General features: G+C 43.8%; 341 protein-coding genes and 1 tRNA gene (1 of these 342 cut by a window edge). 216 read left to right on the forward strand and 126 right to left on the reverse strand.

Annotated elements, in window-relative coordinates; genetic code table 11:
• The 5 genes from K9M52_RS09770 to K9M52_RS09790 form a co-directional block, all read left to right on the forward strand.
• On the forward strand, positions 1 to 32 hold the end of the coding sequence (locus K9M52_RS09770) for an alpha-L-rhamnosidase (protein WP_224068239.1). The gene continues 2,773 nt to the left of window position 1, outside the view; the window shows 32 of its 2,805 coding nt (coding positions 2,774-2,805); the start codon falls outside the window, past its left edge; its stop codon occupies positions 30 to 32.
• 133 nt (positions 33 to 165) lie between these two features.
• Positions 166 to 2,457 carry a GH92 family glycosyl hydrolase gene (locus tag K9M52_RS09775; protein ID WP_224068240.1) on the forward strand — a complete coding sequence of 764 codons (2,292 nt, stop codon included), beginning with the start codon at positions 166 to 168 and terminating at the stop codon, positions 2,455 to 2,457.
• 7 nt (positions 2,458 to 2,464) lie between these two features.
• Positions 2,465 to 3,169, forward strand: a complete 705-nt coding sequence (locus K9M52_RS09780) for a basic secretory family protein (protein ID WP_224068241.1) — start codon at positions 2,465 to 2,467, stop codon at positions 3,167 to 3,169.
• A gap of 353 nt (positions 3,170 to 3,522) precedes the next feature.
• Positions 3,523 to 6,552 carry a SusC/RagA family TonB-linked outer membrane protein gene (locus tag K9M52_RS09785; RefSeq protein ID WP_224068242.1) on the forward strand — a complete coding sequence of 1,010 codons (3,030 nt, stop codon included), beginning with the start codon at positions 3,523 to 3,525 and terminating at the stop codon, positions 6,550 to 6,552.
• A 31-nt stretch (positions 6,553 to 6,583) separates the two neighbouring features.
• Positions 6,584 to 8,227, forward strand: a complete 1,644-nt coding sequence (locus K9M52_RS09790) for a RagB/SusD family nutrient uptake outer membrane protein (RefSeq protein ID WP_224068243.1) — start codon at positions 6,584 to 6,586, stop codon at positions 8,225 to 8,227.
• 95 nt (positions 8,228 to 8,322) lie between these two features.
• Here the strand turns inward: K9M52_RS09790 and K9M52_RS09795 are convergent, their stop codons facing one another.
• Together K9M52_RS09795 and K9M52_RS09800 are read right to left on the reverse strand one after the other, a co-directional pair.
• Positions 8,323 to 9,342 carry a LacI family DNA-binding transcriptional regulator gene (locus tag K9M52_RS09795; protein ID WP_224068244.1) on the reverse strand — a complete coding sequence of 340 codons (1,020 nt, stop codon included), beginning with the start codon at positions 9,340 to 9,342 and terminating at the stop codon, positions 8,323 to 8,325.
• A gap of 270 nt (positions 9,343 to 9,612) precedes the next feature.
• The gene (locus K9M52_RS09800; protein ID WP_224068245.1) at positions 9,613 to 11,940 is read right to left on the reverse strand and encodes an alpha-L-rhamnosidase-related protein; all 2,328 of its coding nucleotides are present in this window, start codon (positions 11,938 to 11,940) and stop codon (positions 9,613 to 9,615) included.
• 293 nt (positions 11,941 to 12,233) lie between these two features.
• Here K9M52_RS09800 and K9M52_RS09805 point away from each other — a divergent pair, with 293 nt between their 5' ends.
• From K9M52_RS09805 to K9M52_RS09885, 17 genes are all read left to right on the forward strand, one after another.
• Positions 12,234 to 15,242 carry a SusC/RagA family TonB-linked outer membrane protein gene (locus K9M52_RS09805; protein ID WP_224068246.1) on the forward strand — a complete coding sequence of 1,003 codons (3,009 nt, stop codon included), beginning with the start codon at positions 12,234 to 12,236 and terminating at the stop codon, positions 15,240 to 15,242.
• A 26-nt stretch (positions 15,243 to 15,268) separates the two neighbouring features.
• Entirely contained in the window at positions 15,269 to 16,825 is a 1,557-nt protein-coding gene (locus K9M52_RS09810; protein ID WP_224068247.1) for a RagB/SusD family nutrient uptake outer membrane protein, read from the forward strand.
• A gap of 414 nt (positions 16,826 to 17,239) precedes the next feature.
• Entirely contained in the window at positions 17,240 to 20,104 is a 2,865-nt protein-coding gene (locus tag K9M52_RS09815) for a glycosyl hydrolase (protein ID WP_224068248.1), read from the forward strand.
• Between the two features lie 101 nt (positions 20,105 to 20,205).
• Complete coding sequence (gene rhaT / locus K9M52_RS09820; protein WP_224068249.1) at positions 20,206 to 21,282, forward strand: L-rhamnose/proton symporter RhaT; 1,077 nt, start codon at positions 20,206 to 20,208, stop codon at positions 21,280 to 21,282.
• Between the two features lie 35 nt (positions 21,283 to 21,317).
• On the forward strand, positions 21,318 to 23,438 hold the full coding sequence (locus K9M52_RS09825) for a bifunctional aldolase/short-chain dehydrogenase (protein ID WP_224068250.1): 2,121 nt from the start codon (positions 21,318 to 21,320) through the stop codon (positions 23,436 to 23,438).
• A 179-nt stretch (positions 23,439 to 23,617) separates the two neighbouring features.
• A complete protein-coding gene (locus K9M52_RS09830) occupies positions 23,618 to 24,892 on the forward strand; it encodes a sugar isomerase (protein ID WP_224068251.1) in 1,275 nt (424 codons plus the stop codon).
• Between the two features lie 9 nt (positions 24,893 to 24,901).
• Positions 24,902 to 26,272, forward strand: a complete 1,371-nt coding sequence (locus K9M52_RS09835; RefSeq protein WP_224068252.1) for an FGGY-family carbohydrate kinase — start codon at positions 24,902 to 24,904, stop codon at positions 26,270 to 26,272.
• Positions 26,273 to 26,391: 119 nt separating this feature from the next.
• On the forward strand, positions 26,392 to 27,534 hold the full coding sequence (locus tag K9M52_RS09840; RefSeq protein WP_224068253.1) for an alpha-hydroxy acid oxidase: 1,143 nt from the start codon (positions 26,392 to 26,394) through the stop codon (positions 27,532 to 27,534).
• A 519-nt stretch (positions 27,535 to 28,053) separates the two neighbouring features.
• Positions 28,054 to 31,302 (forward strand): SusC/RagA family TonB-linked outer membrane protein, encoded by a 3,249-nt coding sequence (locus K9M52_RS09845; RefSeq protein WP_224068254.1) that lies wholly within the window; start codon positions 28,054 to 28,056, stop codon positions 31,300 to 31,302.
• A gap of 19 nt (positions 31,303 to 31,321) precedes the next feature.
• On the forward strand, positions 31,322 to 32,986 hold the full coding sequence (locus K9M52_RS09850) for a RagB/SusD family nutrient uptake outer membrane protein (RefSeq protein ID WP_224068255.1): 1,665 nt from the start codon (positions 31,322 to 31,324) through the stop codon (positions 32,984 to 32,986).
• Positions 32,987 to 33,190: 204 nt separating this feature from the next.
• Positions 33,191 to 34,573, forward strand: a complete 1,383-nt coding sequence (locus K9M52_RS09855) for a glycoside hydrolase family 28 protein (protein ID WP_224068256.1) — start codon at positions 33,191 to 33,193, stop codon at positions 34,571 to 34,573.
• A gap of 168 nt (positions 34,574 to 34,741) precedes the next feature.
• Entirely contained in the window at positions 34,742 to 37,825 is a 3,084-nt protein-coding gene (locus tag K9M52_RS09860) for a DUF4450 domain-containing protein (RefSeq protein WP_224068257.1), read from the forward strand.
• Between the two features lie 435 nt (positions 37,826 to 38,260).
• Positions 38,261 to 41,449: a SusC/RagA family TonB-linked outer membrane protein gene (locus K9M52_RS09865; protein ID WP_224068258.1), complete on the forward strand. Its 3,189-nt coding sequence runs from the start codon at positions 38,261 to 38,263 to the stop codon at positions 41,447 to 41,449.
• A gap of 34 nt (positions 41,450 to 41,483) precedes the next feature.
• Complete coding sequence (locus K9M52_RS09870; protein WP_224068259.1) at positions 41,484 to 43,439, forward strand: RagB/SusD family nutrient uptake outer membrane protein; 1,956 nt, start codon at positions 41,484 to 41,486, stop codon at positions 43,437 to 43,439.
• 428 nt (positions 43,440 to 43,867) lie between these two features.
• Positions 43,868 to 45,652: a polysaccharide deacetylase family protein gene (locus K9M52_RS09875; protein WP_224068260.1), complete on the forward strand. Its 1,785-nt coding sequence runs from the start codon at positions 43,868 to 43,870 to the stop codon at positions 45,650 to 45,652.
• A 76-nt stretch (positions 45,653 to 45,728) separates the two neighbouring features.
• Positions 45,729 to 47,255: a glycosyl hydrolase family 28 protein gene (locus K9M52_RS09880; RefSeq protein ID WP_224068261.1), complete on the forward strand. Its 1,527-nt coding sequence runs from the start codon at positions 45,729 to 45,731 to the stop codon at positions 47,253 to 47,255.
• Between the two features lie 123 nt (positions 47,256 to 47,378).
• Positions 47,379 to 49,055, forward strand: a complete 1,677-nt coding sequence (locus K9M52_RS09885; RefSeq protein ID WP_224068262.1) for a glycoside hydrolase family 43 protein — start codon at positions 47,379 to 47,381, stop codon at positions 49,053 to 49,055.
• 9 nt (positions 49,056 to 49,064) lie between these two features.
• Here the strand turns inward: K9M52_RS09885 and K9M52_RS19075 are convergent, their stop codons facing one another.
• The 6 genes from K9M52_RS19075 to K9M52_RS09915 all read right to left on the reverse strand — a co-directional run bounded on the left by K9M52_RS19075 (position 49,065) and on the right by K9M52_RS09915 (position 57,157).
• Positions 49,065 to 49,445 (reverse strand): zinc ribbon domain-containing protein, encoded by a 381-nt coding sequence (locus K9M52_RS19075; RefSeq protein WP_317197285.1) that lies wholly within the window; start codon positions 49,443 to 49,445, stop codon positions 49,065 to 49,067.
• 33 nt (positions 49,446 to 49,478) lie between these two features.
• Complete coding sequence (locus K9M52_RS09895; RefSeq protein ID WP_224068263.1) at positions 49,479 to 50,882, reverse strand: family 43 glycosylhydrolase; 1,404 nt, start codon at positions 50,880 to 50,882, stop codon at positions 49,479 to 49,481.
• Between the two features lie 20 nt (positions 50,883 to 50,902).
• Entirely contained in the window at positions 50,903 to 52,552 is a 1,650-nt protein-coding gene (locus K9M52_RS09900) for a family 43 glycosylhydrolase (protein ID WP_224068264.1), read from the reverse strand.
• A 120-nt stretch (positions 52,553 to 52,672) separates the two neighbouring features.
• A complete protein-coding gene (rhaM, locus tag K9M52_RS09905; RefSeq protein WP_224068265.1) occupies positions 52,673 to 52,987 on the reverse strand; it encodes an L-rhamnose mutarotase in 315 nt (104 codons plus the stop codon).
• 21 nt (positions 52,988 to 53,008) lie between these two features.
• The gene (locus tag K9M52_RS09910; RefSeq protein ID WP_224068266.1) at positions 53,009 to 54,184 is read right to left on the reverse strand and encodes a glycoside hydrolase family 88/105 protein; all 1,176 of its coding nucleotides are present in this window, start codon (positions 54,182 to 54,184) and stop codon (positions 53,009 to 53,011) included.
• 75 nt (positions 54,185 to 54,259) lie between these two features.
• On the reverse strand, positions 54,260 to 57,157 hold the full coding sequence (locus K9M52_RS09915; protein ID WP_224068267.1) for an exo-beta-1,4-galactosidase: 2,898 nt from the start codon (positions 57,155 to 57,157) through the stop codon (positions 54,260 to 54,262).
• 643 nt (positions 57,158 to 57,800) lie between these two features.
• On the opposite strand from K9M52_RS09915, the gene K9M52_RS09920 reads away from it, so the two are divergent.
• From K9M52_RS09920 to K9M52_RS10020, 21 genes are all read left to right on the forward strand, one after another.
• Positions 57,801 to 61,112, forward strand: a complete 3,312-nt coding sequence (locus tag K9M52_RS09920) for a right-handed parallel beta-helix repeat-containing protein (RefSeq protein WP_224068268.1) — start codon at positions 57,801 to 57,803, stop codon at positions 61,110 to 61,112.
• Positions 61,113 to 61,595: 483 nt separating this feature from the next.
• Positions 61,596 to 63,785: a fasciclin domain-containing protein gene (locus K9M52_RS09925; RefSeq protein ID WP_224068269.1), complete on the forward strand. Its 2,190-nt coding sequence runs from the start codon at positions 61,596 to 61,598 to the stop codon at positions 63,783 to 63,785.
• Between the two features lie 111 nt (positions 63,786 to 63,896).
• Positions 63,897 to 67,199, forward strand: a complete 3,303-nt coding sequence (locus tag K9M52_RS09930; protein ID WP_224068270.1) for a SusC/RagA family TonB-linked outer membrane protein — start codon at positions 63,897 to 63,899, stop codon at positions 67,197 to 67,199.
• A 71-nt stretch (positions 67,200 to 67,270) separates the two neighbouring features.
• Positions 67,271 to 68,764, forward strand: a complete 1,494-nt coding sequence (locus tag K9M52_RS09935; RefSeq protein ID WP_224068271.1) for a RagB/SusD family nutrient uptake outer membrane protein — start codon at positions 67,271 to 67,273, stop codon at positions 68,762 to 68,764.
• Between the two features lie 57 nt (positions 68,765 to 68,821).
• A complete protein-coding gene (locus K9M52_RS09940; RefSeq protein ID WP_224068272.1) occupies positions 68,822 to 70,495 on the forward strand; it encodes a fasciclin domain-containing protein in 1,674 nt (557 codons plus the stop codon).
• A gap of 97 nt (positions 70,496 to 70,592) precedes the next feature.
• On the forward strand, positions 70,593 to 72,029 hold the full coding sequence (locus tag K9M52_RS09945) for a fasciclin domain-containing protein (RefSeq protein ID WP_224068273.1): 1,437 nt from the start codon (positions 70,593 to 70,595) through the stop codon (positions 72,027 to 72,029).
• 4 nt (positions 72,030 to 72,033) lie between these two features.
• Complete coding sequence (locus tag K9M52_RS09950; protein ID WP_224068274.1) at positions 72,034 to 75,228, forward strand: SusC/RagA family TonB-linked outer membrane protein; 3,195 nt, start codon at positions 72,034 to 72,036, stop codon at positions 75,226 to 75,228.
• A gap of 67 nt (positions 75,229 to 75,295) precedes the next feature.
• Positions 75,296 to 77,056 carry a RagB/SusD family nutrient uptake outer membrane protein gene (locus K9M52_RS09955; protein ID WP_224068275.1) on the forward strand — a complete coding sequence of 587 codons (1,761 nt, stop codon included), beginning with the start codon at positions 75,296 to 75,298 and terminating at the stop codon, positions 77,054 to 77,056.
• 268 nt (positions 77,057 to 77,324) lie between these two features.
• Positions 77,325 to 78,065 (forward strand): rhamnogalacturonan acetylesterase, encoded by a 741-nt coding sequence (locus K9M52_RS09960; protein WP_224068276.1) that lies wholly within the window; start codon positions 77,325 to 77,327, stop codon positions 78,063 to 78,065.
• 12 nt (positions 78,066 to 78,077) lie between these two features.
• Positions 78,078 to 79,421 (forward strand): rhamnogalacturonan acetylesterase, encoded by a 1,344-nt coding sequence (locus K9M52_RS09965; RefSeq protein WP_224068277.1) that lies wholly within the window; start codon positions 78,078 to 78,080, stop codon positions 79,419 to 79,421.
• A gap of 23 nt (positions 79,422 to 79,444) precedes the next feature.
• Positions 79,445 to 81,310, forward strand: a complete 1,866-nt coding sequence (locus tag K9M52_RS09970) for a rhamnogalacturonan lyase (RefSeq protein ID WP_224068278.1) — start codon at positions 79,445 to 79,447, stop codon at positions 81,308 to 81,310.
• 903 nt (positions 81,311 to 82,213) lie between these two features.
• The gene (locus K9M52_RS09975) at positions 82,214 to 84,622 is read left to right on the forward strand and encodes a glycoside hydrolase family 2 TIM barrel-domain containing protein (RefSeq protein ID WP_224068279.1); all 2,409 of its coding nucleotides are present in this window, start codon (positions 82,214 to 82,216) and stop codon (positions 84,620 to 84,622) included.
• Between the two features lie 58 nt (positions 84,623 to 84,680).
• Entirely contained in the window at positions 84,681 to 87,716 is a 3,036-nt protein-coding gene (locus K9M52_RS09980) for a glycoside hydrolase family 2 protein (protein WP_224068280.1), read from the forward strand.
• A gap of 82 nt (positions 87,717 to 87,798) precedes the next feature.
• Positions 87,799 to 89,340, forward strand: a complete 1,542-nt coding sequence (locus K9M52_RS09985; protein ID WP_224068281.1) for a sialate O-acetylesterase — start codon at positions 87,799 to 87,801, stop codon at positions 89,338 to 89,340.
• A 236-nt stretch (positions 89,341 to 89,576) separates the two neighbouring features.
• The gene (locus K9M52_RS09990; RefSeq protein WP_224068282.1) at positions 89,577 to 92,132 is read left to right on the forward strand and encodes a glycosyl hydrolase 115 family protein; all 2,556 of its coding nucleotides are present in this window, start codon (positions 89,577 to 89,579) and stop codon (positions 92,130 to 92,132) included.
• Between the two features lie 16 nt (positions 92,133 to 92,148).
• The gene (locus K9M52_RS09995) at positions 92,149 to 95,172 is read left to right on the forward strand and encodes a glycoside hydrolase family 2 protein (protein WP_224068283.1); all 3,024 of its coding nucleotides are present in this window, start codon (positions 92,149 to 92,151) and stop codon (positions 95,170 to 95,172) included.
• Between the two features lie 498 nt (positions 95,173 to 95,670).
• Positions 95,671 to 98,835: a SusC/RagA family TonB-linked outer membrane protein gene (locus K9M52_RS10000; protein ID WP_224068284.1), complete on the forward strand. Its 3,165-nt coding sequence runs from the start codon at positions 95,671 to 95,673 to the stop codon at positions 98,833 to 98,835.
• 18 nt (positions 98,836 to 98,853) lie between these two features.
• On the forward strand, positions 98,854 to 100,821 hold the full coding sequence (locus K9M52_RS10005; protein WP_224068285.1) for a RagB/SusD family nutrient uptake outer membrane protein: 1,968 nt from the start codon (positions 98,854 to 98,856) through the stop codon (positions 100,819 to 100,821).
• A 738-nt stretch (positions 100,822 to 101,559) separates the two neighbouring features.
• Positions 101,560 to 106,752: a LamG-like jellyroll fold domain-containing protein gene (locus tag K9M52_RS10010; RefSeq protein ID WP_224068286.1), complete on the forward strand. Its 5,193-nt coding sequence runs from the start codon at positions 101,560 to 101,562 to the stop codon at positions 106,750 to 106,752.
• A gap of 202 nt (positions 106,753 to 106,954) precedes the next feature.
• On the forward strand, positions 106,955 to 110,113 hold the full coding sequence (locus K9M52_RS10015; RefSeq protein ID WP_224068287.1) for a SusC/RagA family TonB-linked outer membrane protein: 3,159 nt from the start codon (positions 106,955 to 106,957) through the stop codon (positions 110,111 to 110,113).
• Positions 110,114 to 110,131: 18 nt separating this feature from the next.
• Positions 110,132 to 111,964: a RagB/SusD family nutrient uptake outer membrane protein gene (locus tag K9M52_RS10020; RefSeq protein WP_224068288.1), complete on the forward strand. Its 1,833-nt coding sequence runs from the start codon at positions 110,132 to 110,134 to the stop codon at positions 111,962 to 111,964.
• Positions 111,965 to 112,061: 97 nt separating this feature from the next.
• Here K9M52_RS10020 and K9M52_RS10025 read toward each other — a convergent pair whose 3' ends face one another.
• The 8 genes from K9M52_RS10025 to K9M52_RS10060 form a co-directional block, all read right to left on the reverse strand.
• On the reverse strand, positions 112,062 to 112,385 hold the full coding sequence (locus tag K9M52_RS10025; protein WP_224068289.1) for a helix-turn-helix domain-containing protein: 324 nt from the start codon (positions 112,383 to 112,385) through the stop codon (positions 112,062 to 112,064).
• Between the two features lie 38 nt (positions 112,386 to 112,423).
• The gene (locus K9M52_RS10030) at positions 112,424 to 113,152 is read right to left on the reverse strand and encodes a LytR/AlgR family response regulator transcription factor (RefSeq protein WP_224068290.1); all 729 of its coding nucleotides are present in this window, start codon (positions 113,150 to 113,152) and stop codon (positions 112,424 to 112,426) included.
• Positions 113,153 to 113,163: 11 nt separating this feature from the next.
• Positions 113,164 to 114,237 carry a sensor histidine kinase gene (locus K9M52_RS10035; RefSeq protein ID WP_224068291.1) on the reverse strand — a complete coding sequence of 358 codons (1,074 nt, stop codon included), beginning with the start codon at positions 114,235 to 114,237 and terminating at the stop codon, positions 113,164 to 113,166.
• A gap of 10 nt (positions 114,238 to 114,247) precedes the next feature.
• Positions 114,248 to 115,078: a LiaF transmembrane domain-containing protein gene (locus K9M52_RS10040; protein ID WP_224068292.1), complete on the reverse strand. Its 831-nt coding sequence runs from the start codon at positions 115,076 to 115,078 to the stop codon at positions 114,248 to 114,250.
• A 194-nt stretch (positions 115,079 to 115,272) separates the two neighbouring features.
• Positions 115,273 to 116,586 (reverse strand): OmpA family protein, encoded by a 1,314-nt coding sequence (locus K9M52_RS10045; RefSeq protein WP_224068293.1) that lies wholly within the window; start codon positions 116,584 to 116,586, stop codon positions 115,273 to 115,275.
• Positions 116,587 to 116,861: 275 nt separating this feature from the next.
• The gene (locus tag K9M52_RS10050) at positions 116,862 to 118,925 is read right to left on the reverse strand and encodes a M56 family metallopeptidase (protein WP_224068294.1); all 2,064 of its coding nucleotides are present in this window, start codon (positions 118,923 to 118,925) and stop codon (positions 116,862 to 116,864) included.
• Between the two features lie 65 nt (positions 118,926 to 118,990).
• Entirely contained in the window at positions 118,991 to 120,961 is a 1,971-nt protein-coding gene (locus K9M52_RS10055) for a M56 family metallopeptidase (RefSeq protein WP_224068295.1), read from the reverse strand.
• Between the two features lie 63 nt (positions 120,962 to 121,024).
• Positions 121,025 to 121,378, reverse strand: a complete 354-nt coding sequence (locus K9M52_RS10060; RefSeq protein ID WP_224068296.1) for a BlaI/MecI/CopY family transcriptional regulator — start codon at positions 121,376 to 121,378, stop codon at positions 121,025 to 121,027.
• Positions 121,379 to 121,699: 321 nt separating this feature from the next.
• Here K9M52_RS10060 and K9M52_RS10065 point away from each other — a divergent pair, with 321 nt between their 5' ends.
• From K9M52_RS10065 to K9M52_RS10135, 15 genes are all read left to right on the forward strand, one after another.
• Positions 121,700 to 122,290: an NADH-quinone oxidoreductase subunit B gene (locus tag K9M52_RS10065; RefSeq protein WP_224068297.1), complete on the forward strand. Its 591-nt coding sequence runs from the start codon at positions 121,700 to 121,702 to the stop codon at positions 122,288 to 122,290.
• Positions 122,291 to 122,322: 32 nt separating this feature from the next.
• Positions 122,323 to 122,835 (forward strand): NADH-quinone oxidoreductase subunit C, encoded by a 513-nt coding sequence (locus tag K9M52_RS10070; protein ID WP_224068298.1) that lies wholly within the window; start codon positions 122,323 to 122,325, stop codon positions 122,833 to 122,835.
• A gap of 32 nt (positions 122,836 to 122,867) precedes the next feature.
• Positions 122,868 to 123,077: a hypothetical protein gene (locus tag K9M52_RS10075; RefSeq protein WP_224068299.1), complete on the forward strand. Its 210-nt coding sequence runs from the start codon at positions 122,868 to 122,870 to the stop codon at positions 123,075 to 123,077.
• Positions 123,078 to 123,132: 55 nt separating this feature from the next.
• On the forward strand, positions 123,133 to 124,377 hold the full coding sequence (locus K9M52_RS10080) for an NADH-quinone oxidoreductase subunit D (RefSeq protein WP_224068300.1): 1,245 nt from the start codon (positions 123,133 to 123,135) through the stop codon (positions 124,375 to 124,377).
• An 81-nt stretch (positions 124,378 to 124,458) separates the two neighbouring features.
• Positions 124,459 to 124,971 (forward strand): NADH-quinone oxidoreductase subunit NuoE family protein, encoded by a 513-nt coding sequence (locus tag K9M52_RS10085; protein ID WP_224068301.1) that lies wholly within the window; start codon positions 124,459 to 124,461, stop codon positions 124,969 to 124,971.
• An 8-nt stretch (positions 124,972 to 124,979) separates the two neighbouring features.
• The gene (locus K9M52_RS10090; protein WP_224068302.1) at positions 124,980 to 125,423 is read left to right on the forward strand and encodes a VOC family protein; all 444 of its coding nucleotides are present in this window, start codon (positions 124,980 to 124,982) and stop codon (positions 125,421 to 125,423) included.
• A gap of 92 nt (positions 125,424 to 125,515) precedes the next feature.
• Positions 125,516 to 126,865 (forward strand): NADH-quinone oxidoreductase subunit NuoF, encoded by a 1,350-nt coding sequence (gene nuoF, locus K9M52_RS10095; protein WP_224068303.1) that lies wholly within the window; start codon positions 125,516 to 125,518, stop codon positions 126,863 to 126,865.
• 66 nt (positions 126,866 to 126,931) lie between these two features.
• The gene (locus K9M52_RS10100) at positions 126,932 to 128,023 is read left to right on the forward strand and encodes a 2Fe-2S iron-sulfur cluster-binding protein (protein WP_224068304.1); all 1,092 of its coding nucleotides are present in this window, start codon (positions 126,932 to 126,934) and stop codon (positions 128,021 to 128,023) included.
• Between the two features lie 15 nt (positions 128,024 to 128,038).
• Positions 128,039 to 129,088: an NADH-quinone oxidoreductase subunit NuoH gene (nuoH, locus tag K9M52_RS10105; RefSeq protein WP_224068305.1), complete on the forward strand. Its 1,050-nt coding sequence runs from the start codon at positions 128,039 to 128,041 to the stop codon at positions 129,086 to 129,088.
• A gap of 142 nt (positions 129,089 to 129,230) precedes the next feature.
• Positions 129,231 to 129,803 (forward strand): NADH-quinone oxidoreductase subunit NuoI, encoded by a 573-nt coding sequence (gene nuoI, locus K9M52_RS10110; protein WP_224068306.1) that lies wholly within the window; start codon positions 129,231 to 129,233, stop codon positions 129,801 to 129,803.
• A 76-nt stretch (positions 129,804 to 129,879) separates the two neighbouring features.
• On the forward strand, positions 129,880 to 130,392 hold the full coding sequence (locus tag K9M52_RS10115; protein ID WP_224068307.1) for an NADH-quinone oxidoreductase subunit J family protein: 513 nt from the start codon (positions 129,880 to 129,882) through the stop codon (positions 130,390 to 130,392).
• Positions 130,393 to 130,461: 69 nt separating this feature from the next.
• Positions 130,462 to 130,785: an NADH-quinone oxidoreductase subunit NuoK gene (gene nuoK / locus K9M52_RS10120; RefSeq protein WP_224068308.1), complete on the forward strand. Its 324-nt coding sequence runs from the start codon at positions 130,462 to 130,464 to the stop codon at positions 130,783 to 130,785.
• Between the two features lie 68 nt (positions 130,786 to 130,853).
• Positions 130,854 to 132,776 (forward strand): NADH-quinone oxidoreductase subunit L, encoded by a 1,923-nt coding sequence (nuoL, locus tag K9M52_RS10125; protein WP_224068309.1) that lies wholly within the window; start codon positions 130,854 to 130,856, stop codon positions 132,774 to 132,776.
• Between the two features lie 42 nt (positions 132,777 to 132,818).
• Positions 132,819 to 134,246, forward strand: a complete 1,428-nt coding sequence (locus K9M52_RS10130; RefSeq protein ID WP_224068310.1) for a complex I subunit 4 family protein — start codon at positions 132,819 to 132,821, stop codon at positions 134,244 to 134,246.
• An 83-nt stretch (positions 134,247 to 134,329) separates the two neighbouring features.
• Positions 134,330 to 135,757 (forward strand): NADH-quinone oxidoreductase subunit N, encoded by a 1,428-nt coding sequence (locus tag K9M52_RS10135; protein WP_224068311.1) that lies wholly within the window; start codon positions 134,330 to 134,332, stop codon positions 135,755 to 135,757.
• Between the two features lie 238 nt (positions 135,758 to 135,995).
• Here the strand turns inward: K9M52_RS10135 and K9M52_RS10140 are convergent, their stop codons facing one another.
• The gene (locus tag K9M52_RS10140; RefSeq protein WP_224068312.1) at positions 135,996 to 136,508 is read right to left on the reverse strand and encodes a DUF2480 family protein; all 513 of its coding nucleotides are present in this window, start codon (positions 136,506 to 136,508) and stop codon (positions 135,996 to 135,998) included.
• Between the two features lie 205 nt (positions 136,509 to 136,713).
• Here K9M52_RS10140 and K9M52_RS10145 point away from each other — a divergent pair, with 205 nt between their 5' ends.
• A complete protein-coding gene (locus K9M52_RS10145) occupies positions 136,714 to 138,384 on the forward strand; it encodes a peptide MFS transporter (RefSeq protein ID WP_224068313.1) in 1,671 nt (556 codons plus the stop codon).
• Positions 138,385 to 138,503: 119 nt separating this feature from the next.
• Here the strand turns inward: K9M52_RS10145 and K9M52_RS10150 are convergent, their stop codons facing one another.
• The 3 genes from K9M52_RS10150 to K9M52_RS10160 all read right to left on the reverse strand — a co-directional run bounded on the left by K9M52_RS10150 (position 138,504) and on the right by K9M52_RS10160 (position 140,917).
• A complete protein-coding gene (locus K9M52_RS10150; protein ID WP_224068314.1) occupies positions 138,504 to 138,947 on the reverse strand; it encodes a carboxymuconolactone decarboxylase family protein in 444 nt (147 codons plus the stop codon).
• A gap of 74 nt (positions 138,948 to 139,021) precedes the next feature.
• Entirely contained in the window at positions 139,022 to 139,591 is a 570-nt protein-coding gene (locus K9M52_RS10155; RefSeq protein WP_224068315.1) for a Crp/Fnr family transcriptional regulator, read from the reverse strand.
• A 225-nt stretch (positions 139,592 to 139,816) separates the two neighbouring features.
• Positions 139,817 to 140,917 carry a fatty acid desaturase family protein gene (locus K9M52_RS10160; RefSeq protein ID WP_224068316.1) on the reverse strand — a complete coding sequence of 367 codons (1,101 nt, stop codon included), beginning with the start codon at positions 140,915 to 140,917 and terminating at the stop codon, positions 139,817 to 139,819.
• A 245-nt stretch (positions 140,918 to 141,162) separates the two neighbouring features.
• Between K9M52_RS10160 and K9M52_RS10165 the strand changes: the two genes are divergently transcribed.
• The gene (locus tag K9M52_RS10165) at positions 141,163 to 142,662 is read left to right on the forward strand and encodes a malate:quinone oxidoreductase (RefSeq protein WP_224068317.1); all 1,500 of its coding nucleotides are present in this window, start codon (positions 141,163 to 141,165) and stop codon (positions 142,660 to 142,662) included.
• Positions 142,663 to 142,739: 77 nt separating this feature from the next.
• Here the strand turns inward: K9M52_RS10165 and K9M52_RS10170 are convergent, their stop codons facing one another.
• Both K9M52_RS10170 and K9M52_RS10175 read right to left on the reverse strand, forming a co-directional pair.
• A complete protein-coding gene (locus K9M52_RS10170; RefSeq protein ID WP_224068318.1) occupies positions 142,740 to 143,615 on the reverse strand; it encodes a formate/nitrite transporter family protein in 876 nt (291 codons plus the stop codon).
• A gap of 17 nt (positions 143,616 to 143,632) precedes the next feature.
• On the reverse strand, positions 143,633 to 144,004 hold the full coding sequence (locus K9M52_RS10175; RefSeq protein WP_224068319.1) for a hypothetical protein: 372 nt from the start codon (positions 144,002 to 144,004) through the stop codon (positions 143,633 to 143,635).
• Positions 144,005 to 144,344: 340 nt separating this feature from the next.
• On the opposite strand from K9M52_RS10175, the gene K9M52_RS10180 reads away from it, so the two are divergent.
• Both K9M52_RS10180 and K9M52_RS10185 read left to right on the forward strand, forming a co-directional pair.
• Positions 144,345 to 146,291: a heparinase II/III domain-containing protein gene (locus K9M52_RS10180; protein ID WP_224068320.1), complete on the forward strand. Its 1,947-nt coding sequence runs from the start codon at positions 144,345 to 144,347 to the stop codon at positions 146,289 to 146,291.
• Positions 146,292 to 146,741: 450 nt separating this feature from the next.
• Positions 146,742 to 147,341, forward strand: coding sequence for a hypothetical protein (locus tag K9M52_RS10185; protein ID WP_224068321.1), 600 nt, complete (start codon positions 146,742 to 146,744; stop codon positions 147,339 to 147,341).
• Positions 147,342 to 147,929: 588 nt separating this feature from the next.
• Here K9M52_RS10185 and K9M52_RS10190 read toward each other — a convergent pair.
• The 3 genes from K9M52_RS10190 to K9M52_RS10200 are packed head-to-tail and all read right to left on the reverse strand — an operon-like array spanning position 147,930 to position 153,942.
• The gene (locus K9M52_RS10190; RefSeq protein WP_224068322.1) at positions 147,930 to 148,895 is read right to left on the reverse strand and encodes a BT_3987 domain-containing protein; all 966 of its coding nucleotides are present in this window, start codon (positions 148,893 to 148,895) and stop codon (positions 147,930 to 147,932) included.
• A 31-nt stretch (positions 148,896 to 148,926) separates the two neighbouring features.
• Complete coding sequence (locus K9M52_RS10195; protein ID WP_224068323.1) at positions 148,927 to 150,783, reverse strand: RagB/SusD family nutrient uptake outer membrane protein; 1,857 nt, start codon at positions 150,781 to 150,783, stop codon at positions 148,927 to 148,929.
• 39 nt (positions 150,784 to 150,822) lie between these two features.
• Positions 150,823 to 153,942, reverse strand: coding sequence for a SusC/RagA family TonB-linked outer membrane protein (locus K9M52_RS10200; RefSeq protein WP_224068324.1), 3,120 nt, complete (start codon positions 153,940 to 153,942; stop codon positions 150,823 to 150,825).
• A gap of 367 nt (positions 153,943 to 154,309) precedes the next feature.
• Here K9M52_RS10200 and K9M52_RS10205 point away from each other — a divergent pair, with 367 nt between their 5' ends.
• From K9M52_RS10205 to K9M52_RS10215, 3 genes are all read left to right on the forward strand, one after another.
• Positions 154,310 to 155,056 (forward strand): PPK2 family polyphosphate kinase, encoded by a 747-nt coding sequence (locus K9M52_RS10205; RefSeq protein ID WP_224068325.1) that lies wholly within the window; start codon positions 154,310 to 154,312, stop codon positions 155,054 to 155,056.
• Between the two features lie 88 nt (positions 155,057 to 155,144).
• Positions 155,145 to 155,576, forward strand: a complete 432-nt coding sequence (gene mscL / locus K9M52_RS10210) for a large conductance mechanosensitive channel protein MscL (RefSeq protein ID WP_224068326.1) — start codon at positions 155,145 to 155,147, stop codon at positions 155,574 to 155,576.
• Between the two features lie 145 nt (positions 155,577 to 155,721).
• Entirely contained in the window at positions 155,722 to 156,609 is an 888-nt protein-coding gene (locus K9M52_RS10215) for a segregation and condensation protein A (protein ID WP_224068327.1), read from the forward strand.
• Between the two features lie 196 nt (positions 156,610 to 156,805).
• Here the strand turns inward: K9M52_RS10215 and K9M52_RS10220 are convergent, their stop codons facing one another.
• From K9M52_RS10220 to K9M52_RS10250, 7 genes are all read right to left on the reverse strand, one after another.
• Positions 156,806 to 158,149, reverse strand: coding sequence for a transposase (locus tag K9M52_RS10220; RefSeq protein WP_224068328.1), 1,344 nt, complete (start codon positions 158,147 to 158,149; stop codon positions 156,806 to 156,808).
• Between the two features lie 140 nt (positions 158,150 to 158,289).
• The gene (locus tag K9M52_RS10225; RefSeq protein WP_224068329.1) at positions 158,290 to 158,955 is read right to left on the reverse strand and encodes a peptidylprolyl isomerase; all 666 of its coding nucleotides are present in this window, start codon (positions 158,953 to 158,955) and stop codon (positions 158,290 to 158,292) included.
• Between the two features lie 213 nt (positions 158,956 to 159,168).
• Positions 159,169 to 160,011, reverse strand: coding sequence for a DUF4382 domain-containing protein (locus K9M52_RS10230; protein ID WP_224068330.1), 843 nt, complete (start codon positions 160,009 to 160,011; stop codon positions 159,169 to 159,171).
• A 273-nt stretch (positions 160,012 to 160,284) separates the two neighbouring features.
• The gene (locus tag K9M52_RS10235; RefSeq protein WP_224068331.1) at positions 160,285 to 161,742 is read right to left on the reverse strand and encodes an efflux transporter outer membrane subunit; all 1,458 of its coding nucleotides are present in this window, start codon (positions 161,740 to 161,742) and stop codon (positions 160,285 to 160,287) included.
• Positions 161,732 to 164,923: an efflux RND transporter permease subunit gene (locus K9M52_RS10240; protein ID WP_224068332.1), complete on the reverse strand. Its 3,192-nt coding sequence runs from the start codon at positions 164,921 to 164,923 to the stop codon at positions 161,732 to 161,734. Before K9M52_RS10240 ends, K9M52_RS10235 begins: the two co-directional genes overlap by 11 nt.
• Positions 164,924 to 164,979: 56 nt before the next feature.
• Entirely contained in the window at positions 164,980 to 166,236 is a 1,257-nt protein-coding gene (locus K9M52_RS10245; protein ID WP_224068333.1) for an efflux RND transporter periplasmic adaptor subunit, read from the reverse strand.
• 200 nt (positions 166,237 to 166,436) lie between these two features.
• Positions 166,437 to 168,020, reverse strand: a complete 1,584-nt coding sequence (locus K9M52_RS10250; protein WP_224068334.1) for a DUF4836 family protein — start codon at positions 168,018 to 168,020, stop codon at positions 166,437 to 166,439.
• 250 nt (positions 168,021 to 168,270) lie between these two features.
• Between K9M52_RS10250 and lpxA the strand changes: the two genes are divergently transcribed.
• Together lpxA and K9M52_RS10260 are read left to right on the forward strand one after the other, a co-directional pair.
• Entirely contained in the window at positions 168,271 to 169,068 is a 798-nt protein-coding gene (gene lpxA, locus K9M52_RS10255; RefSeq protein WP_224068335.1) for an acyl-ACP--UDP-N-acetylglucosamine O-acyltransferase, read from the forward strand.
• Positions 169,069 to 169,073: 5 nt separating this feature from the next.
• The gene (locus K9M52_RS10260; RefSeq protein WP_224068336.1) at positions 169,074 to 169,733 is read left to right on the forward strand and encodes an ABC transporter ATP-binding protein; all 660 of its coding nucleotides are present in this window, start codon (positions 169,074 to 169,076) and stop codon (positions 169,731 to 169,733) included.
• Positions 169,734 to 169,760: 27 nt separating this feature from the next.
• On the opposite strand, the gene K9M52_RS10265 is transcribed toward K9M52_RS10260, so the two are convergent.
• The 3 genes from K9M52_RS10265 to K9M52_RS10275 are packed head-to-tail and all read right to left on the reverse strand — an operon-like array spanning position 169,761 to position 172,075.
• Entirely contained in the window at positions 169,761 to 170,252 is a 492-nt protein-coding gene (locus K9M52_RS10265) for a GAF domain-containing protein (RefSeq protein WP_224068337.1), read from the reverse strand.
• Between the two features lie 29 nt (positions 170,253 to 170,281).
• Positions 170,282 to 171,007, reverse strand: coding sequence for a LytR/AlgR family response regulator transcription factor (locus tag K9M52_RS10270; RefSeq protein WP_224068338.1), 726 nt, complete (start codon positions 171,005 to 171,007; stop codon positions 170,282 to 170,284).
• 12 nt (positions 171,008 to 171,019) lie between these two features.
• On the reverse strand, positions 171,020 to 172,075 hold the full coding sequence (locus tag K9M52_RS10275; RefSeq protein WP_224068339.1) for a sensor histidine kinase: 1,056 nt from the start codon (positions 172,073 to 172,075) through the stop codon (positions 171,020 to 171,022).
• 286 nt (positions 172,076 to 172,361) lie between these two features.
• Here K9M52_RS10275 and dxs point away from each other — a divergent pair, with 286 nt between their 5' ends.
• Both dxs and serS read left to right on the forward strand, forming a co-directional pair.
• Positions 172,362 to 174,320 carry a 1-deoxy-D-xylulose-5-phosphate synthase gene (gene dxs, locus K9M52_RS10280; RefSeq protein WP_224068340.1) on the forward strand — a complete coding sequence of 653 codons (1,959 nt, stop codon included), beginning with the start codon at positions 172,362 to 172,364 and terminating at the stop codon, positions 174,318 to 174,320.
• Positions 174,321 to 174,535: 215 nt separating this feature from the next.
• Positions 174,536 to 175,810 (forward strand): serine--tRNA ligase, encoded by a 1,275-nt coding sequence (gene serS / locus K9M52_RS10285; RefSeq protein WP_224068341.1) that lies wholly within the window; start codon positions 174,536 to 174,538, stop codon positions 175,808 to 175,810.
• A 25-nt stretch (positions 175,811 to 175,835) separates the two neighbouring features.
• On the opposite strand, the gene K9M52_RS10290 is transcribed toward serS, so the two are convergent.
• Complete coding sequence (locus K9M52_RS10290; RefSeq protein WP_224068342.1) at positions 175,836 to 177,104, reverse strand: exo-beta-N-acetylmuramidase NamZ family protein; 1,269 nt, start codon at positions 177,102 to 177,104, stop codon at positions 175,836 to 175,838.
• 148 nt (positions 177,105 to 177,252) lie between these two features.
• On the opposite strand from K9M52_RS10290, the gene K9M52_RS10295 reads away from it, so the two are divergent.
• The 4 genes from K9M52_RS10295 (at position 177,253) to typA (ending at position 182,767) form a co-directional block, all read left to right on the forward strand.
• Positions 177,253 to 177,600, forward strand: a complete 348-nt coding sequence (locus K9M52_RS10295) for a hypothetical protein (RefSeq protein WP_224068343.1) — start codon at positions 177,253 to 177,255, stop codon at positions 177,598 to 177,600.
• 102 nt (positions 177,601 to 177,702) lie between these two features.
• A complete protein-coding gene (locus K9M52_RS10300; RefSeq protein WP_224068344.1) occupies positions 177,703 to 178,968 on the forward strand; it encodes an ABC transporter permease in 1,266 nt (421 codons plus the stop codon).
• Positions 178,969 to 179,145: 177 nt separating this feature from the next.
• Positions 179,146 to 180,714: a ribonuclease Y gene (gene rny, locus K9M52_RS10305; RefSeq protein ID WP_224068345.1), complete on the forward strand. Its 1,569-nt coding sequence runs from the start codon at positions 179,146 to 179,148 to the stop codon at positions 180,712 to 180,714.
• Between the two features lie 250 nt (positions 180,715 to 180,964).
• Positions 180,965 to 182,767: a translational GTPase TypA gene (gene typA / locus K9M52_RS10310; RefSeq protein ID WP_224068346.1), complete on the forward strand. Its 1,803-nt coding sequence runs from the start codon at positions 180,965 to 180,967 to the stop codon at positions 182,765 to 182,767.
• A 147-nt stretch (positions 182,768 to 182,914) separates the two neighbouring features.
• Here the strand turns inward: typA and K9M52_RS10315 are convergent, their stop codons facing one another.
• On the reverse strand, positions 182,915 to 183,460 hold the full coding sequence (locus K9M52_RS10315; RefSeq protein ID WP_224068347.1) for a DUF4251 domain-containing protein: 546 nt from the start codon (positions 183,458 to 183,460) through the stop codon (positions 182,915 to 182,917).
• Positions 183,461 to 183,631: 171 nt separating this feature from the next.
• Positions 183,632 to 184,480 (reverse strand): transketolase, encoded by an 849-nt coding sequence (locus tag K9M52_RS10320; RefSeq protein ID WP_394369812.1) that lies wholly within the window; start codon positions 184,478 to 184,480, stop codon positions 183,632 to 183,634.
• A gap of 316 nt (positions 184,481 to 184,796) precedes the next feature.
• On the opposite strand from K9M52_RS10320, the gene frr reads away from it, so the two are divergent.
• The 3 genes from frr to K9M52_RS10335 are packed head-to-tail and all read left to right on the forward strand — an operon-like array spanning position 184,797 to position 187,670.
• On the forward strand, positions 184,797 to 185,360 hold the full coding sequence (gene frr, locus K9M52_RS10325; RefSeq protein ID WP_224068349.1) for a ribosome recycling factor: 564 nt from the start codon (positions 184,797 to 184,799) through the stop codon (positions 185,358 to 185,360).
• Between the two features lie 36 nt (positions 185,361 to 185,396).
• Positions 185,397 to 186,425, forward strand: a complete 1,029-nt coding sequence (pheS, locus tag K9M52_RS10330; protein WP_224068350.1) for a phenylalanine--tRNA ligase subunit alpha — start codon at positions 185,397 to 185,399, stop codon at positions 186,423 to 186,425.
• Between the two features lie 48 nt (positions 186,426 to 186,473).
• Entirely contained in the window at positions 186,474 to 187,670 is a 1,197-nt protein-coding gene (locus tag K9M52_RS10335) for a phosphoglycerate kinase (protein WP_224068351.1), read from the forward strand.
• A 119-nt stretch (positions 187,671 to 187,789) separates the two neighbouring features.
• Here the strand turns inward: K9M52_RS10335 and K9M52_RS10340 are convergent, their stop codons facing one another.
• From K9M52_RS10340 to purN, 7 genes are all read right to left on the reverse strand, one after another.
• The gene (locus K9M52_RS10340) at positions 187,790 to 188,020 is read right to left on the reverse strand and encodes a hypothetical protein (RefSeq protein WP_224068352.1); all 231 of its coding nucleotides are present in this window, start codon (positions 188,018 to 188,020) and stop codon (positions 187,790 to 187,792) included.
• A 513-nt stretch (positions 188,021 to 188,533) separates the two neighbouring features.
• Complete coding sequence (locus tag K9M52_RS10345; RefSeq protein WP_224068353.1) at positions 188,534 to 188,896, reverse strand: CCDC90 family protein; 363 nt, start codon at positions 188,894 to 188,896, stop codon at positions 188,534 to 188,536.
• 25 nt (positions 188,897 to 188,921) lie between these two features.
• Entirely contained in the window at positions 188,922 to 190,130 is a 1,209-nt protein-coding gene (locus K9M52_RS10350) for an RNA-guided endonuclease TnpB family protein (protein WP_224068354.1), read from the reverse strand.
• 1,201 nt (positions 190,131 to 191,331) lie between these two features.
• Positions 191,332 to 192,798, reverse strand: coding sequence for an MBL fold metallo-hydrolase (locus tag K9M52_RS10355; RefSeq protein ID WP_224068355.1), 1,467 nt, complete (start codon positions 192,796 to 192,798; stop codon positions 191,332 to 191,334).
• Positions 192,799 to 192,879: 81 nt separating this feature from the next.
• Positions 192,880 to 193,221, reverse strand: a complete 342-nt coding sequence (locus K9M52_RS10360) for an ArsR/SmtB family transcription factor (protein WP_224068356.1) — start codon at positions 193,219 to 193,221, stop codon at positions 192,880 to 192,882.
• 121 nt (positions 193,222 to 193,342) lie between these two features.
• Positions 193,343 to 194,026 (reverse strand): tRNA (adenosine(37)-N6)-threonylcarbamoyltransferase complex dimerization subunit type 1 TsaB, encoded by a 684-nt coding sequence (gene tsaB / locus K9M52_RS10365; protein ID WP_224068357.1) that lies wholly within the window; start codon positions 194,024 to 194,026, stop codon positions 193,343 to 193,345.
• A 210-nt stretch (positions 194,027 to 194,236) separates the two neighbouring features.
• Positions 194,237 to 194,818, reverse strand: a complete 582-nt coding sequence (gene purN, locus K9M52_RS10370; protein WP_262902400.1) for a phosphoribosylglycinamide formyltransferase — start codon at positions 194,816 to 194,818, stop codon at positions 194,237 to 194,239.
• A 269-nt stretch (positions 194,819 to 195,087) separates the two neighbouring features.
• On the opposite strand from purN, the gene K9M52_RS10375 reads away from it, so the two are divergent.
• The 14 genes from K9M52_RS10375 (at position 195,088) to K9M52_RS10440 (ending at position 211,400) form a co-directional block, all read left to right on the forward strand.
• Positions 195,088 to 196,347 (forward strand): c-type cytochrome, encoded by a 1,260-nt coding sequence (locus K9M52_RS10375; protein WP_224068359.1) that lies wholly within the window; start codon positions 195,088 to 195,090, stop codon positions 196,345 to 196,347.
• A 62-nt stretch (positions 196,348 to 196,409) separates the two neighbouring features.
• Positions 196,410 to 199,532 carry a TAT-variant-translocated molybdopterin oxidoreductase gene (locus K9M52_RS10380; protein WP_224068360.1) on the forward strand — a complete coding sequence of 1,041 codons (3,123 nt, stop codon included), beginning with the start codon at positions 196,410 to 196,412 and terminating at the stop codon, positions 199,530 to 199,532.
• Positions 199,533 to 199,575: 43 nt separating this feature from the next.
• Complete coding sequence (gene nrfD / locus K9M52_RS10385; RefSeq protein WP_224068361.1) at positions 199,576 to 201,018, forward strand: NrfD/PsrC family molybdoenzyme membrane anchor subunit; 1,443 nt, start codon at positions 199,576 to 199,578, stop codon at positions 201,016 to 201,018.
• Between the two features lie 93 nt (positions 201,019 to 201,111).
• Positions 201,112 to 201,702: a DUF3341 domain-containing protein gene (locus K9M52_RS10390; RefSeq protein ID WP_224068362.1), complete on the forward strand. Its 591-nt coding sequence runs from the start codon at positions 201,112 to 201,114 to the stop codon at positions 201,700 to 201,702.
• 73 nt (positions 201,703 to 201,775) lie between these two features.
• Entirely contained in the window at positions 201,776 to 202,450 is a 675-nt protein-coding gene (locus K9M52_RS10395) for a c-type cytochrome (RefSeq protein WP_224068363.1), read from the forward strand.
• 83 nt (positions 202,451 to 202,533) lie between these two features.
• Positions 202,534 to 203,760, forward strand: coding sequence for a quinol:cytochrome C oxidoreductase (locus tag K9M52_RS10400; protein ID WP_224068364.1), 1,227 nt, complete (start codon positions 202,534 to 202,536; stop codon positions 203,758 to 203,760).
• 62 nt (positions 203,761 to 203,822) lie between these two features.
• Entirely contained in the window at positions 203,823 to 204,953 is a 1,131-nt protein-coding gene (locus K9M52_RS10405; RefSeq protein ID WP_224068365.1) for a cytochrome c oxidase subunit II, read from the forward strand.
• A 48-nt stretch (positions 204,954 to 205,001) separates the two neighbouring features.
• Positions 205,002 to 206,864 carry a cytochrome c oxidase subunit I gene (locus K9M52_RS10410; RefSeq protein WP_224068366.1) on the forward strand — a complete coding sequence of 621 codons (1,863 nt, stop codon included), beginning with the start codon at positions 205,002 to 205,004 and terminating at the stop codon, positions 206,862 to 206,864.
• 80 nt (positions 206,865 to 206,944) lie between these two features.
• Complete coding sequence (gene cyoE, locus K9M52_RS10415; RefSeq protein ID WP_224068367.1) at positions 206,945 to 207,907, forward strand: heme o synthase; 963 nt, start codon at positions 206,945 to 206,947, stop codon at positions 207,905 to 207,907.
• Positions 207,908 to 208,483 carry a cytochrome c oxidase subunit 3 gene (locus tag K9M52_RS10420; protein WP_224068368.1) on the forward strand — a complete coding sequence of 192 codons (576 nt, stop codon included), beginning with the start codon at positions 207,908 to 207,910 and terminating at the stop codon, positions 208,481 to 208,483.
• A 70-nt stretch (positions 208,484 to 208,553) separates the two neighbouring features.
• Positions 208,554 to 209,234: a cytochrome c oxidase subunit 3 gene (locus K9M52_RS10425; protein WP_224068369.1), complete on the forward strand. Its 681-nt coding sequence runs from the start codon at positions 208,554 to 208,556 to the stop codon at positions 209,232 to 209,234.
• A gap of 34 nt (positions 209,235 to 209,268) precedes the next feature.
• The gene (locus K9M52_RS10430; protein ID WP_224068370.1) at positions 209,269 to 209,772 is read left to right on the forward strand and encodes a cytochrome C oxidase subunit IV family protein; all 504 of its coding nucleotides are present in this window, start codon (positions 209,269 to 209,271) and stop codon (positions 209,770 to 209,772) included.
• Between the two features lie 188 nt (positions 209,773 to 209,960).
• Positions 209,961 to 210,791 carry an SCO family protein gene (locus K9M52_RS10435; protein WP_224068371.1) on the forward strand — a complete coding sequence of 277 codons (831 nt, stop codon included), beginning with the start codon at positions 209,961 to 209,963 and terminating at the stop codon, positions 210,789 to 210,791.
• 51 nt (positions 210,792 to 210,842) lie between these two features.
• The gene (locus K9M52_RS10440; RefSeq protein ID WP_224068372.1) at positions 210,843 to 211,400 is read left to right on the forward strand and encodes a DUF420 domain-containing protein; all 558 of its coding nucleotides are present in this window, start codon (positions 210,843 to 210,845) and stop codon (positions 211,398 to 211,400) included.
• On the opposite strand, the gene K9M52_RS10445 is transcribed toward K9M52_RS10440, so the two are convergent.
• The 4 genes from K9M52_RS10445 to K9M52_RS10460 form a co-directional block, all read right to left on the reverse strand.
• Positions 211,391 to 213,319, reverse strand: a complete 1,929-nt coding sequence (locus tag K9M52_RS10445; protein WP_224068373.1) for a TlpA family protein disulfide reductase — start codon at positions 213,317 to 213,319, stop codon at positions 211,391 to 211,393. The two genes, K9M52_RS10440 and K9M52_RS10445, sit on opposite strands and share 10 nt — an antisense overlap.
• Positions 213,320 to 213,464: 145 nt before the next feature.
• Entirely contained in the window at positions 213,465 to 214,220 is a 756-nt protein-coding gene (locus K9M52_RS10450) for a polyprenol monophosphomannose synthase (protein ID WP_224068374.1), read from the reverse strand.
• A 71-nt stretch (positions 214,221 to 214,291) separates the two neighbouring features.
• Complete coding sequence (locus K9M52_RS10455; protein ID WP_224068375.1) at positions 214,292 to 215,062, reverse strand: 3'-5' exonuclease; 771 nt, start codon at positions 215,060 to 215,062, stop codon at positions 214,292 to 214,294.
• A 97-nt stretch (positions 215,063 to 215,159) separates the two neighbouring features.
• Positions 215,160 to 216,533, reverse strand: a complete 1,374-nt coding sequence (locus K9M52_RS10460) for a UDP-N-acetylmuramate--L-alanine ligase (protein ID WP_224068376.1) — start codon at positions 216,531 to 216,533, stop codon at positions 215,160 to 215,162.
• A 248-nt stretch (positions 216,534 to 216,781) separates the two neighbouring features.
• Here K9M52_RS10460 and K9M52_RS10465 point away from each other — a divergent pair, with 248 nt between their 5' ends.
• The 9 genes from K9M52_RS10465 (at position 216,782) to msrB (ending at position 223,418) form a co-directional block, all read left to right on the forward strand.
• Complete coding sequence (locus tag K9M52_RS10465) at positions 216,782 to 218,083, forward strand: spondin domain-containing protein (protein WP_224068377.1); 1,302 nt, start codon at positions 216,782 to 216,784, stop codon at positions 218,081 to 218,083.
• Between the two features lie 39 nt (positions 218,084 to 218,122).
• Positions 218,123 to 218,665: a carboxymuconolactone decarboxylase family protein gene (locus K9M52_RS10470; RefSeq protein WP_224068378.1), complete on the forward strand. Its 543-nt coding sequence runs from the start codon at positions 218,123 to 218,125 to the stop codon at positions 218,663 to 218,665.
• 122 nt (positions 218,666 to 218,787) lie between these two features.
• Positions 218,788 to 219,495 (forward strand): peroxiredoxin family protein, encoded by a 708-nt coding sequence (locus K9M52_RS10475; RefSeq protein WP_224068379.1) that lies wholly within the window; start codon positions 218,788 to 218,790, stop codon positions 219,493 to 219,495.
• 12 nt (positions 219,496 to 219,507) lie between these two features.
• Positions 219,508 to 219,966, forward strand: a complete 459-nt coding sequence (locus K9M52_RS10480) for a thioredoxin family protein (protein ID WP_224068380.1) — start codon at positions 219,508 to 219,510, stop codon at positions 219,964 to 219,966.
• A 24-nt stretch (positions 219,967 to 219,990) separates the two neighbouring features.
• Entirely contained in the window at positions 219,991 to 220,755 is a 765-nt protein-coding gene (locus K9M52_RS10485; protein ID WP_224068381.1) for an SDR family oxidoreductase, read from the forward strand.
• 35 nt (positions 220,756 to 220,790) lie between these two features.
• On the forward strand, positions 220,791 to 221,633 hold the full coding sequence (locus K9M52_RS10490) for an AraC family transcriptional regulator (protein ID WP_224068382.1): 843 nt from the start codon (positions 220,791 to 220,793) through the stop codon (positions 221,631 to 221,633).
• 29 nt (positions 221,634 to 221,662) lie between these two features.
• Complete coding sequence (locus K9M52_RS10495) at positions 221,663 to 222,223, forward strand: carboxymuconolactone decarboxylase family protein (RefSeq protein WP_224068383.1); 561 nt, start codon at positions 221,663 to 221,665, stop codon at positions 222,221 to 222,223.
• Positions 222,204 to 222,875 carry a peptide-methionine (S)-S-oxide reductase MsrA gene (msrA, locus tag K9M52_RS10500; RefSeq protein WP_224068384.1) on the forward strand — a complete coding sequence of 224 codons (672 nt, stop codon included), beginning with the start codon at positions 222,204 to 222,206 and terminating at the stop codon, positions 222,873 to 222,875. The genes K9M52_RS10495 and msrA overlap by 20 nt, the downstream gene beginning before the upstream one ends.
• Positions 222,876 to 222,890: 15 nt before the next feature.
• Positions 222,891 to 223,418: a peptide-methionine (R)-S-oxide reductase MsrB gene (msrB, locus tag K9M52_RS10505; RefSeq protein WP_224068385.1), complete on the forward strand. Its 528-nt coding sequence runs from the start codon at positions 222,891 to 222,893 to the stop codon at positions 223,416 to 223,418.
• Positions 223,419 to 223,443: 25 nt separating this feature from the next.
• Here msrB and K9M52_RS10510 read toward each other — a convergent pair whose 3' ends face one another.
• Positions 223,444 to 224,139, reverse strand: coding sequence for a GDSL-type esterase/lipase family protein (locus K9M52_RS10510; RefSeq protein WP_224068386.1), 696 nt, complete (start codon positions 224,137 to 224,139; stop codon positions 223,444 to 223,446).
• 50 nt (positions 224,140 to 224,189) lie between these two features.
• The gene (gene dctA / locus K9M52_RS10515) at positions 224,190 to 225,509 is read right to left on the reverse strand and encodes a C4-dicarboxylate transporter DctA (RefSeq protein ID WP_224068387.1); all 1,320 of its coding nucleotides are present in this window, start codon (positions 225,507 to 225,509) and stop codon (positions 224,190 to 224,192) included.
• Between the two features lie 281 nt (positions 225,510 to 225,790).
• Here dctA and ytxJ point away from each other — a divergent pair, with 281 nt between their 5' ends.
• On the forward strand, positions 225,791 to 226,129 hold the full coding sequence (ytxJ, locus tag K9M52_RS10520) for a bacillithiol system redox-active protein YtxJ (RefSeq protein ID WP_224068388.1): 339 nt from the start codon (positions 225,791 to 225,793) through the stop codon (positions 226,127 to 226,129).
• Here the strand turns inward: ytxJ and dnaG are convergent.
• From dnaG to K9M52_RS10535, 3 genes are read right to left on the reverse strand one after another with little or no spacing between them, the layout of a single operon-like run.
• Positions 226,122 to 228,071, reverse strand: coding sequence for a DNA primase (gene dnaG, locus K9M52_RS10525; RefSeq protein ID WP_224068389.1), 1,950 nt, complete (start codon positions 228,069 to 228,071; stop codon positions 226,122 to 226,124). The genes ytxJ and dnaG overlap by 8 nt on opposite strands.
• Before the next feature lie 35 nt (positions 228,072 to 228,106).
• On the reverse strand, positions 228,107 to 228,517 hold the full coding sequence (locus tag K9M52_RS10530; protein ID WP_224068390.1) for a DUF423 domain-containing protein: 411 nt from the start codon (positions 228,515 to 228,517) through the stop codon (positions 228,107 to 228,109).
• Positions 228,510 to 229,019: a shikimate kinase gene (locus K9M52_RS10535; protein WP_224068391.1), complete on the reverse strand. Its 510-nt coding sequence runs from the start codon at positions 229,017 to 229,019 to the stop codon at positions 228,510 to 228,512. Before K9M52_RS10535 ends, K9M52_RS10530 begins: the two co-directional genes overlap by 8 nt.
• Positions 229,020 to 229,358: 339 nt before the next feature.
• Between K9M52_RS10535 and alaS the strand changes: the two genes are divergently transcribed.
• The 3 genes from alaS (at position 229,359) to recN (ending at position 235,204) form a co-directional block, all read left to right on the forward strand.
• Positions 229,359 to 231,989 (forward strand): alanine--tRNA ligase, encoded by a 2,631-nt coding sequence (gene alaS / locus K9M52_RS10540; RefSeq protein WP_224068392.1) that lies wholly within the window; start codon positions 229,359 to 229,361, stop codon positions 231,987 to 231,989.
• Between the two features lie 368 nt (positions 231,990 to 232,357).
• Positions 232,358 to 233,359 carry a hypothetical protein gene (locus tag K9M52_RS10545; RefSeq protein ID WP_224068393.1) on the forward strand — a complete coding sequence of 334 codons (1,002 nt, stop codon included), beginning with the start codon at positions 232,358 to 232,360 and terminating at the stop codon, positions 233,357 to 233,359.
• Between the two features lie 180 nt (positions 233,360 to 233,539).
• Positions 233,540 to 235,204, forward strand: coding sequence for a DNA repair protein RecN (gene recN, locus K9M52_RS10550; RefSeq protein ID WP_224068394.1), 1,665 nt, complete (start codon positions 233,540 to 233,542; stop codon positions 235,202 to 235,204).
• 115 nt (positions 235,205 to 235,319) lie between these two features.
• Here recN and K9M52_RS10555 read toward each other — a convergent pair whose 3' ends face one another.
• Positions 235,320 to 236,702, reverse strand: coding sequence for a sialate O-acetylesterase (locus K9M52_RS10555; RefSeq protein ID WP_224068395.1), 1,383 nt, complete (start codon positions 236,700 to 236,702; stop codon positions 235,320 to 235,322).
• 143 nt (positions 236,703 to 236,845) lie between these two features.
• Positions 236,846 to 237,436 (reverse strand): nicotinamide riboside transporter PnuC, encoded by a 591-nt coding sequence (pnuC, locus tag K9M52_RS10560; protein WP_224068396.1) that lies wholly within the window; start codon positions 237,434 to 237,436, stop codon positions 236,846 to 236,848.
• A gap of 397 nt (positions 237,437 to 237,833) precedes the next feature.
• On the opposite strand from pnuC, the gene K9M52_RS10565 reads away from it, so the two are divergent.
• A complete protein-coding gene (locus K9M52_RS10565) occupies positions 237,834 to 238,649 on the forward strand; it encodes an enoyl-ACP reductase FabI (RefSeq protein WP_224068397.1) in 816 nt (271 codons plus the stop codon).
• A gap of 495 nt (positions 238,650 to 239,144) precedes the next feature.
• Here the strand turns inward: K9M52_RS10565 and K9M52_RS10570 are convergent, their stop codons facing one another.
• From K9M52_RS10570 to K9M52_RS10595, 6 genes are all read right to left on the reverse strand, one after another.
• Positions 239,145 to 239,969: an NmrA family NAD(P)-binding protein gene (locus K9M52_RS10570; protein ID WP_224068398.1), complete on the reverse strand. Its 825-nt coding sequence runs from the start codon at positions 239,967 to 239,969 to the stop codon at positions 239,145 to 239,147.
• Positions 239,970 to 240,042: 73 nt separating this feature from the next.
• The gene (locus K9M52_RS10575; protein WP_224068399.1) at positions 240,043 to 240,822 is read right to left on the reverse strand and encodes a helix-turn-helix domain-containing protein; all 780 of its coding nucleotides are present in this window, start codon (positions 240,820 to 240,822) and stop codon (positions 240,043 to 240,045) included.
• Between the two features lie 188 nt (positions 240,823 to 241,010).
• Positions 241,011 to 242,447 carry an asparagine--tRNA ligase gene (asnS, locus tag K9M52_RS10580; RefSeq protein ID WP_224068400.1) on the reverse strand — a complete coding sequence of 479 codons (1,437 nt, stop codon included), beginning with the start codon at positions 242,445 to 242,447 and terminating at the stop codon, positions 241,011 to 241,013.
• A gap of 372 nt (positions 242,448 to 242,819) precedes the next feature.
• A complete protein-coding gene (locus K9M52_RS10585) occupies positions 242,820 to 243,236 on the reverse strand; it encodes an Abi family protein (protein ID WP_262902401.1) in 417 nt (138 codons plus the stop codon).
• A gap of 10 nt (positions 243,237 to 243,246) precedes the next feature.
• On the reverse strand, positions 243,247 to 243,435 hold the full coding sequence (locus K9M52_RS10590; protein WP_224068402.1) for a hypothetical protein: 189 nt from the start codon (positions 243,433 to 243,435) through the stop codon (positions 243,247 to 243,249).
• A complete protein-coding gene (locus tag K9M52_RS10595) occupies positions 243,432 to 243,572 on the reverse strand; it encodes a hypothetical protein (RefSeq protein ID WP_224068403.1) in 141 nt (46 codons plus the stop codon). The genes K9M52_RS10590 and K9M52_RS10595 overlap by 4 nt, the downstream gene beginning before the upstream one ends.
• Before the next feature lie 150 nt (positions 243,573 to 243,722).
• On the opposite strand from K9M52_RS10595, the gene K9M52_RS10600 reads away from it, so the two are divergent.
• The 7 genes from K9M52_RS10600 to K9M52_RS10630 all read left to right on the forward strand — a co-directional run bounded on the left by K9M52_RS10600 (position 243,723) and on the right by K9M52_RS10630 (position 252,523).
• Positions 243,723 to 244,724: a hypothetical protein gene (locus K9M52_RS10600; RefSeq protein ID WP_224068404.1), complete on the forward strand. Its 1,002-nt coding sequence runs from the start codon at positions 243,723 to 243,725 to the stop codon at positions 244,722 to 244,724.
• A 530-nt stretch (positions 244,725 to 245,254) separates the two neighbouring features.
• Positions 245,255 to 245,422, forward strand: coding sequence for a hypothetical protein (locus K9M52_RS10605; protein WP_224068405.1), 168 nt, complete (start codon positions 245,255 to 245,257; stop codon positions 245,420 to 245,422).
• A gap of 10 nt (positions 245,423 to 245,432) precedes the next feature.
• Positions 245,433 to 245,774 carry a YciI family protein gene (locus tag K9M52_RS10610; protein WP_224068406.1) on the forward strand — a complete coding sequence of 114 codons (342 nt, stop codon included), beginning with the start codon at positions 245,433 to 245,435 and terminating at the stop codon, positions 245,772 to 245,774.
• A 43-nt stretch (positions 245,775 to 245,817) separates the two neighbouring features.
• Complete coding sequence (locus K9M52_RS10615) at positions 245,818 to 247,035, forward strand: RNA polymerase sigma factor (RefSeq protein ID WP_224068407.1); 1,218 nt, start codon at positions 245,818 to 245,820, stop codon at positions 247,033 to 247,035.
• Positions 247,036 to 247,149: 114 nt separating this feature from the next.
• Positions 247,150 to 250,149: a glycoside hydrolase domain-containing protein gene (locus tag K9M52_RS10620; protein ID WP_224068408.1), complete on the forward strand. Its 3,000-nt coding sequence runs from the start codon at positions 247,150 to 247,152 to the stop codon at positions 250,147 to 250,149.
• A gap of 156 nt (positions 250,150 to 250,305) precedes the next feature.
• Entirely contained in the window at positions 250,306 to 251,223 is a 918-nt protein-coding gene (locus tag K9M52_RS10625; protein ID WP_224068409.1) for a helix-turn-helix domain-containing protein, read from the forward strand.
• A gap of 79 nt (positions 251,224 to 251,302) precedes the next feature.
• Positions 251,303 to 252,523, forward strand: coding sequence for an MFS transporter (locus tag K9M52_RS10630; protein WP_224068410.1), 1,221 nt, complete (start codon positions 251,303 to 251,305; stop codon positions 252,521 to 252,523).
• A gap of 201 nt (positions 252,524 to 252,724) precedes the next feature.
• Here the strand turns inward: K9M52_RS10630 and mfd are convergent, their stop codons facing one another.
• From mfd to K9M52_RS10645, 3 genes are all read right to left on the reverse strand, one after another.
• Positions 252,725 to 256,123 carry a transcription-repair coupling factor gene (gene mfd / locus K9M52_RS10635; RefSeq protein WP_224068411.1) on the reverse strand — a complete coding sequence of 1,133 codons (3,399 nt, stop codon included), beginning with the start codon at positions 256,121 to 256,123 and terminating at the stop codon, positions 252,725 to 252,727.
• Between the two features lie 419 nt (positions 256,124 to 256,542).
• Positions 256,543 to 256,878: a cupin domain-containing protein gene (locus K9M52_RS10640; RefSeq protein WP_224068412.1), complete on the reverse strand. Its 336-nt coding sequence runs from the start codon at positions 256,876 to 256,878 to the stop codon at positions 256,543 to 256,545.
• A gap of 37 nt (positions 256,879 to 256,915) precedes the next feature.
• Positions 256,916 to 257,260, reverse strand: a complete 345-nt coding sequence (locus tag K9M52_RS10645; protein WP_224068413.1) for a winged helix-turn-helix transcriptional regulator — start codon at positions 257,258 to 257,260, stop codon at positions 256,916 to 256,918.
• 79 nt (positions 257,261 to 257,339) lie between these two features.
• On the opposite strand from K9M52_RS10645, the gene K9M52_RS10650 reads away from it, so the two are divergent.
• Positions 257,340 to 258,083 (forward strand): SDR family oxidoreductase, encoded by a 744-nt coding sequence (locus tag K9M52_RS10650; RefSeq protein WP_224068414.1) that lies wholly within the window; start codon positions 257,340 to 257,342, stop codon positions 258,081 to 258,083.
• A gap of 18 nt (positions 258,084 to 258,101) precedes the next feature.
• Here K9M52_RS10650 and K9M52_RS10655 read toward each other — a convergent pair whose 3' ends face one another.
• Positions 258,102 to 259,310 carry an RNA-guided endonuclease TnpB family protein gene (locus K9M52_RS10655; RefSeq protein WP_224068415.1) on the reverse strand — a complete coding sequence of 403 codons (1,209 nt, stop codon included), beginning with the start codon at positions 259,308 to 259,310 and terminating at the stop codon, positions 258,102 to 258,104.
• A gap of 489 nt (positions 259,311 to 259,799) precedes the next feature.
• On the opposite strand from K9M52_RS10655, the gene K9M52_RS10660 reads away from it, so the two are divergent.
• From K9M52_RS10660 to K9M52_RS10685, 6 genes are all read left to right on the forward strand, one after another.
• Positions 259,800 to 260,567 carry a DUF1223 domain-containing protein gene (locus tag K9M52_RS10660; protein ID WP_224068416.1) on the forward strand — a complete coding sequence of 256 codons (768 nt, stop codon included), beginning with the start codon at positions 259,800 to 259,802 and terminating at the stop codon, positions 260,565 to 260,567.
• Between the two features lie 27 nt (positions 260,568 to 260,594).
• Positions 260,595 to 261,053, forward strand: coding sequence for an Ohr family peroxiredoxin (locus K9M52_RS10665; protein ID WP_224068417.1), 459 nt, complete (start codon positions 260,595 to 260,597; stop codon positions 261,051 to 261,053).
• Between the two features lie 205 nt (positions 261,054 to 261,258).
• Entirely contained in the window at positions 261,259 to 262,239 is a 981-nt protein-coding gene (locus K9M52_RS10670; protein ID WP_224068418.1) for a cytochrome P460 family protein, read from the forward strand.
• Positions 262,240 to 262,259: 20 nt separating this feature from the next.
• Positions 262,260 to 262,736, forward strand: a complete 477-nt coding sequence (locus K9M52_RS10675) for a hypothetical protein (protein ID WP_224068419.1) — start codon at positions 262,260 to 262,262, stop codon at positions 262,734 to 262,736.
• Between the two features lie 51 nt (positions 262,737 to 262,787).
• The gene (locus tag K9M52_RS10680) at positions 262,788 to 263,807 is read left to right on the forward strand and encodes a sensor histidine kinase (protein WP_224068420.1); all 1,020 of its coding nucleotides are present in this window, start codon (positions 262,788 to 262,790) and stop codon (positions 263,805 to 263,807) included.
• Positions 263,788 to 264,549, forward strand: coding sequence for a LytR/AlgR family response regulator transcription factor (locus K9M52_RS10685; RefSeq protein WP_224068421.1), 762 nt, complete (start codon positions 263,788 to 263,790; stop codon positions 264,547 to 264,549). Before K9M52_RS10680 ends, K9M52_RS10685 begins: the two co-directional genes overlap by 20 nt.
• A 325-nt stretch (positions 264,550 to 264,874) precedes the next feature.
• On the opposite strand, the gene K9M52_RS10690 is transcribed toward K9M52_RS10685, so the two are convergent.
• The 15 genes from K9M52_RS10690 to mraZ all read right to left on the reverse strand — a co-directional run bounded on the left by K9M52_RS10690 (position 264,875) and on the right by mraZ (position 283,608).
• Positions 264,875 to 265,903 (reverse strand): alpha/beta hydrolase, encoded by a 1,029-nt coding sequence (locus tag K9M52_RS10690; protein ID WP_224068422.1) that lies wholly within the window; start codon positions 265,901 to 265,903, stop codon positions 264,875 to 264,877.
• A 58-nt stretch (positions 265,904 to 265,961) separates the two neighbouring features.
• On the reverse strand, positions 265,962 to 266,354 hold the full coding sequence (locus K9M52_RS10695) for a DoxX family protein (RefSeq protein WP_224068423.1): 393 nt from the start codon (positions 266,352 to 266,354) through the stop codon (positions 265,962 to 265,964).
• Positions 266,355 to 267,047: 693 nt separating this feature from the next.
• Positions 267,048 to 269,105 (reverse strand): cell division protein FtsZ, encoded by a 2,058-nt coding sequence (gene ftsZ, locus K9M52_RS10700; protein ID WP_224068424.1) that lies wholly within the window; start codon positions 269,103 to 269,105, stop codon positions 267,048 to 267,050.
• 99 nt (positions 269,106 to 269,204) lie between these two features.
• The gene (gene ftsA / locus K9M52_RS10705) at positions 269,205 to 270,671 is read right to left on the reverse strand and encodes a cell division protein FtsA (protein ID WP_224068425.1); all 1,467 of its coding nucleotides are present in this window, start codon (positions 270,669 to 270,671) and stop codon (positions 269,205 to 269,207) included.
• Between the two features lie 3 nt (positions 270,672 to 270,674).
• Entirely contained in the window at positions 270,675 to 271,559 is an 885-nt protein-coding gene (locus K9M52_RS10710; RefSeq protein ID WP_224068426.1) for a cell division protein FtsQ/DivIB, read from the reverse strand.
• Positions 271,559 to 272,962 carry a UDP-N-acetylmuramate--L-alanine ligase gene (gene murC / locus K9M52_RS10715; RefSeq protein ID WP_224068427.1) on the reverse strand — a complete coding sequence of 468 codons (1,404 nt, stop codon included), beginning with the start codon at positions 272,960 to 272,962 and terminating at the stop codon, positions 271,559 to 271,561. Before murC ends, K9M52_RS10710 begins: the two co-directional genes overlap by 1 nt.
• Positions 272,959 to 274,080, reverse strand: coding sequence for an undecaprenyldiphospho-muramoylpentapeptide beta-N-acetylglucosaminyltransferase (gene murG, locus K9M52_RS10720; protein ID WP_224068428.1), 1,122 nt, complete (start codon positions 274,078 to 274,080; stop codon positions 272,959 to 272,961). Before murG ends, murC begins: the two co-directional genes overlap by 4 nt.
• A gap of 9 nt (positions 274,081 to 274,089) precedes the next feature.
• On the reverse strand, positions 274,090 to 275,373 hold the full coding sequence (locus tag K9M52_RS10725; RefSeq protein ID WP_224068429.1) for an FtsW/RodA/SpoVE family cell cycle protein: 1,284 nt from the start codon (positions 275,371 to 275,373) through the stop codon (positions 274,090 to 274,092).
• A gap of 65 nt (positions 275,374 to 275,438) precedes the next feature.
• Positions 275,439 to 276,809 (reverse strand): UDP-N-acetylmuramoyl-L-alanine--D-glutamate ligase, encoded by a 1,371-nt coding sequence (gene murD / locus K9M52_RS10730; RefSeq protein WP_224068430.1) that lies wholly within the window; start codon positions 276,807 to 276,809, stop codon positions 275,439 to 275,441.
• Between the two features lie 24 nt (positions 276,810 to 276,833).
• A complete protein-coding gene (mraY, locus tag K9M52_RS10735) occupies positions 276,834 to 278,138 on the reverse strand; it encodes a phospho-N-acetylmuramoyl-pentapeptide-transferase (RefSeq protein WP_224068431.1) in 1,305 nt (434 codons plus the stop codon).
• 47 nt (positions 278,139 to 278,185) lie between these two features.
• Positions 278,186 to 279,649 (reverse strand): UDP-N-acetylmuramoyl-L-alanyl-D-glutamate--2,6-diaminopimelate ligase, encoded by a 1,464-nt coding sequence (locus K9M52_RS10740; protein ID WP_224068432.1) that lies wholly within the window; start codon positions 279,647 to 279,649, stop codon positions 278,186 to 278,188.
• A 41-nt stretch (positions 279,650 to 279,690) separates the two neighbouring features.
• Positions 279,691 to 281,862 (reverse strand): penicillin-binding protein, encoded by a 2,172-nt coding sequence (locus K9M52_RS10745; protein WP_224068433.1) that lies wholly within the window; start codon positions 281,860 to 281,862, stop codon positions 279,691 to 279,693.
• Between the two features lie 3 nt (positions 281,863 to 281,865).
• The gene (locus K9M52_RS10750) at positions 281,866 to 282,207 is read right to left on the reverse strand and encodes an FtsL-like putative cell division protein (protein WP_224068434.1); all 342 of its coding nucleotides are present in this window, start codon (positions 282,205 to 282,207) and stop codon (positions 281,866 to 281,868) included.
• 20 nt (positions 282,208 to 282,227) lie between these two features.
• The gene (rsmH, locus tag K9M52_RS10755; protein WP_224068435.1) at positions 282,228 to 283,154 is read right to left on the reverse strand and encodes a 16S rRNA (cytosine(1402)-N(4))-methyltransferase RsmH; all 927 of its coding nucleotides are present in this window, start codon (positions 283,152 to 283,154) and stop codon (positions 282,228 to 282,230) included.
• Positions 283,147 to 283,608: a division/cell wall cluster transcriptional repressor MraZ gene (gene mraZ, locus K9M52_RS10760; protein WP_224068436.1), complete on the reverse strand. Its 462-nt coding sequence runs from the start codon at positions 283,606 to 283,608 to the stop codon at positions 283,147 to 283,149. Before mraZ ends, rsmH begins: the two co-directional genes overlap by 8 nt.
• A 796-nt stretch (positions 283,609 to 284,404) precedes the next feature.
• Between mraZ and K9M52_RS10765 the strand changes: the two genes are divergently transcribed.
• Together K9M52_RS10765 and K9M52_RS10770 are read left to right on the forward strand one after the other, a co-directional pair.
• Complete coding sequence (locus K9M52_RS10765) at positions 284,405 to 284,764, forward strand: winged helix-turn-helix transcriptional regulator (protein ID WP_224068437.1); 360 nt, start codon at positions 284,405 to 284,407, stop codon at positions 284,762 to 284,764.
• Positions 284,765 to 284,977: 213 nt separating this feature from the next.
• A complete protein-coding gene (locus tag K9M52_RS10770; RefSeq protein WP_224068438.1) occupies positions 284,978 to 286,969 on the forward strand; it encodes a glycoside hydrolase family 130 protein in 1,992 nt (663 codons plus the stop codon).
• A gap of 111 nt (positions 286,970 to 287,080) precedes the next feature.
• Here K9M52_RS10770 and K9M52_RS10775 read toward each other — a convergent pair whose 3' ends face one another.
• On the reverse strand, positions 287,081 to 289,348 hold the full coding sequence (locus K9M52_RS10775) for a GH92 family glycosyl hydrolase (RefSeq protein WP_224068439.1): 2,268 nt from the start codon (positions 289,346 to 289,348) through the stop codon (positions 287,081 to 287,083).
• Between the two features lie 99 nt (positions 289,349 to 289,447).
• A complete protein-coding gene (locus tag K9M52_RS10780; protein ID WP_224068440.1) occupies positions 289,448 to 290,194 on the reverse strand; it encodes a hypothetical protein in 747 nt (248 codons plus the stop codon).
• A 76-nt stretch (positions 290,195 to 290,270) separates the two neighbouring features.
• On the opposite strand from K9M52_RS10780, the gene K9M52_RS10785 reads away from it, so the two are divergent.
• A complete protein-coding gene (locus K9M52_RS10785; protein ID WP_224068441.1) occupies positions 290,271 to 291,140 on the forward strand; it encodes a dioxygenase family protein in 870 nt (289 codons plus the stop codon).
• 22 nt (positions 291,141 to 291,162) lie between these two features.
• Positions 291,163 to 291,891 carry a pirin family protein gene (locus K9M52_RS10790; protein ID WP_224068442.1) on the forward strand — a complete coding sequence of 243 codons (729 nt, stop codon included), beginning with the start codon at positions 291,163 to 291,165 and terminating at the stop codon, positions 291,889 to 291,891.
• A 78-nt stretch (positions 291,892 to 291,969) separates the two neighbouring features.
• On the opposite strand, the gene K9M52_RS10795 is transcribed toward K9M52_RS10790, so the two are convergent.
• Complete coding sequence (locus tag K9M52_RS10795) at positions 291,970 to 293,214, reverse strand: ROK family transcriptional regulator (protein ID WP_224068443.1); 1,245 nt, start codon at positions 293,212 to 293,214, stop codon at positions 291,970 to 291,972.
• A gap of 272 nt (positions 293,215 to 293,486) precedes the next feature.
• Between K9M52_RS10795 and K9M52_RS10800 the strand changes: the two genes are divergently transcribed.
• The 14 genes from K9M52_RS10800 to K9M52_RS10865 all read left to right on the forward strand — a co-directional run bounded on the left by K9M52_RS10800 (position 293,487) and on the right by K9M52_RS10865 (position 313,246).
• Positions 293,487 to 296,768, forward strand: a complete 3,282-nt coding sequence (locus K9M52_RS10800) for a SusC/RagA family TonB-linked outer membrane protein (RefSeq protein WP_224068444.1) — start codon at positions 293,487 to 293,489, stop codon at positions 296,766 to 296,768.
• 27 nt (positions 296,769 to 296,795) lie between these two features.
• Entirely contained in the window at positions 296,796 to 298,586 is a 1,791-nt protein-coding gene (locus tag K9M52_RS10805) for a RagB/SusD family nutrient uptake outer membrane protein (protein WP_224068445.1), read from the forward strand.
• A 42-nt stretch (positions 298,587 to 298,628) separates the two neighbouring features.
• Positions 298,629 to 299,999, forward strand: a complete 1,371-nt coding sequence (locus K9M52_RS10810) for a Gfo/Idh/MocA family oxidoreductase (protein WP_224068446.1) — start codon at positions 298,629 to 298,631, stop codon at positions 299,997 to 299,999.
• A gap of 52 nt (positions 300,000 to 300,051) precedes the next feature.
• Positions 300,052 to 301,059: a 3-keto-disaccharide hydrolase gene (locus K9M52_RS10815; protein WP_224068447.1), complete on the forward strand. Its 1,008-nt coding sequence runs from the start codon at positions 300,052 to 300,054 to the stop codon at positions 301,057 to 301,059.
• Between the two features lie 154 nt (positions 301,060 to 301,213).
• On the forward strand, positions 301,214 to 302,497 hold the full coding sequence (locus K9M52_RS10820) for a glycoside hydrolase family 76 protein (protein WP_224068448.1): 1,284 nt from the start codon (positions 301,214 to 301,216) through the stop codon (positions 302,495 to 302,497).
• Between the two features lie 221 nt (positions 302,498 to 302,718).
• Positions 302,719 to 302,789, forward strand: a tRNA-Gln gene (locus K9M52_RS10825).
• 456 nt (positions 302,790 to 303,245) lie between these two features.
• Entirely contained in the window at positions 303,246 to 305,525 is a 2,280-nt protein-coding gene (gene katG, locus K9M52_RS10830) for a catalase/peroxidase HPI (protein WP_317197273.1), read from the forward strand.
• A 541-nt stretch (positions 305,526 to 306,066) separates the two neighbouring features.
• Positions 306,067 to 306,360, forward strand: coding sequence for an RNA recognition motif domain-containing protein (locus tag K9M52_RS10835; RefSeq protein ID WP_224068449.1), 294 nt, complete (start codon positions 306,067 to 306,069; stop codon positions 306,358 to 306,360).
• Positions 306,361 to 306,516: 156 nt separating this feature from the next.
• Positions 306,517 to 307,557: a fatty acid desaturase gene (locus tag K9M52_RS10840; RefSeq protein WP_224068450.1), complete on the forward strand. Its 1,041-nt coding sequence runs from the start codon at positions 306,517 to 306,519 to the stop codon at positions 307,555 to 307,557.
• Between the two features lie 377 nt (positions 307,558 to 307,934).
• Positions 307,935 to 309,026 (forward strand): DNA topoisomerase IB, encoded by a 1,092-nt coding sequence (locus K9M52_RS10845; protein WP_224068451.1) that lies wholly within the window; start codon positions 307,935 to 307,937, stop codon positions 309,024 to 309,026.
• A 38-nt stretch (positions 309,027 to 309,064) separates the two neighbouring features.
• Positions 309,065 to 309,403, forward strand: a complete 339-nt coding sequence (locus K9M52_RS10850; protein WP_262902403.1) for a hypothetical protein — start codon at positions 309,065 to 309,067, stop codon at positions 309,401 to 309,403.
• A gap of 403 nt (positions 309,404 to 309,806) precedes the next feature.
• Positions 309,807 to 311,105, forward strand: a complete 1,299-nt coding sequence (locus K9M52_RS10855) for a methyltransferase domain-containing protein (protein WP_224068452.1) — start codon at positions 309,807 to 309,809, stop codon at positions 311,103 to 311,105.
• A 3-nt stretch (positions 311,106 to 311,108) separates the two neighbouring features.
• Positions 311,109 to 312,311 (forward strand): DNA ligase-like domain-containing protein, encoded by a 1,203-nt coding sequence (locus K9M52_RS10860; RefSeq protein ID WP_224068453.1) that lies wholly within the window; start codon positions 311,109 to 311,111, stop codon positions 312,309 to 312,311.
• Between the two features lie 17 nt (positions 312,312 to 312,328).
• Positions 312,329 to 313,246 carry a phosphatase domain-containing protein gene (locus K9M52_RS10865; RefSeq protein WP_224068454.1) on the forward strand — a complete coding sequence of 306 codons (918 nt, stop codon included), beginning with the start codon at positions 312,329 to 312,331 and terminating at the stop codon, positions 313,244 to 313,246.
• Positions 313,247 to 313,414: 168 nt separating this feature from the next.
• On the opposite strand, the gene K9M52_RS10870 is transcribed toward K9M52_RS10865, so the two are convergent.
• Both K9M52_RS10870 and K9M52_RS10875 read right to left on the reverse strand, forming a co-directional pair.
• Entirely contained in the window at positions 313,415 to 314,506 is a 1,092-nt protein-coding gene (locus K9M52_RS10870; protein WP_224068455.1) for a DUF4434 domain-containing protein, read from the reverse strand.
• Between the two features lie 260 nt (positions 314,507 to 314,766).
• The gene (locus K9M52_RS10875) at positions 314,767 to 315,321 is read right to left on the reverse strand and encodes a hypothetical protein (protein ID WP_224068456.1); all 555 of its coding nucleotides are present in this window, start codon (positions 315,319 to 315,321) and stop codon (positions 314,767 to 314,769) included.
• Between the two features lie 538 nt (positions 315,322 to 315,859).
• On the opposite strand from K9M52_RS10875, the gene rpsJ reads away from it, so the two are divergent.
• From rpsJ to ribB, 38 genes are all read left to right on the forward strand, one after another.
• Positions 315,860 to 316,165 (forward strand): 30S ribosomal protein S10, encoded by a 306-nt coding sequence (rpsJ, locus tag K9M52_RS10880; RefSeq protein ID WP_066209982.1) that lies wholly within the window; start codon positions 315,860 to 315,862, stop codon positions 316,163 to 316,165.
• Positions 316,166 to 316,449: 284 nt separating this feature from the next.
• A complete protein-coding gene (gene rplC, locus K9M52_RS10885) occupies positions 316,450 to 317,067 on the forward strand; it encodes a 50S ribosomal protein L3 (RefSeq protein ID WP_224068457.1) in 618 nt (205 codons plus the stop codon).
• 47 nt (positions 317,068 to 317,114) lie between these two features.
• On the forward strand, positions 317,115 to 317,750 hold the full coding sequence (rplD, locus tag K9M52_RS10890; RefSeq protein ID WP_224068458.1) for a 50S ribosomal protein L4: 636 nt from the start codon (positions 317,115 to 317,117) through the stop codon (positions 317,748 to 317,750).
• Positions 317,751 to 317,825: 75 nt separating this feature from the next.
• Entirely contained in the window at positions 317,826 to 318,125 is a 300-nt protein-coding gene (gene rplW / locus K9M52_RS10895; protein ID WP_091396054.1) for a 50S ribosomal protein L23, read from the forward strand.
• A 59-nt stretch (positions 318,126 to 318,184) separates the two neighbouring features.
• Positions 318,185 to 319,024 carry a 50S ribosomal protein L2 gene (rplB, locus tag K9M52_RS10900; protein WP_224068459.1) on the forward strand — a complete coding sequence of 280 codons (840 nt, stop codon included), beginning with the start codon at positions 318,185 to 318,187 and terminating at the stop codon, positions 319,022 to 319,024.
• Between the two features lie 61 nt (positions 319,025 to 319,085).
• Positions 319,086 to 319,355, forward strand: coding sequence for a 30S ribosomal protein S19 (gene rpsS, locus K9M52_RS10905; protein WP_091396059.1), 270 nt, complete (start codon positions 319,086 to 319,088; stop codon positions 319,353 to 319,355).
• A gap of 47 nt (positions 319,356 to 319,402) precedes the next feature.
• Complete coding sequence (gene rplV, locus K9M52_RS10910; RefSeq protein ID WP_224068460.1) at positions 319,403 to 319,747, forward strand: 50S ribosomal protein L22; 345 nt, start codon at positions 319,403 to 319,405, stop codon at positions 319,745 to 319,747.
• Between the two features lie 96 nt (positions 319,748 to 319,843).
• Complete coding sequence (rpsC, locus tag K9M52_RS10915; protein ID WP_224068461.1) at positions 319,844 to 320,605, forward strand: 30S ribosomal protein S3; 762 nt, start codon at positions 319,844 to 319,846, stop codon at positions 320,603 to 320,605.
• Positions 320,606 to 320,699: 94 nt separating this feature from the next.
• Positions 320,700 to 321,113, forward strand: a complete 414-nt coding sequence (gene rplP / locus K9M52_RS10920) for a 50S ribosomal protein L16 (protein WP_224068462.1) — start codon at positions 320,700 to 320,702, stop codon at positions 321,111 to 321,113.
• A gap of 91 nt (positions 321,114 to 321,204) precedes the next feature.
• Positions 321,205 to 321,420, forward strand: a complete 216-nt coding sequence (rpmC, locus tag K9M52_RS10925) for a 50S ribosomal protein L29 (RefSeq protein ID WP_224068463.1) — start codon at positions 321,205 to 321,207, stop codon at positions 321,418 to 321,420.
• A gap of 51 nt (positions 321,421 to 321,471) precedes the next feature.
• Positions 321,472 to 321,714 carry a 30S ribosomal protein S17 gene (gene rpsQ, locus K9M52_RS10930; protein WP_449500887.1) on the forward strand — a complete coding sequence of 81 codons (243 nt, stop codon included), beginning with the start codon at positions 321,472 to 321,474 and terminating at the stop codon, positions 321,712 to 321,714.
• 85 nt (positions 321,715 to 321,799) lie between these two features.
• Positions 321,800 to 322,168: a 50S ribosomal protein L14 gene (gene rplN, locus K9M52_RS10935; RefSeq protein ID WP_091396075.1), complete on the forward strand. Its 369-nt coding sequence runs from the start codon at positions 321,800 to 321,802 to the stop codon at positions 322,166 to 322,168.
• Positions 322,169 to 322,273: 105 nt separating this feature from the next.
• Positions 322,274 to 322,612, forward strand: coding sequence for a 50S ribosomal protein L24 (rplX, locus tag K9M52_RS10940; RefSeq protein WP_224068465.1), 339 nt, complete (start codon positions 322,274 to 322,276; stop codon positions 322,610 to 322,612).
• Positions 322,612 to 323,190 (forward strand): 50S ribosomal protein L5, encoded by a 579-nt coding sequence (gene rplE / locus K9M52_RS10945; RefSeq protein ID WP_224068466.1) that lies wholly within the window; start codon positions 322,612 to 322,614, stop codon positions 323,188 to 323,190. The genes rplX and rplE overlap by 1 nt, the downstream gene beginning before the upstream one ends.
• Before the next feature lie 63 nt (positions 323,191 to 323,253).
• Entirely contained in the window at positions 323,254 to 323,523 is a 270-nt protein-coding gene (gene rpsN, locus K9M52_RS10950) for a 30S ribosomal protein S14 (RefSeq protein ID WP_091396083.1), read from the forward strand.
• A gap of 68 nt (positions 323,524 to 323,591) precedes the next feature.
• Positions 323,592 to 323,990, forward strand: coding sequence for a 30S ribosomal protein S8 (gene rpsH, locus K9M52_RS10955; protein WP_224068467.1), 399 nt, complete (start codon positions 323,592 to 323,594; stop codon positions 323,988 to 323,990).
• An 85-nt stretch (positions 323,991 to 324,075) separates the two neighbouring features.
• Entirely contained in the window at positions 324,076 to 324,630 is a 555-nt protein-coding gene (gene rplF / locus K9M52_RS10960; RefSeq protein ID WP_224068468.1) for a 50S ribosomal protein L6, read from the forward strand.
• Between the two features lie 95 nt (positions 324,631 to 324,725).
• Entirely contained in the window at positions 324,726 to 325,079 is a 354-nt protein-coding gene (gene rplR / locus K9M52_RS10965) for a 50S ribosomal protein L18 (protein ID WP_224068469.1), read from the forward strand.
• 35 nt (positions 325,080 to 325,114) lie between these two features.
• The gene (rpsE, locus tag K9M52_RS10970; RefSeq protein ID WP_224068470.1) at positions 325,115 to 325,636 is read left to right on the forward strand and encodes a 30S ribosomal protein S5; all 522 of its coding nucleotides are present in this window, start codon (positions 325,115 to 325,117) and stop codon (positions 325,634 to 325,636) included.
• Between the two features lie 113 nt (positions 325,637 to 325,749).
• Positions 325,750 to 325,929, forward strand: coding sequence for a 50S ribosomal protein L30 (gene rpmD / locus K9M52_RS10975; protein ID WP_224068471.1), 180 nt, complete (start codon positions 325,750 to 325,752; stop codon positions 325,927 to 325,929).
• Positions 325,930 to 326,030: 101 nt separating this feature from the next.
• Positions 326,031 to 326,480: a 50S ribosomal protein L15 gene (gene rplO, locus K9M52_RS10980; RefSeq protein ID WP_224068472.1), complete on the forward strand. Its 450-nt coding sequence runs from the start codon at positions 326,031 to 326,033 to the stop codon at positions 326,478 to 326,480.
• A gap of 141 nt (positions 326,481 to 326,621) precedes the next feature.
• The gene (gene secY, locus K9M52_RS10985; protein WP_224068473.1) at positions 326,622 to 327,968 is read left to right on the forward strand and encodes a preprotein translocase subunit SecY; all 1,347 of its coding nucleotides are present in this window, start codon (positions 326,622 to 326,624) and stop codon (positions 327,966 to 327,968) included.
• Between the two features lie 266 nt (positions 327,969 to 328,234).
• Positions 328,235 to 329,056, forward strand: coding sequence for a type I methionyl aminopeptidase (map, locus tag K9M52_RS10990; protein WP_224068474.1), 822 nt, complete (start codon positions 328,235 to 328,237; stop codon positions 329,054 to 329,056).
• A gap of 220 nt (positions 329,057 to 329,276) precedes the next feature.
• Entirely contained in the window at positions 329,277 to 330,512 is a 1,236-nt protein-coding gene (locus tag K9M52_RS10995; protein ID WP_224068475.1) for a BaiN/RdsA family NAD(P)/FAD-dependent oxidoreductase, read from the forward strand.
• Between the two features lie 743 nt (positions 330,513 to 331,255).
• Complete coding sequence (locus K9M52_RS11000; RefSeq protein WP_224068476.1) at positions 331,256 to 334,300, forward strand: tetratricopeptide repeat protein; 3,045 nt, start codon at positions 331,256 to 331,258, stop codon at positions 334,298 to 334,300.
• Between the two features lie 65 nt (positions 334,301 to 334,365).
• Positions 334,366 to 336,096: a TonB-dependent receptor gene (locus K9M52_RS11005; protein ID WP_224068477.1), complete on the forward strand. Its 1,731-nt coding sequence runs from the start codon at positions 334,366 to 334,368 to the stop codon at positions 336,094 to 336,096.
• A gap of 5 nt (positions 336,097 to 336,101) precedes the next feature.
• Positions 336,102 to 336,668 carry a hypothetical protein gene (locus tag K9M52_RS11010; protein ID WP_224068478.1) on the forward strand — a complete coding sequence of 189 codons (567 nt, stop codon included), beginning with the start codon at positions 336,102 to 336,104 and terminating at the stop codon, positions 336,666 to 336,668.
• Between the two features lie 302 nt (positions 336,669 to 336,970).
• Positions 336,971 to 337,540, forward strand: coding sequence for an outer membrane beta-barrel protein (locus K9M52_RS11015; protein WP_224068479.1), 570 nt, complete (start codon positions 336,971 to 336,973; stop codon positions 337,538 to 337,540).
• Between the two features lie 297 nt (positions 337,541 to 337,837).
• Complete coding sequence (locus K9M52_RS11020; RefSeq protein ID WP_224068480.1) at positions 337,838 to 338,602, forward strand: DeoR/GlpR family DNA-binding transcription regulator; 765 nt, start codon at positions 337,838 to 337,840, stop codon at positions 338,600 to 338,602.
• 127 nt (positions 338,603 to 338,729) lie between these two features.
• Positions 338,730 to 340,145 carry an L-fucose/L-arabinose isomerase family protein gene (locus tag K9M52_RS11025; RefSeq protein ID WP_224068481.1) on the forward strand — a complete coding sequence of 472 codons (1,416 nt, stop codon included), beginning with the start codon at positions 338,730 to 338,732 and terminating at the stop codon, positions 340,143 to 340,145.
• A 105-nt stretch (positions 340,146 to 340,250) separates the two neighbouring features.
• Complete coding sequence (locus tag K9M52_RS11030) at positions 340,251 to 341,078, forward strand: transketolase (protein ID WP_224068482.1); 828 nt, start codon at positions 340,251 to 340,253, stop codon at positions 341,076 to 341,078.
• A gap of 41 nt (positions 341,079 to 341,119) precedes the next feature.
• The gene (locus K9M52_RS11035) at positions 341,120 to 342,106 is read left to right on the forward strand and encodes a transketolase family protein (protein ID WP_224068483.1); all 987 of its coding nucleotides are present in this window, start codon (positions 341,120 to 341,122) and stop codon (positions 342,104 to 342,106) included.
• A gap of 115 nt (positions 342,107 to 342,221) precedes the next feature.
• Positions 342,222 to 343,172, forward strand: a complete 951-nt coding sequence (locus tag K9M52_RS11040; RefSeq protein ID WP_224068484.1) for a D-ribose ABC transporter substrate-binding protein — start codon at positions 342,222 to 342,224, stop codon at positions 343,170 to 343,172.
• An 11-nt stretch (positions 343,173 to 343,183) separates the two neighbouring features.
• The gene (locus tag K9M52_RS11045; protein WP_224068485.1) at positions 343,184 to 343,810 is read left to right on the forward strand and encodes a DUF2291 domain-containing protein; all 627 of its coding nucleotides are present in this window, start codon (positions 343,184 to 343,186) and stop codon (positions 343,808 to 343,810) included.
• The gene (locus K9M52_RS11050) at positions 343,810 to 345,324 is read left to right on the forward strand and encodes a sugar ABC transporter ATP-binding protein (protein ID WP_224068486.1); all 1,515 of its coding nucleotides are present in this window, start codon (positions 343,810 to 343,812) and stop codon (positions 345,322 to 345,324) included. The genes K9M52_RS11045 and K9M52_RS11050 overlap by 1 nt, the downstream gene beginning before the upstream one ends.
• Positions 345,325 to 345,330: 6 nt before the next feature.
• Complete coding sequence (locus K9M52_RS11055; protein WP_224068487.1) at positions 345,331 to 346,305, forward strand: ABC transporter permease; 975 nt, start codon at positions 345,331 to 345,333, stop codon at positions 346,303 to 346,305.
• 80 nt (positions 346,306 to 346,385) lie between these two features.
• On the forward strand, positions 346,386 to 347,882 hold the full coding sequence (locus tag K9M52_RS11060) for an FGGY family carbohydrate kinase (RefSeq protein WP_224068488.1): 1,497 nt from the start codon (positions 346,386 to 346,388) through the stop codon (positions 347,880 to 347,882).
• A 179-nt stretch (positions 347,883 to 348,061) separates the two neighbouring features.
• Positions 348,062 to 349,225, forward strand: a complete 1,164-nt coding sequence (gene ribB / locus K9M52_RS11065) for a 3,4-dihydroxy-2-butanone-4-phosphate synthase (protein ID WP_224068489.1) — start codon at positions 348,062 to 348,064, stop codon at positions 349,223 to 349,225.
• A gap of 14 nt (positions 349,226 to 349,239) precedes the next feature.
• On the opposite strand, the gene K9M52_RS11070 is transcribed toward ribB, so the two are convergent.
• From K9M52_RS11070 to K9M52_RS11085, 4 genes are read right to left on the reverse strand one after another with little or no spacing between them, the layout of a single operon-like run.
• Complete coding sequence (locus tag K9M52_RS11070; protein WP_224068490.1) at positions 349,240 to 351,240, reverse strand: tetratricopeptide repeat protein; 2,001 nt, start codon at positions 351,238 to 351,240, stop codon at positions 349,240 to 349,242.
• A 17-nt stretch (positions 351,241 to 351,257) separates the two neighbouring features.
• Positions 351,258 to 352,271, reverse strand: coding sequence for an AAA family ATPase (locus K9M52_RS11075; RefSeq protein ID WP_224068491.1), 1,014 nt, complete (start codon positions 352,269 to 352,271; stop codon positions 351,258 to 351,260).
• A 6-nt stretch (positions 352,272 to 352,277) separates the two neighbouring features.
• Entirely contained in the window at positions 352,278 to 354,881 is a 2,604-nt protein-coding gene (locus K9M52_RS11080) for a transglutaminase-like domain-containing protein (protein WP_224068492.1), read from the reverse strand.
• A 10-nt stretch (positions 354,882 to 354,891) separates the two neighbouring features.
• Positions 354,892 to 355,983: a DUF58 domain-containing protein gene (locus K9M52_RS11085; RefSeq protein ID WP_224068493.1), complete on the reverse strand. Its 1,092-nt coding sequence runs from the start codon at positions 355,981 to 355,983 to the stop codon at positions 354,892 to 354,894.
• Between the two features lie 423 nt (positions 355,984 to 356,406).
• Between K9M52_RS11085 and K9M52_RS11090 the strand changes: the two genes are divergently transcribed.
• Entirely contained in the window at positions 356,407 to 357,309 is a 903-nt protein-coding gene (locus tag K9M52_RS11090) for a methyltransferase domain-containing protein (RefSeq protein ID WP_224068494.1), read from the forward strand.
• Between the two features lie 126 nt (positions 357,310 to 357,435).
• On the opposite strand, the gene K9M52_RS11095 is transcribed toward K9M52_RS11090, so the two are convergent.
• From K9M52_RS11095 to K9M52_RS11105, 3 genes are all read right to left on the reverse strand, one after another.
• Entirely contained in the window at positions 357,436 to 359,775 is a 2,340-nt protein-coding gene (locus tag K9M52_RS11095; protein ID WP_224068495.1) for a T9SS type A sorting domain-containing protein, read from the reverse strand.
• A 428-nt stretch (positions 359,776 to 360,203) separates the two neighbouring features.
• Positions 360,204 to 361,235: a helix-turn-helix transcriptional regulator gene (locus K9M52_RS11100; protein ID WP_224068496.1), complete on the reverse strand. Its 1,032-nt coding sequence runs from the start codon at positions 361,233 to 361,235 to the stop codon at positions 360,204 to 360,206.
• A gap of 643 nt (positions 361,236 to 361,878) precedes the next feature.
• Positions 361,879 to 362,232, reverse strand: a complete 354-nt coding sequence (locus K9M52_RS11105) for a hypothetical protein (RefSeq protein ID WP_224068497.1) — start codon at positions 362,230 to 362,232, stop codon at positions 361,879 to 361,881.
• Positions 362,233 to 362,533: 301 nt separating this feature from the next.
• On the opposite strand from K9M52_RS11105, the gene K9M52_RS11110 reads away from it, so the two are divergent.
• Complete coding sequence (locus K9M52_RS11110) at positions 362,534 to 363,115, forward strand: pentapeptide repeat-containing protein (protein ID WP_224068498.1); 582 nt, start codon at positions 362,534 to 362,536, stop codon at positions 363,113 to 363,115.
• A gap of 27 nt (positions 363,116 to 363,142) precedes the next feature.
• Here K9M52_RS11110 and rmuC read toward each other — a convergent pair whose 3' ends face one another.
• Entirely contained in the window at positions 363,143 to 364,765 is a 1,623-nt protein-coding gene (gene rmuC / locus K9M52_RS11115; protein WP_224068499.1) for a DNA recombination protein RmuC, read from the reverse strand.
• A 577-nt stretch (positions 364,766 to 365,342) separates the two neighbouring features.
• Between rmuC and lipB the strand changes: the two genes are divergently transcribed.
• The 3 genes from lipB to K9M52_RS11130 all read left to right on the forward strand — a co-directional run bounded on the left by lipB (position 365,343) and on the right by K9M52_RS11130 (position 368,881).
• The gene (gene lipB, locus K9M52_RS11120; RefSeq protein ID WP_224068500.1) at positions 365,343 to 366,032 is read left to right on the forward strand and encodes a lipoyl(octanoyl) transferase LipB; all 690 of its coding nucleotides are present in this window, start codon (positions 365,343 to 365,345) and stop codon (positions 366,030 to 366,032) included.
• A gap of 115 nt (positions 366,033 to 366,147) precedes the next feature.
• On the forward strand, positions 366,148 to 368,721 hold the full coding sequence (locus K9M52_RS11125) for a TonB-dependent receptor (protein WP_224068501.1): 2,574 nt from the start codon (positions 366,148 to 366,150) through the stop codon (positions 368,719 to 368,721).
• A 7-nt stretch (positions 368,722 to 368,728) separates the two neighbouring features.
• Positions 368,729 to 368,881: a hypothetical protein gene (locus K9M52_RS11130; RefSeq protein WP_224068502.1), complete on the forward strand. Its 153-nt coding sequence runs from the start codon at positions 368,729 to 368,731 to the stop codon at positions 368,879 to 368,881.
• Here K9M52_RS11130 and K9M52_RS11135 read toward each other — a convergent pair.
• The 3 genes from K9M52_RS11135 to gltX are packed head-to-tail and all read right to left on the reverse strand — an operon-like array spanning position 368,878 to position 372,121.
• Entirely contained in the window at positions 368,878 to 369,708 is an 831-nt protein-coding gene (locus K9M52_RS11135) for a 5'-nucleotidase, lipoprotein e(P4) family (protein ID WP_224068503.1), read from the reverse strand. The genes K9M52_RS11130 and K9M52_RS11135 overlap by 4 nt on opposite strands.
• Positions 369,709 to 369,730: 22 nt before the next feature.
• Positions 369,731 to 370,528, reverse strand: coding sequence for a pyrroline-5-carboxylate reductase (gene proC, locus K9M52_RS11140; RefSeq protein WP_224068504.1), 798 nt, complete (start codon positions 370,526 to 370,528; stop codon positions 369,731 to 369,733).
• A gap of 33 nt (positions 370,529 to 370,561) precedes the next feature.
• A complete protein-coding gene (gene gltX / locus K9M52_RS11145; protein ID WP_224068505.1) occupies positions 370,562 to 372,121 on the reverse strand; it encodes a glutamate--tRNA ligase in 1,560 nt (519 codons plus the stop codon).
• A 581-nt stretch (positions 372,122 to 372,702) separates the two neighbouring features.
• On the opposite strand from gltX, the gene K9M52_RS11150 reads away from it, so the two are divergent.
• Complete coding sequence (locus K9M52_RS11150) at positions 372,703 to 373,734, forward strand: Rpn family recombination-promoting nuclease/putative transposase (protein WP_224068506.1); 1,032 nt, start codon at positions 372,703 to 372,705, stop codon at positions 373,732 to 373,734.
• 637 nt (positions 373,735 to 374,371) lie between these two features.
• On the opposite strand, the gene K9M52_RS11155 is transcribed toward K9M52_RS11150, so the two are convergent.
• Positions 374,372 to 377,806 carry a BspA family leucine-rich repeat surface protein gene (locus tag K9M52_RS11155; protein ID WP_224068507.1) on the reverse strand — a complete coding sequence of 1,145 codons (3,435 nt, stop codon included), beginning with the start codon at positions 377,804 to 377,806 and terminating at the stop codon, positions 374,372 to 374,374.
• Between the two features lie 470 nt (positions 377,807 to 378,276).
• Here K9M52_RS11155 and K9M52_RS11160 point away from each other — a divergent pair, with 470 nt between their 5' ends.
• The 4 genes from K9M52_RS11160 (at position 378,277) to K9M52_RS11175 (ending at position 381,961) form a co-directional block, all read left to right on the forward strand.
• A complete protein-coding gene (locus tag K9M52_RS11160; protein ID WP_224068508.1) occupies positions 378,277 to 379,569 on the forward strand; it encodes an aminopeptidase P family protein in 1,293 nt (430 codons plus the stop codon).
• 87 nt (positions 379,570 to 379,656) lie between these two features.
• Positions 379,657 to 380,403 carry a CDP-alcohol phosphatidyltransferase family protein gene (locus K9M52_RS11165; protein ID WP_224068509.1) on the forward strand — a complete coding sequence of 249 codons (747 nt, stop codon included), beginning with the start codon at positions 379,657 to 379,659 and terminating at the stop codon, positions 380,401 to 380,403.
• Positions 380,404 to 380,506: 103 nt separating this feature from the next.
• Positions 380,507 to 381,427 (forward strand): phosphoribosylaminoimidazolesuccinocarboxamide synthase, encoded by a 921-nt coding sequence (locus tag K9M52_RS11170; RefSeq protein WP_224068510.1) that lies wholly within the window; start codon positions 380,507 to 380,509, stop codon positions 381,425 to 381,427.
• Between the two features lie 24 nt (positions 381,428 to 381,451).
• Positions 381,452 to 381,961: a gamma carbonic anhydrase family protein gene (locus K9M52_RS11175; RefSeq protein WP_224068511.1), complete on the forward strand. Its 510-nt coding sequence runs from the start codon at positions 381,452 to 381,454 to the stop codon at positions 381,959 to 381,961.
• 97 nt (positions 381,962 to 382,058) lie between these two features.
• Here K9M52_RS11175 and rsgA read toward each other — a convergent pair whose 3' ends face one another.
• From rsgA to K9M52_RS11195, 4 genes are all read right to left on the reverse strand, one after another.
• Complete coding sequence (gene rsgA, locus K9M52_RS11180; protein WP_224068512.1) at positions 382,059 to 382,985, reverse strand: ribosome small subunit-dependent GTPase A; 927 nt, start codon at positions 382,983 to 382,985, stop codon at positions 382,059 to 382,061.
• A gap of 438 nt (positions 382,986 to 383,423) precedes the next feature.
• Positions 383,424 to 383,714 (reverse strand): hypothetical protein, encoded by a 291-nt coding sequence (locus K9M52_RS11185; protein WP_224068513.1) that lies wholly within the window; start codon positions 383,712 to 383,714, stop codon positions 383,424 to 383,426.
• Between the two features lie 53 nt (positions 383,715 to 383,767).
• Entirely contained in the window at positions 383,768 to 386,227 is a 2,460-nt protein-coding gene (ccsA, locus tag K9M52_RS11190) for a cytochrome c biogenesis protein CcsA (protein WP_224068514.1), read from the reverse strand.
• Positions 386,228 to 386,304: 77 nt separating this feature from the next.
• Positions 386,305 to 386,721, reverse strand: a complete 417-nt coding sequence (locus K9M52_RS11195; protein WP_224068515.1) for a cytochrome c maturation protein CcmE domain-containing protein — start codon at positions 386,719 to 386,721, stop codon at positions 386,305 to 386,307.
• A gap of 628 nt (positions 386,722 to 387,349) precedes the next feature.
• Between K9M52_RS11195 and K9M52_RS11200 the strand changes: the two genes are divergently transcribed.
• The 12 genes from K9M52_RS11200 to K9M52_RS11255 all read left to right on the forward strand — a co-directional run bounded on the left by K9M52_RS11200 (position 387,350) and on the right by K9M52_RS11255 (position 415,131).
• The gene (locus K9M52_RS11200; RefSeq protein ID WP_224068516.1) at positions 387,350 to 388,690 is read left to right on the forward strand and encodes a glycoside hydrolase family 27 protein; all 1,341 of its coding nucleotides are present in this window, start codon (positions 387,350 to 387,352) and stop codon (positions 388,688 to 388,690) included.
• 7 nt (positions 388,691 to 388,697) lie between these two features.
• The gene (locus K9M52_RS11205; RefSeq protein ID WP_224068517.1) at positions 388,698 to 391,535 is read left to right on the forward strand and encodes a family 43 glycosylhydrolase; all 2,838 of its coding nucleotides are present in this window, start codon (positions 388,698 to 388,700) and stop codon (positions 391,533 to 391,535) included.
• A gap of 49 nt (positions 391,536 to 391,584) precedes the next feature.
• Positions 391,585 to 395,823, forward strand: coding sequence for a hybrid sensor histidine kinase/response regulator transcription factor (locus K9M52_RS11210; protein WP_224068518.1), 4,239 nt, complete (start codon positions 391,585 to 391,587; stop codon positions 395,821 to 395,823).
• A gap of 280 nt (positions 395,824 to 396,103) precedes the next feature.
• Entirely contained in the window at positions 396,104 to 397,960 is a 1,857-nt protein-coding gene (locus K9M52_RS11215; protein WP_224068519.1) for a glycoside hydrolase family 35 protein, read from the forward strand.
• A 9-nt stretch (positions 397,961 to 397,969) separates the two neighbouring features.
• Positions 397,970 to 398,992, forward strand: a complete 1,023-nt coding sequence (locus tag K9M52_RS11220) for a glycoside hydrolase family 43 protein (protein WP_224068520.1) — start codon at positions 397,970 to 397,972, stop codon at positions 398,990 to 398,992.
• A gap of 386 nt (positions 398,993 to 399,378) precedes the next feature.
• Entirely contained in the window at positions 399,379 to 402,501 is a 3,123-nt protein-coding gene (locus K9M52_RS11225; RefSeq protein ID WP_224068521.1) for a SusC/RagA family TonB-linked outer membrane protein, read from the forward strand.
• Positions 402,502 to 402,518: 17 nt separating this feature from the next.
• Positions 402,519 to 404,219, forward strand: coding sequence for a RagB/SusD family nutrient uptake outer membrane protein (locus K9M52_RS11230; protein ID WP_224068522.1), 1,701 nt, complete (start codon positions 402,519 to 402,521; stop codon positions 404,217 to 404,219).
• Between the two features lie 83 nt (positions 404,220 to 404,302).
• Positions 404,303 to 405,901 (forward strand): glycoside hydrolase, encoded by a 1,599-nt coding sequence (locus K9M52_RS11235; protein WP_224068523.1) that lies wholly within the window; start codon positions 404,303 to 404,305, stop codon positions 405,899 to 405,901.
• A gap of 24 nt (positions 405,902 to 405,925) precedes the next feature.
• Positions 405,926 to 408,442 (forward strand): glycoside hydrolase family 2 TIM barrel-domain containing protein, encoded by a 2,517-nt coding sequence (locus K9M52_RS11240; RefSeq protein ID WP_224068524.1) that lies wholly within the window; start codon positions 405,926 to 405,928, stop codon positions 408,440 to 408,442.
• Positions 408,443 to 408,905: 463 nt separating this feature from the next.
• Complete coding sequence (locus tag K9M52_RS11245) at positions 408,906 to 411,923, forward strand: SusC/RagA family TonB-linked outer membrane protein (protein ID WP_224068525.1); 3,018 nt, start codon at positions 408,906 to 408,908, stop codon at positions 411,921 to 411,923.
• A gap of 11 nt (positions 411,924 to 411,934) precedes the next feature.
• Complete coding sequence (locus tag K9M52_RS11250) at positions 411,935 to 413,566, forward strand: RagB/SusD family nutrient uptake outer membrane protein (protein WP_224068526.1); 1,632 nt, start codon at positions 411,935 to 411,937, stop codon at positions 413,564 to 413,566.
• Positions 413,567 to 414,036: 470 nt separating this feature from the next.
• Entirely contained in the window at positions 414,037 to 415,131 is a 1,095-nt protein-coding gene (locus K9M52_RS11255; protein WP_224068527.1) for an ABC transporter permease, read from the forward strand.
• A gap of 11 nt (positions 415,132 to 415,142) precedes the next feature.
• On the opposite strand, the gene K9M52_RS11260 is transcribed toward K9M52_RS11255, so the two are convergent.
• Complete coding sequence (locus tag K9M52_RS11260) at positions 415,143 to 416,219, reverse strand: NADH:flavin oxidoreductase/NADH oxidase (RefSeq protein WP_224068528.1); 1,077 nt, start codon at positions 416,217 to 416,219, stop codon at positions 415,143 to 415,145.
• Positions 416,220 to 416,433: 214 nt separating this feature from the next.
• Between K9M52_RS11260 and K9M52_RS11265 the strand changes: the two genes are divergently transcribed.
• Positions 416,434 to 417,588 (forward strand): RluA family pseudouridine synthase, encoded by a 1,155-nt coding sequence (locus K9M52_RS11265; RefSeq protein ID WP_224068529.1) that lies wholly within the window; start codon positions 416,434 to 416,436, stop codon positions 417,586 to 417,588.
• Positions 417,589 to 417,747: 159 nt separating this feature from the next.
• A complete protein-coding gene (locus K9M52_RS11270; protein WP_224068530.1) occupies positions 417,748 to 418,203 on the forward strand; it encodes an FKBP-type peptidyl-prolyl cis-trans isomerase in 456 nt (151 codons plus the stop codon).
• A 179-nt stretch (positions 418,204 to 418,382) separates the two neighbouring features.
• On the opposite strand, the gene K9M52_RS11275 is transcribed toward K9M52_RS11270, so the two are convergent.
• The 3 genes from K9M52_RS11275 to K9M52_RS11285 are packed head-to-tail and all read right to left on the reverse strand — an operon-like array spanning position 418,383 to position 421,028.
• Positions 418,383 to 419,561, reverse strand: a complete 1,179-nt coding sequence (locus K9M52_RS11275) for a TlpA disulfide reductase family protein (RefSeq protein ID WP_224068531.1) — start codon at positions 419,559 to 419,561, stop codon at positions 418,383 to 418,385.
• A gap of 46 nt (positions 419,562 to 419,607) precedes the next feature.
• Entirely contained in the window at positions 419,608 to 420,249 is a 642-nt protein-coding gene (locus K9M52_RS11280) for an MBL fold metallo-hydrolase (protein ID WP_224068532.1), read from the reverse strand.
• 26 nt (positions 420,250 to 420,275) lie between these two features.
• Positions 420,276 to 421,028, reverse strand: coding sequence for a biotin--[acetyl-CoA-carboxylase] ligase (locus tag K9M52_RS11285; RefSeq protein WP_224068533.1), 753 nt, complete (start codon positions 421,026 to 421,028; stop codon positions 420,276 to 420,278).
• A gap of 153 nt (positions 421,029 to 421,181) precedes the next feature.
• Between K9M52_RS11285 and rsfS the strand changes: the two genes are divergently transcribed.
• The 6 genes from rsfS (at position 421,182) to K9M52_RS11315 (ending at position 427,357) form a co-directional block, all read left to right on the forward strand.
• Entirely contained in the window at positions 421,182 to 421,580 is a 399-nt protein-coding gene (gene rsfS, locus K9M52_RS11290) for a ribosome silencing factor (RefSeq protein ID WP_224068534.1), read from the forward strand.
• Between the two features lie 76 nt (positions 421,581 to 421,656).
• Positions 421,657 to 423,762, forward strand: coding sequence for an ATP-dependent zinc metalloprotease FtsH (gene ftsH, locus K9M52_RS11295; RefSeq protein WP_224068535.1), 2,106 nt, complete (start codon positions 421,657 to 421,659; stop codon positions 423,760 to 423,762).
• A 102-nt stretch (positions 423,763 to 423,864) separates the two neighbouring features.
• Entirely contained in the window at positions 423,865 to 424,509 is a 645-nt protein-coding gene (locus K9M52_RS11300; RefSeq protein WP_224068536.1) for a LutC/YkgG family protein, read from the forward strand.
• Between the two features lie 8 nt (positions 424,510 to 424,517).
• Positions 424,518 to 425,312, forward strand: a complete 795-nt coding sequence (locus tag K9M52_RS11305) for a UDP-2,3-diacylglucosamine diphosphatase (RefSeq protein WP_224068537.1) — start codon at positions 424,518 to 424,520, stop codon at positions 425,310 to 425,312.
• Positions 425,305 to 426,228, forward strand: coding sequence for a hypothetical protein (locus K9M52_RS11310; protein ID WP_224068538.1), 924 nt, complete (start codon positions 425,305 to 425,307; stop codon positions 426,226 to 426,228). Before K9M52_RS11305 ends, K9M52_RS11310 begins: the two co-directional genes overlap by 8 nt.
• Before the next feature lie 40 nt (positions 426,229 to 426,268).
• Positions 426,269 to 427,357, forward strand: a complete 1,089-nt coding sequence (locus K9M52_RS11315) for a mechanosensitive ion channel family protein (protein ID WP_224068539.1) — start codon at positions 426,269 to 426,271, stop codon at positions 427,355 to 427,357.
• A gap of 74 nt (positions 427,358 to 427,431) precedes the next feature.
• On the opposite strand, the gene K9M52_RS11320 is transcribed toward K9M52_RS11315, so the two are convergent.
• Positions 427,432 to 428,301, reverse strand: a complete 870-nt coding sequence (locus K9M52_RS11320; RefSeq protein ID WP_224068540.1) for an aldose 1-epimerase family protein — start codon at positions 428,299 to 428,301, stop codon at positions 427,432 to 427,434.
• A gap of 6 nt (positions 428,302 to 428,307) precedes the next feature.
• Positions 428,308 to 429,399, reverse strand: coding sequence for a 4-hydroxythreonine-4-phosphate dehydrogenase PdxA (gene pdxA / locus K9M52_RS11325; RefSeq protein WP_224068541.1), 1,092 nt, complete (start codon positions 429,397 to 429,399; stop codon positions 428,308 to 428,310).
• Positions 429,400 to 429,706: 307 nt separating this feature from the next.
• Between pdxA and K9M52_RS11330 the strand changes: the two genes are divergently transcribed.
• A complete protein-coding gene (locus K9M52_RS11330; protein ID WP_224068542.1) occupies positions 429,707 to 430,918 on the forward strand; it encodes a glycosyltransferase family 2 protein in 1,212 nt (403 codons plus the stop codon).
• A 79-nt stretch (positions 430,919 to 430,997) separates the two neighbouring features.
• On the opposite strand, the gene K9M52_RS11335 is transcribed toward K9M52_RS11330, so the two are convergent.
• The 3 genes from K9M52_RS11335 to sppA form a co-directional block, all read right to left on the reverse strand.
• Entirely contained in the window at positions 430,998 to 431,510 is a 513-nt protein-coding gene (locus K9M52_RS11335; RefSeq protein ID WP_224068543.1) for an SRPBCC family protein, read from the reverse strand.
• A gap of 17 nt (positions 431,511 to 431,527) precedes the next feature.
• Complete coding sequence (locus K9M52_RS11340; protein WP_224068544.1) at positions 431,528 to 432,637, reverse strand: ABC transporter permease; 1,110 nt, start codon at positions 432,635 to 432,637, stop codon at positions 431,528 to 431,530.
• A 144-nt stretch (positions 432,638 to 432,781) separates the two neighbouring features.
• The gene (gene sppA, locus K9M52_RS11345) at positions 432,782 to 434,560 is read right to left on the reverse strand and encodes a signal peptide peptidase SppA (RefSeq protein ID WP_224068545.1); all 1,779 of its coding nucleotides are present in this window, start codon (positions 434,558 to 434,560) and stop codon (positions 432,782 to 432,784) included.
• Positions 434,561 to 434,719: 159 nt separating this feature from the next.
• Here sppA and folK point away from each other — a divergent pair, with 159 nt between their 5' ends.
• Positions 434,720 to 435,205, forward strand: coding sequence for a 2-amino-4-hydroxy-6-hydroxymethyldihydropteridine diphosphokinase (gene folK / locus K9M52_RS11350; RefSeq protein WP_224068546.1), 486 nt, complete (start codon positions 434,720 to 434,722; stop codon positions 435,203 to 435,205).
• Positions 435,206 to 435,292: 87 nt separating this feature from the next.
• Here the strand turns inward: folK and tatC are convergent, their stop codons facing one another.
• The 6 genes from tatC to K9M52_RS11380 form a co-directional block, all read right to left on the reverse strand.
• Positions 435,293 to 436,147 carry a twin-arginine translocase subunit TatC gene (gene tatC / locus K9M52_RS11355; RefSeq protein ID WP_224068547.1) on the reverse strand — a complete coding sequence of 285 codons (855 nt, stop codon included), beginning with the start codon at positions 436,145 to 436,147 and terminating at the stop codon, positions 435,293 to 435,295.
• A 71-nt stretch (positions 436,148 to 436,218) separates the two neighbouring features.
• A complete protein-coding gene (locus tag K9M52_RS11360) occupies positions 436,219 to 437,223 on the reverse strand; it encodes a zinc-binding dehydrogenase (RefSeq protein ID WP_224068548.1) in 1,005 nt (334 codons plus the stop codon).
• Between the two features lie 93 nt (positions 437,224 to 437,316).
• Entirely contained in the window at positions 437,317 to 437,976 is a 660-nt protein-coding gene (gene nth / locus K9M52_RS11365; RefSeq protein ID WP_224068549.1) for an endonuclease III, read from the reverse strand.
• Between the two features lie 2 nt (positions 437,977 to 437,978).
• The gene (locus tag K9M52_RS11370; protein WP_224068550.1) at positions 437,979 to 438,242 is read right to left on the reverse strand and encodes a hypothetical protein; all 264 of its coding nucleotides are present in this window, start codon (positions 438,240 to 438,242) and stop codon (positions 437,979 to 437,981) included.
• Positions 438,243 to 438,327: 85 nt separating this feature from the next.
• Entirely contained in the window at positions 438,328 to 438,642 is a 315-nt protein-coding gene (locus K9M52_RS11375) for an FtsB family cell division protein (RefSeq protein ID WP_224068551.1), read from the reverse strand.
• Positions 438,643 to 438,677: 35 nt separating this feature from the next.
• Positions 438,678 to 439,925 (reverse strand): RsmB/NOP family class I SAM-dependent RNA methyltransferase, encoded by a 1,248-nt coding sequence (locus K9M52_RS11380; RefSeq protein WP_224068552.1) that lies wholly within the window; start codon positions 439,923 to 439,925, stop codon positions 438,678 to 438,680.
• A gap of 163 nt (positions 439,926 to 440,088) precedes the next feature.
• On the opposite strand from K9M52_RS11380, the gene K9M52_RS11385 reads away from it, so the two are divergent.
• Positions 440,089 to 440,283 carry a hypothetical protein gene (locus K9M52_RS11385; RefSeq protein WP_224068553.1) on the forward strand — a complete coding sequence of 65 codons (195 nt, stop codon included), beginning with the start codon at positions 440,089 to 440,091 and terminating at the stop codon, positions 440,281 to 440,283.
• Between the two features lie 366 nt (positions 440,284 to 440,649).
• On the opposite strand, the gene K9M52_RS11390 is transcribed toward K9M52_RS11385, so the two are convergent.
• The 5 genes from K9M52_RS11390 to lptE all read right to left on the reverse strand — a co-directional run bounded on the left by K9M52_RS11390 (position 440,650) and on the right by lptE (position 444,739).
• Positions 440,650 to 441,651: a YihY/virulence factor BrkB family protein gene (locus K9M52_RS11390; protein WP_224068554.1), complete on the reverse strand. Its 1,002-nt coding sequence runs from the start codon at positions 441,649 to 441,651 to the stop codon at positions 440,650 to 440,652.
• A gap of 82 nt (positions 441,652 to 441,733) precedes the next feature.
• Positions 441,734 to 442,756 (reverse strand): endolytic transglycosylase MltG, encoded by a 1,023-nt coding sequence (mltG, locus tag K9M52_RS11395; RefSeq protein WP_224068555.1) that lies wholly within the window; start codon positions 442,754 to 442,756, stop codon positions 441,734 to 441,736.
• A gap of 115 nt (positions 442,757 to 442,871) precedes the next feature.
• Positions 442,872 to 443,249 (reverse strand): preprotein translocase subunit SecG, encoded by a 378-nt coding sequence (gene secG / locus K9M52_RS11400; RefSeq protein ID WP_224068556.1) that lies wholly within the window; start codon positions 443,247 to 443,249, stop codon positions 442,872 to 442,874.
• Between the two features lie 12 nt (positions 443,250 to 443,261).
• A complete protein-coding gene (locus K9M52_RS11405) occupies positions 443,262 to 444,209 on the reverse strand; it encodes a hypothetical protein (protein WP_224068557.1) in 948 nt (315 codons plus the stop codon).
• 17 nt (positions 444,210 to 444,226) lie between these two features.
• Entirely contained in the window at positions 444,227 to 444,739 is a 513-nt protein-coding gene (lptE, locus tag K9M52_RS11410) for an LPS assembly lipoprotein LptE (RefSeq protein WP_224068558.1), read from the reverse strand.
• A gap of 372 nt (positions 444,740 to 445,111) precedes the next feature.
• On the opposite strand from lptE, the gene K9M52_RS11415 reads away from it, so the two are divergent.
• Complete coding sequence (locus K9M52_RS11415) at positions 445,112 to 446,218, forward strand: AhpC/TSA family protein (RefSeq protein ID WP_224068559.1); 1,107 nt, start codon at positions 445,112 to 445,114, stop codon at positions 446,216 to 446,218.
• A 343-nt stretch (positions 446,219 to 446,561) separates the two neighbouring features.
• On the opposite strand, the gene K9M52_RS11420 is transcribed toward K9M52_RS11415, so the two are convergent.
• Both K9M52_RS11420 and miaB read right to left on the reverse strand, forming a co-directional pair.
• Positions 446,562 to 447,890, reverse strand: a complete 1,329-nt coding sequence (locus K9M52_RS11420; protein WP_224068560.1) for a sigma-54 interaction domain-containing protein — start codon at positions 447,888 to 447,890, stop codon at positions 446,562 to 446,564.
• Between the two features lie 93 nt (positions 447,891 to 447,983).
• Entirely contained in the window at positions 447,984 to 449,414 is a 1,431-nt protein-coding gene (miaB, locus tag K9M52_RS11425; protein WP_224068561.1) for a tRNA (N6-isopentenyl adenosine(37)-C2)-methylthiotransferase MiaB, read from the reverse strand.
• Between the two features lie 398 nt (positions 449,415 to 449,812).
• On the opposite strand from miaB, the gene K9M52_RS11430 reads away from it, so the two are divergent.
• The 8 genes from K9M52_RS11430 (at position 449,813) to K9M52_RS11465 (ending at position 458,924) form a co-directional block, all read left to right on the forward strand.
• Positions 449,813 to 450,790, forward strand: a complete 978-nt coding sequence (locus K9M52_RS11430) for a DUF3078 domain-containing protein (protein ID WP_224068562.1) — start codon at positions 449,813 to 449,815, stop codon at positions 450,788 to 450,790.
• A gap of 323 nt (positions 450,791 to 451,113) precedes the next feature.
• Entirely contained in the window at positions 451,114 to 451,992 is an 879-nt protein-coding gene (locus K9M52_RS11435) for an NAD kinase (RefSeq protein WP_224068563.1), read from the forward strand.
• A gap of 1 nt (position 451,993) precedes the next feature.
• Positions 451,994 to 452,890, forward strand: coding sequence for a type IX secretion system protein PorG (gene porG / locus K9M52_RS11440; RefSeq protein WP_224068564.1), 897 nt, complete (start codon positions 451,994 to 451,996; stop codon positions 452,888 to 452,890).
• An 83-nt stretch (positions 452,891 to 452,973) separates the two neighbouring features.
• A complete protein-coding gene (locus K9M52_RS11445) occupies positions 452,974 to 453,726 on the forward strand; it encodes an isoprenyl transferase (protein ID WP_224068565.1) in 753 nt (250 codons plus the stop codon).
• 424 nt (positions 453,727 to 454,150) lie between these two features.
• Complete coding sequence (locus tag K9M52_RS11450; RefSeq protein WP_224068566.1) at positions 454,151 to 456,919, forward strand: BamA/OMP85 family outer membrane protein; 2,769 nt, start codon at positions 454,151 to 454,153, stop codon at positions 456,917 to 456,919.
• A gap of 81 nt (positions 456,920 to 457,000) precedes the next feature.
• Positions 457,001 to 457,531, forward strand: a complete 531-nt coding sequence (locus K9M52_RS11455) for an OmpH family outer membrane protein (protein ID WP_224068567.1) — start codon at positions 457,001 to 457,003, stop codon at positions 457,529 to 457,531.
• A gap of 93 nt (positions 457,532 to 457,624) precedes the next feature.
• Positions 457,625 to 458,200, forward strand: a complete 576-nt coding sequence (locus K9M52_RS11460; protein ID WP_224068568.1) for an OmpH family outer membrane protein — start codon at positions 457,625 to 457,627, stop codon at positions 458,198 to 458,200.
• Between the two features lie 181 nt (positions 458,201 to 458,381).
• Entirely contained in the window at positions 458,382 to 458,924 is a 543-nt protein-coding gene (locus K9M52_RS11465; protein ID WP_224068569.1) for an AAA family ATPase, read from the forward strand.
• A 118-nt stretch (positions 458,925 to 459,042) separates the two neighbouring features.
• Here K9M52_RS11465 and K9M52_RS11470 read toward each other — a convergent pair whose 3' ends face one another.
• On the reverse strand, positions 459,043 to 459,378 hold the full coding sequence (locus tag K9M52_RS11470; protein WP_224068570.1) for an RNA recognition motif domain-containing protein: 336 nt from the start codon (positions 459,376 to 459,378) through the stop codon (positions 459,043 to 459,045).
• A gap of 254 nt (positions 459,379 to 459,632) precedes the next feature.
• The gene (locus K9M52_RS11475; protein WP_224068571.1) at positions 459,633 to 461,270 is read right to left on the reverse strand and encodes a beta-N-acetylhexosaminidase; all 1,638 of its coding nucleotides are present in this window, start codon (positions 461,268 to 461,270) and stop codon (positions 459,633 to 459,635) included.
• Positions 461,271 to 461,373: the final 103 nt, after the last annotated feature.

Raw genomic sequence — 461,373 nt, forward strand, 5'->3', positions numbered from 1 at the left:
TATATACTTTTGTACTGGAAAAAATGAAATAACCAAAATAAATGCTTTAAGAATCATTAACACTGCATTGAACTTTGTTTGGCAACTGTAAGAAAAGTGAATAGCTAATTTCACTCCTGACTGCAGACAGACTGATGCGGCTATGTTTTAAAAATGAAACAGAACATGCAAAGATTATTATTTATCGTTTGTGGATGGCTGATGTTATCCGCGGTGGCAAGTGCACAAACTTCAGCAGGGGCAACTGATTATGCTGACCTGGTCAATCCTTTAATGGGGACGGATTCCAAGCCCAGCCTTTCCAATGGCAATACCTATCCGGCCATTGGGCTGCCTTGGGGAATGAATCTGTGGACACCGCAAACCGGAAAAATGGGCGATGGCTGGGCCTACCAATATACCAAAGACAAGATCAATGGGTTTAAACAGACGCATCAGCCTTCACCATGGATGAATGATTATGGTGCTTTTGCTATTATGCCGATTACAGGAACCGTCCGTTTTAAAGAAGACGACCGTGCCAGCTGGTTCTCCCATAAAGCAGAGGTCGCTAAGCCTTATTATTATAAAGTCTACCTGGCGGACGCTGACGTAACAACAGAGATCACACCTACCGAAAGAGCCGCCAGTTTCAGGTTTACCTTTCCGAAGGCAGACAGCAGTTCTGTTGTGATCGACGCATTGGATAAAGGATCCTATATAAAAGTCATTCCTTCTGAGAACAAAATCATAGGCTATACCAAACGCAATAGCGGAGGTGTGACTGATAATTTCAAAAACTATTTTGTAGTTGTTTTCGACAGGCCCTTTGACTATGTTTATACATACAAAGATAATAACCGGACAACGGCCCACGAACAAAGTTGCGACCACGCCGGCGCAGTGATAGGTTTCAAGAACACGGTAAAAGGACAGAAGGTACATGCAAAAGTAGCCTCATCTTTTATCAGTTTTGATCAGGCTGCACAGAATTTAAAAGAAATCGGTACCGATAATTTTGAGACTGTCAAGAATAAAGCCCATAAAACCTGGAATGAGGTACTGAGTAAGGTAGAAGTGTCGGGCGGTACGAGCGAACAGCTGAAAACTTTTTATTCTTGTCTGTATCGGATGGTTTTCTTTCCATTAAAGTTCTATGAGATCAATCAGGCCGGGAAAGTCGTGCATTATAGTCCATATAACGGTAAAGTGGAGCCGGGATATATGTTTGGCGGAACCGGATTCTGGGATACATTCCGGGCGCTGTATCCGTTTCTGAACCTGGTGTATCCGCATATTGTCCGGGAAATGCAGGAAGGCCTCATCAACGATTATAAAGAAGGTGGCTGGCTGCCTGAATGGTCCGCACCCGGGTACCGTAATATTATGATCGGTAACAATTCAGCCTCTATCGTCGCGGAATCTTATATAAAAGGGCTACGGGGCTATGATATTGAGACGCTTTATAAAGCGTTGATCCATGATGCCAATAACGAAGGCCCTATGCAGGCAGTAGGCCGTGCGGGTGTTAAATATTATAATGAATTAGGGTACGTGCCTTACGATGTTAAGATTAATGAGAATGCCGCCCGTACATTAGAGTATGCCTATGACGATTATTGTATATATACCTTAGGCAAAGCGCTGGGCAAGCCAGAAGCAGAGATTGATATTTATCGTAAGAGAGCGATGAACTACAAAAACCTTTTTGATCCGACACACCTGTTGATGCGCGGTAAAAATAAAGATGGGCAGTTTCAGTCGCCGTTTAATCCATTTAAATGGGGTGATGCCTTTACAGAAGGCAATAGCTGGCATTACAGCTGGTCCGTGTTTCAGGATGTAGAAGGGCTTATCGGCCTGATGGGTGGAAACGCGAAGTTTACGGCGATGCTGGACTCGGTATTTGTGATGCCGCCTACATTTGATGATAGCTATTATGGTGGGGTGATCCATGAAATCCGCGAAATGCAGATTGCCGATATGGGTCAATATGCGCATGGCAACCAACCGATTCAGCATATGATCTACTTATACGACTATGCGGCTGAGCCCTGGAAAACGCAGTATTGGGTCAGGGAAACCATGAACAAGCTATATAAGGCTACGCCGGACGGCTATTGCGGTGACGAAGATAACGGACAAACCTCTGCGTGGTATGTATTCTCGGCGCTGGGTTTTTATCCAGTAACACCCGCCAGTACACAGTATGCCACCGGAGCGCCACTTTTTAAACATGCAAAAATTCATTTTGAAAACGGTAAAACATTATCCATAGATGCTCCGGATAACACAGAAAATACCCGTTATATTCAATCTGCCACATTCAACGGGAAGACTTACACGCAGAACTATCTGGATCATTTCACGCTTCAGAAAGGAGGTAAACTGGTGTTGAAAATGGGCAGGACGCCTAACCGGCAAAGAGGAATTACAGCGAAAGATGCCCCGTTCTCCCTGTCAAATTTAAAAAACTAAGCAGACGATGTTGAAGAAAATTGCATTTATCGGATTGTTCGTATGTACTGTTACTGCGTTGCGTGCACAGAAACATTGGAGCAAGATATATTCTGACAGGGACCTGTCCAGAGATACGATTACTAAAAGAGGGATTACCCTTATTTTTATTAACAAGGAAAAGGAATTTTCCAGAGCGGAACAGCTGCGCATGCAAGAAACCTTTTTCAAGATCTACCCGCAGGAAATCAAGACTTATAACAAGAAGGCGGCAAAGAAGGTGGCAATGATCATTGATCCCGACTACACCGGTGTTGCTGCGACTTCCGGAAATGTGATCCGCGTGAATCCGCAGTGGATGGCGAAACATCCCGAGGATTTGGATGTGGTAACGCACGAAGCGATGCATATTGTTCAGGCCTATCAGGGGCATTCCGGCCCTGGCTGGATTACGGAAGGGATTGCGGATTATGTCAGACATCAGTTCGGCGTTAATAACAAAGCTGCCGGCTGGTCACTGACCCCATTTAATGCGAAACAAAGCTATACCAATGCCTACCGGATCACCGCGCGTTTTTTATTGTGGATTACCCAAAAATATAAAAAGCACTTTGTACGGTCTTTGAATACCGCCATGCGCGAAGGGACCTATACAGCGCGTTTCTGGAAAATGCAGACAGGTAAGACCGTGGATGAATTGTGGGCCATCTATAGCCAGGATCCGGTGATCTGAGATCCGATTTAATTACGATATGCAATAAACCTGATGACAAGCCATTGTTCTCAGGTTTTTTATGGAGTATACCTTTATTACAGCTGTTAACAATTATGCCGGTATTTTACAAGATTTTTGTTAAGCACAGAAGGAAAAATTACAGCTGTTTTATTTTTTTTTTGGGAAGCTAAGAGGGTCGTGAAATTCTATAAGGCCCTATTTATGGGGGTGTTGCATGTCAATTGTCTTATAAGTTTTATCTATCATTTAATGTTCGTTAATAATATAGAGAGTATCTATTAACACAGATGCTAAAAAAACCTTTATAGCTTTATGATTGGAATTTGATTTTTAACTCCACGTAAAACGCTATGAAAACATCTTATTTTCAAAGGATGCTTATCTGCATCCTTGTAGGCCTGTGTTCACACTCGCTACTTTTTGCGCAACAAAGAGTGCTTACCGGAACAGTAACAGACCAAAAATCTGCAGAAGGATTAAGCGGGGTATCGATATCCGCGCCCAAGACCATCGGCACATTAACCGACACGAAAGGCAATTATTCGATAAAACTTGACGGCTCAGTCGATTCACTCACTTTTTCATATGTAGGCTATCAATCAAAGATAATTCTGCTCGATTCCATTACAACGGATACACTGAATGTTGCATTGCTCCCTGAAAACGAATCATTGGAGCAGGTTGTTGTGGTTGGTTATGGAACACAGAAAAGGAAAGAAATCACTTCAGCCATTGCCAGTCTTTCTCCGGAAGACTTTAATAAAGGTGGCGTGAATAATCCCATGGACCTGATTCAGGGAAAAGTGGCGGGGTTATCCATTACCAATACAAAAGGCAATAATCCGAATGCCGGCCCTTCTATTCAGTTAAGAGGCGTAACATCTTTAACAGGTACCAATACTCCTCTCATCGTCATTGACGGTATTCCCGGTGGTAGTCTGGATCTGGTTCAGCAAGATGACATTGAATCAATCGATGTGCTGAAAGACGGATCTGCGGCCGCTATATATGGTACGCGTGCCAATGGAGGGGTTATTCTGATCACCACCAAGAAGGGAAAGAAAGGAGAAACGCAGTATAGTTTCAATACCTATGCACAGCGGGATTTCGTTGATAAACGCCCCGATAATCTTTCAGCTGCGGAGTTCAGGAATCTGATTAAGGAAGGCGTCATTGATGAAAGCCAGGATTTCGGCGCAACGACCGATCTTTTTGACGAGTTGGTCAATAAAGATAATTTAAGCACCTATTATAACCTGGCTGCTGCCGGCGGTTCCGAAAATGCGAATTACCGCGCTTCCGTTTTTTATCATGATGCGCAATCTATCGCTAAAGAAGACGGTAGAAAAGAGTTTGGCGGAAGGATCAGTCTGAATCAGACGGGATTAAAAGGCCGGCTTACTTTACAGACCAACTTAGCGGTTAATCTGAATAAGGCCAATTTACTGGGCGGCGGTACGCTTGAAGATGGAGGAGACAACTCCATCGGCAACTTTGAACAGGCGGTACAGTGGAACCCGACCGCACCATTGATCCAGCCCGACGGAACCTATACACAATTGCAGGCATTTAATAACTATAACCCGCTGTCAAGACTGGCATACCGGATTTATGAAAGAGACCAGTCTACGATATCCGCAGATTCAAAACTGTCCCTTGAAATAACGAATGACCTGAAAGCATCTGTATTTGGCTCATACACACGGAACCAATACAATGACAGGCGGTTCCGTTCTTCTAAAGACTGGGATCAGAGAGCTGAAACAAGTTATGGAGGCATGTCCTGGGCACAAAAGGCCAATTATTTGGACTGGACCAAGACGCTCGAGGCAACGGTCAATTACGATAAATCCTTTGGCAAAAGCGAAATTCATGCATTGGGCGGTTATAGCTACCAGTATGGAACCAGTGAAAACTATTCCGTAAGTAATGACGGCTTTCCAACCGATACTTATCTGGACTGGAATTTAGGTGCGGGCACCGGTATTAATAACCTGAACCTGCCAAGACCGGCATTAAGTAGTTATAAAGAAGACAATACATTGATCGCATTTTTTGGCAGGGTGAGCTATGCATTTGATAACCGGATCTTCTTACAGGCGATCTTAAGACATGAAGGCTCTTCCCGCTTTGGTATTAACAATAAATGGGGTAATTTCCCGGCCATTTCTGCCGGCTGGACACTGACCAACGAAGCATTCATGAAGGACGTTAGCTGGTTGAATTACCTGAAAGTGCGTGCGGGTTATGGTGTAACCGGTAATCAGGGTATTCCTAACTACCAATCTTTATATTTACTGTCTACCGGCGGCGTCTATCCGCAGGTGGCACCGGGAACCGGTTATGATCCGAACAGCCCTAATACAACGCAGTTCTTCCAGACCTATGGCATCCGCTGGAACGTGAACCCAAATTTAAGGTGGGAGAAAAAAGGAGAGTTTAATGCGGGGATTGATTTTGGCGTGGTTAACAACCGGATTTCCGGATCACTGGACTTTTACAGCAGAAAAACAAAAGACCTGTTGTATGCTTATACCGTCCCTCAGCCTTCTTTTGTCCAAAGTACCTTGCTGACCAATATCGGATCTGTTTCCAGCAAGGGTCTTGAATTGACATTGAATGGCAAAGCCGTCGATAATAAAGATTTCAAATGGGATGTAACACTTACCGGAAGCTACAACTCCAATAAGCTGACCAAGCTCTCCAGCGAAAACTTCAAAGTAAACTACCTGGAATTCGGAGGCCTGCCTTCTCCTGGTAACCTGGGCAACACGATACGCCTTTATGAGGGTAGCGCCATCGGCAACTTCTATGGATATCGTTTTGCCGGTTTCACCGATGACGGCAAGTGGCAGTTTTATAAAGCAGACGGGACACTTGGACAGGCAGGTGATATGAGCCCTGATGATCGGACGGTGATCGGAAATGGTGTGCCAAAGATCAATGCTTCCTTAGGCAACCGGTTTTATTACAAAGGCTTTGACCTCACTATCTTTTTCAGAGGGAAATTTAAATATGATATCCTCAACACACCTGCACTCTTCTTTGGTAATAAAAGATGGTTACCCAATAACTTGTTGAAGTCAGCAGTTACGACCTACAATCAGCTGGATGACGATCCTCAGTATTCTGACTATTACCTGGAGAATGGCAATTTTGTCAAGTTAGATAATATTACGTTGGGCTACACCTTTAATTTCAAAACAGACTACATTAAAAGTTGCTATCTCTATGTCACAGGTAGGAACATAGCCACTTTCACTGGCTATTCCGGATTGGATCCTGAATTGGAGGATACAGGATTCACAACGGGCATAGACAACCGGGGTTTCTTTCCAAGAACCAAATCATGGATGATTGGTCTGAACCTCAACTTTTAATATTATAAAGTGAACCTGAAAATAAAAAACAATGAAATACATAAATAAATGTTTTGGAAAGGTCCTTTTGCTAGCATTGACTGTTTTGGTGTTGGCTACAGGTTGTACAAAACTTACAGAAAATACCTATACAGATATCCAATACAATCAGTTCTATAAAAACAGACGTGATGTAATGGAAGCCGCATTACGGCCTTTTACCCACATGCAGGCATGGTTGGCGCCCACGGGGCAGAATGGTTATTATTATCATAGTGAGCTCTCTGCGGATCAGCTGGCCTGGCCGCAAAAAGGCAGACATGGGTATGATGGAGGGGATCATATCAGAATGCACTATCACACCTGGACCGCGGATGAAAACAGGATGCAGAATTGCTGGAGTCTGATCTGGACCGGTATCGGATTTTGTAATTCTGCGATTACTGATATTGCAAAGCTGGATACCGCCCAGGTTGGCATGTCCGAAGTGGAGTTGACGGCGGTTCTGTCAGAATTAAAAGTGCTGAGAGCATTTAGTTATATGAAAGCGATGGACCTTTGGGGTAATATCCCTATCTCTACAGATGTACCGGTCGGCAGCCAGATTGTGCTTACGGCCACCAAGCCCCGGGATTCAGTATTTGATTTTGTCCGCAAAGAATTGGAAGAGAATGTTCCAAAGTTACTGCCTAACAGCAATGAGCTGATCGGCCGGGTTTCCCAGACGGCCGGTTACGCGATGCTGGCGGAGCTTTATTTAAATGCACAGACCTGGAGAGGCGTGCCGATGTGGGATGAATGTATCAAGGCCTGTGATAAGATCCTGTCCGGTCAGGCGGGCGGCATTAACGGCGGTCCTGCTTTGGCGCCTGATATTAATGAAGTGTTTTCTAATACCAACTGGAGATCTAAAGAGCCGCTGTTTGAGATTGCCTATAGCAAAAAAGGCGGATTTACCTTTGACTGGACTGGTTTTTTCAGCAGCTATGACTATATGGAAGCGGCACTGGGCGTTGACTACAGCGGCTGGAATGCCTTTGTAACCACGCCTTCGGGATTTAATCAGTTTGACGACGCGGATTTGCGTAAGAAAGACTGGTTTCTGTTCGGCCCTCAGTATGAATTGGGGACAAAGACGCCTATATTGGGATCTGAAGAATATAAAGGTAAACCCATCGTATTTGTTAACTCTATCCGTAGGGAAAGTGAAGGGGATCACACAAGCGCCGGGGGAATGACCAAAGGCGAAGAGAACAGTGGTGCCCGTTTTAATAAATATAAATCCGGAAGACTGGGTGATCCTAACTACCGTGAAAATCATTATATCATCTATCGCCTGACTGAAATTTACTTTGATAAGGCAGAAGCCTTGATGCGTAAAAACGGCGGAAAAGCAACAGCAGAGGCTGTACAGTTAATCAACGATTCCCGGAAGCGCGCTTTTTCAGCGAAAGATTGGCCGTCCAAACAATATACAACCAGCAACTTCACATTGGATTCGCTGCTGGCAGAACGCGGCCGTGAATTCTTCTTTGAAGGAAAGCGCAGAGAGGACCTGATCCGTTTTGGAAAGTTTACGACAACAAGCTGGTGGGATCATAAAGCGGATAATGATCCTAATAAGGCATTATTTCCGATCCCGAATACGCAGTTAGGTGCTAATCCTGAGTTAAAACAAAACCCGGGGTACGAATAATAAGACCGCGTTTTAAATGGTGAATGAGGGGAGGCTGCTTTTAATTAAGTAGTCTCCTTTATTTTGTAGGCCCTGTCAAGTTATACACAAAGGGCTCATCTTTTTCTGAGGGAAGACTGTCTTATAAGCAAGGGCGTTTTAAGGATAATATTGGCCGTCAGGTTTATATCGATTCTTTCCTCAATATGCGCCAAAAGGTTCTTTGCTGCTAATTCGCCCATTTGCAGCCCCGGATAGTCTACTGTTGTTAAAGAAGGATCGATGATCCGGGAGATCATGTCATTGTTAAACCCGGCAATTAGAATATCGTTCGGGATCTGCTTACCGTTGTGTTTAAGTTCATGCATGCAACTGGCCGCGCAATGATCATTGGCAACAAATACACCGTCCGCTTCTAATTTTATAATGCTGTGAGCGGCGTTAATGCCCGCTTGTTCGGACAAATCATTGATGATGACAAGGCTATCATCATAACTGAGGTTAAACTCCGCAAGCGCTTTCCGATACCCGGCCAGTCTTTCTCTGTATACATTGCTTAGTTGATTGCCGGTGATATGTACGATTTTTGTGGCGCCTTGCTCGATCAGGTGCCTGGTGATGCTATAACCTGCTACTTCATTATTAATCGTTAAAACAGGAAGGTCACTGCCCGAAGGAGTACGGTCGAAAAACAGGACGGGAACGCCTTGTTTCTTCATAACATTAAAATGAGTAATGTCTCTGGTGTTTTCTGCGAGTGATACCAGTAATCCCGCTACACGGTTATCAAACATTGTCTGGACATTGATGGCTTCTTTGCTCACATCTTCCAGGGACTGGCTGATGAGCAGGTTATATCCGGCATCATTAATAACCTTTTCAATACCTGCGATCACCTGTGACATGAAATAACTGTTCAGTTTGGGAACAATAATGCCAATGGTGCTGGTTTTATTGTTCCTCAGGTTAATGGCGAAAGTATTGGCACGGTAGCCCATTTCCTGCGCCGTTTTAATGATTTTTTCCTGTGTGTGTTGGTTGACAGATGCGTGCCGTTTAAGCCCCCGGCTGATGGTAGAGGGTGCCAGGTGCAGCTTCTTGGCAATATCATAGATGGTCACGGGCTTACTTATCATATGTCTGTGGGATCTTTAAACAAATGTATTGGTTTTTACTGTAAATAATGCAATCGATTGTATTAAATCAATATAACGTTGCTCATTTTCCTGATAAATCTTTATCTCGAGTGAGCGTATTTGTTGCTCTCACATTATACCCGCCTGGGATGGCATATTTCCTATCCACTCATAACAGTCGATTGTGTTGCCGCCCTGGCAAGACGGCTATAGTAATAGTAAATGATGGTGTGATGGCCATAATCAGGACAGATCAAAGATCCGCTTTGCTTACCCGTTTATCATAAAAAGATGTTTTCCGGAGGAAACCTGAGTGACAATCCAATAACCGTCTTCGTAGGAGGCATTGACGGGGCGTCCATCCATCATAATTTGTACACCTTCTTTATCAGGGAAAGGCAAGTATATTGTAGCAGTTGTATTACCGGGTATCATGACCTGCATTTTGAACCGGTCACCAGCCTTTTGAAAGTCAACCTGAATGACCCCGTTTACTGTGCTGTATTTAATAGAAGCTTGTCCGAGTGTGCCGGGATGTGGTTGAATCCTTATTGCTTTAAATCCCGGTTTTGCCGGCCGGATGCCCATCAGATGACGGACAATATAGTTGGCAGGAGCTGTTCCCCATGCGTGGTTCCAGTCCTGATTGGGTTTAAACGCCTGCCCCCAGGCTTCCATGGTCATCGTGGCGCCTTCCTGCAACATATTTATCCAGCTTCTTTTATTCGTAGCGGTTAAGAGTCGTAAGGCATAGCCGGAACGGTCTTGCTCGCCTAAGGCTTCCAGTAGGAATTGCGCGCCATACACACTACAGGAGACACGACGTGATTTTATAAAGCGCAGTACATGTTTAATATTGTCTTTTGGTACCAGACCGAAGGCTAACGCAAACATATTGGCGTGCAAAGAACGATGATCTGTTCCGATACCGTCTACAACAAGCCCGGATGCAGGATCCATAAAATGGGCGATAAAAGATTTTCTGACGGCCTCGGCCTTTCTCTGATACAAACGGGCTTCAGACGGCTTTTGCAGCTCTTTCGCTATTGCTGCCATAGCCAGTAACCCGCGATAGTAAAAAGCATTGACAACCGCATTATAATCTGTAAAAACAAAGCCGTCCGTTTCTTTCTCAGTATGAGGCCAGTCAACGATATCCTTAAGCCCCCCATTACCGTCGAAGGTTTTATAATGGATGGATTTCAAAAACGCTGGTAATTGTTTCCCGGTTCGTGTACTGATCAGGCCGTTGTCTTCCTGTAGTGCAGTCAATGTCTTGGATTTCAGATCGGTGTAGATGCTAACAAGATTGCGGAGGTCACCACTGTACATATAGTCGTAGTAAGCGATCAGCGGATTTTGGAGCGACCATTCTGTAGGCCAGGTGGGATGATAGATCAAAAAATCCAATGTTCTTTTGGCCATATTAAATGCTGCATCGGAACTATAATGCGATAGCTGATTAATCAACGCATCCGCCTCATAGGGAATCCGCTCTCTGTCTCCATCCACATAATAACCTGTAAAGGAGGTTGCTTGAATGGTGTATTTACATAGCTCCCAAACGCGGTTTAAGTTACTATCCGAGCTTGTAAATTGGGTGGCATCATTGTCGAATGGCACATGGACTATATCTCTGCAGACCTGTAGAATCCTGTTATTTTTAAGATTGCCCATGATCTCCAGATACCGGAATGGCAGCACCTCCCCGATATAAGCTGGCATTTTAATAGCGTTAGGGCCGGTGTTCCTCTTATCGGCCAAAAGAGCAATTGCATAAGTATGCTGACCCTTTCTGAGCGCGAGCTTGATTTCCCGGTAGCGCACCGTTCCGGGAGGATCCGAATTAATAAAACCATTAACGCTCAGCATTTCTCCCAGCCGGACGGTCAATGAATCATCATGCTCTGCATCAACTTCTATCCATGGCTGACTAAATCCGTCTTTACCAAAATCGTGGAGAAGGATATTTTTATTGAGGGTTTTTGTACACACCGGGAACTGCCTGGTTTTGGTAACCACATATGAAGGTAAGGCGTAATCAGACAGGCTGTCACTTGTTCTAAAAGCCTGTATGGCGGAGTAGGCACTGTGTTTATTTTTTCCCCATACCCGCACCTGCCAAAAATAAACGGTGCCGGGTTGAAGCGCAGGACCGCCGTATTTAATATTAATATTGTTGCCGCTATAAACTTTTTCTGAATTCCAGATATCAGCATGCGCCTTTTGCAGGCTTTTCTCACTACTTGCCACCATTATCTGAAAGGCCGTCTGCTGCTTTATGAACGGGGGATCCACCCATGTAAAGCCCGGAAACTTGCTGTTTATTGCAGTGTATTGAAGGGAATCCTTATCCATTGTATGGATCGAGGCTAATGCGTAATTTGTTAAATGGCCGCGGGCATATACCCGCTCCGGATATCGCAGCAGATCAACCCTTAATTGTGTCGGAACTGCCAGGGGTATAGAAGGGGGGATCGGTTTTTGACAATGAGCCCACGCCGGCAAAATGATCAGACATACAATACTGCTCAGCAGATACGGCACCCTGATTTTTTTGTCCCACTTGAGATATACTTTAATTGTGCTTGACCCCATGGTGATTGAGATTAATTTTACTCTGGCAATGTAACGTTTTCAGAGGGATTTCTGCGTAATTCCGTTTATAAGATTCATCTTTATTAAATGCCAAAACCTGTGTTGACATTATTTCGGAAGAGCCTGCTATCTGATAACGATTTCAGCGGTATGCTACAAATGATTCAAAACCTTTTATCAAAACTTTATATAAAGAAAAGTAAATTTTTTATATTTGTCAAGGGAGTTAGCCATATCGGTTAATGCCATTATTCTTTTGATTGACATCCTTTCATCCTAAAAAAACTTCATCTATGACATCGAAACGATTATCGTCCAGACTCGTTCTGTGCATGGGCTTACTGTTGCTGTCTCTTGCAGGGTTTGCCCAAACCAAAACAATAACGGGCAATGTGACAAATGAAAAAGGAAATCCTGTTTCAGGTGCTTCTATTAAAGCGATCGGGACTACCTCCGGGACCTTTACTTCTTCGACCGGGGATTTCGAGTTGGATATTCCAGGCACGGTGACCCAGTTAGAGGTCAGTTATGTCGGATACGCTACTCAAACGGTAAGTATTGCCGGACTTACGACCATAAAAGTGCAACTTCAGCCTTCGGCTGATCAGTCGTTAGACGAAGTTGTTGTTATCGGGTATGGCCAGGTCAGAAAGAAAGACCTGACAGGTTCGGTTGCCAGTATCGGCGCGAAAGATTTTAATAAGGGCGTTATTACGGCACCTGACCAATTGATACAGGGAAAAACACCCGGTGTAATGATCATTAATAACACCGGACAGCCAGGAGGTTCTACTACCGTAAAGATCAGAGGTAATTCATCCATCAGGGCCGGTAATAACCCGCTGTTTGTACTGGATGGTATTCCATTATCTGGTACATCCGCAAGGCCTGGTGGTAGCGGAGGATTCAGTACGGACGGAGGTAACCCGCTAACCTACCTGAATCCCAGTGATATCGCGAGTATCGACATTCTGAAAGACGCTTCGGCTACGGCGATCTACGGATCCAGAGGTGCCAACGGCGTTGTAATTATTACCACTAAACGCGCTAAATCCGGAGAGCCCACCCTCACCGTCGCTGCTTCAGGCGGCGTTTCAAAGCTCTTAAAAAAACCTGACGTGCTGGATGCCGGTGAGTTTAGACAAGCTATTCAAAATTATACACCTGGTGACGTTGAGACCGCTGATTTTGGGAGTGACGTAGATGCTTTCCAGGAAATTACAAGGACCGCGCCGACACAGAATTACTATGGTGGTATCACGGGAGGCACAGAGAACGGACGTTACCGGCTATCTGTTGGTTTCTTAGATCAGAAAGGGATTATAAAGACCTCCGATTTAAAAAAGTATACCGCCAATTTAAGCAGTAATTTTAAGTTCCTCGAGAACAAAAGGCTGGGACTGGACCTGAATCTTCTGGTAACCCAAACCAATGAGAATCTGGCCCCGATCGATGTTGGCGTGGGGTTCACCGGGAACGTTATCTCTCAGGCCCTTCAATGGAACCCCACACGCCCCTTATATGATGCCAACGGGAACCCGACTTATGTCTCCTCTAATCAGATCAATCCCATGACCTCCCTTGCAGCTTATAAGGACAAAGCTACAGTGAATACCATCGTGGCCAGCATTTCTCCTTATTATAAAATAACGGACAATCTGGAGTATAAACTGATATATAGTGTTACCCGGCAGACAGGTAACAGGACAGGCCGGTATATCGCCGGGATGATTGATTCCAGCCAGATAGACAACGGAATGGCTTTTATCGGCAATAACACAGAAACCGATCAGCAATTAACGCAGACAGTGACCTACAATAAGGAGATTGCTGACGGGCTTAATTTAAACGCAGTTGCCGGTTATGAATTCCTGGATTATAAGATGCGCTGGAATTCTGAATCAGGTAGCGGATTTACCTATAACGGCCTGGATTTTTATGATTATCTAAATTACTCTACGGCCAATAACAGGGGAGTCAATTCTCACAGGGACCCCAGTAATCAACTTCAATCGTTTTTCTTAAGGGCGTCCTTTAATTATCTGGACAGATACCTGTTGACTGCAACTGTCAGACGTGACGGCTCCACAAAGTTTGGTGAAAATAACCGGTATGCCAATTTTCCTTCGGTAGCCTTTGCATGGAATCTATCCAATGAAGATTTTTTGAAAGGCAGCAGTGTAGTGGACAACCTGAAACTTAGATTAGGTTGGGGACAAACCGGGAACTCAGCTTTCCCATCCGGCGCTTCCAGAGACAGGTTTACCTTCGGGACACAATCCATTACACAGGCAAACTTTGGTAATCCGGACTTAAAGTGGGAAGCATCTACTACGCTGAATGCAGGTATTGATTTTGGCTTCTTCCAGAACAGGCTCTCTGGTTCGCTGGATTATTTTAATAAGAAAACAACGGACGCTTTATTTGAAAGCATTATTGCCCAACCGGCCCCTCCCAGCGGGAAAATATGGGTTAATCTGCCAGGAGAAGTTTCCAATCAGGGTTTTGAACTTTCCTTGACCGGCAATATTATCAGTCAGAAGGACCTTCACTGGAACCTTACTGCCAATGCTACCTATATCAAAAATGATGTGTCCGGATTGACGGGTTATTATTCAACTGCGGCGTTAAGAGGCCAGGGCTTTTCCGGGGTTTTAGGTCAGCGAATGGTGAATGACCAACCGCTGAATGTCTGGTATCTCGCTAAATACGCTGGCATTGATCCTGCTACCGGAACAAGCATGTATGAGGCTATGGATGGTACCGTCGGAACGCCTGCAACAGATGCCAAGTATGACCCGGCCTTAAATAAATTCTATGTAGGAAGCCCCAATCCTAAGTATTTGCTCGGCATCTCTACAGACGTGACCTATAAGAAGTTCACCGCTACCTTTAATATGAACGGTGCTTTTGGTCATTACCTGTTTAATAACACGATGGCTACTGTTTTGGGGTTGAGTAATCTTCCGGGCAGAAATATCGGGAATGTATATTTTAACCCATCTGCTAAAGAATCTGTTTCCAATTCCGCTTCTGCCTCTACCCGGTATTTGGAGAAAGGTGATTATATGAAAATGTCCAATATTACACTCAGTTACAGGGTCGGGGACATAGGAAAATCAATCAAGAACTTAAACATTTCCCTTACAGGGCAGAACCTGTTTGTCCTGACCGGTTACAATGGGTTTGATCCTGAAGTTAATACAGACGGGGCCAGCTCTGATATACCTTCTCTGGGGATTGAATATCTTCCATATCCACCTGCAAGAACGATTCTGTTAGGTGTCAACTTTTCATTATAATATTATAAATAGCTAAATGATAATTTATGAAAGCTTCAAAAATATATTTTACGATGCTCATTTTATGCAGCCTGATGTTTTCCTGTACCAAGCTCAATGAGGATCTGTATAGCGAACTAGAAGATGCGGGCAGTGTCTCCAAGTCGGTAGACGACCTGCTGACCAGCGCCTACTCCACCCTGAACGGGCCTTACCAACAGGATAACAGATGGGCACTCCAGGAAATAACAACCGATGAGGCGATGGCGCCAACCAGGGGGGGAGACTGGGATGATAATGGTATCCACAGGGCGCTTCATCTCCATTTATGGAATGCGGATAATTCCTATATGGCTAATACATTCAATGGCCTGGGAAACGCTATTTTCCAGGGGTCCAATGTGCTGCGTTTTAAACCTTCCGTTCAACAGGCCGCCGAGGCGAAATTTATCCGCTCCCTGGCCATGTTTGATATGCTGGATCTATGGGATCAGGTGCCATACCGGGAAAGCCTGGAATCTTTTAAAACACCTCCTTCCGTTTTGAAAGGTCAGGAGGCCATCGATTTTATCATTAAGGACATAAACGATGCAATGGGGGCCTTGCCTGACAAAACAGAAGCATATGTTGCCAATAAGAATGCAGCGAGGGTGCTTTTAATGAAACTCTATCTGAATAAGGGTGCTTTTCTCAACAGGCAGGCGCCGACATTTAGTAAGGAGGATATGAATAAAGTGATCGCACTTGCCAAGGAGATTACTGCCAGCGGGGAATACTCTGTTTCTGCGCCTGGCCATTATTTTGATAATTTTGCGCCTAACAATGATAAGATTTCCACTGAAAATATTTTTACGCTTTATAATGAAAATGGTGTAAGAGGAGGCAGCGTGGATAGAACCTGGAATACCGTTGCGCATTATAATATGTTACCTGGCGGATGGAATGGATGGTGCACACTTTCTGATTTTTACGATAAATTCCAAAGTAGTGATGAAAGAAGGGGCATCTATTATGACTATCCTGCAGATACCACTTCCAATCGTAAAAAAGACTATCATAGGCAGAACGTTGGCTTCTTTGCCGGCCAGCAGTATAACTGGACGACCAATAAGCCTTTAATGGCCAGAAATCCAAGTACGGCACCACTGGTTTTCACACCGGAAGTGACGCTAAGAACCTCCGGTGCCACGCTTGAAACGGCAGGAATCCGGCCTATGAAATATGCCTATGATTATAGCAGTACCGGGCAAAAGAATAATGATTGGGTTGTTTATCGATATTCAGATGTACTGTTAATGGAAGCAGAAGCTATTTTGAGAGGAGGAGATGGTACGGCTATTGAAGCGCTGGCATTGGTGAATAAGATCCGGATTAATCGAGGCGTTCTGCCGCTTACGGCTCTCACACTGGACAATTTGCTGGATGAACGCGGCCGCGAGCTCTATTGGGAAGGTTGGAGAAGACAGGATCTGATCCGTTTTGGTAAATTTCTGGAGGCCTGGCAGGAAAAGCCGGCTGACGCGAGCGCCAATACACTTTTATTTGCAATACCTGCACAACAGGTTGCCTCCAATCCGAATCTGACGCAGAATCCCGGATTCTAGTTAGTTCCGTAAGGAACAGAGGTTTTTTAATTAATGAACTCCCGCCATGCAGACGGGGGTTCATTATTTTGAAGGCCGATAGCAAAGACAGCCGAAGGAGGAAAACTATTTTTTAGTATCTGGCTGTCAATTAAATACAGGGACGATTGACAGTTGGGCAGGACAGTGCGGGATGGTTGGATAAAAAATTTCTTTTATAATTGCATTATAATCGGAATTTAACGAATGTTCACTTGTTTTTGGGTGGTAGTGGACTGACCGGGCTAAACGGCACATGACAGCAATTGCTTTTAACCGTTTGCTGGTAACGGGTGTATGCAATACAACCTGGCTTATTTTTAAATAAATTGTTCAAATTTTTATTCAAGCAGTAAATCAATGCATTCTCGTCATAAATGTAAAAACCGCATCTCTGTGTTTAAAAAAAGCCTGGGACTTGCTTTTGTTTCCTTTATAGCCTTGAGTACGAATGCTCATGCTCAATTGGAGTGGCCTGTTATTACCCAGCAGGCAAAGCCTTGGGCACGTTGGTGGTGGGAAGGTAGCGCCGTTAATGAAAAAGACCTTTCTGATGTTTTGCATCTCTACAAAGACGCAGGGCTGGGGGGCCTTGAAATAACGCCTATCTATGGGGTGAAAGGAGAAGAGGCAGATAATATTCTATTTCTCTCTAAAAAGTGGATGCAGGTTTTTGATTACACTTTGAAGGAGGGCAAAAAGCTGGATCTTGGAATGGACCTGGCAAATGCCACCGGATGGCCTTTTGGTGGCCCATGGGTAACAGATGCAGATGCCAGCAAATCCATGGAATTCAAACAGTATACACTGCAAAAAGGCGAAAGCATCCAAGAGCCGATTACCTTTATACAAAAGGCCTTGGTGCGTGGTGAACACAGGCCTGCGGTAGATATTTCATTGATAAAAGATCCTATTAGCCTCAATAGCAGTGCTGACCTCCAAAAATGGGCATTGGATCAGGTACGCTTTCCCGTAAAATTACCGCTGATCTGCCTGATGGCCTATGATGAGAAAGGCCGTCAGACGGACTTAACTTCTTTGGTAGATAAAACGGGCCATCTCAATTGGAAAGCGCCTGCTGACGGTTATAGGCTGTATGCGGTTTTTCAGGGGCTGCACGGAAAAATGGTAGAAAGAGCCGCACCCGGGGGAGAAGGCTTTGTAATTGATCATTTTTCCGCCGCCGCAGTAGACCATTATCTGGCGCATTTTGATTCAGCCTTTAATGGAGACGCATTAGATGGACTGCGCGGGTTTTTTAATGACTCTTATGAGGTGGACGATGCAGCTGGTGAAGCAGATTTTACGCCGAAGCTATTTGGTGAATTTAAAGCGATGCATGGCTACGATTTAAAGCAATATTTGCCCCTGTTACTGGATAAAGATAACGAGACTGAGCAGGCGTCGCGGGTGTTGTCCGATTACCGGGAAACCATCGGCGATCTGCTTTTAAGGCATTTTACGGAAAAATGGCAACATTGGGGAAAATCAAAAGAGAAGCTGATCCGCAATCAATCGCACGGTTCTCCGGCTAATATTCTGGATCTTTACGCAGCTGTAGATATTCCCGAAACCGAAGGGACAGATAAACTACGATTTAAGTTTGCTTCGTCTGCCGCAAATGTAACCGGAAAAACATTGACGTCCTCAGAATCTGCGACCTGGCTAAAAGATCATTTTCTTTCTTCTCTGGCGGATGTCAAAAAAGCAATTGACCTGTATTTCCTGGGCGGGGTTAACCATATATTTTATCATGGTGTGGCTTATTCTCCGGTGAACGCCGTCTGGCCGGGATGGTTATTCTATGCCGCCGTGCATTTTCAGCCGACCAACCCACAGTGGCATAACTTTTCTAAGCTTAATGAATATATCGCCCGCTGCCAGTCTTTTTTGCAAAACAGCGAGGCTGACAATGATGTGTTGCAGTATTTTCCGATTTATGATAGTTATGCGTCCAGAGGAAGATCATTATTAAAGCACTATGACGGTATGAAAGGCTTTGAGGGGACGGCGTTTAAAAGTAATGCGGAGTGGATGCTGAATAATGGATATAGTTTTGATTTTATATCGGATCGTCAGATCGGCCAACTGAGTTTTGACGATGATGGGATTAAAACTGCCGGAGGCCACTATCAAACCATCTTGGTTTCCGCAGTTACCTACATGCCGGAACGTACTTTAGAGAAGATCCTGCAACTGGTCAGAGCAGGTGCCACGGTACTGGTATATGATCATTTGCCTGAAAGCGTCAATGGGCTTGGCCGGCAGGCAGGCAGACAAAAGAAATTTGATAACCTGATTCAGTCGCTGCGTTTTGCTACTTCAAAGCGGGGTATTCAGAAAGCCTCGCTTGGGAAAGGAACGGTATTGCTGTCTAATGATCTTGCCGCTTTACTGGCGGCCGGGAAGATAAGAAAAGAGACCATCAGTGATCAGACAGGCCTTCAGTTTATTCGCAGAAAGCAGGGTAATGGTCATTATTACTTTATCGATAATCGTAGTGACAGTGCCTTTGAAGGCTGGGTAAGCTTGCAGGCAATTAAAAAAGGTGCAGCTTCTTATGCACTGTTTAGCCCTATGCGGCATAGTAGCGGGATAGCCCGTACCAGAGATATCAATGGCAAAAAAATGGTGCTGCTACAACTCCGGCCTTGGGAAAGTATTATTATTCAAGCGAGTACCGCCCCGGTCAGAGGGGCCGGATATGTCTATACAGAAAAGCTAGCTGACCCAATACCACTGAAAGGCACCTGGAAATTAAGCTTTAAATCGGGTGGGCCTGTCCTTCCTAAAGCTGTTACTATGAGTCAGTTACAGTACTGGTCGACCCTTTCTGATACCAACGCCCTTAACTTTTCAGGAACAGCAGATTATACACTCGAATTTAAAAAGCCGATTCCTGACAACTCGGCAAAATGGTGGCGTTTAGACATGGGTGATGTAAAAGAAAATGCGGAAGTCTTTTTAAATGGTCAGAAGCTGGCGACACTGATCGGCCCCGATTTTACCCTGGATATTGACGATAATCTACTGAAAAAGAATAACCAGATAACGATTCGGGTATCCAATCTCATGGCTAACAGAATCCACTATATGGATAGAAGCGGCCTCAATTATAAGATGTTTTATAATATCAACTTCCCGGCTCACGAAGCGGAAAACAGAGGCAGGGATGGGTTATTTACGACAATAAATTGGGATGTAAAGCCTTCGGGATTAACAGGCCCCGTCACCTTAACCCCAATTGGGCCCAAGCCCTAATGTTAAAAGAAAATGACGGGGACAGGATAGCACAGGATAGTCATAAACAATCATAAGTTTATTTTTGAAAAATATAATTATAGAATTTCTAACCCTTCTTTATGCAGTTAATACTTGGGATCATTTATCATTTCTTGGGAGGATTTGCTTCAGGAAGCTTTTATATTCCCTATAAGAAAGTAAAGGGCTGGGCCTGGGAATCCTTATGGATTGCTGGCGGTATATTCTCCTGGCTGATCATTCCCTTTCTGGCTGCCTGGCTGACCATCCCGGATTTTACTGCAATAATCAGCCATGCGGACGCCCATACTATTACCATTACCTATATATTTGGCGTACTTTGGGGAATAGGTGGCCTGACCTATGGACTGGGCGTACGGTATTTAGGAGTCGCATTAGGCAGCACGATTATTCTGGGGCTCTGCTCAGTGTTTGGATCCCTGATCCCTTCCGTATACTATAATTTTTACCCAGCCGAAGGGCATGATTCTTTTACAGATTTATTGCATAATACCTGGGGACAGACCGTACTGCTGGGTATTCTGATTTGTGTTGTGGGTATCATTGTATGTGGCAAGGCGGGCATGCTGAAAGATAAAGATCTGCAAAAAGACACTGAATTAAAGAAAAAGGAAGAGTATAAGATTGGCCTTGGCCTGACTGTCGCTATTATCTCCGGTATATTAAGCGCCTGCTTCGCTTTCGGCATTGATGCAGGAAAATCCATGGCTAATGAGGCCAACGATATATGGAAACTGACTCATACAGGTCAGGGAGAGTTTCTGTTTCAGAATAATGTCACCTACATTATTATATTATTGGGGGGACTGACCACTAATTTTATCTGGTGTATGATGCTGAACGCCCGCAACAGAACCTTTGGCGATTATACCAATAAGAAAACCCCTTTGATCAAGAACTATTTATTCTGTGCACTTGCCGGAACGACCTGGTTCTTACAGTTCTTTTTTTATGGAATGGGGGAAAGCAGGATGGGTAATGGGCCAAGCTCCTGGATTCTGCATATGGCCTTTATCATCCTCGTCGCCAATTTGTGGGGCCTGGCTCTCAAAGAATGGAAAGGCGTGCAAAAGAGAACCTATGCCGCTATTTTGGCAGGGATTGCCCTGATTATTATATCAGTTCTCGTCGTTGGTTACGGAAATTCATTAAAATAAAACATCATTAAATTAAAAAATAAACACAAATTGATATGTCTGAAGTAAAAACACAATTTAAACACGTAAGCTACTTATGGGATGACGACCAGGCAGCGAAACTGGCTGGCGATGAAGTCGCATTGCTGGTTTATCGTTCTAATTTGTTAGGTGCCGATTTACGTCTCACTAATTATGGAGGAGGGAATACCTCCTGTAAAGCGATGGCAAAGGATCCTCTCACGGGAAATGAAGTAGAGGTCATGTGGGTAAAAGGAAGTGGCGGCGATCTGGGTACGATGAAAAGAAGCGGACTTGCAGCTTTATATGTTGACAGGTTAAGAGCGCTTAAGAATATTTACAGAGGAATTGAACATGAAGATGAAATGGTGGGTCTGTTTAATCACTGTATTTATGATCTGGCTAGCAAGGCACCTAGTATTGATACACCGTTACATGGGTTTTTACCATTTAAGCATATTGATCACCTGCACCCGGATGCTGCGATTGCCATCGCGGCAGCAAAAGATGGAAAGAAGATTACTCAGGAACTATTTGAAGGCACCATCGGCTGGGTTGACTGGCAGAAACCGGGATTTGATCTGGGTTTACAATTGAAGCAATGTCTGGATGAGAACCCTGGTATACGGGGGATTATGCTGGGATCCCATGGCCTGTTTACCTGGGGTGATACAGCCTATGAAAGCTATATCAATACGCTCGAGGTAATTGAACGTTGTGCAGACTATATTGAGGAGCATATTGGAAAAGATAAACCTGTATTTGGTGGTCAAAAGATAGAATCTCTGGCAAAACAACAGCGTCTGTCACAGGCGGCTGCTCTTGCGCCGGTTCTTAGAGGATTTTGTTCTTCCGAGCGGAAAATGTTGGGTCATTTTACGGATGATGACCGTGTTCTGCAATTTATCAACTCTAATGACCTGGACCGTTTAGCCCCTTTAGGTACCAGTTGCCCGGATCATTTCTTAAGAACTAAAATTTCACCTCTGGTGCTGAACCTGGCGCCTGATGAAGATCTGAGTGACGTCAAGGCCATAAAAGAAAAGCTGCAGCCTCTGTTTGTGGATTACCGGAAGATGTATACCGAGTATTACGAGACTTGCAAACATCCGAACAGCCCGGCGATCCGTGATGCCAATCCGGTTGTTATTCTCTACCCGGGGGTGGGAATGTTTACTTTCTCCAAAGATAAACAAACTGCTCGTGTCGCCGCAGAATTCTATATCAACGCGATCAATGTAATGCGCGGATCTGAAGCTATTTCAGAATACACTTCGCTACCCCGTCAGGAAGCGTTCAATATTGAATATTGGTTACTGGAAGAAGCGAAGTTGCAGCGCATGCCCAAGCCTAAATCTCTGAGTGGGAGAATTGCATTGATCACCGGCAGTGCAGGTGGAATTGGTAAAGCCATCGCGAAGAAATTTGTAGAAGAAGGTGCCTGCGTGATTTTAAATGATGTTAACGAAGAGCGACTGGAAGGTGCTGTAGAAGAATTTAAAGGATTATTTGGTAAGGACGCAGTTGCCTCTACTACTTTAAACGTCACCGATAATCAAAGTATCGTCGCTGCGTTTGACGCAACCGCTCTGGCATTTGGCGGTGTGGATATTGTTGTCAATAACGCAGGTATCAGCATTTCCAAATCCATCGAGGATCACTCCATTGAAGAGTGGGATAAGTTGTATGATATTTTAGTCAAAGGTCAATTCCTGGTTTCCAAGGCAGCCGCTGTCGTTTTGCGCAAGCAAGACATTGGCGGTGATATCGTCAATATCGTTTCCAAGAACTCGGTGGTCGCAGGCCCGAATAATGCGGGTTATGGCTCTGCAAAAGCAGCTCAGGCGCATCTGACCAGGCTTTTGGCAGCAGAACTCGGAAAAGATAAGATCCGGGTTAACACCGTGAATCCTGACGCAGTCATCGCTAACAGTAATATCTGGGCCGGCGGTTGGGCTGAAGGACGTGCAAAGGCTTATGGTATTACAGTAGATGAACTGCCTGCATATTATGCAAAAAGAACGCTTCTTAATGAAATCATTCTTCCCGAAGATATTGCCGATGCCTGTTATGCATTTGTTGGCGGTCTGTTGAATAAGTCAACAGGTAATATCCTGAATGTGGATGGTGGCGTAGCCATGGCTTTTGTTAGGTAATTTAAAGTAAGATAGTTTTGAATAGTGGGTGGAAGAAAGTTTCTGTGATGTGGAAACTGTATTATTTTACACATTGTAATTTAGACAGGTATTGATTTTGATGAAGTGGGATGTGAACCCGTTGGATTACTTTGTGTAAAATAATCTTCCTAAAACAATTAATCTTAAAAGAATAAAACATGCGTATAGATAAACAGCAAATTGCTTCCTTTAACGAAGGTTTGTTATCCGAACATACGAAACGTTTTGACTACATATCTTCATATATTAATGATGTCGATACGGTTATAGAGAAGTTAGTGGCTTTTCAGATTGGCATTCCAAGTTGGGCATTAGGTGCGGGCGGTACACGTTTTGGCCGGTTTCATTTTGGCGGCGCGCCCAGTACACTTGAAGAAAAAATTGATGATGTGGGCTTATTACATGCCCTCAACCGCAATAGTGGTTCCATCTCCTTACATATCCCCTGGGATATCCCTGCAGATTATGCTGCGATCAAGAAAGCGGCCGCAGATAATGAGCTGAAATTTGATGCGGTTAACTCCAATACGTTTCAAGATCAGCCTGATCAGCCTCTGAGTTATAAATACGGGTCACTGCAAAATGTGGACAAAGCCACTAGGAAGCAGGCTATTCAGCATAATATTGAAGTGATCAAGCATGGTGTGGAATTGGGATCTAAGGCATTAACGGTTTGGCTGGCGGATGGATCTTGCTTTCCCGGACAATTAAGTTTTAGGAGAGCCTTTGATAATACGCTGGAAAGCCTGCAGGAAATCTATAGTGCGCTTCCTGAAGATTGGAAGGTATTTGTTGAGTATAAAGCATTTGAGCCCAATTTTTATTCTACTACGGTAGGCGATTGGGGCCAATCTTATTTGTATGCCAGTAAATTAGGTAAGAAGGCATATACGCTGGTAGACTTGGGGCATCACTTACCTAATGCCAATATTGAACAGATTGTTGCTTTGTTACTAAATGAAGGTAAGTTAGGTGGTTTTCATTTTAACGATTCTAAATACGGGGATGATGATCTCACTGCCGGGAGCATTAAGCCTTATCAGCTTTTCCTTATTTTCAATGAATTGGTGGATGGTATGGATGCCCGCGGCATGAACCATGCAAGTGATCTCGGATGGATGATTGACGCTTCACATAACGTAAAAGATCCGCTGGAGGATCTGTTACAGTCTGTGGAGGCAATAATGGCCGCCTATGCGCAGGCTTTATTGGTTGATAAAAAGGCGCTGGAAGATGCCAGAAACAACAGCGATGTTGTCAGGGCCCAGGAGATCCTTCAGAATGCCTTCAGGACAGATGTCAGACCGCTCGTAGCGGAAGCAAGAAGAAGAGCAGGGGGTGCGTTACAACCACTATCTTTGTATCGGCAACTGGATGTAAGAGCGCAATTGATTAAAGAGAGAGGGGAAGATTCTAAAACAACCGGATTGTAAAAAATGATTATGGACAAAATACCTGTCATCGCATTATTTGATATTGGGAAAACAAATAAAAAGATCTTTCTTTTTGATGAGCATTACCGGATCGTATTTGAAAAGTCTGAATGTTTACCAGAATCTGTGGATGAAGATGGGTTCCCTTGTGAGGATGTAAATAAGCTTCGTGACTTTGTTGTAAGCGGGCTGGATGAATTACTGAGGAAGCGTAAGTTCATGATCCGGGCCGTGAATATCAGTTCTTATGGTGCCAGCTTGGTTTATATAGATGACAAGGGTAACCCGATTGCACCGTTGTATAATTATCTGAAGCCATTTCCAAAAGCACTGGAAGGTCAATTTTATGATACGTATGGCGGTTGTGAAAAGGTAGCGCTTAAAACGGCCTCTCCGTGTTCGGGCAGCCTGAATTCAGGGTTGCAACTGTACCGGATTAAGTATGAACAGCCCGCATTGTTCGAAAACATTCATTATGCACTACATCTTCCTCAATATCTGAGCTCACTGATTACCGGGAAGTTTTATTCTGATATTACCAGCCTGGGCTGCCATACACAGTTATGGGACCTGGCTAAGGAAGATTATCATCAGTGGGTATACGCGGAAGGCCTGGATAAGAAATTAGCGCCTCTTTTCCCTTCAGATGAGATTGTGCAACCGGATACGGCTAAGTACAGTGTCTCTGCAGGTGTCGGATTGCATGACAGCTCGGCAGCCTTGATTCCTTATCTGTCTAACTTTAGTGAGCCCTTCGTCTTGATCTCCACCGGTACCTGGTGCATCAGTCTGAATCCATTCAATGACAGTCCATTAACCGAAAAGGAGATACAACAAAATTGTCTCTGTTATATCAGCTACAAGGGGACGGCGGTGAAGGCGTCCAGATTGTTTGCCGGGTATGAACATGAACAACAGTCGGGCCGTATCGCAGAGCATTTTCATATAGACATCGATGCATTAAGAAACGCGGAATATAACCGCGCGATTATCAATAAATTGAATACGTCGACTGTTTTCGAAACAGAAAGTTTTGCAGAAGTGCCACTGGAGAAGTTTGAAGACGGGATAGAGGCCTATCATGCGCTGATGATGTTTATCGTTTCAGAACAGTTCAACAGTACCTCCATTATTTTACAACGAGGTGTGACGAAAAAGATTTTTGTCGATGGCGGGTTTGGACGCAATACCATCTATATGAATCTGCTGGCCGCTGTCTTCCCGGAGATTGAGGTGTATGCAGCCTCCATGGCGCAGGCAACTGCACTGGGAACTGCCCTGGCGATACATTCGAGTTGGAATGACCGTCAGCTACCCAATGATATCATTGACCTGAAATATTATTCTGCACCTTATTATGCAATAAATCTAAGAGTCTGATAGTTGGATAACGTATAAATCAGATCGTAAGTTGCTAAGATAATACAGAAAATTTCCCGTGTTTCGAATTACATTTGCATATACCGGACCAGAAAAAATAGTCCGTTTTATTACTAGTTATGGATACTCGATACAATACCAATTACCCGTCTGTAGATTATCTCAGAAAAAAAGCAAAAAAGAAGATACCTGGATTTGCTTTTGATTATCTGGACGGAGCCTGTAACGAAGAAATCAACCTTGACAAGAATACGGCTGAGTTGAGGGAGGTTGAGTTACTTCCGTATTATCTGTCCGGAAATAAAGTGCCGGATATGAAAACGGAACTGTTTGGTCACGTTTATGATGCACCCTTCGGCATCGCACCGGTAGGTTTACAGGGATTGGTTTGGCCTGGCGCACCAGAGATTCTGGCTAAAGCGGCTTTTGAGCAAAACATTCCTTTTATCCTGAGTACGGTTACCACCAGTTCCATTGAACGGGTCGCGGAAATTACAGAAGGGAAAGCATGGTTCCAGTTGTATCACCCGCAGGAAGATGAACTTAGAGATAAAATATTAAAACGGGCGGGTGAGCATTGCCCGGTATTGGTAATTTTGAGCGATGTGCCTGCATTTGGTTACAGATCTAAAGAAATAAAGAACGGGTTATCTATGCCCCCGAGAATGACACTGCATAATGTTCTACAGATCATGGGCAGACCGCATTGGGCGCTCCGTACGTTGTTATATGGAACCCCAAAATTCCAAACCTTGCTGCCTTATATCCCTAAAGGGATGAACATGCACCATCTCGGCCTTTTTATGAACAAGACTTTCAACGGCAAGCTCAACCTGGATAAGGTGGCTGCACTCAGAGATAAATGGAAGGGTAAACTGGTCATTAAAGGCGTTGTAACGGAAGAAGATACAGAAAAGGTGGTAAAACTTGGTTTAGATGGCATTATCGTTTCCAATCATGGCGGAAGACAGCTGGATGCTGCAGAGTCATCTGTACACTCTTTGCAAAGAGTGCTGCAGTATAAAGATAAAATAAAAGTGATGCTGGATAGTGGCCTGCGTTCCGGTCCGGATATTGCCCGGGCAATGGCTGCGGGTGCCGACTTTACTTTTATGGGGCGCTCATTTATGTATGGTGTAGGCGCTTTGGGCGCTGAAGGCGGAACGCATACCATTAACATCCTGAAAAACCAGTTGCGACAAGTGATGCTTCAGGTAGGGTGTGAGACACCTCTTGACTTCCCGGGCTTTCTGGTGAAGTAGGGAGGCGTTGATCCATTGGGTGATCTGCGCTTTTGAAGTCAATAATCTGACTTTTCAAAATTTTACTTGATAAAATGAATCGATAGTTAAGCGAATCTAACTAAAAGGATTCGCTTATTTTTTTCTTCCATCTGGAAATAATCCCCGAGTGTGAATTATTTTTTTTATGTTATTCGTCAGAACTGATTGACCCATTAATAATTAGAAGTTGAACCGATTTATGCTTTGTTTTCATTGCGTTCTTTTCCCGGCAACGATTGCATAATTAATACGCTAAAAGCAGGATGGTACAGGATAGTTTCGATTTTTTACTTACTTATCTTCGTTAGCACTTGCACAAATATTAACGCGGACATCTTAAATGTTTTTTAATCGATGTGGCAAGCATAAACAGTGGAATTGATTAAAAGTATTTCTGTATCTGTATCGTGATCAGCTGTTGGAATTGAGCAATATTTTAAATTGTAGAATCCTGTGTTTTAATCCGTTGCAGAAAACATCAACACAATTAACTTTAGCATGAAAAAGAAAATCCTTCTATTACAAGGGTTGTTCGTACTGGCAATGACCTTGTTTTTTCTGAGTCCCGCGAAATTGCTGGCACAGGAAGTTCAGACAATTGATGTAAAAGGTACGGTCGTAGATGAGAGTGGCCAGCCACTGTCCGGCGCTACGATTCAGTTAAAAGGTAAACAAGTATTTAAAATCGCAGATTCCAATGGTGCATTTGACATCCAGGCTCCAAGTGCAGCCACGTTGATCGTGACTAGCATAGGATATGTAAAACAAGAAGTAGCTGTAACGGGGCCTACCATAAAGGTTGTCATGCATCCCGAAGCGGTGAATGCGGATTCCGTAGTGGTGATCGGTTATGGATCGGTCAAACGGACTGATCTGACGGGTGCGGTCGCGTCCATGGATGCCAAAGACATTAAAGACCGCCCTTTGGCGAGAGCCGAAACGGCCCTGCAGGGTAAGCTGGCTGGTGTGACCGTCAGAACAACCACTGGCGAACCGGGTGCTGATATGCAGATCCGGGTCCGTGGTGCGGCATCGGTGAACGCCAGTTCCGATCCCTTATACGTGGTTGATGGAGTACCCATTCAGACACTGGCCGGATTAAATCCTGACGACATTGCTTCAATTGAGGTATTAAAAGATGCAGCCTCGGCTGCTATCTATGGTTCCCGCGGTTCGAACGGTGTCGTACTTGTCACCACCAAACGCGGGAAAAGTGGTAAACCCAGAATCGCCTACAGTCAAACCTATGGTGTGCAGTCTCTGGAAAAGAAAATGGATATACTGAGCGCACGGGAGTGGATGGAGTTTAAAATGAAGACCAATGACGCGATGTATCTGAGAGATGCAGCCACTAAAGGGATTACTGACGCTTCTATTAAGGATGACAATGCGACCAGGCTGGCCAATCTCGGGATTGCAGAAGGCAGTACCACTTCTTATCAATATGTACTTGACGACCGGTGGTTTAATTACCTAAGCGATGCATTGAGGTCGACACACAGCTATGACCCCAATGCAGGCAGTTTGGCGCTGTTGGACTGGCAGGATGAATTTTTCCGGCATGCACCCGTTCAGGACTATAACGTAAATGTCTCCGGCGGCTCTGACAATACCAAATATATGTTCTCCGGCGGCTATATGAAACAAGATGGTATTGCTACCGGGACCGATTATGACCGGTTTACCTTTAGGATGAATGTTGAGTCCAGGATTAATAAAGTATTGACAGCCGGCATGACCCTTGCCCCGACTTTTATCAGAAGGGACGGCTCGGGTCGCGCAAACGGAAAAGATGCTGAGGTTCATCACGTACTGACTTCAACACCGGTGTCTGAACCGGAAGTTGGCTATATGACCAATGTGGAGCCCAACGAGAAATATCCCTGGGCGGGAAGTACTTCGAGTCCTTCCTATGTGTTGGGTACCAATATCCGCCATGATGAATACTTGCGGATTATGGGTAGTGCCTTTTTAAGGGCCACACCACTTGACGGATTAAAGATCGAGTTGTCTGCTTCCACCAATTATTACGATCTGGAAGGATCAACGTATTCCTTTACCAGTACCAGCAGTAAATGGGCACAGGGAGTAGGTTCTCAGTCATCGGGAGCGCATAATACGGCAAGAACCTGGTCTACTTTGCTTCAGGCCCTGGCTAATTACGATCATTCCTTTGGAAAATCTTCTATCAGCGCCATGCTTGGGGTTTCTTCTGAACGGAGCAATGCCGGATTTTCTACCAACCAGTCGTTTAATAAGCCATTCCCTAATGACGAGATACCCTATTCATTCGATGGCGGTACTTTGACGGTAGGTACATCCAGAGTTTTGCAGGCAACGCCCGATAAGCTGAACTCAGCCTTTGGACGTGTCTCTTACAATTACGACAGCCGGTATTTATTGTCCGCCAGTTTGCGTTATGATGGGGGCTCCGTCTTTGGACAAGATAATAAATGGGGTGCGTTTCCTGCCGCATCCGCCGGTTGGGTGATCTCTAATGAAAATTTCTTCAAAAACTGGAATCAGTCTTGGTGGAACAACTTTAAATTAAGAGGTAGCTTCGGTGTGACGGGTAATAACTCCATTAGTTCTACTGCGGCTTACGCCTCTCTGGCGGCGCTCAACTATGGCGGAGCCGTCGGCTACAGTGCCAATTCACTGGGCAATCCTGATCTGGGCTGGGAAAAAACAAACAGTACCGACCTGGCGGCCGACCTGGGTTTTTTGAATAACAGATTGCAGTTATCACTGGACTGGTATACCAAGACCACGAAAGACCTGCTCTATCAGGTACCTACGCTGGCTGCTTCGGGTTTTACAACCACCTTTGAAAATTTAGGCTCCATTCGCAATCACGGTTTTGAAATCGAGTTGAAGTCAGCGAATACAACCGGCGAACTGAAATGGAATACGGCATTGAACGTTGCTTTTAATAAAAACAAAGTATTGTCCCTGGGGCTTGACAACACACCGGTATACTCCGGATTTGGCAGCGGTAATCCTTCAAATATCCTGGAAGTGGGCCGTCCGATCAATACGTTTTATATGTATGATGCCATTGGCGTTTGGATGAATCAAAAGGAGATCGATGATTATAGTGCGGCGCATGGCGGAACTCCTGTTACTTTTGAAGGCAAGACCATCCACCCGGGCGACATCCGCTATAAGGACGTCAATAACGATGGTGCATTTACTAAAGAAGACGACAGGGATTATCTGGGGGGGCCGGTTCCAACCGTTGTCTACGGTATGACCAATAACTTCACGTATAAGAACTTTGATCTGTCTATACTGCTGACGGCGCAGACCGGTGGAAAGATCTTTGGGGTTTTGGGTAGAGCGTTTGACAGGCCCAGTATGGGGGCTTCGTCTAACGTGATCGGTAAATGGCGCAATGCCTGGTGGTCTGAAGAGGATCCGGGCGATGGGAAAACGCCCTATATCTTAAGTAGCACGACTGGCACGACTTTAGACTCCAGATGGCTGTATTCTTCCAATTATCTGAGAGTGAAGAACGTAACACTGGGCTATACGATTCCGTTCAGAACCAAGGCTATCTCGAATGCCAGGGTGTTTCTGTCCGTTGAGAACTTGCTCAGATGGGACAGTTATGAAGAAGATTACTCACCCGAAGCCGCTAATACGGCGCCGAGTTCCTCTCCCGGCGGACAGAGCGCCGTTGGACTGGATTACGGAGGTTATCCGATTCCAAGAATCGTTACCATGGGGATAAACATTACGTTCTAATCTTATTAAACCGAGTATAATGAAAAAGATATTAAGTAATAAGAAACTTTTATTTTTTGGGGTCATGATCCTGATGATGGCCTCTTGCAAAAAGGAACTGAATGTTCCACCTTCCGATCTGCTAGGGTCAGAAGGGTTCTATCAAACGCCCGCACAATGTGAACAGGGGATAATCGGGATCTATGGCAATCTGAGAAACCTCTCTAGCGATGAATATTTATATATGTCAGAAGCCCGTTCTGATAACGCCTGGGTGACACCCATCAGTAATGGCCTTCGTGAGTATGTAGAAATCGCAACTTTCAGGGCAGGAAATGACATTTCAACCTTTAATAATATTTGGAATGAATGGTATAGGGTGATTTTTAATGCCAACGGCGCCCTTGCAAGGATTCCGGACTGTGATTTTGGAACCAACGAACTGCTGAAAAAGCAGTTATTGGGCGAGGCTCATTTTTTAAGAGGCTGGGCTTATTTTGAATTGGCCCGTCTGTTTGGTAACGTCCCGCTGATCGATAAGCAAATGCTTCCGGCTGAAGTCAATACCGTACCGCAGTCCAGCGCATCAGATATCATCAATAAAATTGCTATACCGGATTTAAAATCTGCCATCGACCAGTTGCCGGTGGCAGATCAAATGGTGGACAACACCGGTAAAACCATTGCGAAGTCCGGCAGGGCAGACAAAATTGCAGCCCAGGCGATGCTGGGAAGAGTTTATATGACGCTGGCAGGGTTTCCCTTTAATGATAATTCTGCCGTATCAGAAGCGGAGACACAACTGAAGGCGGTGATTGATTATTCCAATGCCAATGGCAATAAATATTGGGCACCCGATAGTACGGAGTGGCGTAAGCAGTTTATGCCGACCGGCGACTATTATAATAAGTATTCCATTTTTGCGATCCAGTATCGCACCGGTGGTTCCGGTAATCCGGCTATATTCAATTTCAGCCCGGCGCTTCCACCGACTTATACCGATCAGCGTATTTTTGGGAATTCTATTTTTGTGGAAAAGACACTGATGTATCAGTTTGACAGAGTGTATGGAACCGGTGCCAGTGCACATCATGATGCAAGAGGACTGGGCTATTCTGTGCTGACAGGATTTGATGCGGAAAAGAATTTTCCGGCCTATACGCAGACGACCGACACCTTGCATCTTCCTGACGGCTCAGTTGTAGATGAACTTACCAGTTCTATGTTCTATAAATTTATGCCGTCCAAAAGAAAAATCGCTGCGCTGGGTATGTCACTCGATGCAGAGGCCGAAATGAAAGACCACGATGACTGGGGCGTTAACCTGCCGATCATCCGGCTGGAGGATGTAATGTTGATGTACGCAGAAATTCTTTCAAAAGCGAATCCGGCAGGCGCAATGGCCATTGTCAATAAGATTCGGCAGCGTGCAGGTTGCAGCGTCGAAACAGCCAGTTCGTCTGCGCAGGCACTGCAATATGTCAAAGAAGAGCGTCGTATAGAGCTGATGGGAGAGGGTGTCCGGTGGTTTGACCTGGTGCGCTGGAACGAATGGAAGAGTGCTACGATCGAAAAATTCAACCGGTATAACAATCCCGATGGTACGGATATCGCAAATGTAAGGGACGGAAGGTATCTCTATCCCATTCCATTGAGCCAGATGCAGGTTAAACCGGGGTTGTATACGCAGAATACCGGCTATTAATAGCATGACGTTATGCTTGGTTAGATAATATGGGGTGATCCTTCACAGTGTTTTCTGTAGCAGGATCATCTTTTATCCAATGCCAGTCGAACAGCACGAAAAGATAGAAACCGTTGAAGCGGCACAATGAACTGGATTGAATAGATTTGCGGGAGACCCCCGGGTTTCACAAAAATGCAATGATATTTTAAAAATCAATGAGAGATGATTATGAGAAAAAAACTGAAAATCCGCAGAAGCGGTATATTTAGCCTGATGACAGTTTGCCTGTTGCTGGGAACGTTGTCTATTTCCAACAGCCTTGCGCAAGGAACTAATTCAGGAGATAAGTTTCCCGACGGCACACCTGTTCCTGCATGGTTCTCCGATGTCAGGGTGCCGGAACTCAGCGAACAGGGTAAACAGTATAATCTTTATGATAACGGCGTTCAGGACGACAGCACTATCGTCCAGACTGCAGAGATACAGGCAGTAATAGATAAGGCCGCTGCCGCCGGCGGGGGCGTTATCATACTGCCAAAAGGTATTGTGCTGACAGGATCCCTGTTTTTTAAACCCCATACGAAACTCTATATTGCCAAAGGAGCGACACTTAAAGGCAGCGATGATATTTCCGATTTTAAAGTGGTATCCACCAGAATAGAAGGTCAGACGGTCAAATATTTTGCCGCTATCATCAATGCTGATCATGTAGACGGCTTTTCTATTACCGGCGGCGGGACGGTTAACGGCAATGGGCTTCGCTACTGGAAAGCATTTTGGTTACGTCGCAAATGGAATCCCAAATGTACGAATATGGACGAGCAGAGGCCCAGGCTATTATTTGTCTCAAACAGCGATCATGTGCTGATCGCCAATGTAAATCTGCTTAACTCACCTTTTTGGACATCCCACTATTATAAATGTAACCATCTGAAAATATTGGGTGTCAACATTGCGGCAGGTACCAATAACGGCTTTATGGTGCGGGCGCCAAGTTCGGACGGCATCGATATTGATGTCTGTCAGAATGTGCTGGTGAAAGGATGTCATATTTCTGTAAACGATGACGGTCTTGTACTCAAAGGCGGTAAAGGTCCGGTGGCGGACAAGGATCCAAATAACGGCCCCAACAAAAACATCATTGTGGAGAACAACACGTTTATCAATTGCCCGTCACTTACGCTTGGCAGCGAATCTGTCTTTACACATAATGTGATCCTGCGTAACTGCGTTGTCAACGGAGGGCGCGTACTCTATCTAAAAATGCGTCCGGATACCCCGCAACAACATGATTATATTTCTGTTTACGGCATCACGGGTAGCCCCAGCAACTTTTTTGAAATCAGCGCCTGGAGGCAGTTCTTTGACTTAAAAGGGCATCAACCTCCGCATTCATCCGCCAGACATATCACCATTCGTGATTGTAATGTTTCATGTAAGACATTCATAAACATTGATTCTTCCGATCAATATACGCTCTCTGATTTTAAATTGGACGACCTGACTATCAAAAGCCCGGGTAAAACCTATACCCGGCCGGATTTTATTCAGGGACTTCAATTAGAAAATATTACTCTAAACGGTAAAAATTGGCCAGAGCAGTAAGGATGAAAAAGATGTTCGCCAGTGATTAGATGGTTCACCGCGCTATAGTAAAGAGATCTTCCTCGTATGTTGCGGGGCTGGTTCGCACCTGGAAATATAATTAAATTAAGAATGAGGCGTTTAATTACATTTTTATCTTTAGTTTACTTGTTGTCATGCGTTAGTGAGGTGGCAGCGCAAACACCCGTTACAAAAAAAGTGGGGGATTTGCCGGGCGGCATGCTCAGGGAAAGCGGTAATCGCAGGGCCATACGTCTCTTACAGTACCGACCGGAAGAGGGCGGTTTTGTATCTGTAAATGGGAAGAACCGGTTTACCAGAGCGCTATATGGAAGTCACTCGCTTTTCAGAATTGAAACCAGTGACCGGCCTGTTTTTGCAACTTATAACAAAAAGAATAATAAACATTTAAGTTTTAGGATTATTGCCGGCGATAAGACAATTGCGCTGGATTCAACTGACTATTGCAAATCTGTTTATTTTCCTGGTAAACGAATCTATGAACTAAAAGATAAGCGCCTGGGAACTTCAATGCTTAAGGTTGAGGTGAATGCCTTTTATGACACAGAAGGCGGCATATGGAAATTTGACGGGACCGGTTTGGCTTCAGGGGTGAAACTTGTTTGCCAGATCACTGAGATCCGGTCAAAGCATCTGAACCGAAATGGTGATATGGGTGCAGATCCTATTGATGCGTTTGAAGCTCCTTTACACCCTAAAGACCTCAAATCATTTGCAATTGCTTTAGGAAAAGAACCGGTATTTGTGGAATTTGAAAATTCAACATTAAAAATTGTTGACCATGAGAAAGGGCAAATGGATTTTGATAAAGCTGAACAGGCCAGAACAAAACTGGCTGGTACTTTAAAGATCAATACGCCTGATCCTTATATCAATACTTTGGGTGGAACAATCTCAATGGCAGCTGATGCAATCTGGGATGGAAACGTCTGGCTGCATGGAGCGGTAGGCTGGCGGAGCCAGTTACCGGGTTGGCGTGCTGCCTATACCGGAGATATGCTGGGGTGGCCGGCGCGTTCCGACATTCACTTTGATAATTATGCGGCTTCCCAGGTAACGGGTGTGCCACCTGTTTATCCTCAACCTCAACTTGATACGTCAATGAATCTGGCTCGGGGAGCTTATAGGTGGGGCTCTCCCATGTATAGCAATGGGTATATCTGTCGAAGCCCCAGGGATAATCATCGGATGCATCACTATGACATGAATATGGTATACATAGATGAGCTATTGACGCATTTGCAATGGTCAGGAGATTTGGAATATGCCAGAAAGATGTTTCCGGTTATTAAAAGTAGTATCGAGTGGGAGAAGAGAAATTGGGACGCAGATGGAGATGGTCTCTATGATAATTATGCCGGTACCTGGGCCTCAGATGCGTTGGGGTATAATAGTGGAGGAACAGCGGTAGCGTCCGCCTATAACTATCGGGCGAATAAACTAGCTGCTGAGATTGCCAAACTTATAGGAGAGAACCCTCGTCCCTACGGGCAAGAGGCCGAGAAGATACAGAAGGCCATGAATGACAAACTCTGGTTGAAAGACAAAGGCTGGTGGGCAGAGTATGTGGATTTTATGGGAAATCAACTTACTCATCCGAATGCGGCCGTCTGGTCTATCTATACACCGATTAATTCCGGAGTATCCACTATTTTCCAGGCCTATCAGGCTACGCGTTATATTGATGCGTATATTCCTCACATTCCTGTTATGTCCAACGGGTTTTCCGGCAAAGACAAGTATGCAACCCTGTCCACGAGTTCATGGCTGCCATATGTCTGGAGTGTTAATAATGTCGCTTTTGGCGAAGTCGGTAATACGGCACTTGCCTATTGGCAGGCAGGCCGCCCAGATGCCGCATTTAAACTGTTCAAAAGTTCGGTGCTGGATGGAATGTATTTAGGAAATTCTCCTGGTAATATCGGCCAGATTAGTTTTTATGATGCGGCTTTAGGAGAAACCTATCGTGATTTTGGCGATGTAATAGGTGTATATAGCCTGGATGTTGTGCAAGGCTTATTCGGAATCTATCCGGATGCATTACATAATAAGTTATTCATTCGACCGGGATTCCCGTCCGATTGGAATTTTGCAGAGATTACGCAATCCAGGATAGGGTATAAATTTAAACGAAGTCGAGATAAGGACATTTATATAGTTAACAGCAAATTTAAGGACTCACTGGATTTGAAGTTACTGGTCAATGCGCCAAAAGATCAGATTTCGGGGGTTACCGTAAACGGCCGGCCAGTAAAATGGGTGATTAAGGACGGTATTAATCGCCCTTTAATAGAAATATCCTGCGGTATTGCAGCTAATTACAAGGTAGAAATCAATTGGTCCGGTAATGCGATTGCTGCACCTGTAAATGTTCCAAACGGTGTTGAACAATCTTTTGCTAAAATGAATCAGGGCGGACTCTGGTGGTGGAAACCTGTCAACCCTGCTTTGTGGAACCAACCGGACTTTAGTCGGAACGTGTTGGCTGGCTATGATTTTACTGCCCGACATAAGTATGTTCAGGTGAACATGGACCAGGTACTGAATGCAAAGGTGACTGATATTTTTACCAACAAATATCTTACGCCAAGATCGCCTTATACCACTTTGCAAACGCCGACCCAGGGTGTCGGAGACTGGTGCCAGCCCAAACTTACTTATCAGATTGATGACGCTGGAATCCGGTCCAAAGTACAGGATCATACCTTTATGACACCTATGGGCATTCCATTCAGACTGGCTGCCCGGGGTAACAATATAGCCTTTGTCACACTGTGGGATAATTATCCCGACTCTATTACCGTACCGCTTAGCGGAAAGGCTGAAATGGCCGTCTTATTAATGACAGGGACCACCAATCCGATGCAGTACGGAATTGTAAACGGCCTTGTAAGGGTGCATTATAAAGATGGATCAACCGCTGACCTGGATTTAAAAAATCCCGATACCTGGTGCCCGATCCAGGAAGTTTTTTTCAGGGATAGCATGGCGTTTCATGTAAAAACGCCAAGGCCCTACCGGGTTTCTTTTAAAAAGGGAATTGTCAGTAAGGATATGGGAGCAGCCATGGGTATTTCGCCTAAGAATGTGGGAAACAGGGAGATCAAGGGAGGCGCTGGGATCATTTTAAATATTCCGCTGGATAAAAATAAAGAATTAAGCGCTATTGAATGGAAGGCGGTCGCCAATGAGGTCATTGTGGGAATGATGGCAGTAACACTCGTAAAATAAAGGTCTACAGTTATGAGATCCGGAAGGCTTTGGGGGGAACTTCTCTTAGAAGTGCTTTCTGATGACAGCCGCGTGTACGAATAAATTGTCCGCCAATCCCATAGGTCGTGCTTACTGATTTTCCTGTCGGCAATTGTCGCGATTATATGTCGAACTTACAGGATGGTACAGGATAGTTATGTAAATAATGATTTTTAGATTTGTCTACGCATTAACAGTTGTATGTTTTATGAAGAAGCATCGGGTAAGCTCTATATTGATTCATGATGCTTTCCAGTTTGGATGAATGTGATTAATAAGTCCTTGATTTAATGCAGAATTACCGTTCTGGGGTGAAAAGTGTGAATTGCTTTCTGCAGGTAAATTGTTGTCTCTGTCAAACAGTTTGAAAACGTTTTCTTATAAATTTTTCTTTAACCTAAATCCCTGCAAAGTATGAAAACTACTATCTATGATTTGCTGGCTCCGCCATCACAGCAAACCAATGCGTGTAAGAAAATGGGCGCATGTAAGCCCGTTTTATTTATTGTTTTTTTATTAGTAATCGTTTTGCATTATGGAGTCTTTGCCGAACCGGTTACGCTTTTAAACCATGATACGTCTGTTCAGCCGGCTACCATATCGGGAAAGGTCACTGACAGTATGGGTACTCCCCTTTCCGGCGTGAGCGTATTGTTGAAAGGAACAAAGACGGGGGCACTGACGGATGCAACTGGTCGTTATACGATCACCTTATCGACCACCAAAGGTGTTTTGGTATTTTCGTACATCGGATATGATACCAAAGAAGTGGCATTTGACAATTCTTCTGTCCTGGATGTTACATTGTCCTTGAAGGCTAATAGCCTAAATGACATAGTTGTGGTAGGTTATGGAACACAGAAGCGAAAGGATGTGACCGGTGCTATTGCTGGGATTAGCCAAAAAGAAATAGAATCCAGACCGGTAGCGGACGCGCTTCAGGCGATGCAGGGCAAGGTGGCCGGCGTGGATATATCGACTACCCAAAGGCCTGGTACAGTCCCGGATATTAATATCCGCGGCGTCAGATCCCTGACTGCCTCTAATTCTCCACTGTTTGTTGTAGACGGAATTCCCCTGACGACTGGAGGGATCGATTATCTGAACCCCAGTGATATCGCTTCTATTGATGTTTTGAAAGACGCTTCTGCGACCGCTATTTATGGATCAAGGGGCGCCAATGGCGTTGTAATTGTCACCACCAAACAAGGGAAGGTCGGCAGAACAGCACTCGATCTGAATCTGTCGACGACGGTGGAGAACCTTGAGAACAAAATGAAGATGATGAATGCGGGTGATTATATCACTTTTAAGCGCTGGGCCTATTATTACAAAAACCCTTCCGTTTATCCAAGAGGCGATGAGCCGACAATCGACAACGATAAGGCTATATTCCTGGCCAGCAGCGATCCTGCCGCATGGGCTAATATAGAAAAAGGCTGGAATGGTGGTGCCTGGGATGGGTCCAAAGTGGCCACAACCGACTGGTTAGGGATGGTGGCTCAAACGGGAATTACGCAGAACCTGAATTTAAGTGTCAGCGGTGGAACAGATAAGATCAAGTCATACGCTTCATTTGGCTATTTAGATAATAAAGGGACGCAAAAAGGGCAACACTATAAGAGATACTCTGCTAATGTAAACGTGGATATCAAAGCCACTAAATGGTTTTCGATGGGGGGTAATCTGCAGGCATCCTATAGTGTACAGGAATATGGTCAGTCAACACTGGGGGGTAATCCGCTTTCCTCCCGTGGATCAATATATGAACAGGCAAGGTATGAACTACCTTACACTGTACCGTATGACGCGGACGGAAACAGAATCGAGTACCCAGGTGGTGATGTGGCGATCAAAACAGTGGCAGGTGAATGGAATTTAAGCCAGGATCAAAGAACGACTTTACGCGCCTTTGGCAGTTTTTACGGGCAAATTGATTTTGGTGAGATCCTGCCTGTTTTAAAGAATTTAAAATACCGGGTGAACTTTGGTCCGGATATCTCCAGCTATCGGGACGGGGTATATATTGATTCGGCTTCTGTCAGGAGCAGTGGCGTCAACTATGCTTCGCTGGAAAAGAAGCAGAATGTCTCCTATACACTGGATCATTTAATCTATTATAATAATAGTATAGGAAAGCATGATTTTGGGCTTACTTTACTGGGCAGCTGGACACAGTATTCTACGGAAAGCAGCAGTATTGCGGCCTACGGGATCGCTTTTCCCAGTCAAAAGTGGAATGCGCTGACAAGTAGTTATATATCTTCGACTGACCTGACTGATTATTCGTCAGGCCTCACGAAAAGCCAGTTGCAATCCTATATGGCAAGAGTGAATTATAGCTATGATGATAAGTATATCCTCACGGCTTCAGCAAGACGGGATGGTGCTTCACAGTTGGCAGAAGGCCACAAGTATTCCTGGTTTCCCTCCGCTGCCCTTGCCTGGCGGCTTGATAAAGAAGGATTTATGAGTGGTGTAAGCTGGATTAATGATCTGAAGTTGAGACTGGGTGTAGGCGTAACGGGCAACTCTGCCATAGATGCCTACGCGACTCAGGGGGCACTTACATCTTTGTTTTATCCATATACCAGCACGCTTACGTCAGGTACTACTCCTTCGACGACCATGGCCAATCAGGACCTTGGCTGGGAAAAAACAACGCAGTATAATGTGGGTATTGACTTTTCCCTGTTTAACAGAAGGGTAATGGGAAGTCTGGATCTTTACAAATCCAAGACGACAGACCTGTTAATGCAGATGGATATTCCGACAACTACAGGTTATACGCAGACTTATGCCAATGTGGGTGCAACAGCCAATAAAGGCATAGACCTGAGTCTCACGACGATTAATATTAATAAAAAGGATTTTAACTGGACAACGACAACCAATGTCTCCTGGCAAAATGATCATATCGTTTCTCTGGCCAATGGAAATCAGGATGACATTAACAATAACTGGTTTATCGGAGCGCCTATTGGCGTCATATATGGGTATAGGAATGCCGGCTTATGGCATGCGGAGGATGAAGCCATTTATGAAATGTACAATGCCCATGGCAGCTCCTTCTCTCCAGGTAATGTGAGACCGGTAGATATCAACGGGGATACAGCCATTGATGCCAATAATGACCGGGTGATCATCGGAAATACCCGACCCAGGTGGATTGTGGGGATGACCAATACATTTGTTTATAAGTCCTTTGAATTATCTGTACTGCTGTACGGGCGCTTAAAGTACACATATAATACCGATGGAGAAAATCAGGGGGCCCGGCAGTCCCAGAGGCAAATCGATTACTATACAGAAGTCAATACAAATGCGGAGTATCAAAAGCCAATCCGCTCAGACGGCAGTGGGGATATCTATTATACGGCACTGGGTTATAAAGATGGCTCTTTTATCAAGATCCGTAATATCTCTCTGGGCTATAACCTGAGTCCCAAAATCCTAAAGAAGACCTCTATAACAGGTCTGAAAGCCTATATCCAGATCGCCAACCCGGGAATGCTTTTCTCAAACATTGACTGGATGGATATGGATCTTCTGAGCCCTACCTATAACAGAGGGATCACTTTTGGGGTAAATGCGTCATTTTAATTGAAATCATTCACATGCGTAAAAATCAACAATAATGAAAAAGTATAAACTATATATATCTGTTGCCCTTTTTTCCGGATGCCTGTTTATAGGGTCCTGCAAAAAAGACTTCCTTGGAGAAGAGTTAGAAACAGAAAGAGGAATGAGCTTTTATCAAACGGATGCCGGTATTAAATCGCTATCCACCGGTACGTATTATCAGGTATTTAAAACCCCGTTCAGCGCTGAATGGATCTATTGTAATACCATTTATGGCGTGGATGAATTTTGCGTCGGAGGTGATGGGTCTAATGCCGTGTGGAATGATTATGACGGTGGTTTTAAATCGATCGTCTCTGAAGTGAATAGCAATACTTCTTCAACCAATGCGCAATGGGATAATCTCTATATCGGCATCGGAGATGCCAACCTTTTGATTCAGAATGCAACAGCGAGTGCTTCTACGGCAGATGAAATTAAGAAGGTGGCGTTGGGAGAGGGATATTTTTTCCGGGCCTATTGCTACCTGAGACTGGTGTCGCAATATGGTGGGGTTCCATTAGTGACGACACCCAGTACGACTGTCAATCTTGAGTTTACGAGAGCGACTCCGCAGGAAGTGTATAATCAGATTATTGAGGACTTTAAACAAGCCTATGAACTCTTACCCAATAGTGGTGCGCCTGCCAAAATCACTAAAGACGCGGCAGCACATTTCCTGGCAAAAGCTTATTTATATAGAGCGAGTGAAATAAACGATTCCTGGAACGCTCCGACAAAGGCCGCCGATCTGGCCGCTATCGTGCCTTTATGTGATGAAGTGATTGCTAATCATCCGTTGGCAGCTGATTTTGCGGCCTTATGGGATTATACCGAACCCGATGGTGCAAATGAACAACTGCCTGAACTTATTCTTTCTGCACAGTTTACGGCTGATGTGTCTGCCACAGGCGGCAATCATCAGCATATTTATTTTGGCGGCCGATATGATGATCTAGCGCAGATGCAACGCGATGTGACCGGGGACCGGCCATACTCTCGTTTACGACCCAGTTACTATATGTATAGAGTGTATGACCTGGTAAAAGATTCCAGATTCTGGAAGAGCTTCAGAACAAAATACCGGCTGAATAAAGCATCTGGCGGGTATTACAAAAATGGCGATCTGGGAATTATTTATATAGTGAACCAGCCGGGAGACACGCGTTTCTCTTCTTATGAACTGAATGATGTTGTAAAAGACCCAAAGACAGGCAAGACAATCCCCAATGCCTATATTGCCTATCCAAAAGCAATGACAGCCGATGGCGCCCTGAATGTTGACGTCAGGTATCCTTCTCTCAGTAAATTTTTTGATGGTTCGAGGCCTGCGGTTAATGATACCCGTGGATTCAGAGATATTATTCTGGCCAGATCAGCAGAAACTTATCTGATAGCCGCAGAGGCTAAGATCAGGCTGGCTAAATTAGGTAAGGGCACCTACGCTGAAGCGCTGCCATATATTAATGCTGTCCGGAACAGGGCTGCATACAAAAGCGGGGAAGACCGCTCTGTATACTATGATGGAGGCGGCGCCCTTGGGGCCTCTACCTCCGGACAAGATCCAAACATAAATTCTTTTGTGGCGGAGAATTCCTATTACGAATCAAATAACATTCCTGCAACCACAGCAGCAACCGATTTGTCCATTTCCAGTACAGGCGCATTACCCGCCTCTGATAATTATATCATATCCAAGCTGGGATTAAGCAGCGACTATGACAGGATGTTGGCATTGGTATTAGATGAGCGTTCCAGGGAACTAGCCGGCGAATTTGTACGCTGGGAAGACCTTTCCAGAACAGAGACGTTAGTACCACGTGTGAAGGCATTTAATTTTCAGGCATCTGCTAATGTTCAGCCTTTCCATGAGTTAAGGCCTATACCGCAAACTTATCTGGATGGAATACAGTTAAACGGTAGTGCACTTACGGTTGAAGAAAAAGAGGCGCAACAGAATCCCGGATTTTAATATTATGGGCACAATTGAATAAGTGATTGAGATCCTATCTTAAATACTACCTGTAACCGCAAAGGTAATTGGGCGTTATGGGTAGTATTTATGACGGGGATTTTTTATTTTTATCTGCCTGGATAAGACAGATTAATAACAGAAAGAAATTCAGACTTACAATTCTATATTAGTATGTTTGTATATTTTGACAGTCTGCTTTCCGGAGATACCTGATTTTGTTGATTTACAGACAAGAAACGACAGGATGCGCTGAAAGGCACAATTTCCTCTGCCGTATTTTAACAGACACTGTGCCGGCGATTATTGCAAGCCTGTTTTATACAATTTTTGCCCGCGATCCTTGCCAGAACTGAGAAGATCCTGTCCGGAACTGATGATCACGTTACAATTTATCAGTCTGGCGGTGTATTGAGTTAAAAATGATTATGATGAAAATATACAAGCTTCTTTTTGTATTGGCTGCACTATTTATGGGTTGCCAGCTGTTTGGACAAACGCACGTGATCATCACCGCCGGCCAGTCCAATACCGATGGCAGGGTTTCGACCAGGGATCTGCCCGATTATATAAAAGCTTTATCAACGGATCCGGTGAGTTTTAAAACCGGTGCTTACAAATATTGTAAAATTGACCAGAATAGAGAGGATGGGGAATTTGTGCCGTTCTATCCCAAAGGCAGAATAACGCCCGGTCTCTGGGCTTATGATGCCGTTACCTATTATAAACTGGGACATGCTTTGAAGCAGGATTTCTATGTAATTAAATATGCGGTTGGCGGCACATCAATCCAATATTCCAAACACATTCCGCCTAAGGGCAAAGGACGTTACTGGTCTGCCGATCCGGATTTTCTGAAAAACACTTCGTCATATGAAACGGGAGGCCATTCGTTATTGTTGTCTTTTACAGACGCCATAGATGCGTCCATCGACAAGACTCTTTCGAAACTAAAAGGCGGGTATCAAATCGATGCTTTTTTATGGCACCAGGGGGAAAGTGACGGTGCTCATGCCAGTCAATATTACGACAACTTAAAGGCCGTAATTGCCTATGTGAGAAAACACCTGAGCGAAAAGACCGGTAAAGACTATTCCAGGCTGCCATTCATATTCGGGTCCATCCCAACGACAAACCGGGACTATAGCCCAATTGTCGAGCTGGCTATGAAACGCATTGCCGAAGAGGATCCCAATGCCTACCTGATAGACATGAGTAAGGGACAATTACAACGCGACCACCTGCATTTTACTGCTGCATCTGCAGAATATCTGGGTACCCGGATGTATGGTATTCTGGCCAAAATAATGCATCTGAATATGGAAGGCTTCAGGGTTGCCCGGTATTTGAATGACAAACAGGCTGCCATCAGTTTCACATTCGATGACGGGCTGGCAGAGCAGGCGACGCTGGTGGCACCTCATTTTAACAGACTCGGATTCAAAGCGACTTTTTTTGTAAACGGGCGGTCCATTTCAGACTCAGCGGCTAACGACGGTAAACCGAGGATGAGCTGGGGACAGTTGAGATCGATGTCGAAAGAAGGCCACGAAATTGCCAGCCACGGGTGGCAGCACAGGAATTTTGGTAAGTTCCCGCTTGCTGAGATTAAAACAGATATTGATAAAAATGACAGCGCGATCTACACCGAGCTCGGCGTGAAACCCCTGACATTTGCCTATGCCAACAACACGAAAGTTGCAGACGGAATGGTTGAAGTGTATAAACATCACATCGCCAGTCGTCTGCTGCAGATTTCTCTGGGAAGTAAGTGGACCGCTGCTGACTTGGAGAATCGGTTAGAGAAGCTATTGACAACAGATGGCTGGGAAGTCACCATGACACATGGTATCACTTATGGCTATGATCATTTTAAGGATCCTGATATCTTATGGAACTATCTGAAAAGGATCAAGTCGCTGGAAGACAAAATCTGGGTGGGTACTTTCTACGATGTGGCGGCCTATACGAAAGAGCGGAAATTGGTTACTTTTGACATTGCGCCTATCGGTAGAGGTTTTGTCATATCGCCTACTTTACATCTGGATATGTCGCTGTATACCGAGCCGCTGACCGGGCTGGTCGATCAAAAGGGGATAAAAAAAATAACTGTCACACAAAATGGCAAAAGACTGAAGACCGTTGAAAAAGACGGAAAATATCAGTTTAATTTTGATCCGTTTGGCGGGAAGATCACAGTAAAGACAAATTGAGGAAGAACCTATAAAAAGGACATTTTATACATTAAAAGGCAACGATGTTGCCACTATTTAGTCACTACAAATCAAAATGATGAAGATAATTGCATTTCTGACAAGCTTTGTTCTAACGTTCCAGGCGTCAGCCGCGGTTCAAAAACCGGTCAATCTGACACTGGCGCCTGGAACGGTTCGCTCAACCGGTGCGAGTTTTATTTGGGATAAACCGGAACAATATGATGATATAAAGACCTATCATTTATTTCTGAACAGTAAAGAGATTGCAACATCTGATAAATGCAATTTCAGGTTAACTGAGCTCAAGCCAGCTACATCCTATAGCTTTTATGTAAAGGCTGAAACCAATACCGGTATTTTTTCAGAGGCCAGCAATGCGGTCAGTTTCAGTACCAGGGCGGAGGGTGCAGTTCTGAATATTGAGGATTTTGGAGCGATAGGAGATAATAAGACGCTCAATACGAAAGCCATCCAAAAAGCGATAGATCAATGCCCTGTAGGTGGCACTGTGCTGGTTCCGGCCGGTACTTTTCTGAGTGGTGCGATTTTCCTAAAGAGCAATATGACCCTGAGAATAGCCGAAGGTGGCGTTTTGCAAGGCAGTGGCAATGTAGCAGATTACCTTCCCATGATAGATAACCGGTTTGAAGGCTGGGAGATGAAGACCTATGCCAGTCTGGTAAATGCGGGGGTGATGAATCATAAGGGCGGCTTTTCCGTAGAGAATTTGTCAATAATAGGGAAAGGAACCATTAGAGGTGCCGGTGGGGCTCTTGGTGCGGCCATGAGAAAGGAGAGTGGCATCAGAAGCCGGGGCCGGTTAATTCTTTTGATGAATTGCAAGAATGTAGACCTACAGGGCCTGCACATTGAAAATCCGCCATGCTGGACGATCCATTACCTTTATTGCCAGGGCGTAACCCTTCATGATCTGATGATCCATAGCACGGCACCCAATGGCGATGGCATTGATCCTGATTCGTCTGTTGATAGCTATATTTTTAATTGCAGTTTCTCAACCGGAGATGACTGCATTGCCATAAAATCAGGGAAAAATCCCGAAGGCTATGAGATCGGGCGGCCGACTAAGGGTGTCCGGATTACCGAGTGCAATTTTATCAAAGGGCATGGTATCTCTATCGGCAGTGAGATGTCCGGAGGCGTGAGTGATGTCGTGGTCAGAGATTGCCAGGCAGGTCCACTGCTCCATGGTTTTCAGATCAAGGCCACCAAACAAAGAGGCGGTTATGTAAGGAATGTACGGGTTATGGATTGCCAGTTGCAGAAAATTACCGTGTACTCCTCCGTTAATTATAATAATGACGGTAAGGCGGCACCGGTCGTCCCGGTATTTGAAAACTACCTGTTTAAAAACATTGACCTCACGACAGCTCCTGTAAACAAACCCGTCATCGATATCAATGGCTTTGCAGAAGACGGGCATGCGTTGAAAAATGTACGTTTTGAAAATGTGCGCTTACCTGAAAAGGCTGAAATATCTGTTACAGATGGTAAAAATATCAGATTCGAAAATGTAAAGACGGTTTCCGGGAAGAAGGCCATTTATAAAATTACGGACTGCGAACGTATTGAATATTAGAAGGGAAGGTACGTCAGCCGTCTTTTTTATCGGTCCATAAAAAAGCAACACGTGTCTGCCAGGGGGTATGGTGGTTGATCTGCAGCACAAAGCAGTATTAAAGATGAAAATTATATATCCAATATGATCTTTAAAAAGTCTGATTTCAAGGCCAGGGTGCTCATTGCCGCACGGACTGTCATTATCGGTGCTGTTTGTTTTTTAGCGAGTAACAACGCACTGATGGCGCAGACGGTTGCAAAGAACCCGCCCGCGACGTTTAAGAACCCGGTATTAACCGGGTTTAACCCTGACCCTTCCATCTGTAGGGTCGGTGCCGACTATTATATGGTCACTTCTTCCTTTACCTGGTACCCGGGTATTCCGGTCTATCATAGTAGGGATCTCGTCAACTGGGAATTGATCGGCCATGGCATCGATCGTATGGGGATGGTAAAGCTGGGAGGGCTAAGTGATAATGACGGAATCTGGGCGGTAACCATTCGTTACCATGACGGAACGTATTATCTTATTACTAACTGCTCTCACGGTGGCGGTAATTTTTATATCACGGCTAAAGATCCCCGGGGGCCCTGGTCGGATCCGGTATGGCTAAAAAGTGCCGATGGCGTGGATCCGTCATTATTTTGGGACAGGGACGGAAGATGTTATTACATCGGAAATCAATGGGAAGGATTTAAGAAGTCTTGGACGCATCAAACTGCCATTTGGATGCAGCAGCTGGATTTAAAAAAGGGGAAATTGGTGGGTAAGCGTAAAATCCTGACCTATGGATTCGCATCCAATGCGGCTTACACAGAAGCGCCGCACCTTTACCGGATCAATGGAAAATATCTGCTCATGACCGCTGAAGGGGGTACGGATGAACACCACGCTGTGACGGTCTTCCATAGTGATTCGCTTTGGGGGCCTTATGAAGCTGATCTGACTAATCCGGTGCTGTCGCACCGGCAAATGGGCAGTAAATACCCTGTTCAGGCGGTTGGACATGCTGACTTGGTGCAGACACAACGTGGCGACTGGTTTGCCGTATGCCTGGGCAAAAGAATGATCGGCGGGGTTGATCCCCTCTCCAGAGAGACCTTTTTGTGTAAAGTCGATTTTGAAAACGGTACACCCATTTTTAATCCAGGTTTTGGCCGTGTGCGCATGGAAGATCAGCCGAGGCCTGATCTTCCATGGACGCCCGTGCCTATGGCTACTGGAAAGGATGATTTTGATGGGCCGGAGAATGCTGATGCTGGCTGGTATGCGCCGGGAAATGAAGAGATGATCGGGCGGTTTATTCAGGCCGGTGCCTGCCGGTTGCCACTGGCAGGCCCGACTGCCGATAGCTTGAAAGGCAGGTCGCTGTTTTTAAAAAAAGTGAAGGATTTTTGTTTTACTGCGACGACCAGGATGAATTTTGCGGTTGGAAACGCTTACGGGCAGGCGGGTATGATTCTCTACCGGACGGCCGATGGCTATTTTAGCCTGGTAAAAACGAAAGATAGCGTATTGGTGATAAAAAAAGATCGGGGCATCAAATCGGTCATAGCGAAAGCGGCTTATAACTATGATGAGATACTGCTACGTGTCACCGCCAATAAAACTGAACTGAGATTCAGTTATGGTCGGACGGTTGACCATATGAACACGCTTGGGAAGATACAATCCATTACACCGATCACCGATAATACGTTCAATCGTTTTAACGGTCCCGGTATCGGTATTTATGCAAGTTCCGGCGGTTATCCATCTACGGAAAGCGCCCGCTTTGATTGGTTTGATTATGAAAGTAACGATGAAAAATTATATTAGGTAAGTGAACTACCCACCCACGCTAAAGCGATGGGTGGGGCTTCGGGTTTCAAGGGACGTGCTACCTGAGTAGTCTGATCTATCCTCCACCTTTGTAATAGGCAGTCCCTGCCCATATATTTTCAAACCTTCTTTTCGAATATTTATACTCGCATTAACATCTCTGTCGTGTACAACACCACAAGAACTACAAGTCCATTCTCTGTCAGAAAGCTTTAAATTTTGATTTATCCAACCACAATCATTACAAGTTTTTGATGATGAATAGAAACGATTACCGCTGGTGGTCGTCGGCGTCAGGAAAGAAACAAAATGCCCGGATCTCTGGTTGCATGGAGACCTGGGACAGCTGAAAAATGCCTCCGAATTTTTGATACCCAGGCATGGAATCGTGGTATTGAGAACATTATAAGCAGTTGCTGCCTAAGGTGTAACACTTAAATGGTCCAGGCTAACAAAATTTCCGGTGCTTCCGTAGTCTGATCTCCTTTTGTCCGACCAACTGGGATGTACGCCCAGCACCGTTACTGTGAGGTGATAGGTGTCTTTTGGCATGCCGGGGCTGATGAACTTAATCGCCTTGTCTGGGTAGAGGCAGTACAGGTCGATAATAGCTGAATATAGAATGCTTCCGTTTTTGTCGTGAATAACAGTTTTGGCATAACCTCCTTTGCGGGATGAGTGTCCGGACCACGCGATCCGGGTTCCTGTAAACTGAATCTGAAAACTGTCGCCTTTTTGGTCAGAACACATTCCACCGGTTGTGTCTTGATGCCAGTTACCCTTGTATAGTATACGCCGGCTTTGGTTGGAAATGCGCTGATTATTTGGAGATAAATGGCCAACCTGCCCCGTACGTAGATTGACCGTCCAGCCTTGTTGAAGCTCCGGGATTGAAATTTTGGTTCCGTGGACAGCCATGGGCTGCCATACATAGGTGGCGGCAGAGGCCTGTTTTGGATAAGACCACCGGTCACCCATATAAATAAAGGCCGTATCTTCCGAGCCGTTTACCTGAAGGACAAATGTTGTCTGTGAGTTCCAGGTCAATGTATTTTTCGGTGCAAATAAGCCTTGTTTTGTCCACGGGCCGCTCAACGATTTTGCGGTAAAGTAATAGTTATCGTTTTTCTCCCAGCTGGTGAGGTTGGAACCTAAAAAGAAGTAGATGTTGTCTTTTTTAAATAAAGCAGGAGACTCAAAGCCTGAGGTCATCGATTTGTTGACATGTGCGACAACAGAAGTATAGTCGTCCGACAATTTATAGATATGGCCACCGTGTATCAAAATGTAACCGCTGCCGTCTGTATCCTGGAAGGTACCCATATCCCATTTTCTGATGGGTTTCCCGCCAAAAAGCAGGGGACCTTTAAAATCATAGGGCCCCGTAATTTTGTCTGCTGTTGCGTAGCCGACAAATTGGTCTTTATAGTTCAGGCTATCGACATGCATATACATCACATATTTTCCGGTAGCAGGGCACCTCATGACTTTCGGGCGTTCTCCGACGCGGTTAGGGCCTAATTTTCCGGTTTTTTGTGGTCTTAGTGCCGCCGATTTAAATGCCCAGTTATACAGGTCAGTTGACGCGTAACAATTAAACCCGGCAAATGCGTTACTGGTATCTGAGTGTACTTCGCCAAAAAGATAGTACACGTCGTCGTCTTTGATGATATTGGCGCCGTGTGCGCTGAGGATGCTATCCCTGTTGTCGAACCAGGGGACACCCGAGTAGATGGCACGATAGGGCCGTTGCGTCTTTTGTGCCTGTATTTTTGATACGAATGTGAACACGAGGATAAAAATAAAAAGGAAAGTATATTTCATATTGCCATTTTTGTAATAGATTATTTATCCGTCCTGACCAGCGCAACGTCGTCTACCAGACACCAGCCATTAGCTGCTCCGTCAGCGTAGAACCCCACTTCGACTTGTCCTGAATCGACCTTTATTTCGGGCACGTGGTAGGTATGCCAGGTTGAGTCTGGCCTGTAAATCGAAACTGCCCTGGTTTTACCATTAACGGTTACATACATGGTTAATTTCCGGAATGCACCTCCGGCTTTTACTTTCGCCGATAGCTCGTAGGAGCCATCTTTTAGTGGAACGTCGCGCGTGGATTTAATGACCTGAGACACTTTGCGCTCAAAGGGTACCTGGTCACTGATATTCAGGCTCTTTTCTCCGATAACGGTTTTTCGCTCTATGCTGTCGTTAAAATGGTTCAGTTCCGGTGAATTTTTATCGCCGATTTTAATCGGTGACCCTTTGATGACTTTGCTGCTCCAGCCCAGTAGCTGTTGCTGCACGGGCTTTACCGGGCTGGGTATTTTTCGCCTGTCCGCTTCAAAGCTTCCGTTTTTAATATAATTGTTGTCGCCCGCTACCTTCCACAGTCCTGTGCCCGCATCCAGTTGCCATGAATTTAATGAATTAAACTCTGGCTGATCGTCATAAAACGATAGTGGACACCACTGATTGTACCCTAGGCCATTGCCCGCAAAATCAGCCCAGCGGTCTCCGCAATAAACCACTGTTTGCTGTATGCTGCCATAAATCGTAACAAAGAAGCCGGTTTGTGATACGTGCGCGTAATCCGACTCGGCTCCCGACATAATACGCATATTGTTCGTTGGTTTGTAAGGCCCCCGTATATTGTCTGCCACAAGATAATAGGCGTAAGAACCGTCCCACCCATAGAGGTTAGAGGCACACATGTAGTATTTGCCTTTATATTTAAACATACAATTGCCTTCCCGACCGGCACCGTGATAGACCTCCGTGCAATCCAAAAGGCCGATCTTTCCGTCCTTGACGCCGATTTCGGAAACGTAAATTCTGTTTCTGCCGCGGCCATAAGAGTATATTAAATATGATTTTCCGGTTTGATCGTCTGTAAAAACAGTTTGGTCCCCGGTGTTGGTCGTACCGATCAGTGGCTGCATATTGATTTGCCGGTACCATTTAAATGGGCCATTGGGTTGATCAGCTACTGTAATGAGTACATAACGGCCATGCTGGACGAACATCGCATATTTGCTTAGTTCTTTGATGTACGCCACTCCCAGCCTGCCAACCCAAGTCAGCCTTTCTCTGCTTAGAGCCTGTTTTGTCAATACATCCCCCTCAAATTTCCAGTCAACCAGATTGTCAGAGCTATAACAGGTCACTGATTGAAAGCTACTTCCGCGCTGTGTTCGAGAGGGGTCCTTAAGATATCTATCAGCCTGCTGATAATGTACACCATACCAGTAATATTTCAATTTCCCATTTTCGGGATCCTTAAAACGGAAAATGCCGCCGCCCTGGCTATAGATGGGAGCGCCCGAGCCAGTGTACCAGAACTGGTCATTGTGAATAGGTCTAATCTGGCTATAGACTGATTCAATGGAGGAAACTAAAACGGCCAGCCAAAATAAAAGGATGCATTTTAAGGAAATAGATTTGATCCAATGAAATTTGAATAATGGGGGTAGATTGGAATTAGTCAGGTTCATCTTCTGTACGTTTATTGTTTACAGAGTTGGTATTTAACAAAAAGAGGCGCCATATTCAGATACAATCGCGCCTCTTGCCATGGTTTAATAGAATGAACGGTTCTTTTCCGTTGAACAGTCTTAGGGCATATAGAACATTTCTACAAGTGGAACGCTAACGGGAGAATGGTCATCGTTTGTTTCCATAAGATCCTTCATGTAGGTCCACCATTTTCGCATAATCTCTTCGGTTTGGAGCCCTTCCAATTTATCAGGGTCATCAGCGGTGAGAATCGCAAAAAGTATATCTGTCTCATCATCTAAAAATATGGAGTAGTCACTGATGCCATATGATTTTAACAGAGCCGCCAGTTCCGGCCATATCGGATTATGACGTTTTTTATATTCCGCTACGAAGCCTTTGTAAAGCTTCATTTTTGTCGCAACTTTAGCCATAGCAGTAACGCTTAAATATGTTTAGTTTAATTTATAGAGTTCAGAACCGGCTAAGAGTAAACATCCCAGTCCAAAATCTTCAAAATCAGGTTGATGATCATAGCCGACTGGCTGGCTGTCTTTAGGTTCCTTTCCGGTTCCCTGAACATAACCCAGAAAGCCGTTGGGGTGAACACAGCTGACCAGTGACTGCCATGCCAGGCTGATGGGTTTGAGATACCTGGCCTTCTTGAGATATCCATTGTTTACGCCCCAGGCCATCGCATAGGTAAATAAGGCTGTTCCCGTAAGTTCCTTCCCGCCGAAATGTGTCGGATCTGCAAGGCTTACATTCCAATATCCTTTCGGGTCCTGATATTTTAAAATGGCGTGCATCATCATTATATAGTCCTGAAGATAGTCCTTATAATGGGGGGCATTTTTGGGCAACTCGTTCAGGACGCGCACCAAAGCTGCCGCAACCCAGCCATTACCCCGGCTCCAGTAACAGTCTTCACCGTTAGGTTCCTTGTACGGAGGCATAAAATCTTTGTCTCTCCACCATAAACCGGTTTTCGTGTCAAACAGTCCGATTTTGTTCAGCTCACTTCTGGTATAATGATACATTTGCCACATTCGGTCGTAATACTTCTGATCTCCCGTGATTTTTCCCAGTTTGGCAAATACAGGCATTCCCATCTGAATGGCATCCACCCAAGACCAGTCGTCTATTTTGTCAGTAGCGAGCATGTTGCCAATGGTGGCTTTGATATTGGACATCAGCGCAGTATCTTTTTTAAGAATGGCCAGGTCAATATAAGTCTGTCCAGCACACTGGTTGTCGGCATTTCTGGTTGTATTTCCATCTCTAAGTGACCAGTGATGTGCATTGCCCCAGTCCATGGCATATTTAATATATGTTGGATTCGGATCGATTTTATGGAAGGCCATTAACCCTTCGTAATATACTGCTCTTGTCCAGATATGACTGGGCCAGCTTTTCTTTTTAGACGGAACATAGATGATTTTACCTACGTCCTGCCACTTATCCATAAAATAATTATTGGCAACCCGTAATGTTTTGACAATGGCTGATTTGTTTGAAATTGATGATGCCTGCTTATCATGTGTCGCCTGCGCCTTTGTCAGCCCTGGTGCCATCATAGCTAATGAAAGAAGACCGGCTGCGGCCCTGGTAAAGTTTGAAAACCTTTGCATACTGGAAGTTATTTTAAATATGTGAATGAATTGTTTTTGCGGTATCGCCTTTGTTTTTAGTATTGCCCTGATTAATTATTTGGTGAGATCTGCCTTCGGCTTGAGTTCATCCGGGCTATCTCTCGCAAACGGGTCAAACGTGAATTTTGACGGCTTTGTTATTAAGTCTTTTATTAATTGTAGGCCTATTTGCTGTTTGGGATTAAATGCCGGCGATAACATATATTTTTCCAGACTATAAAGAAGCTGTTGACCTGCCGGGTTATTGGATGGCTCTTTTCCCTTAATGTTTAAACTGCTGACTATTATTTTTCCTTTACCCACTTTTGCTTCAAACAGGCTGGCCAGCCTTCTGCTTAAAAACCAGGTATCGATGGGCTGAACCAATGGCCTGAAATTTTTCGGGAAATCTTCCAGATGCATCACCTGAGCTCTGTTTACCAGTTGCCACCACTGGAGGTCACTATGATAAGATGTTGGAAAGTCTCGGAATGCTGGATTTTTGGGATCCAAAACAAAGCCGGTTGTATGCGGTGGCCGCATCTTAAACCAGGAGGTGTTCCAGAAGACTGGTAAGAAATGTTGTACGATTTCTTTGCCTTTGACGACTTCACCGGCAACATTTAAAAAGACTTTACCCCCTGCATTCAATACCTGTTCAGCTTTGCTGTCGAGTCTGGTCGTGTAGTAAATGGAACTTATATCCAGCTTGGGCAGATCTTTAGGAAAGACCCATATGTTCCAGTTGTTTTTATAGGAAGTGCCTTTTATTCCCAGCGTTACAACGAGCCGTTGCGCCCGGTGAATAGTGGAAAGGTCAAAACTGATATCCCCGACTGGTGTATTTGTGCCCGCGATAATGTCTTTGTGAAAGTCGCCCGATTGCAGGATCCTGCCTAAGGAATCGGCAATATTCCAATAAATATCCGCTCCCTTTATATCTGTTTCGGTATAATGGAAAATCTCTGCGGATCCCCAGAAGGTCTCATCATTGGTATAAACAAAACTATGTGTTTTAAGCAGCGGTACCGTGCTGTTGCAGAACTTGGAAAATATGTTTGCGTCAGTATAGCCCTTTTCTTTCCAAAAAACATTTAAAACGCCTACCAGGGCTGTTCCCTGGCCTGAATAATCATTAAGCGCCAGTAACTGGAAGCCGCCGTTTAACGGTGTGCGGAAGGATTTTTCTATCTCATTTTTATAACATAAGGCCTGCAATTTACCGGAAGCCATCAAAAAAGATCCCGCTTCATTGCCCATGCCCTGATCTTTTAGGATATCCCGGAACATTTCAAAATTTCTGGCTTCATAGAGACCGGTATACCGGCCGATTTCTCTGAAATCTGGAAAGACGCAATATTGCCCCATTTCGTGGGCAATATAAGGCACATTGTATTTCTTGATCGCATCGGTATAATCGGAATAACTCTCCGGCTGATGATTCCACGAGAGCCCCCTGGCTCCGGACTTAATCATGTATTGATTGGCCGGAACAATCGGCCAGCTCATAGCAACAGAGGCACCCGTATATACGCGCCTGCTGTCTTTTTGTTCCCAATAATGAATGAACTTGGTCAGATATTCAACCTGATGGCCTCCCCGAGGTTCGTTGCCGTAGGCCAACATGCAATAGGAAGGGTGGTTACCGTAATATTTTTCCATCCTGTCTGTCTCATCGAAGATATACTGATCCACGGGCTTGCCGTCTCCCAGCGACGTGCCGTGGTTGGCCCAGCTTGGCCCCTCTGGCTGTAAATATATCCCTACCAGATCGGCTGCTTCAAATGCTGCTTCCGGAGGGCAGTAGGAATGAAAACGCATATGATTTAATCCGTAGCTTTTGCAGATTTTAAATATCCGGATCCAGTCTTTTTTATCCATGGGTGGATAGCCCGTGAGTGGAAAATCGCAGTTTTCCACCGTTCCACGCAAAAAAGTCTTGTGGCCGTTTATTTCAAATTGCTTTCCTTTGACATTAAAGTCCCGCATTCCAAAGCTTACCTGTTTTTCGGATCGGGTGCCGTCTTTATTGATTAGTACGACCGTCAATTGATATAACGCCGGGTGAAATTCGCTCCAGAGCAGCACCTCTTTGCCGAGGTCATAATTAATAAGAATCGAGTCCTTAGATTTAATTTTTATCAGTTTTGTGGTTAAGGACTTGACAATGTCCTGTTTTGGGCTATTGTAGCTTTTAGCTGAAAGCACAATTGATTTTGCATTGTCAATATTGCCCGACAAAGACAAATGAATCGTGGCACTGTGATTTTCAATATCCGGATATACCTGGACCTCCTCGATGGCTGTCATTGGGTTTGATCGCAATTCCATTTTGCCAATAATGCCATTCCAGTTCCCCTGTGTCTGGTCGGTGACACTGTGGGAATCCTTACCGACATTAATGGTTGTAAGCCGGTTGTCGATACGGATAGTCAGTATATGTCTGCCAGGGGTTGCTATTGTTGAAAGGTCGTACTCATGTGGGGCGACCAGACTATTTCTGGTGCCTAAACGTTTATTGTCGAGCCACACGGTGGTTTCCGTATGACATCTTTCCAGAAATAATTTGACTTGTGTGTTTTGCCAAGAATCCGGGATGGTAATCTCTTTTTGATACCAGGCTGCACCGGTGTAATGATATTTAGGTGTTAACCAGAAAGGAAACATAGGGATATCCTGGTTTCTGTATTTAGCCATTCGTGGATTAAAATACCAGCTACTGTCGTAAATGCTGGCAGTCCATGTGGTATTTAAGGATACTTTGTCGCCTTTGTTGTTTTCAAGCATGGAACCTGGTAGATATACCGAATCCTTAAGTGTGTTGTCAAACCATTTCTGAATAATACCCTGATCGGTTGGATCTATGGCAAATGACCATTTGCCTGCAATGGAAATAACTGACTGAGCCTCTGAGGAAATGAGGGTGAATGAACAAAAAATAAACGATAAAAGACAATAAAGGATCCTGTTCATGCGGTGATATTTGATTTAGCTTGTTTTTTGCAGCTGAGTAAAAATAATAACAAACGAGGGTTTGTCCGTCCTGTACCGTCCTGTATGAAATGTGTTGTACATGATTTTGTTTTATATGTGAATATATGATTCTTATATGAATCGCTATAGTTTGAATTTTTTGTATTGTAGCGTGTCAGAATTTGATTTTTGAGTTTAAAAAAGGGAAAAAATCTGGCAGCTTTAGAATTTTTTTTGACGGGCACATAATTTTTATTCAAAAAAATTTTTCTTTTCTTTATTTTTTCTCAAATGCTTAATATGACGGAGTTTCAGCCTATTGGACATAAAATAATTAGTCCGGCTATTTGACTTTATATTTGACCGTTTTTCATGCATTTTTGTTGCGTTTATATATTGATAACCATTTTACTGTGAATTAATTTATAGACTATTTACTTACGGAAACGGTTGCGTAAATAAATGCCATAGAGCAGGATGGTACAGGACAGTTGATCGTAGCCGATATTTTATTTTCGTTATGAAGTTATCGTTAGTAAGTAAACCAATTGTTAATTGATTACAGCCGCCTGATGACCGTCAGTCCCGTGAAAACGAATTCAACTGTATCACTGCTTTTCTAATAAAACAAAATTCAAAATCGATGAAAGGAATTTTACTATTGATCGCAGTTTATTTATTGTCCAATGGAATCCCTGTATCGGGACAATCCACATTGAATCCAGACGGAACGCACACCTATTTTATAGCGACAGACGGAAATGATAGTAATAATGGTTCAATTTCCAGCCCTTTTGCTACATTGATGCGCGCACATAGGAATCTTGTTGCCGGTGATACTGTTTTTATCCGGGGTGGTGATTATAAAATACCTGCAGCGGTAGTTCCTGCTACTACCGATAAAAGTGGCTTATATGCTGATATTAATTATTTTGATAAGGCTGGAACCGCCAACATGAATATCTGCATCTGGGGGTACAAAGGCGAACGGCCGGTCTTTGATTTTTCCGAAGTTAAACCAGCAAATCAGCGGGTTACAGCATTTTTCGTTACCGGTGATTATTATTATTTTAAGAATTTTGAGGTGACAGGAGTGCAGGTGACTATACTGACTCATACTCAATCTGAATGTTTTAGAAACGAGGATGGTAATTATAATAGATATGAAAACCTTTCCATGCATGACGGACAGGCTATTGGATTTTATCTTACCAATGGCATAGGTAATATTGTTCGGAATTGCGACGCTTATAACAACTGCGACGTTACCTCTGAAGGAGGCGCAGGAGGCAATGTAGACGGATTTGGCTGTCACCCTTCTCGGGAATCCGGTATGGGTAATAAATTTATAGGCTGCAGAGCCTGGCTTAACAGTGACGATGGCTACGATCTGATTAATGCCTATGCTGCCGTTACCTTTGACAGCTGTTGGGCTTTTTATAACGGCTATTCTAAAGACGCGGCAGGCAATCTGGTCTCAAGGGGGGATGGAAATGGTTTCAAATCCGGAGGATACGGTATGCCGGATGTTGTTACAAAATATCCACATGATTCTATCCCGCATCATATTGTTGAACATTGCCTTGCCTATTATAACAAGTCATCGGGCTTTTATGCCAACCATCATCTGGGCGGAAACTATTATTTGAATAATTCCGCTTACCGGAACGGAACTAATTTTAATATGGTGAATAGAAAATCTCCTGAGGAAGATTTCGATGTTCCAGGCTATGATCATGTCCTGATTAATAATCTTTCCTATGCTCCCAGAAGCACAGGTGCTGATTTAAGAAATCTTGATAAAAGTCTAAGTACGGATGAAAATAATTCATTTACAGAACCTGTTATTTTAGGTGCCGACGATGATTTTAATAGCCTTGACGCGGCGCAGTTGGAACTCTCCAGGCAGTCCGGAGGACAATTGCCAGAGATAGATTTTCTGACACTTAGGACAGATAAGTTTATTGACAAAGGGCAAGACCTGGGTTTTCCTTATTACGGGGCTGCACCCGACTTAGGATACCATGAGACAACTGTTCCTCCTGTCATTATACCCACGGATCCGAATTTAAATCCAGATGGCACACATACCTATTTCGTTGCACCCGACGGCAGCGATGATGATAACGGAACAATTTCAGCACCGTTTGCGACAATTATGTTTGCCAATGGTAAAATTGTGCCGGGCGATACAGTTTTTATCCGGGGTGGTAGATACAAGGTTGCTGCTGACGTGGTGGCTGCAACAATGGATGGAGGGAAATATTTTGACGTGAATTTTTTTAATCAAAAAGGCAGCCCTGATCATAACTTCTATATCTGGGGATATAAAAATGAGCGCCCCGTATTTGATTTTTCCGATGTCAGGCCAGCAGGTCAGGGGGTAAATGCCTTCTACGTCACGGGTAGCTATTATTACTTTAGAAATATCGAAGTAACAGGGCTTCACACAGCTCTGTCCGGGGAAAATAAAGCTTCCGGATTTCGTAACAACAGAGGTAACCATAACATTTTCGAAAACCTATCTGTTCATGATGGTCAGGTCAATGGCTTCTATATTACGCAAGGGATAGGCAATCTGCTCCATAATTGTGATGCCTTTAATAATTATGTTGACGGAGGAGCGGTAGATGGCTTTGTGTGCCAGCCGTCCAGTACAGGAGGTAAGAATAACCAGATTATCGGCTGCAGGGCATGGCACAACAGCGATGATGGGTTCGATCTCAGCTTCGCCTACACTTCTGTAATTCTTGATAGCTGTTGGGCGTTTGAAAACGGCTATTCAGAGAATCCGGACGGGTCGCTGACGGTTCGTGGAGACGGCAATGGTTTCAAAACAGGGGGATATGGCATGCAGGACATAGTTACCAAATACCCTGACCCAATACCACAGCATGTTATAGAGCACTGTTTAGCTTATAATAATAAACGCGCCGGTTTTTATGCCAATGATCATCTGGGGGGAAACCTCTATTACAATAATACGGCCTATAAGAACGATATCAATTTTGATATGGTAAACAGAAAATCTGTTAATGAAAATATTGAAGTTGCCGGTTATGGTCATGTATTAAAAAATAATATTTCTTATAGTCCGCGGACAGCAGATGCTGAGATCGTTAATCTGGATCAAACTTTGAGCATGGATACATGCAATTCTTTCTCTGCTCCAATGATAGCTGTTACCGACCATGACTTCAATAGTCTGGATGCGACAAAACTGACATCAGATAGAAAAACGGATGGTGGACTGCCCGAAGTTGAATTTCTAACTTTGAAAACCAATAAACTTGTCGATAAGGGGGTGAATGTCGGACTGGAATATAATGGCAATGCGCCGGATCTGGGGTATGCTGAGTCCTCTATAACTCCACAGTCATCAACTATTTATAGTTCCTCTTTTAATGGGCATATACTGGATGGAAAGGCTGTGCTTCATTGGGCAACCGCCAATGAAACCGGAAATAAAGGGTTCGAAATTCAAAGAAGCCCGAATGGAATCCCGGGCTGGCAGACAATAGCTTTTGTCAGCGGGCATGATGATACTGAAAACCGGAAAGGGTACTCCTATCGTTTTATTGACAATGAACCGCTTAACACGCTTACATATTATAGATTGGTTCAAATTGTGCTCAGCGGAGCGCCTCATTATAGCGATGCTATTTCTCTGACCCCGAGTGGCAAACAGGCGAAGGAAGGCGTCATTTTATATCCAAACCCAGTTTCAAGGGGAACAAGTACTATTACGTTGAGAACTGAAAAAGCTATAGAAGGAAAAGCCTTAGTATCAATCTATAATGCGAGCGGAAGAGTTGTTTATCAATCTCCATTGAATGGTGGGTCGCGTGAATATAAAGTCAAGCTTCCCAGCCTCATCCCCGGAATCTATTATCTGAAAGTAGGCACCCACAGTAAAATAGTAGCAAGCGCGCATTTTATTGTTAATAAAAATTAAATCAATTTTCTATTTTCTAAAAAAAATAAGAATATTGTTTGTATAATAAAACATTATAAATCAAGGTTCTATTTAAAAATAGAACAAAAATATTTAAAGAATAGACGAAAAGCAGCACAGTACAGGACGGTTAAAACTAAAAGAAAACATAATATTGCTAACAATTATTTGTGAGTTGTTTGCAAATAATTAAAAGAAGCTCAAAAACTTATTGCAGATAATATCAAAATATGCTTAGAATAAGTTTCCCGAATTTGAGAAGCATTGAAAATTAAAACGACAAGTCAACGGTAAACCCCGACCTGTTTATTCTTAGAATTGAAAGACAAAATATACTGAATTGTATTAACCGTTAAAAAGAGATATAACATTATAGTTTAATAAGAAAATAAGTCTATTATTTGTGAAAAATATACGCTATTTTATAGTGCTGGCAATACTTTGCCTGAACAGAAAAAAATGAATGATCAAAAACTAAATACAATGATGCGGACAAGAATTTTGATTTTGATTTGTTGTGTTTTAAGTATAGTGGCTTGCAGAAAACAGAGTTGGGATGAATATTACGGCAGGCCGGATTCGCTGGCACAACCTATATATCAGGTATTACAAAAAAAAGGAAATTTTGTTCATTTTCTGAAATGTATCGACAAATCCGGGTACAAGAAAACACTGAGCAATGGTGGCTACTGGACATGTATCGCTCCTAATGACGAGGCGTTCGAAAAATTCTTTAAGGATAACGGAATAAGCGGAGACGAAGGTATCGATTCAGTAATGGCGCAGAAGATCGTGAAATATTCATTGATATATAATGCTTACCGGAAGGAATCTTTGACTGATTATCAACAGTCGTCCGGACCGGATACCAGTATCGCATTTAAAAGGAAAACAGCTTACTATTCCTGGGTATACAAAAATGGAGATTCTTTAATACTTTCTTCAAATGCCAATGGCTTTTTTGTTCCGGAAGATAATAATAATAAGTATTTACCTTATTTTCTGGATAAATTCTTCACCTTTAAAGGGTTGTCCGCCTATGATTATAATTTTTTCTATCCGGAATCTAAATACACTGGATTTAATATTGCCGGAGCCTCTGTGGTTGAAAGCGATATCCCGGCAGAAAATGGGTTAATAGACATTGTTGATCGTGTAATAATGCCTTTGCCTGACTTAGATGACTATCTGAATTCTAAAGATCAATATAGTGAATTCCGGAGATTGCTGGCAATGGTGGTATCCTATCAGTCCAATCCGGAGATAACCCAGAGAAACTATGCGTTATCGGGACAACCGGACTCTGTTTATATTAAATATTTTGATGCCGGGAATGCGCTGGGGCTGGCCTTTTCGCCAAATAATGAGAACTATTTGCTGGGAGGAACGGATGCGCAGATAGATGGGTATGGAATGGTTGTTCCTACAAATGATGCGCTGATACCTTATGAGGCAACCATATTACAACATTATAAAACCTTTGAAGCCGCTCCGGTCAGTGTATTGGTAGCCTTACTGAATGCACACTTATGGACTTCCGGCCCATGGCCAAGTAACTTAATCAGCTCAGTCAACAGCTCATCAGAACCACCCACCTTCTCTCTTTCCGATATCGTTGACAAGAAAGTGTGCAGTAATGGATTCTTTTATGGAATCAATAAGGTACAGCAGGCGAATGTTTTCAGAACTGTTTACGGAAAGCCGTTCCTGGATCCGAATTATACATTAATTACTAAAGCATTGGACCAGGATATTAAGTTCTCTTTGATCAATCCGGCTTTAAAGTTTACGATGGTCATGATTTCAAATGATGTATTGAATAATAATGGCTATAGCTATAATACTGATCGCGATGAATGGGTATACCAGCCACCTGGCGGGACGGAGACCGGAGGGTCATTGTCGCAGGCAAGAGTTAACAGGATATTGGCCTCTTCCGTTTTTTTAACCATGAACGGCGAAATGGATGACCTTTCAGGTGAAGGTATCGTTGAATCATGGAATGGAGAATATGTCCGGTACAAGGACAATACACTATTTGCCAGCGGAAATATGGATGATGGAACCGTGGTACGTATTGATAGCACTGCCCAGACATTTAATGGGAAGGTTCTGTACACCACAGGTTTGTTGACATTCTCTGAAGTAGCCACAGGAGCGCATCTTGGCAGGCTGGCCGAATCTGATCCAGATGATTACAGTTATTTTTTCAAATATCTGGTTAAATCAAGTATATGGAGTAAATCCGACAGTACGATTACAGGTATGACTGCCGGAAGTCCTTACACGATATTTGTTCCCACCAACGCTGCTATAATGGACGCTGTAAGGGCTGGTCTGCTGCCCGGCGACAAAACTACCGGTGAACCTGACTTTAGCCCCTCAGATTTTGGGGACCAACAAAATGTAATCAGTTTTATCCAATACAACATTTTAAATAAGAACATGGTGGCCCCCGATGGGAAGAAGAACGGGGACTTTGTTACACTGCTTCAAACATTAGATGGGGTCGCAACTAAACTAAAGATTGCTAATTCAGTGGGGAGTATGCAGATTTACGGAATGAAGGGCGATGTTGCCAACATGAATGTTGCCAAAAGTAACATCTTATGTGATATGGCGATTATTCACAGTATCGATAAGGTCCTTGATTTCAGAACCAGTAGTGAATAGTTCAGTTGTATGGTGGAGGCTTATTCATATAAGAGACTGGTCCTGAAAAGGAGGGCTACATTTTATCAATGAAATATTCGCCGCGTTTGCGGAAAATTAAAATATACACGAATGACTAGGATTATAGGAAAATTCTTTCTCGCAGCAGTTATACTTGTTTTTTCTGCAATAGCAATATGCAGCAGCAACTCCGTTATGGCGCAGGATGGAGCAAAGCGGACAATTATACGCGGTAGGGTATTAGATGGGAATACCCATCTGCCACTTAGAGGAGCGACAGTCACTGAGATCGATAAAGATGACCGTACGATTAATGGAACCGCTACTGACATTGATGGTAATTTTGCCCTCCGGGTAAATGATCCCGAACATAACCGGATTTCGGGGGCCTTTATTAACTATAAACCCACTGTTATCGAGATTAAGAATAAAACTGAGATTACTATTAATCTGTATGGAGAGCCCGAAGCGCTTACGGATGTTTCAGTTACGGCTTATAATGATCTGGTGGATAACGGAACCGGTATGAAGATCAGAGATAGGGATAATACACTTGCTACCGCCACCATTCAGCAAAAGGAAATCGAGAATCTGTCGACGCCGAATATCGCAGCAGCATTGGAAGGAAGACTGCCAGGCGTGAATGTGAGCGTTACAACAGGTGATCCCGGTGCCGGATTAAATATACAGATTCGTGGTACGGCTACAATTAACGGCTCTTCCAAACCTTTGATCGTTGTTGACGGCATGCCATACAATACGGAGATACCTCCGGATTTTAATTTCGGAACCGCAGATGCGGAGGGGTATGCACAGCTGTTGAATATTGCGCCTTCTGATATTCAGGATATTACTGTTTTAAAGGATGCGGCTGCTACAGCTCTGTGGGGTTCGCAGGCAGCCAATGGGGTGCTGGTTATTAATACAAAACGAGGTAAAACAGGCAAGCCTGCTTTATCCTATTCTTTCAGGGGGACTTATTCCAGACAACCCAAAAGCATCCCTTTATTAAGCGGGGATCAGTTTGCTACCCTGATACCGGAAGAAGTGGCTAATGCTGGCGGCAATCCGCTGAATATTAATGAAAATAAGGAGTTCTCCTTCGATCCGTTGGATCCCTATTGGTATTATAATTATAGTAACAATAATAACTGGATTGATGCGATCACGCAGACAGGATATTCTCAGGATCATAGTGTTTCCATGACGGGCGGTGGAGAGAAAGCTAAATATTATGCTTCTGTCGGCTTTTTTCATCAGGACGGTACCACAATTGGGACGGGCCTGGACCGAATCACTTCGAAAGTTAATTTTGATTACAATGTTTCTAAAAGGATTCGCATCAGAGCGAATTTTACCTATGCCCATCTGAATAGGAAGTTGAATTATTTGTCCAGTATTCGTAATGTGGCTTATAATAAGATGCCCAATATGAGCATTTATGAGTATGATATTTTTGGAAACAGGTCTCCGAATTACTTTACACCGGAAGAGAATATTCAAGGGCAGTATTCCCATACTTATAATCCTTTGGCTTTAGCAAAGAATGCTATTTCCAAACAGAATGGCGACAGGATCACTCCGGCATTTCAACTGCAATATCAAATGATACCCAGGCTTCTGTTAGCCACATTTGATGTACAGTTTGACATTAATAATTCCGGTGCCCACACATTTTTGCCTCAGAATGCCACAGGAAGACCGCTTACAGAAACGGTTGTCAATCAGGCAAAAGCCAGTGATGGAGATGCATATAGTGTAACCACAAAAACTAACTTTATTTATACGCCCAGGGCTAATGATAGAAATCACCAGTTTCAGGCATTATTGTCCTTGCAATCCAATGATAGTAAATCAAATGCCTATAACGTTTTGACTACCAATACGGCCTCATCAGAATTTCAGTTTCCATTTAATGGCTCAAGGGCGACGAATTCTTCAGCATTGCTGACATCTACCAGGTCAGAAACCAGGTCCATCGGAACTCTATTGCAGGCGCAATATGGATGGCTAGATCGTTATATCCTGAATGCCGGCTTACGTATGGATGCCAATTCCCGGTTTGGACCTAATAACCGGTACGGGTTTTTTCCCTCCGTTTCTGCCAGGTGGCGCTTTTCCGGTGAAAAGTTCATGAAAAGGTACAGCAGTTTCATTGACGATTTGAGTTTCAGGGCAAGTTACGGGCAAGCGGGGTCTGCTCCTCCCAATAAAGCGATCTGGCAATATTTTAACACGTATGCGCCCTATGATTATACTTATATGGGAGAGTCCGGAGTCTATTCAACAAATGTTGAATTGACTAACCTGAAATGGCAGACACTGGTAGGTACAAATATTGGATTCAATTTGTGGATGTTTAAAAAGAGATTCCGCCTGGATTTTGAATTTTATCGTAATCGAATAGAGGATATGTTTTATGATGGTCTTCAAATTCCATCTTATACTGGCTTTTCTTCTATGCCTGCAAACGTCGGAACCATGGATAATCAGGGGTGGGAAGCCTTGCTGAATTTGATTCCTGTCAAAACGAAAAATTGGGAAGTGGGAGTTGACTTTAACTTCGCTAGTAATGAGAATGTCATCAGATCAATTTCTGACTTTTATCCCAGAACGAATGTTGAAAGCCTGGATGGAAATGGCATTTATAAAACTTATCTGCAGGTAAATAACCCATTTGGTTCTTTTTACGGCTATAAATACTTAGGCGTTTACAGTACCAAGGAAGAAACGATTGCCAGAGATGCGAAAGGGAATAAAATTTTGGATCCTTATGGTAATATACTGTATACCAGATTTCATTACCCTAGCGTTGACTATGTTTTCCAGCCCGGCGATGCTAAGTATGCCGATATTAACCATGATGGTAATATTGATGATAAAGATGTGGTATACCTGGGTAATGGCCTTCCTAAGATTACCGGTGGTTTTGGCTTGAATGTCACTTTTAAGAATAGATTAAAGCTGATTACCTTTTTTGATTATAAGTTAGATTATGACATCGTAAATGCTGCCGATATGAATACAACTAATATGTATGGATTCGATAATCAAAGTACTGCGGTGCTGGCCAGGTGGCGTAATCCGGGGGATATAACCGATATTCCAAGAGCATTGTATCGTAAAGGTTATAACTGGCTGGGCTCCAGTCGTTATGTTCAGGACGCTTCATATGTCCGGTTACAAGCCGTAACACTGCGATATACACTTCAAAAGAAATTTCTGGATAAGTTGAATGTCAGAAGTGCATCCGTATATGTGACCGTCGAGAATTTATATACATGGACCAAATATAAAGGGCAAAACCCTGATGTGTCGATCATTGGAAATAATAGCCCTTTTAAATACCCTGTAGATAATGCGTTGACACCTCCTTCCAGAAATGTTTTGTTGGGCATAAACATCAGTTTTTAACGTATGGGGTGTTGCGGAAAATTGTAAAATATTGTTTTTTAAAAGGCGATCGTCAATCAAAATATTGAAGCATGAAAAAGTATCTTAAATATTTATTCTTTATCTCAGTTATTGCGGTACTCAGTACTTCCTGTAACAAATGGCTTACGGTTAAGCCACAAGACGGGCTTATTCGCGATGATTACTGGAAGTCCAAGGAGCAATTTGCTGCTGCGGTGACCGGCTGTTATGAGAGTCTATTGAATCCTGCTCTTGTTGAGGAGCTGTTTGTATGGGGGGAGATTAGGGCCGATATGGTGACCTCTACCCTTCATACACCCGATGATGCCATAAAAATAATGGAAGACAATATTCTTCCCAGTAATTCATTTACTGATTGGTCGCCGGTATATGAGACCATTAATAATTGTAATACGGTATTGCAGTATGGGCCAGATGTCATTAACAGGGATCCGACTCTAACAGATTCCGCACAGAATGTGTATCTGGCACAGGCATATGCAATCAGGGGTCTGATGTATTTTTATTTATTAAGAACTTTTGGAGAAGTCCCACTACAGTTAACCGCTGTATCCACAGATGAGGAAGTTCAGCAATTGGCAAAGAGTTCAAAAGAGGAAGTATATAACCAGATTATTTCCGATTTTAAATTGGCCGAAAAATATGCGGCGCCCACTTATGGCAGCATGGATAAGGATCGGGGGAGAATCACCAAATATGGGGTATTTGCCATGGAGGCAGATGCTTATTTGTGGGAAGATAAATATGATAGTTGCGTTATTGCCTGTGATTCAATTATTAATACGCAGAAATACCTTTTGGTGCCCGGAACTACACAAACAGACTGGTTTAACCAGTTATATGCCGACGGCAATTCTATGGAGTCCATTTTCGAACTTCAGTTCGATGCGCAGGCCCTGAATCCGTTTTACAGCATGTTTATTACCTCTTCAAACCAATATGTAGCCTCAACGGATTATTTAACCGATGCATTTTACGGAAGAGACCCATTAGGTATTAAATCGGATATACGTGGTGAAAATGGTTCTTATGTGCCGACAAACGGTATGATTTTAAAATATGCGGCTTTGGCGGCTGGAGAGGAATATACAGTAAGAACACCGGACGAATCCTATGCTCATTGGATAGTTTACCGGTATGCAGACATATTATTAATGAAGGCTGAGGCGCTCTGCTATCTAAACCGGGGGCAGGAAGCTTTAGATCTGATTAAAATGGTAAGAACCAGAGGGCAGGCACTAGATGCGACTATAGAAGTGGATGAGTCAGGATCTGCTGAAGATATGGCCAAATATGTACTGGATGAAAGAGCCAGAGAGCTGGCTTTTGAGGGGAAAAGGTGGTATGATTTGCTGAGATATGCCAAACGGGATAATTACAAGAATTTGTCGGAACTGTCGCAGGCTGCTACAATAAACGCACCTAAAAACCTTATCCAGACGATTCTGAATAAGTATAAGGATGTAAATAGTCACTATTTGCCCATTAATTCGAATGAATTGCAGGCGGACAAAAAACTGGTTCAAAACCCCTTTTATAAATAGGCGTCAATTCAAACCCGTTTTGTTACATAAAGTGTCAAAGAATTAAAATTATCAGAAATGAAAAAAGTATCAGTAAAATGGATATTCCTTGCCATGACGGCATTGTTGTTGACCGGCAGCATTTGGATGAGTTGCAAGAAGGTACCCATTGTATATGCTACTACAGACGAGGTAAATATAACCGGATATATTGACCAGCACCTGGATTCCTTCTCCTTATTCAGAGAAATGCTGGATCAGACTGGGTATGATGGATTTTTAAGCGCCTATGGACACTACACGTTGTTTTTGCCTACCAATTCAGCGGTGCAGTCTTACCTTAAGGCAAGAAACAAAAGTTCGGTAGGACAGCTGAATGTGGACAGCCTGAAGGATTTTTTAAAGTTTCATTTGCTTGCAGATACGGTCTATACCATCTCTTTTACAGATGGTAAGTTGCCTTATCTTACTATGTATGGACAGTATCTGGTCACCGGGGCCAGCAATTCTGGCGGCAGCACCAGTTACAGAATTAACCGTCAGGCCAACATAATTGAGAGTAATTTGAGACAAGGAAACGGCGTTATTCATGTAATTGATCATGTGTTGGAGCCGGCGACGAGAAGCGTTGCGGGTATTGTTGCCGCAGATTCCAGGTATTCCATTTTTACGCAAGCCTTAAAGGCTACCGGGCTTTACGATTCATTAAATATTCCTGCCGTTGATAATAAGGATACTACCAAGGCATGGCTAACGCTGTTTGCGCAGTCAGACGCTGTTTTTGAGGCGAATAATATTCATTCATTTGATGAGTTGAAAGCCCGCTTCTCTAATACCGGTGATCCAAAAGATCCATTCGATAGCCTGCATTTATTTATGGATTACCATATTGTTGACAGAGCCAATTACCTGGCTGATATTATATCTGTAACTTCTTATTCGACCTGGGCGCCATTACAGGCGATAACCGTAAAATATGTTCATGATTCAATTTTGTTGAACGACGATGAGTTTAACGGGGTTCATGAGCCCGGTATTGAGTTGGCCAGGAACGGGAGTGATGTTTCAGCGACCAATGGAGTTGTCCATAATGCAACCAGTCTTTTATTGATAAAGAAACGGGATCCATTCCCTTTGTATTGGGATGTCTGTACCTATCCTGAAATCATGAATCTTCCTGCTTATTATCAAAAGCAATCATATGATTATCCATGGGATCAATTGCCTTCGTTTATAACGACGTCTGACAAAAAAGGTCCGTCAATTTCCTATGTAGGAGGCGTTGGGGGCTCTAGCCCGGTGGTGAATTATGATTATCTGAAATTACCGATGGGAAATAATAGATCCGCGTGGGTTGAACTGGAAACGCCGATGTTGGTTGCAGGCTCCTATAAGGTATGGATATGCTGGAGAAGAGCCGGCAGAAACATGATTGTCCAGGTATCTGTTGACAGTACGATTATGCAGAGAACGTTCAACAAGACAAGCTATCTTCCGTCCGGAACCGATGCAGTATTGGAGGCGCAAGGCTGGAAACATTATACCAATACAACCAGTACTACTGTCCCTGGGTATCTAGTAGGTACTGTAAACATTAAGACAACAGGGAAGCATAAAATCAGGTTTACTCCCCTGTCGGGCGGAGATAATGATTTCTGGCTGGATATGATTCAGTTCATACCATCTGATATGGAGCAGACCTGGCCAAGATTCGATCAGGACGGAGTGGCGCATTATAGTGCAGATGAGTAACGAAATCAGATAAGTCTGGTTATTTACATTAAGCACTTTGGGCATTTATGCCTGCCTCGTATAATTTAATAATTCAGGAAATCTAAATATTTAGTAAATGAAATTTTCAAAAATAATGCTATCCTGCCTGTTGGCGATACTTGTATTGTTTTCGTGCCGGAAAGATCAGTGGGATAACAGGGATCTGGTAAAAGATAATGCAGGAACAGAATCCCTGCTGGATAGGATCAATGCAGACAGTGACCTGAGTCTTTTTGCTTCCTATCTGAAAAAGACGGGTTACGATAAGGTAGTGAGTTCCTCCAAAACGTTTACAGTGTGGGCTCCAGACAATAAGGCCATTCAGGCTTTAGATCCCGCCTATTTGAATGACACCGCCAGCCTGAAACTGTTTATAGGAAACTGTATTGCCAATCAGGCGTTCTATTCGAAAGATGCCAGAGATTCTGCGTTAAGGATCAGAACCTATAGCGGTAAAAGGGTTTTGTTTACAGGAGAAACGCTTAATGGGAATGCGGTTGGCAAAAAGGATATTACCGCAAAAAACGGTGTTTTGTATACAATGCCAACGGCATTTATGCCACAGCCGAATGCCTTCCAGTATTTTAGCGCAAACTATGCTGCCGGCCTGCAGTATCAATTTATGAAGACATTGTACTATAGCCCGAATGTAGACAGCATACTGAAAGACTCCCTTATAAAAGCGAATTTAATCAATACCAATCTTAATACTTATACACGCAGCGTTAATATAAACAGTGAAGACTCTTTGTTGACTTATATTATTCTGACAGATCAGGCCTACCAGGCAGAAGAGCAAAAACTACAGTCATTTTTTATTGATTCGACAGTGGAGGTGTCCGATAGTCTGAAGCAGTGGAATGTGATTAAGGACCTGACAGTTGATGGCGTTATAGACCCGGGCGCCATTCCCCCCGTCGTCTATTCAAAAGACAGTGTTGCCATTCGTTTGGCATCCAGTTCAATTGTGAAAGCCGTCAAAGTAAGTAATGGGATGGTGTATGTGGTGAACCATCTCGATTATGATTTAGCTACTAAGATCAAGCCGGTTGTAATACAGGGAGAGCGTTTTTTTGACAGGCTGGACCCTGAAAAAAGCTACACAATCAGAAAAAGACGTAATCCGGCGAATGATTCTATTTTTAGCGATTTGTTCATGGAAAAGCAAGGGATTGCTTCTTATTGGTTCAGATATCCCGTCAGTCTTGCTGCAGGAACGTATAAGGTTTACTGGAGGGCGGTCAACGATTTCCAGACAGGTACCTTCCCGATGATGCTGGCACTGAATCATCATATTGATACCACTTTTGCAGATCCTAAAAATATAGCTTATGATCAGACACTGCCTTATACCACGGTCGAGTTATTGAATTATAATGATGTATATATCGGCGATTTTACTGTGCCTAAGCATGGTCTGGAAGATTTGTTCCTGATAGGGAATAATGTGACTTCCAGTGGAAAGAATACAATTGTGTGCGATTATATTAAACTGGTACCTGTTTTAAATTAATACTATGTATAGAACAAATAAGATTTTTAGATATTTACCTGTTTCTATTCTGGTGACTGCTTTATTAGTAACTCAGGCAATTGGTCAGCCCGTTGTCCCTAAGGATAGCGTGTCAAATTCAACCCAGGTGGATTCGCTTTCGGTAAGCGGTATTATTCAATTGTCTTCAACCGGGGAAAAGCTTGGCGGAATTTCGGTGAGCGTACCCGGATTTGCAGCTGCCATCTCGACCAATGATGGTTCCTTCACGATCAAAGTGCCTGATCCGGATGCCGTGTTATATTTATCCGGCGATGGTTTTGCCGATAAACAGGTCGCATTGAAAGGCCGGCAACATGTGTCGGTCCAAATGTATGAAGAAGGATTTAATTCTCAATATGAACAGGCTGGGCTTCTTTTTGGGGTCAAACCAAAAAACTTTGTTCCTTATTCTCTGCAATCAATTAATACGGATGATAAATGGAGCCAGAACGTTACAGAAACACCCGGTTCTTATCTTCAGGGCCGGATAGCCGGACTCAATGTTACGAGACACTCCGGCACTCCTGGTATAGGCTCCAATATGACATTAAACGGGATTAATTCGTTAAGGGCAACGAATCAGCCGCTGATTGTCGTCGATGGCGTCGTTTATGATAATACTGAATACGGCCACTCTCTGGTGTTGGGAAATATATATAATCCACTTTCTGATATTGATCTGAAGGATATTGAGTGTATTACCGTCCTGAAAAGCGGAAACTCGACCTATGGTACGAAGGGGGCAAACGGGGTCATATTGATTACGACAGCAAGGAGTAAGGAGCTTTCCACCAGAATTGATTTTGCCGCATATGGAGGTTATAATTTTAAGCCCTCAACGCTGCCTGTTATGAATGCGGGAGATTACAGAATCTTATTGTCAGAATTGTTGAAGTCTAAAGGTCTTTCGTCAGATGATATTGCTAATCTGGAATATATGAATGACTATAGCGGGCCCAGCCATCCAAATTATTATAATTATCACAATAATACAGACTGGCAAAAGGAGGTTTTAGACAATAGCTTCAATAATAATTATTATCTTAAAGTAACGGGCGGGGATAATATTGCCAAATATGCATTATCACTGGGCTACATGACCAATAAAGGTACGCTTAAAAATGCGGATCTGAATAGATACCAAATGCGGTTTAATGGGGACCTTAACCTGTCAAAGAAGCTCAAAGCTTCAGTAAACCTTGGGCTGATTTCAACGCAACAGAATCTGATTGAGCAAGGGGGGACCGGTGTACTGAGCCCTTTGTCACTGAGCTTGATTAAAGCGCCGTTTTTATCTGTTCATGTCAGGGATTACGAGGGTAACACTTCCCCCAATTTATCTGACTATGATACATTCAGGATCGCCAACCCTGTGGCCATCAGTGATAATATGCAGGGAAAGAACAAGAGCTACCGATTTACCGGTGCTGTCAAGTTTAATTATGCACTAAATAAAACGATTAATATTAAAACAGTTTTCGGATTAACTTTTGATAAAATGCAGGAGGATTTCTTTCTGCCGCAATTAGGTGTTGTCGCTGATACTATGCTGACCGATGTTGCTTTTAATAGATCCGCCAGTAATGAGGCCCGTTTTTTCTCTTTCTATAATAATACGGCAGTTAGTTATAATAAGGTATTCAATAGTTTTCATAAGCTACAGATAGACCTGGGATATCGTTTCATGAGCAACAAATATGAAAACGAATACGGGCATGGTTATAACTCGGCGACTGACGAGTTTGTGAGTGTGGGCATGGGTAATCCTACGCTGCGGACTGTAGGGGGCTCTAACGGAAAATGGAATTGGATGAATAGCTACCTTCATACGGGATATACCATTCGTGATAAATATTCTGTTGATTTGAATCTTTCCGCCGATGGTTCATCGAGATTCGGCAAACAGGCACCGGACGGCCTTGCTTTAGGTGACGTGAAGTTTGCCATAAATCCGTCTATTGCATTAGGTTGGCTCATTAGTTCCGAAGATATTTTTGCTAACGTAGATTTTGTAGATAATTTAAAATTACGTGCGTCCTTTAGCAGGGTAGGCAATGATGATATAGGTAATTACACGGCCAGGAGATACTATATCTCCCAGAATCTGGTTGGCAGTCAGGGATTGGTCAGGGGCAATATCGGCAATCCTGCATTAGAGTGGGAGACTACCGATAAGATGAATTTCGGATTGGACGGGTCACTATTTAATGAAAGACTGGCTTTTACCCTTGATTATTTTCATAATAAGAGTTACAATGTTATTACAATTGCGCCAACTGACGAAGTCGTCGGTATTGAAAATATCGTGGCCAATAACAGCACGGTTGGGAATAATGGTATTGAGCTGACTTTAGATGCACGTATAATAAACCGTAAACTCAAATGGGACCTGGGCCTGAATGTAGCGCGATATACCAATAAAGTCTATAAGTTTCCCAATGGAAAAGTATTTACTGACTACGCGGGAGCTACCTATGTAACAGAGGCGGGACAGGCAGCTAATTTATTTTATGGCTATTATACAAATGGTGTTTTTAGCTCCGATGCTGCAGCGGCAGCATCGGGGTTGCAGTATGAGAATAATGCGGGGGTATTGACAGACTTTAAGGGTGGTGATGTCATGTTTAGTGATAGAGATGGCAACCATATTATCGATGACAATGACAGAGGCGTTATTGGAAACCCCAATCCAAAGTGGTATGGGGGGATTTCCAACAGTTTAGCCTGGAAAAACTGGGCGCTGGATGCCTTATTCACCTTTAGCCAGGGAAATGATATTTATAATTTCACCAGAATGCAGATGGAATCCATGTCTGGCTTTGAGAATCAGTCACAGGCAATGAATAATAGATGGCGTTACGAAGGTCAGCTAACCTCTCAGCCAAGAGCCGTTTGGGGTGATCCTGCCGGGAATGCAAGGTTTTCTGACAGATGGATTGAAGACGGGTCATATATCAGGTTAAGGACTATTACCCTATCTTATAATATTCCGGTCAATACCACGATCCTAAAATATGTAAACGTCTATGCGACGGGGAATAATTTATTTACCTGGACCAAATATCTGGGATATGATCCTGAGTTTAGTCCGACCAATAGTATATACGGTCAAGGTATAGATTTAGGCTATGCTCCAGTTTATAAAACAGTGCAGCTGGGAGTACGCCTGGGATTCTAGAAACTATATGCATAAAGCCGTATTTAATTAAAGAGCGGCTTTTAAAACTAAATAAAATTATACGGAGATGAGTACTTCTATTATTAAATGGGTGGGGCGGTGCCTGGTGCTACTGGCTTTTTCAGGAGCCTTGTATTCCTGTAATAAGACATTTGATAAACTACCGGATAATGCTTTGGATTATTCCGAGGTCTATCGAGATGTAAATGACGCAGATGCCGCTATATTTGGTATTTATGGGCAATTAATAGGGCTTTCCAAACAGTATATTATTCTCAACGAGCTACGGGGAGACCTGATGGATGTGACGGACAGATCGGACAAATACCTTAAACAGTTAAATCAGGAAACGTCTTCTCAGGATAATCCTTATGCTGACCCGCGGCCGTTTTATAAAGTTATTATGAATTGCAATGACGCCCTTTATAATTTTAAGCTGATGTTGAAGACTAACAGGCTGACGCAGGCTGACTTTGATTTGAGATATTCAGCAGTTGGGGCGATACGGTCCTGGATATATTTTCAATTGGGGATTCAATATGGAAAGATTCCTTACGTAACCGATCCATTAGCAGATGTAAATGCAGTAAAAAATCAGGCGAATTATCCGAGAATCGAGTTCCCCGCGTTGTTGGATACATTGGCAAATTTTACAGAGAGTCTTCCCTATAAACATCCATTTCCTGCTGGGGCTTCTTTAGTTACCAGCATTGACGGGTATTCTACTGAAAAGTTTTTCGTGCCTATTGACTGCTTTCTGGGTGACCTATATTTGTGGAAAGGAGATTACACAGAAGCCGCCAGGCATTATCATTTTATGATGAACTATGCTGATTATCTGTATCCGAGTATGAACAGCGAACAGTTCTATGAGACCTATAAAATAGCGTATACCGGTAATATTGAAAATGACAATTGGAAAAATATCTTTGCTCAGCCCTACGGAGAAAGATATTCTAATTATGAGATTATGTGGGATTTGCCGTTCGACGATAATTTTGCCCCCGGAAATCCGTTTATTCAGCTCTTCTATAATCAACCCAATGGGTATTTATTGAAACCTTCTCAGCTTATCGTGGATCGATGGGATCATCAAATAAGAACCGACAGCACACCGGGCGATTTCCGGGGAGAAGGTGCATCTTATAAATTAGTGGCCGGCCAACCTGTTGTTAATAAGTTCAGTTCTAATTTTGATCCTTTGAGTCCTTTTGAGAAGTCGGACAAATGGATATTGTATCGTGCTGCGACACTGCATTTTCATTATAGCGAATGTGCCATAATGGATGGCAGAACAACGCTGGCATACGGATTAATGAACAAAGGAATCAGAACGGCCTTTAATCCTTTGGAATTAAGCGGTTCAGATGATGTAACTGATTGGGAACAGAGTTTTGGTGCTCCTTATGATTTCGACGCCAGACAAGGAGATTACCCATACTACCGGGGACATTGGTACAGGAATACCGGTATTAACCAAAGGGTATCAGTTCCTTCTGAAATAATTGATTCTGCTAAATATTATGATACAACAGTGCTTCCAAGGCAATTTCTGACGGCCGCAAGTGAGGATAGCCTGAAAAATGACATGATGGATGATTTATTAGGTTATTCGGCAATGGAGCTCGCATTTGAGGGGAATCGTTGGCCGGATCTTCTGCGTGTCGCTATGAGGAGGGAAAAGCATAAGCCTGGAAGTGGGGTTGCTTTTTTGCAGGAGAAAATCTCCGCTAAGTTTAAAGCGGGCGGGCGGCCGGATCTGGCAGCTTCCGTGAGCGGAAGACTGGCGAATCCTAAAAATTGGTTCCTGCCCTTTAACTGGGACTAGTTTTAGTTGTATATTTAACCTTTATAAAATGGAAGATCAATTCTTGAAATGTTGATATAGCTGGATTACGCTTGTAAAACTGATATTGAGTGGAATACAGCAATGAATTTATTCATATTATAACCTGTTGCACATCAGATATCAGCGATGAATTGTTTTAATTTTTTTCACGGTGGTGATTTTGATTCATAGATTGCTCTATTTATTCTCTATTTGGAGGATTGTAGGGCAATTATCATATTACCGCAACATAAATATTAAACCATTGATGAGAAAGATATGTATGGCCTTTGTCAGCCTTTTTATGATCGCCTTTGTAAAACCGGACCGGCCCGGACTGCGTATTTTTATGGCAGGAGATTCCACCATGCAGGCTTATAATCCCGACAAGACACCACAAAGAGGTTGGGGACAGGTATTTGCACGTTTTTTTAATAGTGATGTTGCGGTTAATGACCTTGCCAGAGGAGGCCGGAGTACGAAAAGCTATTTGGCTGAAGGGCTTTGGGATAAACTGGTAGCCGGTGTTCGCAAAGATGACTGGGTGTTTATAGAATTTGGCCATAATGACCATGATAAAAGAAAGCCTGAAAGATTCTGTACGCCTGAGCAATATGAGAACAATCTGATCAAAATGGCGCGCGATGTAAAGCAAAAAGGAGCGCATGCCGTTATATTGAGCCCGATTGCGATGCGCTCTTTTGACAAACAGGGTAAATATTATGACGGCCATGCTTCCTATCCCTTGCGTGCAAGGATGGCAGCGCTTGAATCCGGGGTGCCATTTATTGATGCAGATAGTTTATTAGGAGCAGTTGTCGTTCAATTAGGTCCTGACAGGTCTAAAGACCTTTATATGAATTTTGGCCCTGGTCTGTATAGTGCATTTCCTGACGGGCATTCAGATAATACCCATTTGAGAGAGGCCGGTGCGCTGAAAGTGTGTGAGCTGGTGGTTGCCGCTATGAAAAGACTGGAATTGGAACCGATTAATCAATATTTAAAATAAAACAGGCTATTTATGTTACTTCATAAGAGAATAGTTTTTGCATTATTTGCTATAGGGGTGATAACTCTGGGAAACACTAAAGCTCAGGAAATCCGTCAGTTTGACTTCGGTACGGGGCAGGTCGCAAACGGCTACACCCAGGTGAAAGCTACGGATGTCTATGCTGATAGTACAGGGTTTGGATTCGACTATAGGTCCAATCCTATTGCCATTAACAGGGGAAGTGTCAATGGTAAGGAAGATCCGTTAACCAGCGATTTTTGCACAGGCATCGGATCTGTATTTTTCTCAACAAAATTACCACAGGGAAATTATCAGGTAACAGTCACTTTAGGGGACGCTATAAAGGCAACGACGACGACCATTAAAGCCGAGTCAAGGAGGCTATTGGCAGAACGCATAGAGACAAAACCCGGAGAATTTAAAACGGTCCGTTTTAATGTGGCTGTTTACGATAGTGTTATCCACCCAGGCAGGATGGTAAAACTAAAACCCAGAGAAGTGGATAAACTCGACTGGGACAACAAACTGACTTTGGAATTTAGTAACACCAATCCCAGTATTGATGCGATTACTATTGAACCGGTTAAAAGCCCTATTCAGGTATTTTTGATGGGAAACTCAACAGTAACAAATCAGTCACTTGAACCCTGGGCCTGTTGGGGGCAAATGATTCCGGCATTTTTCGGCAGTGAACGGGTGGTCATATCCAATATGGCGGCCTCTGGAGAGACGCTCAGGTCTTCTCTGGGAAGAAGAAGGCTTGAGAAAGTCGCTTCGATGCTGCACAGAGGGGATTATGTATTTATTGAGTTTGCGCATAATGATCAGAAGAAGGGCTCGGGAGAGACAGCTTATACAACATATAATCAATATTTGCGCACTTTTGCGGACACTGCCAGAAACCATGGAGCCATACCGGTATTCGTCACTTCCACCCATCGCCGGAACTTTGATAAGTCGGGTCATGTCATCAATACACTGGGAGATTTTCCCGATGCGATGCGTATGGAAGCGAAAAAGGAACATGTTACCTTGATTGACCTGAATAAGATGACCAAAACATTATATGAAGCCTTCGGTGATGAAAAGTCCAGGACTTTATTTGTACAGTATCCTGCGGGAACCTTTGTTGGTCAAAACAGGGAACTGGCGGATAATACACATTTCTGCGACTTCGGGGCCTATGAGTTAGCCAAATGTATGGTAGAAGGTATCAGGAAGTCTGATTTAATATTAAAGGAATATCTGAAAAAGGATTTACCGGTTTTTGATTTGAACCATCCTGATGACCGGGATCACTGGGATTTTCCCTTTACACCGATGTTTTCGTCCATTAAGCCTTACGGTAATTAACTAAGATTGAAAAAGATTTATTTATGAAGAAGATATACTTATTGGCAGCATTGGGATTGGCAGTATTAACAACTGTCCGGGCTCAACGACAAATGGAGTACTTAAACAGAGGTATTTATGCAGTTAATGAAGGCAATGGGAAGGTATTTGTTAGCTGGCGGCTTATGGCAGATGAACCTCAGGATATCGGGTTTAATCTGTACAGAAGTACGAATGGGCAGGAAACTAAACTCAATAAATCTCCATTACTGAAAGGGACAAATTTTGAAGACGTTACAGCAGATACCAATGCCGTCAATACATATTATGTAAAGAGCGTCGAGGGCGGAAAAGAGCGGGAAACTGACGGACGTTATACATTACAGCCACATAGCCCTGTTTATTTGTCGATTCCGCTCCATACACCTCAGGGCTATCGGCCCAATGATGCATCAGTGGGCGATCTGGACGGTGACGGGCAATATGAGATCATCTTGCATCAAAGTGGAAAAGGCCAGGATAATTCCCACGACGGCATGACGGATCCACCTATTTTTCAGGCATACAAACTTGATGGAACGTTTTTGTGGCAAATTAACCTGGGAAAAAATATTCGGGAAGGTGCGCATTATACGCAGTTTATGGTGTATGATCTGGATGGAGACGGAAGCGCGGAAATTGTGATGAAGACGGCCGATGGAACAGTCGACGGTGTGGGTAAAGTAATAGGCGATTCCACCAGGGACTACCGGCAAAAAACGGGAAGGGTTGGCCGGATTGTAACCGGGCCGGAATATCTCACGGTTTTCAGTGGCCGGACAGGGGCTGCGATCAACACGGTCGATTATTTGCCTCCGCGAGGTGACATCGGTGCCTGGGGCGGAAAAGGGGGAAACGGAGGCAATGACAATTACGGGAACCGTGTTGATCGGTTTTTGGCCTGCGTTGCCTATTTGGACGGCAAACATCCCAGTGTCATCATGTGTCGCGGTTATTATGGAAGGACGGTTTTGGCCGCGTGGGACTTTGACGGAAAGAAGCTGAAATCCCGGTGGGTGTTCGATTCCAAAGACGGTGCCAATCCTTATTCCGGTCAGGGGAATCACAACCTGACGGTAGCAGATGTTGACCGTGATGGAAAGGACGAGATCGTCTATGGCAGCATGTGCGTGGATGATAATGGCAAGGGGCTATATACGACGGGGCTTCGTCACGGTGACGCTGTTCATGTGAGCCATTTTGATCCGGCTAATCAGGATGAGCTTGTGTGGGGCGTTCATGAGATAGAGAACGGCACTAAAGGATACGGCGCCGCTATGTATAATGGGAGAACCGGACAGTTTCTTTGGGGAGATAATTTGAACCACGATGTAGGCCGCGGCATGTCGGCCGACATTGATCCTCGGTATCCGGGTTATGAAATGTGGGGCGGCACTGGCGGGCTCAAAGATGTTAAAGGCAATAAAATTGCAGACCGGGCACCCCGGAGCAATAATTTCAGAATATGGTGGGACGGTGACTTATTGAGCGAACTTTTGGATGGAACCCGTATTGATAAATGGGACTGGAAAAACTCCAGACAAACCAGCATATTTGACGGCGCCAGATACGGTTGCGTCTCGGATAATGGCACAAAGGCAAACCCGACAGTTTCTGCGGATATTCTGGGAGACTGGAGAGAGGAAGTCATTTACAGGACCGGGGATAATCAGGAATTACGGATATTCTCAACAACCATTCAGACTGATTACCGCATCTATACATTGATGCAGGATCCACAGTACAGATTAAGTATTGTCTGGCAGAATGTAGGATATAACCAGCCACCATATACCGATTATTATTTGGGAGAAGGGATGAATATGCCAACTCAGCCAAATATCAAAGTGTTAAAAAAGAAGAAAGATTGAGCAGTCGGTGGCATAGCTCATCCTTACGATATTCATTGAGCAGTAGTTTCGGTTGAAAGTATGTGGGGGCAGCAGGTACAGTGTTTCCCCGCCACCGCTTTATGCACTGAAGACGACAGGGTCGGCAATAAATTGTGATGGATCAGTATCATTCAGAACCTAAGTCTACGTTGGCGAGTTGATTTTGATACTGTAACGTAGCACTTCTACCGGATGGTAACTCAGATCACGACAGGTGCTGTCCAGAGAACGCATTAAGCAGGATGGAGCAGGATAGTCGCGCTAGTAAGATAACATATATTTGTTTGGAAAAGTTGATTTATCTACTAACTAGACACTGGCGTTAGAAAATTCGCTTTAAGGCCGTGCCGTCGGTGTGGGAGAGGCTATCCAACCTGTAAAAATCCGGCGCAAAAAGAATTAATTGAAACTGTAATTGGTTAACCGTGAAATCAGCAATTAAATTAAATTTTATTTTGATAGCGACCATCACTGTTTCTGGGACTTCGCGGACACAATCGCCAGCTAATGAAGCCTCAAAATTTGCGGTGATTGATCCGGTTTACAGTTCAGTATTTACCGCATAACGGGAATGGTGCGGGGTATTATGGACATGGTGAACTCGAGTGCTGGAATAATTAAGGTGGAGACGCCGGGAATAAGCAGAAGGTTTCTATTCCAGAAGGGGCTTCGCTCGCCTCGCGGGATAATACTGTTAAGGGACAAAGAGCGTTTAGTGCAACATTAAAACCAACCGGGGATTAGAAGATGCGCGTGACGCCGTGTCTTATTGCGCTCACTGTTTTGTAAAAATTAACGGATATCGGGGAGGTCTGATCGATTTTCATGCTGAGATACCAGGCAGATTAAACTGAAAAGAACATAAATAGTAAGCTTTAAATTATGGGACGTAAAATTTTTCTACTGTATTTGGGGTTGGCGGGTATGTTGATGACGGCCCGCGCCCAGACCGGCACAGCCCCCAGGATTACAAAACTGTTTAATTTCGGGTGGAAATTCCATTACGGAGATATTGAAGGTGCTGAAAAGCCCGGCTTTAGCGATCAGAGCTGGGAAACATTGGATATTCCACATGATTTTCAGATCAACCAGCCTTGGGATAAGACCGCTGGCGGCGCCAGAGGATTTAAGAAGATGGGGGTGGGTTGGTACCGGAAAACGTTTCAGGCAGAACCTGCCTGGAAATCACGTCGTGTCATTTTGGATTTCGAAGGCATGATGGCTTTAGGCAAGGCCTGGGTAAACGGGCATGAAGTCGGCGCCACTGACTACGGTTATCTTGGCTTTGGTGCAGATATTACGAAACTGCTTCATTATGATCGGCCGAATGTGGTTGCCGTTCGTTGCTCCACTGGAAAAAGAGGGGGCTCCAGATGGTATACCGGCGGCGGTCTGTTCAGAGACGTCCACTTAATCATAAAAGATACGGTTGCCATAGCCCGGCACGGCATATACGTTACCACACCGGTAATAGGCCCAGATAAAGCCACTGTAAAAATACGTGTGGGAATAGACGGCATTACCAATAAAAGCTATGACCTGAAAATTGAAACCCGGATCTTGGGTCCAGACGGAAAGGAAGTGGCGAGCAATACGGCAGATGCGCCTAAACGCAATAAACTCAGAACGGTCGAGGTAGACCTGCCGCTGTTGTCGGTACCAGCGCCGAAGCTTTGGTCCATAGAGACACCGAATTTGTACAATGCAAAGGTCTCGTTGATTCTAAATGGCCGGAAAGTGGATCAGGTAACGCAGGAATTTGGCATCCGGACCATCGAGTTCTCAAAGGAATTTGGGTTCAAACTCAATGGTAAGAAAGTATTTCTTAAAGGAATTGCTAATCATGATGACCTGGGCGCACTCGGCGTTGCAGCCTACGAAACAGCGATTGCCCGTGAAATGGATACATTGAAGGCTTTTGGCTTTAATGCCATCAGAACCTCACATAACCCCTATTCACCATCCTTTTTAAAGCTGGCGGATAAAAAAGGCATACTGATCGTTGATGAATTGTATGATAAATGGAGTAATCATTCCTATCTGCTGGGAGAAAAACCGTGGACATCCACCTGGTATAAAAATGAGATTGAATGGCTGAAAAGAGACCGGAATCACCCCTCCGTCATCTTGTGGTCTTTTGGTAATGAACTTCAGATGCGGGAAGACCTGGCAGGATTTCCGACGGGTGACTGGGGTGTCACGACCTATCGGATCATGAATGTACTGGCCAAACGTTATGATTCTACCAGGCCCACCACGGTGGCTATGTTTCCGGCACGGGCAGGGGGTGTCGGCAAGTCGGATCCCAGCTTTAACACCAAAATTGTGCCGCCGGAACTCGCGACGGTCACAGAAGTCTCCAGCTTTAACTATAGATGGGCAAATTATCAGGATTATTTGAAACATGCCCCAGGCATGAATATCTTTCAAAGTGAAGCATCGACCAACGAGTTAACCGCTCCATTTTTTGGCATGAACCGCGATAAAATGATCGGGCTGGCTTATTGGGGTGCGATCTCCTATTGGGGAGAGTCAAACAAATGGCCAAAGAAAGGCTGGGATTATTCGTATTTTGACCATGCGCTGAACCCTTATCCCGAAGCTTACCTGATCAAAAGTATCTTTACTGACAAGCCTTTAGTCCGCATTGCCGTGCAGGGCACAAAGGCCGATTCTATGGTGTGGAATGATATAATGGTTGGCAGGAACAACGCCGTTTCCCAGTGGAACTGGACAAAGGGGAAATCTTATAATATCAACACCTATACGAATGCAGAGGAGGTAGAACTGCTGGTCAACGGGCATTCCGTTGGTATTAAGAAAAATGATGCGCCGGGTAACAAGAAAAACATCATTCTTTGGGAGAATATTCCCTATAAAGCGGGCAAGATCGTTGCAATTGCCAGAACCGGAGGCAAAGAAGTGGCTCGTCAGGAAATAGAGTCGACCGGCAAAGCCGTTGCTTTGAAGCTGGTCGCGGAAAACAATGCCTGGAAAGCCGGTGGTATGGATCTTAATTATGTAAAAGTATATGCAGTGGATAAAAAGGGAAGAAGGGTCTACACGGTAAATCCGGAAACCGTAACTTTTACAGTTAACGGAGCAGCGACTATTCGGGCTGTCGACAACGGGGATCAGTATAGCGATGGGCTTTTTGATGGCAACAAAAAAAAGCTGCATAACGGATTTGCCATGGCCATTCTCCGGTCTGCGCAGATCGCAGGAACGGTGACGCTGAAAGCTGACGCTGAGGGATTAAAATCCGCTGTGTATAGGACGATTACAAAATAATGAACAGAGAACGTTAAAACAGTTTAATTAAATCTGTGAATAAGTAAAAATCAATGATATGGATATTTCAAGGAGAGATGTAATTAAATTATTTGGAGGACTGGCTCCTGTCGTTTTGGCTCCCAGGGCTTTCTCGAAATCTTTGTTTCGCGCACAAAAAGAGCAGTCATTTGAGGGCTTCCTGGCGGATAAAAATATAGAAGGGTCCGTGAAGTTGAACTTTAATGCTGACTGGCGGGTATTTGTGGGAGATCCTGAAACCGCCGGTGCACCAATGTTTGACGATAGCGGATGGGACCATCATACGTTACCTTATGCCTGGAATGAAAACGATGCTTTTAAAAATGACATTGCTAAGCTGTCGACCGGGGTTGCTTGGTACAGAAAACATTTTAAATTGCCCGAGTCATTCAGGGGAAAGAAGATATTCCTGGAATCTGAAGGGCTTCGTCAGGCCGGTTTTTTCTATTTGAATGGGAAATTGATCGGCAGAAGTGAAAACGGGATAATGGCTTTTGGTTTTGATCTGAGCAATGATGTATACTTTGGCGATAAGGAAAATGTTCTGGCGGTTAGAACAGATAATAGCTGGGACTATAAAGAGCAGGCGACGGGTTCCAGGTATCAATGGAATGACCGGAATTTTTATGCCAATTATGGCGGACTGAATAAAAACGTCTATATCCATGTCAAACCTGAGATATACCAGACATTACCCCTTTATTCCGCTCTCGGGACCACGGGTGTATATGTATATGCGACAGATATCGATATTCAGGGAGCAACAGCCGTAATCCATGCCGAAAGCGAGATAAAAAATGATAGTCCGGTCTCAAAGAAAGTTTATTTACAGGCAACGGTTGCTGATCCTGATGGAAAGGTCATCGCCCGCTTTGAAAGTGCCGAAATTATTCTTGAAAATGGCGCGACAATGACATTGAAGACATCCGGATTGGCACAGCAGCTTCATTTCTGGAGTTGGGGATATGGCTATCTATATGACGTAATTACTGAAATTAAGTCAGGAACGGAGGTGATAGACAAGACCGTCACCCGGACGGGGTTCAGAAAAACAGCGTTTAGAAACGGCATGATTTATCTAAATGACCGGGTAATCAATATCCATGGATACGCCCAGCGGACTACCAATGAGTGGCCTTCGATTGGTTTGTCTGTGCCTGCCTGGCTAAGTGACTATAGTAATGGCCTGATGGTAGAAGGGAATGCCAATCTGGTCCGCTGGATGCATGTGACCCCGTGGAAACAGGACGTGGAAAGTTGTGACCGCGTTGGGCTGATGCAGGCCATGCCGGCTGGTGATTCGGAAGGAGATGTCCACGACCGCCGCTGGGGACAGCGTAAAGAAGTGATGCGTGACGCTATTATTTATAATAGAAATAACCCCAGTATCATATTTTATGAGTGCGGCAATCACGGTATTGCGGACAGCCGGATGCAGGAGATGAAAGATATCCGGGATCAATATGACCCCTATGGCGGTAGGGCCATCGGATCACGGGAAATGCTGGGCAGCCGGGTGGCGGAATATGGAGGAGAAATGCTGTATGTTGACAAGAGTGCCACTAAGCCACTTTGGGAAATGGAGTTTTCCAGAGACGAAGGCCTGAGGAAGTATTGGGATAATTATACGCCTCCTTTCCATAAAGACGGAGACGGGCCACTTTATAGAGGTGAAAAGGCGCCCGCATATAATCATAATATGCAGTCACATGCCATGGAAAATGTGGTGCGCTGGTACGAATACTGGAAATGCCGGCCAGGCACCGGCAGGCGTGTCAGTTCCGGGGGCGTCAATATCGTGTTTGCGGATTCGAATACACATCACCGAGGCCAGGAGAATTACAGGACCAGCGGTGAGGTGGATGCCATGCGGATAAAAAAACAGAATTATTATGCCAATCAGGTTATGTGGGATGGATGGGTGGATATTGAAAAACACGATCTGCACATTATCGGCCACTGGAATTATAAGGAGGGAATTACAAAAGACATGTATGCAGTATCCACTTCCCCAAAGGTGGAGCTGTTCCTGAATGGAAAATCACTTGGTTTTGGTCATAGAAGTAATGAATTCTTATTTCAGTTTAAAAATGTAAAGTGGCAACCCGGCTCATTGGAAGCCAAGGGCTATGATGAAGCGGGAAAGCAGATCTGTAGTGATCATTTAAATACGGTTGGTGAGCCGGCGGCCATCAAACTTAGTCTGATTGAAAGGCCTACAAAGTTCATCGCGGACGGGCATGACCTGCAGCTGGTTGAGGTTGAAGTGGTTGACAAAAATGGTCATCGCTGTCCGACAGCACTTAATATGATTGAATTCAACGTAGCGGGACCCTGTGAATGGAAGGGTGGCATTGCGGTCGGGCCGGGTAATTATATAGGCGCTAAAACGCTTCCTGTGGAAGGCGGCGTCAATCGTGTGTTTATTCGTTCCACTTCAACAGCTGGCAAAATTACGGTTCAGGCAAATTCTAAAGGGCTGCAACCAGATAGCCTGTCCTTCGAATCAGATAAAATAGAGGTTATAAATGGGCTGTCTAAGTTACTTCCGTCTGCGGGGCTCACCGGAAGACTGAACAGAGGTGCTACTCCCAAATCCGCTTCCTATAAGGTAAGCAGAATTGCTGTTGACGTACTTTCTGCAACGGCGGGCGCTAATCAAGACAAGGTGAGTGCCTGCTATGATGACCATGATAAAACAGGTTGGTCTAACGACGGTCATCTTAATACAGCTTGGATCGCTTTCAACCTGGAAAGAGAGGCTATGCTTAGCAGTATTGATATGAAACTAAACGGATTCAGGACGAAGGTGTATCCCATATCTGTCAAGATTGACGATATTGAAGTTTTCAGGGGAAAGACTCAAAGGGACCTGGGCTATAATACGATTGAGTTTAAGCCAACCAAAGGTAAAACGGTTAAAATAAGTCTCGTCGGTTCGACGCAAACAGAAGACCATATCGAAGGTGAAGTTAACGGTAAGAAACTGGGAGATGGTATTGAGTCGGCAGGCGCTGATAAGAAAGGCTCCCTGGGTATTATGGAAATTGAGTTTTATGAAAAAGCCAGATAAGGGTATAACGTTTCACTTTTTGCGGATTCCGGTATTTATAACCTTTAAGTGATCTGAATGTATACATGTAAAATTATTGTAAATGAAAAATCGTCTTGTTATACTGTTACTATTTTTATCTGCTACCCTGCAGTCGGAAGCTTTTGTGAAGATTCCGGATATTCTTTCAAGCGGTATGGTCTTGCAGCAGCAGGCCAGTGTTCCTATTTGGGGAACGGCGCTGCCCGGTGAGGCAGTTGTTGTTTCCTTTGGTGGCCAAACCCGTGAGACGAAGGCAGACATGTCTGGCAAATGGAAAGTCTTTCTGGATCCTATGGAGGCCACAGACAGCGGCCGGACAATGGTTATTAGAGGCATCAATACAATCCATTTAAAAGACATCGTGATAGGAGAAGTGTGGCTGTGTGCTGGTCAGTCTAATATGCAGCTTGTTTTATCCAGAACAGTTAAGGGGGATTCTGTGGTTGCGTCTGCGAACTATCCCATGTTGCATTTCTTTAATGTCAACAGGGAAAACGCTTTTGGTCACTCAAGAGGCCCGCTGGGTATTTGGGAGCCGTGTACGCCATCATCGGTGAAAGCGTTCTCTGCTGCGGCTTATTACTTTGGATTGGCCCTGCAAAATAAACTGAAAGTGCCTGTAGGGATTATCAACGCGTCCTTTGGGGGCTCCCAGGCGGAGGCCTGGACACCCGAGGCCTATTTAGCCGTGCCCGACCTGCAGCCCTGCATTGATCGTGATACGCTTTGGGCCAGTCAGCGTGCCGGGGTGCAGGCCAGCTATGAAAGGCAGCTAAAGGACTGGAAGATATATGCTGAAAAAGAGAAAGGGGCAGGAAGACGGACGAAAGAGGCACCACATCAACCTGAAGCATTGAGAGACTACCGACCTACTGCTTCCATTTATGATTGCATGATAGAACCTCTGATCCCCTTTCAGATCAAGGGCTGCCTCTGGTATCAGGGAGAAAGCAATGAGGGGCGCGCAGAACAATATGGAATTCTCTTGCCTGCGATGATCAAAGCTTGGCGAGATAGGTGGAAACTGTCGTTTCCGTTTGGCATTGTACAGCTTCCCAATTACCGGGATAAAAAAGATGTTCCGGTAGATGGCGCCTGGAGTTTTCTGAGGGATGCGCAGAGAAAGACCGCCGGTAGCGTTGAGAAAACAGGCTTGATCGTTTTAATAGATGCAGGGGAGGCGCACAATATCCACCCGCATAATAAAGAGATTGTCGGCCAGAGAATGCTGAGATGGGCACTGGCAAGGGTTTATCGACTTGATATGTTGCCAGGCGGTCCCAGATTTGTCAAGGCCACTGCGTCAAAAGGTGCAATGACTGCCTATTTTGATATTTGTGGAAGCGGATTAATAACCACTGATGGAAAGGCGCCGGCATCATTTGCATTAGCGGGGGCTGACCATAAATGGTATTGGGCCAAGGCGAAAATAGTAAATAAACATGAAGTCAGGATATGGAGCAGGGATGTGAAAAAACCGGTAGCGGTGCGCTATGCGTTTAATAATAATCCAAATGATCCGAATCTTACCAATGATTCAGGCGTTCCAGCCTCACCATTCCGGTCCGACAACTGGAACGGCCCTACACATGGTAAGCGGTAGCGGCAGGCAACTGAGGCAGGGAAAGTGCCTTTAATAATGCTGTTCGTTAAGTATAATTTTATTATACTTAACGAACACCTGCCCTGCGTGATTGGCAGAGAATGCATAAGGTGTTTCCAATCTGCCCGCTATACAGGCGAGAGCCTGCGGGCGTTACAGCCAAAGACCTCTTTTTAGTTTTGATCCGTCTGGCGGCCGTAACAATAAACCATTGCACAAAAAGTGAAAAACAGAGCATGAAAAAAACAGTTTTATTCTTTCTGGCGTTCATCGCCCTCAGGCATTCATTATGGGCTAATGATTTTACCTGGTTTGACAGCAATCACCCCATCGTATATACGCTGCCGAAAAATGCGGCACCAGTTGTAAGAACCGCTATCGCAATGTGGAAAGCCGATCTGCAGAAAGTGACAGGTAAACTGCCCAGGCAAGCCACCGGTGGTAAGCAGGACGATAAGGCCACGATTCGTTTTATTCAGTATGATAGCGCTGATTCCATTCATTTATCTGACCTGGGAGTCCCGGTAGCACGACTGACTGGTAAAAAGGATGCTTTTTATATTAAGATAAAGGGTAATCAGCTTTTGGTCACGGGAAGCGATGCGCGCGGCTTGGCCTATGGTATCCTGGAACTGTCCAGATTGGCAGGAGTTTCTCCCTGGGTATGGTGGGGTGATGTCACTCCTGACAAAAAAACAGCGTTAACCCTGCCAGAACAATTTGAAACTTTTCAGAGCCCGTCGGTAGAATTCAGAGGAATTTTTATTAATGATGAAGACTGGAGCCTTCAGCCCTGGAGCTGGCTGAAATTTGATCCGCAGAGCAAGGTCGGTTTAGTCTCAGCCCAGACTTACAGGCGCGTGTTCCAGCTGTTGCTTCGCCTTCGCGCCAATACGCTCTGGCCAGCTATGCATGGGAATACAACGCCTTTTTACTGGACACCGGGCGCGAAAGCGGCAGCAGACAGCTGTGGCATCGTGATCGGTACTTCCCATTGTGAGCCCCTTATGTGCAATGCTAACGGAGAATGGGACGAAGGCAAACGTGGACATTATAACTATATTTCTAATAAGGATTCCGTCTTATCTTATTGGACAGACCGGTTGAAAAGGGTAGCGCATTCCGAAAACATTTATACCATTGGAATGCGGGGCAAACATGACGGTCCCATGGAGGGTGTACATACGCTCAGCGAAAAAACAAAGGCATTGCAGGAAGTGATTAACGACCAACGGGCATTACTTAAAAAATATGTCAACCCCGACCTTAAAGCGATCCCACAACAGTTTGTGCCTTATAAAGAAGTGCTGGATATTTATGAAAACGGGCTACATGTGCCGGATGATGTAATGCTGACCTGGTGCGATGATAACTATGGCTATATTAAGCGGCTAAGCGATAAAATGCAGCAGCAGCGTAGTGGTGGGGCCGGTATTTACTATCATCTCAGTTATTGGGGAAGGCCTCATGATTATTTGTGGCTGACCACCACACAGCCCGGTCTGATATATCATGAAATGAAAAATGCCTACAAGCATAATGTCAAAAGACTATGGATTGTTAATGTGCATGATCCAAAGGTGGCCTGTTATGATCTGGAACTATTTTTAGATATGGCCTGGGACATCAACTTAACGACCAGCCATAATAGTGTGGAGCAGCACCTGGAAAATTGTCTTAAAAGAGATTATGGTCCCGGCGCAGGTGCGCAGCTTTTTCCCGTTATGCGGGAATTTTACCGGTTGACGGCTATCCGTAAACCCGAGTTTATGGGTTGGGAACAGGTAGAATTGGACAAAAGAGCCTATGCCAGAGGTATTTCGCCGGTAAAATCCACTGATTTTAGCTTTACGCAGTTTGGTGACGAGGCAGACCGGTATCTGTCAGACTATGCCAGACTTAAAAAGATAGTGGATAAAGTGGGAAAAATGCTGCCGGAGAATAAAAAAGAAGCTTTTTTTGCCGCAATAAAGTATCCTGTATTTGGGGCGGCGGATATGGCGATAAAATGTCTGGAGGCGCAGCGTGCCAGGTCGCTTGCCAAAGGAGATTACAGTGCCTATAACCGGGCCAGGGCAAAAGCGCAGTTAATGACAGCCTGCGCAAGAAGCATGAAGGCCTATTTTGACATCCGCAGGCTTACACAGTATTACAATAATGAACTTGCGGCCGGAAAGTGGAAACATGACATGTGTTTCAATCCCAGAGAATTACCAGTTTTTGATCCGCCGGTACTACCGATGGGATTAACGCAGCGAGAGATCCGCCAGTATACAACTGATGAAATAAATGGAGGCAAACAACCCGGTTACGACACCATAAAAAATGATGCTTCTTATATTGCCCGTAATGCAGCCCGTTTTGATAAAGCATCTTTTCATGTGCATGAAGAGCCTATGTTAGGGCACAGCATGCAGGCCGTCCCGCTGCCCAAAGGAGAATCGTTAAGCTATGTATTTAATTGTGCCCGGGACGGTGAAGCACTTTTACGGACAGCAGTCATCCCGACTCAACCTAATGACAGAGGAGATATACGCTACAGTGTGCAAATAGATAATACTGCACCCCAGGTAGTTTCTTTCAGGGAAAAGGGCCGCACGGATAAATGGAAACAAAATGTATTGAGGGGTCAGGCGGTGAGTAATATACTATGCAAGTTGTCGGCCGGCCGGCACACCTTAAAGATCACTGCCCTGGATGATCATGTAATTATTGATCAGTGGATGGTAGATTTTGATAAAGACCGGAAATTCTATGTTTTTCCTGTACAGCCTTATTATAGAAAGCCTTAGCCAAGAATTTAATAATATGATGAAGTCAGCCATATTTAAACTTGTAGTAGGAATCATGAGCGTTCTGTTCTGTGTACATCTAAACGCGCAGTTTTACCCGGTAAGAGAAAGGATGTTAACGACGTCACTGAATGGAACCTGGAAAATTAAGATCATCCAGGGCCGGCAGCTACCGGATACATTGGATCAGTGGACAAAGCCTGATTTTAACGCGACAGGTTGGGATGACGTAACTGTACCTAGCAACTGGGAAACGCAAGGGTTGAAAAAACCAGAATATGGAAAGGATCTGGGCGATTATACCGGGCTTTATAGACGAGCATTCGACTATAACCCCATATGGAAGAACCGGCATGTTATTGTGCGTTTCGATGGTGTACATTTTGCGTATACTGTCTATGTAAACGGACAAGAGGTAGGTAATTGGGGCAGCGCTTTTAATATGCATCAGTTTGATATTACGCGCTTTCTGGTCAAAAATGAAAAAAATATTTTATGTGTAAAGGTGTCTACCCGCTCTCTTTCCACACAACCACCGGGGACCTGGCAATTTGATACCAATGACGACTGGTCGCTCTCAGGAATTTCCAGGGATGTGACGGTTTTCTCCCTCGATAATATTTACATTAAGGATATTAAATTTAATTCGACCGTATTAAAAAATAAAGACGCGAATGTTTCCATTGACGCAAAAGTGGGGACGTTCAATGGGGACAGCAACGTCAGTGGCTATACCCTACAGGCGTCACTGGTAGATAATTTAGAGCACCATTTGATGGACTTCAGACAGGAGTTCTCTAGGCATAATGACAGCCTCCATTTTGAAGGGGAGTTAGCAAGTCCCAGGCTTTGGACCGTGGAAACCCCGAATCTGTACCGGCTGGAAGTGTCTATTGTAGGTCCTGACGGCAAGGTGATCCAGCGTGCGAATCAAAGGGTAGGTATCAGGAGCGTAAAAGTTGAGGGATTCCGGTTAGAAGTAAATAATATGCCCGTTAAGCTTCATGGTGTTTGTTTGAGTGAGATTGATCCTAAGCTGGGAAGGGCGCTTACCTATAAGGCACGCCGCAGGCAACTTAGCATGATGAAGGCCGCCGGCATTAATTTTATTCGAACCGCGCATTATCCTTTTGGCCCGGATTTTTATACACTTTGTGATGAAATGGGATTTTATGTTTGTGATGAAGTTCCGTTTGGTTTTGGCGATAAAAATCTAAGCGATGAGGCTTACTTGCCAGAACTTATCACCAGGGCGAAGGCGACTATCGGCCGTGATAAAAACCACCCGTCGGTTATTATCTGGTCCATTGGCAATGAGAATCCTTATACTCCCATAGTAGAAAAAGTAATTCAATACGTCAAAGAGACAGACCCCGGGAGGCCCAGGGGCTTGCCACAGCGGGGTTCTGACTATCTGCGTTATCAGGGTAAGCAGAGCCCTAATGTAGATGTTTATATGCCGCATTATCTGGATGTAAAAAGGTTGAATGAGAGTCTGAAGAAAACAGATAAACCACTTATTCTTACCGAGTACGCCCATTCTCTGGGCCTGGCCATGGATGAATTTGAGGAGCAGTATGAAAACATTGTAAGGCAGGCGAAGATTATTGGGGGGTCGGTGTGGTGTTGGACGGATCAGGCTATTTTGACAAATAGCGTCGCCAAATTTCAGAAAAAGGCCAATCAACCAGCACATGGTTCGGATAATACTATGCCGCCGTTTTCCGGTGTAGAGCAAGGTATTCAGATCGATCAAAACCATTACCTGGATAACTCCGGCAATAATGGTGCTGACGGAATTGTTTACGGAGATGGTTATCCTCAGGAAGACTATTTTCTGGTTCGAAAATTATATACACCGGTTCAGATCCTGACAGATACGCTTAAGGGTCAGTTAGGTGGGGGGAATCGTTTTGACATTACGCTGGCAAACAGATTTGATTTTATCTCACTGGTTGGCTATCAGTTAAGGTGGCAACTTGTTTACCAGAATAAAGCCCTTGAGCAGGGAGACCAGTGGCTGGATATAACTGCCCACAACAAGGATACGATTTCAATTAAGGCAAAATTACCAGCAAAAGCACCAAGCGGAGATATAGCCCTACACTTACAAATTATAGATCCAAACGGGCATCAGATAAACGAAAAGAATATCGTTCTGAGAAAAGCGAACTTTCTCGGTCAGGTTCAGGCAGGCAATGCAGGTAGGGGACTCTTCGTTTCTGTATCTAAAACAGGGATATTGACCGCACAAAGCGGACAGAAAATGTTATTGCACTCACCTCTATTGATGCGGGTAGGGCGTAAATTAACGATTACCCTGGAGAGTCAGACGCTTAAAGACAAGTTTAACTGGACTCCTTATCTTCTCAAACCTGTCGTCGATAAATGTCACCGGCAAAAGACGGACAGCGGTCTGCTGTATACACTGGATTGCCACTGGCGGTCGCAAACCACAAAGACAAGCCATCGCGGCATCCGGGGCAGGGTACAAATTCTGGTCAGAAAAAATAATGTCATAGAGATGGCGTACAATGTACATCCCGATCAGAGTGCAACAGGTAATTTGCTGGAATGTGGCTTGACACTGGTCTTGGACAGCGCCTATCGTACGTTTCATTGGTTAGGTAAAGGCCTTTTTTCTACGTCAGTCGGAAAAAGCGCCTATAATGAACATGGCGTTTGGGCGCTTGATATAGACGATATTCGTTTTAATGGAAACCGAGCAGCGGTTGAATTGGCGGAAGCCACTTCACTCGACAGTTGCGGTCTCGGTTTTTGGAGCAGCAACGGAAACATCGGCATTGAAAATATAAGAGGAAGAATGGCGGTTTCTCAAAACGGGATCGTCACGGGCTATGGCAGTAAATTTAAAGCACCCAAAGGCAGAAAGCCTGTCAGCGAGATTCAGAACATCTCCGGTAAATTTATCCTTTTTACAAATACACCGGCTCATCCGGCAAAGGTTTTAAACACCGTGTTTGATCCCTATTCAATTGTCAACCCCGAGCGGCCTTATCTGGATAGTTATGGGTGGTGATGACGCTGATATCTACGGCCGTTTATGGTATCATTACTACTTATTCAAGCTGAGCTTTGCCATTTTTAATGAAGACAAATCGCCTCCCCTGATGTCGGGCTGAGGCAATGCGTGCTGCTGACCCTGGTAAAAGGTGTCAAATTAACAGTAAAATCTGAAAAATTACTATTTGTTACAGGATAGTACAGGACGGTCAGGTAAATTCAGACCTCTATATTTGTTAAGAATTGAAAAATGATTAACGTTCATTAAACCTCTTTTCAATGATCTTATCAGGTATGTTTTTGATATTCAGTAATTAAGGCTAACTGATGTCTAAAAAATTAAGCGTCGACTGCACGTTTATTATTCTTAAAGGAAGCTAAACAGACTGTTGGTTGTCAAAACGCCAGGCTCCGTTATTGGTATAAGGCAAGAAAACCCTTATGGCCAGGGCATAGCCTGCTGATAGGATTATCTGAGATTTTTAATTGAACTAATTACCAAAATCTTTTAAGAATGTACAGAACGAATTTACTAAGTCGGCCTACTGAGCTGATCAAAAGGTACGGCAGGAGGATTGGCCTACCTGTTTCAATGGTAGCTTTGTGCATCGGTGCTGCCCCATCGGTCAGCCTGGCCACGTCGGATTATGCCGGCTGCGCGGTTATTCAACAAAAGGATAATGTCAGCGGAAAAATTCAGGATGCATCCGGTAAGCCTATCGCCAGCGCATCGATTTCCATTAAAGGTACCCATAAGGGAACGCTAAGCGATGCGGAAGGCCGGTTTACCCTTGAACTTCCTACGGCTGATGCAACACTGCTCGTTGCCTACACTGGTTATGAAAGTCAGGAAGTTAATCTACAAGGCAGAACAGTGGTAACCATCACCTTAAAAGAATCCGTGACAGAACTGGAAGCAGTTGTCATGGTCGGGTATGGCAGCCAGAAAAAAAGTGATCTGACGGGATCTGTGGTCAGTATATCTTCTGAGCAGATTCAGCAGCGCCCTGTGGCCAATGCACTTGAGGCTATGCAGGGTAAAGCGGCTGGCGTAGATATTACATCCAATGAAAGACCTGGTCAGACAGGCAGTGTGCTGATACGTGGTGAACGCTCTCTGAGTGCCAGTAATTCTCCATTATACGTAGTGGACGGAATTCCGTTGGCCACCGGTGGTATTGAAGCATTGAATCCTAATGATATTGAGTCTATCGATATCCTGAAAGATGCATCTGCCACAGCTATCTATGGCTCCAGAGGCGCCAACGGTGTGATTCTGGTGACGACTAAACAGGGAAAAGCAGGCAGGCTTACACTGAATTATGCGGGTTCACTGACTATTGATCAATTAGAAGACCGGTCAGAAATGATGAATTCTGCACAGTATATTGAGTTCAGACGTGCAGCATTCCGCAGAGCGGGTCAGTATCCCGATGACCCAACGCAGGCGGCCGATAAGGTCATCTTCAGCGGTGATTTAGATGCATATGCCTGGGCAAACATTGAAAAGGGATGGCAAAGCGGCACCTGGAACGGTTCACTCGTCCCCACAACAGACTGGACGGGCATGGTGACCAGAACCGGCGTTATGCAGAATCATTCCTTAAGTGCCAGTGGAGGTACGGATAAGATCAAGACCTACGCTTCCATAGGCTACCTTTCACAGGAAGGTACACAGAAAGGGCAGGACTATACCCGTTATAACGGTAAATTCTCCATTGATTTAAAGCCTGTTAAATGGTTCAGGTTTGGTGGAAGCCTTTCAACGACCTATAGTGTTCAGAACTACGGATTTTCGTCTTCCAGCCCCAGTGGTCCGGGGAGCCTTTACGGTGCGGCCCAGGGAATGTTGCCTTTTGCCGTTCCATATGACAGCACCGGGGCAAGAATCAACCTCCCTGGAGCGGATATCAATATCATCAACCCCATTGGTGAAGATAAATACAATATCAATGAGCGTAAACTGGTTCGCACCATTGGCTTGGTGTATGCAGAAGCAGAACTCTTGCCTGGTTTAAAATACCGGGCGAATTTCGGACCGGAGTTTTATAACTGGCGAGATGGCCGTTTTATGGATTCGCTGTCGATCAACAGAGGCGGCGGGGAGCCCGGGTCAACGAATTTTGCGGGTCTGGATCAGTCTGATAAGTTCTCCTGGACTTTAGACAACCTGATTTATTATGATAAAACCATAAAGCAGCATGATTTTCATTTGACTTTGTTACAGAGCTCTTCCTATAACAGGACAGAAACCTCCTCGATGTCTGCTGAAGACCTTCCATGGAATAGCCAGAGATGGTATCAACTCAACTCAGTAAGCGCCTTAAAGAGTTTCGGTACGGGTCTCTCCAAATCTACCTTGCAGTCCTATATGGCACGTCTCAACTATTCTTTTGATAATAAATATCTGGTGACCCTCTCCAGCAGATGGGATGGGGCGTCCCAATTGTCTGCGGGGCATAAATGGTCTTATTTTCCTTCGGCGGCAGTGGCTTGGCGCATTGATCAAGAATCTTTCATGAAAGATGTCAGCTGGATCAGTTCATTAAAGTTGCGAGCCGGAATCGGTACCACGGGTAATGCGGCAATTTCGCCTTATCAGACGATTGGAGGTGTACAAACGCTTTACTATACATGGGGCAGCAGCGTAGATGCAGGCTACGTGTCTTCCGACGCTTCTCTTAAGAACCCGGCACCGATGGCTAATCTGGATCTGGGTTGGGAGAGAACGACACAATTTAATTTGGGATTAGACTTTGATCTGTTGCAAGGACGGGTCAGCGGTGCTATCGACGCTTACAAGTCACAGACGAATGATCTGCTTCTGCTGATGTCTATTCCATCTATTACCGGTTTTACAAATACATGGGCTAACATTGGTAAAACGGCTAATCAGGGGATAGATATCTCTCTTAATACAATAAATGTTCAGACCAGAGATTTTAGATGGAATTCTACTTTAACTTTTTCTGCCAATAAAAGCACTATTAAGGAACTCAGTAATGGTAAAGAAGATGACATAAGCAATAACTGGTTTATAGGACAACGCCTCGGGGTCTATTATGACTATCAAAAAACCGGTATCTGGCAAAACACCGCTGAAGACAAAGCTGAAATGGAAAAGTTCAATGCAAATGATGCGGATTTCAAGGCGGGCGATATAAAAGTGGCAGACTTAAACGGGGACTATAAAATTGATCCCAATAACGATAGAAAAATTCTGGGGCACTCGAGCCCGGATTGGATCGGCGGATTTCAAAATACCTTTACCTACAGAAATTGGGAGCTGAATATATTTATGTTTGCCAGATGGGGCTTTATGGTAGAGACCGGAGCAGAATCGTTACAGGGCCGTTATGCACAACGACTTGTTGATTACTGGACACCCGATAATCCGACAAACGACTATCCCTCTCCCGATTATGGAAGTGCCGCGGGTGATCAATACAAATCTTCCATGAACTATCAAAATGGATCTTTTATTAAAATTCGCAATATCTCCCTTGGCTACCACCTACCCCAAAAAGCGCTGGATCATCTCCACATCTCGAACCTTAAGATCTATGCACAGATGAGTAATCCCGGGCTTATATATTCTGGCGTCTCCTGGATCGATCCGGACTTAGGTGGTTCGACCTATAATAGAGGTTTTGTAATCGGCGCTAACCTGACTTTCTAACAATTAAAGCATTATATTATGAACAGATATATTAGATACGGAGTTTTAGGGATCAGTTTCGGACTATGCACTATCCAATCCTGCAAAAAGGGCTTTCTGGACGAAAATCTGGTTACCTCCCTTAATACGGATGATTTTAAAACACAACAAGGCTTAGACGCCTTGGTGACTGGAATGTACCAGTCCCTAAGGTTCCATTTTAATTACGAATGGGCTTATACAACTACGGAGTATGGTACGGATGAATTTCAGGTAGGAGGAGACCGTACGATGGAAATGTGGAATTCATACAGCAGCAATTTAAATTCCCAGACAGCACATGCCAGAGATATATGGGATAATATGTATGGCAATATCAATTCAGCTAATATTGTCATTGAGAATGTGCCTAAGTATTATGGAGGAGGAATTGATAAAGATACCAGACTGGGAGAAGGCTATTTTATGCGCGCCTTCGATTATTTTAAATTGGTGAAGCAATACGGAGGAGTGCCACTTAAACTTACACAATCTACGTCGGTGGAAAGAGCGTTTACGAGGGCTTCTGAACAACAGGTATATCAGCAGGTGATTGATGATTTTACAAAGGCTTATGATTTGCTTCCTGAAACGCCCGCGGCAACCGGTAGAATTACGAAGTATGCTGCGGCACATTTTCTGGCCAAAGCTTATCTATTCAGAGCCAGTGAACTCTATGACAGCTGGAACAGTGAAACGAAAGAGGCCGACCTGCGCAATGCTGTGAAGTATGCGGATCTTGTAATTAACAGTGGCCATTATAGCCTGGCTCCCAATTATAGTGATCTTTGGAATTTTGAAGCAGTAGACGGCCCCAATGAGCAACTTAATGAAATTATTCTTGCTGCTCAATTCTCTAACAATACGGCCACGCAGGGAAGGTATGGTAATCAGGTGCATTTATATTATCCTTCTGTGTATCAGAATCTACCGGGTATGCAGCGAGACATTCCCGGCGATAGAGAATTCCAACGTATGCGTAGTACGGATTATCTATTGGATGTATTTGACAGGGTCAACGACTCGAGGTTCTGGAAGAGCTTTAAGACAAGCTATCTGTGTAACAAGCCGTCCGGTGCCCCAAAATGGACCGCAGATTATGCGCCAAACGCTTCTGAGATAGGACAACCTAAGTTTGCAGGAGGGCAAGAGTCTATTCGCTATATTGTCAATGGCGCAGGCGACAGCAGATACACCGCGGATAATATCAACTATAGGGCCCCTAGTATGTATGTCCATTATTTTAGTGGAGAAGCTAATAATTATAAAGGCGAACATGGAAATTACACTACCAGTCAATATGTGGCGTTATCCAAATTTATGGATGGTTCAAGGAGCACTGTTGCGTCGCAGTTTGGCCAGCGGGACGGTATTCTGGCCCGACTGGCAGAAACCTATCTTATAGCTGCAGAAGCTTATGGCCGCTTGGGCGAATATGATAAGGCGCTCCCTTATATTAACAAAGTAAGGGACAGGGCCGCTTATAAAGATGGCGAAGATCGTTCTTTTTATGTGGATGGAGGTGTTGCCTACAAAAACAATTCTTCCGCCAATGCTGCGACATATGTTTCCTATTCTGATCATAATACATACTATGAATCCAATAATCTCCCTGAGACCACTAAAGGAAGCACCTTAAATGAAATGCACCTGAATAGTGTAACTGATATCTTTAATTCCACGCATGATTTTTATGATGTATTAGGCGTATCTTCTAATGAAGCTAAATTTATTGCTTTTATTTTAAATGAACGTTCACGTGAGCTGGCTGGGGAATTAATGCGTTGGGAAGACCTGGCAAGGACCAAGACGCTTATTAAACGGGATAATGCTTTTAATGTTGAAGCAACCCCGACTGATAAGGATTATCTTCGCCCCATTCCACAGTCCTTCCTGGATGCCATTCAAATTGACGGATCAGCACTTAGTGCCGACCAAAAAGAAGCAATGCAGAATCCGGGGTGGTGATACGCGTAATTATTTAGTCTATTAAATAGAGCTTAACCCCTGTCTCCTAAATTAGAGACAGGGGTTTTTAATTTATGAGATGGCTATGGTGTTACTCTGTTATCCCGTCTATTGACAAAACCGCCGAAAGAGTTGTCAAGATTCATTGTCAGAAACGCCTATTGCTTAATATATCTAGCTGTGCGTCTCCCCAATAAAACTCTTGCAATTACTAGCATATTTTAGATTTTCCCGTTTAGCACATCTGCTGATAAAATATATATTTACATATATGAAAAACTTGCATAATTATATATTCTTTGCATAACATCTTCTTTTGCAATAAGAAGCAGCACAGTACAGGATAGTTCAATCGATTGCCTTTTATAGTTTTGTTTACAAATAAACGTTTGTAAAAATAAAATATGCATGTATGGGAGCAGGGGCAAATCAAAGAAAGATTGCATAGAAATTTAACCTGATTAATCAGAACGGATTGTTTAAGCACTGAGCGTGTTATCATAATCGTATACTTCCGATTGGTCCTGAGATAAAGGATCATTGGCCAAAAGGCAATGGCAATTTGTTGTTTCCATTTGTCTTGCTGTGAGGAGATTGGCAAATGTTAAAGTAGTTAAGGACTCATTTATCGGCAAACGATAGTTCCAGGATTAGCCGGAGGCATTTGAATGCATGATTGGAATCAAAACCAATGAAATCTGCCTGAAATTATTCTTTCAAATATTAAACCTATATTCTATGAGAGATTTATTACACCTGTTTAAGAATGTTTTCATTGTTTTGGTCATTTATTTTTTAGGTGGCGTGTTATGTGTACAGGCACAAACAATCGCTTTTCCCGGTGCACAAGGATTTGGGAAACATGCAATCGGGGCAAGATCGGGCGGTTCTGTCTATCACGTAACTAACCTAAATGATGACGGCGCGGGCTCACTACGTGATGCCGTCAGTGCACCCAACCGGATTGTTGTTTTTGACGTTGCGGGTATTATTCGTATTAACAGCCGGATGATCGTTGCCAATAATATTTATCTGGCTGGCCAGACTGCGCCAGGCGAGGGGATAACGGTTTATGGTAACGGATGGTCATTTTCCGGCGCCAGCAATACGATATGCCGGTATATGAAGATCAGGATGGGAATTGTTGGCAGCGATGGTAAAGATGCTAACGGGATTGCGGATGGTCATGATATCATATTTGATCACTGTTCGATTTCTTGGGGCAGGGATGAGAATTTTTCCATAAACTCGACCACGGCGTATAATATTACAATTCAAAACTGCATCATCTCTCAAGGCTTAATGACCCATTCTGCAGGTGGATTAATTCAGGCTGATAGTATTACTTTATATCGTAACCTTTATGCAGACAACACGACTCGTAACAATAAGGTGAAAGGCAGGAGCCAATATGTGAATAATATTGTCTACAACTGGAATAACGGAGCGTATATTATGGGTGGTGAATCTGAGGGAGATTCTTATGTGAATGTAACGAATAATTGTTTTATCCAGGGACCGGAAGATGGCGTCCCGCCTTTCAATCTTGGCAACAGCTCTTTCCATATTTATGCTGCTGATAATATTTTCGACAGCAGTAGGAATGGGCGCTTTGATCCTTATTTGATTCCGCCGGGCGAATACGTCGGACCGCCGGATTTTCAGTCGGTGGCATACAACTATCCCCTCCTGCCGGCGTGGTCTGCACATCAATTATTCGATTCCCTCCTGCCATCAGTAGGGGCCTGCCTTCCATACAGGGATTACGCAGATTACTATGTTATCAATGAAGTAAGATCGCTGGGTCTAAAAGGTGAATTAATTGCCAATGAGAGCTCGTTGCCTTTTGGCGCACCCACAACATGGAGCTTATGGGCAGGGGTACCCAGAGTCGATACAGATAATGATGGAATGCCGGATGTATGGGAAGCTGCCAATGGAACGAACGCCGGAGCGGATGATGCTATGGTGATCGCTGCTAACGGATATACAAATATTGAAAACTATATTAACAGTATCACCAAAGATAATTCCCAGGAGTATTTAAGAGTTCCATTAAATCTTCATAAAGATTCTGCCACGCAATCGACTTTATACCTGTCGTGGCTGGACTACACAGATGGAGAGCATGGATTTTATGTTGAGAAAAAACTAAACGGTACATGGACGCGCATAGACACGACGGATAGAGATGTAAACCATGTCGCGATTACCGGGATGCTTCCCGAGCAGTCTGACACCTTCCGGGTAATCGCATTTAAAGATAATATGCTGTCTGATTATTCCGGTGAGCTTATTGCCAAGACTAAACCCGTAGTTGTGCCCGTTTTAGATACCGCCACTTTTGTGCCTGATCTGACATGGAATGGCAATGTCAGCGGTGAATGGGACAAAACCAGTAATAACTGGGTGAATGCAGATAATATGGCAGCTGTGTTTATGGATAGCAGTAAATTGTTGTTTCCCGATAAAGGTACCGCTCAGGTTATACATGTCAACGGTGTGGTGGCGCCGTCAGACATGTTAATTAGCGGAGATCATGATTATACCCTAAGTGGATCAGGTCAGATCGCCGGCTCCGGTTCATTGAATAAAACCGGTAAAGGCAGCTTGTCTTTGTTGACGCTGAATGCATACACCGGCCCTTCGGTATTGCATGACGGAACAATAGCCTTTAATACCATTGCCAACGGAGATTCTCTGAGCGCCATCGGGGCCTCTGCAAACTATGCATTTAACTGGAGATGGCAAGGTGGCCGGTGGCTGTATACGGGAAATACAGCCAGTACAGACCGAAATGCCATCATAGACTATACAACCGAATTTAACGTTAGTGACAGCGCAGCCGTTGTGACATTTACCGGCGCGCTGACGGGAGACGGAGGATTGATCAAGTCTGGCCCGGGTACACTGCTATTAAGAAATGAAAATCCCTATGCGGGTGAAACCGTCGTTAACGGAGGAATACTAGAAGTCAGCCCCGTCAGCAGTGCGACCCTGTCGGATGACATAATTGATCAAAACAGGGGAATAGGAACCTCTAATATTCTGAGATTACATAATGGCACCTATCGTACGACAGGTGGAAGCACCACTATCTATGAAAATTATCCGCTGGATCTGTTTGTAGATGACAGCACTGTGAACGGTTTCGAGCCTTATAGGAATGCAAATCTGTCTATGACGGTGCACGGAAGAGGGATTTTGAACTATAGGATTCCTTATCTGCGAGAGCTGATTCAGGGTGACTGGAGCGATTTTTCCGGAACACTTATCGCTCACAGCACTGATGAGGGGTTGTTGATTATTGATAACAATGTGGGCTTTCCCAACAACCGGGTGGTGGCCACCGGTAAGACAAAGATTGTTAACTGGAATAATAATCAGACAGTCTCCATTGGCGGACTCTCGGGAGATGCGACCGCGATGTTATCCTGTGGTGGGGTCAAAACACAATCTTTTGGATTTGGATATACGACTTACTCTATTGGTGGCGCGGGAACCGATGAGACCTTTAATGGGTCGATCAACAATCAACCCTATGGTTCAACCAGCAATACGACAGGAGAAACGACTATTATAAAAGAAGGCGCAGGGTACTGGCGTTTAACCGGAAACAACAACTACAGCGGGACAACAACAATAAATGCGGGAAGACTGATTGTTAATGGAACCAATAACGGTACCGGAAAAGTCATCGTCAGTGAGGGTGTCCTGTCTGGAACAGGCTATATCGCCGGAGAAGTAGAGGTGCAGCGTAACGGCGTTTTGAATCCGGGTGATAGTACTTTTGGCGTCTTTACGCTGAATACAAATCTGGTTTTAGATTCTGGCAGTGTTACGCAGGTTCGTGTCAATAAGGTGCTTGATTCCAGTGACCAAATTGTGGTGAAGGATTCTGTTCATTATAATGGCATACTTGAAATAGATACTGTAGGTCCTTTCCAGGCTGGTGATAAATTTAAAATATTTTCCCCCGGGGGATTCGTTTCTGGCAATTTTAGCGGCTTTAGTCCTGCATCACCAGGTAGTAATTTATACTGGAAGTTTAAACCTGCCACCGGAGAGCTAATGGTGGCTACTGAGGGGTTTGTTTTTGCACCTTCAGATCTAAAAGCGGAAGCTTCGACTGATATACCGACGTCCACAAGTTCTGTCAGGGTCTCCTGGGTCGACAACTCTGACAGCGAATCATATTTTGTACTGGAAAGGTCACTGGATAGTCTTCATTTTACACAGGTCGCTATAGTAGCAATGGATACGACCAGCTATATAGATACTGCTCTTGTACCTAATACGACCTATTACTATCGGATAAAAGCGGTCGTTAATAATGAACAGGTGTCTGCCTATAGCGCTATTATCACCGTAATGACACCCGTTGACTACTATGTGCCCGTTCTGGCCTCAGAGCCGGGTCCGGCTAATAACGAGCAACTTTCCGGGATTTTGGGTTCAAAAATAAAACTGACATGGGAAGGGGGAAATTATACAGATAGCTTTGCGATCTATGTGGGAACAGATTCTGTTCAAATGAATAAAGTGGCGGTGATCGCCTATACTGATACAGCTGCCTTTACACTTACAGGAATTCAAAGTAATACGACCTACTATTGGCGAATTGACGCGATTGGAGACGGCCATGTTTCTAGCGGAACCATATGGACTTTTACAACAGGTGACGTTACACATCTGGTTGCACATTATAAGTTAGATGAGTCGACAGGGAACACGGCACATGATGCGACGGGCAATCATTTGAACGGGACGGCCAATTTTAGTCCGGAGTGGGGTGTAACCGATGGCAAATTAAATGGTGCAATGGGGTTTGCAAATGCGGTTGAAGCTGGCGCTGCCTTGGTTGTGCCCGCTTCGGAAGCAATTTTCCTGGACAGTACGTCTTTTACAATTTCTCTTTGGGTTAAGATACCCTCGAATACATATTCTTACGCAGAAGGGAAAGACTGTTATCTTGTTCATAAGGGATCGATGGAATCTAATACAGGTAAGTGGTACGGTATTCAGCTCAAGGATGATAAGTTAACTTTTGCCATCGATGACGGAGTACATAAAAGCAGCCTGAGTGTAAAAATGGAAGGAGACAATAATATTTGTGACAACAATTGGAATAATATTGTGGCGATAAGGGATTTACGTTCACAGCATATTTACCTGTATATAAATGGCAGGCTGGCGGGTTCGGTATCGAGTAGTTCAACAAAACATATTGGACAGGCCGGTAAACAATTGACCATCGGGAATTCCGTTGAAAATAAGCCCTACAGAGATAAGGTCGATGATATTCGTTTTTATGATAATGCACTTACGCCATCAGATGTGGCAGATATTTATCAGCTAACCGACGCGGCTTCTAACCCAATATCAGTTGAAAATTTTACCGCAAGCATTCAAAAAAGTCAGATTGTCCTTCATTGGCAAACGCCAAAAGAGGTCAATAGCCACTTATTTGAAGTGTATCGTTCCAACGATAGTATAAATTATCAATTATTAACAGCTGTTCCTGCAAAAGGCTACAGCGACTCTATCAGCAATTATTCTGTCCATGATGATAGGCCTTACCATCCGTCGGACTTTTATCGCTTAGTCTATGTAGATCAAAACGGTGACAGAGTAACACTTGGTCAAATTAAAATAGTATTTGGAAAAGGCCATAGCGTTTTTAAGGTTTTCCCTAATCCCTTTTATGGCAGCAGGTTAAATTTTGCCCTCTCTGGATTTACCGGTAAGGACCGCATTACTGCCAGTCTTTACAGAATGAATGGCTTGCTGGTAAAAACAAAGTCCTTGAAGACAAACAATAGCAACAATCAGTATACCATTGAGCTAGATGAAAAACTTCCCAGAGGCATGTATCTGCTGGTCGTTACGGATGGGATAAACAAGGTTTTTGACAAGGTTATTGTAAAATAATTTTACGGGCAAGCCCGGCGAGGTTTATTGGCGGAGGGCAAAGCCAAACATGTGCCAGTGTTCACAAAATGATGCTGTTCCAGGCGGTACCTGGCAGTGTGTAGCTGAGTGCATAATGATATTCGTTAAATAATTTAAATGTGATTATATGAGAATTAGATTTTGTTTATTATTCAGTTGTATAACTTACATGTTTGTTTTGATGGCAAACAGTGTTTATGCGCAAAACCATCCGGTTCATCTAACGGGGACAGTTTTGGGAGAGTCGGGTCCGCTTCCCGGTGTAAATGTGTATGTGGAAGGAAGCTCCAGTGGTGTTTTGACAGATAAAGACGGACAGTTCAATCTGGCGATATCGACAAGTGATTCACTACTGACATTTTCGTTTGTAGGATACGAAAAGCAAACTGTGACAATAGGAAGTAAGAGAATATTTAATATCCGGCTGACGCCCGTGAGCGATGCATTAAATGACGTTGTCGTTATCGGCTATGGTACCAGCCAAAAAAAGGATCTGACCGGTTCTGTTGCTACGGTATCGGGAGATGAAATCAAACAGATTCCTGTTGCAACTGCAGCACAGGCCATTACAGGTAAAATTCCCGGTGTAAATGTTGTCACCCAAAGCGGCGCTCCGGGGGCAGATATCAATATCGTCGTGCGTGGCGGAACATCCATTACGCAAAGCATATCGCCTCTTTATATTGTAGATGGTTTTGAAAGCGGAGACCTGACATCTATTGACGTCAATGATATAGAAACGGTAACCGTTCTTAAAGATGCTTCAGCTACAGCGATCTATGGCGCCAGAGGTTCTAATGGTGTAATAGTCATCACCACCAAATCAGGAAAGGCGGGAAAAACTAAGGTGTCTTATAATGGGTTTATAGATATTCAGCGCCTCACGCATCCATTGAAGTTAATGAATCCGGCACAATATGTGGGCTACCAGTATGCGTATCAATTACTGCAAGGCAATCAGCTTGATTGGGCAACAAACTTTGGCGGAGATATTGATGATCCGGGTTTCTATTCCGGTGCTGCTGGCTACATTCACGACACATATGGGTCTGATCCGGGTATTGACTGGCAAGATCTCGTTTTTGGAGGGTCGGCGATCATGCAAAATCACAGTCTGTCTGTCTCGGGCGGAAATTCAAAAACAAGGTTTTTATTGAACGGTAATGTCATGGATCAGGACGGTATCTTAGCCAAACATGGCGATCAGAAGTTTAACCTTAGATTTAAAATAAATCATCAGATCAGTAAAAGAGTAAGCATCGATTTTAACTCGAATTTTAGCGATAGAAGAATTGACGGGGGAGGGTCTCTGGGGGGCGCTTTAAGAATGAGTATTTTGCAACCCCCGACAGGAGGGGTACGTTTCACGGATCAGGAACTTATCACCATGGATTTGACGGATTCGATGCGTAAAACGGATCCCCAGTATGATGCTTACAATCCTATTATATTTAATAATGCTAACACGCAAAAGAGTAAAAGAAGGACCTTTACTGCAAACCTGGGAATTGATATTTCGATTCTGAAAAACCTTACCTGGAGATCACAGGCCAGTTATAACTGGACACAAACCAATAACACAACCTGGAATGAAGGCATTACAGCGAATGTGATTGAAGCACATGGAGGCCCTTATGGCAGTATCTCTAATGGCGAAGGTGACGCCTGGCAAGTTACAAACACCCTGACATGGAAACAGGAGTTTGGCCTGCATCATCTCACTGTTATGCTGGGACAGCAGACGAATGCCGCACAAAGCAGTTCCTCTAGCAATACCTATGACGGCTTTAATGAAAATAATTTTGGTTTGAATAATATTGGAATGGCGACCAATTTATACGCAAAATCTTCCGGTCTCAGCAAATCAAGAACAGTCTCGGCGTTTGGACGTGTAATGTATAATTATGGTAACAGATATCTTCTTACAGCGACCTTGCGGGGAGATGGCGTGTCAAAGTTCGCAGTTGGCCACAGGTGGGGTACGTTTCCTTCGATGTCTGCTGCCTGGCGGATCTCGCAGGAGAAATTCATGAAAAGTAGTAACATATTTGACGATTTGAAGTTGCGCGTGGGCTACGGTACAACCGGGAACAGCGACATAAGCAATTATATGTATGTTACTTCATACGGAGCGGGCTTTTATGCTATAGATCGCCAGGAGGTAAGTACACTTGTTCCCGGAGGGACGCTTGCCAATCCTCTTGTTCAATGGGAAAAGACCAGCACAAAAGACCTGGGCATAGATATGGCGATTTTAAACAGCAGAATCAGTTTAACAGCAGACTATTATATTAACGAGTCTAAAAACTTATTGCTCAAAGCCAGTATACCCACTTCGACGGGCTATTCCAATCAATACCAGAATATTGGCGCCATTCGCAACAGTGGTTTTGAATTTTCCCTTACGACTCAAAATATTCGCTCCGGCAACTTTACGTGGACAACAAATCTTAATATGTCATTTAACCGTTCTAAAGTCCTGTCTCTGGCCAATGATAACAGCACGTTGTATTCGGGTTCTTTTATTGTCGAAGTAGGTAAACCCCTGGGACAGTTCTATGGTTACAAGTATGATGGCATTTATACGACAGATGATTTTACCCAGAATAGCGATGGCTCTTATAGCCTGAACGGCGGCATTGCCCGGGAAAAAGGGCGCTCTTCTCAGGTTAAGCCAGGTGATATCAAGTTTAAACCAACCGCTGGCAACCAGGACGATAACGGTAATCCGGTGTGGTCTACTGATGACAGGACTGTGATTGGCCATTCGGCACCGGATTTTACAGGTGGAATCACGAACGATTTTTCATATAAAGGATTCGACCTCAGCATATTTATGAATTTTAGCTACGGCAACCAGGTCTTTAATGAAAATAATCAACGCTTTTTAGGCCCCAGGTTGCCTAATCAGGAGGCGCTGGCCATCATGGATAGCCGTTTCAGGTTGATAGATCCCACGACAGGTAAAGAAACAACTGATTTAACGCGGCTTGCCGCTCTGAATCCCCGGCAACATGACCCCCGAGCAGTCTGGAGTGTAAACCCAAACAATAATTATAACGGAACTTCCGTTTTCTCGGACTATTTTCTGGAAGATGGTTCCTTTCTGCGGCTCAATACGATTACACTGGGATACCGCTTTTCAGAACCAGTGTTAAAACGCCTGAAAATTGATGGGTTCAGAATATACGCCTCCGTGCATAATCTTCACACTTTTACCAGCTATACAGGATATGATTCGGAAGTAGCGTCTTCTGACGGCGTATTGGGGAACGGTGTTGATGCATCTGCCTATCCAAGATCCAGAAGTTTCGTCGCCGGCATTAATCTGTCCTTCTAATGTTTAAAATCATCAATTATGAAAGTTTCATATAATATTATAGCATTTATTTTGACCTTCGCATTAATGGGTTCTCTGTTTTCCTGTAAAAAGTGGCTGGATATTCCAAATCCGAGCGCTTATGACAGCCAGACCACTTTTGCTACCGTCAGCTCAGCTGAAATGGCAGTATTGGGTGCGTATACCAAAACCTTTAACCGTGATATATATTATAGACTGGGAGATGGGAATGACGAATCGATATCCTCTGAAGGAATCGGAGGATCCAAATGGCTGCTTTCGAATTTTGAATATAGCCCTAATCTTGTTCCTTCTGATACGTATAATTCGATGTATAGCGGCATTGAATACAGTAATGTCTGTATCAAGAATTTAAGTGAGATGAAAGGTACAGACGCCGCTGAGGAGAAAAGAATTGATATGTTATTAGGGGAGTGTTATGCGATTCGTGCTCTAAGCTACTTTAATCTGGTTCGATACTGGGGCGATGTTCCCTACCGGACGGTTCCGATTACAGATGACACCTCAATGTACGCTTCCAGAGTCAGCAGGGATACCATTTACGATGGTTGTATCACTGATTTACAGAAGGCGGTTGAACTATTGCCATGGTACAGCGAAGGGATGATTGCGACACCGGAAAGATTTTCAAAGAATGCTGCCTATGGGATTCTCGCCAGGGTAGCTCTTTATGCAGCCGGTTACTCTTTAAGATGGGATCTGAAGACTTATGCCGCATCTAGCGTCAGACTGGGAAAAAGAGCGGATGCGAATCGAATTAAAGCGTTGTATCAGATCGCCTCCGACGCCTGCGAAAAAGTAATAATGCGGGGAGAGAATATGCTTTTGCCGAGCTATGAAACGGTTTTTAGAAACCTGGTTCAGGGAAAATACGACAATGAAACCATGCTTGAGTATGGTCAGTATGGTAACGACGTGAATGGTGGAGGGATCGGGTATACCAATGGAATTTTTACCAATACAAGCTCCATTTATGCTAAGGCTTTTCCACTGATCGCCGTCATACCGACGTTATGGTTTGATTATCAGAAGGGTGATGAGCGCCGGGATGTATCTATTGCCAATTATAGCGTTACCGCGGCTAACGAGCGACAAATGAATCCATATGGCAATAATCGTATCGGGAAGTTCAGGGTTACCTGGATGGCTGATAAGGGAACTGCGGTCAACAAAAGGAATATTGACTGGCCCTGGCTCCGGTACGCTGATGTGCTGCTGATGTATGCTGAAGCGCAAAATGAATTATATCAAGGCCCTACAGATAAAGCCAAAGATGCATTGGAAGCGGTGAGGATCAGGGCATTTGGAGGAAATAAGGATTTAATCGGCATCACTCCAGGCAATTATGTTGATTTTAGAAACGCTATTATGCGGGAACGGAAGTTAGAGCTCGCTTTTGAAGGATTAAGGAGAACGGATTTAGTCCGGTGGGGTGTGATGTTTGATACGATCAGGGCTGCCAGACAAAGGGTGATCGATATGGCAACCAGAAGCGGGCAATATGCCGATATTGATGCCTATAGAGCCTATAAGCTGGAAACCGCCACAGATTTTAATGATCCGGTGGTGTCTGTTCCTTATATAGGCTATAAGACTATGCCATCAGAATCTGTTGTTGACTCCCTTTCGTCAGCGGGATATACATTACTTGATATGTTCACCGGGGAACCGGCAGCCGGAGCAGGTAATTTTCCTCTTGACGCTACTGCGCCCTGGGTTACCGGACTATTTGAAGGCGCGAAAAAGAACAAAATGGAGTGTATGCCTTTATCCGATGGCATGATAGATGACAACCCCGGATTAAAAGGGGAGCAGCTTCCGATCTATTAGAAGAAGTGTTTTGTGGGATATAAGGCAAGTTTTTTTGCAGGCAGCATTGGGAAGCATAGCGTCCTAATGCTGCCTGTCTAAAGGAGACCATCAGAGATCAGGCAATACTGCCTTTCGCTTTCCCGATGAGTTTATCCAAAGAGTACATGACGGAGTTTTTTACATCCTCGGGAAGTTTCAACAAGGATTTAATTTTATCCATCAGCCGGTTATCTACAATAATATCATCATTTCCGGCTAAATAATCGATCGAAACGTTTAAAGCATGTGCCAGCTTGCCAGCCATATCCACAGAGGGGATGGCAAGTCCAAGCTCGTATTTGCCAATTACGTTAGGATGGGTTCCTGTTAATTCTGCCAGCGCCTGTTGGGTAAGCCCTTTTTCCTTTCTGAGTTGACTTAATCTATGTGCCAGTTCCATTACTAATTATTTTGAGGTGTTCTATGATTTATTTGAAGTTAAAAGCCAAGTTCTGCCTTTAACTTGGTATAGCCGGTCCGGCTGACCTGCAACCTTGCATCGTTTCTTAGAATAACGCAATACTGTTCTTTTTCATAAAGATCGACTTTATGTATATGCTGGATATTGACCAGATAAGACCGATGTATTCTGACAAACTGATGTGATGGCAATTGTTGCTCAAAATTGCTCATCGTCTGGTGTTTGAGATAGTATTTGTCTGAAGTATGTATTTTAACATAATCGTCCGCAGCTTCCAGATAGAATACATCCTGTAAAGGCAATATTTTTACCTCGCCGCCTGCCTTTACAACGATACGCTGCATCTGTTCCGGCATCTGGGGAATGATCCGGTCTCTGGATAGCTGAGATTCTCCCTGTGCATAATTGCGCACTTTGCCTAAAGCGCCAGACAATCTGTCCGCGTGAACGGGTTTCAGCAGATAATCGAGTGCATTTACTTCAAATGCCTTTAACGCATATTCGTCGTAGGCGGTAGTGAAGATGATTTTAGGTGGATTATCCAATAACTCCAGCATTTCAAAACCTGTAATTTTGGGCATCTGGATGTCTAAAAACACCAGTTCAGGCTGTAATTCCTGGATGGCTTTCAACCCTTCGAAACCATCATTGCATTCTGCGATGACTTCAATGTCTTTATGCTCTTCCAGCAGCTCAATAAGTAGCGATCTTGCCAGTGGTTCGTCGTCGATAATAATAGTGCGCATAAATAAATATTTTAATCCTTAATATATTCCATTGGTATCAGAAGCGTGGCAACAAACAGATGAACGGGTTCCTGTTCTTCTTGTTTTAAGGTCAGCTTCTCAATTCTCAAAAGATCGTTTCTGGCGAATAATAAGTAAAGCCTCCTTTTAATAGACTCCAGGCCGAATCCCGTTCCCTTCACCGTTACACCGTCCTTATCGTAAGGGTTGCTGATCTTGAACACCAGGTTGCCCTGATAGGTTTTGACATTTATGGAGATATCTACTTCTCCTGTGGTTCCGTAGAGGCCATATTTAATCGCATTCTCTACCAGCGGCTGGATTAAAAAGGGCGGAACCTTTGTCCCTTCATTGTGGACCTCTATTTCTTCCGTTATTTTTAACCGGTGCCCGAATCTGACCTTTTCGATGGCTAAATATAATTGCAAGTCATTTAGCTCTTCCTGTAACAAAACAAAGCGATCATCTTCTTTTTTTAATGTATTGCGGAGGTAATCCGACAATTGCTGAACCATCTTTCTGGCATCTTTGGGTTGCCGGTTGATGAGTGCATTGATCGAATTCAGGCTATTGAACAAAAAATGCGGTTGCAATTGTTGCCTTAATTTAAAAAGCTCAGCTTCCTTTCTTAAATCCTCTGCCTGCTGTTGCAACTTAACCGCTTCCTCGGCTTTTCTTAGCTCCGAAAGTATCAAATGGCAGATAATAGCCATGCTTAGTAAAAGCCATCCAATGATGATTCTGCCTATGATCGTTTTATCCCAGGACTCCACATAAAGCTGGTCGTGATCAAAAAACTCCAGCAGTGCGTGTTTACTAAAATACACCCAAAGCATCGTGAGGATAAAACTGGGAACTTCTATAATGCCGTATTTAATATATTTAGGTATATAGAATACCGGACTATACCGGATGAATAATACCAGGCCATACATTAAGAAATAGGTCCCCAGACTGTCCACTCCCGCAACCAGAGGCTCAATATGAAAGGTGAAGTGTAGCCATAAAAATTGCCCTCCAGCCAGCGTAAACAAAAGTATCAGTGTACTTAATTTGATATTGAGCTTATTGACATTAACGGGCATGGATCAATGTTTAATTTTTTATTTCTACGCCACCACAAAATATGCCGCCTCTGAGTATCAGCGTTTTCTTGCGGTCATCGGCTGTTGTCATTCTCCTTTTATCCTCAATGCCCCCCAGTATGGCGGTCAGATCATTTTGTACCTGCCAGTTTGCAGGAACGGTGATTTCGGCACCACCAAAGGCAACAGAAATATTTAAGACCGCTTTTTCTTCCAGATCTGCCTGGGACAGGTTGATTTTGGCACCGCCAAAGGCGCAATTAATATTACCGCCTTTAAAGGATTTTGTAAACATGGATTTTTCTGCGCTGCCAAAAACAGAATTGACATCCAGATAATCTTCACTGCTTTTATCACTATAGTCCCAGTTACTGACCATGCATTCCCTATCGAAGCGATCCCGGCCTCTGAACCGTCTACGCATACCTCTTCTAAAATGGGGATGATGGTTTCGCTTCAAAATGAAGATCAGGCCAACAACAATAACCAGTAAGGGGATTGCATAGTTGCGAACCTGATCACTTAAGAGGTTTTCTTCCCGTAAGAGAAAAAATAAGCCGATGATAATGGGAGGGAGGCCTCCAAAACCGTTTTTCAAGAATATAAAGGCACCAATCACGATCAGGATCATGGGCCAGGTAAAGAGCCAGTCGGGTAAAAAGACACCTATACTGGGAATCTGTTTTAATAACAGGACAATACCGATAATAACGATAAAGATGCCAACTAATGCTTTATTATGACTTACCCTGGACCGGAACATCGCATCGTAACGTTCTTTATCCTCATGAGATCTTTCGACTTCCGGATGTTGCCAGGTTTTATTTTCTTCGTTTTCCATTTCTGCGATTTTATAAGACAAAAATAGCAGCCTTTATTAGGTTATAAAAGCCCTTTTCGCTAAATGACGTCAATGCGTCGGTAAACCGTCTATATCAGACATAAATTATCTGAATTCGGCCTTTTTCACCATTTACCGTATGAAAAAAGGGGCTGGATGGCCCCTTTCTCTCATTGTAATCGATAAATACAGGATTATTTCTTTGTTACCCTAAGGTCAATACGTCTATTTTGTGCTTTGCCTTCCGGTGTGTCATTGGTTGCAACTGGATGCTCCTGGCCATATCCTTCAGCTGCAACACGGGCTTCTTCAATACCGTCTGCGATGAGTGCCGCCCGAGCGGAATTGGCCCGTTCAGTACTGAGTTTCAGATTACTATCTGCATTACCGGAATTGTCTGTATAGCCGCCAAGCTTAATAGTAGCATTAGGGAATGCTTTCAGTATCTGGGCTATATTGTTTAATTGTTTTTTTGACTCGTCTGTCAGGTCACTGCTGGAGGTCTTAAAATATAGACGGTCAAAAGAAATCCAGCCTTTTGTCTTGTCTACGGTGTCCACGGTGGCATTTGCGTCATTTAAGAACTGGAAGAGCTTATTTTCAGTGCTGTTTTCACCTACACCTTCGATGGTCGTGTTATTCGGTAATTTGATGCTCGTAACTTCACCAGTGTTATATATGTAGTTCCCTGTTACAGTATCCAGGGCTCCTGTACTCACATCGGGAACAGGTGCAGACAAGCTTGCTGTGGTGTCGTCCTGATGACTTCCGACGACATGGTCATGCACCTTTTCATTACCCCAGCATCCTCTAAACAACCATATAATGAGGCCCAGAATGATAATCGTTAAAATCATTGGGACAAAGAATTTGTTATCTCCCTTTGAGAGATCTTTAGGCGCCTGTTCGTGATAATGAGCGTCCGAGTGGGCGGCTGCGGTGTGAGGAGCAGGTTGTTGTACTTCATGTACGCCGGACAGTATGCTTCCAAATCCGAGGGAAGCCGGAATGGCACTTAAGAACGCAGCTTTGTTTTCGGTGAAGAAACCGGCCAGTTCCGATTGAGAGCCGTTTTCTTCAGACAGGTGTTTACCAATACTGCCAAGTGCACCTATTTGTGCGGTATCCAATAATTTGCGGATATTTTCATTTTTAATGCCGGTGAAGCCGGCAATCTTTTCCACGATACCGTGAAGCTTGCCTCCGAAAACGTCATAAAGAAAAGAGCCGGCCTGGGTCGCTTCAGGATTTTTATTGTCACCGGTAATAAAGCCGGATAGGTCGGATAAGGAATGATTTGCGAAAATGTTTTTAGCTTCACTGACAACAGTAGACAGGAACGAAGGTTCATTAGATACCTTTTGTGCGATACCCCCAAAAATAGTGGGAATGATGGCGGCTACGGCACTTTTAACTCCGTGAGCACTTTCTCCAAGTTTACCGGCAACCTGTTCAGTAAAATTTCCGCTTAATAATTCTTTGGCATAGTTCAGAATATTGCTATCCATAATGTATTAGTTTAGATGTGATGGATTATGTTGTTTGCAACAATGCATGATTCAGTTACAAATTAACAACAAAATTGATATAATCAAATACTAAGCCAAACCCTTATTCAAGATAGCTTTGCTTAAAAAGATAACCTCAAATCGTGGTAAGGATAAAGCGACTGACACTCAATTAAATACAAAGCCCGCTCTCTGAATAATCAGCGGCGGGCTTTAAAAATAATAGTTGCTGCTTTAAGGTCAGTTTACATATTGTGCTAAATTCTTACCTGTAATTATTGGCTTACCTGAAAAATCATTTTTTGTTTTTGCCGAAAAGCAACTGGTCTGCCATTTTGTAGGGCGGGTAGCCACCTGCCACTCTCTTTGATCACCCTGGCCGCTTCAGCGGCTGTACCGTAGTCTTTTTCAGGTTTACTGAGAACATGGAATTCTGAAGTACTCCCTTTTTTATCGACCAAAAAGGAGACAATGATTTCATAAGTGCCTACAGGAGCGCCGTTTTTAACAGCCACTGAAGACTGCAGATTGCGTTCCAGATATTTTCTCCAGGCATCTGTTCCACCCGGAAAACGTGGCTCCCGCATCGTTTGTGTAAATACAGGAGCATGTCCCGCGCTCTTTTTAGTGGTAATCACTACAACGGCAGTCCTTCCGGCTGCATCGAATTTTTCCAGAGAGGCCTTATTTTTTAAAACGGATATATGATTAATTTCATTAGCGGGGAGTCGATTAAGATCCAACTGAGTGGCCTTTTTTCCATCAATTATATACAGTGCATCTTCCGGAAGTTTCCCGCCCGGTACTCCTTGCCTTTTGTTTTGTGCGATGAGATCCTTTGGATTAGGCTGATAGCCTCCGATTTTTACGTCTCTGATTACTTTTGGTTCAGATGTGACATTTGTTTTTCCGAGTTGCAGGCCCACAGCCTTTCCTTTCAATTTGGCTGTTTTGAATGGATGCCCCTGCACCACGATTTCACTTTGGCTACTCTTTTGCGCTGCGGCTGCATCTTTCGTAGCTGTGAATGTATGCGGAGTCCCTGCAGCATCATTATCCTCTTTATATCCGACTATGGTAACAGCCCTCATATCGGTTTTGCCTGACTTAGCGGTATGCGCTTTGGTGATTACTTCGATCACGCCGTTCTTGCCTTTATCACCGTACTTGCCGGTAGCATACTTTTCTTTATATACATGGATACTTTCAATTTCATCGGCTTCCAAATCGTCTAATGATGTGCCGGGTGCCTGCTCTTTGCCGTCAACGATGAACAACGGTTTGTGCGCGGAGTCTTTGTCTTGGAATTTGACAATGGTAGGTTTTGTAGAATCAGTGTGCCTGAAAACTATCTCCTTTGACTTAGCGTTGGCGGTATTATCCGCCTTGCTTTCCAGCTGAACACCGGCCACCATTGCTTCCAGGTCAGCAGTTTGATCCGCTACTTGCTTTTGATGTGCCCTGAGCGCAAAGACGAAAGTAACGCTAAAGAGCAGGGGTAGAAACAAGAGCCTTCTCAGATAGCTGTATTTGGGTTTTTGACTATTGGTAATCATGTGCAGTCTTTTTTTTATGGATGAATAAGATAAAGAATGTGCAGGCTCAAACTGGAACCCGCTTAACTGGCTTGCCAGCAGCATTCTGGCAAACGCTTCTCCATCGCCATCTTCAATGGCCTTTTGATCCGCCATGAACTCATGAATCAACAGCAGTTCTTTTTGCATATAATAATAAACCGGGTTCATCCAGAAAACAGCTCTTAGAACCTGCAGCAAGATTTTATCCAACGAATGTCTTTGACGAATATGGGCCATCTCATGCCGATAAATCTGCTCCCCTATTTTATCAGTGAGAACAATGTCTTTTCTCCAGAACAGGTTGTTCAGAAAAGAGAAGGGGGCCTGTTCTATATTGGTGTTGATAAAATTAACTCTGTCAATCGTCTTTATAGGAAAGCGCTTTCTAAGTGCGTAGACTTTAAAAATACGGATCACCATCAAGGCAACTAAAGCTAATGTAACTGACAGATAGATAATTATGCAGACCTGTTCCCCGGTCAGCCAATTCATATCCGCTCTCTGGCCTACCATTACGGTGGGCAGCTCTCCCGTGCTGCTGCCAAGCATGGCCAGTAGTGCCAATATCCTTTCATTATCGCTGGTAAAATCAAACATACTAATATGCAGCAGCGGCAGTAAAGCACTAAGTATTGCCGTAGATAATAGGTAAAACCTGTTATAGGGGTGAAAGTTTTTATTTTGGAGTACCAACAGGTAATAGCCAAAAAAAATAGCTGAACAGAGCACCACCTTCAGTAAATAGACAATAAGATAATTCATCGCTAAGTTATTAAAAGGAACAGGTAAACTAATTGCCATCCGAGCCAGGCATCGTACCTATATTATTATTTCATGACTGTAAAAATGATCTCCTGTTTTTGCCGGTAGCCTACCGGTAAACCGTTTTGTCTGGCAGGCAGCCATTTGCCACTGCTTTTGATCACCCTTACTGCCTCCTCAGCAGTTCCATAGTCCTTCGCATCCTTGCTGATAGCCTTAACTTCCGAGACATTGCCCTCCTTGTCTACCAAAAAGCTGACGGTCACCTTATACGTTCCCACCGGCGCATGATGCTCAACTGGCACACCCTGCTTTGTATTCCTTTCCAGGAATTTAGCCCAGGCTTCCTTCCCTCCTGGAAATTTCGGTTCCACTTGCACTTGGGTAAACTCCTTGGAGTCGCTCTGGTCGCTCGCCTTTTTTAATTTAGCTCCGCCTTCCTTTGTCGTAATGATGACCACCCCATTTTTGGCCTTGCTGCCATAGATCGCTGTGGCACTCTTTTCTTTCAGGACATCAATTTTTTCTATTTCGTTGGGAGAGATCGCCTTCATCTGCGCATTGGTAATCGGCTTCCCGTCGAGAATATAAAGGGGTTGGCTTGCAGTCGTTGCTCCCGGGCGGCTGTTGATGCCGATAGCCTCCCCGGACAGAGAGTCCCCGTCGGATTTTGCTTTAGATGCGGAGCCGTAGCCGACCACGACAATTTCCTTCTGATTATTTTTTTGTGTCTGGGCAGGATGACCAGACGGCTCATTGTTTGCACCCTGACCTAGGAAGCCCACCACTGTGACGGGCCGAAGTCCCTTCTGTTTGGCTGCGTATGCCTTCGTAGTTATCAGCACCACTCCGTCTTTGGCCTTATCGCCGTATGCCTGGGTTGCATATCCATCCTTGAGTACCTTGATACTCTGAATGGAATTGGCATCTAGCTGATTCATATCATAATCCGCCGGTTGTTTTTTTCCGTCCAGGAACACCAGCGGTTTCTTCCCGTTGGTTGTGAACTGTACTTTATGTTTTAGAGAGTCTGGACGCACTGAATCTGCCACCTTGGAAAATTCAATCTTCCCATGCATCGGTTGGGTGGAAGAAGAAGTATTATCCGTCTGCAGGGCCAGCAGCTGCTCTATGTTTCTGGTTTCGTCAGCCACTTTTTTCTGGTGCGCCCTCAAGGCAAATACAAATGTCACCGTAAAGAGCAAAGGCAGGAATAACAGCCTTCTGAGGTAACTATACTTTGGTTTATGACTATTAGTAATCATGTGTAATCTTTTTTTAATAGATGAATAAGATAACGAATGAGCCGGCTCAAAGGCAAATCCACTGATTTGGGTTGCCAGTAGCATCCTGGCGAAAGCCTCACCATCGCCCTCCTTGACGGCTCTTTGATCCGCCATATACTCATGGATCAGCAGCAGTTCCCGCTCTACGAAATAATAAACGGGGTTTATCCAGAAAATCGCTCTGATAAGTTGCATTAGCAGCTTGTCCAGAGAATGTCTTTGCCTGATGTGCGCCATTTCATGCTTATAAATCTGCTTTCCAACCTGGTCTGAAAGCAGTATGTCTTTTCTCCAGAACAGGTTGTTCAAAAAAGAAAAAGGTGCCTGTTCGATATTCGTATTGATAAAGCTTATATTGTTTATTGTTCTGCTGGGAAATTTCCTTTTTAGCTGGAATACCCGGGCAATCCGAATGACCATTAGCAGAACTAGTATAAAAGTGATCGATAATGACACAATTAGACCGATTTGTTCCCAATCAATGGCTTTAGGCGCGTTACCTATGATGACAGTTGGAAGCTGCCCGCTGCCCATCATCTGAAAAAGCGCCAGCATTCGGGCATTGTTACTGCTAAAATCGAACATACTAATATGTAAGAGCGGTAAAAATGCACTGATCACAGCTGTGGTCAACAAATAAAACCGGTTATAGGGATGAAAGTTCTTATTTCTCAGGGCGATCAGGTAATAAGCAAAGAAAATAGCAGAACAAAGTATTACCTTCAATACATAGGCGATAAGGTGGTTCATAACTTTAATGAATTAAGCATGAATAAAAGAGGCATCTTTGAATGTGAAAAGTGGAAAGCCTTATTACTTTTTAAGTTGCTGTAAGAGCAATTCCAGATCCTGGATGCTCATTTCCTTTTCTTTCACCAAAAAGGAAACGGCCTGCTGGTAGGAACCACTGAAGTAATTGTCTACAAATTTGCTCAGCGAGCCTTTGGAGTAGGATTCTTTACTAATCAGTGGAAAATACCGATGCGCCCGGCTAAAAACCTCATAATCAACAAATTTTTTTTCAATCAGGATTTTGAGCATGGTTGCGACCGTATTGGTATGTGGTTTAGGGTCGGGCATTTGATCGATAATATCTTTTAAAAACCCTTTTTCCACTTTCCACAAAGCCTGCATCACTTGTTCTTCGGATTTTGTCAACGTCTTCATTTAGTTCAAATTTTAATGTTCATGGAGGGATCCGTCTCCAATTAAGAATTCAAATATACAACTAAGATTTTAGTTACAAAATTTATTTTTTAATTCTAAACAAAAAATTAGACATATTGTAGTGCTAAATTTAATTCCAATTCTTTCCGGTTGCACTCTACACCGGCCTTTACGGCTAACAATTGTTTGCAAACAATACCTATAAAATTAGGTAATTCATTAATTAAAATTACTAATATTGCCGCCAGAATGCTACTTTTGTAGCTCAATTGTGATTATAGACCAGGCGCCTGAGTGCGTCTTTTAGAAAAGGAGAAAATAATGGCACGTCCTGTTAGATTTAATATTCATCCTAAGCAATCCGATATAAACGATAACATAGCTATCGCAGAAATGCCTGAGGGATTGAATGGTGAAGGTTATTTTGCCACCAATCTTGAAAAGGTAGTTGCATTAGGGAGAAAGAACTCCCTGTGGCCGCTGCCTTTTGCTACATCCTGCTGTGGAATTGAGTTCATGGCTACTGCCGCGGCCACCTATGATCTGGCCCGTTTCGGGGCAGAGCGTATGGCCTTCACCCCTCGCCAATGCGACCTGCTCATGGTCATGGGTACAATCGCTAAGAAAATGGCGCCTATCGTGCGCCAGGTATATATGCAGATGGCAGAACCCCGTTGGGTAATGGCGGTGGGCGCCTGTGCTTCCTCCGGCGGGATATTCGACACCTATTCTGTATTACAGGGGATCGACCAGGTTGTCCCTGTAGATGTTTATGTGCCAGGCTGCCCACCCCGGCCTGAAGCTATTCTGGATGGCTTTATGCGCATTCAGGAACTGGCCGGTCATGAGAGCCTGCGCCGCAGAAACAGTGAGCATTATAAAAAATTGATGGGAACTTACGGTATTCAATAATCATACAGGAATACCCCAAAGAGAATCTACCAATGACAAATGAAACGATCCAGCAAAAAATTCAGGATAAGTTTGGTGATGCCGTAAAGGGCTTTGAAGAGCCGTACGGAATGCTGACCTTTGAAATTGATGCAGATAAAAATATCGAACTTTTACAATATCTATATGATGAGCCGGAACTGGCCTTCCGCTTTCTGACCGATGTGACCGTGGTTCATTATCCGGAAGATAAGGGCAGGGAACTGGCAGTCGTCTATCATATGCATAATCTGGTAGATAATGTCCGCTTCCGATTTAAATGCTTTATAGATATTAACGATCCCCAAATCAATACAGCCACCGCTTTATTTGAATCAGCCAACTGGCAGGAAAGGGAGGCGTATGATTTCTATGGGGTTATTTTTAAAGGGCACCCTAACCTGAAGCGTATTCAGAATGTTGAGGAAATGGATTATTTTCCGATGCGAAAGGAGTTTCCATTGGAAGACCAGTCCAGAACAGATAAAGACGATGAGATGTTCGGCAGAGGCGGCAGTGTGATTTAGCCTGAAATGTGCTATATAAAAGGAGCGTACCCGTGGCGAAAAATAATAATCAAAAAATCTGGGGTTTTGTAGTGGTATGGCTCGTTTTGTTTTTGATTGTGAAGTCCATAGAGAAATTACTGCTCATCACAGCCGTTGGCGCACTTATTTTTTGGGGCTCCAGGGCGCTGCGGGCGAACCGGGAGAAAGATGATGGTAGGAGAAAGAATAATTCGTTAAAGGAAAAAGATTCAGAGCGCTAAGGTAATTAGCGAACAAGGGCTTTTCCAATTATAATAAAGAGAAAGCGCGAATGTTATGGCAATGACAGAAGAACAAGTTCAGAATAATAATATCAAGCTTCCCGACGGGTCGATTGAAAAGACAACGACCACCCTAAACCTGGGACCGACCCATCCTGCCACCCATGGTGTCTTTCAGAATATTCTTGAGGTGGATGGGGAGCGTATTGTTTCCGCAGAACAGACCATCGGCTATATTCATCGTGCTTTTGAAAAAATCGCTGAAAGAAGGCCTCTGTATCAGATCACTCCGCTCACCGACAGGTTAAACTATTGCAGCAGTCCCATTAATAATATGGGCTGGCACATGACCTGCGAAAAGCTCCTGGGCATTAAGACGCCTAAGAGAGTCGATTACCTGCGTATTATTATAATGGAACTGGCCAGGATTTCAGATCACCTGATCTGTAACTCCATTATGATCGTGGACGCAGGGGGATTTACTCCCTTCCTGTATCTAATGGAATACAGAGAGCTCATTTATGAGATTTATGAAGAGATCTGCGGATCCCGGTTGACGACTAATATTGGCCGAATTGGCGGTTTCGAGCGAAATTTCAACAGCACTGCCTGGGGTAAGCTGGAGAAATTCCTGAAAGAATACCCGAAGGCCTTAAAAGAATTTGAAGCGTTGACCCAACGCAACCGTATCGTTATGGACCGATGTATCGGTTCGGGGCCGATTTCCGCAGAGCGTGCCCTCAATTACGGATTTACCGGGCCTAATCTTCGTGCTGCCGGTGTGGACTACGATGTTCGTGTACACACGCCTTATAGCAGTTACGAAGATTTTGATTTTAATATCCCTGTGGGAACCACCGGCGACTGTTATGACCGCTATCTGGTCCGTAACGGTGAGATGTGGGAATCTCTGAAAATTATTAACCAGGCTTACGAAAAAATTCAGCAATTTAAAGGAACAGAGGCAGAGATCTATCATGCAGACGCGCCGGATTTCTATCTGCCGGAGAAAGCAGATGTTTACACGAAGATGGAGGCACTGATCTATCACTTTAAGATCGTCATGGGTGAGACCGAGATTCCGAAAGGGGAAGTCTACCACAGTGTAGAGGGCGCCAATGGAGAACTGGGCTTTTATCTGATCAGCGACGGAGGCCGCACACCTTATCGTCTGCACTTCAGAAGACCCTGCTTTATCTACTATCAGGCTTATTCAGAACTGACCAAAGGCGCCATGATCAGTGATGCGATCATTGTAATGAGCAGCCTGAATCTGATCGCCGGTGAAATGGATGCATAGGTTGTTATTTGTATTGATTAGCGACAGCCCTGTATCTGGTGCATTTTTAAAATTTAAGATTGACTCAATTTAATGGAAGTAATGGAAGCAACAGAAGTCCGATTTTCAGACGAGGCATTGAATAAGGTGAAGGAAATTATCAGCCGATATCCTGAAGGGAAGCAAAAAAGCGCCCTTATTCCTGTGTTGCATTTAGCCCAGGACAATTTCGGCGGCTGGCTGGCTGTGCCGGTAATGGATTATGTGGCCGGACTATTGGATATCAAGCCCATTGAAGTATATGAAGTGGCCACTTTTTATACGATGTTCAATACAAAGCCGATTGGTAAATATGTTTTTGAAGTTTGCAAGACCGGTCCGTGTATGTTAAATGGCAGTGACGATATCATTCAATATATTGAAGAAAAACTAGGCATCAAACCAGGAGAAACCACGGCTGATGGCCTGTTTACATTAAAGCCCGCTGAGTGTCTGGGTGCCTGCGGCTACGCGCCCATGATGCAGTTGGGTAAATTTTATAAAGAACATCTGACCCGGGAGAAAGTGGACAAGATTATAGAGGAGTGCAGGGCAGGAAGTATGAAATTAAATTAGTCAGAAGGATGGAAGGCATTATACCCTATCTGACCTTTGAGGGGAACGCGGCGGATGCCCTGGCTTTTTATAAGCAGGCACTGGGAGGAGAAATTCTTTACGCGCAAACATTCAGAGAGTCGGAGTTGGCAGACGGGATGCCGGAGGCTTGGAAAGATAAGGTCATGCATGGTGCCTTTCAATCTGGAGATCTTCAGCTGATGGTCAGCGATACACCTGATTCGGCAACGAAAGTAAATGCCGGGGATCAGGTACAACTGGCGCTGAATTTTACAGATGAGCAGCAGATCAATGAGGTTTTTACGCGGCTGGCAGTAGAAGGAACGGTGACCATGGCGTTGGAAAAGACCTTCTGGGGGGCGAAATTCGGGATGGTCACTGATAAGTTCGGTGTTCGATGGATGTTGAATTACGATTACCAAAATGAAGATTCATCCAGTTCTACACCCTAGGTGACGAATGAGTAAAAGGTTTTTGAAAGTATGGCCTCTGCGATGTAGAAGGTATTTACTTACTGAAATATAAGATTAATAGATTACAGATAATGAAACTATTATTAGAGAACGCACATATTGAAGGGATTCGCTACTACGATACCTATCGTAAACACGGGGGATACAGGAGTGTGGAGAAGGCCTTAAAGATGACGCCCGACGAGATCGTAGAGGAGGTCAAAAAAAGTGGCCTTAGGGGAAGAGGCGGCGCCGGATTCCCGACGGGACTAAAATGGAGTTTTCTGGCCAAACCGGAAGGTGTACCCAGACATCTGGTCTGTAATGCGGATGAATCTGAACCGGGAACTTTCAAAGACCGGTATCTGATGGAGTTTTTGCCACATTTATTAATTGAGGGGTTGATCGTATCCAGCTTCGCGCTGGGATCCCATGCAACATATATTTATATCCGCGGAGAATATGCGTGGATTGTGGATATTCTGGAACAGGCCATTCAGGAAGCGAAGAATAACGGGTTTCTGGGTAAGAACATTCTGGGAACCGGCTTTGATCTGGAGATATATGTACACCGTGGTGCGGGTGCCTATATCTGCGGAGAAGAAACAGCCTTAATAGAAAGCCTGGAAGGGAAACGCGGTAACCCACGGATCAAGCCGCCTTTTCCGGCCGTACAGGGTGTCTGGATGCGTCCGACCGTAGTAAATAACGTAGAGACACTGGCAGCAGTCGTTCCGATCATTAATATGGGTGGCGAAGCCTATGGGAATATCGGCGTCGGTAAATCTACCGGGACTAAGCTGATCTCAGCCTGCGGTAATCTGAATAAGCCGGGTGTTTATGAAATTCCTTTTGATCTTTCAGTTGAAGATTTTATATACAGCGACGAGTGGTGCGGCGGTATCCCGAATGGCAGGCGTTTAAAAGCCTGTATTCCAGGGGGATCTTCTGTACCCATTGTTCCAACGAACTTGTTGTTAAAAACAGCCAAAGGCGAGACTCGGTATATGAACTATGAGAGTCTGTCTGATGGAGGATTCCAGACCGGAACCATGCTGGGGTCCGGTGGATTTATTGTGCTGGATGAAGATCAGTGTGTAGTTAAGCACACCATGACGCTCGCTCACTTTTACATGCATGAGAGCTGTGGTCAGTGTAGCCCCTGTAGAGAAGGCACAGGCTGGATGTGGCGCATTTTAAAAAACATCGAGTACGGCAAGGGTAAAATGGAAGATATTGATCTGCTCTGGGACGTACAACGTAGAATTGAAGGCAATACGATTTGCCCGCTTGGTGATGCAGCTGCCTGGCCGGTTGCGGCAGCGATCCGCCATTTCCGGGATGAGTTTGAATGGCATGTATTGCATCCCGAGGAAGCGCAACAGCGCAATTATGGTTTAGCGCATTATGCTGATCCGAGGGAGATTCCGGTGATTGCGTGACGGGGAAATAAAAAAGGTTTATTAATCCCGGTTTCGAAAAAAATTGCCGGGGAAAATTAAATTGTGATGGCAGAACAACCTCTATTTAAGGTAACCATAGATAATGTGACGGTAGAAGTGCCGGCAGGGACCACGATTTTACAGGCTGCGCGTCAGGCTGGCCCTGAAGTAGCACCTCCGGCCATGTGTTATTATTCTAAACTGGAAGGCAGTGGCGGTAAATGCCGTACCTGTCTGGTGGAAGTCAGCAAAGGTTCAGACAAGGATCCCAGGCCCATGCCTAAACTGGTTGCCAGTTGCCGTACTACGGTGATGGATGGTATGGAAGTTAAAAACCTGACTTCCGAACGTGTGGTGGATGCCCGTAAAGGTGTGGTTGAATTTTTATTGATCAATCATCCGCTAGATTGCCCTATCTGCGACCAGGCAGGAGAATGCCATCTGCAGGATCTTTCCTATAATCATGGTGGCGCGGGTACACGTTATGAATTCCAGCGCCGTACATTCGAAAAACATACACTGGGCGATAAGATACAGCTACACATGACGCGCTGTATTCTCTGTTACCGTTGTGTTATGGTAGCCGACCAATTAACCGGTAAGCGTGAGCACGGTGTCCTGGAGCGCGGTGAAAGAGCGGAAATTTCTGATTATTTAGAAAAGAGCCTGGATAAGGAGTTTATCGGAAATGTCATTGATGTATGTCCGGTGGGAGCCCTAACGGATAAAACCTTCAGATTTAAAAATAGAGTCTGGTTCTTAAAGCCACTGAATGCACATAGGGATTGTCCTACCTGCAGCGGTAAAGTAACCCTTTGGAACAGGGGGGACGAAGTATACAGAGTCACTGCCCGCAAGGATCAGTGGGGAGAAGTTGAGGACTGGATCTGTAATGAATGCCGGTTTGACAAAAAGAAAACCAGTGACTGGATCATTGAAGGCCCAAGGGTTATCAACCGTCATTCTGTGATTAGCCAGAATAAATACATCGGCATGGTTAACCCCAAGGAAACCATTGATGAAGTAATTGGTAAGGAACCCAGATTGTTTCTGGATATTCACGATGTAAGCGAAGTGAATAAACCTAACCGGGACCTGAGTTTAATCGAAGGCCCTGCACATTCAACTGATTTTAAGCAAAACGAGGAAAATAAATAGTAAATCCGATAAGGCATGACATTATTAGCATTTGACTGGACGCTCATCATCGAGAAGTTGATACTTATCGCAGTCGTCATTTTTGGTTCACTGGGAATAGCCCTGTATTCCACGTGGGCTGAAAGAAAGGTGGCCGGCTTTATGCAAGACCGTATCGGTCCGAACCGCGCAGGTCCCTTTGGACTTTTGCAGCCCTTTGCCGATGGCGCGAAACTGATTTTTAAAGAAGAAATTATTCCCAATTCTGCCAATAAATGGCTGTTTATCCTAGGGCCTGGCATGGCGATGACTGCGGCATTAATTACCAGCGCCGTGATCCCATGGTCCAGTCATCTGGAAATTGGTGGCAGAAATATTCCTTTACAGGTCGCTGATGTGAATATCGGCATTCTGTATATTTTTGGCGCCGTCAGTATCGGTGTTTATGGCATTATGATTGGAGGCTGGGCCTCTAATAATAAATTCTCTCTGCTTGCTGCATTAAGAGGCGCCTCCCAGGCGATCAGCTATGAGTTGGCGATGGGGATCGCCCTGATTTCCCTGCTTATGCTGACTGGTTCGCTAAGCCTGAAAGATATTGTAGAACAACAGATGGCCCCGGGTCATTTGTGGAATATTGCGTATCAGCCACTCGGTTTTTTAATTTTTATTGTGTGCATTTTTGCAGAGTGTAATCGTACCCCCTTTGATCTATCCGAAGCAGAGAATGAATTAAACATGGGATACCATCAGGAATATTCTTCTATGAAACTCGGGTTTTATCTTTTTGCGGAGTATGTCAACATGTTTGTGGCGAGTGCAGTGATGGCAACGCTTTATTTTGGCGGCTACGATGTGCCTTTCCTCAACGAGAGTCTTTTATCTCCCAATTTGGCAGCGCTGGTGGGTATCGTTGCGCTGATGATAAAAATCGTGATCTTTATATTTATCTTTATGTGGGTGCGTTGGACCATTCCGAGATTTCGCTATGACCAGCTGATGGAGCTGGGGTGGAAAAAACTCTTACCGCTGGCACTGGCTAATATGATTTTAACGGCTATAGTGATATTGTGGCTGAATCATTAATAGGTGGAAGATAAATACAGGTATTTTGCTGAGGCAGGAATATAGAGATAAAGAGATGTGCCTGAGTATGAATTTAGAAAATTTAAGTCTGCGTTTCGTTCACAAATGAACAACCGGACCAAACAGAAATAGAATAGCAATTATGCAGTCTTTAACCAATAGAAAGGCAGATGTTAACCGGAGTCCGATGACTTTTGCGGAGAAGATCTATATTCCGGAAATCGCCCGGGGTATGGCCATTACGCTGAAGCATTTTTTTAAGAAAAAAGCAACGGTGTCCTTTCCCGAACAAAAAAGGCCATTCAGTCCTGTATTCAGAGGTTTACATGTGCTGAATAGAGACGAAGAAGGCAGAGAACGTTGCACGGCATGCGGGCTTTGTGCGGTTGCCTGTCCGGCGGAAGCCATTACGATGGAAGCAGCTGAAAGACTTCCAGGTGAAGAGTCGCTTTATAGAGAAGAGAAATATGCGGCGAAGTATGAGATCAATATGCTGCGTTGTATTTTTTGTGGCTTATGTGAGGAAGCTTGTCCCAAGGATGCCATTTATCTTTCTGAGACTTTTACACCCTCTGATTTTGCCCGTAAGAAATTTATCTACGGTAAGCCGGATTTGCTTATTCCAAACCCGAATACAGAACCCGAAGCTTACCAGGCTGCACTGGGTAGAAATGTGGAAACAACGGCAGAGGCATTTGAAAAATTGAAAAAGTAAGGATAATGAAATATCGGGTCAGTCAACAAGTCGTTAACTTGTCCCGGGAACTGAACAATCATTTGAAACTATTAAGATGGGAATAACCGCTATCGTTTTTTGGATATTATGTGCGCTGACACTCTTTAGTGCCATTATGGTGCTGGTGAGCAAGAACCCGGTGCATAGTGTTTTGTGGCTGATCGCTACCTTTTTTGCGATTTCCGGTCACTATATTATGCTCAACGCCCAGTTTCTGGCGATTGTCAATATTATTGTTTACGCGGGGGCGATCATGGTACTCTTCCTGTTTGTGATCATGCTCATGAATCTAAATACCCGGACTGAACTTAAAAAGAATCTCTGGATGAAACTGGCCGGCGTGATCTCAGGGGGTATGTTGCTTTGGATCCTGATCTCTGTTGTCCGGACCTTTGCCGAACAGACTAAAGGACATCCTAAGATCGCGACTGTCAATACGGGGGATATCGGATTGATTAAAAACCTGGGTCATGTTTTGTTTACCCAATATGCACTGCCTTTTGAACTCTGCAGCGTTTTATTTTTGAGTGCAATGGTAGGCGCTGTCGTCATTGGTAAGAAAAACTAGTATTTCTGTCTGTTATCTCATCATAACAAACAGTTCAACATATTAATAAAAGAGTTACAATTATAGTTTATGCCTATTCAATATTATATCGCACTGGCGGTCACTTTATTTAGTATCGGGGTTGTGGGGGTACTGATCCGCCGTAATGCTATTATTGTTTTTATGTGCATTGAGTTGATGCTGAATGCTGCCAATCTGTTGTTGGTTGCTTTTTCTAAAACACATGCCGCTACTGCCGGCGCGCCGCTGGCAGGTATTGACGGGCAGCTATTTGTATTTTTTGTAATGGTCGTTGCTGCGGCAGAGGTTAGCGTGGGGCTTGCGATTATCGTCATGCTCTACAGAAATACCCACTCTGTGGACGTAGACTTTTTGAACAGATTGAAGAACTAATATTAGAAACGCAGTTAACAAGGAGCGTTATTAAGCATATTACTATTTAGAACTGATTAATAATCATTATGAATTTAGCATATTTAGTACCATTATTTCCCTTGGTTGGTTTTTTGATCAACGGGCTTTTCCGTAAACAGCTCAGTAAACAAGCTGTCACCCTGGTTGGTTGCGGGGTACTTCTGGCTTCATTTATTGTTAGCCTTGTATTGTTTTTTGATGTCAAAGCTGGCGGAGCCGCTACCAGAACTTATTTTGATTTTATTCATGTGGCAGACTTTAAGATCCCCTTTGCTTTTCAGGTGGATCAGCTGACCTCTTTATTTTTACTGATTATTACAGGCGTGGGTTTTTTGATTCACCTGTATTCCAGTGCCTATATGCACGAGGAGACAGCCCCGCATTTTGCCCGTTATTTCGCTTATCTTAATTTATTTGTATTTTCCATGTTGCTGCTGGTCATGGGAGCAAACTTCCTGATTATGTTTATTGGTTGGGAAGGTGTAGGGTTATGTTCTTATTTACTGATCGGCTATTGGTTTAAAAATAATCAATTTAACTACGCCGCCAGAAAAGCATTTGTGATGAACAGAATAGGTGACCTCGGCTTTTTGGTCGCCCTGTTCTGGATACTGGCCAAGGCAGGCACATTAACTTATAGTGAACTGTTCACCCCGGCCATGCTGGCGAAATTCACTACTACTGATATTACTGCAATAACTTTGTTATTATTTGTAGGGGCTACCGGTAAAAGCGCACAGATCCCATTATATACCTGGTTGCCGGATGCGATGGCAGGACCGACGCCTGTTTCCGCCCTGATTCATGCTGCTACAATGGTAACCGCAGGTATTTACATGATTGCCAGAAGCCATCTTCTGTATTCACTGGCCCCATTTACCAATCAGATCATTGCCATTATCGGCGTAGCAACTGCCGTATTCGCGGCTTCTATCGCCCTAAAACAAAACGATATCAAAAAAGTACTGGCTTATTCTACGGTGAGCCAGTTAGGGTATATGTTCCTGGGCCTCGGTGTGGGCGCGTATGGCGGCGCGGTCTTTCATGTAATGACCCATGCCTTCTTTAAAGCTTTATTATTTCTGGGTGCCGGTTCGGTAATCCATGCAATGGGAGGCCAACAGGATAGCCGCTACATGGGAGGTTTGAAGAAGTTCATGCCCGTTACCCATATTACATTCTTATTGGCATGTCTGGCCATCGCTGGCGTTCCACCATTCTCCGGATTCTTTTCCAAAGATGAGATTCTGGCCGCTGCTTATGCCAGCAGTCCGATACTCTATTATTTTGGTGTGTTAGGTGCTCTGTTTACTGCTTTTTATATGTTCAGGATCTATGCGATGACCTTCCTGGGCAAGTTCAGAGGAACGGAAGAACAAGAGCACCATCTACATGAGAGCCCCAAAGCGATGACCATTCCACTTTCTATTCTGGCTGTATTGGCCGTAATTGCCGGTTTTGTTGGCATTCCGGCGCTGTTTGCACCCAATGCGCATATCCTGGAACAGTTTTTATCACCCGTGTTTAGTGATTTGCCGGAACATGCCGAGCACCTGTCACACGGTACGGAGTGGATGTTGATGGGTGTAACCACGGTCTTGGTCATTGTGAGTATTATCTGGGCCTGGAAGAAATTCAGCAACTATGAGTTGGATGCGAGTGAAGAGAAAGGGCTTAGTAGCGTATTAGCTAACAAATGGTACGTAGATGAGATTTATGATGCTGTAATCGCAAAACCACTTCTGAAATTCAGCGGATTCCTGAAAAATATTATTGATAAACGCGTTATTGACGGTATTGTTAATGGTACAGGAAGATTTGTCCAGTATACTTCCCGGCAGATCCGTCTGGTGCAGAGTGGCCAGGTCGGCGGTTATATACTGATGATGGTATTGTCGCTAGTGGTGTTATTTGTAGCGTTTTGGAACCAGGCATATATCCTGAAATTTATTCATTGGGTGTTTAAGTAATAAGTCCGTTAAAAACATTTGTAAAGAGATTACAATACAGATATGATAGTTTTACTCATTTTAATTCCGGTTGCCGCAGGCATTATTTCCTTTTTTGTAAAAAATGGGAAAGCTGCCCGGACGCTGGCACTAGGCGCTTCTCTTTTGACATTTCTGGCTGCCCTGGTACTGGTAATGACTGCAAAAGGAACTATAACGCTGGACCAGCAGTGGCTGCCCCAGATTGGCAGCGACTTCTCGCTCTCTATGGACGGAATGGCCAAAATGCTCTGTTTGCTGAATGCGGTAGCATTACCGCTTATCTTATCCTCTACCATCAGAGAGAAATACAGCAATTCAGGTAATTTTTTTGGCCTACTGCTGCTTACGCAGGCAGGAATGATGGGCGTCTTTTTAGCGGCAGATGTCTTGTTATTCTACTTTTTTTGGGAGTTGGCCTTGATCCCGGTCTATTTTCTCTGTTCTCAGTACGGTGGGGAGAAGAAGATCCAGGCCACCTTTAAATTTTTTATCTATACATTTCTAGGATCGCTGCTTTTACTGATTGGTATTATCTATTTATATCTAAAGACACCAGATCACAGCTTTGCATTGGAAGCCTTTTATAACTTGCATCTGACCACAACGGAACAGAATGTCGGGTTCTGGCTCTTCTTTATCGCTTTTGCCATTAAAATGCCCGTTTTTCCTTTACACACTTGGCAGCCGGATGCATACGAACAGGCTCCCTCTGCCGGAACTATGGTTCTAAGCGCGGTTATGGTAAAAATGGGGATATACGCAACCATACGGTATGTATTGCCGATTTTTCCTGAGGCTGCACAACACTTTAATCATATTATTATCATCTTTGCCGTTATCGGATTGTTATATGCATCCTTTATTGCTATCCGACAGGACGATTTGAAAAGACTGATCGCCTATTCTTCTATTGCGCATATCGGACTTATGTGTGCAGCTGTTTTCTCTTTGCAGCAAATAGGTATGGAAGGTGTTATGATTCAAATGTTTAACCATGGAATCAATGTTCTTGGGTTATGGATCGTAGCAACTGCCATAGAACAACAAATCGGTACACGGAAGCTTAGTGAAATGGGAGGATTGGCAACCAAAGCGCCGGTACTCGCAATATTGTTCATGATCATGGCATTGGCTAACGTCTCTTTACCACTGACCAACTCTTTTATCGGAGAGTTTCTGATGTTTAATGGGCTGTTCCGCTATAATGTCTGGGCCGGTGTATTTGCCTGTGTCAGTATTATCCTGGTGGCTATCTATACGCTTTGGGCTATGCAGAAAATGTTTTATGGTGAGGTTTCCGATTTTACCAAAAATGCGGTAGAAGCGCCAAAAAATACACAATATGCACTCGTGATTATCACGATCGTTATTCTTATATTGGGTGTTTATCCAGCTCCGCTATTGGACCTGACTAAAGATACTGTACACGCAGTAATGAGTATTAAGTAATTGAAGAGACAAGATATTAAAACAGAATGTAAATAAAGGGGTGTGAACTTGGCATCCCTTCGAATATAAAATTAGTTAGAACTATGAACGCAATCATACTGTCGGCAATTTTAGGTGTAGTGATGATGCTTAGCAGTGCTTTTATAAAAAACACAAAAGCCTATAAGAGCATTGCACTGGTCGGACTTATTATATTGTTGCTGGCCAATATTTGCGAGACATACAGTCATGCCTGGTTGGACATCCCTATGTACGATATGCTGAAGTTCGACCGTTTCGGCCTTTATTTTAATACTTTGGCCATTGCCTGTACTTTCTTGTTTTGCGCCTTTTCTCAAAAAGAAATTGAAAAAGTAGGGCAGTATATCGGAGAGTATTTTGCATTGATCTTCTTTGTGCTGTGTGGAATATTTATTCTTTCTGCATACAATAATCTGCTTATGCTCTTTGTCGGTATTGAAATTATGTCTATACCGCTATATATTCTGACGGGTGCCAGAAAGGAGAACCTGAAAAGCAACGAAGCCTCTCTTAAATATTTTTTAATGGGTTCTTTCTCTACGGGGATATTATTGATGGGGATTGCTCTGGTGTATGGAGGAACGGGCGACTTTGCCCTGACACACCATACTGCGGAGATCAATACTTCGATAGCAGGTGCCGTTAATCAACCCATGTCTTTCCTGGATGTGGCCGGTATGCTGCTGATCCTCGTGGGTATGTGTTTCAAGGTCTCTGCCGCGCCTTTCCATTTTTGGGCGCCGGATATATATGATGGTTCTCCCAGTGTTTTCTCTTCCTTTATGGCGACCATAGTAAAGGCAGGTGCTTTTATTGCATTTATTCGCCTGTTTGCATTAAGAGAACAGGAAACCAGCATCTTACAGAATGCGATTATAGGTGTTGACTGGAAAATGCTCTTTTCAATTATCATTGTCGCCACCTTGCTCTTTGGTAATATAACGGCGATCTTCCAGCAAAGTGTCAAACGGATGCTGGCATATTCTTCTATTGCCCAGGCGGGTTTTATGTTGTTTGCCTTATTAAGCCTGAATGAAACCGCTAAAGAAGGATTACTGTTGTATGTAGTGGCTTATAGCGTTGCAACGATTGGCCTGTTCGGCATTCTGGCTAAAATGAAAGATTATACGCTGGCCGGTTATAATGGGATGGCTAAGTCGCACCCGACATTGGCATTTGCGAACGCAATCTTTTTATTATCGCTTTCTGGTATCCCCTTGAGTATCGGTTTCTTTGCGAAGTATTACATGCTGATGGCAGTCATACAAACCGGCGGTTATCTTTGGGTAGCTATTGTTGGGGTAGTGTTTGCCGTAATCAGTGTGTTCTATTATTTCCGGGTAATCTGGTCTATGTATTTTAAAGAAGGTTCGGTGGAACTAAAGTATCCGGTTACTAAAGGTTTTAAAGTTATGGCCGTTGTGCTGGCGCTGATTATTATCATATTGGGGACCTTCCCGCAGATTATATTGAATTACTTGTATTTCTAAGAGAAAATCAGATCTAAATCATTTACGCTGGTCTTTAGATTTTTGTTCCATTCAAAAACCTAAAGACCAGTTTCTGTTTTCCTGCACAGCGCCCTACCAACCTGATTTTCGCCTTTTTCGTGAAGCCCGAAATATACGTACATCCCCACCATAAAGCATTGACGGAAAGGGTAGCCCGGTCAAGATTGAAAATGTCGCGATGGATGTATTCGGCTGTCCGCGCATCACCGGTTGTCAGTTATTTTGTTTTTCTTTTAAAAACAGGAACGCTGCTACAAGCCTCACCATACATTATACTTTGTGCAAATGGGAGAAGCCGTCTGGTCATCGCGAAATAAACGGCAGCGTTTACATTCATTTTACCACAGCCCTTGAGAATGATTCTTTTGTCCTGATATTGTTCTGTGTCCAGCTGACCAATTTTCGTTTCAATTAATTTCATGGCCATTTCTTCTGGAGTGCCGATATAAATGTCGGCTGCAACCGGCGTCAGGTAAGTCGCTAGCAACATATAAGCCCATCTTGGAATAATGGCGTCCGACGAGCAAAATATAGCTACGAATTTATCTTGATAGGAAGACCAGTTGATTTCTTTGAGCGACTGCCTGAAGGGCTTCTCCTTAAGGAGCATATCCATAAAAAGCCATTGTTTGATATCGACACCTATAATCTCTTCCCTCGGATAGAAGTCTTCTAAGTCGATCGTAACTATCCCACTCTCTGCAACTTTATTCACAATGATATCTTCCATACTTCAAATTTGATACAAAGTTCCGAAAATTAACGTTAAGACGTGGCCAGATTTGAGTCGTAATGAGCTTTCTAACAAAATTATTGGCGTAAAAACGCCGAAACACCGATTTTCTTCTGTATTTTGGCGGCCTATAATGTAATAAATGGCTTATTTTTATGGCTCTTTTATAACTAACAAACATTCATTAACATAAAGTAGTATTATGGCAACCGTACAACCGGCAAAACTAAAACACCACAAAGGCTTATGGGTGTTATTTGGAACAGAGATGTGGGAACGTTTTGGTTATTACCTGATGGTAGGTATTTTCTTATTGTATCTCAAAGACCCGATTAGTAATGGCGGGGCGGGTTTTAATCTTAAGATGGCAACGGACCTTGTCGGCTCTTATATTGCTATGGCTTACCTGACCCCTTTTATCGGGGGGCTGATTGCGGACAGGTATCTGGGATATAGAAAAGCAATCATCTTGGGTGGAGCGCTGTTGGCAGCAGGTTACTTTGTATTAGCGATTCCTGGAAAGACACCGATGTACATAGCATTGTTACTATTGGTTACCGGCAACGGATTCTTTAAACCGAATATCAGTACCTTACTGGGAAATATTTATAATAAGGAAGAACTTAAGGCCCGGAAGGATAATGCGTACAATATCTTCTATATGGGGATTAATATTGGTGCTTTTGTCTGCAACTTTGTGGCGGCGTATATGCGTAATCACTACGGATGGGGTTATGCTTTTATGGCTGCAGGTGTCGGTATGAGTATCGCTCTTATCTGGTTTATTTTCGGCTATAAGACTGTTGCAGAAGGAGATGTCAAAAAGCCGGTGCAAAAAGAAGATATGCCGATGAAAAAGATCCTGGGTTACGTATTTTTACCGGCGGCTATTGCCGGTGCTATTGGTTGGAATATGCAGGCTATGATCGGACATACTATTTTCGGAACGACTTCTAATGACGCCTTTATGTTTGCCTGCGTGCCTATTATTATATTCTATGTAGGACTCTTTATTAAAGCCAGCCGGGAAGATAAAAGAGGGCTCGGCGCATTATTTTCCTTCTTCCTGGTCTCTATTGTTTTCTGGGTAATTTATAATCAGAATAGTACAGGACTGACAATCTGGGCAGATCAGTATACCAATCGGGAAATGCCAGCCGGCCTGGAGAAGGTGACCAAACCATTTGGTTTCCTGGAACCTGTTACTACTCAGCCTCACGAAGTCATCAAGTATGATGAATATTTCAGATCTTCACAGGGGCCTGATGGCAGCCTTGCAAAAACGCAAGGGCCGGATACTTATTTTAATAATTTACCTCAAAAAGACTGGCCGAAGGACGGGCACCTTAACTTATTATCCACCGAGATATTTCAGTCGATAAATCCATTTTTTATCGTCCTGTTTACACCGATTCTGGTTTGGCTCTTTGGCCGGCTGGCCCGAAAAAAGAAAGAACCAAGTACACCCAATAAGGTGGGAATGGGCATCTGGTTTGCCGGGATCTCTTCGTTGGTCATGTATATTGCGATCTCGACAACAGATGTATTCCACAATAAAACGGAGGCCTACTGGATAGTGGCGACTTATGCCATATTTACGATAGGAGAATTGCTGGTGAGCCCGATCGGACTTTCGTTGGTTTCGAAGTTGTCACCACCCAGAATCACGGCATTGATGATGGGTGCCTGGTTCATCGTCAACGCCATTGCTGGTAAGTTAGCCGGACTCATGGCTACCTTCTGGGATAGTTTTACGCATAAAGAGAATTATTTCCTGATTTTGGTGATCGCTGCTGCCGTGGCAGGTTTGATCATGTTTGTTCTCAGTAAACGAATCTCTGCCGTATTACGGGAAAAGACCGGTAGTAGCTAGGATATTGAAAGTAACTCGTCAATAGAAAACATCTGGAAAGATATTCTGGTTTAAACCGCATATCCTGCCAGATGTTTTTTGTTGCAAAAGCGTTTCTGCACTTAATCGGCCTTCTTGCACTATGCCTTGGTAACAGGTAGCTGGGTACTGATGGCAATCCTGTTCCAGCTATTGATCGTGACGACCGCCATCATGACTTCTGCTAATTTATGTTCGCCGAGCAAACGTTCTGCTTCGGCATAGGTGGCATCACTGACGCCTCCCTGAGATATCAAAGTCATTTCCTCTGTAAGGGCCAGGATGGCACGTTCTGTTTCTGTATACAGATCTGCTTCTCTCCAGGCGTTCAGCAGATATATACGCTGTTCTGTTTCTCCGTGTTTGCGCGCCTCCGTTGTGTGCATATTAATACAAAATGCGCAACCGTTGATTTGGGAAGCGCGGATCTCGATCAACCCTTTTTCAATGGCTGTCAGTGAAGTGCTTGATAAATACTTTTGTAGTTCAGATACTGCCTGATAAGCCTTTGGAACTTCTTTTAGAATATTGATTCTTTTTTGCATAACTGTTTATTTTTAATGAGAACACAAAGTTATCTATGGGTGTGAAAGATCTTCTTAAACTGGTTTAAGAAAAATTATTTGTTTCGTTTGCGGAGTTCACTGAGATATTCAGGTGTAAATCCTAAAAAAGAGGCCAACATATATTGCGGAACACGTTGCGCAAACTCGGGGTGCTTTTCAATAAACTCAAAGAAATAAGCCTCTTTGGATTTTTCATACATCATCATAATACGCCGTTGAGCGGCTCCATACGCTCTTTGCAGGTTCAGCCGAAAATATCGGTCCATTACAGGAACCATTTTCGTCAAATCAGCCAGCCTTTTACGATCTATCTGGAGCAAGACGCTATCCTCTACGGTTTGTATATTAAACGCTGCGATATTTTCTGTATCAAAAGCCAAATAATCTGTCAGCCACCAATTCTCAATGGCAAAATGGGTAATTTGTTCACGACCTTTGTCATCTACAAAGTAAAGCCTGAGGCAGCCCTTTTCCACAAAAAAAAGGTCATTGCAGGTTTGGCCCTCTTTTAGTAATAATGTTTTTTTTGCCACCTTTTTCCGCGTAAAATAACCCATGACTAGTTTAGCCTCATCAGAGGATAATAATAACTGCTGTCGGATATGGGCGATCAATGGTTCCATGACAATAGGCGGTTTTTTTTAATATGCGTTGTGAAATTAACCAAATCTCATGGCAATAATGGCATTTGTCAATTTGTTTTTGTACTGATAGCGTATAACGAAGGGGGATTCTATAGAACTCCTGAATATCTCTGTTTGAATATGCATTATTACGGGTCACTGACCCGTTAGCAAGCTGCCGTACATTGATTATTCAAATTGTTCGCAACAGATACCGCGATGCCATCAGAGTTCGCCCGTTTTAAAAAGGTTGTTTTCGCGGCCATTATTTTTAAGTAGCCGGTAGTGTGACCGGATTGCCTTGTAAAAGGGATAATTAATATAGGGAAGGTCATTGGCTTTTGCATATTTGCGGATGATCTTTGTAATCGCGGGGTAATAGCTATGAGAGAGTCCGGGGAATAGATGATGGGCAATGTGGAGACTAAAGCCTCCGTAAAGATAATTCACAAGTTTGCTGTCGGTACTGAAATCTTTAGTGACAGATAGCTGATGTCCAAACCAGGTATTATGGATGTGGCCATCTGGGTCAGGTTCAGGAAATACAGCCTCCTCATCTACATGACTGGATAGTAAGGCAATTGCACCAAAACTGCTGGCTACGACGTGCATTATAAACCAGGCCAGTAGCACCACGGGCCAGGGTTGTTCTAATATAATGGCAGGGATGATAAGCGTTATTCCGATGTTAAGCAGTTTAAAGAAAAACAATTTGAAATACTCAATACGAGGGATCTTTACCACTCTTTTAAGGTAATTGTCTTCGCGTCCAAAAAAATCTTTGAAGTCCCGGATATACAACCAATTTAGCGTATACATGGGATAAAGAAGCCACATATAGATATGCTGATATTTATGGACAGGAAGCCATCTGGCAGAGGAAGAGATACGGGCCAGGTCGCTTTGCTTAACATCGATATCCCAGTGTGCTATATTGGGATAGGGATGATGTAATAGTAAATGACGCTTGCGCCAAATAAAGTTATTACTGCCAAAAAATTCCAGAATATAGCAAAAGTTGCGGTTAGCTCTGGCAGATCTGAACAATGCATTGTGTGCGGCGTCATGAAACCCGTTCAAAAATACCAGAAACATACTCAGTCCGCAGAGTGCATAAAATAGAAACAATGCCCAGGTGCGGTCACCAAAAAGCAGAATAAACGTATAACTGAGCAAATAGATCAGCAGGAAAATAAAGGCCTTGACAACACCATATCGTGTTTGGTCTGGTATATTTTTTACCAGTTCATGTACCTCTGCCGTTATGGCTTTAAAAATATCATCTTTTGGCGCCTTTTCAAATATAGGTTTGTGCAAAGTTGCCATACATATCTTCTTATAATTAAGTGTTCCTTCTTCAGAAATAACACCTCTTAATGGAATAATGTTTTCAATATTAAAGATACTGAATGTGAATCTACTAAACAAACGTTTAATTAATATTTTGTTAATCCGCGTTCAGTTTGTGACCATTACGATAGAATTACGCCAATTTTTTTATTTATTTTTTGTAGGTGGTATTTGGATTGTAAATTTGTACACATCCTGCGATAATATAGAAAAAATTTATAATGAATAGCAATAGTAATCCGGATATTATCTTAATCGGCGCAGGCATTATGAGTGCCACTTTAGGCTCGATGCTGAATCAACTGATGCCCAATGCAACGATTGAAATTTATGAACGCTTAGACCAGATCGCACAAGAAAGCTCTGATGCGTGGAACAATGCCGGAACCGGCCATTCTGCGCTTTGTGAGCTTAACTACACCCCTGAACTCCCAGATGGAACCATTGATGCTACAAAAGCTTTAAGGGTCGCAGAGCAGTTTGAGCTTTCTAAACAATACTGGGCCTATCTTTCAGTGGCTAAATTGTTACAGGATCCAAAAGATTTTATCTCACCGATTCCACATATGAGTTTTGTCTGGGGAGCTGATAACGTTCGTTTTTTGAGGAAGAGATATGATAAACTGCAGACGTATAACCTTTTTAAAGATATGCAGTTTTCCGATGAACAACAGCAGCTTAAAGAATGGATCCCGCTTATTATGCAGGATAGAGATCCTAAACAGCCGGTGGCAGCGACTAAAATGGATATCGGAACTGATGTCAACTTTGGCGCACTGGCCAGACAGATGATCGGCTATCTGAAGAACACGGCGGGTGTAAAAATATTTACAGGACATGAAGTTACGAACCTGAAGAAGAGATCGGACGGATCCTGGCAATTAAAAATTAAAGACCTTACATCAGGTCAGGTCAAAAAAGCTACCGCAAAATTCGTATTCATTGGCGCGGGCGGCGGCGCTTTGCCTTTGCTTGAAAAATCAAGGATACCTGAGGGAAAGGGATTTGGTGGATTCCCGGCCAGTGGTCAATGGCTTAGATGTACTAATCCGGACATCATTAAACAACATCAGGCAAAAGTCTATGGCAAGCCTGCCGTAGGCGCTCCCCCCATGAGTGATCCACATCTGGATACCCGGATGATTGGTGGGGAACGCGCATTACTGTTTGGGCCTTTTGCAGGATTTTCTTCCAAGTTTTTGAAAAATGGCTCTTACTGGGACTTGCCTTTATCTATTAAATGGAGCAATCTCTGGCCAATGATTAAAGTAGGGTTAACTAATTTTGCTTTGTTGAAATATTTAATCAAGCAGATCAGTCAGTCTCCTGCAGATAGAGTAAACGCGTTGAAGAAGTTTTATGTTAATGCGGATGCAAAAGACTGGGAACTGGAGATCGCTGGCCAAAGGGTGCAGGTGATCAAAAAAGATCCTAAAAAAGGTGGAATCCTGCAATTCGGCACAGAGGTCGTTACCAGTGCTGATGGCTCTATTTCTGCCTTGTTAGGGGCCTCCCCCGGCGCCTCTACGTCAGTGCCTATTATGTTAGAGCTCATTCAACGATGTTTTCCTAAAGAATTTCAATCAGAAGCCTGGCAAAATAAATTAACTCAGATGGTGCCTAGCTTTGGCCAGTCCCTGGAGAAGCACCCTGATCTGTGTCAGAAAATGCGTTCCTGGACTTCCGAAGCGCTTGAATTGAACAGGCCTATATCAGCATAGGATATACTAGGCTTTAGTTAAAAACCAGTATGGACATACCTTCATACTGGTTTTTAACTACAATGCGCCAGTAATTTCTAATTGCTCATTTTGCTTGTTATAGACTCTACGCTGATTCCGTTAGCTTCATCTTCTTCATGCCACTGCTCCGGTGTTTTTGGGCTTGGTTTTTTTAGGTGATAGGTGGTATATAGAGCTAGACCGGTGAATATAGAGCCACCTATTATGTTACCTATGGTTACCGGAATTTGATTATACAACCACCAGTCACTAAAACTAATCTTTGCTCCCAGTAACATGCCGGCAGGTATAAGGAACATGTTGACGACAGCATGCTCATAGCCCTGCGCGAAAAATATCAGAATAGGTAACCAGGCTCCTAATATCTTGCCACCAGCAGCATTAGAGGCGAATGCCATTACGACTGCCATCGTAACCATCCAATTACATAATATAGCTTTTGAAAATGCGGTAATAGTACCATCAAAACCATATTGTGCATAATGGAGCGTCTTGCCTTCGGCTGCTTTTATGATAGCCGCAGCAAGGGGCGAATCAGGTGTATGTCCCAAGTTGGTTATAGAAACCCAGAATAATAAAGCATAGAGCAGGCTGCCTAAAAGATTTCCAATATATACCATGCAGAGGTTTTTTGCCATATGCGCGAACCGCATTTTTTTATCAAAATAGGCGATGGGGAGTACAGCGAAGCTGCCCGTCACCAGTTCGAGCCCCAGAATAATTACGATGACAAAGCAGGCCGGAAATAATATCGCGCCTGTGATGCCGAGTCCGGTCTGTACAATAGCTGTAAAAGCCAGAGATGTACCGATACCCAGCAGCCCTCCTGACAAAAGGCTTCTAATCATTAAGTGTCGGGGGCTTAAATTGATTTTAGTGATGCCGGAAGTGATCATCGCACTTATCACATCCGTTGGTTTGTTGTACGTCATATGATTATCTTTTTATTTTAAAATTTATACCCGATACCTAGTCCCAAGTGCCACCTTCCATCACGAACGGTCGTTTTCGTGTCATAGAAAACCGGTATTTGCAAAACAAGATGCCTGAAAGAAGATGTGATGCCGAAACCAGTGGAAGGAGTAATGAAAGAATTCTTTTTGACCCCATCTGGTACTTTATCTTCTTTAATACGCACAGCAGGGAATAGGCCTAAAGCAACGGAAATGGGATTCAGCAACCATTTAATAGAGGGGCCTCCAAAATTGGCATAACCGCCATGGCCAACATAACCCGCTACGATCATACCGTCCCAAATAGACAGACGTGGTGGCGATGTAGACTGAGCGTTACTGTAATGACTCATCAGTATTAGCATCATAGTAAATTTGATTACTGGATAAAACCGTTTTGTTTTTTTCATTTTTGATAAGTGATTTTAGATGGAAGCTTGTTTTGCAAATACAACATACGAATAGCGATAAATTATATATAATGTTATTGTATCTGATTAGGGGTTAATAATGACATATAAATACCAGTTCCTGATAAAATTATTATATATACCATTTAACATGTGTTAGATTGGGCTGATATTTTCATATTTAAATTTAACTAATTATAAAAAATAATATTTTTACTTCAACCGGATGCAATTCCTTCATGAGTATATTGTAAATTCGGGGAGGTATTATGATTTTGATTTAACTAAAACTGAGATTATGCGATTCGGTATACGCGCATTATTTGTATTACTGGTGTCGTTGGGGTCCCTATCCTTCATTTCTGCTCAGCGCAACTGGTTAACAAAACAATCAACACGTCAGCAGATTCAAACCTATTTATCATCTATTGACCGCTGGAGGACGACCCAAAAACAATCCGTACTGACTGCAATCCACTTTCTGCCAGATTCGGTTAAACAGAAACTGGTGCACAATGCCGAAAAATATTTGTCTTTTAAATGGCCAAATTTACCGGCTACCATTTATCTGCAATTCGGAGAAAATGGTAATAGAACAAATTATGAGAAGATAAGGCGGGAGCGGCGTCAGGTGCTAAGTGCGCTTGCAATAGGAGAATTGATAGAAGGCCAGAAAAGATTTATTCCCCAACTGGTCGATGGTATCTGGGCTATTTGCGAAGAAAGCACATGGGTCTATCCGGCGCATCTGTCAATACAACGACAATATTCACCACTACCCAGACCCGGGGAAAATATTATTGATTTAGGAGATGCCAGCACGGCTGAATTGATGTCCTGGACCTATTTATTATTAAAGGACCAATTGGCCCAGATATCCGATATTCTACCCCAGCGCATTCAATATGAATTAGAAAGACGCGTCATAGAACCATATTTATCCCGTTCCGATTTTTGGTGGTTGGGCTTTAAAGGTCAATCAGTTAACAACTGGAATCCAACAGTAAACAGCGGTGTTTTGCTGACGGCATTACTAGTGGAGGATAATCAATCACGATTAGATTCAACGGTCTATAAGACGATGAAAAGTGTCGATATATTCATTAACCAGTATCCTGCCGATGGAGGCTGTGATGAGGGCCCCGGATATTGGAGTATGGCAGGCGGCGCCCTGATCGGTTATTTGTCTAAGCTAAAATCGGCTACGCAGGGCAAAGCCGATATTGCTTCCCATCCACTCATAGGAAAAATGGGAAAGTATATCTACCGGGCAAATATTGATAGAAATTATTTTGTGAACTATGGGGATGCACATGCAACCGTGACGCCGAATGTCATATCTGTATATGAATATGGAGAAGCCTGCAAAAACGATACATTGAAGCAATTTGCCGCTTGGTTTGCAAAAGAAGGAGGGAGTGTGTACAATTACTTGTATAATGCACGTAGCGCGCTTGAACGGTTTGTAGATTATCTTGGCATTTGTCGGGACATCGCAAATATCCCGGCGAAACAGCCATTGATTAAAGAATCTTGGCTGTCGGATCTTCAGGAACTCACCGTCAGATCTAAAGAATCCTCCTCGGCCGGATTGTTCTTAGCGGCTAAAGGAGGTACTAATGGCGCCAGTCATAACCATAATGATGTTGGGAACTTCATCATATATGCTGCTGGCCGGCCGGCTATCATTGACCTGGGCGTTGGAACCTATACGAAACAAACCTTTAGCAAGGACCGGTATAAGATCTTTACCATGCAATCTGCCTGGCATAACCTGCCCGTAATCAACGGAGCGATGCAAAAAGCCGGCGGACAATATAAAGCAAAGGCGGTGAAAGTTGTGGAGGGAAACAAAACTATGACTCTGTCCATGGAACTTGCCGGGGCATATCCTGCTGCTGCCGGGGTAGATTCCTGGAAGCGGGTATTAAGGTTTTCCGCAGATCGGATCGAATTAGAAGAGTCGTATAAGCTCAGCCAATATAAGCAGGTTACTTCATTATCCTTGATAACACCTCTGAACGTAGATGTTGAAAATGATGAGCTTATCCTGAGAGGCAATACATCTGACGGTGCATTGATTATCCGTTTTGATCCAAAACAGTTAAGACCGTCGATAATAACAAAAGAATTGACAGACCCAAGTCTGGAGCATGCATGGGGGCAAAACATCAGGAAGATCAGCTTCGAAGTGCTTTCTCATACAATGAATGGAGCGTATAAGGTCTCATTTGAACAGCCGTAATTTGCTGACCCATAGATTTTCTGTTATTTATGGCAATATTTGTTCTTTGAAGACGTTTTTTAAATTGGCAACACGGCAGTCGATCTATTGTTAGATTAAAGAATCTTTGAGAAATTTTATGCTTTTCATTCTATCTTGCTCTCAGGATCCCGACTGTGATAATAATTTGACAAACAATTGTAAAAACTGATAAATTTCGGCTCTGATTACCTGAATGGTGTTTATTATAACAAATTTCATACGACCTTTTCGTGCCTCAACGCCGAACGAAGCTTATATATTATAATCCATTTTCCGATGATAGTTGTCAGAAAGGCTTTTCGAAGCGAAACTAAACAACATTTACAAAAAAACAGGGATGCCAGTATACGCAATATTTCAATGGCTTGGTAATGTCTATCGGTACACCGACAGTTAAGATGGAAACTTATCAATTTTATTTCCAATCAAATGAAATCTCTAATTTATCTTATTCTCTTTCAGTTTATTTGTGGTCTTTCCTACAGTCAGAATAATACGGAAAATGTATTTAAGTATCGATGTGAGTCAGCAAAGGTAATTTATAAAGAGCCAAATGGCTTTCATTTTGACACAAGTACTTGTTCTTTTTTTAGCTATACCCCCACTAAATATATTTATCCATTAGATGGTGAGATACTTAATGAGGATAGTTCTATTTGTATCGGCTTCCACGAAATAAAGGTATTTCATAAACTGGATACATCTAAATTATTACAAAGAATGTATCCGGGAAGAAAATCAAATACTGAGTACAAGCTTCCTATCCGGCATAAGGCGGACACAATTAATCATAAGATAAACTATTATTCATCTGAGAAAAGCCAGAGTCTATTTAATGCAACAATCGCTGGTGATTATTATATGATGGATTTTGAAAAACCTTACAAAGGTCGCTACTATCGTTGTAGAATTGTTTTCATGCACAAAGAAAATATAGGAGATGCCGAAATCTATTATTTTTATAATAAAAAAGATACTAGGAAAATTACCAAAATGATTGAAAATGCCTATAAGATGTTACACTTTTAGCCGGAACATTGTCTTTACACAATTTCAGGAAATTGACCCAGAGCGTATCAGAAGAAAAATAGAAAGCTATCTATAACTTCTCTGAGCTGTACCAAAATAGGCAGTATGGTACTTATTTGGTTCCTAACATCCTGGCAAATAAGGAGGTTCTATAGATAGACCCGATAATGGCCTCGTTGCTCCTTGATGCAATTTGGGCCATTAAACTCCAAACTTCATAAGAATTTGTGCCGGTAAGTTGTTTCGAGCTTTCATTGATATGCTAAGTAATCTGCAATTTATCGTCTGTATACTCTTTAGGCTTTGGATGACTCGTCCGGCAATACTACACCGCTGATAACCGTACAAGACTCATATCCCTGGGGCAGCAGCTATTTTAAGGGATTTTATAGACACCCTTGATTATAACCAGACGGCGCTATAAAAGCAAATTTCAATTAAGCCCTTCGTCTCATTGTAAATCGTCATATGCGGCACTATAAAAGAAGAGGCCTCTCAAAAGAAAATGAAAGGGTTCTCTTCAAAACGAAAAGAGGCAGCCTCGTTTTGAGACAGCCTCTTCTGGTTCTAGACCTACCACTATATCGATTAATAGTACTCTAACAATCTCCACTCCGCAATCTGTAAAAGACTAGATCCGTTATTATCTTTTACAAACAGCCTGTAATAAAGATATTCCTTGCCATCCGGCCGATTAAGTTCGTACCTGTAAGTCGTATTTCTATTCGGAAAAATGTTTCCAGATTGTTCATCGAGCACGAACCAGTTGATGCCGTCATTCGATCCTTGGAACTCCCAGTCTTTGGGATCTCTTGTGTCTGCATCATTAGCCGATGTTATTTCATAAGCGTTTAACTTCACCGCTTTATCCAGTTTTAACTGCATCCAGGTATTTTTTTCAAATTCATATAAGAATTTTGTCCCGTAGTCATTATCTGTGAGCTTTGTAGAGCCTTCTTTACCTGTCGGACCATCATTGTTATCCTTTGCTACCGTTAAAATACCAGGAATGTCATGATAGCGGATATAAAAAGAGTCGATCAAAAAATAGCTTACCTGAAGGACGGAATCTATTTTGCTGTCCAAAGAGGTACTTTTTATTTTTACGGGTAAACAATAATCAAGATTGGGATTCAGCTTATTTGTCATAATTGTTACCGTAACCGGATCGGAATCTGATTTGCCTTTTTTTATCGTACTGTTTAACGAAGAGATTGAGTAAGCATCTTCTGGTAAAGCGATAAAGTTGTAATTAAGGTAAACATGATCTTGATTGTATTGTGAGATTAAATTTGGGTCTACTTCGAATTCTACCGCCATGTCTTGTGTGGCGCCATTAAACCCTCCAAGCGATGCTCCGAACACAAACGTTTGTGACGAGTCTATGCGATATAAATGCAATTTTGCTCTCTCCGCATATGCCTGCGGCATATAGACATTGCCTTCGTTCGGTGACGTTAATTCGTCCCATTTATTGCAACCTGTAATTGCAAATGCCATTAGTAAAGCGGCCAGGGTTAACGTAATATTGTATTTATTGTTTGATTTTTTCATTTTGTCATATTTTATTCTCTCAAATATTTCATTACCAACCCGGATTTTGAACTAAATTTTCATCTTTTCTGATTTCTGAACTGGGAATTGCCCACAGATAGCAACGTTGTGTAAATGAAATGTTTTTAATAAGTGTTTTCTGATAGAAAGCGTCATCCTTGTTCTCTCCATCTACATTCATTCCATATACGGGTTTATTTAATTCTGTGGCAGCATCCAGCCATCTACGTAGATCAAAATATCGGACTCCCTCGAATGCCAGTTCTACCTGCCGTTCATGGTGTATGGCCTTCCGCATTGCATTCTGGCTGGTAGGAGCTGGTATCATATCTGAACCTGAACCATATTCGGCAATCCCGGCACGACTGCGGATGAGATTTAGATATTTTAAGATATCGGGATTACCTGGGTCGTATTCATTAAGTGCCTCTGCGTAATCCAAAAATATTTGAGCTAGTCTTAAATGACACCATCCCTTTCTGTCATTCGATTTTGTGATGTTTTTTCTAACCAGATATCCGGTAGAAGAATAGTCATGGTCGCTTCTGCTTTTTCCGGAAGAACCGGAATAAGTAAAGTCTACTATTACTTCATCGGAACTGCTACCCTGATCTAGCCAATAACTGTTAGTATATGTTATGTCGGCATAGAAACGAGGTTCTCTGCCTACCCATTGATTAAAGGTTCGTCGGGATTTTATGTCATATGGGCTCTTGAAATCGGAAAACCCTGTTGACTGATAATTCGAGTTCTGATCTGCAATGGGATAGCCGTTTTTCATAAAGAAGGCATCTACAATTGACTGATTGGCGGCTAAGAATCCGCCTCCTTTCGGAACGCTTGTTCCGTATCCTACGAGCTTAGGGATACCGTTATAATTGTAGGTGCCAATTCCGTTACTCAGTGACTTTGCAAAGATCCATTCATCGTTCCAATCGGTGGAGATTACATCACGGCATGCTTCATATGCTGCCATAAACGGATCTGAGTTGTTCACTGTATATAATTTGTAGGTGCCGGGGACAAACTCATCAATAAATGCCTTGGCCGCATCAGCCGCTGTTTTCCATTTATTCTTATCAAATTGAGCCGGAAATAAATGGGTCCCGTCGTGATTAGTAACCCCTGCATATGCGGGATTTCCATTGAAAAGGGGACTGGCTGCCAAAAGCAGGACTTGCTCTTTATAAGCTTTACAGACGCCGGTTGTTACACGACCATATTCATCGTTAAGTGGTAGATCGGATGGCTGACTGGATGAGGAAATTGCCTTTAGTTCATTGTAGGCGGTATCTAGCTGCCCAACTATATAGTTTACACAGCTATCAAAAGGAGCCCTTGAAAGAGCCAGGTCGTCATTGGAAGCAGAAATAGATAATGGTTGCGGCAGGATTACGACTGGACCATATAGTCTTAATAACCAGAAATAGAAAATGGCGCGCATGGCTCTTGCTTCCGCCTTGAAGTGGGCTTTAAGATAATCATTGACTTCTCTTGAATTGGCACCATCGATCTTGTTAATAAAATCTGTGGCGGTTCTGACAGGCTTGTAATATTCCGGCCAGAGGTATTCAAAAGCACCAAATGATGCAGATAAGGTATTATAACTAAATGCGTTGATGCTGAAGTTAATTGCAAAATAATTAGATTCGTCGGCGAGTTGGTTAAAAGATGCGTCATCTGAGCCCCAACCGCCTCTATTGGCATATGGGTCTGGAACATTCGCGTAAACTTGTGCCAGATACTTTTGCGTATTTTCCAGGTTAGCAAATATGGAGTCGTCCGATAAGGTGATATCTGGAACCTGGTCAAGAAATTTACTGCAGGAGGAGAATACTGCTATGCCCACTGCGATAACAAATCCTAATAACAATATTTTAAGTTTCATAATTCTGATTTTTTAAGTAATTCAATTGTGGCTCTGTGCTTAATTAAAATGAACCTGGAAACCAATTGCCATATTTCTGGTATTTGGATAGGTGTTACCACTACCTGTGTTCATTTCGGGATCCCATAGTTTGAATGGACTCCAATAACATAGATTGACGGCGTCAAAATATATCCTGGCGTTCTTAAAACCGGAGTTTTTAAAGATTTTGTTGGGTAAGTTATAGCCGAAGTTCAGCGTTTTAAAGCGGATGAATGACTGATCTTTTACCCACCAGGTACTTGCCACATTGTTATTTGCGTTTGCAACCGTTCCATATCCTAGACGTGGATAGAATGGATGTTCAGCGTGATTCTGTTCTGTCCACCTGTCCACCGTGTTTGCATATATGTTGTTATCTTCAGAGCCGGCAAACGGACTTCTTGCAATTTCACTCAACACTCTGTCAGCCCCCTGTACGCCCTCAAAAAAGGCGCTTAAATACCAGTTGCCATATTGCAGATTCATGCCAAATCCAAAGGTTAACGGAGCAACGTCTCCATGGCCGATAAAGGTTTGGTCATATTGGTTGATAACGCCGTCTCCATTGAGGTCTTTATATTTAATATCACCTACCCTGGCTACACCACCTACGCCTGACTGGTCAGCATGATTGAGAAGCTCTGCTTCGCTTTGGAAAAGGCCCTCTGCTATGTAACCATAGTTATTTAGGATTTTTTGCCCTCTTGGATCCATATAAGGCTCTTCATAAGGCGCTGCTCCGTTTTCAAGTAACTTGTCTTTATTATATGTAAAAGTTCCTCTGAATGAAATAGACAGCTTATCCGTCAGCGGAACAGGCAGTAATTCAACCGTACCATCGAATCCCCGATTGATGGTTATACCGTAGTTGCCGTCTGGCTGATATTGCAATCCTGCAAAGCCGGGAAAGTTGGCACGTGTCAGGAAGATGCCTGTTCTATATTTCTGAAACCAGTCTAATATAAAGGAAAGCTTGTTATTCAACACTTTGAACTCCAGGCCTACATCCTGATCATGGGATTTTGCCCATATGACACTAGCTCCGTAGTGGCGGATATTGATCCCGGCATAATCTTTTTTGGGATATTGGCTTCCAACTCTACCAAATGCAATCCCTTTAGCTTCATCTGTTATAGTAGTGATGTAGTCAAAGCGAGTGCCGCCTATAGCGCCTGAATACCCGTTTGAGTATCTTAACTTGAAGAATGTAAATATATTAGATAAAGGTTTCCAGAACTTTTCGTTCGACAGCACCCAGCCTACCCCGAGAGAGGGAAAGAAGCCATATCGGTCTTCAGGGGAAAATACCTGAGAGCCGGTATATCCAGCGTCAAACTCCGCAAAATATTTGTCTTTAAAAGCGTAGGTTGCTCTAGCAGCATAGTTTTGCTGACGGGTAGGAATAGCATCTTGGTAATTGGTAGCAGTGGGGTTTGCCTGGCTAAGTTGGCTATAGACAACCATGGCCTGCACATCATGGTCGCCAAAAGTCCGGTGCCAGTTGACTTGGCCTTGCAAAGAAAATTGTCGGTCTTGAGAGCTTTTGGGATCGTATCCTAAAACATCTTCTCCGGAAATTACCTGTTCCAAATTAAGTGAACCATCGTCATTGTAGTGGTCAACCTGGTCGAGGAAATAGACGCTTCTTTGCCTTTTTCTGTCCTGGCTATTGGTACTATAGGTATCAAAAGTATATTGGCCGTTGGCGCTAAGCCCTTTTAATATAAATCCCAGGTCCTGTTCCAGTCGGGCAGTAGAGGATATCTTTGATCTGAAATCTTCCCTGTAACCCGATTGGGTAATATCTGCCCAGGGGTTCGGAGAAGGTGTTGACCCTTCTGCAATCCCCGCTACCAGGTTTCCTGGATACATAGCCGGATAATGGACAGGGCTTGCTCTCATTGCATTATTAAATGCAGAGCTGGCACCGGAACCTGGCTCGTTGAACTGAGAAATGTAGCCGTTGATACCTAAGAAGAATTTGGTTGTCTTGGTCCATTTCATATCAACATTTGATACGAAGTTGTAGCGTTGATATTTGGTGCCGGCATCATATGTCTGCAGGCCATCGGTTTTCAAAAGCGATGACTCTTCATAATAGGATAGTGAAGTATAATATTGTACTCTATCGGACCCGCCTGTCGCGCTGAAGTTCAACCGACGGTTGTGTGAGGTACTATTGAACAGCTTGCCCAACCAATCTTCATTAGGGTATACATAATGGTTGGCATTGGGGTCCAAAGTACTATCAATATAATCCTGGGAATAGAAGGGCGTCATACCAGAAGCCAATGCAGCTTCATTTCTAAGTTCCATATAGGTTTTCGCATCAGCCATTTCCTGCAATTTGGTAAAAGCAGTTATACCTTCCAGATAATTAACCATGAGGTTGACTTTTCCGATTTTGCCTCTTTTCGTATTGACGATGATAACTCCATTAGCACCCAGGGCGCCGTACACGGCAGTTGCTGTTGCATCCTTTAGAATGGTAAAATCTGCAACATCTTCTGGATCAATGTCATTTAGGCTACGACCTTGAACACCGTCAATGATTACCAGCGGTCCACTGCCGCTGGAACCAAAGGTTGAAATACCACGTATCCAGATATCAGCGGAATTGCTTCCGGGTAAGCCGGAGCGCTGAACGCCAACTAAACCGGAAATACGGCCCGCAAGCATCGTATTAAGGTTCGCTACGGGCTGTTTGAGTTCCTCTACACGAACTGAAGATTGAGCACCAACTAAACTGATTTTTTTCTGACGTCCATAACCAACGACTGCAACATCATTCAGACCTCCTATTACCGGATTCATTACAATATTGTATACAATCTGTGTGGTAAATTGCCAGCGATAGTCCTCGTAGCCAATAAAGGAGGCTAGAAGTGAATCTCCCTTTACTGCTTCAATTCGGAAGTTCCCTTTATCATCAGAAATAACGGTTTTGCCGGATGTCGAATTTCTAATGGTTACCCCGATTAAATTGCTTCCGAGGTTATCCTTAACGTTACCGGTTAAAGTGATTTTTTCCTGTTGTGTACGTTCGATCTGCGCCTGGAGTGTGGCTCCAGACAGAAAAAGACCCAGACATAATAGCAGTGATAATCTCCATCTGCATTTTAGTTTTTTTAATTCCATCTCATACGGTTTAAAGATTTGAGTTTAGTGTTTGCAAAATTCTCCGAGCTGTTTTTAGTGGCTAGCTTGAAATGTGTTATTGGTTTCTTAAATGTTTAATAAAAGTATCTTAAAGGGCAACCGTTTGCGGTTAACGAATTAAAAACGTAATGTTAACATAACTTTAATCATTATTTACATTTTGCTATTTTTGCTGTGAATTGGCTGAATATCAAATTCAAAATTTAAATCCCGTGCGGTAGCGATCTTGTATTCTAGACATGGGTTGCCGCTCTTTAGTTAGGTAAATTTTTTAACTTCATGATTATTTGATGATTAATGGCAATATTTTTGGTAACCCTTTTGAAACTGACAAATAACTCCGTCGATGGCAAAACTTAAACTGGATAAAATATCAGCAGACCCTCCCAGAGAGGCAGAAAAAGAAGCGTACAAAGAAAAAACCAAAGCCCTCCAAAAAGCGATCGATGAATGGCAAAATAAGCTGTATGCCGAGCATAAGCACGCATTGCTTATTGTATTTCAAGGGATGGATGCGTCCGGTAAAGACGGGGCAGTCCGCAGTGTCTTTAGTGAAGTAAACCCTCAGGGGATTAGTGTACATTCTTTCAAAGTGCCTACCGAAGAAGAGACTGACCATGATTTTCTATGGCGAATCCATAAACAGACACCCGGAAAGGGGATGATCAAAATATTCAACCGGTCCCATTATGAGGATGTCTTGGTCACCAGGGTCCATAAGCTCATTAATGATAAAACAGCCAAAGAGCGCATGAAGGCGATTAATGATTTTGAAAACCTGCTCACGGCCAACAATACACATATTCTGAAATTCTATCTTCATATCACACCTGAAGAGCAGTCGGAGCGCCTGGCTGAAAGAATGGAAATCAAACGTAAGATGTGGAAATACAATCCGGGAGATGCAATAGAAGCGAAGTCCTGGAAGGAATACAGAAAGTATTATGAAGACTGTTTTGAACATTGCAATGAAGTCCCATGGATGATTGTACCCTCTAATAAGAACTGGTATAAAGAATATGTGGTAGCAAAAGCCGTTCATGACCTGCTGAAGAAAATCAATCCCAAGTATCCGTCACTTGAAAAAGAGTAATTGTTTTTATATATAAGCTATTGTTTACTTTTGTGCTATATTTGATAACCTTTAATAATCTATTTTAAAACGACTAAAATTTAAAAACATGGGATTCGTAAAAGACTTCAAGGAGTTTGCAGTAAAAGGAAATGCCATAGATCTTGCCGTTGGTGTGATCATTGGTGGCGCCTTTGGCAAAATCGTTACCAGTATCATTGATGACCTGGTCATGCCCGTTATTGCCAAGCTAATCGGGCAACCCGATTTTAGCAATCTGTGGATCGACCTGAATCATAAGGCGGCTGATGGGCTGGCACTGGCCGATGCCAAGAAAGTAGATGGCGCTGCCATCTTCGCCTATGGTAACTTTATTACCGTTGCCATCAATTTCTTATTGTTGGCACTCGTGATTTTTATGATGGTCAAAGCGATCATGAAACTGAAGAGAAAAGAAGAAGAAGCTCCGGCTGCACCGCCAGAACCTACCAAAGAAGAGGTTTTGCTGCAGGAAATCAGAGACGCCATCCGCGCCAAATAGCTTTCAAGATTTTTTATTGATTCCCTGAGGATTTTCTTATTTTTACCTCCCGGGCCTGGGGCGTGATAGACAACTATTTGACTGACTATCACGCCTTAGAGGGAGGATTTTGGTTATTCATTTCGTCAATTAATACAGGTTTATTTTGAAACCATCCATTTATCAAATCAAATTACCTCAGTTTGAGGGACCTTTTGATCTTTTACTATTCTTTATAGAAAGAGATGAATTGGATATTTATAATATACCTATTACCCAGATTACGAAAGATTTTTTGGATTATCTGCATCATCAACGTAGTCTCAATATTGAATTGAGCAGTGAGTTTATCCTCTTTATCTCTACCTTAATGCGTATTAAAGCCAAGATGCTGCTTCCCCGAAAGGAATTGGATGAGAAGGGTAATGAGATTGACCCCCGGCAGGAGTTAGTAGATAAGATCCTGGAATACAAGCGATTTAAAGAAGCGGCGGTGGAGCTGGCAGAGAAAGAGACTTTGCGCCAGTTGATGCAAAAAAGAGGAAACCTACAATCGGAATTGAGCAAGATTGGTGAGGATGCTGCCGAAGGCACAGAGATCCAGACCATTAATTTATTCAAATTAATGAAGACCTTTGAGAAGGTCATGCAGCGTGTAATTGATCGAAATCACAAGCCGGTACATACGGTTGTACAATATAATTATACCATGGAAGGCAGCAGGGAATACATCCTGACTACTGTAAAAAAAGCCCATTCCATGTCCTTTGAGACCGTTTTTAATGTGTGTGAAGACCGTATTCATGCGCTTTTTCTATTTCTATCCCTATTGGAATTATCTCAGATGCGTTTTATGACACTGCAGGTAGGAGAGGGTAAAAACAATTTTATCGTTGAGTGGAATGACAACCGTGATGAAGAACTGGCGAGCAGCCCGGTGCCGGAAAACACATTATCTGAAGATGAGTCTAAGAGTCCGACGGAATCACAAAATACACAGAGTGCTATACCTCAAAAAGATCCCATGTTTCCGGAGCAGCCTTCGGCCAATTAATACTAGAATTGTTACAAGTGTAAGGGGGGTGTTCCTGTAAACACCCAAAGGAGTTGTTACATATTAAATATTAAACTAATAAATCCTCTCTTTTTTCTGTAAAAAGGAATTAAAGAGAGGCTTTTTTGTGGATGGGACATAGCAAGGCCATTAGACCTGTTATTTAGTCCGGTTGGATAAGGTAAGCGTGCCAATTCTAGGCCGCTGTGCTTTTAATCTGTGCGGCCGCCTGTTGCATTCTTTTGCTGATAATGGATGCGTTTGCTGTAAGGATGCCAAAGAAGATCCAGCAGGTCTCGGTAGACTGGTTCCTGGCTTTGATTTTATTTAAATGATAGTGGTTTTTCTCATTGCCAAAACTTCCTTCCAGGACCGTGCCCCTTTGACGGTTCAGCGCTGCCCGCATCGTTTTAGATTGTTCAACCAAAGCAGGCTTCTGCCTTCCTTTAGGAATAAAATTAGTGGTGATATTGTTTTGACGGCAATACTTTCTGTTGGTATTAGTGGCATAAATAGCATCGGCACTATGATGCGTGCACTTCCCAAAAAGTTTACGGTGCAGATAAATCGTATCCACCAGCTGTGTGCCTTCATTGAAGGCATCATAACTCAGCCGTTGGATAAAACTGATGCCGTCTACCTGTAACTTGTTGACCTTGGCTCCGAACTCTACAGCTTTTATTTCTTTGCCCCGGATAATGGGACGGATGTAGGGCTTGCTGATCGATACGATCCGGTCTTTGATCTGTGGGTTCCTATCCCCAAAAGCTTTGTTATGCTGTTGCTCGTATAGGGTACGTATCGTCTTCAGGCGGGTGGCTTTCCGCTTGCTGATATGAGTTCCGGGGCGGGCCTGCAATTCATCGTTAAGCTGCAGCAGGCGGTACAAAAAACCTAAGAGCTGCTTACGCAGTTTACGTTCCTTACGCCTGCTCTTTTTCCTGCAGCGCTGGTAGTTCAGGAACAGGGTTTTATGTTTCTCGTAGTTACTGCGGCTCTTACGTAATTTCAACTGTTTTCTAAAGAGTTGATTCAACGCATATACTTCCTTACAGGCACCCCACAGCAATTTGCAGTCAGTGGGATGGGATATATAGGATTCATAACACGTGGCGTCCTCAAAGCTGAAGGCTGTATCTTTTATCCAGGGCTTCCAGTAACCCGCCAGGCACTGCTGCATGGCATCCATATCCAGGTATTGCCCAATATAACTGCGCCACCAGCTGGGAAGATTGGAATCCTTAATTCTCTCACCGGGCCTGAGCCGGATGCCACAAAATAGCTGCATGCACCAGTCAGTATTAATACGATCGATCAGCATCCGGTCACTGACGCCCATAACGTGCTTAAGGATCATCAGTCCAATACCTCCGCTGACATCAAACCAGCTCTTGCGTCCCTGGCCGGTAATAAGACCCCGGGGACTCGGAATTGTAGCGGATAACTGCTCAAAAGGGATGGCTTTATAAAGAATTCCTAAATCTGTTTGGCTAAAATGCTTATCCAGAAGATTCTCGTGAAAAAAAAGTAGATTTGTCATGGATTATAAAAAAAGTTATGCCCTACTTTGAACACTTTTTGTGCCAAAGCAGGGCAATTTTGTTATAATCCACACCCTGAAACTCAATGGGGATAACTATTACAGCTTTTCAGGAACACCCTAAGGGGAGTATAAAAGTTTTAAAGCCAGAGCCCTACTATCTTTTTCCGGATCCTGACCTTTTTAATATGCTGATCAGCATTTGGCCGGTCATTTCCATCACGTTTCGCATTAACGATTTTGTCGGCCACTTCCATTCCCTTTATTACCTGTCCAAATACAGTATAATTCTGGTCCAGATGAGGCGCTCCTCCAGTGGTTTTATATATCTGTTTATGTGCTTTCGAAATCGTGTGACCCGATCTTTTTTCCGCTTTATTCAGCGCGTCATCCGTAAACTTCTTTCCGGTTACAATATAAAATTGGCAGCCGGAAGACGCCTTTTCGGGATTATTATCTCTGGCAGCTGCAAGTGCTCCCCGCTGATGAAAGTATTGTGGCCTGAATTCAGCCGGTATCGTATATCCTACATCTCCGTTACCTAACATGACACCTGGTTTGGCATTTTTGGAATCGGGATCTCCACCCTGAATCATAAAACCCGGGATGACTCTGTGAAACAGCACGCCGTCATAAAAATGCTTGCGTGCCAATTTGATGAAATTATCTCTATGTTTTGGTGTGCCATCAAATAATTCAATAATAATCTTGCCTGAATCGGTGGTCATAACGGCACGGAAACGCTGACTCTTGGCGGTACAAACCAATACCAGCAGACAGATCACGGAAAGTATTTGTTTTTTCATCGTACTAATCCTATCGGTAATGGGGCGAAGATAACAAAAATAAGATAACCCCACTTTGCTATCGAATCATCTTTTGTCTCCTATGAATGCTTCTGCAAAACGCCACTCCGGTTCCCTCCGGTTGTCAGACTGTGTTATGATTTTTTCATAAGAAAAGCCGGACTATGATTTAATCCGGCTTGTACTAATAAGATAATTTCGTCCTCTTACCGACTATTGCATTGTGGCAAACTTCATCAAGGTCACAGTATCTAACTTTAAAACTTCTCCCGCGGTAACCTGGACATTATCTGTTGTGTCGTTATCGTATCCGGAGTCGGCATCCGCAAGGTAAATAAGCTGATAACTGCCTTCAGCAATGCCCCAGAATTTAAAGTATCCGGTACTATCAGGAATCGCACTCAATGTATCTGTTCCATTAATTGCCTGAACCAGCGCCTTGGCTTCCTCTGGTAAAACAACACCTTCCATGGCACCTCCGGCTTCTTTCGCAAAAGTCCGGATCACTGGTTTCAGAATGTATTGACCGCTGTTGCCGGCCTTAACAATAGAGCGAGCGGCATCAAAGTCAAGTACCAGGGCATACGGGATCCCGGCAACCAATTCGGAATGAATATTTAGTTTAAGCCCGGACTGCTGTCCAGATGGCGTAGACAACGGCACCGTCTCTCCGTTGTTGAGCACTAAGGAGTTATCGTCACCCAGCACTAAACGGATCTGTGAAACCGTTCCGGCAGGCAGGTCCACCCCAGCTAGTAGAGTGTCTGTTCCGTTTCTGAAATCTAACAGGTTATATAACCCCGGCCTGACCATTGGAACTTCAGTCCAGCCTGAGTCCTCATCAGTCAAGACTTCGGAAGATGTATTCACCATTACTTTTTGTATATCAAGCCATACAGCCTGATAGTCAGCCGGCGCGTCGGTCAGATAGACATCCAGGTGCGAATTGCCATTTCCCGACTCGTCCATGGACTTTCCACACGAATTGAACATTACAATGACCCCCAAAATACCTATTGAGGCCATAATGGAATAAAACCATTTACGCGTTTTCATAGAATTATACTTTTAATTTCAATTTCGATAGGCTCATTTTTCGTGCCAAATGAGAAAGAAATCACATAATAATATTTATTAATATTTGTAAGAAAAAGAAAAATAACACAGTGAAGCAAAAATTTTTTTTGCTTTGTGCCGGAAAGAGGTCCAATAACCATTTAGCTCAGTAGTGAGCGCTTGAATTATTATTCGGTGATTAGCCAATCGCGGGTATTTTATCCGGAACTGTCAAAATGATTGTGCGTTCAGGTCCGGGTATAATGCAATTTATTATTTCCAGCCTCCGCCCAGCGCGCGATATAGCTGTATGCGCGCACTTAAGAGGTCGGCTTTTAATGAAGCGAGATTCAGTTCACTATCCAGTTCATTACTTTGGGCGGTAATAACTTCCAGATAGGTTGCGAAGCCTGCTGTAAACAGCATTGCTGCACTATGTACCGCTTTTTGAGATACTTTCACCTGTTCTTTGGCTATAGAGAGTTGTTCGGTGAGTTGACGGACAGCAATAAGGGCGTTTCTGACCTCTGTGATACCACTGTATACTGCTTTCTGGAAGGCGATTTCTGATTGATCCCTTTGCAATTTAGCCACTTCATAATCTGTCTTTAGTTTTCTTTTGTGGAAAACAGGTTGGGTTAACCCACCAAAGAAATCGCCGAACAGGGCACCAGGGATATTAAACCAGTTTTTAGGCAGCATGCCGTCAGTTCCTCCTTCAAAAGTAATACTGAGGTTGGGGAATCTGTTGGCTTGTGCTACGCCGACAGAGGCATTGGCGGCCATTAGGTCGTACTCGGCCGCCAGGACATCCGGCCTGTTCTGCACGTAGTAAAGCGGAATCTCCTTATATAATGAATCAGAAGGGATCTCAGAGAGTGTAGTGTGCCTTCCGACATTAATACTCAGATCGCCGGTCAGTAATTTAAGTGCATTTTCCTGTACCCTGATTTCTTTTTTTAGCTGTGGGATCAATGCTTCTGCTTCCAGTACCTGGTTCTTAGTCTGTTGGACGGCAAGCGCCGTCACTTCTGCCGATTTGTACTGCAATTCTACCATTTTGAGGGTATTGCTACGCAGGTGATAGTTGCGTGTGGCGACCTGCAACTGCTCATCCAGCATTAACAGATTATAGTAAGCATCCGCGACATCTGCCACCAGTGCGGTCTGAATTGCCTTTTTTGCTTCAAAGGTTTCCAGATAATGAGAGCGGGCTGCTTCTTTTTCTCTTTTGATCTTCCCCCAAATATCGACCTCCCAATCCACTGCAACAGAACTGGAGAAGTGGGACTGAGAAACATACCAGTCTTTTGGCGGAGTCTTGCCTCTTCTGTCATACCAGCCACTGGAAGGGCTGGAGTAATAGTCATGCGATTTAAAATCTCGGCTTATTCCCAGGTTCAGATCTATATCCGGCGCATAAAGAGATCTGGATTGTCTATAGAGCTGATCCGTGATCTGAATATTTTTGATCGCATCCCGCAAATCAAGGTTGTTCGCAATAGCACTATCCAGAATTTTAAGTAAGGTAGAATCCTTAAAATATTCTTTCCAGGAAGGGATGGCTTCCAAGGAACGGTCAACAAGAGAATCCGGCAGTTTATAGACACTAGGCATTTTAAATTCAGGTTTCACATAATCTTTCGTCACTTTACATGCCTGCAATAGCACACTGCCGCAAATAACTATCAATGCTATACTTAATATATTTTTTTTTGTATTAATCTTCATTGCGCTGGAACTTTAATTTTAATTTTTCATCAAGGGTTCTGAAGATGATAAACAGTACCGGAATAATAAATATGCCCAGTAAAACACCTATAACCATCCCGCCTGCTGCACCATAACTAATAGAATGGTTGCCCTGTGCAGAAGGCCCTTGGGTCCACATCAGCGGAATCAGGCCCGCCACAAAGGCCAGGGAGGTCATCAAGATCGGGCGCAATCTAAGCGTTGCTCCCTGAATAGCGGCGTCATAGATACTCATACCAGCCTTTCTTCGCTGCATTGAATACTCAACCATTAGAATAGCATTTTTGGCCAAAAGCCCGATTAACATGATTAGACCAAGCTGCACATAGATGTTATTTTGCAGTCCGACCAATTTTACCGCGCCATATACGCCGACTAGCCCGACTGGTATAGACAGCAGGATTGCAAACGGCATAATATAACTCTCGTATTGCCCGGAAAGCAGGAAGTATACGAAGAGAACACTAAGTAATAATATGAAGGCGGTCTGCCCTGAAGAAGACTTCTCGTCCAGACTCATTCCGGTCCATTCAAGCTGATAATTGCCTGGCAGGGTCTGCTTAGCCACCTGCTCAACAGCATTCATAGCGTCGCCGGTGCTGTACCCTTTAGCCGGCGTTGCATTAATAGAGATGCTATTAAACAGATTATAACGGTTAACGACTTCGGGGCCCACATTTTTTTCCAATGTGATTAACGTATTGGCAGGTACCATCTGACCTTTGTCATTCTTAATATATATGGACTTAAATGATTCCGGCGTTTTTCTGTATTGAAAATCAGACTGGACATAAACACGGTACTGCCTGCCAAAGCTGGTAAAGTCGCTGGCCTGTGCCCTTCCAAAATAATCTCTGATAGTGGTCATCATTTCTTTTACGCTCACACCCAGTGCTTTGGCCTTAACGTAATTGATATCCATTACATATTGAGGAAAATTTGCCTGGAACGGCGTACTGGCGGAGAGTACCTCCGGCCTGTTTTCCAGCGTCTTGATAAAAGAATCCGACACATGGCCAAACTGTTGGAAACTGCCACCCAATCTGTCTTCCAGTACAAATTGAAGCCCGGCCACGTCTCCGAAGCCCTGAACAGTAGGTCTGGGGAAAACAGAGAAAGAGGCTTCATTGATTGTGGACAGGTCTTTACGGATGGTGTCCATAAATTCATTAATATCCTTAATACCTTTACGCTGGCTATGTGGATACATATTCAGATACCCTACTGCATAGGCGCTGCTGGTAGCCGCATCAATCGCATTGTAACCCGCAATGCTGGTCATGGTTTTGATCTCCTTATGCCGTTTTAATATACCTTCTGCTTTATTCAGGACTTCTGTCGTACGGGCCAGTGTGGCACCTGGCGGCATTTTGATCGTATAGGTAATAAACCCATCATCCTCATTAGGAATAAATGCTGTAGGAGTAGTGCGCATTAATAAAAAACCAATTAGAACCACTAGAATAAGTGCCGCAAAAGCAAATGGCTTTTTGCTGATTAACCATTTGACACAGCTGATATATTTCTGTGTCAATTTTTGCAGGCCTTCATTAAAATAATCGAAGAACCTGAATACAAAAGCTTTTGTTTTGGTTTTCCTGTCTTTTTCTCCGATCTCGGCTTTTGACAAGCCTGCCAACTCTTTTCTGTGTTCGTGATTAGGTTTTTTCAGGATCAGTGCCGAGAGCGCCGGACTCAGGCTAAGGGCGCAAAGGGCCGACAGCAGGATGGCGGTGGCCATTGTGTAGGCAAACTGCCGGTAGAACAGACCTGTAGGCCCCTCCATAAATCCAATCGGCAGGAACACGGCCGCCATCACCATCGTGATGGATAAGATCGCCGGAGTTATTTCTTTCATGGTCGCCAAAGTGGCATTTTTAGCGCTAAGGTTGGTGAGCTCCATTTTCTGATGAATGGCCTCTACCACTACGATCGCATCATCCACTACAATACCAATGGCCAGCACAAGAGCAAACATGGTCAGGATATTAATAGAGAATCCATAGACCAGTAGGAAGAACATGGTGCCGATAAGTGACACCGGTATGGCAATCGCGGGGATGATTGTTGATCTGAGATCCTGCAGGAAGATGAATACAATGATAAATACCAGGATAAAGGCTTCAAAAATGGTGTGCATAACCTGGTTGACGGATTCATCGACCTGATCGCGGACGCTGTAGGTAATATCATAATGTATGCCTGTCGGGAAATTCTTAGAGATCCTTTCCAGAATCTTTCTGACCTGAATATCGATTTCCCGGGCATTAGATCCACTGGTCTGGGTGATATTTAAGGTCAGTCCGGGATGCCCGTCCACGGTGTTATCCGCCCCTTCGTTGGACGCGCCTAGTTCAACGCGGGCAATGTCTTTCAGATATAAGATAGTGCCATCCTCATTGGTGCGAATGACCAGATTCTGAAACTCTTTTGGATTACTGAATCTGCCTTTATGTTTAAGAATCGTCTCGAAGGTCTCATCTGAGGTTTCGCCGAATTTGCCGGAGGCGATCTCGAAGTTCTGGTCTTTAATGGCTTTAATGACGTCTTGTGGCACCAGGTTATAGGCCGCCAGTTTATCAGGGATCAGCCAGACACGCATGGAGTAGTCTCTGGCACCGACCCTGGATACTTCTGCAACCCCATCTACCCGCAAGAGCTCTCTATTGATATTAATCTGGGAGAATGCCTGTAAAAAAGTCTCGTCATAAGCTCCCTGCCTATCTGTACTAAATAGGTTAATGGTCATAATAACGCCACTCTGGCGAGGCATGACCGTTATCCCAGATTCATTGACTTCAGAGGGGATTCGGCTGGCTGCCTTTGAAATACGGGTCTGAACATTTACCGATGCCTGGTCCGGATTGGTACCTGCTTTAAAAAATACGTTTATTTTACCAGAGCCAGAGTTACTGGCAGAGGACTGGATATAAGTCATGCCCTCCACACCATTAATCGCCTCTTCTATAGGCAGAATTGCGCTTTCTGCAACGGTTTCTGCATTTGCTCCCGGATAGGAGAGAGAGACAACGACACTTGGAGGAGCGATTTCCGGGAACCGGGTAACCGGTAACTGCTTGATGCCTACTAATCCGAGCAGGACAAGCAGTAATGAAACGACAGTCGCCAGTATGGGCCGGTGTATAAAGGTTTTCAGCATAACAGGATAATATTTTTCAGTGCAGGATAAATGACACTCACGAACGCAATCGGCGTCTATATGCCATCAGGTCTGCTTTTGGGATTGAATGGAGTCTGAACACTGGCTTTGGCAGAAGCAGCGGGTACCTGTGGAAACACCGGGTTGATCTTCATACCTTCAGAGATTTTATCAAAGCCTTCTGTGATAATAACATCGCCTTTCTTTAAACCCGAAGAGATGATGTACTTGTTACCTGCGCTACCCCCGATAGTAATCAATTGGCGTACGGTCTTACCTGCCGTATCGAGTTTCATTACAAATGTCTTGTCCTGTAAAGTAAGCGTTGCTTCCTGTGGAATAAGCATCTCGCCACGCTTGGTTTCTGTCATATTCAAGGTACCGGTATTACCGGCGCGGAGAATATTTTCTTCATTAGGAAAAGTTGCCCTAAGAGAAATCGCACCTGTATTACGGTTGACCTGGCCTGCTACGGCATCCACTAAGCCTTCATGCGGATAGGAAGTGCCATCCGCAAGTGTCAGTGTAACGGAAGGTTTGAAAGAAGAGAGATGTCCTGTATCGCCGGCGCTGAGCTGTTTTCTGGCTTCTTCCTTCTTCGCTTTGGAAAAGTGCAGAAAATCAGATTCACTCATGGAAAAATAAACATAGACTTCATGAACATCGGTAAGTACCGTGATCGGCTCCTTATCCTTACTGCTGACCAGGTTCCCGATTCTCTTAGGGATCCTGCCGATATATCCACTCACAGGTGCCTTAATGGTGGTGAAGTTCATATTGATTTTGGCACTGGCCACGGCAGCAGTTGCCTGAGCCAGCGATGCTTTTGCAATATCATAATCTGATTCGGCCTTTTTAAGGCGAACCGGAGAAATGACCTCATTTTCAACTAGCGGTCGGATGCGTTCTAATTCAATTTTCGCATTTTCCAGCTTCGCTTCCTCGACGTTTTCATTGGCTTCTGCATTATTGAGCAATTCCTGGTAGGATTGTGGGTTGACTTTGAAAAGATCCTGACCTTTCTGGACGAAGTCGCCTTCATCCACATAAATCTGATCTAATAAGCCTTCCACCTGTGGGCGTATTTCTACATTGACTTTTCCTTCAATCGTACCTAAGAATTCTTTGGCAATAAATGCTGTACCGGTGTCTACCCGGTAAACAGGCAAACTGATTTCTTTGACTTCCTCTTTGTCAGACTGCGAACCAAAAATACCACAGCTGCTCATCAGTAGCGCTGTGCATAAACAGGCGGTTAATAATCTTTTCTGTGCTCCTGTAAAAAAAGGAGCATATCTTTTTTTTCTTTGCATCAGGTTAATCTCGCTATTTTTTCAAGAAGTAGGAATGGCATAAAATCAAAAGCTATGCCTAAAGGAAGATAATTAGTTCTTTTTGATTTGTTTTTGTCAGAACTTGAAGCTTTTATAAAATATATAGCGACTATTTAACGGAAAATGCCCGATAATTTATATTATCGGGCATTTTCTTAACATAAAGTTTGATATGTCACTTAATTTGGAGAATCTTCCAAATCGGGCGGCAATGGCACGATTAAGGAATCTGTAACGGCAGACTGCTGTGCTGCTTTAGCTTCGTCTAACTTTTTAAATTGTTGTATGGTCGATATCAGCAGTGGAAGACTGTTTTGATTCTTATCCTTTAAGCGTAAAGTCATATCCATGGAAGAGTGATTGCCTTTGATGTTCGTCGCTGAAAGATCCACATCTTCAAAAGTCTGTATAGCAAGATGTAAAGAGGCTGAGTCTGAAGTCTTTTCGCTGGCGGCCATCTGGGTAAGTATGCCATTGATATCTGCATAGGCTACGCAGGTTTTGCCGGAAAAATCGACATTCTTAGGATATTCCATCTGGCCCGTACCCGAAACATAGGCCGTGGCAATGTCTTTGTCCGTGCTGAACACAATGGATTTGTCGTCTGAATGAAATGACCAGCTATCTTCAGCCTTCATGCCTTTAGGCACCCACTGGCCATTTATCTGCTCCACAGCCCCCATTTTCGCCATCGCACCCATTACCTTGTCAAAACTTGATTTATCGCCGATGGGAACGACGGTCAATATTTTGGGCGTGGAGGGAGCCATCGAGCTACCGGTAGCAGACTGCATTGCCAGGGCAATCTCTCCGGAAAATGCTTTGGCCACGTCATCCAGCGTGATGCCCAGATTCTTCATATAACCTTCGATCATGCTGGTAACACCGGCGTAGTCCAGAAAACTAAAAATCTGTTTGAGATTCAGTGAGACCTGAAACAGGCCCAGAGGTTTGCCTGGGAAATGGGCCAGTACCGCTTTATTGATATTTTCTGAGGGGTTCTTTTTGATAAGGTCCTCGACTGTTTTATTATAATAGCAGTCGCCGTTCATGACAATTTCGCCTTTTTCAAAATTCAGTGTCGCTCCCCAGTAGTTACCTTTGATCAGATCAGATATTTTGGTCATGGATAACATGGGAATGCCTGTCATTCCATCACGACTGCTGGAATAAATGCTGACATCTCCAGTGCCGTTGAGGATCTTGATCGCTGTTTTATCATCCGTAAGTGAAGAATCCTTTTTGATATGGAATAAGGAAGGTATCTGTACGGCTATATCTTTCCCCGCATAAAAAGTGATGATTTTATCATTCCATACGTATGCGGTATTATCGTCAAGCAATAAATAGCTGTAATCGTCCTTTTTGACGATACTCTTGTCCGGTTTAATAGTAACCAGTTCTTTTTCGAAGCCTGGTCTGTCACTGATTTGGCCGACAACACCAATTAAAACATCCTTGCCGGTCATCATGGACGATTTATACTTGAAAAAAGTTAAGACCGGAACTTTTAAATTGAGGTAGGGCAGTAGCGCAAATGAGCTATCCTGCGTTTTAAGTTCATTCATTAAGGAGTCCAGGTTAAAATTGCCGTCTTTTAGCTTGTCGTGCATTTGTTTGACATTAAAAGACAGGACAACATTGGCATCTTTAGGGATATAAGCCATCCCAGGATTGGCAGATTTATGACAGGCGCTGAATATCAGAGAGATAAATAAAATAAGCAGCGTGCCATAAAGAGATTGTATTCTTTTTTTCATCATGAATCGGGAATTTTTTAAAAGGCTTAACAGCTTTGGGTGAAGTTTTTGATATTTTCAGTAATCATCCAATACAAATGTAAAAAGATGTATTGAATAAAAGCGACTTAGGCAGGTTTAAATTACAATTTCGTCAAAAATAAAACGAGATTCGTATATTATATTATTATTTTATCCTTAAGTATAATCTATTTATCTATTTTTGTGCCTGCAAAAATCAAACGTTAGATTATCCGGGTTTTAAATTTTTTCAATGATCCAACCGCATACCTATATTCACTCGGGTGCAAAACTGGCCCCGAATGTAAAAGTTGACCCATTTTCCGTTATCCATCCTGATGTTGTGATCGGTGAAGGAACATGGATTGGCAGTAATGTGACCATTATGGACGGAGCCCGTATCGGGAAGAACTGTCGAATATTCCCTGGCGCTATTATTTCAGCGATACCACAGGATTTAAAATTCGACGGAGAGTCTACGACGGTTGAGATCGGTGATAATACGACCATCAGGGAGTTCGTGAGTATTAACCGGGGTACGGTGGACCGCCACAAAACCGTGATTGGAAGTAATTGTCTGGTAATGGCCTATAGTCATATCGCTCACGATTGTATTATTGGTAATCATTGTATTTTGAGCAATAACACGCAGCTGGCTGGTCATGTTGTCATGGGAGACTGGGCTATTATTGCAGGGATGTCTGCAGTGCACCAATTCTCAAAGATCGGGGCACACGCCTATATTGGGGGTGGTAGCCTGGTCAGTAAAGATGTGCCTCCATATATAAAGGCGATTCGCCAGCCGTTAACCTATGGTGGTGTGAATAGCGTTGGTCTGAAGAGAAGAGGATACACATTGGTGCAGATTAATGAGATTCTGGATATCTACCGTGTTATTTACAATCAAGGGCTTAATACAACCCAGGCCCTGGAATACATAGAACAAGAGTTTAGAGCCAGCGATGAGCGTGATGAAATTATCTCCTTTATCAGAGAAAGCGAGCGTGGCATCGTAAAACGTGGTACCAAAGGCGGTGCCATTGAGGAATGAGTTTCATGAATATTACCCTGGATAACGCTGGTAAAAGATTCAATCGTGACTGGATTTTCAGATCACTAAGCTACCGGTTTGAAACCGGTAAAGCCTACGCTATCATAGGGAATAACGGAAGTGGAAAGAGTACCTTACTGCAAAGTATCGGTGGCGCAACGGAGTTAAGTGAAGGAGCGCTTTCATGGCAAACTGCCACAGATAATTCAAATACAACCATCTCACAGGAACATATACATCGTTATTTAAGTATTGTTGCTCCCTATCTGGAAGTGATTGAAGAGATGACTGCCAGGGAATTTTTAGATTTTCACAGTAGCTTCAAACCATTACTCTCTGACTTTACCACTCAACAAGTGTTAGAAGCGGTACAATTAAAAAATGCGGCTGCCAAACAGATCCGCTATTTTTCAAGCGGAATGAAGCAGCGCATTAAGCTGGCACAGGGACTGTTTACAGATGTGCCGGTTATTTTGCTGGACGAACCCTGTTCCAATATGGACAGTGCTGGTTTTGAACTGTATCAATCACTCATCAGTCGTTTTACCAGGGATCGGCTGGTGATCGTCAGCAGTAATGATGCAGAGGAATATGGATTCTGTAGGGAAAAAATTGATATCCGGGATTATAAAAATTCGCCTGCAAACATTAAAAAGGAAATGTAGCTAAAATAGAAGCTTGTTAACCTATTGTTACAGCTCGTCGGTGAAGTTTTGTTCCAATGCTTTTAATAATTTTTCCAGATATTGCTGGTCTGTTGTATCAAAATGAGAGAGATACTCACTATCAACATCCAGGACACCGATGACCTTCCCATTAAAATGGAGGGGCAGGACAATCTCAGACTTGCTGGCACTACTACAGGCGATATGCCCCGGAAATTGATTCACGTCTTCAACGATCATCACTCTATCTTCCAGCCAGGCAGTTCCACAGACACCGCGACCGGGAGCGATTCGGGTACAGGCAATCGGTCCCTGGAAAGGCCCCAGTACTAACTGGTTGCGTCTGACGATATAAAAACCCACCCACCACCAGTTAAACTGCTCTTTTAAAGCGGAAGAAATATTCGCCATATTGGCGATCATATCTGCTTCTCCTGAAATAATTGCGCTAATCTGCGGTAGCAGGCTTTCGTACTTTTCTTCTTTCGTACCTTCTATAATGACAATGCTTTCTGACATATTGAATGATTGACCTGCAAAATTATATATTATAAGCTCATCATTTCCTTAAATTTTGCTGATTGCCTTCTGCTGACTTCTATCTTTTCACCATTCTTGAGTTCCAGTAATAAACCCCCATTAAAATAAGGCTCGATACGGGAGATCCATTTAAGATTGACAATGTGCTTGCGGTTGACCCGGAAAAAATGATGTTCGTCCAGCCTTTCTTCCAGCGCGTTTAGTGATTTTAGGATCAGGGGCTTATAGTTATCAAAATAAACTTTGGCATAGTTGCCGGCGCTTTCAAATAAGCGGACATCCGCCAACTTGACAAACCAGCATTTATCACCGTCCTTAACAAAGAATTGTTCGTTCTCTGTGAGCACGGTCTTGTTTTCTTTTTGCAGGGTCTGGACACCTACGTGTAAGGTCAGTTTCTGGATCGCTTCCGCAAGGCGCTTGGAGTCGATAGGTTTGAGTAGGTAGTCCAAAGCATTGACTTCAAAAGCTTTTAAGGCGTATTCATCAAAAGCCGTTGTGAAGATTACCTTGGGGGCGCTCATGAGTTCACTGAGCAGCTCAAATCCGTTTTTTCCCGGCATCTGGATGTCCAGAAAGATCAGATCCGGATTGTGCTCGTGAATTTTCTCGATGGCTTCTTTACTGTTTTGTGCTTCATCCAGAATCTCTATTTCGGGGTAGGCCTGCAATAGCTTCTTTAGCTCGGCTCTTGCAGGTCTTTCGTCATCTATTATGATTGCTTTGATCAGCATGGTTTGTGGGTTTTATGGATTAGCGGTTATTTCATGTTCGATAGCCGGGATTTTAATGTCCACGACAACCGTATCGTGATCGGATTGATAAATAGAGAAGCTGGCTTGATCTCCAAATAGTAATTGTAATCTGTTGCGGGTGCTCTTAATCCCAAAGCTATCGCTTTTTTCCCGCAGGACTAATTTTCCCGTATTTTCAATGCGCAGATGCAATATGTTGTTTTGCGCTGTCGCGGAAATCTCGATGACACCACCTTCGATCTGGTGACTGATACCGTGTTTAATACTGTTTTCAACCAAGGTCTGCAGCATCATCGGAGGTACCTGAAAATCATATGCTGCGGGCGCGAGTGACCACTTGACTTCCAGCCTTTCTTCAAAACGGATCTTCTCCAGTTCTAAGTAAGACTGTACGATCTCTATTTCTGAAGATAATCTGGTGGTGCTGATATTCTCTGCATGCATGCTGCTGCGCAGTAGTTTGCTGAGTTCGGTAATAGCGTACCGGGCCTGGTCCGGATTCTCATCTACCAAATACCGAATGCTGTTTAAGGCATTAAAAATAAAATGGGGATTGATATGTGCTTTGATGGTCTTCAGCTGCAATTCTTTTACGACGGATTCCAGCCTTGCCTTATCCAGAATCTCTTTATTGCTTTTAACAACATAGTGGTAGGCAAAATAAAGGAGGTTCCATATCAGGATAATCGCAAAATTACCAACCCAGACCAAAAACAGAAGTGATTCTTTATGAGCAGATCTGCTAGGCACTTTAAAGAAGACATCGATCGCCTGGCTGCAGATGGTGTTAATAAGAGAGACGATAATCGCCGAGACAAACAGAAATATGATCTGGCCGGATAAGCGTTTCTGCAATATGCCTAATCGAATGATAATAAATCGTAATATTGATGTGATCAGAATGAGGCAGATAACTTCCATTCCGCCTACCAGTAAAAAGTTGGGCAGAATCCGCGGTGCAATGCTCAGATACAGAAAGCTGACTATGACATAATAACAGAGCCATCCGAGGATCTGCACAGGCCAAAATATGGGAATCTTTTTCATCACTTTCCAAAGTTACATAAGATACCGGCTGATGACGTTGTTTTTACACCAATGGTTAATAGGCAGTACAAGGTGCTCTTGCTGCCGTAGTTGATTGAAAATGCCCGTTTTTTTAGAGATAACCTACCAGAACAGTCCGCAATACACAAGGTATCCGGGAGGATACTGGCATTATTTTGGCGATCTGACAGGTGGTTGAGCGCATAAATTGAGCATAAATTGCCTGAATTTGGCCGAATATTGTACTTTTACAGCTTCAAAGTAAACCTGGAATAAGCAAATGCAAATGCAGATCGAACCCGGCGCCTTACTGAAGACGATCAATAGTCCCGAGGACCTAAAGAAACTGGATGCTTCTCAGCTACATCAGGTATGTGAGGAGTTGAGGCAATATATTATTGATGTGGTAAGTGTCCACGGAGGGCATTTTGCAGCTAGTCTGGGTGTCGTTGAATTGACGGTAGCCTTACATTATATTTACAATACGCCTTATGATCAGCTGGTCTGGGATGTCGGTCATCAGGCCTATGGCCATAAGATCCTGACTGGCCGAAGAGATAATTTCTATACGAACAGAAAATATAAAGGACTAAGCGGCTTTCCTAAGCGCAGTGAAAGCCCTTATGATACTTTCGGAGTGGGGCATTCCTCGACTTCAATATCTGCGGCTTTAGGTATGGCCATTGCGGCTAAGTATAAAGCTGAGGATCGCAAATCTGTGGCTATTATAGGGGATGGGGCATTAACCGCCGGTATTGCCTTTGAGGCTATGAATCATGCCGGTGTCAGCGATGCGGATATGCTGATCATTCTCAATGATAACAACATGAGTATCGACCCCAATGTCGGGGCACTCAAAGAATATCTGACCGATATTTCTGTATCAAGGACCTATAATAAGTTTAAGGAAGATGTCTGGAACGCGCTGGGTAAACTGCCTATTGGGAAAGGCTTGACCCGGGCTATGGCCAGTAAGCTGGCTGATAGCCTGAAAGGTATGGTCAACAAAAGTTCCAATTTATTCGAATCCTTTAAGATCCGGTATTTTGGCCCTATAGATGGACATAATATTACCAATCTCGTGGCTACACTGAAAGAACTAAAGAAGATTCCGGGTCCTAAGATCCTGCATATTATTACAGTGAAAGGCAAGGGCTATGCCCCTGCAGAAAAGGAGCAGACTAAATGGCATGCACCCGGGCTATTTGATAAAATCACCGGCGAAATCTATAAAAAGAAATTTGAAGTCGCACAGCCTCCCAAATACCAGGATGTCTTCGGGCATACCTTGGTTGAGTTGGCTGAGCAAAATCCTTTGGTAATGGGTGTTACACCGGCTATGCCGAGTGGCTGTTCCATGAAATTTATGATGGAAGCGATGCCGGACCGGGCCTTTGATGTGGGTATCTGTGAGCAGCATGCCGTAACAGTGTCCGCCGGTATGGCTACCCAAGGGTTGAAGGTATTCTGTAATATCTACTCTTCTTTTATGCAGCGGGCGTTTGACCAGGTAGTGCATGATGTAGCTATTCAGAAGCTGCCAGTAATCATTTGCCTGGACAGAGCCGGTTTGGTAGGCGAAGATGGCCCAACACATCATGGCGCCTACGATATTGCATATTTCCGTTGTATTCCCAATATGGTACTCTCTGCACCCATGAATGAACAAGAGCTGCGCAATCTGATGTATACAGCACAGCTGGAGAAGACAGATTTTCCAATGGTCATTCGCTATCCCAGAGGCAATGGTGTTATGCCAGACTGGAAAAAATCTCTTCAGGAAATAGAGATCGGGAAAGGCCGCCGTCTGAAAGAAGGAAAAGACCTGGCAATCCTAACCTACGGGCATCCGGGTAATTTTGCCGCAGCAGCCATCAGAGAGGTGGCCGGCGAGGGAATAGAGCCTGCGCACTACGATATGCGCTTTTGCAAACCATTAGATGAGGACTTACTTCATGAAGTCTTCCAGAACTATGATAAGATCATTACGGTTGAAGATGGTACCGTTAAGGGTGGGTTCGGCAGTGCCATACTGGAATTTATGGCCACACACCATTATCAGGCTACGGTAGAGATCATGGGAATACCTGACAGGATCGTGGAACATGGTACGCCAAAGGAACTCATCGCGGAATCAGGTTTTGACACCACAGCCATCAGTGCTAAAATCCGTGAAATGCTTGCATCCTCGCAGGCCACAGCTAAAACGGAGGTGATCCGGTCGGATTATAAGCCTCAATCTTAGCGCTGTCAAACCAAAGTAGATAAGTTATACTCACCCGGGTGGTCAGACAATAAGATGCACAATCGCGGGGGATGATTTGTTTTTTCCTATGTATAGCCACATACCGTTGATGTATCAGGAGTCATACATTTTGAGGACATTTGTTCTAAATACTACATTTATCCCTGTACCTTTGCTGCAATTTCAATTTCCTTTATTTTTGATATTATACTATTATGTTACAGGTAGCATTATTAAGACAGGACCCGGAGGCGGTCAAGCGCAAATTAAGCATTAAGAATTTTCAGGAGATCAGCCTGGTGGACGAGATCATTCAACTCGATGATGAAAGAAAATCCACGCAAGCCAGATTTGATGAAGTCCAGTCCAAAATAAATGCTGCTTCAAAGAACATAGGTGCCTTAATGGCGCAGGGTAAAAAACAGGAAGCCGATACCCTGAAAGCAGAGATTACTGCGCTGAAACCGACACTGGAGCCTATTAAAGCCCGTTATACAGAGATCGAAGACACGCTTTTTAATAAATTAGTACTACTGCCTAATTTGCCACAGGATGAAGTGCCTGCGGGCAAAAGCGCAGACGATAATGAGATTGTTCGTCAAAACGGGGAGACGCTGCTTCCGGCGGGCGGTAATCAACCACATTGGGACCTGATTCAAAGTTACGAACTGGTTGACTTTGAGACGGGGGCGAAAATTACAGGAAGAGGATTTCCTGTGTATACAGGGCAAGGGGCTAAGTTCCAGAGAGCGTTAATCCAGTATTTTCTGGACTTTAATACCGAAGCAGGATACAGAGAGTTTATTCCGCCGTTTATGGTGAATGAGGCATCTGCTTTCGCTACCGGACAGCTGCCTGATAAGGAAGGACAGATGTATCACGTAACAGAAGATAATTTTTATTTGATTCCTACTGCAGAAGTACCCGTGACCAATATTTACAGAGACGTCATTTTGCAACAGGAAGAGCTTCCTCTTAAGCTTACAGCATATTCCCCTTGCTTTAGAAGAGAGGCGGGCAGCTTTGGTAAAGACGTACGTGGACTGAATCGTGTACACCAGTTTGAAAAGGTCGAGATTATTCAGATTACGCATCCGGATAAATCTAATGAAGCGTTCCAGCAAATGGTGACTCATGTAGAAAAACTATTACAGTCACTGGAATTGCCTTATCGGATTCTCAGGCTCTGTGGCGCAGACATGAGTTTTACCAGCGCGGTTACCTATGATTTTGAAGTATTCAGCGGTGCGCAGGAACGTTGGCTGGAGGTGAGTAGCGTCAGCAATTTTGAGACCTATCAAGCCAACCGCTTAAAATGCCGTTTCAAAAATGAGGCGGGCAAGACGCAATTGGTGCATACCCTGAACGGAAGTTCACTGGCCTTACCAAGAATAGTCGCAGCCTTGCTGGAAAATAACCAAACGCCCGTCGGCATCCGCATTCCTCAGGTACTGAGACCTTATTTTGGCAAGGAGCTGATCACTAAATAGATAATGATCCATTTATTTATCGCAGTTAAGGATAAAGCAGGTATTTACTGCGAATCTTTTTAAAAGCAGTGAGTCCGGGTTCCCATGAGGCCCGGATTTTTTCTATCGGTGTATGGGCGATAATTTGCTTTTTGAGCGCATAATTGCCGGCCAGATAATCGAAATTGCCCATTTGACTACTTTGGCTGTGGTCAAAGAACTTGCTTTTATCAGGGTAAGCTTCATACAGCTCGATCAGCCATTCCAAATGTATTTTGCCGGACTGCCTCAACGTCCCAATATCAAATTTCCTGAGATCCAGTCCATAACAGTCTTTGTCTTCATGTAAAGGGTGTTCACTCATGCCTTTAATCCCTTCCGGTTTAAAAGAAAAATCATACTTGCCTTGCAGGGCGGGCGCGCCTAGTACCGTAAAAGGAAAATAGGTGCCCCGGCCCTGGCTGATAATCGTCCCCTCAAACAGACATAAAGTCGGATAGAGCATGATGCTTTGCTGGGTATTCAGATTGGGAGAGGGAGCGACGGGTAAAGTGTAGGCCGTATGGTGATCATAATTTGCAATCGGAATGATCTTTAGATCACAATGTAGGTCACTGCCCAGCCATCCTTCCCCATTGATCATTTGGGCAAATTCGCCGATGGTCATTCCATAAGCAATCGGAATCGGAAACTGTCCGATTCCCGACTTAAGCCGCATATCCAATATTGGCCCATCGATTAAGTAGCCGTTTGGGTTGGGGCGGTCCAACACCAATAAAGGTTTATTGTATCTGGCACAAGACTGCATAACATTGCGTAGTACATTGATATAGGTGTAGAACCGGCAGCCAACGTCCTGGATATCAAATATAAAAATATCTACATTGGCCATGTCCTGCTGGGAAGGGCTTTTCTTCTTTCCATAGAGAGAGATGATGGGAATACCTGTTTTGGCATCCGTTTCATTACCAACGACTGCGCCGTTGCTGGCGTTGCCTCTAAAGCCATGTTCCGGCCCAAAAACCTTAACTATATCAATACCTAATGCTAGTAGACTGTCTACCAGAGATTCTCCGCCAATAATAGAAGAGGGGTTGGCCAGAATAGCCACACGCTTGCCTTTCAGCAGGGGCAGATACCGTGCTGTCTGGTCTGCTCCGGTAATGATGGACTTGCTGCCGCCGGTCCCGTTGGTTTCATCCGGATGTGCAAGAGATTGAGCATGAAGGCCGGATGTGAATAAGGGGTTTATCAAAAAAAAGCCCAGACAGAGAAGGATATTTGCAATAGGTAACCGCGAGGTATTTTTCATCATTTTACTTTTGTTTTGCGTTGACTAAAATTAATGAATACTTCCCATATATCACCTTTTAGGCGGTCTAAGCTGGGAGAGGACAAAAAGACCAGATCTTCCAAAAGTGCTAATTGGCGAGGATATAGTGATTTGCCCTAACTTTGCCATTATGAATATACAAGACGATTTAATACAAAGATGGTGGCAGTTGGAGCAGCGGTTAACAGAAAAGTTTGGTAAAAAGCCCGATCTTGAATCTATATTATTTTTAATAGGACTACAGGAAACCGGATTTATACAGGAGAATATCTCTAAAGAACAAAAGCAGGATCTGATGCATGTAGCACTATGTACGGTACTGATGCCCAGCGGGTACTATGAACTGGACCATACTGATAAAGACGGCTGGCCGCACTTTAGACAGCTCAAAGAGCATACGGCACAGCCACTGATCGAACAGGAGAATCTCCTGAAAGATCATGTGTTGTTCTATTTTCAAAATGAGGGATTGATCTAGTGCCGGTTTGCGTCCAAGGAGCAGGAATCACCACTCAAATAACGGATTTTCCTTTCTTCTAAAAAAATAGGGCAATTTGTAACGACCGCTTATCTTTATCCAATGGTGCTGACTGATTCATTTAAACTGGCCTTTCAGACGGTTAAAAGCAATAAGCTGCGAACCGGCATTACGGTGACTATTATTGCCTTGGGCATCATGGCTTTAATCGGTATCGTAACTTCCACCACGGCTATTAAAGATAAGATGCGCTCCAGCTTTTCGTCCATGGGGGCCAATGGCTTTACCATAACCTATAAGGATAGGGCGCGCTTTGGCAACCAAGTCAAGGAAAAGTCCGATGATGGTAAGCTGCATAAAAAATCTAATCTGGATAAGCCCATTAGTCTGCAGGAAGCGGAGTTGTTTAAATCAATCTTTAAATTTCCAGCAGTCGTGAGTATCGCGCTTGATGCACAGGGCAGTGCGGAACTACACTATAAAAATATTAAGACCAACCCTAACGTAGGGGTGAGCGGCGGAGACGAAAACTATTTGACTGTCAATGGATTTACGGTAGCTTTCGGTAGAAACCTCAATACCGCTGATGTACGGTCCGGACGAAATGTCTGTCTGCTGGGCAATGATGTAGCCAATAAACTTTTTGGCGGGAGGCCGGCAGCTGCCCTGGATAAAACAATCTTGGTCGGGAGCAGACCTTACCGGGTGATCGGCGTTTTGGCGGCTAAAGGGTCCGGCTCCAGGGGCAGCCAGGATAACTTTATTCTGACCTCTTATAATAATATCAGAAGAGCAAGATTAAGTGCGGCCAACTCATTTTCAATGGGAATTGCTTCCAACAATGTTCAGCAGGTCAATCAAGCCGCTGAGCAGGCCTTGGCTACTTTCAGGAGGGTCAGAAAATTGCAGCCCAATGAAGCAGATAATTTTGTCATCAATAAAAGTGATGAGCTGGCGGAAAGGCTGATCGGGTCGCTGGGCGACATTGAAGGCGGTGCAGTTGCCATTGGGTTTATTACGCTGGTAGGCGCTGCCATCGGCCTGACCAATATTATGTTGGTAGCTGTTAGTGAAAGAACCAAAGAAATTGGCCTGGTAAAGGCTATCGGAGGCAAAAGAAAAGATATTCGCCGGCAATTCCTGTTCGAATCTACAATTATTAGCCTTTTGGGTGCATTGATCGGGATCGTATTAGGTATTCTGGTCGGTAATCTGTTTGCTGCATTTATGCAAACGGGGTTTGTTGTGCCTTGGGGCTGGGTGACCCTGGGGGTGATTGTCTGCTCTGCCGTGGGGCTTTTAGCCGGATTATATCCTGCAATAAAGGCCTCTCGTTTGAACCCGATCCAGGCATTACGCTATGAATAAGGCCCTTGTGGCCATAAGTCAGACTTAACATTTTCGGTTCAGTTGCCTTTAAATGGAAATTTACTCTTAACTTCTTGCTTATTTTCTAATTACCTTTTGTTATCTTCGTGGGTTATTAGCCTAAGCTAATTAGCTTTGGGTCACCTTTTATTTAACAAAAACTTCAATCAAAATAAAATGACGTCGGAATTGATATTTGAGGCTATCGTAGCCATCGTTGGCGTGGTAGTGGGAATTATAGCAGGTAAATTTATTTTTGCAAAAGACAACCGCAGACAATTAGAAGAAGCAGAAAACAAGGCTAAGGGTATTGTAAAAGAAGCACATTTGCGTGCAGAAACCATCAAGAAAGAAAAGCAGCTCGAAGCAAAAGAAAAATTTGTTCAGTTAAAAGCGGAGCATGATAAAGAAATCCTGGAAAGAAACAAAAAGATCGGTGATATTGAAAATAAAATCAAACAGAAAGAAAATTCTATTAATCAAAAAGAAAACTCACTGGATCGCCAGATAAAAGAAAATAACGTGATCAAGGACAATCTGAATAAACAGATTGAAGTGGTCAATTTAAAGCGTACTGAACTTGAGAAACACCAGGAGGAACATATTCGCAGGCTGGAAAAGATTTCTAATCTTTCTTCAGAAGAAGCCAAAGCGCAACTTATTGAGAATCTGAAAAGTGAAGCCAGGACCCAGGCCCTCGGGTTACAGCAGGATATTATTGAAGAAGCCAAGCAAAAAGCGAATAAGGAAGCACGCAAAATTATTATTCAGTCTATCCAGCGCACAGCCGCTGAGCAGACCATTGAAAATACCGTCACCGTATTCAATCTGGAAACAGACGAGGTCAAAGGTCAGATCATTGGTCGGGAAGGGCGTAATATCCGTGCTATCGAAGCGGCGACCGGTGTGGATCTGATCGTAGATGATACGCCAGAGGCCGTTATTCTGTCCAGCTTCGATCCTTTGCGTAGAGAAATTGCCCGCCTTTCCTTACAGCGCCTGGTGTCCGATGGCCGTATTCACCCCGCCAGAATTGAAGAGGTGGTTGAGAAGACCCGCCGTCAGCTGGAAGAACAGGTGATGGAGATCGGAGAAAGAACGATTATCGAGTTAGGTATCCACGGATTACACAAAGAACTTGTCAGAATCGTCGGTAAAATGCGCTTTAGGTCTTCCTATGGTCAAAACTTGCTGATGCACAGCCGGGAAACGGCAAACCTTTGCGGTATTATGGCCTCAGAGCTGGGGTTAAATCCTAAGCTGGCTAAAAGAGCCGGGTTATTGCACGACATTGGTAAAGTGCCGGACGAAGAAACAGAATTAAGCCATGCGCTTTTAGGGGCGAAACTGGCTGAAAAATATGGCGAGAATCCAGCTGTTGTGAACGCCATTGGCGCCCACCATGATGAAATGGAAATGCTGTATGTCATCTCCCCCATTATTCAGGCCTGTGATGCCATCAGCGGTGCCAGACCCGGTGCCCGTCGTGAGATCATGCAGCAATATATTCAGCGTATCAAAGATCTGGAATCTCTGGCTCAGGGCTATACCGGCGTGGAAAAAGCCTATGCCATCCAGGCGGGCCGTGAACTTCGCGTAATTGTTGAGGCCGATAAAGTAACGGACGAAGACTCCAATAAGCTTAGTTTTGAAATTGCGCAGAAGATACAGACAGAAATGACCTATCCGGGCCAGATCAAAGTGACAGTCATCCGCGAAAAAAGAGCAGTGAATGTTGCCAGATAAGGCAGTAAATCAATAAGTTGCATGGCCTTTCTGTAAGTTATAGAATCATAATAATAAGCCCTTCCGGTTTTGTTTCAAAATCAGAAGGGCTTTTTTCTGCAAACAATACTGGTTGACAACTGAGCCCTACGAGGTAATATACGCTCCCTTTCTATGTTATTTTGCCATTAACACATACAAAACCTTATCCTTTAATACTGATTGAGCCAATTATTTAGTACCTTTGCGCCCTTAATATAAAATTATTTTAATGGACATCAGAAACATTGCCATAATTGCGCACGTTGACCACGGTAAAACCACACTGGTAGACAAGATCTTGCATACGACAAAAGTATTTCGCGAGAACCAGGAATCAGGTGAACTGATCATGGACAATAACGATCTGGAACGAGAAAGAGGGATTACCATTTTTAGCAAAAACGCTGCAGTTAATTATAAAGGCATTAAAATTAACGTTATCGATACACCGGGCCACTCTGACTTTGGCGGTGAGGTCGAAAGAGTCCTGAAAATGGCAGACGGCGTTATATTACTGGTGGATGCTTTTGAAGGTCCAATGCCACAGACCAGATTTGTATTGCAGAAAGCTTTGCAACTCAACCTGAAACCTATTGTTGTTATCAATAAAGTTGACAAACCGAACTGCCGCCCCGATGAGGTACATGATGCAGTATTTGAACTGTTCTTTAATCTGGATGCAACAGAGGAGCAGCTTGACTTTCCTACTTACTATGGTAGTGGCAAGAACGGTTGGTTCAATGATTCGCTTACTGAGATCGAAGGTATCGAGCCACTGATGGACGGTATTCTTAAACACGTTCCGGAGCCCGTTGTTAACGAAGGCCCACTGCAGATGCAGATCACTTCCCTGGATTATTCTTCTTTCCTGGGTCGGATCGCTGTAGGTAAAGTAACCAGGGGTTCGATCAAAGAATCTCAGCAGATCGCGCTGGTACAGGCAGACGGCTCGGTCAAAAAATCAAAAGTAAAAGAACTTTATGTGTTTGAAGGTATGGGTAAACGGCGCGCTGAAGAAGTCGTAGCCGGAGATCTCTGCGCGGTTGTCGGACTGGAAGATTTTAATATTGGTGACACCATTTGTGACGCTGAGGTACCCGAACCATTACCCGTTATTGCTGTGGATGAACCTACCATGAGCATGCTATTTTCCATTAACACGTCTCCGTTCTTTGGCAAAGAAGGTAAGTTTGTCACTTCCAGGCATCTTAGAGACCGTCTGATGAAAGAAACAGAGAAAAACCTAGCCTTGAAAGTTGAGGATACAGACAGTGCGGATAGCTTCCTGGTATACGGTAGAGGGATACTTCACCTGGGCGTGCTTATCGAGACCATGCGCAGGGAAGGGTATGAACTGACGGTAGGACAACCGCAGGTATTGGTGAAAACAATAGATGGCAAAAAGAACGAACCTTATGAAAACCTGGTAGTAGACGTACCGGCAGATTTCAGCGGGAAAGTAATTGATCTGGTTACACAGCGTAAAGGAGAAATGCTGATCATGGAAAGTAAAGGAGAAATGCAGCACCTTGAATTTGAGATTCCGTCCAGAGGCCTGATTGGGCTGCGTTCTCAGATGTTAACCAACACAGCCGGTGAAGCAGTAATGGCACACCGTTTTGTAGACTATAAACCATGGAAAGGTGTAATCCCCGGTAGAAATAACGGCGTACTGATTTCCAAGAATATGGCTACGACCACTGCTTATTCCATAGATAAATTACAGGATAGAGGATCCTTCTTTGTAGATCCCGGAGAAGACGTCTACATCGGGCAGATCATTGCTGAGCATATTAAGCCGGGTGACCTGGTTGTCAACGCGACGGAAGGAAAGAAGCTGACCAATATGCGCGCCAGTGGTAGTGATGATTCTGTACGGATTGTCCCTAAGATCCAGATGACCCTGGAAGAGTGTATGGAATATATCCAGGACGATGAATGTATTGAAGTGACGCCTAAGCATATCCGTTTGCGTAAGACGCTCTTGAATGAAGAAGACAGAAGAAAACAATCCAAGAGCATGAAAGCCTAAGCTGCATGCTTAGCGCCTGCATCGCTGCAGGATTGAATCAATAAGCATTTAGATGAAGATTCGGTTTGAATAGAAAAGAAAGCATCCTATCAGTATAATCTGCAGGATGCTTTCTTTTTACCCGAATTGGCAAAATAAGTTTTCTGATCAATTGCCATTCAATATATCGGATTTCTGAGCGTCGATCTTGCCATAAAAGCTCATTTGGTCCCGGTTGACACTTTGGACCTGTAACGTACAATATCCGTTCTGAGAAATGTTTAGCGTCATCTTGTCGGCAGATTTCTGGTTGTTGACTTTGATGGTTACAACATAATAGCCTCTTTTTGATTTTTCATAATTATACTTGAAAGCGGTTGTTTCAAAATCAATGCCCCCTTTGGAAGGATCCATCTCTGCATGATAAGAGCGACCATAAAAGGGCAGGTGCACTTTGAGAGAGTCTTTGGTGACAGATAGGTAATACCCGGGCCCTAATTGACGCAACTGTTGTCCGCTTCCGTTCGGCAGAATATCCAGTACGCCCACACGCAGCGGATTGGCACTGGTCGCATTATAAATAAAGTTACCTGCCTGCACCAAAGTGGCGACCTTCTCTTGTTCTGCTGTTTTTTCTATATTGCTTTTAGTCGTACTACAGGCACTGATGCTGATAATGGCCAGGCTGATCAGTGTGATTATTGCTGTTTTCATCGAAAGAGGTTTATGTATTAAAGTTAGTCATTATATTCCTAACCCACAAGCAGATTAGGGCAAGCGCCCTATTGCGGCGGTAAATGCACAAAAAAAGAGGGCCGGCAGCGATTTAACGTGTCTGACCCTCTTTTAAGTTGAATATCAACTGTAATATTGGCTCCTTGGTGATTAATAATCTCCAAGAGGTGTTTCCGGTAATTGTTTCAGTGCGCTGGCCAACTGCTCATCATTAGGTGCAATACCATGCCATTCATGGTGACCTTCCATAAAGTCAACACCTTTACCCATAACGGTTTTCATCAGTATGACCACAGGACTACCCGGCTTAGCTGCCTGTTTAGCTTCCTTTAGTTTTGCGGAGATAGCAGCAATATCATTGCCCTGTTCAAGTACGAATACCTGCCATTTAAAAGCCTTGAATTTGGCGGGCAAATCCCCCAGATCCATCACTTCTTTGGTGGGACCGTCGATCTGCTGGCCGTTCCAGTCAACTGTCAGTATCAGCCTTTCTACATCCAGATTAGGGATAGCCATAATTGCTTCCCAGTTCTGGCCTTCTTCCAGTTCTCCGTCACCACAGAGCGCATACACATAATTGTCATCCCCATTTTGTTTTTTAGCCAGGGCTGCACCCAGGGCAACACTTATGCCTTGTCCCAGAGACCCGCTGGCAACACGGATACCCGGAAGGTGCTCATGGGTTGTAGGATGTCCCTGAAGACGGGAGTTAATCTGGCGGAAGGTCGCCAGTTCCTTTACGTCAAAATAACCGGCACGTGCCAGAGTAGCGTAGAACACAGGAGAAATATGGCCGTTGGACAGGAAGAAGATATCTTCTCCGATGCCATCCATATCAAAACCTTCTTTGCGTTTCATAACGTCAAAATACAAGGCTGTAAAATAGTCAGCACAACCCAGAGAACCTCCCGGGTGCCCACTTTGACAACCGTGTACCATTCTGACGATATCACGACGAATCTGCGTTGCTGTCTGCTCTAATTGTTTAATATCTGCCATTTCAATGTAGTCTTTTTGTTTTAATACTTTTTTGTTCAATGATTTTTTCAGGTTCGAAGATAACGCATTTTAGTTTAATGTGTCGTCAACAACCGAACTGATTTATGGTGATTTCTATTGCAAAATTAAACCTGGGATTATCCTCCCCGTTTTTGAGACCTAAATCGCCTTTAAGCGAACGGTTGTTTTGCAAAATAGCCGGTAGGGGTACATTGTAGTAGGGCTCCGATACCATCCGTTTTACTAATTATTTGGGAAAAAATCATGGCACAAAGGATCTTTTAAGTTAATTTCGCCACACTTAAACTGGAATTTTATGTCAGATACAATAGACTCTATACTCAGCGAAGCAAAGGCCGGAATGAAAAAAAGAATGGCACATCTGGAAGTGGAACTGACCAGGATTCGTGCCGGTAAGGCCTCAGCTTCTATTCTGGATGGTGTTATGGCGGAGTATTATGGCAGCCCGACACCTATTGCGCAAATTGCCAATATCAGTGTAATGGATGCCAGAACCATTTCAATCCAGCCCTGGGAAAAAAACATGCTCAGTGTGATTGAAAGGGCTATTATGGCAGCCAATATTGGATTGACCCCTCAAAACGATGGTGTTCAGATCCGCCTTTTTATGCCTCCGCTGACCGAAGAACGCAGACGTGAACTCTTTAAAAGAGCGACAGCGGAAGGTGAAAACGGCAAGGTGGGTATCAGAAATATCAGAAGGGACAGCATAGAGCAAATAAAAAAACTGCAAAAAGATGGCCTGAGTGAAGACTTGGCTAAAGGCGGTGAAAAAAGTGTACAGGAGCTGACCGATAGTTTTATTGCACAGGTGGATTCCGTGTTGGCGGCCAAAGAAAAAGAAATCATGGAGATCTAAGGAATACAGAGGTGTTTCCTTCACCTCACATAACATATGGACGAATTACTTAAACAGATTGAATCTTATACAGTGGCCATTGAGGCGGCGTCGGCTTCCACTAAGGAAGAGGCAGAAGCCTTCCGTATCCAGTATTTGGGAACCAAGGGGATTGTGAAATCCCTGATGGGATCTATGAAAGATATCCAGCCAGATCAACGTAAGGCTGCCGGCCAGGCGCTGAATGAATTTAAGAAATTGGCTGAGACAAAGCTGGAGTCACTCCAGGCGGGCACAGCCGGGCAAGTGGCTGATGAGCAGAGAATTGACCTTTCCCTTCCCGGAGATTTCGTCGGAGTCGGCACCCGGCATCCGCTCAGTATCGTACGTGGCAGAATCGTATCGATCTTTAAGAAGCTCGGTTTTGCCATTGCTGAAGGTCCGGATATTGAAGATGACTGGCATAATTTCGGCGCGATGAACCTCCCGGAAGACCATCCGGCCAGAGATATGCAGGATACCTTTTATATCTCTCAGAACCCGTCCTGGTTACTCAGAACGCATACGAGCAGTGTGCAGGCCAGGGTAATGGAGACTCAAAAACCGCCTATCCGGGTGATTTGTCCCGGCAGGGTTTATCGTAACGAAACGATCAGCGCCAGAGCGCATTGTTTTTTCCATCAGGTAGAAGGGCTATATATCGCTGAGAATGTGAGTTTTGCTGACCTAAAACAAACCTTGTACTTTTTTGTCCAGGAAATGTTTGGTAAAGAGGTTAAAGTCCGGTTTCGGCCCAGCTATTTTCCCTTTACAGAGCCCAGCGCAGAAATGGACATCAGCTGCCTGATCTGCGAAGGCAAAGGCTGTAATGTATGTAAACATACCGGATGGGTTGAAATTCTGGGAAGCGGCATGGTGCATCCAAATGTACTGGAGAACTTTGGGATTGATTCCACTAAATATACGGGATTTGCATTTGGAATGGGTGTGGAAAGAATTGCACAGCTTAAATACCGGGTCAATGACCTGCGGCTATACTCTCAAAATGATGTACGCTTTTTGCAGCAGTTTACCGGAGCTGTTTAAGAAAATCAGTGTCCGGCATCATCTCAAATCAAACAAAAACAAAAAAGCATGAGTAAGTTCAACGATTACAATTTTAAGGGACATAAGGCGCTTATCCGCGTCGATTTTAATGTGCCTTTAGATAAGCAGACACAGGAAATTACCGATGATACTCGTATCAGGGCTGCGCTTCCGACCGTTAAAAAGATTTTGGCTGATGGCGGAAGCGTTATTCTGATGAGTCATTTGGGCAGGCCTAAAAATGGCCCGGAAGCTAAATTTTCCTTAAAGCATGTTCAGGGGCGTGTGAGCGAACTGCTGGGTGTTGATGTCGCGTTTGCTGATGACTGCATCGGTGCACAGGCAACGGAAAAAGCTGCGGCATTACAGCCGGGTCAGGTCTTGTTATTGGAAAATTTGCGTTTTTATCCTGAAGAGGAAAAGGGAGGCAAAGACTTTGCGGAAAAGCTCAGTAAATTAGGCGATGTATATGTAAATGATGCTTTCGGAACGGCGCACAGAGCACATGCTTCTACTGCCGTGATTGCTCAGTTCTTCCCCGCAGACAAGAAAATGTTCGGTTTGCTGATGCAGGCGGAAGTTGCCAGTGCGGAGAAGGTATTACATAATGCAGAAGCACCTTTCTGCGCCATTATCGGTGGTGCGAAAGTATCAGATAAGATTCTGATCATAGAAAATCTGCTGGAAAGAGCGACAGATATCATTATTGGCGGTGGCATGGCTTATACATTTTTCAAGGCACAAGGCGGACAGATCGGGAACTCTCTTTGTGAAGAAGACCGGCTTGATACAGCACTGGAATTGATTAAGAAAGCTGATGCTAAAGGCGTCTGTATCCATCTGCCCAGTGATTCTATTATCGCGGATAAGTTTGCGGCTGACGCAGAGGTATCTGCCGCGCCGAGTACCAATATTCCCGCCGGATGGATGGGACTGGATATTGCTGAAGAGGCAAGAGCCAGTTTTTGCAATGCGATTAAAAAAGCCAAAACCATTCTTTGGAACGGCCCGATGGGCGTCTTTGAAATGGAAAACTTTCAGGGAGGAACGAAAGCTATTGCGGAAGCGGTGGCAGAGGCAACGGCAAACGGTGCTTTCTCTCTGGTGGGGGGGGGCGATAGTGTCGCTGCTGTCAATAAATTTGATCTGGCCGATAAGATCAGCTATGTTTCAACGGGCGGTGGCGCTTTACTGGAATATTTCGAAGGCAAAACCCTGCCAGGTATTGCAGCGATCAGCGAATAGAAGAATAAGATAATGATCAGAAAAATAACCTCATTTGGCTAATCGACGGTAAGGCTATGAGGATAAAATAAATTCGGGGGATGTCCACTTTATTAAAATGGGTTTCCCCCGAATTCGTTTTAGTTCTTGAAATAGAGTCCCAGCATGAGTGTTAAAATGGGAATCAAAATACCTAAGATCATTTTGAGCATCATCCCATTTAACCGGTTGGTCAGATTTTCAGAAAGCTGACTCATTTCTGCTCTAACATTGCTGAATTCTGCTCTGATATCGCTGAAGCCCGTTCTCATCTCTGTTCTTATTTCACTGAGCTCGGCTCTTAAAAAGTCTTTGGTTACGTAGTCTTTCATTGCTTCATTAATTTTGACACTGAACACTGAATCGATGTATCCGACCAATGATTCAGCTTGTCTTTAGCTGGTTGACAGTTGTGGTAGGGAGATATTTACAGGGTCCGCCATATGGCCTGCATCGAATTTCGTTTCCTTCCGTAAATCAACTGCCATGAAATCCGAGAATGTTTCAGAAAAATAACCTTCTTTAACTAACCAACAGTATGCTTAAGTGAATAAAGTGAACTGCCCACCCACGCTAAAGCGATGAATGGGCTTCGTGCTTCACAGCGACTTGCTTACTGCCCAAATGGGTTAGAAGTCTTATTATCGCTCCACACGTGTACTCGCAAGTCCCTTACGAGGTTTTTAAGTCTTTTACTGACAAAACGAAAGTAAATGTACTTTGTAAAACAGCCAAATACTTTTGTGCCTTACATCCCACCCACACTACGTGATGAATGGGTTTTACGGCACGTTCTATAAATTCGGGGCGTGCCCATTTTAATAAAGCCATTCCCCAGATTTATTTTATATTTTGAAATAGAGCCCTAACATCAGTGTTAAAATGGGAATCAAAATACCTAAGATCATTTTTAGCATCATCCCATTTAACCGGTTGGTCAGATTTTCAGAAAGCTGACTCATTTCTGCTCTAACATTGCTGAATTCTGCTCTGATATCGCTGAAGCCCGTTCTCATCTCTGTTCTTATTTCACTGAGCTCGGCCCTTAAAAAGTCTTTGGTTACGTAGTCTTTCATTGCTTCATTAATTTTGACACTGAACACTGAATCGATGTATCCGACCAATGATTCAGCTTCTTCTTTGTTTTTTGCCTGAGCATAAAACTTGAAAAGTGCATTTGCCGCACTGGAATCTCCAGTTGAAATCATTTTCTGACATTTTGTTACTGCTCAGCTATGCATCAGGTTTTTCCTTTTGCTTAGCCTTCGCTTCAGGCTTCACAGACTCCCCTGGTGGGGACGCCTCCGCCTGTTTTTGTTTAGTGTCCGACTGTGCACCACAGCCAGACAATATTTTCAGACCTTCCCTGAGTATGTTCCGGGCGGCATTGACATCTCTGTCATGCATGGTATGACAGCAGCTGCAGGCCCAGGCCCTGTCTGCCAATGTCAGGTCTTCTTTCTTTTCCCCGCAGACATGACAGGTTTTGGAAGAGGGGAAGAACCGGTCAACTTTCACGAACTTCCGGCCATACCAGTCGCATTTGTACTCGAGTTGGGTCAGTAGCTTTCCCAGTGAAGCGTCTGACAGGGACTTTGCCAGACAGTGGTTTTTCAACATGTTTTTCACCGTAAGGTCCTCTACCGCGACGGTGTCGTGATTCTTGACGATGTCGGTAGTGATCTTATGTAGGTGGTCCTCCCTGAGGTTCTTTATCCTTTCATGCAGCCGGGCTACTATATGGCGTTGCCGTTTCCTGGATTTGCTGCCTTTCTGCTTTTTAGAGAGTTGTCTTTGTCTGTGTTTTAGTTTCTTCTCCAGTGTCTTCAGCGGTTTGATATTTTCATATCTGGTGCCATCCGACAGGATGGCGGCATCCTTGATCCCTACGTCGACACTGGTATCCTTACCCGTACCGGCCAGTATCTCTCTGGGGACCTCACAGGTAAAGGAAACATAATAGTTGCCTGTAGTGGTCCTGGACAGATGCAGGTATAATATTTTCCCTTTGATCTGCCTGCTTATTTTTATTCTGATCCCTGTTTTCAGTTTCGGGAGCCAGAGGTGATCACCCTCTACCCTGAAGCCCTGTGGCAGCTTAAAGCACTGACGGTCGCTCCTGCACCTGAATCTGGGGTACCTGTTCTGTCCCTTAAAGAAACGCCTGTAGCTATCATCTACATTTTGCATGGCCATCTGCAGTGGCTGGGCGATCACCTCGCCCAGCCACCCGGTTTCCTGCCGGCTTTTAAGGACAGGCAGCATTTTGGCGGTGTCATAGTAAGACAGGGATTTGCCGGTCTCTTCATAGGTCTTTTGCCGCAGTTCAAGGGCATAATTGTACACGAACCTGACGCAGCCAAATTGCCGGGCCAGAAAATTAATCTGCTCCCCTTCAGGGTAGATCCGAAATTTATAGGCTTTCAGATGCGTGCTTTTCACAATTTAATTTTTTTACAATAGAATGCCTGTACTCCTTTAATGTCGTCTTATACGACCAGGGTATGATTTCAATAATATTTGGATTGATGGCTGTTCTTACTGCTTATGGCAAAGCGGCAGATGTACAGTCAGGTCAAATCAACGAAGTAGGTTCGTCATCCTCTCTATCAGTGCTTTTCCGATGACAGGGGCAAAATTAAATAATTACAGTGAAAGAAGCAGAGATGGCTGTCAACTTTTAAAGACAGGTTCTTTTGATTCTGGAGCGTCGCTTTGAGTAGGGGGTACAACTTGTAGCCCTTTTTGGATATAATAAACTGACAACCAATTAAATAATTATATACCTGAGCAGTTACGACATTTTAAAGTTACGAAAAATTGTTTGATCCCGGAAATTTGTACATCGAATGATTTATCACTACTGATCAGCTCAATGTTTATTCAGACCGCATATGGCAAAGCGGTGTTTCCTGAACAATGCTTTAGGGATAGTCCATCAGTGTTATCTTTTGCAGAAGATACGGATGGGTTAACCATGCTGTCCGGTAGGATTCATCTAACGGTGACCTCTCTCCCTTTTATTTACCTTTTTGCAGGCTAGGTCCTGAATTTATATGCTTTTAAGTATGATCTTTTCATGGCTTAGCATATGTATTGTAGAACAGGAATTCTGCCTACAATATATTTTACGTTTTCTACTTTGATTGATACTGGCCAGGTCCCTGTTTTTCCAGGGTAATAACTTCTGAACCATTAGTGCAAAACCGGGAAAATATATGGAGTCGGCCAAAGTATTTATCCGGGATTTTAGACATATTTTGCACCGCTGTAATGCAGTGATGACGGAGCTTTTAGAATAGGTGGGAAAAATATCCCTTTTTTAAAGGCCGGATAAGTGTCTTGGGGAATGTTTAGAACGCAAAGAAATAGTCCCTATTGGGGCGTCTAAAGCACTGTCTTGGTAGATAAGATTATTGCATGACAAGCTTTATTACCTTAGATCAAATGCGAAAGACTGCCGTATTAGCGATATTCACCTGAGTTTTTGATCCACAATATCCCCGCAATAATGATATACGGAGTTCTTTTCCGGACCGAATGACGATGGATGAAAGATAAAATGGACTGAGGCTAGCCTTAATAACAAGGCTAGCCTCAGTCCATTCATAGCATTCGGGTATGCTTATTTGGAAGTGCAGCTTTACTTTGCTGCGTTGTTGTCTCTTTTCGCAGCCTGGGCGTCTTCTGCTTCCTTAAGTTGCTCCTCAGTCACGGTAACAGCAACCGGTATTTTCGATTCTTGCTCGATCGCTTTCCAGCCACCCAATATATTGCGGAGATTATGAAACCCCTGTTTTTTTAGAATGGAAGCGCCGATCACACTGCGATAGCCGCTTTGGCAATGGATGTAAATGTTATCCGTATCCTCAATAGCGGCTACCCTAAGCGGATTGAGCAACTGGGGGAGTGGAATATTGACGGCGTCGGCGACATGCCCTGCGTCAAATTCGCTTTCCTTCCGGACATCCAATACTAATAATTGCTGATCAAAAGGCAGGTCCATGGCCAGTTCGTCGCTTTCTACGTCGATAATCATATCGACAGGGAGCCCCGCTTTTAGCCATGCGTTAAAACCACCCTCCAAGTAGCCGATCATTTTATCAAATCCTACCCTGGCCAGCCGGGTCATCGCTTCTTTTTCCATCCCTGGTTCTGTAATCACCAATAGCTGTTTATCAAAGGGAATCAGGCTTCCTGCCCATTCCGCAAACCGGCCGTTCAGGCCGATGAAGATGGAACCTGGAACAAAGCCCTGTGTAAAAATTTCTTTATCCCGGGTATCTATGATCCAGATACCCTCTTGTTTTCCCGCCTCCTGAAAGGCTTTCGGTGCTAATGGCTGCATGGCTTTTTCCAGGACGGCGTCCAGCTCCTCATAGCCTTTTTTGTTCATCGCCGCATTGATCGGAAAATAGCTGGGCGGTTCGGGCAAATCTGCCGTGACCGCCTTGATAAAGGCAGATTTACTGGTGGCTTGCAATGCGTAGTTGGTCTTTTTCTGGTCCCCGATCGTGCTGTAAGTGGTCGTACCGAGATTCTTGCCGCAGCTGCTGCCGGCACCATGTGCCGGATACACCAGGACATCTTCGGGTAACGGAACGATCTTTGACTGAAGGCTTTCGTATAACATACCTGCCAGATCCTCTTTGGTAAGTTCGTCTCCCTTTTGTGCCAGGTCCGGCCGGCCGACATCTCCTACAAACAAAGTATCGCCTGTAAAGACTGCATGCGGCTGATCCTTTTCGTCGCGAAGCAGATAACAGGTGCTTTCAAGCGTGTGCCCCGGTGTATGCAAGACTTCGATCATACATTTTCCCAAAGGGAAGATCTGATGATCACTGGCGACTTCCACATCAAACCCTGCCTTGGTCTCGGGGCCGTAGACGATGGGGGCACCTGTTGCTTTATGCAGGTCCAGATGGCCACTGATAAAGTCTGCATGAAAATGCGTCTCAAAAATATACTTGATGGAAGCCTTTCTTTCTCCGGCCAGCTCAATATAAGCCTGGGTATCACGCATCGGGTCAATAATGGCTGCCTCACCATCGCTCTCGATGTAATAAGCAGCTTCACTCAGACAACCCGTATATAACTGTTGAATATACATAAACGAAATTTGTGCTGCACAAAGGTACAACACGACTTTAAGGACAGTACGTTAAGACAAATAGAATTCCCTGCTGATAAACTACTTTAGCAATTCATCAACAAAGGTCACCAATTCCTGCATCCTGTTATAATTGATCGTATAATAGATAAACTTACCATCTCTTTGGGTAGTGACCAAAGCGGCTCTTCTTAGGATAGCTAGATGCTGAGAAACGACAGATTGTTCTAACCTCAATTTGACATAAATCTCTGTTACCGTAATCTTTTCATTTTCCTGAATAAGTTTAATGATCTGTAACCGGAGTTTATGATTGATTGCGCGTAGGATTAACGCGGCCTTTTTCATTCTCAGGAAATCTATAGTGATTTCTTCTTGACTTTTTGGATCCTTGATAATGATGGTTTGCGCTGCGTTGCTCATATTATAAATAGATATTTTTAATAATCGGTTATAAATTAATGTATAAAGTTATACAATATTTGTTGTTTTCCTTGTATATATATATTTAAAATGACAAATTTTTAACATATCAATTCCGGTGCTAAATCTTAGCTGTTGTATAAAAAGATTTAAAGTATAAAGGCTCGCTATAGGCTATATCCGCAAAACGTTTTTGCACAAAATATGACTGGGCAATTTTGTTCTGTGCAGCACTGCCTGCGGGTAGGTCCATAAAGTCAAAATTGCCATTCGGACAGATCTCTTTCCATTTATTCATACCGGAACCAAAGAAACAAACCTTTTTTACCTGGTTTGCAAAGGGTCGCACAAAACCCTTGCCATCGAGCAGATAAGCGCCGGGAGCCAGGAGTATATTTAAATGGTCGTCATATAAAGCCGTAAAGACTTCCATGCGACGGGCATCGATCATCGGAGCAAGGAGTATTCTACCTGGATCTTCCTGCTCAAGGATGACTTTTTCTGCCATGATTTCAAGGGTGTTTAAAAGTATCAGTGGTTTATTTAATGTATAGCAAATTCCTTTGGCAGAGGAGAGTCCGACCCGAAGCCCAGTATAGGAGCCAGGCCCGGCACTCACTGATACTGCATCAATATTAGATAATTGCTTGCCGGTTTTTTCTAATATGATATTTATGGCTGATTGTAAAAAAGATGCATGGGACTTCTGTTCCATATGCGTTATTTCTGCGAGAATGTTATCAGATTCACCCAGACTTACGCAGGCTTCCCCCGCTGCGCAATCGATGTGTAGCAATAGTGCCATTATATTCTAAAATTAAATTATATGTTAAATAAAATTAAAATTATAAAACAAATATTTGTTAGTATAAAAACTATATCTACCTTGCCTATAGATAAACGACATAGTCTTTTTGTTTAATGATGAGATGATTTGGTTTCTTTGGCCTTCTATTCCAAGATAGAGGGCCAATTTCATTATAGAATCATCCAGTTCATCTGGTAAAAGGACTACTTATTCCTCTGTAAAGAGGTTGGGATGTTGTTCAATATATGTTTCAATAACCTCAGGAAAATGCCGGTGCTCTAAAACGTGGATCTTACCGGCCAGTTCAGCTGCAGTATCACCCGGTAGTACCGGACATGTGGTCTGGAACAGATGTTTTCCGTGGTCATAGGCTTCATCGACCAGGTGAATGGTAATGCCTGATTCTTTTTCTCCGGCAGCAATTACTGCCTGATGTACAAAATCACCATACATGCCTTTTCCTCCATATTTCGGCAAGAGCGCCGGATGTATATTAATGATCCTATTTTGAAAAGCTGTCACAAGGTTACTTGGGACTTTCCATAGGAAACCCGCTAGTATAATGATATTAATATTCCTTTTTTGTAGCTCCTTTATATATGTATCCGTATCAAAAAATGCAGCCCTGTTAATAACTAAGGTTTCGATGTCAAATTTGCTGGCTTTATCTAAAACGCCGGCGCTATTTTTACTGGATAACACTAACTTAACTGTAATGTTTGAATGATTTTCAAAGTGCTCCATTATCTTTTCTGCATTGGAGCCAGCCCCAGATGCAAAAATTGCCATGTTTATTTTTTTATGCATATGACAAAGGTCTGTCAATAAGTTGAAAACCGAGAGTAAATTGTTTAAAATTAATGGCTACCATAGGGGAAACTAAAAAAAAATATATGATGTAATAACTTCTGTAACCATTAGTAGTATTGAGTTATAGCTGATTTAAAGATCCGGTTTATTTAAAAAATTAATGACCGGATGTTCTTTTGTCAATTTCGTGTCATATTTTTGCGGCTGTCAGGGATATTTCTCCACATTCCAACAACTGAATTGTGAATATGATCCACTTAAGAAAAGTAACCGCGAAGGTTGGTTTAATTGTTAGTTTAATCTTTTTGTTGTCGTTCGCGCAGGATGCAAAAGCGCAGGATGGCAAAGCTTTATTTACAGCAAATTGTGCTTCCTGTCACAGTGTTCATAAAGATATGACCGGGCCCGCACTGGCAGGTGTTGAAAGCCGTTGGCCAGATCGCGCGCACATTATTGCCTGGGTACATAATAGTTCTAAAGTATTGTCCTCTGGCGACAAATATGCGAACACGCTGTTCGAAAAATGGAACAAGACCCCGATGACTCATTTTGAGGGGCTACTGTCCGACGATGACGTAAATGCGATCCTGGACTATGTAAAAGTAGAGGAAGCAAAAAAAACAGCAGCACCGGCAGCAGGAGCCGCTACACAGACATCCGGCGAACAATCTGATAATACCTTATTATATGTAGTACTAACGGGTGTTCTTGCCATCGTCGCAATTATCCTGTTACAGGTTAACAGCAGTCTGAAGAGAATGTCCAATAAAAAAGAAGGACATCCGGTACTGGGACCTATTCCTTTCTACAGAAATAAGAAGTTCATTGCGGTTGTTGCTATCCTGATCTTCATCTATATCGGATACTGGCTGGCCAGTGGTGCGATCGGTCTGGGGCATTCTCAAAACTATGAACCTAAACAGCCGATATTCTATTCACACAAAGTGCATGCGGGTATCAATCAGATCAACTGTCTGTATTGTCACACCAATGCACAATATAGCAGACATGCAACAATTCCTTCAGTTAATGTTTGTATGAACTGTCATATGGCTATTACAGAGTATACAGGTCCTAAGCTCTTTACGGCTGAAGGTGAAGAAGTTGACGGTTCTGCAGAAATTCAGAAATTGTATAAATATGCCGGCTATGTCCAGGGACAGCCATGGGATGCTTCTAAAGCCAAACCCATTGAATGGGTTCGTATCCACGAGCTGCCTGACCATGTATATTTTAATCACTCTCAGCACGTTATGGTTGGTAAAGTACAATGTCAGACTTGCCATGGCGATATCACAAAAATGGACGAAGTCAAACAATTCGCTCCGCTGACCATGGGCTGGTGTATTAACTGTCACCGCACAACTAATGTACAATTTAAAGACAACGGATTCTATAGCATCTATCAAAAATATCATGAAGGATTGAAGAACGGAACCATTGATTCTGCCAAAGGCATTACAGTGGAAATGATCGGCGGTACTGAGTGCCAGAAATGTCACTATTAATCTTAGCCGATTTATACCGGATTTCAATCAATATACTTTTTAAATTTTTCAAATTTCGATAAATGGCGAACAAAAAACACTGGCAAAGTTTTGGTGAGCGTGGAAATACAAAGGCATTTCAGGACGCAAACAAAAACGAATTCCCCGAAGATCTACTTCCTTTTGAAGAAGTAGATGGCGGGTTTTTAAGCGCGCCAACGCCCAGAAGAGATTTTTTAAAATATTTAGGTTTTTCCACTGCTGCAGCTGCGCTGGCTGCCAGTTGCGAAACACCTGTTCGTAAGGTCATTCCATTTGCCAACAAACCTGAGGATATTGTACCGGGCGTAGCCAATTACTATGCTACCACCTATGTAGAAGACGGAGATGCCATTAGTGTATTGGCTAAAGTACGGGATGGCCGTCCTATTAAATTGGAAGGAAATGAGCTGAGTGCTGTGACAAATGGCGGCACCTCTGCCCGTTTACAGGCATCCGTCATCGAATTATACAACACCGCACGACTGCGTTACCCAACCATTGGGGAAGGTAAAGAAGTTACTTTTGAGGCTATTGATAAAGCGATCAGCGGTAATCTGAATGGGCCAGCAGTTATCCTGACCACACCGGTGACATCGCCCAGCAGCCTGGAAGTTATTAATAAATTTATCGCCAAGTTCCCTGGTAGCCGCCATGTAACTTATAATAGTGTTTCCTATAGCGGATTGTTGGAAGCCAATGATGCCAGCTATGGAAAAAAGGCGATTCCGACCTATCACTTTGATAATGCGAAAGTCATTGTGGGTCTCGGTGCCGATTTTCTGGGTACCTGGATCGCGCCGGTTCAGTTCTCCAAGCAATATGCAGTAGGTCGCAAGATCGATGAGAAGAAGCCGACGATGAGCAAGCACTATCAGTTTGAAGGTATTCTGACACCTACGGGTGCCAGTGCTGATGAGCGCTTCCAGACCAGGCCTTCTGAAATGGGGCTGGTCGCAGCAGCCTTACTGAGTGCTGTCAATGGCGGAGGTGTGAGCGGCATCCAGGATGCTAAATTAAAAGCAGGTGTTGAAAAGGTTGCAAAAGACCTGATTGCCAATAAAGGCGCCGCACTGGTCGTTTCGGGTAGCGCTGACAAAAATGTCCAGATCGTTATCAATGCCATCAATGAGGCATTGGGCGCGAACGGCACTACCATTGACTGGAGTGTTCTGAACAATACCCGTCAGGGTACCGACAGTGAGTTCGTTCAGCTGCTAAATGATATGAAAGCCGGCAATGTATCTACGCTTATCGTATATGGTGCTAATCCGGCCTATAGCTGGCAGAAAAGCGATGATTTTGCAGCCGCATTGAAAAAAGTTCGGACAACGATTTCCTTAAACGAGAAAGCTGATGAAACAACACAGCTTTGTAAATATGTCGTTCCCAGCCATCATTTCCTGGAAAGCTGGGGTGATGCAGAACCAAGAACCGGTCATTTTAGCTTTATTCAGCCTACAATCAATCCATTATTTAAGACCCGTCAATGGCAGGACAGCCTGTTGAAGTGGGCGGGAGAGCCTTCTGATTATGAGACTTTCCTGAAAAATTACTGGATGACCAAGTTGGGTGGTGGTGAAACCATGTGGCTGAAAACTATTCAGAGTGGTGTTATTAACCCGGCGCCGACTGCTGCCGCCGCAGCTGCCTTCAATAGCGCTGCCGTTCAGCCTGCACTTGCTGCTGTTAGCAGCAAGAAAAAGGCCGGTAAGTACGAATTGGTTCTTTATCAGAAGATCTCTATCGGAGAAGGTCAGGGTGCCTCTAACCCCTTCCTGCAGGAAATGCCTGACCCGATCTCCAGAGCAACCTGGGACAACTATGTAATGATCTCCCCGGCAATGGCTAAAGAATTGTTGGGTATTGATATCTACAGCGAAGGCCGTGCCGATGAATACGAAGTATATCCTGAAAAGCCGGTAGTAAAAGTAACTGTCGGTGGAGCTTCTCTTGAATTACCTATTCTGGTGATTCCCGGAACGCATCCAAATACCGTTGGTATCGCTGTTGGTTATGGCCGTACCGGCAAGGTGGGTAAAGCTGCGGATGGTTATGGTAAGAATGCCTACCCACTGGCTCAACTGGTAAACGGAACTGTTCTTTTTGAACAGTATGATGTAAAAATCGAGAAGACGGGGAAGAAGTCTAAAGTTGCGCAGATTCAGGTACACGATCGCTACGATTCCGTTATCGGCGGTAAACGTACCGAAGTGTTGAAAGTATTGAATCTTCCTGAGTTCCAGGAGGATCCGAAAGAGATATTAAGAGACCGAGAAGAAGAGCTCAAGCCTTATGGCGGTGTTGAGAACTTTGAAACACAAGGTACAATCTATCCATATTATGATAAACCAGGGATCCACTGGGCCATGAGCGTGGATATGAATGCCTGTAACGGTTGTGGTGCGTGCGTAGTCGCCTGTAATATTGAGAACAATGTGCCGATCGTCGGTAAAGACGAGGTGGCCCGCTTCCATGATATGCACTGGCTCCGTATTGACCGTTATTATACCGGAGATGTTGATAATCCGAACGTTGTGTTCCAACCGATGCTTTGTCAACACTGTGACAATGCACCTTGTGAAAACGTATGTCCGGTCAATGCGACCAATCACAGTACTGAAGGATTGAACCAGATGGCATATAACCGTTGTATCGGTACGCGTTATTGCGCTAATAACTGTCCATACAAAGTACGCCGCTTCAACTGGGCTGACTATACCGGTGCGGATTCATTCCCTAACAACCAGGATCAGACTACCGTCGGTAAATTGGATGCAACTGTTCACGATAGAATGGATGAACTGTCCAGAATGGTATTAAATCCGGATGTGACTGTCCGCTCCCGTGGTGTAATGGAAAAATGTTCTTTCTGTGTGCAGCGTTTACAGGACGGTAAGCTCAAAGCGAAGAAAGAAAGCAGACCATTAAAATCCGGTGCGAATAATGAGTGGGATGTGAAAACTGCCTGTCAGCAGGCATGTGCAAGCGATTGTATCGTCTTTGGTAACGTAAATGACAAAGACAGTGCTATCTCTAAAGTGAGAAGAGAAAATCCGCTGAGATTATTCCATTCTCTGGAACAATTACACACTATGCCAAATGTGAACTATTTTGCGAAAGTGCGTAATACAGATGTGAAAGAGATAGAAACTCCGACGGCTTAATAGGATTTAATAATAATTATTTATTGGTTATAAACGAAACCGAATGTCATTATTTAAATACGAATCAGAACTCAGAGAACCCTTGGTGAAGGGCAGCAAATCGTATCATCAGATTACGGAAGATCTTGTTGCACCCATTGAAGTGAAACCAGGCAAATTGTGGTACATCGGGTTTTTTATTTCCCTCTGTCTTTTGCTTTTTGGTGTGATCAGTGTCTATACCGAAGTGGTATACGGTATCGGTCAGTGGAATCTGAATAAGACCGTGGGTTGGGGATGGGATATCACCAACTTCGTATGGTGGGTAGGTATTGGTCATGCCGGTACATTGATTTCTGCAATCCTGTTGCTGTTCCGTCAGGGGTGGCGTACAGGGGTGAACCGTGCTGCTGAAGCGATGACGATCTTCGCCGTAATGTGTGCCGGTCAGTTCCCGATCTTCCACATGGGTCGTGTATGGGATGGTTTCTTCGTAATGCCTTATCCGAACACACGTGGTCCTTTATGGCCTAATTTCGATTCTCCTTTGCTGTGGGACGTATTTGCGATCTCTACGTATTTCACGGTTTCTGTATTATTCTGGTATACAGGTCTGTTGCCTGATTTTGCAACGGTTCGCGACCGTGCGAAAACTAAACTTAGAAAATTATTATATGGTATTGCCTCTTTTGGATGGACGGGTTCCACCAAACACTGGCAGCGGCATGAAGCCTTGTCCTTAGTCTTGGCAGGTCTTGCAACCCCGCTGGTACTTTCGGTACACACGATTGTATCCTTTGACTTTGCCACTTCAGTCATCCCAGGTTGGCATACAACGATCTTCCCGCCGTATTTTGTAGCTGGTGCGGTGTTCTCCGGGTTTGCCATGGTAAACTCACTGCTGCTCATTGTCCGTAAAATGATGAATCTACAGCAATATATTACTATTGGTCACATCGAGGCGATGAACAAAGTAATTGTACTGACGGGTTCCATTGTTGGTGTAGCTTACCTGTCTGAACTTTTTATCGCCTGGTATAGCGGTAACCGCTATGAGGCCTATGCTTTCTTCTATAGCCGTGCCGATTTATTTAGCCCCCTGGGATGGAGCTACTGGGGTATGATTGCCTTTAACGTTCTCAGTCCGCAAATCTTCTGGTTCCGTAAAATGAGACGTAACCTGTTTGTAACATTCTTTATGAGTATCATCGTAAATATCGGTATGTGGTTTGAGCGTTTTGTAATCATCGTTACTTCTATTTACAGAGACTATGTTCCTTCTGCATGGACGGTATACTATCACCCGACTATTTGGGAAATGGGCTTTTATATTGGTACGTTTGGTCTATTCTTTACCTGTTTCTTCCTATTCTCCAAGTATTTCCCGGTTATCGCCATTGCGGAGATCAAGAGTATTGCGAAGACATCGGGCGACAACCATAAATGGGCTGTGTCACCTGTTGAATCAAAAGAACCTGAAGTATTTGCACATGAGTATGCGCACTAATTGGTTCTGGGGACGTAAAGTGTAGTATATAGTATAATAAAAAATGATTTCATTCATAGCGTATAGTTTTATGACGCTTAATTGAAAAATACAATGGCAAAAAAGAAATTTGTTGTAGCGAGTTTTGATGATGAAGCAAATCTGTTCCCTGCGGTGGAAAAAACCCGCAAGGCCGGATACAAGATTCACGACGTGTACACACCCTTTCCGATGCATGGTCTTGACCATGTAATGGGGCTCAGGGAGACCAGTTTGCATACCGCTGGATTTATTTATGGTATTCTGGGAACCTGTACAGCCCTTGGCTGTATGACATGGATCTTCGTGTCTGACTGGCCTCAGATTTATGACGGTAAACCGCATTTTGCGTTGCCGGCATTTATTCCGATCACTTTCGAATTGACGGTGCTTTTCGCAGCGGTAGGGATGGTGTATACATTTTGCTGGTTATGTCAGTTAGCTCCATTTGTAAAGAAACACATTTTCCACCCCAGGCAGACGGATGACATTTTTGTACTCGCTGTAGAGTGCACTCCCGGGACAGATGTTGCGGAATTGGAAAGATTTTTTGATGATAAAGGAACGGTAGGTGTTGAGATCCAGGACGCTGAAGCGGGCTGGTGGTGGGGCCGCTTTGACAAAGAGCAGCAGATCATCAATGAGAATGCAGTAGAAGTATTATAAGCTGGATATAGCAAATAAATTTTAAATTCTAGCCGTTACGATTCGGCTTTTTATACAGAAATCAAATATGAGGATGAAAAAATTATCTGTCATAGCACTTATTTTGATTAGCGGGGCAACCTTGGTAAGTTGTGGTAATGAGGTAAGACGCGATCCGGGTCATGTTTATATGCCGGATATGTTCTACAGCCGGGCCTATGAAACATATGCCCAGAGGGATTCTGCCCAGTTTACAACTGATAAGGCAGAAGCAGGGCGTAAAATATTCTACAATAACCAGCCTGTAGCCGGTACCATTGCAGCAGGAGAGGATTTGCCTTTCCCTCTGGCAAAAGATGCTGCCGGTGATACGACGAATTACGTGGCTTCAAAAGCACTGGTTAATCCTGAAGGTCCTTTGACTGCTGAACAGACAACAGAGATTCACCGTTTGTATCTGATTAACTGTGGTATCTGTCATGGTGCTAAAATGGATGGCAACGGTCCGCTGTATAATGACGGTAATGGTCCATTTGCCGCGGCTCCTAAGAACCTACTTGGTGATCCGATCGTTATGAATATGCCTGAAGGCCAGATGTTCTATTCTATTGAATACGGTAAGGGGATGATGGGGAGCTATGCTTCTCAGTTGAGTCGCAAGCAACGTTGGCAGCTGGTACATTATATTAAAGCCCGGCAACACCAGGCCAAAGGCATACCGGTGGATCCGGCAGATGTAGCAGATACAACAGCTTTGGCAGCTAATTAATAAAAGGAGTGATAGTAGATAAAGGTTCATTAAAATAAAGCTTAGCTTTAAATAATATAGTTAAACATTATATACGATATAAGATGGCATCAATAAAAACACAATTTGTAATTCCAGCTAAGATGAAGACTTGGTCCTATGGACTGATGGGCGTGGGAATTGTTGCTTTTCTGATTGGTTTTTTTACCATGGGAATGAGCAGTGACCCACACAAAAGTGCGACCTTCTGGGGTACTATTATGTACAATGCGGTATTTTTCCTTTTGATTACCAATATCGCCATGTTCTTTATCTGTGCCCTGACACTGGGAATGTCTGCCTGGCAGATTGCCTTCAGCAGAGTATCGGAAGCCATTTCTGCTGCTATGCCTGTGTTCGGGTTGATTGCCGGAGTTTTGCTGATCGGTTTAGTGGTGACTAAATCTCATATTTATCACTGGACAGATGTGGATGCTGTTAAGCATGACGCTATTTTGACGCATAAACACGGATTCCTGAATGCGCCTTTCTACATTCTCTGGACAGTGGCCTCTATCGGCCTTTGGGCTTTACTGGGAGCCAGAATGCGTAAGATGACCGCCGAAGCTGATACGCACTACCTCGGTGCACAGGAAGGGCAGCGTTTTATCTGGCGCAAGACGGTTAATGCCGGACTGTTTTTGGCGTGGTTCGCCGTAACTGCCGGATGTGTAACGCCTTGGATGTGGCTGATGAGCCTGGATCCGCATTGGTACTCTACAATGTATAGCTGGTATATTTTTGCGAGTAGCTTTGTAGGTGGTTTAGCCTTGATTACCTTATTTGTTATATATCTTAAAAATAAGGGTTATCTGGAATTGACCAATCAGGAACACCTGCATGATTTGGGTAAATTCCTGTTTGCCTTTTCTATTTTCTGGACCTATATCTGGTTCGCACAGTATATGCTGATATGGTATGCGAACATTCCTGAAGAGACAATTTATTTTAAAACACGTATTCAGGGCGAGTTTAAGGGTGTCTTTTTCCTGAATTTAGTTATTAACTTTGTATGTCCGATTTTGATTCTGATGTCCAGACCTGCAAAACGTAACTATACAATGATGACCTTTATGGCAGTGTTGTTACTTTTTGGCCATTGGCTGGATTTCTACCAGATTATTATGGGTAGTATTTCTGTACATCACATCACACTGGGATGGTTGGATTTTGGCATCGCCGCGCTTTTTGTTGGTATATTGATCTATACAGTTGGTAAGGCACTTACGAAACGGCCGTTGGTACCGAAATACCATCCGTTCCTGAAAGAAAGTATCATTCACCATACCTAAAACCTTATAATAGCAAGCACGTCAAAATCTGATTTAGAAAAATATTTTAAGCAATATACATTATGTCAATGTTTTTTACCGTCGCCGCCTTCTTCTTGATTGTGATAGTGATCTTCCAGATCGCTAAAGCGAGTGAGTACGTTTCCGTGCTGAAAGGCGAAGAGCAATCCTTTAAACAAAGCAACAAGGTCAATGGTGCGTTGATGATCGTATTCCTGGTCTTGGGGTTGATCGGTGTTTACTGGTGCAATAAATTACTTTACCCCAGAACCACTTTTGTAGAAGGGTCTGCCAGTATCGAGGGAGAGCAGGTGGATAAACTGTTTTGGATCACCTTGATTTTGACCGGTATTGTATTTGTCGTCACGCAGATCCTGCTTTTCTGGTTCGCATTTCGTTATCAATACAAAGAGAACAAAAAAGCCTACTATTTTCCGCATAATAACACGATGGAAATTATCTGGACCTCTGTTCCTACCATTGTGCTGCTGATCCTGATCGTATACGGCCTGCGCAGCTGGTTCTTATTTACGGGAGATGCGCCGAAGAATGCCATGCAGATAGAAGTAACAGGACATCAGTTTGGATGGGATTTTAGATATCCGGGTGAAGATGGCGTTTTTGGAAAGAAATACTTCAGGGATATAGACCCTGCGAATTCAAATACACTAGGTCTGATCTGGAAGGATAATCCGGCATTGAAACAGAAGGCAGATCCGGCTACTTTTGATGATATCGTTATTCCGGGCACCATGTATCTGGTAAAAGGTAAACCGGTAGAATTACTGATCAATTCCCAGGATGTGATTCATGACGTAGGCCTGCCACAGTTCAGAATGAAAATGGATGCTGTTCCTGGTACGCCTACACGCCTTTGGTTCACACCGAAGTATACGACAGAGGAGATGAAGAAAATCACCGGCAATCCGAATTATACCTATGAGTTGGCTTGTGACCAGCTTTGCGGGAATGGTCACTATTCTATGCGTGCAGTGATCCAGGTGGTTACTCAGCAGGAATATGATGTAATAATGGCCAAGCAGAAGCCGGCTTATTTACGTGCTTTCCCCGAAAAGGACCCTGCCAATCAGGCGCCGGCCGGGGGGGCAGCAGATTCTACGGCGGCACCGGCAGCTGCAACTGCAGTGGTTAAGGCGGCAAGGGACACCGCTGCATTGGTGCTCAACAAATAGACAGGAACTAGAATTGATATATAAGATATTATTTTTAAAGATACAATCATGAACAACGAAGCTGTAATACAGGCGGGAGCTGCCGCTCTTCATGTGGCAGGTGACCATGGAGAGGCGCATCACCATAAGCAATCTTTTATTACAAAATATATTTTCAGCCAGGACCATAAGACGATTGGTAAACAGTTTTTGATTACCGGTATTATTTGGGCAATCATTGGCGGTTTAATGTCAGTTTTATTCAGACTGCAGTTGGGGTATCCGGACAGTTCATTTCCTTGGCTGGAGACAGTTATCGGTCATTGGGCTAAAGACGGCCGTATTACACCTGAAGCGTATTATTCTTTGACAACGATTCACGGTACGGTGATGATCTTCTTCGTATTAACCGGGGGACTTTCCGGAACCTTTGCGAATTTTCTCATTCCCCTACAGATCGGGGCAAGAGACATGGCATCGCCATTAATGAACATGCTGAGTTATTGGTTTTTCTTTACCGCCAGTGTGATCATGCTTTGCTCTTTCTTTGTTGAAACAGGTCCATTTGCCGGGGGCTGGACGGCCTATCCTCCTTTAAGCGCCTTAGGCGACGCCTCGCCGGGATCGAAAACGGGGATGGATCTTTGGTTGGCGTCGCTGATTCTGTTTGTTGTATCGCAGTTACTAGCGGGCCTGAATTATATCTCTACCGTATTGAATATGCGCACGAAAGGCATGAGTATGATGCGTATGCCGTTAAGTACCTGGGGTGTATTCCTGCAGGCTGTGTTAGGTGTACTTTCTTTCCCCGTTTTGTTCTCTGGTTTTATCCTGTTGATTTTCGACCGCCACTTCGGCACCAGTTTTTATCTGTCTGATATCTATATTCAGGGCGTAGGTGCCTTGTCCCATGAAGGTGGTAATGCAATTCTTTATCAACATTTGTTCTGGTTCTTAGGACATCCGGAAGTATATATTGTTATCCTGCCGGCAATGGGTATCGTTTCTGAGGTGATGTCTACCAGTGGCCGTAAACCGATCTTCGGATACTCTGCCATGGTCATGTCCATGTTTGCCATTGTTATTCTGGCTTTCCTGGTATGGGCACACCATATGTTCGTAACGGGTTTGAATCCGTTCCTGGGATCGATATTCGTATTACTGACCCTGTTGATTGCGGTACCTTCGGCAATCAAGGTCTTCAACTGGTTGACAACGCTTTGGCGTGGTAATCTGCGCTTTACACCAGGTATGCTCTTTGCGATCGGTTTTGTCAGCGTATTTATCTCCGGTGGTCTGACGGGTATCTATACCGGTAACTCTGCTATCGATATCCATATCCATGATACATATTTTATTATTGCGCATTTCCATCTGGTAATGGGTGTTGCGGCTTTCTTCGGAATGTTCTGTGGTGTATATCACTGGTTCCCTAAGATGTTTGGCCGTCATATGAATAACACTTTAGGTTATGTACACTTTTGGATTACGCTTGTTGGTGCTTATCTGATCTTCTGGCCTATGCACTATGAAGGTCTTGCCGGTATGCCCAGAAGGTATTATGATTATAGTGGCTGGGAAAGCTTCAAGCAATTTGTTGAGTTGAACAGGTTTATCAGTGTCTGTGTTATTATCACTTTTGCTGCTCAGTTCCTCTTCCTGTTTAATTTCTTCCACTCTATTTTCAAGGGTAGAAAGTTGACCGTGAAGAACCCGTGGAAGTCTACCGCATTGGAATGGACAACGCCGATCAATGTGGGTCATGGTAACTGGCCCGGAGAAATTCCGGAAGTGCATCGCTGGCCATACGATTATAGCAAAGATGGTCATGACTTTATTCCGCAGACAGTTCCGGTAGGAGAAGAAGATAATCCGGCATATATGGATGAAGAGATGATCGAAGAAGCAAAGCTGAAAGGCGAACAGGTATAAATGCCTGTTGGAGGTCAAAAGAAAATGAATAATAACATGGAGGGCCCGTGCAGAGGAACTCCAGGTAAAAAATAAGATTTTTGAAACAGGAAAGTTCGAATGTAAATACGAATGTGACTCCCGGTAGGTTGTCAGTCTTGATTAGAGACTATATGACGCTTACTAAATTCACATTGAGTTTTACAGTGGTTTTTTCCTGTGTGGTCAGTTATCTGTTGTCACCGAATACATTAGTATCCAATGTGGCAAAGATAATAGAGCTCTTTGTAGCGGGGTTGCTCGTAACGGGCGCCGCCAATGCCATCAATCAGGCCGTTGAAAAAGATACGGATGCCCTGATGAAGCGCACCGCCAACCGGCCGGTGGCAGCCGGCAGGATCAGTCAGCAAAATGCCTTGATCTTCGCTTATGTCTCCGGAATATTAGGCGTAGCCATGATGTGGTATTGTTTTAATGCACAATCCGCCTTGCTTTCTGCCTTCAGCATGTTTTTGTATGCTTATATCTATACACCGCTGAAGAAGAAAAACTCCATTGCGGTCCTGGTAGGAGCGTTTCCGGGCGCTTTTCCTTGCCTGATTGGATGGGTAGCCGGTTTTGTAGCAGGCGGTGATAACAGTTGGTACGGCGGTCTGGTGTTGTTTTTGATACAATTCCTGTGGCAGTTTCCTCATTTTTGGGCAATTGCCTGGGTGGCACACGGTGATTACACTAAGGCCGGATTTAAATTATTGCCTTCTGACAAAGGACCTACTAAAAGTACCGCTATGAAAGCTGTGGTCTATGCGGCCTTGATGGTTCCGGTTGGAATGCTGGCTTTTATTCCCCTGGGCGGCGGACACCCGTTAAATGATGCCGGAACGTTGGCAGGGAAGATCAGTTTTTTGATCGTACTACTCTGTAATTTGTTTATGGTCGTCCAGTGTGTGCGACTATATGTGAATATGGATGTAAAATCTGCCAGAAGGGTAATGTTTAGTAGTTATATTTATTTGCCGGTGGTGTTGTTGGCATTACTCTCGGCAGTAAGCAAAAATTTTTAAATGACAACTGTGGGTATTTCTGAAAATAAAGGCAGGTTGCATCCACATAAGTTTTTACTGTGGGTCGGGATGGCAAGCATTGTCATGATGTTTGCAGGTCTGACAAGTGCTTACGTTGTAAAGAGGACTTTTAGCAACTGGATGGAATTCGGGCTGCCTTCTGTCTTCTGGATTTCTACGGTCGTGATACTGGTGAGTTCTCTGACGATGCATCTGGCTTTAAAGAACTTTAAAGCGCATGAGCGGAAAAAATATAAGACCCTGATTACAGTCACGGCGGTACTCGGGTTACTTTTTGCAATTTTGCAATTGTATGGGTTTACCCAGCTCCATGAAAGAGGCATTCAGATCTTTGGTATCGGCAGTAACGCTTCCGCTTCGTTTTTGGGGATCATTGTCGGGCTACATGCGCTGCATGTTATCGGTGGCATTATTGCATTATTGATCATCTTTTTCAGGGCCTATGGCACGAAGGTGAAGCGTTATGATAAAACGCCCATTGAGATCGTAGCGATCTACTGGCACTTTGTTGATATATTATGGATCTATCTGTTTTTATTCTTTAGTTTTACTTAAACAGTTAGATAGATTAAAAGATAAATTAAGAAGTATTAAAAAATAAAATAAATCATTTTTATTCTTTATTATGGCACATACAGCAGCAATACATACTGAGAAGCCGAGCAAATGGAGCGGTGGCAGCAGTCCCTTTAAAGTGGAATACGGCAAATTGATGATGTGGTTCTTTTTGCTGAGCGACTCCTTTACTTTTGGCGGTTTACTGATTTCTTATGGAACGACCAGATTCGCCACTATTGGCTGGCCTGACCCGAACGTTGCGTTTAGTAAGTTTCCGGGATACGGCGGTACTGCGCCCCTGGCATTCGTGAGTCTTATGACTTTTATCCTGATCATCAGCTCAGTTACCATGGTACTTGCTGTGCAGGCGGGTAAGGAAATGAACAAAAGGGATGTTGTCAAGTATCTCATCCTGACAATTGTGGGTGGATTTATATTTTTGGGCTGCCAGGCCTGGGAATGGACACATTTATATCATGAAGGTGCCTGGTGGGGCGCGAATCCATTTGCGAACTCTAATGGAACCCAGTCTACACAGAACTTCACCAATTTCTTCTTCACGATTACCGGATTCCATGGTTTTCATGTATTCTCCGGGGTATGTATTAACATCATTATGCTGATCATGACCCTGTGCAATAAGTTTGAACAGCGTGGACACTACCTGATGATCGAGAAGGCCGGCCTGTACTGGCACTTTGTAGATCTGGTCTGGGTGTTTGTATTTACCTGTTTTTATCTGGTTTAATTCAATTGATTAATTTGCTACAAATTCATTATACATGTCAAATTTAGAACAATTAGAGAGCGGCGGACACACACATGCACATGCGTTTGATTCCAAGAAAGTGAAAAGAGAGATCTGGAGGATTACCTTATATCTTTCTATACTGACTGTTGTTGAGCTTTTGCTTGGGTTTTTAATGATGCCCTGGCCGGAAGAAAGCCTCAAAAGACATTTGGTAAAAGGTGTCGTAATGGCATTGATGTTGTGGAAAGCTTTTTATATCATTGGCTATTTTATGCACTTGCGTCATGAAGTTCGTAACATGATTATGGTGATCGCTATTCCGTCTTTATTATTTATCTGGTTTATCGGCGCCTTCCTGGGAGATGGTCAGTCTTATAAGGATTTAAGAGCCAGAATGGATCCATATCACGTGGAACGTGCCCAGTTGCCCATGGAATTTCCGGAAGAAGGCCATCATGAAGGTCATGAGACCCCTGCGGTGCATCATATGGAAGCCCCTGCCGCTACAGCAGATTCTGCTAAGGGTACGCATTAAGTAGGACTTCTTCATCAAGACAATATTCGTAAAAACCATCTGTTACGCATAGCAGATGGTTTTTATGTTCTATACCTCATAAAAGGCTTTTTCACCAATATTTTGTCTTTTTTAAACATTAAATGACAGACCTTTGCTCCGTTCCGGTTTTAATAGACCGTTCTATTTAAGTACATCAACTGTAAGCGATGAGTAAAAAAGCACTTCTGGGTATTGTTATTGCCCTTATTATTCCACTTACCGGTTATTTTATCCTAAAGGTCGCCAGTAATAAGACTATCCACATGCCTAAACACTATATTTTAGATAGTGTAGTCACGCATGAAGTCAATGGCAAAATGGAAAGGGACAGTATCTGGCATACTGTTCAAAATATCAAACTGGTGAATCAATTAGGCGATACAGTTCATTTATATGATTTAAGAGGTAAGGTGATCGTAGCGGACTTCTTTTTTACAAGCTGCGGTTCGATTTGCCCTTATTTGACCAGGAATATGGTCCGATTACAGCGTTCTTTTGAAAAGGGCGGAGATTCCAGAGGAGATCTTTTGGGTGTTAACAATGTACAGTTCCTATCTTTCTCCATTGATCCATTGAGAGACTCCGTGCGTAAATTGAAAGCTTACGCAGACCAATATGGAGTGAATCACGATAACTGGTGGTTCCTTACGGGTAACCGGGATTCTATCTATGATTTTATTTTTCACCAGCTTAAAGTCGACAAATATGATAATGAAACGCCGATAGATCCCAATTTTGCCCATACAGGCCGCTTTGTTTTGCTTGACCGGGATTTTGGCATTCGCGGATATTATAACGGATTAGATACGTTGGGAGACCTGCCCAGGCTGGCTGAAGATATTGGCAAGCTAATGGTAGAAAAAGATACCAAGCATCCCTCTCCTTTACCGTTCGATCCAACAGAAATGGCCATTATATTTTTTATTGCGATTGTATTAGTGGTTTTTATTTTCTATGGCATCCTCAAGAAGAAGAAAACCCCCGCATCCAACGGCTAGTGACCGTATCATACACGTAAAACGTTTTCTGACCCCTAAATCCTGTTATTCATGAACCAGCATCAGTTAGGCGCCACTATTCAAAAAAATGATAAGAAAGCCAGACGTTACATTGGCATCTTTTCTATTATCGTTTTTCTGGTGATCGTGGCACTGGGTAAGTATAAATTGACAGATGTGGATCTGGGTTTTAATCCGCACGTATTTGGGTTGATCAGTGCAGTAATAAATACTGTTGTCACATTTGTATTGATCGCCGCCCTGATTGCAGTCAAGTCCGGACATTATTTATTGCATAAGCGGTTAATGGTGACAGCGCTTATTTTGTCGGTATTATTCTTATGTGCCTACATCTGCCACAATTTGTTTGCAGGGGAAACCAGATTTGGAGGAACAGGACTGATCAGAACGGTTTATTTAACGCTGTTGGCAACGCATATCGTTTTAGCTGCCGTTATGTTGCCGATTATTCTTTTTACAGCTTATAGAGGCCTCACGGGAGAATGGATGAAACATAAGAAGATTGCCCGCATTACCTGGCCACTGTGGCTCTATATAGCCATCAGCGGTCCGGTTATCTATTGGATGATCCGCCCATATTATTCCTGACGACTGCCTTTGGCGAGCTCGATCATAATGGATAGCTCGTCGGCCAGGTTCTGGCTGTTACCGTCAAAACCAACGGCTTTGAACCTGATCCTTCCTTCTTTATCCAAGACAAATTTAGTGGGGATACCCGTAACTTCATAGGCGCTTATGGTTTCATACTGTTGCTTATTTTCAGCTTTGGGATTGTCTAATACGACATGGAAAGTATATTGGTTGTCGGCCATGAGTTTTTTAATCTCAGCTTTTCTTTCCTCCAGGGTCGGTTGACGTTCCCAGGTGTCGATGAATAAAAAGACTACATCAGGGTCGTCTTTATATTTATCCAGGGCCAATTGCATTCCGGGGAAGGACATTTTACACGGTCCGCACCAGGTCGCCCAAAAGTCAATGATCACTACTTTACCTTTTAAGGAGTCCAAGGCTACAGTTTTACCGTCCATATCTTTTAAATTAAAGCTATGACCAGGCATGTCGAGCATTGATTTTTTTATCTCGCCTCGTTTTTTTTCTAAGGCGACCGCCTCAAGCTTATCGTAATAGGCGGTAAAGCCACTGTCGGTATTGTTCACTTGCCGATAGGCTTCCGCCAACAGTTTTTTCATGTCCGCATTCCCGTGGCCGGCTTTTATCATCCCTGCCGCTTTGTCAAGCGCTGTTTCATCATCCTGATTGGCCAGTAGATATTGAACATACCTACCATTAATATCCGCGTCCGTATTCAATCCCTGGACGACTTTCTGCTGAATATCTAATGCGTCTTTTACTTTTCCCTGTTGAAAAAGCAAATAACCGTAGGTGTCGGCCACCATGCTATAATTGGACTGGCAGATTTTTTCCCAATCGGACTTGGTATAATAGGTCGGGCGGTCGTCTTCCATTTTAAGCGCCGCATCTACCGATTTTTTTGCCAGGATAACACCCAGGTCCAGGCTATCCTTGCTTTGCGCCTCAGCAATAGGCCAGGCCGCGGAATTGTATAAAGAAGAACGCATACTGTTGATTTGTACCTTGTCGGCATACTGCTGAAACTTATCTGCATCTTTTTCATCCCAGTATTTTTTAGCAACGATATAGTATACTTGTTGCGGGTTGAGGATGTCTTCCTGTTTGAGCTCCTTATACTTTTGCAGCAGGGCCTGGTAGGCGGCAATTATGGAATCAGCGCTTCTTTTCTTAAAGATTCCGCCCGCCTCATCTCTGGCTGCCACTAATCCGTGTGGATATAAGGCAAGCAGACTATCCTTATAATGGTGGATATTTTCCCGGTCAAAATTGGAGAGTAAGGTGTAAATTTTTATAAGAGAATCTTCTGGCGCTTTACGGGCGATCATCTGCTCCCAGTTACTTTTAAGCCCGCCTAAAACAGTCACTCTATTGCTACTATACAGACCAGCCGTCAAATAGGCCTCCTTATAAACATCTTTTTGATCCGGATGTTGGGCAAATTCTTTTTCATAGAGCGTGACCGCTGTATCGTAATTTCTGTTAATGCCAAACAGGCCGGCCATATTGCCAAAAAAGGTTGCCTCAGAAGCGTAGGTGCCGAGGCTGGGCTGATTTTCTGTGTAGACATTATAGATATAGCCGTTACCATTATTCTTGTCTATGGTTTCTGCGTCTTTAAAAACCAGGGCAAAAGCCTGCGCGGAATCCGGCAGGGTAAAGCTCCCGATCAGCTTCTCACCCATGGGCGCATGGCTAAGCTCCATCGCATAGATCCTGCTTTCCACACTGTAATAGAGAATGCTTTTCAGATCAGGGCTTTTTGAAAGCGGCCCTGTATACTGAAAGCCGATTCTGCGGTGCACTTTCGGGTAGTTCATGGAAAGTTCCAGGTGGCCACTATCTTGCGCCAATGCTGTAAGGGGAAGCAGGAAAAAAAGACCTGCAATAGCCCACAATAGTTTCAACTTCTGCATATTACCGAATTAAGAGTTTTAGTTATAACATCATCCGCGCTACATAGCAATTACATCGCAAGTAGGTATAAGCAAGTTAAGTAATTAACGGGGCTTTATGAAAAAATATTCCGGCGAAATCGGGCTTTCTGTTAGCTGGCTATTTTTATTTGACCGATGTTTCAACAGAAACAGAGCCTTTATAGTTTTTAAAAAGGCTGTGCCATTGTAGTTTAAGTACACCCATAATGCCTTCTTTAATAATGCCTTTACTCATTTTACTGGCGCCAAAAGTCCTGTCTTTAAAGGTAATAGGAACTTCTATTATTTTGAAGCCCAATTTCCAGGACGCAAACTTCATTTCTACCTGGAAGGCATATCCAACAAATTTGATAGCATCGAAATTTATTGAGGAAAGCACTTCATTTCGATAGCAGACAAAACCGGCAGTCGGATCACCTACCGGCATCCAAGTAATGATCCTGGTGTATAAGGCGCCTCCTTTAGAGTATATTCTGCGGTCCAATGGCCAATTCTGAATGGCACCCCCTTTGACATAACGACTGCCAATGGCGACATCCGCTCCTCCTGTTTTACAGGCCAGATATAACCTTTCAAGATCATCAGGGTTATGGGAAAAATCGGCATCCATTTCAAAGACAAACTGATATTCCCGTTGGATAGCCCATTTAAATCCATGGATATAAGCCGTCCCGAGACCTAGTTTGCCGCTACGTTCCTCTAAAAAGAGCTGCTCAGGATAGTTTTGCATTAATTCTTTGACAATCAAAGCTGTTCCATCCGGAGATCCATCATCTATAACGAGTATGTGGTAGTTCAGGTTGAGTGAAAATACATAACGGACAATCGCTGCTATATTCTCCTTTTCATTATATGTGGGTATGATAACAAGTTTCTCCAAAAAAACGGTAATTTAAGGCTCAAAATAAGGATTAAAAATATATCTCCGAGGCTTTTTATGTTAAAGACGATTTATTTTTTATTGGGAAATACTTGTTGAAATATCTCTGAGATAACCTGTTTGGTATGCAATGGGAAGTCTCCGCGCATCATCCAGTCATAATATTGCGGTTCTTCCTTAAATATAATATGGGCAGCTTTTCCTTTATATTTTCCAAAATTAAAGATAATTTCTTCGCCTTTAAAGACAAACCGGCGTGCCATGTCGACAATTTTGTCCTCGCCGGTAAATTGCAAAATGCTGTTCATGGTGTGGCCAATGGCCGGATATTTATCGATCTGAGCCTGTAATACCTCCCAGGTAGCTTCCACGTCAGCTGTAGCTGTATGAGCATCTTCCAGGGATTTTTGACAGTAAAACTGATAAGCAGCGCTAAGTGTCCGGGGCTCCATTTTATGATAGATTTTCTGGACATCTAACAGTCTTCGGTTAGACATCGAAAAAGGAACACCTGCCCTCAAGAATTCTTCTACCAATAAGGGGACATCGAACCGGTTAGAATTATAGCCTCCCAGATCGCAGTTCTCCAAAAAAACGGCCACTTCAGTAGCGATATCCTTAAAGCTCGGAGCATCCCTGACCATTTCGTCTGTAATACCATGGATGTCGGAAGATTCTTTCGGAATAGAGATCCCAGGATGTACCAGCCTGCGAAAACGTGCTTTTTCCCCATCCGGATTAATCCGTATGATCGCCAGTTCGACGATCCTGTCGGTAGCGGGGTTAATGCCTGTGGACTCAATGTCAAAAAATGCCAGCGGCTGGGTGAGTTCTATATTCATGCCTTAAGTATTGGATTAGATTAATATCAGGGGTGAAAGATAACACGTTTTTAAATAGGTGCGACTTGTTTGATTTATGTTTTAAACTACTATTGAATCAATTTTGCTGTTTGATGGCCTTTCCAATCCAGTTTTGAAGGTCCAGACCATCATAGTTACCACTGCTCATGAGTAGTATATTGACGTTGTTCAAAGGAGTAGACCTTAATATGCTTTCCAGCGAGTCTTTATCGTGGACGACTTTTAATCCGGGTTTAGCAAAGCCTTTTTCTACAGCACTCGGTGGTAATGGGGCCATTTTTTTCATTTCCAATGCATGAGGGGTGTAAAAAACGATAGCCTCGTCGGCAGGGTCCATGGCTCCATTGTATTGATCCATAAATGCAGTGTTCAGGCTGCTGTAGGTATGTAACTCCAGTACAGCCACCAGTTTTCTTCCCGGAAATTGTTGTTTTACGGCTTCGATAGTTGCTTTTACCTTGCTGGGGGCATGTGCAAAGTCCCTGAAAATACTAATGTTTTGATCCGGGTTCTGAAAAAGCAGTTCCAATCTTTTGGCTGCCCCGCTGAATCCGGCGGCAGCCTGCAGTATTTGCCCGGCTGTCAACCCAAGGGCTCTGCAAACCAAAAATGCGGCGTGCAGGTTGAGCAGGTTATGATCTCCGAAAACCTGCAATGCAGTTTTAACACCTTCCAATTCCACATAGGTAGTGCCGTTTCGAATCTCATGGTCAGGAATATTATATGCAGTGAACCGGATATCTGTTCTGTTTTCTTTTTCCACCAATTCTTTCAGTACCGGGTCAGACGCGTTATAGATTAATATGCCGCCGGGTTCAATGCGTTGGATGAAAATCCGAAACTGCTCCAGATAGAAGTCAAAGGTGGGAAATACGTTAATATGATCCCAGGCAATACCCGTAATTACCGCGATATGCGGATAGAGAAAGTGGAACTTAGGGACAGGCTTTAAGGCGCTGGCCGGGTATTCATCCGCTTCTGCTACGAGAATGGGAGCATCTGTTATCTGTACACTCTGATCAAATCCCTGTAATCTGGCGCCCACCAGGTAGCCAAATGCTTTTTTCGCCTGTGAGAGAATATGCATAACCATCGCTGTTGTCGATGTTTTTCCGTGACTTCCTCCGATAGCCACACGCGTCTTTTTTTTGCTTTCCTGATAGATATACTCAGGGAAGGAATAAATGGTTAACCCCAGCTGCTGAGCTTTTACCAGTTCAGGGTTGTCCTTCCGGGCATGCATTCCCACTATCACGGCATCCAGCTCAGGAAGGATGTTAGCCGTATCCCATCCCATTTTAGCAGGCAGCAAGCCTACAGTTGCTAATACAGATTTGGCCGGATCAAAAATCTCATCATCAGAGCCGGTGATCTGATATCCTTTTTTCTGAAGGGCGATGGCCAGCTGATGCATCACACTTCCTCCTATAGATATAAAATGAATCCTCATGCTATTGAAATTGTTTTCAAAGGTCATTAAAAATTAAATCTGATAGATAAAAATAAGCAAAATATTAATCAAGGAGGTGCCCCTGTGTCCGGTATGACTGGTAATCTGTTTGAATCGGGCTTGCCGGAGAGATGAAAGTAGCCCGTTACTTGATATTCGGGAAGTTTTGCCAACTCATGAGGAATTCCGGATAACAGCAGCGGTGACGCTTTCTGGTACTTTTGCTTTATAAACTTAAAGTATTATTTATGAAACATAAGCATTTACTCTGGCTTTCAGTAGCAGCGATTCCAATGATAATGGCAAGTTGTGACAAAGATGACAATTCATCGGGTTCATCATCCGCTACAAAGATCACTATTGAGAATGTACTGGATTCAAAGCCACTGGTTGAATCGGGAACTTTTAAAAATGACGGCAATGTACCCCTTATTATGCCCGGTCATTCGGTATCGTTTAAATTTTCCGCAGCTAAAGGGCAGGCATTAAGCTTCGCCACTATGTACGGTTGGTCAAATGATCTGTTTTTCGCGCCTGGCAATCCGGGGATTCAGGTCTATAAGAGTGACGGAACGCCCATTGAAGGCGACGTGTCGGCGCAGATTAAACTCTGGGACAATGGTACACGTATCAATGAAAAACCCGGCGAAGATCTAATTCATCCCGGCGTTGCCGAATCTGCCCCTCAAAATATTATGGAAGTAAAGGGCAAGGACGCGCAGGGGAATACCTACGTCGCCGCCTCGGATTTAATGAAAGTGTCTCTGCATTACGAGGGGAATTCTATGTTTACGGTTACCATCGATAATACTTCTGGCTCTACTGCCAATCCAACGCCCTTTAGCCCGGGTGTCTGGGCTGTTTCCTACATCGCGGGCGGGGAATTGCTTGACCCGCATCCACTCTTTGAGGAAGGGAAACCGACGGCCAATGGATTGACTAAGATCGCAGAAATGGGCGAGAATGCGCAATTGGCTAGTTATATAACAAGTCAGACGGGCATCTTTACCCCCTTATCTCCAGTGTTAGTGGTGGTGTATAACGGGATAGACAATCCTTTGTATAAGGCGGGAGAAAAGGATCCTGGTCATGGTTTGAAAGATATCGCGCAAAAAGGTGACGCCTCGAAGCTTGCAGCCTATCTAAAAACCGTTACAGGTGTTAAGGCAGTGTATGTACTGCCGGCCGCTGAGACAACTGTGCTGTTACCCAAAGTGGGAGAACAGGCGGGAAGCTCAGTATCTCAGGAATTAAAAGTGGCCAAAGGTGATAAGGTTGCTGTCGCAACCATGTATGGTTTTTCCAATGACTGGTTTTTCGCGACAAGTGAACAAGGTATTGATGCAACTAAAAAAGGCGATGTTTCTTTCTCCACTGTGTTATATGATGACGGTACAGCGGTTAACCAGTTTCCCGGCGCCGGTATCACTCAATTTAACTTAGCAGGGACGCCTTTAGAAGAAAGCAAGGCAATAGAAGCCGTTCCTAATCCCAATGCTTTTACAACACTTCCCGATATTAACAATATTATCAAAGTAACGCTTGATTAAAATTACGCAATACATTCATCGAATATAAAGAAGAAGACTATGGAAACAAATACTTTCAGTGTACTCAAAAAAGAAGACGTATCGCCAAAAAACCAATTGATATTTGATCAGCTAAAAAAGCAATATGGCGCTGTGCCGAATCTTTATACAACGCTGGCCTATTCGGAAAATGCCTTAGAAGCATACACCCGGCTCGAGTCTGCTAAATTAGCTTTCACTCCTAAAGAGATAGAAGCAGTGAATCTGGTCGTCAGCGAAGTGAATCAATGCATCTATTGCCTCAGTGCTCACACAATGGTGGCGAAAAGCACGGGCTTTTCTGAGGCCGAGACCATTGAGATCAGGTCCGGTAATGCCAGCTTCGATCCTAAACTGAATACACTTGTCAGGTTGGCTAAGGAGCTGACGGATAAAAGGCGCGTTGAAAACGAAGTGCTACTGCATGCCTTTTATACAGCAGGATATACGAGAGAACAGCTTGTGGATCTGATCATTCTGGTTGGAGACCGGACAATCAGTAATATACTCCACGCCGTGACTAAAGTGCCGGTGGAGTTTCCGCTTGCAAAACAGCTGGATTAACAGTAGGTGATTTTGTCGGTTAAGCATACAGATAATTGACACGAACCACTCTGGCGGTCCAGTGACCGGCCATAGTGGTTCATGTCAATGGTTAACGGTATTTTTTAGTTTAAAATTTTAATATGAAATGTCTGATAACTGAAAGAGGCGGCGGCATATTAGTCGTCTTATTAATGTTCATGGCTACACCCCATCTGCTTCGTGCGCAAAGTAGTATGCATAAAATGCCCCCGATGACAGATAGAACAGTTCAGGCAGGCAGCCGTCTGGTGAAAGATGCCATGGTGGTACAACGGCCGGAAGATATCAGTCCGCTGCTGATCGGAGAGAAAGTGCCGAAGGCCACCTTAACCGATATGGCTGGTAAAAAATATGATCTGAATAAGGCAATCGCAATGCAGCCGACGATCCTGGTGTTTTACAGAGGGGGCTGGTGCCCTTATTGTTCAAAACAATTATCGGGGTTGCAGCAGCTGCTGCCTGAACTTAAGCAAATGGGGTATCAGTTGTTAGCGGTCAGCACAGACAAACCCGAGGGATTGGCCGGCTCGGCAGAAAAACAGCAGTTAGACTATACCTTACTGTCAGATGCCGACCTTTCACTGTCAAAACAATTTGGCATCGCCTATAAAGCACCAGAGGATTATTGGAAAATGCTGCCCGAAACGACCGGCGGTCAAGATAAGGACCTCTTACTTCCGGTTCCTTCGGTATTTATTTTGGACAGAAAGGGCGTGATACAGTTTGAATACATTAATCCCGATTTTCGCCAGCGGTTGAACCCGGCTTTATTAAAAGCCGTCGCTACAAGTCTTAAATCAACGCTATAATTTTGACCTTCTATGCGCATTCTCATCGGTGTTTCGCTTATTTGTCTGTTTCTGACTTTTGTCATTGCCGGTCTGGGGCTTAAACATGGCCTATTTGCACAGACGGCTCTACCCGGAAAAGAGATCAGGTTTACAAAAGGAGCCTGGACGGATATTATACAAAAAGCAAAAAAAAGTCATAAATATATTTTTGTAGATGTATCGGCAAGTTGGTGCTTACCCTGCCGGCAACTGGAAATGGAGAGTTTTAGAGATTCAGCAGTTGCGGCTTATTATAACGATCACTTTATCAGTTTTGCTATAGATGCAGAAAAAGGAAGCGGTATTGAACTGGCAGATCGTTGGAAAATCGCCGCCTATCCGACACTTTTATATTTTACACCAGACGGACGGATGGTCATGCGTCAAACAGGATTTGTGGACAGTAAAAGACTGTTGGATCTGAGTAAACAGGCGCTTTCAAGGAACTAACCGATCATTAAAAATTAAATAATTATGAACACCTGGCATTTAAAGGATAAAAAGGCATTGGTTACCGGCGGCTCAAAAGGGATTGGTCGTGCGGTTGTAGATGAACTCCTGCACCTCGGTGCCGAAGTGTTATTTATTGCCCGTGATCAGGATGAAGTTATCACCCGGGTCGACAGCTACAGAGCGTCCGGGTTAAAGGCGCAGGGTATCCAGGCAGATGTTAACGATCCGGAGGACAGAGCGGTTGTTGCCAGATGGGTACAGCAACATTGGGGTAAGCTCGATGTTCTGGTAAACAATGCCGGTCTGAATATAAGAAAGCCCAGTGTAGCATACACGGCCGCTGAATATCAAAAAGTGGTGGACACGGACCTGATCGCTCCTTTTGAAATGTGCCGTTTATTGTACGATTTGTTAATTATCCCCAAAAACTCAGCCATTATAAATATTGCGTCTGTAGCCGGCATGATGGATGCTCAAACCGGGGCGCCATATGGAATGGCGAAATCAGGATTGATTCAAATGAGCAGAAACCTGGCAGTAGAATGGGCGTCTTCGAAGGTACGGGTGAATACCGTCTCTCCCTGGTTCACAAGAACACCGGCTACTGCAGGTGTTTTATCCAATCCTGAAATGGAAAAAGCGATTATCTCCAGGACACCGGCCGGAAGGGTCGCGGAACCAGCTGAAGTGGCTGCAGCTGTGGCATTTTTGGCCATGGACAAGGCTTCTTATATCACCGGACAGCATTTCGTAGTCGACGGCGGTGCGACCAGTAGAATACTGTAAATTGCATGATGCCATTTAATTGTAACCTTTGAAATATGATAAGAGAATACAAAGAAGAGCATACAGCGGCAAAATTTATCATGCATAGTGAAGATAAAAGCTTTTCGGGAAAGGGACTCAAAAAGCAAAGCCCGGAACCGATCAACACATTTATCTTTAATGGTGGCAACGCGCAGAATGTAATTATTGATGAAGTGACCTATAAAATGCCGGCGCATTGTATTTTGCCGTTGGTGGCGAACCAACATTTTATTTTTGAGCGCCCTGAGTCACTTACTGCCTGGCAATTCAACCGGGAATTTTACTGTATTGTTGATCATGACGCAGAAGTGGGCTGCGTAGGATTTCTTTTTTACGGTATTCAGCATCCCATGTTCATCAGGTTGAATCAGGAGGAAATTGAAGAAATCCGACATTTAAAGAAAGTGTTTTCCAACGAGTTGCTGTTGCATGACCATTTTCAGGGAGAAATGCTGCGTACGCTTTTAAAAAGGGTGATCATCAAAACCACCCGGATCGCTAAACAGCAGGCGGAGAGCTACCAGTCATTTTCGGATGAAAAAATGGATATAGTCCGCAGATTCGCCTTATTAGTAGAAGGCAGTTTTAAACAGCACCATGAGGTGAGCTATTATGCGGCTGCTTTAAATAAGTCTCCTAAAACCCTGAGTAATGTTTTCCTGCTATTGAAGCAGCCGGCGCCCTCCGTTGTCATTCGCAACCGGCTGATTCTGGAAGCCAAAAGATATCTTCATTATACGGACAAAACGGCAAAGGAGATCGCCTATGAACTTGGTTTTGAAAGCCCGGCGCATTTTAGCAGGTTCTTTAAAGCTTATTCAGGGATGAACGTGTCTAGTTTTCGCAGTAAGACTTGATTGTCTATTATTAAAAGTTGAATCAGGAAATGACCGTTGATGACATACAGCATATTGACATGGGAGATGAAAACAGGTATTATCTCCGGTATTTTATAGATAAACTAGGCTATATACCGAACCTTATTGCCTCTATGATGCATTCAAAAAACGCGCTCGCCGGTTACTATCCCTTTCATGAAAGGAGGTCCTCATTGTCCAAACTGGAGATAGAAGCAATTACGCTCAGCGTTTCTTCTGCCCATAAAGCCAATTATTGTATCGATCTGCATACAATGATCACCCGGCTCGTTGGACTCAATGATCAGCAAATCGAAGAAATAAAGCTGGGGGAAGTCACTTTCGACCACCGCTTGGATATTATGATAAAGCTGGCTGCTGATCTGGTTCATAGACCAACCAGTATGGATCCTGCGCGATTAGAGTCTTTTTTTGAATGCGGTTTTACAAAAGAACATTTGGTGGATATGGTTTTAGTGATTGGAGATTGTATTATGACAAATATTACAGGGAATATATTTAATATTCCTGCTGATATTGCTCAGTTAAATGATTTCAAAAATAATCGCTATGAAAGACAAATTATTTAAAGTTAAACCTAACATCGGGCAGGTGTGCCTGCTTTTACTGATGCCATTGTTGAGTTGTATTCAGTCCGCAAGGGCAGCTATAAATATAGAGGCCAACACAACCGAGCTGCGCCCGAAATACGATACCGCTACTTTTGCGGCGGGCTGCTTTTGGTGTGTAGAGGCGCAATTTAAACAATTGGAAGGCGTGATATCTGTTACCTCCGGATTTACGGGAGGCCATGTGCCCAATCCATCTTACAGGCAGGTTTGTACAGGGCAGACCGGGCACGCAGAAGCCTGCAATATCGCCTATGATCCGGCCAAGATTTCATATAAGGAACTTTTAGCGGCTTTTTTTGTTGCCCACGATCCTACGACACGTAACCGGCAGGGCAATGATATTGGCACTCAGTACCGGTCGGCTATTTTCTACCACGATAGCGAACAGAAAAAGGAAGCTGAATTCTATATCCGGCGGCTGAACGAAGAGAAAGCATACGGCAAGGATGTTGTCACAGAGGTTGCGCCTTATAAGGTTTTTTACAAAGCAGAAGGCTATCATCAGGATTATTATGCTAATAACCAGAAAGTTCCTTATTGCCAATTGGTCATCAAGCCGAAGTTGGATAAGTTTAGAAAGGTCTTTAAAGAGAAATTGAAAAAACCATAAAAGTAAAAGTTGTATATGAAAAATCTAATCGTCATTCTTGGAGCGGTTTTACTATTCTTTTATAGTTGCCAGGGACAAATCAATAAAAGTAACTCTATGGCAGAAAACCATACAATATCAAATCCGTACTATTCCAGAACTGATACAACTCATCTTAACGTGAGCAATGCCCAGTGGAAAAAGATTTTGCCTCCTGACCTGTATAAAGTTGCGAGGGAGCAGGGAACCGAGCGCGCCTTTACCGGCCAGTACTGGAATAGTGATACCAGGGGAACTTATTACTGTGCCGTATGTGGCAATAAACTGTTCAGGTCGGACGCCAAGTTTGCAAGCAGTTGTGGATGGCCAAGCTTTTTTGAACCCGTCAGAAAGGGGAGTGTTATTTATAAAGAAGACGATTCATATGGGATGCACCGGATAGAGGTAGAGTGTGCCAGATGTAATTCTCACCTGGGGCATATCTTTAATGATGGGCCTCCACCGACAGGTAAGCGGTATTGTATGAATTCGGTTTCGTTAGACTTTGATCCGGATGTAAATTGAAAGCTGAAGTCGGACAACTCGGTGTTTACGGCCTCAACAAATATGGCCGGACCATTTTCTCCCAGATGGCGTACCCTTTTGGGTTCATGTGAAGCATATCTTTAACGAAAAGTTCAGGCCTGGCCTGACCGCTATTTGTCATCGGGGCATATATATCAATGAATTTTGTATTGGGCTGTCCTGCCAGGTAGTCTTTGATCAGTTTATTGGCTGCCATACATTTATCATTGAACTGTGCACGGCTGGGGCTCGGTTTCATCGCGATATATCCAAATGGGATACTTGGCAGCCGGGAGCGGATCAGTGTATACATCTTTACGAACCGTTGAAAAACTGTATCTGCGGTAGCCGTTTTCTGAGGCAGGTCGTTCTCGCCGACATACATAATAATCTGCCTCGGTTTATATTTAAAAATGAGCTGATCCGCAAAATAGATCATATCATTAAGAACGAAACCGCCGACTCCCCGGTTCAATACGACATAACGACCAAAGTCTCGCTGTAAGGTACCCCATTTACGTATCGAAGAGCTGCCTACAAACAGTATCGGGTTAGAAGGTGGCTTGTATATATTATCATATTGCTGGATGATGGCTACATCTTTACTGTATGCATGCTCGTTGGTTGTTTGTCCCATTGCCAGTAATATGCAAAACAGCATAAAGACGGTTAAAAATGATCGTCGGTAAGCTTCTTGTATAATCCTGGATTTTTGTTTCATTATCTTTGATTTAGACGTCTGTGAGTGATTAAATATACAACAGTTGGCTGTTATTGATGATCCGGGTTATGGTATGTTTTTCTTTCTGCAGTGTCAACAGTTATCTCTTCACTAACGGTATGGCTCGATTTTTCTACGATACGCTTGAAGGTCGGGATATCGACAGCTTTCTCGCTTTTGGCGATAACGACAGTGGCTACACTGTTACCGATCACGTTGACGATAGCACGCCCCTCGCTCATAAACCGGTCTACGCCGATAAGCAATGCGAGGCCTTCCAAAGGAATTATTTTTAACGCTGTTAAGGTAGATGTTAACACCAGAAAGCCCGAGCCAGTGACGCCTGCCGCGCCTTTGCTGCTGATAAGCAATACGGCAATAATTCCCAGTTCATGCCCTAAAGTAAGGGGTACTTGGAATACCTGCGCCAGGAAAATAATAGACATACTAAGGTATATGCTGGTCCCATCCAGATTAAAACTATAGCCTGCCGGAATGACCAGCCCTACAACGCCCCTGTCGCAGCCTGCCTTTTCAAGCTTTTCCATGATATTGGGCAGCACAACTTCACTGCTGCTGGTGCCAAGTACAATCAGTATCTCTTCCTTAATATAGACCAGGAGCTTCCATAAACTGAATTTGTAAAAATAGGCAATCGCATTGAGCACAATAAAAATGAAAAGTATGCCTGTGAGATAAAAGGTAAAGAGCAGCTTGCCCAGTACAAATAAGCTGGCGAAACCAAATTTTCCGATGGTGTATGCCATGCCGCCGAAGGCACCAATGGGACTGACCTTAATCACCAGGTGCAGGATATTGAATAAAAGTTTATTCAATTTTTCAAAGAAGCGAATAACAGAGGCACCCCCCGGACCCATCCTGGAAAGGCCAACACTAAATAGAATTCCAAATAGCAGGATCTGCAAAATATTTCCCTTAGCGAAAGACTCAACGATATTAGAAGGTACCAGATTCGAGATAAAGTGCCCCCAATCCATTTGTGCTTCAGGAGCGTTTAAGGCTGGTGCGCCAGTATTGACAGAAGGAATATGTTCTGTCGGAATACCAGTTCCGGGCTGTATAAAATGAGTTACGATCAGCCCTATGATAAGTGTGAAGGTAGTGATGATCTCAAAATAAAGGATGGCCTTACCTCCGATCCTGCCTACTTTTTTCATCTCTCCTGCACCTGACATGCCTAGAACCAGGCATACAAAGATAACTGGTGCAATCACCATGCGAATCAGATTAATATACATGTCAGCAATGATCTTCGCAGCGGGGGAAAAACCCGGAACCAACCATCCCATTATAATACCTAACACAATGCCTATTAAAACCTGCACATATAAAACCTTAAGATACTTCATAGGAATGTTGAATTTACTAAATTGCATTTATCAGGTCGCCGGGCTCCTGTTTTTTCAAAGCTAAGTTTCACCGGTTATTGAAGCCATTTACGCATTTTCTCTACAAATGGTTGATTGTGTATTCTGCTTCTCTCTGTTTATGGCGTTCAGATTATCACTTTGTGAATATACCAAAAATAATGATTAAAATGTCGTCATGATAAGATAGGCAGCGTCTGATCTTGATGGCGGGATTTTTCCCTGTTTCTGCTATCTTTGCTGTTTAAAAGTAAAACCATACCATGATAGATTGGAAGGCATTAGATAGTGAGCAGAAAGTCGCAGAAGTGATTCTGCTTTCGGATAGCAAGCCACAAATTATATTGAAGCACAGCATTTCATGTCCCACAAGTGCCATGGTCAAAAGCCGGTTGGACCGTTCCCCGGTTGTTGAAAATGCAGATTATTATCTTCTGGACCTTTGGAATCATAGGGCCGTATCTGATCTCATAGCCCAAAAGTTTGGCATCCGGCATGAATCTCCACAGATTTTAATTATCCACGGTGGTCAATGTATCTATCATGAAAGTCATTATGGAATCGTGGTAGAAAAGATCGCGACGAGCATAGCGGCTATTTAAAGATCACAGTGCCGAGCTGGTCGGTGAGATTTTTCTCTTCCTGCTTCAGGTGTTTCTGGATATGGAGTTGTTTGATCTGGTCCTCAAAGTCGTCGGCTTCCATAATCTCTTTTTGCGTGATTTCCAGCATCTGTTTGATCTTACGCAGTTTAAAATAGATGACGCTGTTTTGGGCGTCCTGTTTAGACACATCTCTATCTACGATACTGTCCGATTTTTTGCCGGGAATCTTTTCATCCCACCGACGGCTGATTTCATAGGGTGTGAGCGTAATGGCTACGACCAGCTCCTGCATTTCTTTATCTTCTATGTATTGGAAAGATGCCGTATTTGGATTACTGCCTTCATTATAAGATCTACGGTAATATTCCAGCAGTTTTTCGTTGTCCTGATGTTCAAAAGGAAACCCCTGGATTTCATCAAAAATGTAATCTGCAATCGTCCAGTTATCTTTCCAGGGTTTTAATCCGAATTCCAGCAGCACACGCAATAAGTTACGTTCTTGTATATTACCGGTATCCAGCGTAGCTATTTCCTGTTCGGCAGCCGGAGTTTCAATATCAGGAGGAGCAGCGCTATCAATTTCTGTGGCTGATTTACCCTGATGGTGTTTTTTCTCCAGTTTGGACAGGTTATCTCTTCTGTATTTATTGACCAGATTGGTCAGGCCATGTTCATCAATTTTCAGGACATCGGAACATTGACGGATGTATTCTTGCTGTTTCGTAAAGTCTTCCGCCTTGCTGATCTTGCTGAGTGATTCAGCAATCCTGTTAACTGCGTCATTTTTTTTGGTGATATCTGTGCCTGCATCCTTCATCAGGATCTCCAGCTGAAAAAGGATAAAGTCTTTCTTATTCTTCTGTATGAATTCTTTAAACTGATCAGCGCCCAGTTGGCGGACATAGCTATCCGGGTCTTCTCCATCAGGGATGAGTACCAGCCGTACATTCAACCCTTCTTCCAGGGCCATGTCCAGCCCTCTGAGTGCGGCTTTGACCCCGGCTTTATCGCCATCATAGATGATGGTCAGGTTCTGGGTATACTTTTTAATCAGCCGGAGCTGTTCAATCGTCAGCGAGGTCCCTCCGCTGGCAACAACGTTTTCAATACCTGCCTGCGCCAATCCCAGCACATCCGTGTAGCCTTCCACGAGGAGACATTCATTTTCCTTATCAATGGTATGGCGGGCAAAATAACTTCCATATAAGATCCTGCTTTTAATGTAGATCTCATTTTCCGGGGTATTAATGTATTTAGGAGCCTTATCCTTCTTACCGATTATACGCGCTCCAAAGCCTATGACTTTCCCGGAATTATTATGGATGGGGAAGATGATCCTGCCTCTATAATTATCCTGAAGCCGGTCCTGGTAGCTCCGCACCAGCCCGGTTTTCATGAGCACATCCCGGCTATATTGATTCTTGACAGCAGCCTGGGCAAAAATATCGGGGCTGTCGGGATTATATCCTAAACCAAATTTCTCAATGATCGGCCGGTTAAAGCCCCTTTCTTTCAGATAGCTCAGGGCAATCTGTTCACCCTCTTCTGTTCCAAGGAGCTGCTCATGGAAGAATTTCTGCGCAAATCCGTTGATGATATACAGGCTTTCTGCGGCTTGCATATGCTCTCTGGCTTCCTCGCTCATGGCAGTTTCTTCCACGGCAATACCATAACGGCGTGCCAGCCATTTGATGGCTTCTACATAGCTATATTTTTCATGCTCCATGACAAAAGTGATGGCATTGCCGCTTTTGCCACAGCCAAAGCATTTAAAAATTCCTTTACTCTGGGAAACATTAAATGAAGGCGTCTTCTCTCCATGGAAAGGGCATAACCCCAGATAATTTGAGCCCCGCCGTCTAAGTTTCACAAACTCGCCCACTACATCGACAATATCAATGCGGTCGGTGACTTCACGTATCGTTTCCGGGGCGATCATATCAAAAATGAATAAAATTTAATTGATTGAAAAAATTATATAGCTTGTTTTTTCCAAAAGGCCAATGCCAGGAAAAGCCATCCGGCTATAAAGCATACACCGCCTAAAGGCGTAATTATACCTAATTTTAATAAAGCAGGGTTACCTGCATCCATTACAAATGTAAGCGCATATAAAGAGCCGCTGAATAAAATAATGCCTGCAATAAATAATCTACCCGCCCATACCAGTCGCTTCTGATCACCCGCTATAAATAATATACCGGTAAGTAGCAGGGCAAAAACATGATACATTTGATATCGAACCCCAACTTCAAACACTGTCAGTGCCTGGGAGCTGACTTTTGTCTTTAAGCCGTGTGCGCCAAAAGCGCCCAGAATAACGGCCAATACTCCTAAGAGCGCGGCTATTTTAATAAAACAGGAATTGATCTTAGCTTTATCCATGATTGTTAATTATTTGTTCCAGTGTCGCGTTAGAAATCTCCTTACCTTCGATTCGGTACCTTGCCTGCCTGTAAAACACCGCTCTTTCCTGTAGCTTGCCGGCGATATAGTCCCGGAGTTCGGAATCAGCCAGCTTTGCGACCAGCGGGCGCTCAGCCCTGCCTTGTTTCAGACGGCCAATGATGATTTCTAAAGACTCATCCAGCCATATAGTCACCCCTCTGCTGTTCATATAAGCCATATTGTTCATTTGGCAGGGGGCGCCACCGCCGGTAGCCATTACAAAATCAGGCGCTCCCCCCAGTCGCCTCAGCGTTGCTGATTCTATTTGTCTAAATCCCGCTTCACCTTTGCTGGCAAAAATCTCTGCGATCGGCATTCCTTGCTCTTGTTCAATTATATCATCCAGATCGTAGTGAGGGATACCAAGTTTGCGGGCGAGTTTGCCAGCCCAGTGAGATTTACCCACACCCATCATGCCCACTAAAAAGATTCTTGCCATAGCTGTTTCAAATGTGCCAAAATTACAAATTAATGGGGGCATATCTTTGAAAAAAAACGCATATCCTTAAATTTTGGGTCAGATTTTTGAATCGCACACCATCTTATCATTTGCTTGCTGCAAGGCAGAAAAACGGGTAAAGCTAAATTTTATATAATGATTGCGATTAATGTGTTGTCTGCACCTGGCGCCGGCCCTTCGGAAAAAATAGCAAACTCCATTTTGCAGATCATTAGCTACAATCGTTATTGAAGGTATATTCGTTGTATTTTGGCTCTGGGCAGGCTCATTATTTTTGCTTAATTAATTCTACCTTTGCCACCTTAAACAAGAAAAATAATGACTTCTGCAGCGATAAGGCAACAATTTCTGGAATTTTTTAAAGAAAAGCAGCATACCATCGTTCCTTCAGCCCCTATTGTCATCAAAAATGACCCGACCTTGCTGTTTACCAATGCTGGGATGAATCAGTTCAAGGATTATTTTCTGGGCAATAAAGTGCCGACGCACAGAAGGGTGGCTGATACTCAGAAATGCCTGCGTGTCAGCGGTAAACATAATGACCTGGAAGAAGTGGGCGTAGACACATACCATCATACGATGTTTGAGATGCTCGGGAATTGGAGCTTTGGAGACTATTTTAAGAAAGAAGCTATTGCCTGGAGTTGGGAATTGTTGACAAAAATATTTAAGATCAATCCTGAACAAATATATGTAACTGTATTTGAAGGAGATGCTTCCGAAGGATTGCCTTTTGATCAGGAAGCTTATGATGAGTGGCGTAAATGGGTAGTGGAAGACCATATTCTCAAAGGAAATAAGAAGGATAATTTTTGGGAAATGGGTGATACAGGCCCCTGCGGTCCCTGTTCTGAAATTCATATGGATTGCCGCAGCGAGGGCGAACGCCGGCAGACGTCCGGAGCAGCACTGGTAAACGCAGACCATCCACAGGTCATTGAGATCTGGAACAACGTATTTATGCAATTTAACCGGGGTAAAGATGGTCGTCTGTCACCATTACCTGAAAAACATGTAGATACCGGGATGGGTTTTGAAAGATTGGTCCGGGTGTTGCAGAACAAGACTTCAAACTATGATACAGATGTCTTTACGGGTACGCTGAAGGTTATTAGTGAGCTGACGGGTAAAGATTATGGGGCTTCTGATAACCGTAAAGATATTGCTTTCAGGGTGTTGGCCGATCATATCAGGGCCATTGCTTTTAGTATTGCTGACGGCCAGTTGCCTTCTAATACAGGGGCGGGTTATGTGATTCGTCGCATACTGAGAAGAGCTGTCCGCTATTATTATTCTTATCTGGATTATAAAACGCCGCTGCTATATAAGCTGCTTCCTGTAATTGCCGGGCAGTTCGAAGGGGTTTTTCCTGAACTGCATCAGCAACAGGATTTTGTGACCAAAGTGATAAAGGAGGAAGAAGAAGCTTTTCTTAGAACGCTGGAGAAAGGGCTGAAAAAAATTGAAGAATTAATTGCGGCTGCAAAGGCCAAAAGTGAACAGACGTTGGACGGTACCCAGGCTTTTGAATTGTATGATACTTTTGGGTTTCCGATCGACCTGACCCGGCTGATTGCCTCAGAAAACGGACTCAGCGTAGATGAAAAGGGCTTTACCCATGAGATGCAGCAGCAGAAAAGCCGCTCCCGGGCTGCGACAGCGCTGGATACAGAAGACTGGATCACGGTATATCCAACTCAAAAAACGTCATTTGCTGGATATGAGGATCTTTTGGTGCCCACCAAGGTAGTCAAATACAGAAAGGTAAAAAGCAAAAACAAAGAACAGTATCAGCTGGTGCTGGAACAGACTCCTTTTTATGCAGAAAGCGGCGGCCAGGTAGGGGATACCGGTGTGCTTATTTTTGGAGAGGAGCAGATTGCGGTAACGGATACAAAAAAAGAAAACGGGGAATTTATCCACTTTGTACAGAAACTGCCGGCAGTCATAGAGGGTGAAGTTGTCGCCAAGGTAGATGCTGAACGACGCCTGCATACGGCCTACAATCATACGGCAACCCATTTATTGCATGCTGCACTTAAACAGGTATTAGGCACACATGTAAATCAAAAAGGCTCTCTGGTAAGTCCCGATATACTCCGTTTTGATGTTTCCCATTTTGCGAAGATCACTGATGAAGAACTGCAGCAGGTGGAGTCAATCGTTAATGCAAAGATCAGGGAGAATATTGAAGTCAATATCCAGGAATTACCTAAGGAGGAGGCCCTGAAAATGGGCGCCATGGCCCTTTTTGGTGAAAAGTATGGGGATCTTGTACGGGTCGTAACTGTTGACCCTGAATTTTCGATTGAGCTTTGCGGAGGTACACATGTGCCTCGCACAGGTATGATTGGTCTTATGACCATTACAGCCGAATCCGCGGTAGCTGCCGGGGTACGGCGTATTGAAGCGCTGACAGGGGGCGCGGCGATCCGGTATTTTGCAGATAAAGTACGCCAGAATAAAGCTGTTGCCGATCTGCTGAAGACAAATGCGCCACTTAAAGCCATTGAGAAACTTCTGGAAGAAAAAAGCCAACTGGAAAGCAAACTAGCTTCCCTGGAAGCCAAAGAGGTTTCCTCTCTGGCCGCCAAACTGAAAAACAGTGTAACAATTGTAAATGGCATTCATTTTATCGGGGCCGAAGTAGAGGTTAGTAATGCAGATAATCTTAAAAAACTGGCATTTGCACTCAAAGCCGAATTAAGTGATTATGTTATTGTTCTGGTCGCTGCTATTCAAGGTAAAGCCAGCGTGGTCATTATTGCAGACCCGGCTTTGAACGGGAATAAGAGCCTGGATCTGAATGCCGGTCAGTTAATTAAAAAAACTGTCGCACCGATCATCAAGGGTGGTGGAGGTGGCAGCAAGGATCTTGCAACAGCCGGAGGCCAGGACGCCAGTAACCTCGATCAGGTTATAGGAGCCGTAAGGAAAGCAATAGGCTAATAACGAGCTACTTAAGTATTTTGCGACCTAAGCTCAAGATTAAAGAGGGGCGAAGGAAGGGCCGTCTTACCGCATTCCGGGAAAAAGAAGAAGCGAGATTATGACGGGTATATTACATAAATTGTTGTTTATTAGTGATTTAAAATATAGCTTATGAGAGCAGTCAAACTAGAATCCAAACCTACAGCATAACCTTCCAATCTGGCATTATTTTCGCTATTTTAATCCAACATTGAAAGCAAGACGTCGGATTTTTTCGGGATATACTTGTCTTTTAATGACTGTTTTAAACAGCTGTGGGTGATCTAAAATGCTTCCATTCATACTGTTTACAATTTATAAAAAAAATAATAAATGCTCAATTAATCATGGAAAGTTCTAATTATCCATCAGCCAATCCACAGCCATCTGCGCCGCAGCCGACGCCTAATCCTAAGGACAGAAATAAAAAAATTATTCTGGGGATTTCAATTGCACTGCTGCTGGCTACGTGGGCCTACATTATTTATGACCACAGTCATAAAAATCAGCAGATCGCCGGCTTGCAGTACCAGACACAAACATCGGATTCTGCGAAAAATGCGATTCAGGCGGAATATAACGACGCCTTAAAAAGGATGGATTCATTGACGGGATCGAACACACAATTACAGGGTACATTAGCACAGCAGAAGCAGGAAATCGACGCTCTGAAGAAAAAGATCGAAGATATCCGGCAGCAGAATAATGGGGATCTTTCTAAGGCAAAAGGCCTGATAGAGGAATTGAAAGGAAAAGTAAACGGATTGTTTGCGCAGGTAGCCGCGCTGCAGAAAGAAAACGCCAGCCTTACAGTAAGCAATCAGGTGCTGGCATCTGAAAGAGATACCATTGCCGCCCAGAAACAACAAGTCACTGACAGCCTGAATGCAGTTAGCGAGGCTAAAAACAAAATTCTGGATGAAGCTTCTACACTGCATGCATCTAACATAACTATTGAAGCCATCAGGTTAAAAGGAGATAAGGAATCTGAGACCAGTAAGGCAAAGAAAGCTGATCTGCTAAGGGTGAAATTTATTATTGACGCCAATAGAGTGGCACCCAGTGGTCCAAAAGATCTATATATTATCGTAGTTGCCCCCGACGGCAGAGTTGTTTCTATTCCTTCTCAGGGAAGCGGAACATTCCAGACCAGAGAAGAGGGGCAGAAGGTCTACACCAATATGCAAAATATCAGTTACACGACCGGAGAGCGCAAAGAAGTCTCTTTTGACTGGGATCAGGGAGGCCGATATCAGACCGGTGAATACAAAATAGAGATTTATAACAATGGTTACAAAATCGGAGAAGGCATTAAAACGCTTAAGAAATCCGGTTTCCTGGGTCTGTAATTGCGGACATTATTACTAAATAAAGGGTAGTGTTTTTTGTAACGCTACCCTTTTTTGGTGCCTCTTATCAACCATTTAGCCGGTATATTGGCATACATGCCAGCAATTGCAATTTAATTGGGAGCAATCAATGATTGTTATAAATTCGCAAGTGAAATATAGAATCTTTAATCATTACAGGTGATAAGGCAACTCCAAATAAGTAATTATGCCATCATTGACCATATTGAGGTCAATTTTGAGGCTGGTCTGAACATCATTACCGGTGAAACTGGTGCCGGTAAGAGTATTCTTATGGGGGCGCTTAGTCTCATCCTGGGCGCCCGAGCAGATACGTCTGTACTTAAGGCCACAGATAAAAAATGTGTCGTAGAATGCAGTTTTGGGGTCGAGGGCCAGAAAGCCATTGATCAGTACCTGACAGTGGCTGAGCTTAAAGAACCGGGAGAACTTATCGTGCGCCGTGAAATTGCGGCTTCCGGTAAATCCAGAGCCTTTATCAATGATACTCCTGTGACACTTCAGCAGCTCAAAGAACTGGCTGTTTTATTAGTAGATCAGCATCAGCAATTTGATACATTACAATTGGGGGAAAGTGATTTTCAACGCCAGGTCGTGGATGCACTGGCCGGCAATAAGGCCAGCATTGTCCAATATCAGGCGACTTTTAAGAACCTGCAAGCTTGCCGGACCAGACTGGCCGGGTTAGAGGAAGAAAAGGCAAATTTTGATAAGGAGGCCGATTTTAACCAGTATCTGTTTGATGAGTTGGCGGAATTAAGTTTTGTGGAGAACGAACTGGAGGAATTAGACACTGAACTTAACCTGCTTTCTAATGCAGAAGAAATTAAATTAGCGCTTGCAGAAACAACTAGCGTACTCTCCGATGGAGAGCAGCCGCTTGTACAAACCCTGCGTGGGCTCAGTAATAAGCTGGAACATTTTACGGCCTATCATGAACAGTTGGGTGATCTGGCTGCTCGCCTTAAGAGCACACAGATTGAACTTCAGGATATTGCTGAGGAACTGGAAAGCCTGGCGGATCATTTTAATCCAGACCAGCAGCGAATCAGCATCATCCAGGAAAGACTGGATAAAGGCTATAAGCTCTTTAAAAAGCATAGCGTTTCCACGACCCGTGAGTTGCTGACGATACAGGCTTCACTTCAGGAAAAACTGGATGGTGTGCTTGATACGGAAGCGCAAATAGAAGCTTTGCGTAAAGAAGAGAAAGCGTTGCTTGCTGAGGCTGTCAAACAAGCCGGTGCGCTGACGAAGGCCAGGTTGGCGGAAGTGAAGCCCTTACAAGAAGCCGTCAATAAAAGACTTGCCAGCGTGGGAATGCCTTCTGCAAGAATTCAGGTGAACATTACGAAAGAATCCGCGCTGAATCAATATGGTCAGGATCTCGTAGAATTTTTATTTGACGCGAATAAAAGCGGCAGGTTCGAACCCATCCGAAAAGTAGCCAGTGGGGGGGAGCTCAGCCGCCTGATGCTCTGTATTAAATCCCTGGTAGCGCAATCCGTTGAGCTCCCTACACTCATTTTTGACGAAATAGATACCGGCATATCGGGGGAAGCGGCAAAGCAAGTAGGTATTATCATGAAAGAGCTTTCTGAAAAGATTCAGGTAATCGCCATTACGCATCAGCCACAGATTGCCGCCCGGGCAGCCCATCATCTGTATGTCTTTAAACGGGCACAGCCTGATACAACGATACAGACCGATGTGCGCAGCCTGGATAGGAACGAACGGGTACTGACGATCGCACAGATGCTGGGAGGAGAAAAGCCAAGTACCGCCGCTATGGAGAGCGCCCGGGAAATGATGGAGGAATTATAGACTTGCATTGCTGATGTAGGCTTATGCGTAGATTGAAAAAAACCACTGATATATATGAGCTTAAATATATCAGTGGTTTTTTCTTCGGGAAGCACTACCAATGGCAGTTTTGCATTTATTGTAACTCAATTTTGAAAGGAGCCACCGGTAATCCGTCGCCAGACACCAGATTGCCCAATCTTGTATTGGTAAAACCATATTCCACCAGAGAAGGTTTTTGAACATCCTTGCTGGATACGATGATACTACCGTCTTTATCAATCTTAACGACTGCCGGGTATAGATGCTGATCTGCCCCTGCAATATAAAGTTCCTGAATGCCTCCTTCCTTTACCTTAAGGCCGCCTTCGGCGTTCTTGAACCGGATCCGGACTTTATTGCCATCTAGCTGATAACCGGATAAGACGGGAGATTTCGGGAAATGGCCCTGGATCTGATAATGCCCCGAGAGCGCCAGATTGGCCAGACGGTATCCGACATCATATTTGTTATGGGGATGGATGTCATTAGTGTCGCTCACCAGATCAGCGGTAACGACCATACCGGTATGCGGTAGTTCCAATGCCTTAGCCTGTTGGTCTCTTAATTCAGCACTGTTGACCTTATCATAATGAAAGGGAGCAATCTGTACAAAATAAAAGGGAAAATCATTATTCCACCGGGTTCTCCATGACCGGATCATCGTTTTAAAAAGCTGACCATAGCTCTGATAAGTATCTACATTGGACTCTCCCTGATACCAGATGGCACCCGCGATTGAAAATTGTGTCAATGGATAAATCATCGCGTTATAAGCCCTGCCGGCGATGATAGGCCAGCCAATGGATGGCTTGATCTTTTGCTGCCATTTATGCAGGAATGGATTTTCGTTGACCAGTTCCGCCGGAGTCCAGACTTCCGCAGGTGTGCCTCCCCAGTTGGATGAAATAAGGCCGATGGGCACATGCAGATTTTTGTTGAGTTTCTTACCAAAGAAATAAGCAACGGCACTGAAGTTTTTGACGGTATTGGAATCACAGCGCATCCAGTTACCCGGCAAATCTTCCTGAGGAGTCAAGGCGCTTGTTTTTGGCACCTGGAAAAAATGCAGATTATACTGATCGCAACTGTCGAAATCACCAATATCTTTGGTTTTTCTCCAGTTGTAAGTGAACTCCATATTGGACTGACCGGAACATACCCATACTTCTCCTAACCAGACATCGGTGAGGCGGATGTGATTATGGGCATCAAAATCGATAGTATAAGGACCGCCCGCTTTAGGAGAATGCAGGGTGACAATCCATTTTCCTTCTGCATCTGCGCGCAGGTGGATACTGTCTTTCTGCCAGGAAGGCCAGATTGAGACCTTCTCGTTGGGAGAAGCCCACCCCCAGAGCTGTATATCCGTCTGTTGCTGTAAAACAACGCCGTCCGAGAAAATATGCGGCAGCCGGATCATGGCTTCACTTGCCTGAAATAATAGGAGGGCAAGTGCCATAAATACAATCTTTTTCATCTGTGAATATCGGTTTTAATGTGTCCCTGATTTAATAAAAATAAGCATAAAATATTCATATGGAGGATCTTCCCCATACGAAATCGAGCAGGCTAAAATACAAAAAAATAGCGGGATGCTGATTGGATGTTTACGATTGTATGCTACTTTGATAATTTTGTATAACTCTTTTTCCAATCATAATAGCCTTTGATGCAAAGCAGGGTCGTAACGGCGGAGAGTATGGCATACCCCGGCATATCTCTGTCCAGCATCAATATCACGGAGGCCCCGTTGATAAAAAACCAGTATACCCAGGCGGACAGCACCTTTCTTGCTTCCATATAAGTCGCGCTAAAACTAAAAACGGTAATCACTGCATCAAAATACGGCCTCGGAGAGTCTGTCATTTGATGAGATATGCGGCCCAGGGCCAGACTTAGGATGATACAGAGTATCAGATTAACGACATGATTACCTGTTTTCCAGACAGAGACCGGGAGGTCAACGGTCTTGCCGCTGGCATTGATTTTTTTTGCGTGAAGCCAATGGTACCATCCATAAAACCCCACTACTACATAGTAAAAGTTGAGACCTGCTTCGAGATATATTTTGGCATGGATACAGGACCATATATAGAGGCCACTGGCTAGTATGCCGCATATCCAACACCAGATGTTTTGCCTGATGACAAATATCACATAAAGCAGCCCGAAGGCAACGGCAATGATCTCAATCCAGCGATATAAGCCCATAAACGATTCTATTTTCATTTAAACATGATGAAGCTGTCAGAACAAGTATTTGCAGGCTGGGAGGTCAATTTGGAAAGGAATCTTCCAAAAGGAGGGATCCAACATCAATTCCTACGCAGAGATTATCCTGATCAGGTCATACGGGTTTGATTCTCAGCTTCTCCGTGTTACATAGCCCGGAAGGCTCCCCGTGATGTTATGGACTGCAAGATAGGGCTTTTAAGGGGCAAAATATAGCTTAGAGCAGCAGTAGAGCATTATTTTATGCCATATGGTGCGATAAGTAGGACAAATTCGTCCTCTTTAAACTATATAAATTAAAAATTTCTTTTCTTTGTGGAGTCAATTTAGTAACTATCTTTAAACGCAAGAATACAATCATATAAAAATTTAACCCATGTCGCATAACCTATTAAAAGGAAAAAAAGGAATCATATTTGGTGCGCTAAATGAACAGTCTCTGGCCTGGCAGACAGCACTTAAATGTCATGAGGAAGGAGCTCAGATCGTTCTCACCAATGCACCAATCGCTTTAAGAATGGGCGAGATCAATAAACTGGCAGATGCGATAGGTGCTCCTGTTATCGGTGCAGATGTTACTAAAATGGAAGATTTAGAGGCTCTGATTGACCAGTCTATGGACCATTTTGGCGGTAAAATTGATTTTATCCTGCACAGTGTCGGAATGAGCATGAATATCCGTAAGGGAAATCCTTATACGCAGCTTAATCATGAATGGGAATTAAAGACTTTGGATATCTCTGCCGTTAGTTTCCATAGGGTGTTACAGGTGGCGTATGAAAAGGATGCACTGAACGAATGGGCAAGTGTCGTTGCATTGACCTATATTGCTGCGCAGCGTGTGTTCCCGGATTACAATGAAATGGCAGATGCCAAATCTTTATTGGAAAGTATCGCCAGAAGCTTTGGATACCATTATGGACTCAAGAATAAAGTCCGTGTCAATACGATTTCCCAGTCACCTACCAGAACTACAGCGGGAAGCGGCGTAAAAGGCTTTGATGGTTTTATCAACTTTTCTGAAGCCATGAGTCCCCTGGGTAATGCGTCAGCAGAGGCCTTTGCCGGCTATTGTGTTACGTTGTTCAGTGATCTGACCAGGTATGTCACCATGCAGAACCTTTACCATGACGGAGGGTACAGTTCCACAGGAGTTACACAGTCTGTTGTAGATAAAATGGCCGGTCAATAACAAAATCAGAAGCAAAAGTGCCGGAACCGCATAGCTGGAAAATCGGCCTCTCGTGAATACCGGATAAAAACAAAGGGCGCCGGACATACTGTTAGAATGGATCACAGTATGTCCGGCGCTCTTTGTTTTAAAAGTTTGTGAGGTACCGGAATAGAAATACTTCCTTTTAAGAAGGATTCCAAAGGGTATTAATCCCTTCCGCACGGACAACAAACTAAAAAGAAGAAATCTTATTGGTTTTCCTTATTTTGCTGAAATTGTTTTAATGACCGGTAGTATTGTGAGGCTAAAAGAAGCGATGGCCGCAACTGGTCCGATCCCGTGCTATGAGTTCCAGGCGTGTTCCAATATTTTTCGCATGCTATTGAAACGGTAAACTTTGCCAATTGCAATCTAGACCTCCTGTCAGGAAAGTAATCCTGACTATAAAAAAGTACTGCCGATAATGTTGTAAGCCATATGACCACGATTGAAACCGTCGCGCCGGAATATGGTTTAGTAAACTTTCCATATTTCTGTTTTTGCAGTTTTAGTTACATATTCTTCAAAAGTTGCAGGTCTTCTACCCAATAGATGTTGTATATCATTACTCAACCATTGGTTTCTTCCGTCAAGCACTTCTGAAAATAAGTATTTTATTAACCAAATGAAATCGTCGGGTAACTGGTATGATTTGAGTGCAGCCACATATTCGTCCATACCAATTTCAGTATAGCTGATTTTCCTGTTTAGCGCTTGTGCAATAGTGGAAACGGTGGTTTCAAACGATAACAATTCCGAACCCGTAAGTTCATAGATTTTGGTTGAGTGATTTGGCTCGGTCAGAACTTTCACGGCAACTTCAGCAATGTCATCAGCATCAACAAATGGCTCTGATACTTTTACAGTGGGAAGCACCACTTCGCCGTTCAGAATAGAGTCGAGCAAAAAGCTTTCGCTAAAATTCTGCATAAACCAGCTTGCCCTTAAAATTGTCCATTCCAAACCCGATTGGATGATGATTTGTTCACAGGCCTGCGCTTCTTTTTCTCCTCTGCCTGACAGAAGCACCAGTTTTTTTACATGGTTTGCTTTTGCGGTTTCTGTAAAAAGTTTTATTTTTTCAATGGATTGTGGAACTGCCAAATCAGGCTGAAACGTTATATAAACTTTTTCGATTCCGGCAAGCACGTTCTGCCAGTTGCCCGGATCATCCCAATTGAAAGGCGGATTTTCGTTTCTTGATCCCAACCGAATTGGGACTTGAAGGTGCTGCAAACCCCGGGCAATTCGTTTTCCTGTTTTTCCGGTGCCGCCTAAAATTAAAATTCTTTTGTCCATTTTCTTGTAGTTTAAAATTATGGAACAAAAGTAGCCTCGCCGTATAGCTATAAATAGAACAAAACCGACAAAATTATTTTTGTGACTTAAAAGCTGAAGGTGTTTTTCCTGTAAAGGCTTTGAATACTTTTATAAAATGTGATTGATCAGCAAAGCCATTTGCATATACAATATCTGTGAGGTTTGTATAATCTTTTACTGTCAGCTGTTCAAGTGATTGCTGAAACTGAATTATTTTAGAAAATTGTTTTGCGGTAACACCGACCGCATTAATAAACCGGCGTTCAAAAGTTCTTTCCGTTAAATAAATCTCGTTATATAGTTCCTGAATAGATACCTGTCCTTTTTTCCGGATTATTTTTTTGATAGCGGAAGCAATATTCAGGTCAATCTCCTTTTTTTTGTGTTCAAATAACGCATTAAGGAAATCGGAGAGAATTGAAATTCTTTTATGCCGGGGTTTCGTTTTACGCAATTTTTCAATTACCTGAATGCCACTCTCATCAGGTAACTGTTCAAGGTTATAGCACTTGTCGTTAAGGTCTTTCGGCTCTACATTAAAAAAACTATTGAGTACAAAGGGAAATAACTGAAAAACGATCAATTTATAAGTTCCCTGCATTATTAGTTCGATAGGCATTAAAGTTTGTCCATACAGAAATAGAGTGGGCATTTGTTTGTTTTGAGGGCTGACGAACAGACCGTTTTCCGTTTCCTGGAATATCAGGCCCGGATAGCCATCAGCAAAAAAAGGAAGGACTGTTTGCTGCTTATTTTCAGTCTCCTCAAAAACCATAATATTTTTTACAAATAAAGAGATGGATTGATCAGGGGATATTGTATTAAATTTCATTCACTTCTTTTTCCGATTTGTGCCAGGCGAAATTGTAAGACCGAAAATGATCAGCTGATGAATGGGGGATGTATCATCGGTAAGCTTATTTCCCGGGTGCAATGCCAGCATAATTAATTCCGGTCCGGGATAGAAAAGCCTGCCTATCTTTAAAGCGAGGCAGGCTTTTTTGAAGTCGTAAATTTCTGCTAAAACTCACAATTTTTAGGTGTTCTGGCAAAGGGAATTACATCCCTGATATTGCTCATGCCGGTAACAAAAAGAACCATTCTTTCAAAACCCAAACCAAATCCGGCATGTGGGACAGATCCAAAACGCCTGGTATCTAAATACCACTGCATTTCCTTAACCGGTACACGCATCTCCTGCATTCTGGTTTCCAGTTTGTCGAATCTCTCTTCTCGCTGAGAGCCTCCGACAATCTCACCGATCCCTGGTGCGAGGATGTCCATCGCGGCTACGGTTTTCCCGTCATCGTTCTGGCGCATATAAAATGCTTTAATATCTTTCGGATAATCTGTTACAATAACCGGCTTCTTGTAATGCTTTTCTACCAAGTATCTTTCATGTTCACTTTGCAGATCGATACCCCATTTTACCTCATACTTGAACTTCTTCTTTTTATAGGCGGGGGACTGCTGCAGCACATCAATGGCCTCCGTATAGGTGATCCTTTCAAAGCTATTGTCTACAACGAACTGTAATTTTTCCAGTAACCCAAGCTCACTGCGCTGCGCCTGAGGAAGCGATTTCTCTTCTTCCTTCAAACGGTTGTCCAGGAATGCAAGATCCTCAGCATTATGTTCCATTACATACCGGATCAGGTATTGAATGAAGGCTTCTGCCAGATCCATGTTGTCTTCCAGATCATAGAATGCCATTTCTGGTTCTATCATCCAAAATTCGGCCAAATGACGGGTCGTGTTGGAGTTCTCTGCACGAAAAGTGGGGCCAAACGTATAGACATCTCCCAGTGCTGTCGCCGCCAGTTCGCCTTCCAATTGGCCCGAAACGGTCAGATTAGTGCTTTTGCCAAAAAAGTCCTGGCTGAAATCGATGGCGCCGCCATCTTTAACCGGCAGTTTATCCAATGGCAATGTGGTTACCTGAAACATTTCTCCGGCACCTTCTGCATCACTGGATGTAATAATAGGCGTATGTAAATAAACAAACCCTTTTTCGTTAAAAAAATGGTGAATTGCAAACGCCAGGCTGTGACGGATCCTGAATACAGCACTGAATGTACTGGTCCTGAAGCGCAGATGCGCGATTTCCCTTAAAAATTCCAGGCTGTGCTTCTTAGGCTGCAACGGGTATTTTTCGCTGTCACTGTCTCCCAGTATCTCTATCGCTGATGCCCTGACTTCGACCTTCTGGCCTTTTCCAAGAGACGGCACGAGCTCGCCTGTCACCTTCAGGGCAGCACCGGTGGTGATGCGTCTGAGGCCGGCCTCATCCAGTAAACCAAGTTCGACAACGATCTGCAGATTATTTATAGTACTTCCGTCATTAAGGGCTATAAACTGATTATTACGAAATGTACGTACCCATCCCATAATCGTTACCTGCTGACCGGTGAGCTCACCATTGAGTAATGCCTTAATTTTTGTTCTCTTGTTAAACATCTGAATAAATTAATTAATATCGGTAAGGCGCAAAGATAACTTAATTCAGGGTTTTGATAAAGCCATTTGCTGTCCCTTTAAAATCTTTAGCGGATATACGGCGCTGTCTGAGCAATGAGTTAATAGTCAGTCTATTAGGAAGTGTTTCGGTATTTGGAATATTTTCGTTATTGTTTTCTGAAGATTAAAGGGTAAAGAAAATGTATTGGCAAATAAAATGGCAATAACGGAAAACATCTAAAAGTAAAAGCGTAACTATTGAACAGTTTATGCGACTCGGAGAATTATAATTTCGCAGCGCACTTTTTGTATAACAATCGGGCTGAAGTATTTTAATCACTATTGTGCTGGACGCTGGTCATAATATTGTTCTTATTTCCACAAAAGCTCGTCTTCCCAGTTGTTTAGAAAGCCGAGTTTGTAAATAGGTATATCAGGGTTGCTATTAAGCAAGTCTAAGATTTTTGTTTTTATTTGGTGTCCTGGTGTTACTTCATTACATAAATAAACCAAACAAGAAATTATTAAAAAAGGCTTTTTTGTTTGTACTTGTGTTAAGGGATTTTCAAGCCATTGTCCGATTGGATTGTTTAGGCTTTCCGTCGGTCGTTTGACCATATTCCTGCTCCATAATCGTGAATGGTGTGCAATAATATTCCGGATATAAGTGATAGCTTCCAGCCAACTGGACAATTCCCTATGCAAATTCAAGCCCATTTCTTTGGCTATCATTGCTTTTTCTGGAAGTTGATGTTTTAGATTTTTGTACAGTTTGGAAAGTGTTCCCATGGAAGCTATTTCAAGTATCTTCCACGTCATCCAGCCAGTCGTATAAATCTCTTTCCACAAAGTCTAAATCTTTCCCTATATGCTTTTTGTCATACCAGTTTCTGATTTTTTCAGTTAGACATAATGCCGTTCGCAGTATGGGGTAACGATCTGATAAATAATTCATTACGACCTGTTCTTCCTCATCCCGATGCATCATCCTTTTAAATAGATATACCGTGATCGTTCAATATATTCCAGTTCGCTGAGGCCTTTAATCGGAACCTGATCTGCCTGACTATCTTCCTGACCCTGGTTTATGACCTGAGTAACAGCGCCCATTTTACTCAATTCCACAATTAATAAAAATGTTATTAATTTTTCATTAATAATTGGTGTATATGAAGTAACATATTAAATTAAAAAAAATATAACTTTTTTTGGGGGATAAACCCCTTCTGCTTCGTATCTATAGGTAGAAGCCTATTTTTAACTAAAATAAATTTTATGAGGTATTTTAAACTAACTATTGTTGCGTGTGTATTGCTAGCATTCGCAACTTCCTGTACCAAAACAGCTAACAATGGTATTAATTCGGAGAAATCTCGAATTGAAAAATTTAGCTCTGACTTAAAAGCAATAAATGCCAAACATTCTACATCGAAATTAAGTCATAAGATCCTTGCTAGTATTGGCAACGAAAGAAGTGATGTTGGCGGTCCTGCAGGACCTACAGACCCAGCCATTACAGGTTTCAGTTGGACAAATCTTGTGGCTGTAGCGATGGCTGATATAGGCGGTGCTATATCTGGGGGTAAAGGTGGAGCCTGGGTAGGTGCTAGAGTGGGTATGTTAGCAGGCAATCCAGAAGCGGGAGTGGTAATTGGAGCTGTAGCGGGTGGTGCAATTATAGGAGGTGCTTGTTCTTATGATGCTTATAAGGGATCTGCGGTTAGTCTACCGCCATTAGACCCTCTTCCAACCAGAGATACTTCTTATGCGTATAACAGCAACGTAGATCCGGCTATAGTAGGTACTTTACACGATGCAATCCTTTCAGCATTAATTAAAAGAGATGAAAATGGTGGTAGTGAAGGGTCTCTAGCGGGGGGGACATTTGTTCAAAACTACTTAGCAGGAATTGAACTTTCACATTATGAAATTGCGCTTATTGATAGTATTGACAAAGAAATGGACTTGGATGCTTTTGTAAAGCAACGTGGGGCTGCAGTCTGGGATAACAACGATGATGATGTTCCAGAACCTTCCTCCGGAGAGGGGGCTTCGGAGGAAAGTTCCTCAACCGCTGATGTAGTTTTTGAAAACAATTTAAAACAAGGATATTTAGATGCAGAAGGTATTACTAACTCGTTGAGCTTAACGGAAGATTATCAAAACTATGTAGATACTACATCGAATTTAACTAGTGAAGAAAAAATTAGCTTTAAAGCAGGATTACATGTAGCTTCACATAGTTTGAATTATTGGTTGCCTTTATTAAATAAATAATTATGAACTATAAAGAGCCTAAATTACTTCGTATTATAAATAGCAGTTTTATATCATGGTTGTGTATTATAAGTTCAGTCATAGGTATTATTATTGTATTTACCACTTATAATCCTGGCCGACATTACTACTTTTTAATACTTTTATATTGTATATTTATTTTATCGAGTATTCTACAACTAGTTAAAAACCATAATCAGAACAAGCGAGGTAAATAGAAAATATTGTAATCCATTTATAAAGGTGTCTAAATTTTAGACACCTTTATAGCTTACATCAAAAATAAACCTGAAATAAAATAAATGGCCCAGGTTTTTAGTCTGAGCCATCTTCTTAATACTTTTGGGCTTCGCAAACAAGGAACATGGAGGGAAATTTTTTTCAAAAATTTGCAGGACGGAAGCGTCAGCGGACTCCGTAATACTCCATTGTTTTGCTCACAAAAGGAAAAAAATAAACACTAAAACAAAAAAAATAATTTAAAGGCGTTTTACATAAACAGGTTTGTATTATGTTTATAATTAATATGATTGAAAACAATTATTGGTAAACCTGAAGCAGTAGCCGCCCCTAACCAGGTAATTGACGGTATTTCGAGAGATCCTTTATGGGGATTTAAATATTTTTTAATTAAAACGGAATTGTCCAATTTTGTCTACCCGGTTCGTTATAGGGTATATAATTTTTTTACCTATTAAAATGAAGACTATGAGTACTTTTTTGTATTTGTTTAGAAGGAATGAAGCTGAGCTTCCCGAGCATTCTGCTGAAGAAATGCAGGCTATTACCCAAAGATGGATGGACTGGGTGGCTGAATTGAAAGCAAGCGGCCATTTGGCAGACCGTGGCAATCGTCTCAAGAAAACCGGCAAAGTAGTGCGGGCTGAAGGAGTGGTGACCGATGGCCCTTTCGTTGAGCTAAAAGAAGCAGTTGGTGGCTATATCGCCGTAAACGCAAAGGACTTGGATGAAGCGGCAACACTCGCGAAAGGGTGTCCCATCTTTGCTTTTGGAGGCAATGTAGAAGTCAGAGAAATAGACAGCCTGTAATTTTTTCATGCGACATCAGGAAATTATACCCAATCTGTTCAGAATGGAGCATCAGAAAATGATCTCTGTTCTGATCAGATCCTTTGGTACGGAATACTTGGAGGTGGCAGAGGATATCGTTAGCGATACCTTTCTGGCAGCCGCTGAACTTTGGGGTTTAAAAGGACTACCTGAGAACCCGGCCGGCTGGCTCTATGTCACCGCCAAAAACAAGGCTCTCGATCATTTACGAAGAAATAAGCTATTTCGTGAAAAGATTGTGCCCAATGTAATGGCAGATGCCAAAACCGGCGTGGAGCAGTTCGACCTGGACCTGTCTGAAGCCCATGTAAAAGACAGTCAGTTAGCCATGCTATTTGTCGTCTGTAATCCCTACAATAAGCCGGCTGCTCAAATTGCGTTGGCACTGAATCTGCTCTGCGGGTTTGGGGCGGATGAGATCGCTGCCGCCTTTTTAACCGACCGGGAGGTGATCTATAAACGATTACAGCGAGCCAAACAGCAATTGAGACTGAACCAGGTTGCTGTAGAACAACCCTCCACCGCGCAAATAAAAGAACGACTCCCCGAGGTATTAATGACACTATACCTGGTTTTTAATGAAGGATATTACAGTGAAGGCGCGAGCAAATTGATTCGGGAAGATCTTTGTAAGGAAGCAATGCGTTTAATGATCCTTTTAACGGAATCGCCGCTGACAGCCTTACCCACCACCCATGCCTTACTGGCTTTAATGTGTTTCCATGCATCCAGATTTGATGCCCGAACGGATAATAATGGTGAGGTTGTTTTATACCGGGACCAGAACAGAAAGCTTTGGGAGCAGCCACTGATAGATAAAGGGCGCTACTACATGCACAAGGCAATGGAGAAAAAACAGGAAATGACCCCTGAAATCAGTAGGTTCCATCTCGAGGCCGGCATTGCTTTCTGGCATAGCTTTCCTGAAGAGCAGCAACAAAAATGGCCCCAGATTCTCAAGCTTTATGATCAACTCCTGTTGCTGGAGTATTCTCCAATGGCTGCGTTGAACAGGGCGTATGCATTATCTAAGGTAGAAGGTAAAACTGCGGCCATTCAGGAAGCGGAAAAGATCGGGCTCAAAAACCACCACTTGTATCACAGTCTTTTAGGGGAACTCTATGAAGGTGTAGTGGATGAGAAAGCAAAATTCCATCTGGAAAAAGCAAGGGAATTGGCAAAATCAGCAGATGCCAGACGAATTCTGGACGGGAAACTCCGGATTTTAAAGGGAAATTGAAGAGATGGCTGCATTAAAGCTGCTGACAGACTGCCATTAAGTCAACCGTTTGCATGGGTCATTTTTGCATAATTGGCGTACCTTCCCCTTTATTAATCATTCGTTTCATATAGTATGCAAAAACTGTTTATAGCCGGTCTTTTCAGTCTTATGGCCAGCCTGGCTATCGCACAGACCGGGCTCATGAAATACCGCGTGAGTAAAACAAGCTGGAATGCTGACAGTCTGGGTAACCACAGAGCTGTTGTCCAGGTAACATCTAAAGGCACTGTGGCCAAAGTCGAGGTGCCCTGGAGAAGGAGGGATGCAGCTCCCGAAAATAAAGGGGTCATTGTTGTGGATGCGCAAACAAACAAGGTTATTCAAAACCAGAAATCTGCGGATTTTACCAGAGCGTCCGGAACGATTTACTTTGAGCCCACTTCGGGCCCCGGCATGTATTACATCTATTACATGCCCTACCACTTAAAAGGCACCTATTACCCGAGCACAATATATTTGCCGGTAACTGAACATGCCACAGACGGCTGGCTGCGTGAAATGAATACAACAAAGAACCTGGCGGATGCGCATGCCGTAGCCATTGAGTCTGTAGATGCTTTTAATCAATTTGATCCAATGGAGGTCATTGCAACCCAGCAGGAAACTGCTGCTTTAGTCGCAAAAAATGCCAGTGCTCCTTTTTTGGTATTTCCGGAAGATCGGATGCATCCCATCCGAATGACCGGCGACCTTCCATACCGTTGGATTCAAAAAGGGCCGTCTTTAAGTTTTAAAGACACCACAGACAAGGGTGAAAATTTTGCTTTCCAGCTGGGGCTCTTTGCGCAGCGCTCAGCATTATCCGATGTAAAAGTATTGTTTAGTGATCTTAAAAGTACTACAGGAGCGGTGATTCCTGAGTCGGCACTAGCCTGCATCAACAATACGGGTGTGAATTGGATCGGCCAGCCGGAATCTTTTAAAGTTAATGTACCCAAAGGCCAGGTGCAGGCCCTCTGGTGCACAGTCGCTGTCCCGGAAAATGCGAAGCCTGGTTTATATAAAGGAAAGGCAACGATTACAACTGCGGATGCCGGCGCCAAAACTGTGCAGATTCAACTGAAAGTAACCCCACGGCTCGCCAAAGATCATGGAGTGGATGAACCTTGGAAACAAACCCGGCTAGCCTGGCTGAATTCTACCTTGGCTGAAAAAAATACAGTCATCAAACCGTACACACCGCTTAAAAAATCCGGCAATACGATTGATTTATTAGGCAGAGCGTTTCAGGTTGCAAAAACAGGATTGCCGGGACAGGTTGAAAGTTTTTTTACGACAAGAATGACGTCTATCGGAGACTCGGGGCGGAATCTGCTGACAGAGCCTGTCCACTTTCATTTTACCAAGACAAACGGTAAACAAATTGCATTTACATCGGGAAAGCTACAGTATACACAAATCAGTGAAGGAACAGTTGCCTGGACGGTAGATAATCAATCCGCTGAGCTGGATATGCTGGTTGGTGGCTCCCTTGAATTTGACGGCTTTGTGAACTATACGGTAAAGGTAACCGCCTTACAGGATGTGGAGCTCAGTAATGTTTCACTACATTTGCCAATGGTGCCGGCTGCCAGTAAATATATCATGGGCTTGGGCTATGAAGGTCAGCAGACACCGGCTACAGTTGATTGGAAATGGCAGGTGGCGACCAAAAACCAGGATGGTGCCTGGCTCGGCGATGTCAATGCAGGCCTGCAGTATTCCTTACGAGATGAACATTATGTAAGACCGCTGAATACCAATTTCTATTTGCAGAAGCCGCTGTTATTACCTGTTTCCTGGGGCAATGAAGGTAAAGGAGGTATAAAAATGGGTATGAAAGGCGCCGCTTATCTGGTGGATAACTATACCGGTGCACGTCGTCTTAGAAAAGGAGATACACTATATTTTAATTTTAGGTTACTGATCACACCTTTTCATACGCTGGATACCAAAGATCATTTTGCCAATCGTTATATCCATAAATACCTGAATACCGATACGGCCAGGGCACTTGGGGCAACAGTGATCAACATTCATCAGGGTACACCCATTAACCCTTATATTAATTATCCCTTCATTCGCACCCGTCAAATGAAAGCATACATCGACAGCGCGCACAGGGACGGGATGAAAGTCAAGATCTATAATACGGTAAGAGAGTTATCTAACCGGGCCTATGAGTTGCCGGCGCTATTTAGTTTGGGCCATGAGATCTACTCTGCCGGTAAGGGTGGAGGCTATTCCTGGTTAAGAGAACATTTAGACCAGGATTATATTGCGGCCTGGTACACACCCGAAGAAAAAGACGCAGCTATCGTTAACAGCGGCATGAGCAGGTGGCATAATTATTATGTAGAGGGCATGAATTGGCTAACCAAAAATATCGGGATTGACGGGGTCTATCTGGACGATGTGGCCTTTGACCGCGATATCATGAAAAGAGTCAAAAGGGTGCTGACAACCGGTAACCATCCGGGATTGATTGATCTGCATTCTGCCAGCCAGTATGATAAAGCTGATGGTTTTATTAACAGTGCCATGCTTTACATGGAACTCTTTCCTTACCTGAACAGACTTTGGTTTGGAGAGAAATTCGACTATGAAAATACGTCCAGTGATTATTACCTGACTGAGATGTCAGGCATTCCTTTCGGGCTGATGGGAGAAATGCTGGAAGGGGATGGCAATCCCTGGAGAGGAATGGTCTATGGCATGACAGATCGCTTGTTGTGGTCAAAGACCGCAGATCCACGACCCTTGTGGAAACAGTGGGATAGCTTCGGTATTGGGACCGCTGAGATGATCGGCTACTGGGCTACTGATAATCCGGTTACGACGAATAACCCTAAAGTGCCGGCTACGATTTATCAGAAAAAAGGCAAAGTCCTGATCGCCATAGCCAGCTGGGCACCTAAAGTGACGGAAGTTCGCCTGCGCATCAACTGGAAGGCACTGGGACTGGATCCGGACCGGGTAACCTTACAGGCGCCCCGGATTGAAAAGTTCCAGGAAGAGAAAACCTTTGACCCAAATGGAACTATTCCGGTCCAACCTGGTAAGGGATGGTTACTGGAGTTGAGCCAGCATTAGATGATAGGGAACGGAAGCATCTGGCAATTAAGATGATCAGGAAGCGTTGGGCATATCTGGAATAGGTAGACCTGGTGCTTCCCGCTTTCATATAGGAAAGGGGGTGTCGCTGTGCTGACGTTGCCTCTCATCTTTGAATTGTTTAACTTTGTCCTTATGGAAACATTGGAGACTATTCAGGATTATTATGAATCTACCTGCAGAAGCATGCCTTTGGATTTGCAAAGGGGTAACGGGCTCACCCGGCATTTTAACGTATTTGTTCGTAATAATTGTTTTAAGACCCTGCCGTTTATAAGAAGAGATTATTATAAGATTTGCCTTTGTAAAGGCAAGGCTATTTTGTTTACAGAGAAGGGCGAAATGGAGGTCAATAAACCTACTTTATTTTTCTCCAGTCCCCTGGTACGTTTTGGCTGGCATAATATCTCTGAAGAACAGCAAGGATATGTCTGTGTTTTTAATGAAGTGTTTGTGACACCCGGCATCCGGGCAGACCTTAAGAGGCTCAGCCAGGTTTTTGAAAAGGATGTCTATCCGCTGGTAGCTTTGACAGATGATCAGTATGATCAGCTGTCCGGTTATTTTGCAACCATGGCGAGTGAGTATAAGGATTGTTTTGAGTTTAAAGACGAGATCATCCGGCATTTACTGAAAGTGGTTATCCTTTCCGGAATGAAGATCCGTAAATCTCTTGCACCTATAAGAGCTGTAGAAAGAAAGGACTATCTGGTAGGCCGTTTTTTGGACTTACTCGATAGTCAATACCCCATAGATTCCCCCCGAAATATGATTCATCTTAAGGCTCCTGCTGATTTTGCAAGTGAGCTGAATATCCACATTAATCACCTTAATCATATTATTAAAGCCAATACAGGTAAGACCACAGGGCAGCTGATAGCTGAGAAGAAAATTGCAGAAGCCCTGTCGCTGCTCAAAAATACCGACTGGACTGTACAGGAAATCAGTTCCAGCCTTGGCTTCGAATACCCACAGTATTTTAATCTGTTTTTTAAAAGACAAACCGGCAAGAGTCCTAAAACTTACAGATCTTTGTTTGTTTCCAATATTTGATTTGTTTAATAATAACTTTGATTTCATTATTTTTTAGCATGGGTAATCCATCTAATTTTGCCTTATTAAATTGAAACCTATGAGGCAGATTGTAGAAAGTAACAGCAGGGCCAGCACAATTATCGCATTTGTGCTGATACCTTTATCCGGTCTGGCCACGGATGTATATATACCTTCCTTACCGGATATGGCCAGCGCATTTCATGTGGGTTCGGTAAGCATTCAGCAGACCTTGATCTTATTTTTGATCAGCTACGGGGTAGCTCAGTTTTTTGCCGGAAGCATATTGGACAGTTTCGGACGATACCGGATCGGGCTTATTTCCCTATTTGTGTTCACGATCAGTAACTTCTTTATCATTCATGCACACAGCCTGGAAATGGTATATGCGATGCGTATTGTTCAGGGTATATCCACGGCTTTTATTGTCGTAGGTAAGCGCGCTTTTTTCGTGGATGTATTTACAGGAGAAAAGCAAAAACACTACACCAGTTTACTGACCATCGTCTGGGCAACAGCCCCTATTACTGCTCCCTTCCTGGGTGGATTCCTGCAATCTAGTTTTGGCTGGACATCTAACTTTTATTTATTAGGGATATACAGTGGCTTGATGTTGATCCTTGAACTGATATATGGGGGTGAAACCCTGCGTTATCCGGTGGCGTTTAAAGGAAAAAAGATTGTAGATGTCTATAAAAAACTGATTGGTACATTTGATTTCAGTTTTGGTATTCTGGTGTTAGGTCTAAGTTATTCCATCGTCATGGTATTTGGCATGTCTGTCCCATTTATCGTAGAACATAAATATCACTTATCGCCCGTGGTAACTGGTTATTGTGCGTTACTTTCAGGAACCGCTTTATTATTCGGAGGCGTAATTGGTAAAGCGCTAAAGAAAGGAAGCATTCCTGTGAATGCCAGCAAGGCCAACTTATTACAGTTAGGATTGATATTTTTAATGATGATCTCTTCGTCGCTGTTTAATCAATTGCCACTCACGATGGTATTTGTCGTCTTAATTCACTTAATGGTCGGACTGGTCTATAACCTGTTTTTTACGTACTGCCTGACCAGGTTCCCTAAAAATGCCGGAATGGCCAGTGGTATAACCAGCGGTGGTTCTTATATGGTGACCTCGGTCTTTAGTACCGTGGTACTGGCTATCATACATGTAACCAATGAGCAGTCTCTTGCTTTATGTTATCTGACACTGGCGGTATTGGCCGCCGTCACGTTATTGGCGATTCGCTTGCGTACAGGTGCTTCAGGTAAAAAGCTGGCTTTACTGAAAGCTAAATAAGCTGTAAAACTTCTATTTTTTTCTTATTTATGATTTTTGTTTGAAGGGATGTTTGGAGCCGGCTCCCGGTGGATGACCGGCCCCAAACATCCTTCTTTCTATCCCCTCTGGCTGTTCAGGTTTTATGCGGCAGGAGGTTGATTGCCGCTACCTGCATCATGTTATTATTCAAAACGACAAAGACCGCACACGCGAGAACCATCACCCCGGTTTTACTGCATCCCACATCTTTTGTAAAAAGGCCTGCATTTCGCTCACACTTTCAACTGTATTATTAATCAATAGAAAATTGGTTCCCGCCTGTTTCAATCTGGCCTTATTGGTACCTGTCTGTAGATAGTTCAAGATATTTTTAAATAATTCGCTGTCGAAATAAGGGGAATCGTTTTTATTAATGAAATAGCAGCGGAGTATCTTATCTTTCAAAGTCATTTTCTCAAAGCCCAGACTAATCGCCATTTTACGACTGCGGATCACTGCAAAAAGGTCATCTACCTGACGGGGAACGGGGCCGAAGCGGTCGATAAGCTCCTGGTAGAATGTGATAAGTTCCTGCTCGTCGGTACAATTATTTAACCGGGTATACAGTGCAAGCCTCTCTGTAATACTTTCTACATAGGCATCCGGGATCAGGATTTCCTGATCAGTATCGACCGTGCAGTCAGACACATAATCATCTTGCTGAGAGATTTCCTCCTTAAAGAGCTCTTTAAAATCTGTTCTTTTTAGTTCCCTGATGGCTTCCTGTAATACTTTCTGATACATTTCAAAGCCAATTTCTGCCATAAAGCCACTTTGCTCTCCCCCCAGCAGATTGCCGGCTCCTCTGATGTCCAGATCCCGCATAGCGATCTGAAAACCGCTGCCCAGATCACTGTATTGCTCCAGTGTTTGGAGCCTTTTACGTGAATCTGCAGGGAGTGTGCTAAGCGGAGGCGCTATCAGGTAACAGAATGCTTTCTTATTGCTGCGGCCTACACGGCCTCTTAATTGATGTAAGTCACTTAGCCCAAAATGATGTGCATTGTTGACGATGATCGTATTGACATTGGGTATGTCAACGCCACTTTCCACTATATTGGTACAAACAAGCACGTCATACTTCCTTTCCACGAAGTCCATAATCTTAGCCTCGAGCTCTTTTCCGTCCATCTGCCCATGCGCATAGGAAACGCTCAGGTCCGGGCAAAGTGTCTGGATAAGTGTGGACATTTCTTTGACACCCTGGATACGGTTGAATATAAAAAAGACCTGACCGCCCCTTTCTATTTCAAAATATATGGCTTCTCTTATGAAGTCCTGATTAAAAGTAACGACTTCTGTCTGGATCGGTTGTCTGTTAGGGGGAGCCGTATTAATGATGCTCAAATCCCTTGCGCCCATCATGCTGAACTGTAATGTACGTGGAATGGGCGTTGCGGTAAGGGTCAGGGAATCGACATTCGTCCTGAGCGTCTTTAATTTTTCTTTGTGACCAACACCAAACTTCTGTTCTTCGTCAATAACCATGAGGCCGAGGTCCCTGAACTTTACGCTCTTACCCAGTAATGCATGGGTGCCTACAATAATATCGATTTTACCCTCGGCTAGTTTTGTCAATGTCTCCTTTTTCTCCTTAGCGGATTTAAAACGGTTGATATAGTCCACCGTTACAGGAAAGTCGGCCAACCGTTCAGAGAAGGTTTTATAATGCTGGAAGGCTAAGATCGTTGTTGGAACGAGTATGGCTGCCTGCTTGCCATCTACCACCGCCTTGAAGGCTGCACGCACTGCGATTTCGGTTTTGCCAAATCCGACATCTCCGCAAATCAGCCTGTCCATTGGCGCAGCATTTTCCATGTCCTTTTTAACATCGGCTGTGGCCTTACTCTGATCCGGCGTATCCTCATAGATAAAGCTGGCTTCGAGCTCCGTCTGCATATAATTATCGGGAGAAAAGGCAAAGCCACTCTGGGCCTTACGCTGTGCATAAAGCTTAATAAGGTCGAAGGCAATTTCCTTGACTTTGGTCTTGGTCTTTTCTTTCAGTTTATTCCAGGAGTCGCTGCCCAGCTTGTTGGCTTTGGGTTGTGTCCCTTCTTTGCCGGTATATTTAGAGATCTTATGCAGCGAGTTAATATTGACATATAAAATATCATTATCCTTATAAATGATGCGGACGGCTTCCTGAATACTGCCAGCTACCTCCAGCTTCTGAAGGCCGCTGTAGCGCCCTACACCGTGGTCAATATGTGTCACATAATCACCTGGCTGAAGATCCCGCAGTGTTTTCAGTGTTAGCGCCTTATTTTTATTGAAGGCTTGTTTGATATGATATTTATGGTAACGCTGGAAAATCTGGTGATCGGTATAACAAACCATCTTCAGGTCATCATCAATAAATCCTTCATGAATGCTTGAGGATATCGGTGTGAATTTTATTTCCGTTTCCAGGTCTGTAAAAATACTGTTGAGCCTTTCCAGCTGCCGTGATTGTTCGGAGAACAGGTAGATCGCATACTTTTTCTGTTCAAAAGTTTTCAGGTCCTGGATAAGCAGGTTGAAATTACGGTTAAAGGCCGGCTGCTCTCTGGTCTGAAATGTCAACACTTGTTCAGTAAAGTGGCTTTGGTAGCCAAATTCAATCAGAGACTTTTGCTGCAATTGTAGCCTGAGGTCTTCTGCATTTTGAAAATCCTCCGGTTTTATGTCTTTAAGAATTTTCGTATCATCCGGATCGTCCTGGATTTCTTCAATGGTCCCGTCTGCCATCTTCTGCTGAAAATCCTCCATATCCCGGTATTGCTTCGTGATCTGCTCCGAGATAACGTCCCAATCTCTGATCCAGTAGATCGTGTTTTCCGGTAAGAAGTCCAACAGAGATACTTTATCTTCCTGTTCAAACTGTGTTTCGACATTCGGAATAATAGAAACCTGTAATAATTTGCGTTCACTTAATTGACTTTCCGGGTCAAACAGGCGGATACTGTCTACCTCGTTGCCAAAGAGTTCCACGCGGTAAGGCTTATCGTTACCAAAAGAATAAATATCCAGTATCCCGCCTCTCAGCGCGAACTGCCCAGGCTCATATACAAAATCTGTCCTGACAAAACCATAATCAACGAACAATTCCATTAAGGAATCCAGGTTCAGGGTGTCATTGGTCTTGATGTGTATAATATTTCCACTCAATGTTTTCGGAAGGACAACTTTTTCAAAAAGTGCCTCAGGATAAGTAATCAGCGCACCCGTTCTGTTACCGGTAGGAGAAGAGAAGCGGGTGAGGGCTTCCGTGCGCAGCATAACATGTGAAGCATTGAGTAATCTGAAGTTCTTCTTGGTTTTAAAAGAAGAAGGGAAATAAAATAAATTTAAGGCACTTGTCAGGCTGGTAAGCGTATTATGAAAATAGGCGGCTTCTTCGCCGTCATTTAGCACAAAAACATGATTGTAACCAGAGAGCTTTTCATGGTTAAAAAGAGTGGCCGCCACAAATTCTGAAGCACTGCCGTGTAAGTTTTTTAAAAAGATCTGCTGAGTTCCGGCAACAGCCAACCGTTCCACCAATGGTTTTAGGTGGGGGGATTCCAGGTATTGACCTAGTAAGGTTTGTAAATTCATAACGCAGTGCAAAGTTACGAAGCTCCGGGTTATTGTCCAATATTTGAGTGAAGCCGGACTATAAACCCCTGATTGTTGACTGGCAGGCAAAATACCGGTAAGCCACCGGACCCCGTTGCCCATTATGAATATATGAGGTTGATTTATAATCAAATTGGCGGCCTGTGTCACCGGAGAAATGAGGTAGATTTTTGAAAATTGTAATCCGGAGCATTAGCAAACGTGAGCAAATCTATAATCAAAGTGGTGGTGCCTATCGAAGGGCTGTAGCCATAGACATATGCCCCGAAAATGAGATAATGGGCAAGCCCGCGTTCATTTTCTTAAAGGCCTGAATGCCCGAACATGCCTCTAATCTTTTTGACGACGCTTCCCAGGGCCATCTTAGGAAAAGACAGCAGTATCTCCTTTAGCAATTCTCAGAGAAAGTCTTCTCTCTCAGGTGTGAAGACATCCAGCAAAGTGCCTGCCTCCAGACAAACGCAGCCATGTGGGATATCCGCCGGCATAAAGCAGGCGTCCCCCTGCCGGACCACCCGTTTTTTATCTCCAATGGTAAATTCAAAAATGCCGCTAAGTACATATGTCGCCTGTGTATGCAAATGATGATGTATTTCCCCTATGGCCCCTTTTTCAAAATCCATTTTCAGCATCATAAGCGTAGGATCGTGCCCCAAAATAGTTCTGGTAGTATCTGGCCCGGCGTTCTGGGTGATATGCGGAGCCGTAAAAAAGAATTGTTGTTGATCAGACATATTGCATTCCAGTTTAAGATGGAGAAAAGGTATAGGTTTACCGAACCTTGTTTTTAATGAATTTATCATGCTGTTCGCCCCAACGGATCATCTCCTGAATAATGCGGCCAAAAGTCCGGCAATATTCAGTAGGTTCATATTCGATTAACACCGGCGTTTCCGAATAGACATTTCTGTTGACTAATTTATTGAGCTCCATATCTTTCAGTTCTTTGGATAACATTCGTGTCGTAATACCCGGTATACTCCGTTCGATCTCCCGGAAACGTCTGTTACCATTGCAAATGGAGTTGATGACGGGGATTCGCCATTTGCCGCCGATAAAATAAAGCGTGTTTTGCAGTGCCTTTAATTCTGCCTGCTGGTCTCTTGTTATTGCCATAGCCATTTTGGTATACTTAGTGATACCGGTTACAAAAGTATACCAATTTCATGATACTTTTGCCTAAAATTCACAAAACATGAAAAAATTTAAAAACAAAGTTGCCCTGATAACAGGGGGCAATAGCGGGATCGGTTATGCGGCTGCAGCCGAATTCGCTTCAGAAGGTGCGACCGTTATTATTACGGGCAGACGGGCTGCTGCTATTGAACAGGCCGCTACGCAGATAGGAGCCACCGGCCTGGTGTCCGATCAGGCCAGCCTGTCTGATACCGAACGTCTTTATCAGGATGTCGGGTCCAGATTCGGAAAACTGGACATTCTCTTCATCAATGCCGGGATTACCGGAACCCAAAGTCTGATCCAGGATGCCAGTGAAGATAACTTTGACAGCGTCATGAATATCAATTTCAAAGGAGCCTATTTTACGCTGAGTAAATTTATCCCTTTATTGAAGGATGGGGCTTCAGTGGTCATCCTTTCATCCGTCGTGGCGTCGACCCATATGGCAAAGAGTTCTGTATATCAGGCCAGTAAAGCGGCATTAAACTCTATGGCTAAAACGGCGGCCGTGGAGCTGGCAGGAAGAAGGATCAGGGTCAATATTGTCAGCCCGGGACCCCACAAAACAGAAATCATGAAAAAAGCAGGCCTGAATGATGAGGCGGTCGAACAGATAAATGCACATCTGACTGAGTCTATCCCACTCAAAAAAATGGGCGAGGTTAAAGACATCGCTAAACTTATCAGTTATTTCTGCGAAGACCACTCTTCTTTTATAACGGGGACGGAGGTTATCGTTGATGGAGGGATGACTTTATAGTATCTTGTTACTGCTCAGCTATGCATCAGGTTTTTCCTTTTGCATAGCCTTCGCTTCAGGCTTCACAGACTCCCCCAGTGGGAACGCCTCCGCCTGTTTTTGTTTAGTGTCCGACTGCGCACCACAGCCAGACAATATTTTAAGGCCCTCCCTGAGTATGTTCCGGGCGGCATTGACATCTCTGTCATGCGTGGTATGACAGCAGCTGCAGGTCCAGGCCCTGTCAGCCAGAGTCAGGTTTTCTTTCTTTTCCCTGCATACATGACAGGTTTTGGAAGAGGGAAAGAACCGGTCAACTTTCACGAACTTCCGGCCATACCAGTTACATTTGTACTCAAGCTGGGTCAATAGCTTTCCCAGTGAAGCGTCTGACAGGGACTTTGCCAGACAGTGGTTTTTCAACATATTTTTCACCGCAAGGTCCTCTACCGCGACACAGTCGTGATTCTTGACGATGTCGGTAGTGATCTTATGCAGGTGGTCCTCCCTGAGGTTCTTTATCCTTTCATGCAGCCGGGCTACTATACGGCGTTGCCGTTTCCTGGATTTGCTGCCTTTCTGCTTTTTGGAGAGTTGCCTCTGTCTGTGTTTTAGTTTCTTCTCCAGTGTCTTCAGCGGTTTGATATTTTCATATCTGGTGCCATCCGACAGGATGGCGGCATCCTTGATCCCTACATCGACACCGGTATCCTTACCCGTACCGGCCAGTATCTCTCTGGGGACCTCACAGGTAAAGGAAACGTAATAGTTGCCTGTAGTGGTCCTGGACAAATGCAGGTATAAGATTTTCCCTTTGATCTGCCTGCTTATTTTTATCCTGATCCCTGTTTTCAGTTTCGGGAGCCAGAGAAGGTCACCCTCCACCCTGAAGCCCTGTGGCAGCTTAAAGCACTGACGGTCGCTCCTGCACCTGAATCTGGGGTACCTGTTCTGTCCCTTAAAGAAACGCTTATAGCTATCCTCTACATTTTGCATGGCCATCTGCAGTGGCTGGGCGATCACCTCGCCCAGCCACCCGGTTTCCTGCCGGCTTTTAAGGACAGGCAGCATTTTGGCGGTGTCATAGTAAGACAGGGATTTGCCGGTCTCTTCATAGGTCTTTTGCCGCAGTTCAAGGGCATAATTGTACACGAACCGACAACAGCCAAATTGCCGGACCAGAAAATTAATCTGCTCCCCTTCGGGGTAGATCCGAAATTTATAAGCTTTCAGGTGCGTGCTTTTCACAATTTAATTTTTTTACAATAGAATACCTGTACCCCTTTAATGTGGTCTTATACGACCAGGGCATGATTTCATTAATATTTGGATTGATGGCTGTTCTTACTGCCTATGGCAAAGCGGCAGATGTACAGTCAGGTCAAATCAACGAAGTAGGTTCGTCATCATCTCCACCCTATTAGTATCAGTGCTTTTCCGATGACAGGGGCAAAATTAAATAATTACAGTGAAAGAAGCGGAGATGGCTGTCAACTTTTAAAGACAGGTTCTGCATTTTCCGGAACTGTGCTTCGAGTAGGTGTTAAACTTGTAGCCCTTTTTGGATATAATAAACTGACAATCAATTAAATAATTATATGCCTGAGCAGTTACAGTACCTTAGATCGCTTCGCCATGCAATAATCCCGGTTGACAGTTGAATATGTCCACTTTAGCCGAAAGGATCTTCTTATCTGTGCTGCCCGCCGGTAATTTTGATTTTATAAAATGAATATTATGAAGTCAAACAAAAAAATTATCTACCTCGCCGCAACCCTCTGTTTCCTATTCGCTGCAGGTTACCGCTCCGTTGCTCAGAAAAGGCCAGCTACAGAAATCAGCGGGCAGGGGTTCGCCGTTCTGGAGCTATTCACTTCCGAAGGGTGCTCAAGCTGCCCGCCGGCGGAAGCCCTGCTTGAACAGGTCGACCAGTCTTCAGTTGGCCAGCCTGTTTACGTGCTGGCCTATCATGTTGACTATTGGGATCGTCAAGGCTGGAAAGATGCCTTTAGCGACCACCGGTTTTCAGCAAGACAATATCGATACAGTCATTTGTTGTCAGGCCGGATCTATACACCCCAGTTGATCATTAACGGAGCGGCGGAGGGGATTGGCTCCGATGCGGAGTTTGTAAACAAGGGAATTCATCAGGCATTATCGGCGCAGCCAAACACCACGCTCCAAGTCAAAGGGAAGCTGTTTCAAAATACGGCTGAACTTCAATATCAGATTCAGGGAACCTTGTCCCGAGAGAAGCTACTTATAGCGATCGTTCAGAATCATGCGGTCAGCCATGTGCTGCGGGGGGAAAATAAGGGGCGTACGCTATCACATACAGCCATTGTCCGGGACCTGCAGCCGTTTGTTATCGACGGCCATAAAGGTGGAGCGATCACGGTTCCGCTGCCGCAGCGTTTTAATAGGAAGGATTGGCGTATTATAAGTTTTTTACAGGATCCACAAACAGGACATATTAGCGCTGCCAGTCATGCGGACATCATATAATGAGATTAAAAGTTAAATATTAATAAAATGGAAACACAAACAAGGATAACGGTCATTGATGACAAAATTAACGAAGGTCAAAAAGTGCTTTATACAGGCAAGACGCATGTTAGCGGTGGCAGAGACGGGTTTGCCAGCAGCAGTGACAAGCGGTTACAAACCAAGTTAGGCACACCCGGCAATAGTCCCGAAGGAACGAATCCCGAACAGCTGTTTGCGGCAGGTTGGTCAGCCTGCTTTATCGGGGCGATGCAACTGAGTGCCGCCCGTTTAGGGCTGCTCGTTCCTGACGGGACTGCAGTTGATGCAGAGGTGGATCTTACCGCCGCTGCAGGAAGTTTCTCCCTCCAGGCAAGGCTGAATGTCGTATTGCCCGGACTAAACGCTGACCAGGCCGGTCAACTGGTAACAGCTGCACATAATAGTTGCCCGTATTCCAAGGCGACAAAGGGCAACATGAATGTGCAGATCAATATTGTCGTATAATATTTAAAAACCTGGATTACAACCGGAGCCTTCCTGGTATAAAATACCGAGAAGGCTTCTCGTTTTTGCCGACACGTATCGTTTAATATAAGTGTTTGTGAACGCAAGTTTTGTCCGGTTCCCGGTTCATTGTGTCCGGTTCCCCGGTTTTTAAAATAGACACCGTTTCGGTTGACACTATTTTTACGTCCTCAAATGACAGATCATGAAACAGCTCAAAAGTATTTTTTCCAGAAAGTGCTATACGGTACCTGCAATCATAATGATTTCTTTTATCCTTCTTCAATTTATCGGCCCGACCGTTTCTAACCCACCCGCAACGCACCCGATACAGGCACCCGAAAAAGTGGCCCAGATCTTGAAACGTGCCTGTTATGACTGTCATTCCAACGAAACGTCCTCAGGCTGGCCCTCTAAAGTAGCGCCTTTTTCCTGGATCGTATTTAAAGATGTCCGGACTGCGAGAAGCAGGTTTAACCTCTCTACCTGGGATACGTTAACGGCGGCACAGCAACAGGGGCTGGTGTGGGAAATGGTGAATATGGTCCTGGATAATAAGATGCCGCTGCCTTCTTACAGATTGACACATCCTGCTGCCAGGCTGTCGGAGACGGACATTGAAGTGCTCAAAAACTACGCGGTATCGCTGAACCCGCCCCGTTTTTATGATACAGCCGCTGTCAATGCAGCCGTATCACAGTTCCGTCCTTCCGTTGCTTCTGATAATGAACAGACGCCTGTTGCTGCGAATGGTGTTCGCTATATCAAAGATTATCGCAATTGGCAGGTCATCAGCACTACAAATCGATTTGATAACAATCGCAGTATCCGGATTATTTATGCTAATCCGGTAGCCGTGCAAGCCATTAAAAATAACCAAATCAAGCCTTGGCCTGAAGGCAGCATTATTGTAAAGGTGGTTTGGGATATCATCGAGGAGAAAAATGGTGACATTCTGCCTGGTAAGTTTAATAACGTCCAGATCATGATAAAAGACAGCAAGCGATTTGAAGACAGCGAGGGGTGGGGGTTCGCCAAATTTACCGGAACGGGACATGTGCCCTATGGGGAAAAGGCGTCTTTTGATGCAACCTGTTTTAATTGCCATAAAGCTGCCAGTGACAATGGTTATGTATTTAATGTGCCTTTGCCCGACGGAGACCTCTTGCCTGCCAATCACTTATAAATTCTTTAATATTATATTTTATGAAGCATTTTACATATTTATGCATGGCATTTATTGTGCTGGCCGGGTGCCGGCATATAAGCGACAATAACGCTGATAAAAAAAATGACAGTAAGCATCGGGAAGTATATAATGCTCATGGAGAGCAGGTATATAGCGTTTTTGCCAATCGAAATAGAAAAACGATGACCATTGTCTATGCCAACCAGCTGGCGATATCGGCGGTAGCCGCAGGATCTACAGGACAGCAGGCAGGTGAGGAACTGACCGTTGTGACTTATCAACAGGAGAATAATAAGTACTGGTATGGGAGTTATATCAACGGACGGATTCAATCCGTGGAGAAATTAACTTTACAAAGGCCTGACCTGGGCAGCAAAGGCTGGAACTATAAGCTTTTAAGCGGAAGGCAACCGTTTGGGGTGGGTGACCGATATATTAATCCATCGGAGCGTATAACGCAAATTTTAGAAAAGCATCCCGTTGTTTTCCCGTAAATCAATTAATTTGCTCCCGATAGGCGCTTAAAAATGAGTAATTTCCGACAGATGAAAACATCTGAATTAAAGATATCTCCAGGAATCATCTGGATAAGCTCCGTCGTCCTGGGCATTTTATCCTCGGTGCCACAACTGGCACAGCATAGTTTTAATATGACAGAAGCGGTAGTCAATGCCATACTGACCTCCGCTTTTGCTATTATCATGTGGTATGTCAATCTGTTTGTCTTTTCCTGGTATAGGAAAAGGTCTCCCCGTAAACAGACCTCTTCCCGCCGGCTATTTATCACATTTGGTATTGGCATTATAATCATGTTTGGCCTGGCCTGGCTACAGCAATTAATTCTGACACATATCAATTTTGGCCCTGTCATGCTGATGATTGAGGTGCGCGGGCTGTTGATTAATCTTATCTGCTATACGATTCTGCACCTGTTTCAACAGAATTTTGAAAACCGCCGCATCACTATCCAGTTGGAACAGATGAAAAATGACAATCTCGCTGCGCAATATGAACTTCTCAAACAGCAGGTGAATCCTCATTTTTTATTTAATAGCCTGAATACTTTAAAATCGATGGTTGAAAACGGAGAGAAGGAAGCAGTAGGATTTATTATTAAACTTTCGAAGTTTTACCGGCATACACTTGAAACAAGGAAGCTGGATCTGATAACGGTTAAGGAAGAAATGGAGATCGTACAGGCTTTTTTATATTTACAAAAAGCCAGGTTTGGGGAAGGCTTTGTTTTTGAACAGCGCCTGGAAACGGCTTCGTTTACTTCACTTATTCCTCCTTTTACGTTACAGTTGCTCATTGAAAATTGTCTGAAACATAATATTGTTTCTGAGGAACAGCCCTTACACATTAGGGTATACGAACGGGATGGAAGACTAATACTTGAAAACCCCATTCAGTTGAAATCCGGGGATCACCATTCCCTGGGAGTCGGGCTGGAGAATATCCGCCTGCGCTACCGGCATCTGACGGATAAGCAAGTTGAAATAACAGATGATTCTTGTACGTTCAAAATAAAACTCCCTATCATTTATGAAGATCCTCATTATTGAAGATGAACCCCGGGCAGCCGCCTCTTTGGAAAAGATCATCACAGAAATCAAACCTGGCGCTTCAATTATCGGAAAATGTCAGAGTATTGCCTCGTCCGTTAAGTTACTTTCTGGACCTGTGCGGCCTGATCTGATCTTTATGGATATTCAGCTCGGCGATGGCTTGTCTTTTGATATCTTTAAGCAGGTAGATGTCGCTTCTCCCGTTATTTTTTGTACCGCTTTTGATGAATATTCAATCGAGGCATTTAAACAAAATGGCATTGATTATATTCTTAAACCCTTCTCCCGGGAAGATATAGAAAAGGCATTGGCTAAGGTGGATCATATCAGCCGGTTCTATCAGTCTGGTACACAGCCTGACTTCAGTGAACTGATCGCGAAATTATCTGCACCGGCAGGGAAAACAAGTTTTCTGGTCTTCCACCAGCAAAAGTATATCACTGTTCCGACAGAAAGTATAGCATTCTTTTATGTTCAGCACAATGCGACTTGTATCATGTGTTTTGATCAGCGTGAGTATGTTATCAATTTATCCTTGGATCAGGTAGCTTTGCAGGTGGCAGCGTTGCAATTTTTCAGGGTAAACAGGCAGTACCTGGTCAACTTTAAGGCGATCCGGGAAGTTCAACCTTTCTTTATGCGTAAACTGTTTGTCAAGCTGGTCTTTGATACCAAAGAGAAGATACTTGTCAATAAAGAGAAGGCTCCCAGATTACTGGCCTGGATGGAAAATCGCTAACGCTATCTAATTCTTGGATTTTCCTAATATTGAATCAAGGACGCTGTCTGTTAAGCTATTGCCTGCTTCCAGGTTATTGAGAATGAAGTTCCGGGCATGTCGTGAACCAGAGAGGAGGCTGGCCGGAAGATCGGTTTGGCAACGGCGTGCAGGCTCAACGGTTGCTTAGGATTAATTTATTACAGTCGATCAGCAGTTCAGGGAAAACATGGATGGAACTGCAGCATTGGAATGGATGTGGGTTGAAATTGACCGATCGGTCATGAAGCAAAAACAACAAGGGTGCCCATAAATTAATATAGGCACCTTGTTATTGGGAAGTGTTTTATCGTTGGCTGGCCATCGCATCTGCTTCAATAATAGCGTTTGCGAATGCTGCTGGCGCTTCTTCAGGCAGATCATGTCCGATACCGCCTGTGATGGTATGATGTTTATACTTTCCTGTATACTTATTTCGGTAAGCATCTGGCGAAGGATGAGGAGCTCCATTTGCATCTCCTTCTAAAGTGACTGTCGGAACGTGAATGGCAGGCCCCCCGGCCAGCCTGGATTCTATGGCAGCATAGTTTTTTTCTCCTTTCACCAGTCCTAAGCGGTATCTGTAGTTATGAATAACGATCGCTACATGATCGGGGTTATCAAAGGATTTGGCTTCCTGATTAAATGTAGCCTCATCGAATTTCCAGTCGGGAGAGGCGAGTTGCCAGATTAATTTCGCAAAGTCTCTGGTATGCTCTTTATAGCCAAGCTCTCCACGTTCGGTTGCGAAATAAAACTGATACCACCAGGATAGTTCTGCTTTTGGAGACAAAGGCTTTATGGCTGTTTTTGGATTGCCTATTAGGTAACCGCTTACTGCAACGAGGGCGGTGCATCTTTCAGGATGAAGTGCCGCGATGATATCCGCCGTTCTGGCTCCCCAGTCGAATCCCCCAATAATGGCCTTTTGAATATGAAGTGCATCCATAAAGTCAAGGAGGTCTTGTGCGAGTGCGCCTGGCTGGCCGCTACGGGGCGTACCGGCTGAAAGGAAGCGGGTGGATCCGAAACCGCGGGCATATGGCACAAACACGTGATAGCCTTTCTCAGCCAGAATAGCGGCAGCTTTAGAATAGCTATTGATACCATATGGCCAGCCATGAAGTAATATGACGGGTTGGCCTTTCGAAGGTCCTGCCTCGATATAGCCCACATTCAGGAGGCCGGCATTGATCTGCTTAAGGCTATCGGTAATTGTTAAATTGTTATCGGGAATGTTACCCGGTTTGGCTGCCATAGCTGCAGTTGCGCAAAATACGGTAATGAAAAGAAGGATTACCTGAAGTTTTTGTTTGGAAGAAATAATTGTCTGCATGAGTTGGAAATTGAGTTGTATTAATATATTGAATGGAATCAAGAAGGTATTGGTCTTCTTATCTTTTACTGTTAGCGTATATGGCCGGATATAGCTTGCGATATTGCATATAAGTGACAGAAATGATCGTAAAGGCAATGATCGCATCAACAGTGGCCGGGAACCCCAGGACCGCCATTTTAGACAAGAACGCAAAGATGATGTCAAAGAAAATGCCGGCGAATACCCATTCCTTTAACCGTAACAGACGGTTGGGAATCAACAGGAGAATAATGCCCGAGATCTTAGCGATGCCCAGAATGTAGATAAAATGAGGCGGATAACCGAGTTTAACGGTGATGTCCCATACGACAGGATTTTTGGTAAGCTCACAGATGCCACTTGCGCCAAACCATAAGGAAATGAGAATCGCGCCGGCGTAGTAGACAGTTTTTGAAAACTTGTTGTTCATGATTTTGAATTTTGTTTTTGTTGATGGTGCAAAGTTGCACCGGTTCTTACCTGCTTCATATTGGTAATAGCTTTAAGTGGACAAATAGCCGGTCGAACCCGACGAAACTGCGTTTTGGGATGACGCAGGAGTAGACAGTTTTTGTTATTGGGGCTGGTTGAAGAACTTCGTTCGAACGGGTGTTCAAAGTGGCCATTTTGAGTCAGTCAAGCCTGATTGGTTTGATGCGTTAGCATGGGGGGAGGCTTTACATGAAAGGTTATTTCTATTGGCCCGGCACTATACTGGGGTTGCCTCTTTTGGCAGAGAGGCCTGCTGGATGATAACTAAATGTCACTTGTTGGCTGGCCCGTAAATAATGCGCATATAGGAAGATAGGAGGTACGTGCGACCTTTTGTGGGCCAAATTATCTTGTGAAATTCCTTTTCCGGAATGAACGTATCAAAAGCGCCGCCCTCTATAGCGTACAGTGAATCATTCTTATGATTTGAAGGATACCAGGGGAAACACGCATTGCCTGCAGGAGAAACTGTTTTTGGACGGAAAGGAATGTTCGCGACACATGAGCACCGTTTCTGTTGTGCATGTTACTTGGGGTGAAGAATAACAAAAAGGTCCCCCTGCAAAGCAGGGGGACCTTACAACTAAAAACCATTTAAACCAAAATATGTATTGTTCGATTAAGTGTAAAATCAATCGGGCTTTTTACCTTCTAAAAACGCATTCAGACTGGAAATATTCGTACCCTCTTTTTCGTCTTTATTGACTGTGTATTTGCTATAGTAGTTTTCTGCCGTACTGCTTTCTGCGCCACCCAGCATTTCGAGGTTGCGTCTTACGTAGGCAGGGACGGCGTCAAAATCGCCATTGGGATCTCCACTTTGTACGTTATAGGAAAGATTGCGTAACTTCTGAATTCTTTCCTCTGCTTTCCTTTTTTTCATTTCCTCTTCTGAAAGATCCTGATCTCCACCAAGTGCAGCCCCTACTGGTTGGGCAGGAGTGGTTACTGGCTGAGGCGTGTCTTTGTATACAATTTGCATTTCTTCTTCCTCTTGCTGAAGATTCGGAATCGTGTTCATCGTGGGCCTTTGCTGCACAGGCTGCGGCTGTTGCTGAGAGGCGGAAGGCGTTTGTACAGCAGGTTGTTGCGTAGCGCTTTGTGGCTGCGGCTGGGCCGGCTTCGGCTGTTGGACAAAGGCATGCTGTGGTTTGGCCGGTTGTGGTGCGTAGATATTGGCGGGCTTGTTTAGGAAACCCGGCACCTGAGTTGTCTCCGGTTGTTCATTGGTGGCCGTTGTCTCTTTTTCACTGTAGCCGAATTCCAGCTCCGGGGCCTGCGTCGGCTGTTGTTCCTGCACATGTACCTGCGGAGTAGGAGTGGGGGAAGGGACGGATGCGTTGTTTTCTGAAGGTTGCGCAGCTGCCGCTTGCTGCTGTGGCTCCGCATCCAGGGTAAAATGCACAACTTCAGGAGCCTGCTCGCTGACAGGTTCTGGCTGTCTTTGCTGCGCTGGGGAATCAGTTTCTTGTGATGGCGCTTGATTTTCGACCAATCTTGGCACCAGGGAGTCGCTTTCTGTCTGTTGAACGGCTGCCTGAACTGGCTGAGGTGCCGTTTCGGGCTGCTCAGGTGCGGCCTGAACTGTTACCTGCGGTTCTGCGGCAGGCGTGGCTGATGCAATAGGCTTTGCGACAGGTTGTGGCTTTTCTTGCATGTCTAGGGTGAACAGCACTTTGTCTTTGTCAGCTACTTTTTTAATAGCATCTTTATCAAACGGATTCTTATGTTCAAAACCGGTGGCGATCAGTGTGACAGATAATCCTTTTCCTAATGTCTCATCAATGCCCATCCCAACAATTACATCTGTTTCATCACCTGCTTTTTCCCTGACAAAATCATTGATCAGTTCAAACTCATCGGTTCCACACTCAAACTCACCCTCGCTGGTATTAATATTCAACAGAATCCATTTGGCACCACTGATGTCACTATCGTTTAATAACGGGGAGTTAATGGCATCTTCAATGGCCGTCTGAGCTCTGGCATCACCTTCCGCGACGGCACTACCCAAAATGGCGACACCACCTTTGCGCATTACGGTACATACATCCGCAAAGTCAACGTTAATCTGTCCATTAGAGTTGATAATATCAGTAATACATTTGGCTGCGGTAGAAAGTACATCGTCCGCCTTTCCAAATGCCTCACGCATTTTAAGGTTCTTGTGCTGCATGCGTAACTTGTCATTGCTGATCACCAGTAAGGTATCCACATGCGGTTCTAATTCCTTAATACCGCTTTCGGCCTGGCCACGTCTTCTGGGCCCTTCAAAACTGAAAGGTGTCGTAACGATACCAACGGTGAGAATGCCCAGATCCTGGCATATTTTTGCAATAATTGGTGCACCGCCCGTACCGGTTCCGCCACCCATGCCGGCGCAAACAAAGGCCATTTTAGTGTTGACCTCCAGGATTCTTTTAATTTCTTCCAGGGATTCTTCCGTTGCCTGACGCCCTATGGAAGGGTTGGCACCTGCACCCAGACCTTGTGTCAAATGCGGTCCCAGTTGAATTCTATTGGGTATTGCACTGTTTTCAAGCGCCTGCGCATCTGTATTGCATATGATAAAATCTACATTCTCTATTTTTTGCCCAAACATGTGGTTTACTGCATTGCCACCACCGCCGCCAACGCCGATTACTTTAATAATGGATGACTTTTGCTTGGGGATATCAAAGTCGATCATAATGTTTCAATTTAAATGGTTAGTAGTTTTTAAGTGTTTCTCTGTAAAGGTTCAATTTTATATCTAAAAATAATTTTAAACTGTGCCTGGCACGGCCTTTTATTTGATGACCTGATCTTCTTCTTCTTTGAAAAGGTCGATCAGGTTGTTCTTGAATTTTTCCCAGAACATATTCGGTTTACGGGGCGCCTTCGGCTGCTTAGGCGCCGCAGGTGTCTTCTCTGTTCTGCTTAACACCTCCTGTGGCGTTGACTGTGTTTGCTGCTGGGGCTCATTATTGACCAGAATCTGGCTGGTTTTATGCTTAACAATATTAGACCCTTCAAAAACTTTACTGTGATTCTCATAATCACTGTAGCCTTTTAAGATCAATCCCAGACAAGTTGAGTAGATCGGGTTTTTCAGTTGCTCAATGTGGTTAGGGGCCAGGTGTTCATTTGGATAACCGATCCTGGCATTCAGTCCTGTGACGAATTCGGTTAATTGTTTCAAATGTTTGAGCTGCGCGCCACCACCTGTCAGAATAATACCGCCATTCAGTTTGCGGTTATCCAGACCCACTTGTTTCAAGTGATAAGTTACAAATTCCAGGATCTCGGTCATTCTGGCCTGGATGATATTCGCCAGGTTCTTCACACTGATCTCTCTGGGTGGCAAACCTCGCAATCCGGGTATTGTGATAAATGCATTGGCCTTGGCCTCATCGGTGAGGGCGGAGCCAAATTGTTTTTTCATCGCCTCTGCCTGCTGCTTCAGCACACCCAGGCCCAGACGGATATCATGTGTAATGTTTTCACCGCCAAAAGGAATAACGGCGGTATGTTTGAGTACACCTTCATAGAATACAGCGAGATCGGAGGTCCCGCCACCGATGTCCAGCACTGCAACGCCTGCTTCCATATCCATGTCGCAAAGAACTGCCGAAGAAGAAGCCAGCGGCTGTAACACCAGATCTTTTGTTTTTAAGCCGCTTCTTTCCACAGCACGGTTGATATTGCGGATCGCGTTTCTGTCTCCTGTAATAATGTGGAAATTAGCACCAACTTTCACGCCATTATAGCCTACAGGGTCTTTGATGAACTGAAAGTTATCCACATAGAAATCCTGTGGAATCACATCGATGATCTGATCACCTGCAGGAATAAATGTTTTGCGCTGGTTATCGATGAGCTGCTCGATTTCTACCCGCTGGATTTCGAGTTCTGCATTCTGACGGACAATATCTCCTCTTGTCTGAAGGCTCTTGATATGATGTCCTGCAATACCAACATAAACTTCGTTGATATCCAGATCAGGGTTGCTGGCACGACAGTTCTCCAGTGCTGCGTTAATAGCACGCATAGTCTGGTCAATATTTAGCACCTGTCCGTGCTGAACACCGTTGCTGGGAGCATGACCAAATCCTAGTATCTCCAGCTTGCCTTGCGTATTTTTGCGGCCGGCGATGGCGGCGATTTTGGTCGTGCCAATATCGAGTCCGACAATGATGGGTGCATCACTGTCGACAGACATCTGAACCATTTCTTCCGCAATTTTCCGTTGCTGTGCGTTTAGATTTTCGTTCATTATTTATGGTTTTTTAGTTGTTTTCGAATGGGATGTTTTTTTTATCGTTTTTGTGGGCATGGTCGCCTTTGGTGGCGGAATGCCGGTAGATTTCCCCGCGGATACCGGTGCCTTTTTAATGCCGGAAGGCTTGCCGGCAGGAACGGCAACCACTTGACCCTGATACTGGACGTCAATTTCACCGTAAGCGTCCAGCCCTGTTCGGGCAATGACCTGACGGTAGAAACTATATAAGCGATTGAACTTGCTTTCCAGCGCTTCACCGTTGCCGATACGAATCACCTGATCACCGACGGTAGGCAGTATTTTGAAACCGTCGGCCGGATCATAATCGATCTGCGCAATGAAGCTGTTCCAGAAAGTATCTTGTATTACGAATTGTGCGATGGCTTTCATATCCATTAATACTGCGCTATCCGGGGCAGACAGTATTTTTTTGTCGGAGGGGAAGCCGGTGAATACCGGAATACGCGCTACAATATTTCTATTAGTTGGCAGAAAATTGGCCCCACTGTCCAGGTAAAAAGATTTACCATTAATAGTGAATACCCGGGCGATCGGATCACTTTCTTCCAGGCTTGCCTGTAAGACTTGATCGTTATCAAAGTATAATTTGATCTGGCGGATCCATGGATTTTGCTTCAGCTTGGCTTCAATCTCACTGAGGTTGATTTGGCTGATGGGCTTTCCGGGCTTTCCTCCTGCTTCAGCAATATTTTGTTTAATACCTTGTACATCGGTGAATACTTGTTTGGCTTTCCGGCTTACCTCAACATTGATGCCTTTACATAACTTATCTCCTTTGGTGCTTGCACCAATGAAGAACAGTGCCATGGCGCCAAAGCCAAGCACTATCCATGTCAATAATATGAGCTTCTTTTTAATCATTAACTTTTTCTCTCATTATGCTCCAAAATATCTTGAACAGGCAGCAGCAATTCAGCAATATCGCCTGCGCCACAAAGCACCAATAGAGCAGGGTCTTCCTGTTCAATGGCAGATAATAACTTTTCCTTATCCAATATTCTTTTATCTTCTAAATACATGCCGTTTAAAATAAGTTCACTACTGACTCCTTCCATGGGCGCTTCCCTTGCCGGATAAACAGGCAACAGTATTACCTCATCTGCTTTGTCCAGTGCCTGAGAGAATTCAGCCGCGAGGTCTTTTGTCCTGCTATATAGATGTGGCTGAAATACCACCGTCAGTTTTTGACCATATAGGCTTCTGACACCTTCTATTAATGCCGCGATCTCTTCAGGGTGGTGGGCATAATCATCTATTAATATATGGCGATCAGTTTTCAGGTAATATTCAAACCTTCTTTTAACACCTTTAAAATCCTGCACCGCGGCCTTTATTTTTTCAGCTGAAATTCTTAAATAGGCTGCCACGCCGACGGCCGCCACCATGTTTTCAACATTATGCAGGCCACCTATAGACAGATGCAGCCCGTCTATAGGCTGCCCTTTAAACGATACGTCGAATACATAACTGCCGTCTTCCACGCGAAGATTGCGTGCATAAATATCCGCCTCATTATCAAATCTGCTATAACGCAGATGGTTGTCCGCTGCCAGTTCACTGTCTCTTTTAAGTCCAAGCTTGCTGATCAGCAAACCGCCCGGCTTAGTCCTGGCAGAGAAGGCGATATAAGCATTTTCCACTTCTGTGGGGGTGCCATAGATATCCAGGTGGTCCGCATCCATTGCCGTTATGACTGCTATATCAGGAGATAGTTTTAAAAAGGACCGGTCATACTCATCTGCTTCAATTACGCTGACCGCCTTTTCGCTCGCCCAGAAATTACTGTCATAATTTACTGCAATGCCCCCTAGAAATGCGTTGCATCCATATCCTGTATGTCTTAGAATATGTGCGGTCATCGCTGAAATAGAGGTTTTGCCGTGGCTCCCTCCAACGCATATATTATAGCTCTGCTCAGTTATCCACTGTAACACATCGCTCCTTTTAACAACTTCCATCCCGCTTTCTCTGCAATAAAGCAATTCTTTGTTACCCGCTGAGATGGCAGGCGTATACACGACCAGTTCTGTATCTGAAGGCACCAAGCCGGGATTTTCCTCAAAATGTATATGAACGCCTTCTTGCTTCAATGCTGCGGTCAGCGGGGTGGCGTGCCGGTCATATCCCGCAACGGCAGCGCCCTTACTTTTAAAGAATCTTGCCAGTGCACTCATGCCAATGCCGCCGATGCCAATAAAATAAACTTTCCGGTAATCGTGCAGGCTTCTGGCCTCTGTTGCGGTATGTTTTAACTCCTGACTCACTGAATCGATTTTAATATTTCTTCTGCGATGACTTCATTTGCATTGGTGATGGCTAAGAGGCTGACATTCTCCCGAAACTTCTTCAATTTCTCGTCATCAAATAGTATATCTGTTACAACGCCGAATAACTTTGTAGCTGCATCACTATCCTTGACCATAGCGGCAGCATCTTTCCGGATCAAGCGCATGGCGTTCTCGGTCTGGTGATCTTCGGATGCGAAGGGATAAGGAACGAACACTGTAGGTTTACCAGCTACACACATTTCGGCTACTGACATAGCACCTGCACGGGATATAACAATGTCTGCCGCCGCATAGGCTTTGTCAATCTCCTGGATAAACTCGTCCACCCAGACATTACTTTTATGCATCTTTCCGCTCATGATATAACGGGAAGAATTGTTCTTTCCGGTTTGCCAGATTAGCTGAATATTTAAGGCATGCAGATCAATCAAATGCGCCAGCATGACCTCGTTAATGCTCCTTGCGCCTAATGAACCACCTACTGCCAGGATCGTTTTTTTGTTTTCATCCAGTCCAAAGAACTTCAGCCCTTCAGCCCGGGTAACACTCGAATCAGAAATGATTTTTCTGACCGGATTCCCGGTAATGATGATTTTTCCTTTTGGGAAAAATTTCTCCATGGCTTCAGAGGCAACAAATATTTTTGTCGCATGTTTGCCGAGTAAAATATTGCTTTTACCGGCAAAGCTGTTCGATTCGTGAATAAAAGTAGGTATCCCCTTTTTCTGAGCGTATCTAAGTACCGGAAAGGTCGAATAGCCACCCACACCTACAACCGCGTTTGGTCTAAATTGCCCAAATATTTCTTTCACCTGAAAGAAACTTTTAATGAGCTTAAAGGGAAGACTGATGTTTTTTAATAGGGAACTTCTGTTAAAACCCGCTATGTTGAGTCCCTTGATTTCATATCCCGCTTGCGGCACCTTTTCCATTTCCATCTTGCCCCTTGCCCCAACGAACAGCAGTTCAATGCCAGGGTCAGATTTGCGCAGGGCATTGGCGATCGCAATGGCAGGGAATATATGACCACCTGTACCACCGCCGGCGATGATAATGCGTTTAGGATTGTTATATGTATTATTTCCTTTTTCCATTTTTTGATATTATACCACTGCTGCTTTTATTTTTTCCTTTTGAATCACCGGTATGGCGTCAGTTCGTTTACCTTCCATTTTTTCGACATTACAGGCTACACTTAGAATAATTCCAATTGAAGCACATGTGAATAGAAAGGAGCTTCCCCCCATACTGATCAGAGGCAATGTGACACCAGTGACTGGCATTAGGTTGACATTGACTGCCATATTAGCCAATGCCTGAATGATCAGCGTAAAACTAAGCCCCAAAGCAAGAAAGGCGCCAAAGGCGAAGGGACACTTTCTAAATATTCGAATACATCTAAATAAAAATACCAGATAGATAAATATAATAAAGACACCACCCAGAAGTCCATACTCTTCAATAATGATTGAGTATATAAAATCATTATAGGCCTGTGGCAAATAATTACGCTGGCGGCTGTTGCCAGGTCCTAGCCCAAATAGGACGCTTCCATTGGCGATCGCTATTTTTGATTGCTTAACCTGATAAGGAACTTCGGTATCATCTGAATACATAAAATTCTCAACGCGGCTTCTCCAGGTACTAAACCGCTTGAAGAGACCTTCTGAGCTGTCACTGTTTTCGATCGTATGACCTGCAGCATCTGTCGTCTGGCTGTGGTGTAGAGCAGCGGACCCGATAAGTAATGCCACGGGGATCAAGGCTGTCAGGATCACGAGGCCTATATGCTTAAGATTTACCCGGCCGATAAACATTAGCATTAACGCCGTTGCTCCGGTCAGCAACCCATTGGAAAGGTTAGCGGGAAAGATTAGTAAGCAAGTAATGGCTGCAGGAATAAAAACCGGCAGAAAGCCTTTTTTAAAATCTTTGATGACTTTTTGCTTACGGCTGAGCTGACGACTCATAAACATAAACAGCGCCAGTTTGGCGAAATCACTGGTTTGGAAGGTCATATTAATAATAGGCAGTTTAATCCACCTGCTACCATCATTGATCTCCGCTCCAAAGAATAAAGTATAAATCAGTAAGGGAATAGATACTGCATAACAGATCAGTGCAATTTTTGAATATAATGAATAGTTGACCCTGTGTAGAAAGTATATGACGCCCAGGCCGAGTACAATAAACACGATCTGTTTGAAAAGGTAAACCTCTGTATTACCATGATTCATTTTATAGGCTAAGGATCCCGTTGCACTATATACGACCAGTAATGACACTAGTGCCAATAAGGCTACTGATGCCCAGATATACCGGTCACCTTTGGTCTTTTGGGTAATGCCCTTAAAGGGGTTTTCTATTTCTAATAAATCATTAATCATATCGATGCTACCTCATACGTTCTACTAAAATATTTATTTGCCTTCCGGCAAACGGCTGAAATTCATTATAAATTCTTTACATTTTCTTTAAACTGATCCCCACGATCCATGTAGTTTTTGAAAAGGTCAAAACTGGAACAGCCGGGACTCAGTAATACGGTATCTCCTTTTTCTGCAAGGTGATAGGCTGCGTCAACAGCTTCTTTCATGGATGAAGTCTGGACGATAGGGCTGACAATATCTTTAAAGGCATCGGCAATTTTCTGATTGTCCAGGCCGATACATACGATCGCTTTAACTTTTTCACCAACGAGATCGGCAATTAGCGAATAATCGTTGCCCTTGTCAACACCGCCCATGATGAGTACCGTAGGTTTTTCCATGCTTTCCAGGGCAAACCATACGGAATTGAGGTTGGTACCTTTACTATCATTTATAAAGTCCACTCCTCTGATGGTGGCCACAAATTCCATGCGATGAGCCAAACTCTCAAAAGTCTGCACCGCAGAACGAATCTTTTCTTTTCGAATGTCCAGGACGGATGCCGTGATGCCCGCTGCCATAGTGTTATACTGGTTATGCTTACCTTTTAATGCGACAAAATCATAGATATTCATGCTTACCTGCTCTTCCTGCAGCTTAATGAGCATTTCGCTATTTTTAATATAGGCGCCTTTGGATACTTCTTGTTTCATAGAAAAAGGTAATAAGTTAGATGAGATGGAAATATTTTTTAAATGCCCGGTGATCAGAGGGTCGTCTATGTTATAGATGAAATAATCGCCGGATTCTTGATTTTGAACGATTTTAAACTTACTTTGGATATATTTTTCGATATCATAGTCATATCTGTCCAGATGGTCCTCCGTGATGTTGAGCAGAATGGCGATGTCCGGCCGAAATGCCACGATATCATCCAGCTGAAAGGAGCTGATCTCTGCGATATAGAGCGCCTTGGGGTCGAGAGCGACCTGTCTGGCTATGGAGATCCCTATATTGCCCACCAGGGCGACATCCATGCCGGCGGCTCTGCAGATATGAAAGATCAGGCTGGTTGTTGTGCTTTTCCCGTTCGTACCGGTAATTCCGACAATCCGGCTGTCACCTTTATACCGGTAGGCCAGCTCTATCTCACTGATGACAGCGATTTTTCTTGCCCGGATTTTCTTGACCAGTTCGTTTTTTTCCGGAATACCCGGACTTTTTACCACCTCTTTTGCTTTGAGGATCATGGCTTCGCTATGCCCTTCCTGTTCATAGGGCACACCATGTTCTTCTAGCTCCCTTTGGTAAAGCGGCGCGATCGGACCCGCATCACTCAAAAAGACGTTTAGCCCTCTGGTGCGCGCCAGCACAGCGGCGCCGACGCCGCTTTCCCCCCCGCCTAAAACGATGAGGTCATAATGATCATTTGTATGTTTTATCTCTGTTTGCACAATAGCAATGATTCTATAATTTAATTATCTGATCTTCAGTGTGGCAATGGAAAATACCACCAGTAATACGGTAATGATCCAGAAACGGATAGCGATCTTACTTTCATGAAATCCCTTTTTCTGATAATGATGATGCAAAGGACTCATTAAGAAGATACGCCTGCCCTCGCCGTATTTCTTTTTTGTGTATTTAAAATAACTTACCTGGATAATGACACTGAGTGTCTCCACGAAAAATATTCCGCAGAAAATGGGTAGCAGTAATTCCTTGCGCACAATAATGGCCAGAGAGGCAATGATCCCGCCTAGCGCCAAAGACCCTGTATCACCCATGAATACCTGTGCCGGATAAGCGTTATACCAGAGAAATCCGATACAGGCTCCTACAAACGCGCTGATAAATATGGTCAACTCGCCGAGATTTGGGATATACATAATGTTCAGATAGCCCGCCATTTGGAAGTTACCCGATACATAGACCAAAATGCCCAACCCAACACCGATAAAGGCACTGACACCGGCCGCGAGTCCATCCAGCCCGTCAGTCATATTGGAACCATTGGATACGGCTGTAATAATAAATGTGACGGCCAATATGTAAACAATCCACGTATATTTTTCTGCACCCGGGCCGATCCAGCTGATAAGCCGGCTATAATTGAATTCGTGGTTTTTAACAAAAGGGATGGTTGTGATCGGTGCATTTACCTTTACATATTTTCTTTCCACTCCATCCACCTTTCTAATCGTCTCATTGGGGGCTGAAACGGTCATGTCAACTGTTGTTGCTCCTGCCGCGGGAATGACCTCCCTTTCCATTGACACGTTATGGTTAAAATATAAAGTGGCTCCTATAATAATGCCTAGCCCGACCTGACCGATTATTTTAGCAGTACCGGCCAATCCGTCAGAGTCTTTCTTTTTATATTGTTCGCCTTTTTGCTGCGCTTTTTTTCGGGATTTAATCTTCAGATAGTCATCCAGAAATCCGATTGCGCCTAGCCAGACGGTACACAGCAGCATCAGTCTGACATATACTTTATCCAGGTCTGCCAGAAGGAGGGTAGGGATAATGATCGCCAGCAGGATAATAACCCCTCCCATCGTAGGGGTCCCTTTTTTCTGAGCTTCTCCCGCCAATCCAAGATCACGAACCGTTTCGCCGATCTGTTTTCTGGATAACAGATTAATAATGCGCTTACCATAAACGGTAGCGATAAACAGGGACAGCAGTATGGCCATGGCGGCACGGAACGTGATGTATTGAAACAATCCCGCTCCGGCGATATTAAATTCTTGTTTTAACCATGTAAAAAGACTATATAACATTTATGATGTATTGACGGTTATTATTCTTTTGATACTCTACCCTTACTTTACTTTTCAAGCAGGTCGAACATTTCCTGCAATACTTCCTTGTCATCGAAATGGCTCCTGACGCCTTTTATCTCCTGATATTTTTCGTGTCCTTTGCCTGCCACAAGAACGATGTCCCCTGAGTCCGCCAGACTGATGGCGGTTTTAATCGCCTCTCTGCGATCTACGATGCTGATTGTTTTTTTCCTGCCTGCACTGTCCAGACCGGTTTCCATTTCACGGATAATGGCTGCCGGATCTTCGGATCTCGGATTGTCACTGGTGAGGATAACCCGGTCGCTCAATGCTGCGGCCGCCGCAGCCATTTCAGGCCTTTTGGTCCGATCTCTGTCCCCGCCGCAGCCTACAACCGAAATAACCTGCCCGCCATTATTTCTGAGTTGACTAATAGTGGAGAGTACATTTTCCAGTGCGTCAGGCGTATGGGCATAGTCTACTATTGCGATGATTTGACTTGGGCTGATGACATAGTCGAAACGGCCTTCAGCGCCCTTGATCATGGAAAGGATTCTCAATACCTCGTCGCTGCTTTCACCCAGTAATGTTGCTGCACCATAGACGGCTAACAGGTTGTAGGCATTAAAAGTGCCGATCAATCCAAAACTGACTTCTGTCTGGCCGACTAACATGGTAAGTCCGGTCAGGTTGTTTTCCAGGATTTTGCCCTTAAACTCTGCCATGTTTTTGAGGCCATAATAGTGTTTACCGGCCCTGGTATTTTGCAGCATGACCGTTCCGTGCTTATCATCGATATTGGATAAAGCGAAGGCATCTGAACTTAACCCATCAAAAAATGCCTTCTTGGCCTTTATGTAATTATCGAAGGTTTTGTGGTAGTCCAGGTGATCATGGGTAATATTGCTGAATAATGCACCCTTGAAATGAAGTCCCGCGATGCGTCGCTGGTCAATGGCATGGCTGCTGCATTCCATAAATGCATGGCTGCATCCGTTTTCAACCATTTCCGACAACAAGGCATTCAGCTGTATGGCGTCGGGTGTGGTATGCGTAGCGGGAATCACTTCTGTGCCGATCTTATTTTGGACAGTACTGATCAAGCCTGCTTTATAACCCAGCTCTGTAAAAAGGTTGAAGAGTAAGGTAGCAATAGTCGTCTTACCGTTAGTGCCGGTCACGCCTACCAGTTGCAACTTGGCAGATGGCTCATCGTAAAAGTTATGTGCCATAACACCGGTGGCTTCATGGCTATTCCTTACTTCTACATATGTGACCGCATCATGTAATTTTTCAGGCAGTTTTTCACAGATAATGGCGGCTGCGCCCAGTCCGATAGCCTTTTCTATAAAGGTGTGACCATCGACCTGAACACCGGGGACTGCAATGAAAACACTGCCTGCCTGAACTTTTCGGGAATCCAGCTGGAGGTCTTTTACAGTCAGGTTCGTATTGCCGTGAACCTGAACTAGTGCTACCTTATGTAATATGTCGCGTAAATCTTTCAAATGATTTTATTAATCTTATTTTCTGTTTTATCAGTTTGATGCTATCCCTGTTTTTTATCGTTTCCCAGCGCCAACTGAATTACCTGACCCTTTTCTATAGGAGCACCGACAGTCAGGGACTGTCCGGTGACTCTGCCAAATCCCTTAATGTCGACCTTTAATCCCAGGCCTTCACATATATAAAGTGCGTCCTTCAACCCCATGCCACTTAGATCAGGCATTTTGTTACCTTTCAAACCTTGCCTGAAGCCACTTTGGACATCGCCAAGTGGCGCCAGATAACTCTTCGGCTGATCATCGTTATAAAAACGACTCCAGGCAGCAGCATCCTTTGTTGTATAGCCATACTTCCATCCCAGTGTATTGGCGACAGTTTTGAAGGAAGATGTTTTGCCTACATAGCTATAATTGTCACCTATTTTTTTCAGACTGTCCAGACCTGCATAGTGGTTTGGGTTATTACGCCGGACAAAAAGGGTATACAGCCTCTCGGCGATTTCTTTAAATACTGGGCCAGCCACCGCTGCACCATAGTATCTGGCGGCATGTGGTTTATTGACGATTTCCACGACACAGGTATATTGCGGATCGTCCGCAGGAAAATAACCGGCGAATGCAGACTGGTAAATTTTGGAGCTATATCCATTCTTGCCGTCTGCTACCAGCGCAGTACCGGTCTTGCCACATAGCTCAAAGGGCAAATCCTTTAAGAGCGTATAACCCGTACCGTGTTTGTCATTACAGACACCATATACCAGGGACTGGAGTTGCTTCACGACGGTGGAATCGGCTACTGTTCTAAGCTTGGTTGGCTGGATCTGCTTAATGATTTGCCCTTCCTTGGCGTAGGCAGATACTAAGTACGGCTTCATCATCACGCCGTCGTTGGCCACCGCATTATAAAGCATGGCAATGCCGAGCGGTGAGATCATAGTATTATACCCGAAGGCCATCCATGGAAGTGTTGTGGCGCTCCAGAGTTTACTTTGTGGCGTGTAGATAAACGGATGCCGTTCCCCCTTAATATCTACGCCCGTCAGGCTGCCCAGGCCAATCTTTTTCAAATGATTGATAAACTGCATGGGATTGTCCTTATAGTTCTTGTAGACCAGTTCCGCCATGCCGACATTGGAGCTGACTTCAAAGGCTTCTTTAACATTGGCGACATTGCCATGATTTTCTGCGTCATTGACGACACGCCCGTTGATAGGCCAGTGCCCTCCATGCAGATCGATAGGGGCATCCAGCGTTGTTTTATTGTCTGACAATAGCGCCAGCATGGTGGCCAGCTTGAAAATAGATCCTGGCTCGGTTGGTGTTACGGCATAATTAAAATTTTCCCAGTACTTGCCACTGGGGGTTCTGCCCAGATTGGCGATGGCCTTGATCTTACCGGTTTTTACTTCTAAAACGATGGCACATCCGTGCGTGGCTTCATTGGAAACCATCATTTTCATGAGTGCATTTTCTGTAATCTCCTGGATATGCGTATCAATCGTCGTGATAATATCCTTGCCGTTTTCCGGATCAATGTCGGCTGATTCATCGACCGGAACAGCTACGCCTCCTGCGATAAACCGCACCAATCTTTTACCCGGCGTTCCTTTAAGGACAGAATCATAAGTAGCTTCCAGTCCCACTTTCTGAGAATTGCTGCGGTTGAGTCCAATCGTTCTGTAAGCCAGTATCTGATAGGGGTTAAGGCGAATATTCTTTGTTTCTGCAATAAACCCGCTTTTATTACGCCCCTCTCTTACCAGCGGTAGTTTTAATAATTTTTGATAGGTCCGGTAAGATATTCCTTTTTTGAGGCTGTAATAACGGCTGCCTTTTCTGTATCCTTCTTTCAACATCTGTTTGTACATAGATGCTGTTTTGTCTTTAAACAGTTGGGACAGACCATAGCTTAGTGAATCGAGGTTTTCGGTAAAGCGCTTCCCGTTTTTTTCCCTGAGGCCGTCGGCTTCAAAGTCGATATAAATGTCAAATTGCGGAATGCTGGTACTCAACATTTGCCCGTTATCACTGTAGATGGTTCCTCGGTCTGCTGCAATCTCCTGAATTTTCTGGTGCAGGCTATCGCTCATCGACTCCCAATAGTCACCCTGTACCTGCTGTATATAGAAGGCCTTGCCGACAATGACAATGCAAACAAGTACCACCAGCAAGAAGCAGAGGTACACACGCCATAATATGTCGCGTTTTATTTCCATGTTCTATTGGGCTTCAGGTTTTCGTTTTTCCAGTTTAATATGTACCGGGGGGACCTCACTGATTTTTAATCCGGAAGTTTCCACTGCTTTTACCAATTCGGATTCACGTGTCTGATACATCAGTTCACTTTTGAGGGTCTTGTATTCAAACTGAAGGTCTTTGATTTCTCTGGTCGTGCGGCTGATGTCGCGAATAGCTTTGTCGGCCATATGACCATTCGCTATATACAAAACGGTCAGCATGGCCAAAAACAGGAAGAACCCGATATTTTTGGTGATCCAGTCATAGCGGACGACGCTTTTAAATGATGGCCTAAACTTTCTTTTCTCCTCTTGCTCCTGCATCTGACATTTAGGTTAATGGGTTATAAATCTGTTTTTGCTGCGACTCTTAATTTTGCACTTCTGCTTCTGTTATTTTCTTTTAATTCCTGCGCCTGGGCTGTAATGGGTTTACGGGTTATGACAGTTAAAGGGCTTTTAAAGGTGGAGTTCAAAAACGGGTGCTCCTCTTCCGGTTCCAGCCTGCCGTTTTTGAAAAAGTTTTTTACCATCCGGTCTTCCAGAGAATGAAAAGTGATGATGGCGACCCTGCCACCCGGTTTCAGGACTTGTGGTATCTGTTCCAGCAATTCCTGCAATGAGAGCAGCTCTTCATTCACCTGGATTCTCAGTGCCTGGAATACCTGTGCAAAATATTTATTAGGATTGCCCTTTACCATAGGATGGAGGAAATCTTTAAAAGCCTGTACGGTTTTTAAGTGACCGGCTGTCCGATGGGTGACAATATACTTCGCCAGGGATTTTGAATTTGAGACCTCTCCGTAATTGCTGAATACCCGGAGCAGCTCCTGCTCGGAGAATTGTTCCAGGACCGTTTTTGCGGTGGTTGTCCCTCTTCTGTCCATGCGCATATCCAGCGGACCGTCAAAACGAATAGAAAACCCTCTTTCTCCCACATCGAACTGATGGCTGCTGACACCCAGATCTGCCAGTATCCCGTCTACCGCCGGCACCTCGTTTAAACGTAAAAAACGCTGGAGGTACCTGAAGTTCTGTGGGATAAAGAGGACCCGGCTGTCTTCCGGTAAATTGGCCTGAGCATCCGCATCCTGGTCAAAAGCAACCAGACGTCCGGAAGGTCCCAGTCTTTCCAAAATGCCCTTGCTATGGCCGCCCCCTCCAAACGTACAATCTACATAGATGCCGTCCGGTTTGATGTCCAGAGCTTCCAGGGTTTCCTGGTAAAGAACAGGCAAATGATAGTCATATAAATGATCCGGGCTATTCATGCTTGGGCTCCGGTTTTACCATGACCTCACGAGCCAGTTCACTGAAATGATCCGCTGAGAATTCTTCAAAGATCTTTTTGTAGGCTTCCGCATCCCAAATCTCAATTTTATCTACCGCTGCGACCAGAATGATGTTTTTGGTCAGTCCCGCAAAATCACGAAGTGTGGAGGGCAGTAGCAGTCTTCCTGCTGTATCCGCTTCCACTTCCGTTGCTCCTCCTAAAAATTGTCTTCTAAATGCCCTTACTTTTGGGTCAAAATCATTCAGAGTACTAATTTTGGCGAACATCGGCTCCCAGCTTTGCATGGGATAAAGGGTGAGGCATTTTTCGAATCCGCGGTTGACGATGAAACGCAGCGACTGCTCCGGGATTTGTTTTTTAAATCCGGCAGGCAAAAGGAAACGACCTTTTGCATCGAGTGTTACTTCGTATTCGCCTAAAAAATGCACCATTAATGGTTGGATAAAGTTGTTATCTGGAACTTTCTACCACAAAATAACACTTTTTCCCACTTTTAACCCAAAAAATGGGATATCTATTTTATCCACAGCTCAAAACTGGCTCAAAGCTTCTGTGGTTGTGATTTACAGGGTATTTCGTCAGGACGCCTGTGTATTTATTGTGCATAACCCGACTGGTTTTGTGGATAAGCTGTTTATTTATTGTGTATAACTAGAAGCATCTTTGGTAGAATGCATCGAATTGTTCAATGTTCATAGGCATTTTGGGGGGAAATGTTTTACGACCCGGTTTTATTGAGGCGGTATGTGGATAACTGTAGATAGCAGTCGAAAGACGCTTTCCATCCTTGGAATTTCTGATTGTGGTCAATCGTTCAGATCGGCTGGCTTGTACATTCATTTTAAGTCGCACATTATTTAACGTTTCGTTGGCAGATTAGGATTGGAAGCTTATTGCCGAATCAGCGTTTTGAAAGGATGGATGATTGTGCCTTGCCGGAGGGGGGCCGCGGTAGAAATCGATTGATTGAATCACCTTGCACGCTTGGGCCTTCTACTAATGTAAACATCGAAAGCGGACTATTGACTAAGTGCTTAGTTGTTGATTGCATTAAATTCGTGATCTATCCGTAGGTTGATTTCCTCGAGTAATTTTTATTGTGGATACATTTTTGCCAATTCTGAAAACTAAATTTTCTACATTCCTTATTAGTACTATATTTTTTATTGTTGCAACATTAAGTATAGTTCTATATTTTTGCAGTAATAGTCAAAATGTCAGTAGCAGATGTATCGCATAGATAATAAAGAATTCCCCTGTAGTACCAGTCTAACCATGAAATATATTGGTGGCAAATGGAAGGCAGTTATATTAATGCATCTGATTAAAGCAAAGCGTTATAATCAGTTGCGAAAACAGCTGCCCATGGTAACAGAACGTACTATCAGCTTGCAGTTAAAAGAACTGGAAGAAGATGGACTTATCTCCAGAACAGTATATGCAGAAAAGCCGCCTCTAAAGGTGGAGTATGCGTTAACGGAGTTCGGCAGGACCCTTATACCGTTGTTAACCTCTATCGCTGCGTGGGGTAAGAAAGCTGCCAGCAGGCAGGAACGTGTAGTGGAGTTACCAGATAATATAAACTAAACACAAGGATTGCGCTGTATGCATAAGATATTTCTTAACATGCGCCTATCACTAAAATGCGTGGGCTGCCTTTTTTGAAGCTTATTGTAAAACAAAACGGATTCTTAATGAGTTTTTTGAACCAAGGCAAAAAAATATCTTTGGGAGAACTATGCTTACATAGTCATGTCTGTGATGGCTATATTTTTCACCATTAGATAGATTGATATATACATGCGTAAATTTTCTTTGGTACTCTTAATGCTGACGATAGGATTTGTAAGTCAGATCCTGGGCCAAAAGTATACTGTCGGCTCCTTTAACCTCCGTTATGATAATAAGGGTGATTCTATTAATGCCTGGCCCCATCGTAAGGACAAGATAGCCGAGCTTATCCGCTTCTATGACTTCGATTGTTTGGGAACCCAAGAAGGCTTACATCATCAATTGGAACAGCTTAAGAGGGCGCTGAAGGTCTATGATTATGTCGGCGTAGGCAGAGATGATGGTCAGCAAAAAGGCGAATATGCAGCTATCTTTTATAAGAAGCATAAATTTGAAGTGCTAAAATCAGGCACATTCTGGCTGTCGGGGACAGATCTGGATCATCCGAATAAAGGTTGGGATGCGGTCTTGCCCAGAATATGCAGCTGGGCCTCTTTTAAAGATAAAAAGTCCGGGGTGGTTTTTTATTATTTTAATACACATTTTGATCATGTGGGTGTCAAGGCCAGATCAGAAAGTGCAAGACTCATCACAAAGATGATCAAAAATATCGCGGGGGATGAACCTTTTGTTTTGACCGGTGACTTCAATGTCGATCAGCATGGTGATAGTTATGCAGCTATGCACAATAATGGAATTATGCGGGACGCTTTTGAAACCGCACCTGTTAAAATGGCCTTTACGGGAACTTTCAATGCTTTTAATCCTGACGCCTTTACCGAAAGTCGTATCGATCATGTCTTTTTGGGCGGCGGATTTAAAGCCAGGCGTTACGGTGTACTGACTGAAACCTACAGACTACAGACAACAACTGGCCAGCGTGCTGCGTCTGACAATTTTCCGGGCCAGGTGCATTTAACCAAATCCAGAGCACTTACGCTATCCGATCATTTTCCAATTCTGGTGCAGTGCAGCCTTGAAAGCAACAGCAATGCGGTTAGCCAATCGTTGCCAGCCTGGGCTATGGGGCCTTTCTTGCGGCCAAGACCGGCAGCGCCCTTACTACAGCCGGATAACAGCACGATTTTTAGGGATCCAATGACCGGCAAAAATGTCCACTGGGAATCGGGTGCGGCTTTTAATCCGGCAGCCACTATTAAGGATAATAAAATTGTCGTTTTATACCGGGCCGAAGATTTGTCCGGAGAATTAAAAATCGGTGGACACACTTCCCGGATTGGCTATAGCGAATCCACGGATGGGATTCATTTGGCAAGGCGGTCCAAGCCGGTTCTCTATCCCTCAAATGACAACAGAAAACCTCATGACTGGCCCGGGGGTTGTGAAGATCCCCGGGTAGCGATGACAGCAGATGGGTTGTATGTGATGATGTATACTGAATGGGATCATAAAACGCCCAGACTTTCTGTAGCAACCTCCAGGGATCTGGTCCATTGGGATAAACACGGGGAAGCCTTTCATAAATCTTATGGCGGAAAATATGCACGTGTACCCACCAAATCGGCCTCAATTGTTACCGGGTTAACCAATGGCCGGCAATATATTCAGAAGGTAAACGGAAAGTATCTGATGTATTGGGGGGAGCAGTTTGTCAATCTGGCTACCTCCGAAAATCTGATCGACTGGACACCTATGGTTGACAATCAAGGAGAACTGGTTAGGTTATTTGCGCCAAGAGAAGGGTATTTTGATAGCCAACTGACAGAATGTGGCCCGCCGGCACTTATCACGGATAAAGGAATCCTCATGCTGTATAATGGTAAAAACGCAAGTGGGGTTAAGGGGGATACAGCCTACCCAGCCGGTGCTTATTGCGGTGGCCAGGTACTCTTTGATCTCCAAGAGCCAACCAAAGTCATTGGACGATTGGATAAACCATTCTTTGTGCCCGAAGAACCTTTTGAAAAGACAGGGCAGTATAAAGACGGTACCGTCTTTTTAGAGGGTATGGCCTATTATAAGAATAGATGGTATTTATATTACGGCTGCGCAGACTCCCGAGTGGGTGTGGCCATCTATGGTCCGAAAGTTAATCAATAACTTAGAAAAGGCGCGGAGCCTTTCTATCTTAATATTTTAAATAGGACAAAACAGGAGTTCTCTTTCCCTGGTGTGAGCGCTCCTGTTGTGTTATGAGGCTGCCACTGGGGATTATTTAGAAACACCCCACTCTTTATTCGGGCGGTCGCCCATAATCAGTTTGAGCGTTCCGCCGCTGATGATATCCTGGTGAGTAATAAAAGGAGTATTCAAAGGTTTCCCGTTGAGTGTCGCTGCCTGAATATATTTATTCTGCTTCGATGCACCAGGAGCCACAACGGTAAAATCTTTGCCGTTTTCCAGATGGATAGTTGTCTTCGTAAAAAGCGGGCTGCCAATGGTATAGACAGGCGTCCCTGGTGTAATCGGGTAAAAGCCCATGGAGGAGAATACGACAAAAGCAGACATGCCACCTCCGTCTTCATCTCCTGGTATGCCGAATATGTCATTATGGAACCAGGTACTCAAGAGTATGCGTATTTTTTCCTGTGTTTTCCATGGAGATCCTGTATAGTTATATAAATACGGAATAAAAAAACTCGGTTCATTGCCCATGGAAAATTGCCCTATAAGGCCTGTGGCATCTGTAAATTTAACCCAGAATAATTTTTTTTCTCTGCCCAGACCTTCTCTGAATAACTGATCCAGTCTTTTTTCAAAGCCGGCCTTGCCACCCATTAGTTGAATTAAATCCGGAATATTATGCTGTACCTGCCACATATAGGTCCAGCCGTTGTTTTCATCGTAATAATCCCTGCCTCCGGGGCCTCCGTCAAACTTTGGGTCAATATTGATCCAGTTACCGGCACTGTCTTTGGGTAGAAAAAACTGCCTGTCAGCATTCCACAGATTCCTGTAATTAAAGCTGCGTTTTGTAAAATATCGATAGTCATTTTCTTTGTTTAGGCCTTTGGCCAGCTGTGCTACAGCCCAATCGTCATAACTAGTACCTAAGGTTACTGCTACAGCCTGCCTTCTTTCAAAGCTATGGACGAAAGAATAGGGTTCTTTTTCACCGGGATGCAGGGCAGGCAAGTATCCATGTGCATAATAAAAACTGTCCAGCTTGGTGGCCGGCCCGTTTTTCCAGGGAAGCATAGTAGCACTTGCAGCATTTTTACGCATTCCGGCATATGCCTGCTGAACATTAAAATTTTTAAGCCCTTTATTCCAGGCATCTAAAAATGAAACTGAGCTATGAAAGCCATTCATGCAGGCATGATCTCCATAGAGCACCGGAAAAGTGGGCATCCAGCCGCTCTGCTGATACATTCTTACATAAGATTCCAGCATATCCTGTTCAATGGTGGGTTGCAAAATGGTCCTCAGTGGATGCAATGCCAGATAAGTATCCCATGCCCAATCATCGACGTAAAAATCTCTTTTGTCTTTATGGACTTTGTTGTCATATCCACTGTAATATTTACCATCTTCACTGATATTGACCATCCGCTCATAGCAGCGGTATAATGCAGTGTAAAAGCTCTCCTTTTGTTCTATGGTGCCACCTTCTACCTGGATTTGTTCCATTACTTTGGCCCATTCAGCCTTGCCTTTACCGGCAAATGCATCCAGGGAGGGCATATCTGACTGTTCATCTATAAGGTTTTGCCTGGCCTGCTCTGCACTGATATAGGAGACGGCATATCTTAACGTTACCGGCGACGTTGAGGAAGAAGGGAAAGTTGCATAGATGCTTTTACCGTTGCCACTGATCTGAATACCGGCTTGCAGCGGCTTGTTGTCGGCCGTAAAGAAAGCTGGTTTATCATTGAACCGGCCATAGAAATAGACTTTCACAGGCTGTTTTCCTTCCTCAGCCGGAAAAAGTTGTATCCCCTGCAACGAACCGTCTGTATTTAATTTCCATGAATCCTGTAATTGATTGTAAGTGCCAAATAATATATGTTTAGGCGTGTTGTTGGGAAAGGTAAAACGGAAGATGGCTGTTTTCCTGCCCGGCACAAAGTCCATTTCAATATTTTTTTCAGTCAGGAAGTTGTGATAATGCCATGGGTTTCTGATTTCCAGGTCCTGGTCATAGGCCAGCTTCTCTTCCCAGCTTTCCTTAGTAACGACTTGAGCTGTACTCGGTTTGATGGGAAAAACCTGCCCCAGCCGGTGAGAAACTAATTGAAGCGGAAAACTGCGGATTTGGTCGTCCAGATAGTTGTCTCTGTCCGGTGTCATCCGAATCATCTGGTAGGGAAGTTGTATTGTGGGCCTGGTAGGAACGAGTAGTCGGCCGACACCTCCGATTTCTGGTTTCAGATATTGCAGGTTGCTCTCGTCTTTTTGTGCCAGTATTGCGGTTGGGATCACCTGCATTGCTACCAGAAAAAAGGCTGCAAAAAGCTGCTTGATTGGATGTGTGTTCATTATATAAAATTTGTACAGTTTGCTTTTGCTAAAGTAAGGCTACGTCCCGAGTTTCTGAAAATTATTAACGGTTGGTTCAGGTTTGGTCTTGTTTATTATCTAAAACCTCGAAAAGTTTAGTTCCGGATAAATCTGGCCAAAAAAGTCGATCAGCTGCTTTCCTTTGGCTTTAGCAGCATTAGCGTTTGAACTGTTTTTGTTTACAAGCAGGCAGGTACTGAGTTTCTCTATATAGCTCAATTCAAATCGCTGAATCAGCCAATTAAAATGCGCTGGCTGATGTAAAAACAAACGATAAATGCGGAAACGTTGGTTATCTGCCATTGGTTCCAATAAGGTAGAATGGCTGAATTTGCTGGTGAAATAGCTTCGTTCTCCCATAAAGCCAAAGGAAGCATGAGGGTGTGTTGTGGAAAGATAGGTCAGGATATCAAAATTGGTGCGCAGAATAGCCCTTACATCACCTCTATTTGTGCGGATTGCATACTTGTTAAGGCTTCTGTTACTCTTATTGAAGAATTTGATCATGAAAATGTCTACTTTCTCATAATAAAATGCCTTGACCACAAACTGGGAGTATGCTTTTGCCGAATAGAATTTGAAGCTAATTGTATAACCATCGCTCGATTTTCTTCTCGAAGTCTGATGGAAAGGGTACCCGGCGGAATAAAGCAGGGGATTTACCTTATTCAACGTCTGCCCCATTTTTCCCTTTAAACCATTATCTGATCGGAGAATGCCGGAACTTTTTAAGATTTTCGCCACAGCAACAAATCCCGTTTCTTCCGCTGGCCGCCAATCGAGACGCTGTGCTTTAGCTTTGGCGCGCTGATAAACTGTATTCAATTTTTTGGGGTTGAGAGACATAATTATACAAGGTGCCTGTTAGATATGCTTGTAAAGATAGGGCAAATTGCTTTATATGGCTTGTTCCCAATATCCATACAATGCCGGATTTTGGCAAGGTAATCCCTGGGTTGGTCGATACATCGTTGTCGGAGAATCCACTTATTGGTATGTTTATCCAAAATGGATAATGATGGAAAGGAAAGATTTTTTAAAATCTATATCTGCGCTCGGATTTGTTATGGTAACGCCATTGATAAGCGCCTGTAGCAGATCAGGGTCGGTAACAGAACCCCGCACCGGTATGGGTGCGTCTGGCAGCGGGTCTGCCCAGGATATAACGCCCGACACCAGTTGTAAAGAGACACCTGTGGAGACTGAAGGGCCTTTTCCTACTCATGATCCTGCAGCCTATCTGCGCAGTGATCTGCGAAAAGGTGACGGTCTGGGAGCCACACTGGTGTCAGCGATAACTGTTGTAGATGTTAATAATAGCTGTAAGCCATTGGAAAACGTATATATAGATATCTGGCATTGCGATGTAGATGGTAATTATTCTGAATATGGCGGTTCACAAATGCAATCTTCAGATTATATTGATAAACATTGGTTGCGAGGCAGGCAACTAACGGACAGCAATGGGCAGGTGAAATTTACCTCTATTTTCCCCGGATGGTATCAAGGCAGGGCTACCCATATTCATGTTCATATTTTTGATACAGACGGAAATTCTCTGTTGATCACTCAGATTGCTTTTCAGGATAGTCTGGCCACGGATGTTAACAGCAATGGCTCAGATTATGGCTATACCAAGGGAATAGACGGTTACATCTATAACAATGCAGATAATGTTTTCAGTGATGGAGTATCTCAAGAGATGTCAGTCGTTACAGGGAGCCTGGATAAAGGTTTCGAGCTAGCTATAACCTTACATGTAAACACATAACCTAATTTTTAACTTACGTATTATGTCTCTACCATTAACAATTGCCAACGGCAAATTTTTTCCCCTTGCATTTAGAAAGGGGAAACAGACGTCATTTTACAGGAGCCTGCCGGTTTTAATAAACGGGCTGTCCGATCATATTTCTTTAATGAGCAGGCCACTCTTGCATTTTAACGATGAGACACTGGCGGCTAAGTATAGTACGGAATATTTAGCCAGACAATCTCAGGTAACCTACCTCATTCCCCTTGCCGGGCGGCTTAATATCAACTATAAGGGACAGCCGCATATTATAAAACCGGGTACTTTATATATTCTGGATCTGAGTTACGGAGATGCGATAAAGATAACGAATCCGCAAAGGGAAGGGCTGAGTAATTATTTGGTTTTATCTACTGAAACCATGGCGACTTTTTCAAAGATGACCCAGTTCGTTTACTTTGACTTGAATCGGAGCAATGTTACTGACAGATTATTGGAGATACACGCTATCGGACACCCGTCCATTTCGGGTACCTTTAAGAAAATGAATATGGGGAAGTTCGCCGGAAGAAAGGACTTCACTTATCGTCCTCATAAAACAGAAGGTAACAAATCACTTTTCTATGTGGTAAACGGCTCTTTTGAAATTGAGGGGCGTCTGTTGCAGGACAGGGATGGGTTAATGCTTTGGAATACCGAACAAATTCAAGTGGAATCTCTGGAAGATGACAGTGTGTTGCTGATTTTTGAGTATGCAACAAGGTGGTAATCCTATTATCAACCGGAGGAGTGTTGATCGCATAGGCACTAGTCGATATTATCTTGTCCAAGCTAAATGGGCTCGTTTTTAATCCATATCCGCGATCAGGAATTGCTCGATTCCCTCTACAGCGCAACCAATCAGGTTGGCATTATCTGAAAGTTGAGAGACAGCTATTTGTGTATGCTCCCTGATTTGTGTCATACAATAGGTATTGATGGCCTGGAGCATGGGAAGCGTTATATATTGTTCAGCAGCTGCGATCCTTCCCTCAAGCACGATGAGTTCTGGGTTAAAAATCTGGATCAGCGTAGAAATCCCTTTCCCAATGGCGCTTCCGACCTGAGATAGTAGTTTTATGGCAAATAGATCTCCTTTATTGGCCGCTTCAATAATAAGTTTAGGTTCTATACTGTCAATTTCTCTATTACAGAGCTCATATAAGATGGAATGCTGACCAGCATTAATTCCATCTTTTGCCAGCCGGACGAGCGCATTGCCGGAGGCAATGGTTTCCAGACAGCCTTGTTTACCGCAATAGCAGAGCTCTCCATTATAGTCGAAAGGGATATGACCAATCTCCCCAGAAAATCCTAAGGACCCCTTTCTGACTTTGCCATCCATAATAATTCCCAGGCCTAATCCCCAATCCATGAGTAAGACCAAAGCATCTTTGACCCCCTTTGCTTTGCCATGCTTCAATTCGCCCTGGGCAGCGGCATTGACATCGTTTTGAATAATGACCGGCAGGCCGAATAAAGATTCAAAGTAGTGTGCCAGAGAATGATTGCTGTAGGGGTCTTTTAAATAAAAGAAACTATCTCCCTTTTGTTCGCTGACCAATCCGGGCATACAAATACTGACGCCAATCAACTGTTCCTTATTAAGACCGGCAGTCTCTAAAAGCTCATCTGTTTTTTGTTTCAATATCTGAATGTCTTCACGGCTTTTAGATAGATTGAACGGAAAATCTATTCTTCGTTCCATATTCAACGTATTGTCAAATAAAGCGATTTTTACGGCAAAGAGCTCTATGTCGATACAGAGCACATAAAATAAGCCAGATACCAGTCCCAGCATAACCGGCTTCCTGCCTCCTCTGGAGGCGCCTTCTCCTTTTTTCTCAATCCAACCCTCTGACGTTAATTCTCCGATCAGTTTAGTGACACTTGGGATACTCAAATCTAGCTTTTCACATATATGAGCAACGGAAACTTCTTTGAGTTCAAAAATGAAACGTATGATCTTCACTTTTAAGAGACCTTTTTTCCCTTCGCCTGCAAAATGGTGCAGTAAAGTTTTTATATCATGAAAATGGTTGAGTGCTTTCATATTTAATCAGATTAATAACGGAATAACATGTTTATCATATAAAAAGACTTTTTGAATCTAAACATTAGTTTAACAACAAAAACTAATTAGTACATAATAATTAAATCAAATATTCAATTAATATAAAATTTTTATGAAAATAATACACTATTTGTCACTTGTTTAATTCGAAAAGGTTAATATTGGTGTAAGATATTAATATTTATTTATAATATAATTGACCTAGTATATTTATTTGTTAAAATATTATTATTCCCTCTAATATTAATCCAATGAAAAACAAAATCTTTAAAAATTTCTACAAAAGGGCGTTTAAAAAAGGTTTATTACCTTTTCTTGCGTTACTGGTTTGCAGTGGACAGCCGGCATTGCTTGTCCGCGCTGCAGGAACAAATTATTTTCAGGACACCCAGCAAAGCGTAACCTTGCAAGGTAAAGTCACTGATGATTTAGGGTTACCGCTCGCCGGTGCATCTATCACGATCAAAGGAAGCACCTTAGGGGTCGCTACGGATTCAACCGGAGCATTTACGATCCGGGCTTCCCAAAATGCCGGTACGCTTGTGATATCCTATACCGGTTATATTGCCCAGGAATTACCATTTAACGGGTCGTCCACATTAGCCATCAAGTTAGTTGCTGAGGAAGGTAGTTTAAATGAAGTAGTTGTAATGGGGTATGGTAAACAGCGTAAATCTGATATTACAGGTGCTGTGACCGCAGTAAATATGAACCGGATTACCGATGTGCCTGTGACGAATCTGTCCAATGCCCTGGCGGGACGTGCTCCGGGCGTCACGGTCACAAATACCTCAGGGCTGGCAGGGGCTTCCTCTTCTATACGGATCAGAGGCTCTTTTAATGATCCCCTGTTTGTAATAGATGGTGTTATTAAGGACAAACAAGCATTTGATGCGCTTGATCCGAATGAGATAGATCAGATGAGCATGTTGAAGGATGCCGCTGCTGCTGCCGTGTATGGTGCACAGGCGGGAGATGGTGTTCTAGTTGTCACGACAAAGCGAGGCCATGCGGGGAAACCCACTTTTCAGGCGCAGGTTTCTACCACTACCGGGAGACCTGCGCAGGAGCTTCTGGGCAATCTTACTACGGCAACCGATGAGCTAACTTATCAGAACAGGGTTACTGAATGGAATAATGAATATAACGACAGAAATGACCCGTTGCCTAATGATCAGGCGGCTTTCAATTATTTTAAGGACAAGTCTTATAATGTCAATGACTGGATATGGCGCAATCCCGGTAGTCAAAAATATTTAATGAGTGTCAGCGGAGGTTCAGAAAAGCTGACTTATTATTCGATGTTAAGCTACACGAAGGAACAGGGCTCTTATACAAGACTTGATTATAAAAAATTCAATTTACGTACGAATATTACAGCCAAGATCAGTGATGCCATCTCCGTCAACCTGAACCTTTCGGCCGCTCAACAGAATCCTGACAGATTTTATTGGCCCTATACCGGTGATGATGACTATAATGTGGGAGACTTTTACCGGGTGACTTTCAACTGGCCAAAGATCATGCCCTTCTATTTGAATAAAGACGGTTCTCCGGCCAGCGGTGTTACGCCTTACCCGGTACTTCCTGCCATTGGTAGTTGGCTGGGGTGGAATGTAATCGACATGGTCGATGGTAATCGGTACATCCATACAAGACGAAGACAGTTTAACCCGACGGTCACTTTAGATGTCAAACTGGATCAGTTTATCAAAGGCCTTTCTACAAAATTCGTGGGTAACTATGAGGCTAATGATTATTTTAGAAAAAAATGGCTGACATTCCAGACCAATTACCGTTTTATCCCGGACCCCAATGCAGACAATCCTTATGTGCCAAGTGCGCCTGACCCTACCAAAGTAAGTATTTTTAACTTTGGTAAATCCAAACCCTTCCTGGGTTATGAGTTGGCCACTGGCTGGAAATATCAGATTGATTGGTATCTGAATTATGAACGAAAATTCGGCAAGCATAATATCAACGCCATGTTGATCTTTGAACAGGCAGAAAGAAGAAATTATGATATAGAAGCTACCGGCTACGGGCCAGTTACAGGTATTGATCAGATGTTTACCTATTCTACATCTCAGGGGGACAGGTATGGAGATGCCTATGAAACCTTAGGGGCGAACCAGTCCTGGATTGGCCGTGTCAATTATAGCTATGCAGATCGATATATTGCGGAGTTCTCCTTTCGAAGGGACGGCCGGTATGAGTTTGGGCCGGAGCGCAAATGGGGCTTCTTCCCATCTGGTTCACTGGCCTGGAAAATATCCAATGAATCATTTTTCAAACAAAGCGTTCCATGGGTAAGTGAGCTTAAGTTGAGAGCCTCCTATGGCACTACGGGAAATCTGGTTGATATTAATAACAATGATATTGAGCCGTTCCAATATCAGACCTATTATAGTAATAATAGCGGATACTTCTTTGGCAATAATTATTATACGGGTATTACTCCGGCATACACGCCGAACCCAAATATTACTTGGGCCGAGACGGATGAAAAAAATATAGGGATCGATTTTGCTTTGCTAAAGAACAAGTTGTCCGGTACGGTGGATGTGTTTAGAAATACCATGAAAAATATCCTGGCCTATAGAACTGTAACGCTTCCTACCACATATGGGCAGGGATTGGCGGCGGAAAACTATGCACAGCGAACTTTTATGGGATCTGAATTCTCTTTACAGTGGCAGGATTATATAGGTAAATTGTCATACACTGTTTACGGTAATATCGGTTATGCCAAGGACAGATGGGATAAACTGGACCCCACAAATGCAGCCTACTATCCGGGGCAGCCCGAAGACTTTAGATACCCGGTGGGGCATCCCAATGACAGGATATTCGGATTTGAAGCAGTTGGCTTAATCCGCACCCAGCAGCAGCTGGACGAATTACTGGATAAAGGCTATAACTATTATGGCAGAAAGCCATATTTGGGTGCTATCATTTACAAGGACGTAAGAGGGCAGGATTTTTCTGATGAACCTGACGGGAAAATTGATGGAAACGATGTCGTCCTCCTTAGTGAAAATGGGAAACCGAGGATTAACTTTGGATTTGGGTTCAATGTGAGCTGGAAAGGTTTAAGCGTGGATGCTCATTTCCAAGGTGTGGGGGCTTATGATAGGATGATCAGCAACCTTGATGGGCCGGGCATTCGCCAGTGGGGAAGTTCTCAGCGTTTGTATTATCCGATTTGGGGCAGCGATGTATGGACACCAGAAAATACAGATGCAAAATATCCACGTGTGATCGGGCATAACTGGGCAGAATCAGGGGCCATAGCTTCTTCATTCTGGATGCGTAATGGTGCCTATTTAAGATTAAAGAACCTGAACATTGCCTACAGCATTCCTGGAGACTGGTTGAAAAAAATAGGCCTTTCCAGTTTACAGGTGTTCGCCAACGGAACGAATCTTTTTGCTTTCTCGGATATGAAGGAATTTCAGGACCCTGAACAGGACAATTATGATTCATATCCTGTAATGAAAACTTATACGATTGGCCTGAATGCCAGGTTTTAATCTCTGCTAATCTTAAAAATCAGAAAAATGAAAAAGTATCTTTCTTATAGTATATTATCAGTTTTTATTTTGACGACAATACTTTCCACCCGGTGTACGAAGGTATTAGATCAGCCTAATCTGAGCGCGTATGATTCTGCGGCTATCTGGAGTGATTCGAACCTTGTTAATTCTTATTTGGCGAACTTATATAACGTGTTTGGGAATTGGAATGTCAGTCTCGACCGGCTGGATGATCAGGTATCTGGAATTGGCTTTCCGACCGACGCCATAACGGTGACAGATGCCGGCCCCCTTGCCAACTGGGGATACACAACCATCCGGTTAATTAATGAGGGGATTACTCAGGTAAAAGCGGGGAACACATCAGATGATTTTAAAAAGAGGTCTTTGGGACAGCTGTATTTTTTAAGGGCCTATGAGTATTTTCCGATGGTAACTACCTATGGAGGCGTGCCCTATCTGAAAGTTGCTCAGGACAGATATAAAGATAATCTGAATGTGCCCAGAAATTCGACTAAGGAATGCTTTGAATTTATGATCCAGGATATTGATTCCGCAATTGCGTTATTGCCCCAACATATCTTACCTTCTTCTACGACTGATTGGGGCCGGGTTGATGGCAACTTTGCCCTGGCATTCAAAGCGAAAGTATTGCTCTACATGGCGTCTCCACAATTTAACCCCTCAAAACCCTGGGATAACGCATATTGGCAAGAGGCGTATACCGTTAATAAAGCGGCTTATGAAAGCCTGAAAAATCAGGGGTATGCATTGGTGAGCGACTACGCGCAGATCGCTTTACAGGAGAAAAATTCTGAAATTGTATTTTCTGTAACCAATCAGTATCCTAATAAAACAGCTAACTGGGACAACGGTGCCCGTCCGGGCAGTTTGAGTAGAGGAACGGCTGCTGTAACGCCTACCTGGGAGATGGTGAAAAATTTTCCGATGCTTGATGGTAAGGCTTCCGACGACCCGAGCGGAAAATACTATAAACCAGCTTCCGTATTTATGCAATCCTTCTGGGAAAACAGAGACCCTCGTTTTGGAAAATCAGTCGTTTGGAATGGTAAACTGTTTCAGGTCGCCGGGATGCCGTCGGTATACAGGCAATATACAGGTGTCGGTATTGCAGATCCTTTGGATGCCTTTGGCGTCAATCCAAATGCGGGTGTCACTTCTGCGAACAATAACAAATATTCCGGTTTTTTTATTTTGAAAAACTGTGACCTGAATCTTACCCAGGCACAGGTACAGGGTAATTATACTGTGGACTTTGTGGTCATGCGTTTTGCTGAAGTAATGTTGAATTATGCGGAAGCTGCCAATGAAACGGGACACAGTGACGAGGCGCTTGAAATATTGAAAGCCATTCGTCAGCGGGCAGGCATTGAGCCAGGAAGTGACGGCAAATATGGAATAACGGCTAGCACCCGCCTGGCGTATAGGCAAGCCATTATGGATGAAAGAAATGTGGAATTTTGTTTTGAAGGTATGCGCTTTAAGGATTTACGAAGATGGCGCCGCTTCGATCTGTTGAACAATGTACCTAAGCATGGCCTTGAAGCCATCGCTAAAAAAGCAGATGGATCAGAAATGCCCATTGAGCAGGCACAGGCTTTGTCATCAGACTATTCTCTGGAACCGGATGACTTTACCTATACAGAATTACAGATTCCGATTTCAGGCGTGAGAATTAACACTGTTCCGGATAAGTATTATTTCGCTCCTTTGCAGTCAAGTGTTATCGCAGCAGGGGACAAGCTTGAACAGAATAAGGACTGGGGCGGCACATTTGACCCTACCATTCATTAAAACGGTATTCAATATTTTTTAGACAGACAATAAAACGATTTTATGAGTAATTATGACCGGAGAAAGTTTTTAAGGAACTTTTCAATGGCTCTGGGCGGCGTAGCCGCCGGGAGCCTCGTATCAGAAAAAGGATTGGCAGCCGGCTTTGAATCCTTGAGCAGAAAGGGTCTGATCGGCGGCCCAAAGAACTACGGACCCAATGACCAGATTAACCTGGCATTAATCGGGGCAGGCGGTATGGGGTCAGCAGACACGAATACAGCGTTGTCGGTTCCGGGTGTTAAACTGGTTGCTGTGTGTGACCTCTACGATGGCCGGCTGGCGGCCGCCAAGAAAAAGTGGGGCAATGATCTTTTCCTGACCAAGCATTATAAAGAGATACTGAATAGAAAAGATATCGATGCGGTGATTGTCGGGACGCCTGATCATTGGCACCGGCAGATATCTATTGACGCCATGGCAGCAGGCAAACACGTGTATTGTGAAAAGCCAATGGTCCATAGTGTTACTGAAGGCCCCGATGTTATTGCTGCACAGAAAAAATACGGGAAAGTGTTTCAGGTAGGTAGTCAGGGTATGTCCTCTTTGGGTAATGAGAAGGCCAGAGCGTTACTGGCGGCCGGAGCGATTGGGCAGCTGAATTATGCCGAAGGGTTCTGGGCAAGAAGAGGCCCTGTGGAAGTCTGGCAGTACCCGATTCCGGAAGATGCGTCAGCACAAACCGTAGACTGGGACACCTATATCAGCAATACAACCAAGCGACCTTTTGATAAATTGCGTTTTTTCAGGTGGAGAAATTACACCGATTATGGCACGGGCATGGCTGGAGACTTATTTGTTCATCTATTTTCCAGTTTGCATTTCATAACTGATTCGCATGGACCCGAGCGGATCTACGCGAGCGGCGGTTTACGGTATTGGGAAGATGGAAGGGAGGTGCCGGATGTATTGTTGGGTACTTTTGATTACCCGGCAGCTGGTGATAATAAGGGTTTTAATCTTTCTCTAAGATGTAATTTTGTTGATGGAACAAGCGGAACCACTTATCTTCGTTTAGTGGGCAGTGAAGGCGCAATGGACGTAGAATGGGATAGGGTGACTCTCAAGCGCAATAAGACATATGCGACGGACGATCCTTTCCTGGAGGCGCAACTGGCGAGGGCCGGTAAGCCCACTGACCGGAAAAAGATGCTACCCCCTGAAATCATGGTCTATGAAGCCGAAAAGGGATATAAAGGAGCACATTATGATCATTTTAATAATTTCTTTACAGCCATCCGTAATGACCGGACGGTAGCAGAGGATGCTATTTTTGGATACAGAGCGGCGGCGCCGGCTTTATTATGTAACGACAGTTATTTTCAGAAAAAGCCCATCGAATGGGATCCGGAGAAGATGAGATTGCGTTCTTAATGTAGGTCAGTTGTATAAAAGCATTTAACTATTTCCACAAAATTAATATATCATGAAAACAGTATGCGCAAAGAGACTAGAAAGAATTACGATAGCCAGACACTATTGGCGGCAAGGGTGGGGTCTTTGTTTCGGACTTTTGTTGTGTTGTATGACACAGGCGCAAATTAAACCAGTGGCGTTGAATACAGATGAAGGTGCGTCCCTGGTCGGTCGTTGGGACCTGACAGTAAACGAAAATGGCCACGAGGCCGCTTCCTGGCTGGAAGTGGAAGTGTCGGGATTTGAAACTTTAGTGGGACGTTTTGTGGGTTCGGGTGGTAGCGCCCGACCCGTATCTCATGTGCATTTTAATAAAGGGGAATTTGATTTTGCGATTCCGCCACAATGGGAGAAGAGCACGAATGATCTAATCTTAAAAGGCCAGCTTTTGAGTGATCACATAGAGGGAGAGATCACCTATCCTTCCGGCAAGACCTATTCCTTTAAAGGCGTAAAAGCGCCGGCCTTGAATGAAAAGAAAAATATCAGTTGGGGTAAACAGATCCGGCTTTTTAACGGTAAGAACCTGGATGGATGGCACCCGACAGGATCCAAAAATCAATGGATCGTAAAGGATGGGATTTTGATCAGTCCCGAGTCTGGTTCCAATCTGGTTTCAGATCAGAAGTTTGGCGATTTTAAACTCCATGTTGAGTTCAAATATCACAAAGGCAGTAACAGCGGTGTGTATCTGAGAGGGCGTTATGAACTCCAGATCATTGATAATCCGCCTACAGATCATCCCAACAGCCATTTGTTCTCCGGCCTTTATGGCTTTTTACCTCCCAGTGAAATGGCCGTTAAAGGACCTGACGAGTGGCAGAGCTATGACATTACCTTAATTGGCAGGATGCTGACCGTTGTGGCGAACGGCAAAACCGTGATCTGTAACAGAGAGATCCCGGGTATAACAGGCGGCGCATTGGATAGTAAAGAAGGAGAGCCTGGCCCGATCTATTTCCAGGGAGATCATGGCCCGATCATGTTCAGGAATATTACAATTACCCCGGCGAAATAAGGGCCGTATTCACTTTTTATGATGTTATATGAATGGCAAAACGTCTCAAAAGGTTACTGAGAGATATTTTGCCATTCATGCTTTTGAAAGATATTAAAATACGCTGAAACATAAAAGTTATTAGGTAAGTTTACGCTTAATAAACTAAAGATTAATGAAAAAATGGATTCTTTCCTCCTGCTTCCTGTTGATGATCGGTATTGGGAGCAGTGCCTTTAATCGTCAGAAGCCCTCTAGAATTATTTTGGATTATCCTGTTGTATCAAGTTATTCAGATACTGACACCTGGAAGGCGTACGAGGCATTTAATCAGTATTTATTTGACCCAGAGACTCATCTTTATAAAGTTAATTCCGCTATTACTAATGGTGCTAATACCAAGGCCACTATCGGAGCAATCTGGACCCAGGCGATTTACTGGGATATGGCTATGAATGCTTACAAGCTTGCGGTTAAAGAGAATGATCGACAAAAGCAGGCGAGGTATAAAGATCTTGTGACAAGTATTTATAGAGGAGACAGTGCCCATTATGTCGGTTTTGATTTTCATAATCAGGATGCACAGAATGGCTGGTTTATCTATGATGATATCATGTGGTGGACGATTTCTTTTTCCAGGGCATATGGGTTATTTAAGAATCCGCAGTATCTGAAATTAGCAGAAGAAAGCTTTTGCCGGGTTTGGCATGGATCTTATAAGCTGAAGGACAGAGGTTCTTATGATGAGAAAAGCGGAGGAATGTTTTGGCAATGGAATCGCAATGACCCTTCTGATAATAGCGATAATGGAAAAATGTCCTGTATCAATTTTCCTACAGTAATAGCAGCTGTTACGCTTTATAATAATATTGCTGCATCAGATGTGCGACATAAAACAGGAGATAAGGAGGGCTTTGACGAGAATCCTGAATATCCCAGATGGCATAGTAAGGATACATATTTAAAAAATGCCAAGGAGATTTATGCATGGGGGGTGGATAATTTATTTGATAAGGGCAGCGGAAATGTTGCAGATAGCCGCCACGGAAAGAGTGTAGACTGGAATGCTACCCTTTATAACCAGGGAACTTTTATTGGCGCTTCCTGTCTGCTATATAAGTTGACAGGAGAACGATCTTATTTGGATAATGCGATTTTGGCTGCCAATTATACTGTAAATACAATGTCTGCACCACTCTTTATTATTCCAAATGGAGATGGAACTGAACAGGGTATTTATACGGCCATTTTTGCCCAATATATGCATATGTTGATTTATGATTGTAACCAGCCACAATATCTGAAATGGATAGAACGCACTATAGGTTTTGGCTGGAGTCATAGGAATGATAAGAACCTGACGGGTAAAAGTTATACAAAGTCTACTGGCCCTACTGTTTCCTGCTATGATGCATCTGGAATACCCGCTTTAATGCTGTTATTTGATTCTGAAAAATGATCTGATATTCCTAGAGGCTGTATCATTTGCAGATGGTAAGCTTCTCAAAACTGCTTATTTTATCTATAATCATCAAAAAACAAATTCGAAATATATCTCATTTATGATATACATCCTTCTTTTATAGGCCGGTTGGAAAATAGATAAGATATATTTTAAAAATATTTTTACATCATGATTATGATAATTTATTAAAAGTGCTTAATTTTGCTATCCTGAATTGCCCGATAGTATAATGGTAGTACCACAGATTCTGGTTCTGTTTGTCTAGGTTCGAGTCCTGGTCGGGTAACAAAAAAGATTGATAAAGAGGCTAACCGCCTCTTTTTTTGTATGCCAGTTGGTTGTTTTTCATGAAAAACCATACCTTAGGTTTGTATAAGAAAGGAATCTCTGATGGTAACTAAAATTAGTGCCTTGGTAGTAATGAATGATATATTTTACTCGCTACCAAGTGCCATAGAACGAAGTGTGTCTTTTTGTGAAAAGAGATACGGATTTTCTAACAAGATAAAGTAGATTAGGTGTGCTATACGGATAGGTAGGAAGCCCTGCGCTTGCTTTCTTGTTTATGTGATGCATGTTATTGATCAGAACAGGAATTACCTGATGCTCAAACTTGATTCCATATTATAACATAGATTTTACTTATCACAGTATAGAATTAATCGATAATAATTATAACTTGTATTTATTAACTTTATACTGCCTAGTCAGAATATAACCTTTCACACAAAACTTATTAAATATGGAAAAGCAATCTAGTGACATCGGCCAGTGTCCTTTTTATAATGGAACGATGAAGCACAATGTGGGTGGCGGTGGTCCTAAAAATACCGATTGGTGGCCCAGTCGGTTAAATCTGAATATTCTGCGTCAACACAGCTCCTTGTCGGACCCGATGGATCAGGGCTTTAATTATCCGGAAGCATTTAAAAGCCTTGATCTGGAGGCCGTGAAGGCTGATCTTAAGGTGCTGATGACTGATTCGCAGGATTGGTGGCCGGCCGATTTTGGGCACTATGGCGGGCTGATCATCCGTATGGCGTGGCACAGCGCGGGCACCTACCGGGTCCATGATGGACGTGGCGGGGCCGGGCAGGGGCAGCAACGCTTTGCCCCGCTTAATAGCTGGCCGGATAATGTAAGTCTTGACAAGGCAAGGCGATTACTTTGGCCTGTCAAACAAAAATACGGGCAGAAAATTTCCTGGGCAGATTTACTGATTCTTGCGGGGAACGTGGCGTTAGAATCGATGGGCTTTAAGACCTTCGGTTATGCCGGCGGTCGTGAAGATGTATGGGAATCCAGTGAGGATGTCTATTGGGGCTCAGAAACCACCTGGTTGGGCGGTGATATTCGTTATGCGGACGGATCTCCCGGAGTCGATGAAAATCATGGTGTATTGGTGTCCGATGACGACGCTGATGGCTATATCCATTCCCGAAATTTGGAAGAACCGCTGGCGGCCGTTCAGATGGGTCTGATCTACGTCAATCCAGAGGGGCCTGATGGTAACCCCGACCCCATAAAGGCGGCCAAAGATATCCGTGATACGTTTGGCCGGATGGCCATGAACGATGAAGAAACCGTTGCGCTAATTGCAGGCGGCCATACCTTCGGAAAAACCCATGGTGCCGCCCCGGCTACGCATGTCAATCATGAACCTGAAGCAGCAGGCATTGAAATGCAGGGGCTGGGCTGGCGTAATAGCTTTGGTACCGGCAGCGGCCCTGATGCTATTACAAGCGGACTGGAAGTTACCTGGTCAAAAACACCCACTCAATGGAGCAACAGTTTTTTTGAAAACCTGTTCGGCTATGAGTATGAATTGACTAAAAGCCCTGCAGGTGCGCATCAATGGGTCGCTAAAGACGCTGAGGATATTATTCCTGATGCCTTCGATCCCAACAAAAAACATAAGCCCACGATGCTCACCACAGACCTCTCCCTGCGGTTTGATCCGGTTTATGGAAAAATATCCAGGCATTTTATGGAAAACCCGGATCTGTTCGCCGACGCGTTCGCCCGGGCCTGGTTTAAGCTGACTCACCGAGACATGGGGCCACGTACCAGGTATCTGGGACCGGATATCCCGAAGGAAGAATTAATCTGGCAGGATCCGATCCCAGAGGTGGACCACTCACTGGTAGATGAAGGCGACATAGACACATTAAAACAAAATATTCTGAATGCCGGGCTGACTGTTTCGGAACTGGTATCTGTAGCATGGGCTTCTGCCTCTACTTTTCGGGGGTCAGATAAACGTGGCGGGGCCAATGGTGCACGTATACGCCTGTCTCCCCAGAAGGATTGGGAAGTCAATAATCCGCCACAGTTACAAAAAGTATTGGGAAAGCTGGAGGCTGTTCAGGTAGATTTTAATAAAGCGCAGAAAGGCGGCAAGAAGGTATCACTGGCAGATCTGATTGTACTTGGTGGTTGCGCCGCTGTTGAGAAGGCTGCAAAAGATGCGGGTCAGGCTGTTACGGTGCCTTTCAGACCCGGCCGCATGGACGCCAGCCAGGACCAGACAGACGTTGTGTCTGTTAATTACCTGGAGCCACTTGGTGACGGATTCCGGAACTACCATCGTTCAAGGGTGCAGGTTCCGACAGAAGAACTGTTGATCGACAAAGCCCAGTTGCTGACACTTACGCCTCCTGAATTAACGGTATTGATAGGCGGTATGCGCGTGCTGGATACAAATTTTGACGGTGCCAAACACGGCGTCTTTACACAACGCCCCGGTGTACTTACCAATGATTTCTTTATTAATTTACTGGATATGCGCACCTCCTGGAAAGCGGCCTCTGATGACAGACAGCTGTTTATCGGAAGTGATCGTGCAACGGGACAGCCAAAGTGGACGGCGACCCGGGCTGACCTGATCTTTGGCTCACATGCAGAATTAAGAGCTGTTGCGGAAGTGTACGGAAGTGCAGATGCGCAAACGAAGTTTGTCAGAGACTTTATCTCGGCATGGAATAAAGTAATGAACCTCGACAGATTTGACTTAATTCGATAACAGCGACGACCTAGGAACTAAGGCAAACGGGATCATCTCAGAGATAACGTAGTCCGAACGTCGCAACTAAAGTAAGCGGTAAGGACTTTCTGAACGTTTTCCGGCTGTAAACCCTTGACGGTCGCTTAGGCACATTTTGGTTTATTTGTCTAATCCTGGCACCAAATAGAATTTGGGGTGCCGTATATGTCCTGCCGTTCTGAGGAAGCAGATTTCGTCCTACTGGATAACTGTTTGATATATAAAGAGTACGCTACCGTCACAGGTTTTATGCCCTTTAATATTATCCTAAGATCGTGTTACTAAATTGGATCGATTGACAATGGATAATTAAGTCAAGGGTGTTAAGGTAATCACATTAGTGATCCAGATCCAAAGCTTATTTCGTAGTTCTGATTATTTCACATACCTTCGCCAATATTTAGGTTTTTACAGCTTCTGTAAGCGGATGATATTTTACTCTTTTTGTAGCCAAGAATTTCCTCCTTTGACATACTCTGTCTCTTCTTAGATTTTATTTTATTATTTTATTATTTTTATTATGAACATTTATGTTTCAAATTTAAGCTTTCAGGTTGAAGATGAAGATCTGAGAGGCTTTTTCGAGGAATTCGGTACGGTAGATTCCGCTAAAATTGTATTTGATAGGGAAACGCGCAAAAGCCGTGGTTTCGGTTTTGTTGAAATGCCTGATAACGATGCTGCACGCAAAGCGATTGAATCGCTTGATGGCGGATCTGTCGACGGAAGGCCGCTTAAAGTAAGCGAGGCTAAACCGCGGGAAGAACGTCCCAAAACATCTTACGGATCATACGCCGGCAAAAGCCGTTGGTAGTATCTGATTTTTTTAAAGCCGGCAATCGTCCGGCTTTTTTTTACCACATAATTGTTAGGACCTCGATTGTTGCAATTGATCATTTGAATACATCGAACACTACAAACATTCGACAGGGGACAACTCTTGTTTACCTTCATTTTATAATATTCTAGGATGTCTTTTTTAGACCATGTACTGCAGCCTCCAGCGTATGGATGGAAAACAAGTAACGGAACCTTTATTAAACCTTCAAACAGGGAGATTTTCAAGGAGTTTTTTGCGCGCCTAAATATCCTTCAGACACGAAAAAACTGGTTGCCACTATTTAGTTGGGTCAAAGTACTGATTATGGCGATCTTCTTTGTTTTTTTCCTTATTTTCTTTTTAAATTGGTGGACTATCCTGATTGCCTTCGTTTATGGGATGGTCATCATGGGAACACATGGGACTATTTGGCATCATCGATATTGCACGCATAACGCATATACCTTTAGCAACAAATTTTGGCGACTTGTGACGCAGCATTTGACAATTCAGATGATTCCTGAGGAGATTTATGTTATTTCACATCATGTTCACCATGCGAAATCCGACCGCCCGGGCGATCCATATAACGCAAAAGGTGGCTTCCTTTATTGTTTCTTAGCTGATGTCAATCATCAGCCGATCGCAAAAGACCTCACTGAAGAGGACTATGAGAAAGTAAAGCTTCTAATGAGGCATACCGGAGTGCCTGGCAATACCTATTTGGCGTATAAACGGTGGGGTTCTTATGTTCATCCCGTAAGGGCTATCACAGCAACGCTACTTAATTGGGCTTTCTGGCTTGGTGTCTTTTATCTATTAGGGGGTAACATGCTTGTTTGTACCGTTTTTGGTGCTGCTGGGTTCTGGGCTGTCGGAGTCCGTACATTCAATTATGAGGGGCATGGAAAAGGAAAGGATAAGCAACGGATACATACTGATTTCAATAAAAAGGATCAATCAGTTAATCAGTTGTGGCCTGGCATCGTCGCCGGAGAATGGCATAACAATCATCATTTGTTTCCAAGAAGTGCGAGAAGTGGCTTCAAGCCATTTCAGATTGATTTTGCATGGTATTATATTTTCCTTCTTAAAAAGATTGGAGCCATCAGCCATTACAGCGATGCAAAAAAAGAATTTTATGCGCGTTTTTATATACCCTATAAACAACGTAGTAAAATTGGCAAATAATGCTTTCCAGTTGGACACGATTAACTTCTGCTATATAGCTCGGGAACAGCAAATTTATTATTCATCTTGTGACTTCTGCTCCTAAGCTTCTGAAGCTATACGACTGAAAAAAGGCCTTGTTTTTTTAATATAATAAGTCGCCACCAATCAATGTGCTTCTTATTAGATCCTCAGGTCTATCCCAGGCGACTGTATCGGCCAGTCCAAATACTCGAATTAAGTAAAAATTTCTACAATTGCTGTCAACGGATAATCTTCCAAACTCCAATTATCGAGGCTTCAACATCTGCTTTAAATTGGAATGATTGTTGGTTTTATTTAATGATGAACATTATGTATTACCGCAATTGTTTGTAGGGAATTATTAATTCTAACTTATGCCGGACCAGCATTTTGATAGTAGGCCTGAAGCCCTGCTTGAACAAGCTCACCTAAGATATATTGATCGATATTCGAATGGTATTTTCAGGATCAAGAAAGGGAATGCATTTGGTTATGTAGATCATAAAGGTAACGACATTTCCGACGATCGTACGCTGGACCGAATAAAAGCACTGATAATACCACCAGCTTGGGAGCAGGTATGGATTTGCCCCTATTCAAACGGACACCTCCAGGCTACCGGAATAGATGCTGCAGGCCGGAAGCAATATAGGTATCATAATAAATGGCTTGAGCTCCGAAATCAGACTAAGTTTGACAACCTGATGGATTTTGGCCGCGAACTTCCTTCTTTGAGACGACAATTAAAGAAGGACCTGAAATTAACCGTATTAGATAAAGAAAAGGTCACTGCCATAGCTATTACATTGATGGATAATGTGTTTATGCGCGTCGGCAATAGCAATTACGAACATAAATACGGCTCTTACGGTTTAACGACATTGAAGAATCGACATGTCAGCATCAGGGGAAAAGATTGCTTCTTCCGGTTCAGGGGTAAAAAGGGTGTTCAGCAAAAATTATCCTTAAATAGTAAAGTACTTGCGCAGCTATTAAAAACCATCAAAGAAATTCCCGGGCAAACGTTATTCCAATACTTTGATGAACAGGGTCAGATTCGCCAACTAGGCTCTGGGGATATCAATGACTACCTGAAGTGCTATATGGGAAAAGACTTCACTTGCAAGGATTTTCGCACATGGTCGGGAACCGTACTAGCGTTAACTTATATGCTTGAGTCATATAACAATGAACAACATAATGCCTCTCATGCCGAAACAGTAGCAATTTTAGATAAAGTGGCTTCCGCCCTAGGTAACACCAGGTCGGTGACAAAAAAATATTACGTGCATCTCGGGCTTCTTGAAGCTTTCGAGAACAGCAGTTTATTTCAGTTTGTTGCAAATCTTCGGTCATGCCGGCCAGGAGCATTACATAAAAAAGGTGAAAAAGAGTTGCTTAAGTTCTTGCAGCATTGCAGGCGCTCGTCTAAGAAGCATCTACAATCGGGAAAGCTAAAAGGCTAAGGCTGTCACCGGCTGAATTAACGGTACTGATAGGCGGTATGCGCGTGCTGGATACAAATTTTGACGGTGCCAAACACGGCATCTCTACACAGCGCCCCGGTGTACTTACCAATGATTTCTTTATTAATTTACTGGATATGCGCACCTCCTGGAAAGCAGCCTCTGATGACAGACAGCTGTTTATCGGAAGTGATCGTGCAACGGGACAGCCAACGTGGACGGCGACCCTGGCTGACCTCATCTTTGGCTCATATGCAGAATTACGGGCTGTTGCAGAAGTGTACAGAAGTGCAGACGCTGAGGAGAAGTTTGTCAGAGACTTTATCTCGGCATGGAATAAAGTAATGAACCTTGACCGGTTTGATTTAACACTGTAAGACAGCTGTTTTGCTGGTTGAGGCCGACAATATTTTTTAGGACTCAAATATACCAGACTATAAAGCCCGGTGGGCATTAATCACTCTTGTGCTAAGAAAGGCCTTGTAACGATATTCTTTACAGGGCCTTTTCGTTGAATGTATTAAAAAAGCGAAGATTATTTTGACAAAACCTAGCAATAGACATTGATATTTAATGAAGGTTTTATCTCTGAACAATAGCCTATTTTTGCAGCGGAAGCTGATGAATATGCAGGGCATTAGATTGCTTATTCCTTCCTTACTTCCCCCAGCTTCTCCCACCAATTATTAGGAAACTAGGAAAAAATTATAAACTATTCTTAACTACGCAGATAGGTTGCGTAGCTGTGTATGCATCTTTGAGGTATTGAATACAAAAGCTATGATTATTAGAATATTGGCGGAAAATGATTATTTAGCAGATATACTGCATAAGAACCCGAATACGGATGAGGGGCTTTATGCAAAGCCCTTAAGGGACGGGATTGTTATTGGCAATACGGTATCCAGGCAGAGATATGACGTACTTTTCTGGGATAAGAAAAAGAGCTACGCCAGTGACCGCTCCAATCAACTGGATTATCAAAGTTTATGTAATCCTCTAACCGTATTGAATATCTGCACAGAGCTGTTTACACATTTGCTCAGGAGCAAAGAGGATTACATTGTACAGGAGCTCCCCTGGTTGGATAGAACCAGAGGTGAACTGGACACCGTTCCCTGCACCGTTGAAGTACCGGTTTTCTATATTAACTCCAATTGGTATCGTAATGGTTGCTTCCTCCTTGAAAGATATTTTGAAGGGGTACAACTCGTTCATGAATCTGGATGTAACTTTAGGCTGTCAGTAACAGGGGAAAATGTCTTTGAGGCACTGAACCTACTGAACCTTGTTGCGATCTTTACTCACCTGACTAATGTAGACGGATTAGATACTTTTATTGACAATTCCCTGATTGACAAATATGTTAGGGTTTTGACCAATATTGAAAAGGTGCCGTATTTTGTTTTTTATCTGTTTATCAAAAGGGCCGTTAAAAACCAGGGTCAGTTTCTCATTGCGAAACCGGTCTTTGAAAGCTACTTGGCCAAATATGGATTAGCGGTCAATTTTATGAGAGAGGATACGCAGCAATCGAGAATCCGGTTTGTTACCGAAGCTATTGGCATAGCGTTGCCTGTATTGGATATCGGCTGCGGTGAATTTTCTTATTATAAGAGACTGATGAACATGGGGCTGACCGCTAATTATTATGCAATAGACCGGGATGAACGACTGGAAAGACTCGCCAGAAGCATCACATATCGTATAGAATCTTCGAATTTACTATTTCGCACGGATTTTAATGAGGTGCCAAAGGAAGTGCGACTTAATGTGATCATTAGTGAGGTGATTGAGCACAATAGCGTGCAAGATGCAGTAGAATTAATAAAGGTAGTGCTTCAGTTTAATTTTAACAAAGTAGTCATCTCGACCCCCAACGCAGATTTTAACCAATTTTATTTTGAGCAGGGGTTCAGGCATACCGATCATCAGTTTGAATTTTCAATAGCGGAATTCAAACAATTTATTGAAACTGCGACCATCGGTCTTGATAATATTAACGTAAGCTATGCACAGGTAGGTGACCAGATCAATGGGCTGCGGCCTACACAACTGTGTATTCTTGAAAAAATATAAACTATGGATCTTCAGGAAAAAGAATTAGAATTAAGAAAGATTCGTTCCAGGATTGAGTGGATGTGCAAAGATAAGATTGCTGCTTTCTCTGCCACCATCTCACCGGCTCCCAAGTCAGCGGAACGCAAAGAGATAGAAAGCCTGTATGAAGGCGTTCGCTATTATGTTGAAAATGGCGTCAAGGATCTTGTATTTCAGCAGAAGTATATGGGCTCTTATTGTGACATCTACCTTCATAAGGATATGGACAATACTTATTTTGTCAGCAGAAACGGATATAAGATCGATTCTATCAATCTGACAGAGGCGAAACTGGCCTGTGAGGATCTATATTCGATATTTGACTGGACAGATCTGGAACTGGTCATTGTGCAGGCGGAATTATTGCCCTGGCATGTGATGGGGGGCCGGCTAATTGAACGTGAGTTTGATGGTTATTTGAAAGCACACCAAACTAGGCTGGATTATTATAAATCCAGTGGATTACTGGCAAAAACTCAGCGGGTTAAAGAGGGACAGGCGTTTACTGAGTTTCTGTCTGACAGAAAAGCGCTGTCTGGTAAGGCCGTGAAAAAGAAGTATCCCGCTCATATTGTGCGGCAATTTGATGCGCTGGCAGCTTTTGAGCCGCCAGAACTCCAAAGTTATGCCGAGGGGACTGAAGTTTACGAAAGGCAAATCAGATATTATGGGAAAGAGGGCGATCTGTACTTCAAACCATTTAATATCCTGAAAAAGATCTACGCTGATGGGCGTGAAGAGATACCGAATGATAATCTGACTTATAGTCAGGTCAATCCCGATGAGATGAAAGTTGTACATATAGATAATGTAGATGAGCTTCAGGAAAAGCTGGTACCGGTCTACGGCTGGTATAATGCGCTCTGCCGTGAAATGGCAGAGGGTATTGTGATCAAACCACAAAAAGCATTTGTCAAAGGCGTAGTGCCCGCCCTGAAAGTCCGTAATAATGACTACCTGACTATGATCTATGGAATCGATTTTTTACAGGATATGGAAACACAGATCAGAAAAAGGAAAACCGGTAATAAAATGGTCTGTTCGATGAATGACTGGCAGATCAATTTTGCGCTTCTGCAGATCCCTTATCAGGATATCCGGACAGAAAACTATTATTACAAGAACCTGATGCTGGATAGAATTCTTCAGGAGAAGGCAGAACTAAAATTAGATCCTTCGCTTTAAATATAAATGTATAGATCATGAGCAGGAGAAATCCACAATTATTAATCTTAGTGGGTGCGCCGGGAAGTGGCAAAACCACTTTCGCCAAATATCACGTGAGGGTGCACCAGAATTGGGTGCGACTGAGCCGGGATGACTTTAGAGGTATGCAGTTCTCTGAGAGTTTTTTGTCAGAGGAGTTAGAAGGTGCTATCACAGAGATGATGTTTTCGTGTATCCGAAAGATGTTACTGCGGAAGTTGAATGTAGTAGCAGATGCGACTCATACCAAATACGCGTATATTGAACAGTATATTCAACTGTTCGGTCATATGGCAGACATCAGTTTTAAGGTCTTTCAGGAGCCCATTGAAAAACTGGTTGAAAACTGTGAGAAAAGAACGGTGGAAGGAGGTCGATCTATGTCCGGGAAGGCTGTACGGCATCACTTTGAGGCTCTAGAAACATTGCTGAAAACGGATGATCTGAATTTTAGAGCAAGAACTTTCAGACCGAATATCACTGCGGAGCAGGATATCAATCTGCCTAAGGCCATTATCTGTGACCTGGACGGCACCCTGGCCCTTATTAATGACAGAGATCCTTTTGACGGTTCCAAGTGTGAAAACGATACATTGAATGTGCCGGTGGCTAGTACACTTGGCTATTACAAACAGAACGGGTATCAGGTTCTACTTGTATCTGGCAGGGAAGATACATACAGAGGGCAGACCGAGCTTTTTTTGCAAAAGCATCAGGTCGGTTATGATGCTCTCTGGATGCGCCCTGCAGGTACGTATATAAAGGATAGCCTTCTCAAGAGAGAAATTTATTCTTCCCGGATCCATGGAAAGTATTATGTCTCTTTGGTGCTGGATGACAGAGACCAGGTGGTAGACATGTGGCGCAAAGACCTGAAACTTCCATGTTTTCAGGTGTTTTATGGTGATTTCTGATAGAGAAAATCCAAAAGGCATGCCATTGAGCCGGGAAGTTACTTCTCCAGCGCAATGGCATGCCTTTCAAAGAGCAGTATCAGTATCCTGGCCACTTTATTTAGGTATCTACTTTCATCAGGACAGCGGCTCCTTTTTAATTTTCGATCCTTTAAAGTCACTTACATACTAAATTTTAAAATACTCCCGATACCGATCGTATAAATGCCCTGCCTGAAGGTAAGCGGATTGCGGGCTCATAAAGTGAGAAAATTCAAAAGTGATAGCCTTGTCATAGGCTTGCCGTTTAGCAGCCTCTAATTTGAGTCGCAGCTTGTCAAATTTGATAGGCAGAAATTTGATGGGCATATCCCTGTCAAAAGTCTCTGCGTTGGTCCAGCATTTCATCTTATACTTATCGGCTAATTTTTTGTTGACAGAGAAAAAGGCGTCTAACTCGTCATAGTCAATATGTCCATCCTGAAAGGCGCAGGCGTCAACCACATCATGTATGCCACTAAATATCTCATCCCATTCTCGTTCATGCTGCTGAACGGAGACCGCTTTAGCTTTCGATACATCACCCGAAGCTGCCGCTACCGCTTTTTTCCCATCTATCCATGGGGAGATAAACGTGGGTAGCCCGTCAGAAACATTTTTGCATTGTTTACCCATCTCGTGAAAGGCGCCTATAGCGCCTTTGGTTTGCCGGCTGATCTCTCCACTGATATACCAGCCCTGAAAACTTTTGTATTTACTGCCGTAATTTTTCCATACTTCGTCAATAACAAATTTGTTGGACTCGACCTCATAGCGCATATCACCTGTATCCCAGTATTTACCTGAATCATATAGCCCGAAATAAAACTTCATGTTGTACTTGTCTGCTAATTTCAGATATAAGGCCAACAGATCGGCGGAAGGCATGTAACACCCTTTAGCGAGTAAGTACTTAGAAGGGTAGGTGATGAATTTTCGGTATCCGCTCCTGATCATAATCACAGTGTCAATGCCAATCGCCTTCATGTGCTGAAAATCCTGATCCCACTCTTTTTCACCCCAATTCTGATGGGGAATATCATGAGAAATTTCATCCAGGAAGGTGCCCGTAATGGGAAGCGCATCGGGGTGAGGAATTATTAGCGGGTTGCTTTGTAACCCGGGCTCTGGATTACTAAGGATTGCTGCATTTGACCGATTTGGAAGCAGGGAAGCGGCAATGACGGATGAACCTGCCAAAGAGGCCTTCTTTAAGAAATCCCGGCGAGAATTTGCTTTCATAGCTAAATTTAGATGTAAGGTGTGCTTGACTATATCATTGTCTGTCAGCGCATATAGCAAGTAAATCTAATAATTTTTTCGCAAACACCCTTCAAATTTTGGAGTTAAGCTAGAAAGTCATGCTCCATAATAATAAGAAACTGGCGCTGCTGTCCAAGCCTAAATAGGCTATTCGGCCTTCCAAACTCGTTTCGGGCTATCATGCTCCCTGCAACTGCATGGGTCGGGGAAATGGCATCCTTACAAGCTTCAATAGCTGTTTAGGTGTGCATATCTGCGGCCAGCCGCGTAATCTTTTTATTTTTGTCCTTTAGCTTCTGATAGCGTTCCATACCACGGTTAATTGCCTGGCCGATCACTTTTTGGTTCGTTCCTTCTGTTATGGTCTCCGCTTTTTTCTCTTTTCCCTTATCGATTCTTTTAATAAACTGCCGTTTTATCTTTTCAGCTCGTTTATCCTTGGGATCATATGGTTGTAATTTAACTCTGGCTTTGACTGCCCCTGCCTGCACCAGTGTTTGGATTAAATACACTTGATTTGCTTCCAGGTCTGCCTCCAGGAAGTCCCGGTTTTCGGATAAAGCCCAGAAGAGTTTTTTTCCGGGGGTACATTCATAGACAAGATGGCCACCTGCGCTGATCAATCCCAGATACTTTGTGGAATCAAATAATCTAAATTGGACGGCGAATGCTGTTACGGGTGGTCTCTCAAAAATAACGAGCGCTTTACCAGGATGTGGGCTTGGCAGTTCCTGAGCCCCGGCCGCTGTGCAGATTATCCCGGCGAGGAAGAAAAGAAAGGCAAACTTTCTCATAGCGTAAGTATTAATAGTGCCAGCGAATTTATGATTAAGGTCGTTGATAGCCAAAACTTTGTCCATTCCATCCCTTCGTTATTAATTATACATTTTTTTAATGTATTAGTATCTATAACTCATTAAACATTTCAAAACCTGGCATAAGCATAAAATACTATACTGGAAGGAAGAATAGTCCACACCATTTGTATGACAAGCTCATTTAAGGAAATTGCTTCCCCTTTAGTCTGTCTTAGAGGAGCTATGGTTATAAGAAAGCCGAGCGTTCAGGATAAATTATTGATTATCAAATTTTATTCTAGACCGCTTGCGCCCTTCAGACTTCCCCACATTGGTTATTTTCGTATCCTGGTAAATGACGAAAATTGGCGGTTGAGGTGAACAGTCTGACAACAGAAGCTGGATAATTTGAGACGATAGATCCGGCAAAATGACCTATTTTTGCGCTTTGAGGCAATAAATTTGAAAAAAAAGTTTGTCCATTCAAAAACTAAACATACCTTTGCAATCCCAATAAAAAATTGGGTGTTATATTATGTCTCAACGCATCAGAATAAAATTACAATCTTACGATCACAACTTGGTAGATAAGTCTGCTGAGAAGATAGTTAAAACCGTACGTGGAACAGGCGCTGTTGTTACAGGTCCTATTCCTTTACCTACGCACAAGAGAATTTTCACTGTGCTGCGTTCACCGCACGTGAATAAGAAGAGTCGTGAACAGTTCCAGTTAGCTACACATAAACGTCTGCTGGATATTTACACTTCTTCCTCCAGAACTGTTGACGCACTCAGCAAACTGGATCTTCCTTCTGGCGTAGAGGTTGAAATTAAGGCATAAGATAGACGTAATGTGGCCATTATATATGGCGCAGCTCTTATATTATTATTAAAAGTCATCTCTCAATTGCCTTCGGCAAGAAAAGAGCTCTGATAGAAAGATATTCAAACTACTATTGTTTGAACTGTAAAATATAAAACAGGCCCTTCGAGGTTTGTTTGTCATCGGTACTTCTCAAGTTTAATAGTTAAACGACAACAGAAAAGGTCGATGATGACAGAGATTGAAATACTGCTTCATTCAGTATTGTCTCCAAAACCTACGCGGGGCAAAAAACCGCAAAAATGAAAGGAATTATTGGAAAGAAAATTGGTATGACCAGCGTCTTCGGCCCCGAGGGCAAACAGATCGCTGTTACTATCATTGAAGCAGAGCCCAATGTTGTAACCCAAATTAAAAATCAGGAAACTGACGGTTACAGTGCACTACAGTTAGCTGTAGGTGACAAAAAAGAAAAGAACTCAACCAAAGCTGCCATCAACCACTTCGCGAAAGCAAGCACTTCTGCTAAGAAAATCGTTAAAGAATTTCGCGATTATTCCATCGAAAAGAATTTAGGAGAAACCATTACAGTTGACATCTTCACTGAAGGAGAGTCTGTTGACGTTGTAGGTACTACCAAAGGTAAAGGCTTCCAGGGTGTTGTAAAACGCCATGGTTTTGCCGGTGTGGGTGAAGCTTCCCATGGTCAGCATGACCGTTCCCGTGCTCCGGGATCTATCGGTGGATCTTCCTATCCTTCAAGAGTATTTAAAGGAATGAGAATGGCTGGCCGCATGGGTAATGACCGTGTAAAAATGAAAGGTCTTAAAGTCGTTAAAATCTTCCCTGAAAAGAACTATATCTTAATAAGTGGCTCTGTTCCAGGTCATATCGGCTCAACAGTTTTCATCCAAAAATAAAAGTAAAGAATTCAGGAAAAATTATTCTTTACCCAAATTGAATAAACATGCAATTAGAAGTTTTAAATACAACAGGAAAATCTACAGGCAGATCCGTTGAGTTGCCTGATGAAATATTTGGCGCAGAACCGAACAATCACGTGATCTATCTGGCCGTTAAGCAGTATCTGGCTGCAAGACGTCAGGGAACACATAAAGTAAAGACCCGCGCTGAAGTTCAGGGTGCAAGCCGCAAATTACACAAACAAAAAGGTACCGGAGGTTCCCGTAAAGGCAACATCCGCAACCCTTTATATAAAGGTGGTGGTACGATCTTCGGACCTAAACCGCACGCTTACACCATCAAGCTGAACAGAAAAGTGAAAGACCTGGCTAAAGTCAGTGCCCTTTCTCATAAAGCTAAGGAAAGCGCAATTGTTGTTTTAGAAGATCTCACCTATGATGCTCCTAAAACAAAACAATTCGCACAGTTATTGGCCGATCTGAATGTTGCTGGTAAGAAAGTTTTATTTGTATTACCAGAGTATAACGACAATGTTTACCTGAGCCTGAGAAACTTACCAAGAGTTGGTAGCACATTACTGGCTGACATCAATACGTATGATGTGGTAAATGCAGACATCGTCGTATTTACTGAAGATGCAGCGAAGCTTTTATCTGATAAAGAAGAAGCGGCAGCTTAAAAAGGGATCTAATAGAATTTGAATCACTTATGCCCAGGCATAACGTCTGTCAGACAGAAATAAAAAAATAAACAGATGAAACTTACAGAAGTTTTAATAAAACCCATCCTTACCGAAAAGGCAAATGCTCAAAGCGAAAAGCTGAACAAATTTGCTTTCCGTGTAAATCGTCGGGCGAACAAACTGGAGATCAAAGATGCGATCGAATCTTTTTACGGAGTGACCGTAAAAGAAGTACATACCATCGTTGTACCGGCAAAAAACAAAACCCGTTTTACTAAAGCCGGATATGTAGAAGGCAGAAAGCCTGCTTACAAGAAAGCTTATGTAACCGTTGCTGAGGGCGATACAATCGATCTTTACGGTACAGTTTAAATTAAACATTCACAAATTATAGTAAGCGAAGCTGAAAATTTCGCATAAAAGTAGATAAAATGGCATTAAAGAAATTCAAACCAATGACCGCGGGAACCCGTTGGAAAATTGGGAATGCTTACGCAGAGATCACAACAAATGAGCCTGAAAAGAGCTTACTGGAAAAGAAACACCAGAAGGCTGGCCGTAACTCCCAGGGGCGTCGTGTGATGCGTTACAAAGGTGGTGGACACAAAAAGCACTACCGTATCATTGACTTTAAACGTGATAAAGCGAACATCGAAGCGAAAGTCGTATCTATCGAATACGATCCGAACCGTACTGCCTTTATCGCGCTGTTACAATATACTGATGGTGAAAAGCGCTATATCATCGCTCCTCAGGGACTTCAGGTAGGTGCTACCGTTATTTCCGGTGACAGTGTTGCTCCTGAATTAGGTAACGCGCTGAAACTGAAAAATATGCCCTTAGGTACCACTATTCACAACATCGAGCTGCAACCCGGTCAGGGAGCTAAGCTTGCTAGAAGTGCGGGTACCTCCGCTCAGCTGAGCAATAAGGAAGAAAAATATGCTGTTCTGAAAATGCCTTCCGGTGAATTAAGAAAAGTATTGATCAATGGCTACGCTACGGTGGGCGTTGTTTCTAACAGCGATCATAGCCTGCAGAGTGCTGGTAAGGCCGGTGCTAACCGTTGGAAAGGTATCCGTCCCCGTGTCAGAGGTGTTGCGATGAACCCGGTTGATCACCCAATGGGTGGTGGTGAAGGCCGCGCTTCCGGTGGACATCCACGTTCTCGCACCGGCAAATACGCTAAGGGTGAAATTACCCGTAAGAAAAAAGGTTCTGATAAACTGATTATTCAGAGAAGCAACGGTAAAAAATTATCTAACAAATAGTTCAATCTGTTAAAATGGTTCCTGGGTCAGACCGGGGACAAATAAACAAACAATATAAATTATGGCTCGTTCAATTAAAAAAGGCCCATACGTAGATGCTAACCTGGAACAAAAAGTTCAGGCGATCATTGATGGCAAAGCAAAGAAGTCTGTAATCAAAACATGGAGCCGTCGCTCCACAATTATTCCCGATTTCGTGGGACAGACTTTTGCAGTTCATAACGGTAATAAATTCATTCCCGTTTATGTAACGGAATTTATGGTAGGACATAAGCTCGGAGAGTTTGCGCCAACCAGAAACTTCAGAGGTCACGCAGGTAGCAAAAAATAATTATAAAAAGTTGAGTCGGGTAACGCCTGACACAAAAATATAAGAAAATGGAAGCAGTAGCTAAATTAAAGAATTATCCTACAGGGCCACGTAAAATGCGTTTGTTGGCAGATGTTATCCGTGGTATGGAAGTAGAGAAATCTCTTTCTATCCTGGAATTTCATCCTCAGCATAATGCGAAGCCACTGGCTAAGTTGCTGAAAAGCGCCATCTCAAACTGGGAGCAGAAAAATGATGGACAGAGTGCAGCGGATGCAAATCTGGTGGTGAAAACTATTTATGTTGACGGTGGGCGTACGATCAAGAGAATGCGTCCTGCTCCGCAAGGACGTGGTCACAAGATCCGTAAGCGCAGCAATCATGTAACCATCATAGTGGATACAAAAGCATAATTAAAGAAAACGGGTAGCGACCAGTTCGTTACGTATTAAACAAATAAACATTGAAAGTGCGACAGCATCAAACTTTCGAATTTTCAAATCAACAATATGGGTCAAAAAGCAAATCCTATTGGTAACAGATTAGGAATCATCCGTGGATGGGACAGCAACTGGTATGGTAACAAGAAAGACTATGCAAATCGTCTGATTGAAGATAATAAAATCCGTACCTATCTGAATGCACGTATTAACAAAGGCGGCGTAGCCAAGATTGTAATCGAGCGTACTTTAGGTAAGTTGATTGTTACTATCCATACTTCCAAGCCAGGTATCATCATCGGTAAAGGTGGCGGCGAAGTTGATCGTATCAAGGAAGAATTGAAAAAACTGACAAATAAAGAGGACGTTCAGATTAACATTCTGGAGATCCGCCGCCCGGAAATTGATGCGGCTATCATCGGCGATACAATCGCACGTCAGATCGAAAATCGCATTAACTTCAAGCGAGCTATCAAAATGGCAGTAGCTTCTGCATTACGTATGGGTGCTGAAGGTATCAAAGTGAAAGCCAGCGGTCGTTTGGGTGGTGCTGAAATTGCCCGTTCTGAGGAATTCAAACAAGGTCGCATTCCGCTGCATACGTTCCGTATGGATATCGATTATGCAAGTGTTTTTGCACAGACTGTATATGGTAAGATCGGCCTTAAAGTATGGGTTTGTAAAGGTGAAGTATTAGGTAAGAGAGATCTGAACCCTAATGTTATAGCCGGTGGTGATTCTAAAGACAGAAGATCACACGGTGGTGATAGAGGCGGCGACAGAAGAGACAGAAGATCTCACGGTGGCGATAGAAGAGACAGAAGAAATTAATTATTTAGCTAATAAGGCTATTTAGCTAATGTGCTAGTATGGCAAGGTGAATCATTAGCTTATTAGCACATTTAAAAGATCAAATTATCATAAGATGTTACAGCCAAAAAGAGCAAAACACAGGAAAGCACAGAAAGGGCGCATTAGAAATGTTGCCAAAAGAGGGACTACTATCTCCTTCGGATCTTACGCTCTTAAAGCGGTTGAACCTATTTGGTTGAACAACCGTCAGATTGAAGCAGCACGTCAGGCAATGACACGTGCTATGAAACGTGAAGGTAATGTTTGGATCAGAATATTTCCTGATAAGCCCATCACTAAAAAACCTGCAGAGGTGCGTATGGGTAAAGGTAAGGGTAACCCTGAATATTGGGCTGCAGTTGTTGAACCGGGACGTATTATTTTCGAATGTGACGGTGTTTCACAGGAGATTGCACAGCATGCGATGAAGCTGGCTGCTGCTAAACTGCCCATTGCGACTAAGTTTGTAACGCGCAGAGATTTATAATTATAAAAGTCCGGTCGGTTCGTATGGGACGTTGGTTAAGCCACCACTTTACAGGCCGATAGTATTTATCAAAAAATAAAATTCATCACTAATGCCTAATAAAGCAGTAGAATTTAACAAAAACCTTCAGAATATGTCTGTAGAAGACCTGAAGGCTCGCATTCAGGAAGATGAACTTCGTTTGAAAAAAATGGAATTCGCTCATGCTATTTCTCCGATAGAAAATCCGATGAGCATCCGTCTTTTCAGAAGAGACATCGCTCGGGTTAAAACCGAATTGAGAAAAAGAGAACTTAGCGTAAAATAATATGTTGCCCCTATAGGCAATGAAAAATTAAGTAAAATGACCGAAAGAAATTTGCGTAAATCTAGAGTAGGTGTGGTTAGCAGCAACAAGATGACCAAAACCATTACGGTTGCGGTTGAAAGGAAGGTTAAGCACCCTATGTACGGTAAATTTGTAAAGAAGACGACCAAGTTTCATGCACATGATGAAAAGAACGAAGCCAATATTGGTGACGTTGTAAAGATCATGGAAACTCGTCCCCTGAGCAAAACAAAACGTTGGAGACTGGTTGAGATCGTTGAAAAAGCTAAATAGGCTTTCTGAGACCAGCGGTTTCCTTTTGAATAATAAAATTGATTGTGATTAATTGACTATTAATCTCAGCTAAAAGCTAAATAAAATGATTCAGCAAGAAAGTAGGCTACGTGTAGCTGATAACAGTGGAGCTAAAGAAGTACTTTGCATCCGCGTTCTGGGTAATTCCGGTCAGGATTATGCAAAGATCGGTGACAAGATCGTCATCACCGTTAAGGATGCAATCCCAGCCGGCGGTGTCAAAAAAGGTACCGTTTCTAAAGCCGTTATCGTAAGAACCAAGAATAAGTTACGTCGTAAGGATGGTTCCTATATCCGTTTTGATGACAATGCGGTTGTTCTGTTGAACAACTCCGATGAACCTCGCGGAACACGTATTTTCGGGCCTGTTGCCCGTGAACTGCGTGATAAAGGGTACATGAAGATCATTTCCCTGGCGCCTGAAGTTCTTTAAGCAATTTGAGCTCCCATACCGGACAATTTGATTTACCGGTACAAAATGACAAAATTTTTTAGTTTAGCTTTTAGCGAGTCCGCTTGAAGCACTAAGCATACAAATATGAGCAATAGATTTAAACCTAAATACAATATCAAAAAAGGGGACAAAGTAGTCGTCATTGCTGGCGATGATAAAGACCTTAAGAAACCCCGCACGGTATTGCAAGTAATTATCGACAAAGGTCGTGTAGTGGTTGAGGGTGTTAACATCGTCTCCAAGCATACCAAACCTTCGGCTACAAACACCAAAGGCGGTATTGTAAAAGTGGAGGCACCTATTCACATCAGCAATGTACAGTTGTGGGATGCTAAAGCCGGCGGACCTGCCAGGATCAAACGCTCCCGTGACAATGGTAAATTAGTACGTATATCTAAAAAATCCGGGGAGGCAATTAAATAATGAGCACACAAAAATATACACCAAGATTGGCCGACAAGTACACTAAAGAAGTGGTACCTGCGCTGATCAAGAAGTTTGCTTACAAATCCGTAATGCAAGCACCTAAATTGGAAAAAATCTGTTTAAACCGCGGTGTAAACGGAGCAGTAGCTGATAAGAAATTAGTTGAAATTGCTGTAGATGAGTTAACCACTATCTCTGGTCAGCGTGCTGTAACGACCTACTCCAAGAAGGACATTTCCAACTTCAAACTGAGAAAAGGAATGCCTATCGGAGCACGTGTAACTCTGCGCGGTGAGAAAATGTACGAATTCCTGGATCGTCTGATTTCCGTATCCCTGCCACGTGTACGTGACTTTAAAGGTATCAGTGATAAAGCTTTCGACGGTCGCGGGAACTACACTTTGGGCGTTACTGAGCAGATCATTTTCCCTGAAATTGATATTGATAAAGTAAACAAGATCACTGGTCTGGATATAACCTTCGTAACTTCTGCTCAAAATAATGAAGAAGCATATGAGTTATTAAAAGAACTGGGTCTGCCTTTCAAGAATGTCAAAAAAGAGCAAAGCAATTAATTTATTCCATTTAGGAGCAGGAAAGTTCCGACTTTGTTGCTTCATAAATAAATCATAAGTATTATGGCAAAAGAATCTATCAAAGCCAGACAGAGAAAACGCGAAGCACTGGTTGCTAAATATGCAGCTAAACGTGCAGCTTTAAAAGAAGCAGGTGATTACGCAGCTTTGGATAAACTTCCAAAGAATGCGTCACCGGTTCGTTTGAAAAACCGTTGTCAGCTGACTGGTCGTCCCAGAGGTTATATCCGCTACTTTGGCCTGTCCAGAGTTATTTTCAGAGATATGGCATTAGATGGTAAGATTCCAGGGGTGAAAAAAGCCAGCTGGTAATCGGGGAACGCCACATGGCGCGTTTCATAGTTTTAATCAATTTTACAATCGTATTAATTTAGATACAAATGGTAACAGATCCTATAGCAGACTTCTTGACAAGGGTTCGTAATGCTCAAATGGCAGGTCACAGAATAGTGGAAATCCCTGCTTCTAACCTGAAAAAACGTATTACAGAAATTCTGTATGCTCAAGGTTATATCCTGAAGTACAAATTTGAGGATGACAACAAACAGGGTATTATCAAAATCGCCCTGAAGTATGATCCTGAAACAAAACGTCCGGCTATCCAAGCTTTAGAGCGTATCAGCCGCCCAGGTCTGCGTCAATATTCTAAGCCTGCTGACTTTAAAAGAGTTATCAATGGTTTAGGCGTAGCAATCATCAGCACTTCAAAAGGTGTCATGACTGCTAAGCAAGCAAAAGCTGAGAATGTAGGTGGCGAAGTTCTTTGCCACATTTATTAATATTTTTGACTCCTGAATACATTAAGCTGGACATACACAGCTGATCGGTTCAAGAGTTTTTCATCGACTATTAAAAATTTATTGTATGTCTCGTATTGGTAAGAAAACCATTGTTATCCCTGCCGGTGTCACAGTGACTGTCGATAAGGCAAATGTTGTTAAGGTAAAAGGCCCTAAAGGGGAATTAACAGAAAAAATCGACCGCGATATTACGGTTGAAGTAGAAGGCACTGAACTGAAAGTAAGTCGCCCTACAGATCAGATTCGTCACAAGGCTTTGCACGGTTTATATCGTTCAATCCTGGCTAATCTGGTGAAAGGTGTTTCTGAAGGGTTCACTAAAGATCTGGAATTAGTCGGTGTAGGTTATAAAGCGACTAATCAGGGCAATCTGTTGGATCTGTCTCTGGGTTACTCCCACAACATTGTTGTTGATGTACCTAAGGAATTGAAAGTTGCTACCGAAATGGTGAAAGGTAAGAACCCATTGATCAAACTGGAAAGCCACGATAAACAGCTTTTGGGCCAGGTAGCTGCTAAAATCCGCAGTTTACGTAAACCAGAGCCGTACAAAGGTAAAGGTGTTAAATATGTTGGCGAAGTTATCCGTCGTAAGGCAGGTAAAGCAGCTGGTAAATAATATTTTATCCGTATGGGGTAGCCAACCTATCCCATACTTTTCATATAATTATAGCATATTTTCCGGCAGTATCGGAGAATTATAAAATAAATAAAATGAGCAACACATTACAGAAAAAACAAAAGATCCGTTATCGTATCCGTAAGAAGGTCAGCGGAACAGCAGCAAAACCTCGTTTGTCTGTATTTAGAAGCAATACTTCTTTGTATTTGCAACTGATCAATGACGATGAAGGCGTAACCATTACTGCAGCTTCTACAAGAGATAAGGATATCGCTGCTCAGTCCGGCACTAAGACTGAAAAATCTAAGTTAGCCGGTGCTGCTATAGCACGTAAAGCACAGGAATTAGGCATTCAGGAAGTTGTTTTTGATCGCGGTGGTAACTTGTACCATGGTCGTGTTAAAGCAGCTGCTGAAGGTGCAAGAGAAGGTGGTTTACAATTTTAATTCAATTATTTTTAGTTTACAGTAAATAGATGTCAATGTCTAATACAAATATTCAAAGAGGAAAACCAGCAGCTGATTCTGAATTCAAAGAAAAAGTTGTCACTATTAACCGTGTTGTGAAAACAACCAAAGGCGGGCGTACTTTTAGCTTCTCCGCACTTGTTGTTGTTGGTAACGGCGCTGGTACTGTAGGACAGGGTTTGGGTAAAGCAAAAGAAGTTCAGGAAGCAATTGTAAAGGGAATTGAAGATGCCAAGAAGAATCTGGTGAAAGTTCCTGTACATAAAGGTACTATTCCTCATGAACAACATGCAAAAGTTGGCGCAGCAAAAGTAATGATCAAGCCTGCAGCAGCTGGTACTGGTGTAATTGCCGGAGGTAGCATGCGTGCCGTTCTGGAAAGCGCTGGTCTGACTGACGTTTTGTCCAAGAACCTGGGATCTGCTAACCCACAGAATGTGGTTAAGGCAACCGTAAAGGCACTGACTATGTTGCGTGAGCCGCTGGATGTTGCTCGTCAACGCGGTATCAAGGTCTCCAAAGTATTCAACGGGTAAGACTTGGAGCCTGGTGGGAAGACAATTTATCAGTCTTTTCCACCCGAGAATGGAATATTTTTAAAGAAGGAAGCAGGATTCGGACATGAAACTGTTTCATTAACCTCAAAAAGATGGCAAAGATTAAAATAACACAGATTAAAAGTGCAATCGACAGACCAGAACGTCAAAAATTGACGCTGAAGGCTTTAGGTCTGAAAAAGATGAATGCTTCCCGTGAAGTTGAAGCCACACCACAGATTGAAGGAATGGTTAAGGCGGTTAGCCACTTGGTGAAAGTGGAGAAGCTTTAATAGCGGATATAAAGATTTTGCAGTTTAAAATTAATGTATATTTTTGCTGCACTTAAATTTAGGCGAGGGGCGATTCCCCGTTGAGTATAAAAATCAATACAATGAAATTACATGAATTAAAGCCCGCAGCAGGTGCGGTGCACAAAGTAAAACGTCTTGGACGTGGTGAAGCCTCTGGTAAAGGTGGTACTTCTACTAAAGGTAATAAAGGTGGCCAGAGCCGTGCCGGTTATAAAACCAAAATGGCCCATGAAGGTGGTCAGATGCCTATTCAACGTCGGGTTCCGAAGCGCGGGTTTAAGAATCCAGGACATGTTTCTTACAAAGTATTTAACCTGGCTCAGGTTGAGTTACTGGTTGAGAAATATAAATTAGAAGAATTCTCTCTGGAAAACCTGTATATCAATGGTCTGGTTTCCAGAACCGATAAGGTTAAAATCCTAGGAAACGGTGAGATCGCATCTAAAGTTGCCTTCAAAGTTCATGCGGCCAGTGCAAAAGCTAAAGCGGCGATTGAGGCTGCAGGCGGAACGGTTGAAGTTTTAAACTAATTTAAAAATAAATTCCGGACGCATCCCTCGTGATGCGTCTTTTTGTCTTAAATTGCGTTGTCCTAACTTTTAGACGCTCACAACTCTTTTAGTCTTGGTTATAGTCATAACTTGAACTAAAATAATAACTATCGAAAAGGAATGAAAAAGTTAATCCAGAACTTAAAAAATATTTGGAGCATTGATGAATTACGGGAGAAGATTGTCTTCACGTTACTGCTGATTCTGGTGTTCAGGTTTGGAGCGCATGTGGTGATTCCGGGGATTGATCCCAATAAAATCTCTGCTGCCGCTGCACAAACGCAAAATAATGGCTTATTAGGAATGTTTGATACTTTTGCAGGTGGTGCGTTTTCTCAGGCAGGTATTCTTGCCTTGGGCGTGATGCCATATATTTCCGCTTCTATCTTTATGCAGTTGGCAACCGTATTGGTACCGCAATTGCAGAAAATCCAGAAAGAGGGCTCAAGTGGGCAAAAGAAAATTAATCAGATTACACGTTACTTGACGGTGATTGTAACAGCTTTCCAGGCAGTGGCGTATATCTCTTTATTAAAAAGCCCTACTTATGCGGTCGCTTTGATTCCATCTTATCAGCCATATTTCTTTGTTTCTACCCTGTTCGTACTGACCGCAGGATCTCTGTTTGTTATGTGGCTCGGTGAAAAGATACAGGATAAGGGCCTGGGTAATGGTATCTCTATCATCATCATGATTGGTATCCTATCCAGTCTTCCACAGGCGGTTATCCAGGAGTTCCAGTCTAAGCAAGTAAAAGGCGGTGGTGGCCTGTTGATCTTCTTAATTGAAATTGCCTTTTATATCGGCATCAACATGGCACTGGTCTTACTTGTGGAAGGTGTGAGAAAAGTACCTGTGATCTATGCAAAACAGTTAATGGGTAACAAACAAGTAGGCGGCGCTCGTCAGTTTCTTCCTTTGAAAGTGAATGCTGCCGGTGTAATGCCAATTATCTTTGCACAGGCAATCATGTTTCTGCCGACGCTGGTTTCATTCACGGATCTGGATAAGGAAGGCACCATCGTCAAAATCTTCGGTGACCACACCAATGTCTGGTATATGGTGATTTACGGCGGTATGACCATTGCCTTCACTTTTCTGTATACGGCGTTGATCTTCAATCCAAAAGAGATGAGTGAAGACCTGAAAAGGAACAACGGCTTTATTCCTGGTGTACAACCCGGTAAGCCGACGGCGGATTATATTGGTTCTATCATGGACCGTATTACTTTTCCTGGTGCGGTTGCGCTGGCCATCGCGGGTATCCTGCCAGGCTTCGCACAGATGTTGGGTGTTCAACAGAGCTTCAGCTACTATTTTGGCGGTACGTCCCTATTGATCATGGTAGCCGTAATTCTGGATACTTTACAGCAGATCGAAACACATCTGCTTATGCGACAGTATGATGGCCTGATGAGTGGTGGTGCGAGAGTACATGGCCGTAGCCATGTAGGTAGTGGCATCTAAGATTTATACTCGATATCAACATACTTGCAAATATTGTGACCGACCTGTCTGGATCTACATGAAACAGACAGGTCGGTTTCTTTTGTGCCTATATTCTTATTAACTGTGTATTATGGCTTTGTCGTGTATCTAATTAGGTATAATTGTTTTTAATTTATTAATTTTGCGGGGTAAATGCTTAGCATTCAGTTTTAGTTATGTGATCCGGGAGCCGGGCAGGTCCCATATGTAAGGCCGCCTTTTTAAACCTACCATATCCGTATTTGATGATTCAGACAAAAACCAACGCCGAAGTGGCGATCATGCAGCAAAATGCAACCACGATCAGCCGTATTTTAGCTGAAGTAGCCAAGATTCTTAAGCCAGGTATGACGACTTTACAAATAGATGAAATGTGTAAGGAAATGATCCTGGCTGAGGGGGGCATACCGACTTTTTATAATTATTATGGCTATCCTTATAATATGTGTACTTCTGTCAATGATGTCGTTGTGCACGGGTTTCCCAATAGTACACCATTGAAGGAAGGCGATATTGTTTCCCTTGATCTGGGCATTACTAAGGAGGGCTACGTGGGAGAACATGCCTATTCCTTTATATTGGGAGAAACGACACCCGAAAACCTGCAATTAGTACGTGTTACCAAGGAAGCTCTATATAAGGGAATTGAAAAAGCTGTTACTGGCAATCGTGTTGGGGATATAGCGTACGCGATACAGAGTCATACGGAAGGTAAATATGGCTATGGCGTCGTTCGTGAGCTGGTAGGGCACGGGTTAGGTAAGACCATGCATGAAGAACCTAATGTGCCTAATTACGGAAAAAGGGGAACTGGTCCGAAGCTGAAAACCAATATGACTATTGCCATTGAACCGATGATCAATCTGGGAAAAAGGAACATCTTCACGGAGAAGGATGGTTGGACGATTCGTACAAGAGACGGGCAGCCTTCAGTACATTTTGAGCATAATGTATGTGTCAAAGAAGGGAAAGCGCTGATATTATCTGATTTTTCTATTATTGAAGCGGCTGAACGTACTAATAGCAATCTAAATACCTCTTATCACAATATCCAAGAGGATAAATAAGAAGTTTAAAAAGCATGGTACAGGCGTAAACAGCATTCAAAAGAATCTGCAAACTTAGGTTGTCGTTACACAAATACCAGAATGGTACTGTAAAATTTAAAGGGAATTTCTGTACCATGCCTTACCAAAATTACACTTTCTTATTGAAAATGTAAAATTTGCCTTTTTTACTCCTTGTTTATTGATTGCCAGCATGATATTTTAATTTAAACCTCGTTTTATGCAGCATTTAGTGGTCATTGGAGGAGGCGCGTCAGGATATTTTTGTGCAGTAAACGCCGCCAGATTATGCCCCGAGCTGAAGGTGACCATACTGGAAAAAACAGGTAAAACGTTAAGCAAGGTCAGGATTAGCGGCGGCGGCCGCTGCAACGTGACGCACCGGGAGCTGCCAATAGCGACATTTGTGGATCATTACCCCAGAGGCGCGAGACTACTTAAGCGTACCCTTCATCAGTTCGCCGCAGGACACACTGCATCCTGGTTTGAACAGCGGGGCGTCGCTCTTAAAACGGAAGCAGATGGGCGCGTCTTTCCCGTAAGCAATAACTCCCAGTCCATTATCGACGTATTAGAAAAGGACGCTGCAAAATATGGCGTCAAAGTAATGCTGCATCAGGCTGTGGTTGCGCTGCAGAAAAAAGAAGCTATCTGGCAATTGCATCTTTTAGGGCAAGCTGTGCCATTATTGGCTGATTTTGTCTGTGTTGCCACCGGAGGGCTTATGAAGGCCGCAGGATATCAATTTCTTGCAGATCTTGGTCATATTATCCATCCGCCCGTGCCTTCCTTATTTACCTTTAATCTGGGCAAACATTCTGTAACCGAATTGATGGGTGTCAGTGTAGAAGTAGCGACTGTACGTATCATAGGTGCAAAACTGAAGCAATCAGGACCTATACTTATTACCCATTGGGGATTTAGTGGCCCGGCCGTACTCAAGCTGTCCGCCTGGGGAGCAGAATGGCTGGCGGGCAATAATTATCAGTTTTCAGTACAGATCAACTGGCTCGGAGAAATCTGGCCGGAGAAAAGACTCAGAGACAGCTGGCAGGAAATTAGAGACAGGTTAGCTGCCAGGCCCATGGGAGATAAAAACCCGTTTGGCCTGCCCAGAAGACTCTGGAGCTATCTTTTAAAAGCTGCAGGTATCGCCGAGGATCTTTATTGGTCTAAATTGCCTTCCGGGCCACAAAACAAGCTGATTCAACACTTAATTGCTGATGTCTACAGCATAAACGGTAAAACGACATTTAAAGAAGAGTTTGTGACTTGCGGAGGGGTGAACCTGGCTGAGATTGATCCCCGGACGATGGAAAGCAGACTACAAAAAGGTCTTTACTTTACAGGTGAAGTAATGAATGTTGACGGTGTTACCGGAGGTTTTAATTTTCAACATGCTTGGTCAAGTGGTTTTGTAGCAGCCACACATATTGCCGGTCAAATAAATACATAAAAAATCCCCTGCTGTTTTTTGAAGAGCAGGGGAAGATCTTTTGTTGTTTAAAAGTCACAATGATCATTAAAGGCCCAGGCTACCTAATAGAGCAGCCAGGAGAGCCAAAAGTGTGTTTAAGATATCCATTTCTTTAGTATTTACTAGGTGATGCTTACTCTGTTCAAAGGGTTTTCAGCTTTCCCCCGTACCTGAGTTTCGCTGACCGGGGCCATGGGAAACAGACTTCCGGCGACACCGGAGCTAATTGTCAGGTAAATTCGTTTGACCTTACAGACCCAAGCTGCCTAGCAGGGAAGCGATCAGTGCTAACAATGTGCTTACGATTGCCATTTTTGTCGTATTTACTGGGTGATGCTTACTCTATTAAAGGGTTTTCAGCTTTCCCCTACTTGCAATTGTTACCAAAGTTATCGGGGAGAGTGTCATAATCTGACAATCAATTGTGTTTAAAATTATATTTTTAAAAAAATGCATGTGAAATATATACAAGATGAGACCGCGTTCTTGATAAAAAAGTAGAAATAACGCCGCAGTAACTTAATCCGTTAAACCTCATATCTCAAGTAGGCGTCTATGGGTGTGGATAACTGCATAAAATCAAGCCTGGACTGAATTGTTATGCACAATTGGTCAATTATTTGCGGTAGGTGGGCGTCTACCAGTAACTTTATACGGATTTTTAGATATTTCTTATAGTTTTAGGCAAACTATTTGTTTAACTTTCGCATTAAATTTTTAATATGAGTCGTTCGATAAAATTTGTTGGGTTGACGGTCGTAGCTGCTGTAGGCTGTACGGTCCAAATCCAGGCACAGGCTACTAAAATCAATACAGATCCTGATGGTGAATTTAAACAGGCGAAGGATCTGTATTTCAGAGGGCAATATAGTCTGGCCTATCCGATTTTTAAAACGCTTACTTATTCTGCTCCTTATCAGCAAAGCAATATACCAGAAACCAGGGCTGTAGAAGCCAGATTTTATACTTTATCCTGTTCTTTGATGCTGAATCAGGCTTCTGCCGAACAATCCGCCAAAGAGTTTGTCCATTTTGAGCATAGTACCCCATTGGTGCAAATGCTGAGTTTCCAGCTGGCAGAATATTATTTCAGGAAAGAGAATTTTGATCAGGCACTTGAATACTATAAAAAGGCCGGGACAGCTAACCTGAGTAATGAGGAAACAGCGAAATTGCAGTTTCATCAGGGATACTGTCTGTTTACGATGCAAAAATTTGAGGAGGCTGCACCGCTTTTCAACGCCATCCGGCAAATGCCCTCCAATCCTAACTATATCGACGCAAACTATTACTATGGATTTATCGAATTTTATCGGAAGGATTATGACGATGCACTTAATTCACTCCAGATCGTAAAAGACAACCCCAGTTATAGCAAAATTGTTCCTTATTATATTGCCGAGATCTATTATTTTCAGGATCAGAAGGACAAGGCATTGGATTATGCTGAATCGTCCCTTAAATCAGGAGGACAATATTACGAAACTGAGCTGAAACAATTGGCCGGACATATCTATTTTGAGAAAGGGCAATATGCACAGGCGCTGCCTTATTTAGAGGATTATATCACTAAAAGTGCAAAAGTTAAGAGAGAAGACCTTTATGAGCTTTCTTATTGCTATTATCAGGATAAGCAGTGGAATAAGGCTATTGAAGGTTTAAAGGAGTTAGGTGGAAAAGAAGACTCGCTTGCCCAAAATAGTATGTATTTGCTAGGGGATGCTTATTTACACACCGGAGATAAAAGCAGTGCCAGAAATGCCTTTTTATTCTGTTCGCTCAATAGTTCCAATCAGGGACAAAAAGCCATTTCTACTTTCAACTATGCAAAATTATCTTATGAATTAGGGTTCCAGGATGTGGCACTAAGTGAGCTTAAGAAGTTCATTACCACCTATCCTGGCTCTACCTATAATCAGGAAGCCAAAGAATTATTAGTTAGCGTATTGTCTAACGCGAATAATTATAAAGAAGCCCTTTCACTTATACAATCGCTGGGCGGTGCACAAAGTGAGATTGTGCAACGGGCCTATCCCCGTATCCTTTATGGCAGAGCTGTTGAACTGATCAATGATCAGAATGTATCCCAGGCGACAGAATTGATCAATCGGATTTTTAATCTGCCCTATAATGACAAAGAAATCCAGCCAGCTTATTTCTGGAAAGGTGAACTGGCATACAGATCCCAAAATTATAGTGGCGCTATAGAATCACTTAACAGGTATCTCCAGAATCCGGTGAATTATGGAGAAGTAAATGCCAATGATGCGAATTATACATTAGGGTATGCTTATATGCGCTCCGGTGATTACAATAATGCGCTGACGGCTTTCAGAAAGGTCGCTACTAACGCAAACAGTGGTTCTACCAATGTACAGAAAGATGCTTATCTGAGAACCGCAGACTGTTATTTTATGCAGAAAAACTATAGTCAGGCGTCTGCTATTTATGATGATATTATTCGTCAAAACCTGCCTTCTGCGGACTACGCTTATTACCAAAAGGCTGTAATTGCCGGCGCATACGGTAGGGTGGCTGACAAAGTCGCATATTTGCAGGCCTTTGATCAGCAATATGGGAATTCCTCTCTGGCTGCGGAGGCCAATCTGCAAATGGCCAGCGCCTATATGGCCAGCGAGAATTTCTCCAAGGCTGTTGCTCCGTTACAGAAGGTTTTGAGTTCAGATCAGGAAGCTTTAAAACCGGACGCTTATCTGAATTTAGGGGTAACCTACTTTAATATGGGCAATAATGACGCATCCTTGCAGAGTTTCCAGGAGTTGATCAAACGTTATCCTAATGCGGCACAAAGCAATGAGGCCATTTCTTATGTCCGCAATATTTTTATCAATCAACACCAACCGGAAAAATACATGACCTTTATGCAGCAAAACGGCAAACAGGTCAGTTATACGGAGAAGGACTCACTTTCTTATATCTCAGCCTTTAAATCTTATGGGAATGAGGAGTTTGACGCGGCTGTCACCGGCTTTGAAAATTACCTGAGTGCGTTCCCTGAAGGGCAGCATAGTATCGATGCGGCTTACTATCTGGCTGGCCTTTATCGGCAACGGAAGGATAATGCCAATGCGCTGAAATACTATGACATAGTAGCAGGTAAAGCTCCGAATAAATTTGCAGAAGATGCGGTGCTGCAGTCTGCGAGACTCTATTATTTTGATAAGAAGGATTACGCAACAGCGGCGACTTATTATAAACAACTGAAAAACATTGCCACTTCTTCTGAGAATCGCCTGGAAAGTATGCGGGGCTTATTACGTTGTCAGTATAAGCTGGAACAGTGGGCTGATGCTGAATCGAATGCAAAGGATCTCCTCTCACAAAAAGGAATTGCGGATGACGATAAGCAGATATCTAATACCATTATCGCGAAGAACCTGCAGCAACAAGGCGATCTGGATGGAGCCACAGACGCCTATAAGAAGGTATATGCACTGGGCAAATCAGAATATGCAGCAGAGGCCCGCTTCCGCGTCGCAGAAATACTGATGCAGCAAAAAAGTTATAAAGACGCTGAAAAGGCCGCCTTTGATGTGATCAATAAATCTGGATCTTACGATTACTGGATCACCAAATCCTATATTTTGTTAGGAGAGATTTATTTTAAAGAGAAGGATCTGTTTAATGCGGAGGCGACACTTAAAAGTGTCGTAGAGAACGCTTCAGATGAGGCGCTCAAGCAGGAAGCACAAACGCAGTTAGATCAAGTGCTGGCACAGAAAAAGAAAGAAAGCCGTGTTGAATAACAACATATGATTCAGTAATGGTAATTGAAGCGTTATAATCAAAGTTTACACTTTACATTGAACACATGAAAGATAGCATAATCCGATATACTAAAATGAGAAATAAAAGCCCTCTATTGATCGCTACAGTTCTGTTAGGCCTGAACCTTGGATTTGCGGGTAGTGCCAACGCTCAGCGGAGCCATAAAAAGGCTACCGCCAAGAAAACACAGGCACCGGCAAAGGATACTGTTCCACTGGAAGGAGGGAAGAGTTTTACGGTTACCTCCGACTTTACCCCTTCATTGAAGCCGGCCTCTAAGATTAACTTTAGTTCCACAACGGCACTTCCAACGCCGGAGAAGACGCCTTTGAATTATAATGTCCCGGCTCAGAATCTGACCTTTACGTATAACCCGGCTTTTTTGCGGCCGCTGGCCGTCAATATTGATACCGGTTCTGTATGGAGAAACTCTCATTTCGTAAAGCTGGGCTATGGCAACTACGCTACGCCGTATCTGGAAGGAGGCTTTTCATTGGGAGATGGTTATCATTCCGCAGTCACCATCCATGCTAAGCACACCTCTTCTAAAGGTAGTTTGCCGTTGCAGGAGTTTGGAAAGACTGATATCGAAGCCAGCGGCGTATTTGCGGTCAGTGACAAAAATGAACTGGAGGCAAGGGTATATTATGATAATAATAAACAATTTGCTTATGGCGGGCTGATGCCCGATCAGGCTTATAATAAGGACAGCCTGCGAAGAACTTACCATGACATAGGTGTTAAACTGGGTTTTTCTAATAAGTTCCAGAATGCTACCGGTATTGATTATCATCCTACGATTGCGATTGATGCCTTCGGCGATAATCACAGCGGAAAAGAGTCGACTTTGTCATTGGATGCACCATTTAGTAAAAGATTGAACGAGACATTTGTTGCTAAACTGGGTGCAGGTGTGGATGTCAGCAGCTTTAAAAAGGACGGCCTGGCCATTGATAATAATCTGGTCACGATTCGTCCCTCCATTGAGATTAACCGTCCGGATTTCAAAATGAATCTGGGGGTCATCCCGTCCTTTTATAACGGAGAGTTTAACCTAATGCCCAATTTGTCATTAGAAGCAAAAATGAGGGATGAGCGTTTTATAGCGATGGCCGGCTGGAAAGGCTATTATAACAAAAATACGTATCGCTCTCTTACCACATTTAATCCCTGGATCGCTATCCCGATGGATTTTAATTATACCCGAACCTCAGAAATTTATGGAGGGTTTAAGGGAACCGCGGGAGACCACCTGACCTTTAATGCGACGGTAGCATATCTTACTCAAAAGGATGCACCGTTATTTATGAATCGGGCAGATGACAACTTGTTTGATGTGCTCAGTGATGATATCAACAATTTAAGATTTCATGGAGAACTGGGCTTTAACGCAAAACAGAGCTTCTCGTTACTGGCAGGAATCACACTTAATAACTACAGCAAGATTGAGAATGCTGAACATGCCTGGGGACTATCTCCCATTCAAATGAATGGGTCGTTACGTTGGAGAATATTGCCGGCGGTTCTCTTGAAAAGCGACTTAGATCTCTGGACTGGCGGATATTATAATGACCCAACGGATGGGGCAAAGAACCTCAGTGGTGCAGCTGACTGGAATGTAGGAGCGGAAGTGGATATTATAAAGAATGTCGGTCTCTGGTTGCAGGTCAATAATGTGTTGAATAATAAATATCAGCGGTTTTATAACTACCAGACCATTGGCGCAAATATAATGGGGGGCATTATCTTTAACTTTGGCCAGCTGAAAAAATAATCACTATGCAGAGAGATTCTTCCTTATTCCAGCTATTCCTGATCAAGTACCGTAGGCTGCCTCTTGGCAAGATTGGTACAGTTGTATTGGAACAGGAGCCTGCTTTTCATGAATATACCAGTCAGGTTATCCGGCCGGTTAAAGAGGTGTTGCGTTTTTCACCAAAGGCGGATTCCGCGCTGCAGGATAAATTTGAAGAGTTTGCGCAGCTGAAAGGCGTTGATAAAAATAGGGTGACGGCATTATTTGATCAGATTAAAACGCAATTGGATAAGAGTAAACAGGCTTTACTTTCCGGCGTTGGTACACTTCAGATTGAAAACAATATTTATAAGCTGGTTGGGGAAGATCTTTCCGATGTATATTTGCCGCCAGTGAGCGCCGGTGCTGTTATTCACGAAGGTGATGTTCATGAGGTCAAGGTAGGAGAGCAGATCCACACCAGTGACGAAATGAAAGAGATCTTGTCAGGCAAAAAAGGCAACGACTATTGGTGGATCTATGCCTTGGTCCTGATACTGGTGGCTATCGTGGCAATGTTATACTACGTATACGGCGGCCAGTTGAGATAAGAGATCAGCAAAGATACATTTCCAGGTAATTTGGGGCAGGTTGATAGAAATAGGGTATTTGTGAAAGATCCAAATAAGAAGCTGCCGGATATGCCTGATAAAAGACTCAGTCGGCAAAACTCTTATTGTGTTTACTGGCCGGTAAAAACGGATTGCCGGCCGATGATCCGCCGAAGACGTTGCCATCTAAAATTAATGAACTTGCATTACCTATATTAATTTCAGGCATTTATAAGATATCTGCGTGTAATGTGATAAATTCCAATTAACTTTGCTGCAACCTTAAATTCAAAAACTTTACTATGAGAAAACTAATGTTGCTTTTGGGAGTGGGCATTCTTTTATCAACAGCTTCAAGCGCTCAATCATATGAGCGTCCAATCGGATCAGAATTCAGTGTGGGCATAGAAGGTGCATTACCCATGAACGGCTGGGACCTTTATGACGGAAGCACTAGTAGTACCAAGGTCTCAGATTTTGGTATCGGCGCTACGATCAAGTACGCTTATAATTTTAATGAGACGATCGCGGCGACCTTTCAGACCGGATATGTATATTTTCCCGGCAAAGATTTAGGTGGTGGTAAAATTAATACGAGCCAGATACCCATTAAAGCGGGTGTACGCTTTAGCATGAGCCGCTTTTACGTAGAACCTCAGTTCGGACTTAGTTCCCTGAATGTGAAAGTTGCCAGTACGGTTGATTCAGGATCTTATTCCGGCTCAACTACTGCCTTTACATACGCTATTGGTGTCGGTGCGATGGCAGGTCGTAATTTCGACATAGGCCTTCGATATGAAGCAATGTCTAAAGACGGAACAATGGGATTTCTGGCATTGAGACTTGCCTATTCGCTGCCATTTGGCAGATAATCATGTAAACAGCAGAAAGTATATTAATATCCAGGCCGCTTCTAATCAGGAGCGGCTTTGTGCTTTATTGGTTAGATACCTAGCCCCACTTTTGTGTCTGCTGCCTGATGGGGGCAAGATTAAATTGAATCATTAAGACATTGTTAATAATTTTCTTTTATTTTCGATTATTTGCTTATTTTTGCTTATTCTATTTAATTTAGCGGTATTCTTAGTTAGTCTAAATGATGAATTCGGCTCAAAACACCGCAAATGCGCTAATTATATTCAATAATTGAGTTATGTTAAAGGAAATCTATGCTTGCTAACAGACGAAGAGAAAAGATATTTGAACTCATCAAAGAAGATGGAGCTGCCAAAGTTGTAGACCTGGCTAAGATCTTCAAAGTAACGGAAGTGACCATTCGCCAGGATCTGGAAAAGCTGGCAAACGATGGATTGGTTACAAAGGAGCATGGAGGAGCATTTATCAAAAATATCGAAGATCAGGTGCAGTCTTTCTCGTTAAGCCATCGAGGTAATCTTGAAAAGAAACAGGCCATTGCAAAAAAGGCGGTGGAATTCATTAAAAGCGGAGATCGTATTATTTTAGACTCGGGGTCAACATCTACAGAAATTGCCAGGTTATTGCTGGGTCATAAAGATATTACCGTTATCACAAATGCCTTGAATATTGCGATGATGCTAGGCGCCAATCCCGGAATTGAACTGATTGTTACAGGCGGGGAATTTAAAGCGCCAACACTTTCATTAACGGGTCAGAAAGCCGCTGATTTTTTCAAAGGACTCAATGTCAGGAAACTTTTTCTGGCGACTTCCGGCATCTCACTTAAAGCTGGTTTGACTTATCCAAGTATCAGTGATCTGGTCGTGAAAAAAGCCATGATTGACGCTGCAGACATTACTTATCTGATTGCAGATTCTACGAAGATCGGTAAGAGTGATTTTGCGAGCCTGGGCGCTTTGTCGCTCATTGATTATATTCTGACGGATAGCGGTATAGAGGAAAAACATAAACAGGTGTTTGAAGAAAACGATATTGAGCTGATTATAGCTGAATAGCGGCCGGTCGGGAACCGCTGCCGGCCTGCAACGGAAGTTTATTTTCCTTAGAAAGGAATATGAGGATGCGGTACCATCCAAATGACAAAAAACAAAAAAAAGTAAAAAAAGAAAAATAAGATAAAAAATGTCACTAAACAAGAACCCCACGTTAGGTGTAATCATAGGCAACCGGGACTTCTTCCCAGATAAATTGGTCGCAGAAGCAAGAAAGGAACTGCTGGTTTTTTTGAATCAATTAAACATTACGCCCATTATGTTGGGAGAAGCAGATTCCAAGTTAGGCGGTGTGGAAACTTTCGCAGAGGCGCAGGCGTGTGCAGCCTTATTTAGAAAACACGCGGATGTAATAGACGGAGTGTTGGTCGTATTACCCAATTTTGGAGATGAGAAAGGCATTGCTGAAACATTAAAACTGGCCGGTCTGGATGTGCCGGTATTAATACAGGCTTATCCAGATGATCTGGAAAAGCTGGACGTCGTAAATCGCCGTGACGCATGGTGCGGTAAGATTTCCGTTTGCAACAATCTGCATCAGTTTGGCATTAAATATTCTCTGACGACAAAACACGTTACCAGGCTTGACGATGAGGTCTTTCAAAAGGATTTGTCCGATTTTGTGGCAGTCTGCAGGGTTGTAAAAGGGCTTAAGAAAGTGCGTATTGGGGCAATTGGAGCCAGACCGACTGCGTTCAATACCGTTCGTTATAGTGAAAAGCTCCTGCAACGTAATGGTATTTCAGTTACAACGGTTGATTTATCAGAAATATTAGGAAATGCAGATAAGCTAACGGCAAACGACAAGTCAGTTAAAGATAAACTGGATAAAATTCACGCGTACACGCCGACTGGAAAAACGCCAAATGACAAACTGGTACAGATTGCGAAACTTGATGTTGTATTGGAAGAATTCATGCAGGCAAACGCATTAGACTGTACGGCGATACAGTGTTGGACTTCCCTGCAACAGAACTTTGGCTGCAACATTTGTACGAATATGAGTATGATGAGCGAGAACATGCTTCCGAGTGGTTGTGAGGTAGACGTGACCGGCACATTAACTATGTATGCGATGCAGTTGGCCAGCAGCTCTCCGAGTGCCCTGGTAGATTGGAACAACAATTACGCCGACGATGATTCTAAATGTGTACTGTTTCATTGTGGTAATTGGGCTAAGTCCTTTTTGCCAGACATTTCCATGAGTACTGCACCGATTCTTGGCACAACAGTAGGTACGGAGAATACCTATGGTGCACTCGATGGCCGGACGCCCGCCATGCCATTGACCTATGGGCGTATCAGTACGGATGATTTTAATGGTAAAATCCGAGCGTACATAGGCGAAGGCGAGCTGACCAATGATGCGCTGAATACATTTGGCAATAGGGCCGTTGCGCAGATTGATGATCTTCAGGGGCTAATGAAGTATGTGTGCCGCAACGGCTTTGAACATCATGTTGTCATGAATGCAAGTAAAACCGCAGGCATTCTAAAAGAAGCGATGGAAAACTATTTAGGGTGGGAAACCTATGTACATAATTAGAATATCAATATTTCCATTTCATTAAGGTGAATAGGAGTATTGGATATCTGTAATTTAAGAATAAGAGATTTATCTCTTTATTTTTAGCACAGTTAAATTGTGAAAATGACAAGTAAAGAGCTCAAAATAAAATCTATTGAGTATCGTAGAAAGATACTCCAGTATATAGTGAAGGCAAAAGCCGGACATACCGGAGGGAGTCTTTCGTGTGTAGATGTTTTGAATGTCTTATATAATGAAGTAATGCATGTATCTCCGGAGAATTTCACATCTCCGGATCGGGACCGGTACATACAAAGTAAAGGACACTGTGTAGAGGCATTGTTTGTCGTATTGGCGGATAAAGGCTTCTTTCCTGAGGAAGATCTCAATACTTTGTGCAGATATCAGTCACATTATATCGGGCACCCGACCCGAAAAGTTAACGGCGTTGAACAGAATACAGGTGCCCTGGGGCATGGATTGCCTATCGCATCGGGTATGGCAATTGCAGCAAAACTTGATCACAAAGCGTATAAGGTATATACACTACTTGGCGATGGTGAAATGCCGGAAGGAAGTAATTGGGAGGCGGCCTTGAGTGCCGCTCAATATGAACTGGATAATCTATGTGCTATAGTAGATAAAAATGGGTTACAAATAACGGCAGCTACTAAAGATGTGTGTAGTACAGATCCTCTGGATAAGAAATGGGAAGCCTTTGGCTGGGCAGTACGGGAAGTAGATGGCAATGATGTAGATGCACTTAAGGAAGCCTTGTTGGCTGCCCCGTTTGAGAAAGGGAAACCGAGTGTTATTATTGCCCATACAACCAAAGGGAAAGGTGTGAGTTTTATGGAAAACCAGTTAAAGTGGCACCATAAAGTACCGACTTTAGAGGAATTTGACAAAGCGAATCAGGAATTAGAAAACGCAGCCGCATTACTGCTATAAATAAATGAGACAGCTTAAATTATTGTAAATCTATCAAACTCATGGCAGAAAATATAGAGAAAAGACCGTATAAAGCGAATCTGGAAGTGTATTCAGAAACCTTGCAACGGCTGGCGGAAAAAGATAGCGGAATTATTGCGGTGACCAGTGACAGCCGCGGCTCTGGAAAATTGGTACCTTTTGGTGAAAAATATCCGGAGCAGATCATTGAGGTGGGAATTGCTGAACAGAATTTGGTGGGTGTTGCAGCTGGTCTGGCGTCTTGTGGCAAAAAAGTATTTGCCACTTCGCCAGCATGTTTCCTTTCTGCACGCGCTTTGGAGCAAATTAAAAATGACGTGGCTTATAGCAATAACCCTGTAAATGTAGTTGGTATCAGCGCGGGTGTAAGTTATGGGGCATTGGGAACGACGCATCATAGTTTGCATGATTACGCTGTTTTAAGAGCCATTCATAATATAATTGTGGTTGCCCCCGCGGATAACTATGAAACTGAACAAGCAATACAGCAGGCTGCTGACTGGCCAGAACCTGTGTATTTGCGGTTCGGTAAAAAAGCGATGCCCTTTTTAAAAGATGATGAAAAGGATGAGGTATTTAAGTTGGGAAAGGGCCGGGTGATTACAAAAGGAGATGACGCTGTGATAATCGCCTGCGGTGAAACGGTGTATCCGGCGCTAGAGGCAGCGAGTGTTCTGGAGACAGAAGGTATTGCTACCATGGTCATCAGTATGCATACAATTAAGCCTTTAGATACGGGTTTATTGAAAAAGGCTGCTGAGAAATGCAAAGTGGTTGTGACGGTTGAAGAGCATAGTGTTAATGGTGGACTTGGGGAAGCCTGTGCTGCCTATCTGATGCAGCATAGTATTTTCAGGCCTGTTAAGATTATGGGAATTCCTGACGAATACACAGTAACAGGTTCCCAGACGGAGATCTTTAACCACTATGGAATCAATAAAACAGGCATTTCTGATGCCGTCAAAAATTTGTTACAGAATGTGTCGATGGATAAAGCCGACAAATAGGATGTAAAAGCTATAATAGTGCGAAAGTGAGTTCGAGGAGGTGATAGAATGGCTTTGATTTATAGTTATCTGCTAACGAAGTATTTGATCCTAAACGTTATTAAATTCACTCAACATGCTTAGACGTATTAGACAAACCATTCTCATTTTGACTGTCTGTGTTGCATTTGTACAGTGTGGCAGGAAGGAGGATGCCGGGAAAGAAAAAAAGATAGCGATTGTCGTTTCTACGATGAACAATCCCTGGTTTGTGTTTCTTGGTCAGCAGGCAGCAAAAAAAGCCCGGGAATTGGGATATGAAGCGAAGTTGTTCGATTCGCAGAATAATACGGCGTTGGAGAGCGACCACTTTGATAATATCATCGTCCAGCATTTTAGCGCTATTTTATTTAATCCAACGGACGCAGACGGATCTGTGGTGAACGTAAAAAAAGCCGTGGCCGCCGGAATTCCTGTTTTCTGCATGGATAGGGAGGTGAATTCGGCCAATGCCCCTACTTCTCAGATTTTATCTGATAGTTATTCAGGGGCAGTAGCGCTTGGTAAGCGTTTTGTCCAGGAGCTGCATAAGAAAGGCAACTATGTTGAACTGCTGGGACTGGTCGGAGACAATAACACTTGGGCCAGATCAAATGGATTTCATAGTGTAGTGGATCATTATCCAGAACTAAAGATGGTGGCTCAGCAGAGTGCGGATTTTGACAGGAACCAGGCAATGAAAGTCCTGGAGTCGGTTTTGCAGGCACACCCGGATATCGATGGGGTGTTTTGTGGTAATGATGCTATGGCAATGGGTGCTTATCAGGCTCTGGTGTCTGCTGGAATGGCTGACAAGGTTAAAGTATTTGGTTTTGACGGATCCGATGATGTGATTGCGGCCATCAGAGACGGAAAAATTTATGCCACAGGAATGCAGTTCCCGCAGATTATTGCAGAGACAGCGGCCAGTTTTGCAGATGAATACTTAAAAGGGAAGAAAGATGGCTTTCCTAAGAAGGTCCCTGTGGCTGTTGAATTAGTGACTAAAGAGAACGTAAGTGATTACGCGGGTTATGGTAAAAAATAAAAACGCTCCTCATGAATAAATGGATTAAAAATGGCTTGATCGCTGTTCTGATTATATTCCTGGGTTACAATTCTATCTATTTAGAAAAGCTAAATGACAGAGGGACGAAAGGCGGTACCAGGATTGATGCCGCTGCCCTGGCCAGGAAAATCTGGCAAAATAAGGTGGCCGCTAAATTGGACAGTGCTGTAGTTATTGATTCTTTGAAGACATTTATTGAAGCGAATAATAAGCAGGTGTTTGATAAATACACGCATGCGCTGGATATTGGTAACTACCGTTATGCACTGGTAAAAGGACTGGCAACAGTAGCGTCGGTGAATGAAGATGATGTTCGCTTACTGGTAAAGGACAAAGAGCCGTTTAAGGCAGTTCTTGTTACGGAATTTGTCTATGGCAATACTCTACGAGATGCACTGGGTATCTTTAATTTAAAGGATTTCCCTAATACTGAAGATCTGAACAGTATTTCAGAGCAACTAAATAAAATCGTCCGTAAAGAGGTGGTGCCCTCTTTTAGAACCAGGCTAAAGCCAGGTATGCACATTGCTTTTGTGGGTGCCATTCAGATAAATAAAGCTCATGTTCACTTTGACGGATTGGAGATTGTTCCTGTACGTATCAAAATAGTAGAATAATGCTGATTGCTAAGAACATTACGAAGCGATTTTCCGGCGTTACCGCGCTGGATAATGTTAATCTTGAATTGCAAAGCGGTAAGGTTACTGCTATTATTGGGGAAAATGGTGCCGGAAAGTCTACGTTAATGAAGATCCTCTCCGGAGTCTACACGCAATATGAAGGCGATATTATTTTCAACAGTCAAAAGGTTCAGTTTAACTCTACTAAAGAGGCCGAAGACACAGGCATTGCGATTATTCACCAGGAACTCAATCTGGTACCTTATTTAACGATTACACAGAATATTTTTTTGGGCCGTGAATTGCTGGATCGTTTCGGTTTACTGGATAAAGCCAAAATGCAACAGGAAACGCAAAAGCTACTCCGACGGGTTAAATTAGATGTACGCCCTGATGCACTTATCCATAACCTGAAAGTGGGGCAGCAACAGCTCATTGAAATTGCCAAAGCTCTTCATTCTAATGCGGAGGTAATCATAATGGATGAACCGACTTCAGCTATTACTGATAAGGAGGTTGAGAATTTGTTTGTTATCATAAATGAGTTAAGGAGGGATGGGAAAACCGTGGCTTATATCTCTCACAAGTTAAGGGAACTCTTTCAGATAGCCGATAACTATACAGTGCTTCGGGATGGGACTACAGTTGGAAGCGGGGAAATCAAAAATATTACTCAGGATGAGCTGGTAGAGAAGATGTCGGGCCGTAAGATCCGGATTGAAAAGAATGTAAGCAATTTCCGGCAGGACCAGCTTCTGTTGGAGTTAAAAGGGATTTCGTTGAGCAGCCAGGATAATACCGGCAATAAACTGGTGGATAACATTGATTTTGGTTTGTATAAAGGAGAGATTGTCGGCATCTACGGCTTAATGGGCGCTGGCCGTACAGAGCTGATGGAAACTATTTTCGGTTTGCACCCAAAGAGCAGCACGGGAGAGATCCGAATGGAATCCGGTTCCCTAAAGTTTAAATCTCCGGCTGATGCCATCAACGCAGGAATAATGTTAATCCCCGAGGACCGGAAATTACAAGGCCTGTTTCTCGGCCTGGGCGTGAGACCCAATATTAGTATTACGATACTGCAGAAATTACAGCGCTTTGGTTTTTTGCTTAATAGAACTAAAGATAATGCTGTCTGCAGATATTATATCCACCGTCTATCGATAAAAACGCATACTGGAGAGACGCTGGCCAGGAACCTGAGCGGCGGCAACCAGCAAAAAATTGTTTTGGCGAAATGGCTGGCAAAAAATCCAAAGGTGCTGTTACTGGATGAGCCGACAAGAGGCATCGATGTCGGTGCAAAGTCTGAAATTTATAAGCTTATCAGAGAGTTGGCTGCGGGCGGGGTAGGTGTAATCGTAGTATCCTCGGAGATTCCTGAAATACTGGCGGTCGCTAACCGGGTATTGGTGATGTGCGAAGGCAGGCTCTCTGCGGAAATGCCGGTTGCGGAGGCAACTGAATCTAATATGTTAAGATATGCCATTTATCATACAGAATCTCAATAAGATAATATGACAAAAACAAATCAGGTAAATTATTTGAAGCGCTTCCAATCCCTTATTGGGTTATTGTTATTGTGCGTTGTACTAAGCCTTCTGACGGATAGATTTTTAACGACGGAAAACAGTCTGAATATATTAAGACAGACAGCTGTAAATATCTGTATTGCTACAGGGATGACAATCGTTGTCTTGACGGCGGGTATTGATCTGTCAGTTGGTTCTATTCTGGCGCTATGTGGTGCTATTGCCGCAGGGTTGTTAAAAAATGGTATTACACTTCCCTGGGCGAATACATATATTGGTTTTACAGTATTAGGTGTTCTCTTGGCTGGAATTATCATAGGATATGCAATTGGGTTGTTTAATGGCTTCTTTATTACCAGGTTCAAGGTGCCGCCTTTTGTCGCTACATTAGCAATGCTTACAATTGCAAGAGGGCTAACGATGTTGTACACACACGGGCAGCCTATCAGCAATCTGGGTACCCGTTTTGACTTTATAGGGACAGGATCTCTATTAGGATTACCTGTGCCCGTCTGGATCGCCGGAGCAGTTGTCTCGTTGTCTATTTTTCTGATGAAGAAAACCAAATTCGGTCGCTATGTGTACGCCATTGGAGGTAATAAAACGGCGGCGAAGTTTTCAGGAATCAACATTACCCGGGTGATTATGATCTCTTATGCGATCGCCGGGGCCTGTGCTGCGATCGCCGGTCTTATTGTAACCTCAAGATTAGACTCGGCGCAACCTAATGCCGGTATTAGTTACGAGTTGGATGCCATTGCTGCGGTAGTAATTGGAGGAACTTCCCTAAATGGCGGCAGGGGAACGATTTGGGGAACAGTTATTGGTGCCTTGATTATAGGCGTTTTGAATAACGGCCTGGTGTTGTTGAACGTGTCTCCTTTCTGGCAGCAGGTTGTCAAAGGGTCCGTTATTTTGTTGGCTGTGGTGGTGGACAAGTTGGGCCATAAAGATGATTAGAGAGGTCATTAGAGCGGGCATATTGCCCGGCTATTGTTGTAATATGTTCTGAATTGTGTATTTAATTTTATAGGATAATCATGCGTGAAAGTAAATATATTCTGTCTATTGATCAGGGAACCAGTTCCACCAAATCGCTTATTTTCGATGTACACGGTCAGGCTATTGCTAAGGGGGTAGAGCCGTTGAATACGATTTACTACGAGAATGGTTTTGTTGAGCAGGATCCGGAAGATATATACCAGAATGTTTTAACGGCTGTCAGAAGATGTTTAGAGGAGTTTGAAGGAAAGGGTTATTTTAGAAGCGATATAACCGCTGTAGGTATTTCGAATCAACGGGAGACTTTTGTTGTGTGGGACAGCGACGGTAATCCCTTACATCCCGCTATCGTTTGGAATTGCAAGCGTTCGGTCAGAATCTGTGAAGATCTCAGCCAAAAAGGATTGTCCTACGATGTTCAGCAGAAAACTGGATTGGTAATTGATCCATACTTCTCAGCTACCAAATTAATATGGTTGTATCAGAATAACGAAAAAATAAGGACTGCCATTCAAAATAAGGCGGCTTACTTTGGCACTATTGACAGCTGGCTTCTTTTTAAGTTAACAAAAGGCAGGTGTTATCTGACCGATCATACCAATGCATCAAGAACCCTGTTGTTTAATATCCATTCCCTGAGTTGGGATGAAGCCTTGATCGAAAGGCTGGGTTTAACCGGTATTCAGTTGCCCGAGGTAAGGGCTTCCGCTGCCAACTTCGGAGTGTCTGATTTTGACGGCTTATTTGATCAACCGGTTACAATTGCGGCGATGATTGGAGATTCTCATGCGGCTGCTTTTGGGGAAGGCTGCTTTGATGCAGGGACAGCGAAGGCCACATTGGGAACTGGGTGCAGTATTTTGATGAACATCGGAGAAAAGCCCCAAAATTCTGCTAACGGAATGGTTACGACTATTAATTGGAGCACGGAAAAACAGGTTAGCTATGCACTGGAAGGAGTTATTGTCAGCTGTGGGGCCACAATAGAATGGCTTAAAAATGAATTGCGTCTATTTGATGACAGTAGCCAAACAGAATCATTGGCGAGAGCTGTGCCGGACAATGGGGGCGTTTATCTGATCCCGGCATTTAGTGGTTTGGGGTCTCCGCATTGGCAGATGGATAGAAAGGCTTCTATTACCGGTCTGAGTTTTGGATCGCAGATAAGTCATATAGTCCGGGCAGGCCTTGAATCCATCCCTTATCAAATCGAAGATGTGATTGCTGCCATGGAAAAGGATACATCTGTCCCTCTCAAAGCTTTGATGACAAATGGAGGGCTGACCTCAAATACATTTGTAATGCAGTTGCTCGCGGATTTGTTAGGAAAGCCGGTATTTAAAAGTGCGATGCCTGATGTCTCGGCTTTGGGTGCCGCTTATATGGCAGGGATCGGGAAAGGGATTTTCAAAAACGGAATTGATAACTTGCGGAAGTTAAGAAATGAAAAAATTGAATTTGCTGCTGGAGAGGATACTTCGTTGCAACAGAAAAATTATCGGGAGTGGCTACAAGCTATTAAAGGAAAGATATAGGATACAGCTGATGAGCAGCCGCCCTATCGCGGCAAAATCTCCCTTAAGGTGATCACAGAGAAAAGGCAGTTCAATCCGACTGATCGCGTCTAGGGATGTCGGCTATTTCAATTATCTTTGTTTTTACTTTTGTGCGTGATCAGGGAGTTGGGCTATATAAATTTTAATTCACTAACATTATGCTGGACAGTATAGAAAGCGCTATTGAAGATATTCGAAAGGGAATGGCCGTTATTGTGGTCGACGATGAAGATCGTGAGAACGAAGGAGATTTTATAATTGCTGCTTCGAAAATTACGCCTGAGGGTATTAATTTTATGAGTAAGCTTGGGCGTGGTCTGATATGCGTTCCTATTTCTGCAACGTTAGCAGAAAGGTTGGACCTACCCTTGATGGTGTCAAAGAATACAGCGCTACATGCGACTTCATTTACTGTCAGCATCGACTTATTGGGGCATGGCTGTGGTACGGGAATAAGTGCGCATGACCGGTCCAGAACAATATTGGCAATGCTTGATGATACTATGCAGCCAGGTAATTTTGGCCGACCAGGACATATTTTTCCATTGATTGCCAGTGAAGGCGGCGTTTTGAGACGGTCCGGTCATACTGAAGCTGCTATAGACCTGGCACGTCTGGCCGGTTTGGAACCTGCCGGTGTACTGGTTGAAATTATTAATGAAGACGGGACAATGGCCAGATTGCCGCAGCTCGAAGTGCTGGCACAAGAGCAGGGGTTAAAGATTATTTCTATCAAGGATCTGATTGAGTACAGACTGCGAAGTGAATCATTGATAGAAGAAGAAATGCGGACTGAGTTTCCTTCCCATTATGGGAATTTTACAATGGTGGTGTTTAGGGAAAGGGATTCCGATGAATTACATTTTGCTTTGTGTAAAGGCGAATGGAAGAAGGATGAACCGGTTCTTGCAAGGGTTCACTCGGGTTGTCTGATGGGTGATATATTTGGAAGCCGGTTGTGCCATTGCGGAGCAAAATTACGTACAGCTATGGAAATGATTGAGAAAGAAGGGAAGGGGGTTGTGGTGTTTTTGAACAATGAAGACCGGGGTAGTGGATTACTGGATAAGTTAAAAGCCTATAAATTACGGAAAGATAAGATAGCTTCAGAAGCCCATTCAAATGTTGACTCATCGGCAACTGCAATAACACAGAGAGATTATGGCGTAGGTGCCCAGATTTTGCGCCACCTTAATGCTACTAAGATTAGATTGATGGGCAGTAATCCAAGCAAGCATTCCGGCCTAGGTGGCTTTGGCGTTGAGCTAATTGAATGTATGCCGATTGGTCTTTATTCTAAGGAACAAAAGCCAGCCATGTAGGCCTACATCATTGTTTAATCGTTATATTGATTGGGATGGTAGACAAGGCTGCCTCCTTTATTAAACATCCTGAGCCCCAATTCTCCCGCGACACCTTCAGCAGTCTGAAAGATGAGACCGGAGTGGTCTACGATGACTTTATTATTGATACTTATGACCTGGAGAGTTGCCTGGTACCTGTCGCCCTTTTTTTCAAAGTTTAATTCAACCGTGGGAGCTGGTTGATTATATACCCAATGGATATTCAGATCTTTAAGGTCCTCCAATACGGCTCTTACTATATGATCTGTCTGTCCCGATATCTTCAGATTCATTTTTAATTTCAGACCGCTGAAGGGGATGAGCTGAGGGTACGTTTCAAACAACATATTATTATAAAAGTTCAGATTGCCTTTATTATCGGCTTTATCATATACTTTGGCGATTGCTTCATATAATCTTCCCAGAAAGAGTTTCTCATTCTCAGTATCCAGTTTGGTAGACTGAATCAGACTTTCAAGAATGCTCCTGGCCTTGGTATATTGCCCCCCATGAATATCAAATTTTGCCTCAAACAATTTAAAATATCGTTGTATATTTTTTCTTTTATCTGTTTTCTGGTAGTCATGATATTTTTCAGCGAAATATTTCGGACTAAAGTCTTTCATCAGAAACCACCCTTCATCAAAGGTTGTTGTGGCCTCGGAGCAGAATAAATCATAAACCATCCTGAAACGATCCGGATTATAGGCAAGGTTGATGCAGACATTGTAGGCGGCCATCATTTTTTTTGCTTTAAGCTGACCCAGGTGATAAAGTTGTATGGGAGAGTACCACCACCCTTTATTTAGAAACTTCACTTGTTCAATTTGGTGATCCAGGAGATTTACACGCAGTAGGTTGATGGTAAAATCATATTGCTCTTGTGTAAGTGTAGTGCCGATATGCAATTCTTTAAATTCCGCAGCTTTGTTTAGGGCATAAGCGGCACTGTCGAGCTGCGCATCGTACAGGTAAGACCTGCAAAGCGCCAGATTATACCATCCAAAACCGGGTCTCGATCCATTTTGCCGGATGATCTGATTACACATTGCTATCGCTTCTTTACTCTGACCAGCATATACATAGAGTTCAGGGAGATAGTAGTAGGGCTCTTTCAGAACATTTTCTCCGCTATAGCTGATAGAAAGATCTCTTTGAAAGAATTGCTGCGCATTTTTAAAATTGCCCACTTCAGCCTGGAACCCCGCATAGTTATTCCAGGAGATCATTCCATATTTTGCGAGGATTTCATAATAATGGAAACAACTGTCATAATTTTTGTTATAGCAGTGGAGAAGTGCCAGGTAGTGATAGATCTGTAGCTCATCAGATAGACTTTGATCCGGACCAAACCATTCATCATTAGTCTTTTGGTTTTGATGGATAAATGCCAGTCCGTCATAGCAATACTTAAAGGCCATTTGCTCGTTTGCACGGACGGAGTTCTTCAGGAATGGATGCGTTTCAGAGGTAAAGATTCTGTTTCGATGATAGGTCCATGCGCGGTGGTAATAGATGCCAAAAAAATCCTTTTTAAAATTATAGGACGCAAGGTGATTTAACAGTGACATAACCGAATCCGGCATCTCAATATTATCATAGCATTCCTTTAATGCATTACAGATAGTATAATAATCCTGGAACCTATCATAATACCGGGTTAGATATTCCAGGCTACTGAATAGCTTTCTGAATTCCGGATTGTATTGTTTTTCTATCAGCTGTCTGGCCTTCTCCAATGTGGGTATGGCGTTCTTGTATCCTAAATAATCAGCGCTGTGATTGTATTTGAAATAGCCTTCATATAAATAGCCTACATAGTAGGTACTGTCCAGTTTTTGAAAGGCCTTACCCTTTACCAGGGCATCGTCGTCTGTCAGCTGGGCATCCAGCCGCTGGGCATCAATTTCATAGCGTGCAGCCTGGTTTATCTGGGCGGCAATCCGCCCAGTTGTCAGCAGACTGAGTAACAGCGTGCAGACAAATATAGTCATATGAAGCCGCTTTTTTATCACTGGTCGTCTCTTGTCAGATTGAGTTTGCTAAGGCGATCCATTTCCGTATCCAGAATCTGATATAACAGCTTGGCTTTTGCCTCCCTGTTCCTATAAAGAATTCTGTGGTCCAAAACCGGGTGGGTTAAGATCTGCAGATCATTCTCGGTGACGTAGTCTCTGGCATTAATCAACGCATAGGCCTTCAGGCATTTGATGAAGGAAATACCGCTTCTGGTAGAAGCGCCCAGAATAATTTCGTCGTTATTCCTGGTAGCAGAAATGATGTTCCGAACCGCAGCCAGTAGTTCCGGATGTATATATACTTTTTCAGCCGCCATCTGCAACTCAAGAATCTCCTGAATACTGAGCACTTGCTGCACTGCCTCCTGATTGTGCTGGATAGCCAGATACTCTTCATAGATTTTTAATTCCGTATCATCGTCTACGTATCCAAAATGAATTTTTATATAGAACCGGTCCAATTGAGCTGCAGGCAATGGGTAGGTTCCCTCCATCTCAATAGGGTTCTGGGTAGCCATCGTAAAAAACAGGCTTTCAAGCGGAAACGTTGTCTCTCCAACAGTAATCTGCTTTTCTGCCATACATTCCAGTAAGGCCGACTGGACTTTTGGAGAGGCACGGTTGATCTCATCTGCTAATAGGACATTACAGAAAAGGGGCCCTTTCTTGAAAATAAAATCGCGGTTACTTTCGTCAAAAACATAAGAACCTATCAGGTCCATTGGTAGTAGGTCTGGTGTAAACTGAATTCTTTTAAATAATGCCTGGCCATTTGCAGCTCCTGTTATACTTTTTGCAAGCGTCTTAGCCATGACGGTTTTCCCTGTTCCCGGATTGTCTTCCATCAGGATATGGCCTCCCGCGATCAGCGCAGTCAGAATTAGCCGGATTTGCTTTGTCTTACCTTTGATGACCTGTTCAATATTTTGTGTTAATCGTTCAATATTCTGTACAGCCGGGGCTGTCCGGGATGTACTTTGCTCTATATTGGGTATTTCATTTTCCATGTTCACCTAATGATTTTTAATGAAAAAATGTAGGGTATGATAAAAGTTTAAAAATAAGGCCACACGTTTTTTCCAGGGGATATGTGTTTTAACAGCTTTGACAAATGGTTTGTACGTGGCCGCGGCCTGTGCTATCTGTACTGGGCTAGGCGGTATATGACTGTATTTTTCTTTTTGATAAACAGTCGTGAACAATAGCAGATTGGTACCAAACTGCTTATCGATCATCGTTGCAAAGTCTTCCGGACTATGAAAATCTCTGGGGTATCCTATTTGATTTAATAAATACAACGCTGCCCGCTGTTTATAATGTAGATTTTTTCTTGCACGCCAATGGAAAAAACGCCAGATTAGCCAGGGAGATAATATGATCAGAATAACGAATGCCATAGCAATTACCGCAATGGTAATTAGAATATTGAGCCAATTAAAGCCATGCAGATAGGACCTTGCCGTGTTTTTGTCTGGTGTGGATGCTTTTACCTCTTTAATGATTTTGATTTCATCAATAGATACTGGCTGAGGCAGCCTGCTAAGAATATTAACCGCAGTATCTGCTGCTTTTTCAAAAGGAATTTTTGAAAGCTTCTCGTCATATGAGGCCGCAGTTATATGCATGCCCTGTTCTAACGTAGTAATTGATACCGAACCCGTATCGGTAAATATTTTGGCGAAAGCGATGTCAAGTCTTATATCCGGACTTTGGTTGGTCTGGAAGCGATTGTCTTTATATAGAATCTTATTAACGGATAATAACAACTGCTTTTTAACGGTATCTACCTTTAAGACAGTCCCATCTCCTACAAATGCAACTTTCTGGCTGCCAAGTGGCGGTGTGCCATCGGGTTGAGGCGCCTGTTGCGTATTGACGTCGGGGATGGTGGTATCAAAGTCTATCCATCCATAATCTTTAAAAAATACCTGCACCCATGCATGTGCCTGATCTTCATAAAACCAATACCACCCGGGGTTTTTGCTACTGCGGTCAACCGTGAGAAAACCTGTTGCGATCCTGGATGGGATATGCAGGGCACGCAACATAAATAGTGTAGCACCCGCAAAATAGGCACAGTATCCTTTTCGATTCGTGAACAGGAAATAATCTAGTTTATTGGCCCCTGGAAGCCCAGGTTCTCCAGGGTTGTCTGTATACTGAAACATTGGCTGTCCAAACTCATCTTTGCTCAGGAAATAGTCTCTGATAGCCAAAATTTTATCGATGGTTGTACTGTCCCCACTGCTAATTGTATCTGCCAGGTCCCTGATCTGTTGGTAGGACTTACCATGAGGCATCCGCGTATAATAGGCCAGAAATTCGCTGTCAATGCCATTGTAGCCGGAATCCTGTCTTAAGACATCATATCGTCTTCGCTGAAAATCTTCCAGTATAGTGTTGCCGGCAGGATTATAGACAAAATAGGCACTGTTGAGATCGCTTACCCACATCTTGGCATGATAGGCAGCAGTATATTGACTGGTGTATTCGTAGGGCACCGGAATTGGCTGCACAGAGAAGGCCGTGCTGGGAGCCAGATAATCACTGGGGGACAGGGCTACCTTATAGACATCCGCTTCAACAACTTTTCTGTTAATTGTTGCCAGTGAATTTTTGATCGCATTACTATCTGTTTTGGTAAAAAACAGGGATATTTGCGATGGGTCTGGACTAAACAAGTCATTATAGGGACGTAGTGTGTCTGTTGCGAAGGTTTGAGTTGTACTGTCAAATTTAGTATAATAGTCGGCTGTAAAGTACAGGGGATTTTGTGTACTGCCATCTGCGAAGAAATTGTTCAGATGCGCTACAAAAACCAGTTGTTTTGTTTTGCTAAGCGAGCCGCTGAGCGACATTTTGCCGGTGTTGCTAAGTGTTCCGTCTCTGTTTACTTTGGTCATCCGCTGGCTATTAGAACGCTCATCGTTGTAATGAGATTCTACTTTTTTCCAGGCATTTTCTATTGTGGTAAAGTCCTTCCTGAATAGGTAGAAAATGATCGCAAAAATCAAGACGACCACGCCAAAAAAACCACTTACCCTTTTGGTCAGATACCATCTGAATGACGATTGATGTTCATTCAGGTTCCGGATTAACTCTGAGGCGTATATAATATAAAAAGTGTATAAAAGTACCGGGATAAAGCCAAGAGCGATAGCTCCAGCTGTAACAGTGGTAATCTTGCTGACAATAATAATCTCAATCGCCAGCAAAAAAAGCACCCAAACGACGGTAAAAAAACGCCATCTGCTAAATCCAAATCCTACTAACCAGCCTATGGAGAATATGAATATAAAGATCAGGTATTGCACAGAGAAGAAAAACATATCAAATTCTCCGACAGCTACCTGCTTCAGTATCTTGTAGCCTATGTAATACAACAGTGCCAAAACAAGGGCTGTGCTGATAAAGCGAAATCTCCAGCTATAGAAAACCAAGGATAAAATAATACCTACGGAAAAATAAATTCCTTGATAGATCCATTGGTCTTGGAGGATCACATAGTTGGCATTGAGTTTCATAAGGACCACAAAGGCAAAGAAAACCGTAGGCAGTGCGAGTAAAAGACACTGCACGCCTAATTTTTTCCAACTATGTGCTCTTTCTATATGCATGAATAACCGCTTATCTGGTTTCAGGTATTGTATGAATTACTTTTGCAAGTTTTCTTTCATTCTTTAAAAGTTGTTTTCTAAGGGAGGAAAGCGCCCACCTGGACTGATATCTTGCCCGTTTGTCTTTTTCTGCCTGCAGGAAGAACCAGGAAAGCCATCCTGAAAGTTTCTGTTTGCCGATGCAGGCGGATAGCGGAACGAGAATAAACGTAATTTCCTTACCAAAATCTTCCACCAGCTGTTCTACCTGTTCAACACCTGTGAGCGACGAAATGACCACAATGGCTGCGTGCTTTGTATTGACAAAATTAAGTATGTCCTTCGTGCCTTGCCAGGTACTCAATGCAATAAGGTGCTTGATCTCTTCTTCTTTTATGGGGTGTCCATCAAATGTGACCGCTTTTTCCGGCTGGTCGGAAACCCATCTCAGTTCTATATGCTCCTTCTTAATGGTTTTATAAATGTTCCACACGGTGTTCTTATAGAAATTTAGCAGAGGTTCGTCTGTAATTTCATTATGCTCGGCCAGGTAGGCTGAGTAGAAGGAAACATATAAGTGCATATGGGAGGCATAGGGTTCTAATATCTCGGGTGTGCGGATCATCAGCTGCCTGCTTCTGGCATAGATCTTCCATACGATTCTCCGGATATCATCCTGATTTTCAAATTTTTTATAGTTCAGTAAATCTCCTTTGACCCGCCGCATCCGTTCAATACGATGCACCCTGGTTTCTGTATTACGATGTGTTGCAGAGATACTGTACTGTGCTCCATTTTGCGGGGGCGTATAGAACCTCTCCGAGCTGGCAAGATTAATGGCCATCGAAAAGAATTGCAGAAAATCCTCGAAATAGACAATTACACTGGATATCCTGTATTCTCTGATATTTTCTATTTTCCAGTCGTAAAAACCCTCCAGGTGTTGGTTGAACCAGTTGGCGTGTTCATCCTCTACTAACTGTATCTTATCAGAAAAGGTGCCATTATCATACACAAAGCGAAGTTTGATATAACCAAGTATAGGGCGCAAAATTGGATGGAGCTTTAATTCAATCGGCTGATAGGGTGTATCAAACGGTCTGGTTTTTATATGAAATTGCACGCGGCCTCTTTTTCTATTAATGTAAAAGAAAATCCAGGATAGGACAACACTTAAAAGAGACAAAGACAGAAAGGTGATGCTTATATATAATGTTATCTTTAAAAGTAATACAAACACGTCCTGAAATGGGGTATCCGGCATCTTCGGCTGTGCCTTTAACCAGGCAAAACAGAGGGCAGAGCCTATTAAAAATAGGCAAAAATAACCTGTAATAGGTGCATAAAACCCAAGCTGCTTGAGTGTCTTTCTTATGGAGACCTTTTGCTGCATAAATCTTCCGTGAAGTTAGTTCATTAATAATCAATCACCTATTAAGCCCTTTATATTTTGCAAAATTACTGGGTTTGTTGGACGATTATCACAAAATATATCATATTTAATTTGTTTCTTTGCCTCAAGCGGGATGACCGTTTTAGCATTTTTATGGAAAATACAATTGTTCACAGGGTTTGTCCGGTATGTGGCAGTAATGCGATAAGCAGAGCACTTGAGGCAAAAGACCATACGGTTTCAAAGCAAATTTTTGAAATCTGGAGTTGTCAGGACTGCTCTTTCAGGTTTACCCAGTCTGTACCTTCGGAAGAAACTATCGGAAAATATTATAAATCAGATACCTACATCTCCCACAGCAATACAAAAAAGGGACTGATCAACCGATTATATCATGCGGTTCGTAAAAGGACTTTACAACAAAAGTTACACCTGATCCGGCAGGCAACCGGTCAAATGACTGGCAATCTGCTTGATGTAGGTGCCGGAACGGGCGCTTTTGCCAGCGTTATGCAAGGGACTGGCTGGAAGGTAACCGGTTTAGAGCCGGATCAGGATGCAAGAGATAATGCTGCCAGAGATCATCAGGTGAAGTTAGAGGATCTGAGTCATTTGTTTGACTTAGCAGCTGATCAGTTTGACGCCATTACTTTGTGGCATGTTTTGGAGCATGTTCATCAATTACATGAGTACCTGGAGACTTTTAAGAAGATTTTGACTCCAGATGGCGTGCTTATCATAGCTGTACCTAATTTCACCAGCGACGATGCTAAATATTATGGCAGGGATTGGGCGGCTTGGGATGTTCCAAGGCATTTATGGCATTTTTCACCGAAAAGTATGGATGTCCTTGTAAGAAAGCATGGTCTGACAGTCGCTAAAACGCTATCTATGAAATTTGACAGCTATTATGTGAGTATGCTCAGTGAAGGCTACCGGACCGGTTCGCGGAATTTATTCAGAGCTTTCTGGGAAGGATTTACTTCTAACAGGAAGGCCGAAGGAGACCCTAAAAAATACAGCTCCGTTATTTATATAATAAGGAAAGTGAGTTAAATCGAACCAAACAGCTATGTTTGTCATTTTGGATTGTACACAATATATTCCAATCGGCACATAAATTTATACAGTAAAAAAGGGCTCTTCAGATGAAGAGCCCCTTTTCATAACAGGTTTTATTCTTTATTTCTTAAGAAATTTACCGTTTGTTTTATTACCGTCCTTGGTTACAACTGTTACGAAGTAGATACCCTGAGACAGATTACGAACATTTATATGACTATTGGTTGCTTTCTGTACTAAACGTCCACCAGCATCGTAGATACTTACTGACTTAATATCGCTAGCATTAACACCGGAAATCGTTATATCGTTACTTGCCGGGTTAGGATTGATTGAGAATCCTGCAACGCGACCACCAGTAATACTTACTACTTCTGACGATTTAATGCCGTCATTGTTAACAATACTCAGTTTGTAGTAGCTTTTAGAACCTGGGTTGTTATCTGTATAGCTGTAGTGGCGTGTGGTTGTTGAGGTTCCTGCCGCTTCTTTAGATCCGATAGTTGTATAGTTGGTTCCATCATTTGAACGTAATACATCGAAGCGGACACTGCCTTGTTCTGACTCAGTCGTCCATGTTAATACTGCATTTTTGTTGTTATCCAATTTGACATTGAAATCAGAAAGGTTAACCGGAAGTGCTGCAGCAATAGTGAAAGTTTTTGTAATCTGACCTGCATCCAGGTTATTGGCATTGTCATAAACATCCAATACAAGATTATAAGTCCCTTCCGTTGTAGGCGTGCCACTTACTGTAGCTGATGCATCATCAAAGGTTAAACCATTGGTCAAATCTGTTGTTGCAAAGGCTTGGCTTGCCACAGAACTTAATGGGCCTGCTGCATATACTGGGGCCATTGCGTAAAATGCAAAGTTGGAATTTGCCGGTGTTGTCAACAGATTCATTCCCGTGCTACTTGCAGGTGTAAACGTACTGCTTACATATGTAAATGAATAGCTTGGCGGGTTTGGTAAATCCTGGTCCCCTTCTATGCTAGCTGTAATAACTTGATTGTATGCTTGTCCAACATTACCAGCAGTTAATGCGGGGCTGGTCGTTTTATTTACATGTAAGAATACTTTAGCTGTATCAGATGCATCAGTACAACCGTCTCTCTGAGATAAACCGTAATAGTGATTGTTCGCAGAGGCCGTTATAGATGTAGATGCTACCGCAGCTCCTGTTGTAGAGTCAATCCAGACGATTGGATCGCCTGCTGTATTGGTAGTTGCGAGGGTGCTTAAATCAACAGTGTTGCCTGAATATGCATAAATGTCAGAAGTTCCGCCCGCGAGAGTTGGCGCTGCTACTTTAATACGTAGATCATAAATATTTGTATTACCATTTCCCAAGATAGATGAAGCATCCGCAACACCACCGAAAGTGAGTTTAACACGGTCGAAATCTCCGGCGTTTGTTCCCGTAATTGGAACTGTAATGACATTCTTTGATGTAGAACCGGGTAATAAAGACAACTTCAAGAGGGAAGAACTTCCATTAACAGCGTCACCAACGGCGGTCGTGCTGTTATACGCCTGGATCGTAAAACTAGTTAGTAATCCTAAATTTATCAAGCCTCCATTGGGGTTGTCTAAGACAATCCTAACGCTATCTCCAGCTTTGCCTGGAGTATTAAAAAGAGCTGTGTAATATGCTTCACTTAACAGCTGCGCACCTGTTGAGATTGTGGTAGCTGTGTTTAAATCGTTGTCGATTGCAAAAGAAGGGTTGCTTACAGAAGCTGTCGCTGATGCCAGATCAATTCCGGTCGAGCTTTCGGTTCCACTTAACCAATCTATGGGCTGAGGGCAACCCGCATCACCTGCAACCTCATCCAGCACATAGGCACTAAATATATCTGCAGTTGTCGGAGTTCCTATTACCGCTGATAAATCGACATACACGCCATTCGCATCAACGGTCGGAACGACCTTGAATTCAACAGATCCCGCGCCGTTTAAAGCGCTTGCTAGATTTGTGCTGGTGAACACTGATGTTTTGGTGGCATCATAGCCGGCTTTTCTAGTTAAGCTGGCAGCTACCGTGTGCAAATTGGTAAACGTCCCTATCTGTAAATTTCCTAAAAGACCGATGAGTGTTTTGGGCAGATTGACCTTTAGATATATCGGCGTTCCGGCGGCAATAACTCTAGGGGTGGTGCCATCAGTTGTAAATTGCAAATACTGGGTTGCGCCCACTATGCCTAAAGCACTTACAGTGTAAGAAAGGGTGGATGAATCACGAATGCTCGCGCTTACTGCATTCGTGGGATTGGAAACGGCTCCGACTAACAAGCCTACTAATGGCACGTTAACTCCATATTCCGCAGTCCCCTGAAAGTCTGCATAGACCTTTTCATTATGCGTTTGAGCGCTGGCCGTTCCGAACAACCCACAGATACTGGCCAACCCAGCGACAGCCAGTATTCGTTTGGGATTTTTGAGTAAAAATGTTTTCATGGTACAATTGAATTTTGCTGTTATGAATATGATTGAAGTGTAAAGTTATTTACGGCATTGTCAATAACTGACAATGCGATTGGTAGTTAGCAACTTATATGAAAATTCCAGAGATCGATATAGGCACAAAAAAAACAGAGCTATATACACGTATATAATTCTGTCTGTAATGAATTGATGTTTTGTATGTTAGGCTATATTTTTCTTAATTATATGTTGGTCATTGGTATTATAGACAGCCATAAAACTTCGAAAGTTCTGAAAAATATTTTTTGGTCGTTGTTTTTTTTTATTTACGCGGAATCAGTTTCTTTGGATACCTAAAAGACGATCCTTTTCTCCCTCAACCAGAATTACCTTTTACGATTTATGTTAATGAATTGATTTTCAATAAGTTTATGATGTGATTTTTTCGATTGCCCGTTGGCTTATTGTGTCAAATTCAGGTAAATATCCATCATTGTAACCAGTTTTTCCTTCAGCTTTTCCTGGAGTAGTTCCGGTCCGAGGACCTTTACCTGATTTCCCCATCCAAAGATCCAGTCGACCAGTTCTGTATTAATGCCGGTATTCATCCGCATCTCCCATCTACCCGATGATTTCTGCCCGAACCTTTGGGTACAGTGCCAGAACCGGTTACTGATAAACGCACCCGCACTAGGGGAAAACTCGAGTCTGATGTCATAAACTTCATCATCGAGATTAGGTTCGACCCCGAAACGCTTACTTGCCTCCGCATAAAAATGATCCATGAACTTTTGAGTACTGAAAATGTTCTCCAGAATATCAAATTGTTTGAACCTTGATAGGTCATAAACCACCAACTCCAGAGAATTTTCAATAAGCAATAATATATAGATGCTGCCATTATGATATAAGACTTGCATAGGTAGCATAACTATAGGCATTCGTGGAAGAGGCGCCGGGTTTTTTGTGTCCGGCTGGATTTTCATGACCTTAAGTTTACGGCTGTGTTGCATTGCCCAAATTAAGGTGTCCAGATTTTGTTGTTCCTCCTCACTATATACGTATTCATTAAAATTAGAAGTCTTGATCTGCGCCTGAGGTAACGTTTGCATATGGTACTCAAACTTACTCTTACTTTGTGCCTTGAAAAGCACCTCCTCTATTTTATCAATAGAATGCTGCCGCTTTTTGGTTAAACTGGCAGGCGCAAGGTTCTTTAATAATAAGAAGCTTTTGATATCACTTTCGCCAAACTCATGTGCACTTTTATCAAATTCGAATTTCCAGGTCTTTTTGTTGTAGTCACCATCAATAGTGATGACTCTGCCATCGTTCAATGGAAGATTCTTAATTTCTTCTAAATATCTATATAAAGTCCGATCAGAGATTTCTATGTTTTCATAGCGAACCCAGTCCCGCATACTCTCGAAAGTCACGGGAAATCTTTTGATCTTCTCAATTATCCTTGTTATCGCACTCAATTTGTCAAGCATGCAAAATATAAGTTTTTAATACACTTGATTAAAAAGTTATACCTAATTCATTAGGTCTACTGTTCAGGTATTGGAACAATAAGCCTTTTCATGTTGCTCGTTAGGTTGTGCGTCAGTGGAGTCGTGTCAAATTAACCAGAAAAAAGGTAAGAGATAGAATATCATTGCAAGGGTTTGTTATTCTTGATATTCAATTGGTTATTTTGATCACATCTATTCCACGAAATTAGACCGCGTATTGTCAGTTTTTGACAATAAAAAAATTAATAATGTTTAACATTCTGCTTATTAGATGTTTTTGATTTTCTTGCCTCATAACTGCCTCCCGTTTTTTATTTTGATCTAGCGGATAATTTTGACTCAAATCATTAGTCTTTGTTTTTCAATGGTTGATCCCGAAATGTGTCTGCTTAACATTTGCGGTATCAATTATAAAGTTAAGCTATAAAACAACACCATCCCTTAAAAAATTAAATAAATGTAGGAAAAAAGGGAAAGGTGGGTTAACTGATTATCAACCCCGTGGGAATCCAAGGCCATCTGTGTCAAATTTACTTTGAATGCTTTCTGCTCCTTGATAAATTAAAAAGAGCCGACATTTGATGTCAGCTCTTTTCTAGCACTGGTATAAAAAATTCATCAATTACCTGACAAATTCAAAAAATTGATGCTCCGCTTCTAACAGATAACGGCCTTTTTTCAAATGGCCAATCTTAAAATGAGCCTGATTGTTTTCCGCGGTACGAATTAGTAATAACTTTCTGCTGTGACTGAATATTTTTACAGGCCCCTGAACTCCGTTGACAACCATGGTGCCTGCTTTCTCATCAATGACCATTTCAACCATTTTTTTGGAGTTTTCCTGTGGTGGTTTTTCGTTGGCTAGGTGCTGGAACTGCTCCAGTAATGTTAATGCTGTCTTATTGATTTCGTTTGGGCTGCCTTCAAGTATTGAAGAAAATGAATATGCCTGAAGACCATTAAGGGCTAATTCCATAGATGTCCTGATGTATGCGCGCCTTATTTATATGTTGTAAGGGACGCATATGTGATGAGATTGTATTGAGCCGTAGGAAAAATATCACGCTCACATTCAACCATTGCAAAATTCGTTTTTCCCACATATTGTGTCGATCAAAAAACAAACACAAAAAATCCAATTATTACTCTAAATTAGTACTAATTATTGTGCCAAAGGACTTGCAGAATCTAAAATAATTCATAATTCGGTATACATTTTTTTTAATTTTATTTGTAACTGTAATGTAACCATATATATATAAAATTGTAAAACATTCATGACTGAAAATTATATACAAGACCAGTATTTTGAGGGTATTGAAAATGATTGCCTTTTTTGGCAGACGCAACGATCAAATTATGAGAACTGCACTTTTGCCGCCTGCAACTTTAAGCAAACTGATATGTCAGAAGTTAGATTCTATGATTGCCGGTTTGAAAATTGCGACCTTTCACTGACTGACGTAAAGGGTACAGTTTTTCAGAATATTGCATTTCATGGCTGCAAGCTAAGCGGTGTTTTATTTGACAAATGCAACCAATTTGGATTAGAATTGAAGTTCTATGATACTAAGTTGGATCATAGCAGCTTTTATGACCTTAAAATCAACAGAGCGGTATTTGTGCAGTGCTCATTGAAGGGGGTGGACTATAGTGCAGCGCAATTAAAAGAAGCTCAGTTTAACGGATCTGATCTGACGGATGCTAAATTTGATCAGAGCCATCTGGAAAAAGCAGATTTTAGAGCGGCTGTCCATTTTGTGATAAACCCAGAATTAAATAAGGTCAAAGGAGCTGTTTTTTCCATGGACGGATTGCCAGGGCTATTGGAGGCCTATAAAATTAAGATAGCTCCGTAATCCCCTGGTTACTATTTGGGCAATAGCCTATTGTCCAGAAATCGCGTTAGAATGCTTTGTATCTGACGACCGGATTAAGGTCGTCGCATCATCTTCTTCAGAAGGTTGTATTGTGGTTTTGCTTTTATGGTTGTTGTCAAGCTGAAGGGAGGTATCTTCCTCTGCCCAGTCGGTGGTGTTCCTGTTCACTAATTCCTCTGAAAAAGTTTTAGATGATTTAAGCCCCATAGACTTTAGACGGATGGCCTGATCAATAAGGTTGCCTCTTCCGGATTTCATTTGATTAAAGGCTTTTTGGTATACGGTCTGAGCCTTGTTCAAATGGTCGCCTACAGAAGTCAGTGATTCTGTAAATCCAATTAACTTGTCATAAATCTTTTCTCCCTGCCGGACGATATCCATAGCACTTCTGCTTTGCATTTCTCTTTTCCAAAGATCATCCATGAGTTTTAAACAGGCAATCAGATTAGTAGGGCTGATGAGCAGGATCCGCTTACTGTAAGCATTGGCCCATAACGCCGGGTCTTCATGGATGCCTAATAAATAGGCAGGCTCGATCGGGACAAAGAGCATCGTAAAGTCAAGGGATTCTTCCAGTTGATCATAATTTTTGCTATGCAATTGATCTATGTGTTGGTACATAGATTGCAAATGCTCCTTAAGTGCCAATTGCTGCTGCTCCTTAGTTGTGGCAGCTACATAACGGTCGTAGGCGAGTAATGAAACTTTGGAATCCACAATAATCGTTCTGGATCCCGGAAGTTTAATCAGTACATCCGGCCTTAACTGTTTGCCGGAAGGGTCTTTTAGGGTCGCTTGCAGAAAATACTGCCGGTCTTTTACGAGACCCGACTGCTCCAGAATGCTTTCCAGAATCATTTCTCCCCAGTTGCCCTGTTTTTTTACCTGACCTTTTAGAGCTGTTGCCAGATTATTGGCCTGTTCACTGACTTGATTGGTTTGTTTGATCAACTCCGATATTTTGGTTTCAAGTGCTGTACGGTCTTTTGTTTCCTGAAGATGCGTATCACGAATGATCTTTTTAAACCCTTCTATATGTTCACTTAACGGACGAAGGAGAGCATCCAGATTATTTTTATTGCTTTCAGTAAAGGTTTGGGTTCGATCCTTCAAAATCTCAGTCGCTATCTTTTCAAATTCCAGATGCGCCTTTTGATTTAGTTGCCGGATCTGTTCCTCTTGCCTGGCCTGGTTTTCCTGTAATGAGCGATTTTGAGCGGTTAACCCCGACTTTTCTGAGCGGAGATCAACAATGGCCTCCTGTAAGCGGCTTATCTGCTGGTTCTTAAATCCCAGTTCCTCAGTCGTCTCATTTAACCGGGTTTGTACGCTTTCCAGATTAGCTTCTGTCCTGGTAAAATGCTGATGTAGGTTACGGTTTTCACTCCGTAACGTCTCCAGGATTGATTTATGTTCTTCCAGTGAGGATTGCAAGTTCTCCATTTCCCCGCCTTTCTGTTCCAATTTCTGATAAGTAAGGGCTAGCTCCTGGGTTGAGCGATGATACCTGTCAGAGACCTCCTGATAAGTGGAGGCAGAGGTCCACGTACTCCGTAGCCACATAATGGCCATGCATGCTCCGATGATTATTCCGACAGCTAATCCCATCCAAATATTTAGATCGCCCATAATTTCATCCTTTTATTTCTGAAATATAAAAGTAATTAATTTAGGCATTAATTGCTAATTAATTTTGGATTTTAATGTGTGGAGGCGGAGTTATTTCGGATGTGAAAAGGCACAGGTCTTTCGTTTCTCCCAATAAGCAGTAATAAGTTTGTTTTAGCTCAATTTTAGTAGTCATTCCCGGGAATATACTAGCTTCGTCCCTCCATAGCAGCTTTGAAACTCCGGAGATAGTTTTGAGACATATCATATACAAATGTTTTGCTTCTTTTCCACCTCCCTTTCCCAAACCAGTTGCCTGAAGGCCTATTCCGGGTAAGGCTTCCACCGCTTGAATTAGCAGTGCCTTCAGAAATTCCACCATAGTGTACAAAATGATCCATGATGAAGCAGTATGGTAATGGCAGGTATCTGATGGATTAACATTCTCTTCTGCATATACTTGTTTAGATTTTTTGGTGTATAAATTAAGCAGAGATCTTTGGCCCATAAGCCAATAAACATTGCACTTTCTTTCTGTTTAGCTGCTACGTTGGACTATAGCTAACACGCATATGTTTAATTGCCGTAATTTTGCGGGATGAAACAAATTGTTTTTAAAGATCTGGGCCGGATGTCCTATAAAGATGCCTGGGATTTTCAAGAAAGTAAATTACTTAAAAAAACGAACCTGAAACGAACAGGCGAGGCTGATAAGATCCAGAATGAACTTTTCTTTGTGGAACATAACCCGGTCTATACCCTGGGTAAAAGCGGCCATGAGGAAAACGTACTTATCTCCAAAGAGGCGCTGGAAAAAAGAGGAATTGAATACTTCCATATTAACCGGGGAGGGGATATTACTTATCATGGCCCTGGACAGATCGTGGGTTACCCCATAATAGATCTGGAACAATTTAAAACGGATCTCGGCTGGTATCTCAGGAGCCTGGAAGAAGTAATGATCCTGACACTAGCCGACTATGGGCTGATCGGTGACAGAAGTCCCGGCGAAACCGGTGTCTGGCTGGATCCGGATAAAAAAGGTTTCGAAAGAAAGATCTGCGCGATGGGTATCCGTTGCAGCAGATGGGTCACCATGCACGGGTTTGCCTTTAATGTCAATACCGATATGAGCTATTTTGATTTGATTGTTCCCTGTGGCATTCAGGGAAAGAAAGCCACTTCTTTGCAAAAGGAACTGGGGCACCCAGTGGATATCGAAGAGGTAAAAAACCGTATGAAAAATCATTTCGCCACTGTTTTTCATGCAGAATTAGCAGAAATTTAAGAGCATGCATTTGTTACATTGTTGCAAATGGTATCATTTTGCAAAATGCAATAATGTTGCAGAAGTGTTATTGCATACTCATCATCTCATCCCTTAATGGATTAAAGAGTCAGACATGCAATATCGACCGTGCGTTTCATTATCTATCGTCATTTTTTTATTAAGTAGTAGCATAACAGTAAGAGCGGGAGCGCCCAGAAGCGTTTATAACCGTTTATCAGAGAATCATTATAAAGACGATGTATTTACCTCAGGCACGCTACAAGGGGTTGTCACCGATAAGAAGACAGGAACACCTATCCAGGGAGCTTCCATAACCATTCCTGATCTCAAGCTCGGCGCTGTCTCCGATGCTTTGGGGCATTACCGGTTTAAGGATCTGCCAAAAGGGATCTATCTGGTCCATGTAAGTGCAGTGGGTTATGGCGCGGTCAATAAAAAGCTGAACTTCGATTCTCCTAAGACGTTGGATGTCGCGCTGCAGGAATCCTGGGTGGAAGCTGACCAGGTGATCGTTACCGGGCTTTCAAAAGCCACTACCCTAAAGCGTGACCCTGTTCCGATGGTGGCTGTAAGCAAAACATATATGGATGTACATGCCGGTTCCGGTAATGTCATTGCGGCGATCGCTAATGTTCCGGGGGTGAGTGCGGTGACTACCGGGCCAAATGTGGCAAAGCCCTTTATCAGAGGATTGGGGTACAACCGGGTGGTGACGGCGGAGAACGGCATCCGTCTGGAAGGTCAGCAATGGGGAGATGAACATGGAATCGAAGTCGATCAGAACGCTATTCACAACGCCGAAGTTATCAAAGGGCCCGCCAGTCTCAGTTTCGGACCGGACGCGATTGGCGGCGTCGTTAACCTGATTACTGCGCCAACCGCACCTGAAGGGACCATTAATGGATCTGTGACCGGCGTATATGGCACCAATAATGGACTCTGGAATGGTTCAGTGGCTTTGCACGGCAACCAGGGCGGCTTTGTCTGGGGAGCGGTGGCCTCCGCCAAAACAGCCAAGAATTATCAGAATGAACATGATGGAAGAGTATATGGGACCAACTTTTCGGAAAGGGATGCCCGGGTGATGTTTGGATTGAATAAAAAATGGGGCTATAGTTATTTACATGGAACATTGTATGACGATAAGCAGGCCATACCAGACGGTAGCAGAGATTCGGCAACCAGGGCATTTACGAGACAGACATCTGAGGAGGATGAGAACCGGGAGATCGTGCCGGTTTCTGTATTAAATAGTTATGACATCCCTGCGTTGCACCAGCGCGTCCAGTTGTACAGAATTTACAATACGAGTAATGTTAAATTAGGGTCCGGTAACTTATTACTTAATCTGGGCTATCAGTATAGTCATCGCCGGGAATTCACCCATCCCACCAAGCCCGAGCTGGCTGGATTAAACCTGGAGTTACAGACCTATACCTATGACGCAAAATATAATTTCGTAATGGGAGCCGGCTATGAGGCGACGGTAGGTATTAATGGAATGTATCAGGACAATGGTTTCGGTGAAGGAACAGATTTCCCGATACCGGCCTATCACCAATTTGATTTTGGGCCCTTTGTGGTGATTAAAAGAACTTTTGATAAACTGGATCTTTCAGCAGGCGCCCGCTATGATACCCGCTCCTTTCATGGTAAAGCTGCTTACCTGGATAATTCAGACGAGACTTTCCCCCGTCTTTATACAGGCCCTGATCCTTTAGATCAACCAAATGTCAGTCAGCAGTTTGCTGCCATGCATAAGCATTTTAGCGGGCCATCAGGCAGTCTGGGCGCTACCTACAATTTTTCTAACGCGTTTTTACTGAAGGGGAACATTTCTACAGGCTTTAGATCACCCAGCATTGCAGAGCTGTCTGCCAATGGGGCAGATCCCGGTTCCCAGATCTATCATGTAGGCAACGCTGATTTTAAAGCTGAGTATAGTGTGCAGGGAGATCTGGGAGCTTTTCTGACCTTGCCTAAACTCACGGCAAGCGCAGAATTGTTCGTTAACCATATTGAAAACTATATTTATCAGCAACAGATCCTGGATGCGAGCGGTCAGCCCGAAAGGGTGGACGCAAATGGCAACAGCAACCCCGCTGGTCTTTACAGCAAGTTTACGTACGTGCAAAGCAAGGCCCGGATTATGGGAGGAGAGTTTAATATAGACATGCATCCTTTCCAGTGGCTGCATTTTGCCAATTCGATGACGTTGACTTATGGCACTAACCTGGGTGATGGACCGGCAGTCGCTGACAGTCTTAAATATCTGCCTTTTATCTCACCCCTACATACACATTCTGAGTTAAAGGGTGAATGGAGCAAAGGATTCGGACCTTTTAGAAACCTGTATGCTTTCTGTGCGCTGGATCATTATAATCAACAAGACAGGTTTTTCTCGGCTTATGGTACTGAAACGTACACAGCCGGTTATAATCTGCTGGGTGCCGGTATTGGCAGTAAGGTAATGACTGAAGGCGGACGGGAATTGTTTGCTTTATACATTGAGGCCAGTAATTTGCTGAATAAGGATTATCAGTCTAATATGAGCCGGCTCAAATATTTTGATAATGCGAACGTGCCGGAAGGTGTCAGGCCCGGCATTTTTAATATGGGCAGAAATATCAGTTTTAAGATTATCGTTCCACTTAATTTTAAAACAGCCGGAATTAAAAGGGCATAATGGTATTGTGTCAGCGGTGACAATATACCAGGCCCGACAATTTGAACAGGCGCCTACCCGGATGATTGAGTGGCTGCCACCAGTTCATGAAAAGAAAGTAGCCATCCTGGCTCACTGGATGGCTATTGAAGTACCTGTATATCGTAAGTGGTTATTTTAATAACGCTTGCCTGCCCGGCGGAATGCCGCTGCCTTTTCGGCCGCGTTCAGGCCATGCTTATAATTATATAATGCGTTTTCCCAATCGCCGTAATTGGGGTTAGGTAATATAATGAACTTTTTGCCGAATTGCTCTTTCAGGGCCATAACCGCTGCGGTTCTGGCCGCACTATTGGGGTGGTTGTCAAACAGGGGAGAGAAATCCGCGAGGTTATCCCCTAATAATAATGCGATGGTGTAGTCCCTGGCTATTTTTTGTCTGCGTTCTTCTTTACTGGAACTTTTGTCCATGGTTAGCAGATGCGCATCATCAGCATTCGGGAAATTGAACTTCTGCAGGTTTTTAAGCGTCGCTGCTCTGCCCGCCCGGTCCCTGTTAGTCACGTAGAAGATCGTTACGCCCTGACTGGCCGCTTTTTGGAAAAAGGCCAGACCGCCGGCAATGGTATCGGCACCTGCTTTTTCAACCCACTTATTCCATGTAGCAGGATCAAAATCCTTTCCCTGTAATGATTGATGAATGGCATAGGGGCTGTTATCTAAGAAAGTCTCGTCGATGTCTGTTATAATTGCCAGCGGCTTTGCCGGTTTCTGATTGGTCAGAATACCGGCGAGCCTTAAGTCCGCCAGTTGAAAGGCCTGTAAGCAGAGCGCTTTATATTCAGCGGACTGTTGCATCCAGATCGCGGTAAATAATTTGCCATTGCTGATCATGCTATCAGATCCACCTGCCTGTATGCCGTTATTTTTTATAGAAACACAGCTGGAAAAAGCCAGGAGGGTAAAAGCGATACAGCCAGCTATTATCCATTTTTTACACGTATTCATGCTTTTTTTGAGTAGGGAAGACCTACATTTTTTCTACTATTTTTTTATAGCTGGTTGTGATACCCCGGATAATAGAGGAACTCAACCCTCTGTGTTCCATTTCATTGAGGCCGGCGATAGTGCATCCCTTGGGCGTCGTGACTTTGTCGATCTCCTGCTCGGGATGTGTATGATGCTGCAATAACAAATCAGCGGCTCCTTTTACCGTCTGGGCCGCAATGACTGCTGCCACTTTAGCATTAAACCCGATCTCAACACCTCCCTGGATATTGGCTCTGATATAACGCATAGCGAAGGCTGTCCCACAGGCGCCGAGCACTGTTGCCGCATCCATGAGTTTCTCGTCAATATCCACGGTCTTGCCCAACTGGTTAAAGAGGTCGGTCACAAATTTTTGCTGCGTTTCTGAAACTTTATACATGCAGGTACAGGTCATGCTTTCCTGTATTGCAATGGCCGTATTGGGCATGGCGCGGACAATAGGTAACTTATCCGCGGTTAGCTCCACCAGATCCTGGATCCATACACCGGTCACCACACTAATCAGCGTATGGCGTTTACCGTCTAATGCCGGATTGATCTGCTGGATGATCTCACTGACCTGGAAGGGCTTAATGGCCAGGATAATATAGTCTGCCTTTTCTACGGCTTTTAGGTTATCACTCAGAACATGAACACCTTTTGACTGTAACCCTTCCAAAAGAGCGGTATTCCTTCGGGTCACATACAGGTTGTCAGCGGCGGTAAAACCGCTGTTGATAAGTCCCTCAGCGATGGCGGATCCAAGATTTCCGCCACCAATAATGGCAATTTTTGACATAATCGGCTTATTGTTAAATGATGAGTAATTGAATTATTGCCCGCTGTTACCGGTTTCCAGCAGACCAAGCGCATATTTAATGCGGCTGACGGTCTGTTGGGCGCCGATGGCAGCCGCGATATCGAAAACATGCGGTCCGAATTTACCACCCACCAGCATGATCCTGAAAGGAAGCATTAACTCCCCCGGTTTCAGCTGGCTGGCAGCCGCAATTTCCTTAAACGTATGCTCCAGATGCTCTGGTGTAAAGTCCGGGGCCAGTTCATAGGCGCGAATCAGTTCCACAAAGAACGTATTCTTTTGCGCATCCCATTTCTTTAGGATGGCATTCAGATCCAGCTGCTCAGGTGCTTTGAAGAAGAATGCAGTTTGTTCTACGAAATCAGTCAGGAGTGTACAACGGTCTTTAACCTGGTCAATGATCGTTGTAAGCGCTGCTTCTTTCCCTGAAATATCGATCCCCGCATTTTTTAGCCAATACTCAACATGAGGTTTCAGTTTTTCTGCAGGCAGCGTTTTGATCCATTCCTTATTGAACCAGAGAGCCTTTTCATAATTGAATTTGGCACCTTTTTTATGAATCCTTTCGACGGAAAACTTGTCCAGTAATTCGTCCATAGAAAATAATTCCTGTTCGCTACCGTCATTCCAGCCCAGAACAGCCAGCATATTGATAAAGGCTTCCGGCAAGAAGCCTAGCTCTCGGTATCCTTTGGTGAAGTCGCCGGTCCTGGGATCGGTCCAGTTCATGGCAAATACCGGGAACCCTAACCGGTCTCCGTCTCTTTTACTGAGCTTACCATTGCCATCAGGTTTCATAATCAGTGGCAAATGGGCCCAGGTGGGCATGTTCTCCAATCCGAAGAGATATTTCCAGAGCAGCACATGAACAGGGGCGCTGGGCAGCCATTCTTCTCCTCTGAAGCTGTGTGTGATCTTCATCAGATAATCGTCTACAACAACTGCCAGGTGATAGGTCGGCATACCATCTGCCTTGAGCAAAACTTTATCATCTGTTTCGGAACTGTTGAATATCACCTCACCGCGAATCATATCGGTGAAACGGAGCGTTTCGTTTTCCGGTACTTTTATACGAATCACGTATGGTATTCCCTGCTCCAGTAATTTGTTTGTTTCCTCCTGACTTAAGGTGAGCGAATTACGCATTTTATCACGTAATGTGCTGTCATAACGTGGCGATGGATTCTGTTCCGTCTTATACGCCGTGCGCATGGTTTCCAGCTCTTCAGGCGTGTCGAAAGCGTAATATGCGTAGCCATCCCGGATCAGCCGGTCTGCATATTGTCTGTAAAGGTCCTTTCTTTCGCTTTGGCGATAGGGCCCATAAGGACCACCGGCTGCCGGGCTTTCATCAGGGGATAACCCACACCAGGCTAGCGTTTCATAAATATATGCTTCGGCACTTTCAACGAACCTGGTGCGATCTGTGTCTTCTATACGCAGGATGAATTCCCCGTTATTTTGACGGGTAAACAAATAATTGAAAAGAACGGTGCGTACACCGCCTAAATGGAGGCCTCCCGTAGGTGACGGCGCAAACCGGGTTCTGACTTTTTTACTAGTATTACTCATATTGTTTATGTTGTCCATAAGGCACAAAGATAAGACGATTCGTTGGAAGCCGCTACGCAAAGTACGGGGCTGACGCATTAAAGTTTATGCCCCCTGCCTGAGTTCCGGCCAAGATTTCCCAACTTAGGAATAACATCGATCTCACAGCTATTTCAAGATTGCTTTCATTGCACGAGGAGCCCACCCTATGAATGAAAATGCCTCCTTCGTCAGCCTTGCCCAGGCCGACCCCTGCCGCGTGTATTGGATAACGTTACATTTCTTAATGTGTCAGCCCTTCCAGATCCGTGGCATCTGCTATCCTTACAGACTTTCAGATGGCCGTTTGCAGGGATTTCTGGCGGCATTTTTTAGTTTCAGTGATGCCCACTAATTTTTTTATCTTTTTTATGAGATTTTTGATATTTTTTTGGTTTTGCTAAATTTATTATACTATCTTTGTGTCAGCGGTGAATAACTGGATTGTTGCCATCAATCAGATTATTTTACTGCGGTTTTATAACCTACAATTCTTGCCGGATTACCATTTTTTTTAATCGCAGACACTTTTAAATAAGTGCCTTGTATAAAATCTATATGCCATGGATAATATTATAGTTTCCAGTACCCCATCTGCCTCAGTTCCTTATGGACTTGTTGTGGACAGGCTTGGCAGACTGACCAACCGTGAGGTACGGGAGCGCCCCCTGAGAAGGGATGTGCGGCCGCAGTTTCGCAAAGAGGATGAACTCATCCAGCCAGGTCGGTCTCCGTCTAAGGAGCAGCTGGAAAACCTTAAAAAGGATGTGATTTTTAAAATGCTGTTAGGTGACCAGGATTATGCGAAGCAGGTTGCGATTCCTTTTATCAAAGCTTTTTGGGGGCACCTGACTGAGGTCACGGACCTGAAGTTAAAAACGACTACGCTCACAGGCAGTACCAAAGACAGCAGAAATGTCTGTCCGGATACTGTCTGGCAGTCACAGAAGACCGGCGATGTATTTTTGATAGAAATGCAAAGGCGCTATCAGGATTTTTATAATCAACGGCTGTCGCTGTATGACGGAAAACTCCGCGCAACGCTTCCAAAAAAAAGCAGTGACTGGGATTACAACCAGGTATCTGTTTTTGTTCTGGGAATGGCTGATTTTGATCTGGAAAGACCTGCTTCTGACAGCTGTATCTATGAATATGTAAGTATGAATCCGAAAAACAGTCAGGACCTGCTGACAGGCCGGGACTGGAAGATGCTGATAGACCTCAGGAAAGCCAGCAGAGTCAGGCAGGCAGCCTATTCGGAAAGGGATAAATGGCTGTATCTACTGAATAATTTTCATAAGCTGAAAAGAATACCGGCGTTTTTAAAAGAAGGTTATTTTGATCAGGTAATAAAAATTGCTAAAAATTTAAATCGAACAAAAATGGAAGAATTAGAAGATTTCTTTTGGGAAAACTACCAGAAAGACCTGGCTAGAGAAGCAAAGGCAGAAGAAAGAGCGATATGGATGAATAAGATAAAAAATATCATTAAATCTTTTATCTCCTTCAACCCAAATTGTAGCATTCAGGAGGCAGCCGCACAATTAGGTATTGAAGAACGGCTGGTAAGATCGGTGTTTCCTGCGGGGGCCTAAAGGTGTCATGGAGCTAATAGCGGAAATTGTTTTAGGCAAAATACAGGGAGAATGGCTCGGCGCATTTCAATATTCTCCCTGTATTTTATTGAAGACCTCAACGCTGAGATCGTTTTAAAAATTGGATAACTACTGACATTGTCAAAGTTCAGGACACTGCCGCAGTAAAAAAGTACTTCAGTGAAGACTTTATTGAAAGATCACTGCCTGGCAGCGGCGTTCTTATCTGGCATTTTCACCTGAAAAAATTACTGACTCAAAAGGGCACGTATATACGACTGGTATGGCCAGCACTTTGTTAGATCTGGACGGTTCTTTCCTTCTTTTAAAACCTGCTACGTTTGCGGGGAGAAAAAAAGAAAACCTGAGTTTGGCAGAAAAAGCCTGTACATGCCATCCTTGTGATACCGAACATAACAGAGATGTAAATGCTGCTCCGGAATACACTCAGCGAAGGTTTAAAAATATTACCCGACTGTGATCGCAGCCGGGCAATAAACAATAGATGAAGGCGTCAATAGACAGAGTGTCTAATTGCGACTAGCAAAGCTATTGTACCCAAAAATGCTGATGTGCGTCCCGGATTGGTCAATTTTAGCAAATCTTGCAAATTGAAATGCTGTCAAGCGGTTTTCTTTTATTGTTTGACAAATTGTAGCTTTTGACCATCGATCGTTCCGAAGTACATACCGCTGGCAAACTGACTGATTTCGATTTTGTTGTCGCCGGCTTTAAGACTTACCGCTTTAATGAACACGCCAGCGGCATTGTATATACGCATCGTGTTGCCATTCTGAAGACGGATATGAATATAGTTTTTAGCTGGATTTGGATATAATATTAAGCCTTGTGTCACATTTTGTGATAATTGAATAGTTGAACTGTAATTAAGCTTTCCATTCATATCGATTACCTTCAGCCTGTAATATGCAGTAGGGTCCAGTTGTGTGGCCTTGTATGAATAATGGCTGTTGCTGCCGGTTGGCTTGACTGTGGCGAGTTTTTGGAAGATTTTTCCATTCAGACTCTTTTCGATGGAATATGCGTTTAAATTTTCTTCATTACCACTTTCCCAAGTAAGGCTGGCAACTCCGCCATTCAGTGTTCCGGAAAAATGTTTCAATTTCACAGGAAGAGGTGAAGAACTGAAAAACTCATAAGCGCCTAAATCAATCGCGCCATCGTTAATACGGCCGTTTCCTACGAGATCAAGCCCATTTCCTGAAACCACTGGCAAATACGTTGCGATCGCATTTATCAGCGAATCGTTCAGTCCGGCATTTATTGCAGCACTGGTAACGGTTAACTGAAAATTGCCAGCAGCCGTATCGGCAAAAACAGACTCAGTTGAGTTGCCGTCCAGGATATGGTTGGCAGGGTCTGCCGCCCGTCCCTGGATTAAGTTATAGGAGATTTTTGAGGGTGCTGAAGCCAGGGAATCCAGAATCGTATTTGTCGCATTACCCCAGATAATACTGTTGGTTATAAATGCGAAAGATTCCCTGACATTAGCAATTAAAGGCCTGCCGACAGCCGGTAGCGCCAGACTCTTATTATTGGCAATGGTCGTATTAATTAGACTGATATTCGATTGGATGTCATTGCCCAGCATTGCGCTGCGAAATGTATTTGATAGGTCTGGTCCCATCGTCGGAAGCACTGTGCCGTAACTAACATTGTCTAAAATGGAGCAATTGATTAAGACCATTCCAGAATTTTGTGTATTATAAATTGTGCCCAATAAAAGCGCAGTGTCGCGCAAAAAACGACTGTTATAAAGTACTGGCGCTCCGTTTGAGTTCGACAATACCCCGCCTATAATGGCTCTGTTGTCAGTAAAATCGCAATTAATTATAGAGGGCGATGCCTGCGAGGTAACGAGGGTGCTGCCTATCCCTGGAGCGAAAAGACCTTCCATCGGCGTTACCTTATTATTATTAAATATACAATTTATGATCTGCGGCGTGGCCCTCAGACTGGGATCGAAATATGCGTCGAATGAGCCCGCGATCGACATCGCGGAACAAGCCATTCCATAGTTGTCGGTTATCCGGCAATTGCGGATAACGGTGTTCGCAAACGCACTGCTTATACAAATCCCTCCGGCAATTCTTATGTTTTCGGGATCCGGATGGAATATATCGAGTATGGCATTCCCCCCTGTTATCGTAAGTCCATCCAGAATCAGGCTATCTGGGCTATTGGGTATATTATTTATTACTAGTACGTTTCGGGTGTTATCGACGGTGTCTGCCGGCAGTCCGATGTCCCCGCTTAATACGGTGGGATACAGGTTGCTATCATATTGATTGCCACCATTAGAATAACCACCTACGATCTTTAAACCGGGTCTAGTAATCACGAAGGCGCTGTCACTGAACCCAATATTTTTATCTCCTGCCGGATAATAGGAACCCTTGGCAATGTGGACTTCTTTAATAGCGGTATTCGTCCTGGCCGATTCTGTAGCATTGGATAAATACTTCAACGCATTCGCCCAACTGCTACCGTCCCCCGGAACAGCCACTGCACTATCGACATATACGATCCCGGCGCCGTCAGGAATTGCCGGCACCAGACAGGCCTGGCGGTCGTTTAATATCTGCCATCCATTATTATTGATGAGCGATTGACGGGCAGTGTTGGAACAGTATTTAAGTCCGGCGGCGCCTAGGATGACGCCGGTTTTTACCGTTTGCGCGGCCCAGCCGGCAAGAGTTCCTTCATAATTTGCGTCCGATAGCGCGGTTCCGTCCAGCATTTTGTCCATGCTGCTGACAAGCGACACCTGCCAGCCTCCTAAATTTTGATTAAATGCAGCGGCGCCTTCAAAAAGATTTTTCATCGAAGTAACTTTCGACACATCCCAGTTACCGATATTTTGGTTAAAAGAAGAGGCCTGATTAAACATATAATCCATTTGGGTCAGGTTACTTGTATTCCATCCACTTATATTTTGATTGAATAAGGATAAACCGTCAAACATCCCCATCATCGAAGTGACCGAACCCACATCCCAGCCGCTTATGTCCTGGTTAAAATCGACCGCTCCAGAAAGCATGAAACTCATGTCGGTCACTTTCGATACATCCCAGGATTGAATATTTCCGTTAAAAGCGGTAGCCCCCTGAAACATATAGGCCATATTTGTGACCTTTGACACATTCCAGCTATTCAGGTTCTGATTAAAGGCAGGCGCATTGAAAAACATGAAAGCCATGTTCGTCACATTGGATACATCCCACCTATTGATGTCCTGATTAAATGCCGGTGCCAGATAAAACATACTAGTCATATTAGTGACTTTGCCTACATTCCAGTTTCCTATATCGCCGTTAAATGGTGTATTTTGAAACATGCCTGTCATCGACGTTACGTTTGATACATTCCACCCGGAAATATCTCCGTTAAAATTCAGTGCCCTATCGAACAGTCGGGACATGTTTGTTACATTAGAGACATCCCAGTCAGAAATATCTCCATTAAAAGCAGAGGCTCCTTGAAACATTTGTCCGATATCAGTTACGTTGGTAAGATTCCATAGATTCAGGTCACAATTCAGCCGAGAACATTCCAGAAACATGCCGAAGAGCGTGCACCCCGGTGCAAAAAAAGGCCCGTTCTCATTAGCGACTTTAGTCAGGTTCGGACAATATCTAAATGCGAAGGCCATGCTTTTCCAGGTACCATTTCCCCATTTTTCAACAGTCACCAGCCGTTGGTTATTGCCTGGCGTACTTAGTGTATTACTCATTTCTATAGCGGGAAACGCCCCTGTAATGGTTACCGTATAGATACCCTGGGTGCTATAAGTGTGTGAAGCGTTTCCTGTCTGGTGGGCGGAAGAACTGCCATCTCCCCACTCAACATTATAGTCATATTCGGCAGCATAGTCAGTATTGATCGGAATGACTACTGTTTGATTACCAGCATCTGTTTTCCAGGTTGTCACAAATCCATCGGTGATGGGCGCGGTTGTCTTCACGCCTAACGGCACTGCAGGCAGCCAATCGGCTTTAGTTCCTGATGCAAAAACACAAATGAGCAATAGGAGAAGTAAAATTTTTTTCATGATAAATGATTATAGAAAATGGAGTCCAAAAATGGAAAAATGGTTTGTTTTTACAGCCGCTTACGCAACCGGGTGGATAATTGGCCTTTTATAATTGAAACGGGTGTCTTTTTATTAACTTCCTTCTCCCGGTGAAAAATTATAAACTATGCCTCTACTGGCCCTCTTTAAAGGCAACAGCGAATTATAGTACCTTATATATTGGAAACATGAGACGTCGGTATGCAATAAACGCCCCGGCATTATAACAATAATTGAATTCATAGCGATTATGGAAATGTTAAACAGTCTTTTTGCAATTTGCGTAACAAAGATGCGCCGGTAAATTAAGATAAACATCCCCCTGATGGGGGAGGCCATACACTAAATATATTTTTGTGCCTGGCAATTTATGTATCATCATTACTGGTGGGATCGAAAATTCATGTATATTTCAATAGTTTTGTGCTATTCAATTAAAATTCGTGACCATGAAGCATTTTCCCTTACCGAGTGCATTGTTTACAGAGAACAGAAGACGTTTTATAAAAGAGATGAAAGGAGGCAGTATCGCCATTTTTAACAGCAATGATGAAATGCCCTCTAATGCCGACGCTACCTATAATTTTGTCCAGAACAGTGACTTATATTGGCTAACGGGTATCCAGCAGGAGGATACCATGCTACTGCTGTTTCCTGATCATCCTGACCCGGCCTGGAAAGAAGTGCTGGTGCTTATCCGTCCTAACGAATTGAAAGAAAAATGGATCGGGCACCGTCTGACAGTAGCCGAAGGACAACTGATCTCCGGCATTAAAACCGTAATCTGGCTTGATGAACTGGATACATATTTAGCCGGATTGATCCATATGGCAGAAAATATTTATCTCAACACCAATGAACATGATAAGGGCGCTGTAGGGGTGCCCACCAGAGATTACCGTTTTATCCGCCAGATGAAACAGCGCTATCCCTTACATCAATACCTGCGCAGTGCGCAGATCATCAGGAGGTTGAGGTCAGTCAAGACTCCCTACGAAGTAGAGGTGATTCAAAAAGCCATAGACATTACAGACAAGACTTTCAGAAGGTTGTTGGCATTTATTGAGCCCGGTGTTTATGAATATGAGATTGAAGCCGAAATTTTACACGAGTTCCTGCGCAACAGGGCGAGTGGTGAGGCCTATCCCAGTATCATTGCCAGTGGCGATCGTGCCCGTATCCTGCATTATATCGATAATAACCAGAAATGTGAATCAGGAGAATTGGTCCTGATGGATTTTGGTGCCCGCTATGGCGGTTATAATGCGGATCTTACCAGAACCGTTCCGGTTAACGGGAAGTTTACCAAAAGGCAAAAAGAGCTCTATAACGGATGCCTGGATCTGCATAGATATTGTGCCTCTATCTTAAAGCCGGGTATTACACTGGACAAGTACCATGAGAAGGTAGGAGAGCAGGCTACCACAATCTTTATCAAACTGGGACTGCTGTCTAAGGCGGATGTTAAAAATGAAGATCCCAACAGTAAAGCCTACAGGAAATACCTATATCATGGTATTTCTCATCATCTTGGGGTGGATGTACATGATTTGGGCGACCGGCATGTTCCCTTGAAAGCAGGCGCCGTATTAACGATCGAGCCCGGTATTTATATTCCGGAAGAGCAGACCGGTATCCGTATTGAGGATAATTATCTGCTTACCAGAAGCGGCAATAAGGATCTGATGAAGAATATTCCTATTACGGCAGAAGAGATCGAGAAGTTCATGAAAAGAAAGTAAAATAGTAATATGGATGTTCCTTTTAAGGATATCCAGCCGGTTATTCAGGGAAAATTATTTGTAATTTTGTATATCTAAAAAGTTTGCATGAGAAGACATATTGCCAATTGTTTTACATTACTGAACCTTGTATTTGGCTGTCTGGCGGTCATACAAATTCTGCAGGGGGTTGCAGGTCTGTCGGGCGGACATGAGGATGCGGTGGAGCGTATGCAGACGGCCTCAATGTTTATTTGTCTGGCAGCTGTGGTGGACTTTCTGGACGGCTTGATTGCCCGGCTATTAGCTGCTTCCTCGGAAATGGGGAAGCAACTGGATTCTCTGGCTGATCTGGTGAGTTTTGGCCTGGCACCGGGGCTTATTCTCTATGAATTTCTGCAAATCAGCTTTGCAGCAACACGAGGTGTATCCGTGAATTACTGGTACCTTCTTCCTGCGCTTCTCATCCCCTGCGCCGGTGCTTACCGGCTAGCCAGGTTTAATCTCGGTACCGGCTTTTCTACAGAATTCGAAGGACTGCCTATACCTGCCGGCGGCATTCTCATTGCTTCTTTTCCGCTCATCTATCTGAGCAGCAGCTTTAACGCTGTTCAGAGATTACTCCAATTACCGGTCTTTTGGTATGCGCTGATTTTTATCGTCAGTTTTTTGATGGTTTCTACACTTCCTATGATGAGCCTGAAGTTTAAAAATTTATCATTTGTTCAGAACTGGCCTAAGTTCTTATTGTTTGTGCTTGCGGTTATCTGTGGTTTGATTCTTCATTGGCTGGCGGTTCCGGTCGTGTTTCTGGTATATACTCTGCTGTCCCTGATACTGATACGAAAGAGTTGATCGTCCATGCTTGTATAATCATTGTTTAACCAACGTTTTACAGATATCACCCACCGGATTTAAAACAATTCCGTTATTTTTACAATTCAATATATAGTCCTTTATGCCTCAGTTTCATTTTAAAGAACAATCCGGATTTTACAAGGGAAAGGTGAGAGATGTTTATTTTATCGGTTCGGACCGCCTTGTCATGGTGGCGAGTAATCGCATCTCTGCTTTTGACGTGATTCTTCCCAGACCTATTCCATATAAAGGACAGGTCTTAAACCAGGTGGCCGCCTATATGCTGAATGCCACCCGCGATATTTGTCCTAACTGGTTGCAGGCTACACCAGCCCCCAATGTTTCTGTGGGTCGGAAATGCACCCCATTCAAAATAGAGATGGTCGTCAGGGGTAATCTGACCGGACATGCATGGAGAACATACAGTAGTGGACTGCGTGAGCTTTGTGGGGTGGCTTTGCCGGAAGGTTTGAAAGAAAATGACTTTTTTCCGGAGCCGATTATTACTCCTTCTACCAAGGCGGATGAAGGCCATGATGAAGACATTTCTAAGGAACAAATTATTGCCAGCGGCCTTGCCTCTCAAGACCAGTGGGAACAGCTTGCTGCCTATTCCCTGGCATTGTTTAGGCGTGGGCGGGAGATGGCAGACAAGCAGGGACTGATTTTAGTAGACACCAAGTACGAGTTTGGTCTGTTAGAGGGTAAGATTTACCTGATGGACGAAATCCATACTCCCGACTCTTCCCGGTATTTCTACAAAGAAGGTTTTGAGGACCGCCAGGCGGCCGGTGAAAGACAAAAACAACTCAGCAAGGAATTCGTACGGGAATGGCTGATTGAGAATGACTTTATGGGGAAAGAAGGGCAGACAGTCCCTGAAATGACTGACACTTGGGTGAATGCCATCTCTAAAAGATATATCGAGCTATTTGAGCAGGTAACCGGTCAGAAGTTTCTGCCACAGGACTGGTCAGAACAGCAGGTACTTAATGCCATCAATAAAGAATTGGGGCAATAATAATTAACGTCAAAATAAAACATTATGATAATTACTGTAAGAGATAAAACCCCGGAATTAGGCCAAAACGCCTATATAGCGCCTACAGCTACTTTAATTGGCGATGTAAAGGCAGGCAATGACTGCAGTTTTTGGTTTGGCAGCGTGGTTAGAGGCGATGTCAACTCTATTACCATCGGTAGTAAAGTAAATATTCAGGATAATGTAGTGATCCACTGCACTTACGAAAAATCGAAAACAGTTATCGGCAGTAATGTGTCTATTGGCCATAATGCAGTAATTCATGGCTGTACGATCCACGATAATGTTTTAGTGGGCATCAGCGCTGTTATTATGGACGGTGCAACAATACATAAAAATTCTATTATTGCTGCGGGGGCAGTGGTGCTGAAAAATACCATTGTTGAGGAAGGTTGTATTTATGCAGGCGTTCCGGCCAAGAAAATCCGGGAGATTTCTCCGGATCTGCTGGAAGGTGAGATTGAAAGAATCGCAGAGAACTATTTACTCTATACCAGCTGGTACCAGAAATAGTCATATGGATTATATCAAACTGATAATGGCAAAGACGGGTGAGAAAACATCCGTCTTTGTGCTATAAGGTCATCAAAGGAGAATAAAACAGCATGAATCAATAGTTCTTATCGGATATTGTATCTAGTATTTTACAGTAACTGATATAGCGCTCTTCTGCAATCTCCCCATTGATTACAGCCTCTGTAATGGCGCATCCCGGCTCATCCAGGTGCAGGCAGTTGTTGAACTTGCAATCGTGAATCCGGGCACGCATTTCCGGAAAATAATGGGAGAGCTCCTGACGACTGATATCCAGGACCCCAAATTCCCTGATACCGGGTGTATCAATGACTTTTCCGCCAAAAGGTAGATCGATCATTTCTGAAAACGTGGTCGTATGCATTCCTTTGCCACTCCAGCCGCTGACTTCCCCTGTTTTGAGAGATACCTCAGGATGAACGGTATTGACAAACGTTGATTTGCCAACACCGGAATGACCGCTGATCAGCGTCGTCTTGTCTTTAAGCAGGTATTTGAGGTCTCTTAAGCCCTGTTCGGTTTCCATGCTGATTAACATGACTTTATAGCCAATCTTGTTATAAAGATCCGTATAGATCTCGAGCAGGTCGATTTCCTTTTTCCGGTAGATGTCAATTTTATTGAAGACCAGAATCGCTGGTACGTGAAAGGCTTCCGCAGAAATTAAAAAGCGGTCGATAAAGCCGCTGGAGGTTTTGGGATTTCTGAGTGTTGCAAATAATAAGGTCTGATCCAGATTCGCGCCGACAATGTGGTGTTGGTTCTTGTTATGAGGAGAAACGCGGGCAATATAGTTATCCCGTTCTTTGATTTCTGTAATAACGACAGATTGTTCACTTTCTGTGTCAGGTATAATCTCTACGAGATCGCCTACTGCGATGGGATTGGTGGATGTGATACCGCCCAGTTTCATGGAGCCTTTGATACGCGCATTAAATGATTTGCCATCATGCGTTTTTACGAGATACCAGCTCCCGGTAGATTTATAGACGATCGCTTGCAATGGTCGTAAGCTTTTGTGGATACGAAGATATTACAATTGCCTGAAAATGCACCGAAAACAACCGGGTAGTGAGAATTTTTACTGCAAAGGAGGATACTGATTACCGTGGGATTTGACTCAGACAGACAGAAAACTGCCTGGTGCCGATGACGGATAATACAAAAGCTCTGCCATTCTTTAGCTGTACCCATAAACCACCGAAAGCTACCGACGGTTCATGGATACCTGGCTGGGCGGATTTCCTCCCAACAGTATGTTCGCATTAAGTGTACGAAAGGAAAATATTTGTAGCCGGTACGTTGACCATCAATCCCGGCAGACGGTTTTAGCAGTGAAATAAAAAAAGCCCCCACCCGAATTAAGCAGCCCTGTGATAAAGACCATATCCAAACCCCGGATTAACTTTGCCGGGAAAGGCTGCGAAGCGACAGGAAACCTTTACTGACTATCTTCCATTTCTCTGGTTAGTTTTTCCTTTTTATACCATTTATATCCAATAACAGACAGGATGCTCAGCGGGATACACATCAGATAAAGGATGCCTTTATTAAGGCCGGCAGCCGGGCCATCCCCCAGCTGTTGGGCGGTTTTAGTACAAAGGGCACATTGAGCCATCAGCTGAGAAGTGCCAAGAATAAGTAATAACAGAAGAAAGGACATGCTTAAAAAGACAGGTTTAGTGACGCTGTTCAATTTGTTTCCGGCTGTATTTTTTATCCTCTTTTCCATAGCTTCATTATTTAAGGCTCAATAGATATATTACGAAGGTAAGAACAGATAAACTAACGTTCCGTTCCTGATTTTTTTAATTTGCGGCTGCCTTGGTAAACACTCATAAAGAAGCCGATTACCATAACAATTACACCTAGCCAGAGCGCGCCGATAAATGGAAATTCGATGACTTTCAGGGTTAGTGAGTCGTTCAGCGTATTACTTTCTTTGACCCCGATTTCCAGTTTTCCATCCTTATCATTCAATACTTTGTTGAATTTGAGCACCAGGCCCTGGGCCAGTACCGTATCCGTAATAACGTCCGCCTTGTCATTTCGGATCACCACGGAGGGCTTGGCCGGGAATTTTGAGCCGTCCCTGGCAACGACCGTCATATCCAGGCCCATGACCATGCTGGAATCCTGTCCCAGCGCTTTGGTGGCCGATTGGGTAATATCCACTTTATTCAAAATAATCATGCCGTTAGAGTAAAAAGTGGTATCTCCGACTCTTAGCTCTGCCGGCCTGAAAGTGGCTGTATCCATGCCTTCCTGTTGCCAAGAAGAAACATAGGTATATATATCTTTGTTCCAGTAGTGTTTGGAATCGGGTGTTGCCCCAAATCCTTCTGCCTGCCGGTTGTTTTTCAGCCAGTAGGGATGGAGGGTAAATTCCTCGCCATTGGTCTTCCCTTTAAAATGAATGGTAAATACTCTTTGCTTGTCCCGGGTATTCATGGAATCGCCCATGAAGGTTACCATGTATTTACCCATATCGATGGGAATACCTTTAAATAACGTAATGTTTTCCGCCGGATCTTCATCATCTGTTTTCTCGAACAAGGCGATGCCTGTCGTATTGTGACTGAGGATCAGTTTTTTACTCGAAGAAATCAAAACGCCGAACAATAATAGACCAAAGCCGATATGTGCGACACTGGCTCCGGCAGTTTTAATCTTGCCACTGAGCACAGCAAAAATATAGCTGAAATTACCTACCATTGAATAGACCGCTGCAAACGTGGCCAGATAAATAGCTACCAGGAACCCGGCGCCATGGTCATAATAGTCGATTTGCAGAATCAGACAAAATATGACAGTGAGGGCCAGTGCAATAATGGTGGGGATCAACAGTCGTTTACCCAGCTCCTTCCCGTTGGTTTTCTTGTATTTGAAAAATTGTATGATAGCCGTCAGTATACCGATAACAAAAGCGATAAAGATCTGCAGTTTGTTATAGGAGAACAGCACATCCTCCGGTTGAGCGATCTTGGTGCCGAATATTTTATTGAAAACCGGCATGGATGTCTGCCCGATAATGATCAGGCCGGAAAGAAATAAAACCAAAGAACCGATAAACATCCAGAACTCTCTGCTATACAGCTCTTCCTCTTTTTTTACCGTAGGCATGTCTTTTTTATTCTTAAAGAACAGCCACAGGGCCGGAATGAAGAACACCAGTATAAATAAAATAAGTTGCAGACTCATGTCTGCGCCGGTAAAAGCATGAACGGAGGTATCACCTAATATTCCGCTCCTGGTTAGAAAAGTAGAATAGAGAATAAAACTGAATGACAGAATATAAAAGATATAAGTGGTCTTAAGTGAATACCTGGAATGGTTGAAAACCAGATTCGTATGTAAGCCGGCTACCATGATCAGCCAGGGGACCATTGACGCATTTTCCACGGGGTCCCAGGCCCAGTAACCGCCAAAGTTCAGGCTCTCATAGGCCCAGGCCCCCCCCATCATAATACCCAGACTCAGTATACCGCCACTGAAGGCTGCCCAGGACACCGCAGGCTTTGTCCAGCTATGATCCTTGTTCAGCAGGCCACTGAAACAGAAGGCAAAAGGAATAATCGTAGAGGCGAATCCAAGGAATAGAATGGGAGGATGGATTACCATCCAGTAGTTCTGAAGCGTGGAGTTAAGCCCCTGGCCATCTTTGAGGAATTTCAGGTAGTCTTGCTTGAACAGACCGGTGGCCTGGTCAATAAAGACCGGCGCATTGTCCAATATGCCCTTTTGACGCATTAAAAGAAAGGGGTCACTGCCAATTTTTAAACCAAATACATAGATTCCGATAATCATGGTGGCCAGGCAAAACTGGGCGAAACTTACCACGGACATGACAGGGGCTTCCCATTTGCCGCCTTTGGATATGACTATGATACCCAGCAGGCAATGCCAGAAGGTCCAGAGCAGGAAACTGCCTTCCTGACCTTCCCATAAACAGGCAAATATATATTCCGGCTGCAGGGTTTTGTCGGAATGGCTCCAGGCATAATAATATTCAAAGAGGTTATTGGAAAGAATATAATACAGACAGCCGATGGTAATGACAACGGCCGCGGTTTCAATAAAAAAAGCGATCCTTGCCAGGCGGAGCCAGCTTTTCTTTTCCTCCGGGATAACAGCTCTATTGGACTTGAAAAATGCAAACGTTGCAATGAGGGAGACCACGAGAGAAACGATACTTGCTAAGTGTCCCAATTGGCCGGGTAAAAGATGTTCACCTGTATAGGTCATGTCTGGAGAGTGTATGTAGAACTGTGAATTGAAAAGAAACGCCTGAATTAAACAGGCAGTAGAATCGGACACTAATCTTATCTACTTGCGCTGAAGTCTTCTTTCATCGCATTCGGGTTATCTTTATATTTAGAGGGACATTTGAGCAAGATGCCGCTTTGTTCCCGGATCTGGAAAATGCCTTCTTTGTCCATTTTGCCTTTCAAGACAATTCTTTCGCTTTTCTCCATATCTGTGGGCTTTTCAAAATAGTAGGCGACAGGCATCCGGTCACCGAGGGTGTCGGTTACCTGAAAAGTCAGATAATTAGGGTTTTTGACCGGATCATAATTGACCGTGTTTTTATCCAGTTTTGCGATGACCGTAACAGTCTTTCCTTCTTTCGCCTGCGCTGATTTAATGGTCTCATAAGTGGAGAAGTCTCCCAATTGGCTGATCAGCAACGCGATTACAATTGCTATGACGACCAACACAACGATATTTAATTTCTTCATATCTGAATAGAGTTTATGAAATAGTCTTCCTAAACCTTAATTTTCTGGCGCAAAGGTAAGGCAAAAATGTGGTTGACCGCCTTTACGACGGCACTGAGATGGCCGAATTAACTAATCCTTGAAACTCAGACTAAATCCCGTTTCAGGACAAGAAAATGGCGGGGATGTCTATAAGCCTTAATATCTGTTACAGATCCAACCAGAGTCTTGTAAGGATTAGATTATCAGAGTCTTATCTTCTTTCCCCCTATAACTTTGCTTTATACCCCCAAGATAAAATAGTGCCATTGTCACAAAACGGAAGTAACAGAATCAGATGACAACAATTAATATAAAGGCTACATTTCTGCGATTAAAGGGAGTTTCTGATAGAAATTATCGATAAACAGGCTTTGCTCCTGCCATTGTCCGGATAATCATTTCGATGGAAACACGTAAGCTAAGGCGAGAATGTGGGATATGCAAAATCTATGTAAATAAACGACTTTTTTGATTCATTATAAATAATCGAATGGCGGTTAAATTAATATTTGTCAATTGTACAAATATAGGTTATCTTCGGAGTCAGAGTTGATTAACAAAGTGGCACACTGAGCAGTATATTGGTTAACATAGGCAATCGTCAAAAATGAGAAAATACTTTTTTTTTGCAGTAATAATACTGATGACAAGCTTGTCCCTACAGGCGCAGGAAAATTTTAAAACATGGGCAAAGACTCCGCCAATGGGCTGGAATAGCTGGGATGCCTACGGACCTACTGTAACTGAGCAGGAAGTAAAAGCCAACGCCGATTATATGGCAACGCATCTGCGTCCTTTTGGCTGGCAGTATATCGTTGTGGATATCAGGTGGTATGTATCCAATGACAAGGCCGGTGGTTATAACCAGACAGATCCGGTTTATAATCTGGATAGATTCGGGAGGTACGTTCCGGCTGCAAACAGGTTCCCGTCTGCCGGGGAAGGTAAAGGTTTCAAGGCGCTGGCAGACTATATCCATGCCAAAGGCCTGAAGTTTGGTATTCATATCATGCGGGGTGTGCCTAAAGAAGCGGTGGCAAGAAAAATGCCCATCAAAGGCACGACGTTTACGGCTGATCAGATCTATAATGCCGAAGGGCAATGCAAATGGCTAAAAGATAATTATACGATTGACAGCACTGCGGCAGCGGCACAGGCATATTATAATTCGATCCTTGAACTTTACGCTTCATGGGGTGTCGATTTTATCAAAGTAGATGACCTTTCCAGACCTTATCATCAGGCAGAAATAGAAATGATCAGAAAGGCTATCGATCATACCGGCAGGCCTATCGTGCTGAGCACTTCACCTGGCGAGACGCCGATCGTGAAAGCCACACATGTAATGAACCACGCCAATATGTGGCGGATGGTGGATGATGTCTGGGACACCTGGCCACATATAACGCATCTGATGAAGGTGGCGGAGCGGTGGTACCCGTATATTCGCCCCGGTACCTGGCCTGACTGTGACATGATCCCGCTGGGCCGGATTGCTATCCGTGGTGAAAGAGGAGCCGACCGGATGAGCCGGCTCACAAAAGAGGAGCAATATTCTTTAATGAGCTTCTTTTTGATTTTCAAATCGCCTTTGATGTTCGGCGGCGACTTGCCGAGTCTGGATCCTTTCACAAGTTCTCTTTTAACCAATAAAGCGGCCCTGGAAATGCACCGCAATGGGACGCAAGTCAGACAGCTTTTTCAAAAAGACGGTAAACTCGCCGTCACTTCTGTCAACCGGAAAACCGGGGAGCATTATCTTGCCTTGTTCAATATATCAGGTACGGCTTCCCCGTTAACTGTATCGGTGCCTCTGTCTGAACTGGGAATGACCTCTGCAATCCTGACGGATATATGGAGTGGAAAAAAAGAAGGGAAAGTCCATGACAGTATTTCTGTTACACTGGCTCCGCATGCCTGTAAACTATTGAGCATAAAAGATAAATAAGCGACTTATGAGATGTATAAAGTGTTTTATTATTGTACTGGTCTGTTTCGTGTCAGCCCGCCGTTCATTATGTGCACAGGTCACGCTGCCTGAGGATGGATACCTGTTTGCCTATTTTGAAGGCAGGGGGGCAGATCAGGAAGCACTCCGTTTTGCCGTAAGTGAAGATGCGGTCCACTGGTCAGCCCTAAACGGGAATAAACCCATACTTGGCTCAGATACGATTGCAGCAACAGGTGGTATCCGGGATCCGCACCTTTTAAGGAGCGAGGATGGCAAACAATTTTACCTGGTAGCTACCGATATGCACACCGTAAAAAACGGATGGTCGCATAATCCCGGAATCGTGATGATGCATTCGGATGATCTGTTACGCTGGAAACATACAGTAATTGATTTATCAAAGTTATACCCTAAGAAGTTTAGTGATATAAAATGGGTTTGGGCACCTCAGACGATCTATGATCCATTGGTACACAAATACCTGGTTTATTTTACCGTAAGGTTCAATAGCAATGAAAAACTGGATTTCTATGGTGCCTACGCAAATGAAGATTTTACCGGATTCGAGTCTGAGCCCAGGCTTTTATTCAGCCCCCAGTATGGTGGCATAGACGCCGATATTATATATAAGGATGGCCTGTATCATTTTTTCTTTAAAGGGAATACAAAAGATGAGTCAGGTAAGGAAATTAAAAACGGGATTAAACAGGCCACCAGTAAAAAGCTATGGGGAACCTGGAAGGAGTTGCCTGGTTATCTGGATGCGTTTTCGGATAAAGATACCAGTGTAGAGGGCTCCAGTGTTTTTAAATTAAACCATTCTGATAAATACGTGTTGATGTATGATCTTTATGGTGTTGGCCGCTACGGTTACCAGCAATCGGGTGATCTGTTCAAATTTACTAAAACGCCTCAGTATTTTACCAAGAACTTTCACCCCAGGCATGGCAGTATTATAAGCATCAGCAGGCAAGAGGCCAGAAGGCTGCAGCGCAAATGGCAAGGCGTGCCGGCAGAACTGCTTCGTCCGGCTACTGCCACCGACAGATATCATTTTTCTTCTAACGGGAATCCGATTGTTACCCATGAATTTACGGCTGACCCGGCGGCCCTGGTGGTCGGAGATACGCTTTGGCTGTTTACCGGCCGGGACGCGGCCGGCGGACAGAAAGGGTATCACATGCGAGACTGGCTGGCGTTTTCCACGACCGATATGAAACACTGGACCGAGTATCCGACACCCATGAACTCAAAGACATTTTCCTGGGCAAAAAGCAAAGATGCGTGGGCCGGTCAGGTGATCGAAAGAAACGGGAAGTATTATTGGTATATCTGCACCAATTGGTCAGGCATTGGCGTTGCTGTGGCAGACCGCCCGGAGGGGCCTTATAAAGATGCCATCGGTAAGCCGCTGCTGACGAAAAAGGATTGCTTTGCTTCTTCCCATGGCTGGGCCTGTCTGGATCCGACTGTATTTATAGATGACGATGGACAGGCATGGCTTTTCTGGGGCAACGGCGAATGCTATTATGCTAAGTTGAAAGAAAATATGATTGAAATCGACGGGCCGGTCAAACAAGTGAAATTTGAGGGATTTGATTTCGAAGAGGCCGCATGGGTACATAAGTATAATGGAAAATATTACCTGAGTTACTCCACAGGATTTCCGGAGAAAACCGCCTATGCGATGGCCGACCATATAGACGGGCCCTATACGTATAAAGGAATTATCAATGAGATCGCCGGTAACTGTAACACCAATCATCAGGCTATCCTGCTCTTCAAAGGGCAATGGTATTTTATCTACCATAATGGTGCCATCCAGAGAGATGGTGGCAGCTTCAGCCGTTCTGTCTGTGCTGAATACCTGAATTATAATCCGGACGGGACTATTCAGAAGATCCAGATGACGACGGCAGGTGCGGATCCCGGTTACGTTCCGTTTGATAATAAGAACAACCCAGTGCTTGAGGGCTATTACGCAGATCCTGATATACTTTATTCCCATAAGACCGGGAAGTATTATCTCTATCCGACCAGTGACGGATTTGAGGGTTGGAGCGGCACTTATTTTAAAGCTTTTTCTTCTGATGATCTGAAACACTGGAAGGATGAAGGTGTGATTCTGGATCTGAACAAGGATGTTTCCTGGTCACACAGAAATGCCTGGGCACCCACCGTCATTGAAAAGAAGGCTGGTGATGATTTCAAATATTATTATTATTTTGTTGCTGGACAACAGATCGGCGTGGCCAAGTCCGATAACCCCACCGGGCCCTTTAAGGATAAGGGGCAACCGATCATTCCTAAAGACAAAGAACGGGGACAGGAGATCGATCCTGATGTATTCCATGATCCTGTAAGTGGTAAAGATTACTTGTATTGGGGCAATGGTTATTTGAAGGTGGCTGAATTAAACGCAGATATGGAGTCATTGAAAAAAAGGACGATCAGGACTATAACACCGGACAGGACTTATAGAGAAGGAGCTTATGTGTTTTACAGAAACCACAGGTACTATTTTATGTGGTCTGAGAATGACACAAGAAGTGAGGATTACAGAGTAAGATACGGTTATTCGAACAGTCCTGAGGGCCCTGTCACGATACCGGAACACAATTTAATTTTACAGAAAAGACCAGAGCAGGGAATATACGGAACGGGGCACAATTCAGTGATTCAGGTGCCGGGAACAGATCAGTGGTATATCGTATATCACCGCTTCCGCCGACCCAATGCGATCCACATGGGAAGTTCAGCCGGATATCATAGAGAGGTTTGCATAGACAAACTGGAATTTAATGATGATGGATTGATAAAACCAGTGATGCCATCCCTGTAAGTATAGATAAGAAGTGATACATAAAATATGTTGAACTTAGACTTAGACAATGTTTAGGAGAATAACCTATATATTATCGGCATTCCTATTATTGACCTGTCTGCCTCATAGCGGAAAGGCACAGGGAATTGATACGCTCTCGCTTGAAAATATCGGTGTGGAAGATGGGTTATCTAATAATGCGGTCACTTGTCTCATGCAAGATCACTATGGACTTATCTGGATGGGGACTTATGATGGACTAAACCGGTTTGACGGCGCTGATTTTGATATCTTTAGAAATAATTTAAGTGATACTTTCTCGATTATTAATAATCATGTCAGCGTTATAAAAGAGGGGATGCCTGATAATATCTGGGTAGGTACCCAAATGGGATTTGTCAGGTTCGATTACAAAGATTTCAGGTTTCATGCCGCTTACTATTTGCCTCTGGGAGAGCAAAGACCTTTGAAGGTCCGTGCGCGCATCAAAGATATTCTTGCCGACACGTTGGGTAATGTGTTGGTGGCAACCGAGAATTATGGATTATTGTTTAAATCAGCTGCGGAGAATGTATTCAGGCAGATATTGCTTAAGGCAAAAACGGGGCTGAATGTTACAGCTATCTGTAATTTTCATGACGGAGCGTATTTGATTTATCTGAAAGATCAGGGTCTTTACAGTTTTGAGGCCCGTAACGGCGGGCTACACAAAATCGCAGGGCGTATTCCGGCCGCCACCAGGCTTCTGTATGAGCCCGGCAGGCGTCAACTGCTTATCGGAACAGAAGAAGGCTTATACAGCTATGATTTTGGGACGGGCTCAGTAACTCCTTTTAGTTCAGAACTGGCACATTGCAATATCACTAATTTATTAAGGGATAAGCAGGGAACGCTTTGGGTATCTACTGACGGGAATGGTGTTGCTTTTCTAAAAGGTACGCTGGGCGAAAGTACAGATATACGGTTCATTAAGGCGGGCCGGGAAAAGAACCAGTTGAAAAGTGCAGCGGTCTATAGTGTCTATGAGGATGATAATGGGCGAAAATGGATTGCAACGCTCAGAGGCGGTGTCAGTTTGTTGCATGCACAAAATTCATCGTTCAGGACAGTTAATAAAGATGATTTTAACCCCAATTCACTGGTCAGTAATTTTATACTTTCCTTCTGTGAGGATCAGTATAAAAACATATGGATCGGAACCGATGGTGGTGGAATCAGTTACTGGAATCCCAGGACAAACCGATTTAAGAACTATGTGCATCAACAGGGTGATCCCGGTTCTATCAGTGGTAATTACATTGTCAGTATTATCCGGGATCATTTAAATAACATATGGATCGCTTCCTTTAATGGTGGAATAGACCGATTGGCGCCGGGAAGTGAACGCTTTACACATTACCGCTGTTATAACGCATACAGGAATGCCTATGCAAAGAATTTCTGGAAATTGTTTGAAGACAGCCATCACAGAATCTGGCTTGGATCAACATTGGGTGACGTACTGTTTCAGTATGACCGGAAAAATGACCAGTTTGTCGTATATGATACCACGCTGATCAATATACATACAATATATGAAGACCGGCAGGGTAATATCTGGCTGGGAAATTATGATCAGTTGATTAAACTCGATACGCTTCATAAGCATCATGCGTATATTCATGTTGGCTATCCGGTAAGAACAATCCTGGAAGATAAAAAAGATCGATTATGGATCGGTACAGAAGGGGGAGGCTTAATGTTATATGATGCAAGATCAGAAAAGTTTAAACCCTTCCGAATGGAAGACGGGTTTTCCAGCAATTCCATTTTAAACTTGTTGCTGGATGATAAGGGACGGATTTGGTGCAGCACTTATAACGGACTAAGTGTATTTGACCCGGATACTAAAATGGTATATAATTATCATGCCCATGACGGATTGCAGAGTAATCAGTTTAGCTATAACGCAGCCCTCGCACTTAGCAATGGTAAATTCCTTTTTGGGGGTATTGCAGGTTTCAATGAATTTTCACCGGCCCGCGTTACTAAGAAGGTAAAGTCGGTAAAGGTACTCGTGACAAGCTTTAAGGTGAACAATATTGCTGTTGAAAAGACAGGGCTACTTCCGAAGGGAGCTTCTCCTGTGGATTTTGAAACCATAACGACGCCATTTAAACAGGCGAATTTTGCTATTCGTTTTGCGGGTCTTGATTATGATGCACCGGGGAGCGTACAATACGGATATTTTCTGGAAGGCTGGGATAAGAGTTGGACAAGTATCGGCAATACCCATAATGTGACGTATTCCCGGCTGAATGAAGGGGACTATATATTACACCTGGCAGTATTGCAACCCGACGGGAGGCCCCTGCTTTCAACTGAGAGGACGATTACCATTCATGTCTTACCACCCTGGTACCGGTCCTGGTGGGCATATTTAATTTATTTGACAGCTATCGGAGGCCTTATTTACGCCTATCAAAAATACAGGCAACGCAGGACGCGCCTTTTATATGAAATGAAACTGACCCGTATGAATGCGAATGCAGAACGGGAACTCAACGAAAGAAAAATCACTTTTTTTACGAATATTTCACATGAGTTCCGAACGATGCTGACCCTGATCATTAATCCTATTAAAGAATTAATGGACCATGCCGATGAGACCAGCCAGCCTGACACCATAAGAATGGCATATAAAAATTCAAGGCGAATGTTGGGGCTCATAGGACAGCTACTGCTTTTTAGAAAGGCTGATAGAGCTGAAAGCCAGTTACACATCAGTAAACTGAATTTGGGAACATTATGCAGGGAAGTATTTGATAGTTTTGCTTATCAGGCAAAATCGCAAAACATAGATTACCGGTTCGAAATGGCCCCACCGCCGGTTCCGGCATTGGAGGATGATCACACGAAAGTCGTGGATGCAACGGAGAATGGGGATAACCATATATCAGGCCTATGGGTTTATGGAGACTTGGAAAAGATGGAGATCTTATTATTTAACTTGATCTCTAACGCCTTTAAATATACCGGTAATGATGGGCGGATTCTGCTCAGGCTGGAAGAAAAGGAAGCGCATGTTTTGATTCAATTGATCGATTCCGGTAAAGGTATTCCGGAGCAGGAGAAGGAAAAGGTTTTTCAGAAGTTCTATCAAAGACATGAAACCAGCGAGCGGGCGAAAGCAGGCTTTGGTATCGGGTTATTCCTGGTTAAGGAATTTGTGACGTTGCATCATGGTACGATTGAATTGGAAAGCGAGATCGGGAAGGGCACAGCTTTTACAATTAGGATCCCAAAGGGAAAGGAACATTTTGCGGGCGAAGAAATTTCCGAAATCAGTGATCCGGATGCCGGATTGGCAGAAGAAATAATAGACAGCGCGGGTGTAAGAGAAAACGAGCCTATAAGTACAGAACCGGGATCTAACCGGGCCAGGACTACCAAAGGCGGTCTTGCCGGGGCGGTGATGCAGATAAGCAATGGTGGTGAGGATGTTTCTGGAGGGCTGTTTACCGATAAAAGAACCGTTCTTATCGCAGATGATAATTACGAAATCAGAACTTTTGTCAAAAGGCTTCTTGCTGATTATCAGGTTATTGAAGCAGAAAACGGACGCCTTGCACTAGACTTGATCGAGGATATGCTGCCCGATCTGGTTATTCTGGACCTGGCTATGCCAGGCTACTCAGGTGATGAAATATGCAGCAAGATCAAAGCCGATGAAAAGCTTAGTCATATACCCGTTATTATCCTGACGGCCGAGGCTTCGGCAGAAATCAAGCTCCGCTGTGTGGAAGCCGGGGCGGATGATTATATCACCAAACCGTTTGAGAAGGAGCTGCTGTTAGCCAGGGTCAGCAATCTGTTAAAGGCAAAGAGCAGTCTGCAAAAGTTTTTTTATAATGAGATTACACTCCAGGACCATCAGCATAAACTCACTGAAGAAGACAAATCTTTCCTGAATGCCTGTATAAGTGTCATTGAAGAGCATCTGGATGATGATCAGTTTAAAGTACAGATTTTAGTGGACAAAATGTGTATGAGCCATTCGAGCCTATATAAGAAAATTAACGGAACAACCGGATATTCGGTAGCCGGGTTTGTCCGTTTTGTCCGACTGAGAAAGGCTGCAGAACTGTTCGTGAATACCCAGAACAATGTCAATGAGGTCGCTTTTATTGTCGGTTTTAATGATGTAAAATATTTCAGGGCGCAATTTCAGCGGTTGTTTAATATGACACCATCCGCCTATATTAAAAAGTTTAGAAAGTCTTTTGCCGGTACTTATAACAGGAGGCAGGGTAATGACATAAAATAAAAGCATATAACTATTTTGTGCGAAGGTCAATATTCTATCAAGACTGAGAATTGGTTGCTGATATACATGGGCTTTGGTTTAAACAGGCTTCTTGTGATCAGATGCGTTCACTTTTACTTATCTGTGATTCGTTTATGCCTCTGAGGATGAGGTATTTATCAATAAGTACCCCCTTTTCTACCGTTTTGCCCCCCATCAAAGGACAGCGCCGGGCTATTTTTGTTTTTGTTGAACAGGTCCAATAGAAAATGATAATCATTAAGATAAAGAAATATAATCTATGAAAAGAAAGCTAAATTGGAATATTGGAGGCATTTTATTTGTTGGGTTAAGTCTGATGATGTTAGCCATTAGCTGTAAAGCAAAAAAAGAAATGCTGTCACATAGCTTTGCTTTGGGAGACTCCGCCTTTTTACTGGATGGAAAGCCCTTTCAGATCATATCCGGGGAAATTCACTATCCGAGAGTGCCCAGAGAAGCCTGGAGAGCCAGAATGAAAATGGCCAGGGCGATGGGGCTCAATACGATCAGCACCTATGTTTTTTGGAATTTACATGAACCGGAAAAGGATGTTTTTGACTTTTCCGGCAATAATGATATTGCTGCGTTCGTCAAAGTGGCGCAGGAGGAAGGACTATGGGTGATCCTAAGGCCGAGCCCTTATGTTTGCGCGGAATGGGAATTCGGCGGCTACCCATATTGGCTCCAGAATGAAAAAGGCTTGGTTGTAAGAAGTTCAGAACCACAATATCTGAGTGAATATAAGAAGTATATAAATGCCGTGGGTAAACAGCTGGCGCCTCTACAGGTAAATCACGGGGGCAATATTTTAATGGTTCAGATTGAAAATGAATATGGGTCCTATGGAAAAGACAAGAATTATTTAGCGCTTAACGAAAAAATGTTTAGGGATGCCGGTTTTGACGGTCTTCTTTATACCTGCGATCCTGCTCAGGACCTCGCTAAGGGCTACTTGCCAGGGATGCTTCCTGCCGTTAACGGCCTGGTAAAGCCAGCAGCTGTTAAGAAACTCGTCAGAAAATACCATAATGGCAAGGGCCCTTTTATGATCGCAGAATGGTATCCGGCGTGGTTTGACTGGTGGGGAACGCCGCATCATACTGTCGCACCGGCCTCTTACGCCGGTGAGCTCGATTCAGTTCTGTCTTCCGGTCTCTCTATTAATATGTATATGTTTCATGGTGGCACGACCAGAGGGTTTATGAATGGCGCGAATGATAAAGAGAATACGCCGTATGAGCCCCAGATCAGCAGTTACGATTATGATGCCCCTCTAGACGAAGCGGGTAATCCAACCGAGAAATTCAGAATATTCAGGTCAGTTATCGAAAAGCATTTGCCCGAAGGTGAAACCCTGCCACCGATCCCTGCCAGCAAGTCTGCCATTTCTATTGCCGATATTCAACTGACTAAGCGTACGTATTTAGCCGATGCCTTACCGGAGCCTGTTAAGGCGGACACGCCAGTGACATTTGAAGACCTGCATCAGGCATATGGCTATGTTTTATACCGGACGATTGTAGATGGCGATAAAACCAGCACTTTAAAGATCGATGAATTAAGGGATTATGCGATTGTAATGGTCAATGGCCAGCCGCAGGGGGTCCTGGACCGTCGCCTGGGGCAGAACACCCTGAATGTGCAGTTGCCGGCCGGAAGGGACACCCTTGACTTGTTTATTGAGAATCTGGGCAGAATTAATTTTGGCCCTAACCTGCTAAAAAATAAAAAAGGGATTACCCGTAAAGTCTTATTGGGTGGACAGGAGTTAAAAGGCTGGTCGATGTATAAGTTTCCGTTTAATAATGTAAATGATTTTAAATGGAAGGCAGTTAATGGACACAATAGAGGCCCAGTGTTGTTGCAGGGCATCTTCAGCGTAAATAAGGTGGCCGACACCTATTTTGATATGACTAAATGGGGCAAGGGCGTCATTTGGGTAAATGGCCACCACCTCGGGCGCTATTGGTCCGTAGGGCCACAACAAACCGTATATTTACCTGCAGAATGGATGCATACCGGAGATAATACAGTTACTATTCTTGAAGAATTAAAGGATAACAGGCGTGTTGTTCATACCATCGATCATCCGATTCTGGACAGTTTACAAAAGTAGAAAGCCATTATGCCGTACAAGAATCTATCTTTGAAATGCTGTTTTAGCCTGTGTTTTTTACTGCTTGTAAAAATACACAATGTATATGCGCAACGACACATTGAATCTAAAAAGCATGTGCCGCTGGATTCCATCCGGCTAAGTGACCCCTTTATTTTGGCAGATACGCCGACACAGATGTATTATATGACAGGAACCGGCGGGCTGCTCTGGAAAAGTAAAGATTTGCATTACTGGGATGGTCCCTTCGTTGTAGCACATCCGGATCCGGATAGTTGGATGGGTGCTGACCCTATGATCTGGGCGGCAGAGATCCATTCTTATAAGGGGAGGTATTATTATTTTGCCACTTTCACGAACCGAGACAAGATAATAGGTCGTTATAACGGTAATACCTTGCAGCGCCGGGCCTGTCATGTATTGGTTAGCGACCAGCCGGACGGCTCTTATGTTCCGATGGCCGATTCTGTTTATTTACCTGCAGATCAGTCGACACTTGACGCTACATTGTGGGTCGATAAAAAGAATGTTCCATGGATGATATATTGCCATGAATGGGTCCAGAATAATAATGGAACAGTAGAAAAGATCCGGTTGAAATCTGACTTATCAGGCACAATCGGAAAATCTACAACACTGTTCAGGGCCAGCGAATCCCCATGGAGCCGGGAAAACGTAAACCAAGTGGTGTTGCCCAACAGAGTAACAGATGGCCCTTACGTATTCAGAACAAAAACGGGAAGATTGGGCATGATCTGGACCAGCTGGATTTTTGACGTATACACACAAGGAGTTGCCTATTCCGAAACTAATACGCTCGATGGCCCTTGGATACAGGAGAAACTGCCAGTCACGCCTCCCAATTTTGGTCACGGAATGATTTTCAAATCATTGCAGGGGCAGACATTGATGGCAGTACATAGTCATAAAAAGATAGGTGATCATACTTTGAGGATACCGCATTTATTTTTATTGAACCTGGACACAGATGCATTACTGGTGGAAAAACCGTATGTCTTTACCGATCCGTAGGCTACCTGATTATTGGTTAACAGCCCCTCATCTTTAACGACATTAAAGTGACGGGGCTTTTTCATTGTTGTCGATTGCTGTAGCCTGACCCAAACGCGTAATCCTGAAACAGATGGGATGGACATTCCTATGCCGGCCATGCCATCATCGCTGGCGAAATGAGCATACGCCTATATATAGAAAAAAATTCCCGTTTACTTTTTGTTTGGTTTTTGATGCCTAAGATGCTATTAACGGGCGCAAATGACCAAAATACCCCCTCCAAATTATCATTTAATCCCCTATTTGCGGTTAACGGAATGATAATTTGCGATTGATTCGTTAAACATATTATAACGAAGCCACGAGACAGACTGCAATTTTTGAAAAAAATTAAATAACAAGAAATGAAAAGGGTGATTCGTCTTTCAACAGAACCAATCGGGTGTATCCAGCCTTTAATAAAGCTGCTGGTATCTTTTTGCCTTTGCCTGGTCATACACCAAACTGCCTTTGCCCAGCAGCCTGACCAGATACATGGACGTGTCGTAGATGGTAAAGGTATTCCTCTCAGCAATACCAGTATTGCAATTGCCGGCCAGAACGGAGGAGCTATATCGGATAGCGCAGGGCAGTTTTCAATCAATGCTATTAAGGGAGATACACTGTTATTTTCTCATGTTGGCTACAGTGATCTTAAGCTAGTGGTCACAACGCAATCCTTCATGAATGTGACATTGATGGAAAGCCAGATCAATACTTTAAATGATGTGGTCGTTGTTGGCTATGGCACCTCGACTAAAAAGAACCTGACCGGTTCGGTATCTGTTGTAAAAGGGAGTGATATTGTGAAAAGCCCTCAGCCAGATATTTCCAACTCCCTGGCCGGTCGCTTTTCCGGGCTGATCGCCAGCAACAGGAGTGGCGAACCCGGATATGATGGTTCTTCTATCAGAATCAGGGGTTTGGCAACAACAGGAAATAATGATGTGCTTGTGGTGGTAGACGGAGTGCCCGGCGCCATAGGAGGATTTTCCAGATTGAACCCCGATGACATAGCAAGTGTAACGGTATTGAAGGATGCATCTGCTGCTGTTTATGGTAGCAGGGCGGCAAACGGCGTTATATTGGTCACCACCAAACAGGGCGCCACTGGCAAGCCCCTGATATCCTATAGTTATAATCAGGGTTTTTCTTCTCCTACCAGGCTGCCCAAAATGGCCGATGCTGCAACCTACGCAGCCATACTCAATGAGATCGATTACTATAATAACCCTGAGGGCGGTATGAACCAACATTATACAGCTGAAGAAGTTCAGAAGTTCAAAGATGGCTCAGATGCGATCAATTATCCCAATACAGACTGGCAGGAAGCGACATTGAAGAATTTTGCCTTGCAGAACCATCAGGCACTCAGTGTGAGGGGAGGCAGTGATAAAGTCAAGTATTATCTATCTCTGGGAACGGTAAGCCAGAATAGTCTTTATAAAGACGGAGCGACTAAATATAAGCAATACAACTTCAGATCTAATGTAGGCGCCCAGATAACAAAGGATCTCAATGTGAAGCTTTCTTTGTCGGGAAGGCAAGAGGACCGTCACTATCCCATTGCTTCTGCCGGCGATATTTTCAGATCAATTTACAGGGCCTATCCGATTGTTATTGACCGCTATCCGAACGGGCTTCCCTCTACGGGCATTGAAAATAATAATCCGGTCGTAATGGCCACGGATGCAAGCGGGTGGAACAGAAATCCGACATCTACCTTTAACGGCATTCTGAGTGCGACTTATAATATTCCTTTTGTTAACGGGTTATCCATCGATGGATTTTATTCCGTGGATAAATCCTTCAATTTCACCAAGACATTTAATCAGCCTTATGCATTGTATACTTACGATGGCGACAATGATACTTATGATAAGACCATTGCCGGCGGCTCCGCGGGGGCTGCCACTTTAAATGAATCCCAGGTGAACACTTCTTTGATAACGCAGAATATTAAACTCAACTACAAAAACGGGTGGGGTAAACATCATCTGGATGCTTTTGTCGGTTATGAACAAAGCGAGAACAGTTCAGAAACCTTCGGTGCCTCCAGGATTAATTACCCGACTGTTTTAACGCCTGAGCTCTCCCAGGGAGGGGCTGCCGCGACAGACAAGGATAATTATGGAAGCAGTTTTGATTTTACACGCAGAAGTATGATCAGTAGACTAGCTTACAACTATATGGAGAAGTATCTACTGGAAGGTCAGCTCAGAATAGATGGTTCATCTAATTTTCCGAGCGGCCATCAATATGGCTACTTCCCCTCTGTCGCTGCAGGGTGGAGGGTTTCGGAAGAACCTTGGTTCAAACAATCGGTGAGCTGGATCAATGATTTGAAATTCAGGGCATCTTATGGCTCTCTGGGCAACGATAATGTTGCGCAGTTCCAGTATTATAACAACTATTCCTTTAGTAATCATTATGTCATTGGCAACGGAACCGTTCATCCGGGTATCGATCTGACAAAATTGGCGAACCCGAATATCACCTGGGAGGTGGCCAAGAAAATGGATATCGGATTGAACGCTATTGTGGCCAATGATTTCAACGTTGAACTGATCTATTTTCAGCAGAAAAGGTCAGATATCCTGGCCACCAGAAATGCGTCCATTCCTTCTGTATCGGGTATTGTGAATCCCTATACTGGAGACCCGCTGGTGCCGGATGAGAATATCGGAAAAGTCAATAATGAAGGGTTTGAGGCGACAATAGGGTATACGCATAGTGGTGCTTTTCATTTTAATGTCTCAGCAAACATGACCTATGCGAAAAGTAAAGTTGTTTTCATAGACGAAGCCGCCGGAACTTTGGATTATCAGAGCCAGACGGGGCACCCTTTGAATGCTTATTTGCTATATAAATCAATTGGCATCTACCGGACTGCTGAGGACCTGGAAAAATATCCTCATGTTTCCGGCGCCGGATTAGGAGATCTGATCTTTGAAGACTATAACGGTGACGGTTCAATAACAGCGGATGATCAGGTACGGACAAAATATGGAAATATTCCACAAATTGTATACGGTTTGGTGTTTAGTTCCGGATATAAGCAATTTGATTTCTCTTTTGTCATAGCAGGTCAGGCGGAAGTCAGCCAATATGTGCTGCCTGAATCAGGACAGGTGGGCAATTTTTACAGTAGCTGGGCCGATAACCGGTGGAGCCCTTCTAATCCCAGCGGTACCTATCCAAGGGTAGATACAAGAGCCTCATCTGCGATTAGCGGTGGACTTTATAATAGTACCTTTTGGCTGAATGACGCTTCTTTTGCGCGGCTTAAGAATGTCGAACTGGGCTATACTTTCCCCAAAAGGATATTAAATGCACTAAGGATGTCTCAGGTGCGCGTATACGCCAGCGCATCTAATTTGTTCACGATCACAAAAGTGAAGGACTATGACCCGGAAGGTGACAGCGGAAGCGGTCAGTTCTATCCACAGCAAAGGATCATTAACCTGGGTATTAATGTCAATTTTTAATAGCAAAATATTATACAATGAAAACGATAAAATTGAATAACTTAAAATATATGTGGATGCTGACGACAGCATTGGTTTGTCTGACCGGTGTATCCTGTAGCCATAACTATCTTGAGATTACACCAACCGATCGTGTGTCCGATGCGGCTATTCTTGCTGACTCTGTATTATTTGAAGATTATGTCATCAACCGTTACATGGGAATCCAGCAGACCAATAAAGAGGCGGAAGGAACACCTCCCGGATTTGGCCGGGGGTTTGAATATGCGCTGTGGTCATCCCTTACGGATGAATCAATGTACACCAATGATGATAATACTTGGCTTATTCAAAGAGGCCAGATCGCTCCGGAGAATACCGGTATTGCCGGCACGTTTTGGGGAAGGAGTTACAGAGGCATCCGTGACATCAATTATGCATTAAATCATATTAATGAGGTGCCTATGAGTGAAGGACTTAAAAACCGGTTGACAGGAGAACTGAAATTCCAGCGTGCCTTCAGATATTTTGATCTCATCCGTAATTATGGAAAGGTTGTTTTGGTCGGGGACAGAGTATATGATCTGACTGATGATTTTTCATCTACCGACTCCCTCTATGTACGTTCGTCTATAAAAGATGGTATTGCTTATGTGCGTACACAACTGGATGAGGCGGCAGGTTTACTGCCCGTGGATCACAGTAGCAGCAATTGGGCACTGGGAAGGGCCACAAAAGGGGCAGCTCTCGCGCTTAAATCCCGCTTACTGCTGTATGCAGCCAGTCCGCTCTATAATGCAGGCTCCTGGTCAGATGCGGCAAAAGCGGCTAAGGACGTGATGGAACTGCAACGGTACAGTCTCTATCAGGGTGGGTACGGAAAGATCTTTCTGACTCCGGACAATAACCCCGAAATTATCTTTGAGCGGTTATATGCGACAGGAGCTGTGCATGTAGCGCTGGAGATTGCCAATGGTCCCAATGGCTACGATGGATGGGGCGGTAATACGCCGCTTCAAAATCTGGTAGACGCTTATGAAATGGCGAATGGAAAGGCCATTACGGCAGTCGGATCGGGATATGATCCTGCTCACCCTTACGAGAATAGAGATCCCAGATTTTATGCCACAATTCTGTATAATGGAGCTCCTTACAGAGGAGATACGGTATGGACATATACACCGGGCGGGAAGGATAGTAAAGACGGGCCTTCGAATTGGAATACTTCCAAAACAGGTTATTATCTGAAAAAGTTTATGAATGATAACCTGCCAATTGTAAACCCCTGGGGAATAGCCGGAACACAACCCTGGATCTATTTCAGGTATGCGGAAATTCTGCTGAACTATGCAGAGGCACAGAATGAGGCGGCGGGGCCAGACAATTCTGTTTACAGTGCCATCAACCAAGTAAGGGAAAGAGCAGGGATGCCCGATTTGCCTGAAGGGCTGAGCCAAACCGAAATGCGCACAGCCATACGGTATGAACGTCAGGTAGAGCTTGCATTTGAGGAACACCGTTACTACGATGTCAGACGTTGGAAAATTGCAGAGGTGACAGAAAACGAACCTGCCTACGGTATCAGTGTGACTAAAGAGAACGGTATTTTTAAGTATACCAGGATCACAGCCTTATCCGGTAAGCATTTTGAAACCAAACAATACTGGCTGCCGATTCCAAGGGCAGAGATTTTGGCTTCAGACAATAAACTGGAACAAAATACCGGGTATGGCAATTAAAAAAGGATCAGACGGGCGTTTAATGGGCCATCCTATCCTAATTTTAAGCAACGGGTTATTTTTTAGAACTGAAACTGTTATAGATGAAACAATACCTCAGAGTCTTAATACAATGCTTCCTGTCGCTGTCCACTTTTGTTGTTACCCAAACGAGTGCCGCTTGGGGAGATAAAGCAGAACCTGCGGTATCAGATTTTAATAGGGATACCCTGGTAATCAGGGTAGAGCCGGACAGCACCTTTCAGGTAATAGATAATTTTGGCGCGAGCGATGCCTGGACCTGTCAGTATGTGGGCTGCTGGGACGATAAGGTTAAGAATAAAATAGCAGACCTGCTGTTCAGTATGGGTAAGAATGCCTCCGGGGATCCCAAGGGTATCGGGTTGTCGGCGTGGCGTTTTAATATCGGCGCCGGCAGCGGTCAGCAAGGTGAAAAAAGTGGCATTATGGATGTCTGGCGCCGCGCCGAAACTTTCCTTCAGGAAAATGGAATGTATGATTTTAACGGTGCTGCGGGACAAACCTGGTTTTTACGGGCCGCAAAACGCAGAGGTGTGTCCGAGTTTATCGGCTTCTGCAATAGTGCACCGTACATGATGACAAAAAATGGCCTGACATTTAGCACCGGCGGCCAGACAAATCTGGCACCTGGTCAATACGGCGCATTTTCCGATTACTTAATAAAGGTGGTTGACGGCATCAAGAAAAAAGCCGGTGTGGATCTGGATTATATAAGCCCGGTCAATGAACCTCAATGGGACTGGAGTGACAGCAGTCAGGAAGGAAGTCCTTACAGCAATAAAGAAATTGCTGCTTTGGCCAAAGTATTGGATGCCCGGTTAACCAAAGCCGGTTTGAAGACGAAGATTTCCCTGGCAGAGGCGGGCCAGCTCAATTATCTGTATGAAGGAGCGGGTAAGCCTCAGAGAGGCAGGCAGCTTCAATCATTTTTTTCTGGGAATGACAGTACTTCTTTACTGGGATTGGCTCATGTCGATCATTGTATTACAGCCCACAGTTATTTTACCACTTCTCCTTTTGGTGAGGCTATCAGGCAAAGGCAAAAGCTGGCCGATTCATTAAAAGTGCTTCAGTCCCATTCCGGTTTGAAAGACCTGCGATACTGGATGAGCGAGTACTGCATTCTGGGAGATAATTTTGGGGAGATAAATGGCGCTCACCGTGATTTGGGCATGGCGCCGGCTCTATATGTGGCTAAAGCCATTCATATGGATTTGACTTACGCAGAAGCCAGTGCCTGGCAATGGTGGTTAGGCATCTCTGCCTATGATTATAAAGACGGTCTTATTTATGTAGACAAAACGCAGCCGACAGGCAAGTTTTATGAAAGTAAGATGCTGTGGGCACTCGGTAATTACAGCCGGTTTGTTCGCCCGGGTTTTATACGGATCAACAGTGAGGTTAGCGGGAGAGCAGTAACTGATTCAAGTATTCTGGTAAGCAGTTTTAAAGACCGTGCAAGTGCAAAACTAGCACTGGTAATCGTGAATCTGGGAAATACACCTCGGGTAATTTCAGTTGGAAACGACCGTCATCTTAGGATCAGGAATAAGTATGTGACTTCTGTGAATTACAATCTGAAGCGTTTTAAGATAAAAAGGGGGAGAGACATTCAATTGCCATCAAGATCAGTAATAACGTTGACAGGTGTATATAGATAGAACTGCGCTAATAGCTATTTTTTCATGATAAAGAACTTTGAAATGGAACAGGGAAAAAAGATCCGCAAATATGACCATCGGGCAAATTGGGCTTTGCCGGCTGTTTTGCTGAAAGTATGCTGTTTATGCTGTTGGTACTTCGGAAGTACAATATCAGTTCTTTCCCAACTTCCGGCAGATGCCCGATTATTTAATGATGGGTGGGCATTCCACCTGGGGGATCTGGATCCATCATCCCTGTCAGAAAGTAGCAACGATACTTTGTGGCAGGCTATTACCCTTCCACAGGACTGGAGTATCAAAGGGCCTTTTAACCACCGATGGGCTAGCGCCACAGGTTATCTCCCGGGCGGTATCGGTTGGTATAGAAAGATTTTTAAGATCGGGAAAACTGAAACCGGCCTGCGACAGTATATTTATTTTGAAGGGGTGTATAAAAACAGTGCAGTTTGGCTAAACGGCCATCTTCTGGGCCAAAGACCTAATGGGTTTGTATCTTTTTATTATGACATGACGCCTTATCTGAAAGAAAATGGCTTGAATGAACTACTCGTAAAAGCAGATCATACTGATTTTGCAGATTCGAGATGGTATACTGGGTCAGGTATATATCGCAATGTCTATAAAGTGACGGCTCCGCCTGTACATATCCCGATCTGGGGCGTGAGTGTCGGGACGATGAAAGTTAAGGAGCGGACGGCCGAACTCGGAATACATATTGCCATTGAAAAACCCGTAAATGCTAAAGACAGGATCCGTATCGAAAACGTGCTGCTGGACGCTGACGGAAATAAAGTGTCGGCTATCCGTCAGGAGTGCCTGCTGGATACCTTGGATAACAGATCTGTTGACACCAGGATGGCGCTTGCGATGGCCAGGACATGGTCTACCGAAGATCCGTATTTATACCGTTTGGTTACCACACTGAAATTAAATGGGAAAAAACTAGGTCAGTACACGACGCCAGTAGGTATCCGTCAGGTAAGATTTACCGCGGATAGTGGACTTTTTCTGAACGGACATGCGTTAAAATTAAAGGGAGTCTGTCTACACGATGATGCCGGTAGTTTCGGGACGGCGGTACCTATGGCTGTCTGGAAGGAACGCCTGCGGTTACTGAAAGCAGCTGGCTGCAATGCGGTCAGAATGACACACAACCCTCATGCGCCGGGCATATATGATCTATGCGATCAGATGGGTTTTCTGGTTATCGATGAAGCTTTTGATGAATGGGAGCTGGGAAAACACAAATGGATCACAGGCTGGAATAATGGTGTACCTGGCACCGACGGTTATCATTCGGATTTTAAAAAGTGGTGGAAAACGGACCTTACTGATATGATCCGAAGAGACCGGAACCACCCTTCCATTATTATGTGGAGTATCGGTAATGAAATTGATTATCCGAATGACCCTTATTCAGATCCGGTACTTAATGAAGGTCATTATCCCCAGATTTATGGATCAGGTTTTATGCCGGAGCATCCTGCTGCCGCTGCCTTGGGCAGCATTGCGGAGGCGTTGGCCGGTGTTGTTAAAATTCTTGATCCGTCAAGACCCGTAACCGCAGGCCTTGCCGCTGTGATGATGGCAGATAAAGCAGGCTATACAGATGTGCTGGACGTAGCCGGATATAATTACCAGGAGTATCGATATGAAGCCGATCACAAAAAGTACCCCCGCAGGGTCATGTATGGGAGCGAGAACGGCCACGGGTACCGTGCGTGGAAAGCCGTAACGGAGCATCCGTTTATAATAGGCCAGTTTCTGTGGACCGGTGTAGATTATTTAGGCGAAGCCAGTAAATGGCCCAGTCATGGTAACGAAGCGGGCCTGATTGATCTGGCTGGATTTAAAAAGCCTGAGTACTATTTCCGGCAATCTATCTGGTCGGATCGGCCAATGGTATATCTGGGCACATCAAAATCATTCCGGCGGCTGGATCTCAAAAACGGCCGTCACGGGATGGCCAGACCGGTTTGGAATTATTTGTTGGGGGACACGGTGAATGTATACTGTTATACCAACTGTAAGCAGGCTACGCTTATGTTGAACGGCGTTGCCATAGGCACGCAGTCACAAAATGATTCTACACATGTAATCGTGTGGCGAATACCTTTTCAACCTGGAAAGCTGACAGTTACAGCAAGGGACCAGCGTGGGATCACCGTACAAGACAATATACAGACGGTCGGTAATCCCGATCATATTGAAACAACCCGACGTGCACTAGATAAATGCGCAGATGAAAATCAGATCTGTGTGGTAGATATACAGGTCGCTGATAAGGACGGGGCTACTGTCATGTCGGACAGCTCGGTCATACAGGTCGACGTTGCCGGAGGTGGTAGACTGATAGGCTTGGAAAACGGGAATGTCAGGGATGTTCAGCCTTATGGAGGCAATCGAAGAAAGGCCTATCATGGCCGTTTAAAAGCATATATTAAGGTGATACAAACCGGGAAAAGGATAAAGGTATCGGTTAATCACCCTAAGGTGGATACAATAAAACTGCAAAGCAGTGTGTTTGAAATTATGTAGGATTTTTATGAAAAATAACTCTTAGAGGTCGATGAATTATTCTATCGATCGGGGCGTTATTTAGCTGAGCGCTGCTTTAAAATCTATCATTTTAAAGCAGCGTTTTAAACAGCTGCTCATTTTATTACAATTGTTAATATGACGATAAATCTGTCAGATGAATGCGCATTTTAGTTAAAAACTCCCCTATTTATTACCATTTCACCCCTTAATTGTTAAAACTGACATAATTAATTTTGGCTTAACAGACAGGTGTAAAGTGATATTTCCTACATCCAAAACTGGCAGACGGGCCAAAATGTGAGATATCTTTTGGATATGGTGAAAATCAATCTAAATCAATTGTGATCTCTGATCAAACTGTATCTGGATAGTAGCTTTTTCACGCTGTCGACTGTTCGGGACTATTTGAAGTTCCAGGTGAGCAGCTCTGAAAATATTTTCATTTTTTAAAACTTAGTAAATGCAAAAAAAGAACGTAACGCCGAGAAGCAATTTGCGATGCTGGCCAGTTAAGTGTCAGAACTACTTTTATTTATGCAGTTTGTTGGTTTTTCTTCTGATAACAACCACTGCAATAAGTCAAAGCAGAGTTATTTCGGGACAAATCACCGATCCTGATGGTGCCCCCCTGGCTGGCACATCAATTAAAGTTACCGGTCTGTCTACCGGGACGGTTTCAGATAGTTTGGGTGTGTTTCATTTAAAAGTAAACCCTCCTGTTTCACTTGTGATATCTCGTTTGGGGTTCGTTACGAAAAATATCAACGTAACTGATCAGACAAATCTTAGCATTCAGTTGACAGTCAGTGATGAAAATAAGTTGGGCGATGTTGTCGTTGTCGGATATGGTACCCAAAAGAAAACCGACGTTACCGGTTCGATTACCTCAGTATCGGCTGATAGATTATCTAAAATTCCAGTGACCAATGTTATGCAATCTGTAGAAGGTGCCGTTCCCGGCCTGACAGTCACTTCTACTTCGGGTGTGCCAGGCAGTGCCCCTGCAGTGTTGGTAAGAGGCCAGAATTCGATAACAGCCGGCAGTGGTCCTTATATAATCGTTGATGGAATTCCTCTGATCAAAACAGTGGGCTCATCATTAAATGATATTAATCCAAATGATATTGAATCTGTTGTCGTGCTGAAAGATGCCTCTGCCACGGCAATTTATGGAACCCAGGGGTCTAATGGAGTCATTTTGGTGACGACGAAAAGGGGAAAAGCCGGCAAACCTCAGATTCGTTATAACGGTTATGCCGGTATTGAGAATATAGCCCATGTCCTTCAGCCAAGAGACGGCGCGTCCTATGTCCAGAAATATGCCGATTATCTGACGGCAACAGGACAGACGCAGTCCAGCCCTGTCCCCAATTATGGCGAATTGGATAATTATAACAATGATAAAACAACCGACTGGGTGAAAGAGGCAACAAGAACAGGGGTTCTGCAGGATCATAACCTCAGTGTTTCAGGCGGCTCAGACAAAGTCCATTACTATTTTGGTGGTGAATATCTTAAACAACGGGGCGTTGTCAGGGGATATCAATATCACCGGGCCGGATTCCGATCTAATCTGGATGTGAAAATAACTGACTTTCTAAAAATAGGGACTTCGTCATTTTTTACCGCAAATGACTATGGAGGTGGCCGGGCCAATTTGCTGAATGCAACGGCAATGAGCCCTTATGGCAATGAATTTAATGATGACGGTAGTTTTGCCATTTTTCCGATGTATCCAGAACTACTGTATTTGAATCCGCTTGTGGGGCTGACTACATCCAATATGAGTAAAACTGTGAACATTAATGCTAACGCCTATGCTGAAGTGGATTTTTCCAGCATATTGAAAGGACTCAGGTACCGATTGAATGCAGGTTACATATATTTTCCCGAAAGATATGCAACCTATACAGGCCGGCCGGCTAATGACATGCTTGGAACTGCCAGTGTGACCAATGCGCACACGTCAAATTATACCATTGAAAATCTATTGTATTACGACCTGGATTTTGGCAGTAGCCATCTGGATTTTACCGGCTTATACAGTGCTCAGCAGCGAAAGTACATGACGACTACCGCCGGAGCCAAAGGCTTCGTCAATGATGTATTGACCTATAATAATCTCGGAGCAGGGGCCACACAGACAAGTTCATCATACAGTGATCAGTATAGATTGAATTCCCAGATGATCCGTCTCAATTATAATTATGACAGCCGTTATTTGCTCACGTTTACTGCCCGCAGGGACGGATCCTCTGTGTTTGGGGCCAATACCAGTAAATACGGTATTTTTCCTTCGGCCGCTTTTGGCTGGAATATTTCCAACGAGGAGTTCATGAAAAAGGCTGGATTTGTCAATAACCTGAAACTCAGGGTGTCTTATGGTAAGACTGGTAACGAGGCGGTAGGTGTTTACAGGACGATTACGACGGACAATTCTATTCGTCAGCCTTTCGGTGGTATCAGCACCATTGGTGTGGTAGCGGGCAACCTGGGAAATGATAACCTGCATTGGGAGTCCACCAAAACATTTAATCTGGGTCTGGATTTCAGTCTGTTTAATCATCGCATTGAGGGCACCGTTGATTATTATAAAAACAATACATATGGGTTACTGTTGAGTCGGAGCCTGCCGATTATTACCGGTTACAGTTCTGTATTGGACAATATTGGAAAAACGGCGAATAAAGGCCTTGAGATCAGTCTTAATACCAGAAATATAGAGTGGGAGGAATTCGGTTGGGAAACCTCCATCGCATTCTCCACCAATAAAAATAAGGTCGTGGACTTATACGGCGATGACAAAGATGATTTGGGTAATAGATGGTTCCTTGGGCATCCTATCGGTGTTATTTATGACTATAAACTGGAAGGGGTCTGGCAGGAAGGCGAAGATCCTTCCAGTCAGGATCCGGGTGCCAAACCCGGGGATCTGAAATTTGCGGATCTAAACGGAGATCACCAGATCACCGCCGACGACAAATCCATTCTCGGTCAGACAACACCTAAATGGACAGGTGGTATAACCAATACATTCCATTATGGAAATGTCAGTTTGAGGATTTTTATTCAGACAGTTCAAGGGTTGATGAAAAACAATCCGGATCTAAACTATGGGGATGAGACAGGCAGACGCAATACGCCGGAGGATGTCGGCTACTGGACACCGGAAAATAAAAGCAACACCCGCCCTTCATTAGCCTATAATAATACCAGAGGATATGCATATCCTTCCAGTGCGAGCTACACCCGTCTGAAGGATGTAACACTGAGTTATGTTTTCTCACAGGACATGCTGGATAAATTGCATTTAGGTGGGCTCACACTATATGTAAGCGGCAGAAATCTGATCACAGATACCGAATGGATCGGATGGGACCCGGAATCTAACTATTCTACCAGAGGTTCAGGAGACTGGGTCAATAACTATCCGGTGACCAGATCCTTTGTCTTTGGAATGAATGTCTCACTTAAATAAAACTTTCTATAATGAAAAATATAATATTATCACTTGGATTTATCGGCTGTATTTTCAGTACATGGTCATGCAATAAAAGTTTTTTGGAAGAAACGCCACAGTCTTCCTATACACCGGTAACGTTGAAAGACTCTCTGGGGTTTCAGGCCGCTCTTGTCGGTTTATATAATCATCTGGAAAATTATTATTCCTGGTCTTCCCGCCAGGGATGGCCGGGCGTCTGGCAGGTTGGAACAGACGTGGCGAATTCGACCGCAAATCAGGAAGGTATTGAAATTCCCTATTATGATTATGGAAAATTGACGCCTACAGATGCAGCTTCACAACGTATCTGGACGTTGAACTATCAGATGATTAACCTGACCAACATTATTTTGGACAATGCAGACGCATCGGATCTGACGGGAGTATCCGACAATAACAAGAAGGCGATAGAAGCAGAAGCCAAGTTTTTCAGGGGATTTGCCTATAACTACCTGGCGACTCTCTATGGCGGTGTGCCATTATTAACGCACGCGCTTACAGGGCCTAAAACCGATTTTGTACGCGCCAATCTGGATTCTGTAAACCAGCTTATTGTGTCTGATCTGGAATATGCCAAGGCGAATCTGCCGGACATCGAAGATGTACCCACTAATACGAATGGCAAGTTGTATGGCCGGGCCAATAAGTATATGGCAATGCAATTACTGGCAAAGGTATATTTACGGATAGGAAAGCCAGATATGGCAGAGGGAAATACCCAGGCTATTATCAATAGCGGGCGGTTCAGCCTCGTGAAGCAACGCTATGGTGTCAAAGCTGGTCAACCCGGAGATCCTTTCTCTGATATGTTTGTTTATGGTAATGAACGCCGGAACCAGGGTAATACGGAAGCAATCTGGGTGCTCGAACTGGAAAACCCAAGTTCTGTTGTGGGCGGGATTTCTGATAATCCTCAGCAACGCAGGGTTTGGGGGGCGGCCTATTATAATATTAAAGGAATGGTGATCTGTGATTCTCTGGGAGGAAGAGGGATTGCCCGACTCAGGCTGAGCAATTGGGTGCTTTATGGCCTTTATCAAAACGGAGATATGCGGAATTCTCAATACAATATCAGACGCCATTATTATTATAATGATCCCGCCAGTGACAAATATGGACAGATGGTGCCTTACACCGGAACTGATACATTATTTAAGATCTGCCCCAGTACGACAAAATGGGGGCAGTTTGATCCCAATGATGTGTTTGGATATGCCATGATTAAGGATTTTATTTTGATGCGCCTTGGAGAAACCTATTTATTGCAGGCCGAAGCTCAGTTTGATCAGGGTAAGCTTGCGGAAGCTGCGGCCAGCATTAATGTGTTGAGAGCCCGGTCTTTCCCTGATTATCCAATAAGCGGTAAAGTCGACGCAGGAGATATCACGCTTGACTTTATTTTAGACGAAAGGGCAAGGGAGTTGGTCGGAGAGGAAAACAGGCGTTTGACGCTCATGCGTACTAAAACGCTGGTGGAGAGAGTTAAAAGATTAAACCTGAATGACGCACAACACCCTGTTACAGGGATTAGTAAAACGAACCTGCTACTTCCAATCCCGCTGGACGAGATTCAGTTGAATAAGGATGGGGTGCTGGAGCAAAATCCTGGTTATAATTAGCGGACATAATATGTGATTCTGATAAAATAAATTATGGAGACATTTAGTTTGATAACTGCCGAGAAGCATAAAACAATGCTACATATATTGAGTGATGCAACATGAAAACAACAGGCAGTGAGGAGCACTCTTTACTGCCATTGTTGCATCTTGTTTTCAGAGCGCTGGTAAAAACATACATGTGCATATCAAAAGAGTAACAACTCACCGTGGCCGGAAATGTAAGAATACTGACCCTCAGCCGAAAAAAGGAGGTGATACGGCCTCTGTTATCCGGAACTGAAAGAGAGGCAATGCCATTACTAATAGATTTAAGAAAACATCTGGCAGGTTTGGTGCGCGGCCGTACGCTAAACAAAAACAGGCGAAAGCGGCTTCGCAGGGAGAATTTGTGGGAAACGAAGCAAAAAACATCCAATGGAGAATGCTTTATGCATTGCTGAGATCTCACAATATCCTATCTTCATTTCATGAAAATGACACAAACTGCAGGCTGGCAGTTATGGATACGGCTGTTTAAAAACAAGGGAGCCATATTTGGTCTGGTGGTTATATTTGCCTCCTTATTTATTGCCGTATTCGCTTATTTTCTGGCTCCGGACGGCTCTCCCAATGCCAACAGAATGATACCGGCCATTGCTAATAAGAAGCCAGGTTTTCATATGCAATTTTTAAAAGTAAGGGTCACTAAGACACCCGAAAAAACCGGATTCTGGCGTAAGTTATTAAACGGGCAGTCAGATGGATTCCGATATATTCCTTTGACTTCGGTTAGGCGACAAGGCGATATTTATCACATACAACAATATATCGACGAGGATATATCAGAGCCGGCCGTTTATGACGCCCGTCAGCTGGCGGATCCGGCAATCGTGGAGCTACATTTTCGTTTGGGCACGGATAAATTTGGCAGGGATATTCTGAGCCGGCTCATACTTGGAACAAGAGTCAGTCTGGCCGTAGGGTTAGTGGCCGTGCTGCTTTCACTTACTGTAGGCATATTTTTGGGGGCGGTGGCTGGTTACTTCGGCGGCAAGACCGACAATGCCGTAATGTGGCTCATTAATGTGGTCTGGTCTATTCCTACCTTACTATTGGTATTTGCACTGACGCTGGCATTGGGGAAAGGATTCTGGCAGGTATTTATCGCCGTGGGGCTGTCTCTGTGGGTGAGTGTGGCACGGCTTGTCAGGGGACAGGTGCTGTCTATGAAGTCCCTGGAATATATTGAAGCGGCAAAGGTTTTAGGATTCAGTAATACCCGGATTATTATAAAGCATTTACTTCCTAATATCATTGGCCCTGTCCTGGTGATCGCCGCCAGTAATTTTGCCTCTGCCATCATCATTGAGGCAGGGCTGAGTTTTTTGGGATTAGGTGTTCAGCCGCCCATGTCCAGTTGGGGATTAATGATAAAAGAGAATTACAACTTTATTATCACCAGCAATCCCGCGCTGGCCCTGATTCCGGGTGTCGCCATTATGCTATTGGTCCTGGCTTTTAATTTACTTGGTAACGGGCTTAGAGATGCCACTGACACGGCTTCCGTTACCACAGCTTCCTGATCGTAATCTCCTTATGGATACTGATGCGGTTTAGCTCTTTCGTACTGAATAGGATATTTAGCATCACCGTCGAGTATCATTTGTGCATGAAGCGGAAAATACGGGTCCCGTAAAAGTGCCCTGGCCATCAATATTACATCTGCGCTTCCATCCTTTAAAATATTTTCTGCTTGGCGGGCTTCAGTAATCAGGCCCACCGCGCCCGTTTTGAGGCCAGATCCCTGTTTTATTTCTCTGGCAAAGCGCACCTGATAACCAGGTTCTATCGGGATCTGAACATTGGGGATCAGGCCTCCGGTAGAAGTATCTATAAGTTCCACACCTTGTTGTTGTAATTTGTTAGCGAGTCGGACGGACTGCTCGGATGTCCAGCCACCCTCTGCCCAATCTGTTGCAGAAATGCGTACCCAAAGACTTTGGTGGCTGGTCAACTGCGAACTGACGCTGTGGGTGATCTCCTGCAGAAAGCGAATGCGGTTCTCAAAACTGCCTCCGTATTCATCTTCTCTTTGGTTGCTGATTGGCGAGAGGAACTGATGTGCCAGATAACCATGAGCGCCGTGAATCTCGATAACATCAAATCCCGCTTCTACGGCACGTCTGGCTGCGTGGGCAAAGGCCTCAATCAAAGATTCTATTTGTGTAACGGTCAGCACCAGCGGAGGTTCATCACCGGTATTAAAGGGCAGGGCAGAAGGGGCCAGTGTTTTCCAGCCGCCGGTGGAGGGCGTGAGTTGTGTCCTGCCTTTCCAGGGGACCATAGTGCTGGCTTTTCTGCCCGCATGCGCCAGCTGAATGCCGGCAAGCGCTCCCTGATCATGTATAAAAGCGGTGATCTGCTTCAGCTTTTCAATATGAGCATCCTGCCAGATACCGAGATCTTCCGGAGAGATCCTGCCTTCAGGCGTAACGGCTGCCGCTTCGGTGATGACAAGCGCTGCTCCGCCAACGGCACGGGCACCCAAATGTACCAGATGCCAATCATTGGCAAAACCGTCTACAGAACTGTATTGGCACATGGCCGCTACAACCAGCCTATTCTTAAGGGTCAGATGTTTTAGGGATAATGGAGAAAATAAATGAGACATAGTGTATGAGGTAATGTTTAAGAATAATGTTAGCCGAAAAAAGACGATCCATTCACGCATCGGACAACTGCAAAAATACTGATTTCAGCCTTGTCTGAAGGGAGGATATTGCAATATTTACATCTTCTTTTATACAGGGCCTTTCTGTGGATAAACCGTCATAAACGCCAGATTCAGGATTTTTAAAAACATCAGATTAAGCTATCTTTGCGCCATGGTCACATCCAATGCATCAGATAAGTCTCCCACACGACAGCAGGATCAGTTGAAAAAGACAGATTTGCCTTCATCCACCCATACAGGAGAAAGCCCTGATCTGGATAGGCTGTCTGACAGTGAGGCAGACCAGGAAGCACTTTATGAGAAAAAGACATATGTGATCGATGGAGGACAGCAACCTTTGCGAATTGACAAGTGGATGCAGGCCAGGATTGAATATGCCACCCGTAACAAAATTCAAAAAGGGATTGATGCCGGTTTTCTGACCGTTAACGGCAAGCAGGTTAAGAGCAATTATAAGGTGCGCCCGGGGGATGAGATCGTCTGGTTATCTTATTCAAATCCCGAATATTCGGAAATCAAACCAGAACCCTTACCGCTGGATATCGTATATGAGGATGATGCGGTGATGGTGATCAATAAAGCGCCCGATATGGTGGTTCACCCGGGTGTAGGTAACTATAGTGGCACGCTGCTCAATGGTGTCGCCTATCATTTACAACAGCAAAACCCGGAAATTACCGATGAACTGCTGCCCCGTTTTGGCCTGGTGCATCGTATAGATAAAAATACGACCGGTTTAATCGTGTTGGCAAAGACGGCGGAAGCCGCTTCCCATCTGGCCAAGCAGTTCTTTGACCATACGGTTACCAGAAAATACATGGCTGTGGTATGGGGAGACTTGGCAGAAGAGGAAGGTACGGTAAATGCCCATATTGCCCGTCATGAAAGGTTTCGTAAAATGTTTACCACCTATCCGGATGGAGATAAAGGCAAACATGCCATTACCCACTACAAAGTTTTGCAAAGGCTGAATTATGTCAGTGTGGTTGAATGTGTTCTTGAAACAGGAAGGACGCATCAGATTCGTGTCCATATGAGGTCAATCGGCCATACGCTTTTTAATGATCATGAGTATGGGGGGGACAGGATTTTAAAAGGAACCGTCTATACTAAATATAAGCAGTTCGTGGACAATTGCTTTGCTATTTGTCCACGGTGTGCGCTGCATGCTAAAACACTGGGATTCGTGCATCCGGTTACAGGAGAGCGCTTATTTTTTGATTCACCTTTACCTGCCGATATGTCGGGGCTGATCGATAAATGGACCCGCTATATCCAACACCGTCCGTTAGAAGAAGATCAATAAGAAGGGAGGCGATCGTTTAAGCTGAACGTGGCCGAATTTGGCTTAAAAAAGGGTGAAAAATACGCTTTTTGACCTTCATTTTGTAAATTTTGGCGGATAGTTCTCGCCGGTTTGCCAATTAAATTTTACATTGCACTCTTATCTTAAAAAATTATCAGTATGCAGACAGCAAAGAAAGGTGATAAAGTAAAAGTACATTATCACGGAAAGCTAACCGACGGAACCACTTTTGATAGTAGTGAAGGCCGTGCACCGCTGGAATTCGAAGTAGGAAGTGGACAGGTGATCCCCGGCTTTGACGAAGGGGTAACCGGCTTACAAATAGGAGAAAAGAAAACTGTTAATATCCCTGCCGCACAGGCATATGGCCCTGTGTCTGACGATCAGATCGTTGAATTCCCTAAAAGTCAGTTTCCGGCCGATATGACCCCTGAAGTAGGGATGCCGCTTCAGATGAGCAATGATCAGGGGCAGACTTTCCAGGTAGTCATCAAAGAAGTTAAGGACGATACTGTAGTATTGGATGCAAACCACCCTCTAGCCGGCAAGGACCTGATCTTTGATATTGAACTGGTAGATATTGTTCCGGGCAAATCCTCGATCATCATGCCATAAAGGTAAATTGACTAATAGGTAATCAGGTATACCAGTGCAGAGAAATGACATTGTAAAGACTGGACTCCCTGATATTGAGTTACTTAGTTGCAAAAAAATAAGGCAGCGGCTGAAATCTTGTTGATCAAGAGTATGCCGCTGCCTTTTACTTATATGTTTAGCCCTAACCCCGCGTTTGTTTATTTAAGCACCTCCGCGAGCTTTTTCTCCAGGTCTTCACCCCTTAGATTCTGGGCAATGATCTTACCGCTGGGATCGATCAGCACATTGAATGGTATCCCGTTAAACTGATAGGCGCTTACTGCAGCACTGCTCCAGTATTTGAGATCACTCATATGATTCCACGTCAGATGGTCCGCTTCAATGGCTTTCTTCCAGGCGGCTTTATCCTTATCCAGGGATACGCCCAGAATCGTAAAATTCTTGTCTTTGTACTGATTGTAGGCTTTGACGACATTGGGGTTCTCAGCTCTGCAGGGGCCACACCAGCTGGCCCAAAAGTCCACCAGCAGGTATTTACCTTTAAAATCACTGATCTTCATATCAGCGCCATCGGGTGTCTGCATACTAAGGTCCGGTGCAGGTTTATCCAGTAAGGCATAGTTATCCGGATTGTTGGAGGCCAGACTGACTTTAAGCTGACTGGTCAATGCTGCCAGGGAACCGTCTTCTGCAAACCGCTCACTGGCCTTTTGGGTCAGCGGTAAGAGGTCTTCCGGCTGAATAGACCGAGGTGCCATTAGCTTAAGTACATAAAAGGCCGCGACAGGCGAAGTCGTACTACCGACAAAAGAGGCAATATCTTTATTCATCTGTACAATTTGCTGGTCGCGCTGTTGCCCCAGGGCGTCTCTGACAGAATCATCCTTAGCGGTCGTTTTTGTCAGTTTATGAATGGAATCCAACGCTTTAAAGGTTTCTACCACACTTGAATCGTCTTTTCTATAGGTGCCCAGAAAGGTGTATAACCCCGTTGTACCTTCGGATCCATTGATGTCAGGCGTAAGCGGGCTATCTCCATTGATATTAACGGTTGCATTGCTGGCATCATTAATGAACAGGAAAGGATAGCCGTCTGCCGGTTGAATGATAAACAGGTGCTGGCCTCTGATTTTAGTTGTTTTAAACCGGTAGTTGCCATCTTTACTGATATTGACTGAATCCAGGATAATAGGTGAGCCGGTGGAAAAATTGATTTGTTTGAGATACACTTTTTTGGCTTCTGTGTTGGTGATCTTCCCGGAAACGGTAAAGTCGCCACCACGGGTTTCGGCACCCGAACCGGTGCCTTGTGCACAACTAACCAGGCAAAGCAGGCAAAATATACTACTAATAAAAGTCAGGTTTCTGTAATACATAAAAGATTGTGGTTGGTATAAATATTATTATTTGAATGAGATGGCCTTAAGGCTGGATAAAAGGGTTATTAATACGCTCGTGTCCGATGGTCGTCTTAGGGCCATGCCCCGGGTAGACTACTGTTTCAGGGGGCAAGTTGAACAATTTTTCCTTAATGCTATGTAAAAGTTGTCCATGGTTTCCTCCGGGCAGATCTGTTCTTCCGATGCTTTCCAGAAATAAGGCGTCGCCGCTGATCACAAAATTTTGCGCCTTGCAATAAAAGGCCAGACTGCCCGGACTATGCCCGGGCACCAGGATAGCCTCCAGTTTGCCCTCATCCAGCATAACGGTATCCCCTTCCTGCAAATAGATAAAGTCCCCTTTATAAGGCTCAAAATCAAGCCCATATTGGCTGGCAAATACTGCGCTCATCGCGTGAAGGTTCTCTTCGACCGGATGAATCTGCGGGGTAAGGCCATAGGCTTCCGCCACCCATTTATTACCAAAAACATGGTCCAGGTGACAATGTGTATTGATAAGCCCTACCGGGCGGATGCCCCGTCTGAGCATAAAATCTTTTAACGCCTGCTGTTCGGCGGAAAAATAAGTGCCCGGGTCAATAATTAAAGCATTACCTTTTTCATTGTACAGCACATAGGTATTTTCCTGCAAAGGATTAAATGTAAAGGTTTCTATTGTAAACATATATGTTTTTTGATCTGCAAATGGAATCAGGTCGTCTTATGGTGATCGATCTGCCACTGGATCTCTCCAAATTGAAAATACGGAACAGGTGCACCTTCAATCCAGAGTCTGCCCTGGGCGTCGACCGCAAGTACCCGGCAGTTATAATCATCTCCCAGATAGCAGAGCGTCGTTGTCTCATTTTTCCTGAACAGCACCGAGTTATACTGATCCATTAGGGCTTCCGGGTCCCTGAGAAACTGTTGATAACGGGCTTCCAGGTAGGTACAAAGTAGCCTGGCACCGGGTTCTATATCAAAGTTTTGACCGGTGATTTGTCGTAGCGAAACCGCCTTTGTCTCCATTTCACCTTCAAAAGCAGTCTGGTTCATGTTAATACCCATTCCGGCTACGGCCCAGATCCAGTTTTGCCCTTTTATGGTATTTTCGATCAGGATGCCAACTGCCTTTCTGTCGCGCCAATATATGTCATTCGGCCATTTTATCCGGGTGTCTTCTCCTGCAAAATGGCTGAAAAAATCATAAACACCCAGGGCGATCGCCATGCTGAGTTCAAAATTTCTGGTTAACGGAACGCCATGCATGTCTAAAACCACTGACAGGGCGATGTTCTGACCGGCCGCTCCTTGCCATGTTTTACCTCTTTGTCCTTTGCCGGCGGATTGATAACGCGCCAGGATGCCATGTCCATGATGTGCCAATCCTTGTAAGGCCAGGCGGGTGGCATAGTTGTTGGAACTCTCTACTTCGTCCAGAATCGTTAAGGGATTACCAATCATGTATTTTCAGTGAAATAAGCGAAAAGAATTACTATTTTTGCGAAGGTAGGTAAATCAGCCCCGAATTCAGGGAACTAATAAAAGTTAAAATTCCGATTAGGCGTTGATGTTTAATCAATTTAAACTATTTTTAATTTAATCTATTTTTAAATATTGACGACAAAAGCGAAAAAGGAAACTACGGGAAAAGTAACCAGGCTGGCAGGGAATGCAAAGTTGATCGAGACGATCATCGGCGCGATTCAGGCAAAAAAAGGTGAGAATATACTTTCTCTGGATTTGAGAAGGATCCCGGAAGCAGTAGCTGATTTCTTTATAATATGTGAGGCGGACAGCACTACACAGGTAAAAGCAATCGGGGATTTTATAGAAAAAGAGGTGAAGGAAAATTTAGGCGAATCCGCCTTTCACGCAGAAGGACGCGGTTCGTTGAACTGGGTACTCGTGGATTACGTAAATGTCGTGGTGCATATTATGCTGCCGGAAACCAGGCGACTTTATAGTCTGGAAGAGCTCTGGTGTGATGCGCCGGAGCAGAAATATGAATCCTAGCCCTCATCCACAAATGTTAATAATCGAGCAATTATCATAAACAACTGCAATTTCGTTTGCAGGATTTCAATCATTTATGGCACAAAACAACGATAAAAGAAGAATACCAAACCTCGGAGGAGGCCTTGGGTCTAATAATAATGGCCGCAAACCCTCTAAAGGTCCAAGTATTTACTGGATATACGGTTTAATTGTCATTGCCATTATCGGCTACAGCTATTTTGCAAAAAACAGCCCTGATATGGTGACGATCACACAACCCACTTTTACACAGGACCTGTTGGCACAAGGAGATGTAACCAAACTGGAGTTAGTAGACAATGCAGAAAGCTATGTCAGGGTCTATATCAATAAAGATAGTCTGGGCAAGCCTTTTTACAAACAGACTTTCAAAGGCCGGATGGTCAACCTGGAAAATTACAGCAGCGCACCGCTTTTCCAGTTCAGGGTTGTCGATCTAAAAGGCTTTCAGGCTCAATTGAATGATTTTCTGGCAGCCAATCCGCAGATTAAACAGCCGGATATAGGCGTTGTCAGCGATACCAACTTCTGGAGCAGTCCGATATTCAGCACTTTAATCACACTGGTAGGGCTGGCACTCATCTGGATCCTGATGATGCGTAAGATGAGCGGCGGCATGGGCGGTGGCGCCGGCGGCGGTGGCGGTATTTTCAGTGTCGGTAAATCTAAGGCACAGCTCTTTGAGAAAGGATCCAAAATGGATATCACTTTCAAGGACGTAGCAGGTCTTGATGAGGCTAAAGTGGAAGTCATGGAGATCGTGGACTTCCTCAAGAGCCCAAAAAAATATACCAATCTCGGTGGTAAGATTCCTAAGGGAGCACTTCTGGTAGGACCTCCCGGTACAGGTAAGACATTGCTGGCGAAAGCCATGGCAGGAGAGGCGCAGGTGCCGTTCTTCTCCATGTCCGGTTCTGATTTTGTGGAAATGTTTGTCGGTGTCGGCGCCAGCCGGGTCCGCGACCTTTTTAAACAGGCCAGAGAGAAAGCCCCTTGTATTATCTTTATCGATGAGATCGATGCGATCGGTCGTGCCAGAGGTAAAAATGCCATGATGAGCAATGATGAAAGGGAAAACACCTTAAATCAGCTTCTGGTAGAAATGGACGGTTTTGGCGGTGACAGTGGTATTATCATTCTGGCGGCCACCAACCGCCCGGATGTACTGGACAGCGCTTTACTACGCCCCGGGCGTTTTGACCGGCAGATCTCTATTGATCGTCCTGATGTGAAGGGTCGTGAAGATATCTTCCGTGTCCATCTCAAACCCATTAAAGTTTCCCAAACACTCGATATCCATAAGTTGGCGGAACAGACACCGGGGTTTGCCGGTGCAGATATTGCCAATATTTGTAATGAGGCAGCTCTTATTGCTGCGCGTAAAGGCAAAGAAGCGGTAGATATGAGTGATTTTAATGACGCCATTGACAGGGTGATCGGTGGCCTTGAAAAGAAAAACAAGATCATCGCGCCGCATGAAAAAGAGATCATTGCTTATCACGAGGCCGGTCACGCTATTTGCGGCTGGTTCCTGGAGCATGCATATCCTTTACTTAAGGTGACGATCGTGCCCAGGGGGACAGCTGCATTGGGATATGCTCAATATACGCCTAAAGAGCAATACCTCTATAATACTGATCAGTTACTGGATCAGATCTGCATGACACTGGGCGGTCGTGCCTCAGAACAGATCTTCTTCGGGAAGATTTCGACCGGTGCGTCTAATGACTTGCAACAGGTTACCCGCACCGCCTATTCCATGATTACTGTTTACGGCATGAATGAAAAAGTCGGTAATCTAAGCTATTATGACCCCCAACAGGAGAATCAGTTCACCAAGCCATTCAGTGAGGAAACCGGTAAACTGATTGATGAACAGGCAAGAGAACTGGTAGAGAAAGCTTATAAACGGACCCTGGCGTTGCTTACCGAGCGTAAAAGCGAGGTTGAACGCCTGGCTAAGGCACTCCTGGAAAAAGAAGTGCTCTTTAAAAGTGATGTGGAAGCACTTGTCGGTAAACGTCCGCATGACGACGAGCCGGAAGAGGAAGACCCCCAGCCGGCGGGCCTTAGCGAAGGTGTTCCGCCCTATGACGGTTCAATCAAGCAGATTCCTTCTGCTTCCAGCGATGATCAACAAAATAAAAGCAACATTGCCTGAGAAGGTGATAACATCAATAACTGAAAATGCCTATCTGCCCACTGTGGAGGTAGGCATTTTCCCTTTAGAGCAGTATCTTTACGATCAATTATCTATGACTCCATGAAAAGTGTAACGGCCAAAGAGCAGATATTAAACAGGATCAAAAAAGCCCTTTCTCATAGCACACCCATGCCATTTCCTGAGAAACAGAGTATGTCCAGGGACCAGGTGGTTGTATCAGGTACGGAGGAACTGACCGTACAATTCGCAGAAAACTTTTCCGCCGTACAGGGGCAGTTCATTTACTGTGTCGACGAAGCAGAGCTGGTGGCCAAGTTAACAGGATTACAGCAACACAGGCAGTGGCCCCGGATTTTTTGCAGGGAGTCGGCCCTGATTGATTTATTGCAACAGCATGATTTCCGTGGATTGGAATTTAGCCCTTCTGCGAATGCACCGGTTGCCATTACCGGATGTGAAAAGCTCATTGCCCGTACAGGCAGTATTATGATGAGTACCCGGCAAACCAGTGGCAGAACCACCAGCGTGTATACACCGATCCATATCTGTATCGCCTATACGAGCCAGCTGGTATATGATATTGAAGAAGGGTTAACTTATATCCAGCGGGGACAAAAGCAAATGCCTTCTCTGATCACATTGGCCACCGGCCCCAGCCGGACCGCCGATATCGAAAAGACGCTGGTCGTCGGTATACATGGCCCAGGCGAAGTTTATTGTTTTGTGGTTGAAGATCAGTTGTAATTTAATTTATGGTAAATACATCCCTGCATAATATTGCCTTGAGTGATGCCAGTCCGGACAGGCAGATCTATTTTCTTTCTGATTTCCATCTGGGGGCACCGGACTATGCCGGTAGTCTGATTAGAGAAAAGAAGATCCTCCGTTTTCTGGATCATATTGAAGGCCGGGTGGCAGCGCTATTTTTGCTGGGAGATATGTTTGATTTCTGGTATGAATATAAGCAGGTGGTCCCTAAACATTTTGTCAGGCTGCTGGGGAAACTGGCTACCATGGCGGATAAGGGCATTCCGATCCATTTTTTTGTGGGCAACCATGATATGTGGATGAAAGACTATTTTGAGAAAGAACTGGGCATTAAAGTTTATTTTCACGAGGCCGGTTTTACAGCGAATGGCAGACGGTTCTATATCGCTCACGGTGATGGATTGGGGCCGGGAGATAAAGGCTATAAGTTCTTGAAAAAGATATTCAGGAGTAAGTTTTGCAACTGGCTTTTTGGGAAGTTACATCCTGATTGGGGGATTGGTCTGGCAGGTTATTTCAGTCGTAAAAGCAGAGCGAAAACCGGTAGTGCGGACGCTGTATGGATGGGCGAAAGCGAAGAATGGCTGGTTGTGCATTCCAAAGAGATACTGCGTCGGGAATTCTTTGATTATTTTATCTATGGGCACCGGCATTATCCGATCCAGCTGGATCTGACTAAAAATAGTCAGTATATCAATCTTGGGGACTGGATCACCAATTTTACCTATGGCAGCTTTGATGGAAGCCAAATGCAGCTAAAAAAATGGGAGGATGAATAAACCCGGCAGACATATTATGGGGAAAAAAATTGTCACCTCGCGGGTTCCCGCCCTGGCCTGGATATGCCTGATCCTGTTGTCGGCTAGTATGAAGACTATGGGACAAAATGTGGTGCCAGATTCACCCGACAGTAACTTGTGGCTTAGCCAAACGCCCGACAGGACGATCCGGGGGGATTACCGCCATTTTGAACTGGATCGTCTGGGTAATCTTTTTTTGATGGGCAGCCAGAGAAATCAGATTACAGAATATAATAAGAAAGGAGACTCTATCAGCCATTACGATAATATTCGCAGTTATGGCCAGCTATCTGAACTGGATGTAACGAATCCACTCAAGATTGCCGTTTATTACAGAGATTATGCAACGATCGTCGTTCTGGACCGGTATCTGAGCCCCGTCAATACCATTGATCTTAGAAAATCAGGTATCTGGGATGCGCAGACGATCGCTACCAGCTATGATAATCAGTACTGGGTATATGATAAACAGGAAGCAAAGATCAAGAAGGTAGATGGACAGGGTAGAGTGACTTTTGTCTCCAGTGACTTACGCCAAGTTTTTGATGAGGGAGTTGACCCGGCGAAACTGCTGGATCGCGATGGCTTGCTTTATGCTTACGACCCGGATTTTGGCTGGTATGTATTTGATTATTATGGTGCCCTTAAACAGAAGATACCGATAAAGGGGCTACGTGACCCACAGGTGACCGCGGGCTTTTTGTCAGGCGTAAAAGCGAACCGGCTTTGGCTCATGGCAACTGGAAAGCAGCTCGTTGCTGCTCCCTTCTGGCATGATCTTTCCTCCATAAAGGTAAATATCCGGCAAATACTCTTTGATGGAGCCGCCGGAATGCTCTGGTTGCTCACGGACGAAGGTATGGTGGGGTATTCATTAAAAGTACAGGCGAATTAATAAAACCAGCTCATTTTCTTAATCAGCAAATTAAGTGGATATGTCAGACAGAATTCTACAGCAAATGATCTTAAGCAATACAGTCGGAGCCTGGTTGATCGCCATCGCAGTTGTGTTGTTTATGGTGCTTTTTTCAAAGGGCATTTCTAAATTAGTTGCCTGGTTCAGCGTTCGTTATCTGACCAAAGTAGACCATCATAATTTTAAAGAATCCATTAACGACAGGCTCGTCAGACCGCTCAGTCGTTTTTTGTTCTGGTTAATAACGATTATTGCCTTACATAAACTTGTTTTTCCACAGGCATTAGACTTTGTAATTCTTAAAGGGCACTTTAGTGATGTTATTCATAAACTGGCATTGGCATTTCTGGTTTTCCTGTTTTTTAATATGCTGATTGGCGTGGTCTATATGACGGCCGCGGTCTTTAAAAGATCCGCTACCCGCAGAGGGGATCGCTCTTTGATCCAGCTGGCATCTTTGCTGTCGGATCTGGTCAAGGCATTATTGGTCGTTTTATGTATTCTGGTTATCTTTAAAGTCATCTTTAACATCACTGGTGCATCTTTGGCTACCAGCGTCGGACTTGTGACGGCTGCTCTTGCATTGGCTGCGAAGGATACGGTAGAAAATATTATCTGCTCCATCATTATCCTGCTTGATAAACCGTTTTTAATCGGAGATTATATAACGGTTAATGGTACCAGTGGTAATGTAGAACGAATCGGGCTCCGGCGTACAGTGCTCCGGACAGATCAGAAGACGCTGGCCAGCGTGCCTAACAGGGACCTGACAGGTAATAAACTGGAAAATGTCAGCGATCAGACTTTCCGAAGGTTCAGGCAGGAGATCCGGCTGGCCCCGGAGACGACTGCACTGCAACTGAACCAATTGGTAGATGCCATCAAAGAGATCATAGCAGGTGAAGGAGCTACGATCACTTCTAATACAATCTTTTTTAAGACCACCGGTAACCAGGGGCATACCATATTTATGGAGTACTTTGTCGGCATTTCTATGGCTTATGCTGACTTCTGTATACTAAATCAAAAAATAAATCTGGCTGTCGTTGCGAGGATGGAAAAATTACAGATTAAGCAGATTTCTCTATCGGTTGAATTAAGTAAGTGATATGGAATAAAGGCAATGCCCATTAATGCCATCAGTAAACCGAATGCCGGATGTAGGCAATCATCTTTCGCCTTTTACCAAGTCATGATTGCCCAGTCTGCCGTAAATGTCTCACCCGGTGCTAATGAGAGGATACCTTCTTTTTCCTCCAGCTTACCGGAAGTAGTGACGCTATCAGTAATTCCCAGCCAAGGTTCGATACACACAAAATCGGCATCTCTGGCACTCCAGATACCCATATAAGGAAAACCTTTGAAATCAACAGTCAGCCCGTTTTCTGTTTTAGGGCTTTCCAGTTTAATTGAACTGGATTGCAGGGTTTTGAAGACCAGCGCATCTTCGTAAAATAAGGACTTTTTAAGTGGGAGCTCATCGGTATTTTGCAGGAAGATCTGTGGATCTTCTGCCAGAAGGCCATCATCGGTTAACGGATAGCGTCCTGTATTCTCAAACTCATTAAAGCAAAGGACATAATCTTCAAAGCTGGTTCCTTTAACTAAGGGTACCTTGAATGCAGGATGCGCGCCAATAGAAAACCATAGTGTTTTTTCATCCTGATTCAACACTTCATACTGAATATGCAGACGGTTTTCCTTTACCCGGTAGTGGATCCTCAGCTCAAAATAAAAAGGGTATTGCTCCAGCGTGGCTGCGGTTTGCTGCAGCGAAAAACTGATGGCAGCCTCTGACTGGTGGATAACGGTAAATTCCAGGTCTCTGGCAAAACCATGACGGGAGAGATGATATGTTTGGTTATTGTATAAGTAACTGCCATCTTTAAGTGTTCCTACAATAGGGAATAGTACAGGACTGTGCTTTCCCCAAAAGGCAGGATCCCCACTCCATAGATAATCCAGGCCCGTTTCTTTATTATATATTTTCTGCAATTCCGCTCCTTTGGCGGCGACTACAATTTCTAATTGTTCATTTTGTATTATGTACATAGAGGATTATTCTTCTGTTACGCGTTCATCTTCCAGGTTGGCAAGTACCCTGCTGCTTCTTTTCTGCATCGGATTGGCGTGGTTTTCGTCAAAAATCTTTCTTTCCCTGATCAGGTCAACGCAACTATATAAGGCTGTCAGGAAGGATTCATGTTTGGCGATACCTTTTCCTGCGATGTCAAAAGCGGTTCCATGGTCAGGACTGGTGCGTACAACGGGCAGGCCGGCGGTGAAGTTTACGCCTTCACCGCCGGCCAGTGATTTAAAAGGAATCAGACCCTGGTCATGGTACATGGCTAATACTGCGTCAAACTGCTGGTAGGAGCCCCGGGCAAAAAATGCGTCGGCACTGTATGGGCCAAAGGCAAGTATGCCTTTTTGTTTGGCTTCTTTTATGGTAGGTAGGATAATCTTCTCTTCCTCATTTCCAATCAGACCTTCGTCACCTGCGTGGGGATTGAGCCCAAGTACGGCGATTTTTGGTTTGTTTATATTAAAATCCCGCTGTAGGCTACTGTGCATAATGCGTAACTTGCTTAAGATGGCCTCGCTGGTAATATGTACAGCCACTTCCGATATGGGAATATGTTCCGTAACGACAGCCACCCGCATGTTTTCTGCGACCATCATCATCACTACATCTGACGCTTCAAAACAATCCCTGAGATAAGGCGTATGCCCACTATAATGAAATTGATCGGACTGGATGGTCATTTTATGGATAGGCGCGGTAACCAGCCCCTGTATACGATCTGATTTAAGGTCGTTTACGGCTGCCTGAAGAGATAAAAAGGCATATTTGCCTGCTTCCGGTTCCAGCTGACCCGGATGAATAGCTACTTCATCTTCCCAGCAATTAATCAGGTTTGCCTGCTTGTAATTGAGTTTTCCGTCTTCCCGGATAATCGAAAACTGGAAATTATTATCATGAATGGATTTACGATAGAAATTCAGACATTTACTATTGGCATAGATGATCGGCGTGCAGACATCTAATATCCTATTGTCACTCAGGGATTTAATAATAATCTCTAAACCGATGCCATTGAGGTCACCGCAACTTAAGCCGATAACAGGTCTAAAAAGTTCCTGACTCATTCCATAATTGTTTTTGACAGTGTAAATGTACCACTTTTCAGGAAGTTTTTGTCGTCAAATGTAACATTTGAGGGTCGTGGCGCGTTTAATTAACAGGAGTGGGGGTCTTAAAAGTTGTTAAAAACAACAGGGGTTAAAATTTTCATGTGACCTTCACGTTATTAACTGATATGTAGGAGAAATAGCTGCAGCTGCTGAGAAGTAATAGATTCTGGATTGAGGCAACAGATCAAAATGCCTGCTTTGGACTTCTTATGATAGCAGATTGAAACTATGACTTATTGGGTAATACTAAAATGGAACTGTATTGAAACTAAGTGTCATTATTGTCAATTATAATGTCAGGTATTTCCTGGCGCACTGTCTGGCTTCTGTATCTCATGCAATACAGGGAATGGAAGCAGAAGTAATCGTCGTGGACAACTGTTCGTGTGACGGAAGCCTGGATTATCTGAAAGAAAAATTTCCCGAAGTTCATTTTATTGCCAACACAGAAAATACCGGATTTGCCAGAGCCAACAATCTCGCCCTGGGCCAGGCAAAAGGAGATTTTGTCCTTTATCTTAATCCCGATACGCTGGTATCTGACAGCGCCATTCAAAGCTGCTTGTCTTTTTTTGAAAGTAACGCCACAGTAGGTGCTTTAGGTGTTAAGATGGTAGATGGCAGTGGCCGGTTCCTTCCAGAGAGTAAAAGAGCCTTTCCCTCACCTTTGGTTTCTTTTTTTAAACTCTGTGGCCTTTCCAAGTTATTCCCCGGCTCCCGTTTGTTTGGAAAATATTCCTTAGGATATCTCAATGAGAACCTGATCCACGAGGTTGAGGTATTGGCAGGAGCGTTTATGATGGCCCGCACACCACTGCTTAAGGACAGCCAGGGATTTGATGAAAGGTACTTTATGTATGGAGAAGATATTGACCTGAGTTATTGCCTGCAGCAAACAGGCTATAAAAACTACTATTTAGGGAATGTCTCTATTATCCATTTTAAAGGAGAAAGTGCCCAAAAAGGAAGCGCGAATCATTTGAAAAACTTCTACAAAGCCATGATCCTTTTTGTTGATAAGTATTATAAAGGATGGTCGGGCGTTGTTTACCGGGGTTTTCTGAAAACAGCTATTGCCGGCAGATATCTTTTGAGTATAATCGCCTCCGGATGGCAACCGGGCAAAAACAAAAGAAACGCAGGCGTCGCGCCAGATCTGAGCAGTTATTCCAGTATTGAGCTGTTAGGCGATGCGGCTTCTGCGACGCAAGCCGGACAGATATGGGAAAAATACGCACCCGATACCTCTATTCATTATACACCTGCTAAAGGCGCGCTAATGGCCACTCCTCTTGAGAAAAATGGCAACCGGGCCTGGGTATTATGTATTGGCCCGCAATTTACCTATGATGCTGCCATACATTTTTTGCAGCGGCACGCACCGGTACGCCATGTGTACTGGCATTACCTGAATTTTGACAGCCTGATCAGTTCCAGTGATAAAAAAGGGCTGGGCGAGGTGCTGGTAGGGTAAAATAAGTAATAAAGAACCTTTTGCCAAGTAGAAAATAAACAAACAAAGTGCCTGTAACACCAGGCTTTGTATAACTGCTTTATTCCCTTTGCTGTTCAAAATGTCGTTTTAACCTGGCCATACTACTGTCCATGGAAGGACCTAATATTTTTTCATTGAGTACAGCCCCGACCCTTTCCCATGGGTACCAATCCAGATGCTGGGTATAATGCCATCTTAGCATCGTTCCGGGGGTGTTGGGGTCTTGCGACAGCCGCCAGCCACAGATCTGGTCATTGGATTTACTGCCGTGCCAGGTTGACTCAATATAATAAGCGCTGTCATGGGTTATTGTGATCTTGCTGGAACCCACCTGAATGGAGGCGCCCGGGCCTATACTGCTGGTTGTTAATAGCTTGCCGGGATGTGTACTGTCAAAGAGCCAGTAATGCCAGTTGCTCAGATCATGAAGCATCGGATACACGCTGTCAATTGGCTGGTTGAAGGAAGCTGAACGGATCACCGTAACCCTGGATGGGAACAACAACCCAATGCAGGTGACCAGTAAAAAGAGGCTGCCTATGCTGAATATGGCTAATTTTAGATATTTCATGCAAATGCTTTAATTGATTACTCCCATTTAAATACTTTGATGGCGATGGCATAAACGATTACTCCCCAGATAAGGAGGTTAGCGATATCCGGCCAGCAACTCAACAGACTTGCCCCTTCGAATGATATGTTACGCATCGCATTATTAAAATGAGTGAGTGGCAATATATTACAGAGCGGTTGTAACCATTTGGGGAAATTCTCAATCGGGAAAAAAGTGCCTGCCAACAAAAACTGAGGCAGGGTAAAGATGTTGGCGAAGGGAGGGATGGTACTCTCGGATTTGGAAAGCCCGCTGACGATAAAGCCGCAGCCCATAAACACGATCAGCGAGATAAAGCTAAGTATCATTATTTCTATAAAAGTGATCCAGCCATGTACCAGCGTAAACTTAAAAAACACGACTCCTATAATGATAATGACAATAGCTGCCAGTAACTGAAAGACGACCCGGCTTAGGGCTTCGCCCAAAATGATAAAAGTTCTGGAAATCGGCGTGGCAAAAAAGCGTTTGAGTACCAGCTGCTGCCGCAGATTAAAGAATAAAAAAGCGACGCCGAAAATACCGGCACTGAGCAGAGAGAAGCCAAGCTGTCCGGGTAGAATAAAATCGATCGTGCGGTAAGTTCTGCCTGGTAATTTTTCAATATCATCACTCACATTTACCACCGCCTCAGCGTGTGGAAAATAAGTTTTGTTTAGGGCATCGGCTTCTGCATTCAGATACGACTGTAATACTTCAACTGAAGCAGGATTGACTGCAGAAGACGTCGTGAGGTGAATGATATAAGCGGGGTTCTCTTTGCCGGTTCTCTGAATATTGACGATGGCTGTGATCCGGCCTTTTTCCAGGTCTTCACTTAATAATTCGCCATGTTCATTTTTGATCCGGATGCCAGGTGCTGTCTTTAAAGCCCGGTAGACCTCACTGGTGGTGTCGGCCTGTGTATGAATAGCGATATTGATGCGGGGGCCGGAACCACTACCCAGAAAGGCAAATGCCAGAATAAAAACCAGGGGGAATCCAATACTGAAGATAACCGTAGAAGGAGAGCGCAGAGAGGACTTAAATGAGCCCCTTGCAATAGCCAGCATTGCTTTTACCTGACTGTATTTGTATTTAGACATAAATTCTTCCAGCTTTTTCTTATCCTTTGCCTGCGTTAGACGCGTTCGGCTGACGCAGGCAAAGGTAATAAGGATCGCTGTGAATTCCGGCCTAAAAATAAATAGGCGGCCCGGTGTGCGGCAAAGACATTTGTGAATGGTTGCTTATTCGATCGTTAATTCAAAGGGTAGTTTTGCCTGAGGCTGATTCATCATGGTTTTCAGCTCCCTTACCTGACCGATCAGGCTGGCCAGCTCCGGAGAAATACCACCGGCGGTTAACTTCATATTCATTTGCATATCAATATCTTCTTCCTGATTATCATCACTGCTCAGTAGTTGGCTCAGGATGGATTTTTTGACGGGGAAAGTACTGACACGGTATGATGTACTATGGATTTCTTTGGCTGCGTAGGCAATAGCGTCGTGTAAACCGCCAATGGAGTCTACGAGTCCGATCTTTTGCGCATGTATGCCCGTCCAGACGTGCCCCTGACCGATCGTGTCTATATAGGCGGTAGATTTGTTGCGCCCCTCAGCTACGCGACTGATGAACGTATGATAGATGCTGTCCACAGATGCCTGCATCCAGTTTCGTTCTACTTGCGTCAGCGGCCGGGCAATGGAGCCCAGATCGGCATGTTCACCGGTTTTAACAGCATCAAAAGTGATTCCCAGCTTGTTTTTGAAAAAAGTTTCTGCATTACCCAACATAGAAAATACCCCGATGGATCCCGTAAGGGTAGTAGGCTCCGCAAAGATATAATCTGCCCCGCATGAGATGTAATACCCTCCCGAGGCGGCCATATTACCCATGCTCACAATAACAGGCTTGTGTTTTCTTGTTAATTGAATCTCACGCCAGATCAAGTCACTGGCCAAGGCACTGCCGCCCGGTGAGTTGACCCGGATCACCAAGGCTTTAATTGAACTATCTTTGCGGATATCCCGGATCATGCTGACATAGCGCTCTCCCTGGATGCCTTCGCCGTCGGGGCCGGTGACAATATCACCCTGGGCATATAAAACAGCGATCCGGTCAATTCCTGAATAATCCTTATAATTTGCGGCTTTATTGTATTTATCCAGACTGATCAGATGGAGCTGATCGTCAACATTTATGTTGACCGCTTTCCGTAATGCTGCCTCTACCTGGTCTGCATAGAACAGACCGTCCACCATGTGATGATCCAATGCATCCCGGGCGGACTGAATGGCACCCTGGTTTGCCAGGGCGTGTAAGCTGGCGGTGTCCAGCCCCCGGCTCTGTGCTACTCCGTCAAGAACCTGTCCATATATCTCACCCAGCCAGATGTTGGTCTGCAAGCGATTGGCATCACTCATATTGTCTCTGCGGAACGGTTCAGTGGCGCTTTTGAATTTACCGGCATAGAAGATCTCCGGGTGGATATCTAACTTGTCCAATAACCCTTTAAAATAAACCATTTGGGCGACCATTCCCATCCAATCCAGTCCTCCTATGGGGCTGACATACACTTTATCTGCGACACTTGCAACATAATAGGCTGATTGAGACATTGTGGGGGCATATGCAATGACCTTCTTGCCGCTCTTTTTGAAATCCTGAATGGCCTGACGTAGTTCCTGGCTGGCTGCAAAACCATTGACGTTATAGGCACCCTTTATATAGATCGCTTTTATATGGTCGTCTTTACCCGCATACCGGATCATGCTGAGGATTTCGTATAAATTCGGGGGAGAGGAGGTCAGTTTATTGGTATTCAGGCTAAGCGATATGCTGGGCTGCTCAAAATCTTTTACAGGTTTTGTGAGATCTACTACCAGAATGGATTTGTCCTCCAGGTGAACTTCAGATTTGCTGCTGGCCATAGACACGATACCCAGCAAAATAAAAAAGAATAAGACACTGCAGACCAGCATGGAGATAAAAACAGCCAGGAGTAACTTCAGAAATTTAACCATATACGCATTTTAAAGTAGACAAGCGATCGCCGTGCATAAGTTTTCAGGCGCCAGCTGCCGCAGGTCATGTACTTTTGTCTCTAATTTAAGGGTACACGATGTGTATAGCCAAAGTTAGGCCATTCCACCGGGAATGATATCCATTGCAAAAAATAAATTATGAATAAAGCATATTTGCTGATAGGCGGTAATTTGGGCCGGATAAAGGAAAATTTAGCAAAGGCAAGAGCGCAAATTGAAGATGAAATCGGATCCATTGAGGCAGCATCCTCACTTTATCAGACCGCTGCCTGGGGATTGGAGAACCAACCCGATTTTCTTAACCAGGTATTGCTGATCTACACAGAAATGACTGCGGAGGAAATGCTTGGGAAAATGCTCAGGATTGAACAGCGGCTTGGACGAATCCGGGAGATAAAAAACGGCCCGAGAGTCATCGATATTGATCTGCTTTTTTTTAATGATCAAAGGATCGATCTACCTCACCTTAAAGTACCACACCCTTTACTCCACACCCGCAATTTTACCCTTTTTCCGCTATTTGAATTGGCGCCCGACCTACTGCACCCGGTCCTGAATAAAACGGTTCGGGAACTTTTGGCACAAAGCCCCGATACCCTCCCGGTGCAAAAACTGCCGGCCTGATTTTTAGCTGCTTCTTTAACCATCAAGGCCCGGTAAACTTAGTGCTCAGTTCCCGGACCTTGTGTGTATTGTTAGGAAAAAATGTTTTTAACTCCAGAGCTCTTTGTCTTTTTCTGCCAGTTCTTTAGCGGCTTTTTTAGAGACAAATACTCCTATCTCATACAAGAGCATGAGCGGGATAAAGACCAGTGTCTGGCTGATCCAGTCCGGACTGGGGGTAATAAAGGCCGCCAGAATCAGGATGATCACGATCGCGTAGCGACGTTTTTCTTTCAGGAATTTAGGTGTGATCAACCCCATCCGGGTAAAGACGTATGCCATAACGGGTAACTCAAAGGCCAGGCCGCATCCTAAAACGATATTACAGAGGTTATTCAGGTAATCGTTGAGTGTTGGCCTTGTCGTCATCATCGGCAGGTCGCTGATCTGAAATCCGGCCAGGAAATTAAATGTGAAAGGCCCCAAAACAAAATAACCGAAGGCAGCGCCTAAAAAGAAGAAAAGAGAGACCCAGAAAATCGCGGAACCGGTATTTTTGAGTTCCCCTTCTTTAAGGGCGGGCTTGACAAAACGCCAGAATTCCCAGAAAATATAGGGGAAGGCGACAATAAAGCCGCCGATAAATGCAATGGTAAAGGTGCCAAGAAACTGGCCGCCAAACGTTGTGGACTGCATGTCAACCACGACCGGGTCCATACAAAGACTCTTGACATGAATCAGGTCTGCCAGTTTACAGAAAGCCCTGTAGCTGATAAAATCAGGGTTGATCGGCCCTGCGATGATATTGGCAAAAAACCAGCCGTGGTAATAAAAGATAACGACAGCCAGCACCAGAATAGCGATCAGCGAACGCAAAATATGCCACCTTAATTCCTCTAAATGGTCAATGAAGGCCATTTCAGCCTGAGAACCGCTTCTTCGTTTAAAAAACCTTTGTATCATGAATGATTTGAATCTTTGAGGAGCAAATGTACTTAGGAATCTATTAGTAACGGCTTAAATTACCGCGTAAATTAAGAACCAATGGTTAAAACCATCTTTCCAAACTTGGAACCACCCGTATTCATGCGTGTCATGGCCTCCTGGGCCTGATCTAATGGAAAGACTTCGTCAATGACCGGGCGGACCTGCCGGTCTTTAATAAAACTCAGCATTTGTTCAAAATCCCTTGGAGAGCCCATGGTGGTACCCAGAATGCTGATCTGTTTCCAGAAAACCGGCCTGCCGTTAATGGCAGGGATATTGCCGGCTGTGCCGCCAAAAAAGACCACCCGGGCACCGCTGGCTGCCAGTGTAATCAGGGCCGCGAATCCGTCTCCCAACGCACTATCGATAATAACATCAAAGCTCCCGGCTTCTTTTAATAATTTTTCTGACCAATCTTTTTCTTTATAGTTAATACCGCCGGCGGCTCCCAGTTCCCGGGCTCTTTTTATTTTTTCTTCGCTGCCGGAGGTCACCCAGACTTCAGCGCCTGCGGCCACCGCAAACTGCAGCGCAAAGGTGCCTGCTCCACCGCCCACGCCGCTAACGAGTACTTTGTCCCCTTCTTTCCAGGCGCCCCTGATAAATAACGCTCTATAGGCCGTCAGGCCAGCAACGGGGAATGCCGCAGCCTGTATAAAATCCAGATGATCGGGTTTAGGGTAGAGCATGTCGCCTTTTACTTTCACAAATTGTGCATAGCAGCCATTTTCAGGTAATCCCAGAATCTTAAAATTCTTGCCTTGAAAGGCTTCACTGTCCCCCCAATCAGTCGCCGGATAGATCAGTACTTCCTGCCCGGTCCAGCTTTCCGGCAACTCCCTGCCTACTGCTTTTACAATGCCGCTGCCGTCAGAGCCAGGAATGACCGGAAACTTTAAACCTGCATATTGCCCTTTCCAGATCCACCAGTCTCTTTTATTCATGCCTGCTGCTCTGAGCTCTACCAATGCTTCGTCCGGCCCTATCTCAGGGATAGGTGTCTCTTCTATGTTCAAAGGAGCTTCGATATTTTGTAAGACGATCGCTTTCATGTACATTTTTTAGTTTCCAAATGTACAAAAATATATTTGAGCATGATAGACAAACGCAGATGCGATTGACGATTTTTGCAGGCTTTTTTGGGGTTAGGATAACTCCTCTTCCGGCAATGGATGGGCCTGATAATACTTGCAGGCAGGTCGAAGGCCACAAATACCACATTTGGGCTTGCGGGCCACACATACATACCGGCCATGCAAGATCAGCCAATGGTGCGCTTTGTGGATCAGCTCATTAGGAAAGAATTTTATGAGTTGCTTTTCTGCGGCCAAAGGCGTGGTGGCCTTGAGCGTGAGCCCGATTCTACCCGCCACCCTGAAAACATGTGTATCCACGGCCATATTGGGTTGTTGGTCAACCACGGACGTAATAACGTTAGCCGTTTTTCTTCCGACACCCGGCAATTTAATGAGTTCAGGCACCGTCATGGGAATTTTGCCATGAAAATCTTCCATGAGCATTCTGGCCATGCCGATCAGATGTTTGGTTTTATTATTGGGGTAGGAGATACTTCGGATCAGCGGAAAAAGACTGTCAAAGTCCGCTTTGGCCAGTTTTTCCGGTGTGGGATACCGGTGGAAGATAGCAGGCGTCGTCAGATTGACTCTTTTATCCGTACATTGGGCAGAAAGAATGACAGCCACCAGCAACTGATAGGGGTTGTCGTAAAGAAGTTCTGTCTCCGCATTGGGGGCATGTTCTTTAAAATAGTCGATTACAAACTGATAGCGTTCCTTGCGCGTCATATTTAAATCTGTCCTTTTGACCTGCGTGCAGCATATGCTAAAATATTATTCAAGGTCTGCTCGTCAGGAGTTAGCCAGCCCAGATCCTGAATCAGATCCAGCAATTGCTTTTGCCTTGCATACATAGAGGCGCCCGGGTTGCGCAAAGCTCCTCCTGCCTGACGAACGGGCAAAAGTGACTCGCTCTGCTGATTTTTTTTTGCCAGACGGCCCGGAGATATTCCACGCAAATGAAAGGAAAATAAGGAAGGGTAAAGTTGTGCCATATCATTGATTTGATGCGTAATTTAAACGTAGGATAATGGGTGATATTGCGTTATAACAGAAAAAAACCACACTGAAAACCAGACGTTAAGGGTGAGACGCCGGTACAACAGAATCCACGATAAATACCGCTTCATTATCTTTTTTCATAAAAAAGTGCTCCCTGGCATATCTTTCCACTGCTGACTGACTGGACTCCAGCGCATTCAGCTCTTTGTTCGTTTTTTCGATTTCCTGTTCGTAAAAAGCCTTACTTTGATGTAGCGCGTTGACCTGTTTTGCTCTTTCAATCTGAACAAAAATATCATTGCGATCATAGAAGATGATCAATACCAGAAAAACCAACACAGCTATAATGTATTTGTTTTTAAGATAAGCTAATATTTTATAGGTCTTTTGCATACAAACTGTTTGACGAATGCCCCAGCAAAGTAACGCTATTTTGTCCGAGTAAACAAAGCTCCAAACATGGAATCGCCATTTTCTTTGTAACCAGTGATCAACTTCGACGTGACAAGTTCCATGCCATTATTTTGAGTGATAAAGTGAGTGACCAGCTCATTTTCCTGTGCAAATACCGAACATGTCATATAAAGAAAATAGCCTCCCGGGGATACGGCCTGTAGCGCTTTCTGAACAATCCTCTTTTGTCGCTCATAAAACGCGGGAAGGACTGTTTCGCTAAAGTAAAGAAGATTTTCCGGGTTACGGGCCCAAGTACCTGATCCGGTGCAGGGGACATCGCAAATCACGAGATCAAATGTATTGGCAAATGGCAGTGGACTGGGGGAGAGCAGATCCAACACTCGTTTTTTATACTGTGTAATGCCAGCGGCTTTAAAACGTTTATCCAGATTGTTCAGGATTGAACTTCTGATGTCTGATACGGTAAGATCTATTTTCTGCGCCTTTGGCTTAAATACATCCCAGGCGAGCAAAGACTTACCACCACTGGCAGCGCAACAGTCCCAGATCTTTAATTTTTTTCCTGCATGCCCCGGCGCCTTCTTTTTACGCTCTTGCAGGACCGTATCCAGAAACATTGCCATGCGCTGGGAACTGATATCCTGAATCACCATATCCTTGTTTACCTGTAAGAGTTTATCAACCGGCGTGCCGGGCGCCAGCGCCAGGGTGCGGTCATCGATTTCGTACGGGAATATGTTATGATCTTTTAGGGTTTGCATGACTTGAGTATGCAATCCCTCAGCGGGGCGTATCCGGATAAACAAACTCGGTTGCCCGAGCATGGATGTCCTGAACTTCTGTAGATCCAATCCTTCAGAAGTGGTTGTTGTAAATGGAAATAGACCGTCTTGATCCAGCTCATTATATTGTCGTCGGAGTTGGTTGAACCGCGCCAGCGGTGAATCGGCTTCTTTCGGGTCGGAGCTTCCCGCCAGATGCTGGGGCCATGGCAGTAATCCGGCTATATATCCGGTAATGCCCAGAATTTCTGAAAAAGAGAGGTTAGGGTTATTTTGCTGCAGCCGGGTGACATTTATGCCTAAACGGAAGTAACTGTAACAAAGTCCTGTTATTGCCTTTCTGTCCCTGGAGCCATGCTGCCTGTTTTCTGCAAAATATTTTTTCAGGTAAAGATGCAATGGTTCTTTGCCGTCGTATTTTTTCAGCAAATTTGAAACAGTTGACTTCTGACGGTCAAGAATTTTGTTAGGATCCATGCCCTAAAGGTAGGGCAAAAAGCAAGAAAAATCCGCATCCCGCCAACCGGGAAATGCTTGATGCACTGCGTGAAGCGACTGATGAACGCCACTGTGATACTTCCATGATCACTTTCAGTGCAACTAACTATGAAACGCCATTCAAAAGCTTGTCGGGGGATTCATGATACTCCTTAACATTCATCTACAGGCGATGCTCAGACTGCTGGCTGTTTTTTCGATTATATTATGCAGTACGGTCTTTTCTATCGGGCCGAATGACAGATATGCCGAGACAAAATCCTGGAAGGGTTCGATGACCAGTGTGATCCTCGCTCAGGTAGCAGCGGTAAAAGCCCGTGGACATTCCCCCAGATAAGGTTACCTGATCCGAGGAAAAGACAGCGTTTTGGAAAATCAACCCTCAGCGCAACAGGCAGAATAGCCTGCGTTGTATTGAGTTCTGGAGTTATAACAGCCTTCATCTATATCCAGAGACCTATGTTGAAAAAAATGGTGTACTGATCTATGCGCTTGAGTCAATAGTATTTATGCCCATCGGGCACTATGGATAAATGCAATGGAATTGTGCGCTTTTTTTCATAACAAGCGGATTTTTGATATGCGTTCGCCCGGGCAAGGCAAAACAGAGGATCCTGGCTGGAATGAAAGGGAGCCGTATGACAATTATCTTAAGCGGGAAAAACAAATGAAGCATTTTAAAAATTAAGTCCGGACTATTCTGTCAGGTAGAAGCGCCTGGACTTAGGTGACCTTCTTCATGCCGTTGGTTAGGCGCTGTATTGATGTGCGCATTTTCCTGCGCCGACAGCTGTGCCTGCCGTATTTCTTCACGGTGTTTTTCCTTGAGTGCTTCAATGCTCAGGTCCAATTCATAACCAATGAGCAGTACAAAAGAATTGACAAAAATCAACATCATGATGACAAGGACGGAGCCGATGGTGCCATAGAATTTACTGTAATTGGAGAAATTCTGCGCCCAGAAAGAAAACAAGGAAGTGGAAGCGATCAACAAGCCGGTGGCGATAACGGCACCCAGTGACAGTAACTTTTTGCGTTTATGCTTCTCCAGCGTAGGGGCATATTTGTAGATGACCGATATACTAAAAAAGAAAAGTGCCGCAATAACGATCCATCTCAGGTTTCTGATAAGGCTTTGTACTTGTTCATTATGGATGTCCAACAGCGACATGATCCGGTGAAAAAACATGCCCTGTCCCATGGAGATGATCATGGTGCCTAAAAACATCAAAAACAGGATCATAGTGAGGCGCATGGCCCTGAGTCTTTTTTTAATGAAGTTCGTCTGCGCTCTTTCTTTTAAAGAACGGTCGAAAGTCCGGATAATTCCCATCATGGCATTGGATGAGAAGAAAATAGCAAAGATAAATCCAAGGGACAATAACCCGTTTTTCGTTTTGCTGAAGATGTCTTCCAGAAACTTTAACATGAGCGCCCTGGCCCCGACGTTAGGCGTCAGGCTAAGCACCAGTTGCTGAAGTTCCCTGTAGAACATCGTAGAGTTTGCCAGATAAGGGATCAGGGTGCATAAAAATAACAGGCAGGCTGGAATCGCGATCAAAAGATTAAAAGAAATAGCCCCTGCCCGTACGTTAAGCCCTTCTTTGTTGACTTGGTCCACAAATAACTTGACGACTTCATAGAAATTGACAGTCTCTGCCCCAGGAACCCGAATGGCTTTCAGCCATTTTTTCAGGAACCGCATGGGTCGGGAGTTCAATATTTTGGTTTCTAATGGTGTCAAAAATCAATGCGTATGGATGATTACTTATCGTTCAATGAACCGCTTATTTAATGTTCTTTTTATCCAGGGCGTCATGAAACTGCTGCGCAAGTTTCAAATGCTGGCTGTAATCCGTGCTAAAATTATGGTAGCCGCTGAAATCCGGTTTGGCCACAAAATAAAGATAATCGGTTTTGGGAGCATTTAAAACGGCTTCAATGGTTACGCTATCCGGCGTACAGATGGGCCCCGGAGGGAGTCCTTTGTTGATATATGTATTATACGGAGACTGAACTTTGAGATCCTGATTCAGAATGCGCTGCATATTAAAGTCTTTTAACGCATATTTGATGGTAGGATCTGCTCCCAGTGCCATGCCGGCTCTTAACCTGTTTAGATAAACACTGGCGATCGTGTCTTTTTCGCTGTCTTTCAGCGTCTCATCCTCAACAATAGAGGCCAGCGTCGAAGCTTCTGCCGGCGTCAGGCCCAGGGCTGCAGCTCTCGCGATGCGATTGTTTCTGGACCAGAAAGCTTTTTTAGCCGCAGCAAAGATACGCAGTACTTCGGCGGTCGTATATTGCCATTTGAGGTTATAGGTGCCGGGAATCAGTAAGGTATTAAGGGTGAAGGTGTCAACGCCAAACTGTCTAAGTGAATCATTGTTACTCAGATACATAAAAGTGGCGGCTGAATCTGTCATTAAGTTTTTGCCCATCATACCAGCCAGTCCTTCCCTGGTGCGAACTCTTTTTATGGTGAAATGGATGGTATCCTGCTTATCTGCCTTCAGAATCTTAATCAGACCATATACACTCGTTCCTTTGGGAACGGCCAGCCGTCCGGCGGTCAGGTTTTTAAAAGCATTCATCTTTGGCGCCAGAAACTGAAATATTTTGACATTATCGATGACCTTGCCGGTTTTTAGCTGTTGGGTAATCTGGGCTTCAGCGGAAGCGCCCCCGGGTCTTACATATAGGTACTTTTTCGCCCCGTTAAATGTCGTGTTGCGGGCAAAGGTGAGATAGGCAATAACAATCGCCCCGACAATGATAATAAAGGTAAAAAGCTTCCCGATTGTTCTCATGGTAAAATTTTATGTGTTTCCCTTATCCTTCAAGGGCCGTGCCATCTGCAAATTAACGAAAAAATCCCCGCCTTTAAAAGACGGGGACCTGAATATTACTTGGAACGCTAAGTGCTTATTTAGCAGGCGTTTCGGTAGGTGTGTTAGCCGGCTGAGAGGCAGGTGCCTCCGCAGGTGCTGCATTTTGTGCCGGTGCGCCAGTCGCAGGCGCTGTTGTCTGGACGGGTACATTGGTGTTCAGATTATCCAGTGCGCCACCGCCGTGGGAACCGGTAAAGAGTACGACGGAGAACAAACACATAATGCCAATGATCAATGCAAATAACCAGGTACCTTTCTCCAGTACATTATTGGTTTTCTTTACGCCCATGATCTGGTTACTGAAACCACCGATAGAGCCGGAAAGGCCGCCACCTTCAGGATTCTGAATCAAAACGAAAAAGGCCAGCACGATAGAGACGATAATGACCAATATGAAGAAAAGTAAAGCCATAATTATATTTAATTATTGTAATAGATCGATTTTGGATGCAAAATAAGTTGATTTTTCGGGATATAACAAACTTAATTTTCGGTAAACTTCCCTGGCCTGTGCCTCTTTTCCCTGGCTTAACAGGACTTCCGCCATGGATTCTGTCCAGACAGGTTCATTTTTCAGGGATTTTTCTGCTTTTTCGGCGGCCTGTGCCTCTTCCTGAGGCGTCGTATTGAGTTGCGGGCCTGCCGTACCTGTGCCCTGCTGCTTCATTTCTTTCAGCCAGTCCGTAAATCTGCGTACTTTTCTATCAAAGCCGTCCTGGTTTTTCAGCACAGAGATGCCTTGAGAGGCAAAATAGTCAACTTTATATAAAGGCTCCCTGTCCACTTCGAGCCTGGCATCTTCCTCTACAGGTTTTTTGAAATCCGCAAGCTGGGCACTAAGTACAGCGCTGAGCCTTGTGTTGTCTTCCTGTCCAGCTACCTCCTCAAGTGCAGGCGCGCTCGCACTATGATCCTCTGCTGCGGCTAATGTGATCTCTTCATTTTCCCGTATTGCAGAACCGGCCTTGTCAATCAGAGTGGCCGCCGGGTCTGAGGCAGCGGGACGGATGTCTGCTTCTACAATTTCGGCGGTGTCGCCCAAAAGGGTTGCATCAGGGGCCGGCTCTTTTTGTGGTAGCGCTGAATCGGTGCTCTTTTCGGTATTTGCCAGGCGCTCTTCTTGCTCACCCGTTTCTGTCTCCCGTTTTAGCAAATAGTCCAGCCAACGGAGGTCATTGAAGTGGGAAGCCGCCTGCCATCGGATTTCGGGTGCCTTATTATCTGTAGGCTGCCCCTGTTTTTTTGCCCGGAAATAATAGCCCAGGTTAAAGGCCGGGTATCGGTTGACGAGTGCACTCCAGGTTGCGTCGGAGGTGTCACTCAGGCTTGTTTTGCCGGTAAAGGTTTCTATAATTCGATTTTCCAAATGCATAGCTTGTCATTCAAAGGTTACCAGTTGGAGAATATTTTATTAAACATGGCATCAGGAATGTCCTTTAATATCTGTGGCATAAGTGTTGATTCTGCCTGAGCCAGCGATACATTTGCGTTAAAGTCGAAGGTGCTGCTAACGTCGTATTCCTTTTGATCTTTTAATGTATTGTCGATGAGCGTTAGATGAACACCTACGGTGAGTCGGTTCAGGCTGGCCTGACTGGTGCTGCTCACACCCGATGTGGTGACATCATAATGGTTGATAACAGCATTGACTACATAATCTGCGTTCAGGTCATCAATGCGCGTGAGTTTGGTCTGACTGGCCACTTTTTTAACAAATGCATCTGTTAATTGAGCGCTCAGACTCGGATTGATGTAGCGGGCTTTATTCTCAATAAAGCCTATCCTGATTGTTTTAACGTTATCCGGAATACTCACGTCATTAAATGTATATATGCCGCAAGAGCTGATACTGAATACAAAACATATGAAAAAAAGCCACAGAGCTCTACCAGGAACGTTCATGTACTGACGATTTAAGTCACGAATATAAAACGAATATAGTGAACAGATCCACGAATTGCCTTAAAATATCATCAGGCATGAGGCTATTTTAGACAAAATGTTAAATAATGATAAAGTTCAAGTATTTGACAAAATTTATTTAGCAGTAATAAGTATAATAATTATGTTTGTAGTTCATTGCTAGATTCAAAACAGGCTGAATTTGCTTTTAGCCTCAACGAATTATGAGTAATCGGGGTGGAACGCTCCGAATAACACGGATAGAGATTCATATCAAACTGCATGGGGCAGATGGGTCTAAGAATCCGGAATCCAATGGTCATCATCATTGGGTAGTTCAGAAATTAATCAATTAATAACTAAAAAAATCGCATGAACAAACGTGTTATTGCAGGTGCTCTGGCCACCATGACTTTGGGCTTTTTTGCCTGTACCAACCAAGCGCCGAAAGACAGCTATACCATCAATGGTGAAATCGCAGGTCTGAAAGATTCTCTGATCTATTTTAGAACCAATGTAGGAGACTCACTGGTATTGGATTCTGCCAAAGTAACAGATGGTAAATTTACGTTCAAAGGAAAAGCTGAAGAACCCAAAATGGCGTCTATCTTTTTACAGGATAGAAGAGGCGGTTTTAATTTTTACCTGGAGAATGCGGCTATTAATATTAAAGGAAATGTGGATTCATTGGGTGGTGTAAAAATCACCGGTGCTCCTACCCAGGAAGAGTGGGATAAATTCCAGGCTGAACTTAAGCCCATCAATGATCAGGAAGATACCTTGTTTCAGCAATATCAGACAGCCCGCATGAAGCAGGATACCGCAGCAGTTGCGGCTATTGAAAAGAAAGCCAGTGATTTGAATGATCAGAAAGAGGCTGCCTCCAAAAAATTTGTCGAGCAGAATCCCAAGAGTTTTGTGAGCCTTAATTTACTAAGAAGCCTGGTATACTCAACCGAATATGCTGATCTGAATAAGTTGTATACAGGACTGGATACTTCTTTGCAGCATTCTGCTTCAGGGGTTAAGATCGCTGAGCAACTGGATAAGATGAAGGCAACAGCGATCGGTCAGCCGGCTATTGACTTTACCGCAAACGATGTTAACGGCAACCCTGTTAGTCTGTCTTCTTTCAAAGGGAAATATGTGCTGGTTGATTTCTGGGCCAGCTGGTGCGGACCTTGCCGTGCCGAGAACCCGAATGTAGTTAAAGCATATAATAAATACAAAGATAAAAACTTCACCATTCTGGGTGTCTCGCTGGATGAAGATGCTTCTAAATGGAAGGAGGCGATCGAACATGATAAACTGGCCTGGACTCAGGTATCTGATCTCAAAGGCTGGAAAGCAGAGCCTGCTGCTAAATACGGTGTCAGAGCTATTCCTGCCAATTTTCTGATTGATCAGGATGGCAAGATCATTGGTCATAACCTGAGAGGAGATAAGCTGGAAGAAAAACTGGCTGAGGTTTTAAAATAGATAACCTGCGTTTACCAGGTTTATAAAGTATTTGTCCAGGCTATATAGGTATACTATATAACCGGATACGCTGAATACAAAAAACAGGAAGTGGATGTGTAAAAGCCCGGCTTCCTGTTTTTTTTGATATGCCTTTCAATAGCATCTACCAGCACCTGTTACTTAGGGGGCTATTGACTGCGTGGGAGCTGTATAAGCCGGCTTATTTTTGACAGAAGACTTTTTTATAAAGGATGGAGCATGAGAGGACTTGGAAAAGCATTATTGTGAAGATCCGTTAGATAAACAGTTTCAGAGATGTTGATGACCCATCTAAAAAAGAAAACCCTGCATTGGCAGGGTTCTATCCGTCGATATGATATTCTTTTAATTTTCTGTATAGCGTTCTCTCACTGATACCCAGATCATAGGCGGCATCCTTTCTTTTACCTCTGTGTTTTTTTAGTGCTTTGGTAATCAGCTCTTTTTCCTTATCCATAATATTGAGGGTTTCTTCCACTTCTTCATGACTATGGATATCCTCGCCATCCCTGCCGGAAGAGAGAATCACTGGCTGATTTTGATGGGCAGATGTGTTCTGAGGAGTCTGGTGGCTCTGCGGCTGCTCTTCGTGGAAACTCTGTGGCAAGGCAGCATTCCCATAATAGGGTTTTAATCCTTGCGCGGACGCCTCATGTTCATTAATAGATTGATAGAGTTTTTCTTTGGTATAGTCATTTAGCGAATTAGCGATCGCTGGATTTTGCAGGATCTCTCCAAACATTTTTTTGAGTTCACCCACATCTTTTTTCATATCAAAGAACAGTTTATAAAGGATCTCCCGTTCGTTCATAAATTCACCTGAAGCACCTTGGTTGTTTTGTGGGGCTAATACCGGTAGCCGGTTATTATGATATTCCGGTAAGAACTGCTGCATTTCTTCAGCATTGATCAAATTGGACTTGCTCAGGACTGAAATTTGCTCGGCGATATTTTTCAATTCCCTGACATTGCCTGGCCATGGATAGTTGGCCAGCAATTGCATCGCCTGAGGTTCGAGCTGTAAAGGAGGTTTACGGTACTTCTCGGCGAAGTCCACGACAAATTTCCTGAATAGCAGGCTGATATCGTCCTTTCTGTCTTTAAGAGCGGGTACACGGATCGGAACCGTGCTTAAACGGTAATACAGATCTTCCCTGAACTTTCCGTTCTGTGTTGACTCATAAAGATCACGATTAGTGGCGGCGATTACCCGTACATCGGTTTTCTGTACTTTAGAAGACCCGACTCTGATATATTCTCCCGTTTCCAAGACCCTGAGTAGCCTGGCTTGCGTACCAATGGGCATCTCACCGATCTCGTCCAGAAAGATCGTCCCTCCGTTGACAGTCTCAAAATAGCCCTTTCTACTATCAACTGCACCGGTAAAGGAACCTTTTTCATGACCGAACAGTTCACTGTCAATGGTGCCTTCCGGGATGGCACCACAGTTCACAGCAATAAACTTATTATGTTTTCTGGAAGACAGCGAGTGAATGATCTGGGAAAATACTTCCTTTCCTACACCGCTCTCTCCCACGATCAGTACACTCAGGTCTGTGGCAGCTACCTGAACGGCGACATTCAGGGCATAGTTCAGCCCCGCAGAATTACCGATTATATTAAATCTGTTTTTGACAGTTTGTAAATCCATGCGTTCGATGTTTCCGGTGTTGTAATTAGATTGCTTCCGATTATGCGTATAAAATTCTGACATGAGTAGTCGGCGACTATAGCCGGCATGGCATCAGACCGGCTGATCAACTACCTGACCTTTTAGTGTTGCTTTATTACATTCACTTACCTTGACCCATGCGTAATCACCTTTTTGTAATCCGTGTTCATCCTTTGGAAAGACGATGACTTTATTTTGAGAGTTTCTTCCCATCCAGGCGGCATCACTTTTTTTACTTTCACCTTCGATCAGGACTTTAAAAGTTTTACCCACATCTTTTTTATTGCTTTCAAATGAAAGTTCATATTGCAGGTCGACAATTTCCTGGAGCCGGCGTTTCTTGGTTTCCAACGGCACATCATCTGCGTAACGGCGTGCAGCCAGGGTTCCGGGACGCTCACTGTAATAGAACATATAGGCATAATCATACTTACTGTACCGCATGATAGCCAGGGTCTCCTGATGGTCCTCTTCGGTCTCTGTACAGAATCCGGCAATCATATCACTACTGATGCCGCAGTCCGGCAGGATGCGGTTAATCTGATCTACTTTAGCCATATACCATTCCCTGGTATAGGTACGGTTCATGAGTTGAAGAACTCTGGAGCTGCCGCTTTGAACCGGCAGGTGTATATAATTGCAGATATTTTCGTACCTGGCCATGGTCAGCAGCACATCCTCTGTGATATCTTTAGGATGGGAAGTGCTAAAACGTACTCGAAGCTCAGGACTGACCTGGGCGACCATCTCCAGGAGCCTGGCAAAAGTAATGGCCCTGTCTTCTCCTTCCTGTATAAAGTTATAGCTGTCCACATTCTGGCCCAGCAAGGTGACTTCTTTAAAGCCCCGGCTAAAAAGGTCTGCTGCTTCGGCGACAATGGATAATGGATCTCTGCTCCTTTCGCGTCCCCGGGTAAAGGGTACCACACAGAAAGTACACATGTTGTTGCAGCCTCGCATGATAGAGACAAATGCCGTAACGCCATTGCTATTTAAGCGGACAGGAGAGATATCAGCATATGTCTCATCGCGGCTCAACAAAACATTGATGGCTTTTTGGCCAGTCTGTGCTTCTTCCACCAGGCCAGGCAGGCTCCGGTAGGCATCCGGCCCGACGACCAGGTCCACCAGCTTTTCTTCATCCAGGAATTTAGATTTTAATCTTTCTGCCATACAACCCAGAACACCTACCAGCGCGCCGGGACGATTCTCCTTGTATTTTCTAAACTCAGTGAGTCGCTTGCGAACGGTTTGTTCGGCTTTTTCCCGGATAGAACAGGTGTTGACAAAAATCAGGTCAGCTTCCTCCGCATTACGGGTAGCACCAAAGCCCTCTTTATTCAAAATAGAAGCCACAATTTCGCTGTCACTAAAATTCATTTGACAGCCATAGCTTTCAATATAGAATTTTTTATTATATTGGTCTTCTCCGGTCAAAGGTGTATATGCCTCACCTTGCCGAAGTTCATTTATTTCTTTATTTTGCAGTTTCAAAGTCTCCATTCACCATTATTTATCCTGCAAAAGTAATTAAAATTTCAGCAAATGTCATAATGGCAGATATTTTGTAAAATTTTGGCTTTTGTAAACCCTGAAAATTAAGAGAGTCTTTTATTTTTGAGCCTATTAACGGTTGATGTCCTGTGGGGCAGTCGAAAAATGTCGGTCAAAGAAAGGGATTGTGAGAAAATATAATTTGGTCATTGCGTGGGGCTTGTTAAACTATCGGGCACTGAGCGTATCGAAAGTGAGGAATTAAGGTCAAAGGATCTGGTAAACACGCAGAGTGGTCAGCAATGCCCTCTTTATCATGGGTATTGAGTATATTTGAGTTAATAGACATTTAAGAGCCGGTTTGTGGCTGAAAGCCCGTTTCAGCTACCCTAAAATTCTATATTTAATTGAGAACGAGCATAAAGAAGCATATCTATATATTAATGGTAACGACCTGCATCGCATCCATATTGCATGCGCAAAATGATATTCCGGTACGGTCATTGCCTTCAGAAATATTTGTTACCGTTAAAAAAGGCAATGCGGACACTATCCCGTGGAAATGGAAGTATGGTGGCAACGGCAATTTACATTTATCGCAGAGCTCCCTTAAAAACTGGGCTGCCGGTGGTGAAGATTTCTCCATGGCACTGACGACTTACGTCAATGCCTTTTTATATCACCGCAAAGGCAAACACTCCTGGGATACCAACGTGGATTTTAATTTCGGCTATGTGCAGACCACCTCTACAGGAGGACGTAAAAATGATGACAGGATAGCGGGTACATCCAAGTATGGTATCCGACTGGACAGTGCCGGAAAGATAAATGCTTCATTTTTGTTGAATGGGCGGTCTCAGCTTTTTGACGGTCGCCAGTATTTTACCAAGGACAGTTCTCAGCTTGTCTCCTCGTTTATGTCTCCAGCCTATGCTGTCATCTCTCTGGGTTTGGATTATAAACCGGAAAAAGAACTATCCATATTTGCCTCACCACTCACAACCAGGCTGACCGTGATCCTGAATAAGAAACTGGCCGCCCTGGGTCTGTATGGCCTGGAAAAAGGACACCGGTATCATTTCGCGCCCGGCGCCTTTGCGACGGTCAATTACCAGAAGGATATCATGAAGAACGTTAATTTCCGGGCGAACCTGAACCTTTTCTCGGATTATTCTGATAAACCGCAGAATGTTGATCTGGACATGAGTAACAACTTAAGTTTTAAAATCAATAAGTTTCTTTCCGCTTCCTACAGTCTTGACCTGATTTATGACGACGATGTCCGTTTGTTTGGGCCGGGTGGTGACAGCCCGGGTCTGCAGTTGAAAAGCATGATTGGGGTAGGTTTTTCCATGCCTTTTAAAACGGGATATGCACGCATGTAGCGCTTATTGTATGAAACCTTTTGGTAGCTCATCGAATAAACAATTGATCGACTTTTACTTCCGTTCAGTTCTTAAAAGTTTCACAGACTTCTCTAATGATGACGCCTCCGCTTCTTTTTGTCTTTGATCTGTAAAGCAACGAGGAATAAAATTTATAGTCTAGCCAAAAAATTTGGTATTATTTTTATATATAGCTATATTTTATTGCATTAAAAAGCCGGCCTTTTGAGGAATTTAGAAACGTCAAAACTTCTCGTTTTATACTAAACCCTGGGTAGTCAAGTGAGTATTGTATATTTGCAGAAAGACCAATTTATTCGTCCATGCAAGTCGCTATATACGCAAGAATTTTACCTGCTGAATACAACCATGATATCCATTCATTGCTTGAGGAACTAACCCTCAAGGGAATTGGTGTTATTATGTATAAGGGTTTGCTGGATCAGTTCGAAGATGTAAGGCAACGCTTTACCGGTATAGGTGTTTTTGAGGATGGCCGCAGTCTGCGTGGAGAAATAGATTGTCTGATCAGTCTGGGCGGCGACGGCACCATCCTGGATACGGTAACGCTGGTAGGGGATAAGAATATTCCTATCCTGGGTGTCAATTTTGGCCGGCTGGGCTTTCTGACCGGTGCCAGCAGAGAAGAATTTTCTACTGTACTGGGAGAACTGATCAATCAGAACTATATCATCGATTCGAGAACACTTATTCACCTGGACGCGGCAATACCGCTTTTTGGCGACACGCCCTTTGCGCTTAATGATTTTACCATTACCAAGAGAGATGCGGCTCCAATGATCGTTGTGAGAACCTTTCTGAACGGAGAATTCATCAATTCTTACTATGCCGATGGGCTGATCGTCGCAACCGCTACGGGGTCTACCGGTTATTCAATGAGCTGTAACGGGCCAATTGTGTTCCCTGATTCTTCCAGCCTGGTCATAACGCCTATCGCTCCGCACCACCTGAACACGCGCCCTATTATCGTGCCCGATAATAATGTCATTTCCTTTGAGGTAGAGAGCCGGGCGGAGGATTATCTATGCACATTGGATGCAAGAAGGGAGGTGGTCAATAACAGCGTACAGCTGGCCATCCGCAAGGAGAACTTTACGATTAAATTAATTCGTTTCAAGGAAAACAGTTTTCTATCTACTTTACGCAGTAAACTTTCCTGGGGATTTGATAAAAGAAACTAACATGAGCCAACACCCGATCTCCCGTATTCGTTATAAATATAAAGAAATAGTATTGGTCTTGTTATTGAGCAGCATTCTGTGTCTGACCAGAAGCAGGGCACAATATGCTAATTACCAACCGCAGGCTGAAGTGGGCTTCGGTTTAGGAACATCACACTACTTTGGCGATCTGAACCCTGAGGGCAGCCTGAATCCCATGAATTATAGCGCCGGGCTTTTTTATCAGCGCTATCTGGGGAATTATATCGGAGCTCGCCTAAGTGCTAATTATATTCATCTGGCGGCCAGTGATGCGGATAATAAGGCCCCCGCTTATCATAACCGGGGCCTGGATTTTACCAATAACGTTCTGGAATTGACACTCACCGGAAGTTTCAACTTTTTCCGCTACGCACCAGGCACCAGAGGGCATAGCTTTACGCCGTATGTTGGTCTGGGGATCGGGGGCATTTACACGGACCCTTATACGGAGACCGGTCAGGGAGAAAAGGTATCCCTGAGAAAGCTGGGAACGGAAGGGCAATATAGCAGTACGCCGCATGATGGCAGAAAATATGGGTCATTTGCCATAATTTTTCCCCTTTCTGTCGGCGTGCGGCAGGCACTTAGTACTAAACTCAATCTTTTTGCCGAAGCAACTTACCGGTTTACCCGGACAGATTATCTGGATGATGTCAGCTCTACCTATGCCGGTCCTGAGGCTTTTGCTCCCGGTAATTACAAAGGGAATGCAGCCGAGGCGGCAAGCGCGCTGGCATTACAGGACCGAAATCTGGACGGTGTCGCCAGAAAGCGGGGATGGCAGCGGGGCAATAGCCTGGCCAGCGACCGTTACCTGACCCTGCAAATAGGTCTTTCATTTAATTTTGGCTCCTGTAATTGCCCGATGGTCTATTAAAGCCTGTTAAAAAGGCCTGAAAGCAAGCTGAACAATGCTCGGAATATTTTTGTACTTTTGCTCCCTTATTTTTTAATAAATCAATGGATAAGTCTCAGCAATATCAGATAGATCCCGCCAGGCTCCCCAGGCATGTCGCCATTATTATGGATGGTAACGGCCGGTGGGCCCAGGAAAAAGGAGAAGACCGTTTATTTGGGCACTATCATGGCGTACAGAGTGTACGCACGGTAACCGAGGCTGCGACAGAACTGGGCATTGAGTATCTGACCTTATATGCATTTAGCACAGAGAACTGGGACAGGCCGTCAGCAGAAGTGACAGGCCTGATGCAGTTACTGATACAAACGGTCAGAAAAGAAGTGCCGGATCTTTGTAAGAACAACGTACGGCTTCATGTGATTGGTGATCTGGAAATGTTGCCGGAGGATGCGCGCCTGGAGATGCAAGAAGCCCTGGGGGAAACTGCAGGTAATACTGGGCTCCATCTTATACTGGCGCTCAGCTATAGCAGCCGCTGGGAGCTGACCCGTGCTGCAAAACTGATAGCCGAAGCAGTAGCGGAGGGTAAACTGGCACCTTCGGCGATCGGCAAGGACACCCTTGCCCGTTATCTGACGACCGCTGATTATCCTGATCCGGAGCTGATGATCCGGACAGGCGGAGAAAACAGGATCAGTAATTTTTTGCTTTACCAGTTGGCTTACGCGGAATTATATTTTACAGACATAAAATGGCCGGATTTTAACAAAGTCGCTTTTTTAGAGGCTATAAGCGCCTATCAGGGCAGGGAACGGCGGTTTGGGAAGACCGGGGAACAGGTTAAAAATGGCTGAAACGTACGCTCCACAAAGGTCGGGCAGAAAAAAAAGCTATCAGGAGAAATAGGTTGAAGCGTTGAAGGATACCGGTTTTTAGGACGTGAAAAACAACACGATAATACGTGGAAAGCATTGTCGGGAAAAATAAGAGGCTTTTTAACAAAGACTTTTAATTATTACCGCTAATTTGCCACGCTTATATATATAATTTACTGGCTGAAAGTTACTTTTAGGCAGGATTTATTTGAAACAGAAGAGGGAGTCGTCAGAACACCACTTCGGAGCGAATTGTTCTGACAAATTTAATCGGGGATCGGAAGCATTTGAATCTCTGGAAAATAATATGTTGGGTCATGGACAGCGGCAGATTGCTGTTTCATATCCCTTTTTGAAAAGATATTAAAGCAAAGGAAACTTTAAAACAGCAATTTAAAATTTAATGCGAAAATCGAGTCAATTGATATGGGTGCTGGTATTATTCCTATTAAGCGGGCAGATACAGGCGCAAATTAATACAGACAATAGCGATTCCACCAAGAAGGTTCTCTATTCTACCAATCCGGATCTGAAATCCATGCTTGATCAAGGCACACCGGTCAGATACAAAGTAGCCCAACTTGCTGTTACAGGAAACTCCAGCTTTGATACGAATTTATTGAAAGCTACTTCAGGCATCACCGTAGGCAGCTTTATTACCATACCCGGCGGTGACGAGATTGCCAGAAGTATCCATCGGCTATGGAGCCAGGGCTTTTTCAGTGATATTACCTATTATGTCACTAAGATCCAGGGAAATGAGATCTCTCTGGAACTTCATGTAACGGAACGGCCCCGTGTTACGAAATTCTATTTTAAAGGGATCAGTAAGACCCAGGCAGACGAGCTGAAAACAAAAAGCGGCATCACGCCCGGTCATGCCCTGACTGAGAATATGAAGATGACGGCTGTCGATGCCATTCGTAGCTATTATGCAGAGAAAGGTTTTCGCAGGGTCGCCATTGATATCATTGAGCGCAAAGACACGACCTTTGACAATTCCGTATTGCTCTATTTTAATATTAACAAGGGATCCAAAGTAAAAGTCAATCAGATCGACTTTTTTGGCAATACTGCCGTTGATGGTATCAAGCTGAAAAAACAGATGAAGGGCACCAAAGAAATGTCCCGTCTGACTTTATTTCCGAGCACAGAAGCCTTTGACACGACTGGCTGGGGGACCCCGTATCATTATGGCTGGAGTGATTATATGGCTGAGCATGGATACCTTACTTATACCAAGACCCGTAACCTGATCAGCCCCTATGTGCATATCAATCCATTGGTATCCGCTAAATTTAATGAGAAAAAGTACCAGGAAGACAAACAGAAGCTGATTGATTATTATAATTCCAAAGGATACAGAGACGCTAAAATCGTAAAAGATTCCGTCTATTATACCGAGAAGGGGAATGTGAATGTCGATATTAAAGTCAGTGAAGGGGCGAAGTATTATTTCGGGAATATTAAATGGGTAGGTAATACCATGTATCCGGATTCGCTGCTGAATGCTTTACTGGATATCCGTAAAGGAGATGTTTACAATAAAGAGCTGCTGAACGAAAAGCTGGGTATCGGCGGTGGTCAGGACGCTCTGAGTATTTCCAATCTTTACTTAGATAACGGTTATTTATTCTTCCAGGTGGAGCCCATTGAATCCACCGTGTATAACGATACAATTGATTTTATCATGAATATGCGGGAAGGGCCGGAAGCGACGCTTACACGTGTCAATATTGTGGGGAATGATAAAACAAACGAGCACGTTATCCGTCGTGCACTCAGAACCTTGCCGGGTGATAAATTCAGTAAGAGTGATATCATGATGTCGCTACGTGAATTGAGTGTGCTTAAATTCTTTGATGAACAGAAAATGGTGCCGGAACCGGTACCTAATCAGGCAGATGGTACCGTAGAACTGACGTATAACCTGGTTGAAAAATCTGCTGACCAGTTGCAATTGAGTGCGGGCTTTGGTGGCGGAATCGGTCTGACCGGTACACTTGGTGTTACTTTTAACAACTTCTCTATCCGTAATATCTTCAATAAAAAAGGATGGGATCCGTTGCCGACAGGTGATGGGCAAATGCTGTCCCTGAATTTCCAGAGTAACGGTAAGGCTTATCGTTCTTACAGTGTGCAGTTCGTTGAACCTTGGTTGGGGGGTAAACATCAAAACGCCCTGAGCGTAAGTTTCTCGGACAGTAAGTTTAGAAACGGATATAACTACCTGACAGGTGAATGGGATGATCAGGGAGATACGACTTCCTTCCGTACTTCCAGTATCAGCCTCGGGCTGAGCAAACGTCTGAACTGGCCTGATCCTTATTTTCAGATCGGCGCTCAGCTGAACTATACGAGGTATCAGTTACACAACTACTATATCGACCAGTATAACCTGCCCAATTATCGTAACGGGACATCGAATAATATCAATCTGCGCCTGACACTATCCAGAAACTCTGTGAACAGTGCGCAATATCCGACCGGTGGGTCTAATATCATGGCCTATGCACAGTTGACGCCGCCCTACTCCTTCTTTGACGAATCCATTGAGACGGCGACTGACCCGGCCAAAAAATATAAATTTGTGGAATACCAGAAGTACCGGTTTACAGGTGACTGGTATGTACCTCTGGGCAGACAGCATGGAGAAGACCATAAGCAATTTGTATTGAAGGCATCCGTTAAAATGGGCTACTTAGGTAAGTATAACTCTAATATGCCGATTTCTCCGTTTGAGCGTTTTCAATTGGGAGATGCGGGTATGAGTAACAATTACGCCTTATTAGGTTATGATATCATCTCTCAGAGGGGCTATCCGGTATATGAGACCTCAAATCCAAGATATAATCCGGACCAGTCTGGTGCAACGCAGTATTTTACCATATTTAATAAATACTCCCTTGAATTACGCTACCCGCTGTCACTCAGCCAGGCCAGCACTATTTTCGGGTTGGTATTCGCAGAGGCAGCCAATGGATGGTATTCTTTCAAAGACTATAATCCTTTCCAATTGCGCCGTGATGTAGGGGTCGGTGCCCGTTTTTATCTTCCTATGTTTGGCTTGCTTGGTTTTGACTATGGCATCGGTATTGACCGGCTTAGATCCGGACAGGGCCTGGGTAAAGCCGGCAGGTTTACCTTTATGTTAGGCTACGAACCAGACTAGAGCAGTGGCAATATTCAGCAAGTGCATAACGTTTAGGGTTTATATAATTTTATCTTCAGCTGAATCACCAATGGTGTAACTATGGGAAAATGGCGCTTTATATCCATACTGTTCATAATATTAAGTGTAGGGAGTATTGCCGTTGTCCGTGCCCAGCGCTATGCGGTCGTGGATATGGACTATATACTTGGTAAAATGCCGGAATATGCCAGGGTAGATACTACGCTGGAACTGATGACAGTTAAATGGCAACAAGAGATAGACAGCGTCAGCCATTATGCAGATTCACTCAGAAAAGATTATAACGCGGAACAATACATGCTGGCAGATGAGTTAAAAGCTAAAAGAATGTTGCAAATCCAGAACGCTGAAACTGAGGTACGCAATTTGCGAACAAGCTACTTTGGCTATCAGGGTGAGCTTTTTAAGAGAAGAGCACAACTTGTACAACCTATTCAAAATAAGATATATAGCGTCATTCAACAGCTTTCTGTCAAGTATGGCTGGGATTTTGTTTTAGACAAAAGCGCCGGGACGTCCCTCATCTTTTCAGATCCCAAACTCAATAAAAGCGATATGATTTTGGAGACGATGGGTATTAAGGCAAAATAAAGTTGGCAAAATAATTTAAGTTACTATATTTACAATTATAATTTTCGGGCACGGTATGTCCTGAACAAATAAAAACAAAAACTAAAAGAAAGAATGAAAAAGGTTATTTTCTCCTTATTGACGGTAATAGCACTCGGCTTTGTTACCAACAACACGCAGGCCCAGACCACTCCTGCTTTAAAAGTCGGTGTATTTAACCCAGATGTAATTGTCGCCAGATTACCTGAATATAAGGATGTTCAGAAGAAAATTGAGGCTTTTGATAAAGATTCACTGGGGCCAAGAAGAGATGCGATCGAATATCAGTACAATCGTGCAGACAGCAGTTATAAAGCAGATTCTGCTGCCGGTAAGTCTAAACAGGTTCTGGATATGATCAACAACCAGCGTCAGCAGTATGCCTGGCAGCTGATCAACTGGCAGCAAATCGTTCAGAATGCAGAACGTCAGAAATTTGCTGAACTGGCTAAGCCCCTGTATGATAAAGTCAACAAAGTATATATGGATGAGGTGAAAGCCCAGAAGATTACTTTAGTACTTAATCCAGACGCGGTCATGTATTTAGATGATAAAGTTGTGATCAATCTGTTTCTGCCGGTCGCCAAAAAGCTGAATATTGATCTGAATGCCAATCCGAATGCAGCTGACTCTACCGGAGCCGGTCAATAACTGGAAAGCGGATCTGAATACGGCACATACTGGGGGCAATTGAATGGATCTGGCATCTTAAAATTGCAGCCGGTTAAAACATAATGAAAGCGGTTCTATCTAACCATAGAGCCGCTTTTTTAATGCAGACAGGGTATATAAAGATGAGTATCATATTTGACTAAACGGGAATTTATTTTTTATGAATGGTAAAGCCATCGTGCTGACAGGCGGCCCGGGAATGGGGAAAACAACGATTATCAATTATCTGAGCGGTTTAGGGCATGATGTTATGCCGGAAGCCGGCAGGCAAATCATTCAGCATCAGGTTAAAACCAAGGGGAACCGGCTTCCTTGGGCTGATCAGCAGGGATACGCTATGGAGATGTTTCAAAAGGCGGTCAGCGACTACGATTGGATATTAAATACAGACAGGACCACCTTTTTTGACCGGGGAATTCCGGATGTGATTGGTTACTTAATGTTATGCCGACTGCCTGTTTCCAGTGAGATATGGCAGGCTGCCAGGAGTCGCAGGTATCATAAAAAAGTATTTATCACCCCTCCCTGGAAAGAAATTTATTTATGTGATACGGAGCGGAAGCAGACTTACGAACAGGCTGTTGCGACCTATGATATGATGCGATCTGTTTATGAAAAACTGGGATATATACTTGTAACAGTGCCAACAGCCACCGTTGAAAATCGCGCTGCTTTTATAGCTAACGCCCTGCGTAAAGTATGACTAGGCTCAGCCGTGCCCATCATAAACGCATACAAATAAAAAACGCCTTCTACAGTGTAAACACTATAAAAGGCGTTCATTTTTATGGTCTCAGACCGGGAGTAGCCTCCCCGCCGGATTAGTAGTTGTTTCTGTAACCACCACCGCCGTTGTTGCCGCGGTAACCACCGCCGCCGCCGCCGAAGCTTCTTTTCTTGTAGCCACCGTCTGCACTTTCCTGCTTCTGGTTAACAACAATTTTACGGCCGTCAACTTCGGTTTCATGTAAACCGGAGATAGCAGCATTAGCAGCTTCATCGTCTGCCATTTCAACGAAACCGAAACCTTTAGAACGGTTGTTGTTAAATCTGTCTGTGACAACTTTTGCAGAGATCACTTCACCATAAGGAGTGAATAATTCATGCAAATCATCGCTGGTAAGGTTCCAGCTTAAGTTTCCTACGTAAATGTTCATTTTAATTTTTTGAACTAGTTAAAAATGTTTGAACAGTAACCAAAGCCCAAAAACAATTACGTAAAAAAACGTCCGTTAAAAGGATTGAAATAACTGTCGATTACTATACAAAGATATACGTATTTCTGAATCCAGCAACTTTTTTGCTACTTTTTCTGGTAAGCGGGCAAAAAGCAGTGCCAACCGCTTATGCCCAGCGGGTTATGGCGATTGGCACTATTCATAAAAGGATGTATTGTGAAGGGAAGCCCCCTTTACATATCCCAGTTTTTACAATAATTGACGCCCCAGAGCTGATAGCGCTGTAACTCAGTCTGTAAGCGGCTTTTAAAGTCCTGATAGTCTTTTTTGGCAGGATCAGACCAACCGACTTCACTTAACGCACTAATACGTGGGAAGATCATATATTCTGCCTTGGCCGGTGAAGAGATGTACTCTGTCCAGAGATTGGCCTGCACGCCCAGGATAAAGGAATGTTGCTCAGCAGGTAACTGCTTTGGATAGGGGTGGAAGCTATAAACTTTACTGATGGGCAGAAATCCACCGATGGTCAGTGAATCAGAAGGTTTATTCTGCGCATAGTCAAAATACATGTAGGTGTTCGGACTCATGATCACGTGATGATCTTGTTTAGCAGCCTCAATACCACCTTTTTCGCCACGCCAGCTCATCACAGTTGCCTGAGGAGCGAGTCCGCCTTCCAGGATCTCATCCCAGCCAATGATCTGGTGACCTTTGCTGACGACATACTTTTCAATGGTTTTGATAAAGTAACTCTGCAGCTCTTCTTCATTTTTGAGACCTGCATTTTTCATTAGCTGCTGGCAGTAAGCGGATTTTTTCCAGTAATCCTTAGGGCACTCATCACCGCCGATATGGATATATTTAGAAGGGAACAGGGCCATCACCTCATCCAGCACGTTTTCCAGAAATTTGAAGGTATTATTGGAAGGGACAAATACATCCGGGAAGACGCCCCATGTTTGCTGCACCTGCTTACCGGTTCGGGGACCGGACCATGGTGTATTAGCGGCGATCTCTGTTGGCTGATTCGGGAAGGTGCTTAATTCAGGGTAGGCCGCGATGGCTGCAGAAGCGTGGCCGGGCATTTCAATCTCCGGAATGATGGTTATATAACGGTCAGCGGCGTATTTTACGATGTCTTTGATCTGTTCTTGTGTATAGAATCCTCCGGCTTTCTCGTCCGTGTTGCCGGTGCCCGGGTGGTGTCCGATAATGGTCCCGTTACGCCATGCGCCGACCTGTGTCAGTTTAGGGTATTTTTTGATTTCAATACGCCAGCCCTGGTCTTCTGTGAGATGCCAGTGAAATCTATTCAATTTGTGCAAGGCCAGATAATCAATGAATTTTTTGACAAAAGCGACCGGCATAAAATGACGACCACAGTCAAGCATCATGCCTCTGTAACCTAATTGCGGAGCATCCTGAACATCTACGCCCGGAATTAACAGCGTGGTAGCGGGTGTGGTTGGCAGCAGTTGAATCAATGTCTGCATTCCATAAAAGAACCCTTCTTCGTTGGAGGCGGTTATGATAACGGAATCCTTACTGACATGCAGATTATAGGCTCCAATGGTATCACCGGCGGCCGGCGCTTCCATCTGAAAGTAGATCACATTTCCTTTTTTACCAGTCGCAGAATCCGCCTGCGCCGGCTGGAACTGATAGTACGAAGACAGGTAATGATTAAAGAAATCAATTGAGTTGGCGGCCTTCGCAGGCATGGAGCCTTGAATCTTGGTACTGGCTGACAATACAAAATTTTGATTGTTAGGCGTTACGGATTCCGGCTCCGGAATAATGTGGATGTCTTGAGACATTCCATGTCCCAGCATAAACAGGCTGGCGACAGATAGGATTAAATGCTTCATAGTGATAATTTGGGTGTGAACGCCCAAATATAAGCGTTATGGTGGTAATAAGTAAGACTTAAGACCGGTTTTTTACGCAAATTTTAATTTTTACCTTTGGTGT

The organism is Arachidicoccus terrestris (genome assembly GCF_020042345.1).
Lineage (GTDB): Bacteria > Bacteroidota > Bacteroidia > Chitinophagales > Chitinophagaceae > Arachidicoccus > Arachidicoccus terrestris.

Excerpts from the sequence above, each read along its gene's own strand:
- K9M52_RS10680 (WP_224068420.1), top strand. The coding sequence starts at position 262,788 with ATGAAAACATCTGAATTAAAGATATCTCCAGGAATCATCTGGATAAGC.
- K9M52_RS09840 (WP_224068253.1), top strand. The coding sequence starts at position 26,392 with ATGGATACTCGATACAATACCAATTACCCGTCTGTAGATTATCTCAGA.
- K9M52_RS11300 (WP_224068536.1), top strand. The coding sequence starts at position 423,865 with ATGAAAAGTGTAACGGCCAAAGAGCAGATATTAAACAGGATCAAAAAA.
- K9M52_RS09975 (WP_224068279.1), top strand. The coding sequence starts at position 82,214 with ATGGGACGTAAAATTTTTCTACTGTATTTGGGGTTGGCGGGTATGTTG.
- K9M52_RS10790 (WP_224068442.1), top strand. The coding sequence starts at position 291,163 with ATGTCTCTACCATTAACAATTGCCAACGGCAAATTTTTTCCCCTTGCA.
- K9M52_RS11185 (WP_224068513.1), bottom strand. The coding sequence starts at position 383,714 with ATGGAAAAGAGGATAAAAAATACAGCCGGAAACAAATTGAACAGCGTC.
- rplV (WP_224068460.1), top strand. The coding sequence starts at position 319,403 with ATGGAAGCAGTAGCTAAATTAAAGAATTATCCTACAGGGCCACGTAAA.
- K9M52_RS09780 (WP_224068241.1), top strand. The coding sequence starts at position 2,465 with ATGTTGAAGAAAATTGCATTTATCGGATTGTTCGTATGTACTGTTACT.
- K9M52_RS11320 (WP_224068540.1), bottom strand. The coding sequence starts at position 428,301 with ATGTACATAATACAAAATGAACAATTAGAAATTGTAGTCGCCGCCAAA.
- K9M52_RS10690 (WP_224068422.1), bottom strand. The coding sequence starts at position 265,903 with ATGCAGACAATTATTTCTTCCAAACAAAAACTTCAGGTAATCCTTCTT.
- K9M52_RS10815 (WP_224068447.1), top strand. The coding sequence starts at position 300,052 with ATGAAAACAGTATGCGCAAAGAGACTAGAAAGAATTACGATAGCCAGA.
- K9M52_RS09830 (WP_224068251.1), top strand. The coding sequence starts at position 23,618 with ATGCGTATAGATAAACAGCAAATTGCTTCCTTTAACGAAGGTTTGTTA.
- K9M52_RS09775 (WP_224068240.1), top strand. The coding sequence starts at position 166 with ATGCAAAGATTATTATTTATCGTTTGTGGATGGCTGATGTTATCCGCG.
- K9M52_RS11450 (WP_224068566.1), top strand. The coding sequence starts at position 454,151 with ATGCGAAAATCGAGTCAATTGATATGGGTGCTGGTATTATTCCTATTA.
- K9M52_RS10750 (WP_224068434.1), bottom strand. The coding sequence starts at position 282,207 with ATGCAGGAGCAAGAGGAGAAAAGAAAGTTTAGGCCATCATTTAAAAGC.
- folK (WP_224068546.1), top strand. The coding sequence starts at position 434,720 with ATGAATAAAGCATATTTGCTGATAGGCGGTAATTTGGGCCGGATAAAG.
- K9M52_RS10535 (WP_224068391.1), bottom strand. The coding sequence starts at position 229,019 with ATGGCAAGAATCTTTTTAGTGGGCATGATGGGTGTGGGTAAATCTCAC.
- K9M52_RS11015 (WP_224068479.1), top strand. The coding sequence starts at position 336,971 with ATGAGAAAACTAATGTTGCTTTTGGGAGTGGGCATTCTTTTATCAACA.
- K9M52_RS11475 (WP_224068571.1), bottom strand. The coding sequence starts at position 461,270 with ATGAAGCATTTAATCCTATCTGTCGCCAGCCTGTTTATGCTGGGACAT.
- purN (WP_262902400.1), bottom strand. The coding sequence starts at position 194,818 with ATGGCAATTTTTGCATCTGGGGCTGGCTCCAATGCAGAAAAGATAATG.
- K9M52_RS11245 (WP_224068525.1), top strand. The coding sequence starts at position 408,906 with ATGCAAAAAAAGAACGTAACGCCGAGAAGCAATTTGCGATGCTGGCCA.
- K9M52_RS10030 (WP_224068290.1), bottom strand. The coding sequence starts at position 113,152 with ATGCGCACTATTATTATCGACGACGAACCACTGGCAAGATCGCTACTT.
- K9M52_RS11200 (WP_224068516.1), top strand. The coding sequence starts at position 387,350 with ATGAGAAAATACTTTTTTTTTGCAGTAATAATACTGATGACAAGCTTG.
- K9M52_RS11025 (WP_224068481.1), top strand. The coding sequence starts at position 338,730 with ATGTCACTAAACAAGAACCCCACGTTAGGTGTAATCATAGGCAACCGG.
- ccsA (WP_224068514.1), bottom strand. The coding sequence starts at position 386,227 with ATGACCTATACAGGTGAACATCTTTTACCCGGCCAATTGGGACACTTA.
- K9M52_RS10355 (WP_224068355.1), bottom strand. The coding sequence starts at position 192,798 with ATGTATATTCAACAGTTATATACGGGTTGTCTGAGTGAAGCTGCTTAT.
- K9M52_RS10670 (WP_224068418.1), top strand. The coding sequence starts at position 261,259 with ATGAAACAGCTCAAAAGTATTTTTTCCAGAAAGTGCTATACGGTACCT.
- asnS (WP_224068400.1), bottom strand. The coding sequence starts at position 242,447 with ATGTTTAACAAGAGAACAAAAATTAAGGCATTACTCAATGGTGAGCTC.
- K9M52_RS09940 (WP_224068272.1), top strand. The coding sequence starts at position 68,822 with ATGAAAAAAGTATCAGTAAAATGGATATTCCTTGCCATGACGGCATTG.
- mraY (WP_224068431.1), bottom strand. The coding sequence starts at position 278,138 with ATGTTATATAGTCTTTTTACATGGTTAAAACAAGAATTTAATATCGCC.
- lptE (WP_224068558.1), bottom strand. The coding sequence starts at position 444,739 with ATGAACGTTCCTGGTAGAGCTCTGTGGCTTTTTTTCATATGTTTTGTA.
- K9M52_RS10445 (WP_224068373.1), bottom strand. The coding sequence starts at position 213,319 with ATGCAGAAGTTGAAACTATTGTGGGCTATTGCAGGTCTTTTTTTCCTG.
- K9M52_RS10205 (WP_224068325.1), top strand. The coding sequence starts at position 154,310 with ATGGCAAAACTTAAACTGGATAAAATATCAGCAGACCCTCCCAGAGAG.
- K9M52_RS10315 (WP_224068347.1), bottom strand. The coding sequence starts at position 183,460 with ATGAAAACAGCAATAATCACACTGATCAGCCTGGCCATTATCAGCATC.
- K9M52_RS09805 (WP_224068246.1), top strand. The coding sequence starts at position 12,234 with ATGACATCGAAACGATTATCGTCCAGACTCGTTCTGTGCATGGGCTTA.
- K9M52_RS10420 (WP_224068368.1), top strand. The coding sequence starts at position 207,908 with ATGACAACTGTGGGTATTTCTGAAAATAAAGGCAGGTTGCATCCACAT.
- K9M52_RS11465 (WP_224068569.1), top strand. The coding sequence starts at position 458,382 with ATGAATGGTAAAGCCATCGTGCTGACAGGCGGCCCGGGAATGGGGAAA.
- K9M52_RS10200 (WP_224068324.1), bottom strand. The coding sequence starts at position 153,942 with ATGGAATTAAAAAAACTAAAATGCAGATGGAGATTATCACTGCTATTA.
- K9M52_RS09785 (WP_224068242.1), top strand. The coding sequence starts at position 3,523 with ATGAAAACATCTTATTTTCAAAGGATGCTTATCTGCATCCTTGTAGGC.
- K9M52_RS10800 (WP_224068444.1), top strand. The coding sequence starts at position 293,487 with ATGAAAAACAAAATCTTTAAAAATTTCTACAAAAGGGCGTTTAAAAAA.
- K9M52_RS10040 (WP_224068292.1), bottom strand. The coding sequence starts at position 115,078 with ATGGAAAACGAAGAAAATAAAACCTGGCAACATCCGGAAGTCGAAAGA.
- murG (WP_224068428.1), bottom strand. The coding sequence starts at position 274,080 with ATGGAAAAAGGAAATAATACATATAACAATCCTAAACGCATTATCATC.
- K9M52_RS10470 (WP_224068378.1), top strand. The coding sequence starts at position 218,123 with ATGGAAACAAATACTTTCAGTGTACTCAAAAAAGAAGACGTATCGCCA.
- K9M52_RS10085 (WP_224068301.1), top strand. The coding sequence starts at position 124,459 with ATGGAAGCAACAGAAGTCCGATTTTCAGACGAGGCATTGAATAAGGTG.
- alaS (WP_224068392.1), top strand. The coding sequence starts at position 229,359 with ATGACTTCTGCAGCGATAAGGCAACAATTTCTGGAATTTTTTAAAGAA.
- K9M52_RS10250 (WP_224068334.1), bottom strand. The coding sequence starts at position 168,020 with ATGATGAAAAAAAGAATACAATCTCTTTATGGCACGCTGCTTATTTTA.
- K9M52_RS10265 (WP_224068337.1), bottom strand. The coding sequence starts at position 170,252 with ATGTCAGAAAGCATTGTCATTATAGAAGGTACGAAAGAAGAAAAGTAC.
- typA (WP_224068346.1), top strand. The coding sequence starts at position 180,965 with ATGGACATCAGAAACATTGCCATAATTGCGCACGTTGACCACGGTAAA.
- K9M52_RS10785 (WP_224068441.1), top strand. The coding sequence starts at position 290,271 with ATGGCTTGTTCCCAATATCCATACAATGCCGGATTTTGGCAAGGTAAT.
- katG (WP_317197273.1), top strand. The coding sequence starts at position 303,246 with ATGGAAAAGCAATCTAGTGACATCGGCCAGTGTCCTTTTTATAATGGA.
- K9M52_RS10290 (WP_224068342.1), bottom strand. The coding sequence starts at position 177,104 with ATGATGAAAAATACCTCGCGGTTACCTATTGCAAATATCCTTCTCTGT.
- K9M52_RS10275 (WP_224068339.1), bottom strand. The coding sequence starts at position 172,075 with ATGAAAAAGATTCCCATATTTTGGCCTGTGCAGATCCTCGGATGGCTC.
- sppA (WP_224068545.1), bottom strand. The coding sequence starts at position 434,560 with ATGGTTAAATTTCTGAAGTTACTCCTGGCTGTTTTTATCTCCATGCTG.
- K9M52_RS11420 (WP_224068560.1), bottom strand. The coding sequence starts at position 447,890 with ATGGATTTACAAACTGTCAAAAACAGATTTAATATAATCGGTAATTCT.
- mfd (WP_224068411.1), bottom strand. The coding sequence starts at position 256,123 with ATGAATTTACAAACCTTACTAGGTCAATACCTGGAATCCCCCCACCTA.
- rpsN (WP_091396083.1), top strand. The coding sequence starts at position 323,254 with ATGGCAAAAGAATCTATCAAAGCCAGACAGAGAAAACGCGAAGCACTG.
- K9M52_RS11045 (WP_224068485.1), top strand. The coding sequence starts at position 343,184 with ATGAATAAATGGATTAAAAATGGCTTGATCGCTGTTCTGATTATATTC.
- dctA (WP_224068387.1), bottom strand. The coding sequence starts at position 225,509 with ATGAAGTATCTTAAGGTTTTATATGTGCAGGTTTTAATAGGCATTGTG.
- rplP (WP_224068462.1), top strand. The coding sequence starts at position 320,700 with ATGTTACAGCCAAAAAGAGCAAAACACAGGAAAGCACAGAAAGGGCGC.
- K9M52_RS10270 (WP_224068338.1), bottom strand. The coding sequence starts at position 171,007 with ATGCTGATCAAAGCAATCATAATAGATGACGAAAGACCTGCAAGAGCC.
- K9M52_RS11055 (WP_224068487.1), top strand. The coding sequence starts at position 345,331 with ATGACAAAAACAAATCAGGTAAATTATTTGAAGCGCTTCCAATCCCTT.
- K9M52_RS09875 (WP_224068260.1), top strand. The coding sequence starts at position 43,868 with ATGATGAAAATATACAAGCTTCTTTTTGTATTGGCTGCACTATTTATG.
- K9M52_RS10870 (WP_224068455.1), bottom strand. The coding sequence starts at position 314,506 with ATGAAAGCAAATTCTCGCCGGGATTTCTTAAAGAAGGCCTCTTTGGCA.
- K9M52_RS10490 (WP_224068382.1), top strand. The coding sequence starts at position 220,791 with ATGATAAGAGAATACAAAGAAGAGCATACAGCGGCAAAATTTATCATG.
- K9M52_RS11150 (WP_224068506.1), top strand. The coding sequence starts at position 372,703 with ATGGATAATATTATAGTTTCCAGTACCCCATCTGCCTCAGTTCCTTAT.
- K9M52_RS11155 (WP_224068507.1), bottom strand. The coding sequence starts at position 377,806 with ATGAAAAAAATTTTACTTCTCCTATTGCTCATTTGTGTTTTTGCATCA.
- K9M52_RS10600 (WP_224068404.1), top strand. The coding sequence starts at position 243,723 with ATGAGGTATTTTAAACTAACTATTGTTGCGTGTGTATTGCTAGCATTC.
- K9M52_RS10425 (WP_224068369.1), top strand. The coding sequence starts at position 208,554 with ATGGCACATACAGCAGCAATACATACTGAGAAGCCGAGCAAATGGAGC.
- K9M52_RS10435 (WP_224068371.1), top strand. The coding sequence starts at position 209,961 with ATGAGTAAAAAAGCACTTCTGGGTATTGTTATTGCCCTTATTATTCCA.
- K9M52_RS10160 (WP_224068316.1), bottom strand. The coding sequence starts at position 140,917 with ATGGCAACTTTGCACAAACCTATATTTGAAAAGGCGCCAAAAGATGAT.
- K9M52_RS11460 (WP_224068568.1), top strand. The coding sequence starts at position 457,625 with ATGAAAAAGGTTATTTTCTCCTTATTGACGGTAATAGCACTCGGCTTT.
- K9M52_RS10765 (WP_224068437.1), top strand. The coding sequence starts at position 284,405 with ATGTATCGCATAGATAATAAAGAATTCCCCTGTAGTACCAGTCTAACC.
- mraZ (WP_224068436.1), bottom strand. The coding sequence starts at position 283,608 with ATGGTGCATTTTTTAGGCGAATACGAAGTAACACTCGATGCAAAAGGT.
- K9M52_RS11315 (WP_224068539.1), top strand. The coding sequence starts at position 426,269 with ATGTCAGACAGAATTCTACAGCAAATGATCTTAAGCAATACAGTCGGA.
- rpsS (WP_091396059.1), top strand. The coding sequence starts at position 319,086 with ATGGCTCGTTCAATTAAAAAAGGCCCATACGTAGATGCTAACCTGGAA.
- K9M52_RS09985 (WP_224068281.1), top strand. The coding sequence starts at position 87,799 with ATGAAAAATCGTCTTGTTATACTGTTACTATTTTTATCTGCTACCCTG.
- mltG (WP_224068555.1), bottom strand. The coding sequence starts at position 442,756 with ATGAGAACAATCGGGAAGCTTTTTACCTTTATTATCATTGTCGGGGCG.
- K9M52_RS10405 (WP_224068365.1), top strand. The coding sequence starts at position 203,823 with ATGTCAATGTTTTTTACCGTCGCCGCCTTCTTCTTGATTGTGATAGTG.
- rplB (WP_224068459.1), top strand. The coding sequence starts at position 318,185 with ATGGCATTAAAGAAATTCAAACCAATGACCGCGGGAACCCGTTGGAAA.
- K9M52_RS10460 (WP_224068376.1), bottom strand. The coding sequence starts at position 216,533 with ATGAGGATTCATTTTATATCTATAGGAGGAAGTGTGATGCATCAGCTG.
- K9M52_RS10585 (WP_262902401.1), bottom strand. The coding sequence starts at position 243,236 with ATGGGAACACTTTCCAAACTGTACAAAAATCTAAAACATCAACTTCCA.
- K9M52_RS09930 (WP_224068270.1), top strand. The coding sequence starts at position 63,897 with ATGACTAGGATTATAGGAAAATTCTTTCTCGCAGCAGTTATACTTGTT.
- K9M52_RS10300 (WP_224068344.1), top strand. The coding sequence starts at position 177,703 with ATGGTGCTGACTGATTCATTTAAACTGGCCTTTCAGACGGTTAAAAGC.
- K9M52_RS09880 (WP_224068261.1), top strand. The coding sequence starts at position 45,729 with ATGATGAAGATAATTGCATTTCTGACAAGCTTTGTTCTAACGTTCCAG.
- rsmH (WP_224068435.1), bottom strand. The coding sequence starts at position 283,154 with ATGAATAGCCCGGATCATTTATATGACTATCATTTGCCTGTTCTTTAC.
- K9M52_RS11010 (WP_224068478.1), top strand. The coding sequence starts at position 336,102 with ATGCAGAGAGATTCTTCCTTATTCCAGCTATTCCTGATCAAGTACCGT.
- ribB (WP_224068489.1), top strand. The coding sequence starts at position 348,062 with ATGCTGGACAGTATAGAAAGCGCTATTGAAGATATTCGAAAGGGAATG.
- K9M52_RS11205 (WP_224068517.1), top strand. The coding sequence starts at position 388,698 with ATGAGATGTATAAAGTGTTTTATTATTGTACTGGTCTGTTTCGTGTCA.
- K9M52_RS11005 (WP_224068477.1), top strand. The coding sequence starts at position 334,366 with ATGAAAGATAGCATAATCCGATATACTAAAATGAGAAATAAAAGCCCT.
- rmuC (WP_224068499.1), bottom strand. The coding sequence starts at position 364,765 with ATGGGCGATCTAAATATTTGGATGGGATTAGCTGTCGGAATAATCATC.
- K9M52_RS09995 (WP_224068283.1), top strand. The coding sequence starts at position 92,149 with ATGATGAAGTCAGCCATATTTAAACTTGTAGTAGGAATCATGAGCGTT.
- K9M52_RS10645 (WP_224068413.1), bottom strand. The coding sequence starts at position 257,260 with ATGGCAATAACAAGAGACCAGCAGGCAGAATTAAAGGCACTGCAAAAC.
- K9M52_RS09925 (WP_224068269.1), top strand. The coding sequence starts at position 61,596 with ATGATGCGGACAAGAATTTTGATTTTGATTTGTTGTGTTTTAAGTATA.
- K9M52_RS10395 (WP_224068363.1), top strand. The coding sequence starts at position 201,776 with ATGAAAAAATTATCTGTCATAGCACTTATTTTGATTAGCGGGGCAACC.
- K9M52_RS11415 (WP_224068559.1), top strand. The coding sequence starts at position 445,112 with ATGAACAAACGTGTTATTGCAGGTGCTCTGGCCACCATGACTTTGGGC.
- K9M52_RS09970 (WP_224068278.1), top strand. The coding sequence starts at position 79,445 with ATGAAGAAGATATACTTATTGGCAGCATTGGGATTGGCAGTATTAACA.
- K9M52_RS10020 (WP_224068288.1), top strand. The coding sequence starts at position 110,132 with ATGAAAGTTTCATATAATATTATAGCATTTATTTTGACCTTCGCATTA.
- K9M52_RS10570 (WP_224068398.1), bottom strand. The coding sequence starts at position 239,969 with ATGGACAAAAGAATTTTAATTTTAGGCGGCACCGGAAAAACAGGAAAA.
- K9M52_RS10455 (WP_224068375.1), bottom strand. The coding sequence starts at position 215,062 with ATGAATATAGAACTCACCCAGCCGCTGGCATTTTTTGACATTGAGTCC.
- K9M52_RS10390 (WP_224068362.1), top strand. The coding sequence starts at position 201,112 with ATGGCAAAAAAGAAATTTGTTGTAGCGAGTTTTGATGATGAAGCAAAT.
- nth (WP_224068549.1), bottom strand. The coding sequence starts at position 437,976 with ATGACGCGCAAGGAACGCTATCAGTTTGTAATCGACTATTTTAAAGAA.
- K9M52_RS10050 (WP_224068294.1), bottom strand. The coding sequence starts at position 118,925 with ATGAATTATCTTATTGTCTATTTACTGAAGGTGGTGCTCTGTTCAGCT.
- K9M52_RS10795 (WP_224068443.1), bottom strand. The coding sequence starts at position 293,214 with ATGAAAGCACTCAACCATTTTCATGATATAAAAACTTTACTGCACCAT.
- rpsH (WP_224068467.1), top strand. The coding sequence starts at position 323,592 with ATGGTAACAGATCCTATAGCAGACTTCTTGACAAGGGTTCGTAATGCT.
- K9M52_RS09825 (WP_224068250.1), top strand. The coding sequence starts at position 21,318 with ATGTCTGAAGTAAAAACACAATTTAAACACGTAAGCTACTTATGGGAT.
- K9M52_RS10465 (WP_224068377.1), top strand. The coding sequence starts at position 216,782 with ATGAAACATAAGCATTTACTCTGGCTTTCAGTAGCAGCGATTCCAATG.
- K9M52_RS11090 (WP_224068494.1), top strand. The coding sequence starts at position 356,407 with ATGGAAAATACAATTGTTCACAGGGTTTGTCCGGTATGTGGCAGTAAT.
- rpsJ (WP_066209982.1), top strand. The coding sequence starts at position 315,860 with ATGTCTCAACGCATCAGAATAAAATTACAATCTTACGATCACAACTTG.
- K9M52_RS10495 (WP_224068383.1), top strand. The coding sequence starts at position 221,663 with ATGACCGTTGATGACATACAGCATATTGACATGGGAGATGAAAACAGG.
- K9M52_RS11270 (WP_224068530.1), top strand. The coding sequence starts at position 417,748 with ATGCAGACAGCAAAGAAAGGTGATAAAGTAAAAGTACATTATCACGGA.
- lipB (WP_224068500.1), top strand. The coding sequence starts at position 365,343 with ATGAAACAAATTGTTTTTAAAGATCTGGGCCGGATGTCCTATAAAGAT.
- K9M52_RS09800 (WP_224068245.1), bottom strand. The coding sequence starts at position 11,940 with ATGGGGTCAAGCACAATTAAAGTATATCTCAAGTGGGACAAAAAAATC.
- K9M52_RS11250 (WP_224068526.1), top strand. The coding sequence starts at position 411,935 with ATGAAAAATATAATATTATCACTTGGATTTATCGGCTGTATTTTCAGT.
- dnaG (WP_224068389.1), bottom strand. The coding sequence starts at position 228,071 with ATGATCGCCCCGGAAACGATACGTGAAGTCACCGACCGCATTGATATT.
- nuoH (WP_224068305.1), top strand. The coding sequence starts at position 128,039 with ATGACATTATTAGCATTTGACTGGACGCTCATCATCGAGAAGTTGATA.
- K9M52_RS11215 (WP_224068519.1), top strand. The coding sequence starts at position 396,104 with ATGAAAAGAAAGCTAAATTGGAATATTGGAGGCATTTTATTTGTTGGG.
- K9M52_RS09900 (WP_224068264.1), bottom strand. The coding sequence starts at position 52,552 with ATGAACCTGACTAATTCCAATCTACCCCCATTATTCAAATTTCATTGG.
- K9M52_RS10295 (WP_224068343.1), top strand. The coding sequence starts at position 177,253 with ATGAATATACAAGACGATTTAATACAAAGATGGTGGCAGTTGGAGCAG.
- K9M52_RS11380 (WP_224068552.1), bottom strand. The coding sequence starts at position 439,925 with ATGGATCCTAACAAAATTCTTGACCGTCAGAAGTCAACTGTTTCAAAT.
- K9M52_RS10555 (WP_224068395.1), bottom strand. The coding sequence starts at position 236,702 with ATGAAAAAGATTGTATTTATGGCACTTGCCCTCCTATTATTTCAGGCA.
- K9M52_RS10995 (WP_224068475.1), top strand. The coding sequence starts at position 329,277 with ATGCAGCATTTAGTGGTCATTGGAGGAGGCGCGTCAGGATATTTTTGT.
- K9M52_RS09960 (WP_224068276.1), top strand. The coding sequence starts at position 77,325 with ATGAGAAAGATATGTATGGCCTTTGTCAGCCTTTTTATGATCGCCTTT.
- rplX (WP_224068465.1), top strand. The coding sequence starts at position 322,274 with ATGAGCAATAGATTTAAACCTAAATACAATATCAAAAAAGGGGACAAA.
- gltX (WP_224068505.1), bottom strand. The coding sequence starts at position 372,121 with ATGAGTAATACTAGTAAAAAAGTCAGAACCCGGTTTGCGCCGTCACCT.
- K9M52_RS10345 (WP_224068353.1), bottom strand. The coding sequence starts at position 188,896 with ATGATTTCAACTGGAGATTCCAGTGCGGCAAATGCACTTTTCAAGTTT.
- K9M52_RS11260 (WP_224068528.1), bottom strand. The coding sequence starts at position 416,219 with ATGTCTCATTTATTTTCTCCATTATCCCTAAAACATCTGACCCTTAAG.
- K9M52_RS11310 (WP_224068538.1), top strand. The coding sequence starts at position 425,305 with ATGAATAAACCCGGCAGACATATTATGGGGAAAAAAATTGTCACCTCG.
- K9M52_RS10480 (WP_224068380.1), top strand. The coding sequence starts at position 219,508 with ATGCGCATTCTCATCGGTGTTTCGCTTATTTGTCTGTTTCTGACTTTT.
- K9M52_RS11305 (WP_224068537.1), top strand. The coding sequence starts at position 424,518 with ATGGTAAATACATCCCTGCATAATATTGCCTTGAGTGATGCCAGTCCG.
- K9M52_RS10150 (WP_224068314.1), bottom strand. The coding sequence starts at position 138,947 with ATGCAAAAAAGAATCAATATTCTAAAAGAAGTTCCAAAGGCTTATCAG.
- K9M52_RS09885 (WP_224068262.1), top strand. The coding sequence starts at position 47,379 with ATGATCTTTAAAAAGTCTGATTTCAAGGCCAGGGTGCTCATTGCCGCA.
- K9M52_RS11265 (WP_224068529.1), top strand. The coding sequence starts at position 416,434 with ATGGTCACATCCAATGCATCAGATAAGTCTCCCACACGACAGCAGGAT.
- K9M52_RS10000 (WP_224068284.1), top strand. The coding sequence starts at position 95,671 with ATGTACAGAACGAATTTACTAAGTCGGCCTACTGAGCTGATCAAAAGG.
- K9M52_RS10695 (WP_224068423.1), bottom strand. The coding sequence starts at position 266,354 with ATGAACAACAAGTTTTCAAAAACTGTCTACTACGCCGGCGCGATTCTC.
- K9M52_RS10025 (WP_224068289.1), bottom strand. The coding sequence starts at position 112,385 with ATGGAACTGGCACATAGATTAAGTCAACTCAGAAAGGAAAAAGGGCTT.
- dxs (WP_224068340.1), top strand. The coding sequence starts at position 172,362 with ATGCAGATCGAACCCGGCGCCTTACTGAAGACGATCAATAGTCCCGAG.
- ytxJ (WP_224068388.1), top strand. The coding sequence starts at position 225,791 with ATGATAGATTGGAAGGCATTAGATAGTGAGCAGAAAGTCGCAGAAGTG.
- K9M52_RS09915 (WP_224068267.1), bottom strand. The coding sequence starts at position 57,157 with ATGAACAGGATCCTTTATTGTCTTTTATCGTTTATTTTTTGTTCATTC.
- K9M52_RS10685 (WP_224068421.1), top strand. The coding sequence starts at position 263,788 with ATGAAGATCCTCATTATTGAAGATGAACCCCGGGCAGCCGCCTCTTTG.
- K9M52_RS10185 (WP_224068321.1), top strand. The coding sequence starts at position 146,742 with ATGAAATCTCTAATTTATCTTATTCTCTTTCAGTTTATTTGTGGTCTT.
- K9M52_RS09955 (WP_224068275.1), top strand. The coding sequence starts at position 75,296 with ATGAGTACTTCTATTATTAAATGGGTGGGGCGGTGCCTGGTGCTACTG.
- K9M52_RS10070 (WP_224068298.1), top strand. The coding sequence starts at position 122,323 with ATGACAAATGAAACGATCCAGCAAAAAATTCAGGATAAGTTTGGTGAT.
- K9M52_RS11340 (WP_224068544.1), bottom strand. The coding sequence starts at position 432,637 with ATGTCTAAATACAAATACAGTCAGGTAAAAGCAATGCTGGCTATTGCA.
- K9M52_RS10620 (WP_224068408.1), top strand. The coding sequence starts at position 247,150 with ATGCAAAAACTGTTTATAGCCGGTCTTTTCAGTCTTATGGCCAGCCTG.
- K9M52_RS09845 (WP_224068254.1), top strand. The coding sequence starts at position 28,054 with ATGAAAAAGAAAATCCTTCTATTACAAGGGTTGTTCGTACTGGCAATG.
- K9M52_RS10430 (WP_224068370.1), top strand. The coding sequence starts at position 209,269 with ATGTCAAATTTAGAACAATTAGAGAGCGGCGGACACACACATGCACAT.
- tatC (WP_224068547.1), bottom strand. The coding sequence starts at position 436,147 with ATGATACAAAGGTTTTTTAAACGAAGAAGCGGTTCTCAGGCTGAAATG.
- K9M52_RS10530 (WP_224068390.1), bottom strand. The coding sequence starts at position 228,517 with ATGGATAAAGCTAAGATCAATTCCTGTTTTATTAAAATAGCCGCGCTC.
- K9M52_RS10640 (WP_224068412.1), bottom strand. The coding sequence starts at position 256,878 with ATGTCTGATCAACAACAATTCTTTTTTACGGCTCCGCATATCACCCAG.
- K9M52_RS11165 (WP_224068509.1), top strand. The coding sequence starts at position 379,657 with ATGAGAAGACATATTGCCAATTGTTTTACATTACTGAACCTTGTATTT.
- K9M52_RS10575 (WP_224068399.1), bottom strand. The coding sequence starts at position 240,822 with ATGAAATTTAATACAATATCCCCTGATCAATCCATCTCTTTATTTGTA.
- K9M52_RS10035 (WP_224068291.1), bottom strand. The coding sequence starts at position 114,237 with ATGCCCGTTAATGTCAATAAGCTCAATATCAAATTAAGTACACTGATA.
- K9M52_RS10665 (WP_224068417.1), top strand. The coding sequence starts at position 260,595 with ATGGAAACACAAACAAGGATAACGGTCATTGATGACAAAATTAACGAA.
- K9M52_RS10770 (WP_224068438.1), top strand. The coding sequence starts at position 284,978 with ATGCGTAAATTTTCTTTGGTACTCTTAATGCTGACGATAGGATTTGTA.
- K9M52_RS09945 (WP_224068273.1), top strand. The coding sequence starts at position 70,593 with ATGAAATTTTCAAAAATAATGCTATCCTGCCTGTTGGCGATACTTGTA.
- K9M52_RS11335 (WP_224068543.1), bottom strand. The coding sequence starts at position 431,510 with ATGAAATATCTAAAATTAGCCATATTCAGCATAGGCAGCCTCTTTTTA.
- rpsC (WP_224068461.1), top strand. The coding sequence starts at position 319,844 with ATGGGTCAAAAAGCAAATCCTATTGGTAACAGATTAGGAATCATCCGT.
- K9M52_RS09810 (WP_224068247.1), top strand. The coding sequence starts at position 15,269 with ATGAAAGCTTCAAAAATATATTTTACGATGCTCATTTTATGCAGCCTG.
- K9M52_RS11100 (WP_224068496.1), bottom strand. The coding sequence starts at position 361,235 with ATGCTTGACAAATTGAGTGCGATAACAAGGATAATTGAGAAGATCAAA.
- K9M52_RS11360 (WP_224068548.1), bottom strand. The coding sequence starts at position 437,223 with ATGAAAGCGATCGTCTTACAAAATATCGAAGCTCCTTTGAACATAGAA.
- K9M52_RS10630 (WP_224068410.1), top strand. The coding sequence starts at position 251,303 with ATGAGGCAGATTGTAGAAAGTAACAGCAGGGCCAGCACAATTATCGCA.
- K9M52_RS10400 (WP_224068364.1), top strand. The coding sequence starts at position 202,534 with ATGGCATCAATAAAAACACAATTTGTAATTCCAGCTAAGATGAAGACT.
- ftsA (WP_224068425.1), bottom strand. The coding sequence starts at position 270,671 with ATGAACGAAAATCTAAACGCACAGCAACGGAAAATTGCGGAAGAAATG.
- K9M52_RS11105 (WP_224068497.1), bottom strand. The coding sequence starts at position 362,232 with ATGGAATTAGCCCTTAATGGTCTTCAGGCATATTCATTTTCTTCAATA.
- K9M52_RS11390 (WP_224068554.1), bottom strand. The coding sequence starts at position 441,651 with ATGCGGTTCCTGAAAAAATGGCTGAAAGCCATTCGGGTTCCTGGGGCA.
- K9M52_RS10320 (WP_394369812.1), bottom strand. The coding sequence starts at position 184,480 with ATGGCAGATATTAAACAATTAGAGCAGACAGCAACGCAGATTCGTCGT.
- K9M52_RS10615 (WP_224068407.1), top strand. The coding sequence starts at position 245,818 with ATGGAGCATCAGAAAATGATCTCTGTTCTGATCAGATCCTTTGGTACG.
- rpmD (WP_224068471.1), top strand. The coding sequence starts at position 325,750 with ATGGCAAAGATTAAAATAACACAGATTAAAAGTGCAATCGACAGACCA.
- K9M52_RS11435 (WP_224068563.1), top strand. The coding sequence starts at position 451,114 with ATGCAAGTCGCTATATACGCAAGAATTTTACCTGCTGAATACAACCAT.
- K9M52_RS10005 (WP_224068285.1), top strand. The coding sequence starts at position 98,854 with ATGAACAGATATATTAGATACGGAGTTTTAGGGATCAGTTTCGGACTA.
- K9M52_RS10725 (WP_224068429.1), bottom strand. The coding sequence starts at position 275,373 with ATGATTAATGATTTATTAGAAATAGAAAACCCCTTTAAGGGCATTACC.
- K9M52_RS10135 (WP_224068311.1), top strand. The coding sequence starts at position 134,330 with ATGAACGCAATCATACTGTCGGCAATTTTAGGTGTAGTGATGATGCTT.
- K9M52_RS11125 (WP_224068501.1), top strand. The coding sequence starts at position 366,148 with ATGCAATATCGACCGTGCGTTTCATTATCTATCGTCATTTTTTTATTA.
- K9M52_RS11030 (WP_224068482.1), top strand. The coding sequence starts at position 340,251 with ATGACAAGTAAAGAGCTCAAAATAAAATCTATTGAGTATCGTAGAAAG.
- K9M52_RS10805 (WP_224068445.1), top strand. The coding sequence starts at position 296,796 with ATGAAAAAGTATCTTTCTTATAGTATATTATCAGTTTTTATTTTGACG.
- K9M52_RS10230 (WP_224068330.1), bottom strand. The coding sequence starts at position 160,011 with ATGAAAACGCGTAAATGGTTTTATTCCATTATGGCCTCAATAGGTATT.
- K9M52_RS10840 (WP_224068450.1), top strand. The coding sequence starts at position 306,517 with ATGTCTTTTTTAGACCATGTACTGCAGCCTCCAGCGTATGGATGGAAA.
- secY (WP_224068473.1), top strand. The coding sequence starts at position 326,622 with ATGAAAAAGTTAATCCAGAACTTAAAAAATATTTGGAGCATTGATGAA.
- K9M52_RS10775 (WP_224068439.1), bottom strand. The coding sequence starts at position 289,348 with ATGAACACACATCCAATCAAGCAGCTTTTTGCAGCCTTTTTTCTGGTA.
- K9M52_RS10060 (WP_224068296.1), bottom strand. The coding sequence starts at position 121,378 with ATGAAGACGTTGACAAAATCCGAAGAACAAGTGATGCAGGCTTTGTGG.
- rpmC (WP_224068463.1), top strand. The coding sequence starts at position 321,205 with ATGCCTAATAAAGCAGTAGAATTTAACAAAAACCTTCAGAATATGTCT.
- K9M52_RS11040 (WP_224068484.1), top strand. The coding sequence starts at position 342,222 with ATGCTTAGACGTATTAGACAAACCATTCTCATTTTGACTGTCTGTGTT.
- K9M52_RS11135 (WP_224068503.1), bottom strand. The coding sequence starts at position 369,708 with ATGAATACGTGTAAAAAATGGATAATAGCTGGCTGTATCGCTTTTACC.
- msrA (WP_224068384.1), top strand. The coding sequence starts at position 222,204 with ATGAAAGACAAATTATTTAAAGTTAAACCTAACATCGGGCAGGTGTGC.
- rny (WP_224068345.1), top strand. The coding sequence starts at position 179,146 with ATGACGTCGGAATTGATATTTGAGGCTATCGTAGCCATCGTTGGCGTG.
- rhaT (WP_224068249.1), top strand. The coding sequence starts at position 20,206 with ATGCAGTTAATACTTGGGATCATTTATCATTTCTTGGGAGGATTTGCT.
- K9M52_RS11375 (WP_224068551.1), bottom strand. The coding sequence starts at position 438,642 with ATGCAAAAGACCTATAAAATATTAGCTTATCTTAAAAACAAATACATT.
- K9M52_RS10660 (WP_224068416.1), top strand. The coding sequence starts at position 259,800 with ATGAAGTCAAACAAAAAAATTATCTACCTCGCCGCAACCCTCTGTTTC.
- K9M52_RS11050 (WP_224068486.1), top strand. The coding sequence starts at position 343,810 with ATGCTGATTGCTAAGAACATTACGAAGCGATTTTCCGGCGTTACCGCG.
- tsaB (WP_224068357.1), bottom strand. The coding sequence starts at position 194,026 with ATGGCACTATTGCTACACATCGATTGCGCAGCGGGGGAAGCCTGCGTA.
- K9M52_RS10165 (WP_224068317.1), top strand. The coding sequence starts at position 141,163 with ATGAATAGCAATAGTAATCCGGATATTATCTTAATCGGCGCAGGCATT.
- rplF (WP_224068468.1), top strand. The coding sequence starts at position 324,076 with ATGTCTCGTATTGGTAAGAAAACCATTGTTATCCCTGCCGGTGTCACA.
- K9M52_RS09855 (WP_224068256.1), top strand. The coding sequence starts at position 33,191 with ATGATTATGAGAAAAAAACTGAAAATCCGCAGAAGCGGTATATTTAGC.
- K9M52_RS10065 (WP_224068297.1), top strand. The coding sequence starts at position 121,700 with ATGGCACGTCCTGTTAGATTTAATATTCATCCTAAGCAATCCGATATA.
- rplN (WP_091396075.1), top strand. The coding sequence starts at position 321,800 with ATGATTCAGCAAGAAAGTAGGCTACGTGTAGCTGATAACAGTGGAGCT.
- K9M52_RS10115 (WP_224068307.1), top strand. The coding sequence starts at position 129,880 with ATGGGAATAACCGCTATCGTTTTTTGGATATTATGTGCGCTGACACTC.
- K9M52_RS11470 (WP_224068570.1), bottom strand. The coding sequence starts at position 459,378 with ATGAACATTTACGTAGGAAACTTAAGCTGGAACCTTACCAGCGATGAT.
- K9M52_RS10260 (WP_224068336.1), top strand. The coding sequence starts at position 169,074 with ATGAATATTACCCTGGATAACGCTGGTAAAAGATTCAATCGTGACTGG.
- porG (WP_224068564.1), top strand. The coding sequence starts at position 451,994 with ATGAGCCAACACCCGATCTCCCGTATTCGTTATAAATATAAAGAAATA.
- rplE (WP_224068466.1), top strand. The coding sequence starts at position 322,612 with ATGAGCACACAAAAATATACACCAAGATTGGCCGACAAGTACACTAAA.
- K9M52_RS10810 (WP_224068446.1), top strand. The coding sequence starts at position 298,629 with ATGAGTAATTATGACCGGAGAAAGTTTTTAAGGAACTTTTCAATGGCT.
- rpsE (WP_224068470.1), top strand. The coding sequence starts at position 325,115 with ATGTCTAATACAAATATTCAAAGAGGAAAACCAGCAGCTGATTCTGAA.
- K9M52_RS10745 (WP_224068433.1), bottom strand. The coding sequence starts at position 281,862 with ATGGAAATAAAACGCGACATATTATGGCGTGTGTACCTCTGCTTCTTG.
- K9M52_RS10145 (WP_224068313.1), top strand. The coding sequence starts at position 136,714 with ATGGCAACCGTACAACCGGCAAAACTAAAACACCACAAAGGCTTATGG.
- miaB (WP_224068561.1), bottom strand. The coding sequence starts at position 449,414 with ATGGAGACTTTGAAACTGCAAAATAAAGAAATAAATGAACTTCGGCAA.
- K9M52_RS11240 (WP_224068524.1), top strand. The coding sequence starts at position 405,926 with ATGATAAAGAACTTTGAAATGGAACAGGGAAAAAAGATCCGCAAATAT.
- serS (WP_224068341.1), top strand. The coding sequence starts at position 174,536 with ATGTTACAGGTAGCATTATTAAGACAGGACCCGGAGGCGGTCAAGCGC.
- K9M52_RS11230 (WP_224068522.1), top strand. The coding sequence starts at position 402,519 with ATGAAAACGATAAAATTGAATAACTTAAAATATATGTGGATGCTGACG.
- K9M52_RS10410 (WP_224068366.1), top strand. The coding sequence starts at position 205,002 with ATGAACAACGAAGCTGTAATACAGGCGGGAGCTGCCGCTCTTCATGTG.
- K9M52_RS09865 (WP_224068258.1), top strand. The coding sequence starts at position 38,261 with ATGAAAACTACTATCTATGATTTGCTGGCTCCGCCATCACAGCAAACC.
- K9M52_RS10195 (WP_224068323.1), bottom strand. The coding sequence starts at position 150,783 with ATGAAACTTAAAATATTGTTATTAGGATTTGTTATCGCAGTGGGCATA.
- K9M52_RS11405 (WP_224068557.1), bottom strand. The coding sequence starts at position 444,209 with ATGCATTTGGAAAATCGAATTATAGAAACCTTTACCGGCAAAACAAGC.
- K9M52_RS09910 (WP_224068266.1), bottom strand. The coding sequence starts at position 54,184 with ATGCAAAGGTTTTCAAACTTTACCAGGGCCGCAGCCGGTCTTCTTTCA.
- K9M52_RS11225 (WP_224068521.1), top strand. The coding sequence starts at position 399,379 with ATGAAAAGGGTGATTCGTCTTTCAACAGAACCAATCGGGTGTATCCAG.
- K9M52_RS11060 (WP_224068488.1), top strand. The coding sequence starts at position 346,386 with ATGCGTGAAAGTAAATATATTCTGTCTATTGATCAGGGAACCAGTTCC.
- K9M52_RS10175 (WP_224068319.1), bottom strand. The coding sequence starts at position 144,004 with ATGATGCTAATACTGATGAGTCATTACAGTAACGCTCAGTCTACATCG.
- K9M52_RS10220 (WP_224068328.1), bottom strand. The coding sequence starts at position 158,149 with ATGACAAATCTACTTTTTTTTCACGAGAATCTTCTGGATAAGCATTTT.
- K9M52_RS10625 (WP_224068409.1), top strand. The coding sequence starts at position 250,306 with ATGGAAACATTGGAGACTATTCAGGATTATTATGAATCTACCTGCAGA.
- K9M52_RS11370 (WP_224068550.1), bottom strand. The coding sequence starts at position 438,242 with ATGGCACAACTTTACCCTTCCTTATTTTCCTTTCATTTGCGTGGAATA.
- ftsZ (WP_224068424.1), bottom strand. The coding sequence starts at position 269,105 with ATGATCGACTTTGATATCCCCAAGCAAAAGTCATCCATTATTAAAGTA.
- K9M52_RS10845 (WP_224068451.1), top strand. The coding sequence starts at position 307,935 with ATGCCGGACCAGCATTTTGATAGTAGGCCTGAAGCCCTGCTTGAACAA.
- K9M52_RS10090 (WP_224068302.1), top strand. The coding sequence starts at position 124,980 with ATGGAAGGCATTATACCCTATCTGACCTTTGAGGGGAACGCGGCGGAT.
- K9M52_RS10130 (WP_224068310.1), top strand. The coding sequence starts at position 132,819 with ATGATAGTTTTACTCATTTTAATTCCGGTTGCCGCAGGCATTATTTCC.
- K9M52_RS09950 (WP_224068274.1), top strand. The coding sequence starts at position 72,034 with ATGTATAGAACAAATAAGATTTTTAGATATTTACCTGTTTCTATTCTG.
- K9M52_RS11220 (WP_224068520.1), top strand. The coding sequence starts at position 397,970 with ATGCCGTACAAGAATCTATCTTTGAAATGCTGTTTTAGCCTGTGTTTT.
- K9M52_RS11255 (WP_224068527.1), top strand. The coding sequence starts at position 414,037 with ATGAAAATGACACAAACTGCAGGCTGGCAGTTATGGATACGGCTGTTT.
- ftsH (WP_224068535.1), top strand. The coding sequence starts at position 421,657 with ATGGCACAAAACAACGATAAAAGAAGAATACCAAACCTCGGAGGAGGC.
- K9M52_RS10245 (WP_224068333.1), bottom strand. The coding sequence starts at position 166,236 with ATGCAAAGAAAAAAAAGATATGCTCCTTTTTTTACAGGAGCACAGAAA.
- K9M52_RS11080 (WP_224068492.1), bottom strand. The coding sequence starts at position 354,881 with ATGCATATAGAAAGAGCACATAGTTGGAAAAAATTAGGCGTGCAGTGT.
- K9M52_RS10055 (WP_224068295.1), bottom strand. The coding sequence starts at position 120,961 with ATGAACCACCTTATCGCCTATGTATTGAAGGTAATACTTTGTTCTGCT.
- K9M52_RS10440 (WP_224068372.1), top strand. The coding sequence starts at position 210,843 with ATGAACCAGCATCAGTTAGGCGCCACTATTCAAAAAAATGATAAGAAA.
- lpxA (WP_224068335.1), top strand. The coding sequence starts at position 168,271 with ATGATCCAACCGCATACCTATATTCACTCGGGTGCAAAACTGGCCCCG.
- K9M52_RS10710 (WP_224068426.1), bottom strand. The coding sequence starts at position 271,559 with ATGATTAAAAAGAAGCTCATATTATTGACATGGATAGTGCTTGGCTTT.
- K9M52_RS09795 (WP_224068244.1), bottom strand. The coding sequence starts at position 9,342 with ATGATAAGTAAGCCCGTGACCATCTATGATATTGCCAAGAAGCTGCAC.
- K9M52_RS10860 (WP_224068453.1), top strand. The coding sequence starts at position 311,109 with ATGGATCTTCAGGAAAAAGAATTAGAATTAAGAAAGATTCGTTCCAGG.
- K9M52_RS10180 (WP_224068320.1), top strand. The coding sequence starts at position 144,345 with ATGCGATTCGGTATACGCGCATTATTTGTATTACTGGTGTCGTTGGGG.
- K9M52_RS10475 (WP_224068379.1), top strand. The coding sequence starts at position 218,788 with ATGAAATGTCTGATAACTGAAAGAGGCGGCGGCATATTAGTCGTCTTA.
- K9M52_RS09850 (WP_224068255.1), top strand. The coding sequence starts at position 31,322 with ATGAAAAAGATATTAAGTAATAAGAAACTTTTATTTTTTGGGGTCATG.
- K9M52_RS10380 (WP_224068360.1), top strand. The coding sequence starts at position 196,410 with ATGGCGAACAAAAAACACTGGCAAAGTTTTGGTGAGCGTGGAAATACA.
- rplC (WP_224068457.1), top strand. The coding sequence starts at position 316,450 with ATGAAAGGAATTATTGGAAAGAAAATTGGTATGACCAGCGTCTTCGGC.
- K9M52_RS11455 (WP_224068567.1), top strand. The coding sequence starts at position 457,001 with ATGGGAAAATGGCGCTTTATATCCATACTGTTCATAATATTAAGTGTA.
- K9M52_RS09935 (WP_224068271.1), top strand. The coding sequence starts at position 67,271 with ATGAAAAAGTATCTTAAATATTTATTCTTTATCTCAGTTATTGCGGTA.
- pnuC (WP_224068396.1), bottom strand. The coding sequence starts at position 237,436 with ATGGGCTTATATCGCTGGATTGAGATCATTGCCGTTGCCTTCGGGCTG.
- K9M52_RS11095 (WP_224068495.1), bottom strand. The coding sequence starts at position 359,775 with ATGAAAACATTTTTACTCAAAAATCCCAAACGAATACTGGCTGTCGCT.
- nuoL (WP_224068309.1), top strand. The coding sequence starts at position 130,854 with ATGAATTTAGCATATTTAGTACCATTATTTCCCTTGGTTGGTTTTTTG.
- rplR (WP_224068469.1), top strand. The coding sequence starts at position 324,726 with ATGAGCAACACATTACAGAAAAAACAAAAGATCCGTTATCGTATCCGT.
- map (WP_224068474.1), top strand. The coding sequence starts at position 328,235 with ATGATTCAGACAAAAACCAACGCCGAAGTGGCGATCATGCAGCAAAAT.
- K9M52_RS09980 (WP_224068280.1), top strand. The coding sequence starts at position 84,681 with ATGGATATTTCAAGGAGAGATGTAATTAAATTATTTGGAGGACTGGCT.
- K9M52_RS10015 (WP_224068287.1), top strand. The coding sequence starts at position 106,955 with ATGGCAAACAGTGTTTATGCGCAAAACCATCCGGTTCATCTAACGGGG.
- rplW (WP_091396054.1), top strand. The coding sequence starts at position 317,826 with ATGAAACTTACAGAAGTTTTAATAAAACCCATCCTTACCGAAAAGGCA.
- K9M52_RS10155 (WP_224068315.1), bottom strand. The coding sequence starts at position 139,591 with ATGGAACCATTGATCGCCCATATCCGACAGCAGTTATTATTATCCTCT.
- K9M52_RS11000 (WP_224068476.1), top strand. The coding sequence starts at position 331,256 with ATGAGTCGTTCGATAAAATTTGTTGGGTTGACGGTCGTAGCTGCTGTA.
- secG (WP_224068556.1), bottom strand. The coding sequence starts at position 443,249 with ATGGCTTTACTTTTCTTCATATTGGTCATTATCGTCTCTATCGTGCTG.
- K9M52_RS10375 (WP_224068359.1), top strand. The coding sequence starts at position 195,088 with ATGATCCACTTAAGAAAAGTAACCGCGAAGGTTGGTTTAATTGTTAGT.
- K9M52_RS11210 (WP_224068518.1), top strand. The coding sequence starts at position 391,585 with ATGTTTAGGAGAATAACCTATATATTATCGGCATTCCTATTATTGACC.
- K9M52_RS09835 (WP_224068252.1), top strand. The coding sequence starts at position 24,902 with ATGGACAAAATACCTGTCATCGCATTATTTGATATTGGGAAAACAAAT.
- K9M52_RS11035 (WP_224068483.1), top strand. The coding sequence starts at position 341,120 with ATGGCAGAAAATATAGAGAAAAGACCGTATAAAGCGAATCTGGAAGTG.
- K9M52_RS11020 (WP_224068480.1), top strand. The coding sequence starts at position 337,838 with ATGCTTGCTAACAGACGAAGAGAAAAGATATTTGAACTCATCAAAGAA.
- K9M52_RS10225 (WP_224068329.1), bottom strand. The coding sequence starts at position 158,955 with ATGAAAAAACAAATACTTTCCGTGATCTGTCTGCTGGTATTGGTTTGT.
- K9M52_RS10360 (WP_224068356.1), bottom strand. The coding sequence starts at position 193,221 with ATGAGCAACGCAGCGCAAACCATCATTATCAAGGATCCAAAAAGTCAA.
- K9M52_RS10010 (WP_224068286.1), top strand. The coding sequence starts at position 101,560 with ATGAGAGATTTATTACACCTGTTTAAGAATGTTTTCATTGTTTTGGTC.
- K9M52_RS11385 (WP_224068553.1), top strand. The coding sequence starts at position 440,089 with ATGATACTCCTTAACATTCATCTACAGGCGATGCTCAGACTGCTGGCT.
- K9M52_RS10100 (WP_224068304.1), top strand. The coding sequence starts at position 126,932 with ATGGCAGAACAACCTCTATTTAAGGTAACCATAGATAATGTGACGGTA.
- K9M52_RS10675 (WP_224068419.1), top strand. The coding sequence starts at position 262,260 with ATGAAGCATTTTACATATTTATGCATGGCATTTATTGTGCTGGCCGGG.
- K9M52_RS09790 (WP_224068243.1), top strand. The coding sequence starts at position 6,584 with ATGAAATACATAAATAAATGTTTTGGAAAGGTCCTTTTGCTAGCATTG.
- K9M52_RS10235 (WP_224068331.1), bottom strand. The coding sequence starts at position 161,742 with ATGAAGATTAATACAAAAAAAAATATATTAAGTATAGCATTGATAGTT.
- proC (WP_224068504.1), bottom strand. The coding sequence starts at position 370,528 with ATGTCAAAAATTGCCATTATTGGTGGCGGAAATCTTGGATCCGCCATC.
- rplD (WP_224068458.1), top strand. The coding sequence starts at position 317,115 with ATGCAATTAGAAGTTTTAAATACAACAGGAAAATCTACAGGCAGATCC.
- K9M52_RS11110 (WP_224068498.1), top strand. The coding sequence starts at position 362,534 with ATGACTGAAAATTATATACAAGACCAGTATTTTGAGGGTATTGAAAAT.
- K9M52_RS09895 (WP_224068263.1), bottom strand. The coding sequence starts at position 50,882 with ATGAAATATACTTTCCTTTTTATTTTTATCCTCGTGTTCACATTCGTA.
- K9M52_RS10865 (WP_224068454.1), top strand. The coding sequence starts at position 312,329 with ATGAGCAGGAGAAATCCACAATTATTAATCTTAGTGGGTGCGCCGGGA.
- K9M52_RS09870 (WP_224068259.1), top strand. The coding sequence starts at position 41,484 with ATGAAAAAGTATAAACTATATATATCTGTTGCCCTTTTTTCCGGATGC.
- K9M52_RS09920 (WP_224068268.1), top strand. The coding sequence starts at position 57,801 with ATGAAAGGAATTTTACTATTGATCGCAGTTTATTTATTGTCCAATGGA.
- K9M52_RS10545 (WP_224068393.1), top strand. The coding sequence starts at position 232,358 with ATGGAAAGTTCTAATTATCCATCAGCCAATCCACAGCCATCTGCGCCG.
- K9M52_RS11175 (WP_224068511.1), top strand. The coding sequence starts at position 381,452 with ATGATAATTACTGTAAGAGATAAAACCCCGGAATTAGGCCAAAACGCC.
- K9M52_RS10855 (WP_224068452.1), top strand. The coding sequence starts at position 309,807 with ATGATTATTAGAATATTGGCGGAAAATGATTATTTAGCAGATATACTG.
- K9M52_RS10650 (WP_224068414.1), top strand. The coding sequence starts at position 257,340 with ATGAAAAAATTTAAAAACAAAGTTGCCCTGATAACAGGGGGCAATAGC.
- K9M52_RS10835 (WP_224068449.1), top strand. The coding sequence starts at position 306,067 with ATGAACATTTATGTTTCAAATTTAAGCTTTCAGGTTGAAGATGAAGAT.
- K9M52_RS10485 (WP_224068381.1), top strand. The coding sequence starts at position 219,991 with ATGAACACCTGGCATTTAAAGGATAAAAAGGCATTGGTTACCGGCGGC.
- K9M52_RS11235 (WP_224068523.1), top strand. The coding sequence starts at position 404,303 with ATGAAACAATACCTCAGAGTCTTAATACAATGCTTCCTGTCGCTGTCC.
- K9M52_RS10335 (WP_224068351.1), top strand. The coding sequence starts at position 186,474 with ATGAGTAAGTTCAACGATTACAATTTTAAGGGACATAAGGCGCTTATC.
- K9M52_RS10140 (WP_224068312.1), bottom strand. The coding sequence starts at position 136,508 with ATGGAAGATATCATTGTGAATAAAGTTGCAGAGAGTGGGATAGTTACG.
- K9M52_RS10190 (WP_224068322.1), bottom strand. The coding sequence starts at position 148,895 with ATGAAAAAATCAAACAATAAATACAATATTACGTTAACCCTGGCCGCT.
- mscL (WP_224068326.1), top strand. The coding sequence starts at position 155,145 with ATGGGATTCGTAAAAGACTTCAAGGAGTTTGCAGTAAAAGGAAATGCC.
- K9M52_RS10510 (WP_224068386.1), bottom strand. The coding sequence starts at position 224,139 with ATGAAACAAAAATCCAGGATTATACAAGAAGCTTACCGACGATCATTT.
- K9M52_RS09965 (WP_224068277.1), top strand. The coding sequence starts at position 78,078 with ATGTTACTTCATAAGAGAATAGTTTTTGCATTATTTGCTATAGGGGTG.
- K9M52_RS10850 (WP_262902403.1), top strand. The coding sequence starts at position 309,065 with ATGCGCGTGCTGGATACAAATTTTGACGGTGCCAAACACGGCATCTCT.
- pdxA (WP_224068541.1), bottom strand. The coding sequence starts at position 429,399 with ATGAGTCAGGAACTTTTTAGACCTGTTATCGGCTTAAGTTGCGGTGAC.
- nuoI (WP_224068306.1), top strand. The coding sequence starts at position 129,231 with ATGCAGTCTTTAACCAATAGAAAGGCAGATGTTAACCGGAGTCCGATG.
- K9M52_RS11275 (WP_224068531.1), bottom strand. The coding sequence starts at position 419,561 with ATGTATTACAGAAACCTGACTTTTATTAGTAGTATATTTTGCCTGCTT.
- K9M52_RS11280 (WP_224068532.1), bottom strand. The coding sequence starts at position 420,249 with ATGTTTACAATAGAAACCTTTACATTTAATCCTTTGCAGGAAAATACC.
- K9M52_RS10610 (WP_224068406.1), top strand. The coding sequence starts at position 245,433 with ATGAGTACTTTTTTGTATTTGTTTAGAAGGAATGAAGCTGAGCTTCCC.
- K9M52_RS10170 (WP_224068318.1), bottom strand. The coding sequence starts at position 143,615 with ATGACGTACAACAAACCAACGGATGTGATAAGTGCGATGATCACTTCC.
- K9M52_RS10045 (WP_224068293.1), bottom strand. The coding sequence starts at position 116,586 with ATGGATAGCAATATTCTGAACTATGCCAAAGAATTATTAAGCGGAAAT.
- frr (WP_224068349.1), top strand. The coding sequence starts at position 184,797 with ATGTCAGATACAATAGACTCTATACTCAGCGAAGCAAAGGCCGGAATG.
- nrfD (WP_224068361.1), top strand. The coding sequence starts at position 199,576 with ATGTCATTATTTAAATACGAATCAGAACTCAGAGAACCCTTGGTGAAG.
- K9M52_RS10820 (WP_224068448.1), top strand. The coding sequence starts at position 301,214 with ATGAAAAAATGGATTCTTTCCTCCTGCTTCCTGTTGATGATCGGTATT.
- K9M52_RS11070 (WP_224068490.1), bottom strand. The coding sequence starts at position 351,240 with ATGACTATATTTGTCTGCACGCTGTTACTCAGTCTGCTGACAACTGGG.
- K9M52_RS10080 (WP_224068300.1), top strand. The coding sequence starts at position 123,133 with ATGGCAATGACAGAAGAACAAGTTCAGAATAATAATATCAAGCTTCCC.
- K9M52_RS10565 (WP_224068397.1), top strand. The coding sequence starts at position 237,834 with ATGTCGCATAACCTATTAAAAGGAAAAAAAGGAATCATATTTGGTGCG.
- K9M52_RS10590 (WP_224068402.1), bottom strand. The coding sequence starts at position 243,435 with ATGATGCATCGGGATGAGGAAGAACAGGTCGTAATGAATTATTTATCA.
- K9M52_RS11170 (WP_224068510.1), top strand. The coding sequence starts at position 380,507 with ATGCCTCAGTTTCATTTTAAAGAACAATCCGGATTTTACAAGGGAAAG.
- K9M52_RS10340 (WP_224068352.1), bottom strand. The coding sequence starts at position 188,020 with ATGAAAGACTACGTAACCAAAGACTTTTTAAGAGCCGAGCTCAGTGAA.
- pheS (WP_224068350.1), top strand. The coding sequence starts at position 185,397 with ATGGACGAATTACTTAAACAGATTGAATCTTATACAGTGGCCATTGAG.
- nuoF (WP_224068303.1), top strand. The coding sequence starts at position 125,516 with ATGAAACTATTATTAGAGAACGCACATATTGAAGGGATTCGCTACTAC.
- K9M52_RS11160 (WP_224068508.1), top strand. The coding sequence starts at position 378,277 with ATGAAGCATTTTCCCTTACCGAGTGCATTGTTTACAGAGAACAGAAGA.
- msrB (WP_224068385.1), top strand. The coding sequence starts at position 222,891 with ATGAAAAATCTAATCGTCATTCTTGGAGCGGTTTTACTATTCTTTTAT.
- K9M52_RS10875 (WP_224068456.1), bottom strand. The coding sequence starts at position 315,321 with ATGAGAAAGTTTGCCTTTCTTTTCTTCCTCGCCGGGATAATCTGCACA.
- K9M52_RS11285 (WP_224068533.1), bottom strand. The coding sequence starts at position 421,028 with ATGATTGGTAATCCCTTAACGATTCTGGACGAAGTAGAGAGTTCCAAC.
- rplO (WP_224068472.1), top strand. The coding sequence starts at position 326,031 with ATGAAATTACATGAATTAAAGCCCGCAGCAGGTGCGGTGCACAAAGTA.
- rhaM (WP_224068265.1), bottom strand. The coding sequence starts at position 52,987 with ATGGCTAAAGTTGCGACAAAAATGAAGCTTTACAAAGGCTTCGTAGCG.
- K9M52_RS11445 (WP_224068565.1), top strand. The coding sequence starts at position 452,974 with ATGGATAAGTCTCAGCAATATCAGATAGATCCCGCCAGGCTCCCCAGG.
- K9M52_RS11075 (WP_224068491.1), bottom strand. The coding sequence starts at position 352,271 with ATGGAAAATGAAATACCCAATATAGAGCAAAGTACATCCCGGACAGCC.
- K9M52_RS09990 (WP_224068282.1), top strand. The coding sequence starts at position 89,577 with ATGAAAAAAACAGTTTTATTCTTTCTGGCGTTCATCGCCCTCAGGCAT.
- K9M52_RS10240 (WP_224068332.1), bottom strand. The coding sequence starts at position 164,923 with ATGCTGAAAACCTTTATACACCGGCCCATACTGGCGACTGTCGTTTCA.
- nuoK (WP_224068308.1), top strand. The coding sequence starts at position 130,462 with ATGCCTATTCAATATTATATCGCACTGGCGGTCACTTTATTTAGTATC.
- K9M52_RS11195 (WP_224068515.1), bottom strand. The coding sequence starts at position 386,721 with ATGAAGAAATTAAATATCGTTGTGTTGGTCGTCATAGCAATTGTAATC.